Source organism: Paenibacillus sp. PsM32 (assembly GCF_030433815.1).
Taxonomy (GTDB): domain Bacteria; phylum Bacillota; class Bacilli; order Paenibacillales; family Paenibacillaceae; genus Saccharibacillus; species Saccharibacillus kyungheensis.
This window is the reverse complement of the sequence record NZ_JARUWY010000002.1, coordinates 1-461,373: the sequence shown is the minus strand read 5'-3', so window position 1 is coordinate 461,373 and position 461,373 is coordinate 1. Positions and strand designations below refer to the sequence as shown.

398 protein-coding genes, 1 tRNA gene, 5 pseudogenes, 1 riboswitch and 2 other annotated features (1 of these 407 only partly in view) are annotated in these 461,373 nt (G+C 38.2%); of the genes and pseudogenes, 331 read left to right on the top strand and 73 right to left on the bottom strand.

Going from position 1 to position 461,373, the window contains the following annotated elements; translation table 11 throughout:
- From aroC to QCD85_RS07800, 19 genes are all read left to right on the top strand, one after another.
- Positions 1–124: the 3' end of a chorismate synthase gene (aroC, locus tag QCD85_RS07890; RefSeq protein WP_301262206.1), read on the top strand. The gene continues 1,046 nt to the left of window position 1, outside the view; 124 of the gene's 1,170 nt are visible here — the last part of the coding sequence; its start codon lies beyond the left edge, outside the window; it ends in the stop codon at positions 122–124.
- An 8-nt stretch (positions 125–132) separates the two neighbouring features.
- The gene (gene aroB, locus QCD85_RS07885; RefSeq protein ID WP_301262228.1) at positions 133–1,227 is read left to right on the top strand and encodes a 3-dehydroquinate synthase; all 1,095 of its coding nucleotides are present in this window, start codon (positions 133–135) and stop codon (positions 1,225–1,227) included.
- Positions 1,228–1,230: 3 nt separating this feature from the next.
- Positions 1,231–1,602: a chorismate mutase gene (gene aroH / locus QCD85_RS07880; protein ID WP_273612866.1), complete on the top strand. Its 372-nt coding sequence runs from the start codon at positions 1,231–1,233 to the stop codon at positions 1,600–1,602.
- A 619-nt stretch (positions 1,603–2,221) separates the two neighbouring features.
- A complete protein-coding gene (trpE, locus tag QCD85_RS07875) occupies positions 2,222–3,778 on the top strand; it encodes an anthranilate synthase component I (protein ID WP_301262205.1) in 1,557 nt (518 codons plus the stop codon).
- Between the two features lie 52 nt (positions 3,779–3,830).
- Positions 3,831–4,871 carry an anthranilate phosphoribosyltransferase gene (gene trpD / locus QCD85_RS07870; RefSeq protein WP_301262204.1) on the top strand — a complete coding sequence of 347 codons (1,041 nt, stop codon included), beginning with the start codon at positions 3,831–3,833 and terminating at the stop codon, positions 4,869–4,871.
- A complete protein-coding gene (gene trpC, locus QCD85_RS07865; RefSeq protein ID WP_301262203.1) occupies positions 4,861–5,697 on the top strand; it encodes an indole-3-glycerol phosphate synthase TrpC in 837 nt (278 codons plus the stop codon). Before trpD ends, trpC begins: the two co-directional genes overlap by 11 nt.
- A complete protein-coding gene (locus QCD85_RS07860; protein WP_301262202.1) occupies positions 5,690–6,394 on the top strand; it encodes a phosphoribosylanthranilate isomerase in 705 nt (234 codons plus the stop codon). The genes trpC and QCD85_RS07860 overlap by 8 nt, the downstream gene beginning before the upstream one ends.
- A complete protein-coding gene (trpB, locus tag QCD85_RS07855) occupies positions 6,394–7,587 on the top strand; it encodes a tryptophan synthase subunit beta (RefSeq protein WP_273612861.1) in 1,194 nt (397 codons plus the stop codon). Before QCD85_RS07860 ends, trpB begins: the two co-directional genes overlap by 1 nt.
- Complete coding sequence (trpA, locus tag QCD85_RS07850; RefSeq protein WP_420540615.1) at positions 7,584–8,411, top strand: tryptophan synthase subunit alpha; 828 nt, start codon at positions 7,584–7,586, stop codon at positions 8,409–8,411. The genes trpB and trpA overlap by 4 nt, the downstream gene beginning before the upstream one ends.
- A 72-nt stretch (positions 8,412–8,483) precedes the next feature.
- Complete coding sequence (gene hisC / locus QCD85_RS07845; RefSeq protein ID WP_273612860.1) at positions 8,484–9,581, top strand: histidinol-phosphate transaminase; 1,098 nt, start codon at positions 8,484–8,486, stop codon at positions 9,579–9,581.
- Positions 9,582–9,698: 117 nt separating this feature from the next.
- Complete coding sequence (locus QCD85_RS07840; protein ID WP_301262201.1) at positions 9,699–10,796, top strand: prephenate dehydrogenase; 1,098 nt, start codon at positions 9,699–9,701, stop codon at positions 10,794–10,796.
- A 445-nt stretch (positions 10,797–11,241) separates the two neighbouring features.
- Complete coding sequence (locus tag QCD85_RS07835) at positions 11,242–11,583, top strand: hypothetical protein (protein ID WP_301262200.1); 342 nt, start codon at positions 11,242–11,244, stop codon at positions 11,581–11,583.
- Positions 11,584–11,804: 221 nt separating this feature from the next.
- Complete coding sequence (locus QCD85_RS07830) at positions 11,805–12,254, top strand: ASCH domain-containing protein (RefSeq protein ID WP_301262199.1); 450 nt, start codon at positions 11,805–11,807, stop codon at positions 12,252–12,254.
- 497 nt (positions 12,255–12,751) lie between these two features.
- A complete protein-coding gene (locus QCD85_RS07825) occupies positions 12,752–13,351 on the top strand; it encodes an RNA polymerase sigma factor (RefSeq protein WP_204823529.1) in 600 nt (199 codons plus the stop codon).
- Positions 13,348–13,977: an anti-sigma factor family protein gene (locus QCD85_RS07820; protein WP_273612856.1), complete on the top strand. Its 630-nt coding sequence runs from the start codon at positions 13,348–13,350 to the stop codon at positions 13,975–13,977. The genes QCD85_RS07825 and QCD85_RS07820 overlap by 4 nt, the downstream gene beginning before the upstream one ends.
- Positions 13,978–14,135: 158 nt before the next feature.
- Entirely contained in the window at positions 14,136–14,717 is a 582-nt protein-coding gene (locus QCD85_RS07815) for a histidine phosphatase family protein (RefSeq protein ID WP_274172422.1), read from the top strand.
- Positions 14,718–14,814: 97 nt separating this feature from the next.
- The gene (locus QCD85_RS07810) at positions 14,815–15,321 is read left to right on the top strand and encodes a gamma carbonic anhydrase family protein (RefSeq protein ID WP_274172423.1); all 507 of its coding nucleotides are present in this window, start codon (positions 14,815–14,817) and stop codon (positions 15,319–15,321) included.
- Positions 15,322–15,345: 24 nt separating this feature from the next.
- Entirely contained in the window at positions 15,346–15,585 is a 240-nt protein-coding gene (locus QCD85_RS07805) for an IDEAL domain-containing protein (RefSeq protein WP_273612853.1), read from the top strand.
- A gap of 290 nt (positions 15,586–15,875) precedes the next feature.
- On the top strand, positions 15,876–16,514 hold the full coding sequence (locus QCD85_RS07800; RefSeq protein WP_301262198.1) for a DUF1405 domain-containing protein: 639 nt from the start codon (positions 15,876–15,878) through the stop codon (positions 16,512–16,514).
- A 317-nt stretch (positions 16,515–16,831) separates the two neighbouring features.
- Here the strand turns inward: QCD85_RS07800 and QCD85_RS07795 are convergent, their stop codons facing one another.
- Positions 16,832–17,704 carry a YitT family protein gene (locus tag QCD85_RS07795; RefSeq protein WP_274172425.1) on the bottom strand — a complete coding sequence of 291 codons (873 nt, stop codon included), beginning with the start codon at positions 17,702–17,704 and terminating at the stop codon, positions 16,832–16,834.
- 219 nt (positions 17,705–17,923) lie between these two features.
- On the opposite strand from QCD85_RS07795, the gene QCD85_RS07790 reads away from it, so the two are divergent.
- The 14 genes from QCD85_RS07790 (at position 17,924) to QCD85_RS07725 (ending at position 32,656) form a co-directional block, all read left to right on the top strand.
- Positions 17,924–18,271 carry a nucleotide pyrophosphohydrolase gene (locus QCD85_RS07790; RefSeq protein ID WP_301262197.1) on the top strand — a complete coding sequence of 116 codons (348 nt, stop codon included), beginning with the start codon at positions 17,924–17,926 and terminating at the stop codon, positions 18,269–18,271.
- Positions 18,272–18,308: 37 nt separating this feature from the next.
- Positions 18,309–19,112: a 4-hydroxy-tetrahydrodipicolinate reductase gene (gene dapB / locus QCD85_RS07785; protein WP_273612849.1), complete on the top strand. Its 804-nt coding sequence runs from the start codon at positions 18,309–18,311 to the stop codon at positions 19,110–19,112.
- A gap of 33 nt (positions 19,113–19,145) precedes the next feature.
- Complete coding sequence (locus QCD85_RS07780) at positions 19,146–19,565, top strand: methylglyoxal synthase (RefSeq protein WP_273612848.1); 420 nt, start codon at positions 19,146–19,148, stop codon at positions 19,563–19,565.
- Positions 19,565–20,263, top strand: a complete 699-nt coding sequence (bshB1, locus tag QCD85_RS07775; RefSeq protein ID WP_273612847.1) for a bacillithiol biosynthesis deacetylase BshB1 — start codon at positions 19,565–19,567, stop codon at positions 20,261–20,263. The genes QCD85_RS07780 and bshB1 overlap by 1 nt, the downstream gene beginning before the upstream one ends.
- 124 nt (positions 20,264–20,387) lie before the next feature.
- Positions 20,388–21,548, top strand: a complete 1,161-nt coding sequence (bshA, locus tag QCD85_RS07770; protein ID WP_273612846.1) for an N-acetyl-alpha-D-glucosaminyl L-malate synthase BshA — start codon at positions 20,388–20,390, stop codon at positions 21,546–21,548.
- A gap of 12 nt (positions 21,549–21,560) precedes the next feature.
- Entirely contained in the window at positions 21,561–22,889 is a 1,329-nt protein-coding gene (locus QCD85_RS07765) for a CCA tRNA nucleotidyltransferase (protein ID WP_301262196.1), read from the top strand.
- Positions 22,886–23,857: a biotin--[acetyl-CoA-carboxylase] ligase gene (locus tag QCD85_RS07760; RefSeq protein WP_301262195.1), complete on the top strand. Its 972-nt coding sequence runs from the start codon at positions 22,886–22,888 to the stop codon at positions 23,855–23,857. The genes QCD85_RS07765 and QCD85_RS07760 overlap by 4 nt, the downstream gene beginning before the upstream one ends.
- Before the next feature lie 541 nt (positions 23,858–24,398).
- A complete protein-coding gene (panB, locus tag QCD85_RS07755) occupies positions 24,399–25,271 on the top strand; it encodes a 3-methyl-2-oxobutanoate hydroxymethyltransferase (protein ID WP_273612843.1) in 873 nt (290 codons plus the stop codon).
- Positions 25,268–26,173, top strand: coding sequence for a pantoate--beta-alanine ligase (panC, locus tag QCD85_RS07750; protein WP_301262194.1), 906 nt, complete (start codon positions 25,268–25,270; stop codon positions 26,171–26,173). The genes panB and panC overlap by 4 nt, the downstream gene beginning before the upstream one ends.
- Positions 26,166–26,549, top strand: a complete 384-nt coding sequence (gene panD, locus QCD85_RS07745) for an aspartate 1-decarboxylase (RefSeq protein WP_301262193.1) — start codon at positions 26,166–26,168, stop codon at positions 26,547–26,549. The genes panC and panD overlap by 8 nt, the downstream gene beginning before the upstream one ends.
- A 692-nt stretch (positions 26,550–27,241) precedes the next feature.
- Positions 27,242–30,136 carry an ATP-dependent DNA helicase DinG gene (dinG, locus tag QCD85_RS07740; protein WP_301262192.1) on the top strand — a complete coding sequence of 965 codons (2,895 nt, stop codon included), beginning with the start codon at positions 27,242–27,244 and terminating at the stop codon, positions 30,134–30,136.
- On the top strand, positions 30,133–30,780 hold the full coding sequence (locus tag QCD85_RS07735) for a redox-sensing transcriptional repressor Rex (RefSeq protein WP_273612838.1): 648 nt from the start codon (positions 30,133–30,135) through the stop codon (positions 30,778–30,780). Before dinG ends, QCD85_RS07735 begins: the two co-directional genes overlap by 4 nt.
- Positions 30,773–32,080, top strand: a complete 1,308-nt coding sequence (locus QCD85_RS07730) for an amidohydrolase (protein ID WP_301262191.1) — start codon at positions 30,773–30,775, stop codon at positions 32,078–32,080. The genes QCD85_RS07735 and QCD85_RS07730 overlap by 8 nt, the downstream gene beginning before the upstream one ends.
- A gap of 30 nt (positions 32,081–32,110) precedes the next feature.
- Complete coding sequence (locus QCD85_RS07725) at positions 32,111–32,656, top strand: cell wall elongation regulator TseB-like domain-containing protein (RefSeq protein ID WP_274172433.1); 546 nt, start codon at positions 32,111–32,113, stop codon at positions 32,654–32,656.
- 92 nt (positions 32,657–32,748) lie between these two features.
- Here the strand turns inward: QCD85_RS07725 and QCD85_RS07720 are convergent, their stop codons facing one another.
- Together QCD85_RS07720 and QCD85_RS07715 are read right to left on the bottom strand one after the other, a co-directional pair.
- The gene (locus QCD85_RS07720; RefSeq protein ID WP_301262190.1) at positions 32,749–34,437 is read right to left on the bottom strand and encodes a methyl-accepting chemotaxis protein; all 1,689 of its coding nucleotides are present in this window, start codon (positions 34,435–34,437) and stop codon (positions 32,749–32,751) included.
- 24 nt (positions 34,438–34,461) lie between these two features.
- Entirely contained in the window at positions 34,462–35,493 is a 1,032-nt protein-coding gene (locus QCD85_RS07715) for a sugar ABC transporter substrate-binding protein (protein ID WP_301262189.1), read from the bottom strand.
- 362 nt (positions 35,494–35,855) lie between these two features.
- On the opposite strand from QCD85_RS07715, the gene QCD85_RS07710 reads away from it, so the two are divergent.
- The 7 genes from QCD85_RS07710 (at position 35,856) to QCD85_RS07680 (ending at position 44,094) form a co-directional block, all read left to right on the top strand.
- Complete coding sequence (locus QCD85_RS07710; RefSeq protein ID WP_273612833.1) at positions 35,856–36,383, top strand: hypothetical protein; 528 nt, start codon at positions 35,856–35,858, stop codon at positions 36,381–36,383.
- Positions 36,383–37,885: an AAA family ATPase gene (locus QCD85_RS07705; protein ID WP_273612832.1), complete on the top strand. Its 1,503-nt coding sequence runs from the start codon at positions 36,383–36,385 to the stop codon at positions 37,883–37,885. The genes QCD85_RS07710 and QCD85_RS07705 overlap by 1 nt, the downstream gene beginning before the upstream one ends.
- A 263-nt stretch (positions 37,886–38,148) precedes the next feature.
- On the top strand, positions 38,149–39,021 hold the full coding sequence (locus QCD85_RS07700; protein ID WP_274172436.1) for a 3-hydroxyacyl-CoA dehydrogenase family protein: 873 nt from the start codon (positions 38,149–38,151) through the stop codon (positions 39,019–39,021).
- Positions 39,018–40,217, top strand: a complete 1,200-nt coding sequence (locus QCD85_RS07695; RefSeq protein WP_273612830.1) for an acetate kinase — start codon at positions 39,018–39,020, stop codon at positions 40,215–40,217. Before QCD85_RS07700 ends, QCD85_RS07695 begins: the two co-directional genes overlap by 4 nt.
- Positions 40,218–40,435: 218 nt before the next feature.
- Positions 40,436–41,731 carry an asparagine--tRNA ligase gene (asnS, locus tag QCD85_RS07690; RefSeq protein ID WP_273612829.1) on the top strand — a complete coding sequence of 432 codons (1,296 nt, stop codon included), beginning with the start codon at positions 40,436–40,438 and terminating at the stop codon, positions 41,729–41,731.
- A 51-nt stretch (positions 41,732–41,782) separates the two neighbouring features.
- Positions 41,783–42,484, top strand: coding sequence for a DnaD domain-containing protein (locus QCD85_RS07685; protein ID WP_204823557.1), 702 nt, complete (start codon positions 41,783–41,785; stop codon positions 42,482–42,484).
- A gap of 1,178 nt (positions 42,485–43,662) precedes the next feature.
- Positions 43,663–44,094 (top strand): LysM peptidoglycan-binding domain-containing protein, encoded by a 432-nt coding sequence (locus tag QCD85_RS07680; RefSeq protein ID WP_301262188.1) that lies wholly within the window; start codon positions 43,663–43,665, stop codon positions 44,092–44,094.
- 472 nt (positions 44,095–44,566) lie between these two features.
- On the opposite strand, the gene mtnB is transcribed toward QCD85_RS07680, so the two are convergent.
- The 7 genes from mtnB to QCD85_RS07645 form a co-directional block, all read right to left on the bottom strand.
- Positions 44,567–45,211, bottom strand: coding sequence for a methylthioribulose 1-phosphate dehydratase (mtnB, locus tag QCD85_RS07675; RefSeq protein ID WP_301262187.1), 645 nt, complete (start codon positions 45,209–45,211; stop codon positions 44,567–44,569).
- Positions 45,208–45,885 (bottom strand): 2-hydroxy-3-keto-5-methylthiopentenyl-1-phosphate phosphatase, encoded by a 678-nt coding sequence (locus tag QCD85_RS07670; protein ID WP_273612825.1) that lies wholly within the window; start codon positions 45,883–45,885, stop codon positions 45,208–45,210. Before QCD85_RS07670 ends, mtnB begins: the two co-directional genes overlap by 4 nt.
- Complete coding sequence (locus QCD85_RS07665; protein WP_301262186.1) at positions 45,882–47,096, bottom strand: 2,3-diketo-5-methylthiopentyl-1-phosphate enolase; 1,215 nt, start codon at positions 47,094–47,096, stop codon at positions 45,882–45,884. Before QCD85_RS07665 ends, QCD85_RS07670 begins: the two co-directional genes overlap by 4 nt.
- Entirely contained in the window at positions 47,093–47,962 is an 870-nt protein-coding gene (proC, locus tag QCD85_RS07660; RefSeq protein WP_301262185.1) for a pyrroline-5-carboxylate reductase, read from the bottom strand. Before proC ends, QCD85_RS07665 begins: the two co-directional genes overlap by 4 nt.
- A 197-nt stretch (positions 47,963–48,159) precedes the next feature.
- Positions 48,160–49,407 carry a glutamate-5-semialdehyde dehydrogenase gene (locus QCD85_RS07655; RefSeq protein WP_301262184.1) on the bottom strand — a complete coding sequence of 416 codons (1,248 nt, stop codon included), beginning with the start codon at positions 49,405–49,407 and terminating at the stop codon, positions 48,160–48,162.
- A 57-nt stretch (positions 49,408–49,464) separates the two neighbouring features.
- A complete protein-coding gene (gene proB, locus QCD85_RS07650) occupies positions 49,465–50,646 on the bottom strand; it encodes a glutamate 5-kinase (RefSeq protein WP_441005607.1) in 1,182 nt (393 codons plus the stop codon).
- Positions 50,647–50,666: 20 nt separating this feature from the next.
- Positions 50,667–50,893 (bottom strand) — a binding site (T-box leader).
- 98 nt (positions 50,894–50,991) lie between these two features.
- Entirely contained in the window at positions 50,992–52,212 is a 1,221-nt protein-coding gene (locus QCD85_RS07645) for a pyridoxal phosphate-dependent aminotransferase (RefSeq protein WP_273612820.1), read from the bottom strand.
- A gap of 242 nt (positions 52,213–52,454) precedes the next feature.
- Between QCD85_RS07645 and QCD85_RS07640 the strand changes: the two genes are divergently transcribed.
- From QCD85_RS07640 to QCD85_RS07630, 3 genes are all read left to right on the top strand, one after another.
- The gene (locus tag QCD85_RS07640) at positions 52,455–53,270 is read left to right on the top strand and encodes a carbon-nitrogen family hydrolase (protein WP_301262183.1); all 816 of its coding nucleotides are present in this window, start codon (positions 52,455–52,457) and stop codon (positions 53,268–53,270) included.
- Positions 53,271–53,652: 382 nt separating this feature from the next.
- Entirely contained in the window at positions 53,653–54,600 is a 948-nt protein-coding gene (locus tag QCD85_RS07635) for a ring-cleaving dioxygenase (protein ID WP_301262182.1), read from the top strand.
- A 100-nt stretch (positions 54,601–54,700) separates the two neighbouring features.
- Positions 54,701–55,324 carry an alpha/beta hydrolase gene (locus QCD85_RS07630; RefSeq protein ID WP_301262181.1) on the top strand — a complete coding sequence of 208 codons (624 nt, stop codon included), beginning with the start codon at positions 54,701–54,703 and terminating at the stop codon, positions 55,322–55,324.
- Positions 55,325–55,531: 207 nt separating this feature from the next.
- Here QCD85_RS07630 and QCD85_RS07625 read toward each other — a convergent pair whose 3' ends face one another.
- Both QCD85_RS07625 and QCD85_RS07620 read right to left on the bottom strand, forming a co-directional pair.
- Positions 55,532–56,245 carry a DsbA family oxidoreductase gene (locus QCD85_RS07625; RefSeq protein ID WP_301262180.1) on the bottom strand — a complete coding sequence of 238 codons (714 nt, stop codon included), beginning with the start codon at positions 56,243–56,245 and terminating at the stop codon, positions 55,532–55,534.
- A 138-nt stretch (positions 56,246–56,383) separates the two neighbouring features.
- Positions 56,384–56,734 carry a winged helix-turn-helix transcriptional regulator gene (locus QCD85_RS07620; RefSeq protein WP_301262179.1) on the bottom strand — a complete coding sequence of 117 codons (351 nt, stop codon included), beginning with the start codon at positions 56,732–56,734 and terminating at the stop codon, positions 56,384–56,386.
- Between the two features lie 141 nt (positions 56,735–56,875).
- Here QCD85_RS07620 and QCD85_RS07615 point away from each other — a divergent pair, with 141 nt between their 5' ends.
- Entirely contained in the window at positions 56,876–57,403 is a 528-nt protein-coding gene (locus QCD85_RS07615) for an NAD(P)H-dependent oxidoreductase (protein ID WP_273612814.1), read from the top strand.
- Between the two features lie 114 nt (positions 57,404–57,517).
- Here the strand turns inward: QCD85_RS07615 and QCD85_RS07610 are convergent, their stop codons facing one another.
- On the bottom strand, positions 57,518–58,441 hold the full coding sequence (locus QCD85_RS07610; protein WP_273612813.1) for a LysR family transcriptional regulator: 924 nt from the start codon (positions 58,439–58,441) through the stop codon (positions 57,518–57,520).
- A 244-nt stretch (positions 58,442–58,685) separates the two neighbouring features.
- Between QCD85_RS07610 and leuC the strand changes: the two genes are divergently transcribed.
- The 18 genes from leuC (at position 58,686) to gyrA (ending at position 82,917) form a co-directional block, all read left to right on the top strand.
- Entirely contained in the window at positions 58,686–60,107 is a 1,422-nt protein-coding gene (gene leuC / locus QCD85_RS07605; RefSeq protein ID WP_273612812.1) for a 3-isopropylmalate dehydratase large subunit, read from the top strand.
- Positions 60,108–60,124: 17 nt separating this feature from the next.
- Positions 60,125–60,727 carry a 3-isopropylmalate dehydratase small subunit gene (gene leuD / locus QCD85_RS07600; protein WP_273612811.1) on the top strand — a complete coding sequence of 201 codons (603 nt, stop codon included), beginning with the start codon at positions 60,125–60,127 and terminating at the stop codon, positions 60,725–60,727.
- A gap of 269 nt (positions 60,728–60,996) precedes the next feature.
- The gene (locus QCD85_RS07595) at positions 60,997–62,424 is read left to right on the top strand and encodes an N-acetylmuramoyl-L-alanine amidase family protein (RefSeq protein ID WP_273612810.1); all 1,428 of its coding nucleotides are present in this window, start codon (positions 60,997–60,999) and stop codon (positions 62,422–62,424) included.
- Positions 62,425–62,745: 321 nt separating this feature from the next.
- Positions 62,746–63,459 (top strand): endonuclease III, encoded by a 714-nt coding sequence (gene nth / locus QCD85_RS07590; RefSeq protein WP_273612809.1) that lies wholly within the window; start codon positions 62,746–62,748, stop codon positions 63,457–63,459.
- A 16-nt stretch (positions 63,460–63,475) separates the two neighbouring features.
- Positions 63,476–63,754 (top strand): NAD/NADP transhydrogenase alpha subunit, encoded by a 279-nt coding sequence (locus QCD85_RS07585; protein ID WP_204823577.1) that lies wholly within the window; start codon positions 63,476–63,478, stop codon positions 63,752–63,754.
- A gap of 250 nt (positions 63,755–64,004) precedes the next feature.
- Positions 64,005–67,715 (top strand): dynamin family protein, encoded by a 3,711-nt coding sequence (locus QCD85_RS07580; protein ID WP_301262178.1) that lies wholly within the window; start codon positions 64,005–64,007, stop codon positions 67,713–67,715.
- A 383-nt stretch (positions 67,716–68,098) separates the two neighbouring features.
- On the top strand, positions 68,099–69,931 hold the full coding sequence (locus tag QCD85_RS07575; RefSeq protein WP_301262177.1) for an ABC transporter ATP-binding protein: 1,833 nt from the start codon (positions 68,099–68,101) through the stop codon (positions 69,929–69,931).
- A complete protein-coding gene (locus QCD85_RS07570; protein WP_301262176.1) occupies positions 69,924–71,786 on the top strand; it encodes an ABC transporter ATP-binding protein in 1,863 nt (620 codons plus the stop codon). Before QCD85_RS07575 ends, QCD85_RS07570 begins: the two co-directional genes overlap by 8 nt.
- 262 nt (positions 71,787–72,048) lie before the next feature.
- Positions 72,049–73,236 carry a formate-dependent phosphoribosylglycinamide formyltransferase gene (gene purT, locus QCD85_RS07565; RefSeq protein ID WP_274172448.1) on the top strand — a complete coding sequence of 396 codons (1,188 nt, stop codon included), beginning with the start codon at positions 72,049–72,051 and terminating at the stop codon, positions 73,234–73,236.
- Complete coding sequence (locus QCD85_RS07560; protein WP_161594173.1) at positions 73,226–73,681, top strand: GNAT family N-acetyltransferase; 456 nt, start codon at positions 73,226–73,228, stop codon at positions 73,679–73,681. Before purT ends, QCD85_RS07560 begins: the two co-directional genes overlap by 11 nt.
- 146 nt (positions 73,682–73,827) lie before the next feature.
- On the top strand, positions 73,828–74,355 hold the full coding sequence (locus tag QCD85_RS07555; RefSeq protein ID WP_441005606.1) for a CAP domain-containing protein: 528 nt from the start codon (positions 73,828–73,830) through the stop codon (positions 74,353–74,355).
- Between the two features lie 214 nt (positions 74,356–74,569).
- Positions 74,570–74,842, top strand: coding sequence for a DUF1450 domain-containing protein (locus QCD85_RS07550; protein WP_273612804.1), 273 nt, complete (start codon positions 74,570–74,572; stop codon positions 74,840–74,842).
- A gap of 222 nt (positions 74,843–75,064) precedes the next feature.
- Positions 75,065–75,895: a GDSL-type esterase/lipase family protein gene (locus tag QCD85_RS07545; RefSeq protein ID WP_301262175.1), complete on the top strand. Its 831-nt coding sequence runs from the start codon at positions 75,065–75,067 to the stop codon at positions 75,893–75,895.
- A 40-nt stretch (positions 75,896–75,935) separates the two neighbouring features.
- On the top strand, positions 75,936–76,940 hold the full coding sequence (locus QCD85_RS07540; protein ID WP_301262174.1) for an ABC transporter ATP-binding protein: 1,005 nt from the start codon (positions 75,936–75,938) through the stop codon (positions 76,938–76,940).
- Positions 76,933–77,922, top strand: a complete 990-nt coding sequence (locus QCD85_RS07535) for an ABC transporter permease (protein WP_273612801.1) — start codon at positions 76,933–76,935, stop codon at positions 77,920–77,922. Before QCD85_RS07540 ends, QCD85_RS07535 begins: the two co-directional genes overlap by 8 nt.
- A gap of 368 nt (positions 77,923–78,290) precedes the next feature.
- On the top strand, positions 78,291–80,276 hold the full coding sequence (parE, locus tag QCD85_RS07530; protein WP_301262173.1) for a DNA topoisomerase IV subunit B: 1,986 nt from the start codon (positions 78,291–78,293) through the stop codon (positions 80,274–80,276).
- Positions 80,277–80,322: 46 nt separating this feature from the next.
- Complete coding sequence (locus QCD85_RS07525) at positions 80,323–80,445, top strand: hypothetical protein (protein ID WP_273612799.1); 123 nt, start codon at positions 80,323–80,325, stop codon at positions 80,443–80,445.
- Positions 80,446–80,454: 9 nt separating this feature from the next.
- Positions 80,455–82,917, top strand: coding sequence for a DNA gyrase subunit A (gene gyrA / locus QCD85_RS07520; RefSeq protein ID WP_441005605.1), 2,463 nt, complete (start codon positions 80,455–80,457; stop codon positions 82,915–82,917).
- Between the two features lie 505 nt (positions 82,918–83,422).
- On the opposite strand, the gene QCD85_RS07515 is transcribed toward gyrA, so the two are convergent.
- On the bottom strand, positions 83,423–84,193 hold the full coding sequence (locus QCD85_RS07515; RefSeq protein ID WP_301262172.1) for an RluA family pseudouridine synthase: 771 nt from the start codon (positions 84,191–84,193) through the stop codon (positions 83,423–83,425).
- A 10-nt stretch (positions 84,194–84,203) separates the two neighbouring features.
- Positions 84,204–85,073, bottom strand: a complete 870-nt coding sequence (locus tag QCD85_RS07510; RefSeq protein ID WP_273612797.1) for a class I SAM-dependent methyltransferase — start codon at positions 85,071–85,073, stop codon at positions 84,204–84,206.
- Between the two features lie 327 nt (positions 85,074–85,400).
- Between QCD85_RS07510 and QCD85_RS07505 the strand changes: the two genes are divergently transcribed.
- The 4 genes from QCD85_RS07505 to QCD85_RS07490 all read left to right on the top strand — a co-directional run bounded on the left by QCD85_RS07505 (position 85,401) and on the right by QCD85_RS07490 (position 89,604).
- Positions 85,401–86,360, top strand: a complete 960-nt coding sequence (locus QCD85_RS07505) for an ABC transporter substrate-binding protein (protein WP_301262171.1) — start codon at positions 85,401–85,403, stop codon at positions 86,358–86,360.
- Between the two features lie 78 nt (positions 86,361–86,438).
- Positions 86,439–88,160 carry an AraC family transcriptional regulator gene (locus QCD85_RS07500; RefSeq protein WP_301262170.1) on the top strand — a complete coding sequence of 574 codons (1,722 nt, stop codon included), beginning with the start codon at positions 86,439–86,441 and terminating at the stop codon, positions 88,158–88,160.
- 124 nt (positions 88,161–88,284) lie between these two features.
- Complete coding sequence (locus QCD85_RS07495; protein WP_273612796.1) at positions 88,285–88,737, top strand: flavodoxin; 453 nt, start codon at positions 88,285–88,287, stop codon at positions 88,735–88,737.
- Between the two features lie 84 nt (positions 88,738–88,821).
- The gene (locus tag QCD85_RS07490) at positions 88,822–89,604 is read left to right on the top strand and encodes a hypothetical protein (protein ID WP_301262169.1); all 783 of its coding nucleotides are present in this window, start codon (positions 88,822–88,824) and stop codon (positions 89,602–89,604) included.
- A gap of 238 nt (positions 89,605–89,842) precedes the next feature.
- On the opposite strand, the gene QCD85_RS07485 is transcribed toward QCD85_RS07490, so the two are convergent.
- The 3 genes from QCD85_RS07485 to modA all read right to left on the bottom strand — a co-directional run bounded on the left by QCD85_RS07485 (position 89,843) and on the right by modA (position 92,382).
- The gene (locus QCD85_RS07485) at positions 89,843–90,694 is read right to left on the bottom strand and encodes a GNAT family N-acetyltransferase (RefSeq protein ID WP_301262168.1); all 852 of its coding nucleotides are present in this window, start codon (positions 90,692–90,694) and stop codon (positions 89,843–89,845) included.
- A 201-nt stretch (positions 90,695–90,895) separates the two neighbouring features.
- Entirely contained in the window at positions 90,896–91,576 is a 681-nt protein-coding gene (gene modB, locus QCD85_RS07480) for a molybdate ABC transporter permease subunit (RefSeq protein ID WP_301262167.1), read from the bottom strand.
- Positions 91,573–92,382, bottom strand: coding sequence for a molybdate ABC transporter substrate-binding protein (modA, locus tag QCD85_RS07475; protein WP_441005610.1), 810 nt, complete (start codon positions 92,380–92,382; stop codon positions 91,573–91,575). The genes modB and modA overlap by 4 nt, the downstream gene beginning before the upstream one ends.
- A 285-nt stretch (positions 92,383–92,667) precedes the next feature.
- Here modA and QCD85_RS07470 point away from each other — a divergent pair, with 285 nt between their 5' ends.
- Together QCD85_RS07470 and QCD85_RS07465 are read left to right on the top strand one after the other, a co-directional pair.
- On the top strand, positions 92,668–93,837 hold the full coding sequence (locus QCD85_RS07470; protein WP_301262165.1) for a helix-turn-helix transcriptional regulator: 1,170 nt from the start codon (positions 92,668–92,670) through the stop codon (positions 93,835–93,837).
- Positions 93,838–93,862: 25 nt separating this feature from the next.
- Positions 93,863–94,483 carry a hypothetical protein gene (locus tag QCD85_RS07465; protein WP_301262164.1) on the top strand — a complete coding sequence of 207 codons (621 nt, stop codon included), beginning with the start codon at positions 93,863–93,865 and terminating at the stop codon, positions 94,481–94,483.
- Positions 94,484–94,616: 133 nt separating this feature from the next.
- Here QCD85_RS07465 and QCD85_RS07460 read toward each other — a convergent pair whose 3' ends face one another.
- Positions 94,617–95,465 carry an AraC family transcriptional regulator gene (locus QCD85_RS07460; RefSeq protein ID WP_301262163.1) on the bottom strand — a complete coding sequence of 283 codons (849 nt, stop codon included), beginning with the start codon at positions 95,463–95,465 and terminating at the stop codon, positions 94,617–94,619.
- Positions 95,466–95,656: 191 nt separating this feature from the next.
- On the opposite strand from QCD85_RS07460, the gene QCD85_RS07455 reads away from it, so the two are divergent.
- The 5 genes from QCD85_RS07455 (at position 95,657) to cydC (ending at position 102,378) form a co-directional block, all read left to right on the top strand.
- Positions 95,657–95,977: an antibiotic biosynthesis monooxygenase family protein gene (locus QCD85_RS07455; protein ID WP_273612788.1), complete on the top strand. Its 321-nt coding sequence runs from the start codon at positions 95,657–95,659 to the stop codon at positions 95,975–95,977.
- A gap of 418 nt (positions 95,978–96,395) precedes the next feature.
- Positions 96,396–97,766, top strand: a complete 1,371-nt coding sequence (locus QCD85_RS07450) for a cytochrome ubiquinol oxidase subunit I (protein WP_301262162.1) — start codon at positions 96,396–96,398, stop codon at positions 97,764–97,766.
- A complete protein-coding gene (locus QCD85_RS07445; RefSeq protein WP_301262161.1) occupies positions 97,763–98,779 on the top strand; it encodes a cytochrome d ubiquinol oxidase subunit II in 1,017 nt (338 codons plus the stop codon). The genes QCD85_RS07450 and QCD85_RS07445 overlap by 4 nt, the downstream gene beginning before the upstream one ends.
- Positions 98,780–98,851: 72 nt before the next feature.
- Complete coding sequence (gene cydD / locus QCD85_RS07440; RefSeq protein WP_301262160.1) at positions 98,852–100,654, top strand: thiol reductant ABC exporter subunit CydD; 1,803 nt, start codon at positions 98,852–98,854, stop codon at positions 100,652–100,654.
- On the top strand, positions 100,651–102,378 hold the full coding sequence (gene cydC / locus QCD85_RS07435) for a thiol reductant ABC exporter subunit CydC (protein WP_301262159.1): 1,728 nt from the start codon (positions 100,651–100,653) through the stop codon (positions 102,376–102,378). Before cydD ends, cydC begins: the two co-directional genes overlap by 4 nt.
- A 78-nt stretch (positions 102,379–102,456) precedes the next feature.
- Here the strand turns inward: cydC and QCD85_RS07430 are convergent, their stop codons facing one another.
- Positions 102,457–103,398 (bottom strand): HEAT repeat domain-containing protein, encoded by a 942-nt coding sequence (locus tag QCD85_RS07430; RefSeq protein WP_301262158.1) that lies wholly within the window; start codon positions 103,396–103,398, stop codon positions 102,457–102,459.
- Positions 103,399–103,698: 300 nt separating this feature from the next.
- Between QCD85_RS07430 and QCD85_RS07425 the strand changes: the two genes are divergently transcribed.
- The 23 genes and pseudogenes from QCD85_RS07425 to QCD85_RS07315 all read left to right on the top strand — a co-directional run.
- A complete protein-coding gene (locus QCD85_RS07425) occupies positions 103,699–104,658 on the top strand; it encodes an NADP-dependent oxidoreductase (RefSeq protein WP_301262157.1) in 960 nt (319 codons plus the stop codon).
- A gap of 383 nt (positions 104,659–105,041) precedes the next feature.
- Positions 105,042–106,331 carry an aspartate aminotransferase family protein gene (locus tag QCD85_RS07420; protein WP_301262226.1) on the top strand — a complete coding sequence of 430 codons (1,290 nt, stop codon included), beginning with the start codon at positions 105,042–105,044 and terminating at the stop codon, positions 106,329–106,331.
- Positions 106,328–107,620, top strand: a complete 1,293-nt coding sequence (locus tag QCD85_RS07415; RefSeq protein WP_301262156.1) for a hypothetical protein — start codon at positions 106,328–106,330, stop codon at positions 107,618–107,620. Before QCD85_RS07420 ends, QCD85_RS07415 begins: the two co-directional genes overlap by 4 nt.
- Positions 107,613–108,314: a hypothetical protein gene (locus tag QCD85_RS07410; RefSeq protein WP_301262155.1), complete on the top strand. Its 702-nt coding sequence runs from the start codon at positions 107,613–107,615 to the stop codon at positions 108,312–108,314. Before QCD85_RS07415 ends, QCD85_RS07410 begins: the two co-directional genes overlap by 8 nt.
- Positions 108,307–108,960: an HAD family hydrolase gene (locus QCD85_RS07405; RefSeq protein ID WP_301262154.1), complete on the top strand. Its 654-nt coding sequence runs from the start codon at positions 108,307–108,309 to the stop codon at positions 108,958–108,960. Before QCD85_RS07410 ends, QCD85_RS07405 begins: the two co-directional genes overlap by 8 nt.
- 2 nt (positions 108,961–108,962) lie before the next feature.
- On the top strand, positions 108,963–110,156 hold the full coding sequence (locus QCD85_RS07400; protein WP_301262153.1) for a GNAT family N-acetyltransferase: 1,194 nt from the start codon (positions 108,963–108,965) through the stop codon (positions 110,154–110,156).
- On the top strand, positions 110,153–111,412 hold the full coding sequence (locus QCD85_RS07395) for an ATP-grasp domain-containing protein (RefSeq protein WP_301262152.1): 1,260 nt from the start codon (positions 110,153–110,155) through the stop codon (positions 111,410–111,412). Before QCD85_RS07400 ends, QCD85_RS07395 begins: the two co-directional genes overlap by 4 nt.
- Positions 111,413–111,431: 19 nt before the next feature.
- Positions 111,432–113,000 carry a class I tRNA ligase family protein gene (locus QCD85_RS07390; RefSeq protein ID WP_301262151.1) on the top strand — a complete coding sequence of 523 codons (1,569 nt, stop codon included), beginning with the start codon at positions 111,432–111,434 and terminating at the stop codon, positions 112,998–113,000.
- Positions 112,997–114,256, top strand: a complete 1,260-nt coding sequence (locus tag QCD85_RS07385; protein ID WP_301262150.1) for an MFS transporter — start codon at positions 112,997–112,999, stop codon at positions 114,254–114,256. Before QCD85_RS07390 ends, QCD85_RS07385 begins: the two co-directional genes overlap by 4 nt.
- Positions 114,257–114,371: 115 nt before the next feature.
- The gene (locus tag QCD85_RS07380; protein WP_367317628.1) at positions 114,372–114,962 is read left to right on the top strand and encodes a nucleotidyltransferase domain-containing protein; all 591 of its coding nucleotides are present in this window, start codon (positions 114,372–114,374) and stop codon (positions 114,960–114,962) included.
- Positions 114,963–115,369: 407 nt separating this feature from the next.
- Entirely contained in the window at positions 115,370–116,215 is an 846-nt protein-coding gene (gene nudC, locus QCD85_RS07375; protein ID WP_301262149.1) for an NAD(+) diphosphatase, read from the top strand.
- A gap of 943 nt (positions 116,216–117,158) precedes the next feature.
- On the top strand, positions 117,159–117,647 hold the full coding sequence (locus QCD85_RS07370; RefSeq protein WP_301262148.1) for an NUDIX hydrolase: 489 nt from the start codon (positions 117,159–117,161) through the stop codon (positions 117,645–117,647).
- 111 nt (positions 117,648–117,758) lie between these two features.
- Positions 117,759–118,082 (top strand): hypothetical protein, encoded by a 324-nt coding sequence (locus tag QCD85_RS07365; RefSeq protein ID WP_301262147.1) that lies wholly within the window; start codon positions 117,759–117,761, stop codon positions 118,080–118,082.
- 488 nt (positions 118,083–118,570) lie between these two features.
- On the top strand, positions 118,571–119,356 hold the full coding sequence (locus tag QCD85_RS07360; RefSeq protein WP_301262146.1) for an SDR family NAD(P)-dependent oxidoreductase: 786 nt from the start codon (positions 118,571–118,573) through the stop codon (positions 119,354–119,356).
- A gap of 147 nt (positions 119,357–119,503) precedes the next feature.
- On the top strand, positions 119,504–120,250 hold the full coding sequence (locus tag QCD85_RS07355; protein ID WP_301262145.1) for an SDR family NAD(P)-dependent oxidoreductase: 747 nt from the start codon (positions 119,504–119,506) through the stop codon (positions 120,248–120,250).
- Between the two features lie 159 nt (positions 120,251–120,409).
- Positions 120,410–121,423, top strand: a complete 1,014-nt coding sequence (locus tag QCD85_RS07350) for an NADP-dependent oxidoreductase (RefSeq protein ID WP_301262144.1) — start codon at positions 120,410–120,412, stop codon at positions 121,421–121,423.
- Positions 121,424–121,482: 59 nt separating this feature from the next.
- A complete protein-coding gene (locus tag QCD85_RS07345) occupies positions 121,483–122,016 on the top strand; it encodes a GNAT family N-acetyltransferase (RefSeq protein WP_301262143.1) in 534 nt (177 codons plus the stop codon).
- A 57-nt stretch (positions 122,017–122,073) separates the two neighbouring features.
- Positions 122,074–122,646, top strand: a complete 573-nt coding sequence (locus QCD85_RS07340; protein WP_301262142.1) for a TetR/AcrR family transcriptional regulator — start codon at positions 122,074–122,076, stop codon at positions 122,644–122,646.
- Between the two features lie 185 nt (positions 122,647–122,831).
- Positions 122,832–123,161 carry a hypothetical protein gene (locus QCD85_RS07335; protein ID WP_301262141.1) on the top strand — a complete coding sequence of 110 codons (330 nt, stop codon included), beginning with the start codon at positions 122,832–122,834 and terminating at the stop codon, positions 123,159–123,161.
- A gap of 327 nt (positions 123,162–123,488) precedes the next feature.
- Positions 123,489–124,418: an NUDIX hydrolase gene (locus QCD85_RS07330; protein ID WP_301262140.1), complete on the top strand. Its 930-nt coding sequence runs from the start codon at positions 123,489–123,491 to the stop codon at positions 124,416–124,418.
- A gap of 30 nt (positions 124,419–124,448) precedes the next feature.
- Positions 124,449–124,949 (top strand): NADAR family protein, encoded by a 501-nt coding sequence (locus QCD85_RS07325; RefSeq protein WP_301262139.1) that lies wholly within the window; start codon positions 124,449–124,451, stop codon positions 124,947–124,949.
- Between the two features lie 31 nt (positions 124,950–124,980).
- Positions 124,981–125,913: a TIGR02452 family protein gene (locus QCD85_RS07320; protein ID WP_301262138.1), complete on the top strand. Its 933-nt coding sequence runs from the start codon at positions 124,981–124,983 to the stop codon at positions 125,911–125,913.
- Positions 125,914–126,233: 320 nt separating this feature from the next.
- Positions 126,234–126,359, top strand: a pseudogene (locus QCD85_RS07315) (excalibur calcium-binding domain-containing protein); the annotation flags it as partial.
- 129 nt (positions 126,360–126,488) lie between these two features.
- Here the strand turns inward: QCD85_RS07315 and QCD85_RS07310 are convergent.
- Both QCD85_RS07310 and QCD85_RS07305 read right to left on the bottom strand, forming a co-directional pair.
- Positions 126,489–127,889 carry a HAMP domain-containing sensor histidine kinase gene (locus QCD85_RS07310; RefSeq protein ID WP_301262137.1) on the bottom strand — a complete coding sequence of 467 codons (1,401 nt, stop codon included), beginning with the start codon at positions 127,887–127,889 and terminating at the stop codon, positions 126,489–126,491.
- Positions 127,874–128,557 carry a response regulator transcription factor gene (locus QCD85_RS07305; protein WP_273612767.1) on the bottom strand — a complete coding sequence of 228 codons (684 nt, stop codon included), beginning with the start codon at positions 128,555–128,557 and terminating at the stop codon, positions 127,874–127,876. Before QCD85_RS07305 ends, QCD85_RS07310 begins: the two co-directional genes overlap by 16 nt.
- Before the next feature lie 217 nt (positions 128,558–128,774).
- Between QCD85_RS07305 and QCD85_RS07300 the strand changes: the two genes are divergently transcribed.
- The 5 genes from QCD85_RS07300 to QCD85_RS07280 all read left to right on the top strand — a co-directional run bounded on the left by QCD85_RS07300 (position 128,775) and on the right by QCD85_RS07280 (position 132,593).
- The gene (locus tag QCD85_RS07300) at positions 128,775–129,482 is read left to right on the top strand and encodes a YceI family protein (protein WP_301262136.1); all 708 of its coding nucleotides are present in this window, start codon (positions 128,775–128,777) and stop codon (positions 129,480–129,482) included.
- Between the two features lie 164 nt (positions 129,483–129,646).
- Complete coding sequence (locus tag QCD85_RS07295) at positions 129,647–130,249, top strand: bifunctional transcriptional activator/DNA repair enzyme AdaA (RefSeq protein ID WP_301262135.1); 603 nt, start codon at positions 129,647–129,649, stop codon at positions 130,247–130,249.
- Between the two features lie 5 nt (positions 130,250–130,254).
- Positions 130,255–130,815 (top strand): methylated-DNA--[protein]-cysteine S-methyltransferase, encoded by a 561-nt coding sequence (locus tag QCD85_RS07290; protein ID WP_301262134.1) that lies wholly within the window; start codon positions 130,255–130,257, stop codon positions 130,813–130,815.
- Positions 130,816–130,865: 50 nt separating this feature from the next.
- A complete protein-coding gene (locus QCD85_RS07285; protein ID WP_301262133.1) occupies positions 130,866–131,594 on the top strand; it encodes a DNA alkylation repair protein in 729 nt (242 codons plus the stop codon).
- Positions 131,595–131,831: 237 nt separating this feature from the next.
- A complete protein-coding gene (locus tag QCD85_RS07280; protein ID WP_274172489.1) occupies positions 131,832–132,593 on the top strand; it encodes a polysaccharide deacetylase family protein in 762 nt (253 codons plus the stop codon).
- A gap of 135 nt (positions 132,594–132,728) precedes the next feature.
- On the opposite strand, the gene QCD85_RS07275 is transcribed toward QCD85_RS07280, so the two are convergent.
- Together QCD85_RS07275 and QCD85_RS07270 are read right to left on the bottom strand one after the other, a co-directional pair.
- Positions 132,729–133,277, bottom strand: coding sequence for an O-acetyl-ADP-ribose deacetylase (locus QCD85_RS07275; RefSeq protein ID WP_301262132.1), 549 nt, complete (start codon positions 133,275–133,277; stop codon positions 132,729–132,731).
- Positions 133,278–133,351: 74 nt separating this feature from the next.
- On the bottom strand, positions 133,352–134,326 hold the full coding sequence (locus QCD85_RS07270) for an aldo/keto reductase family protein (protein ID WP_301262131.1): 975 nt from the start codon (positions 134,324–134,326) through the stop codon (positions 133,352–133,354).
- Positions 134,327–134,453: 127 nt separating this feature from the next.
- On the opposite strand from QCD85_RS07270, the gene QCD85_RS07265 reads away from it, so the two are divergent.
- From QCD85_RS07265 to QCD85_RS07235, 7 genes are all read left to right on the top strand, one after another.
- The gene (locus QCD85_RS07265) at positions 134,454–135,437 is read left to right on the top strand and encodes a hypothetical protein (RefSeq protein WP_301262130.1); all 984 of its coding nucleotides are present in this window, start codon (positions 134,454–134,456) and stop codon (positions 135,435–135,437) included.
- Positions 135,434–136,240, top strand: coding sequence for a response regulator transcription factor (locus tag QCD85_RS07260; protein WP_274172493.1), 807 nt, complete (start codon positions 135,434–135,436; stop codon positions 136,238–136,240). The genes QCD85_RS07265 and QCD85_RS07260 overlap by 4 nt, the downstream gene beginning before the upstream one ends.
- On the top strand, positions 136,233–138,029 hold the full coding sequence (locus QCD85_RS07255) for a sensor histidine kinase (protein ID WP_301262129.1): 1,797 nt from the start codon (positions 136,233–136,235) through the stop codon (positions 138,027–138,029). Before QCD85_RS07260 ends, QCD85_RS07255 begins: the two co-directional genes overlap by 8 nt.
- A gap of 90 nt (positions 138,030–138,119) precedes the next feature.
- Entirely contained in the window at positions 138,120–139,442 is a 1,323-nt protein-coding gene (locus QCD85_RS07250; protein ID WP_301262128.1) for an ABC transporter substrate-binding protein, read from the top strand.
- A 169-nt stretch (positions 139,443–139,611) separates the two neighbouring features.
- Positions 139,612–140,496: a carbohydrate ABC transporter permease gene (locus QCD85_RS07245; protein ID WP_273612756.1), complete on the top strand. Its 885-nt coding sequence runs from the start codon at positions 139,612–139,614 to the stop codon at positions 140,494–140,496.
- 30 nt (positions 140,497–140,526) lie between these two features.
- Positions 140,527–141,408: a carbohydrate ABC transporter permease gene (locus tag QCD85_RS07240; protein WP_273612755.1), complete on the top strand. Its 882-nt coding sequence runs from the start codon at positions 140,527–140,529 to the stop codon at positions 141,406–141,408.
- A 257-nt stretch (positions 141,409–141,665) separates the two neighbouring features.
- Positions 141,666–141,836 (top strand): hypothetical protein, encoded by a 171-nt coding sequence (locus tag QCD85_RS07235; RefSeq protein WP_273612754.1) that lies wholly within the window; start codon positions 141,666–141,668, stop codon positions 141,834–141,836.
- Positions 141,837–141,939: 103 nt separating this feature from the next.
- Here QCD85_RS07235 and QCD85_RS07230 read toward each other — a convergent pair whose 3' ends face one another.
- The gene (locus QCD85_RS07230) at positions 141,940–143,064 is read right to left on the bottom strand and encodes a LuxR C-terminal-related transcriptional regulator (RefSeq protein WP_301262127.1); all 1,125 of its coding nucleotides are present in this window, start codon (positions 143,062–143,064) and stop codon (positions 141,940–141,942) included.
- 332 nt (positions 143,065–143,396) lie between these two features.
- Between QCD85_RS07230 and QCD85_RS07225 the strand changes: the two genes are divergently transcribed.
- The gene (locus tag QCD85_RS07225; RefSeq protein ID WP_301262126.1) at positions 143,397–144,581 is read left to right on the top strand and encodes a saccharopine dehydrogenase NADP-binding domain-containing protein; all 1,185 of its coding nucleotides are present in this window, start codon (positions 143,397–143,399) and stop codon (positions 144,579–144,581) included.
- Positions 144,582–144,626: 45 nt separating this feature from the next.
- On the opposite strand, the gene QCD85_RS07220 is transcribed toward QCD85_RS07225, so the two are convergent.
- A complete protein-coding gene (locus QCD85_RS07220; protein ID WP_301262125.1) occupies positions 144,627–145,802 on the bottom strand; it encodes an aminotransferase class I/II-fold pyridoxal phosphate-dependent enzyme in 1,176 nt (391 codons plus the stop codon).
- Between the two features lie 103 nt (positions 145,803–145,905).
- Positions 145,906–146,151 (bottom strand) — a binding site (T-box leader).
- Positions 146,152–146,491: 340 nt separating this feature from the next.
- On the opposite strand from QCD85_RS07220, the gene QCD85_RS07215 reads away from it, so the two are divergent.
- The 7 genes from QCD85_RS07215 to QCD85_RS07185 all read left to right on the top strand — a co-directional run bounded on the left by QCD85_RS07215 (position 146,492) and on the right by QCD85_RS07185 (position 161,193).
- Positions 146,492–149,800 (top strand): chitobiase/beta-hexosaminidase C-terminal domain-containing protein, encoded by a 3,309-nt coding sequence (locus QCD85_RS07215; protein ID WP_301262124.1) that lies wholly within the window; start codon positions 146,492–146,494, stop codon positions 149,798–149,800.
- Between the two features lie 172 nt (positions 149,801–149,972).
- Complete coding sequence (locus QCD85_RS07210; RefSeq protein WP_301262123.1) at positions 149,973–152,693, top strand: glycoside hydrolase family 2 protein; 2,721 nt, start codon at positions 149,973–149,975, stop codon at positions 152,691–152,693.
- A 64-nt stretch (positions 152,694–152,757) separates the two neighbouring features.
- The gene (locus QCD85_RS07205; RefSeq protein WP_301262122.1) at positions 152,758–155,955 is read left to right on the top strand and encodes a glycosyl hydrolase; all 3,198 of its coding nucleotides are present in this window, start codon (positions 152,758–152,760) and stop codon (positions 155,953–155,955) included.
- Between the two features lie 93 nt (positions 155,956–156,048).
- A complete protein-coding gene (locus QCD85_RS07200; RefSeq protein ID WP_301262121.1) occupies positions 156,049–157,413 on the top strand; it encodes a glycoside hydrolase family 140 protein in 1,365 nt (454 codons plus the stop codon).
- Between the two features lie 6 nt (positions 157,414–157,419).
- Entirely contained in the window at positions 157,420–159,087 is a 1,668-nt protein-coding gene (locus tag QCD85_RS07195) for a response regulator transcription factor (RefSeq protein WP_301262120.1), read from the top strand.
- Positions 159,084–160,946, top strand: a complete 1,863-nt coding sequence (locus tag QCD85_RS07190) for a cache domain-containing sensor histidine kinase (RefSeq protein WP_301262119.1) — start codon at positions 159,084–159,086, stop codon at positions 160,944–160,946. The genes QCD85_RS07195 and QCD85_RS07190 overlap by 4 nt, the downstream gene beginning before the upstream one ends.
- 22 nt (positions 160,947–160,968) lie before the next feature.
- The gene (locus tag QCD85_RS07185) at positions 160,969–161,193 is read left to right on the top strand and encodes a bacteriocin immunity protein (RefSeq protein ID WP_301262118.1); all 225 of its coding nucleotides are present in this window, start codon (positions 160,969–160,971) and stop codon (positions 161,191–161,193) included.
- 9 nt (positions 161,194–161,202) lie between these two features.
- Here QCD85_RS07185 and QCD85_RS07180 read toward each other — a convergent pair whose 3' ends face one another.
- Positions 161,203–161,796, bottom strand: coding sequence for a TetR/AcrR family transcriptional regulator (locus tag QCD85_RS07180; protein WP_274172910.1), 594 nt, complete (start codon positions 161,794–161,796; stop codon positions 161,203–161,205).
- A gap of 251 nt (positions 161,797–162,047) precedes the next feature.
- Here QCD85_RS07180 and QCD85_RS07175 point away from each other — a divergent pair, with 251 nt between their 5' ends.
- The 4 genes from QCD85_RS07175 (at position 162,048) to QCD85_RS07160 (ending at position 166,790) form a co-directional block, all read left to right on the top strand.
- Positions 162,048–162,806: an SDR family oxidoreductase gene (locus QCD85_RS07175; protein WP_301262117.1), complete on the top strand. Its 759-nt coding sequence runs from the start codon at positions 162,048–162,050 to the stop codon at positions 162,804–162,806.
- 288 nt (positions 162,807–163,094) lie between these two features.
- Positions 163,095–164,033 carry an ABC transporter permease gene (locus QCD85_RS07170; protein WP_273612742.1) on the top strand — a complete coding sequence of 313 codons (939 nt, stop codon included), beginning with the start codon at positions 163,095–163,097 and terminating at the stop codon, positions 164,031–164,033.
- A gap of 27 nt (positions 164,034–164,060) precedes the next feature.
- On the top strand, positions 164,061–164,963 hold the full coding sequence (locus QCD85_RS07165) for a carbohydrate ABC transporter permease (RefSeq protein ID WP_273612741.1): 903 nt from the start codon (positions 164,061–164,063) through the stop codon (positions 164,961–164,963).
- Between the two features lie 72 nt (positions 164,964–165,035).
- Positions 165,036–166,790, top strand: coding sequence for a hypothetical protein (locus tag QCD85_RS07160; protein WP_301262116.1), 1,755 nt, complete (start codon positions 165,036–165,038; stop codon positions 166,788–166,790).
- Positions 166,791–166,902: 112 nt separating this feature from the next.
- Here QCD85_RS07160 and QCD85_RS07155 read toward each other — a convergent pair whose 3' ends face one another.
- The 3 genes from QCD85_RS07155 to QCD85_RS07145 all read right to left on the bottom strand — a co-directional run bounded on the left by QCD85_RS07155 (position 166,903) and on the right by QCD85_RS07145 (position 169,043).
- Complete coding sequence (locus QCD85_RS07155) at positions 166,903–167,331, bottom strand: hypothetical protein (protein ID WP_273612739.1); 429 nt, start codon at positions 167,329–167,331, stop codon at positions 166,903–166,905.
- Positions 167,332–167,662: 331 nt separating this feature from the next.
- Positions 167,663–168,046, bottom strand: coding sequence for a VOC family protein (locus QCD85_RS07150; protein WP_301262115.1), 384 nt, complete (start codon positions 168,044–168,046; stop codon positions 167,663–167,665).
- Positions 168,047–168,200: 154 nt separating this feature from the next.
- The gene (locus QCD85_RS07145; RefSeq protein ID WP_301262114.1) at positions 168,201–169,043 is read right to left on the bottom strand and encodes an AraC family transcriptional regulator; all 843 of its coding nucleotides are present in this window, start codon (positions 169,041–169,043) and stop codon (positions 168,201–168,203) included.
- A 221-nt stretch (positions 169,044–169,264) separates the two neighbouring features.
- On the opposite strand from QCD85_RS07145, the gene QCD85_RS07140 reads away from it, so the two are divergent.
- The 5 genes from QCD85_RS07140 (at position 169,265) to QCD85_RS07120 (ending at position 174,311) form a co-directional block, all read left to right on the top strand.
- Entirely contained in the window at positions 169,265–170,314 is a 1,050-nt protein-coding gene (locus QCD85_RS07140; RefSeq protein WP_274172509.1) for an SPFH domain-containing protein, read from the top strand.
- Positions 170,311–171,279 (top strand): sugar kinase, encoded by a 969-nt coding sequence (locus QCD85_RS07135; RefSeq protein WP_301262113.1) that lies wholly within the window; start codon positions 170,311–170,313, stop codon positions 171,277–171,279. The genes QCD85_RS07140 and QCD85_RS07135 overlap by 4 nt, the downstream gene beginning before the upstream one ends.
- 62 nt (positions 171,280–171,341) lie before the next feature.
- On the top strand, positions 171,342–171,695 hold the full coding sequence (locus QCD85_RS07130) for an ArsR/SmtB family transcription factor (RefSeq protein WP_273612734.1): 354 nt from the start codon (positions 171,342–171,344) through the stop codon (positions 171,693–171,695).
- Positions 171,696–171,905: 210 nt separating this feature from the next.
- A complete protein-coding gene (locus tag QCD85_RS07125) occupies positions 171,906–173,675 on the top strand; it encodes a SulP family inorganic anion transporter (RefSeq protein ID WP_274172511.1) in 1,770 nt (589 codons plus the stop codon).
- Between the two features lie 75 nt (positions 173,676–173,750).
- Positions 173,751–174,311, top strand: coding sequence for a VOC family protein (locus tag QCD85_RS07120; RefSeq protein WP_273612732.1), 561 nt, complete (start codon positions 173,751–173,753; stop codon positions 174,309–174,311).
- 8 nt (positions 174,312–174,319) lie between these two features.
- Here QCD85_RS07120 and QCD85_RS07115 read toward each other — a convergent pair whose 3' ends face one another.
- From QCD85_RS07115 to QCD85_RS07105, 3 genes are all read right to left on the bottom strand, one after another.
- Positions 174,320–175,426: a DUF4179 domain-containing protein gene (locus QCD85_RS07115; RefSeq protein ID WP_301262112.1), complete on the bottom strand. Its 1,107-nt coding sequence runs from the start codon at positions 175,424–175,426 to the stop codon at positions 174,320–174,322.
- Positions 175,427–175,762: 336 nt separating this feature from the next.
- Entirely contained in the window at positions 175,763–177,487 is a 1,725-nt protein-coding gene (locus QCD85_RS07110; RefSeq protein WP_301262111.1) for a methyl-accepting chemotaxis protein, read from the bottom strand.
- A 364-nt stretch (positions 177,488–177,851) separates the two neighbouring features.
- Complete coding sequence (locus QCD85_RS07105; protein ID WP_273612729.1) at positions 177,852–178,688, bottom strand: DegV family protein; 837 nt, start codon at positions 178,686–178,688, stop codon at positions 177,852–177,854.
- Positions 178,689–178,871: 183 nt separating this feature from the next.
- Between QCD85_RS07105 and QCD85_RS07100 the strand changes: the two genes are divergently transcribed.
- Complete coding sequence (locus QCD85_RS07100) at positions 178,872–179,477, top strand: DUF1836 domain-containing protein (protein WP_273612728.1); 606 nt, start codon at positions 178,872–178,874, stop codon at positions 179,475–179,477.
- Positions 179,478–179,618: 141 nt separating this feature from the next.
- Here the strand turns inward: QCD85_RS07100 and QCD85_RS07095 are convergent, their stop codons facing one another.
- Entirely contained in the window at positions 179,619–181,319 is a 1,701-nt protein-coding gene (locus QCD85_RS07095; RefSeq protein WP_301262110.1) for a methyl-accepting chemotaxis protein, read from the bottom strand.
- Positions 181,320–181,664: 345 nt separating this feature from the next.
- Between QCD85_RS07095 and QCD85_RS07090 the strand changes: the two genes are divergently transcribed.
- The 6 genes and pseudogenes from QCD85_RS07090 to QCD85_RS07065 all read left to right on the top strand — a co-directional run bounded on the left by QCD85_RS07090 (position 181,665) and on the right by QCD85_RS07065 (position 189,487).
- Positions 181,665–182,960 (top strand): alpha-galactosidase, encoded by a 1,296-nt coding sequence (locus tag QCD85_RS07090; protein WP_301262109.1) that lies wholly within the window; start codon positions 181,665–181,667, stop codon positions 182,958–182,960.
- Positions 182,961–183,279: 319 nt separating this feature from the next.
- Positions 183,280–185,228: pseudogene (locus QCD85_RS07085) on the top strand (3'-5' exonuclease).
- Between the two features lie 34 nt (positions 185,229–185,262).
- Positions 185,263–185,841, top strand: a complete 579-nt coding sequence (locus QCD85_RS07080) for a restriction endonuclease (RefSeq protein ID WP_301262108.1) — start codon at positions 185,263–185,265, stop codon at positions 185,839–185,841.
- A 20-nt stretch (positions 185,842–185,861) separates the two neighbouring features.
- On the top strand, positions 185,862–187,604 hold the full coding sequence (locus QCD85_RS07075) for an ATP-dependent nuclease (RefSeq protein WP_301262107.1): 1,743 nt from the start codon (positions 185,862–185,864) through the stop codon (positions 187,602–187,604).
- Positions 187,597–189,126, top strand: coding sequence for a UvrD-helicase domain-containing protein (locus QCD85_RS07070; RefSeq protein WP_301262106.1), 1,530 nt, complete (start codon positions 187,597–187,599; stop codon positions 189,124–189,126). Before QCD85_RS07075 ends, QCD85_RS07070 begins: the two co-directional genes overlap by 8 nt.
- A 121-nt stretch (positions 189,127–189,247) precedes the next feature.
- Positions 189,248–189,487: a hypothetical protein gene (locus QCD85_RS07065; RefSeq protein WP_274172523.1), complete on the top strand. Its 240-nt coding sequence runs from the start codon at positions 189,248–189,250 to the stop codon at positions 189,485–189,487.
- 99 nt (positions 189,488–189,586) lie between these two features.
- Here QCD85_RS07065 and QCD85_RS07060 read toward each other — a convergent pair whose 3' ends face one another.
- Entirely contained in the window at positions 189,587–190,105 is a 519-nt protein-coding gene (locus tag QCD85_RS07060; protein WP_301262105.1) for a GNAT family N-acetyltransferase, read from the bottom strand.
- Positions 190,106–190,234: 129 nt separating this feature from the next.
- On the opposite strand from QCD85_RS07060, the gene QCD85_RS07055 reads away from it, so the two are divergent.
- The 4 genes from QCD85_RS07055 (at position 190,235) to QCD85_RS07040 (ending at position 193,647) form a co-directional block, all read left to right on the top strand.
- Positions 190,235–190,642, top strand: coding sequence for a hypothetical protein (locus tag QCD85_RS07055; RefSeq protein ID WP_301262104.1), 408 nt, complete (start codon positions 190,235–190,237; stop codon positions 190,640–190,642).
- A 117-nt stretch (positions 190,643–190,759) separates the two neighbouring features.
- A complete protein-coding gene (locus QCD85_RS07050) occupies positions 190,760–191,014 on the top strand; it encodes a hypothetical protein (protein WP_204823674.1) in 255 nt (84 codons plus the stop codon).
- Positions 191,004–191,375 carry a retropepsin-like aspartic protease gene (locus tag QCD85_RS07045; protein ID WP_301262103.1) on the top strand — a complete coding sequence of 124 codons (372 nt, stop codon included), beginning with the start codon at positions 191,004–191,006 and terminating at the stop codon, positions 191,373–191,375. The genes QCD85_RS07050 and QCD85_RS07045 overlap by 11 nt, the downstream gene beginning before the upstream one ends.
- A gap of 184 nt (positions 191,376–191,559) precedes the next feature.
- The gene (locus tag QCD85_RS07040; protein ID WP_301262102.1) at positions 191,560–193,647 is read left to right on the top strand and encodes a glycosyl hydrolase; all 2,088 of its coding nucleotides are present in this window, start codon (positions 191,560–191,562) and stop codon (positions 193,645–193,647) included.
- 146 nt (positions 193,648–193,793) lie between these two features.
- On the opposite strand, the gene QCD85_RS07035 is transcribed toward QCD85_RS07040, so the two are convergent.
- A complete protein-coding gene (locus QCD85_RS07035; RefSeq protein WP_301262101.1) occupies positions 193,794–194,294 on the bottom strand; it encodes a hypothetical protein in 501 nt (166 codons plus the stop codon).
- A 175-nt stretch (positions 194,295–194,469) separates the two neighbouring features.
- Between QCD85_RS07035 and QCD85_RS07030 the strand changes: the two genes are divergently transcribed.
- Positions 194,470–194,817, top strand: coding sequence for a hypothetical protein (locus QCD85_RS07030; RefSeq protein WP_301262100.1), 348 nt, complete (start codon positions 194,470–194,472; stop codon positions 194,815–194,817).
- Between the two features lie 174 nt (positions 194,818–194,991).
- Here the strand turns inward: QCD85_RS07030 and QCD85_RS07025 are convergent, their stop codons facing one another.
- From QCD85_RS07025 to QCD85_RS07015, 3 genes are all read right to left on the bottom strand, one after another.
- Entirely contained in the window at positions 194,992–196,092 is a 1,101-nt protein-coding gene (locus QCD85_RS07025) for a WD40 repeat domain-containing protein (protein ID WP_301262099.1), read from the bottom strand.
- 107 nt (positions 196,093–196,199) lie between these two features.
- Positions 196,200–197,720 (bottom strand): sensor histidine kinase, encoded by a 1,521-nt coding sequence (locus QCD85_RS07020; protein ID WP_301262098.1) that lies wholly within the window; start codon positions 197,718–197,720, stop codon positions 196,200–196,202.
- Entirely contained in the window at positions 197,717–198,403 is a 687-nt protein-coding gene (locus QCD85_RS07015; RefSeq protein WP_273612713.1) for a response regulator transcription factor, read from the bottom strand. Before QCD85_RS07015 ends, QCD85_RS07020 begins: the two co-directional genes overlap by 4 nt.
- A 359-nt stretch (positions 198,404–198,762) precedes the next feature.
- On the opposite strand from QCD85_RS07015, the gene QCD85_RS07010 reads away from it, so the two are divergent.
- From QCD85_RS07010 to QCD85_RS06970, 9 genes are all read left to right on the top strand, one after another.
- Positions 198,763–199,203 carry an SMI1/KNR4 family protein gene (locus tag QCD85_RS07010; RefSeq protein ID WP_301262097.1) on the top strand — a complete coding sequence of 147 codons (441 nt, stop codon included), beginning with the start codon at positions 198,763–198,765 and terminating at the stop codon, positions 199,201–199,203.
- A gap of 171 nt (positions 199,204–199,374) precedes the next feature.
- Complete coding sequence (add, locus tag QCD85_RS07005; RefSeq protein ID WP_301262096.1) at positions 199,375–200,421, top strand: adenosine deaminase; 1,047 nt, start codon at positions 199,375–199,377, stop codon at positions 200,419–200,421.
- 335 nt (positions 200,422–200,756) lie between these two features.
- Entirely contained in the window at positions 200,757–203,918 is a 3,162-nt protein-coding gene (locus tag QCD85_RS07000; protein ID WP_301262095.1) for a type 2 lanthipeptide synthetase LanM family protein, read from the top strand.
- Positions 203,919–203,960: 42 nt separating this feature from the next.
- Positions 203,961–204,728, top strand: coding sequence for an ABC transporter ATP-binding protein (locus QCD85_RS06995; protein ID WP_301262094.1), 768 nt, complete (start codon positions 203,961–203,963; stop codon positions 204,726–204,728).
- Between the two features lie 29 nt (positions 204,729–204,757).
- A complete protein-coding gene (locus tag QCD85_RS06990; RefSeq protein WP_301262093.1) occupies positions 204,758–206,803 on the top strand; it encodes an FtsX-like permease family protein in 2,046 nt (681 codons plus the stop codon).
- Between the two features lie 247 nt (positions 206,804–207,050).
- Positions 207,051–207,188, top strand: coding sequence for a type A2 lanthipeptide (locus tag QCD85_RS06985; protein ID WP_301262092.1), 138 nt, complete (start codon positions 207,051–207,053; stop codon positions 207,186–207,188).
- Positions 207,189–207,305: 117 nt separating this feature from the next.
- Complete coding sequence (locus tag QCD85_RS06980) at positions 207,306–207,443, top strand: type A2 lanthipeptide (RefSeq protein ID WP_301262091.1); 138 nt, start codon at positions 207,306–207,308, stop codon at positions 207,441–207,443.
- A gap of 266 nt (positions 207,444–207,709) precedes the next feature.
- Positions 207,710–209,155, top strand: coding sequence for an ATP-binding protein (locus QCD85_RS06975; RefSeq protein ID WP_301262090.1), 1,446 nt, complete (start codon positions 207,710–207,712; stop codon positions 209,153–209,155).
- Complete coding sequence (locus tag QCD85_RS06970; RefSeq protein WP_301262089.1) at positions 209,133–209,744, top strand: response regulator transcription factor; 612 nt, start codon at positions 209,133–209,135, stop codon at positions 209,742–209,744. Before QCD85_RS06975 ends, QCD85_RS06970 begins: the two co-directional genes overlap by 23 nt.
- 10 nt (positions 209,745–209,754) lie before the next feature.
- Here QCD85_RS06970 and QCD85_RS06965 read toward each other — a convergent pair whose 3' ends face one another.
- Positions 209,755–211,281 carry a hypothetical protein gene (locus QCD85_RS06965; protein WP_301262088.1) on the bottom strand — a complete coding sequence of 509 codons (1,527 nt, stop codon included), beginning with the start codon at positions 211,279–211,281 and terminating at the stop codon, positions 209,755–209,757.
- Positions 211,282–211,415: 134 nt separating this feature from the next.
- Between QCD85_RS06965 and QCD85_RS06960 the strand changes: the two genes are divergently transcribed.
- Together QCD85_RS06960 and QCD85_RS06955 are read left to right on the top strand one after the other, a co-directional pair.
- Positions 211,416–212,297, top strand: a complete 882-nt coding sequence (locus tag QCD85_RS06960; RefSeq protein WP_301262087.1) for an RNA ligase family protein — start codon at positions 211,416–211,418, stop codon at positions 212,295–212,297.
- A gap of 12 nt (positions 212,298–212,309) precedes the next feature.
- The gene (locus QCD85_RS06955; protein WP_301262086.1) at positions 212,310–212,984 is read left to right on the top strand and encodes a hypothetical protein; all 675 of its coding nucleotides are present in this window, start codon (positions 212,310–212,312) and stop codon (positions 212,982–212,984) included.
- Between the two features lie 101 nt (positions 212,985–213,085).
- Here QCD85_RS06955 and QCD85_RS06950 read toward each other — a convergent pair whose 3' ends face one another.
- A complete protein-coding gene (locus QCD85_RS06950) occupies positions 213,086–213,658 on the bottom strand; it encodes a GNAT family N-acetyltransferase (protein WP_301262085.1) in 573 nt (190 codons plus the stop codon).
- 324 nt (positions 213,659–213,982) lie between these two features.
- Between QCD85_RS06950 and QCD85_RS06945 the strand changes: the two genes are divergently transcribed.
- Positions 213,983–214,843, top strand: coding sequence for a Cof-type HAD-IIB family hydrolase (locus tag QCD85_RS06945; protein ID WP_301262084.1), 861 nt, complete (start codon positions 213,983–213,985; stop codon positions 214,841–214,843).
- Positions 214,844–215,556: 713 nt separating this feature from the next.
- On the opposite strand, the gene QCD85_RS06940 is transcribed toward QCD85_RS06945, so the two are convergent.
- On the bottom strand, positions 215,557–216,792 hold the full coding sequence (locus tag QCD85_RS06940; protein ID WP_301262083.1) for a hypothetical protein: 1,236 nt from the start codon (positions 216,790–216,792) through the stop codon (positions 215,557–215,559).
- A gap of 262 nt (positions 216,793–217,054) precedes the next feature.
- On the opposite strand from QCD85_RS06940, the gene QCD85_RS06935 reads away from it, so the two are divergent.
- Complete coding sequence (locus QCD85_RS06935) at positions 217,055–217,807, top strand: hypothetical protein (RefSeq protein WP_301262082.1); 753 nt, start codon at positions 217,055–217,057, stop codon at positions 217,805–217,807.
- Positions 217,808–218,092: 285 nt separating this feature from the next.
- Here QCD85_RS06935 and QCD85_RS06930 read toward each other — a convergent pair.
- Positions 218,093–218,191 (bottom strand): annotated as a pseudogene (locus tag QCD85_RS06930) (metal-dependent hydrolase); the annotation flags it as partial.
- Positions 218,192–218,528: 337 nt separating this feature from the next.
- Between QCD85_RS06930 and QCD85_RS06925 the strand changes: the two are divergent.
- Complete coding sequence (locus QCD85_RS06925; RefSeq protein WP_301262081.1) at positions 218,529–219,443, top strand: methyl-accepting chemotaxis protein; 915 nt, start codon at positions 218,529–218,531, stop codon at positions 219,441–219,443.
- Positions 219,444–219,549: 106 nt separating this feature from the next.
- Here the strand turns inward: QCD85_RS06925 and QCD85_RS06920 are convergent, their stop codons facing one another.
- Positions 219,550–220,215 carry an MBL fold metallo-hydrolase gene (locus tag QCD85_RS06920; protein WP_301262080.1) on the bottom strand — a complete coding sequence of 222 codons (666 nt, stop codon included), beginning with the start codon at positions 220,213–220,215 and terminating at the stop codon, positions 219,550–219,552.
- 377 nt (positions 220,216–220,592) lie between these two features.
- Here QCD85_RS06920 and QCD85_RS06915 point away from each other — a divergent pair, with 377 nt between their 5' ends.
- The 8 genes from QCD85_RS06915 to QCD85_RS06880 all read left to right on the top strand — a co-directional run bounded on the left by QCD85_RS06915 (position 220,593) and on the right by QCD85_RS06880 (position 231,042).
- Positions 220,593–222,683, top strand: a complete 2,091-nt coding sequence (locus tag QCD85_RS06915) for a thioredoxin domain-containing protein (protein WP_301262079.1) — start codon at positions 220,593–220,595, stop codon at positions 222,681–222,683.
- 216 nt (positions 222,684–222,899) lie between these two features.
- Complete coding sequence (locus tag QCD85_RS06910; protein ID WP_301262078.1) at positions 222,900–223,475, top strand: RDD family protein; 576 nt, start codon at positions 222,900–222,902, stop codon at positions 223,473–223,475.
- Entirely contained in the window at positions 223,466–224,038 is a 573-nt protein-coding gene (locus tag QCD85_RS06905) for an RDD family protein (RefSeq protein ID WP_307299052.1), read from the top strand. Before QCD85_RS06910 ends, QCD85_RS06905 begins: the two co-directional genes overlap by 10 nt.
- A 199-nt stretch (positions 224,039–224,237) precedes the next feature.
- Positions 224,238–225,368, top strand: a complete 1,131-nt coding sequence (locus tag QCD85_RS06900) for a PP2C family protein-serine/threonine phosphatase (RefSeq protein WP_367317627.1) — start codon at positions 224,238–224,240, stop codon at positions 225,366–225,368.
- Positions 225,369–225,393: 25 nt separating this feature from the next.
- Positions 225,394–227,454, top strand: coding sequence for a FapA family protein (locus QCD85_RS06895; protein WP_301262077.1), 2,061 nt, complete (start codon positions 225,394–225,396; stop codon positions 227,452–227,454).
- A 13-nt stretch (positions 227,455–227,467) separates the two neighbouring features.
- Complete coding sequence (locus tag QCD85_RS06890) at positions 227,468–227,779, top strand: STAS domain-containing protein (RefSeq protein ID WP_274172544.1); 312 nt, start codon at positions 227,468–227,470, stop codon at positions 227,777–227,779.
- Entirely contained in the window at positions 227,779–229,836 is a 2,058-nt protein-coding gene (locus QCD85_RS06885) for an HD domain-containing phosphohydrolase (protein WP_301262076.1), read from the top strand. Before QCD85_RS06890 ends, QCD85_RS06885 begins: the two co-directional genes overlap by 1 nt.
- A 171-nt stretch (positions 229,837–230,007) precedes the next feature.
- Positions 230,008–231,042 (top strand): dienelactone hydrolase family protein, encoded by a 1,035-nt coding sequence (locus tag QCD85_RS06880; RefSeq protein ID WP_301262075.1) that lies wholly within the window; start codon positions 230,008–230,010, stop codon positions 231,040–231,042.
- A 60-nt stretch (positions 231,043–231,102) separates the two neighbouring features.
- On the opposite strand, the gene QCD85_RS06875 is transcribed toward QCD85_RS06880, so the two are convergent.
- The 5 genes from QCD85_RS06875 to QCD85_RS06855 all read right to left on the bottom strand — a co-directional run bounded on the left by QCD85_RS06875 (position 231,103) and on the right by QCD85_RS06855 (position 233,768).
- The gene (locus tag QCD85_RS06875) at positions 231,103–231,393 is read right to left on the bottom strand and encodes a YxcD family protein (protein ID WP_273612687.1); all 291 of its coding nucleotides are present in this window, start codon (positions 231,391–231,393) and stop codon (positions 231,103–231,105) included.
- A gap of 5 nt (positions 231,394–231,398) precedes the next feature.
- Positions 231,399–231,833: a hypothetical protein gene (locus QCD85_RS06870; RefSeq protein ID WP_273612686.1), complete on the bottom strand. Its 435-nt coding sequence runs from the start codon at positions 231,831–231,833 to the stop codon at positions 231,399–231,401.
- 131 nt (positions 231,834–231,964) lie between these two features.
- Complete coding sequence (locus QCD85_RS06865; RefSeq protein WP_273612685.1) at positions 231,965–232,525, bottom strand: PadR family transcriptional regulator; 561 nt, start codon at positions 232,523–232,525, stop codon at positions 231,965–231,967.
- A gap of 278 nt (positions 232,526–232,803) precedes the next feature.
- Positions 232,804–233,388: a beta-class carbonic anhydrase gene (locus tag QCD85_RS06860; RefSeq protein WP_069326019.1), complete on the bottom strand. Its 585-nt coding sequence runs from the start codon at positions 233,386–233,388 to the stop codon at positions 232,804–232,806.
- 41 nt (positions 233,389–233,429) lie between these two features.
- Positions 233,430–233,768 (bottom strand): iron-sulfur cluster biosynthesis family protein, encoded by a 339-nt coding sequence (locus QCD85_RS06855; RefSeq protein WP_273612684.1) that lies wholly within the window; start codon positions 233,766–233,768, stop codon positions 233,430–233,432.
- A gap of 244 nt (positions 233,769–234,012) precedes the next feature.
- Between QCD85_RS06855 and QCD85_RS06850 the strand changes: the two genes are divergently transcribed.
- The 20 genes from QCD85_RS06850 to QCD85_RS06755 all read left to right on the top strand — a co-directional run bounded on the left by QCD85_RS06850 (position 234,013) and on the right by QCD85_RS06755 (position 262,606).
- A complete protein-coding gene (locus QCD85_RS06850; protein WP_301262074.1) occupies positions 234,013–235,545 on the top strand; it encodes a carboxypeptidase M32 in 1,533 nt (510 codons plus the stop codon).
- A gap of 197 nt (positions 235,546–235,742) precedes the next feature.
- Positions 235,743–236,717: an aromatic acid exporter family protein gene (locus QCD85_RS06845; protein WP_274172549.1), complete on the top strand. Its 975-nt coding sequence runs from the start codon at positions 235,743–235,745 to the stop codon at positions 236,715–236,717.
- 192 nt (positions 236,718–236,909) lie between these two features.
- Positions 236,910–237,950 (top strand): ABC transporter ATP-binding protein, encoded by a 1,041-nt coding sequence (locus QCD85_RS06840; protein ID WP_301262073.1) that lies wholly within the window; start codon positions 236,910–236,912, stop codon positions 237,948–237,950.
- Positions 237,928–238,854 carry an ABC transporter ATP-binding protein gene (locus tag QCD85_RS06835; RefSeq protein WP_274172551.1) on the top strand — a complete coding sequence of 309 codons (927 nt, stop codon included), beginning with the start codon at positions 237,928–237,930 and terminating at the stop codon, positions 238,852–238,854. The genes QCD85_RS06840 and QCD85_RS06835 overlap by 23 nt, the downstream gene beginning before the upstream one ends.
- Positions 238,855–238,869: 15 nt before the next feature.
- Positions 238,870–239,838 carry an oligopeptide ABC transporter permease gene (gene opp4B / locus QCD85_RS06830; RefSeq protein WP_273612679.1) on the top strand — a complete coding sequence of 323 codons (969 nt, stop codon included), beginning with the start codon at positions 238,870–238,872 and terminating at the stop codon, positions 239,836–239,838.
- A gap of 60 nt (positions 239,839–239,898) precedes the next feature.
- A complete protein-coding gene (locus QCD85_RS06825; protein WP_273612678.1) occupies positions 239,899–240,804 on the top strand; it encodes an ABC transporter permease in 906 nt (301 codons plus the stop codon).
- Positions 240,805–240,842: 38 nt separating this feature from the next.
- A complete protein-coding gene (gene opp4A / locus QCD85_RS06820; protein WP_301262072.1) occupies positions 240,843–242,639 on the top strand; it encodes an oligopeptide ABC transporter substrate-binding protein in 1,797 nt (598 codons plus the stop codon).
- A 238-nt stretch (positions 242,640–242,877) separates the two neighbouring features.
- Positions 242,878–245,739, top strand: coding sequence for a DNA mismatch repair protein MutS (mutS, locus tag QCD85_RS06815; protein WP_301262071.1), 2,862 nt, complete (start codon positions 242,878–242,880; stop codon positions 245,737–245,739).
- A gap of 80 nt (positions 245,740–245,819) precedes the next feature.
- Positions 245,820–247,982, top strand: coding sequence for a DNA mismatch repair endonuclease MutL (gene mutL / locus QCD85_RS06810; RefSeq protein WP_301262070.1), 2,163 nt, complete (start codon positions 245,820–245,822; stop codon positions 247,980–247,982).
- Positions 247,983–248,119: 137 nt separating this feature from the next.
- Positions 248,120–248,893, top strand: a complete 774-nt coding sequence (locus QCD85_RS06805) for a class I SAM-dependent methyltransferase (RefSeq protein ID WP_301262069.1) — start codon at positions 248,120–248,122, stop codon at positions 248,891–248,893.
- Positions 248,890–249,867: a tRNA (adenosine(37)-N6)-dimethylallyltransferase MiaA gene (gene miaA / locus QCD85_RS06800; protein WP_273612673.1), complete on the top strand. Its 978-nt coding sequence runs from the start codon at positions 248,890–248,892 to the stop codon at positions 249,865–249,867. The genes QCD85_RS06805 and miaA overlap by 4 nt, the downstream gene beginning before the upstream one ends.
- Positions 249,868–249,951: 84 nt before the next feature.
- On the top strand, positions 249,952–250,191 hold the full coding sequence (hfq, locus tag QCD85_RS06795) for an RNA chaperone Hfq (RefSeq protein ID WP_204823750.1): 240 nt from the start codon (positions 249,952–249,954) through the stop codon (positions 250,189–250,191).
- A 184-nt stretch (positions 250,192–250,375) separates the two neighbouring features.
- Positions 250,376–253,000: a PBP1A family penicillin-binding protein gene (locus QCD85_RS06790; RefSeq protein WP_301262068.1), complete on the top strand. Its 2,625-nt coding sequence runs from the start codon at positions 250,376–250,378 to the stop codon at positions 252,998–253,000.
- Positions 253,001–253,105: 105 nt separating this feature from the next.
- Entirely contained in the window at positions 253,106–253,654 is a 549-nt protein-coding gene (locus QCD85_RS06785; RefSeq protein ID WP_069326045.1) for a DUF402 domain-containing protein, read from the top strand.
- 100 nt (positions 253,655–253,754) lie between these two features.
- Positions 253,755–255,041: a GTPase HflX gene (hflX, locus tag QCD85_RS06780; RefSeq protein WP_301262067.1), complete on the top strand. Its 1,287-nt coding sequence runs from the start codon at positions 253,755–253,757 to the stop codon at positions 255,039–255,041.
- A 211-nt stretch (positions 255,042–255,252) separates the two neighbouring features.
- Positions 255,253–256,506 carry a methionine gamma-lyase family protein gene (locus QCD85_RS06775; protein WP_301262066.1) on the top strand — a complete coding sequence of 418 codons (1,254 nt, stop codon included), beginning with the start codon at positions 255,253–255,255 and terminating at the stop codon, positions 256,504–256,506.
- A 209-nt stretch (positions 256,507–256,715) separates the two neighbouring features.
- Complete coding sequence (locus tag QCD85_RS06770) at positions 256,716–257,129, top strand: MerR family transcriptional regulator (protein ID WP_017812459.1); 414 nt, start codon at positions 256,716–256,718, stop codon at positions 257,127–257,129.
- Positions 257,130–257,153: 24 nt separating this feature from the next.
- Complete coding sequence (gene glnA, locus QCD85_RS06765; protein ID WP_273612669.1) at positions 257,154–258,491, top strand: type I glutamate--ammonia ligase; 1,338 nt, start codon at positions 257,154–257,156, stop codon at positions 258,489–258,491.
- 438 nt (positions 258,492–258,929) lie between these two features.
- Positions 258,930–259,994 carry a hypothetical protein gene (locus tag QCD85_RS06760; protein ID WP_301262065.1) on the top strand — a complete coding sequence of 355 codons (1,065 nt, stop codon included), beginning with the start codon at positions 258,930–258,932 and terminating at the stop codon, positions 259,992–259,994.
- A 500-nt stretch (positions 259,995–260,494) separates the two neighbouring features.
- Positions 260,495–262,606 (top strand): CBM35 domain-containing protein, encoded by a 2,112-nt coding sequence (locus QCD85_RS06755; protein WP_301262064.1) that lies wholly within the window; start codon positions 260,495–260,497, stop codon positions 262,604–262,606.
- A 97-nt stretch (positions 262,607–262,703) separates the two neighbouring features.
- Here QCD85_RS06755 and QCD85_RS06750 read toward each other — a convergent pair whose 3' ends face one another.
- Positions 262,704–263,657 carry an AraC family transcriptional regulator gene (locus QCD85_RS06750; RefSeq protein WP_301262063.1) on the bottom strand — a complete coding sequence of 318 codons (954 nt, stop codon included), beginning with the start codon at positions 263,655–263,657 and terminating at the stop codon, positions 262,704–262,706.
- A gap of 260 nt (positions 263,658–263,917) precedes the next feature.
- On the opposite strand from QCD85_RS06750, the gene QCD85_RS06745 reads away from it, so the two are divergent.
- The 4 genes from QCD85_RS06745 (at position 263,918) to QCD85_RS06730 (ending at position 268,354) form a co-directional block, all read left to right on the top strand.
- The gene (locus QCD85_RS06745) at positions 263,918–265,315 is read left to right on the top strand and encodes an MFS transporter (RefSeq protein ID WP_273612665.1); all 1,398 of its coding nucleotides are present in this window, start codon (positions 263,918–263,920) and stop codon (positions 265,313–265,315) included.
- Positions 265,316–265,369: 54 nt separating this feature from the next.
- Positions 265,370–267,346 carry a glycoside hydrolase family 127 protein gene (locus tag QCD85_RS06740; RefSeq protein ID WP_301262062.1) on the top strand — a complete coding sequence of 659 codons (1,977 nt, stop codon included), beginning with the start codon at positions 265,370–265,372 and terminating at the stop codon, positions 267,344–267,346.
- 25 nt (positions 267,347–267,371) lie between these two features.
- Positions 267,372–267,608: a hypothetical protein gene (locus QCD85_RS06735; protein ID WP_273612663.1), complete on the top strand. Its 237-nt coding sequence runs from the start codon at positions 267,372–267,374 to the stop codon at positions 267,606–267,608.
- Positions 267,609–267,883: 275 nt separating this feature from the next.
- Positions 267,884–268,354, top strand: coding sequence for a hypothetical protein (locus QCD85_RS06730; RefSeq protein ID WP_301262061.1), 471 nt, complete (start codon positions 267,884–267,886; stop codon positions 268,352–268,354).
- A 117-nt stretch (positions 268,355–268,471) separates the two neighbouring features.
- Here the strand turns inward: QCD85_RS06730 and lexA are convergent, their stop codons facing one another.
- A complete protein-coding gene (lexA, locus tag QCD85_RS06725; RefSeq protein ID WP_069325997.1) occupies positions 268,472–269,098 on the bottom strand; it encodes a transcriptional repressor LexA in 627 nt (208 codons plus the stop codon).
- A 267-nt stretch (positions 269,099–269,365) separates the two neighbouring features.
- On the opposite strand from lexA, the gene yneA reads away from it, so the two are divergent.
- The 4 genes from yneA to QCD85_RS06705 all read left to right on the top strand — a co-directional run bounded on the left by yneA (position 269,366) and on the right by QCD85_RS06705 (position 271,899).
- The gene (gene yneA / locus QCD85_RS06720; protein WP_301262060.1) at positions 269,366–269,926 is read left to right on the top strand and encodes a cell division suppressor protein YneA; all 561 of its coding nucleotides are present in this window, start codon (positions 269,366–269,368) and stop codon (positions 269,924–269,926) included.
- Between the two features lie 168 nt (positions 269,927–270,094).
- Positions 270,095–270,295, top strand: coding sequence for a DUF896 domain-containing protein (locus tag QCD85_RS06715; protein ID WP_273612660.1), 201 nt, complete (start codon positions 270,095–270,097; stop codon positions 270,293–270,295).
- 192 nt (positions 270,296–270,487) lie between these two features.
- Positions 270,488–271,009, top strand: coding sequence for a methyltransferase (locus QCD85_RS06710; protein ID WP_273612659.1), 522 nt, complete (start codon positions 270,488–270,490; stop codon positions 271,007–271,009).
- A gap of 92 nt (positions 271,010–271,101) precedes the next feature.
- Positions 271,102–271,899, top strand: coding sequence for an HAD family hydrolase (locus tag QCD85_RS06705; RefSeq protein ID WP_301262059.1), 798 nt, complete (start codon positions 271,102–271,104; stop codon positions 271,897–271,899).
- 100 nt (positions 271,900–271,999) lie between these two features.
- On the opposite strand, the gene QCD85_RS06700 is transcribed toward QCD85_RS06705, so the two are convergent.
- Positions 272,000–272,539, bottom strand: a complete 540-nt coding sequence (locus QCD85_RS06700) for a cupin domain-containing protein (RefSeq protein WP_273612657.1) — start codon at positions 272,537–272,539, stop codon at positions 272,000–272,002.
- A gap of 218 nt (positions 272,540–272,757) precedes the next feature.
- Between QCD85_RS06700 and metH the strand changes: the two genes are divergently transcribed.
- From metH to QCD85_RS06610, 18 genes are all read left to right on the top strand, one after another.
- A complete protein-coding gene (gene metH, locus QCD85_RS06695; RefSeq protein WP_301262058.1) occupies positions 272,758–276,198 on the top strand; it encodes a methionine synthase in 3,441 nt (1,146 codons plus the stop codon).
- A 103-nt stretch (positions 276,199–276,301) separates the two neighbouring features.
- Entirely contained in the window at positions 276,302–277,234 is a 933-nt protein-coding gene (gene rnz / locus QCD85_RS06690) for a ribonuclease Z (protein ID WP_274172566.1), read from the top strand.
- Positions 277,235–277,327: 93 nt separating this feature from the next.
- Positions 277,328–278,134, top strand: coding sequence for a TIGR01457 family HAD-type hydrolase (locus tag QCD85_RS06685; protein ID WP_301262057.1), 807 nt, complete (start codon positions 277,328–277,330; stop codon positions 278,132–278,134).
- A 26-nt stretch (positions 278,135–278,160) separates the two neighbouring features.
- Positions 278,161–278,985, top strand: coding sequence for an Fpg/Nei family DNA glycosylase (locus tag QCD85_RS06680; protein WP_273612653.1), 825 nt, complete (start codon positions 278,161–278,163; stop codon positions 278,983–278,985).
- Positions 278,986–279,018: 33 nt separating this feature from the next.
- Positions 279,019–279,369, top strand: a complete 351-nt coding sequence (locus tag QCD85_RS06675; protein WP_301262056.1) for a cyclic-phosphate processing receiver domain-containing protein — start codon at positions 279,019–279,021, stop codon at positions 279,367–279,369.
- 5 nt (positions 279,370–279,374) lie between these two features.
- Positions 279,375–279,698: a thioredoxin family protein gene (locus QCD85_RS06670; RefSeq protein WP_273612651.1), complete on the top strand. Its 324-nt coding sequence runs from the start codon at positions 279,375–279,377 to the stop codon at positions 279,696–279,698.
- A 25-nt stretch (positions 279,699–279,723) separates the two neighbouring features.
- Positions 279,724–280,788, top strand: coding sequence for an SAM-dependent methyltransferase (locus QCD85_RS06665; protein WP_301262055.1), 1,065 nt, complete (start codon positions 279,724–279,726; stop codon positions 280,786–280,788).
- Between the two features lie 68 nt (positions 280,789–280,856).
- Positions 280,857–281,327 carry a DinB family protein gene (locus tag QCD85_RS06660; RefSeq protein ID WP_273612649.1) on the top strand — a complete coding sequence of 157 codons (471 nt, stop codon included), beginning with the start codon at positions 280,857–280,859 and terminating at the stop codon, positions 281,325–281,327.
- Between the two features lie 237 nt (positions 281,328–281,564).
- Complete coding sequence (locus QCD85_RS06655) at positions 281,565–283,049, top strand: serine/threonine protein kinase (protein ID WP_301262054.1); 1,485 nt, start codon at positions 281,565–281,567, stop codon at positions 283,047–283,049.
- Positions 283,050–283,076: 27 nt separating this feature from the next.
- Positions 283,077–284,102, top strand: a complete 1,026-nt coding sequence (locus QCD85_RS06650; protein WP_301262053.1) for an SAF domain-containing protein — start codon at positions 283,077–283,079, stop codon at positions 284,100–284,102.
- 49 nt (positions 284,103–284,151) lie between these two features.
- Positions 284,152–284,877, top strand: a complete 726-nt coding sequence (locus tag QCD85_RS06645) for a hypothetical protein (protein ID WP_301262052.1) — start codon at positions 284,152–284,154, stop codon at positions 284,875–284,877.
- Complete coding sequence (locus QCD85_RS06640; RefSeq protein ID WP_301262051.1) at positions 284,874–285,713, top strand: hypothetical protein; 840 nt, start codon at positions 284,874–284,876, stop codon at positions 285,711–285,713. Before QCD85_RS06645 ends, QCD85_RS06640 begins: the two co-directional genes overlap by 4 nt.
- The gene (locus QCD85_RS06635) at positions 285,703–287,520 is read left to right on the top strand and encodes an ATPase, T2SS/T4P/T4SS family (RefSeq protein ID WP_273612644.1); all 1,818 of its coding nucleotides are present in this window, start codon (positions 285,703–285,705) and stop codon (positions 287,518–287,520) included. The genes QCD85_RS06640 and QCD85_RS06635 overlap by 11 nt, the downstream gene beginning before the upstream one ends.
- Positions 287,517–289,586, top strand: coding sequence for a hypothetical protein (locus QCD85_RS06630; protein WP_301262050.1), 2,070 nt, complete (start codon positions 287,517–287,519; stop codon positions 289,584–289,586). The genes QCD85_RS06635 and QCD85_RS06630 overlap by 4 nt, the downstream gene beginning before the upstream one ends.
- Positions 289,587–289,642: 56 nt before the next feature.
- Positions 289,643–290,128 (top strand): ABC transporter permease, encoded by a 486-nt coding sequence (locus QCD85_RS06625; protein WP_204823836.1) that lies wholly within the window; start codon positions 289,643–289,645, stop codon positions 290,126–290,128.
- A 10-nt stretch (positions 290,129–290,138) separates the two neighbouring features.
- On the top strand, positions 290,139–290,519 hold the full coding sequence (locus QCD85_RS06620) for a hypothetical protein (protein ID WP_301262049.1): 381 nt from the start codon (positions 290,139–290,141) through the stop codon (positions 290,517–290,519).
- Between the two features lie 56 nt (positions 290,520–290,575).
- Complete coding sequence (locus QCD85_RS06615) at positions 290,576–291,127, top strand: hypothetical protein (RefSeq protein ID WP_274172577.1); 552 nt, start codon at positions 290,576–290,578, stop codon at positions 291,125–291,127.
- Positions 291,114–292,106: a hypothetical protein gene (locus QCD85_RS06610; protein ID WP_301262048.1), complete on the top strand. Its 993-nt coding sequence runs from the start codon at positions 291,114–291,116 to the stop codon at positions 292,104–292,106. The genes QCD85_RS06615 and QCD85_RS06610 overlap by 14 nt, the downstream gene beginning before the upstream one ends.
- 142 nt (positions 292,107–292,248) lie before the next feature.
- Here QCD85_RS06610 and QCD85_RS06605 read toward each other — a convergent pair whose 3' ends face one another.
- The gene (locus QCD85_RS06605) at positions 292,249–292,791 is read right to left on the bottom strand and encodes a tetratricopeptide repeat protein (protein WP_301262047.1); all 543 of its coding nucleotides are present in this window, start codon (positions 292,789–292,791) and stop codon (positions 292,249–292,251) included.
- A gap of 672 nt (positions 292,792–293,463) precedes the next feature.
- Between QCD85_RS06605 and QCD85_RS06600 the strand changes: the two genes are divergently transcribed.
- The 11 genes and pseudogenes from QCD85_RS06600 (at position 293,464) to QCD85_RS06555 (ending at position 303,935) form a co-directional block, all read left to right on the top strand.
- Positions 293,464–293,889, top strand: coding sequence for a MarR family winged helix-turn-helix transcriptional regulator (locus QCD85_RS06600; RefSeq protein WP_274172580.1), 426 nt, complete (start codon positions 293,464–293,466; stop codon positions 293,887–293,889).
- Positions 293,890–294,448: 559 nt separating this feature from the next.
- Complete coding sequence (locus QCD85_RS06595; protein ID WP_274172581.1) at positions 294,449–295,453, top strand: MsnO8 family LLM class oxidoreductase; 1,005 nt, start codon at positions 294,449–294,451, stop codon at positions 295,451–295,453.
- Between the two features lie 128 nt (positions 295,454–295,581).
- Positions 295,582–296,973 carry an NtaA/DmoA family FMN-dependent monooxygenase gene (locus tag QCD85_RS06590; protein ID WP_274172582.1) on the top strand — a complete coding sequence of 464 codons (1,392 nt, stop codon included), beginning with the start codon at positions 295,582–295,584 and terminating at the stop codon, positions 296,971–296,973.
- A 400-nt stretch (positions 296,974–297,373) separates the two neighbouring features.
- Positions 297,374–297,962, top strand: a pseudogene (locus QCD85_RS24000) (ATP-binding cassette domain-containing protein); the annotation flags it as partial.
- A gap of 74 nt (positions 297,963–298,036) precedes the next feature.
- Positions 298,037–298,930: an ATP-binding cassette domain-containing protein gene (locus tag QCD85_RS23995; protein WP_441005609.1), complete on the top strand. Its 894-nt coding sequence runs from the start codon at positions 298,037–298,039 to the stop codon at positions 298,928–298,930.
- Between the two features lie 146 nt (positions 298,931–299,076).
- A riboswitch (TPP riboswitch) is annotated at positions 299,077–299,186 on the top strand.
- Positions 299,187–299,422: 236 nt separating this feature from the next.
- Entirely contained in the window at positions 299,423–300,052 is a 630-nt protein-coding gene (locus QCD85_RS06580; protein ID WP_301262046.1) for a thiamine phosphate synthase, read from the top strand.
- 8 nt (positions 300,053–300,060) lie between these two features.
- The gene (locus tag QCD85_RS06575) at positions 300,061–301,338 is read left to right on the top strand and encodes an NAD(P)/FAD-dependent oxidoreductase (RefSeq protein ID WP_301262045.1); all 1,278 of its coding nucleotides are present in this window, start codon (positions 300,061–300,063) and stop codon (positions 301,336–301,338) included.
- Entirely contained in the window at positions 301,329–301,532 is a 204-nt protein-coding gene (thiS, locus tag QCD85_RS06570; protein ID WP_274172585.1) for a sulfur carrier protein ThiS, read from the top strand. Before QCD85_RS06575 ends, thiS begins: the two co-directional genes overlap by 10 nt.
- Position 301,533: 1 nt before the next feature.
- The gene (locus QCD85_RS06565; protein ID WP_274172586.1) at positions 301,534–302,301 is read left to right on the top strand and encodes a thiazole synthase; all 768 of its coding nucleotides are present in this window, start codon (positions 301,534–301,536) and stop codon (positions 302,299–302,301) included.
- A gap of 2 nt (positions 302,302–302,303) precedes the next feature.
- The gene (locus QCD85_RS06560) at positions 302,304–303,362 is read left to right on the top strand and encodes a MoeB/ThiF family adenylyltransferase (RefSeq protein WP_301262223.1); all 1,059 of its coding nucleotides are present in this window, start codon (positions 302,304–302,306) and stop codon (positions 303,360–303,362) included.
- Between the two features lie 15 nt (positions 303,363–303,377).
- Positions 303,378–303,935 (top strand): GrpB family protein, encoded by a 558-nt coding sequence (locus QCD85_RS06555; protein ID WP_301262044.1) that lies wholly within the window; start codon positions 303,378–303,380, stop codon positions 303,933–303,935.
- Between the two features lie 374 nt (positions 303,936–304,309).
- Here QCD85_RS06555 and QCD85_RS06550 read toward each other — a convergent pair whose 3' ends face one another.
- Together QCD85_RS06550 and QCD85_RS06545 are read right to left on the bottom strand one after the other, a co-directional pair.
- On the bottom strand, positions 304,310–304,957 hold the full coding sequence (locus QCD85_RS06550; RefSeq protein ID WP_273612632.1) for a thiamine diphosphokinase: 648 nt from the start codon (positions 304,955–304,957) through the stop codon (positions 304,310–304,312).
- 239 nt (positions 304,958–305,196) lie between these two features.
- A complete protein-coding gene (locus QCD85_RS06545; RefSeq protein ID WP_301262043.1) occupies positions 305,197–305,931 on the bottom strand; it encodes an alpha/beta hydrolase in 735 nt (244 codons plus the stop codon).
- A 253-nt stretch (positions 305,932–306,184) separates the two neighbouring features.
- Here QCD85_RS06545 and pdhA point away from each other — a divergent pair, with 253 nt between their 5' ends.
- The 10 genes from pdhA (at position 306,185) to QCD85_RS06495 (ending at position 319,730) form a co-directional block, all read left to right on the top strand.
- Positions 306,185–307,252, top strand: a complete 1,068-nt coding sequence (gene pdhA / locus QCD85_RS06540) for a pyruvate dehydrogenase (acetyl-transferring) E1 component subunit alpha (protein WP_069325966.1) — start codon at positions 306,185–306,187, stop codon at positions 307,250–307,252.
- Positions 307,253–307,335: 83 nt separating this feature from the next.
- The gene (locus QCD85_RS06535) at positions 307,336–308,313 is read left to right on the top strand and encodes an alpha-ketoacid dehydrogenase subunit beta (protein WP_273612630.1); all 978 of its coding nucleotides are present in this window, start codon (positions 307,336–307,338) and stop codon (positions 308,311–308,313) included.
- A gap of 207 nt (positions 308,314–308,520) precedes the next feature.
- Positions 308,521–309,861 carry a dihydrolipoamide acetyltransferase family protein gene (locus QCD85_RS06530; protein WP_274172590.1) on the top strand — a complete coding sequence of 447 codons (1,341 nt, stop codon included), beginning with the start codon at positions 308,521–308,523 and terminating at the stop codon, positions 309,859–309,861.
- Between the two features lie 3 nt (positions 309,862–309,864).
- Positions 309,865–311,289 (top strand): dihydrolipoyl dehydrogenase, encoded by a 1,425-nt coding sequence (gene lpdA, locus QCD85_RS06525; RefSeq protein WP_273612628.1) that lies wholly within the window; start codon positions 309,865–309,867, stop codon positions 311,287–311,289.
- Positions 311,290–311,517: 228 nt separating this feature from the next.
- The gene (locus QCD85_RS06520; protein ID WP_301262042.1) at positions 311,518–312,762 is read left to right on the top strand and encodes a GTP-binding protein; all 1,245 of its coding nucleotides are present in this window, start codon (positions 311,518–311,520) and stop codon (positions 312,760–312,762) included.
- Positions 312,763–313,031: 269 nt separating this feature from the next.
- Positions 313,032–313,181, top strand: a complete 150-nt coding sequence (gene rpmG / locus QCD85_RS06515; protein WP_083243303.1) for a 50S ribosomal protein L33 — start codon at positions 313,032–313,034, stop codon at positions 313,179–313,181.
- A gap of 306 nt (positions 313,182–313,487) precedes the next feature.
- Positions 313,488–314,282 (top strand): thymidylate synthase, encoded by a 795-nt coding sequence (gene thyA / locus QCD85_RS06510; protein WP_301262041.1) that lies wholly within the window; start codon positions 313,488–313,490, stop codon positions 314,280–314,282.
- 412 nt (positions 314,283–314,694) lie between these two features.
- Positions 314,695–315,183 carry a dihydrofolate reductase gene (locus tag QCD85_RS06505; protein ID WP_301262040.1) on the top strand — a complete coding sequence of 163 codons (489 nt, stop codon included), beginning with the start codon at positions 314,695–314,697 and terminating at the stop codon, positions 315,181–315,183.
- 408 nt (positions 315,184–315,591) lie between these two features.
- Positions 315,592–317,079 carry a glutamate synthase subunit beta gene (locus QCD85_RS06500; protein ID WP_204823856.1) on the top strand — a complete coding sequence of 496 codons (1,488 nt, stop codon included), beginning with the start codon at positions 315,592–315,594 and terminating at the stop codon, positions 317,077–317,079.
- 320 nt (positions 317,080–317,399) lie between these two features.
- On the top strand, positions 317,400–319,730 hold the full coding sequence (locus QCD85_RS06495) for a type IA DNA topoisomerase (RefSeq protein WP_301262039.1): 2,331 nt from the start codon (positions 317,400–317,402) through the stop codon (positions 319,728–319,730).
- Between the two features lie 103 nt (positions 319,731–319,833).
- On the opposite strand, the gene QCD85_RS06490 is transcribed toward QCD85_RS06495, so the two are convergent.
- Both QCD85_RS06490 and QCD85_RS06485 read right to left on the bottom strand, forming a co-directional pair.
- Positions 319,834–320,601, bottom strand: coding sequence for an HAD family hydrolase (locus tag QCD85_RS06490; RefSeq protein WP_274172596.1), 768 nt, complete (start codon positions 320,599–320,601; stop codon positions 319,834–319,836).
- A gap of 12 nt (positions 320,602–320,613) precedes the next feature.
- Positions 320,614–321,531 (bottom strand): winged helix-turn-helix domain-containing protein, encoded by a 918-nt coding sequence (locus QCD85_RS06485; RefSeq protein WP_301262038.1) that lies wholly within the window; start codon positions 321,529–321,531, stop codon positions 320,614–320,616.
- A gap of 244 nt (positions 321,532–321,775) precedes the next feature.
- Here QCD85_RS06485 and QCD85_RS06480 point away from each other — a divergent pair, with 244 nt between their 5' ends.
- From QCD85_RS06480 to QCD85_RS06455, 6 genes are all read left to right on the top strand, one after another.
- On the top strand, positions 321,776–322,960 hold the full coding sequence (locus QCD85_RS06480) for an MFS transporter (protein ID WP_367317624.1): 1,185 nt from the start codon (positions 321,776–321,778) through the stop codon (positions 322,958–322,960).
- A gap of 160 nt (positions 322,961–323,120) precedes the next feature.
- Complete coding sequence (locus tag QCD85_RS06475; RefSeq protein WP_273616315.1) at positions 323,121–323,846, top strand: phosphonate ABC transporter ATP-binding protein; 726 nt, start codon at positions 323,121–323,123, stop codon at positions 323,844–323,846.
- Positions 323,847–323,876: 30 nt separating this feature from the next.
- Positions 323,877–325,142, top strand: coding sequence for a hypothetical protein (locus tag QCD85_RS06470; protein ID WP_273612621.1), 1,266 nt, complete (start codon positions 323,877–323,879; stop codon positions 325,140–325,142).
- Between the two features lie 13 nt (positions 325,143–325,155).
- Positions 325,156–325,854: a response regulator transcription factor gene (locus tag QCD85_RS06465; RefSeq protein WP_069325954.1), complete on the top strand. Its 699-nt coding sequence runs from the start codon at positions 325,156–325,158 to the stop codon at positions 325,852–325,854.
- Complete coding sequence (locus QCD85_RS06460) at positions 325,854–327,257, top strand: sensor histidine kinase (RefSeq protein WP_273612620.1); 1,404 nt, start codon at positions 325,854–325,856, stop codon at positions 327,255–327,257. The genes QCD85_RS06465 and QCD85_RS06460 overlap by 1 nt, the downstream gene beginning before the upstream one ends.
- A gap of 26 nt (positions 327,258–327,283) precedes the next feature.
- Entirely contained in the window at positions 327,284–328,363 is a 1,080-nt protein-coding gene (locus QCD85_RS06455; protein ID WP_301262037.1) for a GNAT family N-acetyltransferase, read from the top strand.
- A gap of 96 nt (positions 328,364–328,459) precedes the next feature.
- Here the strand turns inward: QCD85_RS06455 and QCD85_RS06450 are convergent, their stop codons facing one another.
- A complete protein-coding gene (locus tag QCD85_RS06450) occupies positions 328,460–329,662 on the bottom strand; it encodes a glucose-1-phosphate adenylyltransferase (protein WP_301262036.1) in 1,203 nt (400 codons plus the stop codon).
- Positions 329,663–329,957: 295 nt separating this feature from the next.
- Here QCD85_RS06450 and glgB point away from each other — a divergent pair, with 295 nt between their 5' ends.
- From glgB to QCD85_RS06430, 4 genes are all read left to right on the top strand, one after another.
- On the top strand, positions 329,958–331,880 hold the full coding sequence (gene glgB / locus QCD85_RS06445) for a 1,4-alpha-glucan branching protein GlgB (RefSeq protein ID WP_301262035.1): 1,923 nt from the start codon (positions 329,958–329,960) through the stop codon (positions 331,878–331,880).
- A gap of 16 nt (positions 331,881–331,896) precedes the next feature.
- On the top strand, positions 331,897–333,330 hold the full coding sequence (gene glgA, locus QCD85_RS06440; RefSeq protein ID WP_273612616.1) for a glycogen synthase GlgA: 1,434 nt from the start codon (positions 331,897–331,899) through the stop codon (positions 333,328–333,330).
- Positions 333,331–333,543: 213 nt separating this feature from the next.
- A complete protein-coding gene (locus QCD85_RS06435; protein WP_301262034.1) occupies positions 333,544–334,383 on the top strand; it encodes a hypothetical protein in 840 nt (279 codons plus the stop codon).
- Between the two features lie 72 nt (positions 334,384–334,455).
- The gene (locus QCD85_RS06430) at positions 334,456–337,218 is read left to right on the top strand and encodes a PAS domain-containing hybrid sensor histidine kinase/response regulator (protein ID WP_301262033.1); all 2,763 of its coding nucleotides are present in this window, start codon (positions 334,456–334,458) and stop codon (positions 337,216–337,218) included.
- A gap of 82 nt (positions 337,219–337,300) precedes the next feature.
- Here QCD85_RS06430 and QCD85_RS06425 read toward each other — a convergent pair whose 3' ends face one another.
- Positions 337,301–338,194, bottom strand: a complete 894-nt coding sequence (locus QCD85_RS06425; RefSeq protein WP_301262032.1) for an AraC family transcriptional regulator — start codon at positions 338,192–338,194, stop codon at positions 337,301–337,303.
- A 154-nt stretch (positions 338,195–338,348) separates the two neighbouring features.
- On the opposite strand from QCD85_RS06425, the gene QCD85_RS06420 reads away from it, so the two are divergent.
- From QCD85_RS06420 to QCD85_RS06410, 3 genes are all read left to right on the top strand, one after another.
- Positions 338,349–338,792 (top strand): YybH family protein, encoded by a 444-nt coding sequence (locus tag QCD85_RS06420; protein ID WP_301262031.1) that lies wholly within the window; start codon positions 338,349–338,351, stop codon positions 338,790–338,792.
- Positions 338,793–338,948: 156 nt separating this feature from the next.
- Positions 338,949–339,257 (top strand): hypothetical protein, encoded by a 309-nt coding sequence (locus QCD85_RS06415; protein ID WP_301262030.1) that lies wholly within the window; start codon positions 338,949–338,951, stop codon positions 339,255–339,257.
- Positions 339,258–339,282: 25 nt separating this feature from the next.
- On the top strand, positions 339,283–339,570 hold the full coding sequence (locus tag QCD85_RS06410) for a hypothetical protein (protein ID WP_301262029.1): 288 nt from the start codon (positions 339,283–339,285) through the stop codon (positions 339,568–339,570).
- A 23-nt stretch (positions 339,571–339,593) separates the two neighbouring features.
- Here the strand turns inward: QCD85_RS06410 and QCD85_RS06405 are convergent, their stop codons facing one another.
- Positions 339,594–339,857 (bottom strand): hypothetical protein, encoded by a 264-nt coding sequence (locus QCD85_RS06405; RefSeq protein WP_301262028.1) that lies wholly within the window; start codon positions 339,855–339,857, stop codon positions 339,594–339,596.
- Between the two features lie 20 nt (positions 339,858–339,877).
- Positions 339,878–340,057 (bottom strand): hypothetical protein, encoded by a 180-nt coding sequence (locus QCD85_RS06400; RefSeq protein ID WP_273612608.1) that lies wholly within the window; start codon positions 340,055–340,057, stop codon positions 339,878–339,880.
- A gap of 136 nt (positions 340,058–340,193) precedes the next feature.
- Here QCD85_RS06400 and QCD85_RS06395 point away from each other — a divergent pair, with 136 nt between their 5' ends.
- Together QCD85_RS06395 and QCD85_RS06390 are read left to right on the top strand one after the other, a co-directional pair.
- Complete coding sequence (locus tag QCD85_RS06395) at positions 340,194–340,682, top strand: hypothetical protein (RefSeq protein ID WP_301262027.1); 489 nt, start codon at positions 340,194–340,196, stop codon at positions 340,680–340,682.
- 257 nt (positions 340,683–340,939) lie between these two features.
- Positions 340,940–341,944 (top strand): hypothetical protein, encoded by a 1,005-nt coding sequence (locus QCD85_RS06390; protein ID WP_273612607.1) that lies wholly within the window; start codon positions 340,940–340,942, stop codon positions 341,942–341,944.
- Between the two features lie 107 nt (positions 341,945–342,051).
- On the opposite strand, the gene QCD85_RS06385 is transcribed toward QCD85_RS06390, so the two are convergent.
- Together QCD85_RS06385 and QCD85_RS06380 are read right to left on the bottom strand one after the other, a co-directional pair.
- On the bottom strand, positions 342,052–342,861 hold the full coding sequence (locus QCD85_RS06385; protein WP_301262026.1) for a WYL domain-containing protein: 810 nt from the start codon (positions 342,859–342,861) through the stop codon (positions 342,052–342,054).
- Positions 342,836–344,149, bottom strand: coding sequence for a helix-turn-helix transcriptional regulator (locus tag QCD85_RS06380; protein WP_301262025.1), 1,314 nt, complete (start codon positions 344,147–344,149; stop codon positions 342,836–342,838). The genes QCD85_RS06385 and QCD85_RS06380 overlap by 26 nt, the downstream gene beginning before the upstream one ends.
- A gap of 191 nt (positions 344,150–344,340) precedes the next feature.
- On the opposite strand from QCD85_RS06380, the gene QCD85_RS06375 reads away from it, so the two are divergent.
- From QCD85_RS06375 to QCD85_RS06360, 4 genes are all read left to right on the top strand, one after another.
- A tRNA-OTHER gene (locus QCD85_RS06375) sits at positions 344,341–344,405 on the top strand.
- 273 nt (positions 344,406–344,678) lie between these two features.
- Entirely contained in the window at positions 344,679–346,184 is a 1,506-nt protein-coding gene (locus QCD85_RS06370) for a TROVE domain-containing protein (RefSeq protein ID WP_301262024.1), read from the top strand.
- Positions 346,185–346,378: 194 nt separating this feature from the next.
- Positions 346,379–347,341: an ABC transporter substrate-binding protein gene (locus tag QCD85_RS06365; RefSeq protein WP_301262023.1), complete on the top strand. Its 963-nt coding sequence runs from the start codon at positions 346,379–346,381 to the stop codon at positions 347,339–347,341.
- 142 nt (positions 347,342–347,483) lie between these two features.
- The gene (locus tag QCD85_RS06360) at positions 347,484–348,296 is read left to right on the top strand and encodes a sulfotransferase family protein (RefSeq protein ID WP_301262022.1); all 813 of its coding nucleotides are present in this window, start codon (positions 347,484–347,486) and stop codon (positions 348,294–348,296) included.
- Positions 348,297–348,358: 62 nt separating this feature from the next.
- On the opposite strand, the gene QCD85_RS06355 is transcribed toward QCD85_RS06360, so the two are convergent.
- Together QCD85_RS06355 and QCD85_RS06350 are read right to left on the bottom strand one after the other, a co-directional pair.
- On the bottom strand, positions 348,359–349,189 hold the full coding sequence (locus QCD85_RS06355) for a carbohydrate ABC transporter permease (RefSeq protein ID WP_273612601.1): 831 nt from the start codon (positions 349,187–349,189) through the stop codon (positions 348,359–348,361).
- Positions 349,189–350,073 carry a carbohydrate ABC transporter permease gene (locus QCD85_RS06350; RefSeq protein ID WP_273612600.1) on the bottom strand — a complete coding sequence of 295 codons (885 nt, stop codon included), beginning with the start codon at positions 350,071–350,073 and terminating at the stop codon, positions 349,189–349,191. Before QCD85_RS06350 ends, QCD85_RS06355 begins: the two co-directional genes overlap by 1 nt.
- Positions 350,074–350,223: 150 nt before the next feature.
- Here QCD85_RS06350 and QCD85_RS06345 point away from each other — a divergent pair, with 150 nt between their 5' ends.
- The 3 genes from QCD85_RS06345 (at position 350,224) to QCD85_RS06335 (ending at position 355,241) form a co-directional block, all read left to right on the top strand.
- Positions 350,224–352,131 carry a sensor histidine kinase gene (locus tag QCD85_RS06345; protein ID WP_441005604.1) on the top strand — a complete coding sequence of 636 codons (1,908 nt, stop codon included), beginning with the start codon at positions 350,224–350,226 and terminating at the stop codon, positions 352,129–352,131.
- A gap of 1 nt (position 352,132) precedes the next feature.
- Positions 352,133–353,785: a response regulator gene (locus QCD85_RS06340; RefSeq protein ID WP_301262021.1), complete on the top strand. Its 1,653-nt coding sequence runs from the start codon at positions 352,133–352,135 to the stop codon at positions 353,783–353,785.
- A gap of 154 nt (positions 353,786–353,939) precedes the next feature.
- Positions 353,940–355,241, top strand: coding sequence for an extracellular solute-binding protein (locus QCD85_RS06335; protein WP_301262020.1), 1,302 nt, complete (start codon positions 353,940–353,942; stop codon positions 355,239–355,241).
- A gap of 144 nt (positions 355,242–355,385) precedes the next feature.
- Here QCD85_RS06335 and QCD85_RS06330 read toward each other — a convergent pair whose 3' ends face one another.
- Positions 355,386–356,621: an MFS transporter gene (locus QCD85_RS06330; RefSeq protein WP_273612597.1), complete on the bottom strand. Its 1,236-nt coding sequence runs from the start codon at positions 356,619–356,621 to the stop codon at positions 355,386–355,388.
- Positions 356,622–356,790: 169 nt separating this feature from the next.
- Positions 356,791–357,918 (bottom strand): tyrosine-type recombinase/integrase, encoded by a 1,128-nt coding sequence (locus tag QCD85_RS06325; RefSeq protein ID WP_301262019.1) that lies wholly within the window; start codon positions 357,916–357,918, stop codon positions 356,791–356,793.
- 537 nt (positions 357,919–358,455) lie between these two features.
- Between QCD85_RS06325 and QCD85_RS06320 the strand changes: the two genes are divergently transcribed.
- The 14 genes and pseudogenes from QCD85_RS06320 to QCD85_RS06255 all read left to right on the top strand — a co-directional run bounded on the left by QCD85_RS06320 (position 358,456) and on the right by QCD85_RS06255 (position 374,620).
- Positions 358,456–359,370, top strand: coding sequence for a phosphotransferase (locus QCD85_RS06320; protein WP_301262018.1), 915 nt, complete (start codon positions 358,456–358,458; stop codon positions 359,368–359,370).
- Between the two features lie 503 nt (positions 359,371–359,873).
- The gene (locus QCD85_RS06315) at positions 359,874–360,359 is read left to right on the top strand and encodes a hypothetical protein (RefSeq protein WP_301262017.1); all 486 of its coding nucleotides are present in this window, start codon (positions 359,874–359,876) and stop codon (positions 360,357–360,359) included.
- Positions 360,360–360,447: 88 nt separating this feature from the next.
- Complete coding sequence (locus QCD85_RS06310; protein WP_301262016.1) at positions 360,448–361,128, top strand: trypsin-like serine protease; 681 nt, start codon at positions 360,448–360,450, stop codon at positions 361,126–361,128.
- 260 nt (positions 361,129–361,388) lie between these two features.
- The gene (locus QCD85_RS06305; protein WP_301262015.1) at positions 361,389–361,622 is read left to right on the top strand and encodes a DUF3221 domain-containing protein; all 234 of its coding nucleotides are present in this window, start codon (positions 361,389–361,391) and stop codon (positions 361,620–361,622) included.
- Between the two features lie 1,052 nt (positions 361,623–362,674).
- Positions 362,675–363,577 (top strand): hypothetical protein, encoded by a 903-nt coding sequence (locus tag QCD85_RS06300; protein WP_301262014.1) that lies wholly within the window; start codon positions 362,675–362,677, stop codon positions 363,575–363,577.
- A gap of 455 nt (positions 363,578–364,032) precedes the next feature.
- The gene (locus tag QCD85_RS06295) at positions 364,033–364,620 is read left to right on the top strand and encodes a hypothetical protein (RefSeq protein ID WP_301262013.1); all 588 of its coding nucleotides are present in this window, start codon (positions 364,033–364,035) and stop codon (positions 364,618–364,620) included.
- 71 nt (positions 364,621–364,691) lie between these two features.
- Positions 364,692–365,000, top strand: a complete 309-nt coding sequence (locus QCD85_RS06290; RefSeq protein ID WP_301262012.1) for a hypothetical protein — start codon at positions 364,692–364,694, stop codon at positions 364,998–365,000.
- A 1,070-nt stretch (positions 365,001–366,070) separates the two neighbouring features.
- Positions 366,071–366,181 (top strand): annotated as a pseudogene (locus tag QCD85_RS06285) (excalibur calcium-binding domain-containing protein); the annotation flags it as partial.
- Between the two features lie 68 nt (positions 366,182–366,249).
- The gene (locus QCD85_RS06280) at positions 366,250–367,275 is read left to right on the top strand and encodes a restriction endonuclease (RefSeq protein ID WP_301262011.1); all 1,026 of its coding nucleotides are present in this window, start codon (positions 366,250–366,252) and stop codon (positions 367,273–367,275) included.
- A gap of 290 nt (positions 367,276–367,565) precedes the next feature.
- Entirely contained in the window at positions 367,566–368,021 is a 456-nt protein-coding gene (locus tag QCD85_RS06275; RefSeq protein WP_301262010.1) for a DUF1413 domain-containing protein, read from the top strand.
- Between the two features lie 1,069 nt (positions 368,022–369,090).
- Positions 369,091–370,212 carry a DNA-processing protein DprA gene (dprA, locus tag QCD85_RS06270; protein WP_301262009.1) on the top strand — a complete coding sequence of 374 codons (1,122 nt, stop codon included), beginning with the start codon at positions 369,091–369,093 and terminating at the stop codon, positions 370,210–370,212.
- On the top strand, positions 370,209–371,342 hold the full coding sequence (locus QCD85_RS06265) for a hypothetical protein (protein WP_301262008.1): 1,134 nt from the start codon (positions 370,209–370,211) through the stop codon (positions 371,340–371,342). The genes dprA and QCD85_RS06265 overlap by 4 nt, the downstream gene beginning before the upstream one ends.
- 1,092 nt (positions 371,343–372,434) lie before the next feature.
- Complete coding sequence (locus QCD85_RS06260; protein ID WP_301262007.1) at positions 372,435–373,826, top strand: hypothetical protein; 1,392 nt, start codon at positions 372,435–372,437, stop codon at positions 373,824–373,826.
- A 506-nt stretch (positions 373,827–374,332) separates the two neighbouring features.
- Positions 374,333–374,620: a hypothetical protein gene (locus QCD85_RS06255; RefSeq protein ID WP_274172642.1), complete on the top strand. Its 288-nt coding sequence runs from the start codon at positions 374,333–374,335 to the stop codon at positions 374,618–374,620.
- Between the two features lie 76 nt (positions 374,621–374,696).
- Here QCD85_RS06255 and QCD85_RS06250 read toward each other — a convergent pair whose 3' ends face one another.
- The gene (locus QCD85_RS06250; protein ID WP_301262006.1) at positions 374,697–375,014 is read right to left on the bottom strand and encodes a helix-turn-helix domain-containing protein; all 318 of its coding nucleotides are present in this window, start codon (positions 375,012–375,014) and stop codon (positions 374,697–374,699) included.
- Positions 375,015–375,191: 177 nt separating this feature from the next.
- Here QCD85_RS06250 and QCD85_RS06245 point away from each other — a divergent pair, with 177 nt between their 5' ends.
- The 7 genes from QCD85_RS06245 to QCD85_RS06215 all read left to right on the top strand — a co-directional run bounded on the left by QCD85_RS06245 (position 375,192) and on the right by QCD85_RS06215 (position 381,211).
- On the top strand, positions 375,192–375,419 hold the full coding sequence (locus QCD85_RS06245; RefSeq protein WP_301262005.1) for a helix-turn-helix domain-containing protein: 228 nt from the start codon (positions 375,192–375,194) through the stop codon (positions 375,417–375,419).
- A 182-nt stretch (positions 375,420–375,601) separates the two neighbouring features.
- Positions 375,602–375,874 carry a group-specific protein gene (locus QCD85_RS06240; protein WP_274172645.1) on the top strand — a complete coding sequence of 91 codons (273 nt, stop codon included), beginning with the start codon at positions 375,602–375,604 and terminating at the stop codon, positions 375,872–375,874.
- Between the two features lie 69 nt (positions 375,875–375,943).
- Positions 375,944–376,732 carry a transcription termination/antitermination NusG family protein gene (locus QCD85_RS06235; RefSeq protein ID WP_301262004.1) on the top strand — a complete coding sequence of 263 codons (789 nt, stop codon included), beginning with the start codon at positions 375,944–375,946 and terminating at the stop codon, positions 376,730–376,732.
- Positions 376,732–378,957: an SF1B family DNA helicase RecD2 gene (gene recD2, locus QCD85_RS06230; protein WP_301262003.1), complete on the top strand. Its 2,226-nt coding sequence runs from the start codon at positions 376,732–376,734 to the stop codon at positions 378,955–378,957. The genes QCD85_RS06235 and recD2 overlap by 1 nt, the downstream gene beginning before the upstream one ends.
- Before the next feature lie 29 nt (positions 378,958–378,986).
- Positions 378,987–379,652 carry a hypothetical protein gene (locus QCD85_RS06225; protein WP_301262002.1) on the top strand — a complete coding sequence of 222 codons (666 nt, stop codon included), beginning with the start codon at positions 378,987–378,989 and terminating at the stop codon, positions 379,650–379,652.
- 158 nt (positions 379,653–379,810) lie between these two features.
- The gene (locus tag QCD85_RS06220; protein WP_301262001.1) at positions 379,811–380,020 is read left to right on the top strand and encodes a hypothetical protein; all 210 of its coding nucleotides are present in this window, start codon (positions 379,811–379,813) and stop codon (positions 380,018–380,020) included.
- A 315-nt stretch (positions 380,021–380,335) separates the two neighbouring features.
- A complete protein-coding gene (locus QCD85_RS06215) occupies positions 380,336–381,211 on the top strand; it encodes a sce7726 family protein (RefSeq protein ID WP_301262000.1) in 876 nt (291 codons plus the stop codon).
- Here the strand turns inward: QCD85_RS06215 and QCD85_RS06210 are convergent.
- The gene (locus QCD85_RS06210) at positions 381,181–382,221 is read right to left on the bottom strand and encodes a beta family protein (RefSeq protein ID WP_301261999.1); all 1,041 of its coding nucleotides are present in this window, start codon (positions 382,219–382,221) and stop codon (positions 381,181–381,183) included. The two genes, QCD85_RS06215 and QCD85_RS06210, sit on opposite strands and share 31 nt — an antisense overlap.
- A gap of 198 nt (positions 382,222–382,419) precedes the next feature.
- On the opposite strand from QCD85_RS06210, the gene QCD85_RS06205 reads away from it, so the two are divergent.
- From QCD85_RS06205 to QCD85_RS06100, 22 genes are all read left to right on the top strand, one after another.
- Entirely contained in the window at positions 382,420–382,581 is a 162-nt protein-coding gene (locus tag QCD85_RS06205; protein ID WP_301261998.1) for a hypothetical protein, read from the top strand.
- Between the two features lie 204 nt (positions 382,582–382,785).
- Positions 382,786–383,097 (top strand): stage V sporulation protein S, encoded by a 312-nt coding sequence (locus QCD85_RS06200; protein WP_301261997.1) that lies wholly within the window; start codon positions 382,786–382,788, stop codon positions 383,095–383,097.
- 46 nt (positions 383,098–383,143) lie between these two features.
- Positions 383,144–383,671: an HD-GYP domain-containing protein gene (locus tag QCD85_RS06195; RefSeq protein WP_301261996.1), complete on the top strand. Its 528-nt coding sequence runs from the start codon at positions 383,144–383,146 to the stop codon at positions 383,669–383,671.
- Positions 383,668–384,123 carry a metal-dependent hydrolase gene (locus QCD85_RS06190; protein WP_301261995.1) on the top strand — a complete coding sequence of 152 codons (456 nt, stop codon included), beginning with the start codon at positions 383,668–383,670 and terminating at the stop codon, positions 384,121–384,123. The genes QCD85_RS06195 and QCD85_RS06190 overlap by 4 nt, the downstream gene beginning before the upstream one ends.
- Positions 384,124–384,149: 26 nt before the next feature.
- Positions 384,150–384,566 (top strand): hypothetical protein, encoded by a 417-nt coding sequence (locus QCD85_RS06185; protein ID WP_274172653.1) that lies wholly within the window; start codon positions 384,150–384,152, stop codon positions 384,564–384,566.
- 343 nt (positions 384,567–384,909) lie between these two features.
- A complete protein-coding gene (locus tag QCD85_RS06180; RefSeq protein WP_301261994.1) occupies positions 384,910–385,722 on the top strand; it encodes a hypothetical protein in 813 nt (270 codons plus the stop codon).
- Positions 385,719–387,689: a VirB4 family type IV secretion system protein gene (locus tag QCD85_RS06175; protein ID WP_301261993.1), complete on the top strand. Its 1,971-nt coding sequence runs from the start codon at positions 385,719–385,721 to the stop codon at positions 387,687–387,689. Before QCD85_RS06180 ends, QCD85_RS06175 begins: the two co-directional genes overlap by 4 nt.
- Positions 387,682–389,856 carry a hypothetical protein gene (locus QCD85_RS06170; protein ID WP_301261992.1) on the top strand — a complete coding sequence of 725 codons (2,175 nt, stop codon included), beginning with the start codon at positions 387,682–387,684 and terminating at the stop codon, positions 389,854–389,856. The genes QCD85_RS06175 and QCD85_RS06170 overlap by 8 nt, the downstream gene beginning before the upstream one ends.
- A 71-nt stretch (positions 389,857–389,927) precedes the next feature.
- Positions 389,928–391,613, top strand: coding sequence for a M23 family metallopeptidase (locus QCD85_RS06165; RefSeq protein WP_301261991.1), 1,686 nt, complete (start codon positions 389,928–389,930; stop codon positions 391,611–391,613).
- A 12-nt stretch (positions 391,614–391,625) separates the two neighbouring features.
- Positions 391,626–392,015, top strand: a complete 390-nt coding sequence (locus QCD85_RS06160; RefSeq protein ID WP_301261990.1) for a hypothetical protein — start codon at positions 391,626–391,628, stop codon at positions 392,013–392,015.
- Positions 392,012–393,364, top strand: coding sequence for a hypothetical protein (locus QCD85_RS06155; protein WP_301261989.1), 1,353 nt, complete (start codon positions 392,012–392,014; stop codon positions 393,362–393,364). Before QCD85_RS06160 ends, QCD85_RS06155 begins: the two co-directional genes overlap by 4 nt.
- A 25-nt stretch (positions 393,365–393,389) precedes the next feature.
- On the top strand, positions 393,390–395,546 hold the full coding sequence (locus QCD85_RS06150; protein ID WP_301261988.1) for an ATPase, T2SS/T4P/T4SS family: 2,157 nt from the start codon (positions 393,390–393,392) through the stop codon (positions 395,544–395,546).
- Between the two features lie 122 nt (positions 395,547–395,668).
- On the top strand, positions 395,669–396,430 hold the full coding sequence (locus QCD85_RS06145) for a hypothetical protein (protein WP_301261987.1): 762 nt from the start codon (positions 395,669–395,671) through the stop codon (positions 396,428–396,430).
- Between the two features lie 40 nt (positions 396,431–396,470).
- The gene (locus QCD85_RS06140) at positions 396,471–397,316 is read left to right on the top strand and encodes a hypothetical protein (protein WP_301261986.1); all 846 of its coding nucleotides are present in this window, start codon (positions 396,471–396,473) and stop codon (positions 397,314–397,316) included.
- A 35-nt stretch (positions 397,317–397,351) separates the two neighbouring features.
- Positions 397,352–397,633, top strand: coding sequence for a hypothetical protein (locus QCD85_RS06135; RefSeq protein ID WP_301261985.1), 282 nt, complete (start codon positions 397,352–397,354; stop codon positions 397,631–397,633).
- A gap of 19 nt (positions 397,634–397,652) precedes the next feature.
- Positions 397,653–398,099, top strand: a complete 447-nt coding sequence (locus QCD85_RS06130; RefSeq protein WP_274172664.1) for a hypothetical protein — start codon at positions 397,653–397,655, stop codon at positions 398,097–398,099.
- Positions 398,100–398,103: 4 nt separating this feature from the next.
- On the top strand, positions 398,104–398,532 hold the full coding sequence (locus QCD85_RS06125) for a hypothetical protein (RefSeq protein ID WP_274172665.1): 429 nt from the start codon (positions 398,104–398,106) through the stop codon (positions 398,530–398,532).
- A gap of 95 nt (positions 398,533–398,627) precedes the next feature.
- Positions 398,628–399,242, top strand: a complete 615-nt coding sequence (locus QCD85_RS06120; RefSeq protein WP_301261984.1) for an RcpC/CpaB family pilus assembly protein — start codon at positions 398,628–398,630, stop codon at positions 399,240–399,242.
- A gap of 179 nt (positions 399,243–399,421) precedes the next feature.
- Positions 399,422–400,264 (top strand): TIR domain-containing protein, encoded by an 843-nt coding sequence (locus QCD85_RS06115; protein WP_301261983.1) that lies wholly within the window; start codon positions 399,422–399,424, stop codon positions 400,262–400,264.
- 678 nt (positions 400,265–400,942) lie between these two features.
- The gene (locus QCD85_RS06110) at positions 400,943–401,812 is read left to right on the top strand and encodes a copper amine oxidase N-terminal domain-containing protein (RefSeq protein WP_301261982.1); all 870 of its coding nucleotides are present in this window, start codon (positions 400,943–400,945) and stop codon (positions 401,810–401,812) included.
- Between the two features lie 68 nt (positions 401,813–401,880).
- Complete coding sequence (locus QCD85_RS06105) at positions 401,881–404,220, top strand: CARDB domain-containing protein (protein WP_301261981.1); 2,340 nt, start codon at positions 401,881–401,883, stop codon at positions 404,218–404,220.
- A complete protein-coding gene (locus QCD85_RS06100; RefSeq protein WP_301261980.1) occupies positions 404,217–404,651 on the top strand; it encodes a prepilin peptidase in 435 nt (144 codons plus the stop codon). Before QCD85_RS06105 ends, QCD85_RS06100 begins: the two co-directional genes overlap by 4 nt.
- 161 nt (positions 404,652–404,812) lie before the next feature.
- Here QCD85_RS06100 and QCD85_RS23920 read toward each other — a convergent pair whose 3' ends face one another.
- Entirely contained in the window at positions 404,813–404,896 is an 84-nt protein-coding gene (locus QCD85_RS23920; protein WP_367317630.1) for a putative holin-like toxin, read from the bottom strand.
- Positions 404,897–406,438: 1,542 nt separating this feature from the next.
- On the opposite strand from QCD85_RS23920, the gene QCD85_RS06095 reads away from it, so the two are divergent.
- From QCD85_RS06095 to QCD85_RS05935, 33 genes are all read left to right on the top strand, one after another.
- Complete coding sequence (locus QCD85_RS06095; RefSeq protein ID WP_301261979.1) at positions 406,439–409,648, top strand: S-layer homology domain-containing protein; 3,210 nt, start codon at positions 406,439–406,441, stop codon at positions 409,646–409,648.
- Between the two features lie 294 nt (positions 409,649–409,942).
- Positions 409,943–411,463, top strand: a complete 1,521-nt coding sequence (locus QCD85_RS06090) for an SAVED domain-containing protein (RefSeq protein WP_274172673.1) — start codon at positions 409,943–409,945, stop codon at positions 411,461–411,463.
- 17 nt (positions 411,464–411,480) lie between these two features.
- A complete protein-coding gene (locus QCD85_RS06085) occupies positions 411,481–412,605 on the top strand; it encodes an SMODS domain-containing nucleotidyltransferase (protein ID WP_274172674.1) in 1,125 nt (374 codons plus the stop codon).
- Entirely contained in the window at positions 412,598–414,421 is a 1,824-nt protein-coding gene (locus QCD85_RS06080) for a ThiF family adenylyltransferase (RefSeq protein WP_274172675.1), read from the top strand. The genes QCD85_RS06085 and QCD85_RS06080 overlap by 8 nt, the downstream gene beginning before the upstream one ends.
- Entirely contained in the window at positions 414,422–414,922 is a 501-nt protein-coding gene (locus tag QCD85_RS06075) for a hypothetical protein (protein ID WP_274172676.1), read from the top strand.
- A gap of 240 nt (positions 414,923–415,162) precedes the next feature.
- Positions 415,163–415,516 carry a hypothetical protein gene (locus QCD85_RS06070; RefSeq protein ID WP_274172677.1) on the top strand — a complete coding sequence of 118 codons (354 nt, stop codon included), beginning with the start codon at positions 415,163–415,165 and terminating at the stop codon, positions 415,514–415,516.
- Between the two features lie 2 nt (positions 415,517–415,518).
- Positions 415,519–416,775, top strand: coding sequence for a plasmid replication protein (locus QCD85_RS06065; RefSeq protein WP_274172678.1), 1,257 nt, complete (start codon positions 415,519–415,521; stop codon positions 416,773–416,775).
- 121 nt (positions 416,776–416,896) lie between these two features.
- Positions 416,897–417,529, top strand: coding sequence for a hypothetical protein (locus QCD85_RS06060; protein WP_274172679.1), 633 nt, complete (start codon positions 416,897–416,899; stop codon positions 417,527–417,529).
- A 242-nt stretch (positions 417,530–417,771) separates the two neighbouring features.
- Positions 417,772–418,815 (top strand): hypothetical protein, encoded by a 1,044-nt coding sequence (locus tag QCD85_RS06055; protein WP_274172680.1) that lies wholly within the window; start codon positions 417,772–417,774, stop codon positions 418,813–418,815.
- A gap of 211 nt (positions 418,816–419,026) precedes the next feature.
- Entirely contained in the window at positions 419,027–419,470 is a 444-nt protein-coding gene (locus tag QCD85_RS06050; RefSeq protein ID WP_301261978.1) for a hypothetical protein, read from the top strand.
- A 5-nt stretch (positions 419,471–419,475) separates the two neighbouring features.
- Entirely contained in the window at positions 419,476–421,239 is a 1,764-nt protein-coding gene (locus QCD85_RS06045) for a type IV secretory system conjugative DNA transfer family protein (RefSeq protein WP_274172682.1), read from the top strand.
- Positions 421,240–421,309: 70 nt separating this feature from the next.
- A complete protein-coding gene (locus tag QCD85_RS06040) occupies positions 421,310–422,131 on the top strand; it encodes a S1 RNA-binding domain-containing protein (RefSeq protein WP_274172683.1) in 822 nt (273 codons plus the stop codon).
- A gap of 11 nt (positions 422,132–422,142) precedes the next feature.
- Entirely contained in the window at positions 422,143–422,865 is a 723-nt protein-coding gene (locus tag QCD85_RS06035) for a hypothetical protein (RefSeq protein WP_274172684.1), read from the top strand.
- 335 nt (positions 422,866–423,200) lie between these two features.
- The gene (locus QCD85_RS06030) at positions 423,201–423,659 is read left to right on the top strand and encodes a hypothetical protein (RefSeq protein ID WP_274172685.1); all 459 of its coding nucleotides are present in this window, start codon (positions 423,201–423,203) and stop codon (positions 423,657–423,659) included.
- A 17-nt stretch (positions 423,660–423,676) separates the two neighbouring features.
- On the top strand, positions 423,677–424,006 hold the full coding sequence (locus QCD85_RS06025; RefSeq protein WP_274172686.1) for a hypothetical protein: 330 nt from the start codon (positions 423,677–423,679) through the stop codon (positions 424,004–424,006).
- 97 nt (positions 424,007–424,103) lie between these two features.
- On the top strand, positions 424,104–424,265 hold the full coding sequence (locus QCD85_RS06020) for an aspartyl-phosphate phosphatase Spo0E family protein (RefSeq protein ID WP_274172687.1): 162 nt from the start codon (positions 424,104–424,106) through the stop codon (positions 424,263–424,265).
- A gap of 76 nt (positions 424,266–424,341) precedes the next feature.
- The gene (locus tag QCD85_RS06015) at positions 424,342–424,785 is read left to right on the top strand and encodes a hypothetical protein (RefSeq protein ID WP_274172688.1); all 444 of its coding nucleotides are present in this window, start codon (positions 424,342–424,344) and stop codon (positions 424,783–424,785) included.
- A 363-nt stretch (positions 424,786–425,148) separates the two neighbouring features.
- Positions 425,149–425,829 (top strand): CHC2 zinc finger domain-containing protein, encoded by a 681-nt coding sequence (locus QCD85_RS06010; protein WP_367317622.1) that lies wholly within the window; start codon positions 425,149–425,151, stop codon positions 425,827–425,829.
- A 4-nt stretch (positions 425,830–425,833) separates the two neighbouring features.
- Positions 425,834–426,316 carry a single-stranded DNA-binding protein gene (gene ssb, locus QCD85_RS06005; RefSeq protein ID WP_274172689.1) on the top strand — a complete coding sequence of 161 codons (483 nt, stop codon included), beginning with the start codon at positions 425,834–425,836 and terminating at the stop codon, positions 426,314–426,316.
- A gap of 119 nt (positions 426,317–426,435) precedes the next feature.
- A complete protein-coding gene (locus QCD85_RS06000) occupies positions 426,436–426,648 on the top strand; it encodes a hypothetical protein (RefSeq protein ID WP_274172690.1) in 213 nt (70 codons plus the stop codon).
- Complete coding sequence (locus tag QCD85_RS05995; protein ID WP_274172691.1) at positions 426,645–428,630, top strand: AAA family ATPase; 1,986 nt, start codon at positions 426,645–426,647, stop codon at positions 428,628–428,630. The genes QCD85_RS06000 and QCD85_RS05995 overlap by 4 nt, the downstream gene beginning before the upstream one ends.
- Positions 428,627–429,712 carry a hypothetical protein gene (locus QCD85_RS05990; RefSeq protein ID WP_274172692.1) on the top strand — a complete coding sequence of 362 codons (1,086 nt, stop codon included), beginning with the start codon at positions 428,627–428,629 and terminating at the stop codon, positions 429,710–429,712. Before QCD85_RS05995 ends, QCD85_RS05990 begins: the two co-directional genes overlap by 4 nt.
- On the top strand, positions 429,712–430,419 hold the full coding sequence (locus QCD85_RS05985) for an MBL fold metallo-hydrolase (RefSeq protein WP_274172693.1): 708 nt from the start codon (positions 429,712–429,714) through the stop codon (positions 430,417–430,419). Before QCD85_RS05990 ends, QCD85_RS05985 begins: the two co-directional genes overlap by 1 nt.
- Before the next feature lie 23 nt (positions 430,420–430,442).
- Positions 430,443–430,898: a hypothetical protein gene (locus QCD85_RS05980; protein ID WP_274172694.1), complete on the top strand. Its 456-nt coding sequence runs from the start codon at positions 430,443–430,445 to the stop codon at positions 430,896–430,898.
- Positions 430,899–431,010: 112 nt separating this feature from the next.
- Positions 431,011–431,316 carry a hypothetical protein gene (locus QCD85_RS05975; RefSeq protein WP_274172695.1) on the top strand — a complete coding sequence of 102 codons (306 nt, stop codon included), beginning with the start codon at positions 431,011–431,013 and terminating at the stop codon, positions 431,314–431,316.
- Between the two features lie 331 nt (positions 431,317–431,647).
- Positions 431,648–432,553, top strand: a complete 906-nt coding sequence (locus QCD85_RS05970) for a hypothetical protein (protein ID WP_274172696.1) — start codon at positions 431,648–431,650, stop codon at positions 432,551–432,553.
- A 781-nt stretch (positions 432,554–433,334) separates the two neighbouring features.
- A complete protein-coding gene (locus QCD85_RS05965; protein ID WP_301261977.1) occupies positions 433,335–433,820 on the top strand; it encodes a hypothetical protein in 486 nt (161 codons plus the stop codon).
- Between the two features lie 403 nt (positions 433,821–434,223).
- A complete protein-coding gene (locus QCD85_RS05960; RefSeq protein ID WP_274172698.1) occupies positions 434,224–435,105 on the top strand; it encodes a DUF6744 family protein in 882 nt (293 codons plus the stop codon).
- Positions 435,106–435,126: 21 nt separating this feature from the next.
- Positions 435,127–435,432 carry a DUF4258 domain-containing protein gene (locus QCD85_RS05955; protein WP_274172699.1) on the top strand — a complete coding sequence of 102 codons (306 nt, stop codon included), beginning with the start codon at positions 435,127–435,129 and terminating at the stop codon, positions 435,430–435,432.
- A gap of 841 nt (positions 435,433–436,273) precedes the next feature.
- The gene (locus QCD85_RS05950; RefSeq protein ID WP_274172700.1) at positions 436,274–437,425 is read left to right on the top strand and encodes a PIN-like domain-containing protein; all 1,152 of its coding nucleotides are present in this window, start codon (positions 436,274–436,276) and stop codon (positions 437,423–437,425) included.
- An 871-nt stretch (positions 437,426–438,296) separates the two neighbouring features.
- Positions 438,297–438,884: a hypothetical protein gene (locus QCD85_RS05945; protein WP_274172701.1), complete on the top strand. Its 588-nt coding sequence runs from the start codon at positions 438,297–438,299 to the stop codon at positions 438,882–438,884.
- 583 nt (positions 438,885–439,467) lie between these two features.
- The gene (gene zapE, locus QCD85_RS05940; RefSeq protein WP_274172703.1) at positions 439,468–440,241 is read left to right on the top strand and encodes an AFG1/ZapE family ATPase; all 774 of its coding nucleotides are present in this window, start codon (positions 439,468–439,470) and stop codon (positions 440,239–440,241) included.
- 133 nt (positions 440,242–440,374) lie between these two features.
- On the top strand, positions 440,375–441,436 hold the full coding sequence (locus QCD85_RS05935) for a hypothetical protein (RefSeq protein WP_274172704.1): 1,062 nt from the start codon (positions 440,375–440,377) through the stop codon (positions 441,434–441,436).
- 388 nt (positions 441,437–441,824) lie between these two features.
- On the opposite strand, the gene QCD85_RS05930 is transcribed toward QCD85_RS05935, so the two are convergent.
- The 3 genes from QCD85_RS05930 to QCD85_RS05920 all read right to left on the bottom strand — a co-directional run bounded on the left by QCD85_RS05930 (position 441,825) and on the right by QCD85_RS05920 (position 444,919).
- Positions 441,825–442,511: a hypothetical protein gene (locus QCD85_RS05930; protein ID WP_274172705.1), complete on the bottom strand. Its 687-nt coding sequence runs from the start codon at positions 442,509–442,511 to the stop codon at positions 441,825–441,827.
- Positions 442,512–442,560: 49 nt separating this feature from the next.
- Positions 442,561–443,187: a hypothetical protein gene (locus tag QCD85_RS05925; RefSeq protein ID WP_274172706.1), complete on the bottom strand. Its 627-nt coding sequence runs from the start codon at positions 443,185–443,187 to the stop codon at positions 442,561–442,563.
- A gap of 562 nt (positions 443,188–443,749) precedes the next feature.
- Positions 443,750–444,919, bottom strand: a complete 1,170-nt coding sequence (locus tag QCD85_RS05920; RefSeq protein ID WP_274172707.1) for an AlbA family DNA-binding domain-containing protein — start codon at positions 444,917–444,919, stop codon at positions 443,750–443,752.
- 1,510 nt (positions 444,920–446,429) lie between these two features.
- Between QCD85_RS05920 and QCD85_RS05915 the strand changes: the two genes are divergently transcribed.
- The 7 genes from QCD85_RS05915 to QCD85_RS05885 all read left to right on the top strand — a co-directional run.
- Complete coding sequence (locus QCD85_RS05915; RefSeq protein ID WP_301261976.1) at positions 446,430–447,695, top strand: hypothetical protein; 1,266 nt, start codon at positions 446,430–446,432, stop codon at positions 447,693–447,695.
- 21 nt (positions 447,696–447,716) lie between these two features.
- On the top strand, positions 447,717–448,070 hold the full coding sequence (locus QCD85_RS05910) for a hypothetical protein (protein WP_274172710.1): 354 nt from the start codon (positions 447,717–447,719) through the stop codon (positions 448,068–448,070).
- A 974-nt stretch (positions 448,071–449,044) separates the two neighbouring features.
- On the top strand, positions 449,045–451,207 hold the full coding sequence (locus tag QCD85_RS05905; RefSeq protein WP_274172711.1) for a peptidase domain-containing ABC transporter: 2,163 nt from the start codon (positions 449,045–449,047) through the stop codon (positions 451,205–451,207).
- Positions 451,208–451,209: 2 nt separating this feature from the next.
- Positions 451,210–452,535 carry an HlyD family type I secretion periplasmic adaptor subunit gene (locus QCD85_RS05900; RefSeq protein WP_274172712.1) on the top strand — a complete coding sequence of 442 codons (1,326 nt, stop codon included), beginning with the start codon at positions 451,210–451,212 and terminating at the stop codon, positions 452,533–452,535.
- A 16-nt stretch (positions 452,536–452,551) separates the two neighbouring features.
- Positions 452,552–455,392 (top strand): hypothetical protein, encoded by a 2,841-nt coding sequence (locus tag QCD85_RS05895; RefSeq protein ID WP_274172713.1) that lies wholly within the window; start codon positions 452,552–452,554, stop codon positions 455,390–455,392.
- Positions 455,393–455,509: 117 nt separating this feature from the next.
- Positions 455,510–456,235 carry a hypothetical protein gene (locus QCD85_RS05890; RefSeq protein ID WP_274172714.1) on the top strand — a complete coding sequence of 242 codons (726 nt, stop codon included), beginning with the start codon at positions 455,510–455,512 and terminating at the stop codon, positions 456,233–456,235.
- A 19-nt stretch (positions 456,236–456,254) separates the two neighbouring features.
- Positions 456,255–461,373 (top strand): calcium-binding protein (locus tag QCD85_RS05885; protein ID WP_301261975.1); only part of this gene is annotated, 5,119 nt, incomplete at its 3' end.

The window sequence follows — 461,373 nt, the reverse complement described above, 5'->3', positions numbered from 1 at the left end:
TGTGCTTGAAAGTGTTGTTGCCTGGGAAGTAGCCAAGGCTTTCCTTGAGAAATTTGGCGGCGACTCGATGGATGAGATTCGTAACAATCTTAAAAATTACCTTGCTCAAGTGGAGCAATACTAATGTCTGCGGTGAGAACCGTTGATGTCCAACTTGGCGAACGTTCCTATCCAATCTATATTGGAGAAGATTTGTTGCAACAGGCAGGAACTTATTTAGACAATCATCGCATTTCTAAGCAAAGTCCGGTATTGATCGTTACCGATGAACATGTGGCTGATCCTTATCTGAATATTGTGGAGCAGTCATTGACTGCTTCTGGATTTACAGTCGTGACCGCGATTGTAGGTGCAGGGGAACAGTCCAAATCGATGTCTGTATTTGAAGAAGTCATGACCAAAGCGATTCAAGGTGGTCTGGATCGCAAATCAACTGTCATCGCTTTGGGTGGCGGTGTAGTAGGTGATCTGGCTGGGTTTGTTGCTGGCTCCTATATGCGCGGTATCCGGTTTATTCAGATGCCGACTAGCGTACTTGCTCATGATAGCAGTGTAGGCGGAAAAGTAGCGATTAATCATCGTCTGGCTAAAAATATGATCGGTGTTTTCCATCAACCAGAGTTCGTATTATATGATCTGACAACACTTCAAACATTACCCAAACGTGAAATTAATGCTGGACTTGCAGAGATGGTGAAGCATGGTTTAATCTGGGATAAAGAATTTGCTTATTGGTGTCTGGAACATGCTGAAGAGTTGAAATCTGTAGACATGACAGCGATGGGTTATGGACTAGAAAAAGGATGTTCGATCAAAGCAATCGTCGTTTCACGTGATGAACGCGAAAATGATCTACGAGCAATTCTTAATCTAGGACACACTATAGGACATGCTATTGAAGCGGTAGCAGGATATGGTGAGATTATTCATGGAGAAGCGATCTCTATCGGTATGGTCGGTTCTGCGCTGATCGGTGAACAATTAGGTGGAGAACCCGGTCTGGTGGATACGACACGTCGGATGTTAACAGCACTTGGACTGCCTACTGTATTGCCTGAGCGTCTGGATACTGATCGGATTATGGAAGCGATGATGCATGATAAAAAGTTTCAAGAAGGATCAATGACATTTATCGTTCCCAAATCGATTGGTGTTGTAGAGATCAATCACAATGTTGATTATGATCTGGTACGCCGTGTAGTCGAGCAATTAAAGGAAGAGGTGTAAACGATGTACAATCGAGGAATTCGTGGGGCTACTACAGTAATCAATAATGACAAACAGGAAATATTGGATGAAACCGTAGTATTGCTGAAGGAGATTGTAGGCCGTAATCAATTTGAACCTGAAGATATCAGCTGTATCTGGATTACGATGACACCTGATCTGGATGCTATTTTTCCAGCATTAGCGATTCGTGAAATGGAAGGTTGGAATATGGTTCCTTTAATGTGTGCGGTGGAAGCAGCAGTACAGAACAGCTTACCTAAATGTATCCGACTGATGATTCAAGTAAATACGACAAAATCACAACAAGAAATCAAACATGTTTATTTAAACGAAGCCAAGCGATTACGTCCAGATTTAGTCATTTCAGAATAGGGATATGATGTAAGGGTTGCGTTAGACGTTTCTTTTGCTGTATAGTAGTCGTTAAGATAAATAGTAAGAGCCGTGTAATGAGCTGAGATGCAAGTAGAGGTAGAGAAGAGTATAGATGAGAATGAAACGTAAGCCTTGTCGGCGGGCAGAGCGGATTGATCCATAAGTGTGAAGACACTGTATGTTATTCAATTCGGATCGTGTGCCAGCAGGAAGACAATAGCGAAGACGTTTCAAGCAGTATAACGTGGTACAGCTAGAAATAGACAATAGAAGTATCTGTATAGCACAATCGTAAGTATCACCTAAAATGATGATTATCAGAATGATGGATATAACGAGAGATACAAGAGTGTATCACTGTTATCATAAATGGGTAATCATATCAAAGTGGTGCTAACTAGATAGCTGACAGATGATGAATATCAGTATGCAGATGTATAATGTCTGTTTACTTATTTCTTTGTACTATTTGTAGTGGGAATACTTCGATTCTGCCGGAATCCCAAGTAATCGATTCTGACATTTGTACATTTTGTACGTCTATTGCAGCCTTCATGCGTCGACACGCGTGAAGGCTTTTTTAGTACCCAAAATACAAATCTGAGGAGCGAATACTATGATTCAGCCCAATATTGAACAAGTGATTGCAACATCGAAAGAATATAATTTGATTCCTATTGTCAAACGTTTGCTAGGCGATATGGAGACCCCGATTCGGATTTTTCAACGTTATGCTGATCATAAACGTGCCTTTCTACTGGAAAGTGTAGAAGGCGGTAGTAAATGGGCACGTTATTCGTTTATCGGCAGTGATCCATTTCTTCTGATCTCTGGCAAAAAGGGCAGAATCAAACTTGAAATCAACGGTCAGGAGGCCGAATTAGCAGGCAAGCCTATTGAACAACTCAAAACATTATTGCAACGTTATCGTAGCCCCAAAGTAGACGGATTGCCTCCATTTACAGGCGGAGCGATAGGATTTTTCGGTTATGATCTGCAACAGTATTATGAAAAATTACCTGCTCATCGGATAGATGATATGCAGATGGATGATATTCAATTTATGTTCTGTGATCAGATTGTAGTATTTGACCATGTAAAACAACATATTTTGTTAGTTGGTAATGTGCATGTACCGGATAACGCTACAGAACAACAAATTCGTGAAGCTTATATCAAAGCTAGTCACAAGCTAGAAGCGACAGAAGATTTATTAAAAACGCAACCTTCTATTAGCACGATGGGACGTAGTCCGGTATCGGAAGATGTAGAGATGGGCGAAATTCAATCCAATATGACCAAAGAAGAATATTTGGACGGTGTAGATCGGGCAAAAGAATATATTCGTGCTGGGGATATTTTCCAAGTGGTTTTATCTCAACGGTTTCATATTGAGACAGAAGTATCACCGCTTGAAGTATATCGTGTATTACGCACAATGAATCCATCGCCGTATATGTATTATTTGAAAATGGATGATGAAATCATTGTAGGTACATCGCCAGAAGCACTTGTAAAAGTAGCAGGAGATCGCTTAGAGACACGTCCTATCGCTGGAACGCGCCCTCGTGGTCAGACAGAAGCCGAAGACCAAGCATTAGCTGAAGAATTGCTTCAAGACGAGAAAGAACGTGCAGAACATCTAATGTTAGTCGATCTCGGTCGTAACGATCTAGGACGAGTATCTGAATTCGGAAGTGTCAAAACAGATACATTTATGGAAATCGAACGGTATTCCCATGTGATGCATATTGTATCTGGCGTATCAGGTACATTGCACAAAGATAAAGATTTTTTCGATGCTTTCTTATCCTGTCTGCCTGCTGGAACCGTATCTGGTGCACCGAAATTAAGAGCGATGGAAATTATTGCTGAAATCGAAAATGAAGCACGCGGTGCTTATGCAGGAGCAATCGGTTATCTAGGATTCTCCGGTAATATGGATGCTTGTATTACGATTCGAACGATTATTTTCAAAAATGGTAAAGCTTATGTACAAGCAGGAGCAGGTATCGTCTGGGATTCGGTTCCAGAAAAAGAATACGAAGAAACAGTGAACAAAGCCAAAGGAATGCTCAAATCGATTCGTGTTGCTGAAGCGATGTTTTTACCAAAAGAACAAGAGAACGAGTCTGAAATCAATCAAGATTACATGTACGGATATGATCGTTAAACATCCTTGTAAATAAATAGATAAAGATAAAAGAGGTAAAGGAGAGACAGAGATGGTTGGAAATGAACTAATGCAACAAGCAATTGCTACCATTATTGAAGGCAAGCACTTAACACGCGAACAATCGAGTCAAGTGATGAATGTGATTATGAGCGGTATTGCTACTCCTTCTCAAATCGGAGGCTTACTGACAGCTCTTCGAATCAAAGGAGAAACAGTAGAAGAAATTACCGGTCTAGCAGAAGCGATGCGTACTAATGGAGGTAGTGTTCCTGTATTGTCAGATGGATTGTTAGATACATGCGGAACAGGTGGTTCGGGGATTCATAAATTTAATATTTCAACGGTATCTGCGATTATTGCTTCTTCTATTGGTGTACGTGTTGCCAAGCATGGTAATCGATCTGCTTCTGGGAAAGCAGGAAGTGCAGATGTATTAGAAGCTCTCGGTGTGAATATTACGCTAAATCCTGATCAAGCGGCTGCATGTTTGGAAGATATCGGTATTTGCTTTATGTTTGCGCAAGTGTTTCATCCCTCTATGAAGTATGCCGCTGCTACACGTCGTGAGTTAGGGGTGCGTACGGTCTTTAATATGTTAGGGCCTTTAACCAATCCAGCCGGAGCTGACCGTCAGTTGATTGGGTTGTACGATATTAGTAAGATTGAGACAGTAGCCCATACACTTCATTTACTAGGATTGAAGCGTGCACTGGTTGTAGCTAGTCTGGATGGACTTGATGAAATTAGTATATCTGCCCCTACAAGAGTAGCAGAGCTAAAAGATGGTCAAGTACACACCTATGAGATTAGCCCGGCAGATTTTGGTCTACCCACACATCCAATAGAACATACATTAGGCGGAGACGCTATGGAAAATGCTGATATTATTCGCAGTGTACTGCGCGGAGAAGAAAGTGCTTATCGTGATGTCGTAGTCGCAAATAGTGCAGCCTGTATCTACCTTTCAGGTCAGGCCGATTCACTTGCGCAAGGAGCCATTATAGCAGCTCAAGCTATTGATTCAGGAGCTGCTGCTCATAAGTTACAACAATTAATAGACACAACGGAGGGATTAAGCCATGTATCTTGATCGTATTGTAGTAACCAAACAACAGGAAGTTGAACAATTGAAAAAGTCATTTTCGGTAGAACAAGCCAAAGAGCAGATTAAAACTTTACCTGCAACAAAAGGTTTTCGAAAAGCATTAATCCAACATCCTCATCATTCGATGGGATTGATTGCAGAAGTGAAAAAAGCTTCGCCATCAAAAGGATTGATTCGTCCGGACTTTGATCCTGTTGAAATTGCTAAAGCGTATGAAGATGCAGGTGCAGATTGTATCTCTGTATTAACAGATGTCGATTATTTCCAGGGAAATAAAGAATACTTAACCGCTATTCATCATGCAGTACAACTTCCGTTACTGCGCAAAGACTTTATTATTGATGAGGTGCAGATTTATGAAGCACGCTTAATCGGTGCAGATGCTATTTTGTTAATCGCAGCTATTTTGACACCAGAACAATTACAATCGTTTTTTGATCTGGCATCATCTATTGGACTGGATGTATTGATTGAAGTACATGATCGCGAAGAACTAGCGACCGTATTACAAATTAAAGGAGCCGCTGAACATGGATTAATTGGTGTAAATAATCGCAATCTCAAAACATTTGAGACATCACTTGCGACTACGGTTGAACTGATTAATCTCGTTCCAGCCAATGTTCCTTTGATCAGTGAGAGTGGAATTTCTGGAGTGGATGATATGATTTATTTATCAGGTGCAGGAGCTAAAGGCGTACTGGTTGGAGAGTACTTTATGCGTAAAGACGATATTCGTAACGCTGTAACAACGCTTATGGAACCTACCAAAACTGCCAACTTCAATGATTCTAAAAGCACACATGAATAAAGCTCAACAATCATCCACTCAGCAAAGTAACAGCGAAAAAAAATACGTAAAAATTTGTGGACTTCAAAGCGTTGAAGTGCTAAAATCTATGATACAATTACCGATTGATTACATCGGTTTCGTTTTTGCTACAAGCAAGCGTCAAGTGAATCGTGATCAAGCAGCTATACTGATCAAAACGTTGCATCAATGGCAAAACGATACGGTTCCTCAAAGTGTCGGTGTGTTTGTAAATCCGACATTGGATGAATTAAAAGATATCGTTGAGGTAGCGCCACTTGATGTGATCCAGCTTCATGGTCAAGAGTCTCCTGAACTGTGCAGACAGATTCAAGAGCAATTGCAGAAGCAGGTATTCAAAGTGATTTCACTGACAAATACAGCACAACAATCTGTAGAACAACAACTTTTACCTTATCAAGGCGTTGTCGATGCCTTTTTATTAGATACGTATGATCCTCTATATGGAGGAGGTTCAGGTAAAACGTTTGCCTGGGACCAAATAGAACCTTATCATCAGTGGACAGTTACACATAATATTCCATTGCTTGTTGCTGGAGGATTAACACCAGACAATGTATCATCTCTGCTCCATCATCATTCGCTTGAAGGCGTCGATGTATCAAGTGGAGTAGAAACGGACGGAATGAAAGACATCACGAAAATAACAACATTTGTAGAAAGGGTGAAGGCATAATGACTACATTACCAGATGCAAAAGGACGTTTCGGCGATTTTGGAGGAAGATATGTGCCTGAGACTCTGATGAATGCACTTATCGAATTGGAACAATCTTATTATCAATATGCAGAAGATGAAGAATTTCAGACAGAACTCAAATATTTGCTCAAAGAATATTCTGGACGGGAAACACCATTATATTATGCACAACGGTTGAGCGAAGAATTGGGCGGCCCTAAAATCTATCTAAAACGTGAAGATTTGAATCATACAGGGGCTCATAAAATCAATAATGCACTTGCTCAAGGGTTACTCGCTAAGCGCACAGGGAAAAAGAAAGTGATTGCTGAAACGGGTGCAGGTCAACATGGTGTAGCTACAGCTACGGTAGCGGCATTGTTTGGACTTGAATGTAAAGTGTTTATGGGCGAAGAAGATATTCGTCGTCAGCAGTTAAATGTATTTCGGATGAAATTGCTAGGAGCAGAAGTGGTTCCTGTTACTTCGGGCACAATGACCCTTAAAGATGCTGGAAATGAAGCATTACGCTACTGGGTAAGTAATGTAGAAGATACATTTTATATTCTAGGTTCAGCAGTAGGGCCTCATCCGTATCCAATGATGGTACGTAATTTCCAACGCATTATTGGTGATGAGACACGCCGCCAAATTTTAGACATCGAAAATCGTTTACCAGATACAGTTGTTGCTTGTATTGGAGGCGGTAGTAATGCAATCGGTATGTTTTACCCGTTTATAGAAGATACAGACGTTAACCTGATCGGTGTCGAAGCCGCTGGACGTGGTATTGATACACCTCTGCATGCAGCAACAATGAGTCTGGGAACGAAAGGTGTTTTTCAAGGATCGATGAGTTATCTATTGCAAGATGAATACGGACAGGTTCAACCTGCACATTCGATCTCAGCCGGTCTTGATTATCCGGGAGTAGGCCCTGAACACTCTTATCTAAAAGACATTAAGCGTGTACAGTATGTGCCTGTAACCGATGCAGAAGCTTTGGATGCTTTGAAATTACTTTGTCGTACCGAAGGTATTATTCCTGCTTTAGAATCTTCGCATGCGATTGCACATGTGGTCAAAATCGCTAAAGATATGAGCAGTGATCAACTTCTAGTGATCTGCCTGTCTGGTCGTGGCGACAAAGATGTAGAGTCCATTATGCAGTATGAGGAGGGCGTACAATGAGCATGACCGATCAAAGTCAGAATCGTATGGACGCTACGTTTGCACGCCTAAAAGAAGAAGGTAAAACAGCTTTAATTCCTTTTCTTACAGTAGGTGATCCTGATCCACAGACTACTATTGATATTATTGTAGAAATGGAAGCGGCTGGAGCCGATATTTTGGAGTTAGGTGTACCTTATTCCGATCCACTAGCAGATGGGCCTGTAATTCAGCGTGCTTCTCAGCGTGCGCTTACTCATCAGGTGACGATTCATACTTGTCTAGAAGTAGCAGATGGAGCACGTCAGCGCGGAGTAGAAATGCCATTTATTTTGTTTACGTATTATAATCCGATATTACAATTTGGATTGGATACTTTTTTTGAAACGATGCAAGCTCATGGGATCAGCGGGATGATTATTCCTGATCTGCCTGTTGAAGAGTCTGGTGAAATGAGAGAACGTGCCAAAGCAGCAGGTGTGAGCTTGATTCCTCTTGTAGCTCCTACATCCAATGACCGAATCGCAGCGATTCTAGATGGCGCTCAAGGATTCGTATATTGCGTATCTTCACTGGGAGTAACCGGAGAACGAGCTTCGTTTCATAATAATGTAGAGCAATTTATCCGCGATGTAAAAAGCAATACCGATCTTCCTGTAGCCGTTGGATTTGGGATTTCGAGTAGCGAACAAGTAAGAGAATTTTCTAAATTCTGTGATGGCGTTGTAGTAGGTAGTGCGATTGTACGTCAGATCGAATCACAAATTCCTCTTTTAACCAATCCTGAACGCAAAATCGAAGGATTATTGCAAATTCGCAAATTTGTGGCAGAATTAAAAGAATAAAAAATTACTATATTAATAAAGATGGAGCCCTATCATAGTGGCTCCAACTTTTACATGAAGGAGTTAAAAAGAATGAAGCCTAAATCTCGTATTGTTAACATTCCTGTATACCAACCAGGTAAACCTTTAGAAGAAGTTAAACGTGAGCTCGGTCTAAGTGAAGTGATCAAATTAGCATCTAACGAAAATCCTTACGGTTCTGCTCCATCAGTACAAGAAGCGATTGCTAAAGAATTAACTCAGCTACATATTTATCCTGATGGTGGAGCTGTAGAATTAACAGCACAGCTAGGTGCACATTTGGGTGTTGAACCGAATCAGATTATTTTTGGTTGTGGTTCAGATGAAATTATTGCTTTGATTACACGTGCTTTTTTAGAGCCGGGTGATGAGACTATTATGGCAGATCAGACGTTTTCGGTATATAAAAGCAATGCCGATATCGAAGGCGCACTTGTCCATGAAGTGCCTTTAAAAGACGGTGTACACGATCTAGAAGGTATGATGGCGCAAGTCAATGGACGTACTAAAATTATCTGGGTGTGTAATCCCAATAATCCAACAGGTACGATTGTATCGCATGAAGAATTAATCGGCTTTTTGGAACAGGTTCCGAGTAGTGTAATGGTTGTTCTGGATGAAGCTTACTATGAATATGTAACAGATGCGGCTTACCCGCAAAGTCTTAAGTTACTAGAAAAATATACAAATGTCGTCATTTTGCGTACATTCTCCAAAATTTATGGTCTGGCTGCGCTTCGTATTGGTTATGGTGTAGGTCATGCTGATGTGATCAAGTTGATCAACCAAGTACGTGAACCGTTCAATACGTCTCGAATTGGTCAAGCTGCGGCACGTCAAGCATTAGCAGATCAACATTTTGTTCAAGAATGTCATGATAAAAACAAAGAAGGCATTCAATATTTAACAGCAGAATTTGATCGTCTAGGACTTCATTACTTCCCGTCACAGACTAATTTCATTATGGTAGATGTGAAGCATCAAGCACTGGAAATATTCCAATCGATGCTGCGTCGCGGCGTTATTGTACGTGCAGGGCATCAGAAATACCCAACGTACATTCGTGTTACTGTCGGAACAGCACGTGAAAATGAAATCTTTATTCGTGCATTAGAAGAATCTATGCAAGAGCAATCAACAACAGTGTAACTTCGTAAGTGCAAGTATAACAATATCAGGATCTATGCCAACTTTTGTAACGATAAGCAGACATGGTCCTGATATTGATCATACTTGATATCAGATAAAGAATGAGTGGGATATGTGATGACAACTAAAATTGCAATTTTCGGTGTAGGGCTGATTGGTGGCTCGCTTGCACTATGTTTTAAAGGCAAGCCTGATCTATATGTAACGGGCTACACGCACCTCCCGGAATTAATACATACGTATCAAGAACGGGAAGTTGTTGACCATGCTACACTTTCGATCGAAGAGGCGGCACTGGATGCCGACTTTATTTTTTTATGTGTGCCTGTGAGTCTGATCGGTACTTATTTGGATAAATTAAGCCATTTGCCTCTAAAACAGGGTTGCATTATTACAGACGTAGGTAGTACCAAAGCATCTGTTATTGCTCATGCTGCACAATTGAATCTAGATTCTGTTTATTTTATAGGTGGTCATCCTATGGCGGGTTCAGAACGAGCAGGAGTAGGAGCGGCTTCAGCGCTTTTATTTGAAAATGCATATTATGTACTGACTCCTCCTGAAAACGTACCACAGGACGTTGTAGACCGATTAGGGAATCTGATAGAGCAGACAACAAGAGCACAGATTGTAAAAGTAGAACCTGTAATGCACGATGAGATTGTGGGAGCCATTAGTCATTTACCACATGTGATTGCTGTAGCACTGGTTAATCAGATTCGTCAGTACAATCAAGAAAATCCATTGTATCGTATGTTAGCCGCAGGTGGATTTCGTGATATCACACGTATCGCTTCAAGTGATCCGATCGTCTGGCGCGATATTTTGCTCAATAATCGGCAGATCATCTTGTCTTTGCTAGAAGATTGGAATAGTGGGGTAGCTGAATTTATCGAGCTATTACGTCAACAAGATTCTCGTGGCATTGAAGAACAATTTGAAAAAGCCGGCGCTTTTCGAGATCAATTGCCTGAACGCCGCAAAGGCATGATTGCTTCGTTATATGATCTCTATTTGGAAGTTCCCGATCATCCAGGAATTATAGGCAAAATCACGACGGAAATTGGTAATCAAGGTATCAATATTAGCAATGTTCAGATCGTAGAGAGCCGAGAAGATGTACCAGGCGTTATGCGGTTATCATTTAGACAAGAACACGATATGGAAAAAGCGAAGATTATGCTTCAAGATCAACAATACAGTGTGTTTGTATAGGTAGTAAGAGCAACCATTTGTTCAGCGAATAATCGAAACATCTAAAGTAAAACATTAAGGAAACCAGTCTACATCTCACAGTAAACTGGCTTCCAAATATGGATTTTTAAATTATTTTTAGGAAATTATGAAAATATTAGCTAAGAGTGTTGACAGAATGAAAGCGTATACAGTATACTGAAAGTACAGTATGGTTTCTCTCCACTCCTATCCAATACTAGCTCCCCCTTCTTAGGTGGGAACAAACCGCTAACTTATGTTAGCGGTTTCTTTTTGTCTTTTTTTATAAAATAGTAAAAATTATTCTAAACTATTTGAATTTAGTGTATTTAAATATAATAATTGGATTTTATTTCATTTATTATGGTAATTTATATTTAATCGGTATATTGCATATGGTACTTAAAAAGTAGATTTTAAAATAGAATATTAGAGGAGAACTAAAATGAAAATTCTTAAAGTGTTATCAGTTACATCTTTAGTAGCTGTACTTGCTTTAGGTATCGCTGGAATAGAAATGAAGGTTAATGCACAAGAGCACGCCAATACTAATTTGTCTAATAAAGAAGATACAAAATTTACAGACTTAGGCTATCTAAATCAAGAACAACGATATCAAGCAGTGCAAAATTCTGATAGTATTCTTACATCAGAAGGTAATTTTCAAAAAGTAAATACTGATAACTCTTTTGTGAAAAAAGAAAGAATTGCTACAAATCTTGATAATGTAAATTCTGAAACAGAAAAGATTATTTTAGGAGATGCTGTTTTTGTAAAAGTTCAATAATAATGCAATTGTAATATACCGAGATTGATAGTTAATACTTTGTTATACCCCAAATACATACACTATAAGAAACGATCTTTGAACAAGATTGTATATAGACGATAAGATTGAATATAATAGTCAGGGAGTGTCTGATGTAGAATGATCTAATCTATCTTACAATTCCTATGAATTACAGTTATCAGATTATATATGAATATTTATCGTAACAGGAGGCAAAGATGAGAGCAGTCACGATCAGACAACCATGGGCAACATTGATTGCTATCGGAGAAAAAAGATTTGAAACTCGTAGTTGGGCAACCAAACATCGCGGAGAAATAGCGATTCATGCTGGCAAAGCCATAGATAAAAAAGCTTGTGAAGATCCAGCTATAAAAATTATATTGATTAAGCATGGATATATGACGCCAGGTGATCTTCCGACAGCGGCTATTATTGCCACAGGAATGTTAATCGATTGCTGGCAGTCTTTTACACAGGAAGATCAGGTAATCCTAGAATCGGCAGGAAGAATGCGATCGATTACAGATTTTGAAGAACAAGTAGGGGATTATACGGAAGGCCGTTACGCGTGGGAATTGGATCAAATGAAAAGATTGCAAAATCCTGTATCTGCTAAAGGATATTTGAGTCTTTGGCATTGGGATCAAAATACAGATGACAACTAATCCTTGCTAAATAACTTCATAAAATATCTATCTCCAACCGATAATGATTTATAGTCAAAAGGAGACCTACATAAAGAAGCATAGATATAGCAAAATCAAGGGAATGTATCGCCTTTACAACATCCTCTTTTTCCATCTTGCAATCGAGCTTCAAAAATAATAATGACTTTTTAAATTTTTTTTCTGAAATCAGCAACCTTTTTTGTTTGTACTCCGTCTTATAATTAGATAGGATACAAAAGGACATTTTTCTGAGACTTATTTTATTAAATAAAGCTCTCTCAATCGTACCAACTAACGATAATTCATCGCTTATTATATTGCAGTTTAGTTACATTCGTAGTTTTATCATTTCAAATCCATTTTAAACTAGAGAAGTTGTTGTAAAGTTGTGGGAAATTCGTTTTCTACCGCAACTTTTGCCGTCCGTTTCGGTATTACTTAATATACAAGGAACGGGAAGATGCGGCGGCAGCAACGAGGAGGGTCGCATTAGAATGACAGATGATTCCCTGTTGATTCAGGAAATTAAAAACGGTGACGTGGAGTTATATTCAGAGCTGATGCGTCGTTATCAGCGCAAAATTTTGGCATTTGTATATCATATGCTTAAAAACTCCAATCTCGAGATGATGGCAGAAGATTTATGTTCAGAGACGTTCTACAAGGCTTACAAAAGCCTTCATTCCTTCCGGGAAGTAGATGCTTCGTTCTCGACATGGTTATATACAATTGCACGCAATACCGTACTTAGTGAACTGCGCAAACAAAAAAATGGCAGTGTACCACTCGAAGAAAGTGGTTTTGTTCCTTTAGCACCGAACAGTATGGTGCCAGAACAAGCTGCATTGCGTAACGAACGTGTACAGATGGTACGTGAAGCAATTGATCTTTTACCTGAAAAGCAAAGATCTGCATTGATCCTCCGCGAATATGACCAGATGGATTATCAGGAAATCGCTGAAATTCTTTCTCAGAGTGTAAGCTCCGTCAAGTCTCTTTTGTTCCGGGCAAGAGCGAGTGTAAAAGTTCGGTTAGAACCGTACTTCTATGATTCGGTCTATGATGAGCCTATTGAAGGGATGAAAAGAAAATGAATTGCAGAGAGGCCGAAGAGTTATTCGGGATATATCATGATCTTCCGAAAAATGATTCGCGCCGCCAGGCACTTGACCGTCATATAGAACAGTGTCCGGCTTGTGCGGCGGAATTTCAAATATGGCAGGAAAGTTATGATTTAATTCAGGCTCAGGTGGAAGAAGACAAAGCTTCTGAGCTGATAATGACTGCTGAGGCAGAAAAAATAAACCTTACAGTTATGGATCGTATTTACGCTGAATCTCCATGGGTGTTACAGACTGATCGTAAGCATGGACCTATATTGCGTTTGTTCCGCCGTCGTTTATCGGCCTGGATTCTCTGCTTGTTTGCTATATTTGTATGTAGTTCATTATATCTAACACTTGATTTCTCAGGAACATTTGATCGGGATGCAGCACAAGAACGTGTATCAGGGATTGTACCTACAGCGATTGCTACAAGCGATAATGCAACAGTAGCGAATTCTTCGTTACATTTTGTAGGCTCTGAGCGCGGTCTAATCGATCCTTTGGTCATTCCTATGAGTCCAAGTCATCCTCAATACTGGATGATTTTATCAGTGGTAGGTATGATGTTAGCGTTACTTTCATTACGTTGGCTTGCCAAAGCACGTCATTCATAATTGATAGGTATCAGAGCAGTTCACAATCGTATCCATGAACGGAACATGGAGATTGTGAACTGCTTTTTTGTTTGGAATAGGTGCAAACTGTGGTAGTATAGATTATTCATTTGTATCACTTTTATATTTAATATAAATAGAAAGTAGGATATTTATCGATGCGTATAGGATTAATCAGACATGGACTAACCGATTGGAATGCTTTGGGACGTATTCAAGGACATAGCGATATTCCATTAAATGATGAAGGCAGAAGTCAAGCGAGACGATTAGCAGAACGTCTGGCTACAGAAAGTGAAGCTATATCATGGGATTTTATAGTGGCTAGTGAATTATCCCGCGCACAAGAGACCGCTCAAATAATAGCAGATCGGTTACATATTCCGCTTTTGGAACCAGATCAACGGTTAAAAGAACGTGCTTTTGGACAGGTTGAAGGATTAACATGGCAAGAGCGCGAAGAAAAGTGGGGAGCAGATTGGGAGACATTAGAACTAGGTCAAGAAAAAATAGAAGATATTCAAGCCCGGGGTATGGAATTTTTGAATCAGACGATAGAGCAATATCCTGAGCAAAATATTTTGGTGGTTAGTCATGGTGGATTTCTGTCTCAACTGTTTACTCTCCTGTTAAAAGAGGCTCATACCGAGCGAATTGGCAATCTGTCGTTGACGATTTTGGAGCGTACCGAACAGGAATGGACTACGATTTTGTACAACAATATCCAGCATTTAGAATAACCCTTCTTTTGACGGGTTATTTTTTATTTTATTTTTTTGTATAATAAGTGATGCGCTTACAAATAAATTGGTTAAATGCCATTAAGGGGTTAATCACATGTTATTGCCTTATCATAATCAACTACCGAATATCGATCCCAGTGTTTTTGTTGCAGAAGGTGCCAAATTAATTGGTAATGTGACTGCTGGCAAAGATAGCAGTATCTGGTTCAATGCTGTACTGCGTGGCGATCTAGCTCCAGTCATCATTGGGGAACGCTGCAATATTCAAGATTTAGTTGTAGGACATGTACATGAGAAACATCCGTTATGGATCGAAGATGATGTCTCTGTCGGACACTCCGCTATCGTACATGGTTGCCGAATAGGTAAAGGTTCTCTTATTGGAATGGGAGCTATTATTCTGAACGGCGCTGATATTGGAGAGTATGCATTGATTGGTGCAGGTTCACTTGTCACTGAGAACACAATAATACCACCTTATACTCTTTCTTTAGGTTCACCGGCACGCGTTATACGAGAGCTAACCGAACAAGATTTAGAGCGGATGGCACGTACAACACAGAGTTATGTGGACAAAGGAGCAGAGTTCAGGAATCCATGAAATAGCATTATGGAGGTGCGCCCTATGTACAAGATGAAAGTAACCTATGAAGTTATGCTGGGACTAGCGGCTGAAATGGTATGGGATCAAGTACTACGTGAGCATCGTATGAATGAATTACACCTATTGATTGATCAAGCACTTGCAGAAAGAGACGAAGATGCTTTTCAACGTTTAACGAATGAATTACGTACGCTAGCTTCTGCGGTTGTAGTGTTAGAGCCTGTCGTCGAAATCGTTGAACGCAAATCATTATCGTTTTAATTCCAAAAGTGTATGATGCTCAATATCTGTTTGTAAGCGTAACAAGCAGAACTATCAGAAGTCGTATGGATGCCGTTGTCGGACGTTTAGGAAGAAACGGAATTTGATTATAAAAGGCAATGTATACTAGCCGACGGAGTCTGCCTATATCAGGCAGGCTTTTTTGTGCGTATTCATAAATGATAAAAATTTCATAGCACTTGCGTGTAATTAGACATGCTATTAAAATGATATAGATTCGTGGCTAACCAAGAATACAGCAGAGTGGTAATAGATAAAGGGGAATGTTTATGTCGATTTCATTATTGTGGAGTAAAGCGCTGTTAACCGATCGTAGAGTGTTATGGTTACTGCTTATCTGTAATGCGATAGGAACAGTGTATGGATACATATGGTATGGATTACAGTTGGAATACACATTAGAGATCAAGCCAACCTGGATGATTATCTTTGTACCTGATAGTCCAACCGCAAGTTTATTTTTTACAGTAGCATTAGCTTTTATTTTATATCCACCCAAGCAGCAATGGCTGATTGTTATTCGTAAATTATTTGAAGCACTGGCTGTTGTCACTTCTGTTAAATACGGGGTCTGGGCAGTCGTTATGATCTTCTGGGGCGTAGCATTAGGTGATCCATTATACTGGCAAGATTGGATGTTAACCGCTTCACATTTGACTATGGCAATAGAATCGCTGTTATTTGTTCGTTTTTTTGTTTTTGGTTGGAAATATCTTGTGATCGCTCTGGCATGGACATTACTCAACGATTATATGGATTATTCACAACATATCTATCCATGGCTGACTCCACTTTTAGTTGAACGTCTAGATCAAGTCCGTAATTTCACAGTGGTGCTAACTTTTGTATCTGCATTAGCTGGAGCATTAGCATTACGACAAGCCCGTAAAATACGGTCGTTTAATTAATAAATTTTTGTATATCTGTAGAAGTTGAAAAAACCTGCAAATGTAAGAACACGTTACAAAGATTCACTAAAATAGTATATTTAACAAAAGAAACACAAACCTTAAAAAGGATTGTGTTTCTTTTTATCTATGAAAAGAAAAATGTAGCACTCCACAACATAGCGTAAGTAAAATCATTGTTTTGGAGAGCGAATCGCTCGCTGTTGTAAACAAATACCGAACGCCAAGCAGTTAATCAAAGTTTTCGTTTACAACAGCGATGTTGCTGGAGTGGATGATGCAAAAGCGAATATTTCGATTACTTCAATTGTACCAACTCAGCTATCTTCACGAAATCCTTCGCCATGCACATCATTGACTTCATTAATAATCATAAAAGCACGTGGATCAACAGAGCGTACAATCATTTGTACACGTCGAATCTCTTGTCTGGATACAACGCAATATGCAATTTCTTTGGCATGCTTGGAATAGGCGCCGATTGCAGGAATTAAAGTTACCCCTCGATCCAGTTCTTTCATAATAATTTCAGCAATTTCACCAGCATGATCGCTAATAATCGTAAATGCTTTTCCGGAATAAGCGCCATCTTGAATAAAATCTATTAATTTCGAAGCAATATAGACAGTCACTAATGTGTACAATACTAATTCTTTGCTAATAAAAAATAACGACGAGCCTATAATCACAATATCAATCACAAGCATAATCTGTCCCATACTCCAGCCGAACTTCAAATGAAGAATACGTGCAATAATATCCGAACCACCTGTAGTCCCACCAAAGCGGAAAACAATTCCCAGCCCTGTACCTAACGTTACCCCAGCATACAAAGCAGCTAAAATATAATCATTTTTGGTCTGAAATGTACCAATCCAGCCTATTTTGATCATTCGTTCAAATAACCATAAGAAAAAGGTAAGCGAAGCGATTCCGACTCCGGTATAAATCATTTGACGTTTACCTAGCAATTTGAGCCCAATTAAAAATAAAGGAATATTAAGAATTAATGTAGATAAGGAGGGCGATATACCAAACGCATAATTCAAAAGCACTGTAATTCCTGTAACTCCACCTTCCATCAAGGTGTTGGGAATAATAAAATACAACAAACCAAATGCATACACGCTGGCTCCGAATATGATCGGAATAATTAATCTGAGCTGATTCCAATATTTGTGCTTCGACATCGCCGATACCTCCGTAAAATAAACTAACCTTTAATAGTATACATTTTTTTATGCATAATTGCATAAAAGTTATAAAAATAAGCAAGTGAATAAATATTGAAAATATTGATTTGTGTTCAAAATCGCTTTAGGATAACATTGTAGTAACAATGAATATTGTTTATTTGTTGCGTATAAAAGGTACATAAGATTGAAAATGTGCAATGGAGGCTATAATTAATGACAGAGAAATCTTTAGCAGAAATGCAACGTGAAGTTGATGCGTATATCTCGCAATTTAAAGAAGGCTATTTTTCACCACTTGCAATGTTAGCGCGCATGTCTGAAGAAGTAGGCGAATTGGCGCGTGAAGTCAATCATTCATTTGGCGAAAAACCTAAAAAAAATGATGAAGATGACAATTCGATTGAACTGGAACTTGGTGATATTTTATTTATTACGATGTGTTTTGCCAATTCACTAGGGATTGATCTGACACAAGCACACAATCAAGTGCTGCATAAATTTAATACACGCGATAAAGATCGCTGGACACGTATAGAAGAAAATAATACGGAAGAAAAATAAGTGCAAGAAATCTATTCCCAAGTAAAAGGAGTCTATGATGACAACATTGATTAAAGTAATTGTCGCCGGAGCAGGCGGTCGTATGGGTAAAGAGGTTGTAAAATTAGTACTAGGTGACAAACAGTTAGAATTAGCCGCAGCGATCGGGCGTTCTGATGCAGGGAAAGATGCAGGGCAGTTAGTTGGCATGCCGACAGCTAATATAGAAGTAGTGGCTGATCTGAAGCAAGCATTAGCAGATTATCCAGCAGATGTACTGGTGGATTTCACAACACCTGAATTTGCTTATGAACATGCGTTGTTAGCGATAGAAGCAGGGGTTCGTCCGGTTATGGGTACTACAGGATATACACCGGAGCAAATACAAGAATTAGATCAGAAATGCCAGACAGCCGGTCTAGGCGGACTGATTGCTCCGAACTTCTCGATTGGAGCTATTTTGATGATGCGTTTTGCAACACAAGCGGCGAAGCATTTTCCAAATGTAGAGATTATTGAATATCATGGAGATCAGAAACTAGATGCTCCTTCCGGTACAGCTGTCAAAACAGCAGAAATGATCTCAGAAGTTCGTCAACCGATCAAGCAAGGTAACCCTAATGAAAAAGAAAATATACAAGGCGCTCGTGGCGGAGAATATGATGGATTCCGTATTCACAGTGTCCGTTTGCCAGGCGTATTTGCTCAACAAGAAGTGATTTTTGGCGGTGCTGGAGAATCACTCAAAATCCGCAATGATTCGTATGAGCGTTCTAGCTATATGCCAGGCGTGAAGCTAGGTATTCAGAAAGTAATGGAATATAGCGGTATGGTGTATGGATTTGAGCGCTTTATCGATTAATTTGAATAATACAGAAGTATAGGGGAGATTTCGATGTTTAATATCGCTTTTATTGCCCATGACCGCAAAAAAGATGAGATGGTCAACTTTGTGATTGCATATGAAAATGTTTTTGACGGGCATCAATTATATTCTACCGGTACTACAGGTATGCGTATTATGGAACATACGAATTTGAAAATCCATCGTTATCTATCAGGCCCATTAGGTGGAGATCAGCAGATTGGTGCGATGGTCGCGCAAAATGATATGGATTTGATTATTTTTTTACGTGATCCATTGATGGCACAGCCTCATGAACCGGATATTAGTGCATTGCTTCGCATCTGTGATGTACAAGGAATTCCTGTTGCTACCAATATTGCAACAGCTGAGATTCTGGTCAAAGCGTTAGATCGTGGCGATTTTGCTTGGCGTGAGTTAGTTCATAAATACAAGCCGGAGACACTATAATGAGTGTTTCTGTCGATATTCTTGTATTTGGTGCTCATGCAGATGATGCAGAGATTGGAATGGCAGGTACGATTGCCAAGCATGCCGCTGCAGGTCTAAAAGTAGGTATTTGCGATTTGACTGAAGCAGAGATGTCTTCTAACGGAAATGTAGAATTGCGTAAGCAAGAAGCAGAAGCCGCTGGCAAAGTATTGGGATTAGCGTATCGCAGTAATTTAGGATTGCCTGATCGCCGGTTAGCACGTTCTACAGAGCAACTGGATGCGATTACTGCGGAGATTCGTAAGCTGTCGCCTAAGATTGTATTTGCTCCTTATTGGATTGATCGTCATCCAGATCATATGATCTGTAGTCAGCTTGTAGAAGAAGCGGTATTCAATGCGAAGCTACGCCGATATATGCCAGAATTACCTCCGGTCACCGTACAACAGACGTATTATTATTTTATTAATGATCCTGCACCTACAGATCTACTTGTAGATGTCACCGATGTATATGAACAGAAAGAGCAAGCATTGCTTTGTTATCGTTCCCAATTTGGCGGTTTAGCAGATGTAGATATGGTAGAGACACCACTTACCCAAGGATACGTAGAGCGTGTTCGATATCGGGATAGTCTGGCAGGTCAACGCAGTCAGATTCAATATGCAGAAGGGTTTGTAACTAAGACTCCTTTTGTCGTTGATCTTTTTCGTTAAAATCTCTTTTTTTGCTAACACAATTATAAAGAGTATGTATATAATATAAAGTAATGAACTTACCTGATATAAAACGTAGAGCTTACATCATGATTAATGAGGTAAGTGAAAGGAGACAGCCCTTATGGACACGATGCTCAAAATCGGCATCACATGTTATCCGTCGCTTGGCGGCTCTGGCGTCGTGGCAACAGAATTAGGCAAATTACTTGCTGAAAAAGGGCATCAAGTGCATTTTATTTCGCACAGTGTTCCTTTTCGATTAGGAACATTTCATAAAAATATTTTTTATCATGAAGTAGAAGTTAATGATTATTATGTGTTTAAATATCCACCGTATGATCTAACGTTAGCTAATAAAATGGCTCAAGTGGCTAAAATGCAACAGTTGGATGTATTACATGTGCATTATGCTGTGCCTCATGCCGTGTGTGCTTTTTTAGCGAAGCAAATGGTAGGCGATCATTTAAAAGTCGTAACTACTTTACATGGTACAGATATTACAGTGCTTGCGCAGGATGAATCGTTAAAAGACTTGATTCGGTTAGCGATCAACGAAAGTGATGCTGTAACAGCGGTATCCAAAGATTTGATTCGTGAGACACATGAATTGTTAGATATTACACGTAATATTGATCTAACTTACAATTTTGTAGATAAACGAATGTACTATCCACGCGATACAACAGAACTGCACAAAGATTATGCGTTCGGTGATGATCGTGTGCTAATGCATGTCTCTAACTTTCGCCCGGTCAAACGTGTTAGCGATGTAGTAGAGATTTTTGCCAAAGTCAATGAGAAGATTCCTTCAAGGTTGCTACTGGTTGGCGAAGGCCCTGATCTGCCCAAAATTCAATTTCAGATTCAAGAACTAGGCTTGACCGAGCGCGTTATGTTTCTAGGGAAACAAGATGATATCCCGCAAGTGATTTCACTAGCTGATATTTTGTTGCTTCCTTCTGAAAAAGAAAGCTTCGGTCTGGTAGCACTGGAAGCAATGGCATGTGGTGTTCCAACCGTGGGATCACAAGCAGGTGGTATTCCGGAATTGATTATTCATGGAGAGACTGGATTTCTTGCGCCAATCGGTGATACAGACAAGATGGCAGAACATGCTATCGAATTATTAACCAACCATCAATTGATGCAGACGATGATCAAAAATTGTCTAGATCGTTCACAAAGTGAGTTCAGCAATGAACGTATGATGGCTGAATATGAAAAAATTTATTACCGGGTACTTGGACGTGAATTGTCTCAGCCTTCTCCGGTATGTGGTTGAGGGGATTATACCATGCAATGGAATTGGGTAGATCCGCAGACGGCGGAGCGGGGGCAATCTCTGCTCCGCCGTTTGACTGATCAGGGATATGAAGGATATTTTGTAGGTGGATGTGTACGTGATGAATTATTAGGACGACCGGTCAATGATATGGATATTGCAACCAATGCAACACCAGAACAGGTGATTTCTCTATTTGAACGTACGATTCCTACAGGACTAGAACATGGCACGATTACCGTGTTGATTGAAAATGAGCCTTTTGAAGTCACTACATACCGTACTGAAACTGAATATGTCGATCATCGCCGTCCAGAACAAGTACAATTTGTGCGAGAATTGAGTGAAGATTTACGCCGTCGTGATTTTACGATGAATGCTATTGCACGTGGAATTGATGGAGAATATACCGATCCTTTTCATGGGATTGATGATTTGAATAAAGGGATTATTCGCTGTGTGGGTATCGCTGATGAACGTTTTGAAGAAGATGCGTTACGCATGGTAAGAGGGATTCGATTTGCGTCTGTATTTCATTTTGAAATAGAACAGCAGACCTGGCAAGCTCTTCTGCATCATCAAGCATTAATCCATCATATCGCTACTGAACGTATTCGTGTCGAAATGGAAAAAATGATTGCTGGGCCTTATCCTTATCAGGGTATTGAACTATTGTTAAGCAGTGGATTGATTCCACATATGAAAGTGTCTGTGCCTTGTGAGGCATTAGATCAAGATCTGCTTCGTTCATTAGAACAATTACCTGCATCACCATCTATTTTGCGCTGGGCTTTAATTGCACTAGGACTTGGCATGGATGAACAGCAGATCAAAATTGTTTTCAAATCCTGGACATTTCCGAATATCATAACCGATCAAGTCTCCAAAATAATACGGATGAATGAGCGTTTATATAATGGGATAGTACAACATGAAGCTGTACCTTTAGCTACTATAGAACATAAAGAGTCTATAGATACAGATGCAAATAGACATCACTCGTATGTGCTATTTGTAAGTTGTGTATTGGACTATGGCAAAGAGATTGCACAATACTGGCATACTCTTTTTCCTGTATTACCACACACATATCAACAACGTTTAGCGATCATAGGCAATCAAGCAGATAGATGGTTAGAACAGTTAACGGTATATAGTCTGGCTGATTTACCTGTCAAAGGGCAAGACGTTCTTCAACATTTAGAGATTGCCGCTGGCAAATGGCTAGGCGAACTACTGCATGAAATTTTACTTCTAGTCGCTACAGGACAATTGGACAATAACAAAGAGGTTATATTGCATTATGCCGATCAAGCCTCAGCAAGGAAGGGATTACGATGAATGATGAACATTTGCTTCAACTGCTGAATGAACATCCAGGACAATACATTTCTGGCGAAGAAATCAGTCGCCGCATGTCTGTTAGTCGTACAGCGATTTGGAAAGGTATTAATCGTTTGAAAGAAAAAGGCTATGAATTTGAATCAACGTCTCGCAAAGGATATCGAATCACACGTCGACCGGATGGATTCGATGTGACAGCTTTGCAACTAGCTTTGAGTCAAAAAGGATCATGGGGCCAGCCGTTACATTTGTTTGAATCGGTGGCTTCTACACAAGATGAAGCACGCATGCTTGCAGAACAACAGACTGCTGAAGGAACGTTAGTAATTGCTGAAGAACAGACAGCAGGTCGTGGCAGACAAGGCAGACCTTTTTACTCACCATCCGGTAGAGGCATCTGGATGAGTCTGGTGATGCGTCCAGTACAACCTTTACAGTATATGTCTCAATTGACATTACTGGCTGCTGTAGCGGTATGTAGAGCGTTACGTAACACTACACAATTAGATATCGGGATCAAATGGCCGAATGATCTATTAATCGATGGACGCAAAGTATGCGGAATTCTGATCGAATCGGCTGCAGAAGATGGACGTGTACGTTATGCGATTGCAGGTATCGGTATAGATGCGAATTTAACAGCAGAAGATTTGCCAGAGCATTTGCAATCGATCGCGACTTCATTGCGTATCGAATCCGGTCAAGTGATAGATCGTACAGCTGTAGTAGCAGAAGTCATCTCTGAATTAGAGTCATTGTATCAATTGTATACAGACGAAGGCTTTATCCCGATTGCTGCGCTATGGGAAAGTATGGCGATTTCGATTGGCAAATCGATTCAAGTACACAATGCTCAAGGTTCTTTTCAAGGGATCGCTCAAGGTTTAGGAATGAACGGTGAACTTCTACTACGTCTTGCTGATGATCGGGTTATTCCTATTTATTCAGGAGATATTGAATTTTAATCTAGAAATAATTGTTAGATAAAATAGTGAATTTAACCATTTGTTCTGGTATACTATATCGGAAGACGGTATCGGCAAGACCGAACCGTACTTTCTGATGTTAACTTGATGTTACCAGCGCTTAGCAGTATAAGCGCACCCAAGTTCAATGGAAAAGTGATTTTTGCAAAGCAAAATATCTTTCCATCAGCGCTTGGCACTAGAAACACATTATGCAAGCCACTCTAAGGATTAGCTCAATAACCGGGGTTATCTGTCTGTTGAATACATCACTGTCATTCAGCAGAAATAAACCTACAATTTTTGAGTCGCTAATTAGAGTAATAACTGAATAGGTATCCCATCCAGGATACATATGTGAAGCGAGGTGTTGGCTTACATTCAATTCTGCTCTGAGCCGTTTTATAGGACCGAGACAGAAGAGATGATCGCAAAGTGACTCTTTTTTGGACTCAGGACCTTTTTAGTGAACGACTAGACTAAAAGGTTTTTTATTTTGTCCGAAAGACTATACCCAACTTAAAAGGAGCTTGATGTCACCATGGCAGCCAAAATGCCGCTTAATATTTTGAAAATGAAAAAAATGAAACAGGAAGGTCATCCCATTACGATGATTACAGCCTACGATTATCCAACCGCTCAGCTTGCTGAAGAAGCAGGCGTAGATATGTTGCTCATTGGAGATTCGTTAGGTAATGTCGTGCTTGGATATGATTCGACGATTCCTGTCACTATAGACGATATTGTGTACCATTCGCGTGCAGTTGCTCGCGGTGCGGGATCAACATTTATTGTAGCTGATCTGCCGTTTATGACGTATCACGGAAGTATCGATGAGACACTGAAAAGTGTACGTCGATTAATGCAAGAAGGTCATGCGCATGCGATTAAGCTTGAAGGTGGCGCAGAGATTGCAGATACAGTCAAAGCTATTGTGCAAGCAGGGGTACCTGTGATTGCGCATATCGGTCTAACTCCACAGTCTGTACACCAAATTGGTGGATACCGGATTCAAGGGAAAGACGAAAAAGATGCACAACGTTTATTGGATGATGCACTTGCATTAGAAGCGGCAGGCGCATTCGGAATTGTATTGGAATTGGTTACCGAAGAAGCAGCTACCACGATTAGCCAACAATTATCGATCCCAACGATCGGTATTGGAGCAGGGCGTGGCTGTGATGGTCAAGTGCTTGTTTTTCATGATGCGGTGAAATACACATCGTCTTATCGTGAAAAACGGTTTGTCAAAACGTATGCAGATGTAGGGAATACGATTCGTGCTGCTTTGCAAGAGTACGTTAATGAAGTAAGAAGCGGTGCATTTCCAGCTGAACAGCATGTATTCAGTGGAGATCAAGAAGCTTTGGGATCGTTATATGGAGCCAAACGGAAGGTGGAGACTCAATCGTGAAAGTTGTACGTAGCATCACCGAAATGAGAGCAGAAGTCAAACAATTACGCAAACAGCGTTCTACTATAGATCATGAAGCAACAGTTGGACTTGTTCCCACGATGGGATTTTTGCATGATGGACATGCAAGCCTTATGCAAAAAGCAACTGAAATGAGCGATATTGTAGCAATCAGTATTTTTGTTAATCCGATTCAATTTGGACCGAATGAAGATTTCGAACGTTATCCTCGCGATGAAAAACGTGATCTAGCCTTAGCTGAAAAAAATGGAGTCGATTTGGTATTTATGCCTGGTGTAGAAGATATGTATCCTACACCGATCAAAACGCATGTTACTGTAGCAGATCTTACCGATACCCTATGTGGTGCTTCACGTCCCGGTCATTTTGATGGTGTATCTACAGTAGTGACCAAACTTTTTAATATTGTGAAACCAGATTATGCCTTCTTCGGTACCAAAGATGCACAGCAAGTCGCTGTGCTTCGTCAAATGGTGACTGATTTGAATATGGATATTGAAATTGTTCCTTGCCCTATTGTACGTGAACAGGATGGTCTAGCGCTTAGTTCTCGTAACGTGTACCTATCTCGTGAAGAACGGGAGCAAGCATTAGTACTTTCACTTTCTTTACATCAGGTACAGCAACAAATGCGAGAGCAAGAAGAGATGACAGCAGGTCAAGTACGAGCATTTCTGCGTACCTCAATCGGTCAGTCCGATATTGCTGAAATCGATTATGCAGACATTTTAAGTTTTCCACGATTAGAATCATTAGCAGAAAATACCGTTTTAGCTACATTGGATCATGAAGTGATTATTGCACTGGCTGTGAAATTTGGACGTACGCGTCTGATCGATAATGTTATTTTAGAAACGAAAGGTGTTGCCTTACATGTATAGAACGATGATGAAATCCAAGATTCACCGCGCTACTGTAACTGAAGCTAATCTAAATTATGTAGGTAGTATTACGATAGATAAAGATTTGATGGATGCAGCAGATTTGCTTGAAAATGAAAAAGTACAAATCGTTAATAACAACAACGGTGCTCGCTTAGAAACGTATGTTATCGTTGGTGAACGTGGTAGTGGTGTAGTGTGCTTGAACGGAGCAGCAGCACGCCTAGTACAGCCGGGAGACACTGTAATTATTATCTCGTATGCGATGATGAGTTCTGAAGAATTAGCGACTCACCGCCCAACGGTTGTATTTGTAGATGAAACAAACAAACCTGTTATGGAAGCTCATAAAGAAGTACACGCAACCATCATGTGAGAATGAGGTTTGAATAAAAGTGGGTTGGTAGTGTTGGTAGGTACCTCGCTTCGGGAATGGAATTGTTCTTGTCGTCGCTGGTTTACTAGAATCCCTTGAATATACCGCATAGCGGTAGGGATTATAGTAAAAAGGCGATCGCTTCGCTCTTTCAGAACAATTTCCATTCCCTTCGCTAGAGGAGGTATCTACTACGCTATCCAAAGATTTTATTCAGGTTGGCTTGCCAGGACATTCTTGGCAGGAGAACATTTTATACATTGAAGGATTTTTAGACATTGTCTATTAGTTATATAACAGGGATAAAGAAAAGGATCTAGTATATATATGACTAGATTCTCTTTTTATTTAGAGAATAGGTTAGTTCCTGCATATTTTTCCTGCTACTTTCTAAATGGTTATTCAACATTATGCTTATCCACCTATACCAGCGGAGACGAGAAAATTGTTCTGAAAGAGCGAAGCGCTCGCCTTTGTAAACGAATCCTGACTGTGAAGCAGTCATTCAAAGGATTCATTTGCAACAAGCGACGACAAGAACGATTTTCTCCTCGCAGCGCCACCCCACGAAAAGCTAAAATTTGAATAACTCCCCACCCTTTGATTTTCAAAACGGTCTTCTTCTGGTATGCTGATAGGTGAACATTTCGACATCAGGTTGAGACGACAGCAAGGAGAGGATTTAGACATCCATGAAATTTGCCGTACTGGATTTTGAGACCACAGGTACTCAGTCCACCGATGATATTATTCAAGTTGGGCTTGCCATTATAGATCATGATTTAAGTATTTCCACTGTATATTCTTCTATGGTGAAGCCGGGAGTGCCGATTCCTCCTTTTATAGAAGGTTTAACAGGAATTAAAAATGAAGATGTAGAGAACGCTCCAGAGTTAGACGATGTTATTTTGGAGATGATTCCTCTATTAGAAGATGCTGTGCTTGTCGGGCACAATGTCGGTTTTGATTTAGGATTTTTGCAACGCGCTTTGGATCAGACAGGATATTTGGCATTTACAGGTCGAGTGCTGGATACGATGGATTTGTTACGTATCTTTTTCCCGAATCTATCGAGCTACCAGTTAAGCATGGTAAGCAAAGACTTGGGATTCGTTCATGATCGTCCTCATCAAGCAGATAGTGATGCGTTAGCGACTGCTCATGTATTTCTAAAGTGCTTGGAAGAGTTAAATGATCTACCATTAATTACAGTCCAGCGTCTATCTGAATTATTTGATAATCAGGATAGTGATCTGGGTTGGTATTTTGATGGCGTGCGGATGGAAAAAGAAGCACAGCCGATTCAAGATTTAGACGAACATCGCTTTTTCCGTCAATTGGCGTTAAAAGTAGGCGATTGGAATGAAATTTTGCCGGCTCATGAAGAGCGAGGTAATATGCCACTTGCCGATGTTTCATTTGATGAATTTTTGGAGCAAGTGAAACAAAACTTACGTAATCTGCTTCCTCATTATGAAGAACGTGAACCGCAGAATCGTATGTTTGAAGAAGTGATCAAAGCGATGACCGATGATAAGCATCTATTGATCGAAGCAGGAACAGGAACAGGCAAATCGCTAGGGTACTTATTACCTTCGATTTATCATAGTGTCAAAGAAAACGATCGTGTGATGGTAAGTACGCATACGATTAACTTGCAAGAACAGTTGCGAGAACGCGATATTCCATTATTGACTCAAGTTGTTCCATTTGCATTTCGTGCTGCCGTATTCAAAGGACGCCAGCATTATTTGTGTCTGCGCAAATTTGAGCATAAAATAAATACAAAAGAATTTCAAAGCCCTAAAGAAGATGTATTGATTGCAGCTCAAATGATTGTCTGGTTAAATTCGACAGAAACCGGAGATGATGAAGAACTCAATATGGGTAATCGTGGTGCTGACTTCTGGGAAACGGTAGCCAGTGATACCGATTCTTGTCTGGGTCGTGCATGTCCATGGTTCCGCAAATGTTTTTACCATCGTGCGAAGCATGAAGCAGGTACAGCAGATGTAGTTATTACCAATCACTCGAAATTATTTACCGATGTCAAAGCAGGACATCAATTGTTACCTGCTTATGATCGCTTGGTTATTGATGAAGCACATCATCTAGAAGATGTGGCAGGTAAGCACTTGGGTATGCATATGAAATATTTCACATTGGTTCATCCACTGTTAAGATTGTTCAAAGACAGCAAAAATGGTCAGTTAGCGATTTTGCGTCAACAATTAGGTTCTTCTGGCAATGAACGTGGTATGGATTGGGCGATAGCGATTGATAATCTATATCCTGAAATTGTAGATGTCAAAGAAAACTGGGATAAATTGAGCGAGTTACTATTTGCTTTGTTACCTCAACGTAGTGATGCCGCTCCTGGTGAAGCCGGGCAATTTACACTTCGTCTTTTACCGGAAAAGCAACCGACCGAATGGAATGTGATTACAGAGCTTGAGAATCAGATTCATATCGGCCTGAGCCAGTTGATTCGTAAAGGCGAGCAAGTGATGAATCAGATTAAAGACAGCGATGAGCAGTTAGGCACAGATAGTCTGGTAACAGACGTATCAGGTCTATTCAAAGACTTAACAGTGGTACGAGATGATCTGCGTCAATTTGTGAAGTTGGAAAGTACAGATACAGTCTACTGGTATGAAGCTAATGGGAATTACCGTAGCAAGTCTTTACAGATGTATGCTGTACCGGTTGATGTAAGCAAGCAATTGAAAGAGTACTTTTTTGATAAAAAGAAAAGTATTATTTTGACATCAGCGACATTATCAATAGAAAAGAAATTCCAATATATGATTGAACAGTTAGGGCTTGTAGAAGCGGAAAAAGAAGGTCGATTGATGACCGAACAGTTATCTTCACCTTTCAATTATCGTGAGCAATCGCTGTTGTTAATTCCGCGCGATTTTCCAAGTGTCAAAGGCAGTGTTGGTGATGCATTCTTTGTAGATACGTTAGCGAACTCATTAGCGGAGACTGCCAAAGCGACCAATGGACGAATGATGGTGTTATTTACCTCTTATCGGATGCTCAAGCAGGTGTATGAGCCATTGAAAGAGAAGTTATCACATAGCGATATTGCAGTATTTGGACAAGGGGTCGATGGAGGAAGTCGTACCAAGCTCACTCGAAGATTCCAAGAGCGTTCCGCTTCGGTGTTGCTGGGTACAAGTAGCTTCTGGGAAGGGGTCGATATTCCAGGCGAAGCGTTAACCTGTCTGGCGATCGTACGTTTACCTTTTCAACCGCCCAATCATCCACTGCTTGAAGCCAAAAGTGAACGGCTGAAAAAAGAAAAGAAAAATCCATTTATGAAATTATCTGTACCGCAAGCAGTTATCCGTTTCAAACAAGGTTTTGGTAGATTAGTACGGACATCTAGTGATCGGGGAATCGTTATTGTCTATGACACTCGTGTGATCGAGTCCTATTATGGCAAGCATTTTCTATATTCATTGCCCGGTCCCAAAATGGAACATATGCCGACAGAGCAGATGGTACCCCGTATTACAGAATGGCTTAGCCAGGCCGAACCTGAAAAGGAAACTGTAAATCAAGAGGGGGAGCAAGCATGAAATCCGACAAAATATCAGAAGCAGTCGTGCGAAGACTACCTGTATACCTTAGATATCTGAACGAACTTCACACACGTGAAGTTCCTACAGTGTCTTCGCAAGAACTGGGACAAAAATTAGACTTGAATCCAGCACAAATTCGCAAAGATTTAGCTTATTTTGGAGATTTTGGACGTAAAGGGATCGGTTATGATGTATCGTATTTGATTGAGAAAATACGTCATATTTTAAAATTAGATCAACAAATCAATGTGGCACTTGTAGGCGCAGGTAATCTAGGGCATGCCCTTTCTAACTATAATATGTATCTAAAAGAAACAATGAAAATCGTAGCTGTGTTTGATTCCAACGATTCGAAAGTAGGCTCTTTAATCAATACATTAGTCGTACAGCCTATTGATGAACTTGGAATTACAGTCAAAGCGAGAAGTATTCGTATCGGAATTGTTACAGTGCCTAATGTTGAAGCACAGCGTGTAGCAGATCAGTTAATTGAAGCAGGGGTCGAGGCTATTTTGAACTTTGCACCGATTATTTTGAAAGCTCCACCGCATATCCGTGTGCATACTGCTGATTTTACAACGGATTTATTAAGCCTTGCCTATTACCTGGAAGATGGAAAGGAACATGAAACTAATGAATAACACCTCGAACAAATGGGTCATCAAAAACGGTATGTTTGCTATAATGAGCGAAGAGAAATCAATGCTTTTTGGACATATGGTGATTGAAGATGGATGGATTACGTATCTTGGAGAAGAAGAACCTGTGATCGAAGAAGACACAACCGTAGTGGATGGCAATCATTTGTTCTTTATTCCGGGTCTAGTCAACAGTCATGGTCATGCAGCGATGTCCTTGTTACGTGGATATGGAGATGATCTTGCTCTACAAGTATGGTTACAAGAAAAAATGTGGCCGATGGAAGCGAAATTTACAAGTGACGATGTATACTGGGGAACTGCTCTGTCTGTGTTAGAAATGTTAAAAGGCGGCACGACTACATTCCTCGATATGTATGATCGCTCAGAACGTGTAGCCGAAGTGGTAGAACAATCCGGTATGCGTGCAGTATTGATGCGTGGTGTAATCGGCTTGTGTTCAGAAGAAGAACAAAAGCAAAAGCTAAAACAATCAATCGACTTTGCACGTGATTGGCATGGTCAAGCGAATGGACGTATTACAACGATGATGTCTCCACATGCACCGTATACTTGTCCACCTGCATACATCGAACAATTTGTACAAGCAGCTCATGATTTGGATTTGCCGCTGCATACACATATGTCTGAGACACTAGCAGAAGTTCAATTAAACGTTACAGATTATGGATTACGTCCTGTAGCTCATTTGGAGAAATTAGGATTTTTCACTCGTCCAGCATTGTTAGCTCATGCTGTTCATTTGAATGATGAAGAGATCGAAGTACTTGCTGAGAATAAAGTAGCGATCTCTCATAACCCGGGCAGTAACCTCAAATTAGCAAGTGGTGTAGCGCGTGTACCGGATCTGTTGCGTGCAGGTGTTGTTGTGTCTTTGGGAACAGATGGCCCGGCAAGTAATAACAATCTGGATATGTTTGAAGAAATGCGTTTGGCTGCTCTTATTCATAAAGGAGTATCCGGCGATCCAACAGCTGTGCCTGCATTAGAAGCATTGAAAATGGGTACTGAATACGGTGCAAGATCTGTATTTTTGAATGACGTAGGTACATTCGCTGTAGGAATGAAAGCTGACATTACAGCACTTAATGTAGATCAACCGCATTTCTTACCACGTACTGATTTTATTTCACATACGATCTATTCTGCATCTGCCAAAGATGTATTGCATGTCTGGGTAGACGGTAAGCAATTGATCAAAGACGGTATATCATTAACATTGGATGAAGAAAAAATTCGTCATGAAGCCCAAAGTGCTTTTGAAGGTTTGCTTAAACGCTAACTGGAAGTCGACAGGAAAGGATGGCGTGTTTTGCGAAATTTGGGAAGTGGCAAGTGGATTGCAATCATTATTGTTGTAGTAGGATTGCTGATATTAGGTGTAAATCAATTTTATGTGCATGTAATGGCAAAGCCATGGAGTAAAGAACAACTGGCTATTAACAGCGCACAGGAAAAAGCAGATATTGTATCTGTGACGCGTACGTTCAATTCCGTCTGGACAGATAGTTCAACGTATTGGGTTGTAGAAGGTAAAAATACAGCACAAGAAGATCTAATGGTCTGGGTCAAATTTAATATAGACGGTTCGGTAGCAGAAGGAGCTAATGCAGTGCATGTTGAGAAAACAGCAGGTACAGTATCCTATCAAGCCGCCACCGATCTTTTGCAAAAAGATTTGCCTGGAGCAGAAGCTGTACGAATTGTACCTGGCTCATATAATGGAAAATATGCATGGCAAGTTTTTGCCAAACTGAATGAACGTTATTATTATCTTTTCTACAATTTCCGTGATGGAACCAAATTAGGTGGACCTATGGAATTGCCTGCAACTTTAAAAGGAACAGGGCAAGAATAACATCATCAAGCTTAAACCATATAAAAAAGCATGATCTAAGGAATTCATATACTGAATCCAAAGATCATGCTTTTTTGTTAATTAAGCATAGATTATAAACGGAATTGTAGTACCGTATTTTGTAATTTTTCAGCCATAGAATGAAGTGTAGCGGTATGAGCTGTACTTTCTTCCAAGAAAGCTAATTGTTCTTCTGTAGCTGCACTTACGCTTTCAGTGTTAGAAGCAACATGATCGGTCAAGCTTGAGATATTTTCCATAGATTTGACAATCTTCTGTGAATGTTCCGATAAATGATGGATAGAAGCAGTCACTTCTTTAATTTCAGAAGTGGTATGATCGGTTAGAGATTTAATGGTATTAAACAAATTACCTACAGAATGAGCCGCAGCAATACCTTGACTTACTTCTTTAACCATGTTTTCCACCGATTCGGTAGCACCTTTTGTTTCACTTTGAATAGCATTGACAAGTGCTCTCACCCGATCTACGGATTCATTGGTTTCGTTAGAAAGTTTACGGATTTCGGAAGTAACAACAGCAAATCCACGTCCGTGTTCACCTGCACGTGCAGCTTCAATCGCTGCATTGAGAGAAAGAAGACCTGTCTGAGCTGCAATCGAAGAAATTGCATTATTGATTTCTTCAATTTCTCCAGAGCGTTTGTTTAACGAAGAAATAATCACTTCCAATTTACTCATACGTTGATGAATTTGATCCATTTGGTTCATAACATGTACTATTTCTTGATTGCCGAGTAGCGCTTGACTTTGTGCTTGTTGCGCAACGCTCATCGCTTGCTGGCTACTTTGATCAATCTGCTGAATATCTTTATTAACATCATAGACAGTTTGTAATCCACCTTCTACAATTTTAACTTGATCCTGTGTACTGCTAGATAGATCAGACATAATGTCTGCAACGTGTTCAGCAGCTTTGCCTGTTTCAGAGGTACCACTAGCAACATCTTTAGAAATTGTAATAACCTGTGAAGCATTATCATTAATTTCATGAACAAGATGACGCAAGTTATTTTTCATACTATTAAAGGAAATAGCTAACTCCCCTAATTCATCTTTTTGCTTAACATTTACATCTTCAATATTGAGATCCCCTGTAGAAATAGATTTGGCTGCTTTACTTAATTTTTGTAATGGTTTGGAGATAAGACGTGAAATAAAGATGCCAATAATAATCGCTAATGCGAAGTTAATGATGCTGATTGCGATAGCTAACTGGCGAACATGTGCTATTTTTTGTGTATTTTCATCTTTGGCAGCCGTCATTAAAGCATCTTGTTGATCCGAAAATTGTTGAGCAAACTTAACAATAATACTTCCTACAGGAATAACACTGGTAATCACATCAAGATAAGATTGATCCACTTGAGCAGGAGGCAGGTTGAACAGTTCTTGAGCGTGGGTTTTGTAATACTCGTTCATTTTCAGCATATAATCTAATTGAGCGGTATCTTCTTTGGAGACGACTAAGCTTTTCATCTCATTCAAAAGTTTGGTCGTCTGATCATTCGTACTTAATAATTGAGAACCATAGTACGAATCGCGACTCAGCATATAGGTCTGCATATATCCATTTTGAGTAGTAGCATAAAATTTCAAATTATCTGCTTGTGATTTTAGAGTGACATAACGATCCAAAATTGTACTCATCGATTGCTGAATTTGTTGAAGAGACATAATATAGATCACTCCCGCACAGCCAGCAATAAGAGCAATGGCAAGAAATCCAGCTAAAAGCTTATGCAGGATAGATAGACGCATCGCAGACCACTCCTTCATATATACTTATTTCCATTTCGCTATATACTTTTCTTCATTAGCTGGGGTAATCAGTTCATAAGGAATGCTGATTTCTTTAGGAACTTGTTTACCATTAGCAGCTTCTATTGCTGTTTGAAGACCTTGACTACCTTGAGCCGATGCATTTTGAAAAACGGTAACTTTTAATTTATTAGCTTTCATAAAATTCAAAGCATCCATCGTACCATCTACACCTGCAAATACAATATTTTGATCTTTTCCATTAATTTGAGTTGCAAGAATAGCCCCAATAATCATTTCATCATTATTGGCAACAACCGCATCAATTTGTTGACCGGATGCCAACCATTTGGCCATTAGTGCCATACTTTTAGCACGATCATAATTCGCTGTTTCTTCAAAAACAATTTTCATATTAGGGTATTTAGCGATAACGTCTTTATTTCCCTGGGTACGGTTAACCTGTGCATCACTACCCATATCGCCATCCATAATAGCAATATTGCCTTTTCCGCCCAAAAGCTTGGCGACTTCATTCATCTGAAGCTTACCAGCGGTTAATGAATCTGAACCTACATAAGAAGTGAGAGTATCTAATTCTTTGAAAGTACGATTGACGGCTACAATCGGGATATTCGCTTGATTGGCTAGATCAACAATCGTTTTTGAAATCGAGGGGTCCATTGGTAGAAAAGCAATAGCTTTGACATCTTGCGCAATAAATTCTTTGATTTGTTGAAGTTGAGTAGAAGCATCATTTTTGGCATCAGCATAAATCACATTCACATCAGGATGTTTTTTAGCATAACTTTCCATGCCGGCTGCTACATAACTGATAAAACGGTCATTCATATCTGGGATAGATACTCCAATAGTGACTTTTCCTGTTGTAGTTGTGTTAGTCGTAGTTGTGGGTGTTGCTTCAGTAGTAGTGGAAGTAGATGCAGTAGAAGTTGAGGAATTAGGACTTACAGATGAAGTTAAAGAACAACCTGCCATCAACATAAGAAGAGCTACTGCCAACAAAATAGGGGGATACTTAAACCATAGGCGCATTATCTAACCTCCATACTAGTCATTTTCAAACGAATATAACGTTTACATTTTGTGCATTATCTAAAATAAAGACAAAATGTGACAAGATTATAAAGGCATTATCGACAAAGGGTAAGGGTTTTGTTAGAGCCGATTTAAATTCTACTAAGAAAGGAATAGATAAATGAAAATACCGCTACTCTGGTATCTAAAAGTAGCGGTATTAGAAATCAAAAAACACGTATGATATACTATATATAGATGAATAATTGTAAACACACCAAAAAACCTATCTATTTACTGTTACCGATAGCCGCTAAAATACCGAAGTAAAATATATGTTGTTATGTACACCGTGTTTACTACATTAAAGGAGGACGTATATGAAACTCCGTGTCATGCCTATTTTTATAACAGTCATCGTATCTGCCACTGTATTATTTGGTGGATGGTTTACGTATCGTCAGTTGACTCTCTACAGTCCACTTACGAAAATTGTACAGAACTATCCTGGGGTAAATGCCTCTCATATTAGTATTAACCCAAAAGAAGTCATGTTGAAACTCGATCTTGCTCCTTCTGCAGATTTAGGTGGTTTGGTACAGACTTTGAATAAGCAAGGAACCGATATCTGGGGTACACGTACACTCCAATTAGAAGTAACAGATCACTCGAATACAGAACTCGACAAAGTATGGGAAAATGCAATGTTCTCTGTTTCTCAAGCAATGGCTACACAAAAATATACTGAAATTCCGGAAACTGTTGAAAGTATCATGCAACAAAATAAAAATATTCAAGTTAAAGCAGAAATGGATGAACGTAACGTATACGTATCTTTGAGCAATGGGAAGGGAAGCAAATTCCTGATCTTGCCACGTAATTCTCAAGTCACAGGAGGAAGCGCCTAATGCCTAAATGGACAAAAGAGATTGTTGTTGGATTTGTGCCGGTCTTGTTAATTTTTCTTATTTTTGTAGGATATAATATTTTACCGTTGTTGTTGATTGCTGCTCTAGTAGGTGGAACATTCTTGGTGATGCAAATGCGTGGTGGCTTAGCTGTTGGTGCTGCGCAAGAACGTAAACGTAAAAAAAATGGCCCACTTAAATTAACATTTGAACAAATTGGTGGTCAGGATAATGCGAAGCGTGAATTACGTGAAGCTCTTGATTTTCTAGTACGTCATGATGAAATGAACAAATTCGGAATTCGTCCGTTAAAAGGAATACTGCTTACAGGTCCTCCGGGGACAGGTAAAACATTAATGGCAAAAGCTGCTGCTCATTATACTGATTCTGTATTTGTCAGTGCGTCTGGTAGTGAATTTGTAGAAATGTATGTTGGTGTTGGTGCAGGACGTATTCGTGATTTGTTCAAAGATGCTCGTACACGTGCTGCCAAAGAAAATAAGCAAAGCGCGATTATTTTTATCGATGAAATAGATGTTATTGGTGGTAAACGTGAAGGTGGACAACAACGAGAGTATGATCAGACGCTGAATCAGTTGTTGACCGAAATGGATGGAATTTATAGCAATGAAGCACCACGTATTTTGATTATTGCTGCTACTAACCGTAAAGAAATGCTGGATAGTGCATTGTTACGTCCAGGTCGTTTTGATCGTCATATTCAAGTGGATCTACCTGATAAAAAAGGTCGTAAACACATTCTAGAACTTCATGCAGCGAACAAACCGCTTGCAAAAGAAACCGATCTAGATAAATTGGCAGAAGAAGCGTATGGTTTCTCTGGTGCTCAATTGGAAAGTGTAATGAATGAAGGCGCTATTTATGCGATGCGTCAAAATGCAGATCATATTTTACAAAGTCATTTATCGATGGCGATTGATAAAGTTATGATGGGTGAAAAAACAGATCGTGAATCCAGTATTGAAGAAAAACGTCGTGTAGCGATTCATGAACTAGGACATGCGATTATGGCAGAAGTGGTTCGTCCGGGTAGTGTAGGGCAAGTCGCACTTAGTCCACGTGGACAAGCACTAGGTTATGTACGTCACAATCCTGCACAAGAGCAATACTTGTATACGAAGCCATTTTTGGAAGAGCAAATTATGATTGCTCTTGGCGGAGCTGCTGCTGAAGAAATGTATTATGAAGGACGCAGTACAGGTTCTAGAGGCGATTTCGATCAAGCGCTCAATATTGTTCAGACAATGATGGAATCCGGTCTTACGAAGCTTGGCATCGTCAGTATGAATATGGTTCCTAAAGAGCAAATTATGAAAGAAAATAATGCAATTTTAGAAGATTTAACCAGACGTACCAAAGAAATTCTAGATAGTCGTCGCCTTATTTTTGACACATCTTTAGACATTTTGTTAAAAGAAGAAGTGTTATCCGGCGAACAATTTCGACAACAGTTCAATAAAAGTTCAAATGTACCAGCATAATTTAAAATGCTGGTACTTTTTTTTTACTTTTTGCCTGCGCTACGCTATTATTAGATGTTGGAGAGTATATCAAAGCCTGACATTATGTTTTGATTTTTTCGGCTTCAATACGCAAGTACACAAGATTGGTTTTGAAGTATCTATGTATTTTGTATAAAGGCAAGCTAGAGAAGACACAACAACGAATAGAAGGCTTCAAAGGATATAGGCTGAGCATATATAGTCTGTACACTTTATGAATATTGGAAGGGTGGAAAGAAACCATGAATTTTAAAAAAGTCGGCGTTATCGGCGGCGGTACAATGGGACAAGGTATTTCTGAAATGCTTGCTAAAAAGGGCATCGAGGTATTACTTGTTGAGAAAACACAGGACAAGCTGAACCATGCTTGGGATATGATTGAGACAAGTCTAGACAAGCAAATGGAAAAATGGGCATTAACTCAAGCAGAGAAAAAATTGATTTTGTCCAAAATCACTAAAGTGACTCATTTTGCAGACCTGGGTACATGTGAACTTGTTATTGAAACAATCAGTGAAGATCCAGAAGCGAAAAAAGAAGTATTTGCTCAATTGGACCAAGTATGTCCAAGCAGCGTTATTCTAGCAAGTAACACATCTACACTGAGCTTAACAGAACTTGCGAGTTCAACGATGTATCCGGAACGTGTTATTGGAATGCACTTTATTTATCCAGTATCCAAAATTGATCTTGTAGAAATCATTCGTGGTCTTCGTACATCCGATCAAACGTTTGAAGTGACAAAAAACTTTATTGAGCAAACAGTAAACAAACGCGGAATCATGGTTTACGAATCTCCTGGATTTGTAACAAGCCGTATTATTTGTTTATTGATCAATGAAGCATTGCATGTACTTGAAGAAGGCGTAGCTTCTGCTGAAGATATCGATGATTCGATGCGCATTGGTTACCAATTCCAATATGGCCCGCTTGAAATGGCTGACCGTTTCGGACTGGATTCAGTAAATGCAGCACTTGAGCGTATGTTCCGCGAATACGGAGAGTTGAAATATCGTCCGGCGATCATTTTGAAAAAAATGGTTCGTGCAGGTAGTCTTGGCGTGAAAACAGGCGAAGGATTCTTCAAGTATGACAAGGATGGTGACCGGATATGAAAGTACTCGTAATTAATGCAGGTAGTTCTTCTCTAAAATACCAGTTGTACAACATGACAGACGAAAGTGTTCTAGCCAAAGGACGCGTAGAACGAATCGGAATGGATTCTTCTATCCTTGTTCATGAGCCTACAGGCGGCGAAGAATACAACACTGTAAGCGAAATTCTAGATCATACAATTGCGATTCGTCGTGTACTCGAAAGCTTAACAGATGCAAAACATGGTGTTATGCAATCTGTAGACGAAATTGATGCTGTAGGTCACCGTGTAGTACAAGGGGCAGAATCATTTAAAGAATCTGTGCTTGTAGACAAAGATGTGAAAAAAGAAATTCGTCGCTTATTCGATCTTGCTCCTCTTCATAACCCTGCTCATATCATGGGGATTGAAGCGGTTGAGTTGAATATGCCTGACGTACCGCAGGTTGTTGTATTTGATACAGCATTCCACCAAACGATGCCTGAAAAAGCATATTTGTATGCTATTCCTAAAGTACTTTACAAAAAACATAAAGTACGTCGTTATGGATTCCACGGCACGTCTCATTATTATGTAAGTCTTGCAGCGGCTGAATACCTTAAACGTCCTTTAAAAGAGCTTAAAGTAATCACTTGCCATATCGGTAACGGTGGTAGCTTAACAGCTGTTAAAGACGGTATCTCTGTAGATACATCAATGGGAATGACACCGCTTGAAGGTCTAATCATGGGTACACGTAGTGGTGACCTTGATCCAGCGATCGTACCTTATGTAATGAACAAAGAAGAACTCAGTATCGGTGAAGTTAACTTTATGTTGAACAAACATAGTGGACTTATGGCGATTTCTGGTTCAAGCAGTGATATGCGTGAAATTACAGATGCTATGGCAGAAGGCGATGCTAATTCAACACTTGCTTTTGAAATGTTTGAATATCGTTTACGTAAATACATCGGTTCGTATGTAGCTGCTATGGACGGTGTAGATGTTATCGTCTTTACCGCAGGTATCGGTGAAAACTCTGCAATCGTTCGTGAAAAAGTATGCGAAAACTTAACATATCTTGGTGTAAAATTGGATCCAGAATTGAACAAAATCCGTTCTGGTGATCCACGTCGTATTTCTACACCGGATTCCAAAGTAGAAGTACTGGTTGTTCCTACGAATGAAGAGCTTGTTATTGCACGTGATACGTACAAGTTGATTCAAAAGTAAGCAACATAATAGATCATAAACAAGCAGATGTTTATTGTATAATGATTTAAAATAGGTAAATGGATGTTATTCAAATGATTTGAATAATGATAATATAAAAGCTTCTCAGTAGAAATCAAAGCAAAGTCGTTTTTTGCTTTGATTTCTTGCTGAAAATCGCTTGTAGTCATTACCTATTTCATTGATGTTGCTCAATAAGCAAAAGGGAGAGTATATAAATGTCTACCAAAACCGTTATAAAAAAAGTAAATGAGCATGTTGAACAGACTGTCACGATTGGCGCATGGATCAACAATAAGCGCTCTAGCGGTAAAATTCAGTTTTTACAATTACGTGATGGTACAGGATATATTCAAGGCGTTGTTGTAAAAAGCGAAGTGTCTGAAGAATTGTGGAACGATGCGAAAAGCCTAACACAAGAAAGCTCTTTGTATGTAACAGGTATTATTCGTGAAGAACCACGCAGTAAATCTGGATATGAGATGACTGTTACAGGCATCGAAATTATTCATTTAACTGAAAACTATCCGATTACACCCAAAGAACATGGTACTGATTTCTTAATGGATCATCGTCATCTATGGTTACGTTCGAATAGACAGCGTGCGGTTATGGTAATTCGTGCTGAAATTATTCGTGCGGTACAAGAATTTTTCAACACTAACGGATTTACCAAAGTCGATCCACCAATCTTGACACCGTCTGCGGCAGAAGATTCTACAGAATTGTTCCATATCAAATACTTTGATGAAGATGCATATCTAACACAAAGTGGACAGTTGTATATGGAAGCAGCAGCTATGGCACTGGGTAAAGTATATTCATTTGGCCCTACATTCCGTGCTGAAAAATCCAAAACACGTCGTCACTTGATCGAGTTCTGGATGATCGAGCCTGAAATGGCATTTACCGATCATGAAGAAAGTCTACGTGTGCAAGAACAATTTGTATCATATGTCGTACAATCTGTTCTTAAAAACTGTCGTACAGAGTTGGAAACATTGGAGCGCGATATTTCCAAATTGGAAAATATTCAAGCGCCATTCCCACGTATCTCTTATGACGAAGCGATTGAGTTCTTAAAAGGTAAAGATTTCGATATTCCTTGGGGTAATGACTTTGGTGCGCCGCACGAAACAGCGATTGCTGAAGCGTATGACAAGCCTGTATTTATCACCAATTATCCTAAAGATATCAAAGCATTCTATATGAAACCTGATCCTGAACGTCCTGAAGTAGTATTGTGTGCAGATATGATCGCACCTGAAGGATATGGAGAGATTATTGGTGGATCACAACGTATCGACGATCCAGAATTAATGAAACAGCGTTTTGAAGAGCATAACCTGACAGAAGAAGCTTATAAATGGTATTTGGATCTACGCACATACGGAAGTGTACCGCATTCTGGCTTCGGTCTAGGTCTAGAACGTACAGTGGCATGGATTTGTGGATTGGATCATGTCCGCGAAACGATTGCCTTCCCACGTATGTTGTACCGTCTGTACCCTTAGTCTCTACGTAGGATGATGTCTAATCGTAGAGCAATAGAAAGGGTGAATCACATGGGCGGAGAACAATGGAAGTCCTGGTCTAAAGGTGCTGCCTTTGCTTTGGGTTTGCAGACAGCGAATGTGCCGTATGCATTGCTCAAATATTATCAGGCATTAGATCTGGATGATGCGGAAGCAATGTTGCTCATTCAAATTCTATCTTTTCGACAAGTTGAAAATAATGAATTCCCGACACTTGAAGAACTACAGTGGCGAACAGGAGCAGATGCTTCATTGATCGCTACTCGTATCCAGAAGTTAATGAAGTCAGGATTTATTTTGATTGAGGATGAAGAAGACCCGTTAACAGGCATTCGCTATGAGCGTTATGATCTAAGCGGATTGTATGAGAAACTGGGGACTGTACTGGCGACAGAGCAACAAGATCGTATCGATTCTTCAGACGTATTACCAGAACCAGTTAAACCAATGTCCAAAGCGGATAAGCAAGCAGAAAACGAACGGAACCTTTTTATCATTTTTGAAAAAGAATTCGCTCGTCCATTATCTCCGATGGAATGTGAAACCATCTCAAGTTGGATTGATCAGGATCGGTATGCAGAAGAATTGATTCTAATGGCGCTCAAAGAAGCTGTATTTGCTGGTAAGCTTCATTTCAGATACATTGATCGTATTTTACTAGAATGGAATCGGAATCGTGTACGCACCGTAGAAGACGCTCGTGCACATACCCAAAAATTCCGTCAACGGTAAGTGAAAAGTATCTATTGTACATGAAGCAAAAGTATAACCTTATAGATAGAGTCAGAGCCAAAGAAGGCTATTTCCCGATATGTATTCGAGGAGATAGCCTTTTTTTATCATATGTACAAATATATTAGGTTTAACTATGATCGGATAAAAGCTTTTTCCTCAGATCATAGCACTGTATTAAAATATACTTACGTCATAACTATCAAAATATAACGTACATACGAAATTATACAGCATCATATTTTTAAAATAATAAGATACACGATACAGAAAAAGATAGTATAGTCGCGATTAAAACTAATGAAAATAACATCAAAACATACGGAAAAATAAGATTTTAAAAAATATTTTTAAATTTTTTTTCGTTATGAAATCATTGTTTTTTGTACATTTTCAGAGGTGATATCAAGAAAGATAATTAATTTATATTTTAGATTTAATATTCATATAAAAGTATAATTATACATTATCCTATATTTGGGAAAAAGGAGTTTGACTAAATGTGAGAGTAACATAAATTATAGTTAGCTACTTAGGTGTGAGATATATATGACATGAGGAGTAATATCATAAGGTGATACTTAAAAATGAATAATAGATGAAAAATGTTAACATATAAACAAACAAGTATAGGCTATCAAAGGGGTTTATGTAGGTTAACAAATAAAAAAGAAAGATCTTTGGAAGGAATGAGAAGATGAATCTAAGAAAATAACCTTATTTAAAGTAACTATATGAAACTATTTTTATATAATTATGAACTTTCATGTCACTTTATATAACACAAATACGAAAATGTGTACATATTATGGACAAAAGAGAAGGAAATCAGAAATGTAAACGGAATGTGAAAAAATATACAGTAAATATTAAATTGGAAAAAAGTTTATTAAAAATGTAAGCGCTAAACTAATTAGGTATGTTTCTATTCTTTGTGCACATTTAATTTTGCAAAATATAATAAAATCAATTTCAGTAGGGTTGCAATTTATTTGAAATAGGAGTAAAGTTACTTTTGCCCTGATAAACAAGTACTGAATACTTACAAATACATGACTACTACCTCATAATTATTCATAACAAGCTAAAGTGGTTAGAGTATAGAGTGATCTAAAATCAAGATAAACACGTAACACAGAGTAATACAAAATAAAACATTCAATTAGGAGAGATACAAAATGATGAACAGCAAAATTCAAAAAGTATTATTGTCTACAGTAGTAGCAGCAAGTTTGGGAGCAGTATCTGTAGTAGCACCTTTGGGAGCACACCAAGTATCTGCTGCAAGTAACGAATCTAACCATGAGAAAAACAAAGATAAAGCAGAAAAACGTGCTGACAACGCTGCTTACCAAGCTGCTGTATCTGCACAAGTAAATGCAATGTTCGGTTCTTCTAACGAAACAACAACTGCTCCAGAACAAGAAAAAACAGATGCCGCTAAGACACCTGCTACTGAAACTCAAGCTAAAACAAACGTAACTGTAGTTGTTCCACAAGGTGCTAGCCTTACTGAAATCGCTGCTCAATATGGTGTAACTGTAGATGAGTTGATTGCTGCTAACAATCTTCTTCCAGCTGGATACCAATTGACTATTCCGCAAAAATAAGATTTATCCATCTGATCGGCCAAGAGCATAGGATAGAAAAATACCAATAAAGATATACATGAAGCCATCTACTGCCATAGATGGTTTCTATTATGGTATTTCTTATACGAAATGCAACATATTTAAGTCAAGGAATGCAGATAACTCAGTTGATCTGTTTGCTTGTTATTAATTTATAATCAGTATACGGGTATTTGTAATGAAGGGCAACAACTATTTGTGTTTTACATACAAAAAAAGCTGACATTATAGTTAATGTCAGCTTTTTTGTACGTTTTTTTCAAATATTTCCAAAATGATAACGCTTCATTTGTGAAAAAATACGATTCTGATCCGTATCTAAGTGCTAAACCCGAACGGATCAGAATCAATACACAACTGATATTCGTGAAATCACTGAGCAATACCATTAGTTCGCTTATAGATCTTGTTATCATTTTGGCGATTATCTAAAAATAGCCAGAGACCTGTATTATTTTCTCAGTAGTAAATCACGATAAATATACTCGAAAATAAATTCAAATGCTTCAAGATGTCGTTTTGCTTCAAACGCATTTTTACCCCATGCATAGATACCATGTCCACGTAGAAGAATACCTGGAATAGATTGATTTAACACACCCTGTACTAACTCTGCAATTTTAGGGATTTCAGCATAGTTAGGTAATACAGGAATCGTAATTGCCGCATTTTCTTCCCAGATATTGAACGCTTTGATTAATTCAAGTCCTTGTATTGGTACTGCGCCTTGTTCACCGAAGTATTCGCTCACTAGATTGTTAAATACAGTATGCACATGGAAAACAGCTCCGCAACCTGTTTCACGATAAATTTCGCAATGAATCAATGTCTCTGCACTTGGCTTCAATCCTGTAGTCTCACATGGACGTCCATCTTGATCGACAAATAAGAAGTCGGATGGCGTGCTTACTGATTTATCTTTTCCACTAGCTGTGATCGCGAAATGGAAGTTCTCAGGCGTATAATCGCCTACACGTAGCGATAAGTTACCACTTGTACCTGGAAACCAATGTCTTGCGGCAAATTGCTCTTTGATGCCACTAAGCTCTTGTAATGTTGCTTGCTTATGCTCTAAAGGGATATTAACAAAACTCATGAATGTATCGCTCCTATTCTTTGTCCAAAATCTGAAATAATATCATGAAACGTATGGAAAGGTACATGATCTACACCTAATTCTACACATTTATCTGTTAATACAGAGCGGGAGTAGACTAGATCTGCAATCTTAGCTCCTTCAAAATCGGTTAGGCTGTCACCAATCAATATACGCTCGTATTGATCCGGTGAGAATTGACGCATGACTGTTGTTTTGCACATTCCGCAATCATTTTGACAATGTTCATCACAAGGATGTGTCCATACAATCTGAATGTACTCGCCACTAAAATCAGAACCATTACAGAAAATATGATCTTCTGCAATATCAAAAGGTGCTAATAATGGTTTTAAGAAAAAGTCGATTCCACCGCTAGTCACATAAAAAGGAACTTGATGACGATGAACCAAAGCTAGAAAATCGCTAAATCCTTCACGAATCCCCGCTGTGCTCATCACATAATCAACAATTTCTTGCTTTTGTGAAGAAGGAAGTAGTGCAAACATCTTGCCTACACCATCACGAATTGAGCGCTGTCCTCCTACGACTTCATTCATAATTTTCTCATAACCAGGAGGGGAGAAGTGCTTCATAATAGCGACAATATTATCTGAATTCGTAATCGTTCCATCAAAATCACAAAAAATAATCGGTTGTTTACTTACACTCATCGTTCTCCACCCCAAAGTTCTAATGCTTGTCTAAGTTCATGATGTCCTTGAGCGGCATAATCAGCCAGCGAAGTACCTGCTAGTGCAGCATCAATAGCTTGTTGGAACGCTTTACCGCCAGCGCTAGCACCTTCTGGATGACCATGAATACCGCCACCTGCATTAATGATCACTTCATTGCCAAAGTCTTTTAAAATCAACGGTACAAGCCCTGGATGAATCCCGGCTGATGGTACAGGAAAGCTATGCTGGAAAGGCAGTTCTGGAGAAACCAGTTGCTCGCGAATAGCCATATTTTCTTCTTTAGGCATTACAACAGAGCCATAAGGAGAAGGGAATAGTACCAGATCAGCGCCCGCAATACGCATCAATTGACCGAGCAATACCGAAGCAGAGATTCCATAATAAGGCGAAGGATAATACGCTCCTGCAAGCGATGGATGCGCCATGATTGGGATATTAATTTCAGGATCACGTGCCAGTTCATGAAGAACATCATATCCATAAGCTAATACATTAAGTAAAAGTGCATTAGCGCCGGAATCAATCGCTTTTTTGGCTTGTTCTTTTAGATGAAAAGTATGACCGGTTAAGTTAGCAGCATAAAGTACTTTTTTACCAGTTTGAGCTTGTACATCATCCGCAGCTTTACGGCAAGCCGCTACCCGCTTTTCAATCGGTGTTAAATCATTTTCGAACAAAATCTCATCATCTTTAATCAGATCGACGCCACCTAACGCTTGTGCGGTAAATTGACGTGTTAATTCATCCAGATCATGACCGATAACCGATTTGAAAATACTCATCAATAATGGACGTTCAGGAATACCAAGAATACGGCGTACACCTTCAATACCAAATTTAGGCCCTGTAAAAGCTTTTAAAAAGGTATCTGAAAATTGTAAATTGGTTAATTTGATCTGACCATCCATCGAAATTTTACCAAACACTGTAATAAGTAGAGCAGGGATATCCGAGCTAAAATTAGCATCAGGATAAGCGATCTGAATATCCGCATACCGCTCACCTTGCTCTGATTCATGCACATCTACTGAAATAACTTCACCCAGATGTTTTTTCATTGATTGTTGCTTGGCAGCAGGTAATTCTGTCCAGCTACCGACAGTCATTCCGATTGCAATCGAAGATGCTTTTTTATGAAAATCAGCTTTGCTATCGTAACAACGATAAGAAGCGATACAGTAACTCATGAATTGTCCTCCTTGAGTGCAGCGCCCATCTCGCGGGAACGTTCTGCACAGCGTTCTACAGCACGCATAATCGTTTCTTGCATATGAGCCTCTTCAAATACTTTGATAGCGGCTGCGGTTGATCCATTAGGTGAAGTGACTTTGGCACGTAAAGCAGCAGGTTCTTCTCCAGTCTGTTGTACCATATGAGAAGCGCCGATCACTGTCTGAACAGTCAGCTCACGTGCTTGTTCCGCTGATAATCCGCCTTCGACTCCTGCTCGAATCATTGATTCCATCACATAATAAATGTATGCAGGCCCACTTCCAGAAATACCAGTCAATGTTTCCATTTGCGATTCTTCAATCTCGGTTACAGTACCGACCGCTTCAAATAAATGATGAACCAATTGACGTTGTTTTAGAGTGACTTCTTCGGAAAAGACAAGACCTGTCGCTCCAAGTCCAATACTGCTAGACGTATTAGGCATTGTACGTGCTACAGGTTGCTTGCGACCCAGTAGATGCTGGATCGTTGCTACTTCCAAGCCTGCAATCACAGATACAACAAGTTGATCTTCTGTTAATGTAGGTCCTAATTGACGAAGCGCATTAGCCGCATCGACAGGCTTCATCGCAAGTACAATAACTTTGGATTGTTGTAAAGCAGCAACACGCGCCGATTCTTCTCCAGCTACAGATACGCCATAACGTTGAACTAAATAATTCAAACGATCTTGATTACCACGATTCAGCATCGTCACTTGATCTGGAACCACTACAGCACGATTCACTAGACCTCGTAAAATAGCTTCTGCCATAGACCCTGATCCATAAAAACAAACAGGTTCTGTTATTAACGTTTGCATCGATTGAGGGTGACTCATCGTTATATCCATCCTTTCAAGCGCTTGGCAATATAAGCGCGCTATCTTCTAGTCAAATCAAACATGATTTTTGCAAAGCAAAATATCTTACGTCACGCGCTTGGCAATATAAGCGCGCTATCTTTTAGTTAAATCAAAACATGATTTTTGCAAAGCAAAATATCTTACGTCACGCGCTTGGCAATTTCATATTTATATTATTGACGAATTTGACCGTTTCCGTAAATACGATATTTGGTAGAAGTAAGAGCAGGCAATCCCATAGGACCACGAGCATGTAACTTTTGTGTGCTAATACCAATCTCTGCGCCAAATCCAAATTCAAATCCATCGGTGAAGCGAGTAGAAGCGTTATGATATACAGCTGCCGCATCGACTTCTTGCATAAATCGTTTTGCATTTTCTTCATCAGCCGTCACGATACATTCTGAATGCTTTGTGCTATAAGTCGCGATATGTTCCAGAGCTTCATCAAGGTCGGCTACGATTTTGATATTGAGAATATAGTCGCTATACTCGGTAGCGTAATCTTGTTCTGTTGCTTCATGTGCCCATGAAATGCGTTCACGTGTAAGTGCACATCCACGAATCTCTACTTGATCCTGGCGTAGCGCTTCTGCAAGTGTTATAAGAGCAGTCTGATCGTAATCGGTATGCACCAACAGGGTTTCCATCGAATTACAGACTGAAGGACGTTGTACTTTAGCATTGATAGCGATATCTTGCGCCATTTGATGATCTGCTGTCGCATCGATAAAAGTATGACAAATCCCAGCGCCAGTCTCAATAACAGGAACTGTAGAATTTTGCACAACATTTTGGATTAGCGAATGACCACCACGCGGAATAATCACATCTATAATACCGTTAAGCTTCATCATTTCATTGACAGAAGCACGATCAGCATCTTCGATCAGTTGTAAAGCATCATGTGGAATAGCGGATTGTTCTAAGGCTTGATGGAGAATCTCTACTATTTTGCGGTTGGATGAAAGTGCGGCTGAACCACCGCGCAACACGACTGCATTTCCTGTTTTGAGCGATAATCCTGCGGCATCTACAGTCACATTAGGACGAGCTTCATAGATAATGCCAATCACACCAATAGGAACGCGAATCTTTTCGATAATTAATCCATTTGGACGTTCTAGTGTTTCTAATAGCTCACCGATAGGATCATCCAGATCAGCGATTTGGCGTAAAGCAGAAGCAATGCCTTCAATACGTACGCTATCCAGACGCAAGCGGTCTAACATAGATTCAGAAGTTCCTTGCGCACGTCCATGTTCCAAATCTTCTATATTTGCTGTAATAATCTCATCGGTATGAGAAATTAATGCTTTTGCCATCCTAAGCAATGCTTCGTTTTTGTCTTGAGTCGATAGTGCTCCGAGTCTAGTCGAAGCTTGTTTGGCAAGAGTGGACTTGTCTACTACTTCACTCATAATAAAAAACCTCCTCTATCATAATCAGTCATAATCAGTTCACGTACAAATCAATCATTATAAAGAAACCCATTCATCTCGATGGACAGCTTCTAATCGGTGGATATCTTCAATACCTAATCGTGTAGATATTTCAGAGCTTGGAAGACCACAGATTAATTGTAATTGATCATGGTCATAATTGACGATACCTCGACCAAGTACTTCACGTTGAAGATTAACAACTTCAATAACATCACCGGCATGGAATTGTCCTTCGACTTGCTTGATCCCGACAGGCAATAGGCTACGATTCTCACGACTCAATGCATAGGCTGCTCCATCATCGACAATTAGCGTACCAAGCGGAGTTGATAAAAATCCAAGCCATTGTTTTTTGATCGAAAGAGCAGACACATGAGTAGCAAAATAAGTGCCTTTGCCATGATGATCAATCGCAGCTTTGAGATCGCCGACTTCGCGTACACGACCGACAAAGACAGGTACACCGCCACGAGTAGCGATTTTGGCAGCATCAAGCTTGGAGCGCATTCCGCCTGTACCTACTGCTGAACCTGAACCTCCAGCAACTGCATAGATCTCATCAGTAATCTCATCGATTCGATCGTATCGTGTAGCTGTAGGATCATGACGTGGATCTGCGCTATACAATCCTTCCATATCTGTCAAAATAACTAATTGCGAAGCACGAGCTAGATTTGCCACAAGTGCAGATAAGGTATCATTATCGCCGAATTTTAATTCATCGACAGACACTGTATCATTTTCGTTAAAAATAGGGATAACTCCTTGCTTGAGCAATTCTTCGATCGTCATCGTCGCATTACCTGTACGCTTACGATTATTAAAATCACTGCGTGTTAACAAAATCTGTCCACTGACAATCCCATGACGGGCAAAAGCTTGTTGATAATCACGCATTAATAGCGCTTGACCGACCGATGCGGCGGCTTGCTTTTCGTGTAATAATTTGGGGCGTGAATGATACCCAATTTCTCTAAAACCTGCTGCTACTGCTCCAGAAGTGACTAACAGAACAGAGTAGCCTGCATGTTGTAATGATGCGATCTCATCTGCAAAAAAATCAACAGCTTGATGATCGAGTCCTCCTTGTGATCCGGTTAGCGAGCTGCTCCCAATCTTGACAACAATACGCTGATTTGACAATCGTATCACTCCTTTATAACTGCCTGACTTACTATGATATTTCTTGAAAATATAGACAAAAAAGACTTTCATCCTCTACATCATTATACGATGCAAAGGACGAAAGTCTGAGCTTCCGCGGTACCACCTTTATTGATAGACTCTATCATTCTATCCGGCTTACTTGTCCAAGATAACGGTAGGTATCCGTTCAGCGTTATAGGCGCTAAAAGCTCGGGGGTAGGTTTCGGTAAGAGCTGGTGGCGAATCCTTTCAGCCTCTGGGATTCACTCTCTATACACACCGCGGGCTTACGTACTGTTCCCGTCATCACGATTGATTCATATCGATAACGTGCATCAAAGTCACGCTAACTGTTGCAAACTAGAATAGCATGATCAAGCGCTTTTGCCAAGCACCGCATCACACACTTGAATCTTATTTGAATAAGTCTAGCTTCCCAATTCGGCGAACTGCTTCTTGCAATCGTTCTTCTGAAGTGAGTAGACCGATACGCACATATCCTTCACCTTTGGTGCCGAAGCCAACTCCTGGAGCTACAGCAACATGTGCTTTTTCCAGTAATAAGGTTGCAAATTCTTCTGAACCCATTCCGTTAGGTGTAGGTAGCCATGCAAAGAACGAGCCTTTAGGCGCTTTTGCTTCCCAACCGATTTTTTCCAATTCCGCAAAAAAAGCATTCCGGCGGGATTCATAGGTAGCGACTAGATCAGTTACACATTGTTGAGAATCGGTCAAAGCTTTGGCTGCCGCCGCTTGAATACCTCCAAACAAACTCACATACACATGATCTTGCATCAAGTTGATCAGGCGAATAATCTCTTTATTTCCTAGAGCAAAAGCAACCCGCCAACCTGCCATATTGTATGTTTTGGACAACGTATAAAACTCGACACCGACTTCTTTGGCACCGGGAATCTGTAAAAAGCTAACCGGTTGTTCGTCGTCAAATCCAATTGCCCCATAAGCAAAATCGCTGGCAACTACAATATTATGTTTGGCTGCAAATTGTACTGTTTCTTCATAGAAAGAGTAAGGAGCTGTAGCAGATGTCGGATTATTCGGATAATTAAGAAACATCAGCTTGGCTTTTTCTAATACTTCAGGTGCAATAGCACTGTAATCTGGCAAATATTTATTTTCTTCTGTTAAAGGCATAAATGACATCTCTGCACCGGATAAAGCGACACCAGACCAATAATCAGGGTATCCCGGATCAGGGACAAGGCAGATATCTCCTTGCTCTAGCATGATCTGACTTATTTCAATCAGCCCTGTTTTGCCACCGAATAAGATAGCCACTTCAGTCTCAGGATCAAGATCGACATTATAATCTTCCTTATAACGTTGCGCGGCCGCTTCTTTCAAAAAAGAATAACCTGAAAAAGGAGAGTATTTGTGATATTGGGGATTGCCTGCGGCTTCACGTAATTCTTCAACAATATGCGCAGGTGTAGGTTGATCCGGGTTGCCTTGTCCCAAATTAATAACGTCATGTCCTGCGGCAACCTGACGATTCACATTTTGTACAAGTTTCGCAAAAAACTGTTCTGGCAATTGGTTCATCACACTAGCAGGTGTAATAGATATACTTGGCACGTTATTTGTTGTTGAGTTAGGGTTTGAATGGGTGTTCATCATTATCACTCCGTATCCGGTAAATTCATGTTATGATTGCTACAATTTTAAAAGAACTCAAGTCTTCCTAATCTATCATGATTTTTCCGATCAGTATAGAGGAGATTTAAAGGAATAGAAACTAGTTTCTATTCCTAGCTAATGGTATATAGAGGATATCAAAAACAATAAACTCATGATACATTAAAAGTAGAACAGATTTGTACTATTATTTAAGCTTGGATAAAGGGGAATGATCACTAATGACAAATACACGCCAATTACATATTGCTTTAATTCAAATGGATATTGAACTTGCCAATCCTACAGTGAATCAACAACGTGCTGAAGAGTGGATTGCTCAAGCGATGACAGCAGAGCAGAAGCCGGATGTTGTTGTACTGCCTGAAATGTGGAATACAGGGTATGCTCTGGATCGCTTGGCAGGATTAGCTGAACCTGAAAATGGGAAGCTGACTACATGGATGAGTGATATGGCTAAGCGGTATCAGATTGTGCTGGTAGGAGGTTCCATATCAGAACAACGTGAAAGTGGATTTTATAATACATTGTATGTGTATGACGCGGATGGTGAGCGTAGTGCCAAATACGACAAAATTCATTTGTTCAAATTAATGAATGAAGAGAAGTTTATGCAACCCGGCGAGCAGACTGCTTTATTTCCATTACATGATGTAACTGCTGCGGCTTCGATCTGTTACGATCTTCGTTTTCCTGAATTAGCGCGTAGTCTTGCTCTGGCAGGTGCACAAATCTGGTTCGTTCCTGCGGAGTGGCCTCATCCACGTATGCATCACTGGCGTACACTATTAACAGCACGTGCGATCGAAAATCAAATGTATGTAGTGGCTTGTAATCGTGTAGGACGTGATGAAAATAGTGAGTTTTTCGGTCATTCGATGATTATCGATCCATGGGGCGAAGTATTAGCAGAAGGTGATGAAGCAGAAGGTATTATTAGCGCCACAATCGATCTTGATCTAGCAGATGAAGTACGTGGACGTATTCCTGTTTTTGCCGATCGTCGTCCTGAATTATATATTCATAAGCAAAAGTAAAACAATACAATAGTAAAAAGATTGATTTTACACAAGCAGAAATAATACAGCACATCTGGTGTGCTATTATTTCTGCTTTTTGTATACTGTTATTCTGTAAGAGTAGATGAAAATGGAAAACAACTGCCCACACAAAAAGAGAAACTCATCAAATTTATTTATAATACTTACTAAAAGTTAGTTAGTTCGGTGTTCAGCAACATTCTTCTGCAAAGGTCTTTTGTTATTGCGCAAACTGTTTATAATAAAGATATACAACAGCAACACATCACTACGAAATGAAATAAGTATACGTAATTAGTTTAACTTAAAGATATTTTAAATAAGAGTATTCAAACATGATGTAACACTAAAAAAATGAAACATAAAGGAGATCATTATTATGACACTTCGTACAGCAGGTATTCACCACATCACTTCTTTTGTAGCCGATCCACAACGCAATGTTGACTTTTATGCAGGTGTACTTGGACTACACATGGTCAAAAAAACAATCAATTTTGATGCACCAGATGTTTATCATTTATACTTTGGAGATGCTGGTGGTAGCCCGGGAACAATCGTTACTTTTTTCCCACAACCAGGTGCACGTAAAGGTGCTGTTGGAGCAGGGCAATTGGGAATTACCGTATTTGCTGTTCCTACAGGATCGCTTGATTTCTGGAAAGAACGGTTAACACGATTAGGTATTCGTTTTGAACCAGTACAACGTTTTGGCGAACAATTGTTACGATTTGAAGATCATGATGGTCTACGAATTGAATTGGTTGAACGTGAAGGCGGCGCAGCAAGTACATGGGAATGGGATGGTATCACATCTGCACAAGCGATTAAAGGATTTGGTGGCGGTGTATTGTTCAGTGCAGTCCCTGCAAAAACATTGCATACCGTAGAACATGTACTTGGACTTACCAAAATTGCAGAAGAAGACGGATATGTTCGTTTTCAAGCAGATGGCGAGATCGGAAATATTATTGATGTGAATTCTCGTGAATTACCAAGAGGTATTGCTGGTGCAGGAACAGTGCATCATATCGCATGGCGTGCGGCTGACTTTGCAGAGCATGAACTATGGCGTGAACAAGTACAAGCGGGTGGCTTCCAACCTACACCTGTTATTGATCGTCAATATTTCAATGCTGTGTACTTCCGTGAAGAAGGTGGCATCTTGTTCGAGATTGCTACAGATCCTCCAGGATTTGCAAATGATGAACCAGCAGATCAATTGGGACAAAAATTAATGTTACCTGAATGGTATGAACCACAACGTGAATTGATTGAACAAAATCTATTACCGATCGAAGTTCGTAAAATAGCTCCTCAATCGTAATAACAACTTCAATAAGATATTTTACTTTGCACCCATCATTTTATAATATGAAAAAAAAATTGCCCGTATATTATCAAGCACGTATAGAGGAGGAACAGAGATGACACTGACATTAAAACACATTTTCAAGCAAGGTAAAGATACGTCACAACCTGTTTTGTTATTGTTACATGGTACAGGAGGAACAGAAAACGATTTGATTCCGTTAGCAGAACGTCTTGCGCCGGAAGCTTCGATTTTGGGTGTACGTGGAGCTGTGTTGGAAAACGGAATGCCACGCTTTTTCCGTCGCCTGGCTGAAGGGGTATTCGATGAACCCGATTTGATTGCTCGCACTCATGAGCTTAATACATTTTTGGATGAAGCAGCGGTAGAATACGGATTTGATCGTCGCAATATTGTAGCCGTTGGATATTCAAATGGTGCGAATATTGCAGCAAGCTTACTTTTCCATGATAATCAATCGTTAAAAGGCGCTGTTCTGCATCATGCGATGGTTCCACTTCGCAGTATAGCGTTACCTGATCTAGCTGGCATTCCTATCTTTATGGGTTCAGGAACTAACGATCCGATTATTCCTCGCGCTGAGACAGAAGAATTGGCGAAATATTTTATCGATGCAAATGCAGAAGTGCATTTACACTGGGAAAATTACGGTCACCAGTTAACAGCAACTGAAGTGGAAGCAGCAGTACAATGGTATAATCAACAGTTCACATCGTAAAAAGAAGTATAGTAACCATGCGCTCGTATAAACAGCTATGATTATAGATTTTGTTATAAAAATATTGTTTGTATCCAAATAAAAAGTTCAATCTATCGTTATCAATCCAAATAAAAAACGCTATTGCTTTTAGTGCAGCAATAGCGTTTTTATTTCATTATTTTACTTATCACGATATCTATCTAATTAGAGATGATCCAAGAAGAATTAAGATTTGGTGTCAGGTACGATGCAAGAGCCATCAGCACATACATCGCCTTCGGTACTGTTAATCATTTGCAAAGGATGATCTTCTGCCCATACATCTTGCAATGTATTTAGAAATACTTCTGTCGGTTGTGCGCCAGAGATACCGTATTTGTTATTCACAACAAAGAAAGGGACACCGGTAACGCCTAATTGATTCGCTTGTTGTTCATCTTGGCGAACTTCTTTACCGAATTGCTCACTGTTCAAAAATGCTTCTGTTTCTGCACGATCCAAGCCTACACGTTCAGCAATATCTAACAATGTAGCATGATCGCCGATATGCAATGAATCTGTAAAGTAAGCGCGGAATAAAGCTTCATTCATTTCAGCTTCTTTACCATGAGCAGTAGCAAATTTAAGTAAACGATGCGCATCAAAGCTATTTGTTAATACCATCGTATCAAATTGGAAATCCAAACCTTCGTTTTTGGCTTGTTGCCATAAATTAGCGCTGTTTTGTTTGACTTGTTCTAAGGTTAAGCCAAATTTGTTCATCAACATTTCATACATATTCATCGGAATATCTTTAGCTGCATTCGGATCTAATTCAAAACTACGGAAGCTCACTTCAACTTCATCCCGATTAGGAAATTGTTCCAGAGCTTTATTTAGACGAGCTTTGCCGATATAACAAAAAGGACATTGATAATCTGACCACACTTCAATTTTCATACGGATAATCCTCCACTACAATAAATTTATAATGATATTCAAAAATAGAATGGCAAAAGGTGTAACCATTATAGTTGCATTAGAAATAGTATAACCTGAATTGATTGTTATTAATAGTATTTTTATTACTTTTTGTAATTAAATCTCTTCTAATTGATTCTGTTCGCCCCAATCACACATCATATCTAAGATTGGAATTAACGATTGTCCGCGTTCTGATAAACGGTATTCTACTTTTGGCGGCACTTGAGGGTATTCTGTACGGATAATCAATTGATCTTGTTCTAGTTCTTTTAATGTAGCACTTAACGTTTTGAAAGAAATCGTGCCTATTGAACGCTTGAGTTCATTGTAACGCATTACTTTATTTTCTCCTGCTAACCAATACATAATAATCATTTTATATTTTCCGCCTACTAGTGAAAGCGTATAGCCAAATCCCGTATCTTTCAGGTTAACACCTGTTAGACTGTAGTCACCAATATGCATTGCTAATTCTCCTTTCAGGCATTCCATACTTTCTTTGAGGTTAGTACCTAACTTTAAAGTGCGTACTTTTTTATGATAAGTATCCGTCTTACAATAGGTTTAGCAAGTCCAACCAAGCTAAATATAATGGAGGTTTATCATATGAAAACATTAGTAATCGTAACGCATCCTAATATGCAAGATTCCGTCATCAATAAACGCTGGATTCAAGAACTGGAAAAGTATCCTGATCAATTCACGATTCATGAACTTTACAAAGTCTATCCTGATGAAAACATAAATGTAGAGCAAGAACAAGCACTTGTCGAAGCACATGATCATATCGTTTTCCAGTTTCCATTGTACTGGTTTAATTGCCCGCCACTGTTGAAAAAATGGCTTGATGAAGTATTAACGTATGGCTGGGCGTATGGTTCAACAGGTAAACACTTTACCGATCGCAAAGTTGCTATCGCTGTGACTGTAGGCGTTAGTGAAGCAGATTACCAACCTGACGGAAAATATCGCTATACGTTAGAACAAATATTACTGCCTTTTGAAATGACATTTGATTATATTCATGCTTCGTATCAAGGTTTCACCGCTTTTTATAGTGCAGAGCATGAATCGACACCAGTACGGATTGAAGAAAATATCTCTGAATATATTCATTTTCTACAACATATTTAAAAAATACATTTCTTAATGAACTAACACCTATCATATACAGTACGTCTAGCAATTAGCATATATATAGAAACAAAATAAAATTATAAGGGAATGCATAGACTGCATTTCCTTATTTTATTGTTCAGGATGTACTACATTAATCATTGTTTCTTTAAACGTATTTACAAATGCTTCAGCCGCTTTGGATAAATATCTACCTTTGCGACGTGCTATCACAAGTGTACGACTTGGAATCGGTTCTGCTAAAGGAAGATAGATGGGTAAAAACTCGCCACGTCTGGCGCGCGCTATATAATGAGGAACAAAAGTAACACCCATTCCTGTAGCGACCAAAGATTGGATCGTCTCGATATTATTACTTTCAAATACGACCTGCGGTTCAAAACCTGCTTCTTTACACACATCGAATACAATTTTGCGGAATCCTTGTCCTTTTTTGAGCACGATAAAAGGTTCATGTTCTAATTCTTTCAATTCTACAGGTCGATGATCGCCATTCGCAAATCGCTGAGCTAACGGATGATTAGGCGGTACAGCCAGATCGATCAATTCATCACCTACCGGTTCATACGTGAGTGACGGTTCGGTAAGAGGAAGAGCGAGTAGACTAAGGTCGGTTTTACCGCTAGCGGTTAACTTTTCTAAATTGAGTGATGTATCTTCGATTAAGATCACTTCAATCTGCGGATAAGCAGCACGAAAAGCAGGGAGTACATGAGGGAGAAGATGAGAACCGGTAATCTGCATACTACCGACCACTACACGTCCACTTTGTAATTGTGAAATATCTGCCATCTCTTGACGTAGCTGTTCTACAGCATCAATGATTTTTTGAGCTTGTTCTACAAAATTAGTACCTGCATGTGTTAATTCAACTGTACTGGTATTACGCTGAAAAAGGAGCACACCTAATTCTTTTTCTAATTTGGATAATTGCTGACTAAGTGAAGGTTGAGCGATATGTAGTTTCTCTGCTGCGCGCGAAAAGTTACGTTCAGCAGCAATCTGTAGTGCATATTGCAGTTGTCTAAGTTCCATATGACGTTGCTCCTTCGTACACGTATTATTTTTATACATCTATTTTAATCAAAATTCACTTATAAGTATAGCCTATAACTTCTATAGTTATTATATCTTGGAACAATATAGCACGTAATGTTATATTAGATTCAATATAAAGCGGTGCTTCATTCTCAGGTCCAAGATTTCATTGCAGCCATCACCATTTGCTGCAAGAGAATGTTCGCTGACTTAGTCCGAATCTTATGATGGGGTGAAAATAATGAGTAAAAAAACATTGTACGAGAAAATTTGGGATAATCACGTTATTTTTCAACAAGAAAATCAACCAAGTATTTTGTATATCGATCTACATTTAGTGCATGAAGTAACATCTCCGCAAGCATTTGAAGGCTTGCGCTTGAGCAATCGCAAAGTGCGTCGTCCTGAATTAACATTTGCAACGATGGATCATAATGTGCCGACAACAGATCGTTTCAACATTAAAGATCCAATCTCCAAGCAACAAATCGATACACTAAGTCAGAACTGTGCGGACTTTGGCGTGAAATTGTTCGATCTGGATACGATTGATCAAGGGGTTGTCCACGTTATGGGTCCAGAATTAGGATTGACTCATCCGGGCAAAACGATTGTATGTGGAGATAGCCATACATCGACTCATGGTGCTTTTGGTGCTCTTGCTTTCGGAATCGGAACAAGTGAAGTAGAACACGTAATGGCAACACAATGTTTGCAACAATCCAAGTCCAAAACGATGGAAATTCGTTTTAATGGGTCACGCAAACCCGGTGTAACAGCTAAAGATATGATTTTGGGCGTTATTGCTAAATACGGTACCGATTTTGCAACAGGTTATGTATTGGAGTATACAGGTGAAGCGATTCGTGATTTGACGATGGAAGAGCGTATGACTGTATGTAATATGTCTATTGAAGGTGGCGCAAGAGCAGGATTAATCGCACCAGATGCAACAACTGTAGAATATCTTCGTGGTCGTCAATATGTGCCTCAAGGTGCAGCCTTTGAAGAAGCTGTAGCACGCTGGGAACAGTTAACAACAGATGAAGGTGCAGAGTATGATACTGTACTTGAATTTGATGTTGATGCTTTGATTCCACAAGTAACATGGGGAACAAGCCCGGGTATGGGTACTGATATCACTTCTTCTGTACCGAACCCTGCTGATTTCACCACTGAAAATGAACGTAGAGCTGCTGAAAAAGCACTTGAATATATGGATTTGGCTCCAGGTACACCAATGGCTGAAATTCCAGTCGATTATGTATTTATCGGTTCGTGTACGAATGGACGGATTGAAGATTTGCGCGCAGCGGCGGCTGTAGCCAAAGGATATACTGTGTCAGACCGTTTGACAGCGATTGTTGTTCCAGGCTCTGGACGTGTGAAGATTCAAGCGGAAAAAGAAGGTTTGGATGTGGTATTTAAAGAAGCTGGCTTTGAATGGCGTGAAGCAGGATGCAGTATGTGTCTGGCGATGAACCCTGACGTATTACAACCGGGACAACGTTGTGCTTCGACATCGAACCGTAACTTTGAAGGTCGTCAAGGACGTGGTGGACGTACGCATCTTGTGTCTCCAGCAATGGCAGCAGCAGCGGCGATTACAGGGCACTTTACCGATGTACGTGACTGGAATTTCAAATCAGAAGTATTGAACTAGGAGAGGGGTAATTATCCATGGAAGAATTTAAACAATTAAATGGGATCGTGGCTCCTGTAGACCGCGTGAATGTAGATACAGATGCTATTATTCCGAAGCAGTTTTTGAAAAGAATTGAACGTACTGGTTTTGGACAATTTCTATTTTACGAATGGCGCTGGGATGAAGCAGGGAATGTGAATCAAGAATTCGAAATGAATAAACCTCGCTATGAAGGTGCTTCTGTACTTGTTTCTCGTGCCAACTTTGGTTGCGGTTCTTCTCGTGAACATGCGCCGTGGGCGATTATGGATTACGGATTCCGTTGTGTGATCGCACCATCATTTGCTGATATTTTCTACAACAACTGTTTTAAAAACGGTATTTTGCCAATCAAATTATCAGAAGAGCAAGTACAGGATATTTTCCAACGTACTGCCGATCATGAAGGATACCGCTTAAAAGTCGATTTGGAAAACAAACAATTGTCTGATGATTATGGTCTGACGATAGATTTTGATCTTGATGAGCATCGTCGTCAATTTTTGCTTCAAGGTCTGGATGATATCGGCTTGACGTTACAACATGAAGCTGATATTACAGCGTACGAAAAAAACAAAGCTCAACATTTATTCGTATAATTCTTAAAAAAATGCATAACCCTGTCGATAGTACTTATGACAGCGGGTTGTGCATTTTTATTTTGCCAAATCTGCTTTGGATTTTAAGGTTACATTGACGTAACATTTTTAAATTTAAGGAAAGCTCGCGCTCATTCTGTTAAGATTGTAAAAGACTCGCAACTTTTGATAAAGTTAAGCGTCTAATAAATCGTCTGGTTGTATGTGAAAACCGGTAGGAGCCGTACAAGAAGTTCGGTAATAAAAAACGGGAATGGTAGGGGTGAAGAATGAAGAAATTTGCTTTTTTGTTATTTTTGTTTGCGTTTATGTGGTCCTTTCCCCACATCAGTGATGCTGCCACGAACACACGTGTTGTACTAGATGGACAGCAACTTAGTATTCCGGAAGATGTGCAGAATATTGATGGTTCGGTGATGGTGCCGATTCGTGTGATTTCTCAGGAATTGGGTTACCAAGTAACCTGGGATCAAGATGCTGGTAAGGTTGCGATTGATGGTGAAGGTAAATCAATCACATTGAATATTGGCAAAAAATCGGCTTTTGTCGACAACCAAACGTACACGCTGAATACAGCACCTGTGGTTCAAAATGGAACAACATTGGTACCGATTCGTCTGGTTAGTGAACAGATGGGGATCAAAGTAAACTGGAATAACAGCGACAAAATTGTCACGTTGGCAACAACAGGCACGAGCACCGGCGGAGGAACGACTTCGGAATCAGGATCAAACGCCGAGAACGGTCTTGCACTGGTGAACGGTATTAGCTTCAGTGAAAGCCGCTTATTGGTTACACTGGACAAAAACGTAGCACCGAAAGTATCCAAAATGGATTCACCTAATCGGATTGTGATTGATCTGCCTAACTCTGATTTTGGTGGAGGATTTGGTCAATCAGCAAGTGCCGGACAAATTCAAACGCTTGCTGTAGAGAACAATGATAAAGTTTCTCAAATTCGTTACTCACAGTACAGCACAGATCCTTCTTCTGTTCGGATCGTTATTGATCTGAACAACAAGCAGAATTACGAAGTCTTTAACGAAGGCAATGGATTGTTGATCGTTGATCTAACACCAGATAACGGCACGACACCTAAGCCTACTGTTCCAACAACGACAGAAGGAACAACGCAAGGCGGATCTTCTGTAGGAAATGATGGCAAAAAAGTTGTCGTTATTGATGCAGGACATGGATATCAAGATCCAGGAGCGATCGGTTCTGTAAGTAGTGAGAAAGCATTGAATCTTGCAGTCGCTTTGAAAGTAGAAGCTATTTTAAAACAAGATCCAAATATTGATGTAGTTCTTACACGTTCAGATGATACATTCCTTGAACTGAAACAACGTGTCAAAGTAGCTGAAAAGCTGAATGCAGACCTATTCGTCTCGATTCACGCGAACAGCAGTAGTTCTTCTGCGGCTTCCGGTACAGAAACATATTACCAACGCAGCAATAGCAAAAAGCTAGCACAGACGATTCACAAGTATCTAGTAGCTGCAACAGGCTTTAAAGATCGTGGTGTACAATATGGTAATTTCCATGTAATCCGCGAAACGACAATGCCAGCGGTATTGTTAGAAGTTGGATTTATCAGTAATAAATCCGAAGAAGCTAAAATGAATGATGCTTCCAGACAACAAGCGGTTGCTGATGGTGTCGTTAAAGGAATCAAAGAATATTTAGGTGTATCCTAAAACAAAATACAGAATTGCCAAAAGATCAGTCCTATAGGATATATTCCATAGATGACTGATCTTTTGTTTTTAGAAAAAAATAAATCAGAGATAACTTTTAACGATTTGTTGACGTAAGTAAAAAATTACTGAAAATTCATGTAAACGATGCGTGCAATTCGTCACAGAACATGTTAAGATACGAATTGTATTGTCATTGAAGATTGGGTACGAGATCTAATGCTAGACGCAGCAATCCCTATCATGCAGGTACAGTGAGACGATACCGTCTGAGTCGCGGAAAATGCCGTGGACAGGCGGTTTTTTGCAGGAGGAATACTAATGAATGCCACTACAGTGAGACATATTTTAGATACCATCGCTGGCATGTTCCCAGATGCGCACTGCGAACTTAATCATAACAATGCGTTTGAACTGACGATTGCTGTACTGCTCTCGGCACAATGCACAGATGCGACAGTCAACAAGGTGACGGCAGATTTATTTCAGAAATATCACACACCACAGGATTATATCTCTGTACCACTCGAAGAATTGGAACAAGATATACGGCGTATTGGATTGTATCGCAACAAAGCGAAGCATATTCAAAATTTATGCCAGATCCTGATTGAAAAATATGGTGGAGAAGTGCCTGGTGAACATGACCTGCTTGTACAGCTTCCAGGAGTTGGACGTAAGACAGCGAATGTGGTCGTATCCAATGCATTTGATGTGCCGGCTTTTGCAGTAGATACTCATGTTGAACGTGTATCCAAAAGGCTAGGACTCGCAAACTGGAAAGACAATGTAACCGAAGTGGAAAACAAGCTGAACAAGCGTGTACCCCGGGATGAATGGACGATTAGTCATCATCGTTTTATTTTTTTCGGACGGTATCATTGCAAAGCTCAAAATCCTGCTTGTCAGGTATGTCCACTATTGGACATTTGTCGTGAAGGCAAAAAAAGAATGAAAACTTCTCTAGTGATCAAAGAGAAAAAGGTCAAACCTAAAATCTCAAAGTCAGTAGAGAAAAACAACACTACAACATAAAAAGAGGTCGAACGTTATGAAATGCATTTCCGTATACACTGATAATTTTGAACAATTTTCTGATATCTTTGAGCAAGTGGTAGCAGAAGAATTGGCTGAAAACGAAGAAAAAGAAGTTGACGGTATTACTGTTAACTATTCTGGCGATGTACCTGATTACTATATCGAGCGTATGGCACAAAAACGCGATGTTGTTGTGATGAAAGACAAAGGTAAAGGAATTACTATTTTGCAACATGGTAAATTGTTCGAAATTCTAGTTCCTGTTGCTGAAAAAGAAGCTAGCGTTATCTAATTCAGTAATACTATAACAGTGCTCAAATAAGGCTTTTTATGAAAGTATCTATACGATCTTCCGATCGGTTATTATAGATGCTATTCGTAAAAAGCCTTTTTTATGATTAAAATACAAGAAGTGGAAAAGCCTGTCGTAGCATATAAGATCGGCTAGCTTGTAATCCAATAGTTACAGCAGGTGTATCACAATGGTACAATATCAGCAAAGTAAATTTGAGCAGAGATCATGCATGATGGAGGGCATACTGATGCAAGCGATTACACCAACGACGAAAGATTCGTTCGATCATATACTAGAACAATTAAAATCAACACTGGAACAACAAGGAAATACGGCTGCTGCGAACAAAGCACAAGATTTAATCCAGAAGCATCGTTCCGAAGAATTGGTGCTTGCTTTTTGTGGGCATTTTTCTGCGGGTAAATCTAGCCTAATGAACTGGTTATGTGGTAAACAGGTATTACCGACCAGTCCTATTCCTACAACAGCAAATATTGCTGCGATTCGTGATGGAGAACCGCGTGCTATTGTACATTTAAATAATCAAGAGCCATCATTTGAAATAGGGTTAGATGAATTAGATGAATATTGCAAAAACGGCGGTGAGTACGAATCTGTCGATCTATGGGACGATATTAAGCTTCTAGGCGCTCATGGTGTGTTATTAGATACACCGGGTGTAGATTCGACAGATGCGGCGCACGAAGCGGCTACGTACTCTGCTCTGCATCGTGCTGATGTTGTATTTTATGTGATGGATTATAATCATGTTCAATCCGAAACCAATCTTTCTTTTGCCAAAACACTATCCGAACGAGGCAAACCTTTATATTTGATCGTCAATCAAATTGATAAGCATGATGATCTAGAGTTACCTTTTGCCGACTACCAGCGAGGTGTAGCTCAGTCTTTTGCAGGACGTGGCATTGAGCCAGCAGGTATTCTGTATGTCTCCAGACAGGAGCCTCAGCATCGTCATGGTAAGCTAGAACGACTGCGGACAGTGATTGGTGAATTGCTTGTAGAGCGTGAACCGTTACGAATGTATAGCCTATCACAAGCGATATGGGAATTAGCAGAAGAACATACCAAATGGTTGCAAGCGCAAATGAACCATGAACAAGAGCAGTCTGATACTGAAGATGAACAGCATGATGATATGACTGTAGAACAACTCAATACTCAATTAGAACAATTTGAACAACAGATCGTTACAGCGCAAAATAAAATCGAAGATTATCGCAAATCATGGAGCTGGGAAATCGGACGTTTGGTCGATCAAGCGAATATTACACCTGCACCTGTACGCGATCTCGCTCAACTGTATCTAGAAAGTGAACGACCTGGATTTAAAAAAGGATTTTTCGCTTCAAAAGACAAAACAGCCCAAGAGCGTGCGCAACGCAAGTCTACTTTTTTGAACGCTTATCGTGAGCAAGTTGCTGCTAATCTAGATGTTCATGTACGTGGCTTATTGCGTGGATGGAGTCAAGAGCAACAGCTATGGACAGAAGAACAAGAAACGTTGTTAACTTCTTCTTTACCTCAGATCACAGAACGTGATATTGAAGCAGGTGCAGGCTCAGATGTAGCGATATCAGGTGAATATGTACTGAACTATACGCGTGCCTTACGTGAAAAAACAGTAGCTATTTATCGTCGTGCTGCACTGGATGCAATAGAGCGTTTATTTGAGCAATTACAACCCAAAGTAGAAGCCGAACAGCATACATTACAACAAGAACGTGATCAATTATCTGAACGCTATCAATCTTTGATGCATCAACAGCAGTTAGAACAGCAAAAAGAACAAAGCGATCAAGCAGTACGCAAATTATTGCCTGCACGTGCACAACTTCAAGCACAATGGCTACCTGCTATTCAAGAAGAATCTATAGAAGCTCAATCTGTAGATCAGATCAATACACCACAGGCAGTCCAGAAAGAAGCAACAACAGAACAATCACTAGATGCTTCTATACTCAATAAAAGTGCAAGCAATAATCCAGATGATGCAGCACTACAAGCAAAAGGGAATACAGTATCTTCTCACCGCAAAGAGCGTCTGTTACAAACGGCTGTGCAATTACGTCAAGCGTCCGATATGATTGAACATATTAAAGGATTAAGCCTACCGGCTACCGAATTGCGTCGCCGTGCACATGTTATGGAAAATGGTAAATTCACGCTCGCTTTATTCGGTGCTTTTAGCGCAGGCAAGTCGTCATTTGCAAATGCTTTGCTAGGAGAAGCGGTTCTTCCTGTTTCCCCGCATCCGATGACAGCTGCTATTACACAGATTATGGCACCTGAAGGTGAGTATGGTCATGGTACAGCGCAAGTATTTATGAAAAGCCGAACCGAAATGCAAGAAGATATTAGCGGTGCTTTTCGCTTATTAGGATTGCCTGAGATGACGTTAGAGCAAGATTGGGGTAAACAGATATCTTCATTATCTCCTGCCCGTATTCATCCATCTGCGCGCGCTCATTATAATTTTGTGATCGCAGCAGCGGCAGGCTGGCAAGAAGCGGAACCTTTACTTGGACAGGAACTGAAAATAGGGCTGGATCAATTTAGAGGATTTGTATCCGAAGAAACAAAATCTTGCTTCGTCCGCCGTATTGATCTGTATTATCATTGTGAATTAACAGCTCAAGGGATGGTACTGGTAGATACACCGGGAGCCGATTCTGTTAATGCTCGTCATACCGGAGTTACTTTTGAATACATGAAATCAGCAGATGCACTCGTATTTGTTACGTATTATAATCATGCGTTTACTCATGGAGACCGTCAGTTGTTAGAACAATTAGGACGGGTTAAAGGTAGTCTTGCTTTAGACAATATGTTCTTTGTAGTTAATGCTTCTGATCTTGCTTCTTCAGAAGAAGAAAAGAATCAAGTAGTAGAACGTATAGTGCATGAGTTAAATACAACCGGAATTCGTAAGCCTAATATTTATGCATTGTCTAGTCGTAGAGCGATTCAAGGAAATGATGAAGGATTCCGACAATTCCAACAGCATTTTACAAGCTTTGCCGATGAGACATTAGCAGGGCTGGCTATTCAAGCCGCTTATGATGAAGTGGAGCGGGTGCGCAAAACGGTACTCACATGGGAAGATGCGGCGAAGCGTGGAGAAGCTTATCGTGTAGAACGGATGCAACAATTGGTGCAAGAACGAGCCGCCGCACATGCTGCCGCTATGCGTATGTTCCAGACTGAACCTGATCGACGAATTCAAGAAGAAAGTGGCGAATTGTTATTCCATGTTCGTCAACGGGTACGCTTGAAGGCGCTAGATTGGATGCCTGAAATCTTTAATCCATCTCTGCTTAATAGTGAATCACCTGATCTCAAAGCAGATTTTGCCGCTTGTGGACGAGAGCTATTGCGCCGTTTATCAACAGAATTAGAACAAGAAGTGCTAGCGACAACGTTACGTATGGAAAAAGCTTCTGAACGAGTGGTAAGTGAACGATTAGAAGTGTATGGACGTGAAGCAGAAGCGGCAGCCGCAGGTTTGACGTTGTCTAAGCCAGAATTAACGAAATGGCAGACACCAGAATTAGCACAAATGAAAATAGCAGATGTACTGGATTGGAAGTCACTCTGGTCGTTGTTCCGTAATCCTCGCTATTTCTTCGAGCAAGGTGGACGTGAGAAATTCCGTGAAGAAGTATCTGCGCGATTGGATCAGCTGATTGCGACGATGTTGGATGAGCAACGTGAACGGTTGTCACAATATTATATTGTCGGGCTAAATGAAAGATTACAAGAAGCAGCTGACGATATGCAGCGTCAAATTGCAGAATGGGTCGAAGGAACAGAAGCATCGTTACAAACAGACGTTAGCGCAGACCGTTGGTCAGCATTAGCGAGTGATCTGTATGAATTAAGTCATCATGTATCCGCAGAAGATCAAGAAAGAATCAAGCAAGCCTATAATTTGTAAAGTTAGACTATAAAGTCATATCAGAACTAAATAATAAATAAAAAGAGCGCACTGTCAAAAGACATGCGTTCTTTTTTTAACTATATAAAATTTCCTTATTATTATATTTGTGAAAATAAACACAGAATAAAATGCCTAAAATGATAACGCTTTTACCAAATAATTGCATAAACAAGTTTACAAAACTTGACTTCTGTTACGAAATGGTCGTGAACCGTAGTATTTTGTATTATTTCATTAAAATTAACGGTTTATGTCTAAATTATGGCATAAATTTAAGGACATTGACGATAAACGAACATGTATCCGCTTTGCGGGCTTTTGAGGACGGTGGTAAGCTTCATTATGCTAATAATCGACAAGAGAATCAAAGGGGGAGACACATGGACGTTCTCAAGCAATTGCATGACTACTATCGCAGTAAAAGGAGTTATTTGTACCTTTCTATTTTATGTCTTGCAACCGCTACCGCGCTCGGACTGGTATATCCAAATTTACTCAGAATTTTGATTGATGATGTGATTAAGCTGAGGCGATTTGATCAGGTTCCGATGCTAGCACTAGCTATTTTTGGTGTCGCTATTTTGAAAGGAATTATGCAATTTTTACATGGCTTTTTTGGAGGACGTCTTGGTAATTATATTGCATATCGACTTCGCAACGCTTGCTACGAAAAACTACAATTTTTATCCTTCCGTTATTACGATACGGCGAAGACAGGCGATTTAATGTCACGTCTAACAGGTGATCTGGAAGCAATCCGTAACTTTATCGGTTTTGGATTTGCTCAGTTATTGAATGTGTTTATGATGGTTATTTTTGGCTCGATCGTCATGTTTTCAATGAACTGGCAACTGACACTGGTTACACTGATATCGATCCCTTTTCTTGTCTTTGTCGCTCTCAAATTTGAATCCCGTATTCACCCTGCTTTTCAAGAAATGAGACTTGCTCTGGGTTCTTTAACAACAGCGGTTCAAGAAAATATTACAGGTGTACGAACCGTCAAATCTTTTGCTCGTGAGCCTCATGAAGTGGATAAATTTGCTGTTCGTAATGAACGCTATCGTACCAATCAGATTCATGCAGCAACTCTATGGAGTCGTTACTTTCCGGTGATGGAATTACTGGCTTCGGTCTGTATAGTGATTTTGCTTGGATTTGGCGGAACATTAGTGATTAACGGTTCGCTTACACTCGGAGAATTGGTCGCTTTCTTTACACTGATCTGGTATATTATCGGGCCCATGTGGGGACTGGGATTTCATATTAATAACTACACGCAATCCAAAGCCTCTACCGAACGAATCTTAGAAATATTGTATCAGCGCGTAGATGTCAAAGATAAAGATACAACCAGTCATATGAACATCCATGAAGTGAAAGGTCATGTTACATTTGAACATATGACATTTACTTATGGTAATCAATTGCCTGCTGTTATAGATATTAATTTGGATGCGCCTCCAGGCTCGGTTATTGGCTTATTAGGTGGAACAGGTTCAGGTAAATCAACGATTATTCAGTTACTGATGCGCGCATACAATGTGAGTGAAGGAAGTATCAAATTAGACGGAGTAGATATCCGAGATATTCGAATTGAAGATTTGCGTTCTCAGATTGCTTCGGTATTTCAAGAGACATTCTTATTCTCATCTACGCTTAAAAATAATATCGCTTATGGCATGAACGAAGTAACAATGGAAGATATTATTCGCGTGTCCAAGCTTGCCAAAGCACACGATTTTATTATGGAGCTCCCTCAAGGATACGATACGCTTGTAGGAGAACGAGGTATGGGATTATCCGGTGGACAAAAACAGCGGATTGCTATCGCTCGTGCATTACTTAAAAATCCCAAAATTCTTATTCTTGATGATGCAACCAGCGCAGTAGATATGGAGACAGAGCACGAGATTCAATCTGGATTTCAGGAAGTAATGAAAGGCAGAACCACCTTTATTATTGCTCACCGTATTTCTTCTTTACGACATGCCGATGAGATTCTAGTGCTAGAAGAAGGACGGGTAGTACAACGTGGTAAGCATGAACAATTAATCGATGTACCTGGCGCATATCAAGATATTTATCGTGTTCAGTATGCAGATCATATCGAACGGCTTCAAGCAGCAGACGATCTGTATATCTCTCATGATAAGAATCAAACAGATGTCCCTAATGATACACATAGTGAGCAGGTGAGAACATATGAGTAATATTTCAGCCAAAGAATCGTTGAAAGAACAACAAAAGCAATCATCTTCATCTATAACACGTGTTGAAGATCGATTTGTCTATCAAGATGATGAACTGATTGATAAAGCATTTAACTGGTCACAATTTGCTCGATTATTTGGTTATATTAAGCCCTATGCCAAGCAACTATTACCTTTTATTATCTTAATGATGGTGGTAGGTACAGTCACGAAGTTAGCTGTTCCTTACATCACAGGGGTAGCGATTGACAAAGCTATTCAACCGGCTACAGGTGCTCCTAGTCTAACCTTACTCTATGGTCTCACCGCATTAGCATTAGGATTATACCTGATCCAATGGGCAGCCAATGCCTACCGGATCAAATATACAAATATTATTGGACAGCGCGTGATCTATGATCTTCGTTCCGATCTGTTCAGTCATATTCAGCGCTTATCGTTTTCCTTTTTTGATAAACGTCCTGCGGGTTCTGTGTTGGTAAGGGTTACGAATGATGTGAACTCTTTGCAAGATTTATTTACCAATGGTGCAGTTAACGTCATGATCGACTGTGTACAATTGCTCGGTATCGTCGTTATTTTGATGTTGATCAATTGGAAATTAGGATTGGCAGTTATGCTAACCGTACCGTTAATGTTCTTCGTATCTACCAAGCTACGCAAAATTATTCGTTTATCATGGCAAGAAGTACGGATGAAAAACTCACGTATCAATTCGCATTTGAACGAATCGATTCAAGGTATTCGTGTCACACAAGCGTATACACAGGAAAAAGAAAATATGAAATACTTTGATAATATGAACGCTTCTAGTAAAAAATCGTGGGACAAAGCATCTGCGCTTAACCAATCGTTTGGGCCGTTGATAGAGATTACCGGTGGACTGGGATCGATGATTTTGTTTTGGTATGGAGCGACTTTGATAGCGAGCGGCGAGATTATGATCGGTACACTGGTTGCTTTTGCCAGCTATGTAGGGAACTTCTGGGACCCGATTAACCGTCTGGGCAACATGTACAATCAATTGCTTGTAGCGATGGCATCGTCTGAACGTATTTTTGAATTTATGGATGAACAGCCTTCAGTCGCTGATAAGCCCGGTGCACAACCGATACCACGTATCAACGGAGATATTGTTTTTGACAAAGTCACTTTTGAATATGTAGCTAATCGTCCTGCACTACGCGAGATTGATCTACATGTTACCGCAGGACAATCTATTGCACTTGTTGGACATACGGGTTCAGGTAAATCGACGATTATTAATCTGATTAGTCGATTCTATGATATCAAAAGCGGTACGATTAAGATCGATGGATATGATATCCGCGATGTGACGCTGGAAAGTCTACGTGGACAGATCAGTATTGTGCTTCAAGACACGTTTATTTTCTCAGGCACGATTAGAGATAATATTCGATTCGGACGACTGGATGCAACTGATGAAGAAGTGGAGAATGCAGCCAAAGCAGTACATGCTCATGCGTATATCGAGAAGCTTCCTAAAGGATATGATACAGAAGTCGAAGAACGTGGAAATGTTCTCTCTATGGGACAACGCCAACTGTTATCATTTGCCCGCGCATTACTTGCTGATCCAAGAATTTTGATTTTGGATGAAGCGACAGCCAGCATTGATACCGAGACAGAATTACGTATTCAGGAAGCGCTAAAAGTACTGCTTCAAGGACGAACTTCTTTTATCGTAGCTCACCGTCTATCTACGATCCGTCATGCCGATCATATTGTTGTTTTGGATCACGGTCAGATCAAAGAAGAAGGAACACATGCAGAATTGATTCAAAAACAAGGAATTTATAATGGATTAATCGAAGCGCAATTCCGCTTTTTGTGACAATTTTCGACTTAAATAAGCTTTGAAACCACGAATTATACGAGAATTGTCAAAAAATTTAGGTAAAGTGACTTGCAATCTTGCTCATTAGGTAAGAGAATAGAAAGTGTCATCACATTGTAAAGTTTAAAAGGAAATTCGTCGGAAATTTTACAATGTGCTAGCAAATGTTGAATGGGAACAGATTCAATACGCAAAATGACGTAAGCAGTACCATGTAGGTTGCAGTGCAAAACATGTGTATAAGGGAGTGCTGTCTATCATGTGGGGGGCCCCAAATTCTCGTCAAGCGAAACGGATGTTGATGCTTGGGAGTGGAGAACTTGGCAAGGAAGTAGTGATCGAAGCTCAGCGGCTCGGTATTGAATGTATTGCTGTTGACCGCTATCCGGATGCACCTGCGATGCAGGTTGCTCATCGTTCTCATGTGATTGATATGCTCGATGGCGACAAGCTAAGAGAAGTCATTATCAGTGAACAACCGGATTACATTGTACCTGAGATTGAAGCGATTGCGACAGATGTTCTGGTAGAACTAGAGCAAGAAGGCTACAATGTAGTGCCTACCGCAGTTGCAGCCCAATTAACGATGGATCGTGAGGGGATACGCCGTCTGGCATCCGAGACACTTGGATTGCCTACTGCTGCGTACCGATTCGCTGATAATTTGGAGCAACTGAAAGAGGCTGTTGCAGTACTTGGAACACCCTGCGTAGTAAAGCCGCTTATGAGCTCGTCTGGCAAAGGGCAGAGCGTATGTCGTACACCTGAAGATGCTTCGGCATGTTGGGATGCGGCGCTTGAAGGAGCAAGAGGCAAATCAGTTCGTGTTATTGTAGAAGCTTTTGTTCATTTTGAAAGTGAGATTACACTGCTTACGGTGCGTTGTGCCTCTGGAACGTTGTTTTGTCCGCCAATCGGTCATATTCAACGCGATGGAGACTATGTGGAGTCGTGGCAACCGCACCCAATGACTGCATCACAGCTAGAAGAAGCGCAACGTATTGCTGCAACCATTACAGAACGTCTGGGTGGATACGGATTGTTCGGTGTCGAACTCTTTCTAACCCCGGATGGTGTTGTATTTAGCGAAGTGTCGCCAAGACCGCATGATACAGGAATGGTTACAATGATTACTCAAGATTTATCAGAGTTTGCTCTGCATGTGCGAGCGATTCTTGGTTTTGAGATTCCGAGTATTCACTTGTTAACCCCTGGTGCATCAGCGACACTCAAAGCAACACAAGCTTCCAAAGATTTTGTCGTTGGCGGAATAGATGAAGCATTGAAGTTACCCCGTACGCAAGTACGTGTATTCGGTAAGCCGGAGACCAAGCCGGGTCGCCGAATGGCTGTAGCTCTCAGTGCGGATGAAAGTGTGGAAATCGCGCGGAAGCGAGCCGTGCAAGCGGCAGCTCTGCTAAAAGAGGAGTATGTACATGTCGACTAGTGTATTAATGCCTGTTGCAGAAGTCCGTAAATTCGAAAGTAAAGATGTTCAAGCTCTAACTGCTTTAATGCGTGAACTTCGTTATCCGATGACGGAAAGTGTACTGCGCGACCGGATGGAAGCGCTGGAAGGCAAACCGCAATTTTTGACTCTTGTTGCAGAACGTGAAGGACAGGTCGTCGGTATGATCGCTATGTACCGTGAGACTTCATATGAGACAGGACAACAGACTTCACAAATTACAGGTCTAATCATTTCTGCGAATTATCGTGGTCAAGGTATTGGACGTGAATTGATTGCTCAAGCTGAAAAGCAAGCAAATGAAGCTGGAGATCACTCTGTCTATGTAACAGGAATGAACCGTGACGAACGTCTATCCTCATGCTCTTTTTATCAACATATGGGCTATGAGAAGATCGGATGCCGGTACATTAAAAAAATGTAATTCCGCTATACACAGCCACACCTTTCGAAAAGGCATCAGAGCTATCTCTGGTGCCTTTTTGCTTTGCAATTTGGAGCAAAGTTGGAAATGAAATACCATTAGATGGTAAAATACATGGTGATTCTGAATCTAAAGGAGGAACACCATTGAACAACAAACGTACTTTATTCAAGCGTATCACCTCAACTGCTGCCGCAGCAGTCCTTGTAGCCGTAACGATAGCAGCTCCTGCCCAAGCTGCTACGTACCATGTGAAATCAACTTCTAAACCTTTATATGCCAGTCAGAGCGCTACAGCCGATACCTCTGCATTTGCAGACCAAGTCGTAGAACTAGTGAATCAGGAACGTGCCAAAGTAGGTCTCAAAGCGTTATCTGTAGACAGCAAGCTCCAAACAATGGCACAGGATAAAGCAATTGATATGTTCAAAAATAATTATTTTGATCACACATCACCAACGTACGGAACCCCTTTTGAAATGATGAAAACCTATGGCATCAGTTATCGTGCCGCCGGGGAGAATATCGCCAAAGGACAGGCTTCTCCTGCTCAAGTCATGAAGTCATGGATGAACAGCTCCGGTCACAAAGCCAACATTCTTAGTTCCAATTTTACTGCTATAGGCGTAGGATACCAGAATGGAGTATGGGTACAGGACTTTATAGGAAAATAAAATCAGACAAAAGTAAAATTAAAGAAAAGTATAATGATTTTTGAGTGATAAGATTTAAAAAGAAATACCCAAATACCTGTTTCCTTTCTTTTTGAGAAGGAAGCAGGTATTTTTATATACTTATAAGAAGTATAATCGTTACATAACGATAGTGATTAGGGTAAAGAAGAGTACATTATCGTCATGTAGCAACACATAGAGGAGACAACAAGCGATGAAAACGATCAAATATTGTACAAAAAATGAAAAATTAGGTACAAAGCAAGTATATAAAGCACTTAAAAAAGAGTTCCCCGATATCAAACAAAAACAAAAAAGTTGCTTGAGTGAATGTAAATCCTGTCGTAAACAACCGATCGCTTTAGTAGGTAAAAAAACTCTTATATGCGAAGAAACGCCTGAACTATTGTATGCCAAATTGGTCGAAATGATTCATGCTTCGGATGATAAAAAAGGGAAAAAAGAAAAAAAGAAAGCAAAACAATAATATTAAAATGTAAATAAGTAGATATGAAGAAGGTGGTAGATCAATCTCAACCATCTTCTTTTTGCTATATTTATTATTAAAATCGATGTGATAGTTTCTAACTGTTTGGAAGTTGCGTACGTACTGTATATAATAGATAGATAACCTATCTTAATAATGAACCGCGAGTCATCATACCAAGTGGCAGATGTTGTTCATATTTTCAGCACAGGAGGACAAATTATGAAATCATCCAAATCGTCAGTGCGTATCTGGCGAATCACAGGTATCTCATCTATTGTAGCCACGATTGTATTGATTGGCGGCTTTATTTATGCGATTTCTGATGTATTACATCCTGTAGGTAGCACGTATACAGGTACGGCATCTATAGATCCTGCCACAAGTGAAACAGCGACATCCACCGCTAATGCAGACGGTTCTTTTCGGGTGACAGTGTTGGGCGATTCGCTTGCTAAAGGTACAGGAGACGATGATGGTAGCGGATTTGCTCGTCGTACTGTAGATTTACTGCAAAAAGACGGCAAAGATGCTAAATTAATCGCTAATCTAGGCATTAATGGACAAAAAACAGCAGCGGTTTTATCTTCACTAGAACAACCGGGTGTACAGCATGTTTTGCAACAATCGAATATGATTTTTGTATCGATCGGTGCTAATGATTTATTTAACGCCGGTGAAGCACTAGGTAATAATCAGCAACAAGCACCAACCGAACAACAACTACTAGTTAATCTTCCCAAAGCAAGTAAAACACTACAACAAATATTAGAGCGGATCGCTAAAATTAATCCAGATGCTCATATTTTGTACCTCGGACTGTATAATCCATTTTCTGATTTACCTGAACTGCGTGTACCCGGTAATGAAGCTGTTACTACATGGAATACGACAGCAATGAATATTATTAATAGTCAATCTAATATGTCGCTGATCCCTACCTTTGATCTATTTCAGCAAAATATAAATAAATATTTATCTTCTGATCATTTCCATCCTAATGGTACAGGTTATGAACAAATTGCAGAACGTGTCGTCCAAAGTATCGAATAATGATTGATAGCGTATATGGAAATGAGAGAGGAGCTAGACCATGATCGATTCGAAGTCTACAGTTACCCATTCGCAGTCTACATCATCTCAAGAAGAGATTGTATTATCTGTGCAACATGTCAAAAAGAAAATCGGCAAAAAGTGGATTATCAAAGACGTCACTTTCGAAGTCAAAGCAGGTGAAATTTTTGGCTTTTTAGGACCCAATGGTGCAGGTAAAACAACGACTATTCGAATGTTAGTCAATTTAATTCGTCCGACTGAAGGAACGATAAATATTTGTGGCTACGATGTCACCAAGCAACCGGAAAAAGCATTAGCGTATGTCGGTTCAATCGTTGAAAATCCTGAAATGTATCCCTATCTGACAGGCTGGGAAAACCTGGAGCATTTTGCACGTATGCAGCCAGGAGTTGATGAAGAACGGATTCAAGAAGTGACTGAAATCGTTCGTCTGGATGAGCGTATTCACGATAAAGTAAGCAAGTACTCGCTAGGGATGCGTCAACGGCTCGGCATTGCTCAAGCGTTGTTAGGTCGCCCTAGATTGCTTATTTTGGATGAACCAACCAATGGACTTGATCCTAAAGGGATTCGAGATATGCGCATTTTTATTCGCGAATTAGCAGCGCAAGGTATGGCTGTATTTGTATCCAGTCATTTATTAAGTGAGATCCAACTGCTTTGTGATCGGGTCGCGATTGTAGGGCGGGGAAGCGTGATTGCTGTAGGTGGAGTAACTGAACTGGTAGAAGATACACAGCATCTGGTGATTTGGGAACTAGAGCCTCAGATGCAAGGAGAACAGATTCTACAATCTATTCCTTCTATTCAAGTGCTTGATTTAGAAAGTTCTAATATCGATAACGATACAGCCGCTTCGCTTCGAACGAACTCCATTATCACAGCGACACCGGAAGAAGATATCTCAACAACGATAGCGACTCTTGTACAAGCAGGGGTTCAGATTCATAATGTACGCAAACTTAGCCCGACGCTGGAACAACTATTTCTGGGCGTGACAGAAGGTGAATTTATTGAATAGTATATGGCCATTGGTACAGAATGAGACGATCAAAATCATTAAGAAAAAAAGATTTTATGTCGTGCTATTGGTTTTATTGGTACTGGTACCGATGTTTACTTATGCACAGATGCGTCAAGCTCAGGAGAATCGCACAAAGTTTGGTGAAGACTGGCGTGTGGAATTACAGCAAGCGATCACTGATAATCAGAATTCTTTAGGTAGTGATCGTGTACCCGAAGAATGGAAAAAGTATCGTCGTGTGTTTGTACAACAGATGCAATATTATTTAGAAAATGATGTGAATCCAAATGAACCGGGTGGAGTTACATTTACACGTGAGTTTTTGGACAATTCCAGTAGTTTATTTATTCCACTGCTGATTATGACCATCGCTTCTGACCTTGTATCTGCTGAACGAACAGGCGGAACGATTAAAATGTTGCTGACAAGGCCGATTCGCAGGTGGAAAGTATTATTGAGTAAATTGATTACGCTGACGATGTTTGTCTCGTTGATTGTCGTCTGTACCTTTATTATTTCCTATGTGATCTCAGGTGCAGCATTTGGCTATAGTGGATTTAATATCCCTGTATTTACCGGATTCCAGCCAAGCGATACCGGAACCGATATGAGTACGGTACATGCTGTAGCACAATGGCAATTTATTTTGATGCAAATGGGACTGATCTGGTTTGTCGGTTTGACAGTCGGGTTACTTGCCTTTATGGTATCTGTGTTGGTGCGTAGTACCGCAGCCAGTATTGTGATTATGATGGCTTCGTTGATCGCAGGAACGATATTGACCAATATGGCGGCTTCTTGGAGCACTGCTAAATATTTATTTATGGTCAATCTGGGATTAACGAATTACCTGTCAGGTAGCCCGGCACCCATAGAAGGAATGACTTTGCCATTCTCACTAGGAGTATTAGCTGTATGGGCATTCGTATCTGTTATTATTTCGTTTGCTGTTTTTACAAAAAGAGATGTACTCAATTAAAAAGTATGTTTTTTATGCCTGCTAATCTTATTTAGGATCAGCAGGCAAGTTTATTTACAAAAGATCATCCATGCTAATATAATGGGAAATCGTAGAATAATGCTAGAAGTATCTTTACGAAATGAAAAGATTAGATTACACTTAAAAGATAAATGGAAACATGTGTTTGCATTATAGAAATAACTTAAACGATAATTACATTTTATGTAAATCAAAATGGTCGACAAAATAAAAGCGTATGATATGATAGTTCGGGGTCAAGCGCGATTATTGATTTACCTATGGTATAATTTTCGCCTAAGATTTATAATGCTAATCGAAGGTCTAACAGAACAAAGCAATATTTAGATTAAAGAGGGGGACCATGAATGGTCGAAAAGATCGATTCACTCACAAATTCATCCCGTGGTAATGTTAATCCGCCAGTTTCCGGGTATGATGCTGACGACATTCAGGTGCTTGAAGGGCTGGTTGCCGTACGGAAACGTCCGGGGATGTATATCGGTAGTACAAGTTCATCTGGGCTTCATCATCTCGTATGGGAGATTGTGGACAACGCAGTTGACGAGCATTTGGCAAAACATTGTTCAAAAATTGAGATTTCACTGAACAAAGATGGTTCAGTTACAGTTTTTGATAACGGACGTGGTATTCCAACAGGAATGCATAAAAGTGGAGTACCTACACCACAGGTTGTATTTACCATTTTGCATGCTGGAGGTAAATTCGGCGGTGGAGGATACAAAAAGTCCGGAGGTCTACATGGAGTTGGTGCTTCTGTAACCAACGCTTTATCCGAGTGGCTGGAAGTAGAAATTTATCGTGATGGTGGTATTCATCGTCAACGTTTTGAATATTGGGTTGATAAAAAAGGCAAAGAACATGTAGGTGAACCTGGAAGTGGTCTAGAAGTGATTGGCAAAACCAAAATTACAGGAACAAAAGTTACATTCAAACCAGATATTCGTGTGTTCCAACAGGGGATAGCATTGAATTATGATACGCTTGCTGAACGTCTGCAAGAGATTGCTTTTCTAAATTCAGGACTAGAAATTTTGCTAAAAGACGACCGTAATGATAAAGAAGATCGTTTTTATTATGAAGGTGGAGCTAGTCAATTCGTAGAATTTCTGAATGAAGGTAAAGATGTATTGCATGATGTTATTCATTTCAATATTGAACGTGAAGATATCGAAGTCGAAGTAGCGATGCAGTACAATGCAGGGTATACCGAGACGCTTGCTTCATTTGTTAATTCGATCCCTACACGGGGCGGTGGTACACATGAGACAGGATTCAGAACAGCATACACTCGCGTATTAAATGATTATGCTCGCAAAACAGCGCTTATCAAAGAAAAAGATAAAAACCTCGAAGGTGGAGATTTACGTGAAGGCATGATGGCGGTAATCAGCGTCAAAATGTCAGATGTAGAATTTGTGGGTCAAACGAAAGACCAACTGGGTAGTTCTTCCGCACGTGGAGCAGTAGATGCTGTCGTCGCTGAAAATATGCAACGTTTTCTTGAAGAAAACCCACAAGTCGGCCAAAAACTGATTAAAAAAGCGGTTCAAGCTTCTCGTGCACGCGAAGCGGCTCGTAAAGCACGTGACGATATGCGTACAGGACGCAAACGCAGTGAAAGTTCGAATCTGAACGGTAAGCTAAGCCCTGCGCAATCCAAAGATTTTTCTAAAAATGAACTATTTATCGTCGAAGGAGATTCGGCAGGTGGTTCTGCGAAGCAAGGACGAGATTCCAAAATTCAAGCGATCTTACCACTCAAAGGTAAACCGATGAATCCGGAGAAATCCAAACTTGCTGATGTGATGAAAAATGAAGAGTATCGGGCGATTATTTCTGCTATTGGAGCAGGAGTAGGAACAGAATTTGCGATAGAAGATAGCAACTACTCCAAAATCATTATTATGACCGATGCGGATACCGATGGTGCTCATATTCAAGTCTTGTTACTAACGTTCTTCTACCGTTATATGAAGCAATTGATCGATAATGGTAAAGTCTATATTGCTCAACCTCCGTTGTACAAAATTTCTCAACGTGCAGGTAAAAAATCGCAAGAACGTTATGTATGGACAGACGAAGAATTGAACCAATCGATGAAAGAGTTTGGCAAAAACGTCGATTTGCAACGCTATAAAGGATTAGGAGAAATGAATCCCGAGCAATTATGGGAGACAACGATGAATCCTGAAAGTCGTACGTTATTGCAGGTGCAGATCGAAGATGCTGCCAAAGCAGAGCGTCGTGTATCTACACTGATGGGTGATAAAGTCGATCCTCGTAAACGTTGGATTGTAGAAAATGTAGACTTTACAGAATATGTAGAGTAATACACTAGATAATATGTAAATTGAATTTTAGTAATGATGAAACTAAATGAGCCGCTGCGTTAGTGCAGATGGAAGTGAGCATCATACCGTACTTGGTTGGAATGGTATTCACTTCCCTCTGTACTCTGCGGCGGCTTCAAAATTATCCGGCGATAAGCTCGGAAGGTAAGGTGAACGGATGGCTATTGAAAATAACGATAAATTTTTGCCAGCATTTCTAGAAGAAATCGTTGGAGACCGTTTTGGTCGCTACTCTAAATATATTATTCAAGACCGCGCAATTCCTGATGTTCGTGATGGATTAAAGCCGGTACAACGCCGTATTTTGTACGCAATGTACGACTCGGGCAATACTCCTGAAAAAGGATACCGCAAATCTGCCAAAACGGTCGGCGATGTGATGGGTAATTATCACCCTCATGGTGATTCATCGATCTATGATGGTATGGTACGGATGGCACAACCATGGAAAATGAGTCATACGCTTGTCGATGGACATGGTAACTGGGGATCTCCTGATGATGATCCAGCAGCAGCAATGCGTTATACAGAAGCTCGGCTATCTTCGATAGCGATGGAAATTTTGCGTGATATTGATCGCAACACCGTACAATTTAAAGATAATTTCGATAATACGACGCAAGAGCCGGTCGTTTTACCTTCTCGTTATCCTAACTTGTTAGTGAACGGAGTAAGCGGAATTTCGTCTGGTTTTGCTACTGAAATTCCTCCGCACAGTCTACGCGAAGTGATTGAAGGCTGTATTGCGTTAATGGAAAATCCAGAAATGGAATTGCCTGAATTGATGAATTATATCAAAGGCCCTGATTTTCCAACAGGTGGTACAATTATGGGCGGAGACGGCATACGAGATGCGTACTCCACAGGGAAAGGACGTATTTACGTACGTTCCAAAACCGAAATCGAAACATTACGTGGCGGCAAACAACAGATCGTTATTACCGAGATTCCTTATCAAGTTGTTAAAGTTCGCCTTGTCACCGCGATGGAAAATATACGGCTTGAGAAAAAAGTAGAAGGTATCGCTGAAGTTCGTGATGAAAGTGGACGCGATGGACTACGGATCGTTATTGAACTGAAAAAAGAAGCAGATGCACAAGGAATTCTTGCTTATTTGCTCAAAAAAACCGATCTACAAGTTACTTATAACTTCAATATGGTAGCGATTGTAAATAAAGCTCCTCAGCAAATGGGACTTAAAAGTATTCTGGAAGCTTATATTGCTCATCAACGTGAAGTGGTGACACGTCGTACACAACATGATCTTGATAAAGTTGAAGATCGTGCACACGTATTAGAAGGTCTGGCTAAAGCGCTAAATGTATTGGATGAAGTGATTGCAGCAATCAAAGCGTCTAAAAACCGTCAGGATGCACAAAATAATTTGCAATGGATGTTTGGTCTTACTGAACGCCAAGCAGATGCTATTTTGACGCTTCAATTGTATCGCATAACCAATCTAGAAATTAATCAGGTTGAAAAAGAACTGAATGATATCCAGAAAAAAATTACGAATTTCCGTGCGATTCTTGGTAGCGATAAAAAGCTAGTTGGATTGATCAAAAAAGAATTAATGGAAATTCATGATAAGCATGGTATTAATCGTCGTTCGATTATTCAAGATGAAGTTGAAGAATTAAAAGTTAATCTTGAAGTGATGATTAATTCCGAAGATGTACTGGTTAGCCTTTCTAACGATGGTTATATTAAGCGTACCAGTATGATGTCTTTCAATCGTTCCGGTGGAGAACGCAATGGATCAGGTGCTAAGGAAGATGATTATATTCGTGATGTGATAAATGTAAATACACTGGATAGTCTGCTTGTATTTACACAGCGAGGACAATATTTCTTATTGCCTGTTCATCAGATTCCTGACTTCAAATGGAAAGAAACAGGAAAAGCGATTGTAAATATTATTCCGATGACTCGTGAAGATCGCATCGTAACGATGATTCCTGTTCGTAATTTTGAAGAAGAACAAGCAGATTTGATCTTTGTCACCAAGCGAGGTCAAGTGAAGCGTACAGAAATTAAAGAGTATGCAACTAAGCGTTCAGGAGCAGTCGCTGCTTGTAAGCTAGGGGATGGGGATGAAGTGATCTCAGTCACCCGGGCAGGACAAGCAAGAGACTTGATGCTAATTACCAAAGACGGTATGAGTATCCGTTTCCGCGCCGAAGAAGTCAATCCAATGGGTCGTGTAGCAGCAGGTGTACGTGGGATTCAACTGGTTGGAGACGATGAAGTTGCTGTAGTCTTATGGGTAGATGGAGAAGAAGGACAATTGATGGTCATTACCGATCTCGGTTATGCCAAACGTACTTCATTGTTACAGTATCAGACGCAAAGTCGCGGTGGTAAAGGATTATCCACTTTTGAGTTCAAAGAAGGTAAACGTTCCAAACCTAATGGTAATCGTATTATCGGTGCTTTTGTCTGCGAAGAACATCGTTCATTCCTAGCTATTTTACCTCCTAATCGCATGATCGGATTCAATAGCAAAGCCGCACTACAAACCGATGAACGTAGACATATTGGTAAACAGATTGTCGAAATGGACAAAGCAGATAGTATTAGCGGAATTGTAGAAGATTTATCTTCTAACGGCTCTACCTGATTTTTTTAAGTGAAAATAAAATAATGCTATAAAAAAAACTTCTCTTGCTATCTACAGACAGCAAGAGAAGTTTTTTGTACATATTCATCGCCTAACAACAATTTGACGTATGTTAAATAGTGAAGCAAAAAAACGATACAATTATAATATTATATTTTGAAATAGTGAAAACTCAAAGTATCTTTATGCACGAAGCGAAGAGAATAGATGATTCTGAAAGAGCGAAGCGCTCGCCTTTAAGAAGGGATATTTACTGCTCTAAGCAGTGATTCAAAATATCCCTTCTTAACAGCGACGGAAAGAATAGCTATTCTCGAAGCGCATGTACACCAAAACACCAGTACAGATTTCTAAAATTAAATTTTTGCTGAATTAATATTCCAATATAAATAGGATACAAAAAAGCTTTTCCGCTCCTTGATTACAAGGCAATGGAAAAGCTTTTTTGTATCCTATTTATACAATACTGAGATTAATTTCACACATCATCTCAATTTTGTTCTACTTACTTCAACTTCGTTTGCTCCAACTCAAGCTCCAACCGTTGCTTCAATTGCTCATAAATATCACTCGACCATTCAATCCATGGCTTAGTCTGCGGAGGAAGTGAGATCATAGAGATCATTCGACCACCGACAGGATGAGGAACAGCAGTCAGGACTGACCATAATGCTAATTGTTCACCACGACGGTTCACTTCAGCACCATACTTTTGATCCCCGAATAACGGATAACCTGCATGAGACATTTGAATACGAATCTGATGAGAACGTCCGGTATGCAAATGAATTAAGACTAGCGCCAGATTCAAATCCTCATTTTGAGCGAGTACTTCATAATCTAGCACAGCTTCTTTACCACCCGTAGTTCCTGCTGGTACTACTGTACCTGTATTAGTACGCGAATTTTTAAGAAGCACGTCTTTAAGTGTTGCTTTGGATACAGTAGGAATACCACGTACAACCGCCACATAACGTTTCACCATCGTACGACTACGTACAGATTCGGACAAACGAGAAGCCGCTTTGGATGTTTTGGCAAATACCATCGCTCCGCCTACCGGACGATCCAGACGGTGGATCAATCCCAAATAGACATTGCCTGCTTTGTTATAACGCTCTTTCAGATCTTCTTTGATCAACGTCAGCATATCTGGATCGCCTGTTGGATCTTCTTGAGAAGGAATATTTATTGGCTTTACAACGCCGATAATATGATTGTCTTCATAAAGAACAGGAATCGGTTCTCTGCCTTTAGTATTTGAATGTTGTTCCATTTGTTATTCCTCAGCTTTCCCAGCGTCCAAGAATACCACAAGGTAAATTCAGACCTGAGTTCGTGATAGGTAGACCAATTTCACCAGAAGAAAGGGTACCACCGTAACGTTGTTGCATTGTCATATTCAAAATATTAGACAACACGGTAGGAGCGATTCCTGTTGTATACGAGTTGATCAGCATAAATAATGGATTGTCAGACATAATCGACAAGCAAGATTCCAGGAACGGATACAGACTGGATTCCAATTTCCACATTTCGCCACCAGGGCCACGTCCGTAAGAAGGAGGGTCCATAATGATTGCATCGTATTTGTTACCACGACGTTGCTCGCGTTGTACAAATTTAAATACATCATCTGTAATAAAGCGTACCGGGCGATCGCCAATACCGGACAATTGATGGTTTTCTTTTGCCCATTGCACCATGCCTTTAGCCGCATCTACGTGGACGACATCAGCGCCTGCATAAGAAGCAGCAGTCGTCGCTCCACCAGTATAAGCGAATAAGTTCAAGACCGTGATAGGACGACCTGCATTTTTGATTTTGTCCATCATCCAGCTCCAGTTTGCTGCTTGTTCAGGGAATAGACCGGTATGTTTGAAATTTGTCGGTTTGATATGAAAATTCAGATCGCCATAGCGAATATTCCAGCGTTCTGGAATTTTGCGTTTCCATTCCCATTCGCCACCACCTGAAGCGCTACGGTGATAATGCCCGTGGACTTGATTCCAACGCGGGTCTCGATCTGCGGATTGAAGAGGCCAGATGATCTGCGGGTCTGGACGACGTAATAAGATTTCGCCCCAACGCTCCAGACGCTCACCTGCGCCCGTATCAATTAATTCATAATCTTTCCATTGATCAGCAATATACATGTAATAATCCATCCTTATATTTTATTTCTCGATAGATATTGTCTAGGTACAATCATCTATATACAGAGTAGCCTATAAAGCCATCTTTATCAGTTTACCGCATTTCATTGTATAACAATAGATGAAAGGAAGCTATATTTACATTTTATAATTCATTTTGCAGAGAAATGTAGTGAAATCAGACGATTTCATAAACTTGTACAAATTCAAGCAGGATCTGATTGATTTTGTCCATTGAGAATACATTTGAATTTGCTATGATAAATGCACATATTGATTGATAATCATTATCAATTGAAACATATAAATATATAGGGGGAATATTCAGTGTTATCTATTTACCGTAAATCGCTTATTATTTTGATATTCATCGCAAGTATGAGTGCAGTGTTATTAGGTTGTGGGAACATTTCGAAAGAAACAACTACAGCAAATAAAGAACAAGCAGATACTCAGTCGACACGTTTATACACCGATTATAGAAATCATACTGTAGCAATTCCGATCACACCGAAACGCATCATTTTTTATGGAGAAACATTTGGTGATTTGAATGTACTACATACTCCAACTGTAGGCAGTGCATATACTTTTTATCAAGGAGCTGTTTTTGAAAAAGAAGGGCAGGGTGGAGTTGATATTGGTTCTCCCATTGATATTGAAAAAGTTCTTTCACTAGAACCTGATCTTATTATTACAGGTGATACTGATGATAAAGCTTATGCACAGCTTGCAAAAATTGCACCAACGATCATGTTTGATACGTTCGCACCTATGGAAGAACGTTTACCTGCATTGGGCGATATTATAAACAAAAAAGCTGAAGCTGATGCATGGATTGTGCAATATGAACAAAAATCCAAGCAATTGTGGCAAGAATTGCATAAGACTGTATTAAAGCCGGATGAAACGGCCACTGTGTTAACATATTATCCTGGGAATCGTTTATTTGTGATGCTCCGTACAGGATTATCACAGATGTTATATGAAGAAGGGGCTTTCAAAGCGCCACCTGCTGTACAGAAGTTGTTGAACAATGGAGAAGGATTCTCCGAAATTTCTTTAGAAGCGTTGTCTGATTATTCTGCAGATCGTATTTTTATTTTGAATCCTATCGACAAAGAAGCGCAAGCGTCTACGGATAAAATGATGGAAAATGAAGTTTGGAAGCAAATACCTGCGGTCAAAAATGGACATGTCTATACGATCAAAATGGGAGAGTCTTCTAGTGATGCGAATACGCGTGAATGGTTATTAACCAAATTGAAAACGATACTTCAACCTTAACCTTAACTGATAATCATTATCACCTGTGCTATGATGTAGTCTACATATAAGGCTACATCAAGCAAAGGAAGTGACAAAATGCAGTTAATATCGACTTCAAAACCTACGCTAGACCAACTATCTTTTCATATCAGAACTATAGATCATATTTCTGTCTCCTTCGTCTCTCCACAGTGGGAATGGATACCCACGCTCCAACAAGAAGAAGAGTATGTATGGATCTATGTGATCCAAGGACAAGGTACCGCCGTCATACAAAGTCAATCCGTTGCATGGTCATCCGGTAAAAGCTGGATTATTCGCCCGGGTAGAGAGATTCAGTTTAATCATACAGGGATAGAACATATGGAACTGTATGTAGTCACGTTTGATGTAATTAATCATACACAGCGGGTACCTGAATATTATGATCAATGGTTTGCGGATGGGGCAGAAGAAATCATAATATATCCACCGCTATGGCTACAACAGCAATTAGACGACCTTTATCAACATTACCTTCAGAAGGATTCTACTTCTTTAGAACCGTTATATGCTTATGATTGCCAATTATTATTTCAGCAGATGTTTAGAACCGTATTAGAAGCACGCCTATCTCCAAATAGATGGTCTGATGTGACCCAAGCTGTACAATCAACGATAAATATGATTCATCTTCATTATGCTGAAGAATGGACAGTGAATCGCTTAGCGTTACTATCTGATGTTCCAATATGGCAGTATAGTACTATTTTCCAGACACTTACAGGGTTTAAACCGTTAGAATATTTAACGCAATTACGTGTTGAAAAAGCAAAACAATTACTTCTTACTTTTCCTAAACGATTACTTCGAGAAATAGCGCTAGAAGTAGGATTCAAAGATGAATATTATTTTAGCCGTCAATTTCGAAAGTTAGAAGGATTAACGCCTAAGCAATATATACGTCATGCTGTTCAGCATGTTATGGTTCGAGACTGGACAGGGCATCAAGTCCAGATTCCTTTAGCTCCACAACGTATTATCTATTATGGAGACACATTAGGTGATCTATTGGTATTAGGTATAATACCTGTTGGTAGTAATCTATCTGATCATATACAAATGATCTCACCCTCTATAGATGAGCAGATTGTAGAGATTGGCTTTCCTGTAGATATTGAAAAAGTAAAAACATTGTCCCCAGATGTGATTATTTTTAGTCATACAGATGAAAATAAATATGACCAATTATCTGCGATTGCGCCTACATTAACATTCAATTCATGGGATCGTTTAGATCATCGGGTACAACTGCTTGGTCAATGGTTCAACCGCAGCAAAGAAGCCGATAAATGGCTTAACTCATATCACAGGGAAGTAACGCAGATGTGGAGCGAGTTACAAGCTATTATCGCTACAGGGACGACAGCTTCTGTACTAACCATTGAACAAGGAACACGTTTATTCGTGATGGGCAACATAGGATTGTCATCATGGATTTGCCATCATCAAGGATTTGAATATGTTCCAGCAATGCGTAGAGTGATAGAAGCACAGCGTGGATATAAAGAAATTGAACCGGATCATTTAGCAGAGTATACAGGCGATTATATTTTTATGCTATTATCGGCTGAGCCTCAAGCTAGGGAAGAAGCTTATAGAGTAATGAATAGTCCGCTCTGGCAAAATCTTAAAGCGGTTCGCAACCGAAATGTATATGTACTTGAAGCCAATCCCTGGAATTATGGAGATGCATATACACAAAAGAAATTAATCAATCAATTTAAAAAGATGCTCTTGACCACAGATTCTTTTCAGCAGATTGCTAATACTAATTAGTATGATGACACTTCTATACCCTCATCAACAAAAATAAATTAAAAATTTAAAATTCGTTGTTGACAATGAGAATCATTATCAAGTATGATCAATCCATGGAAAACACATATGCGGGAGGATTACAATGTCTAAAATATTAGTGGTGTTCGCCAGCATGACTGGGAATACAGAAGAAATTGCAGATTTGATTGCTGAAGGAATACAATCCACAGGTGGAGAGGTTGAACTCAAGCAAGCAATGGACTGTGATGCGGATACTCTTTTGGAATACGACGCAGTACTCCTTGGCGCTTATACTTGGGGAGATGGCGAATTGCCAGATGAATTCCTCGACTTTTACGAAGATATGGATCAATTAGACCTTGCCGGTAAAAAAGCCGCTGTATTCGGAAGTGGAGACACTTGTTATGAACAATTTGCAGCCGCTGTCGATATTCTTTCGAATAAGTTGCAAGAGCGTGGTGCAGATATCGTAGTAGAAGGGCTGAAGATCGAATTAAATCCTTCATCCGACGAGAAGGAAACTTGTCGTGAATTCGGTAAAAAATTTGCAAGTGTAGCAGTAAGTGTAGGGTAATTCCTAATAACTTGCTCACTAGCTGACACAAGAGTAGATGTAATAAAAGACTTCGTATGACTGGAAAGCAGGTGTTAAGCATATATGAATTATTCTACCGATCAGGCTTCACCTGTTTTGCAGGACTACAAGCTGGAAGAATGGCTACGCATGACATATCGTAATCAAGATCAGTCTCTACCTACACGCAAAGCATCACGTAACCAGACTTCGCCTATTCATTGGAAGCAACGGGTACAATTTGCGATAGGGCATGCGATTAATCGTTATTACAGTATGTCACCAGAGCTAAGAGGGATTAGTGATATTGGTCAACTGGTTGATTTCCGTTGGCCCAAGCGTATCTCTTACTTTGATCATGAACAACAGTACTGGCAAGTCAAAGATATGGTAACGAATAATATTCGCAAGTTGCTTGCAGCTAATGAATATGCACCTTACCCGATGATGTTGTATGAACAGCATCAGACTTTGGTTCCAGAACTGCAAACAGACTTGTCGGTTATTTTTCAAGTAGCATGGCAAGTGTCTGAACTAGCAGCGCAACCGGATGATTCATCCGGACACAAGAGCCTGATCGTTCAGAAGTTTATCGTTGATGATGATCCTTATACAGCAGAAGCTTTTATTCATCTATCTTCTGTGTTTTGCCAGTCTGCTTTTGGTAGATTACCTGAACGAATCGATATTTTTTCGATTATGGAAGGGACAGTACAGCGACATTATCCTTCACCGGAAAAAGTGTCTGCCTCACTGGATTATCTTCATTTATTACAACATGTCGTACCAGGCGGAACTCAAGTCTGTGAACATTGCAGACAGAACGCTGGTGTGACATCCCTAGCTCCTTCGTGGAGCCTCATGTAGGTGGACCAAGAAACGGGTCAAAATCCCCCCATCTTTTTGACCCGGATTCTTTTCACAATATAAGCAAGACCAACGAACATACGGCTTTCCTGTTACAGGGAATAGAGACCATTTATCCTTCCGTTCCAGTCACATGATACGGTTAAGATAGATGAACCTCTAAGAAAAAGCGTTTATCCAGGCATGGACCGGACCTCCGTGCTTGGTATAAACGCTTTTTCTGTGTTTGCTATTAGGTTTAAATTTCAGGCATCGGTGGAGAGTATAGATAATAATCTTGAATATCTTGATGTTGGAACCCGCATGATTCATACAGATAAAGTGCACGATCATTATCAGACACTACATTAAGCCACACACTATGACCTGCTTGACTTTCAGTAAGAGCGACCTGACGTAATGCACTTCGCCCGATCCCATGTCCACGTAGCGCTGGATCGATCACAAATCCGTAGATCCAACTATGTTCTCCTTCATAATCCACTTCTATTTTCCCAACCGCTATTCCTGCATGCTCAATAACGATCAATTTACGCGTTTTGGAACGATTGGGATTGGCGAGTGTCGCTAGTGTAGAAGCTTCACTAATAGCAAAAGCATCTGCATCCAATCGTAACCACAAAGGAATATCGCTATCGTTAAAGGGACGCAATACCGCTGTTTCCGGTTCATCTACAATAAGATGATTGTGTTCGTTATCCAGTTTGAGCGTGTACTCAATACTGTGTAGAACGACAGGTCTGGTATGCACCCATGCTTGACCGGAGACCGAATCACGAGGCACATTGAGAAGTACTTGCTTGGCGTCTACCAATTGTCCGCGACTCACCGCGTGTTCCCACAATTTTGTAAATACACCCCGTCTACGATAAAGAGGATGAGTCATTCCACATACTTCAATATTTTGTCCCATACGATAAATGCCTAGAAAGCCAATCAATAATTTACCTTCATAATGGAAAAAGTCTTCTACACTTCCGGGAGCGCGATTTTTAAGCATATCCCAGTTTAATTTGAGCATAATAGAATCTTCTTTTTCACAAAGAGCCTGCAATTCCAATATATCTGATAACTGCTGAAGTTTGAGCATAGCTGTACCTCTTTTTTCTGTATTTAATAAAAAGATGATCGATAGACATTATCGATGGCTATGCCGATAAGATCATGAAGTTGATCTTGTACATGTAACCAATGCCTATTATTTTGGTCAGTCTACGTATAATTATATAAGGAATATACTAGATAAAGCTATCTAAGTTTTACAAAATAAAAAAGCATTCGTAGTCACCGGTCAGGTAGAACCACGAATGCGTCCAGTTAATAATAATAGAATAAATGAAATTAGAATCGTAATGATCGTTAAGCTCCATGCCAGTGGCATATTGTTAGCATCGACAGCAAAGTAAATCGCTGTAGGGAGGGTCTGCGTTTTACCGGGAATATTACCAGCAACCATAAGAGTAGCTCCAAATTCTCCGAGCGCTCTGGCAAAAGCCAGCACAAATCCTGTAACCAGAGAGCGCCATGCCAGTGGCAAAATCATATGCCAGAGTAATTGCAATTCGGTAGCCCCTTGAGAGCGGGCGGATTCCAGCACATCTTTATCGACCAGAGCGAATCCCGTTTTGAGTGTCTGATAAGCGAGTGGAAATGAAACTACAGTAGCAGCAATAATCGCTCCTGTTACACTAAATACAATCGGTTGATGTGTAAGCCATTCTGCTAATTGTCCAATCCAACTGCGTCTACCTAATATCGTTAATAATAGTAGACCGACAACAGAAGGAGGCAAGACGAGCGGTAACATAAATACAGTCTCTACTATAGATTTGCCGGGAAAAGAGTAACGATTCATTGCCATTGCAATCCCAATACTCAGTAAAAAAGCAAGTGTTCCGGCGATACTAGCAATTTGTAAAGAAAGCAGGATCGGCGAACCGATTATATCCCATGACCAGACAAAAGAACTCATGAGCCTGAAGAAGCCTTCACAAATCCATGTTTGACAAAAACGGCTTGCGCTTCATCTGTCTGCAAATAATCGTAAAAGTCAGCCGCTTCTTGAGGATGAGTAGTTGCAGAGACGATTCCAGCAGGATATAGAATCGGATCATGACTATCTGCTTTTGTGGTAAAAGCAACTTTTACGCCATCTGAATCCATCGCATCTGTTTTGTATACAAATCCTGCTTCAGCATTCCCTGTTTCTACATAAGAAAGAACTTGTTTCACATCTTTGGTAAGCACAAGTTTGGATTGCAATGAATCCCAAAGATTTGCAGATTCTAAAGTCTGCTTCGCATACATACCTGCCGGAACAGATTCAGGTGTACCGACAGCTATTTTTTTGATGTTTTCATTGGTGAGGTCTTTTGGTGAAGTTAAAGAGAAAGAGCTATCTTTGGGTACTACAAGTACAAGCTGATTAGCTAATAGATCTTTTTCGTGAGCTGTATCAATCAGCTTAGCACTTAGTAAAGCATCCATTTGTTTGCTACCTGCTGAAAAGAAAAGATCTGCGGGAGCACCTTGCTCAATTTGTTTCTGTAATGTACCTGAAGCGGCAAAATTAAAAGTAAGACTCACATTAGGATGTTGTTGCTGATATAACGTTTGGATTTCTTGCAGACTATCTGTTAAGCTTGCCGCCGCTGAAATCGTTAATTGCACAGGTGCATCTTGAGTAGCTGTAGCACTATTTTCTGTGGAAGTTGTTGTAGGAGTAGTAGAGTTATCTGTACTGGATGTCGTTGTGGTGGATGAGCAAGCACTGAGCATCAAGAGTACACATACAAGCATAGCAGTCATACTTAGACGAGATGTAAGTGAAGCAGAACGAAGTGAACGTAAAGAAACTAGAGATTTCAACAAATATTCCTCCTTAAAGTTATAATACAACTATGTATTACACTCATTATTATATATTAGATCATACTAAATCATTCTAATTATATCTAGTTATAATTAAATATAATGATTCATAAGCGATTCACTTATAGATTAAATTGAAAACACTTCTGATCCACGTTAAGATAAACGTATATTGTTAGGGAGGAACCACCTATGAATGAGCAGGTGTCATACACAACTGAAGAAATCGCCAAATTACTAAAAGTCTCCAAATTAACGGTTTATGATTTGATCAAAAAAGGCGATCTGCCTGCCTATCGTGTCGGTAAACAAATGCGAGTCGATCATTATGATCTAGAAGCTTACAAACAAAAAGCCAAAAACGGCATGATTCGTGAAAATCGAGAAAATGCGGGACAGCTTAATATGACAGCTACCCCACTAGATAGCATGTTGCAGACTTCTTCATCGTCTGATACAACAGACGTTTCTCCACTTCAACCGGGAGTCGGTAATATTCCACATATGGATTATGAAGATCATACATCTGATGCGGAAGCAACAGTTACACCTGAATTTGTACATGCAGCTTATGCCCGTCCAGAAGAGATTTTGCGGAATACAGGAACGATGAATCCTATAACACAGGAACCTGTCACCCCACCAACCAGTGGAAGAACGATTGTGATTACCGGGCAGGATACCAGTCTGGATATTCTGGCACGTTATATGGAAAAAGAAGATAGTCGCTATCGTCCTCTTCGTTCTTTTGCAGGAAGTATGGATAGTCTGGTATCTATGTATATGGGCAATTCCGATATTGTTAGCACTCATTTATTTGATGGAGAGACAGGCGATTATAATTTGCCGTATATTCGTAAAATTCTAGTCTCTCATCCTTGTACAGTGATTAATCTAGCATCGAGAAGAGCAGGATTATATGTAGCTAAAGGCAATCCAAAAGGGATTCGTTCATGGCAAGACTTAGCTCAATCTGGACTGACGATTGTAAATCGGGAACGCGGAGCAGGAGCGCGTGTATTACTGGATGAGCAATTACGATTGAACGATATTCGTACATCACAGTTACAAGGGTATGCACAGGAAGAATCTTCTCATATAGCAGTCGCTGGCAAAGTAGCTAGTGGTCAAGCTGATGTAGGGGTTGGAAGCGAGAAAGCTGCTGCTTTAGTAGGCGTAGAGTTTATTCCATTAACAGTTGAGCGTTATGATCTGGTAATACTCAATAAAACTGAAAATGCAGAATGGATAGCTACATTAAGAAGAATACTGTCATCCGATGAATTTAAACGTGAACTACAAGCAATCGGCGGATATGATCTATCTCGTACAGGGGAAATATTGTACGCCAGTGAATATTAATATATCGAATAAGGAGGAAATAACGATGAAAGACAAAGTAAAAGGATTGGTATTAGGGATAGCGATCGGGTCATTGTTAACAGGAACAGGTGTAGCAATGGCAGCAAATACGACCAGTATTCAGGTAGCTTTTAAAAATGTAGGTCTATATATCGATCAAGTCAAAAAATCAGACGCTAATGTCATTATTTATAAAGGAACAACGTATGTACCAGCTAGAACGATGAGTACAGCTATGAGCAAAGATATTCGTTTGTCGAACAATAATTTGTATATTGGAAGTAATCAGACGAATAGTGCAGGTTCATCGTCCTCTTCTAATTCGGCAAATACACCAGCTCCAACGATACCAACTCCAAGTGCGCCTACCGTACCGGCTACACCATCTTCATCATCCAGTACATCTACTACTACCAATACATCTGGAATAAACGAAGCCCAAGCGATTCAATTGGTGAAAGACAAATATAAGTTGAATGGTTCTTCTTATCTGGTGGCAGATGTAGATCATGAAGAAGACAATATGTATGTTGTCCATGTCTATGAAAATGTAGTCGATGATGCAGCGACAGGCGAAGGTCATACCGCTACTTATGGATGGTATTATGTAGATAAAAAAACAGGTGCGATTACATCAATGTTCTAAACAAACGATAACGATGATATGAAATACTCAAAAAGCTGGAACTCGTTAGTGTACACACGAGTTCCAGCTTTTTTTGATCTAGCATGCCAGCATACTACAAGTCAGCTAACACAATACAAGTAACAGATTGCAATTAAGAAATGATCGGAATCCAGATTTGCGGAGCCACGTTAGGGCCGCCGTATACTTCTAGTTCAGGCAGATACGCATGTTCATAAGCATTAGAAGGAAACCATTCGGAGATGATCTGTTTCCAGACTTTTTGCATACTAGCTGGCATCGGGCCTTCTACTTCAAATACACTCCACTTGGAAGCAGGAATGTGTAAGCTTGATAATCCTTCAGGAATCTCCCCATCGTAAGCTGTAGCAATCCAATACTCCATTTGATTAGATTGCAGTTCAGTCTGATCTACACAGACTCCTAGTAATCCTTTTAGAGCACCATTGTTCAATTCAAATAAACGATCTTCTACACCTTCATGATACGCTTTGTCCCACATTTTAGGGACGTCGCGTAGATTTTCACCATTTTCATAAGAGAATGTTTGCTTGATACCGACTAATGAAAATGCAGGATGTTCGACTATTTTATAATTCATCGGTTCCGCTCCTTTGATATTGACTTGAATCGTTAAGCGATTGTAAGACTTGAGTGAACCACTGTGTTTGCGTGCTTCACTAGGTGCAATCCCATGTTGCCTGCGGAAAGCTTTGGAAAAAGATTCCGGTGTATCGTATCCATATTTATGCGCAAGCTCAATAATTTTGTGCTCACTATGTAGAAGTTCATGTGCAGCCAATGTTAATCGTCTACGTCTCAAATATTCTGCCACGGTGGTATCCGTTAACAACGAAAAGTTACGTTGAAAATAAAAAGGAGACAGATGCGCTTGAGCAGCAATTTGTTCGATTGTTATGGGTTCTAACAAATGTTCTTCCATATAATGAATAGCTGTTTGTAAAGAGGTTATCCAGTTCATTGTTATTGTTCACTCCTTGCTGTTTATTATAAAGGAAAGCAATCGCTACATCCGGTCATTTTGTGCGCAGTTTTGTCTGTCTTATAGAGAACAGATTATGAATATAATCGGTGTGGCTATAGTTGTTTTGACAATGATAATGATTATCATTTATAATAGTGTAAGATACAGATTTTGAAGGAGGCTTGGCTATGTTTGCTATTATGCGTAGTATCACAGTAACAGAAGGTAACGCCAATCAAGTGGTAGAGCGTTTTAACCAACCTGGTATTTTGGAAGAACAGCCTGGTTTTGTTGATTTGACGATTTTGGTTAAGCAGACTCGTAAAGGGGAAGAAGAAGTTGTGCTTTTATTCCGCTGGGAGTCTGAAGAAGCATGGAAGAACTGGGAGAAAAGTGATGCTCATATTCAAGGGCACCGCCAAAAAGCAGGTCAACCCAAACCTGACTATATCATTAACTCTACAAACGGGAAATATGATATTAAAGCGATCAAAAAAGGTAAAGAATAACACTCAATAACTATGATCATAGAATAAAATGATACACAAAAAGGATGAGCTACCTATAAGTAGTCCATCCTTTTTTGATCAAAAGATCAGTACACTAAGCTTTTTAAATATACTCTATCTACAGACAAAGTCGCTATTATAGCGGCTTTTTTTGTTGTTTTACTATCTAAATGTTCTTATTTGAGGCTGAACTGATCGGTATTTATACGGGGATATAGAAAATAACGCAATAGCCCGTTCGAGTCTTTTTCTTATTTTTCACCAACTTGTCAGAAAGATATGATTCTTCTTGGAACGATTGAGGACAAAAATGTGACTGCGATTGTATTGGGTCAAAATTAGAATACAATAAATTTTAAATATCTATGGATATAGTAACTTGATCTATTCTGCAAGATGAAAGGGGACAACGATAAAGATGGAGATCGATACGGTGTTATGGAGCAGGCTTGTGACAGGACTGACACTTGGATTTCACGTTATTTTTGCAACGTTGGGTGTCGGCATTCCATTAATGATCGCTATAGCGGAGTTGATCGGTATTCGCAAAAAAGATCATCACTACATACTTATGGCAAAAAGATGGTCAAGAGGATTTGTGATTTCTGTTGCAGTCGGTGTAGTAACAGGTACAGCAATCTCTCTACAACTGGCTCTTGTGTGGCCTAATTTTATGAAATTAGCTGGAAATGTGATTGCATTGCCTTTATTTATGGAGGTATTTGCGTTCTTTTTTGAAGCGATCTTTTTAGGAATTTATTTGTATACATGGGATCGATTCAAAAATCCGTATCTGCACTGGTTATTAACGATTCCGATTGTGGCTGGAGCTGGAATGTCGGCTGTATTTATTACAACAGTCAATGGATTTATGAATACACCGGGAGGATTTCTGATGGAGGCAGGGCAATTTGTAGCTGTAAATCCTGTACAAGCGATGCTCAATACAGCGACATTTTCTAAAGTATTCCATGTACTGAGTTCAGCTTATCTCACAGGTGCGGCATTATTAGCCGGAATTGCTGCTTTTGCTATGTTGAGAAAAGGTGTATCTGCGTATCACAAAAAAGGCTTAAATCTGATGATGGCAGTGGTGTTGTTATTCAGTCTATTCAATACATTAGCTGGCGACGTGTCGGCTAAATTTCTGGCAGAACATCAACCGGAGAAACTTGCTGCGGCAGAATGGCATTTTGAAACTGAACGTGGAGCAGACTTGATTCTATTGGGATGGTTGAATGCAGAGCATGAAGTAATAGGCGCACTTCACTTGCCGAAAGTACTTAGTTTTCTAGCATTCGGTGACTTTAATGCAGAGGTTACAGGACTGAATGAATTCCCTTTGGATGAACGTCCACCACTACTTGTCCATTATTTATTTGATGCGATGGCGGGAATTGGATTTACATTGCTTGCTGTCTCCAGTCTATATTTTCTATTGCTGTTCTTGAAGAAGCGCAAGGAGCTTAACCTTAATAAATGGATGCTTCGTATGGTGGCACTATCTGCGCCGCTTGCCTTTTTAGCTGTTGAAATGGGTTGGTTCTATGCAGAACTAGGAAGACAGCCGTGGATTATTCGAGGGTATATGCGTGTAGAAGAAGCGGCAACATCTTCGCCAAGTGTCCGCATTTTGTTCTTTGTTTTCTTACTTCTTTATATTGTACTTGGCACAATATGTGTTCTGGTATTACGACGACTATTCAATAACAATCCTGCTGAAGTAGAGATTGAGAAGTGGCTCAAAGACAATCCTGAAAATAGGGCTGAGAAAGGTGGGCACTCATGATCAGTTATGAATTGATTGGTATCTCGGTACTCTGGCTATTTTTATATGGCTATCTAATAGTGGCTTCAATCGATTTTGGCGCAGGATTTTTTGCTTTCTATGCACGCTTAACGAAGCAAGATCATCTAATTAATCGACTGATCTCACGATATTTGTCACCGGTCTGGGAGATCACCAATGTGTTTTTTGTCTTTTTCTATATCGGGATTGTCGGATTTTTCCCGGATACTGCGTATTATTATGGATCTGCTTTACTGGTTCCCGGAAGTATTGCTATTATTCTGCTTGCAATCAGGGGCTCATTTTATGCTTTTGAAAATTATGGTTCCAAAAATAATATTGTATTTCTATTTTTGTATGGAGCAACAGGATTGCTGATTCCAGCTTCGTTATCTGTAGCCCTGACGCTGGCTGAGGGAGGATTTATTCTCAAGCAAGGAGATATTGTGTCTCTGGATTATTGGGAATTGTTCACCAATCCATTGTCGTGGAGCATTGTCGGGCTGGCAATTGTATCTGTTTTGTTTATTAGTGGCTCCTTTCTAACTTTTTATGCTTCACGTGCAGAAGATGAATCTGCTTTAAAGTTGATGCGAGGGTATGCTTTATTTTGGAGTACACCTACTATTGTGATGGCATTAACCGCTTTTATTTATCTAGGTCAGCACAATGCAAGACATTTTCAAAATATGATGGATCTATGGTGGTTGCTTGCTCTTTCGATAGCTTTCTTTATGATCGCTATGTGGCTGTTATATAACGGACGTCGCTATGGATTAGCATTTAGTTGTATTATGCTACAGTTTTTCTGTGCTTTTTTTGCTTATGGTATCGGGCAATATCCGTATATTCTCGATCCTTATATCACTATCCAGAGCAGCGGAACTTCACCAGCGATGGGCTTTGCATTAGTGGTTGTATTTATAGGCGGACTCTGTCTGTTAATTCCTTCGCTCATTCTAGTATTCAAGTTGTTTTTGTTTGATGCAGATTATGTAAAAGGGAAAAAATAAAGCATATTGCAACTTATAGTGGCATAGCAGGATGTTCCGACTATGCCTTGATTGATAAAGGAGGACAGTGCTATGAGCAGAACATCCAGTCTTATCAGTGAACAAATGTCTTTACAGCGAAAAAATAGAGTTCTACTGATGATCATTTCATTGATCTTAGGCATTACGATAATTACTCAAGCGGTATTATTAGCTGAAGTCGTGCAACGGATCTTTGTTGAAAAAGCATCTTTCTCATCGGTCACAGTATTACTAGGATTATTGCTAGCTGTGATGGCATTACGGACATTATTGTTTTATAGCAATGGAAAAGTAGGGCTACATATGGCTGCTCATGCCAAAACGAATATGCGAGCGGCTGTTATACAACGCTTAACTCGCACGTCTATGCCGGGCATGTTAGTCGGACAGACCGGTGGAAAAGTCAGTGTAGCTCTCGATGCGGTAGATGAAGCAGACAGTTATTTTAGCCAATATATGCCTCGAATGATAGAAGCGGCTATTATTCCGATTTTAATTGTGGTATTTACATTTTCGCTTCATGTAAATACAGGCTTAATTATGATCTGTACTGCTCCATTTATTCCTTTATTTATGGTTTTGGTAGGGTTAAAAACAAAGCATAAGTCAGAAGAAAAGTATGAACAGCTAGCTGCATTTTCCGGTACATTTCTAGATTCTCTTCAAGGGCTAGTGTCGTTAAAAATATTCGGACGTGCGCATCATCAGCAACAACAGATTGAACGTAGTAGTCTAGGGTATCGTGATGCAACAATGAGTATTTTGAAAATTGCCTTTACGAATACATTTATGCTGGAATCTATCGTAATGCTAAGTATTGGTATTGTTGCTTTAGAACTCGCTATTCAATTGCTTGTTTTCAAATCGATGACTTTCCATAGTGCGTTTCTCATTTTGTTGTTGATCCCTGAATTTTATAGTTTATTAAAAAATACAGGAACTGCTTTTCATAGTGGTCGCACAAGTATGGGAGCTGTTCGCAAAGTAGAGCAGTTGCTAGCGGAATCCCGTATATCAGACTCAACAGACCACACAACAGAAGAATCATCAAGCACTATCAACAAACCAATAACAGAAGCGAGTAATCGATCAATTACAGCAACAGATGCTACACCGTTATTGATCGAGTTAGAGCAGGTAGGTTTTCAATATGCGCCTGATTCTTTTGAACTGGCGACAGGGCGAATTAAGATTACAGCAGGAGAACATATTGCTATCGTGGGCAAAAGTGGATCTGGAAAAACGACATTACTTCATCTAATTGCTGGCTTGCTCAAGCCTACCACAGGTTCGGTGGTGATCAACGGAAATATATTATCGCCATCTAATGAGTCTGCATGGTTCCAACATATTAGCTATATTACACAGCATCCTTATATATTTGCAGGGACATTTGCTGAAAATATTTCTATAGGGGCAGGGAGAAAAGTGACACGTAAGCAGATCGAACAAGCTGCCGCAGAAGCTGGACTTACCCCGCTAATCGCTCAACTTCATCAGGGCTTAGATACGGTAATTGGAGAAGGCGGTAGAGGACTTTCAGGTGGGGAAAAACAACGACTTGCTCTGGCACGTGCTTTTCTCAAGCGACCGGATATTATTTTGTTCGATGAGCCTACGGTCGGATTGGATCTGCACACCGAGCAAATCTTGCAACGCTCTATTGCTACATTATCGCAAACAGCAACGATGATTACAGTAGCGCACCGATTATACACGATTCAAGATGCCGATCAGATCCTGTATATGGACAATGGGATGGTAGTTGATTCAGGTCGTCATCATGAACTACTATCTCGTCTATCTCCATATGCAGATATGGTGAATGTGCAACAAAAAGGAGTGGTAGTATGAATGACCTCGCTATAATGTCTAAAGCGATGCTCCAAGAACGCAAAGATATCATCTTTTCGATAGTGGGAGGATTTATTGCTGGCATCGCAGGAGTAGCTCTATTCTCAGCAAGTGGATATATGATCTCACAGACTGTATTTGCGCCACCACTATATACATTGATTATTCTTACTTCTATGGTCAAGCTATTAGGCCTGCTTCGAGCAGCAAGTCGGTATGGTGAACGTCTATATTCACACCGGGCAACATTTTCAATGTTAAGCCGATTAAGGGTCACATTCTTCGCCAAGCTTATTCCGATTACACCCGGTATATTGAACAAACGACGCAGTGGTGATCTGTTGGCACGCATCGTAGGTGATGTAGAAAGCCTACAACATTACTTTTTACGTGTAGCTTATCCGCCTATTATTGCTATGACGGTTTTTTTGGCGACTATGTTATTTACTTCTGCTTTTTCAATCTGGATTGCTTGTATATTAGTCGTTGGGATGTTATTAACAGCACTGGTGGTGCCGTGTATCGTGCTGATCGGACAGCGCAAAATCAATGGACGTGTTCGCGAGCACCGAGCATTGCTTTCTACAGAAGTAACTGAGGTACTATACGGTTTTCGAGATTTGAAAATTTACGGACAATTGGCAGAACGAGAGAAGCAACTGGAACAAGCGGCTACAATTTTAACCAAAGAACAACAACAAGCCGCCGACAATCTACTACGTGGACAATCTATGCATACCTTTGTCTCCTTTTTTATTTCATGGAGTGTGCTGGCGTTGGGAGCATGGTTGATTATAGAGGGTACGCTTCAAGGTGTATTTTTAGCTATGCTGATCATGGCTTCGATGACTGTTTTTGAAGAAGTGGCAGCGATGGCTACTTTGCCCGCGTACAAGCAAGATAGTGAACATGCAGCTACACGACTAAATGAAACAGTAGGGCATACAGCTATACAACCTGCATCATCCTCAAAAAAATTATTTAACGATCAAGCTATTTCGATTGATATAGATCAGGTGACTTTTCAATATGAAGATGAATGGAGACCGGCGTTACAAGAATTGTCATTACATCTTGGTGCAGGTTCCAAAACAGCAATTGTAGGAGCAAGTGGGTCAGGTAAGTCCACGATAATCGATCTGTTACTCAAGCTTCGTACACCTACAGCAGGAACTATACGACTAAATGATATATCTGTACAAGAACTGGATGAACAAAGTATCTGGCAGAACACGAATGTGGTATTACAGCAAGGGCACTTTTTTAGAGGGACTGTTCGTGACAATCTGTTATTAAGCGACGAACAATACTCAGACGAACAATTAATACAGGTACTGCATCAGATGCAACTTCCTCATCTTCTGTTAACCGATATGATCTATGAAAAAGGAGAAAATCTTTCAGACGGCGAAAAGCAACGACTGGCGCTAGCACGTGCATTGTTGCGCAAAGGACGATTATGGCTTCTCGATGAACCCACATCATCGTTAGATTATGTAACTGAACAACGTGTTTTACAACAACTTTTGGCGAGAGCGGCTGAAGATACTCTTCTGCTGATAGGGCATCGCCTGACTGGATTGGAAAAGATGGATCAGATTATAGTGATGGATCAAGGCAAAATGGTAGAGATCGGTTCGTATTCAGAACTTATGGAGAAACAGGGCTATTTCTATGAAATGAAACAAATCGAGTGGCAAATGATTGGAGAAGCGGCTATATAAAAAAACGTCCTTTTCTCAAGAGATATGTACAAAAGTCATAATTTCTTGAGAAAAGGATATCAATAAGTGGTTAGTATATTATTCAGCCAATAATTCGCTGAGCAACTTTTGCTCATGTTCAAATAGATTATCATACTTAGTGGTTCGCACCTCTTGTAACCATTTCACAACAGCAGGATCGTCACTCGCTACACGATGGAGAAACGATATGCCATACATCAACTCGCTGATAAGATGTTGTCGACCTGCACGAGGTCTAGAAACGATAGATTTAACTCGTTTGAGCACTAGCTTGACTTGCGAAGGAGTACCATGCTCGGCAATAGCTTTCATCGCATTCCATTTGACAGAAGACGATAAATCTTTGGCTAAATGATGTTCAAAAATAGATAGATAATGATTGCCATCGAATGTAGATAACATATCAATACATAACGCACGAATATCCACTTTGTTGGAACGCAAATGAGGAACCAGGTAAGGAGCAGCTATATATAGGTTGACCTTCTGAATAGCCAAAAGGATATGAAATAAATCAAGATAGTTTTTGGATATCGATAATAGTTCAATCAGGCGTTCACCTACAACTTCACGATCACAACGACCTAAGATTTCGATAGCATGATGACGTACTGAAGATTTTTTGGCATAAGACAAAGATAAGAAAGGTGTAGCATCTGGAATAAAGGGCACATAGGTAAAAGTATACAAAAGAACCATTTGTTCACGAGGAGGAGCAGCGCGGAAATACAATAACATTTTGTCTACAGCTCGTGTACCTTGAGTATGACATGCAAGATAACTCCATATAAAAAAGAGATGTTCGCGATCATTCACATCAGTAGTCTGTGTCCATACCTTGTCTACGATATCTATCCAATACTCTTCTTTCAATTGCTTGGCTTCTTTGCGAGCTTTCCAGCCTACACTATCGCCTGAACTTCTTACGGCTTGACCTTGTTCGTCGGTTTTGATACTCATCCGATAGATCAAGTCTTGTATGTAATTTATAGGTTCCATCGAATCGCCTCCTGTATGTTGAATGATTGCTATCCAACTTTTTAAAAAAAGTAGAGTGGCACAATATGAGAAACTGTATATGAAACGATCTGATGGATTAGACCTCGATATAAGATAATAGCCATACATTATGCTCTAACAAGTGTCTATATTATACGATAAAAGGCTATTCTGTAGTGGTCTATCTTATTGTTCATTGTATTACATTCAAGTTAAGCGTAAAATAAATCTAATGAGCAAATATTTGTAAGCGCTTATTTATTGGAATGTGCTACTCAAAAAACCAAAGAGGTGTTCAAGATGCCAGCTCCAGAAATGATGCACGCGATAAGAGTTCATGCTTATGGTAATAGTGAAAAAATGCACTATGAGAACGTATTAATGCCGAAGATCGAAGCAGATGAAGTATTAATCAAAGTCTCGGCAACAGCCTTTAACCCGTTAGATCACTTGATTCGTATGGGAGTGGTGCAAGAAACGTTCCCTCATAAATTACCTTATATTCCGAATGTAGAAGTATCCGGTACGATTACGGAAATAGGCAAAAACGTGAAAAATGTAAAAGTAGGCGAACCTGTTTTTGCATTGTTGAATATTCTGTCTAATGGAGCCGCTGCCGAATATGTCGCGACCAAAGCGGAATATGTAGCGACAGCACCGAAAAAGATCAAACTTCCAGAAGTAGCTGCTCTTCCAGTTGGTGCCTTAACCGCATGGCAAGCGCTATTCGATCATGGTCATTTGGAAAGTGGACAACGTGTGTTAATTGCAGGAGCCGCAGGCGGAGTAGGTACATTAGCGGTTCAATTAGCTAAATGGAAAGGTGCCTATGTGATCGGTACTGCATCCGAAGCCAGTTTCCCAATGCTCAAAGAAATCGGCATAGATGAGCTTATCGACTACAATCAAGAAATGGTCGAAGATCGTATTGAAGACAAGTTAGATCTTATTTTCAATCTATCGCCAGAAGGCACAAATGAAGTAAGCAACTGGCTTCATTTACTACGTGAAGGTGGAATATTCGTCTCGATCACCAGCCCGGCAGATGAAGCCGTCGCTAAAGAGCTCAAAGTCAATGTAGTCAATATGAGCGTACAGCAAAGTGGAACACAATTGGCTCAGATTGCTGCACTTGCCGATGAAGGTGTGCTCAAACCTGTGATTGCTGAAAAAGTAAAACTCAAAGACCTCCCCGAACTGCATCACCGCGCAGAAGTAGGAACAGTTCGCGGTAAAGTGTTAATTACAGTAGCAGAATAATACGTACGGATAGTAAAACAAATACTTAAAAGTATCCCCTTTGAATATAAAGGGGATTTTTGTTGTGAGATAACAATTTTAAAAATAAATTATTAATTTATTACATAAAAAAAATAAAAAAATGAGATATTTTACAATTAATTAAAAAAATTCTTCAAACAACAAATTTAAGCACTATTTTTTAAATAATAGATAAATATTTATATATAATTGTAAACTCTGTGTAAACTTTAAGTAAAATTTATGTAAAAAAATATTTTGACATACAAATTTTGGGGTGGTAATGTATGTCTATTCTTATTTATGAACAAATCATAATTAAGTATACAAAACGAAAATCAGAAAAAACATTAACAGTTTATAAAACAACTAGAGGTGAAAAAATGGGTAAAAATACGATTATCTCAGACGGAAATACAGATGCTAGTGCAGTATATTATCCTGTAACAGATATTAAAATGGTTAAAGGTGAAGGAATATATTTGTATGACTCTGATGGGCAAAAATACATAGATTGTGCTTCTGCTACTTTCAATTTAAGTTTGGGGTATAGTCACCCTGAAGTGATTCGAGCTATGAAAGAACAAGCAGATGAAATGATTCATATTACTTCTTCTTTTCAAAGTGAACCAATAAACAAACTTGCTAAAAAATTAGTTGAACTTGCACCTAATGGATTAACTAAAGCTCATTTAAAAGTTTCTGGTGGTTCAGTAGCTAATGAAGGTGCTATTAAAATGGCACAAAGAGCTACAGGTCGTCGAGATGTTATTTCATTGTTTCGAAGTCATTTAGGACAAACCATGTTTACAGCTAGCTTATCAGGTAATGCTTTTCGAAAAGCCAATGCTGCACTTCCAATGGCTGGGAGTCTTCAAGTGCCTGATCCTTATTGCTATAGATGTTTTTATGGTCAAAAGTTTCCATCTTGTAATTACATGTGTGTCCAGCGTTTAGACGACTTTCTTGAATTCGCCAGTAGTGGAAATGTAGCCGCTATTATCGTTGAACCTATTTCTGGCAATGGAGGTAATATTATTCCACCAGATGGATATTTTCAAAAGTTACGTGAATTTTGTAATAAGCATGATATCAAACTTATTTTTGATGAAATTCAAACAGGCATAGGGCGTACGGGTTATATGTTTGCAGCCGAATATTTCGATGTAGAACCAGATGCATTAACTGTAGCCAAAGGATTAGGTGGATCTGGTGCACAAGTTGCTGGAATTCTCGCTAGCGATGAGCTTAGTGGGTTATCAACTAATGAACATTCATTCACTTATGGATCCAACATTCTTGCTGCATCTGCTGCAATTGCTACATTAGATATTGTCTCGCAACCTGCATTTTTAGCTAATGTTCGATCAACTGGAGATTATATTTTGTTTCGTTTAGAAGAAATGAAAAAGAAATATCCATTAATAGGAGACGTACGTGGACTAGGATTGATGATCGGTATTGAAATCAATGATATAGATGGTAAGCCAGATACTACATTAACAAACTGGTTAGCTGAAAAAGCAATGGAATTTGGTTTGATTTTGCGTACATCTAGATATGGGTACGGTAATGTATTAAAAATTCGTCCACCACTTATCTTAACTCTAGAAGAAGCTGAGTTAATTTGTAATCAGTTTGAATTACTTATTCGAGAAGCGGTAACAGTATGACACAATCTGCAAAAATGAATTGTTCTCGATCTCATCAACAGTCAGTGGAAAAATCAGATATTTGGGATTTAGCTATTATTGGTGGTGGCTATCGTACAACTACTTTTTTAGCATCTGCTCCTGAACTACTTAAATATAAAATTACTATATTAGAAAAGCGTAATATTTTGGGACCAGGGGCATTTCAGGATTATATGATTACAACATCTTCTTCTGGAAAAAGCATGCTTAAACATTTGAGTTATAAGGGTCCATTTTCATCCTTAAAATCGAATACTGAGGTCTGTAGCATCTCCAATTGCAATAATCCAGTACAAGCAGAAGATCTTGCTACAGCTTTACACGAAGTAGGCAAAACGCTATGTAATACATTGGATCAACAAGCGATTCATATGAATACCTGTATTCAAAAAATTGTACTTTCTCCTAATAGTGATCTAATTAAGATGCATAGTGATGACGGAAAAATAATCTATACTAATCATGCTTTGATAGCTACGGGTAGAATAGAAAGATTGCATACACAGTTGAAATCTTGGCATCAAAAAACGGTCTTGTCTCAATCCGTTATTAGTAAGCAATACCGAAAAGTAATGGAAACAAAATTGTTGTCGATGAAACAGCCTTCTGTTGTTATAGCCGGTAGTTCTCATAGTGCTATGTCTGTTCTACAAGTCTTGATACCTATGATTAAAGAGTTAGAGGTACAACATACAACATTTCAGTCGCCTGAAATCATTGTTCTCCAAAGAGGATTAACTCCATTGATGTATGATAATAAAAAACAAGCGCTTGAACATCAAATTATAGGTCGAGAACGAATTTTTAATGAAATCACAGATACTTGCCCCCAAACAGGTATTATCTTTCGAGATTCAGGATTAAGACATATTTCTAAAGAAACATACTGCAAACTGTATGATCGTAAAATAGAAAATGCTTCTTTGGTAAGAGTGAATGAACTACAAGAAGCATCTACGATGTTGGAACAAGCAGGTCTTATTATTCAAGCTTTAGGTTATTTTGGGAATGCACCTGATATTTATATGGCAGATCAATTGATACGTGCCAATCAATCTCAAGAGAGACTAGTGACCGACTATGACGGAGCAGCTGTTATTCAGGGTAAAAGATTTGAAAATTTATCAGTGATGAGAATCGAACCGACTCCAATGAATCAAAAAGATAATGCTGCTTATGCAAGTAATTTATATGAAATGCTGGCAAAGCGTTTAGAACAATCTCTAAAAAAATCTAATGAAAATAAAGTAGAGTATACCAATGACTAATACACGTGAATACTTAATTTATAATATTTGTAACGAAATTATAAAAAACAAAAATGCTGAAACACCTTTAATTGTAGGATTAACTGGGATTGATACATCCGGAAAAAGTAAAATGGCTGAAGAATTAAAAAAATTATTTATACAAAAGAACGTAGAAGTACAGCTTGTGCATGTCGATGATTTTCATTATCCAAAATCTAAAAGATACAATGACTCATTATCTGAACCAGATCAGTATTATGAACTAAGTATAAATTTTGAAGCGATACGTAATAACCTTTTAGAGCCTATAAAAAGTTCAACTCAACTTGAAGTGACACTTCCGCATTTAGATTTGCTAACAGACAGCATGTCTATTACGAAAAACTATAATATTACAAAGGATACAATCGTTTTAATTGAAGGTGTATTTCTTTATCGAGAAGAAGTACGTCCCTATATCGATTTTTATATTTTTTTGGATATCGAAGAAGAAGTTGTTATTCAAAGAGCGGAAATTAGAGACGTTCCAGTACAAGGGGTAGAAGTATTAGAAAAATATCATACAAAATATTTACCAGCTCAGCGTCGTTATATTAATAAATTCCAACCTAATATAGTATCTAATATTGTAATTAACAATTCCGACTTCGAAAATCCACAAATTAAAAAATGGCCTCATTCTTCAAATTCGGAGGTATCTCAACATGAATAAAATTTCAGCTGTAGTTTTTGATCTATGGAATACATTGATTCCTTTTTCTGATGAATTGAAAAGTCATACTTTTCAAGAAACAACGCTTGCACTTGGTGTTAAACCTGCTGCATTTAAAGGCGTATGGAGTAGAACAAGAATCAAAAGAGAAACAGAAGATTTATTAACCTATTTTCAGTGGTTACGACATGAAATAAATGCAGATTGGTCAGAAGAAACGATCCAAAATGCGATGAATATTAGAAAAAAAAATCATGGATCTGCTTTTTTCACACCTGATTCTGATGCAGTAGAAGTACTAAAAGAATTAAAAAGAAAAGGGTATAAATTAGCACTAATCTCTAATTGTAGTAGTGATGTTAAAGAAATGATATCAACTTCTATGATAAGTTCCTATATCTCCGATTTAATATTATCAGCTGAAGTAGGCATAATGAAACCAGACCCAAAAATATTTCAGTATGCGGCTACCCGTCTTGGATTGACATGTGAACAGTGTGTCTATATAGGTGATGGACACGATAACGAACTTGAAGGTGCAAAACAGTCAGGAATGCATCCAATCTTAGTAGATCGAGGAAACGAAATAAAATGGGAAGGTGATCGAATTCAAAGATTATCCTCTTTATTGCAAAAGGTGGAATAATAATGAATTTTTCATATTCTTTTATAGATGAAAAAGTTCAAAGTCACTATTATTTTGAACAGGTATCTTCATTAAATGAAATTGATGATGAAGAATTTATAGCATTGACTAAAAAAAGATCTTTTTATGTGAGCAAACCGTGGTTAACTGCTATTGAACGTATGCGTGGTAAAGATACTGCTTATATAGTTGTACGTAATAATCAGAATAAGTTACTAGGCGTATTACCATTTTATTGGGGGAAGCCTAGTGTAAGAGGATATTATGAACCCTTTAAACGTTTTCTAGAACCTACAAAAGGAAATTTTATAGAAAAAGATTGGTCTCCTACATTGATTATAGGATCACGATCTGCTTACGCTTGTGAATTTCTATTAAGCGAGCATCTTAGTACACAAGAGCAAACGTTAATTTTGCAACAAATGATTACTTGTGTACAAAATCGTATGGCATCATATGGAGCCGCATCTCTTTCAGCATTATATATAAATAAAGAAGGTTGTAATCAATTAAAGCAAATAGTATCAAATCCTGAAGACTTTTTTATTACTGGAGCAAATGCTGTGATTACTATTGAATGGTCTACATTTGAAGATTATTTGTTAAGTCTCAAAAGTAAGGAAAGAACAAAAGCGCGTAAAGAGCGAGGAGTTTTTTTATCAAAAGGGTATGATATTCGGTTAGCTAAATTAGAAGACTCATTAGAAACATTTGCTCAATTATTTATAAATCATGAACACAAATATGGTTATCAAACCTCTCTTGAAAATCAAATTAAAGAGTTAGAAGTGTTTATAGATACTGCAGGTGAATATAGCCATATTTTGACGCTTAATTTGAAAGATGTTGTAGCAGGATGTTTACTACTTTTTTTGTGGGAAGATACGATTTACGCCAGAACTGTTGGCTTTGATTTTGATATTGTTGGCCAATCATTTGAATATTTCAACTTAGGGTATTACGCTTTGATCGAGTTTGCTATAGATCGTAATTTCAAGTACATCGATTATGGTATGGGAACATATCGTGCCAAGCTTAAAAGAGGAGCACATCTTGAACCGGTCTATGGATATATTTATTCACCTAGTACTTCGTCTCCATTCATTGATTCTGAATTCAAGCAATGGAATGAATTTAGAACAGAGGCTGTAATACAAAATAATATAGATGTATTAGAAAGGATCAATTTTCCATGAAAAAAATATTTGTAACTAATACTGGAGATAAGAAACATGCAGAAGAATTAATAGCACGTACAGATTTAGAAGTCACATTTATAATAGAAAAACGGTTTATAGATATGTATCCTACTGGTACACATCTTATTATAGTAGATAATTTGAATGATCCTAGTGCTTCTACACGATCAGTATTAGAACAGTGTGATTGCAATTCATATGAAGCAGTGATTGCACTTTCGGAACGAGCTGCACCAACAGCAGCTTATTTACGTGATTATTTAGGCTTAGAAGGTCCTTCTTTTCATACAGTCATGAATTGTATTAATAAATTTACTATGAAAAGAAAGTTCAGAAAACAAAATATTCCTACTGCAAATTTTTATCTAGCTTCTTCCATTGAAGAAGTATATCAAGCAGGTAATCAAATAGGATACCCTATTATTGTTAAACCCATTATTGGCGCAGGTGCAGATGCAACTAAAATATTTCAAAATCCAGAAGAATTAAATACAGAAGAAGCAAATCTTTTTTTCGAGCGTCTAAGTCATCCAATAACCACCTCAGAAAAAGAGTTTCCTGTGATCGTAGAGAGCTTCGAAAATGTAAAAATAGAGCTACATTGTGATGGATATGTAGAAAATGGGAATATTAAGTTTGTACAAGTTTCTCAATATTTAAAACCTATTATTCAATATTCTTCTGGTGGAGTATATGGCTCATTTACCTTAAATCATTCCGATCCATTAGCTGAACAAGTATTGAATATGCATGAAGAAGCAGTAAAAGCAATGGAAATCGTTCATGGAATAACTCATTTCGAAGTTTTTTTGACAGACAAAGGTCTCCTAGCAGGTGAAATTGCATGTCGTCCTGGAGGAGGGGGTATCTGTAGAATGCTTCAGATCTATAGAGGATTTCATACTTGGGACGCACATATCAAAGTATTTTTAGGAGAACCTTATTCATATTCTAAAAACATAGAATCAGAAACCAATGATCAAATTTTAGAATTATTGCTACCTACAAAACGTGGCCATATTACATCGATAAGTAACGCAAAAGATTTTGAAAATCTTGCTGGTCTTATCGAAGCTGATATGAAAGTTAGTATAGGTGATACCGTCGATGGATTATTAGATTCATCAGCAGTGAGTGGTATTTTGTATATTCGTATAGATGAAAATAATTCTGTTGAAAAAGCGATTGCTGCTGTTGAAAACATATTTGTTATTGAAACTAAAGAGGAAAGTCTTACAAATATAAATTTGTAAATTAAGGAGTGATCTAAGTATGCAAAAAGAAGTTCTTATTATTCCAATGCAACCTACTCCTAATGGACGAATGCATATTGGACACGGGGCAGGTACATATCTTCGATCTGATGTATTAGCACGTGCATTACGAATTAGAGGATATTCTGTCAGTATTATCTCTGGAAGTGATGCATTTGAAAATTGGATTATCGCTGAAGCGGAACGAATAGGTAAATCTCCAGCAGAAACGTGTGACTATTACCATAAAGCGATTCAAGAAGATTTAAAAAGTTTAGATATTGAATTTGACGTTTGGATAGATCCAAGATCAACTGAACATCAAAAACAATATGTAAAATTACATGAGAATGTTTTTAAACATTTAAAAGAAAATAATAATGCTTACTTAGAAGATGAACGTATTCCTTATTCAAAACAATCAGGACAAGCGATGACTGGCGCTTGGATATCTGGAAAATGTCCTTATTGCCATCATATTTGTCAAGGAAGTTCTTGCGTATATTGTGGAGCACATTTTCAACCAGAAGAACTTCTTGAACCTACATCTCGACTTGATAATAGTACATTAGAATGGAAAAATAATCAGAATTGGTTTGTCAAACCAAAAAATTCTTCAGAAGTGATATCATCCTTGCAAAAACGTGGTGTTAAACAGGTATGGATGAAAGCTCCGATAGAATATTTAGAAAAAGGTGGACGTATACGTTTATCAGGCCCGGGAACGTGGGGAATAAGAAGTGAATTACTTCCTGATGGTTTTGTATTATCAAATCCATATTATTTATACAGTGTATATTGTGGAGAAGTATATCAAAAATTAAATAGTCAAAAATTGAATCCATTCCATCCATTAAGTGAAGTTACTGTTGTTGGTATTTTTGGGAGTGATAATTCTACACCAGGTTTAGTTGCGCCTGATGTAATTGCTGAAGGAACAGAAGGACTTTTAAAACCATTTGATATGACCATTGTCAATGGAATGTTATTTCTAGAAGGACAAAAATGTTCTACTAGCAAGCGTCACGGTATCTGGCTAGATGAAATACAAGAAAAAAATACTGGAATTACTTCAGATGAATTAAGATTTTTCTTATCTCAAGCTCCTTTAGATCAAGGGTATGCTGATATTTCGCTTGAGGAACTGATCAACATTATCAATATGTATAGAAACTGGTCTCGAACAATATTGATACCAACTATGCAAAAAATCTCAAATCAGCATTACAGTATAAAAGATAAACAATCTTTAATAGATTCGTTATCTAAACAATTCTATTGGTTAGAAGCTTCACAATTTGATTTGTCTAAAGTCACACAAGAACTTCAAAATTGGATGATCTTGGAGCATAAAGATAGAGCTACATGGTTATTAGGTATTGCTTTATTAAGTGCTCCTATTCTACCTAAATTATCAACTACAATTATTCGCTTTATGGGTTTGCGAAGTAATCTAGTTATTCCGGATATAGAAAATTTAGAAGCACATACATTGTCTTTTACTGAAGATATGCTTGGTGTGGATTCTAGAGAACTTTCGTTAGATATATTAAAACCTTTTATTCATCTTGCTGAAGTTAATGTATGAGTATTTTAAATATACAATCCACTTTATTATTACTACGTTTGCGTCCACTGCGGCATTTACTATTAGCACGTAGTATATCAACATTAGGGGATATGTTGACACCAATTGCATTAGCATTTGCTGTATTAGAATTTTCAAACTCTGTTTCTGCATTAGGGATTGTTTTGGCTGCAAGAGCATTGCCTAGTCTAGTATTAATGTTACTAGGAGGAGTAATAGGGGATCGTTTTCCTAGACGAACAGTAATGATTATTTCTAATATGGCAGGTTTTATCATTCAAGGTCTAATCGGATATTTACTAATTTCTGAATCTGCGGCTGTATGGAGTATTGCATTATTAACAGCCTGTAGAGGGGCAACTAGTAGTTTTTTTAACCCTGCATCCACAGGCGCACTTGCTCAAATAGCACCAGAAGGTAAAAAGCAAGAATCGTTTTCTTTATTTGCGATTGCTAGTAATATAGCAGAAATTGCAGGGCCTGCTTTAGCAGGAATCGTTCTAATTATAATAAGTCCAGGTTGGGTACTGATCGCAGATGCTTGTACATTTTTAATCAGTGCAATATTGATTGCGACGAGTGGATCGTTAGGAGAACCTAATTATTCCCAAAAGCCCTCTATTTTTTCTGAGATGAGAGAAGGATTAGGTTATGTTTTAAAAAAACAGTGGCTACTTGTTCTTATTTTAAGTGCCAGTCTGTTTCAATTCTTTTTGTTGTCTAGCTTACAAGTATTAGGTCCTGTTGTAGCCAAAACGCATCTCAATGGAGCCTCCGATTGGGCATTAATTACTGTTGCACTTGGAATAGGTGGGATTATAGGTAGTTTTTTAGCTATGTTTTATAAACCCAAAAAACCATTATTTATTGGTTATATCTTTATGTTATTTGGTTCAGGACCCACTTTGTTTTTACTAGCTGTTCCTGCACCTATTGAACTTCTTGTCTTGTCTGAATTTGTATCGGGATTAGCCATTTCGTTCTTCACCACTCTTGAATCTTCAATAATAGCTAAATATGTCCCTAATCATTTATTATCTCGCGTAGATTCTATTAATCGATTAGGTTCAATGTCATTGAAACCACTAGGAATGGCTATAATAGGTCCTGTTTCTGTTATTATTGGAATAGAAAAAACGCTTATTTTTAGTGGCTGTATTTCTATTTTAGCAGTAGTATGGCCACTCACTGTAGCCAGTGTGAGGCAATTAAAATCAGATTCAATGGCAAAACAAAATGTAATGAAAATAGTGTAGCTATAAACAACAATTATATTAATACTAAAATGATTTGGAAAATGGTAATGGATACTCTCTATTATACGGGGTGTCTATTACCATTTTCTTAATATTGTATAGAAAGGTTATCACTATGGATATCGACAACTGGCAACCGCTTACTGTAGAAGAAGTCAGCTTATTATTGCAAGATATACCGATTATGTGGGGGATTGCAGGGGGATGGGCTTTGGATCTACATATAGGCAGGCAAACCCGAGAACATAAAGATATCGATATTATCGTATTTCGCAAAGATCAGTATAAAGTATATCAATATTTGAGCAAAGATTGGAGATTGTACAAAGCATATAAAGGCACATTAGAGCTTTGGCAAGGAGAACAGTTAGAGCAAGTGAATGATATATGGGTGAAAAAAGATGAGCATTCTGCATGGGCATTTCAGTTAATGCTTGTAGATCAAGTGGATGAAGATTGGGTATATCGCAGACATCCGGCGATTCGTCGAAAAGCTAATGACATTTTTCTAACGACTACATATCATATTCGCTATCTTCGACCTGAGATTCAGCTTCTATATAAAGGAGGCAGTTCTGTCATTCGTGAAAAGGATGATCTAGATTGGCAGATGATGCTTCCACATTTAACAATAGCGGAAAAAGAATGGATAGTATCGGGGTTGAAAGGACAATTTCCAGAAGGACATCGATGGTTAAAAATATAAAATTGAAAAAGATATGAGTAATGTAAATCGAACTCTTTGAAATAAGCAAAGAAACCATCAGTACAGAATAGGTATACCAATAATACAAAGTTACAACATGAACTTCCCTACACATATTGTATCCGCAGGTGGAATAGGAGAAGAGGGTCAAGGCAATACTTTGTTATCTAAGACTCAGTATAAGGGTTGGGTATATTCTGTTGGAATCATCTTATTAGATAATAACTTATTGTACACTTGCTACCAGTTAATTTAATCTGAACTTGCACACAAACTAGCACCCTTTTCCTAGATAATGTAAAGACTTGGATATTGACGTTTGATCCCTTCTGTTCTTAGGGTAAACTAATGATGTACAGCATATCATAAATGACGTAAAAAGTACGTACATGAAAGGTTCTGAGCCCATGCAACCGACAATTAAAAGTATTTATAAACGATATAGCCCTGCACTTCGACCTGTAGAGCAGGAAAACTCCATAGGGTACTGGTTTATTTTTCGCGGGAACCAACTACTTGTTCATGAAACAGGCGACCTATTGGCTGTTCCAGTTGGAGATCGTCTGGACAAGTATGAATTAACATCTAGCCGCACACTCTATCTCGGTTCGATCGAAGGGGCTTCCTGTTATACCGCTGAAGTCGCAGAAGAAAGTACTGTACCGGAAGGTATGGTTTTTCTACCTCTCTTTGCCCTGTATGACCGAATTGATGAAGATTTGTTCCATGTCGCCGGACGTGGTCTGCAAATGCTCTCATGGGATGCAACGAACCAGTTCTGCGGACGCTGTGGCAATGCGCTGAATCATGCAGATCATGAGCGTAGCAAAGTTTGTCCAAATTGCGGATTGTCCCATTATCCTCGTCTATCACCTGCTGTGATTACGATTATTTTAAAAGGCGATCAGATCTTGCTCGCTCGTGCAGGTCATTTTCCAAATAACATGTACGGTCTGATTGCAGGCTTTGTAGAACCTGGAGAGACACTAGAAGACTGTGTACAACGAGAAACAATGGAAGAGATCGGCATCAAAATCAAAAATATTCGCTATTATGATAGTCAACCGTGGCCATTCCCACATTCACTCATGATCGGCTTTATCGCTGAATATGATAGCGGCGAGATTCAAGTAGATGGTGAAGAGATCGCCGAAGCGAAGTGGTTCCATGCGAACGAACTTCCTAATATTCCACCGCGAGTTAGTATTGCACGTAAGATGATTGATTGGTATGTAGAAGAATATAAAAGCTAGATAACATATAAAAAGCAGCAGTCCTCCGGTATCTATACGAACCGAATAGTCTGCTGCTTTTATATTTCATTTTTGCTTACTATAGCTATAGTTGTGCTAGAGAATTATATTTTAATTTATACCTATCGCCAAAGATATAGAATTACAGGTTATTGATAAGGGCGATACACAGACACGCGAATGAACTCTACATATTGATCTTGATTTTTCCATTTAATAGTAAAGGAGAAAGAATGGATAGTATTGGGGTTGAAAGGACAATTTCTAGAAAGACATCGATAGTTAAAGATTAGAGTGATATTTTGAAAAATAAAGTATCCTTTTTATATTTTAAAAAATAAATGTTACAATTAATAAAATCCATTTAAAGATTAAAATGGATTTTATTACATATATTAAATCTTGTATTTAGAAAGGGAATTGATGCATGACAATTATATTCAATGTATTTGTTTGTCTAATTATTGGAATAGGTTTATCGGCAATTTTACATGGAGGTAATATAGTATTATCTGATGGATTTCTAGCTGTAATTATTGGATTACTTATTCAATTGATTTATAATGTCAAAAAAATAAACAAATAATTAAATGTTTTATAAGCTATTTTGAATAAAAAGAAGACAAATATACAGATATGAATATAGTTATATTTTGCTAATAACGACGGATCATATTCACTATCTCTGACTACAGATTTAGCTTCTATATAAAGAAGGAAGTTCTGGCATTCATGAAAAGGATTATTTAGATTCACAGATGATGATTTTGCATTTAATACTACAGGAGAAAGAATATATAGTACCGAAGTTGAATGGACAATTTCCAGAAGATCATTGGTGATTGAAAGATATCAAATTATATGAGTAATATAGATAGAGTTCTTTAAAATAAGAATAGCAATTGCAAAATTACTATACTAATCATAAATAGGAGGTTACATAATGAATTTCCCCACACATATTGTATCTGCAGGTGGAATAGTAGAAGATGGTCATGGTAATATTTTGTTAGTTAAGACACAACACGATGGTTGGGTATATCCTGGTGGAATCACCGAAGTTGGAGAGAATTTGATCGATGGGGTGATACGTGAGATTAAAGAAGAAAGTGGTATTGATGCAACCGTAGTTCAGCTTATAAGCATTATTTCAAATACGGGAATACATAAATGGCATGATGGCATAACAGATGTACCAACAAAAGTAATGTTTGATTTTGTATGTAAATGTGAAGGAGGAACATTAACAACTTCTGACGAGACCAGTGATTGTAAATGGATTTCCAAAGAATCGGTTCTCGATTGGATAACATTACCGTCTATTCGTTTTCGTTATCAAGCGTATTTAGACTTTAGCGGGTCAGTAAATTATATATCTTATGTTACAGGCGAAGGATCAGAATTAGATGTGAATTTACAAAGAAACGTATAATACAATACGTATACATATCATATAACTGATACGTTTGAGCCTATTACCGTATGTTGTCCTAGCCAGTATACTAATGATATTACATATTAGTGTACTGGAGGACATCTACATATGAAGCCGATCTGGGTCGTTCCGCATGAAAGACATTTACAATATCATCATGATAAAGCTCTTCTCATTGATGACCATTATGCTGTTGTAGGCAGTGGACATAAAGCTGATTCTCATATTCATCTGGTACAGGTCGAACCTACAGATCACAAGAATATCTATAGAGCCGTACATAGTCATCAATATATTAAAGTGGCTTGTGGTGAAGATTTTATAGAACAATTGGAAAAGGTAGTCCATCACCTACAAACGATCTCTGCCTATACTTTGTTAACAGAATGGTATAATATGGAAGAATGTAATTTTAATATTCTAATTAAATAGATGATAAGTAGAGCAATAACAAAAGACTTTGATAACAGTTACATAGTCGTTAGCATACATCAAATAGAGCATAGAAAGGAGAATAGTACATGTTCAGAAGTAAACAGTCTAAAATCTTATTAGTGGTTGGCATCATATTTGTATTATGGTTGGTATTAGTTTTTGTAGTTCGCAATGTGAGTGCAGGTGCTTGAGAACTAAGCTTAGTTCAATCATGCAGGTATTGGTAAAAGAAAGTCTTTTGCTAATAAAAGCTAGAGGCTTTCTACTTACAGAAATCATATAAACAATTTTAAAAAATAATACTTTACCGATCGTTCTCGATATGATAAAGTTCTAAATAAGAAGTTGCTAACTAAACATATAGAAACTATTTTCCTACAAAAATAACATCTTCCAACAGCAAGCTTTATTTTTTTATCTTTATTAGAATGATCATTCTTAAAAAGGTTTTAATATTAATTATGAGCTGAATAGGAGTTATAACTATGAAAAAAACAGTATTGATTACAGGTGTATCTGGCGGGATTGGGAAAGAATTAGCTAATCTATTTGCTAAAGACGGATATAATCTGGTATTGGTCGCACGTAATGAAGCGAAATTGCAAGAAATGGCGAAAGACTATGAACAAAAACATGGTACACATTCTATCGTTATCCCCAAAGATGTATCGGTTACAGGTGTACCGGAAGCTATTTTTCTAGAGTTAAAAGAAAAAGGGATTGTGGTAGATTATCTTGTGAATAATGCTGGATTTGGCTTATACGGGAAATTTTTAGAAACAGATTGGGAACAAGAAACCAATATGATCGATGTCAATATCAAAGCGCTAACGATCATGACCAAATTATTTGTACCGGATATGGTGAAGCGAAGACAGGGCGGCGTGATGAATGTAGCTTCATTAGTAGGCTTTTTCCCTGGACCGATGATGTCTGTCTATTATGCAAGCAAAGCGTATGTATTATCGTTCACAGAAGCACTTGAAAATGAATTAAGTGGAACAGGTGTAACCGTGACTGCACTTTGCCCGGGAGTCACAGCTACAGGATTTGTAGATCGTTCAGGTATGGGTGCATCTAAAATGATACAAAATGGTTCTATTATGAAGTCAGACGAAGTTGCCCAAATGGGATATCGCGGATTTTTGCGAGGAGATACTATTATTATACCGGGAGCACGTAACCGCTTTTTAGCCTTTAGCCCACGATTATTACCACGCAAATGGATCACTCGTATTGTAAGATCGATGCAAGATCGAGCCGGTCACTAAGCAGGTCATAGACACCCGTCAAGCTGTGAAATAATACTTTACCGATCGTTCTATAAATGATATGCTTATAACGAATAAGAATAGCTTATAACCAAATTAGAACGATCGTTCTTGAAAACGAAAATAGAACTAAAGGGAGTAACTAAAATGAAATATACCGTTATTACAGGAGCTAGCTCAGGAATAGGTTATGAAAGTGCATTGGCATTTGCTGCTAAAGGAAAAAATTTGATTATTGTAGCAAGAAGAGTAGACAAGTTAGAAGAGCTTCAAGCCAAAATTAAAGAATTACATCCAGAATTAGATGTAGTGGTTGTTACAAGTGATCTTTCTGTTACCGAGCAAGCTTATGAGTTATACAATAGCTTGAAAAATTATCAAATCGAAACATGGATCAATAATGCAGGGCTTGGGGAAGGTGCAATGGTTGTTGATCAAAATCTAACAAAAGTCGAAACGATGTTACGAGTGAATATAGAATCTTTAACGATTCTGTCTACCCTTTATGTTAGAGATTATGCAAATGTTGAAGGTACTCAATTAATTAACGTATCATCAGCACTTGGATATATTATTGCTATAGGAACTGTAGCATACTCTGCTTCTAAATATTATGTAAGTGCATTTACGGAAGGGCTTGCTAAAGAGTTAGAACTCAAAGGCGCTCATCTCAAAGCTAAAGTATTAGCACCTGCTATTACAGAAACAGATTTTATCAAAGTATCTAATGATGTGGAAGACTATCAATACGAGAACAATATTCCTAAATACCACACAGCCCAACAAATGGCAGGATTCATGGTTAATCTGTATGAAAGCAATGAGACTGTAGGTATTGTGGATTCAGAGTATAACTTTAAATTAACAGCACCTATCTATCCTACGATCTCATAATTTTGTTAATGATCGTTAGATAATAAATGATGCGTACTAGAGCTCTATTATAAATACTATTGCAAATGACGTACAACTTGAGAATTGTACGTCATTTTTCTTCTATACATGAACCGTTATTGATGTATTTATTATGATAAAAAGGAAGCTGATCCAGATATGAAGCGCACTATGAAAGCCGCTCAGATCACTAAATATTCTAAACAAATAAAAGCACAAGTGAACACTATTGAAATTCCAGATATTGCAGATCATGAAGTGCTAGTCAAAGTCAAAGCCGCCGCTGTGAATCCACTGGAAATGTTAATCATGACAGGCAGTGTCAAATTCATTCAAGACTATAATTTTCCGCTCACGATCGGCAATGAACTGGCAGGTGTGATTGAAAACGTAGGCAAAAATGTACATGGATTTCAGGTAGGCGACGATATTTATACACGTTTACCTTTGAACAAAATAGGTGCCTTTGCAGAGTATGTCGCTGTAGACGCGGGTGCTATTGCACATATGCCCAAAAATTTGTCTTATGCAGAAGCATCTGCGGTAGCATTGACCGGACTTACGGCTTATCAAGGACTACATGAAGAACTAGAAGCAAAGTCGGGGCAGTCTGTTTTTATTCCAGGTGGATCAGGTAGCTTTGGTCAAATCGCTGTTCCTATCGCTAAAGATATGGGATTGCAAGTCATCGTAAGCGGTAACGCACAGACGCGCGAACGTACACTACAAATTGGTGCAGATCGATATTTGGATTATACGAAAGAAAACTATGTAGATGTTTTATCCCAGATTGATTATGTGATCGATACGTTGGGAGCAGAAGAATTTGATAATGAACTACAAATTATGAAGCCCGGAGGACGATTACTTTCTCTTCGTACAGGACCTAATAAACGTTTTGCAGAGGATCAAGGCTTCCCATGGTGGAAACAAAAACTTTTTGGTGCTGTTGGTGCCAAATTCGATAAAAAAGCGAAGCAAAAAGATATAGAATATCGCTTTATTTTTGTTCGCTCAGACGGTACACAATTGAAGAAAATTACGGGAATCGTTGAAAAAAATGATATCGTTCCACTTCTTCATCCTCAATCATTTACGCTAAACGATATCAATAAAGCATTGGAGCTTGTAGCTAATGGTCGACCAAAAGGTAAAGTTATTATACAATTCTGATACGTTCAGTTTTGTAGACTCTGGAAGCTGAATATTTAGAGATTGAAGGAGGCTACACATTGAATCGTATTAAAATTGAATTGATAACAGAAGCAACCAAAGATTGTTTGCAATTACCTAATGAAACATTTTATTTGTTTGGTGAATTAGTTGTAACAAAGCCTAATGATAGATGGGAATATCAAGAAAAATACTTTGATAAGACCAAAGAAAAAATATTTCCAGAAGAGAACTATTCATTTGCCAAAATCGATCAGGATGGTTTTGCTATAGCTGCATTTGATCACGATATCTGTGTTGGACTGGCTGTATTTGAGATCGAATGGAATAAATATTGCTACCTTAGCGATCTGAAAGTAAATCAAAAATATCGTAGAAGCGGTATCTCTAAAGACATGCTTGATTTGGCAATGACCATATCCAAAGCAAAGAATTGTAAAGGTTTGAGTACTATTGCCCAATCGTATAATCTCGCTGCTAACAAATTCTATTTAAAATATGGGTTTGAAATCGGCGGTTTGAATAATAAAAGCTATCATTTTACATCTGAACGAGGCAATTCTGATATTTATTACTATTTGGATTTTGAATAAGTCATAAGTTTGCTGACCGTTCACTTCCCTATATAATAAATAAGCGAGGTGAAGACAATGGCAAGGCATAAAGAATTTGAAATTAATGAAGTATTAGATAAAGCGATGTATTTATTCTGGACGCAAGGATATGAGAAAACGTCGATGCAACAATTGGTTGATACGATGGGGATTCATCGAAGAAGTATTTATGATACGTTTGGAGACAAACACGCTCTGTTTATTCAAGCACTACAACGGTACAAATCTCTTCAAGCAGAACGATTACAATTGTTAATAGAAAAACAAGCACCTGTTAAAGAGCTGATGCGACGATTTCTAACCACTATGGTGGATAACAAAGATTTTCCTAAAGGATGTATGATGGTAAACTCGGGTGTGGAGTTAGGTATACTTGATCCTGAAGTATCTACATTTGTAGAAAATGGCTATACACAAACAGAACAATACTTGCGTGAGCTACTTCTGATCGGTCAAAATAAAGGTGAAATTCAAGCGGATGTGGATACCGAATTTCTTGCTCACTATTTTATGAATGCATGGTTAGGTTTGCGTGCTATGGTCAAAACAACAGCAGACCAGCAAAAATTAAACGGTATTATTGATACAACATTACGTATTTTGGATTAATACAATATCATAATGGGGTATTCAACCAACCATAACAGCCTAACAAGTCGCTATCGCAAGAGAGTGATCATATGTCAGGCTTTTTTGTTTGAGCAAATAAAGATACTTCCACCATCGATTTTGATCTATTTTGCAATCAAGTATACAATCTGAATATACGATGTATCTTAACAAAGGAGGAAGCGATGACTTTTTTCGATCACAAAAAGGTATGGTTCGTAACGATTATCGTTATGTTGCTATTTATGATTATGCCGAGTAGAGTCAATATTGTCTGGAATTTCCCGCCAGAGATTGTGAAGCAATATCATTTTGGTCAGTTCTCCTCGTTTTTGACATTGCAGACAAGTGATGATCTGACAGGATATGAGAATCTATTGTATATTATATTGCATACTGAAAAAGTATATTTTCGAGCAGATAGCTTTTTTGTATCATTAATGGGTTGTTATATTACAGCTTATTTACTTGTAAAAGTGTGGCGTGCGTTACGTAAACGGTTAAGTTATCAATAAGTTATACATAACAACAATCTTGAGGTGAACAAATGGATTTTTTTATACAAATGTTAGTAGGTGCAGGCGTAGTATTTGTTATTTTTGCTTTTATGACGATTACAACCAATCGTAAAAATAAACGCGGTAGACGTAAATAGGTAACATAATGTATAGCACTCAAAAAAGACTTTCTTTAGAAATAGAGGAAGTCTTTTTTATATCCAATTTCTGCAAATGGTTGACTTTTCAAATGAGTTTGATTAATAATAACTATATGTTAATAACAAAAAGTAAATATCAATAAAAAAATTAAACGTACTTATATCTTATATGGAGGTTATATCTATGCCGGATTCGTCAATTAACGATGCTAATCCCATTCTTAATCATAACGGACTTACCGAACAACAATTTCTGGAACAATACGATGCTGGTATATATGAACGACCTTCAGCTACGGTTGATATGCTGATTTTTACTGTAATGAATCAAGAGCAAGATAACTATCGTAAATTACCGGAAAAGTCATTGCAGTTATTGATGATACAACGTGGTGAACATCCGTATAAAGGACAGTGGGCACTGCCAGGGGGATTCGTCTCGGTCGATGAAAGTCTGGATGAAGCCGCCGCGCGCGAATTGCGAAGTGAAACGAATCTAGAACATATCTATATGGAGCAATTATATACATGGGGTGAGGTAGATCGAGATCCTCGTACAAGGGTCATTAGTTGTTCGTACATGGCATTAGTGGATTCTAGCACCCAACAAGTACAAGCAGGTGAAGATGCGGATGATGCTAGATGGTTTAAGCTAGATTATCATATTATGCAGGAAAAGAAAGTTCGCTTACCGGATGGATGTGAGATCGAGCGAGATATTCGGATTCATTTGCACCATGGAGAGTATCAGTTATCTGGATTGATTCGGGTTACTCATGTCTATCGCGGAACGATTAATGATGTACGCTGGGAAGTGATTGAGAGTGAAGGAATTGCTTTTGATCATGCTAAAATGATTGCATATGGTGTAGAACGCCTACGTAGTAAAATTGAGTATACCGATATCGCGTTTAATTTGATGCCACCGTTATTTACATTATCTGCACTGCAACAAGTGTATGAAATTATTTTGGATCGAGAACTATTAGCACCTGCCTTTCGTCGAAAAATCGCTTCACAAGTTATAGCGACTAATGAATATACGAAAGATGCAGGACATCGACCGTCCCAACTGTTTCGTTTTCGTCCCGCCTGGGAAGAGGTTGTCAAATAGTTTTTGGATCAAGAAAAGAGGAATCACACAATGAGTAGATCTGAATCGCCATCAGAATCATTTTTATTTTTTTATCGGGATGCTTCTCCATTTTCGCAGTGGTATCCAGCATCTTTTATATTAGAAGGACAGCAATTTACATCGGCAGAGCAGTATATGATGTATGGAAAAGCTCAATTGTTTGGCGATCGTGAAATTGCTAGACGAGTAATAGAAGCGCCACATCCTCGTCAGCAAAAAGCATTAGGACGGCAAGTGCAACGATTCGATAACGATCTCTGGAATCAAGAAGCCAAAAATATTGTGTATCGCGGGAATCATGCCAAGTTTACTCAGAATCCAGAATTATTATTGGTTCTATTGGCTACAGCCGGTCATACGCTGGTAGAGGCTAGCCCTACAGACCGAATCTGGGGAATCGGGCTTGCTGAAGATGATCCTCGTATTCATCAACGTGCTACATGGCGGGGAACGAATTGGTTAGGTGAAGTATTGATACAATTACGAGAAGATTTATTATCGCAAGTATAACTAGAAAAAGAGAAGTAAGGAGTTGCCAATCATGACATCACGAGAAATCCGCTCCAAATGGGCGCAGGAAACATTAGATATTTTAGAACGAGGTCATTACAAAGTACTATCAGGTAAACAGGTCGATATCAAATCAGAAGTTGAATATACTATCAACAATTCTGTTCTGTATACACCTGAAAAATTAACAACAATCAAAGAAAAAGCAGTCGCAAAGATCAACACTCTTGTACAACATGCAAATGACATCAAAAGTCCATATACAGCAGAGTCATTACAATCGGAAGAGTCGTTATTGTTGGATGATGAGCGCTGTGCGTCAAAGATTATTGTAAACCCATATTCAACGCTCAAAGCAGTCGAACAACTCACCATGAGACAACGACGTGATAAAGTTGCTTGTCTCAATTTTGCTTCTGCACGTAATCCAGGTGGTGGATTTCTAGGAGGAAGTCAGGCGCAAGAAGAAAGTCTGGCTCGTTCATCTTCCCTTTATCCTAGTCAGATTCAGATGACTGAAATGTATAACTATAATCGTCAGCAAAAAAGTTGTCTCTACTCTGATTATATGATCTACTCGCCACAGGTAACGGTCTTTCGGGAAGACGGTGGTTCGCTGAGAGCACAGACCTATCAAGTATCTATCATTACTGCACCGGCTGTAAATGCAGGGGTAGTTAGAGAAAGAGAACCTGAACATGTAGACCAGATCGGCGCAGTCATGTTAGAGCGAATTCGATATATTTTAGCTGTAGCGGCAGAGCAGGGCGATGAATATCTGGTATTAGGAGCTTTCGGATGCGGTGTATTCCGTAATGATCCATATGAAGTGGCAACGTGGTTCCGTCAGGTGCTACTAGAAGAGAAGTATGCTTTATTGTTCAAACAGATTATTTTCGCAGTCTATGATCGTTCCAAAGATCAGCAAGCGATTCAAGCTTTTGAAAAAATATTTAAAGCATGAACATAATAAAATCGCATAAAGTTAACTTATTTCTTATATAAAAGCGTACTTGAATAGATTATTCATAAGGTACGCTTTTTGCTATGGAAAAATAACTTATAATATAAACTAACCAATTTAGATAACTATCCGATATAATCCATATAGTACCAAAAAAGTATAAAATAATATTTCATACGCGAAGGGGTATACTCATGAAAAAAATGAACAAAGCATGTTCAGGATTAATTGCATTATCTTTGCTAGCAGGATTAACGGTAGCCGTGGCACCAACAGTACAAGCGCAATCCAGTCAAGCTGGAAGTTATGTAGCTACCAAATCCAAAACAGTATATTACAAAAACTGTAGTGCTGTTCGCAAAGCAGGAAAAGCTCCTTTATACAAAGGACAACCGGGATATAGCAAAAAATTAGATCGTGATAAAGATGGAGTCGCTTGCGAATAGGCTATTCCTTTTCCATATAAAAAATAAAAAGGAACCTTTGTCCTCTTCGCAGAGAGTCAAGGTTCCTTTTTTCATTGTATACATAGATATTGAATGATTATAAAAAACTCGATAATACCTGCTGTTTATTTATCTTGGCAATTGTAAAGCAAACGTACTGCCTGACGAAGAACTCTGACGCAATCGCAATTCGCCACCTTGAGCGCGGGCTAACAGTTGACTGTAAGTAAGCCCTAATCCTAAGCCACGCACACTACGCTTTTTGCGATCTCCCCGATAAAAGCGTTCGAAAATATGAGACTGATCTTCAGGGGCTACGCCTGTACCATTATCGGTTACTTCTACATGAATATATTGCTGTTCCGCATACATCCGAATACGGAATTGAATCGGTATACTTTTATCCACAGCCTGTAATCCATTATTAAGCAGATTCACAAAGATTTGCTGAATCCGTAAAGAGTCGCCCATCGTATAAAGTGGTTCTTCAGGCAGATCGAGAACCATATCGACTGGATACGATTCATGTGTTAATTTCCATTGATAAGCAATCTCGGAGATGAGCAGTTGCAAGTGTAACCGATCACTCTGAATCTCTACACTACCAGAAGTAAAAGCATTATAATCCAGTAAGTCTGCAATCATACGCTCCATACGCTCTGATTCTTTGAGCGCAATATCAAGAAATTCTTTGGCTTCATCTTGAGTGACTACTTCTTCTCGTACAGCCATCACCAGACCTTTGATCGAGGTAACAGGTGTTTTTAGCTCATGGGTTACACCGGCTAGAGATAGAGCGCGCCATTCTTCTAACTGTTTCAATCGCTGTGCCATTTCTTCGAAAGACTGTACCAGCTCTGTGATTTCTTGTTCTTTCGTATTTATCTGCAAATTCACATCGTAGTTACCTGCACGAATCTGTTTGGCTGCATTGGCTACTAATTGGATCGGTCGGGATAATTTGCGAGATAACCAGTAGATCGTTAACCATCCTGAGATAATAAGCGTACTTAACAGAACCACTACTAACACAATTTCATTAGGACTATAGGTCAGAGACTTTTTGGATTGAAGTAACGTCACCTGACCAATCTTGACTCCTTGATCATTATAAATAGGAGTGTTCACAGCCATATACCGATTATCTGTCGGTTCAGCAAGATCAGGCGTTAACTTTTTGCTTAATTTATCTTGCGGAAGATTAGGCATAGAGAATAAGAACTGCCCTTTTTCATTCGCAATCATAATACACATATATTCATCCAGATTAAAAAATTTCAGCCGATTATCAATAATCTTATCCAGCTTATTCGGAATAACTATCGTTCCATTAGCAGATGTGACCCGATCAGCAACTTCTTGTCCGAGTAAACCTGCTGTTTTTAGACGGCTATCCATCGCTGTATCTCGAACCCAATAGACCGCAGCCGTAGCAATAATCAACAATCCGATACATAAAATAATAAAATAACGAATCGTCCAATACGATAAAATAGATGTTTGTTTTGATTTTTTTATTCGCTTAGCCAAAATTGATACCCCATTCCGCGCAATGTTCGAAGTTCACCTGTTTGCGATGACCAGTGAGAAAGTGACTGACGCAATCGTTTGACAGATAGATCGACTGCTCGATCACTTCCGTCGTAATCCATTCCCCAGACCTGTTCGATCAAGTGATCACGAGTAAAGGTACGGTTCGGATGCTCTGATAAAAAAAGTAACAATGATAAATCACGTGGACTAAGTGCCACTTCAGCACCATTCAAATACACACGTTTGGCTGCCATATCAATCACCAGATTTCCGAAATTACGTTTGCTGATGCCATCATTCCAGTGTGGGCGACGACGTAGTACAGCATTTACTCTAGCTACTACTTCTTCAGGCATAAAAGGCTTGGTCATATAATCATCGGCTCCACCATCAAGTCCGGTGAGTCGGTCTTGAATATCATCACGTGCAGTCAGCATAATCACCGGACAAGCACTTTTACTACGAATCATTTTGAGCAATTCCCAGCCATCCATGCCCGGCAACATAATATCGAGTATCACCAGTGCAGGAGAAGAGGAATTGAATAGTTCTAATGCTTGATGACCATCGGCAGCGCGCAACGTTTCAAACCCTGCTTTTTTCAAATAAGCAGATAGAACGCGGGCAATACCTTCTTCATCTTCTACGATAAGTATTAAGTTCATATTTCAAAGGCTCCTTATATCTACGTTTAGCATGGACTATATTTTAATAAGTACATTATCTGTTGTCTACTTATTGTACCTACCGTTCTTTAACTATCAAGTGATTTTATAATAATCTTTATTTTTTTCTACTTCTTGTACATTTGGACATCTTCTCGACACATTCGCCGTTTAAGATAAGGATATTAAGAAGCATTTATAAAAGGAGATCAAAATCATGAATAAAAAAACAAGAAATATCCTCATTATCGTTGCTATTGTAGTAGTGATCGTGGCGATTGGTGGCTATCAATTTATGAAGAGTTATATGGGGAACAAAGTAGCTATTGAGCAAGTGATTCCAGCGACAAACACTTCTACTGAATCTAGCGGAACAGCAGCGTCTGGCGCAAGTGTAGCAGGAGATCAACTGAATGGCGATTGGAAAATCAATACCGATTCTTCTAAAGTATACTTCTCTGTAACGACTTCACAGGAAACAGTAAACTTTGTAGATAACAAAGTAACGGGTAACTGGACAGTGAATGTAGACGATCCTACCAAAATGGTAGCTGAAGGACAAATCGATATGAGCGCTATTGATTCAGGAACAGCTCAACGTGATGAACATGTAAAAGAAGCTGATTTCTTCGATGTTGCCAAGTTCCCACAAGCGACTTTCAAAGCTACTTCTTTTGAAGGCTTGCCAACAACATGGACAGAAGGCGCTACTAACGATTTTACAATGAAAGGTACATTAACTGTTAAAGGTATTGATAAAGATGTAACGGTTGTAGGTAAAGCAGTATATCAAGGTGGACAAATTCTACTATCCGGCACAACAACAGTAACGTTTGAAGATTTTGGTATGAAAAATCCTCACTCCGTAGTATTGAGTACACAAAATGATATTGGTGTTCAACTGGAATTAACATTAGACAAATAAGTCAATCACGTCCAAAGCATTCCGTTCTTATGAACGGGGTGCTTTTTTTGCTATCTTGCTGGATAGGTATTATTTATTTTAAAATGTTGTTATCTTGCTTTTACATTCCAAACAGCGTACAAATACATATTCAACAGATATACTACAGGTAGAGGTGAATAGCGATGAATGATACTGCAACGCATATAACAGATAGTCCACATATCACTACCGAACAATGGCAAGCGATTGTCAATAATGATTCTTCATATGATGGTCAGTTTTGGTATGCAGTACGGACGACAGGCATATTTTGCCGTCCTTCTTGTAAATCGAAAGCACCTCGACCACAGAATGTAACTATTTTTGCAGATCCCGATCAAGCACTGCATACTCAGTATCGTCCTTGCAAACGATGCAAGCCTACAGGAGAACGATTGCCTGATCAGGAGTGGATCGCTGTCATTACACAATATATCGATCAGCATTATACAGAGCCATTAACATTACATGGATTAGCAGAAATAGGTCATGGTAGCCCTTATCATTTACATCGTACATTCAAAAAAGTAATGAATATTACGCCGGTAGAGTATATTCAGCGTTGTCGTATCGATCAAGCTTGTCAGGAACTGATTACTACCAATCATAGTATGACTGCAATCGGATTGAATATAGGCATACCGAATACTTCATACTTTGTTACTTTATTCAAAAAGAAAATCGGTATCACGCCTGCACAATATCGCAAACAGCATCATGCTGACCAATCAGTAAAAGGAGAGTAGAGTTTATGACAACAACAGACAACAGAAATAAAGATCTAGCTCAGCCCACTATCTACTGGACACAGATCAATCACCATCTATGGCAATTCTATATTGCAGCCTCAAGCAATGGACTATGTTATGTAGGCTCGCAAGGTCAACCTTTTGCAGAAATGGAGACATGGATACACACTCGACGCAGTGGAAGTGTTCTAGTCGAAGATAAGCAGAAGTTAGAACCGTATACCGAGCAATTGATTCAATATCTACAGGGAGAGCGTCAACAATTCACGATTACTCATGATTTTCAAGGGACTCCTTTTCAATTACAAGTGTGGCAAGCATTATTGCAGATTCCTTATGGACAGACATGGTCATACTCGGATATCGCTCAGCATATCGGACGACCAGCGGCAGTTCGTGCAGTTGGAGCAGCAATCGGAGCGAATCCTTTTTTAATAACGATTCCTTGTCACCGGGTCATTGGAAAAGGTGGAGCATTAACAGGATATCGCGGAGGATTGGATATGAAAACAACGTTGTTGGATTTGGAAAAAGAACTGCTTCCAGTAGGGGAAACAATATAGGTATACGTCTTAGCTATCCTTTTGTACTATCACATAAATTGGAATTTTAAATGATCGTTTCGATACACATCCACCGTTATCAAGGAGGTATTATTATTCGCGAGCAAATACTAGCTAAAGTAGATCATGATTATCAGAAATTTGCATCAAGCTTGCTACCAACAATAACGAATATACTAGGAGTACGTATACCGCAGTTACGGATTATGGCTCAGCACATTGCCAAAGCCGATTGGCGTACGTATTTACAAGAAGCAGAGCAGGAATATTTTGAAGAAGTGATGCTACAAGGAATGGTAATCGGGTATGCAGAGATGGATATTGATGAACGATTACAATATATCACTTCATTTGTACCGAAAATTGATAATTGGTCTGTATGTGATCGATTCTGTGGTGGGCTAAAATGTACAACATTCCATCAGCAACAAGTATGGAATTTCATTACACCTTATCTTTCTTCTGAGCATGAATATGAAGTTCGCTTCGCAGTCGTGATGTTACTGATGTATTATGTAGATGATGTCTATATTCAAGAAGTATTGGAACGCTTGGATCGGATTGAGCATAACGGATATTATGTCAAAATGGCTGTCGCATGGGCGATCTCGATCTGTTATATTCATTTGCCTGAACCGACGATGGATTATTTGCAACATAATCACTTAGATATATTTACGTACAATAAAGCGTTACAGAAAATAACCGAATCCTATCGAATAGATTCCGATACCAAAACAAAGATACGCCTGATGAAACGCAACTCAGCACAGTCATAAATACAGCTACACAAGTAATAAATATCATACGATCAAAAAGGGCTACAGGTAAAAATGTAGTCTTTTTGTGCATTTTATAACAGATAAATTTACGAAATTGTTTTTTGTTTTTATCAATCGTAACAAAAATGTGATCTGAAAGTAGCTATTGAAGGATGAATTGTATTGCGCATATTAGATATAATAATGACGAGAGATGTCGAAAGTACATAAGATAAGGGAGAGGGAAACATTATTATGTCACGTTATCAAAAATGGATGTTAGTTACGATTTTAATAGGATTGTTGATTCCGCAATTCGCTACACAGACTGTGGTAGCCAGTGCACACACAAGCAAAAATGCTACAAAGAGTCAAAGTACTACACGTTCTGAGAAAGCAGAAAAAGTTATTTATCTAACATTTGATGATGGCCCAACAGCGCATACAATGCAATTGCTAGATATATTGGACAAATACGATGCTAAAGCAACATTCTTTATGTTAGGACCGCATATGGAACAGTATCAGACAGCAACCAAGCGTATTGTAAAAGAAGGCAATGGACTGGGATTGCATGGAGTTACTCATGTTGTCAAAAAATTCTATAATTCACCATTCAGTGCTTATAAAGAAATGCGTGATGCAAACGAAAGTCTATATGAAGTAGCTGGTGTTCGTACCAGTCTTGTGCGTACGCCTTATGGTAGTAAGCCTTATATGAAACAAGGTTATCGTGATGTGATGCTCAATCAAGGTGGCTTCCATCTATGGGATTGGAATGTAGATTCATTGGATTGGAAATACAAAAAAGATCATCAACGTGTCTACAAAAATATTATGAGTCAGGTCAATTCTGTAGAAAAACGTGGTACAGCTCCTGTTGTATTGATGCATGATCAACCTGCTACACTTAAAGTATTGCCATTAGTATTAGAAACGTTGAAAAAAGATGGTTATACGTTCAAAGTACTAAGCAAACAAAACCATCCGGTCAATTTCTGGAATGACGAACGTTAATTATAGCTAATGTACAAAAATACCCTGCGCTTTCTCACAGACAAGTACTGTGATAGAAAGAGCAGGGTATTTTTTTGGCTATGATCGATTATATTTCTTCATGATGATCGATACTGACTATACAATGATATCAATCTATAAAGCTTGTATTTGTTGTTGATACAGTGCAAGATTATCTGCATCATAACAGACAAAAACGATCTGTTGTAATGTAGTGTCTGGATGTTGCTCTACATACTCTTTTACTGTTTGCAAAGCGATTGTAGCTGCTTCTTTTTTGGGGAAATGATAAATCCCTGTACTGATATTAGGAAAAGCAATCGATGTAAGCTGATGCTCATCTGCTAGCTGAAGAGAGTGAACATAACAATGAGCCAGTAACTGGCGTTCATTGTTAGACCCTCCATTCCATACCGGGCCTACCGTATGAATAACATGCTTGGCTGGCAAGCGTCCGGCTGTGGTGATCACCGCTTCTCCTGTCGGGCAGCCGCCTTGACGATTACGAATCTGCTGACATTCTTCCAGAATAGCAGACCCACCTGCGCGATGAATAGCTCCATCAACACCACCACCTCCAAGAAGACTAGAGTTAGCAGCATTCACAATAGCATCAACGTGTTGGACTGTAATATCTCCCTGAAGTAGGACAATCTGCGTCTGTCCAATCTGAATATTATCCATATCTTCTCCTCCTAGCAATGATGGATCAGATCTATTTCACATATTCAGATTTACTCCCATGTATCTGTATATGATTAACGCATCGGTGAGAAATCTTGAATATCTTCCATCATCTGATCGATCTGTGATAATGTATCTTCGCTCAAACTAATATTTACCGCTTCTACATTTTCTTGAATCTGATGAGGCTTGGAAGCACCGATAATCGCGGAACTGACACCAGGTTGACGAAGAACCCAGGCAAGTGCTAATTGCGATAATTTGATATCCATACTTTGAGCCAATTGATCTAATTTGCCGACTACTTCCAGTACATCATCTCGCAGATAGCTATTGATAACATGGTTGACTGAATCATCGGCTGCGCGTGTTCCAGCGGCTGGTGCTTGACCTGGTTTGTATTTACCTGTCAAAATACCTTGAGCAAGAGGGGAGAAGACAACTTGTCCTAATCCATGTTGCTCGGATACACCTAGAACTTCATCTTCAATATAACGCTCAAATAGATTATAAATCGGTTGGTTAGCCGCAAGTGGGCGTAAGCGTAGACGATCTGCAATATGAGCTGCATCACTGATCTGCGCAGCTGTCCATTCACTTACAGCACTATACAAAATTTTGCCTTGTGATGTAAGATCATCTAGTGCACGTAATGTTTCTTCCGTTGGTGTCTCTGTATCGAATCGATGGCAGAAATAAACGTCGATATAATCCGTACCCAGACGCTTGAGACTGGCTTCGCATTGTTCCATAATATGCTTACGTGACAATCCGCGGTCATTCGGCCCATCGCCCATCGGGAAAAATACTTTGGTGCTCAATACATAACTAGAACGTTCATAGGAACGTAGAGCCGCTCCAATCGCTTTTTCACCTTCACCACGGTTGTAAGCGTTTGCGGTATCGAAAAAGTTAATCCCTAATTCAAAAGCAGTGCGTACGCAATCATCGGCTGCTTGCTGTTCTGCCGCTGTGCCATATGTTAACCAGCTTCCAAGGCTGATCTCACTAACTTTCAGTCCTGTACGACCCAAATTACGATATTTCATTATAAACGCTCCTCTGTTATGTAGATTCATCAATCATCGTCAGCTACCGTAATAACTCACTTCTTTTATCATTAACGAAAAAAAATGATTCGTCAACCTTATATCACATTAGAAAGCAGGGATATATATGTCACCCCGATCACTTTTGCAACAAGGATTAGCTATTATTGCTGATTGTCAGAAGCAGACAGGAGATATCTGGGATGCTCATTATGGAACAGCCAGTATAGCAGCATCGTTTCTAGCGAAATCGTCTTCGATCACTACTGAAGTCGCGCAAGCGATAATCAATCAAGCAGAACAGATGGTTAGAGAGCATACACAGGAATCTAGCGAGGCTTTATTGATAGAGTCTGTACCTGTCACTTATGCTGAAGCGTTATCTATTATTCTACCTGCATTAGATGCCAATATCGATCAACTGCATTGGGTCGGGCATAATGTGATCTATACTGCTGTCTCATTACTTGCTATTCGAGAACTGGAAGCATGGGGAAGTCTAGAACATATCACACATATTCAGCAATTAATTCAAGTTTTTGATCGCACCATTGCTGGACGTTCATGGATTGGATACAAAGCATCTGAAGTGAAAAGATTAGAGATTACTGTTACCGATTCATTTCCAAGTATCGAATCTCCTGCGCAGTTGTCAGCGTTTATTTTGCAAGAATTAGCAGAGACAGACCCTATCTATATCGCCGAAGCTCATCATGATCTGATCGGTCATACGTTAACCTTTTCCCATGCGCTGAATATATTGCATGATCTAGGACAATCTTCATTATTTAGACGTGGATTGCATCCTTTATTACAAATGTGCAAAGTGTTGCGAGCTAGTCGTCACTGGGATGGACACACAACAGATACACATAGACTGTATTCACCTGTAGATCGTTTGCCACTTCAACAGGCTATTCCTGTACCTTTTTGCTATACAGATATTGAATTCTGGCAACAAAATCTAGTCAAAGCCGATTGGGATTATGGACATCATTTCAAATTTGCTTGGAGTTATAACGATCATATTCAGCGTGCACCACAATGGAGTCAGGCGACAAATATACCTTTTCATTGCTTAATTCATGGAATACAGGAGGAGAACAGATGATTACATTGATGATAGCAGATGATGAAGCGATGACTCGTAGAGGGCTTGAAATGTTAGATTGGCATGATCATGGATTTCAATTGATTGGCATAGCTGCGAACGGAATCGAAGCCAGACAATTAAGTCTCACACAAAAACCTGATCTATTGCTTACCGATATTCGTATGCCAGGCATGGATGGGTTAGCACTGATGGACAGTCTGAATCAGCAACAATGTGCACCTAAAGTGATCTTTATTACCGCTTATCATCAATTGGATTATGCGCTCAAAGCGATTCAGTTGGGAGCATTAGGATTTGTGTTGAAGCCGACTGATCCAGATGAGATTATCGCTGCTTGTCTCAAAGCCAAAGCAATGATTATAGAAGAACGCCAGCGGCAGAGTACAGAAGAAGAGTTACGTGATCAGTTGGAAGAATATGCACTGACTTTACAAGGCAAGCATACCGCTCATCCTGATCAGCCTTCGCTACATCCTGTGATTCAGCAGATGCTACAAACAATGGAAAAGCAATATATGAAAGATATTACTATCGAACAAATGGCAGACAAAAATCATTTTAATGCAGACTATTTAAGTCGGTTATTCAAAAAAGAAACAGGCGATAATTTCTTGAATACGCTTACAAGGATTCGGATGCAAAAAGCTGTTCAATTGCTTGGTAATTCTCATCTGGAAATTTACAAAATTGCCGAGCAAGTCGGGATTCGTGATGCTCGCTATTTTGGACAAGTATTCAAAAAAAGATATGGATTAACACCGAATGAATTTCGCAAAAAAGGAGATCATCCTCATGCTTGAAGTGATGTTATATCGACTGATTCAAGCGGCTCGTGATCTTAATATTCGCAATAAATTATTTATCGCTTTTATCGTACTGAATCTGATTCCGTTAGCAGTGATAAGTGTCTGGACGTACCAGAAATCTAGCTCGCTTATTCAAGAACAGACTAATATTTATACGATGGATATGCTAAGTGAAGTCAGTAAAAATATAGAACTGCATATGCATGATATTGAGCGATTGTATTATTCGATTTTTACCAATCAAGAAATTCGCAAATCGCTCAAAGCAGTCAATCGACAACAATGGACAGATCTGCAATACGTCTCTGCGGATAAGCAGATACGCAATATTTTGTATGGATTAATCAGCGATCGAGAAGACGTAGAAGGGGTTAGTCTGTATGCGCTCAACGGCACTTCTTTTCAGACCAGTATGTATGCCAAAAAGTTAGACTTGCGTGATCAGAACTGGCAAGTGCTTCAACGTAATCGTGGTGATTTGTCATGGTTCAATCCTTCGGGGCAACAATCGGTAGTAGCCGCTGTAAGTACTATTTATGATGTCGATAGCCTGCAAAAGATAGGCTATTTTTTGTTGACTTATCATGAGGAAGCTCTCTATAAAGTGTACAGTCAGATTAAGCTCAATGAACAGGGTGAGCTATTTATTATTGATAGTCATGGACAGATTATCTCAAGCAGGCACAAAGAACTAATTCACCATACCCCATCAGAATCGTATTTGCAAAAGATTATTACCAGTGGTGATACAGGTGATTTTGCAGATGATATTGATGATAAACAGCAGATAGTATCGTATCAACGTATTCAGAATACAGATTGGAAAATTGTAAGTATTATTCCGACGGCTCGCTATTCGGAACAATCGATTATGTTGCAACAATGGATGATTATTTTGTTTGTCGTTGTTGCTTTGATCACTCTTATTTTGGGCTATTATTTGTCAGTCAGTATTTCCAGACCGATTCGTCAATTATCTTCGATTATGAAAAATACCGAACGTGAAAATTGGTCGATTAGCTTTAATTATCCGTCACGAGATGAGATAGGTATTCTTAGTCTGAACTTTAATCGTATGATCGCTCGTATTCATTATTTGATCAATCAAGTGTATGAAGAGGAACGTCTACGTCAGCAATCTCAGCTCAAATTTCTGATGTTCCAGATCAATCCGCACTTTTTATTCAATACGCTTGAAACGATGAATTGGATGGCACGAATCGAAGGGGTACCGGAAGTAGGTAAACTGTCCAAAGCGTTAGGCGATCTAATGCGAGAAGGAATTAAAGGCAAAGATTTTATTACACTGAGTGAAGAATTAGAAAGCGTCAAAAAATACATTTATATTCAAAAAGTAAGATATGTCGATAAATTTGATATGCAATATGATATTGATCCAGCGGTACTGTCGGTTATTGTACCGCGGTTTATTTTGCAACCGATTATTGAAAATGCGATTGTACATGGATTAGAGATGCAGATGGATAATGGACATATTTGTATTCATGCGTATGAAAGTGAAGATACGCTGGTGTTAGCGATCGCTGATGATGGATTGGGAATGAGCGCTGCTCAACTGGAAACGTTACGTCATTATCTGGAAAATCCTTCGGATTCTACATTATCAGGTATAGGGCTACTGAATGTGCATCAACGAATACAACTGCATTATGGAGAAGAATATGGTCTGAAGATTAACAGTAAAGAAGAGCAAGGAACAACGATCATTTTGCGTATTCCTAATAGACTTTTAATGGAAAAAAGATCGGAATTTTCAAGCTAAATGTCAGAAATACCACATGGTCGATATGCCGATCACCTTATATGATGAAAGCGTATTCTATACCGAAAGCATGAGAGGATGAAAAGAGTCATGACAAAGGGGTATTGGAAAAAAAGTATCGGTGTACTCACAGGTGTTCTTTTATTAAGTAGTGTACTTGCAGGATGCGGGAATAGTTCAGAATCGTCTACAGGATCAGGTTCTACAGGAGGAACAAGTGAAACGGTTATCTATGACTGGCAAAATGCAGACAGTTATGTGTATAAGATGTCGGAACAACTAGCCAAAGAATACAATGAACGTAAAGATGCGACAACCACGATGAAAGTACAGCATATCCCGGGAACTGATCGGTATTATCCGAAGCTTAATGCAGAGCTTGCAGCGAATGCAGGCCCGGATGTATTTGTAAGTCATGCTGCTGGTAAGTTAAAAACGTATGCAGATTCAGGCAGAATTATGGACTTGACCGAGATTTTGAATGCTGATCCTGAATGGAAAAAAAGCTTTACTTCAGGGGCATTCAATCTACTGACATTTGATAATAAAGTGTATGCGATCCCGACAGCATTTGCGACAGTGCCTCTTTTTTATAACAAAGAAATTTTTGCAAAATATAATCTGACTCCACCAACTACTTACGAAGAACTCAAAAATGTTATTAAAGTACTTAAAGATAATGGTGTTACACCATTTGCATTTGGAGCCAAAGAATCATGGACAAGCGCTCTATTTAGCGAAATGGTAGCGAATCGAATCGGTGGAGACGAGCCATTTAACAAATTGATGGAAGGAACAGGCACATGGATGGACCCTTCGTATATTCAGACAGGAAATGTAATGAATGAATTACGAGATATGGGTGCTTTCCCTTCCGGATTCTTAGGATTGGATAATACTGCAATTACGAATATGTTCAAAAATGGTGAAGCGGCTATGTTCGTGATGGGAAGCTGGGCAGTAGGTTCAGTAGAAGCAGCAGATTCCAAAGTTCAAGGCAAAATAGGAATCGCCAAATTCCCTACATTTGAAGGCGGTAAAGGTGATCTAAATACATGGTTAGGGCAACCTAGTTACAACCTAGTCATTCGTGCGAATACCAAAAATAAAGATGCGGCTCTTGAATATATCAAAGCTTGGACAAGTAATGAAGTACAGACCAAATTGGCAGAAGAAAATGGAGATATTCCAGCAGTCAATGTGAAGCTGGATAAAGACAAAGTGCCTGCTGTTGCACAAGATTTGCAAAAAGAAATGTCTGATATGAAAGGCATGTTTATTTTCTACGATGTAGGTCTGGGTGCGAAGATCGGTGATGAATACAATACAACAATTCAAGCGATATTAGCAGGACAAGCACCAGAAGAAGCTTTTCAAAGTCTAGAGCAATTCACGCAAGATAACAAAGAATAAAAAACAGCAAAGTATTCATTACAAAAAAATACAGTAAGAAATCATAATTCTCTGGCATCTGAATGATAAGGAGCCTTAGTGATAGTGATTTCTTACTGCTTATTCCTCAGCTATATAATCTGCAAAGTAAATATTAGACACCATTGTAGTTCTGGAAAGGCGGAAGATGATGGAACGAATGTTACGAAATAAGTCAGCAATTATTGTATTTTTGTTGCCTGCATTGCTACTGTATACAGCGATCGTGTTTATTCCGATTGTTGCTTCGATTTATTTTAGCTTTTTCAAATGGGATGTTATTAGTCCGATGAAATTTATCGGTCTGGATAATTACACACGTATGTTTACCAGGGATTCGGTCTTTTTTACCAGTATAAAAAATATGATGATTTTATTGTTTGTCAGTCTGGTTATTCAGCAAGGACTCGGGTTTTTGCTGGCTATTTTGATTACAGGTTCGATCAAAGGTAAAGAATGGTTTAAAAATATTTTCTTTTTTCCAGCTGTTATCTCTAGTGTGGCTGTAGGGATGATGTGGAGCTTTATCTATAATCCTGAAATTGGCATGCTTAATAAATTGTTAGAAGTGCTGGGGATGTCCTCACTGGCTAACGATTGGTTATCTCAACCGGATACAGCAATGTGGGCGGTATCTTTTGTCGTGGGCTGGCAATACCTCGGGTATACGATGATTCTATATATTGCTGCTATTCAGAATATCCCTGCGCATATTTTTGAATCGGCACGGATCGATGGTGCGGTAGGTTGGAAAGTTGTCTGGCATATGACGATTCCACTGGTACAACCGATTATGAAAGTAACAACGATTCTGATAACAATTGGTTCACTCAAGTTTTTTGATCTCGTATTTGTCATGACAGGTGGAGGGCCTGCCAATCAGACACAGGTACTCGCTTCTTATCTGTACGGTAGATCGTTCCGTCAATTTGAATACGGGTATGGAGACGCCTTGTCTGTTATCTTGTTGTTAATGTGTCTGGCGGCAACAGTGCTGATCAATATGATTTTCCGCAAATCAAGTATTGAATATTAAATCGGATAGCGATGGGGGTGAACAGGAAGGATGAAATCTTCGCCTTATGTAGAGACAACCAAACGGCAAAGTAATGTAGATACACGACGTTTTTTTCCACTAGGTAAAATCATGATTTATGCTGTGCTGTGTTTTGTAGCGATTTTCTATGTATATCCGTTGTTATGGTTATTACTTAATTCGCTCAAAGAAACACCTGAAATCTATACTAATCCATGGGGATTGCCCCAACACTGGATGTGGAGTAATTATTGGAATGCCTGGACAACAGGTAATACAGGCAGATATCTGCTGAACTCGGTCTGGATTTCTTCAGCTACTTTGGTCGCTGTACTGGTATTCAGCGCGATGTCGGCATATGCTTTAACCAAGTTACGTTGGAAATTATCAAAAGCAACTTTTGTTTATTTTCTATTAGGGATGATGGTTCCGATTCATGCGACATTGATTCCACTGTTTGTATATTTTACCAAAGTCGGATTAGTAGATTCGCAGTTCGGTCTGATTCTAATTTATATTTCATTTGGATTGCCAGCGGCTGTACTGGTATTGTGCGGATTTTTTACAGGTATTCCGAAAGAAATGTTGGAAGCTGCTGTGATGGATGGCTGTACAGTATATAGTATTTTTTGGCGGATCGTTATACCGATCTCGAAGCCTGCGCTGATGACAGTTACGATTTTGAGTTTTGTGGGGGTGTGGAACGAGTTGTTATTAGCACTTGTCTTTATTTCTGATCCTGACAAACTCACGCTTCCTGTTGGTCTGACCCGTTTTGCAGGGGAATATACAACCGATTATGCACCGATGTTCGCAGCGATTATGATCGCTACCATTCCAACAGTAGTTTTATTCGCTGTGTTCAACAAACAAGTATTAGCTGGAATGGCTGAAGGTGCGATCAAAGGTTGAGTTTTATCGACTTAATTGACTAGAAACACAAGTAGAAGTACAAAAAAGATCTGCACTGATCCTAATACAAGCCCTGTAATAGCAAATGCTCTACCATGTGTAGTACGAATCGAAATAAGACTAAACGTGAGCACAAGAATAAGTAATTATTCTTCATACATTTTTCAGCTAATCTTAAGCTAGTTTCCATAAAGAATTCATATACATTGGGTATAATATAAGTATAGAGTTCGTATTCTGGAACTGGAGTGATTACAATGAGTGAAGAATTTTTGGATGAATTACACAAAATTAGCCATGATGATGATTGGCGCTATAAATTATTAATGCAAGGTGTTAAGCAGACACTGGCGACTCGCAAAAGCGAAAGTGCGCTGAAACGATACATGAGACGTAAAAGCAAGCATATTACTGCAATCTGGAAATAAATGAAGAGTGTTATCGATTAGGTAAGTTGCTATTTAATCGAAAAATCACTTTGATTTGAATGTCTCATGTATATGTGTAATGTCTAGTTATTATGTCGAGATTTTATAATGATAAAGGTACATTATTATCTTCTGGGCAAGTTGTTCGGGATAATAGACGAGCGATCAGTTCTCTACGACTGGTCGTTTTTGTTTTGCTAAAAATAGATTTGAGATGATCTTGCACAGTATACGGTGAAATATGCAAAATATCAGCAATTTTGCGTGTCGATAATCCTTCGATCACTTGATCGACAATCTGCTGTTCACGTTCAGATAAATGATAAGCTTCCATCATCCACGGCAAAATATCAAGTGGAGAAGCCGATTGGATCGCTATCATCAATTGGATACCAGTGGTCTTGCCATACAGACCATACGCTGTAATATGTACATAATCATGTTGACGTACAGGTATACATACTTGAATCGGTGAGTTCTCTGTCGAAGAGTGCTCCCACTGGTGTGATGATTTTGCTGTATGAGTATAATCAGCTAATGCCATACTGGCTACCGCAAGAATAGGACGTGGAAGTACAGATTCGGTAATGCCTTCATGTTGACGTAATACGTCTAACCAGTGGCAAGTATCCGAATTGGATGACAACAATTCTAATTGTTCGGAGAACATCATAATGCCAGGCGAACGTAATTTGATTTCATTGACAAAAGGAATCGCTAGACTAAATTGACGCAAATGCCGGGCAATCACAGGAGCAATTCCACTTAATAGACCACATTCTTGTTCGCTAAATAAAGACTGATCTTTTTTCCGAAAAAGGGTCAAATATCCCCAGCATTTACCTTTATACAATAACGCTGCCCGTAATTCATCTCCAAAGCCAGCAGGCTCCAAAATATCTCGATATCGCGAACTCTGTTCAGGTTGACCTTCTGTAATATGATGCAATGTCACTACAGGATGATCGGAATAAACCAGTTCATCGTAGTGATTGATATCTTCATGTCCGTATTCATAAGCTAACAATTGATGATGAATGGATTCGATATTGTGTTCGACTACTGCTCCAGTAGACAGTAAGCGATACGGATCAATATTTGTACAACAAGCACCTGCAAAAGGAATCATTGGTTTTAATTCTTCTAATAAAGAGTGGATATACGCATAAGAAGAATGAGAACGTTGCGCGAATTCTTCGAGCTTTTGCATGTAAGTCGGTGTATTCATAATGATCGCCTACCTTTGTTAGATTTCTGTCCTATCAGTTCTATCTTTGCTCATGTATACGATACAAATCCCATCTTTCTGGGATAGTGATCTTACGATAACTCTATATACTTAATAATAGTTACCGATTATACCAGAAGGAGCATGACGATGACCAATTCCGATATATCTATAAGCTGTAACGATTCCACAGCAGAACAATACATAGAGCGTACTCATCACAAGATTCCAGATTATGAGTATCTATACAGGCTAACAGAAGATGGACTGCCAGTGCAATCAAGGCATAAATCATATCCAAAATATAGAGATAAATAGTAGGGGTGTAACCGATGGAAAAAGAACAGATTGTTGTTGTAGGAGGATATGGAAGTGTAGGGCAGACTATTTGTCAGCGCTTGAGTGAATTATTTCCAGAACAAGTGTATGCTGCTGGAAGAAATATAGCCCGAGCAGAGCAATTTAGCCGTACCACCAAAGGAAAAGTAAAGCCATTACAATGGGATATTAAGCAACATCCGGCTAGTACTATAGATCATGATTATGTAGAATCAAATATCATTATCCAGCCTCATATTCAAGAACAATTTGAACAATTATATCAATGGTCGAACGTAAAATTAGTTATTATGTGTCTGGATCAGCATGATACGATATGGGTGCAATATTGCTTGAGTGCAGGTATTCATTATATTGATATTTCGGCTAAAGATTCTTTTCTATATCAGCTAGAACAACTGAATTCAGCTTCTTGGCAAGCGACAGCATTACTGAGTGTAGGGCTAGCACCTGGATTAACCAATTTACTAGCACAGCATGTCTGTACCTTATTGGATCATATCGATCAACTAGAATTGTCTGTTGTATTAGGATTAGGAGAACATCATGGTCAAGCAGCGATCGAATGGACAGTCGATCAGTTGAATACCTCTTTTCCGGTGAAAAAGCAAGGAGAATGGAGCGAAGTTCATAGTTTTACCGAAGGACGCAGGGTGTCATTAGGCACAGCATTACCTCATCAATATGTATATCGTTTTCCATTTTCAGATCAACAAGCATTAGCTAGAACAACAGAGATACCAACCATATCTACACGTCTTGGATTTGATTCAGTAGCAATAACCAGAATAATCGCTGGTCTGCAAAAAATAGGCTGTTTCCGTTTATTATCAATCTCATGGATACGTAGAGCTATTGTGGCTATATTTAGCAATGTGCATATAGGGAGTGAGCAATATGGTATCAAAGCAGAAGCGATTGACTTCTACGACAATCAATCAGTATCAGTCTCTGGTTGGTTAACAGGTTATCATCAGTCGATTGTTACTGCTGAAGTGACAGCGATTGTCGCAGAAATACTCTATACTTCAAATATGCCTTACGGTATTTATCATCTACAACAGCAAATAAGCTGGGAGCAAGTAATCACACGTCTGCAACAAGTGATCCATATCGAGTGGGGAATAGAATATGATTCAATCGATAGAGCTGAATCTTCAATATCAGTTCAGCTCTAAAATGATTGATCATACATCACTGCATTTATCTTATAAAAGGATCTGCTAAATGGTCTGCAAAAATTGACGCATACGTCCTAATGCTGCATCCAATTGCACAGAAGATGTAGCATAAGAGCAACGTATAAATCCTTCGCCACCTTTACCAAATGCTGTACCCGGCACAGCCAATACACCGACTTCTTGTAACAATCGACCTGCAAACTGCTCTGAAGTTAAACCTGTATGAGCGATAGAAGGGAAAGCGAAAAAGGAACCGAGTGGTTCATGACATTGTAGCCCGATCTGGCGTAATCCTTGTACAAAAGATATACGACGAGCATTATAAGAAGCCATCATTTCATCTTTTGCAGCCAGACCATGAGGTTTGAGCGATTCCAGCGCAGCAATCTGACCTAGAATCGGTGCACACATAACAGTATATTGATGGATTTTGAGCATAGCCTGAATTAATTCTTCAGGGCCACAAGCATATCCAATACGCCAACCGGTCATAGCAAAAGCTTTGGAAAAGCCACTAAGTAACAACGTGCGTTCTTTCATACCCGGTAGACTTGCAAAACTCACATGCTTTTGCCCGTACGTTAATTCAGCATATACTTCATCTGTAATGACAACTAGGTTATGATCTTCGACGATCTTAGCAATCGGCAACCAATCTTCATACGTCATGATTCCACCTGTCGGGTTACTTGGATAGCTCAAAATCAATATTTTAGAACGTGGTGTGAGACTTGCAAGTAGTGAAGCAGGTGTTAATTTGAAGTTGTGCTGAGCAAATGTCTCTACTTCAACAGCAACACCGCCACCTAGATTCGTAATCGGTGAATACGATACATAACAGGGAGCAGGGACCAGAATCTCATCACCTTCGTTAATCAATACACGTAATGCTAGATCAAGTGCTTCACTGCTACCGATGGTCACCATCATTTCATGGACAGGATTGTAATTAACTTTGAAATTCGTATACAAGTAATCAGCAATACTTTCGCGTAACTTAGGTAAGCCAGCATTATGAGTGTACGTTGTTCTACCTTCTTCTAGCGCACGAACACAAGCTTCACGTACTAGACGAGGGGTAGGAAAGTCAGGTTCACCGATACCAAGTGAAATAATATCGGTACGTTCTGACGAATAATCGAAAAATTTGCGAATACCTGAAGGCTTCATTTGCTGTATAGAAGGGGTTAAAAATTGGCTAATAGTTGATGTTGTCATGATTTTTCCTCCTCAAAAGTCTTTGAATAGTGAATAACGATCTGTTCACGTATAAGATTCAGTAGAGGATGAGGGAAAAGAAAACAAAAAAGACCCGTCCCTAAAAAGGGACGAGTCTTTTACCCGTGTTACCACCCTAGTTCCACTTTGTGCGTACACAAAATGACACTCTGCTACGTATCTATCAATACGTGTTCCCGTTAACGCTGGACATGCGGCAGCACCTAGTTGGTTATTTCAGCCTGCTTCTCGGAGATGGCTTCAGCTAGCATCTGAACGTTGGTTTGCACCGTACCCAACTCTCTGTAGATCAGATTACAAGCGTACTCTTTCTCGTCATAGAATGTGTATATATTTAATCATTATTTATAAGTGAAATCATTACATGCAATAGATAAAAACGATTAGCGATTGATCGATCAAAATCGTAGGCTTAGTATAATCCCTCTTTTTTAGAATTGCAATACCTGAATTGGAAAATAAGAATGTGTACTACTGGAATAAGCTGTGATTTTGTTCAAGTTGATCATTAGATTATTCAATAGTTTGTGCAGAAATAATCAAATAGATCTGTAGATTATTCAAATAATTCTAACGATTCTTCAATTTGTAAGCGTTATCTTTGTAATATGCTTAAGATGCTCACAAACGAACTGTTTATTATTCTTATCATAAAAGGAGAGAACAGGATGAAGAAAAAAGCAAGATCGGTATGCAGTAGTATTGGAATTGCGATCTTAATGTTATCCCTTTTACTGCCATGTTTTCAAAGCCCTCTTTTGGCAGCAACTTCAACAGTAGCGTCAGCAGACGTTAACCGCACAGTCACTATTAACACCTCAAATGTAGTTCAGTCCGACTTTTTGGGAATCGGCGTTAATATTATTCCAACCAATCTGATGGCGCTGGGTGCTAAATATGGATATAACGACGCTTATTGGGCGATGGATACGCAACGGATTCATCAATTTCAACCTAAAGTAGCTCGTGTCTGGTTTCAATTGGATTGGATGGAACCAAGCAAAGGAACATATACATGGAACAGTGAAAAAATGCAGAAGTTTTATCAGTATATTGATGCCTTAAAAGCGTCAGGAACTGAAGTGGAATTGAACTTTGGATGGAAAGTAGGTTCCAGTATTCAAAGCTGGTTTAACTTTCCCAATCTAAAAGATCCATATGTCAGCGCACCTACTGATCTACCGGCGTATGCTCGTTCTGCTTCAGCATTGTTGAACGAATTAATCAATAAGCGTGGATACGACAATATCAAATATATGACTTTTTATAACGAACCTAATGGAAGCTGGGATTTTGAAGGACCTACCGATCAGAAAGCGTATTTTGCTCAAATGTCTCGGGCAGTTAGTGAACAGTTAAAAGCAGATGGATTACGTGATCGGATTCAGTTATGGGGACCGGAAGAAACAGGAGCGCTCGATTGGACACAATACATGAAGCAAAATGCAGACGATGTCTTTGATGCGTATACTTTTCATGTCTATGGAGCCAGCTATAACGATCTGGGAGCACGAATCGCAGAACGCAAATCAGCAGTTGGTTCCAAGCCGATTGTGATGACTGAATTTGGATGGGGCGATGATAATGCGAGCAATTGGGACTCAGGCTTTGCCAATTCTGTCATTCGCGCTGCTAATGATGGTCTGCAAGGAGCACTAATGTGGCAACTTAACGGTGCATGGACATCTGATCCTGATGGTGATACAAACGGCAGTTATACGATGTGGGATGGATTACCGCTAGGGCTAAAACCTAATAAAACTTATTATTCTGCCGGATTGTTAGCTAGATATGTACCTGAACACAGTCAGGTGCTTGCAGTAAATACAGGCGGAGCCAGCGATATTCGTGCGGCCGCTTTCAAAGCAAAAGATGGTAATTATACGATTGTATTGGAATCGAAAAGTGGACAAAGTAAAAATGTTACGTTCGATTTTGGAACAACAACGATCGGCAAAACGTTTTACAAAATGAATTATCAAGATGATGTACAGCGCGATGGTAATGCGTTATTGCCAGCAGTAGAAAATTCATTTACAGCGAACCAATCGTTCACCGATTCTGCTATCAATAGCGAGTATAACGTGTCTATTTATACAACAGCGAAGCCACAGGCACAGGTGAAGATGACACCGATCGAATCAACCGTAGCTTCAGGCAGTACATTAACATTGAATGCGACAGTGATTGACGCTAGTTATAGTCAGACAAGTGTAGTAGCAGATACGTATACTACAGACGATATATTACCTGTTGCTGAGAATGACGTAAAAACGAAAGAAAAACAGGATGTTGTCAATAATAATAATTCGACCACTACAGCAACTTCAGATACGTATGTTACTCCAGCGGAAGAAAATACACTGGCTTCTGCATCGACAGATGTGACCTGGAGTGTAGTTGGATCAGGTAATGGCACAATCAGCAGTACCGGCGTATATTCTCCACCTGATGTGACGACCGAAAAATTGGTAGCTATCAAAGCGACAAGTGTAGCAGACCCGAATGGATATGGAATTGCTTTAATCAAGGTTATTCCGCAATCGATAGCAAGTCGGGTAGACGCACCAACACTGAGCTTAAAGTCCGGTGTGTATGATACATCTGAAGCGGTCACTGTAAAAACAGGCACAGCAGGAGCAGAGATTCGTTATACGTTAGATGGTAGTGTGCCTACCACTTCTTCAAGTCTTTATACCAAGCCTGTTATTTTACCTGAAGGTGGAACAAAAGTATTCAAAGCAAAAGCGTTTAAATCAGGATTAACTGCTTCTGGTGTTACTTCTGCTTTGTACAAAATATTGCAAAATAGCACAGGACCTGAAGGGTATCAATTCTGTATGTATGAAGGGGGTACATGTAGTTTTGACGGCACAGCCAGTGTAGCGTATGGAGCAGATGGATTATTCAAATATGGCACATTTACGAATGGCGTAGCATGTACAGATGAAGCTTTTGGTGGTGATCCAACATCTAATCTACCGAAGCGTTGCTATTATACCAATGATGTACCCGAGCAGACACCTGTTGTAGCGATCTATAATACAGGCTTTGAAAAGCCAACAGTGTCTACTACCAAAACAGGGCCGTTTACAAGTGGTTGGACATTCGATAGTCGGTCTGGAGTACAGCGAAACGGCAGTGCTTTTGGCGCAACTACAGCACCGGAAGGACAACAAACCGCTTATCTCAAAACCGATGGCGGTGTAGCCGGTAGTATTACGCAACAACTGAATTTTCCTCAAGGGGAATACAAGCTTAGCTTCAAAGCTGCTAAGCGAACCAGTTTTGGAGGAACACAGACTTTTGATGTGTTTGTAGATCAGACCAAGATTGGATCATATTCTCCTACGTCTGGTAATTATACAACGTATACTACCAATGCTTTTACAGCTAATGGAAAACGTACAATACGATTTGTAGCGACAACCACAACAGGCGATAATACAGCATTTCTTGATCAAATCTCGATCCAGTTAGCTAGTGATACACCAGTACCACCGTCAAATCCTGAAGCAGTAATAGCCAATACAAGCTTTGAAAATCCTGCGACAACCAATACCAAAGTAGGCCCTTTTACAAGCGATTGGGTATTCAGTACACGTTCAGGTATTCAGCGTAATGGTAGTGTATTCAATCCAGCCGCCAATGCTCCAGACGGAGTACAAACGGCTTATCTCAAAACAGATAGTGGAGTAGCAGGATCGATTAGTCAAAGTATTACATTTCCAGCAGGCACTTATGCATTAACATTTCAAGCTGCCAAACGAACCAGTGTAGGAGGAACGCAAACATTTGATGTATATGTAGATAACAAAGTAGTGGGTTCATATTCACCAACATCAGGCACATATACATCATATACAACTAATAATTTTGTAGTTACTGCCGGAGAACACACTATCAAATTCGTAGCTACTACATCGACTGGAGACAATACAGCTTTTATCGATCAAGTCAAACTCATTCAAAAATAATACATTTATAAAAAAAGTAAAATATGAAAACGTAAAAACGTAATTGTGAATAATGAATAATGAATAGGTGTCTCATACAGATCACTTTACCCAGATAAAATAACAATTGCCGATAAGACGACCGCTCTCTATCTGTCTTATCGGTTGTTGTTATCAAGAGGAGAATCACAATATGAATCTAAAGCAAGCCCGCAGTCTTGATGAACAAGATCGACAAAGCTTTGCTGCTACACATACACCATGGGATGCACCTGCTGCAAAAATCTCAGTACAACCTACAACATCTTCTTCAAATAATATGAATGACTTACTAGCTACTTATTCTGTCAATCCATCTTATATAAAAGCTCCACAACAATATTTAGATGGTAACTGGGAAATGGTGCAGGGAGGTGAAGCGGAACAAAGAATCTATCAATCGTGGGAATCGGTTATTTCCGTTCCTGTACCAGGCAGTATTCATCAAGGGTTAGTACAAGCAGGTATATTAGATGATCCTTCGTTTGGTGAACATGCCGCTCAAGCCAAACAGTATAGTCATCAGACATGGTGGTATCGCTGTACGTTTGATATCGAAGATATCGCTATGTGTGTTTCATCCCGATTGATCTTTGAAGGCGTATCTCCATCATGTGATGTCTGGTTAAATGGTACTCGTCTGGGTGATCATCAAGGAGCATTTGGTGGGCCAATATATGATCTGGGTTCCCTGTTGCAGTCGACCAATACATTGATCGTTCAAGTTCATCCAGCACCACTCGGCAATGAATGGAATATATGGGAGTCGACAGTTGTATTTAATTGTAATTACGGATGGCATTATGTGAATTTACCAGCAGTCGGTATCTGGCGTTCTGTACGTATTGAAGCTATTCCGTTAGTCCAGATCCAACATCCTTTTGTTCAAGTAAACAGTACAGCTCAAGCCAAACAAGGAGAGATTGATCTTGCTTTAACATTAGCAAGTCAGCAATCAGCATATAAAGGTGTGTTGTATGGTGAAATTGTTCCTGATAATTTTGCGGGGCAATCGATCAAGTTCCAACAATTTATCCAACAGGATTCTTATCTATCTGATCCAGATCATGTGTCTACTTATTACACTCGTGATATACATCTACAATTGACGATTCCAGATGCACAACTCTGGTCACCGCTAGATATGGGTGAGCCATATTTATACCGATTACAACTGATATTTATTCCAGATAGTCCAGCTATATCAGAAGATTCTATGATCATGCACAATCGTATATTGATAGATCAACAAGAGATCACATTTGGATTACGATATATCGAAATGAAACCGTTACCTTCCGGTCAGCAAGCCGATATGTACAACTGGACATTAACCGTAAATGATCGTGCTGTCTTTATTAAAGGCAGTGGTTGGTGCACGTTAGATGCCTTGATGGATTTTTCAAGAGAACGATATGATCATTTTTTGAGTTTGACGGCTCAACAACATACTAATTTTTTGCGTGCTTGGGGTGGCGGTATTCCAGAGACAGATGATTTTTATGATCTATGTGATCGCAAAGGGATTATGGTGATGCAAGAGTGGCCGACGTGCTGGGGAAGTCATGCGCGTCAACCGCAGGATGCTTTAGAAGAAACAGTACGCCTCAATACATTACGGTTGCGCAATCATGCTTCTCTTGTTATGTGGTGTGGTGGTAATGAGACCAGTACTGAACTGGATCATCCCGCTATCCAGATGATGGGACGTTACAGTATAGAACTTGATAATACTCGACCTTTTCACCGCACTGATCCATGGGGTGGAAGTACACATGATCATATTGTATGGAATGGATGGACACCAGCATATAGCTTTGATTATTACGCTAATTTGGACGGTATTATGCTTAGTGAATTTGGATTAGCATCTGCACCTAACTTGGAATCGGTATTGCGTTATATGCCAGCAGAAGAACAGCAACAATGGCCTCCGCTACCGGACAAAAGTTTTTATCATCATCTTCCTGCTTTTGATACACGGGATGAGTTACGCATTTTATCAGAATTTGCAGATGCATTTATAATATGTGATCGATTGGAGCACTTTGTTATCGGAACACAGCTTGCTCAAGTCACTTCATTACGTCACAAAATGGAATCTGCTCGCTGCCATTTTCCAGATGAAATAGGTGTAGTGACTTATAAATTAAATGATGTGTATATCGGCGTATCGTGGGCGACGATTGATTGGTACGGGGTACCGAAAATGTCGCACTATTTTACACAGGATGCTTATCAACCGTTGTTAGCGTCTGTGTTATTTAACAAATTAAACAGTCCTCATGAAGATCAGTCGTTACCTGTCTATGTGTTAGACGATCAAGGGGTATTAGATCAGTCATGGTCGGTCGGTATACGCGTGTATGACCAGCAATTACAAGTGATTCAGGCAGAAAATTGGCAACAAGAAGGCAAAGTGCCATCAGTACATCTTATCGGTACTATCGAACTTCAACAGGCACCATTAGCAGAGTCTCCGTTATTGATCGTATCTGAGATTATGCAGGGTAATGAAGTCAAATGTCGCACGTTTTATTGGTTAAATTTTGCTGATCGTCAGGGAGTGCTATGGAACTTACCACAGACTTCGTTAACAGTAGGTCAGCCTCAAGTCTCTAAGGTGTCACTATTGGATTCCTCTGTTGATTTTCCCTATGAGATTGAAGTGAAAAATACAGGAACATTACCCGCAGTAGGTGTAGAGTTGTATAGCCAATCGGATGATGTAGAGCAGTCTATTTTGGTAGCAAGTGATAACTTTTTTTGGTTAGATGCCGGAGAAAGTCGCTGGATCGACATAACCGATCATCGTTCTCTGCACGTAAAAGCATGGAATAGTTATACAGGACAAGCTTATTCTCAGTCACAATAATGAGAACTTTATTGCGTATGATGTACGACTAATTCGCAGATAACTTCAAAAGGTGGAGATATAGATGAACCGGTCTTCATGGATAGACAATAATCATATATCAACAGATCAATCAGCAGAGCCTATTATTGATCAGCAATCCTCGGTATCGATATTTGATACATTGCAGAATCCGCCAACGATGTATCGAGCGATTCCTTTCTGGTCATGGAATGATGATCTCGATCCGCAAGAAATTCGTCGACAAGTCGGTGAAATGAAAGCGGCTGGCTTAGGTGGATATATTATGCACGCTCGTGCTGGATTAGAAACACCCTACATGGGCGAACGTTGGATGGAATGTATTCGGGCTGGTATTGAAGAAGGGCAACGATTAGGAATGAATGTCTGGTGTTATGACGAAAATGGTTGGCCTAGCGGATTTGCAGATGGTGTAGTGCCACAGTTAGGGCTGGACTATCAGCAAAAATGGCTTAAATTAGAAGCACTATCAGAACAAGACGATCATAATATACAAGATGATACTACAATTGCATGGTATCGAATCGAAAATGAACAGTGGGTTGTGCTGGACGAACGCTATAAAGAAATTGCTCAATATCGAGCTTATTATGAAGTGAATCCATACTATATCGATACATTAGATGCTCAAGTCGTACAAGCTTTTATCGAATCTACGTATGAGAAATATCATCAACAATTTGCTACCCATTTTGGACAAGCGATTGCAGGTGTATTTACAGATGAACCTCAATATGGACGTTATCAGATTCCATGGTCTTTTACATTAGAACAGCAATTTCAACAGACATATGGATATTCGCTTCTTACCGAATTACCTCTTCTTTTTCAAGAAAGCAAAGGATATGAAACATTTCGCTATCAATTTTGGCAACTGGTTACCGCATTATTCAGTCAATCGTTTATGAAGCAAATAGGGGATTGGTGTGAAGAGCGACATATACGCTTAACCGGGCATGTGGTATGTGAAGATCATTTGACAGCTCAAGTCGGTTCTGTAGGCGACGCTATGGCTTCCTACGAGTATATGCAGACTCCGGGAATCGACTGGTTAGGCAGAGGCATCGATCATCCATTAACACCCAAGCAAGTGAGTTCTGTTGCACATCAATTAGGTCAAAAATTCGTCTTATCTGAAACATTTGGCTGTAGTGGATGGAATGTATCTTTTGCAGATCTAAAATGGATTGCAGAATGGCAATATGTACATGGTGTTAATTTGATGTGTCAGCATTTGGAAGGGTATAGCTTGCGTGGAATCCGTAAACGAGATTATCCACCTTCATTGTATTATCAGCAACCGTGGTGGGAAGAATATCATAAGTTTAATGATTATTTTGGGCGACTATCTATGCTACTGGCTGAAAGTCAAAAGCATATTGATATTCTGTTGTTACATCCTATTCGTTCGTCATGGATTGCTTATAATGATCAGATCAATACCGAAGGTGAACGGATACATCAAGATTTTGTGCAAATTAGTCAATGGTTATGTGAACTTCAGCGTAGTCATGATTACGGTTCAGAATCGATTATAGCTCATCATGGGCGTATACAAGATCAGCAATTGTGGATAGGTGAAGCTTCGTACCAATTGGTCATTTTGCCTCCGATGATAACGATAGCCAGTACAACGATAGACTTGTTACTGTCATGGCTAGCACAAGGAGGACAGGCGATAGCTCTAGGTACATTACCTGTCTTGATTGATGGACAACCAGATCAACGTCTGCTTCAACTTGAACAGCATGTAACTGTATTGAATATTGATCGAGAATTAATATCACATGAACTGGATCAACGATTATCTGATACGATCAAGCTTCATCAGCTCACACCTGTTGTACCTGCACAGCAAGAGTCAATATCTTTATCTGCGACAGATCATTCTCCGATTCTGACCCAGCGAAGTACATTGGAGCAATACGAATTATATTATCTCGTTAATACTGATCGTCACACCAGTTATATGACAGAGATTGAATTTCCTTGTCAGGGGCATCTAGAGCAGATCAATCTTCAGACAGGTGATATTCGTACTCTATCTACAGCAATAAACGCTCCAAGTGATAGTCATACTATGAGTATCAAGCTTACATTTGCACCAGCTCAATCTTATCTATTCCGCATATTGCCAGCTCAACAAGCAACTGATCTGTTACCGATTGCTGAATCTTCGTTACATTCTCGTTCGATTATAAGCGACCAGCATAGTGTAGAAATGAGTTCGAACTGGCGAGTGATGCGAAGTGATCTGAACAGTCTAACTTTAGATCGGTGTCGATTACAGATTGATAAAAATGAATGGAGTGAACCGCAACCGATTATTTTTTTGCAAGATCAATTAGTGAAAATAGGGCGAGCAGTTGATATTGGGTTGTCTTTTGAAGTACAGCTACAATATGAACCTCAAAATCATCAAGAAATGTATCTGGTGATAGAACAACCTCACTATTATCGTATGACTATCAATGGAACATCTGTAGATCTTCAGGATAGTGGATGGTGGCGAGATATTTCATTTCGCAAAATCAATATTCAAAATCAGTTGCATCAAGGTGTGAATCAGATCGTTTTAGAACGTCATTTTCAAAATTCACAAACCACATTTGATGCGGTAGCACGAGCACAAGCCTTTGAATCTGAAAGCAACAAGTTGAGTTATGAAGCAGAGATTGAAAGTATTTATATTTTGGGAGATTTTGATGTGCATAGTCTTACCCCGTATGAATACGAAACAGGCGACAATCATAGTCTGTATACTCAAGGGGAGTTTGTACTACAAGAAGTCACTCCTACAGCGCATACAGGAGATTTAACTACACAAGGGCTTTTATTTTATGCAGGTAATGTAAAATTACAACAATCTATAACGTTACCAGAAGATATAGCGGATCGCAGAATCTATTTTCAGTGGGATCGTCCTGATGCGGTATTGTCTAAGCTATGGTTGAACGGGCAAGAAGTGCATACTTTTTTGTGGGCTCCTTATGAGGTGGAGATTACTTCTTATGTGCATAGCGGTGCAAATGAAGTGATTATCGAATTATTTTCCAGTTGTCGTAATCTGTTAGGGCCGCATCATCATATTCGCGGGGAGTTAACGATGGTAGGGCCGGATAGCTTTAAAGATACACCGAGCTGGACAGATGGTGATAATGATACCGAACATATCTATACACCACGTTATTGTATGGTGACATTTGGCTTAACTAGCAACCCTGTTATTTCCATGTATTAAAAATATAAAGTTCAGATAATATCTCAAAAAAAGGTTGCAATCATACATTAGCGGTTGCATCCTTTTTTTGAGTTTGAGAGGAGTGTTATAGATATGAGTGAAATATGTAATGAACATGAATCTATTCCGCAGATGTCTCGTTTGAAAGTCAGTCCGAATCAGCGGTTTGTTATACAGGAAGATGGTACGCCTTTTTTCTGGTTAGGGGATACTGCATGGGAATTATTTCACCGCTTGGATCGAGAACAAGCATTGTTGTATTTAACGTGCCGGGCAGAGCAAGGTTTTAATGTTGTGCAGGCTGTCGCGCTAGCTGAGCTTGATGGTATCACAACAGGAAATGCTTATCATAGAATGCCTTTGCTAATGAATAAAGCAGGGGTATATGATCCTTGTCTGCCGGATACTACAGGAGATTATTCGTACTGGGATCATGTTGATTATATTGTAAATACAGCGGCCACACTTGGCATCTATATTGCTTTTTTGCCAACATGGGGCGATAAATACAATCAGTTATGGGGAAAAGGCCCTGAAATATTTACAGCAGATAACGCATATACATATGGACAATGGTTAGGAGAAAGATATCGGAATTGTAATAATATTATCTGGGTACTTGGTGGAGATCGTTCGCTTGATCAACCTCATCATATAGAAATTATCGATCGTCTAGCAGAAGGATTACAAGCAGGTGATGGTCATACTCATCTGATCACATTTCATCCGAAAGGTTCAGCTTCTTCATCTCAATATGTACATCCAAAATCGTGGCTAGACTTTCATATGATTCAATCCGGTCATGCCGCAGGTGTACGTAATAATTATGTGATGATCCAGCATGATTATGAATTACAACCGATCAAACCTGTACTTGAAGCAGAACCTTGTTATGAAGATATTCCGATAGATTTTAAAGCCAGTAATGGATATTTTGACGAGGTACATGTACGGCAGACTGCTTATTATGCTGTACTTGCTGGTTCACTGGGGTATACGTACGGGCATCATTCAGTATGGTGTATGAGTGATGGGATGTATGCTTCTACAGCATTGGATGAAATTGGTGATTTTATTATAATGTCGTGGCAACAAGCATTAACTCGTCCTGGTGCTGAGCAGATGAAGTGGTTGCGCCAACTGATGCAATCGGTTGATTTTGTAACAGGTGTACCTGATCAATCAGTAGTAACAGCTAACTTTGCAGGAGCTAACTATCAAGTGGCTAGTCGTGGCATAGATTATATTCTAGTCTATTGCCCTCAAGGTCTGTATGTTAAAGTAAGATTAGGTATCCTGAATACAGATCAAGTCAGTCTGAACTGGTATTGTCCACGAAGCGGACAATTATATCCGATCGATATAGTAGCGAATGATGGAGTACATACACTAATCGCTCCATCCAGTGGACGAGGTCAGGATTGGGTGTTATATATTCATTCTGTACGTAAGGAGTGAGGTTGAATGTATAAAGTGATGATTGTAGAAGATGAGATGCTTGTACGCATCGGGTTGAAAAATTCAGTAGACTGGAGCAAGTTCAATATGCAGGTGATTGCTGATCTGCCAGACGGGCAAAGTGCCTGGGAGCAGTATCATCAAGAGCGCCCTGATATTATTATTACCGATATTCGAATGCCCAAAATGGACGGCATGGAATTGATCGCTCATGTGCGTGCAGAAGATAAATCGACTCGGATTGTTGTCTTATCTTGTCTGGAAGAATTTGAACTTGCACGTAAAGCAATGTCTCTAGGCGTATCCGGTTATATCCTCAAACTAACGATGACTGAAGAAGAAATTCAAACGATATTACAGACGATTCGTAATGAACTAGATCATCAGCAACGTGCTAGAGTAGTTGAAGATCGCCCTTCATTATTGCCTTCTAATATCGAATTGATCAAAGAAAAGTATATTAAAGATTTCCTGTTATACGGTATCTATTCTGTCGAAGAATTTGAACGATTTGCTGTACAGAGTCAGATGCAGTTGTCACCTGCACGTCTGGTCGCTTGTATGATGGAAGTGGATCATTATTCCAAATTAAAGCAAAAATTTAAAGATGAACATGGTCATCTAATCAAAATGACATTACTCAATATGTTAAATGAAATTACGACTGCTTTTCAAAAAGGAGAAAGTCTGTATATTGATGAGACCCATTATCTTGTATTGCTGAGCTTTGAAGATATATTCTCCGAGCAACAGATCCGTCAGCAGACATTATTGATTCTACAACGGGTACAACATGTGATCGGAACGTATTTTAATAGTTCAGTTTCTTTTGGTATTAGTGAAATAGATAACGCTTACAAATCGCTTCCTCGCTTGTATGTAGAATCTTATGAACGATTACAGCATAAATTTCTTACCGGTACAGGATTGTATCATACAGGGCAAGAACATATAGATGTTGCGCCTATTCAAGCTCAATTGGAACAGATTCGTCTGTATCGTCCTTTACGCGAATTATTATCTCCGATGAAGCAAGAACGATATGACGATTATATCCGTATACTGGATGAACATCTGTATGCAGATCGGCGATCGATTCAGCATTTGCTATTTCAATTGGTACAATGGATCAGTACCAGTCTATATGATTATCATCAAAATGAAAAAACAATTTTGTTCAATATTACAGATCAGCTAGAACAGTGTGATACATTGCCTGAAATGCTTGCCCAAATTCAATTATATCTGTCTGAAGTGGTAGAACAATCACGCACAATGATGCATATGAGCAGTGAAATTACCAAAGCGATTCAATATATTAAGCAACATCACATTGAAAATATAAGTTTGCAACAAGTGGCTGCCCATGTGAATTTGAGTTTTGGTTATTTGAGTAATTTGTTCAAAAAAGAATTGCAAATTACGTTTATAGACTATCTTAATCGCTATCGGGTCGAACGGGCAAAAGAGTTATTAGTCGGCACTTCGCTCAAATCGTACGATATTGCAGCTCAAGTCGGATTTTCACCAGAATATACGTATTTCAGTAAAGTGTTCAAAAAAGTAACCGGACTGAATCCTAATGAATATCGCCGTCAATATTGGACACAAGGAGAAGGGATTTCTAATTTACATCATTCTTCACCATCTGAATCGCTGAAAGGCACGTTATGAAAAAGCTACGCTGGCGTAAAATACAAAAAATCAAAAAAATCGGTAAAGTACAACATTTGGGTACGCAATTAATCGTCTTTTTTATGGCGATTAGTATTATCGTATTTTCGATTGCTTCGTATTCGCTGTATTCATTTATGTTGGGATTGATCAAAGAACAAAACGAAAAGTTGTTATTACAACAATTCCAGCAATTGGATCATAATATTCATAGTCTTGTAGGAGATGTAGATCGCTTATCCAAGCTTTTTCTGCTGGATGATCATGTGCAGAATTATATTCAAAATACGAATATGAACACAGAAATCGATATGATTGACTTGAAAAAGGCGATCTATGGACGGATCACTAATTTTATCAGCAACTATAACTATATTCATTCGATCTATATCATTTCAGATACACGGGGAGCGTTAGGAGGCAATACCACGCAGACACTGGTACATGGAGAGCAAGCATGGACAGATCGCTTTTTTCAATCCGATGGATATGAGAAAGCCAAGCAAGCTTTTCCTAATCTAATCATCGAAGGTGGAATCAAAGAATCTTATCATAATCCTTATAATGTAGGTCAATCCGATGGCAATCTGGTGAGCTTGATTCGTGGAGTTAGACCTATTTATGAACCACGTACCACTGCTACACTGGTATTCAATATTGATGAAACGTACTTGGCTTCTACGTATGCAGCTTCTCTTGATATGGCAGAAGGAGATATGTATATTGTTAATGAGCAAGGCATGATTATTTCGGCTAATCGGGCTGAACAAGTAGGTACACAAAGTCCTTATAGTCCGCTGCACAACAGTTATGCTAATTTTGGTAGTTATGATATTACGCGTGATCATGAGCCGTTACAAGTCGTCTATTACAAACTGCAAGATGCCAATTGGTATCTCGTACGTGAAGTGCCATTAACTTTATTTTCAGAACAGATTACTTCAGTACAACAGATTATGTTAATCGTATTCTCATTAAGTATTCTAGTTATTTTTTGCGCGACTTATTTTTGGTTACGTAAATTAATTCGTCCACTTCATTTATTGGCTCACAAAATGAAAAATGTCAGTCAAGGAGAATTGGGAGTAACATTTACAACGATTCCTAATAATGAATTTGGTATGGTGATGAGGCGATTTAACGAGATGTCGCTGAGTATCGTAGAATTGCTTCGTAGCAATAATGAGATTCAAGAGAAACGACGCGAATTAGAAATTGAAGCGTTACAATATCAGATCAATCCGCATTTTCTATACAATACACTCAATATGATTCGCTGGATGGCTTCCGCTGTAAAAGCAGATCACATCGTTAATAGTGTAGTAGCACTCGGCAATATTTTGCGTCCTGTATTTGCAAGTAAAGATACGATGTGTAGTCTACGTGATGAAATTAATTATTTGGAGAATTATATCAAAATTATCAATTATCGCTTTAACAATACGATCACATTTACATTTGATATTGAGCCTTCTTATTTGGACTATCGAATTCCACGCTTTATTTTGCAACCGTTGATTGAGAATTCGACCAAATCAGGCAGACCGGATGATAACGTGATTGATATAGCGATAGAAGTCTATGAACAGGATAATGATCTGTGGATTTCAGTGATAGATTCTGGTCGTGGCTTCGATCCACAGATGCGTGAACAATTAAATAATCAGTTGCAGAGCGGAGACAGCTATACTTCGGAACAACAAGAATACAGCAGTGGAGTCGGATTATATAATGTGAATAAGCGCATACAGCTTTATTTTGGCAAAGAGTACGGTATTCAATTACCTCAAGTTCCTTATGGAGCAGAAGTTGCTATTCATTTACCTCGCTTATTAGAAAGTAAAGATCATATCTTATAAAAGAAAGTATATCCGAATCACTATGAGCCAGTTTACACGAACCGAATTAATAGAATTGGTTGAACGCATTATCAGCGCAGAAGGCAGTGAAGCAGAGATTGATGATTGGTTAACTATTGTACAGCAACATGTACCTCATCCTGAGATCAGCAATCTGATTTTCTGGAATGAAGAAGAGTGGACAGCGACTCAAATTGTAGACGAAGCGTTAGCATATGAGCCGATTATTTTACCACCGCCATCTTGAACCAATAGACTAAGATAAGGGATTATTCCGGTGTCCATTTTGTTGAGTAATGATCTGTAGTAGCTGTTCAGACATATAATTGGCACTGTATTGGAAGTCATTTTGGATCCAGGCAATAATAAGTCCCCATATAGCATAAGCTTGATAACTAGCATATAGATCGATATTTATCCCTGCTTGATTCATCGTGCGAATCGCTTCTACATTGCGCATATCCTGAATACACAATTGTTGCAATTCATAACAAATACGTTGCTGAAATCCGGGCAAAGCGTTGGAATGTGTAATCAACTGATAAAAGTTCCGATGAGTCGCCACATGATCGAAAATCTTTATAGCCGATGCTACCATTTCTTGAATAATTAATGTGCTGACATGACGGTAAGGTTCTTCATACGAATCTTTGAGATCAACAATCACACGTTCAATAATATCGTCGAGCAAGTCTTCTTTGTACGTATAATGCTTGTAAAATGTACCACGATTCACGTCTGCTATCGTGACGATATCGGTGATGGTAATACTGCGAAATTCTTTTGTTTGTAACAACGATAACAACGCATCTGTTAACGCTTGTTTGGTTTTGCGTATTCGTCGATCTATCATAGTGACTCTCCTCTGGCATCATTTCGTCATTGAGCAATAATTAGTCTGTGATTAATCTGTAATTTTATCGAGTCTAAAAAAAGATAATCAACAATCAGTATGATAACTGTTTATTTTTCAACATAATGATTCTTTTTTGCTGATTGCATGTCTATGTTTTAGATTTTAAGATAATTATAACAGATGTTTGTTAACCAACAGATGTTGATTAATAACGATAGAAGCCATAGATCGCAGGAGGAATCACGATGAGATTAGAAAACAAAGTTGCTGTTATTACAGGAGCCGCTTCAGGAATGGGTAAAGCGATTGCTTTACTGTTTGCACAGGAAGGCGCTAAAGTGGTCGTTTCTGATATTGCGCAAGCATCAGCACAATTGACTGTTGATGATATTTTGGCTCAAGGTGGTGAGGCTGTCGCTATCGCTACCAATGTCACGCAAGAAGAGCAAGTACAATTGCTTATTCAGACAGCGGTTGAACATTATGGCACACTAGATATTCTCGTAAATAATGCAGGCATTATGGATAACTTTGTACCGGCAGCAGATGTAACTGATGAATTATGGGAAAAAGTATTTGCAATTAATACAACAGGAACGATGCGAACAGTTCGTCAAGCATTGCCTATTTTTATAGAGAAACAAAGCGGGATTATTATCAATATTGCTTCAGCAGGTGGATTAAATGGATCAAGAGCAGGAGCGGCTTATACTGCTTCCAAGCATGCTGTTGTAGGATTAACCAAAAATATCGGGTTTCAATATGCTCCATTAGGGATACGTTGCAATGCGATTGCTCCGGGCGGTGTTGCTACTAATATTGGCACTACGATTAGTGAACCGAATCCATTTGGGATGGAACGGGCTATGATTGGCATGGGCTTAAATCCTAGAAATGGTCAGCCAGAAGATATTGCTAAAGTAGCTTTGTTTTTAGCTTCAGAAGATGCTAGCTTTGTAAATGGGACAGTGATTGTGGCTGATGCTGGTTGGACAGCTTATTAAGATATACACGATTGAATAATATCTAACCGAATAATAAAGTAATCACAACGTGTAAAGCATTCTAGAGTGAATCTGGAATGCTTTTTTTGTTGTATTTGTTCAACTTAATCTGTAAATGATTCAAGAATAGCGAAGAAGTATCTGTATATTATTCAATTCTATCTACAGATTGTTCATTCAGTCTGTACCGGTATACCTTTACTATTAAAAGCAAGCAAACGATCTTTATAAAACTATTGAATCTATAGATTCTGCACTCAATAGTCATCTATCGAAGGGGGTTCCGCTATGGATATTACGTACAAAAAAGAAAAGGTCGTTCAGATCAAAAGGCGGAAATATAATGCCGATGGAATTCGTTTATTACTTATGACTATTCCTTTCCTTCTTTTTGTAATCGCTTTCAGTTATGTGCCACTGTTTGGTTGGGTGTATGCCTTTTTTGATTACAAGCCAGGTATACCACTCAGCCAGACAGCTTTTGTAGGATTAGAACATTTCCGCGAAATGTTGCATGACCGCGATATGGGAAGAGTGATGATCAATACATTAGCTTTGAGTGTATTATCTATTTTATTTGCCCCTTTGCCGCTAGTGTTAGCAATTATGGTGTCAGAAGTGCGTAATGGATTTTTTAAACGTCTTATTCAGACAACGACTACATTACCGAACTATATCAGCTGGATCATTGTATTCTCATTAGCTTTCAGTATGTTCAGTTCTGAAGGGGCGATTAATACAGCAATAGATCGACTGGGGTTAAGTGATACTCCGCTTAACGTATTGGGAAATGCAGATCATGTCTGGTTAGTACAGACGTTGTTATTAATCTGGAAAACGATTGGCTGGAATGCGATCATTTATCTTGCGGCGATTGTAGGAATTGATGGAGAACAATATGATGCAGCGAGGATTGATGGAGCGGGACGATTACGAAGTATCTGGTACATTACCATTCCGAATATTATGCCAACGTTTATTGTCTTACTTTTGTTAGCGGTTAGTAATTTGCTTTCAGCAGGGTTTGAGCAATATCTGGTATTTAACAATATTATGGTTGCTGACAAAATTGAAGTACTTGACCTCTATGTGTATCGTCTGGGATTGGTCACTAATGACTATCCGTACTCCACTGCTGTAGGTATGTTCAAATCTGTAATCAGTATTGCGCTGTTATTTATGATCAACAGCCTATCCAAACGAGTACGTGGCGAAAGTATTATTTAATCATTAAGAGCATAAGGAGGATAACCCATGATCAGAGCGGAAAATACCAAATCGATTCAATGGTCAGACTGGCTATTTAATGCAATCAATTACACATTGCTGACGATCCTATTAATTGTGACAATCTATCCATTTTATTATATTTTTATTTATTCGATTAGCGATTCATTTCGTGCCCAGAGCGGTGTCTTTTTATGGCCTGCTGGCTTTTCGCTAGAAAGTTACAAAGCAACGATTAAGCTTCAAGGATTAGGCGATGCCGCAATCGTTTCTGTGTTGCGTACTGTATTAGGAACTGCGATTACGGTGGTATGTTGTTCTTTTTTTGCTTATTTGATTACCAAGCGAGAAATGCCTTTTCGCAAAATTATTTACCGATTTGTACTGATTACGATGTATTTTAATGCAGGCTTTATTCCATGGTACTTAACGATGAAAATGTACGGATTACAAAATAATTTCCTGTTATATATTTTGCCTACGGCATTAACAGGATTTTATATTATTTTGATCAAAACATTTATCGAGCAGTTACCACCTGCTCTGGAGGAATCTGCTAAAATAGACGGTGCTGGTTATATCACTATTTTTACTAAAGTTATTTTTCCACTTTCTACGCCGATTATAGCAACTATAGCTGTATTTGCGGCTGTCGGACAATGGAATACATGGTTTGATAATTTTTTCTTAGTCGAAAATCCCAAATTACAAACATTACAATTGTTACTTTATAACTTTTTGAGCCAATCTAATAGTATTTCAAATATGAGTGCTGCTGATTTGACGATGTCTGCGGAAGCTAGAGTGATGACACCTCAATCGATTCAGATGACGATTACGATGTTAGTCACATTACCTATTGTGATTGTATATCCTATGTTGCAACGCTTTTTTGTCAAAGGCATTATGATGGGTGCAGTCAAAGGATAAACAAACAATCTTATCATTGCATAAACCAATGATAACTGGTAGCAATATATAAGAATATGAGGAGGAAGCTTTATGAAAGATGAGAGAATCAAGCCGCTCAAGCGTACTATTAGTGTATTGTTAGTGATAATTTTGATAACGCTTACAGCATGTTCAAATAATACAGCCAATACTAATGGTTCGGCTACACAAGCAGGCACAGTAGATGCGAATGGCATTGTCACTTTGCGTATTTTGGTGAATGAGACAGGAACCAAATGGAACACGTATCCAGATAATGAAATTGCCAAAGCGATTGAAAAAAAGATCGGTGTCAAAATCGAATATGTAGAAGCTGATTCTAATAAAATGAATGTATTGCTAGCAGGAGGAGATTTGCCAGATATCGTACGCTCCGATCCGACTCAATATGGAAAGCAATTAATAGATGGAAATCTGGTCATTCCGATGGATGATCTACTTGCCAAATATGGTAAAGACATTTCTAAAAATATCCCTACCGTTGTAGAATACAGTCAAAAGAATTGGAGTGAAGGGCAAAACAAATTGTACTTTTTACCTCCTCAAGTACAAGCAGATCCTAGCCCGGTCTACGCCAACCTTTCAATCGGCCCAACAATTCGCTGGGATTACTATAAAGAAATAGGAGCACCTGCTATTAACAGTACAACCGATATGCTAAATGTACTCAAACAAATTGTAGCCAAACACCCTACTACCGATGAAGGTAAAAAAGTATATGGAGTCTCGATGTGGCAAGATTGGGGATTGTGGCCGTATATTATTCCGTTTACATGGATTACTCAACAGACCGCAGCAGGCAATTCCGATTTGTTTGCGAAGCCTTTAGGTGGTAAGGAGCTAATTAATGTACTGACAGATGCCAATTCAAATTACTGGGTAGCTTTAGATTTTTATAACAAAGCTTATCGTGAAGGACTACTTGATCCAGATGCATTAACGATGAAAAATAATGATTATATGGCGAAAGCGACAGCAGGGCAATTTATATTAGGGCCAGCTACATGGGCAATGGGAGATTTTAATTCCAAATATGCTAAAGATGGCAAAGGATTTGTTGTATTACCAGTAGGCAAGCAAGCATGGTCAGGTGGCGTTCGTCCGATCGGTTGGGCAGACAAAAGCTATGCTATTTCAAAAAGTTCTAAATATCCAGAAAAAGCGATGGAATTTTTAAATTATATATATTCATATGAAGGTGCCAGAACGATGTATAGCGGTATTGAAGGAACTAATTGGACGATTGAAAAAGGTGTACCGCAATTAAGCAAAGAAGTCTCTCAGCTCAAAGTCACAGGAGGCGATGCATGGGAACGTACAGGGATTGCGCTTGATCCTAACTTAATCGGATTAGGTGGAAATGTAATTGATCCTAAAACCAAGACCCCACTTGATCTATTTGCTACAGAAGAAGCACTAGCGAACAATGCGACGGCATTAGAGAAAGACTTTAGTCAATATTATCATGCTTCTTATCCAGGCGAAGTAGTCGCTAATTTGGTCAAAGAAGGCAAATTAAACGATGAAAATACACCACTCAAAAATTTGACACCAGAACAGATTATTATAGAAAATACGATTGTGTTGCCAGTGCTTACCGATGATCTACTCAAAAAAGAAACACAGCTCAAAGAAGTAGCTGCACGTACAGCAGCGACTATGATTCTGTCCAAAACGGATGAAGATTTTGCAGCTAATAAGCAAAAAGCGATAGAAACGTTCAAAAGTTCAGGAGCAGACGAATTGTCTACTTATATGAATACCGAATACGCCAAAGCTAGAGCAACAGCAGAGCAAGCTAAATAGAAAATGCTATAATACGTTACAAAAAACCGCCAGTCTGTAAAAGCAGATTGGCGGTTTTTTGCTGTATATGATTTAACTATATATAGCGTATAGTGGCGGCTATACGATACTTTTAACGTCGTGATGAACGTGTTTTGGAAGTAAATAATACTTTCTGTCCGGTACTATTCAGGCTAGGTGCACCATGTACCACTGTAGATTGTGCTTTGGGAGTCGCTTGAAAAGCATCTTTGAACGAAGTAGAACAACCTGAGCATAGACGTCCTTGAGCAATAGGCTGCAAGCAACATTCACAAGGATAAGTCAAATTTTTGTAGCCGTTAGATAATTTGCCTTGTTTGATCAGATCGTGCAACTCTGCTAAAGGGACCTGGGTCGCTTCACTTAAAGCTTCTGTCGTCGCTTTAGGAAATCTCCACATGTAATCCATGCAGTTTTTCAAAGCCAGATCTAATTGATTACTACAAGAAGAGCATAAGTTACGCATATTTTTTTGGAAAATAGAACCGCATTTCGCACAATAATCCACCATTAGAGTCAACACAATCACCCCTTACATCTGTTTTTTAGTCTTTAAGATATAGGTACATAATACTATATCGGTTATAAGATAACAATACAGTATACAAAAAACATGAAATTTGTCGAAAATAATAAAATAATCCTGAGTATGTAGGTATTAGGGCTTGCAGGGTAATAATAGCATAATTAACACATTTACAAAGTAAGTTCCTGTACTATATAAAGCAATCGCAAAAATTTCAATCACTTTAGTACAAAAAAAACAACTCGCCTTCTTGATGACAAGTTGTTGATAGATCAAATAAACAGTATATAAGACTCCAAATTGCAAGCGGTTAACAACGATAATGTTATTCTAACGCACTACAGATTTCGATAAAATGTCCATCAGGATCAGCGATATAAGCGACTGTCTGTCCCCATGGTTTGACCACAGGTTCTTTGACAATGTTTACCTGTTGCTGACGCAATTGTTCTATTGTTGCTACTACATCATCGACGACAAATCCAATTTCAAATGTACTGGATGTTGCGATCTCTTCCGCAATTTCAAGTCCAATCTCTTGTCGTACAGACTGGCGTGTGTTAAACGACAACGTAGTCATGCCTGTATCAAATTCCACATAAGTATCCACTTGCATTTTGACCGATAATTGTAGAATATCTCTGTAAAAATGCATCGTCTGCTCTACATCATGAATATACAAAATAATATACTTCATTGCTAATTTCATAGATTAATCCAACCCTTTCTTAGTCACTTCTATTGTCAGTTCATTATTATGATTCTGATCTAGTTTGATTATGAATGATCTTCCTGCAAAAAGATTGGAAAAAACGGTCATATCCTTGGGAATATCTGCTAAATATCTATTTTGTAGAATCAGACTAAGCTTGGATAACGTCCTGTACAGATAATTGCCCTGGAGATAGACCATAATAACGCTGAAAATGACGAATAAAATGAGATTGGTCATAATAACCACCAGAGATGGCTACTTCCCCAAGACTATACTTCGGATAGCGATACATCATCTGCAAAACAGACTGAAAGCGAATAATATCTAATATTTCTTTGGGACGAATACCGAACTCTTGCTGGAAAATACGGCGTACAGTTCGTTCGCTGTAATGTACTTGTTGAGCAAGTGTCGCTAGATCCATCTGTCCATTATAGGCATACATTAATTGTAAGCTGTGCGCTAGTAACGGATGAACAGGGAGAGGGTGAATATCATATGTATATAGCGCTTGTTGTAAGTATTGCTCGATAATATTGATCCGCATTGTAGTATCTGTTGCATCTATCACTTGCTCCCAGAACGTGCTTGCAGAATGTCCCCACAATTCCTCTAATAATATTTGTCCCTTAAGATCAGCTATAGGATACCCAACAATCGCTTGTACAGACTGAATATACATTCGGATACCGAAGAAATTCATAGATTCTTTAGGATGAAAAACTTCATACGTAGACATCCATGAAGAGACAAAAGCCCCTTGAGTTACAGAGATAGCATCCAGATCAAAAATAATATCTATACATCCATCTGGAATAATACGATAAGCAGAAGTATGAGGCAGAATAGTAGAAGATACTTGAAAAGTAGACGACCAGTAACAAGCTACTGTAGATTGCAATACCGGTTGTGGAGCATATTCCTGATAATGATAATAATCATTCTGTAAATGAGATTGTAACTTAGGCGGCTGAAGAGGACGATATATCATGCCAGCACTCCTTTTCTAATACATAGCATCCGATGGATGTCTGTAACAATAGTAATAACAGCAATATCACGAGATGTCGATATTTTACGTTTAGTGTAACATGATTTGAAATGATCGTAATCTAATAATAATTAACAAATTGTTATTATCATATTGTAAATATCAAAATAGCGTGCTATATTGTTATTAACAAAAAGGAAATAACAAAGGAGAGAGTGATTATGTTTGGATTTCGCTTCGTCAAATTTCAACCCAGTGAATATGTGATGAAAGTAAGAAATGGCAAAATAGTAAAAGAAGGAGTTGGCTTATCTTTCCGCTATTATGCACCGACTACTTCTGTGATCGTAGTACCGGTATCGTCGATAGATGTTCCTTTTATATTTGAAGAAATAACGAATGATTATCAGACGGTAACCGTACAAGGGCAATTGACATACCGGATTGTGGATTACCGCAAAACCACTCAAATTTTAAATTACACGTACAATTTACGCAAAAATCAATATATTTCAGATGATCCGAACAAACTGGCTCAACGGGTGATCAATATTGCCAAAGTATTAACCAAAAAACATCTGGAGCAAATGCCACTGCGAGAAGCGATTCAATCCAGTGAACGTTTAGCTCAAAGTATTACACGCGAAATTATGCAAAATGCTGAATTAGAAAAGTTAGGCATCGAATTGATGGGCTTCTCTGTTTTGGCGATTTTGCCTAATAAAGAAACGATGAGAGCGTTAGAAGCACAAGCACGTGAGCAGATTCTACGCAATGCGGATGATGCTCTATATGAACGCCGTAATGCCTCGATTGAACAAGAACGACGGGTCAAAGAAAATGAATTGAATACCGAAATTGCAGTAGAAACCAAGAAAAAACAAATTCGGGAAACTCAATTAGATGCTGAGCGTTCAGTAAGTGTGAAAAAGAATGAGATCAAAGAAGAACAATTGCAATTCGATACGATGATGGAAGAAAAGAAACAGCAATTAACAGAACTATCGATTGCCAATTCCAAAGCACAAGCCGATGCCAAAGCCTACGAAATGTCTGCGGTAATGAAGTCGCTTGAAGGCGTTAATCCTGCATTGTTACAATCGATGGCGAATATGGGCATGAATCCTGATAAATTGATCGCGATTGCTTTCCAGGGATTAGCTGAAAATGCAGGTCGTATCGGACAATTGAATATCACACCGGATCTATTGCAAGGACTATTATCAGAATCAAATAACCATCAACAACAGCAAGGAGGTCGGAATAGATGAATAGCCGTATAAGCGAAAATAAAATTGTACTCGTCAAGCGTAAAACACGATTAGAAGAATTAATTGTTCGTTACAATACGATCCAGCAAGCACAATTTTATATTGAGCGTCTGGGTGTTGATTTTACCGACTATATACAAGAAGATCAGAATTATCGTCATGCTGTAGAACAATCGATGCTTGTGTTACAAACGATCGGAAGAGTGCAACTGTTAGAGCGTGAACATGTACCGAATTTTATTTTTGGTGAAGATGATATTGTAGTGGTGCTCGGGCAAGATGGATTGGTTGCGAATACGATGAAGTATGTTACGCATCAGCCGTTAATCGGTGTAAATCCTGATCCACTACGCTGGGATGGGATTTTGCTTCCTTTTCAAGTTCGTGATCTGATTCAGGTGGTACCAGATGTACTGAATCGTCGCCGCGCGATCCAAGAAGTGATGTTAGCCAAAGCAGAATTGAACGACGGACAGACGCTATACGGTGTAAATGATTTATTTATCGGGCGCAAAACACATGTCTCGGCTCGTTATCAATTGCAGTTAGCAGGGCATACCGAGCAACAATCTTCAAGTGGCATTATTGTATCGACAGGGATGGGTGCAACAGGTTGGTTCAAAAGTGTTCTTGCAGGAGCAAACGGTATTGTACACAGTGAAAGCTATCAGCAGATAACAGGTAGCATGCAGTATGAAGAGACTCACAGCTCCACTTATACTTCATTGGCATGGGATACACCACAGTTGTATTTTACAGTGAGAGAACCATTTCCTAGCCGTACCACTTCTACCGAATGTGTTTTTGGACAGATTCACGAACAACAGCCATTGCGCATTGTATCGCAGATGCCTGAAAATGGTGTAATCTTTAGTGATGGCGTAGAAAGTGACTTTCTGGAATTCAATTCAGGCATGACAGCAACGATTGGTCTAGCCGAGAAGCGGGGGCATCTGGTGGTATGATGATTATTTTGTGTTATGATATCCGTATCTGTTGAAGATAATACAGTAAGGGGTATGGATTCATGAATCAAAATATACAGCAATTCAAAGCTGATTTCTTCAAAGCTTTAGCCCATCCGATGCGGATTCAGATTTTAGAAGCACTTTGTACAGGAGATAAGACAGTCAATGAATTGCAAACGATTGTCGGATCAGAAGGATCTGCTGTTTCTCAACAACTGTCGATATTACGTAGCAAAAATGTAGTGCAAGGAATCAAAGAAGGCACATCGGTAATCTATTCACTACGTGATCCGCTTATTCAAGAATTGTTAGCAGTAGCCAAGCGCATTTTTGATAATCATCTGGTAGACGCGATTTCTTTATTGGAAGGCATGCGCAATGAACCTGAAGCAAGCAGACATCTTGAGAAATAAAATAAGCGCACCTGTTTACGATAAATAGATCATTTCCAAACCACAATTGTCTATACACAATCAAAGTATCTCTTATGAATAAGGGATACTTTTTTTGATGTGCATAAAATATCATTGACACAATCTGTATGCAGGCGTACTATCTCTGTATATTCAAATAATCAGATATTTGAAATTAAATATTAAAATATGCAAAAAGAAGGTAGACAAATGAAGTGGACAGGAAGATTTGCTGGATATAACCGCAATAGTTTACGCAAAGATTTGATTTCAGGCATGATCGTAGGTATTATCGCTATTCCACTCGGGATGGCTTTTGCTATTGCTTCAGGAGTTAAGCCTGAATATGGAATCTATACAACGATCATCGCAGGTATAATCATTTCTTTGTGTGGAGGTTCCAAATTTCAAATCGGTGGGCCGACAGGTGCATTTATTCCTATATTATTCGCTGTAGTGATGCAATATGGATATGAAAATTTATTGATTGCTGGTTTTATGGCAGGTGTCTTTTTGCTTATTATGGGATTGTGTCGATTAGGCAAATTGATTGCCTTTATCCCAAGACCGGTCACGATAGGATTTACCGCAGGTATTGCTGTCACTATTTTTGGCGGACAGATCGCCAATTTTTTAGGATTGAGTGGACTTGCCAAACATGAAGATTTTTTCTCGAATATGCGTGAAATCGTTATTCATCTGAACACATTTAATATATACAGCCTTATCACCGGATTGACCTGTTTTGTAGCTATGATAGTAACCGCACGCTTTTTCCCTAAAGTGCCAGGTTCATTGATCGGATTATTGATTTCGACAGGGGTGGCTGTGCTGTTTTTTCAAGGCAAAGTGGCTACTATCGAATCTTCATTTGGCGCGATCTCAGGAGCGCTTCCTCATTTTCATATTCCAGATTTAACATGGGATAAAATTACTTTTTTGATTCGCCCGGCATTAGTGATTGCAATGTTAGGCAGTATAGAGTCTTTGTTATCAGCCGTTGTTGCTGATGGGATGACAGGCACACGTCATAACAGTAATCGAGAGTTGATCGGGCAAGGAATCGCCAATATGATAACTCCTTTATTTGGCGGTATTCCAGCTACAGGAGCGATCGCTCGGACAGCTACGAATATCAAAAATGGCGCTGTATCGCCTATCTCCGGTGTAGTACATGGGATTGTGGTTTTACTTGTATTGGTGTTATTTGCTCCTTATGCATCCAATATTCCGCTTGCTAGTATGGCTCCGATCTTAATGTTAGTAGCATGGCATATGAGTGAACGTAAGCATTTTATGCATATTTTGAAAATCAAAACAAGTGATTCGCTCGTCTTGGCGATCACATTTATATTGACCGTATTTGCTGATCTGACGACTGCTGTTGAAGTCGGATTGTTGTTAGCAGTTATATTGTTTGTCAAACGAATGAGTCAAGGATTAACGATAACCAAAGTACTCCCTGATCCAGAAGCTGTGAATCAGCAAGTACAAAGTCATATGGTTACTGAAAATCATGATTGCCCGCAGATTAGTATCTACACAATTGAAGGAGCACTCTTTTTCGGTAGTACCCATCTGATCGAACAAGCGATAGATGAAGCTATTGCGAATCAACCTCGGATCGTATTGCTTCGCATGGGTAGAGTCCCGATGATTGATACAACAGGAGATGCTAACCTGACAATCTTAGTGCGTAAAGTACAATCGTACGGTGGCATAGTGATTGTATCTGGTATCCAGCACCAACCACTTGAATTGTTACACAAAACAGGCTTGTATACGATGATTGGAGCAGAGCATTTCTATGAGCGGACAGGTATTGCGATTAATAAAGCGCTGGGGTATCTTGATCTAGAACGTTGTCGTGGTTGTCAGCATTTTGCTTTTCACGAATGTCAGGCGTTATCTGCTGGAATTATCACTTCACCAGTAAGCTCACCGTTATTATTGAAAAAAGCATTAGGATCTACCGTTTAATTTTCAGAAAACAAGTGTAAAAAAAGACATACGCATCATATCCAATCTGTTGTTATTTAGAAAGGAAGGATACATATGTCTGCATCATCTCAATATACACATCAAGATTATCGATCTATACGAGGTATCGATCATATCGGTCTAACCGTTCCCGATATCGAAGAAGCGACTCGGTTTTTTAAGCAAGCATTTGGAGCTTCGATTTGTTATGATACGCTCACCCCTCAACAGCCTGCTCAAGAAGGCGCAGAGACTGAGCAGAAGTTAGGATTGCCACAAGGCGCTAAAGTGCGTCATATGCGACTGATTCAGATCGGTCAGGGGGCAAGTATCGAGATGTTCCAATTTGAAAATACAGAACAGCGCTCTCCCGCATTAGCAGTAGATTATGGTATTCAACATATAGCGTTATATGTAGATGATATGCCAGCAGCTATCCGTCATTTTGAATCGGCGGGTGGCATTTTGCTGTCTTCTCCTAATCCATTACCTAATGAGGAAAAGGGAGAAGGGCATTTATTTGTGTATGGACGTGCGCCGTGGGGAACATTGATAGAATTACTGTCTTATCCACATGGAATCGATTATCCGCAGACAAGCGAAAGTAACCGCTGGACACCGCCAGCAGTTACATAATTTGATGCTTATTTGATTTGTATAAGCTGAGTATCTCCAATATTATCAGCTTCTCGGATAACGACTTGCAATTGCAGTGTTTTGGGTTGATCGAGTAAATTGCTGTAAAAGATATATTCATAACTGTTCGGATCATCGAAAGCCATTTTTCGATTTAACGCCCGTAACAGCACTGCTTGATCGCCTTCACCTGCAATAATGCCTGTCGCTTCTACCCATGATTTTTTGGTGTTATACGGTTCAAAGGGCTGATCTGATGTAAAGCGAACACGCATCTCTAAAGGAGACATTTCTACTCTGGTCAGAGCAACTTTGTGATCTCCTAATTGAATAATATGGTTCGGATAGACAATTTCAGTCTCAGGTCGTTTGAATTGACCGGCTAATGAGAAATGAATCAGCAGGGTAGGAGAATAATGCATATCTTCTGTGCTAGTATTGGTTACTGGATCGCTTAATCTACCATCATCTACAGAAGCAATTTGGAATTTGGCGGCAATTTCTTGCGGGAAAGGTTCTCTTGATTTCAAGCGAATAGTGGTTGTGCCACGAAATACATTTTCACTATCAGCGTCATGAGTTCCATTATTGCGTGAATGACCCAGAGGCTTGCCTGTAGCGATACTGCTTAATTTGACACTGTTCATCCCGTATATTTCTTGTCCATTTAAGCTTTTGGCGGTATAAAGGAGAATCAATTGATTTTCATCAGCGGTCACAGCATTGACAGTAACGATATATCCGTCTTTTTCAGCGCTCTCATTTACGTATTGGATATAGTTGTGCTTGATAGCAGATATTAAGCTCAGGTTCTGGATAACATCACTTTGATACTGGTGAAAAGGTTCTAATTTGCCCCATGAATTAGCAGTGGTATACGTGCTTTGCGTAGGCATCGGAACGATCAATAGGATCAGCATAACTACCGAAGTAAAGCCCACAACGACTAATAAGCGAGCATCCAACCAGGGAAAACGTGATTGCATTCGTTTGGCTTCTAGTACATCTTCCTCGTCTGTAAGAGTAGAGGTATGAGACATTTGAGATAGAGAAGGTTGTTCTGTATGTAGGCGAGAGTTAGATGGTTGAGAAGAATCTTTTTTGGATGTGCTCATAGCTACCATTCCTCCTGATTCAGAATAATTGACGAAGTTGCTTAGTTATAACGCATAATTATAAAATGTACTGTCCTTATTTTTAAATTTCTGGTCTGCTAAGTGCTTATTGTATATATCGGTGGTAAAGCTACTTTTGTTACTTTTTTCTGCTAACCTCTAACTATAGATATTCTTTATTTTATCTTACTACGAATAGCCAATACAAGTAGACATCAAAAAGCCCGCCAGCTCTTTAAAGAAAAGCAATCCTTTTCATTTTAGAGTAATGTGGGCTTTTTGATCTATAGGTTGGAATATCTATTTTAGCGTAGTGCAGGTACAGTTTGTCCCGAGTTAAATTTTGAACTCATTCATTTCGCTGTGTAACTGTTCAGCCGTCTCTGCTAGCGAAGAAGAGGAGGCATTAATTTCTTCCATCGATGCTAACTGCTCTTGTGTAGCAGCAGATACATTTAACATACCAGCAGCCGATTCTTGAGCGATATGAGAAATCTGTCTGGAGTACTCTACAATTTCAGTCGTGCTTGCAGACATTTGTTCTGCACCAGCAGATACTTCTTCAATATCACTTGCTACTTGATTAACTGCTTGTAAAATATCCTGGAAAGCAGTCCCTGCAATTGCGACAGAAGCCATCCCTTTATCAAATTCACGATTGTTTAAATCAACCGCTTCAATCGCATTTAATGTATCTTTTTGAATAAAAGCGACCAATTCAATAATTTGCTTCGCTGATTGGGAAGATTGTTCTGCTAATTTGCCGACTTCATCAGCAACGACAGCGAATCCTCGACCTGCTTCGCCTGCACGAGCGGCTTCAATCGAAGCGTTCAGCGCCAATAGATTCGTTTGCGAAGAGATGCCAGTGATTACTTTGGTAATATTACCAATCTCTTGAGAGCGACTACCTAATTCTTTTACTACAGAACCTAGAGAATGTAGCGATTGTTGAATCGAATCCATTTGTGATACCGCTTGTTGGATAGCATGATTCCCATCCGAAGATTTGCTTGCCGCATCGACAGCAGAGTTAGATACTGTCTGTGCACGAACCGCAATTTGTTCTACACCGATCGCCATTTCTTGCATCGCTTGAGAAGACTTGTTGGCAATATCGACTTGTTTGGCTGTACCGACTGCATTTTCTTGTACCGTTTCCGCGATTTGTTCAGCCGCTTGTTTATTTTGTTCACTACTTGCTGTTAATTGTTCTGAAGAAGCAGCGACCAACTCGGAGGTAGAAGCGACCGATTCGATCACCTGACGCAAATTGTGCTTCATATCATTAAATGACACCGCTAATGAACCGATTTCATCTTTGTTTTTGATAATCAAATCAGATCCAGTCAGATCACCGGCAGCAATTTGTTCAGCTGCTTTTTGTAGTGATCTAGCAGGCTTGGAGATCGAACGAGCAATAAGGAAAGCAATAGCCAAAGCAACAATAATAGCGATTACACTTAACAAAATAATGTTAAAACTTGCTGTCTGCGATGTACTTACCGATTCATCTGTAAGTTGAGTAGCTTGTTTGTTATCATAAGCTACCAATTCTGCAATAGTAGAATTAGCCGTATACCAGAAAGCATACGCATTACGGTGCAAAGCAATCGCTTTATTCAAATCATTATTCAGACCTGCATTAAGCACGTTAGGTGAAACTTTAATATACGCTTCATATTGTGTAGAGAAGCGTTGATACAGTCGTTGTTCATCATCGCTTTCGATTAACTTTTCATAAGCAGTACGTTCTGTTTGAATTTTTTTCAGTAATGTCTCGTAATCTTGATTAAGCTTGGCAACTTCATCTTGATTATTTTCTACAATAATATTGAGCAATAGACGTTCTAGATCGGACACATCCCCGTTAAGTGTTCCTAATAAAGTAACACTTGGCATCCATTTTGTATTTACATCGACTGCTTGATTACCCATACTTCGTGTACTTGTTAGAGCAAGTAAACTTACTATGACTAACAAAAGAATCACACTCAGAAAGCCAGTTAACAATTTGGTCTGTATACTCATTTTGACTTTACCAACACGCAAACGTTTCATAATATTGTCCCCCAATATGTAATGTGTAACGCATTCAACTTTATCTATATCGACAATTTCTTTTTATATATTAGACAATTTTGTAAATTTTAGTGCTTAAGATATAGTTCTTAAGGTTCTAATTGCAAATGCTTACATTTCAATTTAATAAATCACAGGTAGAAGCTGTAATTGTGAAGAATAGTCAAAAAAAGATATGGTCAGAGTCATTATTCATTTTTAGATCATCTGATTCGATATTTATAAATGCCACCCGATGATTTCAGACAACAAAAAAGCAACCTGTAGCATATAGCTACAAGTTGCTTTTTGATGAGATCTATAGGTAATCCTTTATATATAGAATGAATGTGTTAAATAGTATTTAATTTTGACGAATCCATGCTAATGCCATTGTACCTTCACCAGCATGAACACCGACAACAGGAATAAAGGGAGCAATTTCAATTTTGAGTAGCGGAGCAAATACACTGATTTCTTTCTCCATTTGAAATGCTTCTTCAATATTATTAGCGTGCATAATACATACACTTTTGACCAGATCGATATCTTTTTTGAGAATATCCATCAGTTTGTGTTTGGCTTTTTTGAAAGTACGAATTTTGTCTTCTACAATAATTTTACCTTCTACAAAACGCAATAGGAGGTGGATACGTAGTAACTGACTGATCACCAATTGAGTACCGGATACCCGTCCACTACGATGCAATTGAGAAAGACTTGCTGGAATCAGATAAAAGTCCATATTTTCAATAATCATATCGATTTTGGCTTTGATCTCCAGAGCCGTATCGCCTTGTTGTTGCCATTTGACTCCTTGCATAACCATTTCACGTAAAGGAAAAGCGCCGACTTTGGAATCAATCCCGATCACAGAAGTTTCAGTGATTTCAGCCGCTTGTAGTGAAGTGTGATACGTACCACTTAATTCAGAAGAACAATGAATCACGATAATATCGTCATATTTATCTTTAATAGATTCGTATAATTCCATAAATTCGCCAATCGGTGGCTGTGAGCTACCTACACTTTCGTTTTGACGCATTTTCTCATAAAATTGTTCTGCTGTAATTTCAACATTTTCTTTGTACGCTTCATTGTTCACAATCAGACGTAAAGGTACAATATAAATATGATGTTCTGCTGCAAAATCAGTATCGATCATAGCTGTACTATCTGTCACCCAAGCAATTGATTTCATCCAAACCACTCTTTCTTTACACAGAGATAGAATATACTAAAAATGCTATATTCATTTTATTAAAATTTTAACATATAAAACTAATAACTTTATGATATAGTTATTATAACTATATACAATCATAAACACAAATTACAGACAATGAATCTTATCATACATGCTCAGCTCAAGGAGGAATACATAATGGAAGACAAACTAGCTCAAGAATTAGAGGCATGGGGTAAAGAGAAAGTGGCTTATAAGTTTCCCAGATGGGAGCAGATTCCTGACATTGATTTATATATGGATCAGGTCGTCGCTTTATTAGAAAAGCATTTTCACAAATTCCCCGGGGAGAGTGCAGGCAAGTTAATCTCACCCTCTATGATCAACAATTATGTCAAACAGGGCATTATTCCACCTACGATCAAAAAGCGCTATTCCCGTACGCATATTGCTTACTTGATGATGCTGTGTACCCTCAAACCTGTATTACCTTTAGCAGTCATACAAGGTATTATCGAATTTCAATTACAGACCAAAACATTTGCTGAAGTGTATGATCACTTTGTGACAGAACAAGAGCAAGCATCCAGTTATACGATGGAACAAGCCAAAGCCGAAAGCAGATTGCTCGGTCAGACGACTACGACAGAACAAGAAATGTTAAGTAATCTTTCGCTCAAAATGGCAGTACTGGCGAACTCCAGTAAGATTTTGGCGGAAAAGATTATAGAAATGGAGCGAGCAGAAGGAAAGCTCTCTACTCTAGATGATCATGGTAAAAAAACGAAAAAGATCAAAATGTAAATTCAAGTTATTATCTTTACACATGGTACACAATGATATACCAAAATACCCCTTATCCTTTATATGCGATCTTCTGATCATAAAAGGATAAGGGGTATTGTCTATTTGTTATAAAGCTAGTAACACAAGTAAGCTAAAATATTACACTTTAAATGCGCTAACTTCGTTATGAAGTTGTTCTGCTGTCTGTGCTAGAGAAGACGATGACGATGTAATCTCTTCCATAGAAGCTAATTGTTCTTGCGTAGCCGCAGATACACTTAGCATACCTTCAGAAGATTCTTGAGCGATATGATTGATCTGTTTGGAGTACTGGACAATCTCAGTCGTGCTTGCTGATAATTGTTCTGCGCCTGCGGAGACTTCTTCAATATCACCAGCAACTTGATTGACAGCCTGTAAAATATCGCGGAATGCTTCACCTGCAATCGATACAGAAGCCAATCCTTTATCAAATTCAAGATTATTCAATTCTACCGCATCAATGGCATCGGTTGTATCTTTCTGGATAAATGTAACCAGTTCAATAATTTGCTTCGCCGATTGAGAAGATTGTTCTGCTAATTTACCGACTTCATCAGCAACGACAGCGAATCCTCGACCTGCTTCACCTGCACGAGCCGCTTCAATGGAAGCATTCAAAGCAAGTAGGTTGGTCTGTGTAGCAATACCTGTAATGACTTTAGTGATATTTCCAATTTCTTGTGAACGACTTCCTAATTCTTTCACGACAGAACCTAACGAGTGTAGCGAAGTCTGAATCGAATCCATTTGATTGACTGCTTGTTGGATCGCTTTGTTACCATTAGACGATTTGCTTGCTGCTTCGGTTGCTGAACTGGATACTGTCTGTGCACGAACAGCAATTTGCTCTACACCGATCGCCATTTCTTGCATCGCTTGAGCAGACTTGGTAGCAATATCAACTTGAGTAGCAGCGCCATTAGCACTTTCTTGTACCGTCTCAGCAATTTGTTCAGATGCTTGTTTGTTCTGCTCACTACTTGCTGTTAATTGCTCTGAAGAAGCAGCAACCAATTCAGAAGTAGCAGCTACAGATTCAAGCAAGCTACGAAGATTCGCTACCATTTGATTGAAAGCAACAGCCAGTAGACCGACTTCGTCTTTATTACGAATAATGATCGCTTCGCCTGTTAGATCACCAGCAGAGATACGTTCAGCCGCTTGTTGAATTTGTTTCACAGGACGGGAAATAGATCTAGCAATAAGATAAGCAATTACGATACCAATAACAACAGCGATAATACTTAAAATAATAATGTTCGTGCTTGCAGAAGTTGCTGATTTTACAGATTGATCTGTCAAAATACCTGCTTGTTCATTATCATAAGCAATCAATTTAGCAATTGTGTCATTAGCAGTATACCAGGCATCATAAGAAGCACGATGCAATTCGCGTGTTTTATCCATATCATTGCCTTTAGCCGCATCAACTAAGGCAGGAAAGGTTGTTAAAAATTGATCATAATTGGTGTTGAATGTTTCAAATAATTTGGATTCTTCATCCGATTGAATCAATGCTTTGTATTGTACACGTTCGGTTTCGATCCGTTTTAACAATTCATCTAATGTAGTGTTAATTTTAGTAATTCGTTCTGGATCATTTTCGATCGCCATGTTCAGGACTAGACGCTGTACATCAGAGATATCACCATTCATCATACCCATTGTGCTTACACTAGGCATCCATTTGCTATCAATTTGCTTGGCTTGCGATCCTAACGTATTCATACTGAATAGTGATAAAAGACTAACCAATACCAGTAATAGAATCACGCTAAAAAAGCCGACTAATAATTTAGTTTGAATATTAATACGCATTATTTCACTCCTCATCATTGTTTAAACATATAACGTAATACCTATATCGACAAAATTCGCTATATATTTAGGTCTTACAGATTAAAAAAAATAAAATTGCTAATAAATAATTAAAAAACTAATAAATGTTTTAATAGTTATATATTTCAAATTAATCAAATACATTTTATTTCAAAATATAATATCGTGTATCCGTTGTTGTAAGAATTAATAATGCAAAATGATTATAAAATTATAAATAATGTAGGTTAATATATATATTATTTATTGCAACCGTTTCCAAAAAAAGTTTAAAATAAATACAGCATATTATTCCAAAATAGATATATCTAAAGGAGATCCAATATGGAACATCATCTATGGGCACAATATCCACCCCGGGGCTGGAATAGTTGGGATTGTTATGGAGCCGCTGTACGAGAAGAAGAAATTATAGGCAATGCCGAGTATATGTCTACTCATCTCAAAGAGCATGGTTGGGAATATATTGTAGTGGATATTCAGTGGTATGAAGCAGGTGCTGTATCCTCAGCGTATCGCAAGTTTGAGCCATTAGAAATGGATAACTATTCCCGATTAATTCCAGCAGTCAATCGCTTTCCTTCCAGTAAAGATGGTCAAGGATTCCGTCTGTTAGCTGATCGGGTACATCAATTAGGATTGAAGTTCGGTATACATATTATGCGTGGTATTCCAAGACAAGCGGTGCATCAGAATACAGCGATCAAAGGAACACACATCACCGCCAGACAGATTGCACATCCTAATTCTATCTGTCCTTGGAATACAGATATGTACGGGGTAGATGCTTCGCAAGAAGGAGCACAACAATATTACAATTCATTATTTGAAATGTATGCAGAGTGGGGAGTCGATTTTGTCAAAGTCGATGATATTGCGGCTTCACGTCTGTATGATACTCATCTGGAAGAAATTGAACTAATTCGTCGCGCAATTGATCAGTGTGGTCGTCCGATGGTACTCAGTCTATCTCCAGGGCCAGCGCCATTACAATACCAACAACAATTAAGAGACCATGCGAATATGTGGCGTGTTACCGATGACTTCTGGGATATCTGGTCATTATTATATGCCATGTTCGAACGGTGTGAGAAATGGTCACCGTATGTAGGCGAAGGTTCTTGGCCGGATTGTGATATGTTGCCACTCGGTCATATCGGTATTCGCTCTGTAGATGGAGGCGGAGCAGATCGCTGGACACGATTCACACCTGATGAACAGCGTACTATGATGACACTGTGGTCGATTTTCCGTTCGCCATTAATGTTCGGAGGAGAATTACGGGATAACGATGAATGGACATTGTCATTGCTGAACAATCCGCTGATTTTAGAAATGAATCATAAGAGCCGTCAAGCCTATCAACTTTCTCGGGATGAGCAAGATCGAATCATCTGGGTAGCGGAGGAAGATGGAACACATAACCGCTATATCGCTCTATTTAATGCAGGAGAAGAGCAGAATACCGTAACATTGGATCTATCTTTATTAGATATAACAGTACCGGTGAATCTGCATAATCTATGGCAACCTACAGAACAATTAACCGTACAAGAACAATGGGAAATAGAACTTCCACCACACGGATGTGTCGTATATCGATTAGAGTCACTAGCTTAAAAAGAATACTTGTATCTCCAATAGAAAAACAGAATTAAAGCATATAGCAACTAAAGAAGATCGCTACCAACAGACCTAATAAAAGCAGGCTTTTCCATTTTATGATGGAAGATGCCCTGCTTTTTTGGTTTAAATCCATTATCTTGAAAAAAAGTATTTCCAATATGAGTCAAACGAAGTATGATATAGGTAAATGTATACGCTACCTAAGACCTAGTTAATTTGAAATATTTCATTTTAAAGCAAAATTATCGCAGATTTCCAGAAGAACTGGACTCTAACTCGTACATCTTCTGCCTGCACTAAGGAGAACACAACTATGGCATATACGATTCCAGACACCATCCCGAGAAAAGCAACCGCAGGCGAACGCCTTTTATTTCAAACGCTCAAAGAACATCTTCCAGACGATTATATTGTCTACTACGAACCAGAGATCGGTGGCAGACGACCGGACTACGTCATTATCGGCCCGGATCTTGGACTATTGGTGTTAGAAGTGAAAGACTACACCGAAAATACCCTCTACGAACTCAATACTCATGAATGGCAGCTACATACCCAAAAAGGAACAGGATCGGTAGAAACGGTCAAAAATCCGCTACTCCAAGCAAGAGACTATGCTTTTCGAATCAATAATAAGCTTAAAAAAGATCAGAATCTTACACAACAAAGTGGCGTGTATGCGAATAACCTCAAGTTCCGCTATGGACATGGAGTTGTTTTACCCGTCTCAAGCAGACTCATATCGTCAAGCATAGTCTACATCGGGTGATCGACCCTAGATATATGCTCACACGAGAAGAAATAGACCTCGAAGATGAGAATTGCACCGCAGATCATCTACTAGAGCGCATTACCAATATGTTCGATACCCCTTTTCATATGAATCAGATGCTGACGGACGAAGATATCAAAGCGATTCGCTATCATCTATTTCCCGAAGTACGGATTAGTGCAGAATATCGAGAGCCTGCTTATTATCAAGACCAACTCTTACTATCGCTTCATAATATTCAAGCGATGGACTTGCATCAGGAATCACTTGCCAGACAGTTGGGAGATAAGAATCGATTAATACGCGGTGTAGCAGGTAGTGGCAAGACTTTAATTCTAGCCGCTAGAGCGAAGATGTTAATCAAAGACCATCCACATTGGAAAATTCTTGTCCTCTGTTATGGCATTCCATTATCAAGAGTGATTCGCAGTCAGATTGATCGGATGCTCGAAGAACCGGAAGATTTGTTCGATTTTGCTAACAGTCAGACGAATTCATCAGCTACACCTTCTATAGAGAAGTCATCCAACCTACAGATTGCTACATTCCATGAATGGCTGTGGAGCACGATGCGTATCAAAGACGAACTGATCGAATCTTATCTGGAAAAGATCAATCGTGGCGAGACGATCTTACCGCAATACGATGCGATCTTGATCGACGAAGGACAAGACTTCGAACCGTCATGGCTAGAATTGCTAAGTAAGGTGCTTAACCCGGAGACCCAATCGTTATTACTGGTCGAAGACAAAGCGCAAAATATTTACAAACGCAAAACCAGTCTGAGCCAGAACACCGGACTCGACTTCCGTGGACGCTCCAAAATTCTCAGTATCAACTACCGCAACACCGCTCAGATCGTCAACTTCGCATGGGACTTCTATCGTACCCATTCGAGCTTAGGGGAAAAGGTCAAAGAAGGCACAAGTATAGAAGGGGTAGAGATTATCCCACCGCAAAGCACCAAGCGTAAAGGGATAGAGCCACAGATCAAGCACTGCGCTTCATTTGCAGAAGAAGTACAATGGGTCGCCCAGCAGATGAAGATATTACATGAGCAGAAAAAAGTACCTTACGCCGAAATGGCTGTCCTGTATCGGGTGCAAAAGCGCTATTCGTACTCTTATATAGACGTATTAAAAAAAGAACTATCCAAGCATGAAATTCCATACAACTGGTTCACCGAAAATACAGCATCCAAACGCACATTCGAACGCCACCAAGAAGCCGTCAAGCTATCTACACTCGACAGCTCTAAAGGACTAGACTTCAAAGCGGTTTTTATCGTCAATGTCGACAGTATGCCATTCAAGCTAGAAGAACATCCAGAGCGAGAAGTATCGTTATTTTATATTGGGATGACGAGAGCGATGGATTGGTTGTTCTTGAGTTATAGCAAGGTGGAGGGATTTGCAGGGTGGCTTGAGGAAAAGGTTGTCGAAGCAAGTGATGTAGTAGAACAGAAGAAGCAACAACGATTCAAATCCTAAAAAAGTATAGATCATTCTCAAAGGAGAGTTACACATGGCACGTAGAAAGAGCAAAAAGAAGCAACAGCAAGAATCTGCCAATGCAATCGGTGGACTGATCATATTCGGGGGAATAGGCGTTAGTTATTTTGCTAAAAGTATTGCAGTAGGTGTTGTTGCTATTGTATTAGGCATTATTGTATTTGCACTGATTAGCTACTCAATCAATCAGGCGAGAATCAATAAATTAAGAAGATCAGGCATAGCAGAGATCGACAAAATGTCAGGCGATCAGTTCGAGCATTATTTAGGTCAACTATTCAAGCTTCAAGGATACAATGCAACAGTGACTCAGGCGCAAGGTGATTATGGGGCAGATCTAGTATTGAACAAAGATGGCAAGCGGATTGTGGTACAAGCGAAGCGGTATAGCAAGAATGTAGGGTTGAAAGCAGTGCAGGAAGTGTATGGAGCGATTGCGCATTACAAAGCTTCGGCAGGTTGGGTTGTAACGAATAGTAGGTATACTCCGCAAGCAAGGACTTTGGCGAGGTCGAATAATGTTCGATTAGTTGATCGTGAGGAACTGGTTGAGATGATTTTGAGGGTGAAGGAAAGTAAGAAAGCAAATTAAATTTTAAGGAGGTTAATAATATGGAGTTAAAAAAATTAGAAATTGAAAACTTTCGTAATTTCGAGAAAATAAATATAGATTTGAAAAACCAAAATGTAGTTTTTGGTATGAATGATGTTGGTAAAACTAATTTAATATATGCACTCAGATTTTTGCTAGATAGAGAAATTAGGAATAAAGGATTTATGAAAACTGATTTTTTTAGAAATGATACTACTAAAACTATTAAAATTACATTATCAGTTTCTTTAGAGCATTTTGACACAAACGTTGAAACACAACACATTATAGCAAAAGTAGCAGGCGCTAGGAATAGTGCTAATTTAACTGACTTTTATTTTCAACTTCAAGGTCAGTATAATAATTCAGAATATTTTAATGAATCTAAACTTTATTGGGGAAATGATATTGAAAAATTACAAGAAATACCGCAAAGAGGTATATGGAATGAAATAGATAAATTATTTGAAGTAGTGTATGTAGATCCAACTATTGATTTGCAAAAAACATTTCTTAAACATAAAAAAAAATTATTTGATCAGATTAAGTTGTCTGATAATGACAAAGAAATAGAAAATAGACTTAAACAATTAAGTGATGAATTAAACTCTAATATAAGTAGTATGGATTTAGTAACTACATTTCAAAAAGAAATTACATCAGAATATAAATTGTTGAAAGACGATAAAGTAACTATCGAATTAAAATCAGAAATGGCAATAAATGGTTATTTTAATGATCTAATACCATATATAAAAAGAGAAGATGATACAGAATTATATCCTACTTCTGGTGATGGAAGGAAAAAATTGCTCTCATATTCTCTCTTAAATTACATTATGAAAATCAGTACAGGTAATAAAATAATAATTTATTTAATAGAAGAACCTGAAAATAGCCTGCATAGATCAATGCAAATAGCTTTTTCAAAACAACTTTTTAGTAACAAAATCTATAATTATTTTTTCTTGACGACTCACTCCTCAGAGTTATTATACGAAATGGACAATGCATCTTTGATAAGAATATATTCTGAAAATAAAACCAACTCTTCATCCTATATATATATAATTGATGATAAGTATAAAGAGGTAAAAAGAAAATTAAACCGTTCTCTTGCAGCCGCTTTGTTTGCAGATACTGTTTTACTAGTTGAAGGACCTTCTGAAAAAATTCTTTTTGAAAAAGTTTTGACTACTGTTAAACCAGATTTTGAAGTTTATGGAGGATATATACTTGAAGTAGATGGAATAGATTTCAAACCTTATGTAGACACCTTAAAAGGGCTTAAAATTGAGACGATTGTAAAGACAGATAACGACTTACAATTATTAAGGAATGGAGCCTATAATTTATTAGGAATAAATAGATGTTTAAAATTGATAGGTAAACCAAACATAGATAATATAACTATTGATTTTCCTGTATTATCTGATGGAGAGAAAATTAGCAATGAAGTAAAAAGTGAAATTTTAAAACATAACAAATTAATGATTTTTAAAAAGGAAAAAGATTTATTAGCTAGTTTTAATACAGAAAAAATATTTTTATCAGAGATTGATTTAGAACATGATCTTTATCAAGCAATAAAAACGCGGATGCATGAAACATTTCCTGCTAAAGACCCAATCGCTTTTTTGCAAGATAAAAAGCTTGTTAATATGATTACTCTTATAGATGCATTGACAGACGAAGATTGTAATGCGATTTTTAATCATTCATTATTTTTTGCATTGAAGGAGTTGACTGAAAATAATGTCTAGTATAGAAAATATTAGTGATCAAAATATTCGTGATAGCATAATAATTAATAATGGAAATACCGTTATCTCAGCAAGTGCTGGATCAGGAAAAACTTATACAATCATAAAAAAAATCGAAAAAATTTTATCTGAAGATATCAAAGATCATAAAATAATAGCAGCACTAACATTTACTATAAAAGCAACAAAAGAAATTAGAGATAGAGTTAATTTTTCGCAAAATAATGTAGTTGTATTAACTAATGATAGTTTTATAGAATTGGAGATTATCAGACCTTTTTTATTAGATGTTGCCCTTTTTAAAGAGGAATATTCTTCTGATTTTGTAATTGAATATTCTAACAATTTTAAATTTCGAACAATTAAGGAAGGATGTACAATCTTAAAAAATAATAATGTATTAGGATCATTTTGGGATAAAAAAATGAACTTTAAATTTAAACTTGCTCATTATATATTAGAAAATTCAATTGCTGCTCAACAATATTTAAAAGCAAAATATCATATTTTATTTATTGACGAGTATCAGGATTCTGATCAAGATATGCATAGATTTTTTATGCAATTAAAAAATTTATTAGGATTAACTTTATTTATTATTGGAGATAAAAAACAAGCCATCTATAAATGGAGAGGAGCTATGTCTAATGTCTTTGAATTGCTAAATGAAGAAGATTTTCAAAATTACAATTTATTTCACAATTTTAGAAGTGATATTGAAATTCGAAATTATGCTAATTTTTTACATGATGAAGAATATTTTATAGAAAATCAAAAAGAAGTACAGAATGTAATTTTTTTAAGAGGTCAAGGAATCTTAAACAACTTTGAAACAATGTTAAAAGAAAATATATTAGATTTAGATAAAGAAATAACTATAATATCTAATAGCCATAATGTTGCTCAAGAAATTGCTAATAGTTTAAACAGAGGTGGCTACAATTTTATTTATGTTCCTAAAACTCCCATTGATGAAGGAGTAGTAAATTCCCTTTTTCTTAAAAGTTTAGCATATTTCTCTAAAAATGAACGTTATTCAATATACGATTTTTTTAATGATATTCATTTTACAGATTTAAGAAAAAATATAATAAATGAAGTTAGTAATATAGTAAATCCTTTAAAATTAAATATTAATTTAGATTCAGATATGATTATACAAACTCTAAAGAAATTAAGTGATTATTTAGGCATAATTATAAGCCATATCGAAATATCAAGGTTTGTAGATACAATTTTGAATACAGATTATCAACAAGCTTTTCTTATTAACAATGAAAGACACCAAGTTATGACAGTTTTTGGTTCAAAAGGTTTAGAATTTGATCAAGTTGTGGGATTTAGTCAAGATTATAATATTGCCAGAATAACTCAAGATAATGATGATATCGAAAAACATTATGTTTGTGTAACTAGAGCTAAGAAAAAATTTGTGATGATATTAAATGAAGAAAATTATCTGAAATTTGTTGAAAAAAGAATGATTCTCAAACAGATTAGAAATATTTTCAAACTTATTTAAAATTATCAACAAAGTGTTGACTATACTCGTATGAAATGCAACGATTTGTTGCCTCATATTCTATCTTTCACTAAATTGTTCTATACTCCTCTTATACATATCCCGAGAGGAGAAACCAACCATGTGGATCATCAGCCAAGATGAGCAAACTATCGTTAAATCTGTTGCCCTTACCCTAGAAACATCAACCGAAGGAACTGTTCTTTCCGCTTACGTAGGAGACGGTTCGGTCGAATCTGCTTTTACGGTAGGTACGTTTCAACAGAAGGAAAGAGCAGCCCAAGAACTATCTCGCTTCCGCCAATATTTGTCCACGATCAATATGGAACCTTTTTATATTCAACCCGATCTTGAAGCCTAGTCTTACTGTTGTATTACATTATATGCTGTTCAATGCTAAAGCCTATTCGACTATTATCGAGTAGGCTTTTTTACTTAAATTAGTATCAATTTATGTTCATCATCTTGCTAACACATCGTCAATATTATTCCATTCATAGACTCGTTCATTGAGAAGCACGCCACCTATTTGTATAGTCACAGTCTTACATAATGTCGCACCATAATACTCATACCATTCACATGTTTTATTATCTTCTAGCACTTCAACAAATACCTTTTGCCAGCCCAATTGCTTGAATATCTTAAATAAAGATTGGAGTAGTTGCTTACCCATACCTTTACCTTGATAAGACTCCAGTATATAGATCGAAGTTAAGTCACCGGAGTGAGGTACGGTGTTGGTTTCTTTTTTCCAACCATCTGCAAATCCGACAATCTGACCTTCGAAATTCTCTGCTACTATAACGAAGTGATCTTGTTGTGTTATGGCTTGCATCCATAGATCATTTCGCTGGGTATAGGATAGATTGTTAAGAAATTCGTCTGGAATGATGCCTTTATAGGTTGTTTTCCAACTGTCTACATGAACTCTGGCAATATCTTCTGCATCTTGAAGTGTTGCTTTTCTAATGTGCAAGATATGTAAACTCCTTTGGCTCTTTATTTATTGTTTATAATAGCAAAATCTAGTATGGTTTGAAGTATTATATCTGTTTAGAATCTACATACTCATTTGATAATAGATTAGAGAGGAATGAACCTTCATTTGAAATCAGCTATAGTACTCACCTTATTAGCGACACTGCTAGGTTGTAGTTCCAATACCACACAGACCGAGCAAGGAGTACAATCTAACAACATTACAGAAATCAGCACGACAGAAATTTTAGCCCGAGAAACGATCCGTGATTCACCCCATGCAGATTTATTTATATTTGGTGATCGTGTATATGTTGTGGATCAACAGCTCACCATAAAGAATAACCAGATCGGAGAGAAGTTAGGAACGATTCAACATCATTATAAATCCGATGAATCTTTTACAGAGTTCATGTCTACAATACTTACAATCGGAACCGAAATATATCAAATCAAAAATGCAGTTCATATAGATCAACTTGCTATTAAAGGTAAGGATTACTATAAAGTATACAAGGCGCTTGAAGAAGGATAAGTATAGTATCGTTATAGCTATGCTGAAATATCAAATTACGTATATAACGATTGAATGGATATGATAAAATTAAAGTGAAAATAAAATATAGCTATTATTATTTGGGAGGGTATTATCGTGAAATGGCAGGAAGTAAGGGAACTGTTTCCAGATCAATTTGTATTAGTATCTATCCTTCAATATCATGAAGAAGATAACAAGAAAATCGTAGATGAAGTGGCTCCTATTCGCACTGTTTTGGCTGAAGATGCAAATAAAGAATTTTTTCAAGCTGGGGAAGGTAATTTGGTGTATCATACTGCTAATCCAGATTGTATTATACATTTGCGTAAAGATCCTTTAATGAGAGTGAGACGTTTGAATGAAAATTAATTACGATGGGCAATTAATGACTATCTCACTCACTGTTACATTTCGAGGGAAGTCAGTGCAAATTAACAATGTTATTATAGATACAGGTTCTTCTCACACTATATTTAGCCCTGATATTTTAGAAGAAATAGGTTTAGTGTATGAAAATGGGGATGCTATTTATGAAGCATATGGAATAGGTGGGAGCGCCCCATTTTTTACAAAAGTAGTAGATTCAATTCAGATTGATTCAGAAATTATTAGTAATATTGAAATAGATGTTGGTATTCTACCTAAGAATCATCAAGGATTATTAGGATTAGATATCTTGCTCAGTCATTCTTTTATTATTGATCTTAAAAATCTAGAGTTGTATGTATAGTTGGCATTATTATAATTAGTTTTACATAAAGAGTGTACAGACAAGAATAAGGGAAAGAGTATGTTTGTGATAACACTATTTTTTCCTTATTTTCCTATATAATCCTTCCTTATACTTTTGTATATTTAACTCTGTAAGCGCTATCTACACAGATAGTTATTCCAACAACAGAGGAGTTGTGATAATGAGGAAGCGTTGGGCGATAGGGGTATTGGCAATAGTGCTGGCAGTATCACCAATAGTAGGGCAAGTGGCACAGGCAGAAGATGAGGCAGAAGCGGTCAATAGTAAAACATCTCAATCGCAGATCGTGAATCTAGCAGATGCAGACGCAACCAAAGCTACACGTTCGCTATTTACGTATTTACTGAATAACGAAGGCAAAGACATATTATTCGGTCACCAACATGCCACTACGGAAGGGATCGGGATTACAGCCGAAGATGGAACACAATCTGAAGTGGAACGATCCGTTGGCGATCTACCGGGAGTATTTGGATGGGATACGTTAAGTCTAGAAGGATTTGAGAAGCCCGGAGTATATGGTGGATCAGCTACGGAGAATCGGGACAATCTGGTTAAGGTAATGAAGTCGGCTTACGAGCAAGGTGGTGTGCTCAACTTAAGTTCGCATATGCCTAACTTTGTGACAGGGAATGATTTTTATGATACCCAAGGGAATGTAATCAGCCATATCTTGCCGGGTGGAGATAAGCATGCAGTATATAATGTTTTTCTCGATCAGGTGGCAGACTTTGCTCATCATCTTAAAGATGATCGCGGACAAGCGATTCCTGTGATTTTCCGTCCTTTCCATGAGCAGAATGGCGGTTGGTTCTGGTGGGGTGCGCCTTATCGGACGAAAGAAGAGTATGTTGAGATTTATCGGTATACAGTAGAATATTTACGCGATGTGAAAAAGGTGCATAATTTCTTGTATGCGTTCTCACCGGGTAGTCCATTCAATCAGGATGAAGATACTTATTTGGAGACGTATCCAGGGGATGATTATGTCGATATTCTGGGATTTGATACGTATTATGATGGCAATACACCGACATGGTACGATGTAGCAGTCCAAGATGCACGATTAGTCGCTGAGATTGCAGAGCAGAAAGGCAAAATTTCTGCTTTTACCGAATTTGGCTATTCGAATGTGAAGCCGACAGGTACGAAAGATTTGCAGTTTTTTACCAAGCTGTTAAAAGCATTGCAGTCTGATCCTCAAGCGAAAAAGATGGCGTATATGCTAACATGGGCGAACTTTAATACCGATTCTATCTTTGTCCCTTATCGGGATGCACCCAATGGGTTAGGCGATCATGAACTGTTACCAGATTTCCAAGCTTTTTATAATGACCCATATACTGCGTTCCGTCAGGAAGTGGTGGCAGATCGCCCGTATCAGCAGAAGTCCAAAGTAGCCAAAGAGCAACCATTTATGCATATCGTTTCACCAATCAACAATGCAACGATTCCACTGAGCAAGCCGACAACGATTCGAGTACGAGTGAATGAAGCCAAGATTGCTAAAGTGACGTATCAAGTGCAGGGTAGTAGCACCGAATATAAAATGAAAAAAGATGCAGACGGATTCTATTATGTTGCCGATTGGACACCGGATGCTTCTCTTGCAGAAGAAGGAACCACATTAACTGTACAAGTTGATCTCAAAGGTGGTCAGGTGCTTACCCAAACAGTACAATTGTATGTAAGCGATAGTGATGGGATAACCGATCCATGGGTAGTCGATCAATTTGAAACGTATAAAGGTAGCAATGAATTGCTAGATCGAGCGTATGTGATGGCAGGCGATCCGAACACAGTCACACTCAGTACGTATGGCAAAAATAGTGGCAAATACGGTCTGAAATATGACTATACGCTGAACAGCCAAGGCTATACAGGTGAGTCCAAAAATATGCAAAATAGTGACTGGTCAGGCGCTAATGCAGTTCGTTTCTGGATGAAGCCCGATGGTAGCGATAATAAGCTAGTCATTCAGATCAACATCAACGGCACTTCGTTTGAAGCTTATCCTTCGCTGAGTGGAACAGAAGCAGGCATGATTCAGATTCCTTTTACCGACTTCAAGCCAGCACCATGGGACACAGCAAATGCTAATAAAGTGATTACACAATCAAGTTTGAAAGATGTACGAATGTTCTCAATCTATGTCAATAAAGGTGAAAGTTCCTCAGTGACATCAGGCACGTTGTATTTCGATGATATTGAAGCTTACGATGATGGAAGTACGAACGTACCCGAGTAATAGAAGGATATTGCAGAAGCCCTTGAATTTTTGAAGGGCTTTTCTTTCATAGTAGGTGGAAAAGGTAAATAATAATGATCCAGATTGTTTATAAGAAAAACAGTTCTGAATATATCCAGAACTGTTTTGTAATATAAGGTATTTAGTTATAGATAACCGGCTTTGTCTAAGCACTCCAGATAATGGGCAAAATAAGGATCATTAGGATCAGTACAAGCCTCCGGCTTAATGCCTTTAAGTACATAAAGTTCATACATCAACACCTCGCATAAACCTTGTAAGTTAAAGCCTGTCATCGTGTTACCATTATCCGAGTCTACAATCACTCGAATCATTCGACCTTCTTGGATATCTCTCCATAAACTATCATCTTCTGCTGGGTATTTAGAATTTTCTTTTGCCATTTCTGATTGTATCGAACGTTCTTCTGGTGTAAATAAAGAATCAAGAACTACTACATCTGTAATGACATAACATTTATAAATAGCATCAAAATCACACATCGGATCGTTTTTTAAATCTTCTACAGTACTTTTACTAACCTCGATAGCACCATATTTAGTCCGAAGCAACTGATCGACGAACTTTAGATCATACTGATAAGAAATTTGCTTGATTTGAAAAAGTTGGTATAACGACTTACTCATTGTAGTGTACTCCTTATGTATAAGATATTGGCGATAGTTAAATGGATTTTGTGTTATAATCTTACAAAATTATGATATGCCTAATTGTGTTGTAGTGTAAAGAAATAGCATAGAAAAATCAAATGAAAGCAAAACATATGAGAAAGCAACCTATTCAGAACCAAAGAGGTGAAACATGAGACTATTTATTATGGCATGTTGCATACTTGGATATTCATTATTTCTTGTAGGGTGTAATGCTAATGGGGAACATACGGATTCCTATGCAGCTATTATTAATTATAATGATCAACAGTATATAGGCGGACAATCTGTAGATATGAAGCAGTATACAGATATTCAGCCAGTCGGTGAAATTTTACAACGCGTGGATGCAGAGATTTATCCGCCAGAACATCTGATGTCGAATGCGGTAGATAAAGGCACTCCAGTCTTTCAGACGGCAGATCATCATTTGTTAATCCAGCAGTTGAATGGAGAATATCAATTATTTCGTAAGACAGATGTAGAAGTAAAATCATGACACTTTAGAAGTGTTATTGTATTTGGAACGCAGGATAGCTACAATCTTTAAGCAGAATATTATAAGGATGTTTGGATGAAATAGAAGCAGGTTACATTTATCATGACAAAAATGATCTAAAAAAGCAAAAATAAGCTAGAGCCACAGATACATTACGATCATGTTGGCTTTAGCTTATTTTTCGATTCCTATAATATAGGTCATGACTCCGCGACTCTCATCATACAGTGACAAGTGATCACCCGACGGATTCCATTGCATGGAAGTGTTGGCATCTTGAATTTTGGCAAAAACCGGCGTTGTTTTACCCGTATGTTGATCGAAAATATACAGCCCGTTCATTCCTTGCTGATTCACCTGATGGATAGAGAATGCAAGCATCCGACTATCTGGAGACCATACACTACGGCTGATTAAGCTTCCTTGACCTAATGTGCCTTTTACATGACCTTCTGTATCGATCATGATTAATTTGGCAGGTTCAGTTGTATTCCACACACGTTGTTCTATCGCGATTCGCTGTCCATCTGGAGATACCGAGAAGGCTCTAACATCGTGGGCGATCGGAGTGATCGTAGGCTCGGATTGATTCGCATATTGTACCAGTCGATAGACATTAGTATCTGGACTCAAATAGTAAATAATTTTGCCGACTTTTTGTACCGAATCCAGACTGTCTTGTTGTTGCACTGCATCTGGCAGAACCACATTGGAAGAGTGTCCGTTCAGATCGATTAAGCGCATACCACCGCCTACTTTGGTGGTAATTAAGTGTTTATTATCTGCCCAACTCACTGTACTGGTAATATCCAGTTGACCAATCGATGTTACGTTGCCTGTTGATACATCCCATATATATCCTAGAATCTGATAAGGATCACCGTCTACACCTTCTGTAAAAAACACATGCTGACCATCTTGAGACGTCAGCGCAAGATATTGAGGTGATGTGCGCTCGGGTGTTAAAGTATTTTCTTTACCATTTTCGATATGATACATATATAGTCGATCTTTTTTGTTGATAATCAGCTCTGTATCCGATAACCATGTCCGTCCATATACATTTTTTAATGGTACTACTGAGGTTAACATCACTTCATCGGATTGTTTTTGCATCGAAGTATCTAGAGGTAATACTGTCAGTTGTGGTTCTGATGAACGTAGTCCGCCTGTATTCGTCAACATACTGCACGCACTGAGCAATAGGATACATCCTATGCCGATACTTAGCCGGTAGAGATGAGAGAATCCGCAAAATGAAATTATTTTGTTCACAAAAAAACATCTCCCTTATATGATCGATGTCTTTACTATAATCAGCAGACGTTTCGTAAATATATCGAATTGTATCCAAGTTGTAAATAATGTACTCGATAAGTAAGTTACACCGGAAGTTCCAAAACAAATTCTGTACCCGAATCATTCGATTGAGCAATATACAACTTGCCTTGTAGACGTTCTGCTAGACGGCGGGCAAGTGGAAGACCGAGACCTGTTCCACTACCTGTACGTGCGCGATCACTGCTTAATGTAGCATAAGGCTCGAATACGTTGTCCCATTGATCTTCTGGAATAATAGCACCGGAATTGATAATACGAATGATCGTCTTGTAATCGTACAGTTCATTAGAAAGTGTAATCCATCCATGATCATTACGATTATATTTTACTGCGTTGTCTAACAAATTTAATAAAATATGCATCAGATGCTTGGGATCGGTCGTCAATGTTACAGCAACTGTCTGTACCTGTAGGTCAATACCTGAAGTGGATGCTTTGCCATGTGTACGCTTGGCGACATCGCTTAACAGTTCATCTAATTGCACAGAAGTTACTTGTAATTCAAAGTCGTATTTCTCCAACAATGACAAACGAATCGAGTCTTCGATCAATTCAATCAGTCGTTTGGTTTCTTTGGCAATACTTTCACTTGCTTCGTGCACCAGTGTAGGATCGTCACCATACATATTCAGTAAATCGGCATAGGCTTGAATCGATGTAATCGGTGTTTTGAGTTCATGACTGATATTGCCGATAAATGCTTTTTGCAATTGTTCTAGCGCTGTTAATTTGGTAATCGCTTGTTCCAGTTGTTGTTTTTCATTTTCCAGATCGTTCACACTTTGAGCGATCATATGTCCCATCTGTACGATGTCGTCTCCTAGTTGCCCTAATTCGTCTTTACGAGTAAAAAGAACAGTGCGAGGGAGAGGATAATGTCCCTGAGATATCGAATGAGTCTCTTGAGTCAACCGATGAATATCGGCAATCTGCTTGCGGATATATAACCAACCGACTACAAAGCTGATAATCAACACCGATACCCCTATTGTAAGAAGTAGTTGTACAATATCTTGATAAAATGCTTGTTGTTCTGCAATCGAAAGATGAAGCTGAACGACGCCAAGCAGACCATCTGGTTCTTGAATAGGAGACAAATAGATAACCGAAGAACCTGCTGTAATATAAGCGATCTGACCTTTCAAAGCATAAGCAAGAGCTTGCTTTACATTCACTTGAGGAGCAACGGGTAATGAATCGCCAGCTAATTGCCCTGTAGCATCGTACAGAATAATACGCATATTACTGGATATTCCAAGTTGACCGGCAAGTTCGGTAGCGCGCAACTTCATAAATTGCTGAGGGTCTTTTTGATTACCGGCTAGATATTCCTGACGTATAGTAAGACCTATGATTTCGCTTTGTCGTTTGAGTGTATTTTCGATCTGGTTTTTCTGATTCGATTGAATGCCGATCAGCACTAGCGTACTTAATACACTTACAGTAAATAGAAGTAATCCTGCTAAAAGCAGTGGAAACTTCCAACGTAAGCTAAGTCTGCGTGACCAAAAAAATGGTGCTTTACGATCCGATGAAGTATGGCTGGATAGAGAATCTTTCACGATAGCGGTTCTGCTTTGTAGCCAACACCGTAGACGGTTTGGAGCAAAGCTTGATGAGGTTCTATTTTTTTGCGTAATCGCTGAATATGAATATCGATCGTGCGCGTTTCTCCTAGATAATCCATTCCCCATACCAGTTCTAATAGTTCTTCACGTGTATACACTCGATTAGGATGGTTAGCCAGTAAAGCCAATAAGTCGAACTCTTTAGGTGTAAGTTCAATTGGTTGCTGGTCTACCAATACTTTACGGCTACTGCTGTATACTTCTACAGATCCTAAGGTAGCAGGTAGATCATTGACCGTAGGTGTGCTTTCACGTTCCATCAGACGTGCCAAAGCTTTGATACGAGCAATTAATTCACGAATATCGAAAGGCTTGGACAGATAATCATCTGCTCCCATTTCGAGACCTAGTATTTTGTCGATAATATCAGACTTGGCAGTAAGCAAAAGAATACCGATACCTTTGCGATGATTCAGTTCACGACAGACCCCATATCCATCAAGCTTAGGCATCATCACATCCAGTACGATAACATCGGGCTGAAATATAGCTGTTTTGGCAAGAGCGTCTTCACCATCTATCGCTGTTTCTACTATAAAATGTTCTCGTTTCAAAGCGTAAGCAATCGAGTTACGAATACTTTCTTCATCATCTGCGATTAGTATTTTTTTGGACATGAGTGTAACCCTCTCTTTATAAAGATCCTTCATTTTCATCTTGCACATCGTATACAACAGTGTTGCTAATGCAAACAGTATAACAGACATTGCTTCGCCCAGGCAGATCATCACTACAACAGACTTATAGGTGATTTAAGGTTTAATTTATCATGACATCCCACCAGTAACAGGTGAAATACCTGTGCCTGTAGAAAGTAAACAACATCGTATTACATTAGCTATCCTGTTATGAAGAAATCTAGAAAAGATAGTATTCAAATATTTCCAGTAATGATGTGTAGATGCAACCGTCTGTATAGTTATACTATAATAGATCATATCGCTTATATCCGTTAGTCAAATAAGGAGTGTTGAAGATGGAATTAGAATTGTCTCAATTAGGATCATGTGAATTTTATCCACCGGCTGAAAATAGTACGATTCGTGATGCAGAGAAATGGATGAATACGACATTTCCCAAAGCTTTAAAACAATTATGGAAAAAAAGTGATGGATTATATACAGATGAAGGCGTATTGATCTATGGAGCAGAACAAATTGCAGAACGCAATCAGACATGGGAGACCGATCTGTATGCAGAAGGATACGTAGCTGTTGGTGACGATAGCGGCGGCAGAGTATTAATTATGCTAGCTGAAGCAGGAGCGAAAGACGTATGGATTGTGGATGGCGGAAGTATGAGTCCTGATGATGGAATGCATGTTACCGATCATTTTATCCGGTGGGTGAATCAAGGGTTAGAATTAGGGGAATCTGAAGAAAATGAATACATAGACGATGATGAAGATATAGATTAATACCATATGTCTAACATTATTATTGCTAAATTAATATAAAACCTCTTATATGTTATTTAATATAACATTGAATAAATTAAATATGTACTTTTTAGTCTTAATATGTTATATTAATGAACATTTAAATGACGCATTTTAAAATGAGTCTGATCATAAGAGGAGGGAATAATAATGAATAGTCATCTGAACGGTATTGATATATCTTCTCTGCCTAAAATAGATTTACATGTTCATCTGGATGGAAGCTTACGCCCGCAGACAGTACTTGATTTAGCTGAAAGTCATGGGGTTCAATTGCCGACGACAGATAAGCATGCATTACTCTCCCATATGCAGGTAAATGAAGATTGTAGTAGTCTGCAAGACTATTTAAGCAAATTTCATTTTACAACTCGCTTTTTACAAACGGCTATTGCGTTAGAACGGGTCGCTTTTGAAATTGTGGAAAAAGCAAACAGACATCATTGTAAATATATCGAAATTCGCTTTGCTCCTCAATTGCATCGTGAACGTGGACTTTATACAGAAGAAGTGATTCATTATGTGCTTGCAGGTCTGAAGCGCGGTGAACAACAGTTCGGGGTGCGAGCACGTGGTATCGCGATCTGCATGCGTCATCATGATCATCAACAAAATATGGAAGTGATCCATGCTGCTTCAAAATATATAGGCAAAGGTCTGGTCGCTGTCGATCTAGCCGGTGATGAAGCGTCATATCCACCCGAGTTGTTTCGTGAAATCTTTGCAGCTTCTCATCGCAGAGATATTCCAGTTACGATTCATGCTGGAGAAGCGGCAGGAGCTGCTAATATTCATGAAGCAGTCTCCAATCTAGGCGCTACTCGAATCGGTCATGGCGTACGATTGCAAGAAGCACCAGCGATTATGGATATGATGATTGCCCGTCAGATTCCGCTTGAAATGTGTCCGGTGAGCAATATTCAAACCAAAGCGGTATCCAACTGGGAAAGCTACCCGATTCGTGATTATTTTGAACGTGGATTGATGATTACGGTAAATACCGATAATCCTGGTGTATCTGGAACAAGTATGACCAAAGAATATCGTATTTTAGCAGAGCGCTTCGGGTTCACTACATCGGAATTAGGTCAAATCGCTATGAATGGAGCTCATGCTGCTTTTCTAGAAGAAAGTGAAAAAGTGAAATTAAAGCGAGAATTGCGAGAAGAATTTGCCAGCTTGGGCATTTCAGTGTGAAGAGATCAGTCTCAGAATCTAGGTATGACTTTCTATTTTGATAAGCTATATGATGTAAATGAAAGGGCTATTGTAAACCTCGCAGTGTCCACACACATAATAGAATCCAATGATAAAAAAGACTTTCCGTTAGAAGTGGAAAGTCTTTTTTTGCGTATTCATTTTTAAATTATATTGAAAAGTGTATCTTCCAACACTGGTTCTGTCTGTTACAAAAGCAGTAATGTATCCATTTATAAGTGTGCGTTCAATACTCAATCTAATCTAGAAAATTACAATTATAATAATGTCAGCAAGCAATAGATGTAATCCAATGTAAAGGGGATAAGAACATCATGACCTTATTAGATATTTGCAAATTAAAAACAGCAACGTATCTACAAGAACGAGTAATTACAGAACCTGTGTCTACAACGAATGAAGCATTAGAGCAATGGACTGAATATATTCAATTACCTGTACAGTATAGACATGCTTTTTTGGAGAGTTATAGTAAGTCCGAACAAGAATTCAATTCGTTAACCGATCATTTGGCTCCAGATATTGAGTTAGTAGATCAACAACAATGGATCGATGATCTACAGCAACTGATGAGCAATTTTAATTCCAATGAAAGTGTGTTATATGCGATCAAAGGACATATTCCTACAGACCATCCGTATTTATGTTTTACATATCCATTTTTACATTGGATTCAGCAGATCATTGATAACGATCTACCTCAGACATCCAAAGTAGATCAACAAGCTGTTCGATCTGTAATTTTAGAAGCAACATTACAGACTGTACTGAAATTATCGGTGAAAGTGTTAACCGTAGAGATTAATAAGCTAAGCAAGCAATCTTTGCTAACAGGCAATACCCCGGAAGCAAGATATCAGCATTTTTGTACTAAGATGCAACAACAGCCGTATTTTATACAACTGGTCTATGAGTATCCGACGATGTTCCGCATGATTATCGAAGAAAGTATTCAACAGAAGAACTTTCTACTGGAAGCTGTCGAACATTTAATTTTGGATTTTAATAAGCTTCAAGATCAATTTGGGGTATTGGGAGCATTAACAACGATAGATATGAATAAAGGCGATAGTCACTGCGGGAAAAAGACCGTATTAATCTGCGGATTTGAACATGGCAAAGTAGTATATAAACCGAAGCCATTACAAGTGAATACACACTTCAATCAGATGATCGAATATATGAATCATCATGGACTACAGTATCCTATTAAACCATTACCGGTAATCGCTTATGAAGATTATGGATGGCAAGCTTATATCGAACAAGTCAGTAGTACAACAGAAGCAGAAATAGAAGAATTGTATTACAAAGTAGGTGTATATGTCTGCTTATTACATGTGTTAATGGGAAGCGATATGCACGCAGAGAATGTAATCATGTCAGGTAATAATCCGTATTTTGTAGATTTGGAATCTTTATTTCAAGGCTATGATAGTCAAGATTTGCATGAAGATACTGCTTACAAAAAAGTGCTATACAACATTAAAGATTCTGTGATTCGAACCTGTTTATTCCCAGCTAAATTAGATAAACAATCGAATCTGGATATCAGTGGGCTAACCGGAACCGGAGACAAAACGATAGCCAAAGGAAAATTTGCGTTTGAACATAATTATACCGATCAGATTAAGTTGGTGCGTACTAGCTATACCACCACACACAAAAAGAATATTCCATTGCTTCATGGAGTAAAAGTCGATCCGAGACAATATGTAACTCAGATCATTGAAGGATTTGAACAAGCCTATACGATCATTTGCCAGCACAAGTCAGATTTTATAGGAAAGCAAGGATGGATTCGGAACTTTGCCAAAGATAAAGTCCGTACGATTGTCCGTAATACCAGCGATTATAGTACATTGCTAAATGCATCCACCAGTCCTAATTATTTAATAGATGCGCTATACCGCAATCGTTTATTTGATCGTATGTGGGCGATTTCTAGTCGTAATCATCGTCTATTACCTATTATTCCGGCTGAAATTAATGATTTATTGCATATGGATATTCCGTACTTTTATTCTTACGTCGATCATACGTCGATCTATGATAGTCATGATAATGAATACGAATATTTTCATCAAGCGACATTGTTAGATCGAGTAATTGAGCGTATTGAAAATATGGATAGCAGAGATCAACAATATCAAGTACAGATGATTCAGACTGCATTAGCTATTCCTATCAAAAAGTGGGATCTCAAACAATATAAAAAAGATTACAGTTCATATGATCACTTGGAACAGAAAACAGCTTCTTATTTTATTGAAGAAGCAACTAGAATAGCAGATGAATTGATTGCTATCAGTACAATGACTACCGATTTTGGTGATATTGGCTGGCAACATGTAACAATAGGCAATGATTCACAATGGATTATCAATCCGCTAGATAATTCTTTGTATGAGGGATTACTGGGGAATGCACTATTTTTCGCTACTATGTATCAGATGACTGAACAAGTCCGTTATCTGGACGTAGTAGAAAAGATTCTTATCTCTGTTAATCTGGACAAGATGCTATACAACAAACCACAATCGTTATCTGCTTTTACAGGCGAAGCGAGTTATGCTTATAGCTATTACTATTTAGGGATGTTGCTAGAGCGCCAAGATCTCAAAGATCAAGGAATACAACATATTTTACATTGTGGAAAAAAAATAGCCGAAGATGATCAATATGATCTTATGGCAGGTTGTGCAGGAACACTGATTGTTGCTCTGCAAATTTATCAAGATTGTGTTATAGATGAAGTATTATCGATAGCGATTCAATGTGGAGAACATCTGATTAAGCATGCTACTCAAGTAAACGACCATAGTATAGGCTGGCAAAATGCGATCGGCGATGGCAGTGTACTTACAGGTATGTCACATGGTAATGCAGGGATAGCATGGGCATTAGCAGAGTTGTATGAAGAGACTCGTATTGAGACATTTCGACATTATGCCAATCAAGCGATTGCATATGAACGAGGATTGTACTCTGCAGAAGAAAATAATTGGTTTGATCTACGTAATCGTCAAAATCGTATTCAAAAAAACTTTCCAGAACCTGTGAACTGGTGTCATGGTGCACCAGGTATAGGTATGGCAAGAGTCAAAGTATGTAATATTATTGCTGAACAACAGATAGGTATTGAGATTGAACAAGCAATTCAAAAAACAATACAAGAAGGATTAGGAGGTAGTGATTGTCTGTGTCATGGATCGATGGGAAATATAGATCTGTTATTGTTATCTGCTCAACATCTTGGTCAATCCGAACATCTAGATACTGCTAAGCGTATTGTCGGTGATCTAGTGAAGAGTGCTCAAGCCGATCAATGGTATAGCGGTATTCCGCAGACGATCCAAGTACCGACTCTGATGATTGGATTAGCAGGTATTGGATATCAATTATTACGTACAATTGATCCATATCATATCCCATCAGTACTAACACTTGAATTACCTCATCGCTCACAAGTATAAAAGGTAAAAGATATCCATTTGAAATGTAAAGGAGAATAAATCATGAATAATAACGCTGTACTCATCGCTAAAAATATTGTCAAATCTTACGATCATATCAAAGCGTTAAATGAAATATCGCTTGAAGTTCAAAAAGGTGAATTTGTAGGTATTATGGGTTCCTCAGGTTCAGGTAAAACTACATTATTGAATGTGTTATCGACTATAGATCATATTTCTGAAGGGGAAATTGTTATTGATGGTACAGAGATAAGTCGATTGAGCGATAATCAGACAAGCGATTTCCGCAAAGATTATTTAGGCTTTATTTTTCAAGAATATCTATTGTTAGATAGCTTAACAATTCAGGAAAATATAGCGGTTCCCTTAACTTTACTCAAAAAGAAGCCGACTGAAATTGAAGTTTCGATTCAAGCATTAGCCACACGGTTTGGTATTGAAAATCAGTTACACAAGTATCCGAATGAATTATCAGGTGGACAACGCCAAAGAGCTGCTGCGGCTAGAGCGATGATCAAAAATCCTAGTATTTTATTTGCAGATGAGCCAACAGGAGCTCTTGATTCTAATTCTGCACAAGAATTATTGGAAAAGCTGAAAGAAATTAACGAAGAGTTACACACGACCATCTTAATGGTAACCCATGATGCATATTCAGCAAGTTATGCTAATCGAATTATTATTTTGAAAGATGGTCAGACAATCAAGCAATTACAAAAAGCTCAAAAAAGTCGACAAACATTTTTCGCAGAGATATTAGAAGAGATTGCAGCTCTGTCTAATCGAACAGTTGCCAGTATAGAAGCCTAAGATAAATATGGTTAAAAGGAGGTCTATATGTGAGTCTATTCCGAATTGTACAAAAGAATTTGAAAAAAAATCTATCATTTTATTCTTTATATCTAGGTTCGGTCGCTTTTGTACTTATGATTTTTTATTTTTCTATTTCTTTTGGAAGTAATGATCTGATTGTGTCTCGCTTAATGGGGGATAATAAGTTACAAGCCATGATCAAAGTCGTATTACCATTATTGATGGCTTTTGTACTCTTTTATATGTCCTATTCGAATACTTTTTTTATGAAGCGTAGAATGAAAGAATTAAGTATTTACGCTTTGCTTGGGTTTAATAAACGTAAAGTTATTTTGATTTTATTCTTAGAAAATATATTTATTTGTTTACTAGCACTTGGTATTGGGATTATAGTGGGTGGTATTCTCTATGTCATATTGATTCAGATCGTTATTCAGTGGCTTGGCGTTTCGTTAAACATGTCTAGTATTGTATGGTTCAACAGTGATGCAGTGCTGATAACCAGTTCTTTTGTTGTATTGGTATTGATCGTTTTGTTATTTTCCAATTATAAGTTTATTCGTAAGCATACTCTACTGGATCTGGTCAAAGTTGAAGGTACTCGGGAGAGGCCAATTCAATTAAAATTATGGAAAGCGATTGTTGGTTTTGTTGCTCTTGTCGCTGGATATATACTGGCACTTGATATCAAAAGAGGAGTTGATTCGTTGTGGGTGACGATTGGATTTGCTCCGTTATCGATGTTGACATTTGTACTGGTTGTTGTTGGAACGATTCTGTCTGTTCATTCTTTTTTACCATATACGTTAAATAAACTCAAAGCGGCTAAAAAGTCTTTTTATCGAGATACGATGATTATCACGATTCCTCAATTTGTACAGCGGATTACCAGTAATGCGAGAACGCTTATTGTTTCTACGCTAATTTCTGCTGCAGCATTAGGATTATTAGGGGCAGGGGTTATTACATTTTATTATCCTGTCAAAGCGATTGAACGTACCAATCCAGCTGCCTTTGAATTTCCAATGCAAGATGTAGTATTGACGCAAAAAGCTTTGGATATCGTCAAGCAACAAGCCGATACAGATCATATCGAATCCAAGCAGACTACGATATTGGAAGTACAATCTTCTTCCAAAAATGTACCTTTTGAATATAGGGCCAAAGAAAAAGCAGGCTTTGATCTGATCTCATTATCCGATTATCAACGTTCTTTGGTATTACAAGGCGATGCCCAGAGTATGAATGATCTAACCGGTAATCAAGCAATTTTTATCAAATACAATCAAAATAATGTAGATGAAAGTGGTAAAGTCTATACATTAACACCACCACAGAGCAATCCGATTGACGTGGATATTAAGTACACTACACTCGAGAATACGATCTCTTTTGCAAATAGTGTAGGAACATTAGTATTGTCGGATGCGTTGTATCAGCAGATTCAAGCCACCGGAGTACCTTCACGTCAGATTATGAGTATTTATGGTGACGGATTGCGTAGTAACTCTGTTGTACATGCGCAGTTAAGTCCATTGTTCAAAGATAATGTTTATTTTCAAAGTGCGATTGGGAAACGAACCACCTTTTTACAAGCTAACAGTTCATCATTATTGATTAGTATTTTTGCAAGTACGATCTTTTTGATTTCGACAGGTAGTATTTTGTATTTTACTAATATTTCAAATACGTATTCCAAAATTAATGATTTTAGAATCTTAGAAAAGTTAGGATACCGTAAATCAAAAATTAAAAAGATCGTTAATTATCAGATTTTTATTACACTAGTTATTCCTTATACTCTAGGGAGTCTGCATAGCATTTTTGCTTTAGAATGTTTTAAAGCATTAATGCCTAACCTGATCGGAGATTCCAGTGCATTCTGGTTACCAGAGATCGTAGCGATTGGTATATTTACAGTAATCTATACAGTATATTATCTGATTACTCAGTATTCTTCTTATAAAGTCATCTGGGGTCGTAAAGTTAAAACACCTAATATATCTCAACCTCCACATTCTAAAAAATATGTATCTTCTTACAGTAAGCGTCGTGCACGAAGTTATAAATAACATCATTCTTACGATCATACTATTTTTTAGTTACTTGCGATTTAATATAGAAAATAGATATGAAAAAGAAATACACAGTACTTGTGTGTTTCTTTTTTTATTTATAGTGTTTTTCTATAAAAAACAAATAATTTCTAAATAAAACAACAAAACTGCGCTTTTTACTCATTCTAAAATATGTAATTATTGCTATTTTTAGTATGTAGTTATTAATAACTACAAATGATGTAGGGAGGAGGCGTGCTATATGAAAGAGTTATTTGTAGATTTGTCAGCAGTGGAAGATATTACAGAAGCTGAATTACAAACAGCAGTGGCTCCAGGCGATGGATGGCTTGCAACTTTGACAGACGATTGCCCGAACTCCATTATTGTTTGCTGTTAATTGTATGTTGTCAGGCGAGGAACTTAAGGGAATATAGCAGTTTACTGCATACTTACACACTTGAAATCACTATGGTTCAAAGTAATTCACCACTACAATTCTAAGGAGTGTTTGAATATGAAAGAATTATTTGTAGATTTGTCAGCAGTGGAAGATATTACAGAAGCTGAATTACAAGCAGCAGTGGCTCCAGGCGATGGATGGCTTGCAACTTTGACAGACGATTGCCCGAATTCTATTATCGTTTGTTGTTAAGTGATTGTATAATAATAAAGAATAGGGAGCCGATATCTAAGGATATCGGCTTTACTTTTTTTTACAAATAAATGGTATATTATACAAGTGGACTATAATTTTTAACGACATAGTGCAGAGAGGTAACCTATATGCATGACAAGTACATAAAGCAACAGGTATTCATCTTGTTTAATCAGACATTTGTTATTCTTTTTTTATATTATCAATATGTTCAGCATCTGAATAGTAGCGTATCAAATATGATGTCGCTAGTGGTGATATCAATGGCTATCTATGTTTTATCGTATATTAAAATGACGAATGTAAAAGGAAGTGTGATTTTAAATCAGTTTGCGAATTTATTATTGTTATATTCGTGGCAAATTCTTTTGATGTTTGGTAAAGATCCATTTTTTTATTACATAGTGATCTTTTTAAATGTGATTGTGTCTTATACTCTATTGCGTTTTTTGTTACGCTTTATTTTTCAAGATTCTGCTTATATGCATAAAAAACAAGTGGATTGGATATTAAAAGTGATTTCCTTCTTAACGTTAATCTCTATTTACAATAAGCAACTGTATTCAATCATGTTTTTCTGGCAATGGGTGATTAGTGGAATTTTAATTGTAATCACAATATTTAAAAATAAAAAACGTATCAAGTTTTTTCTGAATAAACAATCCAAAAGTCTAACTTATGCGCTGATGATGACAGCTATTCCTTTTGGTACTTATATTTTATTTATGGATAAAGCCAAAAATGTATTTACCAATCTTGTATTCTATTTTATTTTTATTTTTCCATTATATGCAGTCTACAGTATTGTACAACATAATGCTAAAGGATTTATACAACTTACACAGCTCAGTTCATTGCACAAATGGATGATGATCGTAGTATCTATTATAGGTGTCGGGTTGATCGGTCAAGTATTCGGAGTAGCTCCTTTATTTTATATGATCGTTTTTCACTCTATAGTCTGGTTGTCAATCTTTTACTATCTGTTGCTTTACAAACAAATCAAACAGTCTTTAGAAGTCAAGCAATCAACACACCAGAAGCAATTTGATTCTTATGTCGGTCGAGTAGCACAAGTAGCAAAAGAAGAACAACTCAAAAAAAATTTTTCTAATTATCTGCATGATGAAATATTACAAGATTTATTAGCTGTCAAAAATATGATGAACAAATCGAATAAAGTGGAAGTACAACAGATGATTACAGATACGTTAACAGAGTTAAATAAATCAATTCGCAATCAGATGCAAGAGTATCATCCAACGTTACTCAGCTCATTAACACTCAAGCAAAATTATGAAAATCTGCTTCAAATTATAAAAAAGACACATGCCAATCAAAAGATCATAGTTGAATTTAATTGTAAAGATGATTTGTTTTTAGTTGAACCTTATCAATTTATTTTTTACCGCTTAATCAAAGAACTTACTACTAATGCGTTTAAACATTCGCATGGAAGTCAGATCTGGATCAAATTAGCACAGCATATGGAGCAGGTGGAGTTAATAGTAGAAGATGATGGAGTCGGTCTAGATCCTACCGAATATAAGCATAGCCAGGGATACAGAGGATTGTATTCTATTCAAGAACAGATTACCTTGTTGGAAGGTGAAATGAATTTTGGTATACGTAAGCCACATGGATTGAGTATTCAAATTATACTTCAAATGAAAGGTGAGCAATCTTATGAATATTTTATTAATCGATGATCATATATTATTTGCAAAAAGTTTGGAAATTGCTTTTGAAGATTATTCAGAAGTCAGTAGCTTTCGATCGGTACAAGAAGTAGCAGAAATGATGAAGATGATAGAGGTAAAACGTCCAGACATTTTGTTAGTAGATATCAATTTAAGCAATATTAGTGAAGAGGATGGATTGATTGTTGCTGAATCTGTATCTAAAAAGTATCCTGATTTGAATATTGTGATTTTGACAGGATTTGACCTTCCGGTCTATCGTTATGAAGCGAAAAAAGCAGGAGCACGTGGATTTATCAACAAAAATGTATCTCCTGATCAGTTGTTACATATCCTACTTCATATTCATGCAGGCTGTACATATTTTCCCGATGAAGAAGAAGAGATCGAGCAACTGACTGAGCAAGAGACCAAAATTTTGCAAATGTTAAGCGATGGGTACAAAAGAGAAGAAGTAGCCGATACGCTGTTTATTAGCAAACGGACTGTATCCAATCATATTCAACATATTTTTGATAAATTGCATGTTAGTTCAGCATTAGAAGCAGTAACCAAAGGGATCAAATTAGGGTATGTCAAAACGTATAAGCAGTCATAGTTGTGTACACTTAAAAATCTCGAAGTTCATCAAAAAGTTCGTACAAACTGTCTTTATCTACAAGCAATTTGCCTTGCTCACCTAATTGTTCTTGTAGTTCTGTTAATAGTTCATCTAACACAGTATAGATTTCTTCGCGTTCAATCGTGTCAATAATGCCACGACCCCGATCCATTTTGTTAAACGTTTCGGTATATTCAGTGACCATTTTTTCCAACATCGAATATACTGTATCTGCCTGAATCGATGCATCGATCATACGTGTAGTAGTAAGCATTTTTTTATAAGATTGAGCAGCTTTCTTAGCATTTGCAGCCGAAATATGTTCACGTCCATCCCAATCGCGGAAAGGGTTGAGTAAATTTTCAGCTAGCCATTCTGGTTTGCGTGGTTGAGTGATCGACAGATCCAGCCCGAGAGTAGCAGCTTTTTTATACTTCGTTTTGACCGATTTGGCTACATTGGCTGGAATACTGCTCATCCATAACACCGATAGCTTGGGTAACTGCTCAGGAGATGGGAACTCATCTGCTTCGAATCCGAATAGATCATCTGTGTTCAAAATTTGCAAATGAGGTAGTTTTGCTAGATTTTGTATATGATGTACAACACCTGGCTTGCCTGATACTCGCAGTTCGGTCAGATAAGGAAAGCGTTCCACTATAGTGTTGATATCTATCTCTTGTATACGAACTAGAGATAGTCCGGCTAAATGATCTAGACCATGAAACTGGAAAAAATGGTTCCAACATTGTAAATTAATAAATCGTCCATCAGACACACTATGAATATGAAGATCAGGAGAAGGTTCACTATTGAGCATAAAATGTATAAGATCATCATTAAGATAAATTGTAATAAGATGATCTGGTTCTAGCATCAAACGATTTAAATGGCTCTGCCTGAGATCAAGTTCAGTCACTATCGAAGATTTCCATTGTAATTCATGAATAAGAGGATTCTGGTTGATATAGTGTGCCAATTCTAGGGTACCTTGTTCAGTCTCAATCGATATCAGGCAAGGAAGCTTATCCAATTCAGAGAAATCTTCTATCTTTTGCAAGATCAGATCGTTAATTCTTGTCGTATTTTGAGGTAGTGTCTGACCCCCTACGACTACTTCAATATCTGGAGAAGCCGATTTGAATAGGTTTCTTTTCGTTACATCAATACGTTCCCAGCGACGTTGGTTATGGATGCTATTGCCGATATGCCAACCTCCAGCGTAGCTTTTTACTTCTTGATCCACTAGAGGAGAAATATTTCCTACAAATGAGTATTCCGGAGGCACGTTGGCACTCACATAGTTATGATCAAATTGATCATTCCAAAAATAAGAGTTGCACACTAACGGCTTCATCGTATGTAAAGTATCTTCATCAGGCAGTGTATCTCCTGTCCAGTCTAATGCTAGAATAGCGGCTAGTGGAGGTTCTTTTGGAGATGATCCTTCTTTAAGATGAGTGACCTGACAGGCTACATATTGCTGTAGTTTTTGAGAAAAAACACAATAGATATCTCCAACTTGAGGTAGCATCATTTTTTCCTTTCGTGTATAAATATAGAATAGATTGTAATTAGTATAGCAAAAGCATGTAGGCAATACGAATCGTATCTTTATTAGAATATACAATATAAGTAGTATGACTTAATCCCAAAGGAGCTTACATAATGAGTGAGATGAAGAAGTATATGAGTGTAGTCAGAATGGGGCACAAAACGACCGAAAATGTGCTTCAACCGGGTAATCCTATTATTATTCAAGAAAAACTAGATGGAGCCAATGGATCATTCAAGCTAGAAGACGGCAAAGTAGTAGCTTTTTCAAGAAATGAGCGATTGACCGAGCAAAATAATCTACAAGGTTTTTATGAGTGGACACAGACACTGGATGCTAGTTTACTTCGAAGCGATGTAGTCTATTTTGGTGAATGGCTTACCAAGCATAAAATCAATTATGGAGAACTAACCAAACAGTTTTTTCTATTTGATCTGTATGATGTAGATAACGAAAAGTATCTTCATTTTACCGAAGTGAAACAAGAAGCAGAGCGATTGGGTTTACACTTAATTCCTGTGTTTTACGAAGGAGAATATCAATCCCTGGAACATTTAGAATCATTTATCGGACAGACAGCATTAGGTGTCAAAAAGGGTGAAGGTATTGTTGTCAAAAATGTAGATTATCATGATGTATATGGCAAACAGCTCTTTGTAAAGCTTGTTATTGATGCATTCAAAGAAGTACAACGTATCAAAAAGCCCAAAGACCCTAACTTTCAATCTGCTGAAATCGAAGCTGTAAAATCTGTATTAACTAGAGCGCGCGTCGAAAAGTGGATCTATAAATTAATAGATGAAGGTTCACTTCAAGCAGACTACGGTATGAAAGACATGGCATTAATCTTAAAGCAAATAACCCCGCGAATTGTAGAAGATATAGTGCAAGAAGAAGGCGACCGAATTGTTTCATTTGATGTAAAAGATATTCGTAAAATCATAGGTAAACACTTGCCTGTATTGATAAAAGAAGTCGTAGAAGCTAAAGAGTAAAGGATGGAAAGTATGGAACTTTTTCAATCCAAAAAGAATGATGAGCTTGAGATGATTCATCAACCACTAGAGGTAGTTACCCCATTAGGACTTATTCGATTAGCATTGGATATTGGAGCAGGCAATCTGCTGGATACCAGCTATATATGCCAGCAATTACAACAGGGAAGTTATATGTATACGTGGAAATCTGAGCAATTGGTTATTGAAATTATGATGGCTCATCCTATCATTCCACTTCCTCTACATATGCGAGTAGATGGTAGTTGCGGTCTATTGATTAGAGTCATGAATGTGAGTAACGATGATGTATCGCTTAAATGTACAGCGTATTGGGCAGAACAGCAATGGATAACAGGTGGGAGTAGTACAGGTCAATATTTGGAAGCTTCCACTTGGGAAAGCGATACTCATTATGTATCTATAGGAACCGAGGATGCCGAAGCTTTGCAAGATCGAAGTGGTACTCATAATCTTATGCCTATTCAGATCAAAGATCAGAATGAGTTAACGTTTAGTGATATCAATACAATAGGTATGTATTTGCCTTCGATAGCAAGTTATAAGCTATGCCAGTTCCATTTTTATATAGCTTGGAAAAAGTATACTGATGATGAAGATGTAGATACCTGGTATGCGGTCGATCAGCAAGCGCAATTGATATTAGAACATGAAGAATGTTATTAATTAGAGTATTATATCTTGAAGAAGTTAGAACAGGCTGTATAAGAATATCTAAATTCTAAATAAAAAAGACCACTTCTTGTACAAAGAATGGTCTTTTTTATTTAGATGTTATGATAAGCAATAAATTCGTCTTTGGTTAAGCCAAATAATATCAAATCTTGATATTTTCCATGAGTATAAATGACTTGGCGTCGTACTCCTTCTTGCACACACCCTAATTTCTGCATCATACGAATAGAGCCTTCATTGCCTTCTAATACATAATCATTAAACTTATTCAATCTTCGTTCTAAAAAGGCGTAAGTAAGCAGAATTTTAATAGCTCGTGTACCGTAGCCTTGACCACGAAGATCTTTATCTATTTGTATACCAATACTGAATGTTCCATTACGTTCATCAATACTGTTCATATTGAGTGCTCCAACATGTTCCCCATCGAGTGTATCAATAGCAAACATCAAACGAGATTGCTGATTAGCGAAATCTTTAAATCTTTCTACAAATTGCTGTGCTTCACTAGCAGTGGGAGGAAGTTCGATCGCTGTTTCTAATAATCGTCTAGCTTCAGAATCAAATCGATTAATATAATGACTTTCCCAATCTTCGTCTTGGATAGCTCGTAATCGAATTTTATCATCTTGCCAAAAATAGTGATGATAATCAATAGCACGCATAGAGTAGAGACCTTCTTTCTATATGTATATATTTTTTACATATTTAGTATATCAGAAAAAAGAAGACAATTATTGATGGAAATAGTTCTAAAATAACAAATAATACCGAAAAGTTCGGAATACCACTATAATGTAGATAAAATATTCGATATGCTAAATAAACGCAAACTAGAGTTCTCAGACAAAACAATGTAAAAGAGAAGCAATACTAAAGCATATTTGTTTTATTCTTACAGGGTTCTATTTATAGTGATAGATAAAATAAGATGTCTGCTTGTAGTATATTCTTCAATTAATTTCTTTACACATTATGGAGGTTAGATCATGACAGAAAACACTCACCGAAAAATAGTCTTTATTGATATAGATGGCACACTGGTAGACGATGATGGACATATCCCCTTGTCTGCAAAACAAGCTTGTCAGCAAGCACGTAACAACGGACACTTACTCTATCTATGTACAGGTCGCTCCAAAGCTGAGATTTACGATAGTATCTGGGAGATTGGATTCGATGGACTGATTGGAGCAGGTGGAGGTTATGTCGAGTTTGGAGAAGATATTTTATACCACAAAAAAGTAACAGAAGAAGATGTACGCCATATGGTGGACTTTTTTAACCAGCATCAGATCGATTTTTATCTGGAATCCAATTCAGCTCTCTATGCGAGTAGCCAGCTTGAAGCTCATTTGGAACGACGCATCTATGGAGATCTAGAGAATGATCCACTTGCACAGCAAAAGAAAGCATTAACCCTTCATCCTTTTATCACAGGATTAACGTATGGCGAAGCTAATCTGTACAAAGATGATGTAAATAAAGTCTGTTTTCTAGAAAGTTCGATTATTCCTTTTGAACAGATCAAGCAAGAATTTGAAGGGAAGTTTCATATGATGCAATGTACTGTCCCTATATTTGGCGAAGGCAGTGGAGAGTTAATTATCCCTGGAATACATAAAGCTCTAGCTATTGCAGATTTGCTTGAACATCTAGGAATGTCCCGAGAAGATATCATAGCTATCGGTGATGGAATGAATGATGCGGAGATGCTAGAGTACTGCAAGACCGGAATAGCGATGGGAAATGCCAAACCAGCTCTGCAAGCGATAGCAGATCATATTACAACGACGGTAGAAGAAGATGGTCTGTTTCTAAGTTTTCAAAAGTACGAGTTGATTGGATAAGATTCTTTACCAAAATAAGTATCATGCTTGTACACATACATTAGAGGAAAATCATGAATGACATGAGTCAGCTTGAAATGGTGACGGACGAACTCCTGAATTTGCGAATAGTATAAAATATGAGAAATTTTGGAACAGTTTTTTATCGGGAGAAACATTTCACGATAAAATCGAACGTAAAGATGCAAAAGGGAATGCAATCTGGCTAGAAGCTACCTATATGCCAGTATGGAACAAAAATAGAAATGAAGTTATTGGCGTTACCCAAGTGGCTACAGATATCGCTTACTCTGCTCAGATATTAGATATTTAGACGCAAAAAGTAGCGAAAATGATTTGATCGACTAACTAAAAAAATTCCTTGAGAAATGCAACGTAAAAGTCATTTAATCATGTCTTTTAGGTTACAAACTCAAGGGATTTTTTAGTTTAGAATGTTGATATTAATGTCCACTCGTATCAGATGCCTACATTGGACCTTTACCACCACTAGAATACATTACTAGATTGCCATCGTCTTGAACAACCAGTATTTCTCCAACCATACCTGCTGGAACTTTACCCTGATAGTAATTATTACTCCATTTATAAGGTTTAGAACTAAAAAATATTTATACAGATCTTACCAATTTTTTTATTAGCTCAAATAATTGCTATTCAGACACAAAAATTTCCTGAGATTATTCAATATATGATATTAGGAAATTTTTAAATTATTTTTCTGTAATTTTTATAACAGCGAGCACTTTATTGTCGTAATCAATTATTGCTAACTGTTGTTTATTTAACCAAGCATTATAGCTGTGATTTTGTATATAATTTATCTCAGCTAACCATTTCATTTTTTTTGAATCAGCAATGCGTACAGTTTTATCTGAAAAGTAAAGTAGTTTATGTTTTAAGGAAATACTTACATCTTTTCGATCTTTTAATACTTTAGAAATTTTTCCTTTATCTAAAGATATAACTTTAGATAATATAGGAGTGATTACGATAATGTGATCTCCAATATGTTTATAAGGAGAATAAGCATTAATGGTAGTGTGGATCCATTCCTTTTTCCCGGTTGAGTTGTATTTATGTAATCGAAATGTGTTTTCTCCTATACCTCCGATATTTGTTTCAAGAGCAACAGATAAGTCTGGAAAAAGATATGATTCCCAAATCATTCCATCCTTCAATTCTCCTGTAAATCTAACTTTTTCGTGTAGATCCTGAACTTTAAAATGAACATTAGTAGATGTACCACTAGTAATAAGCAGATTATTATTTTGAACATCCCTTAAAATCCCAGATAGTTCCTGTGTTCTTATTACTTTTCCATTATGATCAAAATAGCGTAATTTTGATTTGTTATTCATAGAAAATGACATCAATAATTCGTTATTATTTAAAATCCAATAATTCCAATCTAAAAAAGATGGTTTCGATGGGAGTGCTTGTTTTATAAATCTTGTTATTTTTCCTGTTTTCTCGTTGACAGTATATAAATAAAAATTATTTTTATCTTCTGTTGTACAGAAAATTTCCCCATTATCTTGAACTTCATAAATTGTTTGTCTAACGAAACCTTTGCTAAGAGTTGTTTCCCAAAGAAATTTACCGTTGGATGCTTGAAAAGAAGCTAATTTTACAACTCTATTTTTATCAAAATAAACAACAATAATATTATTACCTGAGCGATCTGGAAATACAGAATCAATACTATCAAAATTAGCAATGCTCCGTGCAAATTCCATTTGATAAGTCGCAGACTTGAGTTTGCCATTTTCATCTGCAAGTTGTACTGATTTAATAGAATTTTTGATTATATCAGTTAACGAATCAGTAACAGGTATTTCTGAGGAATCTGTTGAATCAATTGCATGAGAAACATTAAAAGGTATTAGATGAATCAAAAAAATTAAAACGATAATTTTCCATAGCAATGTATATTTTTCTTTGTTCAATTTAAAATCTCCTTTAGAGTATTTTATTTCTTATATCGGGTATACTTATTTATGAACGCAGACATTATATGTAAAAAATTGAATTTATAATTTGTTGATACAGAACTTATTCTCAATATTCATTCTAACTTCGTAAGGAATATTAGTTTGGTTTGGGTCGGGATTAAAATAAATATGTTATTAAAAGTTGATAATACAGTCTTGATCTGAATTAATATATAATATACTGAAAAATAAGTTTATAAATAGGTGAATATTAATAATGAAAAAAATGAGAATAATTATAATAGGGTTATCAGTTTTTATAGTTTGGGCTGGATCTGCATTAATTATTTACTTTTTTGTAGAGAAAGATTTTCGAGGAATAACTGGAGATATGTTTGGTGCAATAAATGCCTTATTTTCTGGATTAGCATTTGCAGGCTTGATATATACTATTTCTGTTCAGCGGCAGGAATTACAACAACAAAGAAAATCGATAGAAATGCAAACAGATGAATTGAGTCTCCAAAGAAAAGCAATTGAAATGCAGACAGAAGAATTAAAAATGCAACGTGAAGAGACTACTCGGTCAGCAGATCAATTAGAGATGCAACAACAGTTAATGAATTACCAATTAATATTAACTACTGTAAATGATCTAATTAAGCTCAAATCGGGTATATTAGTTTCTATTGAAACTTCATACTCTGTAGAAGTTTCAAAAGTCATAAGTTCTTTTGGTAGTTTGGATTCTTATTTGAATATTCTGGCAGATGATTCAAGAAAGCCAACACGTTCTCCTCTAAGTTATCAAGATCGTCAGAACTTTAAACAATATATCGAAACTTGTTTTTTTCTTTTACAATTCGTTATTGAGAGCCAGTTAACAGTTTTACAAATTGACAATCTCAAAAAAATAATAAAAGTTAATTTGTCAGAAAATGAATCTATAGTACTTAAGCGCTTTGCTCAAGAAGATTCTAATCAACATCAATTAGCTTTAATCAAAATTTTTAATTTATTTTCTTCTTAGCATATTCAAAAGCATTTTCAATATTGTTTAGAAAAATTTCATTGCTATCATATGATGATTTTCTATAAATATAATAAAAGATCTTCATATTTTAAATGGAGGTCTTTTTCTTTTCTTCCGCATTTGGTTATATTATCAATAACAATCTTAATGGGGAATAATATAATATCTGCACAAATTTATCGAAAAAATTTCTCAATATACAAACAATCTAATTAAAGAAAAATCTCTTTACTTGCTCCAACATGCTTATGACCCTGTGAGTTGGTTCCCTTGGGGAGAAGAAGCGATTACCAAAGAATCATTACGCTTAGCGATCTCAACGGTGTCGTCTACATGATCACCATGAACATGAGTTAATAAAATGATATCTGCTTGAACATCTAGGAATGTCCCGAGAAGATACAATAGTCATCGATGATGTAATGAATGATACGGAGACGCTAGAGTACTGAAAGATCGGAATAGCGATGGGAAATGCCAAACCAGCAGTAAAAATATAAATCATATTAAAGAAGCAATAACAGTTAGATGTAAGCCTAACTTTATTGCTTTTTTATTTTATTTTGTAAATTTATTATTTTTGTCTTTTATCCGATATAGATAAAGAATACTTAATTTGGTTAAATTTGCACATTAAATAAATATTTGTTATACAGTAAAATAGAGTGATATTGAGCAATGAATAACGATAATGTTACACATACATTGGAGGAAAATCATGAACGAAATGAGTCAGCTTGAAATGGTTACTGACGAATTAGTTATACGCACATTACAAGATAATTTGGCTATTATCCGTTTTGGTACCGATCGTAAGATTGCTTATGTGAATGCTATTTTTGCAGAAGTTGTTGGGTATACTCCTCAACAAATGATTGGTATGCCTCATAAAAATCTATGTTTTCCTGAATTTGCGAACAGTATAGCGTATGAGAAGTTCTGGGATAGTCTGTTATCTGGCGAGACATTTCACGATAAAATAGAACGCAGAGATGCGCATGGTAATACTATCTGGTTAGAAGCCACTTATATGCCGGTATGGAACAAAAATAGAAATGAAGTCATTGGCGTTACCAAAGTAGCTACTAATATTACAGAACGTCAAAGTGATCTGTCTTGCGTTGTAGATGATCTGCAAAAAACAGCACAAGCGCTTAATGTTCGTTCTTCCGCTGGGATTGAACACAGTCAAGAATTACTAAATAGTATGAATCGAATTGTAGAATCATCTAGTGTGAATACAACGACTCTAATCGATTTGCAAGAAAAAGCGTTAGAGATTCAAGGCATTGTGCAGACGATTCGTAAAATAGCTTCACAAACACATATGCTGGCTTTGAATGCAGCGATTGAAGCAACACATGCAGGCGAATTCGGACGAGGATTCAATGTCGTCGCTAGAGAAGTACGTAAATTATCTTCAATGGTACAAGATTCGATTATTGAAGTGAAAAAGAGTGTAGATTCGATGAGTATAGAAGTACAGAAGATTTCCAATGGTACAGACGATGTGAGACAAAGTGTAAAACAAGGGCAAGAGCAAGTGAATACGGCGATGGAAGTTTTCACTGCAATTGCTTCATCCGCTCAAGTGTTAGATATTCAGGCGCAGAAGGTAGCGAAGATTATATAAGAAGATTTATCGTAAAAAAGAGCTTTATATCCTATAAAGCTCTTTTTGCTGTTCTTTCGTCAGTACTAGTGATTTGTTTATGATGATATGTATTAAAAAAGGAATTTTAGGGTTCTTGAGTCAGTTGTACTATTTGGTTATTCACCTCTATACTACTTAAACCTCCGTGATAACAAACAACAGATGCAATATCGAAATTCAAATATTTTCGTAATGAGCGACGAGCTGAATCTATATCTGGCGTAGTGGGGGTATGAATTCCTTGGAGTTGTCCATTCACACTGTACATCGAATCACCAGCAATTAGCGTTTTACTTTGTTTTAAATAAAGGCTAATATGACCAGCCGTATGCCCAGGCGTGTGAATAACATGAATGCCACCACAAAAAGGCAGTTCTTGACCATCTACTAAAATATCGTTTACTTTATCCTTGGGAGGGTTCTGAAGATGACTATCTTTTAATAGTGGTAATTCTCCCTGAATATAAGGTTTATCCAGTTCATGTGCATACACTGTAATAGAGTGATTAGGCTTCTGTAACATATCTGGAAGGTTACCGATATGATCTACATCTTGATGGGTCAAAATAATTACTTTGAGCTGATCCAGTGATACACCTGTTTGTTCTATAGCTAGGCGTAAATCTTCTATTTGTCCCGGGAATCCTGTATCGATCAAAATAGCCATTTCTTTATCCCATACAAGCACAGGATGAATCTTGCTTCCGTGAAAATCAAGTTCAAGCATGTCTACCCCTTTAGCAACTTCCATTATTTTACCCCTCCATAATTTAAAAGTATGTGTACATAAATATTAAAATTTTTATGATCGAGTAAAGTTTATTTATAGCAAAAGAAAGATCAATCTAATCTTTCACTTTGTAAACGAATAAAGATGAGCAAAAGATACGCAAGCGAATCAGAGGTTGATAATAATCATACATAATAAGAAGAATCGTCCACTGTTAAAACAATAACCATGAAGCTCAAAAAGAATGATTTTAACCTTGAACACAATCGAAATGCTTTCAAGTATGCGTTATTTGAGTTTGAAGGGAATAAGCTTTTTTCTTCTCTTCCGATTGCTCACATCTATTTAGGGTAAAATAATATCAAGTATATAATCTAAACTAGAAGTGGTGGTGTCCTATGTCAACGAGTAATACATCCAATAGATTAGCACAAGAAAAGTCTCCTTATTTGCTCCAACATGCTCATAATCCGGTGAATTGGTTCCCTTGGGGAGAAGAAGCTTTTAACAAAGCCAAAGCTGAAAACAAACCTATTTTCCTCAGTGTAGGATATTCTACTTGTCATTGGTGTCATGTAATGGAAAAAGAATCTTTTGAAAACGACGAAGTAGCTGAGCTTCTCAATGAATCTTATATTTCGATCAAAGTCGATCGTGAAGAGCGACCGGATATTGATAATTTATACATGGCGTACTGTCAGGCACTTACCGGGCAAGGGGGATGGCCTTTAACGGTATTGCTAACTCCTGACCAGAAGCCGTTTTATGCAGGTACTTATTTTCCAAAAGAGACTAAGTATGGTCGTATCGGTATGATGGATATGCTGTCTCAGATTCGTGATAAATGGACAGAAGATCGTGAAAATATTGTTAAATCTGGCGATGATATTGTAGAACGGATGAATCGTCAACAGACGAAGATTACACAGTCCGGTCAATTCAGCGAAGAACTTGTACATCGTGGGTACAAAACATTTGAAAGTTCTTTTGACGAAGTGTATGGTGGGTTTGGAGGAGCACCTAAGTTTCCGACACCTCATCACTTAATGTTTCTAAGTGCTTATTCTCATGTGTATCAAGAACCTCAAGCATTGAATATGGTACGCAAAACGTTAGATCATATGTACAGTGGTGGGATTTATGATCATATCGGATTTGGATTTTCTCGCTACTCCACAGATGAGAAATGGTTAGTTCCTCATTTTGAGAAAATGTTATACGATAATTCACTGTTAGCGATCGCTTATCTGGATGGATACCGTCTGACCAGTGATACCAAATATGCACATATTGCAGAATCTATTTTTACTTATGTATTACGTGATATGACTTCACCTGAAGGTGCTTTTTACAGTGCTGAAGATGCTGACTCCGAAGGGGTTGAAGGAAAGTTTTATGTATTTACACGCGATGAGATTGAAGAAGTGTTAGGGTTAGAAGAAATGCATAAGTATTGTAATGTGTACGATATTACACCAGAAGGCAATTTTGAAGGTAACAATATTCCTAACCTTATTCCTTTTTCGACAGCAGAAATAGCGGAGCAACGTGATCTCAATGAACTGGCATTACGCACCGATCTGGAAGAAGCTCGCCAGAAATTATTTGATTACCGGGAGCAACGTGTTCATCCTTCCAAAGACGATAAAGTATTAACGGCTTGGAATGGTATGATGATTGCGGCTCTTGCTAGAGCCAGCCAAACGTTGCAAAAGCCTGAATATGCACAAGCAGCAGTCAAAGCGGCAGATTTTATTTGGGAACATATGCGCCGCGAAGATGGTCGTCTACTTGCACGTTATCGTGATGGAGAAGCTGCCTATAGTGCTTATGTAGATGATTACGCTTATCTAATCTGGGGCTTACAGGAGTTATATGAAGCGACAGGGATGGCGAAGTATCTGCAATATGCGATAACGCTCAAAGAGCAATTGATTACTCTATTTTGGGATGAACAGCAAGGCGGATTTTATTTTACAGGTCAAGATGGAGAGCAACTGATTACGCGTACAAAAGAAATCTATGATGGAGCAATGCCATCTGGTAATTCTGTGGCTGCATGGACGTTAGCCAAATTAGCTGCGGTGACCCAAGATATAGAATTACGTCAATATGCCGAACAAATTGTGACTACATTTACAGGTACTGCTGAGCAATATCCAACAGGTTATTCTATGTTACTATTAGCAGGGCTGCAATTATTACAAGGCAATCAAGAAATTGTGCTTGCAGGGAAAGTGGAAGATATCCATTTTCAAGAAATGATTGCAGAAGTGCAAAAAGCTTATTTACCATTTGCTTCTCTTATTATTCATGCTGATGGTACATCAGGTGAAGCGATTCGTGAGTTGCTTCCTCATTTGCAAGACAAAGGAATGCAGCAGAGTCAAGCGACTGCGTATATCTGTGAAGGCTTTGTATGTCATGAACCATTGACGACAGTCGAAGCGCTACGTGAAAATGTGCATCAATCAGCGCTAAGTCTATAAGAAGCCAAAGCCTGATCTACTATTTTCTATACTATTAAAAAAACAACAACATATTACTGCAATCTATTGTCAATAGTTCATATAAGCGTATTCTACATGTAGTTAAGTAGAGTGCGCTTATTTTTTATCTCTATGATTCTCTAGTAATTTAAAATCGTATCGTATAAAATAACAAAGTTAGCAGTAATATACATAGATGAATAGGAGTTAGATGAAATGAATGGAGTAGCAACAACGACTTATGGATACGCAGGATTTTGGAAAAGAACAGCGGCTACATTGATTGATGGTTTTATTATAGGATTTGGGCTGTGTATTTTGCTCGGTATTCCGTTTATCCTCGGATTTGTGAATGGAGTATGGTTGAAAGAAGAATATGAATATACTACGCAAGATATCACTTTTCTGATTATGTTTTATATTTTTTATGCCATTGTTGAATTGGCAGTACCATGGCTATATTATAGCTTGTTTGAGAAATCCAAATACCACGCCACACCGGGTAAAATGGCTGTAGGTATTATTGTAGTTGATCGTTATTTTCAACCGGTTCGCTTCGGTAGAGCAACAGGAAGGTATTGGGCTAAAAATTTGTCGTATATGATCTTATGTATCGGTTATATGATGGCAGGTTGGACACAATACAAGCAAGCATTGCATGATATGATCGCTAGCACTTATGTAGTTAACAAAAAAGACTGGGAACAATATATGTATATGCAACAAGCAGCATCTTGGAATCAACCAGAGATGTCTCCTTATTTACAAAAAGATCAGCAAGAGTGGAAATAAGTTTTAAGAAGATTAATCTAGGAGTGGTTACTATACTGTATGCAGGGTTTTGGAAGAGGTTCGCAGCGATATTAATAGATGTCGTTATTTTAAGCATTTCATATTTGATCATCAGTTTTATATTGAGTATAGTTATTGTCGGTATTGTCCATGTAACAGATGATTCACTGGGGAGCGAAGTATCTATAGGTTCGCTACTGCCTGTTATTTTTCAATTATTATCAGGATTAACAACGTGGTTGTATTTTGGATGTTTTGAAAAGTCTAAATACCAAGCGACTCCAGGTAAAATGCTACTCGGCATCAAAGTTGTTAATCGTTCTATGCAACGTATAGGTTTTGGACGTGCAGTAGCGCGTTATTGGTTAAGATTATTATGTAATCTCACACTAGGTATAGGATATATTATTATTGGATTTACCAAGTATAAGCAAGGGATTCATGATATGATTGCAGATACGTATATTGTAAATAATCGAGCGCTTGATAATTATTTATATGAACAGCAATATCAGCCACAATCACAGACCGAATATCCTTTGAATTTGAATAAAAATATGTAATTATGAGCATCTTTATCATCATGCGTGTGTATATTGAGAGTCTATTTTGCTGCAAGCAAAGTAGGCTTTTTTTATTAAAATAAGTTCCAAATAATCTGATACAATCGCTTACTCTACATAATTGTAATCGTTACCTATCACATAAATGGAAGAAAATGACGAAAATAAACATATAAACCTACTCTGAAGGAGAAGTATCATGAGTATATTGATTGTAGATGACTCCAGACTTAATCTTGTCTTTTTGCAAAATGTACTTGATGCAGCAGGATACAAGAATATACAGACCGCTTCTTCAGCTCAAGAAGCATTTGATATTCTAAGTATTCGAGATCAACTTTCTCCTCGTAAAGCAGCGGCAATCGATTTGATTTTACTTGATATTGTGATGCCAGGGATTGATGGTATTGAAGCTTGTCGCATTATTAAAAGTTGTACCGTTTATCAGGATTTGCCTATCATTTTTCTAACCGCAGATCGGATTCATTTCAAAGAAGCTTTTAATGCAGGCGGTATGGATTTTATCGAAAAAGGCGGGCCTGATTACGAACTGCTAGCACGAGTTCAATCTGCAATTCGACTCAAAAAAGAAATGGATTCGCGCAAAGTTCGAGAAGAAAAAGTACACAAAGAACTTCAATTGGCCAAACATTTACAACGTAGCGTGCTCAGTCCGCCGATCAATGAACCTGCTATCCGAGTGCACAGCAGCTACCTACAATCAACAGAAGTATCCGGTGATATGCTGTATTGGAAAATGTTCGATCCACAGCATTGTGGTGTACTGCTGATCGATGTGTCCGGTCATGGAATATCTGCTGCCCTGATCAGTATGTCGATTCGTTCACTGCTCGATGGTATTGTAGGTGTAGTCAAAGAACCTCATCTGGTATGCGAAGAATTGAACAAGAAGATGAGAGCATTGTTTGGTAAAAATCGTCGAGCTGCTTACTTTACAGCAATCTATTTATTTATCGACTTGGAACGAAAGCAAATCGAATATTTTAATGCAGGTCATCCGCCGGGATTGCTATTTCTCAAAGACCAGTATCCTACACAATTGACCGGAACCACCGTACCAATCGGTATTCAAAATGATATGAAATTGGATACTGCTATCGTGACGTACGATACTCCTGCAAGAATCGTTTTATATACAGATGGATTAGTCGAAAAACCCGGTGTCTCTATTCATGCTGGTATTGAAAAGCTAGAGCATTATGCTCAAAGTCTATATTATTTGGAAAATGAAGCGTTTGTTGTAAAGTTAGAACGCTTGATTCAGCATCGTAAAGACGATGTGTGTATTATTTCGATCGAGTTACCATAAGCAAGGTATGGAGGAGGCACCCCTGATGGAGCGTAGTGTGATAGCTAGAGCCAAAACAGTGCAAGAAGCCGTAGAACAAGCACTTTCTTTACTCGATGCCACCAAGCAACAAGTGAGCATTGAAGTGATGGAGAGTGAAGCTAAAGGCATGCTAGGGCTCTATTCCAAACAAGCGGTAGTCAAAGTCACTTTGAAAACAGAAGAAATCACTGAGCAGACGATAGAAGATACACAAGAATCGTTACCGATATTAGTAGCAGAAGCTGAAACGATCATTAATATGCAAGCGCTACATCTCGAACAGCCAGTAGCTTCTCCTGCTATGGATGCAACAGAAGGAAAAATATGGGTAAAAGAAGGACAGATACATTTTCATTCACAAGGGCATCAACAACCCACTATTAGCACAACCGATAATGTATATCTCTGGATTAATGATGTGCCGATTATAGCAGGAGAGACTGTAAAGTTAGCATCTACCGATATTGTACGATATGAAGTCGAAGATAAAATAGTAGAACCTGTCTGGCATCTTCATATTGATGATAAAGCGATGAAGGTCAACTTGAATATCGAAGTGGGCTATGTCATTATCCGAAAAATTATTTCTGCGCAACCTACGTTACGATTGGTACTTAGAGCGGAAGAAGAGAAGCAGTATATACCGATCGAACCAATAGCAGTACGCAAGCAATTGGTTGAGCAAAAAGTAATTTACGGCTTGGATCATGATGAAGTTAAGCGGGCTTGTGCAACAACAGTCAATGGTACATTTCTAATTGGAGAAGGAAAACCACCTGTTGCTGGAACAAATGGACATTTTGAAATCAAAGTCGATACCAAAACTCGTAAAGTACAACCTAAAATGCGTGAAAATGGAACGATCGATTATCGTGAAATTAAAGAGTTCCCTTGTGTAGATGATGGGGATTTGATAGGAATTGTTCATCCTCCTATTTTAGGAATTAACGGATTAAATATTTTTGGAGAATCTATACCTGCTCCGCCTGTCACCGGTGTTATTTTGTTAACAGGGCAAGGTGTGCAAGTATCTCAAGATGGATTAGAAGTGACTGCTACACGTACAGGTATGCCAGAAGTGATTACACAAGGTCGCCATATTAAGCTTGCTATTATTCCTAAGTTGGACCATCGCGGAGATGTTACTTTACAAACAGGCAATATTCATTTTCAAGGCGATGTCGATATTAATGGAACTGTACAAGATACGATGAAAGTCGAAGCAGATGGAAATATTCAGATTAAAGGCAATGTGAATATGGCGGAGATCATAGCGACTCAGTCGTTACAAGTAACTGCTAATGTTATCGGAAGCGAAATCGCAGTAGGGCAGTTGTTTCTTTTTTACGGTCAAGCTGAACCAATTTTGCAAATGATTTTAGAACAGACCGAGTTTTTGACGACAGCGATAGAGCAGTTAAACCGCGCAGCAGCTTTTAAAATAACAGATATTGATCAACATGGGCTTGCTCCTCTGCTTGATGTGTTATTTCGTGGACGGTTTAAAGAGTTGCATCAACAATTACAATTATTTATTCGTACCACTGAAGAACACAAATCGTTAATCAATGAAGAATGGCAGAAATATATTAAAGAAATTAAAAATGGTTTTTTGAATGTGGCGATGAGTCATTTTAGAACAGCAAATGATTTGGAACGATTTGTAAAACGAACAGCTTATCTGTTAGATCGAGTCGTTTTACCTCAATTGGATCATATTTTTGCACAATTTCATTATATTCAGAATAGTCAGATTCTTGCAGGTGGACCGGTACAAGTGAAAAAAGGATGTTATAACACACAATTACGTTGCTCTGGTGTGCTAGAAGTAACCGGATTTCTACGGGGTGGCGATTATTATGCTGCCAAAGGAATGCATATTCAAGAAGCAGGAACGATAGGTAGCAATTCTACCAAATTAACAGTCAAAGAAGATGCAGTTATTCATGTAGATAAGTTACTAGGTGGAACCATTTTACAGATCGGCTCCAAAATGCATCATTTTAAAGAAGATACCTTGAATGTCAAAGCACGATTGAATCATGATCGCCAATTCGTATGGTAGGAGAGTGAATAGCATGTTTGCATATAAAATAATCATAGATGAAGTACAGGCCACAATACATTTTGAAGGTGATATTGATATAGATGCTGGAGATGTATTGGAAGATGAGATTGAGCCGGCTGTATCGCCGTATACGAATATTGTATTAAATTTAGAAAAAGTGTTTTTTGTAGACTCTTCAGGGATCGGTCTTATTATTCGTTTGGTACAAGTGTTACAAGAGTTAGGGCGTAATGTGTATATTGAACAGACTCAACCGGAGGTTATGGAAGTTTTTGAATTGCTTCAACTGGATGAGATTCTAGGCAAGGAAATTTTTAGATAATGAAAGAAAAGAACGGCTATACCATATTACTCAGCTTGGTAGGATTGGCTAGTATGGTATATATGGTCCGCGAGTGGCATTCAATTGTATTATTTACGATTGCGCCTATTTTGTTTCTTATCGTTTTACTCGATCTGTTTCCGGTCAGATTACTAAGCGGTGAGGAATATAGCGGAAGTCTGGTTGGATTTCTTATTCTTGCACTTGCTTTTGGATATAGCCCGGCTATTTTAGGGATCGTAATTAGCACGATTGTATCGTATGCACGTAAAAAGAATTTTGATATTCGGCAAATGAATCTATTTCGAATATGCTCTGCTTTGGGCAAAAGTGTAATTAGTCTGTATTTGTCATATCAGGTCATGGAGTTTTTTGATCCATTTTCAACATATCTACGAGCAGGATTAGGTTCACTGGTATTTAGTCTGGTCTATATGTTGCTAGTGGCAGGAGCTTCGACTACGATTATCGGTACTCCTTTTCTCAATGATATGGTGCTTAAATTAAAAGAATTAATTGTACCTGTTTTATTATGTACGATTATTGTTCCGCACTTTTTGAGACATATCTCATTAGGAAATATAATGTATGAAACGGTCTACATTTTATTGTTTTTATTACTGATTATCTTTTTATCTCATGGCTTTATCCGTCAATTGCAGATTCGCATGAAGTCTTCTGAAGAATTTATTCGCTTGAGTGAATTAAGAATCTCACAGCGAAATGAAGGGCATGGCAAAAATACAGGTATTCTTTGTCAATACATGTTAGAACTACTTGCCTACCCGAAAAAAAGAAGAACAGATCTGATCAATTACACCACATTGCACGATATCGGTAAATCGTTATTGCCTATGGAAATTTTAACAAAACGCGGAGCGCTCTCTTTAACAGAAGAAAAAGAATACCAATCTCATACGACAGAAAGTTTTAATATTATTTTATCGATTAGTGGAGATAAAAAAGCAGCAGAATGGGTACTTCATCATCATGAACGTTATGATGGAAAAGGATTTCCGGCAGGGTTAAAAGGAAACGATATCCCTTATGAATCCCGAATTATCGCATTATGTAATCATCTAGAACATTTGCTTAATCGTTATGCTGAAGATGGGGAAGTGTTACGTCAATTACAACAACTTTCTGGTAAAGTGTTAGATCCCAAATTAATTCAAGCGATCACGTTAGAAATGATTACTACAGTACGACAATTGATTATTACCAAGCCATTATTGCAAGAAACCGATTTGATCCATGTGGAACTCCAATCGATTGAAGAACATAAAGAAATGAGCGGATTTACAGGTGGTACGGTATTGCTTAAATACAGAGACAACGATAGTTTGCATGATATGGAAGATGCTAATCTCAAAGAACAATTAGCAATATTGGCTGAACATGCGCTTCGTGTGTCCGAGAATTTTTATGAAGTCATTCAAAGTAAAAACAAAACATTTGAAGCTCATTTTTATCCTGAAAATAGCTGGGTAGCCATCGTATTAACCGATATTACGCCTGCGCTAGAATACCGTGAACAATTACATCAAAGTACTATGCGGTCGTATAAAGATGTGATCGAAACACTTTCAAAAAGTAAAATCGATATCTGCTTAGAACAACAAGAAATAGAACAGCATCTGGGATTACCTTTAGCTCAAATGGATATTATAACTAAAAGTGATGTATCTTCAGGTCGTTCTTTAGTGATGGAATATATCCCTGAAGAGTTAAAAATCAATCAACCGAAAAAATTAATGCATATCAAGCTGGCTGTATCAGAAGGTGTAACCAATCTGATCAAACACGCAGCCAATGGCAAATTGTCGGTTTATAGCAAGTGTAACGTACTGCAAATTTATATTACCGATCAAGGCTCTGGTATTCCGATTCATGAATTGCCTAAAATGATATTAATTTCTGGTTATAGTAGTAAGCGTTCATTAGGTAAAGGATTTGCTTTGATGTATACGTCAGCCGATCGAATTATGGTGCATACCAGTTCGAAAGGAACTTCAATTTTGTTAGAATTTGATATGCTTTTAGAAGAAGCAAGTTAATGATAGTAGAAAGTAGCTATCATTAACTTGCTTCTTATCAATTACGATAGTATATATTGCATAGACACAATAGAAGATTTAAAAATAAGAGTATCTACAATGCAGGGATAAAGAAATGAAAAGGGAATATTATAAAATGATAACGTGTGCATTTGAAAAGGAGGAATACTTATGAATAGATGGCAAGGAGATCAATTGCTACAACAATGGTATACAGAACTGATATCTAATCACCCCGACGCTTCTTCTTATTCGAATATCATCGAGCAACAAACCCAATTACGCAACATATTACCACAATTAATCGGTACATTTGCTACCCAAGATGATCATTCGATCAAACTTCTGGAAACAGTAGATTGTGGGACTTATATTCGCAGACGGATAGAATGTTCTGCTTCACCTTATAGTTATTTTGCAGCGTATGTGTTAATTCCCAAACAGATTACAACTCCTGCTCCAGCAGTGATTGCTGTGCATGGTCATGGCTATGGAAGTCGCGAAATTGTAGGACTGTTACCTGATGGCAAGCCAGATCTGGATGTACCGGGTATTCATCAGCATTATGCTATTCAGTTAGTAAATCGGGGATTGATTACTATTGCTCCTGATGTGATCGGATTTGGCGAAAGACGATTGGCAGAAGATATGGCTAACCATGCGGATATCGCTAATTCGTGTGATTCGCTTTCCAGTCGAATGCTGTTAATGGGTAAAACATTAGCTGGCTTTAGAGTACACGAAATGCTCAAAGTGATTGATATTGTTAGCGATATGCCAGAAGTAAATTCAGAGCGGATCGGGATTATGGGATTTTCAGGCGGAGCGTTGATCGCTTATCTTACAGCAGCATTAGATCAGCGTATACGTGCTACTGTTTTAACCGGATTTCCTAATACATATCAGAATAGTATTCTTCATATTCATCATTGTATCTGTAACTATATTCCGGGTCAGGCATTATATGCAGACTTACCACAATGGATCGGTCTGATTGCGCCACGACCTTTATTTGTAGAAGCAGGGAGACATGATCGTATTTTCCCGATACAAGGTGTTCAGAAAGCTATAGCACAGCTACAACAGATCTATCAACAACATGATGCTGAACAACAATTTGCAAGTGATATCTTTGAAGGTGCTCATGAGATCAGTGGAAGATATGCTTATGATTGGATACAAAAAAAGCTTGCGATCCTAGACTGAACAGATAGTCTGTCTCGCAAGCTTTACAAAATAGAACTTATAAAATGAATAGTGTAGGCATTAGTTATCGTGAATGATCGCTTGAATTTCTTCTTCGTCATCATTGATAACTAATTCTACTTGTTCTTTAAATACTCGTGCATTATACTCACTGAACATATAACGTAAAATCGCTTCGTTCAGATTACTTTCGACTAAATATTGGCTTCGTCCTTCTGTCCATACTTCTGCGGTATAACCAGTATCTTCTTCCCAGGAAAGTTGAACCGTTACATCAGTAGGTTTCAGTCCTTTGCGTTCAGCGATATTCAAGCATACTGCATTGATAATTTCATCCATACTGAGTCGCATAGGCATTAACGTCTATTGTACGGGTCAGCAGATTTTTTACGTTGACGGATCATACGGTAAATTCCACGAGCCGCTATAAATAGAATATAAATGGCGAATAAGTTAATGACTAATCCTAACAAGTCTCCGAACATTCCCATATTACCGAACATTCCGCCGAATAACATACCGGCAAGACCACCAATCATTAATCCTTTGAAAAAGCTACCACCGCTAAAAAATCCACGATTTGCTGTTGAACCTGCTGTAGTATTTTTTGTACGGTTTGTGCTGTTCATCGTACTGCTATTACTATCTGTTGATTTTTTAGGTGTTGTTGTGTATGACTTCGGTGAAGATTTGAATCCGCCACCACGTCTTGCATCGGCATCATTAGCAAAGCCGCTAAATAGAGTGAAGAATAATGTGAATGCTACAAAAACCATCAGCATTTTTTTCATTGTGTTCATGATCCTCCTAGTAGTTGTCTTCAATGACAGTATAGTTAATATACGCATGACATCTGCTTCGGTTTCAAAATGTTTTAATATTGATTCTCTTGATTTTGAACCATTAGCCTCGTATCAACTGTTCATTGGTGTTGAGGTTGTGAGGAACTTTCAGTTGTAGAATTTTTGAGCATGTCGATAACCCATGTCGTCCATTCCAAATTTGCTTTAGCTGTTGATAAAGCTTTTTGACGCAAAATGTACAATCCAAAATCACGTGTACCAAATTGACGAACTTCTTCAGGCATTTTGTGAAGCGCTTGCTCAAAGTAATGAATACGTTCTTGGTAATAAATTGATCTTGTACCAAACAATGAGATAGCGTTTTCGCGATCAGTTGTCCATAAGCAAAAAGCTTTGAGAACTAATTCATCACGACTGACTGGTTCGCCTGCAGGAAGTTGCATCCATTCTTTCAGACGTTGTTCTCCTAGTGGAGTAATTGCGTAAATCTTTTTATCCGGTTTATCAGTTTGTTGAATCCATTCTGCGGATAACAAATGTTGCTCTTCCATACGTGACAACAGTGGATAAATTTGACTATGTTTTGCTTGCCAAAACGGTTGAATCTTGAGCATCAGGTCGTAACCTGACGAATTATTGCGTGCAAGCAAAGCGAGTAAACCATAAGATAGCGTGTTCATAGGGCATTCTCTCCTATCTTTTAAAACAGCCATTTGGCCGATTTAAGATAAAGTGTACACTACAACTGTATGCTTTCGCAAGGAAGCTAGAAGCGATTTGATATAAAGTTATTGAAATATAAAAAAGATAGACAAAGAATGTTCAAATTTAATAAAAGAGCGATATTTCCATCATTTCACAAAAAATAAACAGCAAAAAGACGTGGAGCAATCGCATCCACGTCCACACTTATCTATAGTTGATTATGTCATTCTTTCAAGCTAATATGGTGTACTGATTATGAGTTAGAAGGAACTTCAACTTGATCATAACCATTCACAAGTAACTCCAATTGTCCTGTTGCTGGATCAATAATCATACCGTGTACAGGTACGCTAGCAGGAAGTAGAGGGTGGTTTTTGATAATATCTACACTGCGCATAACGCCTTCTTTTTCATTATCAAAACCTTGAAGCCATCTTTTAAGTTTAATCCCTGAATTTTCAAGCGTAGTTAGCACTTCTGGTGCAATCCCACGTTCATGAATTTTTTCGATCATATGATCCGAGTTCAGTGATGCCATACCACATCCATGATGACCAACTACGATCACTTCTTCTGCTTTTAATTCATAAATAGCGACAAGAATACTACGCATTACACTACCAAAAGGCTGTGAAATAATAGCACCTGCGTTTTTTAGAATTTTGGCATCACCGTTACGAATATTCATTGCTTTAGGCAATAATTCGGTTAAACGGGTATCCATACAAGTCAAAATAACCAACTTTTTCTCAGGGAAAGGACTGGAAAGATAAGCTTCGTATTCTTTGCTAGTCACAAATTCCTGATTGTGTTGCATAATCGTTGTGATCGAGTTCATTGAGTATCCTCCTGGTCATCTTACAGATTAATAATATAAAATTAGGCTAGTGCTTTGCGTCCGTCAAGAACGCGTATGCTTCGACTATAATACTGAGAAGCACTACTAAGTCTGAGCGAAGAACCCAAATCATCTGTCGATAAAGTAAGTTCATCATCATCAAAATAAGATTCGCCACTTTGATGCATAGTTAAAGACAATGCGTTACTTTCAACAACAGTATCTCTTTTACCTGGCTCGTCAATTAAACGAAGTGCCGGAATACCGCCTGTACATCCGCAATCTTCATTATCTACGAAAATACGAATGACCGCTTTTTTATCACCAATTTTGCGTGATAAATATTGTTCTGCTTGAGGGGTTACATTTACTTTTACCATCGATATTCACTCCTTAGAAGTTATCTATATTATGACATGAGCAAAAATGGTTAAATGTATTCTTATAGACAATCCATCAGTGCATATAGCACAATACAATCAAATATGTCTATAATATTTAATTGTGTACCATTGATTATACGACTAGAAGAACGTATCATCAAGAGGTGTATTTTTACAAAAATAACAATATTGCATGCCATAACCAAGTGTTGTGTATGTAAGCAGAGAGGTGAACCTTATTATGGAACAATATGTACAAGAGACATTAACACAATTTCGGCAATTGGTTCGCAAAATTAGCAGTTATGGTGAAGCGCTTGCACTAATGGGATGGGACTTGCGCACAGGAGCTCCACGTAAAGGAGCAGAGCTACGTGCCGATACGATTGGGGTACTAGCGACAGAACACTTCAAACTGTCTGTATCGAAAGAAATGGGCGGTTATATCGAAGTGCTGTCACGTCCAGATGTTTTTGAACAGTTAGAAGACAATGATAAGCGTATTGTACAAGATGTGCGCAAAGAGTATGAATTGAATGAAAAAATTCCACCTGAAAAAATTCAAAAATACTCCAGCTTAACGACACATGCACAAACGGTATGGGAAGAAGCCAAACATAATGATGATTTTGAAGGCTTTGAGCCATTACTTAGTGAAATTGTAGCAATGAAACGTGATTTTATTGATTATTGGGGTGTCAAAGATACACGTTATGACACATTGCTAGATATGTATGAGCCTGATTTAACAGTAGCCAAATTAGATGTGGTATTTGATCGTTTAAAATCACGTCTTGTACCTTTACTTGAAAAAATCAAACAATCAGAGCATCAACCAGATAACGATTTCTTGAAGCAACAATATGATATCGGTCAACAAGAAAAGATCGGTCATTTATTGCTAAAAGAAATAGGCTTTGATTTTGACGCAGGACGTTTGGACGAAAGTGTACATCCTTTTGCTACAGGTCTAAACCCAGGGGATGTGCGTATCACCACGCATTATATGCCTGAAGATGTGATGAGTGCGATTTTCAGTTCTCTTCATGAAGGTGGACACGCATTATACGAACAAAATATTTCACATGATTTAGCAGGAACTCCACTTGCTACAGGAACATCGATGGGGATTCATGAATCTCAATCTCGTTTTTGGGAAAATGTAGTGGGACGTAGCCGTTCATTCTGGGATCGTTATTATAGTGATCTACAAGCTTTATTCCCTGAACAGCTCAAAGAGGTATCATTAGATACGTTCTATCGTGCTGCCAATCGCGTAGAAAATACATTGATTCGTATTGAAGCAGATGAGTTAACGTATAATTTACACATCATTATTCGTTATGAAATTGAAAAAATGTTATTTAACGAAGATCTAGATGTCAAAGATCTGCCTAAAGTATGGAATAGCAAATATCAAGAATATCTAGGGATTACGCCTCCGAACGATTCATTAGGAGTATTGCAAGATGTGCATTGGTCTGGTGGAGACTTCGGATACTTTGCTTCATACTCTTTAGGAAATATGTATGCTGCGCAAATGACACACACGATGCGTAAAGAATTACCTGATTTTGAACAATGGATAGCTGAAGGAAATCTGTTACCGATCAAAGAATGGTTAACAGATAAGATTTATAAATATGGTAAAAGCCGTACTCCTTCCGAGTTGATTCAGAATATTACCGGTGAAGAGTTGAACCCGGACTATCTTGCTGATTATTTGGAAGAAAAGTATAACGAGATTTACCGTCTACAATCTACGAATTCATAACACAAAAAGCTTTCATCTGTTGTCAGTACGAAACAGGTGAAAGCTTTTATTTTGTTAAACAATTGTACGATATAGCACCAAATCGATATTGTCGAATACTTATAAATCAAGTAGGATAAAACCTATACTCCAAAAGAGTAATAAATATTATAAAATACAGATAGAGAAAAAGAAGTGGAGTAAGGAGAGACAGACGCATGGGTTTTCGCGTGATCAAAACAGCTATTGCAGCATTACTAGCAGTGGTTGTAGCTAGTACGCTAGGCGTTCCAAGTGCGATGTCAGCAGCTTTGTTAGCTATACTGGGAGTCGATGTTACACGTAAACGAAGTCTTAAAACAATTGCAGCTCGATTTTTTGCTTCGTTGATTGGAATGATTTGTGCTTTTGTATTGTTTTCGTTATTTGGTTTTCATCACTGGGTATTTGCACTTTATATTTTGGTGGCTTTCCCATTGATTACACGAGCAGGTTTTAGTGCAGGAATCGTGACGAGTTCTGTAGTGGTTGTGCATATTTTTAACGGAGCAACTTTGACAGCTCATACGATGTTAGTAGAGATTGAATTGCTACTGATTGGTCTGGGTGCAGCAGCTATTGTTAATCTGGTCTATATGCCTAATCCTCATCAGCGTCTTGATGCGATTCGCAGTGAAGTCAATGAACTGTTATCTCAAATGTGTGAACAGATTGCCAAAACGCTACGAAGTCCTTCGTTTGCCTGGGATGGTAAAGAAGTGATCGAAGCGTATGCCAAAGTAGAGCAGGGACTAATAGAATCAAAGCGTGAACTGGAAAATCAGATGTTGTATACAGATGAATCATGGACAGTATATTTTTATATGCGAAAACAACATTTAGATTCGATTCAGAATATGATGCAACTGGTCGCGCAAGTATATCGTAAAATGCCTCAAGCGGATGCAGCAGCAGAAATGTTTGAACAATTATCTAGAGATGTGAAGACGCCATATTATACAGGCAAGACGGAAAGCCTATTATTAGCACTGGAAGAAGATTTTAAAAATATGGATTTACCAGTAACTCGTGAAGAATTTGAAATGCGTTCCGCTATATTGCAATTATGCAGAGAATTGGGTCAATACCTAAAAATATCCAAACGTGATAAATTGCGTAACCCCTTGCTAGGTATGGATAATAAGGTAAAATAGAATATAAGTTTAATCATAGAAGCTATCTATATCGTCACACGTTATGATAGCTTTTATGCTAAATTCTTTTCACCATTTTGGAAAAAAGTTAAATTTTATTGACCTTTGGAAGATTATAAATATAAAATGATAACAATTAACAAGAAATGTTTACATTGCGTTAAAGTTTGAAGCGAGGAGGCAACCCAAATTTTGAACACAGAATCGGTATTGGAAATCAGAGACCTGACAGTAGCTTTTCGTATCAAAGATGAGTATTATCCTGCTGTCGATCAACTGAACTTAACGATCAACAAAAACGAAGTTTTGGCTATTGTAGGTGAATCGGGTTGTGGTAAAAGCGCCTTGGCACTTTCTCTGACACGACTTCATGATAGCAAAAATACGCACATCGAAGGTGAACTGCTTTTTAAAGGGCAGGATTTGAACAAATTGTCACCTGGACAAATGAACAAAATTCGTGGTTCCGAAATCGGTATGATTTTTCAGGACCCATTAACAGCATTGAATCCTTTGATGACCATCGGCAAACAAATCGAAGAAAATCTCGATTATCATACGTCGTTATCTCGAAAAGAAAAAACAAAGCGTGTTATCGAATTATTGGAAAATGTAAACATTGTTGATCCAACGAGGGTATATGCCCAATATCCACATGAGTTATCTGGTGGGATGAGACAGCGGATTATGATAGCGATCGCGATTGCATGTCGCCCTTCATTGATTATCGCTGACGAACCAACAACAGCTCTAGATGTAACGATTCAATCTCAAATTTTGGATTTATTGAAGCAACTGCAAGCCGAAAACGACGCTGGCATTGTTCTGATCACTCATGATCTTGGCGTTGTTGCTGAAATGGCAGATCGTGTTGTCGTCATGTATGCTGGCGAAATTGTAGAAATTGCTGATGTAAATGAGTTATTCAACAATCCCAAACATCCGTACACCCGCTCATTACTGGCTTCGATGCCGGGAGCAAATGTAGGGCAGGAGAGCTTACATGTAATCGATGGTCGTGTACCTTCATTACAGAATATTCCTCGCGGTTCCTGTCGCTTCTCAGAACGTATTCCATGGATTCCACAGACTGCTCATGCAGAACACCCTGAGTTGAATGAAGTGGCTCCAAAGCATTGGGTACGTTGTACATGCTACCAGAATTTTCATTTTGAAGATGAAGTAGAAGATGGAAAGGAGATTGTGTTGAATGGCATTGCTGGAACTCAATAACTTAAAAGTACATTATCCGATTCGTGGTGGCTTTTTCCAGCGTGTTGTCAGTCATGTCAAAGCAGTAGATGGTCTATCGATTCAGATCGAAGCAGGTAAAACTTACGGGCTTGTCGGTGAATCCGGATGTGGCAAAACAACAACAGGACGCGCAATTATCGGACTTAATAAAATAACAGATGGAAATGTCACATTTGAAGGGCAAGACTTAACTAAGATTGCTCACAAAAATCAACATTCATTACGTCGTGATATTCAAATGATTTTCCAAGATCCGTATTCTTCGCTTAATGGTAGAAAACGCGTATTGGATATTATTGCAGAACCATTGCGTAATTTTGAGAATTTGACCAAAGAAGAAGAGCGTAGACGGGTGCAGGATTTACTTGAAAAAGTAGGGCTAAATCCAGAAGCGGCATTTAAATATCCACATGAATTTTCAGGTGGACAGCGTCAACGGATAGGGATTGCGAGAGCATTAACACTGAATCCGAAGCTGATCATTGCAGATGAACCTGTATCTGCGCTTGATGTATCAGTGCAAGCACAAGTGCTTAACTTTATGAAAGAAATTCAAAAAGAGTTTAACCTTACCTATTTATTTATCAGTCATGACTTAGGGATTGTGCGTCATATGTGTGATGAGATTGGCATTATGTATCGTGGTCGCTTAGTCGAGCAAGGGAATACAGAAGATATTTATGAGAATCCACAGCACATTTATACCAAGCGATTAATATCGGCTATTCCGAATATCGATCCTGCTCAGCGTCAAGCAAGCACACAAGCACGTCAACAGATTTTATCTTCATATCAACAAGATCTGAATAATCTATTAGACCCAGAGGGCAAGCCATTGGCATTGAAGTCGATCAGCTCGTCACATCAAGTCGCATTACCATAGGGGGGAAAATTAATTATGTGGAAATTTACGCTTCGCCGCATTCTGATCATGATTCCCCAATTGTTCGTATTGAGCGTGCTGATCTTCCTCTTAGCGAAAGCAATGCCGGGCGATGCTTTAACGGGTGCTATGCAAGCGAATCCGAATGTCAGTCCACAAGTATTAGCAGAACAACGGGAGAAATTAGGTCTAAATGATCCAGCATGGCAACAATATGGACGTTGGATAGGAAATTTAGTACAAGGGGATCTGGGAAAGTCATATGTACATAAAATAGGCGTTGCTGATTTGATTGGCAGTCGCTTGGCGAATACCTTTTACCTCGGTGTAGCAATTCTAGTATTAACGTATCTGATTTCGATCCCGTTGGGGATTTTGAGTGGACGTTATCAGAATAGTTTGTTAGACAAAACGATTACAGGGTACACGTATCTCAGTTTTGCGACACCGTTATTTATTTTTGCATTGTTAATTCTATTCGTTTTTGGATTCCAATTAGGATGGTTTCCAACAAGTGGTAGTGTAGATGTAGGGATAGAGCCAGGATCTGGTTCCTATTATGCGAATAAGTTTTATCACTTGATTTTACCTGCTATTGCAGGGGCATTGGTGAGTACTACAGCAACGATTCAATACCTTCGTAATGAAGTTATCGATACTAGACTTAAAGATTTTGTCAAAACAGCTCGTTCTAAAGGTGTTCCAGAATCCAAAGTGTATTCAAAACACATTTTGCGTAACTCTTTACTTCCTATTGCCGCATTTCTTGGTTATGACTTAACAGGAGTATTGGCTGGAAACTTATTTATTGAATCTATTTTTGGTTATCCAGGATTAGGGCAGCTATTTTTGCAATCCATTACACAGCGTGATTATTCTGTAGTCACCATATTGGTTATGCTTTCCGGCTTACTTGCTCTTATCGGTACATTGTTGTCGGATATCATTTTGAGTTGGGTTGATCCACGTATTCGGATTGGCTAAGCTAATGCAAAACAATACATCTGGCATGTACTATCAGAATAAGAACGGAGGAAGCCTGTAATGGGAATGAGAGCTCAAACATTTGCGCCTGAAGAAACGATTCAAAAATCGCCTTCAAGTTGGTCAATTTTAGGTAAAGAATTAATCAAAGATAAAATGGCTATGCTTTCATTAATCTTTTTAGCTTTATTTTTGATCGTTATTTATGGTTCTGTATTTTTTATCGACCAAGAAGCTGTAACTAAAGTGGATCTGACTTCTATTAAAGCTCCACCTAGTGCAGATCACTGGTTAGGTACAGACCGCGCTGGTAGTGATATTTTTGGACAGGTCGTTATAGGAGCACGTAATTCAATTACGATTGCTTTTGCAATTACGATTTTTGCTGCTGTTATTGGTCTGAGTATTGGCTTAATTGCAGGTTTCTTTGGCGGAATCGTAGATAATATTATTATGCGTTTTATCGACTTTATTCTTGTACTTCCTTTTTTAATGTTAGTTATCGTATTTGTAACGATTGTACCTAAATATAATATATGGTCATTTATTTTCATTATGACCGCCTTTCTCTGGGTAGGTAAAGCTCGTCTAATTCGAGCCAAAGTCCTTGCTGAACGAGAATTGGATTATGTACAAGCTTCCAAAACATTAGGTACACCCAACTGGAAGATTATCGCTTTTGGTATACTTCCTAACCTGAGTTCAATCGTTATTGTAAATATGACATTGAATCTTGCTGGTAATATCGGGATTGAGACAGGTTTATCTTTTCTAGGATTTGGATTGCCACAGAGTACGCCGAGTCTGGGTACGATTGTAAGTAATGCAACAGATCCTGATATTTTGCAGAACTATTGGTGGATGTGGTTACCAGCATCGCTGCTGATTTTGGTACTTATTCTAGCGATTAACTTTGTCGGTCAAGCGCTCAAACGTGCGACAGATGCTAGACAGCGATTAGGATAATAAATTTACAGTACGATCATCAAAAAGGAGGAAGATTTATGTTGGGAAATACAAAGAAGAAAATCGTATCTATTCTGTTCATTGCATTTGTGTTGGTGCTATCTGCTTGTACAAGTGGAAAGTCAACACCAACGGCTCAAGAAACACCAGCAACAAGCGAAAGTGTAAAGGAATCAGGTAAGTTTCCAAAAGCAACAACGAACACTGCTGCTGCTATTGCAGGCGGAACAATGAATTACGGTTTGATTTCGGATACTCCATTTGAAGGTATTTTGAACCCTATTTTCTACAGTGGTAACCCGGATGCTGATGTATTGCAATTTTTCTACCCTTCTTTATTTGCAATCGACGAGAATTTTGATGTGAAAGATGGTGGAGCTGCAAATATTAGCTTTTCCAACGATAACAAAACTGTAAATGTAAAAATTGATGAAAAGTTAAATTGGACTGATGGTAATCCTGTTACAGCAGAAGATTATGCTTTTGCTTTTGAAGTTATTGGTAATAAGGATTATGACGGTGTGCGTTATGATACAAGCTTTATGAATATTGTAGGTATGGAAGATTACCATGCTGGCAAAGCAAAAACAATTTCAGGTATTAAAGTTATAAACGATAAAGAAGTACAAATCGACTTTAAAGAAGCAGATCCTTCTGTAAAATCGGGTCTTTGGTCTTATCCTTTAGAGAAAAAAGTATTTGGAGACATTCCAATAGCAGACATGTCTTCTTCTGATCCTGTACGTAAAAACCCTATCGGTTATGGTCCTTACAAAATTAAAGCGATGGTTACTGGTGAATCTGTGCAGTTTGAAGCTAACAAAGACTATTTCCATGGTGCACCTAAATTAGATGGTGTAAATCTTAAAGTAGTTAACCCTAACGTGTTAATTGAGTCCTTGAAAAAAGGTGATATTGATTTAGCTTCATTCCCCAACAGTCTATATGATGGTAAAAATGTACCAACTAACGTAGAGTTCTTAGGTAGACAAGAATTGTCTTATGATTATATTGGTTTCAAATTAGGCAAGTTTGACAAAGCTAAAGGTGAAAGTGTAATGAACCCGGATGCTAAAATGGCAAACAAAGATTTGCGTCAAGCAATGGGTTATGCATTAAATAATGAACAAGTAGGCACACAGTTGTATCACGGTCTGCGTACACCTGCAACTTCATTAATTATTCCTGCATTTGCTCAATATCATGACGATAGTATTAAAGGATATAACTATGATCCTGAGAAAGCGAAACAATTATTAGATCAAGCCGGTTATGTAGATAAAGATGGAGATGGATTGCGTGAAGATCCTAAAGGAAACAAATTGACGATTAATTATTCCGCTATGAGTGGCGATACCATCTCAGAAGCTCGTGCTCAATTCTATCTGCAAAACTGGAAAGATATTGGTCTAAATGTTCAATTACTAGATGGTCGTTTACAAGAGTTCAACTCTTTCTATGATCGTATTGAAAAAGATGATCCAGATATTGATGTATATGGCGCTGCATGGGGTACAGGAAGCGATATTAGTCCTGCAGGTTTATACGGTAGTAAAGCTTCATTTAACTACTCTCGCTTTGTAAGTGAAGAAAGTGATAAATTGCTTGCAGAAGGTGTATCTCCTAAAGCATTTGATATGACATATCGTAAAGATATTTACAATCAATGGCAGCAGTTGATGATCGATCAAGCACCAGTTATTCCTACTTTGTATCGTTACGAAGTACAAGCTGTAAACAAACGTGTTAAAAATTATGACATTACGTATGGTGGAAGCTACGATTCACTAGCTGAAATCGAGTTGACTTCAGACAAACCAGAAGTACAACAATAAAAGATTCACTACAAGTACCACCAAAGAAGTGCAAACCGGTAACATTAGGTTTGCACTTCTTTTTTGATCCGTAGCACTTTTCAAGCTCTTTCGTTATAATAAAGAGACGAACAGGTATTTGCATTTCGAAAAAAGATTGCATATCGCAATAAGTATGAGTACGATAATATTTCGATAAAAACAAGCATGTTATATCTATGCTTAACGATATTCTGGAATGCTTTTTTGGAGGGGAAACATGACTACGTATACACCGATGATGATGCAATATCTCAAAATAAAAGAACAAGCACAAGATGCATTTTTATTTTTCCGATTGGGGGATTTTTACGAATTATTTTTTGATGATGCGATTCTAGCATCTAAAGAATTAGAGATCACGTTGACAGGCAAAGCTGCTGGTGCGCCCGAGCGGATTCCGATGTGTGGCGTACCTTATCATTCAGCAGAAAACTATATCCATCGCTTGATTGAAAAAGGATACAAAGTCGCTATCTGTGAACAGGTAGAAGATGCAGGAGCAAGCAAAGGAATTGTCAAACGCGAGATTATCCGCGTCGTTACACCGGGTACGATGATGGAAAGTAAAGGGTTAACCGACAAAGCGAACAACTACATGATCTGTTTGACAGAACGTGAAGGGAAAATGGCTTTAGCAGCTTGTGATCTGTCTACAGGTGAACTGCATGTGACATCTGCTTTATCTTCACAACAATGGTTACGTGATGAACTAGGATTGTATGAACCGTCTGAAATCATTGGACAAGTCTATCTGATTGATGAATCTTATCGTCAAGCGCTACAACTAGGACGCAAAGTACTTTATACACCTTGGGACAAAGCACGTGAGGAATTAGCACGTCGTCAATTTGGCGAAGCAGCGTGGGCAAGACTGGATGAAGAACGTCAGTTGTGTATTTCTATACTCATTGGCTATTTAAGTGAAACGCAAAAGCGTTCGCTTGGACAATTAACACATATCAGTGCTTATGAGCCTGAACATTATATGATTCTCGATCCATTTACACGTCGTAATCTAGAATTGATAGAAACGGTACGTGAGCGTTCTCGTAAAGGTTCGTTGCTATGGTTGCTTGATCGTACAGAGACTCCGATGGGTGGACGATTGCTTCGTCGCTGGATCGATAAGCCGTTGTTATCTCGTAAATTAGTAGAAGAGCGTTTAGAAGCGGTAGAGAAGCTTCATCAAGGATTGATTTTGCGCGAAGATTTGCGATCTCAATTGAAAGGGATCTATGATCTAGAACGCTTGGTGGGACGGATTGCTTTTGGAACAGCAAATGGACGGGATATGTTAGCATTGCGTGACTCACTTGCTCAAATTCCAGAATTGCGTCGTCAATGTACAGATTCTTCTTCATCTACATTGCAACAAATCGCGCAGTTAATGGATGAATGTACAGACTTAACCGATGCAATCAGTACAGCAATTGTAGATGATCCGCCGGTATCGGTAAAAGATGGAGGATTGATTCGCGAAGGCTATCATGCTCATCTCGATGAATTACGTGAAGCTAGCGTCAACGGTAAGCGTTGGATTGCTGAACTTGAAGCAGCAGAGCGCTTAGCAACAGGTATCAAGTCGCTCAAAATCGGTTATAACAAAATTTTCGGCTATTATATAGAAGTAACTCGTTCTAACTTAAATGCTTTACCAGAAGGCAGATATGAGCGCAAGCAGACGTTAGCAAATGCAGAGCGTTATGTTACACCTGAACTGAAAGCCAAAGAAGCACTTATTTTGGAAGCTCAAGAAAAAATGGTCGATATTGAATATGAATTGTTTGCTGATCTGCGAACTCAAGTCGCCAATGAAATTCCACGACTCAAACAGTTAGCAGAAAAAGTAGCAGAGATCGACGTTTATCAGTCTTTTGCCGCGATTAGTGCAGAGCGTGCTTTTGTCAAACCTGTATTGACAGATCGTTATGATCTGATCGTCAAAGAAGGTCGTCATCCTGTGGTAGAAGCAGTAATGAATAATACATCGTTTATATCGAACAGTACAGAAATTACAGAAGATAAAGCTAATATTTTACTGATTACAGGTCCAAATATGGCTGGTAAAAGTACGTATATGCGTCAAGTGGCTTTGGTATCTATTATGGCACAAATTGGATGTTTTGTACCTGCAAGTCAAGCAGAAATTCCAATGATCGATCGCATTTTTACCCGTATTGGAGCCGCAGATGATCTGATCGGTGGACAAAGTACCTTTATGGTAGAAATGGCAGATATTCAAGTGATGACCGAGCGTGCAACACCTCGAAGTCTTATCATTATTGATGAATTAGGCCGAGGGACATCAACCAGTGAAGGGATGTCTATAGCTCAAGCAGTGATCGAATATGTGCATCATGAGATCGGCTGTAAAGCATTGGTGTCTACGCATTTTCATGAATTAGCACATCTGGAAGAAACGTTAGAACATCTACAAAACTTCTCAATGGCTGTAAAAGAAAGCGGAGATAAAGTTCATTTTCTACGCAAATTAGTTCCGGGTGCAGCTAGTACCAGTTATGGTATTTATTGCGCGCAACTGGCAGGCTTACCAGAAAGTATTATTGATCGAGCCAATGGTATACTTAGCCGGATGGAGCAGGCGAGTAGCACTGTTGTAGCAGATCAATCGGCTGTAACGGTATCTGCTAAATCAGAAGAGCAACAACATAACGATACACAATCTCAACTGTTATCCAATGAACAAACACAAACATCGTTTTCTGCTGAAAATAACAATCACTCTTCTGTCCAGATTGCTGAAAAAGGTTCTATACTTTCTGTTGATCATAAGCAAGAGTTAGCCAATCAACCATCTGATATAGAAATGAATACGCTGAATAAACAGTCTGTCTCACCAAGCAGACATTCTGCTAATTCAGCTACATCCAAAGCTCAAGATGTTGTACAGTTGTCTATTTTTGGAGATGAAGAAGAAGTTACTCAGACAATAATCAAAGAAGATCCGGTAGCCAAACAAATCGTAGAATTGATTCAAAATACAGATATTATGAATATGACTCCTTTACAGGCTATGCAGTTGTTGAACGATCTCAAAGTGAAAGCAACGTATTCATAATAACGGTTGATGGTATAGATCGATACCCTATTTATTTTGCTAAATATTACGAAATGAAATGATGGAAGGAGGAATTATAGATGGGTCAAATTCGTGTGTTAGATGAACATATTGCTAATCAGATTGCCGCAGGGGAAGTTGTAGAACGCCCAGCTTCTGTTGTAAAAGAATTGGTTGAGAACGCCATAGATGCTAAGTCTAGTCGTATTGATGTTCATATTGGCGAAGGTGGACTTGAATATATTCGTGTGCAAGATAATGGGCAAGGGATCGCCGCAGATGATTGTGAGACTGCCTTTTATCGTCATGCCACAAGTAAATTAACCGATGACCGTGATCTATATCAAATTACAAGTCTAGGCTTTCGTGGTGAAGCTTTACCGAGTATTGCGGCTGTATCCAAAGTAGAATTGCTATCCAGTGCTACAGATGATGGTGCAGGAAGACGGTTAGTGATTGAAGGTGGCACACTCAAAGTCAATGAAGATGAAGCGGCGCCGCGTGGTACAGATTTTCGTGTAAATTCATTATTTTATAACACACCGGCACGATTGAAATATATGAAAACAGTTCAAACCGAACTTGGACATATCTCTGATGTTATGTACCGGATGTCGCTGGCTCATCCTGAAATTGCTTTTACGTTTCGACACAATGGCAATCTGTTGCTTCAGACGCCGGGCACAGGCGATATGCTACAAGTGATTGCGGCAGTCTATGGTACTTCAGCTGCCAAAATGGTATTGCCATTAGAAGGTGAAAATCTGGATTATCAGATTGGTGGTTATATAGGACGACCTGAAATTGCCAAATCTAGTCGCAATGCGATGTCTATTGTAGTGAATGGCCGGTATATTCGCAATTATGCAGTCAATCAAGCGATTTTGCGTGCATATCATACATTATTGCCTATTAATCGGTATCCATTAGCTGTATTGCAATTAACGATGCATCCTTCATTAGTAGATGTGAATGTACATCCATCCAAAATGGAAGTGCGTTTTAGTAAAGAAGCCGAATTAATGTTGTTTGTAGAAGAAGCGATTCGTCAGACATTGCGTAAAGAGATTTTGATTCCGCATGCAACCAAGCAGACGATTAAGCGTGGCAATAGTGAATCGATTATACAAGAGCAATTTAATTTTACCAAAGCACCTGTGGAATACTTGGAACCGCAAAAAAATAATCATAATCCAAGCCATAGTTCAAGCGAATTGGGTGATCTGGATGCACCGTATATTCCGCCATTTACAGATGCAGATCTACCACCAGAATCTAAAATTCAGTCTCCTTCTGTTTCAAATGAAGAAGATATAACGTATAAGAAAAAGGAACAACCTATTGCACCACACGTACAGGAAGACAGAAAAGAGTTACCACCTGTTCAAGCTACATCATCTAATAAAGCCAGCTCGTCTGTTTTAGATCAGCCGTCTTATGCGCCGCCTGCTTATACGGCTCCGATCCAGACACAGCCTGCTGAGCAAATTCAAGAACACAGTCACACAGCGCAATATCAGAAACAGAATGCAACAGCTTCCAAAAGTACGGCTAGTTCATCTGCAAGACAAGCACCACAACGACCCAATTATAACAACAATAACAATCGTAATTTTAGTGCGGAATTGTTATATGGCACTGCTGAAGAACCAGAAATTCCGCAATTTCCAGATATGACTTTGATCGGTCAGCATCATGGTACGTATCTGGTCGCTCAAAATAACGAAGGATTATTTCTGATTGATCAGCATGCGGCCCATGAACGAATTAATTACGAATTTTATTATGAAAAATTCGGTCGCCCTGAAGAGGTATCGCAAGAACTGTTGTTGCCAATTACACTTGAATTTACTTTAGCAGAAGCCAATAAGCTGAAAGACCGATTGCATTGGTTTGAGCGGGTAGGGGTGTATTTAGAGCATTTTGGTGGTCAGACATTTCGAGTAACAGCTTATCCATACTGGCTTCCTAAAGGCGAAGAACAACAAGTTATAGAAGAGATGGCAGAATGGGTGCTTAGTGAACGAGCGATTGATCTAGCGAAGTTACGGGAGCAAGCTTCTACATTGTGTTCTTGCAAAGCTTCTATCAAAGCCAATCAAAAGCTAACCGAGGCTGAAGCACAATCGTTACTGGATCGTCTGGCGACCTGTCGTCAGCCATATACATGTCCTCATGGACGTCCAATAGTGGTTTCTTTTTCTTCGTATGACCTGGAAAAAATGTTCAAACGTGTGATGTAATGCAGAGTTATGGTATTATGGCATACAATAACTAGAATGATTTGTATGATGCATATACTCATACTGAACAATCTGGAAGTGCATTCTAAAGTGAATGTAGATTTGTATTTTTAAATGCTGGAATGGAGAAGAACAGAATGATGATTACAACTGGCGATGATGCCGCAACTTATACAATCCAGCGTGCACAAAAGCTGGCGGCAGAATTTGCTGTTCCTTATATTAAGCGTGCAGGGCGCTCTATCCCCAAGCTAGCCTCTACCTATAATGAGACTGATTTTATCGTACTGGTCGAGCAAGAAGTGCGGATTATGCGTCCAGATGAGCCTATTATGCAGTTTCACCCTAGCATGGCGTACGTTAGAGCCAAACGCTTGCTCAAAGGGGAAGCAGACCCGATGATCACTCACTCGCTGATAGAGCCTGGAGATCATGTGATCGATTGTACAGCAGGACTAGGATCGGATTCTCTTGTATTTTCACTTTATACAGGTGAGCAGGGAAAAGTAGTGGCATTAGAAAGTTCGATGCCGCTTGCAGCTTTGCTGACTGAAGGACTTCGAAGTCATGTAACGGCTCTCGAAGCTGTTAATGAAGCGATGCGTAGAATCGAAGTGATTCAGCAAGATCATGTGACGTATTTAAGCAACCAACCCGATAAAAGTGTAGATGTGATTTATTTCGATCCGATGTTTCGTGAAGCGGTACATCAGTCGGCTGCGATCGCACCTTTACGAGGATTTTCCAATCATAATGCGTTAACAGAAGAAGCGGTTAAGCAAGCGATTCGAGTCGCTCGTAAGTCTGTTCTGCTCAAAGAAAAATGGGATAGTCCAGAATATGAACGACTTGGATTTAAGCGAATACAGCGCAAAACATCAAAAATTGAATACGGAGTGATTTATCCATGACCCAAACGGTTAAAAAACCAAGGCTACTGGTCCTAATGGGTCCAACAGCTGTTGGTAAAACTGGAATCAGTATAGAAATTGCCAAAACATTTGGCTGCGAAATTATTTCAGGTGATTCCATGCAGGTCTACCGTGGTATGGATATTGGGACAGCCAAAATCAAACCGGAAGAAATGCAAGGAATTCCTCATCACTTGATCAATATTCATGATCCTCAAGAATCCTTTTCAGTGGCTGAATTTCAACAGCGTTGTCGCAAATTGATTCCAGAGATAACAGCTAGAGGGAATCTTCCTTTTATTGTAGGGGGAACCGGGTTGTATATAGAATCAGTATGTTTCGAATTTGAATTTAGCGAAAATGGAGCTGATGAAGCATTTCGTCAGGAACAGGCGGCGTATGCGGAGGAACATGGCGCTCAAGCGCTCCATGACCGCCTAGCAGAGATTGATCCACCTTCCGCCAAACGATTGCATCCTAATGACCAAAGACGCGTAATTCGCGCTCTGGAAGTGTATCATATGACAGGAGTCAAACTTTCCGATCAATTATCGGGGCAAAATAAGCAATCTCCTTATGAGTTATGTTTTGTAGGTTTGACAATGGATAGGGAAATGCTATATAAACGTATTGAAGCCCGTATAGACCAGATGCTAGAAGAAGGGCTGGTTGAAGAGGTAAGAAACCTTTTGAATCAAGGGTATACCCCCGGAATGGTCGCAATGCAGGGGCTAGGATACAAAGAGATTGCTGCTCATCTTGCAGGTCATGTATCGCTTCAAGAAGCAGTAGTCCTGCTGAAAAGAGATACACGTCGTTTTGCAAAAAGACAGCTTTCCTGGTTCCGTCATATGAATAATATTCATTGGGTTGATGTTAGCGATGTGGACAGAAGCGACGAACATACCCGTGAAGTTCATAATATCATAGCAGGAACATTCCCTGCGGATATGGAATATACATCAACAACCTAAAAACATTGATTACACTGAGATTACATTCTTACATGAATTGAGCATTTTCAATGCTGAATTAATAATCACTTGGGGGTACGGCTAATGAATAAGTCTATTAATATTCAAGATACGTTTCTAAATCAATTGCGTAAGGAAAATATTCCAGTGACTGTTTATCTCGTCAACGGTTTTCAAATTCGTGGTACGATCAAAGCTTTTGATAACTTTACCATTATGGTGGATAGCGATGGACGTCAGCAAATGATCTACAAACATGCTGTATCTACATTTACACCATCACGTAACGTATCCCTAATGCAGGATAATCAAAGCGACAACTAACATTAAAATGAAACTTTTTATGCTTCAACATCGTCTAACTATAGGACAAAGAATCGGACAACCTGTTCTATAGGTTGTTCTTTTCTTTCTAGCGTTAGGCATCACAGAACGACGTCTATACTTCAAAATCATTTGCTGTATAAATGATGTAAATTGTTTTACTGAAAGGGAGTCAGAACGAAAAATGCCAAGACAGCAGCTATCCCGCAGTGACAAAAGTAAGCCGGAAACAAGAACAAGACCGGGACAGTCCAAGCCAACACCAAAAAAGAAAAAGAAAAAAATAACAGGTAAACGTGTATTTTGGACATTATTTATTGTCGCTGCTTTGGGCGTATTTTGTGCACTAGCCGGTTACATGTTTATTATGGTAAGTGGAGAAAAAATCTATCAACAAAATATTAATAAATTAGCGATTAACGGCCCTACACAAATCTTTGATCGCAACGGCACATTGATTCAAGAACGCTCTGTAAGGACAGGTGACCCTGTACAATACGATGAAATTCCGAAATTGCTTGTCGATGCTTTTGTAGCAACGGAAGATCGTCGCTTTTTTGAACATCAGGGTGTAGATATTTGGTCAATCGGTCGTGCAGCTGTTCGTGACGTTGTAGCACGTTCTGCTGTAGAAGGCGGAAGTACGATTACACAGCAGTTAGCGAAAAACGTATTTTTGAATGATGACAAAACGTTTTTCCGTAAAGCAACAGAATTATCAATTGCTTTAGCGATAGAACGCAAAATGACCAAAGAAGAAATTATTACAACGTATTTAAACCGTATTTTCTTCGGTAAAGGTGCTTACGGAATCAAAGAAGCATCAGAAACGTACTTTGGTGTAACAGACTTGAACAAATTAAAAGTATGGCAAATTGCTACACTTGCAGGTCTACCTAAAGCTCCATCACGTTACAATCCACAATCGAATCCTGATCTATCGAAAGAACGTCGTGGCGTTGTACTGCAATTGATGGCAGATCAAGGGTACATTACACAAGCAGAAGCTAAAGAAGCAGCCGCAGTGGATTATAAATACAATTCTTCTGCCAATGATAAAGATAAAAACTATGAAGCATTTATAGAATATGCTATGCAAGAAGCAGAAGATGTAACAGGTTTAACATCGGATGATTTGAACCGTGGTGGATATAAAATCTACACGACCATGGATGCCAAAGCTCAACAGAACTTGGAGACTTCGTTTAAAAATAACGATCTCTTTGAAAAAAGTTCAGATGATGTACCTGTTCAAGGATCAATGGTTATCGTCAACAATGATACCGCAGGTATTGTAGCGTTACTCGGTGGACGTAACTACAACACAGGTAATTTCAGTCGTGTGACTAGCCGTAGACAGCCAGGTTCAGCATTCAAACCTATTATTTCTTATGCACCTGCATTGGAATCAGGTAAATTCAATCCTAATTCATTATTAAGTAATGAAAAGCAATGTTTTGGCAATTACTGTCCAACGAACTTGCATGGATATTCATCTACAGTGACGATGGATGAAGCGATTCAAGATTCGATTAATATTCCAGCAGTATGGACACTGAATCAGATTGGTATTGATTCAGGGCTTGCTTTTGCTAAATCGGTAGGATTCTCGTTAACAGATCAAGATCGCAATTTAGCGCTTGCGCTAGGTGGATTAAGCACAGGAACGAATACGTTAGAGATGGCACAAGCGTATCGTACATTTGCAGATGGAGGAACGTATACTCCTGCTTATGCTGTGAAAAGTATTGTCGATAGTGGTGGCGATGAAATTTACAAAAACAAAGCAGATACTTCGCAAGTCATGAGCAAACAAACAGCGAATGAAATGACTCAAATGTTACAAGATGTTGTTAATGATGGTACAGGTAAACGTGCTCAAATTAACCGTCCTGTAGCAGGTAAAACAGGTACAACTCAGCATGGTATCGAAGGATTCAGAAGTAGTGCGAACCGTGATGCTTGGTTTGTCGGTTATACCAAAGAGTGGACAGCCGCTGTATGGATGGGATATGACAAGCCAGACCGTACTCATTTATTGAATGAAAGTAGTGGAATGGCAGCAGCGATGTTTGCAGCGGTTATGGGGCCTTCACTTGAAGGATATCCAGTACAGCAATTTGAAGCTCCTACACCAAGTGCTCCTGTAGAACAACCGGTGGAAGAAGAACCGGAACCGGAAGTATCTGCTGTAAGCGGTATGGCTGCTTCTTATGATAAAGATAATCAAGTGGTTGCTTTATCTTGGAAAGCTTTAGAAAATGCTAGCTCGTATACTGTTTATCGTAAAGGTAGCGGAGATGGTCAATTTACCGCGATATCTAGCGGATTAAGTGATACTTCTGCTCAAGATAGCAGTGCGGCACCTGGACAAACGTATGAGTATTATGTAACAGCTACGATGAAAGATGGATCACAATCGGATGCGTCAGATACGGTTCAGATTAAAGTTGATGAAGCAACAGAGACCCCTGCTGAACCTGAAGAAAATCCAGAAGGTGGTGTAGTGCCGCCAGAAGGTGAACCGACGACTCCACCAACAGGTGAAGAAGTACCGGGTACAGACAATGGTACAGGAACGGATCAGGGCACAGGCACAACACCAACAGATCCGAATACTGATCAAGGTACAGTTCCACCGGATGGAGGAACAACAACACCTGACGGTAGTACAGATAGTGGTCAAAATGGAACAACAACACCAGCCACTCCTGACACCACAACACCAGGCACAACTACAGATCCAGCAGCAGGAACAACCGAGGGAACAACATCACCACCGACGACTGCACCACCGTCTACCCCTTAAATCGGTTATCAGAAAAGCCTCCAGTGATATAATTGGAGGCTTTTTTTGAGTGCGTGGCGCAAATATGCTATTCTGAAGTTACTTTGTTGGGAAAGGGATACTTCCATGAAACGTAAATTTGCGGATCGAGCGAACTGGCGGAGAGTGATTCAACGTAATTACTCTAGACGCTATGTAAACAATAGTTTATTTACAGGGTATGTCACGCTGTACCGTATGAATCGTTTACGTGAACCCTTATATAAAATATATGGTGGACGACGATTCTGTATTGCAGCAGCAGGTTATTCGTGGATGCAATATTATCCAGAACATGCGAACTATGTAGTCACTGCAATGTTTGATGATAAACGTGAAATTATAGAGTGGTATATCGATATTTGCAAAACACAAGGATTAACCGATCAAGGAGTACCATGGTTTGATGATCTTTATCTGGATATCGTTGTTATGAAAGACGGACAAGTTTTTTTATTGGATGAAGATGAGTTAGATGATGCTCTGCGTAGACAGATCATTACAGATCAAGATTATGAGTTAGCACAGCATACTGCACAAAAATTACTAGTACAGATTGATGCGCATGCTTTTCCATTATTTACATTATCGATCAAGCATCGGCAAAGCTTATTTGGAAAAGATAGTAATTCATGATTCCATACCAAAAAGTGTGAGAAGTATGTTAACATGACAAGTATAAGACTTCACGATACAAGCAAGAAGTAGGTAAGATTACAAGGAGCGGGATATACAAATGAAAAACGAAACTCACGGTGTAGAAATAGAGATTCAACCTAGAGCTATTCTAGTAAGCTTAGTCACACAAAATGACAAACGTGCAGGCGTTAATGCAGATGGCTCTATGCAAGAATTAGTCAGCCTTGCTAAAACTGCAGGTGTTGAAGTACTAGAGCAAGTAATCCAGAATAAAGAAAAACCTGATTTTAGATGGTTTATTGGTAAAGGTAAAGTAGAAGAAATCCGTATTTTGATGGATTCTTTAGACGGGAATAGTGTTATTTTTGATCAGGAATTATCAGGAGCTCAAGTACGTAATTTAGAAGCTGCTTTAGATGCAAAAATTATTGACCGTACCCAGTTAATTTTGGACATCTTTGCACAACGTGCCAAAACGCGTGAAGGTATTATCCAAGTTGAACTTGCTCAGCACAGTTATCTGTTGCCACGTCTATCAGGACAGGGAAGCAACTTATCTCGTCTAGGTGGGGGTATTGGTACAAGAGGTCCGGGTGAAAGCAAGCTAGAAACAGATCGCCGTCATATTCGTACGCGTATTACTGACTTGAAGCGCCAGCTTGAAGAAGTGACACGTCACCGTACATTGTACCGTGAGCGTCGTAAAAAGTCTGGTGCTGTACAAGTTGCTTTGGTCGGTTATACCAATGCAGGGAAATCGACATTGCTCAAGCAGTTAACCGATGCAGATGTGTATATTCAGGATCAGCTATTTGCTACGCTAGATCCAACATCACGCAATTTAGATCTTCCTGGTGGTAAAACAGTCGTTCTAACCGATACTGTAGGTTTTATTCAAAATCTACCCCATGATCTAATTGCGGCATTCCGAGCAACTCTTGAGGAAGTAAATGAAGCGGACTTGATCTTACATGTAGTCGATGCTTCTTCTGAAATGAGAGATGAGCAGATGAAAGTAGTCGATGATCTTCTGCAAGAATTAGGTTCTAACGATAAGCAACATGTTGTTTTATATAACAAAACCGATCTGTGTACACCGGAACAGTTAGAAATGTTACCCGATGATGAGACTCATATGCGCATTAGTGCTTACAAAGAAAGTGATCTTGAACGCATTTTGAATGTTATTCAAGATCAATTAGCTGGAGGCATCAAAACGTATCGTATTCCGGCAGAACGTGGTGATCTTATTTCACAGCTCTATCAGTTCAGTAGTGTACTGGAACAAGAGTACGAAGAAAACGATGCTTTAATCAAAGTCGAAATTAATGCTGTTGACTATGAAAAGTACGGTTATCGCTTACAAGAATATGAAATAAAGTGACAAAATTACGACAATTGTATAATAGACTTTCCTTCATCCTACCGTTACGTGTAAAATATGAAGCGCGAAAGTTTACATTTTAAATGTTTATATTGTGGATTTCGGACGTCAACGGTAGTCAATGCTATCGCTAATCAACAATTGGATATAAATTTGTGGAAGCCTGCCAGAGATTATTACGGCGGGCTATCACTATGGGGAGAGACAAGGTATGGCAGTTTTTGATACACAGATTCAACAATGGTCAGAACAAGCACAACAACTTATCGGACAAGCAGTGCAAGCAGTCGATCAGATTGTAGATGCCAACCAATGGAAAGTTATAGAAGCTTTTCAAAAATATCGGGTTAGTGATTATCACTTTGCAGGTTCGACTGGCTATGCGTACAATGATAGAGGTAGGGAAGTTTTAGAAAGTGTATATGCTGAAGTATTTGGTAGCGAAGCAGCTCTAGTGAGACCTCATTTTGCTTCTGGAACGCACACGATTGCGACAGCAATGTTCGGTATTTTGCGTCCGGGCGATGAATTACTTTACATTACAGGTAGACCTTATGATACGTTACATAAAGTCATTGGCAAGCCGGGAGATGGAACAGGATCTTTAGCTGATTTTGGTATTACGTATCAAGAAGCAGCTTTGGATGAAGCAGGGCAAATAGATTGGGCGACCGTCAAATCGCTTGTTCATAGTAAAACCAAAATGATCGGAATTCAGCGTTCGCGTGGATACGATTGGCGTGCTTCTTTTACTATAGAAGACATAGAAGCAATGGTTGTTCAGATTCGTGAAATCTGTCCGCAAGCTGTTATTTTTGTAGATAACTGTTATGGCGAATTTACAGAAACTCGTGAACCTACCGATGTTGGAGTCGACTTGATGGCAGGTTCTTTGATTAAAAATCCAGGCGGAGGCTTAGCGGAAACAGGTGGTTATATCTGTGGTAAGCAAAAGTACGTTGATCTGGCAGCTTATCGTCTAACAGCACCGGGTATCGGTGGCGAAGTAGGAGCAATGTTAGGTACAACTCGCAGTATATATCAAGGGCTATATATGGCTCCTACAATTGTAGGGCAAGCGGTCAAAGGAAGTATTTATGCGGCCGCTATGTTTGAATTGGCTGGCTTCAATAGCAAACCAGCATGGCAGGAGAAACGTACCGATCTCATTCAAGCCGTTTCTTTCAAAGATGAACATCAACTGATTGCTTTTGTACAGGGTATTCAGCGTGCAGCCGCGGTAGACAGCCATGTAGTACCAGAACCGTGGGATATGCCAGGATATGATCATCCAGTCATTATGGCGGCAGGTACATTTATTCAAGGTGGCAGTCTGGAATTATCCGCAGATGCTCCGATTCGTGCACCTTACATTGGATACATGCAAGGTGGACTGACCTTTTCTCATGTGAAGCTAGGTGTATTAATGGCGTTACAGACGATGCATGAGCGCGGCTTGCTATAACCTATTTCAATATCAAGCAAATGTAAAATACTAAAGACTTCTTCAAGAAGTTCGTAAAATATCACTTATTTAAAGTGCTATTATCATGAGTATGTTAGTGTTTTATAAAATTATTGTAAGTTAAGTTAACATGTTATTGACGCTTTATATCAGGATATGTACAATAGGTAACAGAATAGTGAATAGATTAGTGGAAGGTTGATGAATATATGGGTGATGAAATTCGGAGAAATATGGCGCTGTTCCCTATAGGGATTGTTATGAAATTGACGGATTTGTCTGCAAGACAGATTCGCTATTATGAACAGCATAATTTGATCGTACCTGCACGCACGTCAGGTAATCAGCGTTTATTCTCTTTTAATGATGTAGAACGTTTACTTGAAATTAAAGCTTTGATTGAAAAAGGTGTGAATATCGCTGGTATCAAGCAAGTGATGAATCCGGTATCGAAAGAATCAGAAGAAGCTACTGTGATCACAGCAGATACAGAAGAACGTCGTAGGGAATTGTCAGATTCCCAACTTCATCGTATGCTTAAGCAGCAGCTTGTCACAGGCAAACGCCCGGGACAAGTATCGCTTATCCAAGGGGAATTATCCCGATTCTTTAACAAAAAATAAATAGCGTAAAGAGGAGAGGGTAGCGTGAGTTACAAAAGTTATACAAGAGAAGACATTTCGCGCATAGCGAAAGAGGAAAATGTACGATTTATCCGTCTGCAATTCACCGATTTGATGGGCACAATCAAAAACGTGGAAATTCCAGTAAGTCAATTGGAAAAAGCATTGGATAACAAAATGATGTTTGATGGTTCTTCAATCGAAGGTTATGTACGTATTGAAGAATCAGATATGTATCTGTATCCTGATCTAGACACTTGGGTTATTTTCCCTTGGGTAACAGAGAATCGTGTAGCACGACTGATTTGTGATGTTTACATGCCAGATGGTACACCATTCGCAGGAGATCCGCGCGGTATTTTGAAGCGCAATCTAAAAGAAGCAGAAGCACTAGGATTTACAGCAATGAATGTAGGACCGGAGCCTGAATTCTTCTTGTTCCGTACTGATGCAAATGGTAACCCTACAGACGAATTGAATGATCAGGGTGGATATTTTGACTTAGCTCCTATGGATCTAGGTGAAAACTGTCGTCGTGAGATCGTAATTACACTTGAAGAAATGGGCTTTGAAGTTGAAGCGTCTCATCATGAAGTGGCTCCAGGGCAACATGAGATCGATTTCAAATACACCAATGCGCTTCAGGCAGCAGATCAAATTCAAACGTTCAAATTAGTAGTTAAAACGATCGCTCGTCAACATGGACTCCATGCTACATTTATGCCTAAGCCTTTATTTGGTATGAATGGATCAGGTATGCACTGTCACCAATCGTTGTTCCAGGGCGATGTGAATGCTTTTTATGAAGAAAGTGATGAGTTGGGTCTAAGCCAAACAGCACGTTATTATATGGCAGGTATTCTGAAGCATGCTCGTTCAATGGCTGCTATCACGAATCCTACGGTGAACTCTTACAAACGTCTTGTACCGGGTTATGAGGCACCTTGCTATGTAGCTTGGTCTGCAAGTAACCGTAGCCCAATGATCCGTATCCCGGCTTCTCGTGGTCTGAGTACACGTATCGAAGTTCGTAATCCAGATCCAACTGCTAACCCGTACCTTGTTTTAGCGGTAATGTTAAAAGCAGGTCTTGATGGTATCGAGCGTAAGTTGAACTTGCCAAAACCAGTAGATCGTAATATCTATGTGATGTCTGAAGACGAGCGTATTGACGAAGGTATTCCTAGTCTTCCAGGCGACTTGAAAGAAGCATTGCACGAATTATTGCGTGACGAGATCGTTGTCTCTGCACTTGGCGAACATGCTCTTGCTCATTTCTATGAGTTGAAAGAAATTGAGTGGGATATGTACCGTACTCAAGTGCACCAATGGGAACGTGACCAGTACTTGACGATGTATTAATAAATATAAATCTAGCTACAGTAATAGTTTATACATTTCGTATATCTTTGCTGTAGCTAGATTTATTATTTCAAATGTAATCTTACAACTACATAGTAATCATAGAAAAACTATTCAGTTTATTGATTTAATATATTTATAGTTGTATTATTCATTTCTCATAACACTTTTATTAATTAGACTAAAAAATCATGAATATATATTTTGTTTTATAAACTTATAATTATATTAAGATTGATTCTAGTTCTTTTTAAAGTCTCTTTAAAGGTTCAAATGTAATCTCGATTTTAATAATCATAAGAAGTAAGCAAGAATGCCAAAGATAGATTAAATAACTTTATTTTTTGAGTTAGATTTTAATTATAATAAATAATTGTATTTGTAATAAAATGATTTGAAATTTGTAGTAATCTAGAATGGTAATAAAAGGAGAAAATCATGAAAAAATTTAGTGTTATGTTTTTAACAATTGTAATATTATTTTTAGTATGCGCTCAATCTGTAACTCAAGCATCTACTACTGGAAAAAAAGTTGAGGGAATGCTTGGTTTTTTACCACCTGTTGGTACTAGAGCTAGTGCAAATAGTTCATACCCTGCTTATTTGCCTGAATATGCAATTGATGGAGTAAAAGAACATTATTGGAATTCAGGTTCTTATACTGGTAAATTAGAACTTAAATTTCCTGAACCGATAAAATTAAATTTTTTACATATTACAACAGCTGCTCAACCAGTACGAACAGTGAAATATAAAATATTTGGTATGTCTAATGGAGAATGGACAGAAATTAGTCCTGAAGTAGAGCAGACTTTAAAAGGCACTTTGAGCAGCACACCAGAACCTATTCGAGTAAAAGAAGGTAGCTACGAAGCAATTAGAATTGAAGGTAACGGTGGTTCTTCTTGGTTAGCTATTGATGAAGTTACTTTAGGTGTTTTAGAAAGTATTAAATTGCAAGGTAAAAATAAAGATTTATCATCGGCTGAGTTAAATTGGAATAGTATAGAAGATGCTGATGGTTATAAACTTTACTACGGAGATGCGCCAGGCAATTACACTAAATCGATTGATATTAAGGGGAAAGATATTGGTAGTTATACAATACCTAATCTTGATAAAGAGAAAACATATTATTTTAAAGTTACAGCGGTCTTTCATGAAATTGAGACAGTATCTTCCAATGAAGTTGCTATAAAAATGGGAAATGAACAACCCACAGAGCCTACACAACCTACAGAACCCACGCAACCCACACCAGAAACTCCTTCAGGTGATAGAGCTATACTGGTTGTAACTATGAAAACAGGATTAGAAAAAGAATTCGATCTTAGTATGCAAGAGGTAAATGCTTTCATAAATTGGTACGAAAGAAGAAATTCAGGTGAAGGTTCTTTTTCCTATGCTATTAACAAACATGATAATAACAAAGGCCCATTTAAAGCGAGAAAAGATTATGTACTGTATGATCGTATTTTAATGTTTGAAGTAAATGAATATTAATTATACGATGTATTTAAATATAATATGAGTATGGAAAAGTCGACTTTATCTTAATTATTAAGATAAAGTCGACTTTTATTTATAATAAAAGAATAGATAATATTCATGAGTTAATACAATATTCAAGAGAGTACAAAATTGGTTTCAAAATAGGTATATGCAATTCATTGGTTTTTCTAGTTGAAATAAAATAATCCATATGACCAGAAAAAATTAGATAATAGAAATAAAAAATACTATAAAAATAATAGAGAGATTTTAAAGTTCAGTCTCATTTTTTTATTTACAAAATCACTTACATATCGCCACATCTTATCCAATAAGTCGGTAATTTACACTCTTCCTACGTTTTTTGGAGTTTACTCAGAAATGGAAAACCAATAACCTTATAGTGTAAGTTATAACTTGATCTAATCGAGACCAACGGTGGCCACCGTATTTTGAAAGCGTTCTATTTTGCAGAATTAGTTTCAAAATATGATGAGAAAAGGTGATGAGAATTGAAAAAGTTAGCGGTTTTATTAAGTGGGGCACTTTTACTGACTGTTTTTCCTATTACACCTGCACCCGCTACAGCAGCAGTACCAGCGACATTTACAGTAGATCTAGCTAACCAATATCGACCGGTTACTCATGTAGCTTCTGGTTCATTGTATGGATTAGCCGAAGAAGGTAGACCCGCAGACAATCTAATCGCTCCGACCAAGCCGAAAATGTTTACACAAATGGCTCCAAATGGTGGTCAATTGCCTAATGGTGAAACAACGCCTATTGGCGATGCACTCAAAGTAGCACCGATCGCTGAACGGAATGGAGCGCAAGTGACAATACGGATGCCAGATATTTATCCGAATTTCCCGTATCAATGGGTAAGTTGGGACGATTGGTATCAAAAAGTAGATAGTATTGTAGATGCAAGATTGAAGTCAGGTGCTACAAATATATACGGATATGAATTGTGGAATGAACCCGATGGTACATGGAATACCGGAGCAGCAGGTTCATTTAACGAAGGTTGGAAAAAAACATATTTGCGAGTCAAAGCTAAAGATAAAAACACCAAAATCATAGGACCAAGTATTACTCATTATAACGAAAGCTGGCTGAGAAACTTTTTGACGTATGCAAGAGATAATAATGTATTACCCGATATTATATCTTGGCACGAATTAGGAGCGCCGGAAGGTGAATATTTAGATGGCCCTGCACCCCAGTACATTTCGAATCATATGAAAGCTTATCGTGCTTTGGAAACAGAGCTAGGGATCAAGCATGTACCGATCAGTATTAACGAATATGGAGTCGTATCGGAACAAGCAGTTCCAGGCAATATGACGCGGTATATCGCTCAATTTGAACGTTCTGATGTGGATACAGCGAATATTGCATTTTGGTTCCGTCCAGGTCGTCTAAGCAACCTTGTGACAGACAAAGGAGCAGCTAATGGGGCATGGTGGTTATACAAATGGTATGGTGACATGTCCGGTCAGATGGCGATGACTACACCTGCTAATCCAACGGCTTTGGATCTAGATGGTATTGCTAGTGTAAATAATGCCAAACAACAAGCAGATGTGATCGTAGGCGGAGGAAATGGCAATCGAAATATAGTCGTTAAAGGATTCGCTTCATTACCGTCTTTCTCAGGTAATGCTCATGTCAAAGTAGAAAGCACACCATGGTATGGAGTAGATACCGCAGTAAGTCAACCTACTAATGAATTTGAAGGTGATTTTACGATTGAAAATGGACAGATTTCTGTTCCGCTTAGTCAGTTAAAAGAATCTTCTGCTTATCGATTGGTGATTACTCCGGGCAAGCAATCATCGATCAGTCGTTATGAAGCAGAAAATGCAACTATTGTTTCAGCTAACATTTTTAACAACCCTAATGCTTCTAATCGGAAATATGTTGGTACGATAGACAATCAAGATAGTTCTGTTCAATTTACAGTAAATGCTCCTGTAGCTGGTAATTATAATCTGAAGATTGGATATGCGAATGGTACAAACGCTCAATCTACACAAGAATTAAGTGTCAATAATCAAGCGTCTACAACTATTCAATATCCGACAACAGATGGTTGGTTATCTCAAGGAAATAGCAATACGATTCAGACTTCAGTTTCTTTAAAAGCAGGCAGTAATACTTTGAAATTCAACAAAGGAAAAACAGGTTATGCAGAGCTTGATTATATCCAATTACAACCTGAAGGTGATTTCAAAGTAAGAGTAGAAGCCGAAGATGCTAAAATTAATGATGCGACAGTATCCAGAAGTTCATTTGCTTCTAATCGTCAATTTGTAGGCAAAATAGATAATCCAGATAGTTCTGTATCGTTCTCAGTCTATGCTCCAACAAGTAAAACGTATAATATGGAGATCGGTTATGGTAATGGAACCACAGGAAACTCGACTCACAATCTATCGGTAAACAATCAAGCATCTACTGTTATTACGTATCCAAAAACAGGAGGTTGGATTGCGAATTTACCAAATGTAGGTACACGCCAAATCATGACGGTTCCTGTAACATTGAAGCAGGGAGAAAATACAATCGTATTTAAAAAAGGGACTAGCTATGCAGAACTTGATTATATTGAAGTGAAATAATTTTATTACAACATACAAAAACCTTGTTCACCCTATTCGATAACAGAATAGGAGAGCAAGGTTTTTGATGTGAATTCTTATTGTTATGATTGTTTATCTATTCAGTAAGAAGATGCTTAGGTATAGGAATATCAGGATCTACAGTCACTGTATTGATATAGGTATTTGTGTACGTATCACGGAACTGTGTAGGTGTCATGCCGACGTAATTTTTAAATAACTTCATCATATACTTCTCATCTCGAAAATGTAGTTCATAAGCAATTTCTTTGATCGAAGAATTCGTTGTGCATAATAATTCTTTGACCAGACTGAGCTTGAGTGTATTAATATAACGAATAGTGCTCATACCTAGATTTTTTTTGAATAAGCGGGTTAAATGATCGGCATTAAAGCAGAACGTATCTGCTACTTTCTGTACGGTAAGATCATGATAAATATTCACCCGAATCCATTCTAAAATTTGCATAAACTTCTGATTGTATTCTTTGTGCAATAGTTCATTATGAATAAGAGGTTGTAGGTACTTATCTGTTAATTCGATCATAAGCTCAGTCACCAGATAATCTACAGCATATGTGCTGTAATACGAAGTGTTAGATGTATCCAGAATCTGCTTCATCAAGATAATAGGCTTGTCGAGATAAGGTAATGAAAAGAAGTCAGGTAAGCATACATAAGGATTAATCTCATTTTTCTGTTCCGTAATCATAGTGCCAAACAAATGATTGATAAATTCATCTCCTGATTCTGTTTTGGTAATATCTCGAGGAAAGAAATGTAACCAAAAAAAGCTAGCTCCTGCTGAGGAAGCTTGATAACCAAAATATTCGACATCTGGCTTAATCAATAACACGTCCCCATGCTTAATTTCATACTTTGTTTCTCCAACTTGAAGATAGACAATTTCTTTTAAGCCAATAATGATTTCGTAATCTTTTTCAAGCTTCATTTTTTTGTGTTGCCAGCCTTCATCACTTACAAATTGTCCACATTTAAAATAGGCAAGAGGACGCTCGATATTTATTTTTGAAATCGGTTTGAGCAGCATATGTAATCACTCCTTATCGAAAAGTCAGTTTTGGATAGGAAAAGTCGGATTTGTTAACCCTGTTCACATTAATTATAAATAATCTGCACTTTGAAGGTAGTATAGCACAATTTTATATGGAAATAATTAATTTTTTAAATATCTAAATGAGTCGGAAATAGAAACCTTTCCTACGAAATCCTAAGTTTATCTTCTTTTCGTAAGCGCTTACTATTAGATAAAGAAATCATCACTATTTGATTGAATCAGGAGGTTACATTATGGAGTCTACACCTCAATCTTCGCCAGAGCCTCAAACCACTCTTCTGAATGATAAAGTTCCTTTTCATCGCAGAATTAGTTATGCGCTCACAGATACAGGTGGCAATTTGTTGTACAGCATTATTGGTGCTTACCTGCTTTATTTTTATACCGATGTATTTGGCTTATCGGTTGGAGTAGCAGGTACTTTATTGTTGGTAACACGATTAGTGGATGCCGTGGATGCACCACTATGGGGGATTATTGTCGATCGTACCCGATCCAAGTATGGTCAAAGTCGTCCTTATTTTTTATGGCTGTGTTTTCCTTTTGCAGTATTTACAGTATTGACGTTTACCACTCCAAACTTGGATGGGACATGGAAAGTCGTTTATGCAGCGGTTACCTATATTTTAGCAGGGATAGCCTATACCGGAATTTCAACACCGATCACTTCGATTTTGCCAAATTTGAGTAGAAATACCGATGAGCGAGTAGTGTTGAACTCATTTCGGATGGTAGGTGGAAATGTTGGTAATTTTGCAGCAGTCACATTTACTTTGCCATTAGTTGCTTTTTTCGGAGCAGGTAATGATCAGAAAGGATTTTTTTGGACACTTTGCGTATTCGGGATAGTATCTATCATTATGTTTTTGATTGCTTTTGCTGATCTCAAAGAAATCAATACCGAAAAGATCAAAACGATTCCATTCAAATCAAGCTTTAAAGCGATGAAAGGTAACTGGCCTTGGATTATTTTAGTAATCGCTAATCTATTGTTCTGGATCGCTTTAACGATTCGTACCTCTACATTAGTCTATTACTTTGAATACAATATCGGTCATAAAGAGTTAGTGCCATTGATTAACGGAATTTCAGTCATTCAAGTGATTGGTATGGTATTAATTCCGTTTATCGTGAAATTTTCTAACAAATATTCAACGATGATTTTTGGCTTTGTGTTAGCTGTTTTGGGACAAATCGTACTGTTTTTTGCAGGAGATCATATTAGCTTTTTGATTGTAGGATGGATTATTGCTTGTATTGGATCAGGTATTGCTTGCTCGATGCCTTTTGCAATGCTATCGGACACTGTCGATTATGGCGAATGGAAGTCAGGTCTACGTGGAAGTGGGATTTTAACAGCAATCGGTAGTGCTTTTTGTATCAAAGCAGGTTCAGGATTAGGTGGATTTATTCCTACACAATTTATGTCATCTTTCGGTTATGTGCCTAATGTTGCGCAGAGTACACAATCATTATCAGGTATTCAATTTGTGTTTATCTGGTTGCCTGCTATCGTATTTGCACTAGGAATTATCCCGATGTTGTTTTATCGACGTTTTGAAAAAAATGAAGGTTATATTCGCAGACAGTTGTTAATTAAAGAACACCATGCTGAACCGCAAGTGAAATAAATATTCGGTTTATAGACGATCATAGAGTATCTACCATAGGAGGAGAGACATACGATGTCATTACATTTACAATCACTTACAATTACAGATCAATTCTGGTCTCATTATCGGGAGCTTGTCCGTACAGAAATGATTCCTTATCAATGGAATGTATTGAATGATAATGCTGATATTACGATCGAAAAAGAAAGAAATGATAACAGTATTCCGTCTGAAAAAAGTCATGCTATCGAAAACTTCAAGATTGCTGCTGGATTGAAGCAAGGTAATCACTATGGTTGGGTATTTCAGGACAGTGATGTATACAAATGGCTGGAAGCGGTGGCTTACTCATTATCCATTCATGCGGATACTGAATTACAAGAATTGGCTGACGGAGTGATTGATCTTATTGCTCTAGCGCAAGAGGAAGATGGTTACCTCAATACGTACTTCTCTATTGAAGAACCAGAGCGCCGATTCAAGAAGTTGGCTGAAAGTCATGAATTGTATTGTGCAGGTCATTTTATCGAAGCAGCAGTTGCTTATTATGAATCCACTCATAATGAAAAAGCGCTCCAGATTGCTTGCCGATTAGCGGATTGTATAGATGCTTCTTTTGGCAAAGGAGAACATCAGATTCAAGGATACGATGGTCATGAAGAAATAGAGCTGGCGTTGACTAAATTATATTCACTAACAAAAGAACAACGTTATCTGAATCTGAGTCGTTATTTTCTGTATGAGCGGGGAACGGATACTACCTTTTTCGCCAGACAACAGACAGAAGACACAGGAACCAAGCCAGTTATAGCAGGCATGAGTCATCGTCCGCTACAGTATTATCAAGCTCACCAACCGATTTTGGAACAACAGACCACAGAAGGGCATGCTGTTAGACTTGTCTATATGTGTGCAGCTATGGCAGATGTTGCTTTATTAGCAGGCGATACCGCAATGTTAGAAGCTTGTCGTCGCCTTTGGAAAAATATGATTACCAAACGTATGTATATCACCGGCGGTATAGGATCAACAGTAGACGGAGAAGCATTTACACTGGATTACGACTTGCCTAATGATACGATGTACTGTGAGACATGTGCTTCGATCGGATTGATTTTCTTTGCTTTTAATATGCTCAAAAATGAAGTACGTTCTGAATATGCCGATGTGTTAGAGCGAGCATTGTATAATACAGCTATTGGCGGTATGGCACTGGATGGCAAACATTTTTTCTATGTGAATCCGTTAGAAGTACGTCCAGAGAACAGCCGTAAAGATCCGGGAAAAAGTCATGTGAAATTTACACGCCCCGAATGGTTTGGCTGTGCTTGCTGTCCACCGAATCTAGCAAGATTATTAACTTCACTTCATAAATATATGTATACGGTTCAATCAGAGCAAAAAGCGATATATACGAATCTATTTATTACAAGCACAGCAACATTAGAGATAGATCATCACAAAGTACAGCTTGAACAAACAACGAATTTACCGTGGGAAGGTCATGTTTCGATTGTGACACAGACAGAACAACCAACTGCTTTTACATTGGCGCTCCGATTGCCTTACTGGGCAGATGATTATTCATTGATAGTCAATGGAGAGCATATAGAAGCGGAAAATATTAACGGATTTCTACACATTGATCGTGTATGGCAGTCTAATGACAAGATCGAGTTTATTTTACCGATGGAGATCAAACAATATACCGCACATCCGCTAGTCAGAGCAGATATTGGCAAAGTAGCTATAGGACGTGGCCCGTTTATTTATTGCGCTGAAGAAGTAGATAATGGAGAGCATTTGCATTTAATTCAGTTAAATAAAGATCAGACCTATCAATATACATTTGATCCACAGTTGCTAGGAGGCATAGGTACGATCCATGTAGAGGCACGTAAAAGAATCATTACTTCGCAGTGGGACGATGTATTATATGCTTCTCAAGCAGCTACCACGTATGCTCCTACAACATTACGACTTATTCCTTATTATTGCTGGGCTAACCGACAATCCGGTGAAATGCGTGTATGGCATAACCAAGCATAATCAACACTGACAAGGAGAGTGCCTGATGAAATCAAAAATGAGAATAGATCCTGAGAAATTTGCGTATACTGTCATTTCAAGTTATTCATCAGATAAAGATAATGCCGAAGCAGTGGCTAAAGACCATCTAGGTGTATTTTTAAATGCTTATTTTCTAGCTGAAAAGTTCAATACACTTGAAGCTCAATTGGCTGAAAAAGCAGAAAGTAAAGATTTCAAAGCATTACTTGCCAAACTGATGGATACAAAGCTGTTTGGATAAATGTAGCTTACTATTAAAAAAATATAAGATATTTAGTGATTATTTGGCATTAAAAGGTATCAATTTCCTATTATTAGGTTATGATGAAGAAATCACATAATGAATTAAGAGGAGTGACATTAGAAATCAAATAAAAAAATTAAGAGCATATCAGCAAAAAGTACCGTATTCAGCTTGTACAAAAGGCATCCAATAAGTAGTAGAGGGTTAGATAAAAACGTTGCAATTTGGGTACTCAATATGTTCAGTCATTACAGTTAAAGGAGGTAGCAATTATGAGTTGGATTGAATCTGCGGTAATACGTGCACAGGAAGAGAAAGCAGAGAACGCAAAAGCTTTTTCATATTCTTTAAAAATTCATGAGCATTTTTTAGAATATTGTGAAAATTTATGGATGAAATTTTCTACCATTTTAGAAGAGATCAAAAAACATTTTAAAGAAGATTGCAGTATTCAGAAAGATGAAAATCAACTGATTATTACAATTGCTCTCGTTGTCATTACTATAACTGTAGTTAAAAAAAATGTACGTGAACATTATTATGGAGAAGCTGATCTCAAATACAAATGTTCTCATGATTCTGGAAAACCTAAACTTGCGGTAGAATTATTGTACTTGAATCCAACAGAGCATCCTGTATGGATGTATAAAGTTCTACAAGGCAAAGAAGAGATCGAAGTTGCTTTTAGTGAAGTAGAAGCAGAACATGTAATTAAAACTGCATTGTGGAGATATGTACAATAATTACATTGTTCTGAATCTAAATAAATTAAATTATTCTCATATAAATAAGAAAAAAACCGCTACTTTCTAGTAGCGGTCTTTTTCTATCTTCTATGAACTGCAACGTACAGTAGTGATTTAGTGCAAGTTACGGAACAATCCTACAACTTTACCCAAAATCGTAACATGTGTCAGACGAAGTGGCTGATACATTGGATTTTCTGGTTGTAGACGAATATGATCTTTTTCTTTATAGAACGTTTTGACAGTTGCTTCGTCGTCTTCTGTCATGGCTACAACAATATCGCCATTATCAGCGGTCTGTTGTTGACGTACAATTACGTAGTCACCATTATAGATTCCTGCTTCAATCATACTGTCTCCAACTACAGAAAGCATAAATACTTGTCCTTCACCTGTAAAATTCTGTGGTAGAGGGAAGTAATCTTCAATATGTTCTGTAGCTGTAATCGGAACACCGGCGGTTACTTTTCCAATAATAGGAACACGAGATACCGTTTGAGCGAAAAGAATATTACTTTCAGACTCTTCTTGACCTAACAACTCGATGGCACGAGGTTTGGTCGGGTCGCGTCGAATCAGTCCTTTTTTCTCCAAACGATCCAGATGACCATGTACAGTAGAACTAGAAGCAAGACCTACAGCTTCACCAATTTCACGTACAGATGGCGGGTAACCTTTAAGTTTGACTTCATTTCGGATAAATTCCAAAATGGCCTGTTGGCGACTTGAAACTTTTGACATACCTTATCAACCCCAATGCTAGTAACGTTTGGCAAAATTATAACATAGAACTACCGTTCGTACAAACATAAGTTCTAAAATTTGTATATTTATTTTGTTATTCATTACTTTTTGTAGTCTATTCATCGTATAAGAGGCATAATCTATAGTCTAAAAGGTGCAATAAAAAACACGAACGAAGGTTCGTAAAAAACTATTGAGTAAAACATATGTTCGTGTTATAGTGAATTTAAGAAAACAAGAACAAATGTTTGGAGCGTGATGACAATGTTAAAATATACTACATATCGTAGCATCCACAATCAATCTGAAGATGGTGAACAACAGATTGATACATCTGGATCAGATATACATCATACATCAACAAGTTATTCGGAGAAACAATCACAGCAAGCAACTATTCATGCCACACGAGCGGACAAAGATGTAGTGGTGGATGAGTGGACATATTTGCCGAATGTGCAAAAGATACGTAAGCCAGCTCAACCTAAAGGCAAAAAAACATTACGTCAAAAAACGCTACATCTTATTCAAAGCACAGCCCAAAAAGTGAAGTGGAAATCCGGCGGACGTTTAATGGTATGTTTTGTGTTTGCAGGTGTATTATTATACGGTGGAGTAATTCATAACTTTGTAGTAGCAGACAAAGTAGAAGGTCCTGCACAAAAAGTTGTTGTTCATTCAGGGGATAGCTTATGGAGTATCGCTAGTGAATACAAATCAGCCCAGACAGATACACGTGACTATATCGCTGAGATTCGTAGTGAGAATCAATTGACTACAAGTGAGATTCAAGCAGGCGATGTTCTGGTGATTCCTTACGATTGATTTATATGTTCTCTAAGTATATTTATTGTATAAACGATATTACTAGATAAGCATATATATTCATTAATAGGATGAAAGTTTGTTAAGATCTGTTGATCTTGACAAGCTTTTTTTTACATGTCAAAGTTAGTGATGGTCACAAGATGATTACTTACATGGAGGTTAGTTATGGATATCGATACACTCATTGCACGTATTAATGAATTAGCTCGTAAGAAAAAAAGTTCAGGTCTTACAGCCGAAGAAACTGTAGAGCGTGACGAGTTACGTGCTATTTATTTAAATAATATTCGCAGTAATTTCCGTCAACAACTAGATACAATTGAATTTGTAGAAGATACAGAACAAGCGGATAATACCAAAAAATAGTCAGCACTAGAATCATGTAACAGCTTTAATAAATACAAAGAAGTGAACTAACTCAAGGGTGCTCTAGCTGTTATTACAGAGAGCATCCTATTTTGCTATGGAAATTTAGGGCTTGTTCTGGCATGATAAGATAGAACGAAGTCTTCTGCTTTTGTTGTAAGGCTTACATTATCTATTAGGGGGAAACAAAGTATGTCCCGTTCCTGGGAAAGGCAAGTTCGACGCAATTCAAAGCAAGTTAATGCTGCACGTAGAAAGCAAGGTCAATCTTCTATCGGTGGCAAAACCAGTATTTCCGAATATACAGCGTATAAAGGAAGAAACATTGTTTTTCCAGCTGCTCTAATTATATTGGGAATTATTTATGCAGTGATGGGTATTATGTATCCAACAGCTGATGGTTTTAGCGTAATCTTTATTGTTACTGTAGCTTTGTACATTTTACTTGGCGTAATGCTTTATTTCCGCAAACCGTACTTGAAAATTGGCAGAGATTCATTGATCACTACCAAATTTAATCGTGATCGTCTCATCTCTTCTTCTCAAGTAAAAAGTATTCGCCTTCAAAAAGGTTATGTAGTGATTGAACATAGCTCTAAAGGTGGAAGCTGGGTATTCTCACGCACATTAAACCGTTATGATACAGATGCAATGAGCGAGCATTTACGCACATTTGCTGCACAACACAAAATTTCGATTCAAGAAAAAGCTTAAGCTTTTTGGAGATCGATCGTTATATATGCTATCTAATCTAAATATCTATTATCATAATTAATGTCATGATGATCGTTGAGGAGGTACAGGCAGTGAGTATTGAAGCGGTTTTGTTTGATCTAGATGATACGTTATTATGGGATGAACGCAGTATAGAAGAAGCTTTTGCAGAGACATGTCTTGTGGCTGAGCAAGCGACAGGTGTTGATCCTATAGCTTTGGAAGAAACAGTACGCCGAGAAGCGAGAGCACTGTATGAATCCTATGAGACTTTTCCTTTTACACAATGGATTGGAATTAATCCGTTTGAAGGCTTGTGGGCTCAATTTTCCGCAGGCGAACAACCTGAATTCCGTCAATTGCAGAAGATTGCACCGACATATCGCAAAGAATCATGGCGTAAAGGTCTAAGTGCAATGGGGATCGAAGATGAAGCTTTAGCACTCCAACTGTCTGATCGATTCGTACAAGAACGACGTAATCGTCCGCATATCTATGAAGAGACATTTCAGATTTTGGATGAATTACAAGGTAAGGTCAAGCTATTGTTGCTTACCAATGGTTGTCCGGCGTTACAACAAGAGAAGTTAGACGGTGTACCCAAGTTAGCTCCTTATTTTGATCAGATCGTTGTATCCGGTGCATTTGGTAAAGGTAAGCCTAATGCAGAGATTTTTGCACATGCACTGGAATTATTGGATGTGAAGCCAGAGCAAGCGTTGATGATCGGAGATAAACTGACTACAGATATCAAAGGTGCATTAGCAGCAGGTATCAAATCGGTATGGGTGAACCGTAATGGTAAAGTCAATGATAGTGAGATTAAGCCAGATTACGAAATTACACGTTTAACCGATATTCATCAGATTACGGCTCAGTTGGTATCATAAACTATATTTTCACCAAATGAGTTCTTAGCCCTATAGCTAAAAACATAACAAAAAATCCCTTGCCCGAGTAGATCGGTAAGGGATTTTGTTATTTCTATCATTAAGCTTTTTGGAAAGAGTTGTCTTCGAAAGGAACAGCGATCCAACCGTCTGTTTCTACAAACAAACGAACAGCTACAATTTTACGATTTTCAACCAGTGTAAAGAAGTGAGGTGTATTCTCAGGTACAGAGATAACATCACCTGGTTCTAATTCAACATCGAAGTATCCATGTTCAGGGCTTTTGATAATAAAAATACCATTACCTGATACAATCGCACGAATCTCATCTTCAGTATGGGTATGAATTTCTTCAAATTTAGCTAATTTAGCTTCCAGATCAGGTGTAGATTCAGATAAAGTAATAACGTCCCATGTGCGGTAACCACGACGTGCTGAAAGGTCTTTGATTTCTGCTTCGTACGTATCTAAAACCGCTTGTTTTTGCTCATCTGTCAATGTGAAGTTATCTTGCAATTCAGGAGCCAATTTGGAAGCATCCCATTTTTCATATACAACCTCATGTTTGTTCAAAAACTCCAGAACCTTGTCATCTCCAGCAATTCGTTCATTGGTATTTCTAATTCTGATTTCAGCCATCGGATTACCCTTCTTTCAATGTTTTTATGTTGTATTATAAAAGAAAAAGCGTTTTTTGTCGATACTTTCATTCAAACTTCATCTTATAGTCTAAATAAAAAATCTTCACTTTTATAATTACAAGTATAATACACTTATACATCACAAATAAGATTCTTTTCTAGTTAAAAGGTTTCTGTTAAACTAAAGCCTAACGTTTTGCGGGGAGGATCGAATAGATGAATAAGCCTGACCTACAAGAAAGACTTGAACAGCGTATTCTGATTTTGGATGGCGCTATGGGGACGATGATTCAACAAAGAGATTTAACGGCAGACGATTTTGGCAGTGATGATCTAGACGGTTGTAATGAAATACTGGTTCTAACACGTCCAGATGTTATTCAAGAAATTCATGAGCAATATTTAGCTGCTGGTGCAGATTTGATAGAAACGAATACATTTGGTGCTACCTCAGTAGTACTGGCTGAATACGATATTCAAGATCAAGCACGTGAATTAAATCTAGCAGCCGTTAAGCTTGCCCGAGCAGCTGTTGATAAATATAGTACAGCTGAACGTCCACGTTATGTTGTAGGCGCTATGGGACCTACAACCAAGACATTGTCTGTTACAGGCGGAGTCACTTTCGATGAACTGGTAGAAAGTTATCAGGAACAAGCAGTAGCTTTGATAGAAGGCGGCTCAGATGTACTTCTATTAGAAACCTCGCAAGATACACTGAACGTGAAAGCAGGTAGTATCGGTATCCGTAATGCGTTTAAGCAGACAGGAATAGAGCTACCTTTGATGATATCCGGTACGATCGAGCCAATGGGTACAACGCTTGCCGGACAAAATATAGAGTCTTTTTATATTTCATTAGAACATTTGAACCCGATTTCAGTAGGCTTGAATTGCGCGACCGGACCAGAATTTATGCGTGATCATATTCGTTCATTGTCTGAAATGGCAGGAGCGGCGGTTAGTTGTTATCCCAATGCAGGCTTGCCTGATGAAAATGGGAATTATCATGAATCTCCAGAATCGTTAGGACGCAAAATGGCAGCTTTTGCTGAGCAAGGTTGGCTCAATATAGCAGGAGGCTGTTGCGGAACAACACCGGATCATATTCGTGTTATGGATGAATTATTATCTCAATATCCACCTCGTGCGATGATCGGTACACATCCACCTGCTTTGTCAGGGATAGAACCTGTCTATATCGAGCAAGACAATCGCCCTTATATGGTAGGAGAACGTACCAATGTTCTCGGTTCACGTAAATTTAAGCGATTGATTGTAGAAGGTAAATATGAAGAAGCATCTGAGATCGCTCGTGCTCAAGTAAAAAATGGTGCACAAGTCATCGATGTATGTGTACAAGATCCCGATCGTGATGAAACGTATGATATGGAGAAATTTTTAGATTTAGTCGTCAAAAAAGTTAAAGCTCCATTAATGATCGATACAACAGATGTAGCTGTTATTGATATCGCTCTTCGTTATTCGCAAGGGAAAGCAATTATTAACTCAATTAACCTTGAAGATGGGGAAGAAAAGTTTGAAGATGTGACCCCGCTTATTCATAAATACGGTGCAGCTGTAGTTGTAGGGACGATTGATGAACGAGGACAGGCGATAACAGCGCAAGATAAGTTAGAAGTCGCTAAGCGTTCGCAACAATTGTTAGTGAACAAATACGGACTCCAAACAGAAGATTTAATTTTTGATCCACTTGTATTTCCTGTCGGTACAGGAGATGAACAGTATATTGGTTCTGCCAAAGAAACGATAGAAGGTATTCGCTTAATTAAGGAACAAGTTCCAGGTTGTCATACAATTCTGGGGATCAGTAATATATCGTTTGGTTTACCTGAAGCAGGACGTGAAGTGTTGAACTCTGTATTTTTGTACGAATGCACCAAAGCAGGTCTGGATTACGCGATCGTCAATACCGAGAAATTAGAACGGTATGCGTCTATTCCTGAACATGAGCGTCATTTAGCAGAAGAATTACTTTATAATACCAATGATGCTACATTGGCTGAATTTGTAGCTGCTTTTCGTAATAAAAAAGTAGAAAAGAAAGTGCAAGATTCTAATCTTACGTTAGAAGAACGGCTTGCTTCTTATGTGGTAGAAGGAACCAAAGAAGGTCTACTGCCTGATTTGGAAAAAGCATTGCAAAAATACTCTTCACTCGAAGTCATCAATGGCCCGCTGATGGCAGGGATGGAAGAAGTAGGACGACTATTCAATAATAACGAGCTGATCGTAGCTGAAGTATTGCAAAGTGCCGAAGTGATGAAAGCATCTGTTGCTTATCTGGAACAATTTATGGAGAAAAATGAATCGTCTGTAAAAGGTAAGATTTTACTGGCAACTGTCAAAGGCGATGTACATGATATTGGTAAAAATCTCGTCGAAATCATTTTATCCAATAATGGTTATAAAATTATCAATCTAGGCATCAAAGTCCCACCTGAACGTATTATCGAAGCGTATCGCAATGAAAAAGCAGATGCGATAGGTCTATCCGGTCTTTTGGTTAAATCTGCTCAGCAAATGATTACAACGGCGCAAGATTTACGTAGTGCAGGGATTGCTATTCCTATTATGGTGGGCGGAGCAGCGTTAACACGCAAATTCACCAAAAACCGGATACGACCGGAATATGAAGGATTGGTATTATACGCCAAAGACGCTATGGATGGTCTGGATATTGCCAACCGTCTTATGAATCCTGAAAAGCGAGCGATTATTGAAGCAGAAGTGGCGGCTGAAAATGAGATCGATACAGCGGTAGCAGTAGAAGTAGCACCATTACCTGTGCTCACTCGCGCAGTTAAATCAGATATTGATCCGAATATGCCGATCTATCTTCCGCCTGATCTGGATCGCCATGTATTGCGTAATTATCCGCTTAGTCATATTTTACCGTATGTGAATATGCAGATGCTTCTTGGACATCATCTAGGACTCAAAGGATCGGTAGAGCAATTGTTAGCGAAGCAAGATCCGAAAGCAGTACAGCTCAAATCAGTCGTAGATGAAATATTGCAAAAAGCATTAACAGAGCATATTATTCAAGCGCATGGGATGTACCGCTTTTTCCCGGCTCAATCGAATGGGAACGATGTGATTGTATATGATCCAACAGATCATAGCCGAATTTTGCATACATTTACATTCCCGCGCCAACAAGTAGAGCCTTATCTCTGTCTAGCTGACTTTTTGAAGTCTGTAGAAAGTGGTATGATGGATTATGTAGGCTTTATGGTAGTTACTGCTGGTCAGGGAATTAGTGCACTGGCTTCAGAGTGGAAAGACAAAGGTGATTATCTACGCTCCCATGTTCTTCAAGCAGTCGCACTAGAGACCGCAGAAGGACTTGCAGAACGTGTTCATCATATGATGCGTGATAGTTGGGGATTCTCTGATCCGGCGACGATGACGATGAAGCAGCGCTTAGGAGCACGTTATCAAGGGATTCGAGTATCATTTGGTTATCCAGCTTGCCCTGATTTAGAAGATCAAGGCCCTTTGTTTGCTTTGTTAAAGCCTGAAGATATCGGTGTCGAATTAACCGAAGGATTTATGATGGAACCGGAAGCTTCAGTATCAGCCATGGTATTTAGTCATCCACAAGCACGTTATTTTAATGTAGATAAAGCATAACTATAGATTGTATTGCATTATGTATCATCATTGCAGAATCCTCCGATAAATCGGGGGATTTTTGTTACGGAACCTGGCGAATACAGAAAGAAGGTAGAGAGAGATGGAATTGTACTTTTTGGGAACCAATGCAGGCGTTCCTACACTTCAGCGTAATGTGACCTCTATTGGATTACGAATGTATGAAGAACGCCGCGCATTATGGTTATTTGATTGTGGAGAAGGTACACAGCATCAAGTGTTACGTTCTCTGCTCAAATTAAGTAAATTAGAAAAGATTTTTATTACTCATTTGCATGGAGATCATTTATTTGGTCTACCTGGGCTATTATCGAGTCGTGCTTATCAAGGAGGAGTCACACCGCTTACGGTATATGGTCCTGTCGGATTAGAACGGTATATTCGAACTTCTCTAGAACTCAGTCAATCACGTATTGAATATGAACTGAATATCGTTGAACACGAAGGTGGCGTCGTTTTTGAAGACGATATGTTTCGAGTAGAATCGGCGTTATTAGAACACCGTATCGATAGTTATGGATATCGTATTATTGAAAAAGATCGTCCCGGACAATTGAATTTTGAAGTACTGAAGCATCATGGCATTAAGCCAGGCCCTCTATATGGAAAATTAAAAAATGGAGGCAGTATCAAATTAGAAGATGGACAAACATTACATTCTCATCAGGTCGTAGGTAAGCCGAAAAAAGGAAAAATCATTACGATTTTGGGAGATACAAGACCTTGTCCAAATGTAGGTGTATTAGCGCAAGATGCTGATGTGCTGGTGCATGAAGCTACGTTTTTGCAAGATATGGAAGAGACCGCACACAATTATTATCACAGTACGACTTTGCAAGCAGCTCATGCGGCTAAAGATGCGAATGTACATGAATTGATCTTGACTCATTTTAGTTCCCGTTATAAAGATCGTGAACAGCTTGAACCATTGTTGCTTGAAGCCAAAAGTATATTTGAAAATACGTTATTGGCAGAAGAACATGTGTTATTTCCGATCACTTCGAAGTCGGTTTAAAGCATTTTGGTTGCGGCGATATAAGGATACCGTTTGCCTTATGCCGCAACTTTTTTTACAATGAAGATTGTGAGTGATAGAAAGGGTGTCTATATGACAACAAATCGTAAAGGATTACTGATTGATCTGGACGGTACATTGTATCATGGCGATACCGTTATTGAAGGGGCCAGTGCTTGGATTCAAGATTTACAGTCCAAGCAGATTCCTTATTTATTTGTTACAAATAACTCTTCTCGTACACCGCAAGGAGTGGCAGATCATCTGACTCATTTAGGGATTCCTGCTACTGCTGAACAAGTATGCACTTCTGCAATGGCAGCCGCTTATTATATTGCACAGCAATCTCCTGCGTCGAGTGTATATGTCATCGGAGAAGAAGGATTGAAACAAGCGGTAACAGAACACGGGTTACAATTAACAGAGGAACAGCCCGATTATGTCCTGCAAGGGATCGATCGTCAATTTACATATGAAAAGCTGACAAAGGCATTGCGCCTGATTGCAGGTGGGGCTACATTTGTTCTAACTAATCCCGACCTTCAGCTTCCTTCACATGATGGTTTGTTGCCGGGAGCAGGTACGATTGGTGCTTCTATTGTTGCTGCAACAGGGATAGAACCTGTTGTGATTGGCAAACCATCAGCCATTTTGATGGAATATGCATTAGAACGCTTGGGACTACCTGCAAAGGATGCTATTGTAGTAGGCGATAATCTATTGACTGATATTGCTGCTGGGGCTGCTGCCGGTTGTGTGACAGTGCTAGTATTAAGCGGTATTACCACAATAGATAATATGTCTACACATGAAGCCAAAGCAGGGGTCAAAGCAGATATCATATGTCAAGATCTTGCCGAAGTAAGCTCGGCTCTTGGATTGTATTCATCATCCCATTAATTGATATAGAGAGAGGAAGAATTCTTATGCCAGAATTGCCAGAATTAGAAAATTATAAAGTGCAATTAAGCAATTACATTTTAAATGTACCAATTACTCAAATTGAGGTAAAACGTGCCAAAGCAGTTAACTTGGAATCCGAGCAAGTAAATCGCCAAATCGTAGGCGAACGCATTGCTTTTATTGAGCGTCGCGGTAAATATTTAAATCTGCATACGAACAATGGACAACGTTTGCTGTTAAGCATTGCAGCAGGTGGTTCTTTATTTTATGGCAAAACGAAAGAAAATGCTGATCGTGTAGCAGATGTTGAAATTCAATTTGAAGATCATAACTCGCTTTACTTTACAGGTGCTCGTCAAGGGATGTTCTATGTTTATACTGCCAAAGAAGCAGGAGCGAAGTTGAACGAACTGGGATTGGAAGCCACAGATCGTAAATTAACAGAAGAACTATTTATCAAATTATACAAAGGTCGTCGTAGTTCGCTCAAAACAGCGCTAACGAACCAGAATCTAGTCGCAGGTATTGGAAGCTACTATGCAGATGAGATAGCTTTTACAGCAGGTCTATTGCCTTCTGCTAAAGTACAAGAATTGGATGAAGAAGCATTATCCCGCTTGTACTTTGCTATGCAAAATGTATTGGAAGAAGCTATTCAGACAGGTGGACATTTGGTAGGACAACCGCTAACAGTAACAGATTCCTTAACAGGTGGATTCCATGCGCTGCGTCGTGTATATGAGCGTGAAGGTGAACCTTCTGTACGTTCTGCGAAAGATTTGATTGTCAAAACCGAAGTGTCTGGCAAAAAAGCGTATTATTGTCCAGCTACACAATTTGAAAAATAATATCAATTCATATGAACCGAGGAGGCAATCTTTATGATCAATCTTTATTTGGATGATTATCGTCCTTGCCCCAAAGGTTTTGCTCTAGCTAGAGATGGTGAAGAATGTCTGATGATGCTGAGAGAAAGTGAAGTCAATATTCTTTCGCTTGATCATGAGCTTGGTTTTGGGCAAATGGATGGCACCGATGTAGTCAAAGCAATGGTGCATGAAGGTCTATTTGCAAACGAGATTTATTTGCATACGTCAAGCATGTCTGGTCGCAAACGAATGTATGAACTGTTATATCAAGCAAAACCTGAACATGTCATTTTGCATGATGGTGCTATGCCTGCTGAAGTTCTGAACGATATTGCTAACCAGTCTTCCAAAGGGCAAGGGTGAGTGCAATGATTGAAGAACTAACAGAACAGCAAGCACTAGAGATGGCAACTACATCAGGACAAGCAATTGCGATATATGCGTACACACCACTTTGTGGTACTTGTAAAATGGGACGACGGATGCTGGAAATCACGTTACCGCTTTTACCAGAACATACGGTATATGCATTAAATGTTAATTTTGCACCTACATTTGTACAAGCTTACGAAATTAGCAGCATACCGTGTCTGATCGTATTTGAAGCGTGGAGAGAAAAAACTCCACGTTTTTTATACCGCATGGAATCTGTTCCGCGTATACTTGAACATATCCGTAGTGCAATTGCATAAATTATTGGAGGCTGAACATTAACTCATGAATGACCAAGAAAACAATACGCAAGAGCAACAAAGTGATTCTCGCTGGATCGGAACAGCGAATCATGGCTTTGCTCCTTATGCACAGGAAGAATTGAAAAGAGTGTTTGGAGCTGTTAAAAGTTCTGTTCTGGTTCCTGCTGAAGTCCTTTTATTAACGTTACCTGTGGCTACAGAGCAAGTCGTACAACGCTTATTAGCAGAACCACCTATGTTCTTACGTCATATTCAACCGGTTCATTATGATCTGGTACTGGATCAAATTGATTCTGAACAACATCCATTTGATGCATTAGCCCATTTATTATTGAAACGTGATGAATTGAAAGATATCAAATTAGCAGTTCATATTCGCAAAACAGCAGATGCTACACCGGAAGAAAATGCTTCTGAACTGCGTCATTTGCTGGAAGAACGTCTAATGGGCTTGCAGTCTGATTTTACAGTGCAGGATGCTGATAAAGTGGTATCTGTATTTTGGACAGCAGAGCGACTGTATGCAGGTATTTCAGTGCCAACTGATAACCTATCCGATTGGAATGGGGGAGCTGTACGTTTTCAACGAGAAGAAGGACAAATTTCACGTGCCAAATTCAAATTACTTGAAGCAGAACGTGTATTTGGAATCGACTTTACCGCTTTTCGTTCTGCCGTTGATGTAGGAGCAGCTCCTGGAGGTTGGACTTCGTTTTTACTGGATAAAGGACTACAAGTTACAGCAGTAGATCCAGCTAAAATGGACCCTTCTCTGCAAAATATTCCTAATCTTAAAGTAGTGAAAAAAAATGCAGCTGATGTCAAATTCAAACCGAATGAATTTGATCTACTGGTATGCGATATGAGTTGGAGCCCTAAATTAACAGCCAAACTTGTGATCGGTATGCTTGATGCTGTTGTTCCAGGTGGAACCGTTATTGTAACCGTCAAATTAATGAACAAAAAGCCGCTGGCTTTAATTAAAGAAGTCATCAGTACATTTGAAGATGCTCGTATGCAAGTTCAACGTGCGAAGCAACTATTCCATAATCGCGATGAGATTACGCTTTATATGGTCAAATACTGATAATGTAATAGCTTAAAATAATTGGCTATACCCCAAACAAAGATCAATGTGGAGAAGGATGTGTACTTATGCAAAACGCAATTTATCGTTATTTACCGGATATGGAGCATTTTGTAGAACAGATTCGCGCGATTCCTGAAGCAGAAATTGACTTTAAACCAGCACCAGAAGCATGGAGTATTCATGAAATTGTTGTTCATTTGTTTGATGTAGAAATTATGCTTCAATATCGATTGAAATCAGTCTTAGCTGAAGAAAATCCTGTCATCAGAGCATTTGATCAAGATTTATGGGCACAAAATCTAAAGTATAGTTCGCTTAATATGGAACATCATCTGCAAGCATTGATCGCGATGCGTAGGGCTTTTGCACCTGTTCTGGAACAGATTCGTGATGAAGATTGGGAACGTACAGGTGAGCATACAGAAGATGGAACACTGACTGCACGTACGATTGCAGAGAAAATCTGTGTGTCTCATTTAGAATTGCATGTGAAACAAGTACAACGCAATCGTGATGCTTACGCTGCTCAAAAATGATCATATTGAACTATGTAGGAAAATAGTCTTATAAAAACTCTTTACAAATCCCGACTTTATCATTTATAATAAATTCAAATTGAAATGCAACGGACAGGGAAAGCATCCCGTCCACTGAAGAAATTAATCCTTAACAGGGTTATTTTCAGTGTGGCGGAAGCTTTCCCTTTTTTGTTGCATTTTTTGGTATAGAGACGACAAAGCTCAATAAAAAACTGCGATCAAGGAGGTATATATATGATTCATTCATCCAAATTAACCTATGGAATGGTATTAGGAGATCGCTATCAGATTGAGCAAAAGTTAGGGAGTGGCGGTATGAGCCATGTCTATCTGGTTCATGATTTGAAATTACCCGGAAGATCATGGGCGATTAAAGAAAGCGTATCTGCTCCTTCACAATTTGTAAATGTTGCAGATGAAGCTCAGATGTTAATTACACTTAGTCATCCTTCTTTACCAAGAATCGTAGATTTTTTTGAGCCTGATGATGAAGGATTTACATACTTAGTTATGGATTACATTGAAGGCATTACATTAGATCAACAATTTAAAAAGTATCCGGAAATGATTACAGCATCATTTATTATGCGTTGTGCAGATCAATTGTGCGAAGTATTAGAATATTTGCATGATCGAGAGCCACCTATCGTTTTTCGAGATATGAAGCCTTCCAATGTAATGGTTACCCCTATGCAAGATATGAGATTAATTGATTTTGGAATTGCGCGTAATTTTAAGCCACAAGAAACAGAAGATACGGTCAAATTGGGCACAGTCGGATTTGCAGCTCCAGAACAGTATGGCGGTGGGCAGACAGATAATCGTTCAGATCTATACGGGTTAGGAGCATTACTTCTTTATTTGTCTACAGGAGGTCATTATAGCGAATGGATGCCTGGTATGGAGAAATTTATCCGAAGTGATCTTCCGCGTGGCATGATTCCTGTATTACGCAAAATGTTACAACATCGTCCGGTAGATCGGTTTCAAAATGCTACTGAAGCTCGTGAAGCATTACGTAGAGCTGTTCAAGAAAATACATCACCTATAATATATCCCAATTCACTTTCCAGTTCTGTTCATGTACAGCAAGCTACAATAGTAGTAGCAGTGATTGGTACAGCAGCAGGAACAGGCACGACACATACCGCTATAGCGATTGCACATTATCTGGCACGTCAAGGTGGTGGCGTAGCTTTAGCTGAAATGAATGGTGTGCCTGGAACATTTGCACGAATTCAATCGGTTGCAGGAGGAAGCTCACACCATCTTGAACGTAAATTTCAAATCCAGCATGTAGATTACTGGCGAGAGTCTGCACGGGCTGAAGTGGTGAATCTGCTAGGTGGAAGTTATCGCTTTCTTGTACTTGATTTGGGATGTTACAAAGACAATGAGCGCTTAGAAGAGTTTTTGAGAGCAGATATTCCGATCGTTGTAGGTTCAGGAGCAGAATGGCGGTATCAAGATATCTTGAAATTTGCCGAACAATTGCAACGTCACCCTCAAAGTAAATGGCAGTATTGTTTGCCTTTAGCTACATCAGAAGTGACGCAGCGGATAAGCAAAGAATTAGAGACTCAGCAAGTATATGCCTTACCATGGCAACCTGATCCTTTTGATCAACATCCACAGATGGATACAGCGCTTCAAAGTGTTTTTAATAGTATTATTCCAGCACCTATCAAAAGAAAAAAATTTCGTTTTAGTCTACGTTAAAAAGCGAAAATGAAGGAGATTATAACATTGTCTAAAATCAGACAACGCACCAAGCATTTAATTTATGCGGGTTTATGTGGAGCAGGAGTGATCGGTCTTTGCTTTGCAGGATACGTCATCTACTCTAGTATTCAATTCAAGCATAATCAGAATGAACTGAGAGCGCGATATGAACAGCAGATACGCACATTAGAAGAAGGTACAGAGCGTGTCACCGTATTTGTACCGGCACAAGAAGTAACCGCAGGCAAAGAGATCACTAAAAAAGACCTGGTCGGTATCTATTTACCGAAGCAATTTTTACCTGATCATTTGTTACCAACTGTTAATGAGCTGGTAGGTAAAACGACCAAAATTAATTTGACCCGTAATATGCCGATTACCACTTCGATGATCTATGAAGAACAACCCACAACAGATGATATGCGTAATCGTGAGCTCAATACTATCTTAATGCCTACAGATATCAAAAAAGGAGATACCGTTGATATCAGAATTCAGTTTCCAACCGGACAAGATTATATTGTATTAACCAAAAAGAAATTAAACAATCTGGATTATCCAACCATCTGGACTACGTTAAAAGAAGATGAAATGTTAGCATTATCCAGTGCAACCGTTGATGCTTTACTACACAAAGCTTCACTGTATGCAGTTAGTTATGTAGAACCACAATTACAAAAAGAAGCTATACCGACATACCCTTCAAATGCAGAAGTACTCAATTTAATGAAAGCAGATCCTAATATTGTAGGAACAGCAGAGCGTTATCTGTTAGATAATGTACGCAAGCAATTAGAATTAGATCTCAAAGCGTTATCTGATGAACAACGACTCAATATTGCTCAGTCTGCTCAATCCGCAGCCGAATCAGCTATATCTACACGACAATCATATAATCAATCAAGTGGTGTAAGTTCGAATACTAGCAATCCTAATAATGATAATAGTACTTCTAACAACGAACAGTCATCAACAAATACAAGTAATTCTACTAATAGCGAAAGTACTATTTACAAAAATAACGCATCAGAAGCATTTACTTCTCAATAGATAGAATCATATAAAATAAACCTTTTACACCAAGAAGGGATTGAGTTTTTTGAAAACCTGGATATTTACAGGATTATGCGATAAACGAGATTTGATGTTATCGCTTTGTGCTTTGATGACATCAGCCGGGCAAAAAGTATTGTTGATCGATGCCACATTAGAACATCGTTATCGCTATTACAGCAGCAATTCAGAATATATACAGACAATCACTGAATTTGCCGGATTTGATTTGGCAACAGGTTTTGAATCTTTGGAACAGATTAATCAGCAATTATCCCATACAGGTGAAGATTGTACTCATTACGATTATATTCTTTGTGATTTGGAACAGTTGTCTTTTTATAATCGAGAACAATGGACAGATGCGCAAGAGCATGTCTGGGTGAGCGATTATGACCGCTTAACGATCGACAAAAGTATTGCTTGGTTTGAGCAATGGTATCAGCAGATGCAAGCTCAAGACAAAGCTAATTTTGTACCCTCCTTTCAGTTAACATTTATTCATACGATAGATTGCTCGCTCGAGTCAGAGTATATTCGTAGCCATTTAGAGCATTTGCATATTGCATGGAATACAGAAGTGATTACGATTCCATGGACAGAATCAGATATGGCTTTAAAACTAGAAAATGAATATGCAGAAAAGTTACGTATTCGTCCATTGTCTCGTTTGTTCAAAAAAGGATTGTGTGAACTAACAGGTCAGATTAGTGGCATGGAAAATAAAGAAATCAAAAGAGCGCTGAAACAAGCAGAAAGGAAAAGAGCATGAGTACAGTAATGTTTTGGAGCCCACAAGCAGGTCATGGCAGAACATCTTCACATACTGCATTAGTGACATTAACAGCAGCATTACAATATCGATTGCGGATATTGGTCTGCCATAATCAAGCTCAAGGTGAAAGTATAGAAAGTGGATTAATGGCACAAGGAACTATCGTATCGACTGCTTATCAAGAATCAGATATTGGCATTGATAGTGTGCGTAGATTGTTATCTTCACGTAAGCTTAACAAAAATAATATCTCGGATTATACAATCCCATTATTGAAAGATCGGTTAGATCTGCTACCAGGAACTATGGTTGCATCCCATTCTTCGTCTGTGGAAGAAGGTTCAGATTGGCAAGACATTTTGAATATTGCTAATGAGTATTATGATCTTGTGATAGTAGATGTAGGGTCAGGTATGGACAAAGTGGAATTATTAAAGCAAGCAGATAGCGTAGTCGTCAATATGAGCCAGAATAGTAATCATTTAGAATCCTTTTTTAATACTGCTAGTCAATGGGCCAATATCCATCAACAACCATGGACAACAGTTCTAGGAGCTTATGACTCTGATTCCAAATGTGCGGTTGCTAATATTCGTCGCAAATTTGGCTTAAAGCAACCTCTATTTGCGATAGAAAATGATGCTCAATTTAGAGATGCATGGAATGCACAAACATTACTCTCATTTGTGCGTCGTAATCTTGGCGTAACGCAGCCGCGTAAATATACAGAGTTGTTTAAGCAGACGACGATGTTAACAGAACATATACTGACACAGTTAAATGAAGGGCATGATCATAAGCGGCTTGGAGAGGGGAAGCTTCATGCTATTTGAAAATGGGATCAATATGACTTTGATTATTATCGTGTTGCTGATTCTTGGTCTGTTATTATTTGCACGTCATCGTCGCGCAGCCCTTGCAGGTAACGATATTGCTATTAATCACAGTCAAGAGCATACATTGTCTGCATTGATTCAATACGTCAAAGATCAATTGCATGATATGAGCCATAGCCGACTATCCGATTATGGTCTGAATGAAGAAGAGTACCGACGCAGAATAGCAAAACGTACTGAATTACGCCAAGCGTTAAAAGGATGTATATCTGGAGATGTGATGGATAAGCGTTATGTGAAAGACTTTATCGCAGGTCTATTGCACAAAGGATACGGGCTTAACGAAACTAATATTAATCAGATTATTCCGTTTGATCAAGAAGAGCGCCTAACTACAGGCGAACAGTTTGATATTTTGTTATATCGCTACATTAGCGAATATGGACGTGATGGATTATCGATATTGATCGATACATATGATCTTGCAGCGCCTAAGTTAATCGAGACGGATGGAGACAGTTTGTCTTATGCAATTACAGAGCATGATATCCAGCAAATTTTCAGACAAGAATATCGCTCCTTAACTTTTGAAGAAAAGCTAGATATCGTTACTCAAAAAGTCTATCAGCATTATAAAGGATTCTCTGTAATTGATGAAATTAGAGATCAACGAGTCGATGGTGTCAGCGGTGGTGTAAGTGGCGTACTTGAAGATTCCGGCCAATTAACACCACGTTATATGCCTAACCCTAAAGACCAAGTAACAGAACCACCTGCCAAAGGATGGGAAAGTGTATGGCTATTTTATAAAGGAAAATCGATTCATTTGTCGTTTCTCAGCTTTGGTTCTGTACGTGAATTAAAAAGGGTCTGTCAAAATATTTACAAATACAATCATCCCGGACAATTGTCAGAAGCCAATGGTTATAAAGTGAATGAAATGAAAGATGGGTCTCGGATCGTTGTAGTGCGTCCTCCTTTTGCCGAATCATGGGCATTTTTTGTCCGTAAGTTCGATGTGCAAAATGCTACGTTGGAACAACTGATTCGTGGCGATCAATCTGCAATGGTCATCGAAATGCTGGTTTACTTAATGAAAGGAGCACGTATTACTTCGATTACAGGTGCTCAAGGTTCCGGTAAAACAACATTGTTAATGGCATTGGTAAAACATATTTACGCTTCTTATACGTTAAGGGTACAAGAGATGGCATCCGAGCTTCATTTACGTGAAATCTATAGTCGTCGTAATATTTTGAGCTTTCGTGAAACAGAGAATGTATCAGGTCAACAAGGGCTTGATGTTCAAAAGAAAACCGATGGAACAGTTAATATTTTGGGAGAGGTTGCTACAGATGAAGTAGCTGCCTGGATGATTCAGATGGCACAGGTTGCCAGTTTGTTCACTATTTTTACCCATCATGCGAAAACGTTTCGTGATCTGATCTATTCTTTACGTAACTCACTACTCAAAACAGGTGTTTTTCAAAATGAAGTAATCGCCGAAGAGCAAGTGGTCAGCGTTATTAACTTTGATATCCATTTAAAAAGAGATGCCGAAGGTCAACGTTATATCGAACGGATCACCGAGTGTGTGCCGGTAGCAGATTTAAGCGAAGAAGAAGGTCACAATCAGCGTTATACGTTTATTGCACGTAATATTATTGAATATCATGATGGGGTCTATGTAGCTGTTCATCCAATGTCCACAAAAAATCAAATCGAAATGCAAGAGCAAATGACTACTCAAGATCGTGTTTTATTTGAGCGTTTTGTAAATACGTATTGGGGGCAAGCTGTATGAGTATCAAGCATTTGCTTATCGCTGTCTTGATTATATGTGCAGTCGGAATGGCAGTTGTGATATTACTTTATCGGATACAACATAATCGTAGTAGACATCTGACAGCAATGATGCCTTCTGAAAAAAATCAGGATCTACGTAAAAAATGGCAAGCATGGCATTATCAAACGTTGCAACAATCCTATATGGTTGCGATGAAAATTCCGCTTCTAGGTCATTATGTTCTACGTATTCGCAAACGACTAACCAGTATTCATGCTTATGAAGAATGGGAATTACGTCGTCGTACAATGGCAGTAACGTGGATGATTATAGGCATATTAGGTGGATCAATAGTCATCCTAATTATTCGCAATCCTGATCCGTTATTCTTTATTATGCTTTGTATTGCAGCGGTCGTACTAAATAGCATGTTTATCGAAGCTTATGCAGGTCGATTAGAACGAAGATTGTTGCGTCAAATGGTTGATCTGTTAGCTGATGTTAGACATCATTATCATCGTCATGGCATGGTCGATGAATCGTTGTACGAAGCAGCGGAATATGCTGCTCCTGAAATTGCTCTACATGCTAACTTGATTGTAGAAGCATTAACCGACCAACATCCCGAAGAACGATTAGAGCAATATTACGAGACAGCGCCTAATCGCTTTCTCAAAGCTTTTGCGGGTATATCCGGTATGGTGATGGAATACGGAGATAAAGTAAGGCAAGACGGATCAATGTATCTTAGAGGACTCAGTAATCTGACCAAAGAGATCCATTTAGAAATTTTACGACGCGATAAGCTCGATTATCTGCTCAAAAGTCTAAATATTATCGTGCTTGTACCGATCTTTTTTACCAATCCGATTGAACAATGGGCACGTAGTAACTTTCCAGCAATGGATGATTTTTATACCAGTAAATTAGGATTTATCGCACGAATTTTTATTTTTATCCTTATTCTGATCAGTTATCTGTTACTGCAAAAATTACAGACTTACGATGAAACCACTTATCGAGCAGGCAAAGATTATCGCTCCTGGGAGCAAGTATTGTTGAAATGGAAATGGTTCAGCAAAATTGTTTTTCTAGCTTCAGCCGGAGAAAATCCACTTCATAAGTATCGTTTAGACAAATTACTGAACGATGTCAATGCTCGTATCACAGTGGAATGGTTGCAGGTACGCAGATTAGTACTTTGTATTTTATGCTTTGGCATTACATTGTCAGCAGGAATTATTCTGCATCAACAAGCTAAAGAAATGATTCTGTATGCACCTGTCAAAAACGATATGTTATTTGGTTCTATGTCTATGGATGAGCAAAAAAATGCAGAAGAATTAGCAGCTTTGGATCGTCAAATTATGATGTCTGTTGGATTGTCCAGTAAAGCGACCTATGAACAGATTGCTACACAAGTGAACAACTCGGGAAAATTTCGAGATCAAGAGCAGATCAATACGACAACTGATCGAATTTTGCTCAAGCTCAAAGCGTATGATACCGAGTATTTTCGCTGGTGGGAATTACTGATTGCTTTACTCACTGCTTTTATTGCTTATCAAGTGCCTGTATGGATGCTTTATTTCCAGAAAAAAGCACGCAGTATGGATATGAAGCATGAAGTGTACCAATTCCATACAGTGATCTCTATGCTAAGTGGAATGGATCGTATGTCTGTGGAAGTGATTTTAGAATGGATGAATCGATTTGCTGTGATCTTTAAATTGCCACTACAGAAATGTTTACTGCATTATGAGCATGGGCCTGAAGACGCACTAGAACAGTTGAAAGACGAAGTATCTTTCCCTGAATTCGGCAAGCTAGTAGACAAACTACATCTGGCAGTAGACAAAATTCCAATTCCGCAAGCATTTGATGATCTTGAAAGTGATATGTCCTATTACTTTGAACAACGTCGTCAAGAATACGAAAAAATGATCGAAACAAAAGCAACATGGGGCAAAATGATCGGTTTTACTCCGATGTATGCTCTGATATTCCTTTATCTAGTCTTACCACTGATAGGTATGAGCTTTAGTCAGATGGAAGTCTATTACGATCAGATTCAAAGAATATAGCTATTGATACACGTTAAAACTGATAAACTACAAAACAAATAACGGGGGATTTTACAATGAATAATGCTTCAACCGCTTTAAAAGTAGCCGCAGGAATATTTTTAACGATCGCTTTGATAACGATTGTAGTAATTTTATTTATTTCTGCTCAAGAAGCTACCAAAACGGCACAAAATAACTTTGCTGATATCCAAACTGAATTATCTCAAGCTTCTTATACAGTCTATGATGGTACAACTATCAGTGGTTCTCAAGTAACCAATGCTTTACGTAAATTTAGCGGTAAAGAACAATTTGGCGTTCAGGTAACAACGGGTAAAAACAAAGGTTCAAATGGTCAATGGTACGGTAATACTTTGAACACAAGCGGAGAACTAACTTCAGATTCTTATGGATCTGTAACAGCTAAAGCTAATGGCGATATGAATAATACGATGACAGAATCAAGCCCAGAGTATGTCAATCCGAGCGGTAAATTCAAAGCTGCGATTATTAAAGATCGTTCTAACGTTGTACGTGGTCTTGTCTTCACTCAGCAGTAAGGACTAATCGATGGATAATAGTACAAAAAGTATGCTGTGGCTCGCTGTTCAATTATTTTTGTTCGGAACAGCTTGCCTTGCGGCACTTTATCTAAGTGGTGGTATTCAGAAAGTAAATCAATTATCAGAACCTGTGATGCAAGGACAAAAGCAAAGCGTTCAGCAGTATATAGGCATTTCAGAACAGTTGACGTATACAGGTGCACAGGTCAGACAATCGATTGCTCAGATTCAAGAGATCGGTGTAGATATGCAAATCGATCATGTGCTTTATCCTCATGCTGTAAAACCTGAACCATCTGCATTACTGAGAATAGAAGTCAATCGTACGTATCAAGTGACTTACCAGACGAATCCACAAGGTGAAGTGGTTACTATTCTATTTAGCTAATCAATATGATGTAGTAGCCCATAGTGCTATACCACAGAACGATCAAGGAGAACGCTATGAATTCGATGTCCAAAGTATTTGCCGCTTTTCTTGCGGTAGCTTTATTATATGTATTTCCTACGATGCAAGCGGCAGAGCGACAAGACGATCTTTCTCAGATGATAGTTTATAATGCAGTTGTTCAATTTACAGATGCTGTACGCACCAAAGGATACGTAACACCTACTATGTATAATGATTTCACGCGTGAAATTAATACAACAGGCAATGAGTATACTATTCAAATCGAACATTTACACAAAACATATCATCCTGAATATACAGATCCAGCGAACGTAAATACTTTTCAAAATAAATTTACAACTGTGTATGAGGGATACTATGAGAATGCTATCATGCCTGTATTGTATCCAGATAATAGCACACCCAAAGATGATCAAAGCAGACAATATCGTTTACAAAATGGAGATTATTTTACAGTGAAAGTAGAAAGTACGAATCGAACAATGGCAGCGATATTGCGCGGAATGTTAGGGATCGAAGGAAATCAGAATCGTTCTGCTGTACTTGCACGTTATGGAGGCATGGTGCTGAATGAAGATTACTGATTTTGCTATTTTGTTTGTTATTATTTTCTTTCCGCTATTTTGGCTGAGTGGCTTACATACTGACGAACAGGCACAAGCATCGAGTCTACAAATTTCGTATACTACAGCACTTCGTACAGCTGTTCAAGATGCAGGTCAGGTGATGAGTACGAATGAGCAGCAACAATACGAAGCAGGATACTCTTCAGAAAAGTTTTTTCGAGCAGATAAAGAGTTAGCATTACATACATTTTTGAATACATTGTATTTGAATTTTGGTATTCGTGGAGATGAGTCTGCACAGCAAAATCTAATGCACTATATCCCTGCAATCGTAGTGATTGATTATGATGGTTATTACATCTATGCGACTGAAGATTATACAGGAAGTGATGGATTGCCTAATGCTAGACATATGTGGCATCCGAAAAAGCCATATGCCTATTCTGATGCACAAGGCAATAGTATCCAATTTACGCTAGATCATTATGTGCATGTTGTCGAAGCCAGTACAGGAAAAGTGTTAGATGGAGAAGCAGAGCAGTTAGCGGATCAGACGAATATAGCGCTTTTAGATCAGATCAATACATTTGAGCAAGTGAGACGTACAGCGATAGTGAGCTCAATTCAAAAAGATTTGGCTTACTATATCAATAAACACAATGAATATGCTTCTCGTTATGGAATTTCTTATACATTTACATTACCAACGATATCGCAAGGGGAATGGAACAATAGTATTAACGATATCGGTATTATTTCTTTTTTGCAGGGGATTCCGACAGGAAGCGGTTATTATAACAATTATGCGCTTGGCGGAGGACGATTAGTGAAAAAGACTTCATGGTTAGGAACGACTGATCCTGATTCAGGTATCAAGTATGCTTATCCTAATGGTTGTAAGTTACCTGCACCAGCTCAAGATTTATTCACCGATGCCAAAGAAGCTGCGAAATCAGGATACTTTCTACGTGATTGCCGTAATCCTTTAATTCATTAATGTTGTATAAAATAGCTTTTTTAACTCAAAAGTCATACAAAAAAACCAATAACCTTATAAAAGGTTACTGGTTTTTGGTTTTGAACTACCGATCATCGTTTGGCAGGTTGTGCATCAAGCTTAATTTTAAAACGATAAAAATTTACCAAGTTTCATCAAGGTGTTGAGCGTAGTAAGAAATTCCTCTTTTGAAGTATTGAAGATGTTCATCAGAAGTCGTTTCCATTAGATTAGCCAAAACAATCTCCATAGCCTGTTTGTAATCTTTTGCATTATACAGAGCCATTGAATAAAAGATTTGAAGGCCACGGTGTTCAGGAAACTCTGTTACACCTCGATGTAAAGTTTCAACCGCTTCTTGATAGTAACCTAAAGAACGGTAGGTACTGCCAAGACCAAGCAAACATCTTTGCAGATTTGCTCCTGTAAGACCTTGGTCAATTGCCTTTACATAATAAGGGATAGCTTCATTCGGATATCCGGAATTATCGTGAACCATTCCAGTCTGGTAATTTACCTCAGCGTGATCTGGATAGGTAGCGACCATTTCTAAAAGAAGAGAACGTGCTTCTTTCAGAATTTCTGGGTCTTGTTTAGCACGCCCTTCTTCACGCAATTTGTGGGCTTTTTCTAAGAGCAAATTCAATGTTGTTTCAGCTGTAGTATTTATTCTTTGATCATTCATTTTTAAAACTCCCTCAAATGTAGTATTGCAAATAGCAAGTAACATTATAAAAACAATACTTTGAGAGAGTTAATTAATTTTGAAAGTGACTTTGTAAAAACATGTTCATGGCTTTTAATTCCTCCTTAGAAATCAGGAATAAACCCTAAGGTTCTTTTTCATACTAGGCTTTTTATTAACTAAAGTCAAAATCAAATTCAAAGTATTCAGTCGTTTATAATATTCTTAACAAGCTATGTCTTAAAACTAATACAATCTACTTCTTAAAGTAACAACCGACAGTTAAATTTAATTTTTAGAAGTAAGTAAAAAAGCTTTGATCTTTTCATAAAATGGCAAAATCTTCAACGATAATAAGCTTACTTCAATTCTTTCAAACCGTTCGTAAAAGTATGACTACAAGAACAAATTAGCTACGAGTTACTCTTTTTTGGATATGAAGCCCTGTGATTAGCTCTCTGCTGAAACAGTTTTTCGAGCTGATGGCTATCTCAAGCTTCGGATCAAAAGGCTTCGAGCCTGTGCGATGCTTGCTTTTTCGGTCGCTCCAGATCACTTAGAACGGTCAAGCGGCGGATATTTATTAATAGGCTAAGGAATTTTGTTGACAGCTAAATTCTCTTATGATAAATTTAGCGTGCTAAATATATTTTGGGTAGTGGAGGTTTAACAGTGAAGAATCAGATAGACTGCGACATTCGTCAATCTTTAGATAAAATTTCATCTAGAATGCGTCGAGATTATAACGAAAGTTTGAGAGAACTTAATCTCTATGTAGGTCAAGATAATTTGATTTTTCGCTTGTTATCAGGCGATGGAATTACTCAGAAGCAACTATGTGAACATTTAAAATGCGAGCCTCCTACAGTGACGAATATGGTTAAATCATTAGAGCAAAACGGATTTATACATCGTAAACGGGATGAACAAGATGCAAGAGTGATGCGAATCTATCTTACAGAGGAAGGACGAAAATTAGAGAAACCGATTGATTTTAGATGGAAACAGCAGCAAAATAAATTATTGCATTCGATTTCAGCGGAAGAACGCTTGTTTTTAAAAGAATTAATGATTCGAATGGAGAAAAATTTATTCTGATTTTTCTTCAAATTAATATTTAGCCCGCTAATTTTTTTGTTTTCATGGAGAAAATTTAGTAAGGAATCTAAATGACAGTTTTTAGTGTATGACTTAAAAAAATATTTAGCCGACTAAATAAATATAGAGTTTTTTTGAATTCTTTCTTGCTACGAATTTTTAAGTTTTCTTTTATTTATGCCAGCGTTAAATAGTTGTTTCATTCTTGAATTTAAAAACAATCAATTTAGTAAAAAGTTCATCAAAATAAGATTTGAATATGCGGCAGAATACTTGAAGATATACGCATACTAAAAAAAGGATGGACAGGCCATATCGAAGATCATCTAGAAAGAAGTAAACTGCCATTCATGCGTGAATACTTAAACAAACAGGGTTTTGCAAAAAAATAAACCGTTATTAAGTTAATGAGGTTACTGGGAGAGAGAAAATTGAAGAAAATCTATAATACGCGTGCTATCTTGGCATCGCTGCTCATCGTCGGGTTTGTGGGCATGTTCAGCGAGACTGCTTTAAGCATTGCAATGGGACTAAAGGCCGTTAAACAGGAGCTGACCACATGAACTATTCAATACTTGATTACGTGCACATTTTTAAGGGAGAAACTCCGCAACAAGCACTGGAAAATACAAAAGAAACATTGGAATTAGCGGATTCTTTGAACTATAAACGCTACTGGTTTACAGAGCATCACAACGCAACGACCATATTTAGCATGGCACCCGATTTGTTAATGATGTTCGGAGGGACATTAACGAAAAATATGAATATCGGGGCAGGAGGAATTATGCTACCCAATTATAGCCCTTATAAAGTGGCGGAAAACTTTGCGTTATTAGAAGCAGCGTTTCCGGGTCGTGTAGATTTGGGCATGGGACGTGCATCTGGCACAGACCTTTTGGCAAAAATCGCGCTCCAAATGACCAGAGAGAAAATGATTGAGGTGGATACTGCTGATCAGATTCAAGAAATCATCTATCATTTAATGAAATCCTTCCCCGAAGGTCATCCATGGCAAGCGTTAAAAATCGCTGGAGCACCGTATCAGCTAAATATGTTTATGTTAGGCTCATCCGCAGGCGGCTTAAGCTTGGCGGCAAAATTCGGTATGAAATTCGCTTTTGCAGGCCAATTAAACCCAAGTCAAGACATACAATTATTAAACCTCTATAAAAAGCGCTTTGAAGCGCAAGGTCATAAAGAAAAGCCGTACAGCATTTTATCGAAATTCATTTTCGTAGCAGATACGGAGGAAGACGCAAAACTAGCGGCCTTACCTGCTGAAATTGTCTGGATAAAAATGTATATGGGCGCAAAAACAGAGGACCTGCAATTAGTGTCGGTGGAAGAAGCTGCCAACTATAAGTTTACTCCACATGAACTGGCCATCCGTGAACAAAATAAAGGGCGCTTTATTATTGGGAATCCTGAGCAAGTTAAGACACAAATTCAAGAACTTGAACGTACCGCACACATTGACGAGATTATGATAGCGGATTGGTATGCGGACCAGCGTACGCGACGAAAAGGGTATGCGTTATTCGCTGAATTGATGAAAGCATAATGGCTCTAAATATACAATACTCAACACCTAGAAGCATAGTTGGGAATCGTGTCAGAAGATAAAAGATATGAATGTTTTTAAGACGAAAACATCCTCTAAATAATTCTAGTTGGAAAGAAGGTTTATCTATGCATAATATAAAAAAAACAAAAGCAGACACAGGTACTTCGAAAACGAAAAACAAGCATATGATCCTTGGAGTGGTCCTCGGAAACAACTTCGGTGCGCATCCAGCCGCATGGCGGATGCCGCACGCGGATCTTGGGTCATACACTAATACCGATGCTATAGTGAAACAGGCACGGTCAGCCGAGCGAGGAGGAATGCATTTCCTCTTCCTGCCCGAACGTCTTTTCCTGCAAGGCGATCTTTCCACGGCACCGCCTCTGTTCAACATCGATCCAATCATTACCTTGTCGGCTGTGTCTCAGGCGACCGAAAAGATCGGACTGATGGGCACGGCGTCCACCTCCTTCACCGAGCCGTATCTGCTGGCCCGCCAATTCAAGGCTCTCGACGTGATCAGCGGCGGACGGGCCGGATGGAATGCTGTACCGAGCTACGAACCCGTTGCTTTCGCGAATTTTGGCAAGGTCCCGCCGCTTCGGGAGAATAAGTACGAGCGTCTCCACGAAGTGGTGCAGATCGTCCAGGCGCTGTGGGGAAGCTGGGGATACGAAGCGGGCCGGCCCGACCCGAACGGCATGTTCGCTGACTCGGCCCATATTCGTTCGATCGATCTCCAAGGCAAGCACGTCGGAGCACGCGGACCGCTTCCTATCCCGCCGTCCGAGCAGGGCCAGCCGGTCATTATGATGCCTGCCAGCAGCGGTTACGGCCTGCAAGCCGCCGGCATGTACGCCAACATCGTGATTGGAATGCCATCGACAATCCAAGAAAGTCGGGCTACCCGTCGGGCCGTGCAGGAAGCTGCCATACAGGCGGGCCGAGATCCCGAAGAAATCAAATTCGTTGTATTCGCCGGCTTCACAGTCGGCGAAACGAAGCGGCAAGCCCTCGATGCACGCCGCGCACTCGATGACAGAACGGATATCCGTGGACCATTGTCCCATCTGGGCGCTTATCTCGGCTTGCGTGAGGAACTTACTCTCCCTGAATCCCCCCTTACGGCTGCGCAGCTCGCTTCCGTTCGGGCGCATCCGCAGGACGCACGTTCCATTTTGGCAGTCAAGTTGGCTAAAGCAGGGTGGTCGCCGCGTGACATCCTTGCCCATGGGGTGTTCGAGACTACGCCTACCGTAGTTGGCACCGCCGAGGAGGCTGCCGATTACCTTCAGGAATGGTTTGAAGCCGGAGCCGCGGACGGATTCGTGACAAACTTCGACGACTTTCACACGGGGATCGACGAATTCGTTGATCGTGTCGTCCCCATCCTGCGTGAACGCGGCCTTTTTGCCGACGGATATGAGGGGGAAACCCTCCGTGACCACCTAAATCTGCACCGACAATATGGACTAGATCCCCGTATTGCAAATGAATCGACCGGAGAAACCCATTGATAGACCGAAAGATTGTTTCCGAAATAGCTATTACTGAGGAATACTAAAATTAAATTTGTAATCATAAATGTAGTCAACGTTAGATCGGTTACTTGAGAGGAAATGATCTAAAGCAAGGCTTTTACGTAACTTTAATATAAGAAACAATACAGCTTAGCGAAGCCATTTACGGAAAAAAGTATACTTTTCAAAAGTGATAAGGGTAGCGATGAATAGACGCTACCTTTTTTGTGTTCCAAAAAGCATACATTTATTCTACATATCAGAAAATGAATGTAAAAAAATGAAAATTTTCAGTTCTAGACAGCTTCTGCTTATGTTACAATACACTCTGTAGCAATTTTGTGATGATGTATATTTAAAAAAGAGATATTTAACATAGACAGGAGCATTATTTAGTATGAGTTTGTTATCAGTAGAAAATGTAACACATAATTTTGGAGACCGAACATTATTTCGGGATGTATCTTTTCGTCTGCTTGCTGGAGAGCATGTAGGCTTAGTCGGTGCAAATGGTGCTGGCAAATCAACATTGATGAATATTATGACAGGTAAACTGTTGAAAGATAGCGGTAAAGTCGAATGGGCTCCGCGTGTACGTTATGGTTATTTAGATCAGCATACCAAGTTAACAGAAGGAAAAACAGTACGTGATGTACTGAAAGATGCTTTTCTTCCGTTGCTAGAATTAGAGCAGGAGTTAAATGAAGTCACCAATCAGATGGCTGAAGCATCCCCGGAACAATTGGAAGTATTGTTAGAACGAATGGGTGATATTCAAGAGCAACTGGAAATAGGAGACTTTTATCTATTAGATACCAAAGTTGAAGATATGGCTTACGGTCTTGGACTCAATGTTATTGGACTTGATAAAGACGTAACAGCTTTGAGCGGGGGTCAGCGTACCAAAGTACTGCTTGCCAAGCTATTACTGGAAAAGCCTAATGTTTTGTTGCTGGATGAGCCTACCAACTATTTGGATGTAGAGCATATTCAATGGCTAACTCGTTATCTACAAGAATATCCACATGCTTTCGTATTGATCTCACATGATACAGATTTTATGAATCAAGTCGTGAATGTAATTTATCATTTGGAATTTGCCAAATTAAATCGTTATACAGCTGATTATAATAAGTTTTTAGAAATGGCTGATATTCAAAAGCATCAACATATCGAAGCCTTTGAAAAACAGCAAGATTTTATCAAAAAACAAGAAGAATTTATTCAAAAAAATAAAGCGCGTGCATCTACATCCGGTCGTGCAAAAAGTCGTGAAAAGCAATTAAATCGTATCGAACGTATCGACAAACCAGAAGAATTTGCTAAGCCAACATTTAATTTCAAAGAAGCTCGTGCAAGTAGTAAAACAGTCTTTGAAGGTAAAGACTTTGAGATTGGATATACACATGCTTTATTGCCTAAAATGACAATGAATATTGAACGTGGTGAAAAAATTGCGATTGTTGGTTGTAACGGTGTAGGTAAATCAACATTGCTCAAAACTATTCTAGGTAAACTTCAACCGGTTAGTGGTAAAACTTATCTTGGCGATTATTTGCATTCTGCTTATTTTGAGCAGGAAGTACGTCCAGACCAATTGACACCGATAGATGAAGTATGGAATGAATTTTCACATTTAAGTCAAAATGAAGTACGTGGTCATCTGGCACGTTGTGGTCTGAAAAATGAGCACATCACTCGTCCTATGCGTATGTTAAGTGGTGGAGAGCAAGCGAAAGTTCGTTTGTGCAAACTATTACTGCGTGAAAGCAACTGGGTATTATTCGATGAACCGACCAATCACTTGGATGTTCATGCTAAAAATGAATTAAAACGCGCTTTAAAAGCATATAAAGGCACAGTATTGCTTGTTTCTCACGAACCTGAATTTTATGAAGATTGGGTTACTAAAATTTGGGATGTTGAGCAGTGGTCTGAAGCTAAAGCGAAATAAAAGATTTTCCATCTTTTTAAGATGTCGTAGCTAGTTGTACTCATTTGTTTTTAGAATGAACTGTGAAAAATGACTTTATAAAGAGTCTGAGAATCATTTGCTTTATTGAATAGTCTTTGCTAAGATGAATAACAAATTGAATAGCTTGAATGCACTAGGGGGGCCGCTTGAGGCTGAGATGAAAGCAGATATTGCTTTCGGACCCTTTGTACCTGATCTGGATCATACCAGCGTAGGGAAGTGGTAGCAGAGTTTCGGAAATGTTAGATCATATTAACGATAAAGTCTTTTACTGTATAGAATAGTAATTATTTTATACAGAGGAGCTTATGATGATCTAAAATATGGTTTCCGTTATTTTAAAATAATCTTGTTTGCTCTCAGACAAGGCTCATTATTTTCTAGGTCTATACTAGCCACTTCTTGAATAATAAGAAGTGGCTTTTTTGCGTTTGCTTATACACTTTTGAGGAAAGGAGGGCATATACCGATATGGAACTTCATGCAATCAGTACAGGTCAACAATCGATCTACCAGTTTGTAAAGGTAGCTTCACAGATACATCCGTGGACAACCGCTATTCATATTCGTGAAAAAAAGTGGTCTGATTCTCAGATTATTAATGCTGTCCAGCAGCTCATGCATACAGGAGTACCACTATCCAAAATAAGGATCAATAGTCGACCTCAATTAGCAGCGGATTTAAAAATAGGGGGTGTGCATTTAAGTGAACATATGTCTTATGTAAATGCAGATGATCCTCCTTCACTATGGAAAGTCGGGCGATCTGTTCACAGTATAGAGCAAGCATTACAAGCTCAAAGTGAAGGGATAGATTATCTTTTTTACGGTCATATTTATTCGACTAACTCTAAACCTGATCTGATTCCACAAGGATTGGATCAATTGGAAAAGCTTTGTCATGCGGTATCTCTACCTGTTATTGCAATAGGTGGTATTCAGCCATCACACTGCCAAGACATTCATCAAGCAGGCGCTAGAGGAGTAGCTGTAATGTCTGGTATTTTTGAAGCAGAACATCCTCAGCATGCCTGTCAGTTGTATAGCCAAAGTATTCAATATATGACTTCTACGCATCTACAATCATTAGGAAAGAAGTGAATCGGCTTATGGTTCATCTATCTAATCTCAAAGCTAATCATTATGACGTAATCGTTGTAGGTGCTGGAGTGATCGGTGCTGCTATTGCTTATGAACTGGCACAGCAAGGAGTCAAAGTAGCTTTGCTTGAAAAAAATCAACCAGCTTCTGGCGCATCAGGTGCAGCAGGAGGGATGTTAGCTGCTCATTCTGAACATTTTGCTCATCCAGAATTGTACCAATTGGCATTATACAGTCAATCGCTATATAGCAAGCTTGCGACTGATCTATTGGAGAAAACTGGGATTGATATTGGACTACGAACAGAAGGATTTTTGCTACCACTGACCAAGCAAGAATTACAGTTAAGACATAAAGACCCACTTCAAGCAGATCAAAGGTATGACAAGACATTTGATGCAAATTTATTTCCTTTACCAAATAAAAGTCATACTTCTGCTTCTACACATAACGATTCAAAAGTAGATCGCAAAGAGTGGTGGAGCCCATCATATCTAGCACAAGTTGAGCCACATATTTATGCTCCTTCTGGAATGATCTACAATCCAGATGAACCGCAATTAATTCCAGCTTTGTTTAATCAAGCGCTTGTTCAAGCAGCGATTCAGCATCATGTCGATTTTTATCCTGAGACAGAAGTATACCGTTTACTGCATTCGCAAGGTAAAAATCATATTACAGGTGTAATCACTAATCAAGGAGAAATCTACGCTGAACAAGTAGTGTTAACAACAGGCTTGAGTACACAACAATTACTAGTAACAGAGCAGTATAGTTTACCTTTGGTACCGGTCAAAGGAGAACTCATCGAAGTCAGTACTTCTTCTCAATATCTTGGACATACGATTTATGGAGAAGGCATTTATATCATTCCCAAAAGTAATCATCGCATCTGGATTGGAGCTACCAGTAAACCAGAACGTACAGATACAACAGTAGATCTTTCTGCGATTGCTCAGTTATTGTCGGGAGCGGAGCAATTTCTGCCTGCGATAGGATCAGCTACGTTTGAACGTTGTTGGTCAGGGATACGTCCTGGAACACCGGATGAATTACCTTATTTAGGAAGGATTCAACCGCTTGCTGGATTATGGACAGCTTCAGGGCATTATCGAAATGGGATGTTGTTAGCTGCTGGCACAGCAAAATGGATGGCAGAGGCATTAATAAATAATGACACAGCGCATATCCCTGATTGCTTTTCACCAGAACGAGCTTTGCAAAAATCGAAATCTTTATCATCGAAATCTCGATCTACAGCCAAAGGAGTGACTACATGGAATTAATTATCAATGGTCATCGGAAATATGTAGAACCTGAATACAATACGGTATCCAAATTGCTAGAATCATTATCTCTTGGTCACAAAACAGTGATTGTAGAACATAATCAACAAATTTTGCAAAAAGAAGAACATCCGCATATTACACTGGCAGACAAAGACATATTAGAGATTGTACATTTTGTAGGAGGTGGCTGATTTGTTAACGATAGGTACACATACATTTACATCGAGACTGTTACTAGGCACGGGGAAGTTTACAGATTTGCAGATTCAGAATCAGGCGGTAGAAGCATCAGGCACAGAAGTGCTAACATTTGCAGTAAGACGATTGAATCTAGATCAAGTGAATGAACCGAATTTTCTAGAAATGTTAGATCTCCAAAAATATAAACTATTGCCTAATACCGCAGGAGCCAAAACAGCAGAAGAAGCTATTCGGATAGCACGTCTGGCAAAAGCTTCTGGATTATGTGATATGATAAAAGTAGAAGTTATCGGAGATGATACGTTGCTTTTACCTGATCCTTTGGAAACGGTCAAAGCTTGCGAAGTCTTGCTAGCAGAAGGATTTATTGTTCTGCCGTATATCTCTGACGATTATATGTTAGCCAAACGCTTACAGCAACTTGGTGTACATGCGATTATGCCTGGAGCTTCTCCGATCGGTTCGGGTAAAGGAATACTTAATCCTTCGGCGTTGCAATGGATTATTGATCAAGCGACTGTACCTGTGATTGTCGATGCCGGTATACGCTCACCGAAAGATGCTGCGTATGCGATGGAACTTGGAGCCGATGCTGTACTTCTTAATAGTGCTGTCTCTGGCGCAACGGATCCTGTCAAAATGGCAAAAGCTATGAAGCTAGGTGTAGAAGCAGGTCGATTAGGAAGGGAAGCAGGCATGATTCCTGTACGTGAGTATGCTGTGGCGAGCAGTCCAGCAGAAGGGATGATCACGACTTGAACGTGAATAATACCAATAACCAGCAACAACCAGAACAACATAATCGGTACTCCAGACAAGTGCGATTTACTCCTTTAGGTCAAAAAGGTCAGCAACATTTGACAGAAGCCACTGTTCTTATCGTAGGAGCTGGAGCTTTGGGTTCTAGCTCTGCAGAGACACTGGTTCGTGCAGGGGTAGGCAAAGTAATTATTGCAGATCGCGATTATGTAGAATGGAGTAATTTGCAAAGACAACAACTGTTTACAGAACAAGATGCTCAAGATCGTATGCCCAAAGCTATCGCTGCTCAACGTCGTCTACAACAAATTAATTCTGACGTAACTATTGAAGCACATATTGCAGACGTAACGGCTGATGAAATGAATGATCTAGCCAAAGGGGTAGATCTGATCATGGATGCGACAGATAATTTTGAGACTCGATTAATGATTAATGATATTTCGCAAAAATATAATATTCCCTGGATATATGGTGGTTGTGTAGGAAGCTACGGCATTACATTTACGATTATCCCAGGAATCACACCTTGTCTACAATGCTTAATGGAATCTGCACCACTTGGAGGAGATACTTGTGATACTTCGGGTATTATTCCTCCTGCTGTTCAGATGGTTGTAGCTCATCAGTGTACAGAAGCCATTAAGATTCTTAGTGGTAATACAGATCAATTACGTGGTACATTGTTATCATTTGACTTATGGAATAATGAACAGGTCTCTATCAAAATGAATAGTGCACGCAAGCCAAATTGTCCTTCTTGTGGTAGCCAACCTACTTATCCCCATCTCACTCAAGCGGGTCAAAGTAAAACAGAAGTACTATGCGGTAGAGATACGGTACAGATTCGTCCAGCACAAAAAATGATAATAGATCTAGAGCAGACCGCTCAACGCTTAGCTAAGCTTGAAGAAAATCAAGTGAGTGTCACTCCTTTTTTAGTATCTATGACGATGCCAAATGAACAGCGTTTTGTTATTTTCCGTGATGGTCGTGCTATGGTGCATGGTACAAAAGATATAGCAGAAGCACGCACTTTATATCATCGTTATTTTGGTTGAAAAGGAGGGAATAGGATGACAAATATTGAGAATGAATCGACATGGCCGATCTGGGCAACAGAATCAGTAGAGATTGCACCACCTGATCCACAATGGATAGAGCAGGGCAAATTCTATACAAATGAATTAACGCAGTTACTATCTCCTGTGGATATACAACATATTGAACATTTTGGTAGTACAGCGATACCTAATCTTCCTGCCAAACCTATTATAGATATGATGGCAATCACAGATTCATTTGATCAATTACCAGTTATTATTCCTATATTGGAAAAAGAAAATTGGCATTACGTTCCGCCTGAATTAGATGGTAAACAGCATCGCCGATTTTTTGTCAAAGTGATCAATGATAAGCGGGTAGCTCATTTGCATATCGTATTGCAACAAGGTCAGCAATGGCAAAATCAACTTCTGTTTCGGGATCGATTGATCGCACATCCAGAATGGGCAGAGCAATACGGGCAATTAAAGCAACATCTAGCGATAGACAACAAAGATGATCGAGAAGCATACACTCAAGCCAAAACAGAATTTGTACAAAATATTCTAGATCATCATGACAAAATATAATCTTTAGGAATGAAAGAGTATAGAGTAAGAATCTATGTATATAGTTGATCAAAATAAGGGATAAGCGTGTATTACTTCTTATTTTGTTCTTGTTATTAGAATGGAAGCTTCTTGTTACTTTATTAATTCTCATGACTAAGGCTCATTACACAAAAAATCCATCGAACCAGAAATGCTCTCTGGTCGATAGATTTTTGATTTTGTTGCTTTTTAGTTAGAATTTATTTTTACATATGTAGCAAAATAAAAGGATCAAACAAATATAGCAAAGTAAATAAAAGTAGCAAAGTGCATAAAAGAGTTAAACAAAGCGATTCAATTGTAGTTACTTATTCAATAGAGTGAGGAACTGTATTGGAGAAAAAATATAACAATTAATCTCTACTCTGAATAATTAACAATAGACCGCCTTCAATACTGACTGTACCTTCTTCGTTGATTAGATGATTACTAATACCACGGGATTGACCCATCCGTAGAGTAGCTTGCTCTAATGGATATTGAAATCCGGTAAGATTAATGCCGGTCACTTCAGATGTAATAGGCAATAAAGAAATATAAGGGAACCCACGATTTTCAATAACGGCTTGTGTGCTGGTAAGGGAAATATAATTATTCATATCCATAATGCTGCAACTTACCTGATGTTGAACTGCACGCACAAGAAGTTGTACATTGGCCAACGTATGATCAAATCGTGTACCCAATGCCCCTAAAATTAAAATATCACGAATATGACGTTCCATCGCTATTTCAAAAGCAGCTTCGGTATCAGACCAATCTTTTTCAACCGAATCATAGACAATCAATTGATCACTGTTAGCTTTGATATTTTCCAGATCATGTTCACGATCGGTCAGTGAATCGAAGTCTCCTACAGCCACATGGGGATGAATACCATGTTCAATTAAAAATAGTGCTCCACGATCAGCACCAATAATCAAATCGTCTTCTTGAATTTGTTGCAAAAAGTCAGGATGTAATTGACCACCCGAGAAAATAATAGCACGCTTCATCAACATGAATCAGCCCTCGTTTCATCTCATACTAGAGATCTATTGTATCGTTTATATGTGAATTTAGTATAAATAAAAAAAGATATATTGAAATTGTAGTTGCATAACTTTCTCTCACACAGATACAATAGAAAAGACGAGCAATCAAACGAGTTATAGATTTTTTTGCTTATGAAAGCGCGAACATCGATATAAGCCGTTTGAAAGTTCGATTTCTACTGTAAGTACTTAAAGAACTACAAATTTTAGATTTCAGGTAAAAAGTATTTTAATGCAGCAGGAAGTTCTTTTTGCCAGAAGCCCCACAAATGTTTACCATCTTTTTCACTATATTGTACAGTTGCTCCACGTGCTTGCAAAAGATCACGAGTGTCGCGGTTTAATTGTACAAAATCGTAAATACCTGTATCGCTCTCAAAATCTGTTTCTTGCAGACCGACAATCATGTATACATTCAAATCTGTAAGATTTTGAGCTTGTGCGATAGTATCCTGACTTTGTTGATAATAAGCACCGGATAGACTAATCACCTGCTGAAACAGTTCAGGATATAACAGGGACAGATGGATCGAAACGCTGCCGCCAAGTGAATCACCAGCTAGAATTCGTTGATCTGGAGTGCGTCGCACAGGATATTTTTGCTCGATATATGGAATGATTTCTTCAGCAAAACAAGCGGTGTATTTTTCGAAGCGATCGCCAAATGGAGCATATTCTTGCGTTCTAATCTTCGTATTTACTTCTACACCTACGATAATAAAAGGCTCGATATTTTCATCTAAAATTAATTGGTTGGCATACGTAGCAATTCGACCAAAGTTAAAAAATTCTTCACCGTCCTGACAATACACTACAGGATAACTTAATACTTCATTGTAGCCTGGCGGCAAGTAAATCCGTAATGTACGACTTTCACCAAGATGGCTGCTTTCGATTTGTTCTTTCAGTATTGTTCTTTTAAGATAACGGGAATCTGTCACAGTGATCACCTTTTTCGGGAATATTTTTTGCATTGCGTATCACAATGCGTTAAGATTGTTTCGTGCGGTCGTAAAGTCTTTGAATACAAAGATCGTAAAACTGTTATACAAATATTAACCTGCTGTTATACATACAATAATACACATATCTACTAAATTTCAATGTATGTTTTGACGAATGGAGTAGAACAGGTGTATAATAATTCTATAACAGCGGGACATGATATTCAAATTTTTTATTGAGGTGAATAAAATGAGTAAGGTTCCTTATGAAGTTTATACGGAGGACGTGGAAGCTCTTTCCGTTCTTTCTCCTGAAGGCAAAATCGTCAACAAAGATTTACTACCTGATCTTAACGATGATCAATTGAAAGAAATTATGTATCGTATGGTCTTCACACGTAGTTGGGATGATCGTGCAGTTAACTTAGGTCGTCAAGGTCGTCTTGGTTTCTATGCACCAGTATCTGGTCAAGAAGCTACAATGGTTGGTAGCGAATTCGCTTTGCAAAAAGAAGATTTCGTATGCCCGGGTTACCGTGATATTCCTCAGTTGGTATGGCACGGATTGCCACTTTATCAAGCATTCTTGTACTCTCGTGGACATCAACACGGTGGACAAATTCCTGATGGCGTTAACGTTTTAATGCCGCAAATCATCATTGGTGCACAAATTTTGCATGCAATGGGTATTGCTATGGCTTACAAATTGAAAAAACAAAAACAAGTTGTTATTGCTTACACAGGTGATGGTGGTTCTTCTGAAGGTGACTTCTATGAAGGTCTTAACTATGCTGGTGTATACAAATTGCCTGTTATTTTCTTTGTACAAAATAACGGTTATGCAATTACAACTCCTTTCGCAAAACAAACAGCTGCATTGTCGATCGCTCATAAAGCGGTTGCAGCAGGTATCAAAGGCGTAAAAGTAGACGGTATGGACGTTCTTGCTGTTATCAAAGCGGTCCAAGATGCTGCTGAACGCGGACGTAATGGTGAAGGTGCTACATTGATCGAAGCTGTTACTTACCGTTTCCGTCCTCACTCCATGTCTGATGATACGAGTAAATATCGTACTAAAGACGAAGAAGGTATCTGGAGTGAAAAAGATCCTATCGCTCGTCTTGCTAAATACTTGGCTGAAAAAGGTCTCTGGACTGATGAAGATACAGAGCGCGTAAGAGAAGAAGCTAAAGCTAAAGTAAACGAAGAAATCAAAAAAGCAGAGAAAACAGAGAAAATGACTGTTTCCGGCTTGATTGATAGCATGTTTGAACAAACACCTCAACACTTGGAAGAGCAAAAAGCTGATTTCGAATAAGAGGTTTCTAAAAATAGAGCGTTAATCTAGATCCTTGATGCGTGAACATGAACAGTGAAATGTTTAAGGAGGAAATGAAGCAAATGGCACAAATGAATATGAAAGAAGCGATTCGTGATGCGCTTCGCGTTGAATTGAAAAATGATCCTAATGTGATCCTTTTCGGAGAAGACGTAGGTCATGTTGGTGGCGTATTCCGCGCAACAGAAGGTCTGCAAGCAGAATTTGGTGAAGATCGTGTATTTGATACACCTCTTGCTGAGTCAGCTATCGGTGGTTTGGCAGTAGGTTTGGGTATCCAAGGATTCCGTCCTGTTGCTGAAATCCAATTCGTAGGTTTTATTTTTGAAGCACTTGACCAAATGGTTGTTCAAGCAGCTCGTATGCGTTACCGTTCTGGTGGCAAATACAATTCTCCAATCGTTTTCCGTACACCTTTCGGTGGCGGTGTAAAAGCGGCAGAATTGCATACTGATTCTCTAGAAGGCTTGCTTACACAAACTCCAGGTATCAAAGTGGTTATCCCTTCTAACCCTTATGATGCTAAAGGACTTATGATCGCATCTATCCGTGATAACGATCCTGTATTCTTTATGGAGCATTTGAACTTGTACCATGCATTCCGTGCAGAAGTACCTGAAGAAGCTTATACAGTAGAATTGGGTAAAGCAAACGTAGTACGTGAAGGTTCTGATGTAACAATCATCGCTTACGGCATGATGGTTCACACAGCAACTAAAGCGGCTGATCAATTGGCTGAAGAAGGAATCAAAGCAGAAATTATTGACCTTCGTACAGTAAGCCCGATTGATATTGATACAATTGTAGCTTCTATCCAAAAAACAAATCGTGCAATCGTTGTTCAAGAAGCACAAAAAAGTGCTGGCGTAGCAGCAGAAGTTATTGCACAAATCAATGAAAAAGCAATCTTGCACTTGGAAGCTCCAGTACTGCGTGTAGCAGGACCGGATACTGTTTATCCATTTGCACAAATTGAAGATTCTTGGTTGCCATCACCTAAACGTGTTATTGATGCAGTCAAAAAAGTAGTTCAATTCTAAAATAGTTTTTATTGTCAAAAGGCGGGTACATGAGCATATTCATTCAGTTTGATGATCGTCCTTTGGATACTCGTTAAATCGAAGAATATAATTTTGCGGACGCCTTTTGGCTTTGAAATATGTACTAAATAGATTAGGTAAAGAGATATTGCTGAATGATAGGAGTGGAATCAATTGTTCAGCAATCTAAATAGGGAGGTTTTGCAAGTGGCAAAATTTATTTATAAATTTCCAGAGCTTGGTGAAGGTTTGCATGAAGGCGAAATCATCAAAATGCATATCAAACCAGGTGATAAAGTAACAGACGATAGCATCATCATGGAAGTACAAAATGATAAAGCAGTAGTTGAAGTACCTTGTCCAGTTGATGGAACAGTACTTGAAGTATTGACGAAAGACGGTCAAGTTTGTCATGTAGGCGAAACGGTAGCAATTATCGAAGCTGAAGGTGACATTCCAGATCAAGACGAAGAAGAAACAGCTCCAGAACAAAAAAGCGGTCAAGAACAAGAATCTGTTCAAGGCGGAGTAGATACAACTTCATCTCCTGCTGCTGACAGCCCTGCTGATGCAAAAGAAGGTAAAGAAACAAATGCTTCTACACCAGCAGCTCCTAACAAAGATGTTCTAGCTACTCCAAGCGTTCGTAAATTTGCTCGTGAGCAAGGTGTTGATCTAGCACAAGTTAGTGGCACTGGCAACAACGGTAAAATTACACGTGAAGATGTAGAATCTTTCAAACAAGGTGGAGGACAAGTTTCTTCCCAAACTTCAGAAGTAGCAGCAGAAGAAAAAACATCTTCTCCAGTAGCACCAGCGGCAGCTCCTACAGCTATCGCAACAGGTGGAGACGAAGAGCGCGTACCATTCAAAGGTATTCGTAAAGCGATCTCTAACGCTATGGTTAAATCTGCATACACAGCTCCACACGTAACGATTATGGATGAAGTAGACGTTACAGAATTGGTAGCTTTCCGTACGCGTATGAAACCACTTGCTGAGAAAAAAGGCATCAAAGTAACATACTTGCCATTCATCGTAAAAGCACTTGTTGCTGCTACTCGTGAATTCCCAGCATTGAATGCTTCTATCGACGAAGCTTCTAACGAAATTGTTTACAAAAAACATTATGATGTAGGTATTGCTACAGACACAGATAACGGTCTAATCGTTCCTGTTGTTAAAGATGCAGATCGTAAGAGCATCTTCATGATCGCAAGCACAATCAATGATTTGGCTGTACGTGGTCGCGAAGGTAAATTGTCTGCTAATGAAATGCGTGGAAGCACAATTTCTATCTCTAACATCGGTTCTGCTGGCGGTATGTTCTTTACTCCAATCATCAACTTCCCAGAAGTTGCGATCTTGGGAACTGGACGTATCAGCGAAAAAGCTGTTGTTAAAAATGGCGAAATCGTAGCAGCACCTGTAATGGCTCTATCCCTAAGCTTTGACCACCGTATTATCGATGGTGCAACAGCACAGAACTTTATGAACTTTATCAAATCACTTCTCGCTAATCCCGAGTTGCTGGTTATGGAGGTGTAATCAATGGTAGTAGGCGATGCTTCACTCGATATTGATACTTTAGTTATTGGTGCAGGACCTGGTGGATATGTAGCTGCAATTCGTGCGGCTCAATTGGGTCAAAAAGTTTTGATCGTAGATAAATCCGAACTAGGCGGCGTGTGTTTGAACCGTGGTTGTATTCCTTCTAAAGCGCTAATCTCTGCAGCTCACCAATTCGAAGCTGCACAACATGGCGAAGCTTTCGGTATTACAGCTGAAAATGTAAAAGTGGATTTCTCCAAAACTCAAGAATTCAAATCAGGCGTTGTTAAAAAAATGACTTCTGGTGTAGCTGGATTGTTGAAAGGTAACAAAGTAGAAGTATTCCAAGGCGAATGCATGTTCATCAACCAAAATGAAGCACGTGTATTCAACGATCATGAATCTCCTCGTTACCGTTTCAAAAACTGTATTATTGCAACAGGTTCTCGTCCAATCGAACTTAAAGCATTCCCATTTGGTGGACGTATTCTTTCTTCTACAGAAGCATTGAATTTACCTGAAATTCCGAAAAGCATGGTTGTTATCGGCGGTGGTTACATCGGCGCTGAGCTTAGCCAAATGTATGCTAAATTCGGTACTAAAATTACAATCATCGAAGGTCTGGATACAGTATTGCCAGGATTCGATAAAGATATGACTAGCCTTGTTGCTAAAAACATGAAGAAATCCGGTATGGAAATCTTCACGAACGCGAAAGCGGAAAGCGCAGAGCAAACAGATAAAGATGTAACTGTTAAATTCAGCGTTGGTGGCGAAGCTAAAGAAGTTACAGCAGAATACTTGCTAGTAACAGTTGGTCGTCGTCCTAACACTGATGGTGAGTTGGGTCTTGATCTAATTGAGATGGAATTGGACGATCGTGGTTTGATCAAAATTGATCACCAAGGACGCACAAACATTCCTCACATCTTCGCTATCGGTGATATCGTTGCTGGTCCTGCTCTAGCTCACAAAGCTTCTTACGAAGCTAAAGTAGTAGCTGAAGTTATTGCTGGTGAATCTTCTGTAATTGATTACAAATGTGTTCCGGCTGTTGTATTTACAGATCCAGAATGCTCTAGTGTTGGTTACACAGAGACAGAAGCAAAAGAAAAAGGATACAAAGTATCTGCTGGTAAATTCCCTTATGCAGGTAACGGTCGCGCAACTTCTTTGAACAACACAGAAGGTTTCGTGAAAATCGTAGCAGACGAAGAAACAGGTCTTGTTCTTGGTTCTCAAATCGTAGGTTTGGAAGCTTCTAACATGATCGCTGAAATGGGTCTTGCTATCGAAATGGGCGCAACTCTTGAAGATTTGGCATTGACTATCCATGCGCATCCAACATTGGGTGAAATCGTAATGGAAGCGGCTGAATTGGTTATGGGTCACCCTATCCATGTTATCGCTCCACGCAAAAAATAATAAATAAACAATTATGTTATATATCATCGTACTCTTATCTACATTACTGTATATAGCATGAGTGGTTACTCAAAGCCGTCAGAATACATTTCTGACGGCTTTTTGCTGTTTTTTATAAATACATAAAATAAGAATCTTCCACAAAATAATTGACAATCATGCTATCGCTAGGTGTATAATCTTTTAATAGTAATTATTACGATTAAAAGTGTGATGGGGGATAATATTATGGTAATCAATCAACAAGCGAAAATTCCAGTAACCGTACTTAGTGGTTATTTAGGTTCAGGCAAAACAACGGTTCTTAATCATGTACTTAATAACCGGGATGGATTAAAAGTAGCTGTGATCGTCAATGATATGAGTGAAGTGAATATTGATGCAGGCTTAATCAAATCAGGAAGTACATTATCTCGAACAGAAGAAAAGCTAGTAGAAATTTCGAATGGATGTATCTGTTGTACATTACGGGATGATCTTTTATTAGAAGTAAAGCAGTTAGCAGAAGAAGGTCGATTTGATTATATCCTGATAGAGTCGTCTGGGATTAGTGAACCTATTCCTGTTGCTCAGACATTTAGTTATGCAGATGACTCACTAGCATTTGATTTAACGACTATTACACGTCTGGATTGTCTAGTGACTGTTGTAGATAGTAATCGGTTCTGGCATGATTATGAGTCTGGTGAAACACTGCTAGAGCGAGGAGAAGCGGTAGGGGAGGATGATACTCGGGATGTGGTCGATTTATTGATCGATCAGATTGAGACTTGTGATGTAGTTATTTTGAATAAATGCGATCTTGTTAGTGAATCAGAATTAAATAAATTAGAAGCGGTTATTCATAAACTTCAACCGAGTGCACGTATTATCCGTACTACCAAAGGTCAAATTGATCCTAAAGAAATTTTAAATACTCATTTATTCGATATGGAGAAAGCTTCTACTTCCGCAGGATGGATGCAAGAATTACAAAAAGATCATCATACTCCTGAAACTGAAGAATACGGTATTCATTCTTTTGTATATCGACGTAGACGTCCTTTTGCACCACAGCGATTGTACGATTTTATGGAAGAATGGCCTGAATCGATTATACGAGCTAAAGGATTAGTCTGGTTAGCTACAGACGAGGATGTAGCAGCTACATTAGGACAAGCAGGCACATCGATTCAATTTGGTCCTGCTGGCCATTGGGTAGCAGCATTACCTGAAGTTGAACGACAGCAGATTTTAGCAGAAGAACCAGAACTATTAGAACAATGGGATCAGCAGTGGGGAGATCGTATGACAGAGGTCGTTTTTATCGGCATAGAATTGGATCAATTGAAAATGGAGTCTGGACTAGATCAGTGCCTGTTAACCGATCAGGAGATGGAGCTAGATTGGTCCACACTGAATAATCCGTTACCCTGGGTAACACCGGAAGAGGATCATGTGAATGAAGCTGTAACACATTTGTTTGGTCGATAATTGCAGGTGAATTCATATCCTATATTGTACATTTCTTTTCAAAAAATCAAGCGTATTCAATGTAAATATACAACAATCTATGATATAATAGAAAAGGCTGTTGGACATCATATCTGTTCGGTAGTGAACAGATTGAGAAAAGATTTAACCTATCCTTTAATGAATATGGTGTTTTTCTGAAAATTGAAGTTGAACATTTTTCACAATTAGGGTACATTAGTATAGTTGAATATTTTTGTCTATTAATTAGTGAAGTGAGGTGAATTCACATGCGCGTTATCGTAACTATGGCATGCACAGAGACTGGCGACCGTAATTATACTACAACCAAGAACAAAAGAAATCATCCAGAACGTCTTGAGTTGAAAAAATATTGCCCACGTCTAAAAAAATACACGATCCATCGTGAAACTCGTTAATATTTATTAACGTCTAAACGTTCGCCCATCTGTTTTATACAGATGGGTGTTTGTGTTTTTAGAACCTTTTTTTAGAGTACTATCTAGCTTTTAGCATGATATTGAAATGTATAAAACCGTACCTCTCTGTTCAGCGTTATATTTTAATACATATATTTTAGGATTGAATATAATTATTATCTATTTTATTAATATCTAAGTTGTATGTTGATCTGATTTTTACTATCATAATAAGAAGCTAGATAGATACGGATATGGGTATATTCTATATTGAACGTTTAGCGAAGTCTTATGATGAGGTGAATTATGAAAGTATATTTAGAGCTATTACAAGATATTTTGGATCATGGTGCAGAAAAATCAGATCGTACCGGAACAGGAACGACATCTGTTTTTGGTAGACAAATGCGTATTGATCTGCAAAAAGGTTTTCCTTTACTAACAACGAAGAGGTTACATACTCGTTCGATTATACATGAATTGTTATGGTTTCTTAGTGGGAGTACAAATATTAAATATTTGCAAGATAATGGTGTTACGATCTGGGATGAATGGGCAGATGAAGAAGGAAATCTAGGACGTGTCTATGGAGCACAGTGGAGAACATGGCGCGGGCCCGGTGGAGAAGTGATTGACCAGATTACATCGGTAATTGAAAGTATTAAAAACAATCCAGACTCACGTCGGCATATTGTAAATGCTTGGAATGCAGCAGAAGTAGATTCGATGGCTTTGCCACCTTGTCATTATGCTTTCCAATTTTATGTAGCCAACGGCAAATTATCTTGCATGTTCCAAATGCGATCGGTAGATACTTTCTTAGGATTGCCATTTAATCTGGCTTCGTATGCACTTCTCACTCATATGGTTGCACAGCAGTGTGATCTTGAAGTGGGCGATCTGGTATGGACGGGTGGAGATGTTCATATCTATGCTAACCATATGGAGCAAGCGAAATTACAGTTAACCAGAGAACCATATCCGTTGCCTCAGCTTCGTCTGGCTCGCAAACCGGATTCGATTTTTGATTATCATTTTGATGATTTTGTTTTTGAAAATTATGAGTATCATCCAGGAATCAAAGCACCTATTTCGGTATAATAAAATAGCATATTCTGTTGTTTTACAAAGAACTCTTAATATCTTTTCTATAACAAGAAAAAGAATTAAGAGTTTTTTTGTATAGTAAAATAACTTTGAGAAGTGCTATGTGTATCACTATCAAGTCTGTGCATCCAGTAGATTAAAATTAAATTACTACATCAATAAAAAACGAAGTAGATCAGCAAAAAGAACGAAACAGCTCCACTAAAAGATAGGTAATGATTAAATTTATGAATGACTATCTATAAAATATTTTATATATTGCTTTTTGGCAAATGATTGAGTATGTAAGGTTATAAAAGGTTCGGGATTTGGATAATAATGTGATGCCAATGACAGGTTTTGATGATATGATACAGTATAAACCTGTCTTAACGTATATTTTGGACATATGGAGGTCGTAAGTGGAATGACGATTACTATGATATGGGCGCAAGCAAACAACGGAGTCATTGGCAAAAATAATGACTTACCCTGGCGATTGCCCCGCGATATGGCTTATTTCAAACAACAGACTCAGCACAAAACGGTAATAATGGGACGCAAAACATGGGAATCATTTGGTGGTAAGCCGCTACCCAATCGTCGTAATATTATCCTGACACGAAGTCATGATTTTCAAGCTAATGATGCTGAAGTTGTATATTCAGTAGAGGAAGCGATCCAGCTTGCAGATCCAGAGCAGGAACTAATGGTTATCGGCGGTTCTACAATTTATAAGCAGTTTTTGGATCATGCAGGTCGTTTGTTAGTTACAGACATCGATCATGATTTTGCAGGAGATACGTATTTCCCAGAAGTAGATTGGTCGAAATGGAAAGAAGTTTCTACTACTCAAGGTGTGCGAGATGACAAAAACGATTATAATTATTATTTTAAAGAATATTTGCATATTTAATCATTTTATGAGATATTTATGCGAAAATAAAAATCAGCTATCTATGCAGTAAACTATAATCAGCACTAATATTCATTTGAGTATGTATTAAAAGTATACGCTTTATCACAACATTCAATGATTACAGTGAAAAAGTACGCAACGCCAAGAAATAAGCTTGCAAGATGTTTCACCACGGTGTAATCTCTATGTAAAAAGTACAAACAATCATGCGCATAATCCATTTTGTATTTATTTGTGTGAATGATAATCTAGAAAATAAACTTATTACAAGCAAGTATTGTATTTTACAAGTAGTAAGACGACACCTAGATTCACTAAATAAAGAGAAGGTAACAAGATTGGATATCATAAAAATATCTGTACAACAAGCTTAGCAGTGACAGAACGGATGGGGGAAATGTTAAAATGTCTACACCAACTGGATTCATGGAATACAAAAGACAAATTCCCGCGGATCGCAATCCGCTTGAACGCGTAAAAGATTGGCAAGAGTTCCACAAACATATGGCAGAAGATGAGCTTCGTACACAAGGCGCTAGATGTATGGATTGTGGCACACCTTACTGTCACACAGGAATGGATATGGCTGGTGGAACTTTTGGTTGTCCGGTTCATAACTTGATTCCTGAATGGAATAACTTGGTGTATCGTGGATTGTGGAGAGAAGCGCTAGAGCGTCTACACAAAACAAATAATTTTCCTGAATTTACAGGGCGTATCTGTCCAGCACCGTGCGAAGGTTCGTGTACGGTAGGTCTGATCGGACAACCGGTAACGATCAAAACCATTGAAGAAGCGATTATTGAAAAAGGTTTTGAAGAAGGTTGGGTTGTTCCACAACCACCTGAAAAACGTACAGGTCGTCGTGTAGCGGTTATCGGATCAGGTCCAGCCGGTCTGGCGTGTGCAGCACAATTAAATAAAGCAGGTCATTCTGTTACTGTCTATGAGCGGTCTGATCGTGTTGGTGGATTGCTAACGTATGGTATTCCAACAATGAAATTAGACAAAGGTATTGTTCAGCGTCGTGTTGACCTTTTGATCGCAGAAGGTATCGAATTTATTACAGGTACAGAAATTGGAAAAGATATTCCTGCACAACAATTGGTTGATGAATATGATGCTGTGATACTTTGTGGCGGTGCAACGAAACCGCGTGAATTCAATATTGAAGGCAGCGAGTTAAACGGTGTGGTCTATGCTATGGATTTCCTAAACGGTTCGATTAAAAGTTATCTGGATAGCAATCTTGAAGACGGTAATTATTTATCTGCTCAAGATAAAAATGTTATTGTGATCGGCGGCGGTGATACTGGTTCTGACTGTGTAGCTACTTCGGTTCGTCATGGTTGCAGTACAGTCACTCAATTCGGTACGCATGACAAAGCGCCTTTAGAACGTGATCCTATTAGTAACCCGTGGCCACAATTCCCTAATGTGTACACATTAGATTATGCACAAGAAGAAGCAAAAGCGATATTCGGTAGTGACCCACGTGAATTCTCAATCATGACGACTAAATTTGTTGGTGATGAAAATGGTAACTTGAAAGAGTTGCATACGATTCAAATTCAACGTATTGTCGATGAGACCGGTCGTAAAATCTACCAACCAATCCCGGGTACAGAAAAAGTATTCCCTGCGGAACTTGCACTAATTGCTATCGGATTTGATGGTCCTGAACAAACGTTGCCACAACAATTAGGTCTAGCAACAGATCGCTGGACGAATGTTAAAGCACGTTATGGTAAATACAATACCAATGTAGATAAAGTATTTGCTGCTGGTGATATGCGTCGTGGACAAAGTCTAGTCGTATGGGCAATAAATGAAGGACGCGAAGCTGCGCGTGAAGTGGATAAATATTTGATGGGTTCAACAGTGCTTGTATAACAGAGTCATAGATCAATGAAGCAGTAGAGTGCTCTCTATGTGATAGCCAACGCCATACCAAGAAATCATTTAATAAAAGCTATCGTTAGCTAAGAATAGTTCTAGCTGACGGTAGCTTTTATTATGTTGATCTGTCTTATCGATCATTATTATTTCAAGGTAGACATAAACATAGAAACACAAAACTCCAATCGAAATTTGAAAGATGCTATGTTATAATAAATAGCAATAGCAAGTACGTGGGCAAGGGGGCTACACTCCAGGGTGTGGTCCCTTTTTGTCGCTAAGATACAATCCATTCCCGGAAAGGAATGAACGAAATGAAAATATTAATCGTAGCAGAAAAGCCTGATATGGGACGGAATATTGCTGCTGTGATGGAGCCTAAAGCACGCAATCACCGTACATATTTGGAAGGGGAACAATATATTATTACTTGGGCAATCGGTCATTTAATAGGACTCGCAGAACCCGATGCTTATGATCCCAAATATAAAAAATGGAACTTCGGCGATCTTCCTATTATTCCAGAGCAATTCAAAATTGTACCTAACCCTCGAACCAAAGATCAATTGAATACGATCGGAGAACTTGCTAAGCGCTGTGACCGCATTGTAAACGCCTGTGATGCCGGGCGGGAAGGTCAGCATATATTTGCGTTAATCCAGCGTCAATTGAAGCTTACACAGCCTGTCAAGCGCTTATGGATATCAGATCTTACACCGGAAAGTATTCGCAAAGGGTTTGTTGAATTAAAAGACGGACAGGAATTTGAGAATTTAACTCGGGCAGCGAGAGCACGAAGTGAAGCGGATTGGTTAATCGGGATGAATGCGTCTCGCGCTTTTACGATTAAACATAATAATTTATTGTCTGTAGGACGTGTACAGACGCCCGTACTAGCTTTAATCTATGATCGCCAGAAAGAAATCGAAGCGTTTGATTCGCAAACGTTTTATGAAGTGAGAGCTACATTCAAGCAGGACAATAAAAGTTATACAGGTGTGTGGCAAGGTGATCGTATTACCGATCAAGCCAAAGGACAAGCGATTGTTGATAAAGTAAAAGGCAAAGAAGGACGTATTACCAAATACGATATCAGGGAAAGTAAAGAGTACCCATACAAACTGTATGATCTTACCTTGCTACAGCGGGATGCAAATGCCAAATTTGGTTACTCAGCAAAAAAAACGCTTGATACCGCGCAAGCTCTGTATGAAAAGCATAAAGTCATCAGCTATCCGCGTACCAACTCTAACTATGTTACCGAGCAAAATATTGATGGGATGCATAAAGTGTTAGGAATGCTCAAAAACACACCGTATGAACAACTGGCAGAAGGCGCAGAAGGCAAACGTGTCCATGTTAACAATAAAGCGGTCTGCAATCCTTCTAAAGTGGAAGATCACCATGCGATTTTACCTACGTTGAAAAAGCCGGGTACACTGAGCAAAGAAGAACAGCAATTGTATGATCTGATTGTACGCCGTTTTCTAGCACAATTTTATCCACCTGCTGAATACAAGCATCATACTGTAATGACCACTGTAGAGCAGGAAACATTCAAAACAGCAGTCAAAGAATTATTGTTTTTAGGATGGAAAGCTACATTGCCTGATAAAGATAAATCCAAATCTTCTAGTAGATCTTCAACCAAAAGTGAAAATGGTAAAGAAGAAGAGCCAGAGGAAGAAGTACAAGAACCATTTGTTATTGATGATAAGCAACCTGTGCAATGTAGCAAAGCAGAAGTGAAAGAAAAAGCGACTCAACCGCCCAAGCATTATACAGAAGGTACTTTGCTCAAAGCGATGGAAAGTGCAGGCAAGCAGATCGAGAATGAAGAATTGCGTGATGCGATGAAAGAGTCGGGTCTGGGTACACCGGCTACACGAGCGGCAACGATAGAACGACTGAAGCAAGTCGGATATATTAATACTCAAGGTAAAAAGATGGAGTTAACGTTAAAAGGACGTGCTGCTATCGAATTGATTCGTGCGGCTGGAGTAGAACTTCTCACTTCGCCAGAAATGACAGGGCAATGGGAGCGTCGGCTTAATCAGATTTCACGTGGAGAAGCAGATTCTGATCGCTTTTTAGAAAGTGTAAAGAAATTCGCCGCCTCTGTGATCGAAAAAGTAAAAACACAATCACCTGCTATTGCCGGGCGATTTGGCGATGAATCACGTTCAACAGGCAAAGGTAACCGTTCATCGAAATCTACACGTACTACTGCAAGTAAAGGAAGTGCAAGTACAACCAATCGTAGTAAAAGCAGTGCTACAAGCAAATCAACTGCTAAATCAGCATCCACTTCTTCTACATCAACCGCCAAATCGGCTACAGCTACTGTATCGATGGGAGCGGCTGGAGAACATACAGCACTTGGTAAGTGCCCGAATGCTAATTGTGGCGGGCAAATTATAGAAGGACGCAAAGGATATGGTTGTTCACATTTCAAACAAGGATGTACTTTTGTGATCTGGAAAGAATTTGCCGGTAAAAAGATATCGGTCTCTATGCTCAAAACGTTATTACAAAAAGGTGAGACTCAAGCTCTTGCTTTCAAAAAAGGAAATGAAACGCATAAAGGACGAATCAAACTGGTCGATCAAGAATCTGGCAAATTGATTGTAGAAGCTGTGAAATAAACGTAGTAGATGATAATAAATAATCATAGATAATAGCTAATCTATGTTATGCAGTAAAAGGAAAACAAAGCTTTTAATGAAAAACAAAAAAACGGACCGGGAATTAACCCGATGTCCGTTTCTTTTGCTGTTGTGATAGACTTTCATGGATGACTTGAGGAACTTCAACCAATTGCGATATGGTGTAGAACGGAAGATTGTCGTCGTGTTGAAGTTGAACTACATCATATGCCCATTCATGGGATTGTTTCAGATAAATAGTGTTGAGAGAAGCATGTAGAGCAGGTTGAACATCAGAACGTAAAGAGTTACCGATCATCCATGTGTCCTGACGTGGAAGTACATGAGAATTAATAATCTCTTCAAGCGCATGAATATTTTTGTGCTGACGGATAAAGATGCGAGAATCGAAATAAGATGTTAATTTCATCTGATCGATTTTGCGTTGCTGAATAACAGTCTCGCCGCCAGTATACAGATACAAAGTATGACCTGCTTGTTGAAGAATTTCTAGCGTTTCTACCATACCAGGATAAGGTTCTACTTCTTTCTCATATACGCTATTGCCTAGTAGACGTAATTGATTTTCTTCTGCTTCATGTATTGGTCGTCCTACTAATTGACTGAAATGATGATACGTTTCGACTAATGATTTGGGAAAATGTTCACTAGCAAAACCTACTCTATGCACACCAGCTACATCAATTTCGATTTGTTTTTGACGAATAGCATCCATCGTTACTGCTGGATGATTGAACCATTCGGATAACAGACTGATAAATTCGTCTAAAATGAGATTGAAATATTTGTTACAATGGATCAGCGTATCATCCATATCAAAGATAAGGTGCTGATGTCGGATGTCTTTCATGTGATTCACTCCTTAAATACGGATATACGATTCGAGGAACAGTTGAAGCTCAGAAGCACCGTCCTGTCGAATACTAAAACGTTCAATATCCCCTCTACCGAGGTGGATACGCAGTAAGCCTGCCACTCTAAGCATCATCAGATGATGCATAAGCGACTCTTGAGGTTGTAATAGATAGTGAGCCATATCTTGCAAAGAACGTGGTTCACCGCCAATGTAGCGCAGCATACGTAGGCGTTCTGGATCTGATAATGCTCGTGTCATACGTAAAAGAACATTTGGTGGATCTTCTTCATCTTGTTCAGGTACATCAACTGGATATTGAATCAATAACACGCCTTCGTAAAAGCAATACGTATTGATCGGGCGGTTATGTACCGTTGGGAATAAGATCACCGTATTTAACTCGGGAAAAGGATCTACCACTAAGCCGCCTGAAGCATATTCAATTAATGCACTAGGGTCCATTTTGTCCAGTAACCCTTTTTTCTCTTTGGCATCTTCTGTGATTAATTCAAGAATTTCATCTTCTATATGATGAAAGTAATGTTCATACCATAATTTTAATAGTGGAGCATAACTGGTCTGAATACGTCTAGTATCGAGTAAAGTCATAGTCGGTAGCAGTTCATGAATCTCATTCCACATCTCATCTTCGGAAGCATTTTCTAAATGATTTAAAAAATCACGAACAGAACCGTCAGCATGACGACAGCTTGCCCAGGCATATAATACATCAAAATCATCAAAAGGCCACGAAGATGCTTCTAATATAGCAGAACGCACTCCAGGGCTTAGTTGGTTGTCGATGTCTCTGATCCATTCTGAACCCAGATCGATATCACGAATCCATTTTTTGGTCACATAGACCATAAAACTTCCGAGTAAATCGTAGATCGGAGACACATCTATTTTCACGTCATAGCTCATGAAACCAGAACCCTCCCAAATAATATCTATTCAACAATAGATGAATCTTATTTCAGATTCAACATAGTGTAACAATATAACCTTTTTATACGTCTACAATCAAGTCAATATATCGGTTATTATCATGTTATTATGGCTTGTTTACTTGTATATTGTCCACTATAATGTTCGGATGGTATTTTGCAAAAGAGAAATTCTATGATTCATTTACATCTTGTTTCATTACATAATTGGAGGAACTATTGTGCTCAAAACATCGTCCCAGCATTCGCAATCGATTCATTCTGTATCCAAAGTTCATTTTGCTATTTTGATTATTGCTATTATCGTAGCTGGTATCAGTCAGGGGATGTTGTTACCTGTACTGGCTATTTTTCTGGAAAAAATGGGTGTGTCTTCAACATTAAACGGCTTAAATGCTGCTGTATTGTATATCGGTTCATTCGGCATGACACTGGTCGCAGAACGACTATTAGGCGTTTTAGGATTTAAAAAATTAATGCTTGGCGGTTTGTTGCTTGTGCTGATTACATTACCGTTATTTCCACTGTACCCAAGTATTATTTTTTGGTTCGTATTAAGATTATTAGTCGGTGTTGGAGATAGTGCTGTTCATTACTCTGCTCAATTATGGGTATTGATGATGACGCCTTCCGAACATCGCGGTCGTAATCTTTCAATCTATGGCATGTCGTATGGTATAGGTTTCAGTATCGGCCCGCTTGGAATCAAATTGCTTGATTGGGGAGTATATGCTCCGTTTCTATTACTCGCAGGATTATTCCTAATTGTCGTTATTCTGGTTATCTGGAAATTGCCACATGGAACACCGGAGAAAACCGCAACCGATGAACCTGCACAACGTCGATTTACAAAAAGTTATAGCTGGGCTTGGTATGCGCTTATTCCAGCTTTCTTGTACGGATATATGGAAGCTGCTATGAACAGTAATTTCCCTGTGTATGGATTACGAGTTGGATTTTCCACAAGTGATATTGCGTTCTTACTTCCTTTTATCGGTATCGGGGGATTAATCCTTCAGCTTCCTTTGGGGATATTAAGTGATCGGTATGGACGTAAAAAGATGTTGATGATCTGCGGAGGACTGGGTGGATTACTATTTTTATTTGTTCCGATGGCAGAAACGAATATGATCGCAATCGCTGCTATTTTTGCTTTAGCCGGTGGATTGATCGGTTCTTTCTTTTCTTTGGGACTAGCGTATGCGGCTGATATGTTACCGAAAGTGTATTTGCCTGCTGCTAACGTATTAGCTTCTTTTCATTTTAATGCAGGTAGTATTATTGGGCCGGCGCTTGGAGGAAAAGGAATAGAGATGGGTTCACCAGCTAGTTTGTTTTGGGTTTTGGGTGGTTGTTATATGATTTTTGCTGCTACTGGTTTTATATTTAAAGAAAAATCGAAATAATCAGGTACAGTAGATGGCATTTCTTTGCTTTTTCCCCTAAACTAATAAGTAATGGTTCTATGTGCATACCAAAGTGCTACAGATCAATAGGAGAAGCGATAGAAATCATACACATTCCAGTAATCACCAGATAGAGAAGGGCGGCTCACGATAGATGTCGATGATCAAAATAGAGAATCTCACAAAAACGGTCGGTGAAAATAAAACCAAAGTATTGGATCGGATTAGCCTGGAAATTCAGCATGGTGAAATGATTGCTATTTTGGGGCCGAGCGGTAGCGGTAAAAGTACATTACTTAAATGTCTGGCGATGAAAGAATCATGGACAGACGGTAGCTTTCAAGTAGGCGATATCGATATTATGAAAGCAGGCTTTAGCGGTAAACGCAAAATTTCGCGCGAATGGGCTTATGTAGAACAAAGTCCTCAGCTTCATCCTGAACGAACAGCTCTTAAAAATGTATTGATTGGACAAGCTGGACAGACACCGATCTGGCGCATGCTCACAGGTATGGTGCGTTCAGACGATTATATGGGAGCGATGGATGTACTAGAAAGTCTAGGATTGCTCGACAAAGCTCATCAAAAAGCAAGTACATTAAGCGGTGGCGAACGTCAACGTGTAGCGATAGCTCGTTCTCTTGCTCATGGTGTCAAAGTCGTTCTTGCAGATGAACCTATCACAGGGCTTGATCCCAAATCTGGAGAAGATGTGATCAAAACACTGCGTGCATTATGCAGTAGTGAGCGTGTCACTATTATTACAGTGATTCCTTTAGAATTAGCAGAAAAATATGCGACTCGTATTATTGGACTGCAAGAAGGACATATTGCTTTTGATATTAAAGGTCGGAGATTGACCAGTGCAGAACGTCGATTGTTATAACAGATTTAGTTAATGAAAAGAGTGATACTATTGAAATGGAATCTATGGGTACGCTTGGCGACAATAACAACGTTATTGATCTTGTTAAGCGGTTGTGAACTCATTTCAGATCCGAAAGGGCTTATGCAATTACCGCAGTTACCTTCAGATAAGCAGACATTAAGTAGTACGATACAAGCAGCTTTACCCCCTGGTGCCAAGCTTGCCAACCCCAAAAATGGTAATGCCAATGATTGGATTCAACAAGCGGATCTTGATGGAGATGGCAAAATGGAAGCTATTGCTTTCTACACGACTTCCGATGCTCGAATCAACGGTATGATTTTTGAACAATCCGGTTCTGATTGGATTAAAAAAAGAGATATTGAAGGGCAAGGATATGTGCTGGAAAGTGTAGAAATCAAAGATATTACTCATGATGGACATAAAGATCTGATTGTTGGATATTCAAATGCGATCAATACGACGAATAGTGGTGTAGATAGCATGCAGAAAAATCTGGTGATCTATAGTTATGACAAAGGTGAGTTGAATATTGTAGACAAAAAGCCTTACACTTATTATGAGATTTTGGATATGAACGGTGATGGTGTTGATGATCTGACAACGATGTACATGAGCCGTAATAGTTATTTAACAATCACGAATTTCCGTTATAAAGATGGGTTCCAAGAAGTCGATTCGATCGATCTGGATTCAACAATTACGTTAGGATTTTATAATGTAGTCGCTGGAAAAGTATCCAAAGATCAAAATGGAATCATTATGGATCAGTTACTAGGTTCATTCTCTGGATTTACTCATTTGATTGTTATGGACAATAATAAGCTTCGAGATGTATTCCCGATTAGCAAAGCCGCTACATTCAAAGACTCTTTGATCTATAGTGATGATGTAAATGGAGATGGCATATTGGAAATTGGAATGCTACAAATTCCATTAGGCTGGGAAAATATCGAAACAAGCGAAATCCCTTATTTTATATATTATTATCAGTGGGATGGAGATAACAAACTCAAATTAGTTAGTCAGCAATACCGAGATGATCAAGGACGGTTTGTATTGAAATTTGCACCGGAATGGAACGATAAAATCACTCTCGATACGAAGTCTAACAAAGATCAAGATTTGCGCTTTATATTGAAAGATACAGGAGAAAAAGTAGCAGAAGTTCGCTTCTTTACTTCAGCTCAATGGAACAATCAGACAAATAAAGATTGGGAGCTTATTACAACCTCCAATGATCAATATATTGCACTCTGGCAAAACACAAAAAATAATCTGATATTGAATTGAGGAGGTCTATTTTATGAGTAAAGTGTTGATTATGGAAGATGAAGAATCAATCCGCAGTTTTATTATTATTAACTTGAAGCGAAATGGATTTGAAGTGATAGAGACAGAGAACGGTGAGCAAGCCTTGCATATGTTAGAAACTGTTCCTGATATTGATATTGCTTTGCTTGATGTCATGGTTCCGGGTATTGACGGTTTTGAAGTATGTCGTCGTATTCGTGAAAAAAATGAACGCATTGGTATTGTCTTTTTGACAGCCAAAGTACAAGAACAAGATAAAGTATATGCTTTATCAGTTGGTGCAGATGACCATATCAGCAAACCATTTAGCCCTACTGAATTGATTGCTCGTATTCAGTCTTTGTTACGTCGTGTCAATGTACAACGTGAATCGAATACCAAAGTATCCTTTGAATCCGGGCCATTTACACTGGATCTGATCTCCAAACAATTTAAGAAAAAAGGACAACAGATCGAATTGACACCAACCGAGTTCTCATTGGTTCAATTTTTCCTTGAAAAAGAAAATACACCGCTTAGTCGTGATCTACTGTTGGATCATGTATGGGGCAAAGAGTATATGGGTGATCCCAAAATTGTAGATGTAAATATTCGTCGTTTGCGTCAAAAAATCGAAAACAACCCGTCTGAACCTGAATTCCTACAAACGGTGTGGGGACATGGCTATAAATGGAGAGGCCGGGAGTCCTAATGATCAAAAAAGGCATTAGCCGCCAGATTGTTTTGCATTACTTTATTGTTGTATTTCTGGCGTTGCTCTTGGTAGAGTTAGTGTTTTTATTCTCTATGCGTACGTATTATTACGACAGTATTTACAATTATCTCAATAGTTCTACAGATGTACCGCAAAACTTTATCAGCGATCAGTCGAGCCCTGTGAAATATCAAGAGATTATTCAGCGTTATGAGTTAGGCGATACGGTTGAAGTTCAACTTTTGGATACTCAGGGAAATGTTTTGCAAAACTCGACCAATTTTAGAGTAGATAAGCCGATCCAGACCGGTGATATTCCACAAGCATTAGCAGGTTCTACCGGTCGCTGGATTGGTAAGCAAGCAGGTACTGGTGAAAATGTTATGGCAGTGACCAGACAAATTCAAGTGAACGGTGATAATTATCTGGTGCGTTATGTGACATCGCTAGAGCGTGTAAATCAGAAGTTATTAACGATTACTATGGTTGCTGTAGGCGTGGGAGCCGCTGTCTTAATTATTGTGCTGGTAGTAAGTCTAGGATTAGCGAATTCTATTGTGCGACCACTTAACAATATTATTGGAGTCTCTACGCTAATGGCAAAAGGGGACTTTAACGCCCGCATCAAAGGTAATTATCCTCATGAAATTGGTGAGCTTGCTTCTACTCTGAATTATATGGCGGAAGAAATTATTCGTAGTAATCAGATCAAAGACGATTTTATTTCTTCGATTTCACATGAATTACGAACACCTCTTACAGGTATTAAAGGTTGGAGTGAGACGTTAGTTTCGGGAGGATTCGATCCTGAAGAGACAAAGCTTGGTATGAGTATTATTTCTAAAGAAACCGATCGTCTGATTGGACTGGTTGAAGAAATGCTTGATTTCTCAAAATTACAACAAAATCAGATGAAAATGGTTATAGGTGAAGTGAATCTCAAAGAAGTACTGCAAGAAACGATGCTGAATGTCTGGGCCAAAGCAGAACAGAAAAAAATTCAGCTCAAATTAGAACCGGGCGAACGCCCATTTATCGTACAAGCTGATGGGAACCGTCTAAAACAGGTCTTTCTAAATATTGTCGATAATGCGATCAAATTTTCACCGGAAGAATCTACTATCTTTATTATGCTAACAGAAGTTTCACCTGAACGAGTACGCATATCGATTCAAGATGCGGGTATAGGTATTAGCCAAGAACATTTAGAAAAAGTAAAAGATCGCTTTTTCCAAGTGAATCCGAACCGAGGCGGTACAGGACTTGGGCTTGCCATCACCCAGCAGATTGTACAATTGCATAATGGAGATATGTATATTGATAGTGAACTGGAAAAAGGTACAACCGTTATGATTGAGCTACCTTTAACAAAACAACAAGAAATTTTACAGCTTACGTAAACTGATCATGTAAGGAGGAACACCATTTGACATTACAACAACCTCAAGTTGGAGATTTGCAACTTCGTATTATCCAAGCCAATGAGCAACATGCCGAACAGGTAACCTCTTTGTTAGTCAATGCGGCAGAATGGATGGAATCTCAAGGAATTGAACAATGGAAAAAGGAAATGTTTACTCCTGAATTAATCCATAGTTATTTTGCGGAGCGAGAAGTATTCCTTCTTTATGTAGATGATCGACCAGCAGCGATGTTTACTCTGCAATCAGGAGATCCCGATTACTGGCAACACCTAGATGATGATCGTTATTTATATTTGCATCGGTTGACGGTGCATCAAGATTTTCGTAGTCTTGGATTAGGTGCTATTCTGATTCAGTGGGCTACCAATTATGCATTAACATCTGGTAAAAAAGGGCTTCGGTTAGATTGTATGGCGCATTTGCCTACGTTGAATCGTTTTTATCAGAGTCAAGATTTTCGCTATATGGGAACTCATGATGTGAAAGGTCGCTTGGCAAGTCTTTATGAAAAGCTTCCACCCGCAGAGAATCATCAGATTCGGTTAGAGTATTTTCTGGAAAAAGATTTTGAGCAGTTATTAGAATGGTCAGGAGACGCTAAATTCCTGCAACAGTGGAGTGGAATAGGCTGGGAATATCCACTAGATACTTCCGATCTGGAAGCTCATATAGAAGGTGCCAATCATCCTATGTTTTCAGATCAATTGATCTATATCGTAGTCGATCGAATAACCAATCACAAAGTTGGTCATGTTGCTTTAAGTAGAATTGATCGTACTAATCGATCTGCACGTATCTCCAAATTATTAGTCGGTGATCCTGAAGCTAGAGGCAAAGGATATGGTCGCCAAATTATTAACGAGTTATTACGGATCGGTTTTGATACGTTAGGAATGCACCGTATCACATTGGGTGTGTACGATTATAATGTATCTGCTATCAAGTTATATGAATCTTGTGGATTTAGCAAAGAAGGATTAATGCGAGATTCTTCATGGTTAGATGGACAATATTACAGTGTGTATGAAATGAGTATTCTTGAAGATGAGTGGAGAGCATTGCAATCGCGCTCCACATCATAAAATGATAAAAAAGCGATAGCCTGATGGCTACCGCTTTTTTTATTTATAATGACTATCATTCAATAAATGAATGAACAGTATTTTGTTGTAATTGGATTATAGTCCACCAGCACGTAGTCGGCTGGACTTCTCGTATACTTCTTGAAGTAAACGTGCAGGTTGTGTACGAACCACAGGTTTAGCATGAATGATTTCGTAAGGAGCCACTACTTTGATATCGTTAGCAGTACCTTTAATCACAGCGCCTTCTTTGATCACAGCACCTTCAGCAACAATAGCATATTCTACTTGAGCATGCTTGCCAACTACAGCACCAGGCATAATTACACTATGACGAACATGAGCAAACTTACCAATCTCAGCATTGTTGAATACAACAGAACGTTGTACATCACCTTCTAAAATGGCTTGGTCACTTACCATAGAGCAATTCGGTACTTGACGCTCACGAGCAATAGTAGTCTCTACATTTAAGCTAGGGGAGAACATCGGCCAAGCTTCATTTTTTAACTCGAATTGTTGACCATCATTTAGAATATCCATATGAGCTTCCCATAAGCTATCAATCGTACCAACGTCTCTCCAGTAACCCTGGAATTCGTAAGCAACGACAATTTGATGCTCAGCAAGCATTTGCGGAATAATATCTTTACCGAAGTCATGATTAGAATCTGCTTTGGCAGCATCTTCAATCAGATGACGTCTTAGGTATTGCCAGTCGAACACATAAATACCCATAGATGCCAGGTTACTTTCAGGTTGAGCAGGCTTTTCAGAGAATTTAGTAACATTCATTGAAGAGTCAGTACTCATAACACCAAAGCGACTAGCTTCTTCCCATGGTACTTCCATCACCGAAATAGTAGCTTTCGCTTGATGTTGTTCATGGTAAGCAATCATATCACTGTAATCCATATGATAAATATGATCACCAGAAAGAATCAAAACATTTTCAGGATTAAGCGCATCAAGATAAGCGATATTTTTCGTGATCGCATCGGCTGTTCCCATATATTCACCTGTTGCTTCTGAAGACAACAGAGAGATGTTCATTTGAAGATTGGATGTGGACCAAGCATCCCCTTGATCGATATGGTCATGAAGCGAAGCAGCTTCATATTGCGTCAGTACGCCGATCGTATCGATGCCTGAATTCACGCAATTACTAAGAGGAAAATCGATAATTTTGAAGTCTCCGCCAAACGGTACAGCTGGTTTGGCCACAATTGATGTAAGTGGTGCGAGTCTGCGCCCTTCTCCTCCGGCCAGCAACATAGCAACACACTTTTGATTTTTCATTAACTTTTCCCTCCAACTATATAATGACAACGCTCATGATGATGTAATAATTTATAACCTTGAAAGATAATGCTTGAAACAAGTTATTGTAAAATATTTTCATTCTTAATCTTATGTTCCCCTTTCTGCATCAAATGTAGTCTTTTCAAGTGTGCAAAATAAGGGTAATAGTTGTAGTTAGTGACTTAAATGGTTTACCTATTCTAATCAGGGCAATAATAAATTAGAATAGATAAAGAACATATCAAATGATGATAAAATGATGTATACATTTATTAGTTAGCGGGGTGATGTTTTGAGTCAAAAACGGACAGTCTACGGAGAGCCAACTCCAGAAGAGCTTTATCTTTTTCATGAAGGCACCAATTTTCATACGTATCGTCATTTTGGGTCTCATGTGACATCAGAAAATGGAGAGTCCGGTGTGCGTTTTAGTGTATGGGCACCTCATGCTGCACGTGTTGGCGTAGCAGGCGATTGGAACAACTGGGATGGAGAACATTATCAATTACATAAACTTCCAAACTCGGGAGTATGGACAGGATTTTTACCCAATATTCTTGAAGGCACTTTATATAAATATCATATTACTTCATCTAATGGTGATTCGTTTCTCAAAGCTGATCCGTATGCTCACTATGCTGAAGTACGCCCAGCTACAGCCTCGGTAGTTGCTTCTTTATCTGGATATACATGGAACGATGTGGTGTGGAGACGCAAACGTCGTGCTCCTTATCGCAAGCCACTGAATATTTATGAAATGCATTTTGGTACATGGAAACAAAAAGAAGATGGTAGCTTTTACACTTATCGTGAGCTAGCAGATTTGTTGATTCCTTATTTGGTAGATATGGGATATACGCATTTAGAATTGATGCCATTAACCGAGCATCCGTATGATCTATCATGGGGGTATCAAAGTACAGGATACTTTGCGCCGACGAGTCGTTATGGAACTCCACAAGAGCTAATGTATTTTGTAGATGCTTGTCATCAAGCGAATATTGGAGTGATTTTGGATTGGGTTCCCGGGCATTTTACCAAAGATGCACATGGACTGCGGATGTTTGATGGTACACCATTATATGAGTACGCTGATCCAGATCGAGCAGAGAAAATCGGATGGGGTACATTATCGTTTGATTTTAGTAAGCCAGAAGTTCGTTCGTTTCTGATTTCAAGCGCACTATATTGGATGGAGATGTTCCACTTTGACGGTCTGCGTGTTGATGCGGTTACCAGCATGATTCGACTTGATTTCGGTAGAGAAACAGTTGGAGGTTGGAAGCCGAATGAACAAGGTGGAGCTGAAAACAAAGAAGCTATTTTATTTTTGCAACAGCTTAACAAAACGATTTTCCAATATTACCCGCATGCGTTAATGATGGCAGAAGAATCAAGTGCATGGCCGGGTGTGACGAAGCCTGCGCATGAAAATGGACTTGGGTTTAATTACAAATGGAGTATGGGCTGGATGAATGATACGCTCGATTATATGGAATCTGATTTTGAGCAACGTCCAGAAAAGCATAATCTTTTAACATTCCCGATCACCTATGCTTTTGCTGAAAATGCTACATTACCACTGTCCCATGATGAAGTAGTACATGGCAAAAAATCGTTGTTAGATAAAATGCCGGGCGCTTATGAGCAAAAGTTTGCAGGTCTGCGTCTATTGCTTGCGTATCAAATGACTCACCCGGGCAAAAAGCTTTTATTTATGGGTGGCGAATTTGGACAATTTATCGAATGGAAAGATCAAGATCAATTGGATTGGTTGTTGCTTGAGTACGATATGCATCAGAAAATGAAAAGTTATACACGCGAGCTGAATCATCTATACCTTCAATTACCTGCTCTATGGGAACAAGATCATGAGTGGGAAGGATACGAATGGTTGAATGCAGATGATGCTGCACGCAGTGTGATTACGTATATGCGTAAAGGAAAGAAAACAAATGATACACTGATTATAGCGATTAATTTCCAACCGATTCCGCAGGTGAATTATCGTGTAGGTGTACCCAAAGCAGGCACTTATGAAGAGATCTGGAATAGTGATGAACCTCGCTTTGGCGGAACAGGTGGACGAACAGAATCGTTGTTATTCTCGGAGAAAGTTCCGTTCCATCAGCAAGAACAAAGTATTGAAATGACCTTACCACCACTTAGTGTCATTATTTTAAAGCGTCGAACTTCAAATAGACGCAAATTATAGAGGGAGGACATAAACGATGAATATTTTATTTGCAGCAGCAGAAGCGAATCCTTTTATCAAAACAGGGGGGCTTGCTGATGTTATAGGAGCATTACCTCAAGCGCTACAAAAAGAAGGGGCAGACGTACGGATCGTCTTGCCTTTTTATAAAAGTATTCCTGCACCGATTCGTGAAAAATCGGTTTTGTTGAAAGTTATTCAAGTGCAAGTGGGATGGCGTAGTCAATATTGCGGAATTATGCAATATATCGAAAATGGCGTTACAGTTTATTTGATAGATAATGAATATTATTTTGGTCGTGATGGTATCTATGGATATGGAGATGATGGAGAGCGCTTCGCATTCTTTAACCGCGCAGTGTTAGATATTTTACCTGAAGTTGATTTCCAACCGGATATTATTCATGCTCATGACTGGCATACCGGAATGGTACCGATGTTGCTTAAAGCACAATATCGTTATAACCCATTCTACGCTAACGTACACAGCGTATTTACGATTCACAATCTATTATATCAAGGCATTTTCCCTTACTCTGTTCTAGGAGATTTGCTTGGTATGGATGATCGTTATTTCCAATCAGATGGTATTGAATATCATGGAAATGTAAGCTTTATGAAAGGTGGACTGGTATTCGCTGATCAAGTGACTACAGTAAGCCCAACATATGCTGAAGAGATCAAAATGCCATACTATGGTTATGGATTGGAAGGATTGCTTGGTTCTCTGGGAGATCGATTACATGGAATTGTAAATGGCATCGATACGAAAAGTTATAACCCGGCAACAGATACGTATTTAACCAGTAATTATCGTAGTGCAACTGCCAAACGTACAGCTAACAAACTAGCTTTGCAAGAAGAATTGGGATTGCCTATTGATGCTAAAATTCCTATGATTGCGATGGTTACTCGTCTGACTGAATCCAAAGGATTGGATCTAGTGACTCGTGTACTGGATGAATTTTTATATTATGATGATGTGCAATTTGTTATTTTGGGCACAGGTGAGCAAGAATACGAAGATTGGTTCCGCGAAGCGGTGGCTCGTCATTCAACTAAGCTTGCGGCGGAGATTAGATTTAGCGAAGGCGTAGCACGCCGTATCTATGCAGGTAGTGATATGTTCTTAATGCCTTCTAAGTTCGAGCCTTGTGGGATCAGTCAATTGTTAGCGATGCGTTATGGTAGTATTCCTATCGTACGCGAAACAGGCGGATTAAATGATACTGTACAGTCATTTAACGAATTTACAGGAGAAGGTACTGGATTTACATTTGCTGCTTATAATGCTCATGATATGTTGTTTACAATTCGTCGTGCATTATCTATTTATCATCAACCAAAAGAATGGAAAAAAGTTGTGAAAAATGCGATAACCGGTGAATATAGCTGGCAGGTATCTGCGCAAGAATATTTGGAAGTGTATCGCCAAGCATCGGAATCGTAAATAATTGCAAAATTTTAAAGATACAAAGTGTAACATGTAAGATGTAACAAAAGGCTACCCAAACGATATAGAATAACGGGTAGCCTTTTGTTATTTTCAACATTATTAATATGCTAATCATTCATATCTATAGATCAATCGAGAACTAGAACGTGTTCTTGCTTTGGATTAAGCTATAGATTATCTCAATCATTGGTAAGGAGTGAGGCAGCGATGTTAAGCCTAACAAGCACAAAGTGGGAACTTTTAGATGGGCCTTATGGTAACGGTGGACATATTCCATTGCAAATTCAGCAATTACAACAAGATTACGATCAAGAACAAGCAACAGCATTATATTATGAAGAGTTGTATCATCAAAATACGATCTATCCTTGTACATATGTAACAGTACCTTATTTAGTAGAGCTGGCTTTACATACTTCAGAACATTACATTCTTATAGATATTTATATCGTATGTGGCATGTTTGAAGCATGGAATCAGCTACCCCTTTCGTCATATGACGAAGATGTTGCAGATGCCTGGCGTTCTTATTTTGTAGATTTTGATGAAAATGAAGTCAAAGATATTTATCAATCATATACAGATTCACTTATGCAGCTTCAGCAACGCATAACAGAAGTGAGAATTCAGATCGATCAAGTAGAAGAAAGTGAAAAAATGTATATATTATCTGCAACAGCAGCTTTGCATGGATATCGGCAGTGGGCAAAATGTTTGTTAACGTACAGTGATGGTGAAGAATATATATTGGATTGTTCTCACTGTGATCAACCGATCTATATTTGGCCAGCTAATGATAGCAATATTACTGAATGGCGAGCATATAGTGAAGACCCGGTTATTCAGACAGAGGCTACATTTGAAAAAGTAATACCTGATCTAGAATATGAGCACCAAATAGATCTGAATTGGTTATATACGTATATGGGTTCATTACAAATGTCATCTTGGTTAGCACACCTTCCTTATTTAGGAGGAAGAGTGAAATGTCCTCACTGTTCTGACGATATATGTGTAAAGGAACAATTGTTACAACAGTTTTCCTAGCCCTATGTATTGTGATCGATTTCATTATAGTAGGCTACAGCATTGCTCAACATAAGGGAGCGTTAGAAAGATATGAGCGAAGTAACGATAAGCACAGAAGAATATGAAAGACTATTATCAAATGAAAAGCATTACCACAATATTATTAATTATTCTAATGACTTAATCAGTCGTCATCGTATAGACAAAGGATCGACATATATTTCTATGTCTAATGTAGCTTATGAAATGATGGGATACCTGCCTGAAGAGTTAAAAGGTACCAGTGGATTTAGTTATATTCATCCTGATGATGTAGAACAAGTAATAGAGCATATCAATATGAGCTTGATTATTAGCCATTATGCTACAGCGGCATATCGTATTTTGCGTAAAGATGGCTCTTATTTCTGGGCGGAGTCTGTCTGCCGTTATGTCTATGATGAGTATGGCAAAGAAATTGAGGTATTAGCAGTTACCCGGGATATTACTGAACGTAAATTGATTGAAGAACAATTACAACAAAATGAATGGCAAATGCGTCTGATTACCAATCACACCTCGGATTTTATTTCACGTCATAAAGCATCAGACAATCTTGAGTATTTATATGCTTCACCGGCCTGTAAAACATTATTAGGTTATGAGCCTGAAGAAATGTTAGGCAAAGATGGGCTTAGCTATGTACATGAAGAAGACGTAGAGAAAGTACGAGACTACTTAATCTCTGTGCAACAGGTTCAAGTTGATCCAGAAGCGGTAATTTTTCGGTTCCGGCGCAAAGATGGAACGTATATGTGGTCTGAAACGACTTGTCGTTATACGTATACCGATCAAGGCGAATTTGAATACGTGGTAGCTGTGTCACGTGATATTACCGAACGACGCGAACAAGAGAAAAGAATGCGTGAAAGTGAAAGTCGCTATAAATCTTTATTTGAACATAATCCTATCGGTATTAACGCATTAAGTATGGATGGAACGTATCTGTCTATGAATAAAAGTATGGAAGAGCTTTTAGGTTATACAAATGAAGATTTGAGAAATAAACCTTTTGAACCTGTTGCTCATCCTGATGATCTCGCTAAAACCAACTATCATTTTGAGTTAGCCAAAAAAGGCGAGACACAGACATACGAAATACGTACTTTTCACAAAGATGGTCATATTATTGAGGTACATGTTACCAATGTACCGATCTATGTGGAAAATGAAGTCGTAGGTGTCTACGGGATTATTAACGATATTACAGAACGTAATCATTATCTAGCTAAAATCAAAAATCTAAGCAATCAACAAGAGCTTATTCTGAACTCGGTATCTGAAGGGATATTCGGAGTCGATCTGGAAGGTAATACCACATTTATTAATCCGGCTGGATCAGCGATGTTAGGCTATGATGTGGATGCTATGATGAATGAGTATCACTTGAAGCAAATCGAGCAAAGTGAGCCAGATGGTAGCCCATCACTAGCAGGAGATACACCGATTCTACGTTCTCTTTCAGACGGGCAACCGCTTTATCGGGAAGAAGCAGTACTGTGGCGACAAGATAATTCAAGCTTCCTTGCGTCTTATCGTGTAACCCCTATTATAGATAATGGGGAACGTGTAGGGGCTGTTATCGTATTTCAAGATCGCACTGAAGAAAATGAAGTTATACGAGCTCGTGAAGTTGCCGAACAAGCAGACCGCGCCAAATCGGAATTTTTAGCGATTATTAGCCATGAATTGCGTACGCCTATGAACGGGATGATCGGCATGATTGAGCTATTATTTGATACGTTAGAAACGCAAGAACAACGTGAATATGCAGAGATTATTATGGATAGTAATAATGCATTACTTAAAATTCTAAATGAATTACTGGATTTTAGTAAAATCGAAGCTGGGCGTATGGAACTGGAATACAGTGAAGTAAGTATTCAGCATTTGTTAGATCAGGTGACCGATATTTTTGCGATGCCTGTACAAGAAAAGAAACTATTTATTAATACGCATATCGATCCTAGATTGCCTTCCTATCTGATAGGAGACGAAGATCGATTGCGACAAGTTCTTATTAATCTGGTCGGCAATGCAGTCAAATTCACAGATAACGGTGGAGTTCTTATTTCGGCTCACTTGAAGCCACAAAATAATGCTCAATCTATTGTTATCGAATTCTCTGTGCAAGATACAGGGCATGGTATACCAGAAGATCAACAAGCGAAGTTATTTCAACCGTTCTCCCAGATCGGTACAGCGACCAATCGCAGATATGGTGGAACAGGGCTGGGATTATCGATTTGCAAAAAGATTATTGAGTTAATGGGTGGTTCTATTCGTGTAGAAAGTAATAGCAATCGTGGAGCGACTTTTGCATTTACCCTCACACTGAATGCAGCCGATTATCCAGAAATTACAGCAGCAGAGCAGTTGTTACATGCTACACCATCTGTTCCTAGTTCATTATATGGCCCATTGCGCATATTGGTAGCTGAAGATAATGCAACCAACCAAAAAGTACTGCTAACCATTTTAAGTAAACGAGGATATCAAGCAGATCTTGTAGAAAATGGTGCGGCCGCTGTCGAAGCGACCAATCGCAAGTCATATGATCTGGTCTTTATGGATGTGAATATGCCGATTATGGATGGTCTGGAAGCCACCCGTCGTATTCGTCAACAACATCGTCACAAGCCTGCACCGATTATTGTGGCTGTTACTGCATTTGCTCGTAAAGAAGAACAGTTATTGTGCATGGAAAGTGGGATGCAAGATTTTGTTTCTAAGCCACTGCGTATTACTGATATTGAAGCACAATTAGAAAAGTGGTCAGAGTATATTCGCAATCATGCTAACGATAGAAAATAATAACATCACAACAAAGAAACTCTCTTAATGCTAGAGAGTTTTTTTGTTCACTATTTTATATGGAAAGTAAGCTTTTGGATCTTTACCATTCAAAGGTTTGTTCTCGAAAATCGGAAGCAGTACATCCTGTTTCTCTTTTGAAAAATTTACTAAAATGGGTTGGTTCTTTAAAGTTAAGGTGTTCTGCAATTTGGTTAATAGATTGATCGGTATGGACAAGTAATCGTTTTGCTTCCAAAATCATTCGAGCAGAAATAAAAGCTTTGGCAGTCATGCCGGTTGCTTCTAGGGTAGCTCTTGTTAACGTTTTTTCAGTACAATTTAAATAGTGAGCATACTCGCTGACATGACTCCATTCAGTAAAATGTGTCTCAACAAGCTTGTGGAAATGAATAAAACGTGGTGACAATTGAGTATATGTCATAGAATGAGCATTTTTGTGCAAAATATGAAGCCATGTCATTAAAGCATACAGTTGATAACGTAATAACATATGGACATCTTCAGTTGGTTCTGGGATCAGAGAGTCTTCTGTCATTCTGGTAATCGAATGAACCGCTCGTGCCAATTCTGCATCCGTTAGTGTTAGCACTTTGGGTAGTCTTTCGATATCAAATGCTAGCTTGTGCTCATTTAAAGTTGAAGTTATAGGTATCAGAAACTCAGAACGAAATAAAATAATCCAACCTTCCCAATCTTCATCTTTTCCAAAGTTATGGACTTGATTAGGAGAGACCACAAGTAAAGTTCCTGATTTACATAAAACCGGTTCAAAATTAATCCATTGAGTACATTCGCCTTGAGTCACACAAATAAGCATATAGAATTTATATCTATACGTAATGTACATTCTTCCTTCAAGTGTACGCTTTTTCAATTCGGAAAAACTGAAAATTTCTAAGTCGTATGAATAAGGTGACGGCGGCTTATATCCTAAGGGTTCTATCTTGGCATCACTATTCAGTTTAAAATTCATAGTATATCTTTCCTTTCAGTGATAAGAGGCAAAACAATAAAATGTCCATTTTATATCTTTTTTAGTCCTTATATAGCCTTTATTTCATATATTAAATTACCTAAAATGATCATATAGCATCTTATCAATATAACACAAAAAAGGAGTTTGAAAAATGAATACGATGAACCAGAACGAAATTGCTGAAATTGTTATGAATATCGAGCGTGCAAATAATGAGCGTTGGAATAAGGGAGATTGCTACGGTTACTTGGATAGTTATAGTGACGATATCAGTTACTTTGATCCAATTACTGAAAAACTTCTCGTGGGTAAAGAAGCTGTTGAAAAGCATATTTTGGCACACTATAAAAATCCGAATATTATCCGAAGCGAATATATTGATCCAGATGTGGCTATTAGCGAAGCTGGTGATCTCGCTGTACTGAGTTACAATTTACGTAATTTTGTAGTAGGAGAACATGGAGAAGAACAGCTTCAGAATTTTTGGAACTCAACAGCAGTTTTTCGCCAAATTAATGGTAAGTGGCGTACAGTCAATGCTCACTGGTCTTTCGTCCAACATCCAGGAATTGTATCGAGACCGGATTCGTTTTAAAAGAAAAGATGATAGATAGCATATTAAAAAGAACTCTCTTATTTATTAGGAGAGTTCTTTTTCTAGCTATGATACGTTATAGCGTACCACTTGCTTAATCTATATATGTTATTTTAATACAATAAATATTAAAATATACTCTAGAGGTGGAAAACGGTGAAAAAAATTATTGTAATACCACAAGGTGAACAATATGCTAAGTATGTGGAAATAGGGTTGCTGATAGATCAATCATATGCGATTACATTAGGAGAAGAACATGTGCATCTGGTTAAAGTAAAGCCTACTACACAAGCAGATATTTATATTGCAGAGCAACCGTATAGTTTTATAATCATTGCTGTAGGTACATATGGAATTGAAGATTTACCTATCCTTCTTAAAAAACTGAAAAGCGTGTCAGGATATGCACTATTAACCAAGTATCATCATGTAGAAGATGAGTATTTTAATCTAGCAGAATAATTATGAGTAGAAAGAAGGGAAGTCAATGAACAATCATTCTTCAAATCATCATAGTCATAAAATGAAATGGCTTCGAAATGCTATTGTGAGTGTAGCAGTCATTGGATTGTTAGGTAGTGTGTTTACAATAGGATCAAGACAAAGTGAGGCGACTATCCAAAGCACCTCTACATCCAATTATCATAATTCATATTTTGTAATCGGTAATCCTAAGCTAGTGATCGCAGTAGTTGCAGGTGCTAGCGTTGGCATGGGTGTAGGTATGCCATTTACTGCGAAATTATATACTAATATGTTAAGTTCTATAAAATGAAATATTATGTAGCGATCTAAGTATTATTGTTTATAAATAAAACCGATATAAACCAATGCTGCTAAACAAACCAAACATCCAAGAACAGCTAAAATTCGATGAAACTTAGGATACTTTTGCGGATTGATCGTAGAAAATTCGATGACTTGTGTTAATGTAAGCACAAAGTAGGCAAACGCTGCTAAAGCCAGTAACCCAATAGCTTGCGGATAAACTAATCTCAATAGCAAACAAATTACCGCTACAACAGGACAAGTGATAAAAATAATCTTAAATAGTCGTTTCATTGTCAATACTCCATTTCGTATTATTTAGAAGATGTGGAAGGTTTATTTAATACAAAAAAAGTAGCAACCATCATACATAACAAACCACCTAACCACCCTATAGTTGGAGCATAAGCAAATATATTTTTGCTGTACATTCCTAGAAGAATCAAGCATACACCTGCTAAAATGAACCCAATTACTTTACGTTGTAGCAACATATATTCGTCCTCCTTACATCATCAAGTATCTACAATAATCTAATATTATCAAAAAAAGAGAATCATTACTAAAATATAACGTCTTAGCTAGTATAAGAGATTTAATGTAATCGATTTTTTGAAATGAGGAAAGATTATGATTGTCAATTCTAGAATGGAACAATATTTGAGTCATTTATTAGATGAACATACCAACCAAATGAATATATCTATTGATCAAGCAGAAATTCAAAATCTGGTAACGCCTTATTTTTTTGAATGGGATCAATGTGTTCTTCTAAAACAATCCAGTGTAGAAGAATTACCTGTTTCTTTTGTACCTAATTCATATTTATTGGATCGAACAGCCTTTGAAGCCTATTATAATCACATACACTTAAATGATTGCATAAATTCAACTTCTAGATCATATCATTTATTACAAACTGCTATTGAAATTATCGAAATCTGGAAAATAACGTTGTCTAATCAATTTAAAAATAGAAAAAGATTTATCATTATATTGTCCTATGATGCGGAGGACTGTGTTTTACGATTTCATACATTAAGAGAAGAAGAACGTTCATGGTTAAACGTAGATTCATTAGAATCGTATGCAGAAGGAATTATGATGATAGAAGTATAATAAGACATCTGATTGAAAGAACCATAATACAATAGCATCTCTATGAATAAGTTCCCGATATTTTCTACATGTTCAATATGATTTCAAGTTTCAAAGTATAGATTATGTAACATGAAAAAGGCGATTTTTGCTATCTGACTCGTTTTCTTATAGAATAGTCACGTAACAATGAACGCTATGTGTCTTTTTTTGGTTACTCATGATAGTGAGACATGAAGGCAGTCAGCTATATTTACACAACAGAGAGGAATGTACGCATGAAAAAAGTAAAAACATTACGAACGGTGAGCATTATGCTCATGCTAGGAGCATCGCTCACAGCTGTACATACAGCTTCTGCTGATCCATTGAAAGTGGATAATGCTTTTTTTGAAAAACAAAAGCAAGTGGTGATGGATCAGACTACGACTCATTCCAGTAATGATACAAGTGCATCTAAAGAAGTGCAAAAGCTTGAAAATGCCGATTACTTGTATATGAGTGAAGATGGTCAGGTGTATAGTTCCAAACGTGGTTATTTAGGAGCAGCTAAAAAAGATGATGATCTGGAAGCTTCACGTGTTGGCGATCAACCGAGTCCACCCATCAGCGGAAATGGGCCTGCCGTTAAAGATGTAAATGGAGGCACAACCGGAGCTTTTGAACGTAAGCAATTAGCATACTCTGGCTTTGATAGTATTACATCAGATATCACTCTTCCTAAAGTAAGTGGTCTAGGTGCAGGCGAACAGCCGTGGGTATACTATGGATTTGATTCTGATAATGCTTCTATTGAAGCAGGTTATGCGTATCAGACAGGTACTTTTAGATGGTTGCCGTATATTCGTTCCAATGGTTTTTATTATGCCGATTCTGCTTACCAGAAGTATGATGGTAATCGTATCAATAGTGTACAATTTTATCTAGCCAAAACAGCAACATCGGATACGTATTACAATGCATATATGGTAGTGGGCGGAACGCAAGTAACGATTGCCCCAACTAAATTTACCGATAGTGATGCTCAATCCACTTCAGTGAAGAAAGTTACTTCAATTGCTAAAAAAGCTTTTGATGGTACAAATATTGAAGGTCGCACGATGAATCAGCGATATGATAATGTACAAGTGTCTTTATTTTATCAAGACCAAGCGTATCCATGGACACAATATCCAGAGTCTAGCGACTTTAAAAACAATAAATGGTACGGAACGATCGATAATCCTATCTCGTATGTACATCGGGATTGGGATAGCACCTCGATTTATAAAGATACCAACTAACGCATCGTCACAATCTTCTATAAAACAAAAGGAAGCCGATATGTATGATCAGGCTTCCTTTTTGTATATTTTTGTGCAAATACAAGATGAGTGCATTGCTACTATAGTTAGATCTGATCTATACCATACCTAGATAAAGCTTTGGTAGATGCATCGAATAATCGCCATTGCAGATAATTATTTTCAAGTACAATGACACGCTTACCGAGTGAACGTAACTTGCTAAGTACATAATGTGTTTCACTACCATCAAATACAAGATGGATACGGTAGGTCTGTGTATCTTCACTGAATTTCACTTGCTTCTCAAAGCATGAGAAAGCATGCAAAATACGACTGAGTTCTATATTGTATTGAGGGAGAATTTGGATTAAAGCTTGATGTTGATTCGCTGTTGCTTTCTGCTCCATATATTGCTGAATCTGATTGTATTGGGTGCTCTCGATAGCAGGGAGATCTTCAATTTGGGTAATCCGTATCAATCTTGTAGTCATCGCTACTTGAGAACGCAAATTGTACCAGATTAGATACCATTCACGCTTGACCATAGAAAATTCTAAACGCCAGGGAACCGCAGGTTGCAGCCCTGTGACTTGTCCATGTTTGTTCTCATACTGGATAGATACACATTCTTTTTGACGGATACTTTTTCGTAAAGGCTGAATTAACGTATGATACATATGATGGTGATGACTACCTGCTTTTTCGACTAATGCAGGCTGAAAAAGCAGTTGTTGCTCTTCTGGTATACAATCTATAATTTTGGCAATCAGGTCAGCAGATAATGCTTCACCAGCAATAGGATGATCTAACATCGTTTTGAGCCATATCCGTTCTTGAGTGGTTAACGTATACGTTCCATGTTCTTCTAAGACTGATGTTAATTGATAACTAAAAATCTTCTCGAACAGATTCATAATAAGCTTGAATCTCCTTCCATTCATCGATCAACGACTGACGTAATTCTGCGGGAGCCAGTACTTCACAGCTCGAACCAAAGCTACGTAGCCATGGTCTAATCTCGATATATCCATTCACTTGGATCTCATATACAAACCATTCATCGTTCTCATCTGTAATTTGTCCCCATTGTCCTTGTAATACGACACGCTCACGAATAAAGTCTGTTGGTAATGGATCTGCTTTGTAAAAGCGTGCTTGCACTGTAATCGTATCTCCAGTATCGACTAACCAGCTATATTGCGTTTTACGTTGTAACTTTGCCAGATACTTTGCAACATGTTCTTCAGATTGTTGCTCTTCTTCTACAATATCAATCATACCGCTCATACGAAATTTAACGATTTGTCCTTTGGGATTAACACCAAGCAGATACCAACGACCGTATTGATGATCATAGACGACTTGTAGGGGCAACATGATATGCCGGTGCACAACCGTATTTTCATCTGCAAATAAAGGATTGGTCTGGCGCGCACTGTAATTATTTTTGACTTTAGTAGAAAAGTATTGAAACGATATTTGTCGCCGTGCACGAATCATCTGAAGCAATGTATATAGGTGCGCTTCATCCAGAATACGAGCGTCATAATGATATTTATAATGAAACGGTTCAATTAATCGCTGATCCCATTGTTCAGCAGGTATCGTAGCTTGAAGTGCTTTTTTGAGATTATCACGCAGTAAATATCCTTGCACTGAAGGAATCTGTGTATTTGCCATAATATCTACAAATTCATACAATTCGATCAATTCAGCTTGAGAGAGACAATCGGTTAGATCATTATTGAGGCGATAGTGATATGGACGAGTGCCGGGTTCACGACAAATCACACCGATCTCTTCTAAATATCGCAGATCCGAACGAATCGTCTTCTCATCCGGTGGAACAGTATCACTATCGATCAGTTGCTCATCACAATAGACTAATAGCTGATTAGCAGTCATTGTTTGCTGTTTTAAAGCAGTCAAAATCATAGGCAAGCGCTGACTTTCTGATTCTTTGATCGATTTGGCTCGATATAGAAACAGTAGGGTGGGTTCAGCGGAATCAACATAGCTATAACGAAATAAATCGTTTAGATCTTGCTCTCCATTAACTTCGCGTAATTTACGAATCGTTTTATCAAAAGTATGTATAGAAATGCCCAATCTACCAGCAAATTGTTGTCGATTATACGCATTGCCTGTCAAAGCTAACATACGTAGATATTGAATTTCTTTATCAAAACTTTCTTTAGCCATTTGTGTTCCTCCAAGCATTTATTTCTATATGTTAGTGTTGTACAGGTTCTCTATGAAATCAAGCTTTTTATTATTCTATACAAGTCGCCATACTTTTGCCCTGTTCGCTAGATCGATAACATGAGAAGATGAATTCAGCAAAGAGAGAGCAACACAAGCATAACGCTTACGTTAGTTCATCGTATATCCGAGGCGTTCGAAAGGGTTACTTCGACTTCTAATCGACAGGTCGCTGGTTCGAGTCCAGCTTCCGCTGTATATAGCGGAATAGCTCAGAGGTAGAGCGGTACACGTACCTTTTCACCTTTTTCTTCGGATATACTTTTTAATAGTAGATGTATAGGAACATAGATAAGCACATAAATAGCCGAGGCGCTTGAAAGGGTTACTTTGCATTCATGGCGTATGGTTGCCGGTTCGAATCCGGATTCCGCTATATGGCGGAATATCTCAATGGTAGAGACGTATTTTACACCTTTTCAGCTTACTTCCTCGGTTACATATCATACTTTATAAGGAGGCGAACAGAATGAGCCAGGCAAAAGATATTTTTCAACAAGCAATACCACAAATGTTAAACCGAGCAGTCTATCCGGCATATGAGCGCAATCTGCAAGAACGTTATTTACAAACATTGTTAACGAATACTTTAGGAAATACGGTATATGCTAACAATCGTGAGCTATTAATCGAAGCTACAGTACTACATCAAGAAATGAGTGAACTTGATCCTGAATTTATGGCAAAAGCATTGGTATTTGCACGTAATCAAGGATATATGAGACTACAACCACTTTATGGCTTAGCAATCTTGTCTAAAGTTAGTCCTCAACTGTTCGCCCGTATTTTTGCACAAGTTGTACGTATTCCTTCAGATCTAACTGAATTTTTGACTATTTTGGAAAGTATCGGTCGTGGACAGGGTGGCCGTGCAGTAAAGCGTCAAGTTGCTTTATTTCTAAATCGCACTTCTGAATACTGGGCGTTAAAATATAACGGTCGTGGACGTGGATTCAATCTGAGTGATGCTATAGTGACTTCTCATCCTATCCCTATAGATATTAAGCAACAAGCATTATTCCGCTATCTGCGAGGACATGAGACAAATCTTGCATTAATTCCGCAGATCGAAGCAATGGAAAAACTCAAAAAGGTAACCACTGATAAAGATCGTATCAAGCAGATTCAAAAAAGCAAGCTACCCTATGAAATTGTGACAAGTGTCATTACACCCACACCTAAAGTCTGGGCACATTTATTGTACCAGATGCCTGTATTTGCATTGTTACGTCATCTAAATACGCTACATCGTCATGATGTATTGGATCATCCTGAGCATTTGCAATATATGCAGCAACGCTTAACAGATGTAGAAGCATTACGTAAAGCCAAGATTTTACCTTTTCAATTTGCCAAAGCCTACAATGAAGTAAAGCATCCTGAATTACGAGATACGTTAAGCGAAGCGATAGATATATCGTTTGATAACTTACCTGATCTACCGGGAAGAACAGCTATCTTTTTAGATATTTCAGGTTCGATGAATGGTGAGTATTTACAGACGGGTGCTGTATTTGCTTATGCATTGTACAAAAAAACTAAAGGGAATTCTTTATTCTGGTTATTTAATACAACTGTACATGATGCCAAGCCTTCACGTCGTGATAGCATTATGGGTCAAGCCAGACAGGTAAAAGCATATGGAGGAACCAATACAGGAGCTCCTGTTAAGCAGTTAATAGATATCAAAGAAAAAGTAGATCAGATTATTATGATTACAGATGAACAGCAAAATACGGGTAGTGCTTTTTATAGTGAACTGCAAAAGTATCGCCAAAAAATAAATCCTCACACAAAAGCATTTATTGTAGATATTGCTCCATATCAGACTGCTATGGTTCCACCTAAAGATCGTCAAACGTTTTATATTTACGGTTGGAGTGATACTGTGCTTTCTTTTATCTCCCAAACTCTTAAAGGATTCCATCATATGCAACATGAAGTAGAACAGATCGATCTACAAAAAGACCTGTAATACGCTATAATATAAGATTTGTTCCCCTTTTGTATTGTTACAATAGAAGAGGGGAATTTTCTGCGTTGTTTCATCAATTTACATTACAGGTTTACTTTAAAGGAACAACGTATTATAATAGCAAACGTTGAGAATAATTATCATTATCATAAAAATAAAAAAGATAATGATACGGATATGAAGGAGACAGGAACATGATACTTAAAAAGCTAACCCAAACGATTTTGACGGTGGGTGCATTAACAGCGATTCTAGCAGGGTGTGGCAATACAAGCACATCTAATCAAGCGGCTACGACCAGTACGAATACCGCCAACGCGATTACAATTCAAGATACAGTCGGTACAACGACTTTGCCAGCACCTGCACAAAAAGTCGTTGCACTGGAATGGTCATTTGCAGACGATTTATTAGCACTTGGGATAACACCTGTAGGGATTGCTGATGATGATAAGCCAGAAGCGATGACCAAATTAGCAGGTAAAGCATTTGAATATATGCCTTTAGGTAAACGCGAGACCCCTGATTTGGAAAAGATTACTGAAGCTTCGCCTGATCTAATTATTGCAGATAGCGACCGCCATACCAAAATTAAAGATCAATTGGATCAGATCGCACCTACGATTGTATTGAATAGCCGTAAAGGTTCTTATGCTGAAAGTATTGATGATTTCAAAGTCATTGCCAAAGCTGTTGGTAAGGAAAAAGAAGCAGAAGCACGTGTCAAACAGCATGATCAAATAATGGCTGATCTCAAAAAACAAGTAGAAGCGATGGGAAGTAAAAAAGTATTAATCGGAGTTGCACGTAAAGACGGATTTGATGTACATACATCTGATTCTTATGCAGGTCAGGTCATGACAGAAATGGGCTTCCAAAATGCTATCTCTAATACTGACGAACCTTATGTAGAGCTAAGCTTAGAGACGCTTACTACGCTTGATCCAGATGTAATCTTTATAGCAACGGATGATTCCGAAGCGATCACGAATAAGTGGAAAGAAACACCAGTCTGGAAAAACTTGAAAGCTGCTAAAAACAACCAAGTCTTTATGGTAGATCGTGATATCTGGACTCGATTCCGTGGCATCACACCTGCTGAGAAAATTGGACAAAATGCATTGGACTTTATCAATGGTAAAGTGAAAAGCGAATAATTGAAGTGATTGAGCTAATCACAGCAACAAAAGCTATACTTGACAGAACCCTGTTGAGTGTAGCTTTTTTGTATTATAATACTATTACAGTTAAAGGTATTTTTAGACGGTACAAATTATATATATTGGGGAGGAAAAATAAGTGGGTTTTACTGGTAAAGTTCCTTTGTTTAGAGAAGGTCATATTTTAACTAATGATAACCAATATACACTACCTTCTTTTCTAATTATAGGAGCACAAAAAGCAGGTACTACCTCTTTATATCATTATTTGATTCAGCATCCTCAGATTGAACCCGCTATTGTAAAAGAAGTTCACTATTTTGATGAACAATGGCGAAATGGAGTAGAATGGTACCAATCACACTTTCCTTATCTGAAATTTACAGAAAGTATAACTGGTGAAGCTACACCTTATTATTTATTTCATCCTCAAGCCCCTAAGCGTGTATATCACATGCTACCAGACGTCAAACTTATTATTTTATTACGTAATCCTATAGATCGTGCGTATTCTCATTATCAAATGATGGTAAGACGTGGAATAGAAAATTTATCTTTTGAAGAAGCGGTAGCATCAGAATTGGAACGAACTGAATTAATTTATTTACAAATGATGGCAGACTCTAATTATCATAATGGTGATCTAGCAAGCTATTCGTATGTACGCCGAGGACAATATATAGAACAAATTCGTCGTTGGTTAAAATGGTTTTCTATGGATCAGATGTGCTTTATAAATAGTGAAGAATTATTTACTAATCCTGAACAAACGTATCAAAAAGTTACCCGGTTTTTAGAACTCCCGGATGTTCAACTTGAACAGTATGAGCATTTACATGAAGGTGGTTATAACGATAAAGAGAATGAAGCTATTCGTCATACTCTTCAGCAACATTTTAAACCGTACAATGAAAGATTGTTTGAGTATTTAAATGTTTCTTATCCCTGGTAAAAAAGAGTATTCCGTATAATAACTTACGGAATACTCTTTCTTTATTTGGTATAGAAAAGATATTAGCCTTTCACAGCACCAGCTACAACACCTCTAACAATATACTTTTGCAACAGAACAAATACGATAATCGAAGGCATAACCGCCATGACCATAGCCGTCATCGCATATTGCCAATCTGAAGTATACTGCCCGACAAATGTATAAGCGGCAAGCGTTAATGTTTTGGTGGCAGGTGAACCATTTACCATCAATAATGGCAATAGAAAGTCATTCCAGATCCACATCACATCAATAATAATGATCGTAGTAGTTACCGATTGAAGCAGAGGGAAGATAACTAAGAAAAATAGTTTGAAGCCAGAAGCACCATCAATGGTAGCACTCTCATCTATTTCCCGCGGAATTCCTTTCACAAATCCATGATAAATAAATACCGCTAGTGGTGCACCGAATCCCCAATACAAAATGCCTAATCCCCATGTGCTATCTGACAAATGAAGATTTTTAGCTAATTGCAATACCGTTAACATAATCGATTGAAATGGGATTAACATCGGTATAATACAGAGCAAATAGATCATATTGCTCCACTTGGACTGGGTACGAGATAATTTGTAAGCCGCAACGGATGAAAATAAAATAATCCCAATCAGGCCAATCAAAGTAATAATCGTATTATTGATAAATAAACGCGGATAATTGATATATTTCCATACATACGCATAGTTATCGAAATTAAACTGTTGGGGCATCGCAATCACATCACTCATCACTTCGGAAAAGCTTTTAAAAGAGTTAATAATCGCCAGAATAAGCGGATATAAAAACAAAAGTGACAGAATAATCATCACTATTTCTAGAATCAAGCGACCTGTTTTGGCGGATGTCATCAGGCTTCAACCTCCCTGCGTTTGAAGATACCGAGTTGAATAAATGTAATTACAAGTACCGCTATAAATAACACAAGTGCTTTGGCAGTTCCATAGCCGTATAAGTTGTTCTGGAACGTATCACGATAAATATCATAAGCGACACTATAGGTTGTTCCACCCGGTCCACCACCGGTAAGTGATAGAATCACATCGAACACTTTGATCGAGTTCGTGAGCGCCATAAAGACCGAGATCGTAATCGATGGAGCGAGTAGAGGTAAAGTAATACTGAAAAATTTGCGAAATGCGCCTGCGCCATCTACAGTAGCGGCTTCTTTGAGATCTTCGGGTACAGCCTGCAATCCTGCGATATAGATCACCATATAAAATCCAACCGATTGCCAGATCGACACACCTAGAATCGAGATAAAAGCAAGCCCGGGTTCACCTAACCAGCTCATCGCAAATATCCCCCAGCCTGTAGTGGCTCCCAGCGATTCAAATCCTTGCATAAAAATAAATTTCCAGATAAAGCCCACAATAACAAGGCTCAGAATATAAGGGACAAAAAATGCCGCCCGTAACCATGTAGTAGACCGTAACTTCATATCCAAAATCAATGCCAGTACAATCGCCAGCACATTGACCAGTACAATATACAGCACCATATATTTGATCGTGAACCATGCCGCGCTACTGAAATTCGCATCCCCTGTAAAAATTTGATGGAAATTATCCAGCCCTACAAATTTGGGATGCTTGGCGATTCCATTCCATTTGGTCAATGAATAACGTACAGTCATCACAAATGGAATATAAAAAGCAACCGCAATACAGATCAGCACCGGTAAAGTAAATATGCCAAATTGCAATCGATCAGACCATTTTCGCCCCATTTTCATTAGTTATACCTCTTTCCCGAAAATAATATCCGATATCATATTCTAGAATAAAGCGGTTACATAAAATGTATAGCTTTTTCTGATACTTGTATTATAGAATGGCGTTACGCTCTTCAAAATGGATTTAAGAAAACAGTTAAGGGTAAAAAGGTGAACAGCAAAAGAAATATCATTACAGGAGATGAACAGCAAATGGGGAGAAAAGGGAATCGTCTGCCGGTCACGAAACATCCCTATTTGGGTAGATATGTAAAGGTTACAAAGTTAAAAATAACAGCGATCTGGTATGTCTTATCCAGTCGCTTGTTGTATAAGCTAGTGATCTTATTCACATCTATTATTATTTTGGTGGTTACTTCTTTGACTGTGATCTCTTATCAGATGATTCGCAAAGAATCAGTTAAGCATAGTATTGAGAGTACAGCGAATAATCTACTGCTGGTCAATCGCAATTTACAAGATTATATGGATGGAATCGCTCAATATTCTTTGCCACAACTACAATATGATGATCTGATTCATGCGATTATGAATGAGAAGCAAGAGTATGCTTCACGTATGTATCTGGAAAATTATTTACGTCGACTGTATTTTGGTCGCAGTGATCTGGATGGTATTTCTCTATATATTGTGCAAGAACAGAAGTATTATTCGGTCAGTCGTGAATCATACAATATTGCTTCTCGTTCTGGATATGATGAAGATATTGCCAATCAACCGTGGTATAACACAGTGCTTCATCGAACCGATAATCAATATTTTCAATCCCTAGCTTTGACTCCAGCAGACAATAATCATTTGGCTCAGCCCGATAGTTTTATGGCATATCATCGTGTATTACGCTCTATCGCTTCTCGTCAACCACAAGCGATTTTAACGTTCTATGTCAATCCTTCTGCGCGAGATACGATTTTGCAAGATACTTCGATAGATGCAGGTGAACATCTCATTTTTACTGATGCCAATCATATTCCTTTTTACGTAGACGATCCTCTTTTTTATCAATCTATGTTAGCAAGTGGACTGATCAAGCAATTGCAATACCAGACCAGTGATCCTTTAACATGGACGATAGATCAGCAGCGGTATATGGTCATGTACAATACATCGACTTCTAATCAATGGACATTAATGAAGCCTATTTTATATAGCCAGATTTATGAAGTGGCTAATACTACTCGTAATCTCAGTTACTTGATCGGTGCAGGATTTTTGCTAATTTCATTTGCACTGGTGACTGTATTAGCGAATGAAATCACTCGACCTTTGGGACATTTGTCCAAGCAAATGAACCGATTTAGCAGTGGAGAATTTGAGATTGAAGCGACTGTAAAAGGGCAAGACGAGATTGCTCATCTCACCAAACATTTTAACGATATGGTGCGCAATACTAATGAATTAATCAATGAGCGTTATCGAATGAAATTAGTCGAGCAAAATGCGATTTTGAAAGCGCTTGAAGCAGAGCTTAATCCTCATTTTCTGTATAATGCGTTACAAGCAATTTCAACCAAAGCACTGCGTAGTGGCAGACTAGATATAGCGGATATGGTTGATAATCTAGCGCAGACGCTTCGTTATTGTATCGGTGGCAAAGACATTGTCATGGCAAGTGAAGAACTCAAACATATAGAACGTTATCTATCTTTGCAAAAAGCACGCTTCGGCAGTCGTTTACAGATGACAGTTGATTGGGATGATTCGTTACTTCAATTACCTATTCCCAAATTATCCATTCAATCATTGGTTGAAAATTCAATTAAGCATGCAGTCGAACAAGTATCCGAGCCGGTTATGATTACAATCACAGCCCATTTAACAGATCAAGATGTGCTGATTACTGTACGCGATAATGGACCCGGTATTCCGCCAGATCGGTTGGAGCAGGTATTGGCATCATTTAAGCAAACATTTATTGAGCGTGAAGGCAGTCATATCGGTCTTCAAAATCTGCATACTCGATTACAAATTTTATATGGTGAACAAGCGGGTTTACTGATTGCTAGTGATAAGACAGGTACCGAATTAAGTATGCATATACCACAAGGGGGAAAGTAAAATGTATCACATTTTAATTCTGGATGATGAAGAACCGTTGCGTGAAGCGATTCGTATCTTGGGAGAATGGGACAATCTGAAGATTAGTGAGATCTATGAAGCAATCAATGGACAAGAGGGATTGTCTATTTTGCGCGAACATCATATTGATCTTATTATGGTCGATATGAAGATGCCAGGAATGAACGGTGTTGAATTTTTGAAAAAAGTGAAGCAGGAATATCCTGATATGCTGACCATTGTGATCAGTGGATATAACGATTTCGAATATACACATCAAGCGATTCGCTCGAACGTATTAGATTATTTGCTCAAACCTGTCAATCGACACGAATTAAACGATACATTACGCAAAGCGGTTCATCTATTACAAGAACGTCAGCAACAGCATCAGCAGAAGATTCAACAACATCGTGCACTGCATGTGTCTTTGCCCAAATTAAAAGAAAATATCTATCAATCATTAATCGACAAACGGTTCAAAAAGCAAGGCAATGAAGATATGCTCGCTATGATTGGAGCAGAAGATGATACTTGTTATCATGGAGCTGTTGTTTTACGTATTCTTAATATAGAGCAAGTGCGCCGTCAGCGCTTTTATGGAGATACTAGTCTGTTATACTTTGCTATCGCTAATGTGCTGAATGAATGTACAGAAGATGATATTCAATATTTTTGTTTTGCTAATCAGCGCTTAGAACGTGAAATGATTCTGGTCTATCATGCAAGGCATCGTTATCCACAAGAACTTGGTTTTGCTGTACAACAACGGGTACGAAGCTTGATTCAGACTTTAGAGCATTTATTAGATCTCTATATTATAGCAGGATCAGGCACACCTTCGAATGATATTCAACAATTAGCGACAGCGTATGAGCAAGGTAAACATATGATTGAGCAAATGAATATCTTGGAGCTGAATCGCTCAATGATTATCCCTTACGAACAGCGTAATGCTATCGCAGAATCTCATAGTCTCTGCTCACGCATGCCTCAGATACGTACTTTACTTGAAAATGGACATTTCCCACAAATCCACCGCATAGCAGATGAGTTGATCGCGATGATTAAGCAATCTCCTTATTTGAGTATGCATATGGCTGAATACAGTCTGCATGATTTTGAAGGTCAACTATATGAGATCACCAGAGAATTAGATCAGCGATTATTAGCAGATGAACCAGCTATTACGAATGCTAGAAAAGAGCGGATACAGATTCATACTCTGGATATGATGAATATTGCGCAGTGGGAGCAACATGTACACGATATTATTACGTATTATGCAGAAATGGTACGGAAATCAGGAGGGAGCCGCCAATCTTTTCATATCAGTGATATTCGAGCCTATATCGATCAGCATTACTTTGAAGAAATCAAAATTTCGATGTTCACCGATAAATATTATCTCAGTCGTGAATACCTGATGAAGTTATTTAAGCAAGAGTATCAGATGGGGATTCATGAATATGTACAGCAACTACGAATGGACAAAGCCAAAATATTACTGAATGAAGAAGGACTCAAAATACAGGAAATTTCAGAGATGCTAGGGTATAAAGATAAAAATTATTTTAGCAAAGCTTTTCGTAATTATTATCAATTATCGCCTTCTGAATATAGAGCGCAACGATCAGCAATATCAAATAAGTAAGCGTATTCATAAATTCACTTTTTTACCCTTAATAGATTACTTATCTACATTTTTATCTGAACCGAGTTTCAATAGAATAAGACTATACAGTATAGCAGAGGCATTGGTTGATCGATGCTTGGGGCTGACTAATTTGAAATATGGGGGCATATACATGTTCAAAAAGATGATGGTCTTACCCATTACGCTTGTGCTGAGCTTATCCATGTTAGCAGCTTGTGGTAACAGTACAGATACAACAGACAAGGGCGCTTCTTCAGGTGGAAGTACAGATGGTGCTGTAACAATCAATATGTTTACCGCTTCTCCAGAATACACAGATGCATTCAATGCTTATATCGAAGAATACAAAAAAGTAAAACCGAATGTCACGATTAATCTTGAAATTATGCAGGCTGATTACAATACAATTCTCAAATCTCGGATCGCTGCTGGAAGTACACCGGATGTGTTCCAGACTACAGCAGGAGGAGATATTGATACGTATGCTGATTACAGCGCAGACTTGACCAATGAACCGCTAGCAGCAGCTATGACAGATGCTGTGCGCACGAATATGACTTCTACAGATGGTAAAGTATTAGGCTTACCAGTTAAAGGGAATCTATTTGCACTGATTTATAATAAAGAGTTATTTGCCAAAGCAGGCATTACCGAACCGCCTAAAACGATTGCTGAAATGGATGAAGCCATCAAAAAGCTAGAAGCTAAAGGAATCAAACCTTTTGCGAACGCTTACAAAGAGTGGTGGGTATGGAAACATATTTTCCAACATTATGTAGATGCAGCCGCAATTGATGCAGGTATGAGTTCCAAAGACTTGGTGAACAAATTTATCGCAGGTGAAACAACGATTAAAGAATACCCTGCACTATACAATAACTTCTTTGCTTTTATCGATACAACCGTAAAATATGGTACAGACAAGCCTTTAGAACGTGATAGCAATGCCGAAGTAAGTGATTTTGCTTCTGGTAAAGCTGCTATGATGACAGGTAAAGGGGCTTGGGATGAAGAAGCGATTATCAAGATCAATCCTGATTTCAAAATGGGAATTATGGGTTACCCTGTGAGTGATAAAGCCGATCAATCGATGATTATTACAGGCGCAGATCAAGCGTTGCGAATTAACGCTGACTCTCCTGTAGCGAAAGAAACAATTGAGTTCTTCAACTGGTTGTACACATCAGATTACGGTAAAAACTGGTTCTCTCAAGTAGCGAAAGTGATTCCACCGATCAAAGACGCTCCACTTCCAGACTTGCAAATGCCTAAAGAAATGGAAGAAATCTTAAAAACCGAAAAATCTGGCGATCTATCTGTTAACTACTCATTAGATACATTCCACCAGAAATTCGGCGAGATCATGCAAGCCTATATCGGTAAAAGCAAAACTAAAGATCAAGCTGTCGAAGAAATTCAACAAGCATGGATTCAGTTAGGATCAGCTCAGTAATATAGATTGAAAAAAAGCATCTTCTTTCTCTGTTATTAATATGCAGAGGAGAAGATGCTTTTTGAATTGAGAATAAGGGATGATTAATACGTGGGAGCAAAAAGATATTTTATATATCTAATCAAATCCCTTTGTAATACATATTTATACTGCCCGTATACGTTTAACACTTTGACGATACATCAAAATCAACAAATACGAACCCACAAAAGCACCAGTAATAAGCCAGATCGGAATGCGTGGATCAAGTGTATACGCCCAACCACCGATAATGCCAGCAGGTGAAGTGAAAAGTAGGATCAATACAGACAACATAGAGAAAATTTTAGCACGTTTTTCATCATCAATCGCATTGGCTACAGCTGTCTCCAAGTAAGGCGAGCTGATCATCATACCAACAGCTGCTAGAATCGTACTGATTCCAATCCAGAGCAGACTGTGTACAGGGCCGAAGACAAGCATAATATTCGAAACAACAGACAATGCAAAACCAGCCATCATCGACCGATACACAGCACCTTCCGGTATACGCGGAGTCAATAACCATAAAGTCAGCAACATAATCAATGACGAAATAGCAGGGACGAGCGAGATGATGCCATCATCAATATGTAAATAATCTGCTAGATATAGGGAAAGATATGTCGTTTTCAGTGTCGTCTGAAAGTTAAACAAAATATATACGCTAAAAATCAATAACAATCCTTTACTTTGCAAAATATCATGAATTGCACCACTGTAGTCAACCAGACTTTGCTTGAGTCCCAGTTCACGTGTTTCTTTCATTTTGCGATAACCCATCTCTGTCTCACGTGTAGTTAGATGGCGACCAATAAATTGAAAAGTCATTAACACAAAAGCGATGACGTACATAATTCGCATTCCTGGAACTAATCCATATTCATATACCAATAGACCACCCAAAGGAGCAAACAACCCGCCAATTACACCGATAATCTGAAGGAGTGTAAAAATGTATGTTCGATCTTGAGGTTTCGTATCTTCGACGAGCAAGCAATAAAAAGAAGTCGCAGGAACTCGCTGAAATCCATTAATAATTGCAGCGACAAGGAAAAACCAAAAGTTTTGCGATACCGCCCATACGAGAGTGGCTACACTCCAACTAAATATATCGAAATAGAGCAGTGCTTTTTTACGCCCCATACGATCTGTCAAATAACCGCTAATAAATGAAGAAAATACTTGAAATACCAGACTGATTGTCGTGATCCAGCCAATATTGGTTTCACTGATGCCTAGCTGATACATATATAATGTCGCATACGTAGCAAACATACTATAAGGAATCAGAAAAAAAGGTTCAAAGGCAAGACAGCCGCGGCTGTTGCCTTCCAAGCGTGAAAAAAAAGAACGAGCCATAGTGTGTTATATCCTCCGTTGTAAGTGAAATCGTAGAGCAGATAAAGGTTTTTAGGTGATTCATTAGGTGCAAGATAAGAGTAATTTTGCTGACGAACAGATGAATGCTGCTCTCCTCATTAACGTGGTGAAAATGTGTAATTTGGGCGGCGTGCCGATTTCGTGCCGATCAGGATTTCAAAGGAACATACTGAACAAATTTGTAGAGTTCATTTTCTTCGATCTTTTTTGTGATGGATAGATATGTATCAGCGGTTGTTTTGATTGTCCGATGACCAAGTCGCCTGGATACATACAGTAAACTGGCGCCAGATTCTAATAACATGACCGCATGCGTATGTCTAAATCCATGCGTTCCTTTGTACTCTACGCCGACTTGTTTGCAATAACCTTGAAATGCTTCTCGAACGACCGCAGGCGTTAAATATTGACCCCATGCATTTTGAAAGATCAAGTGGTCCTCATGGGGATAGGAAATGATCTGCTGCTGGATTTCTTTAAACTGTTTCAAATAGTCAAGTAAATCATCGTCCAGTTGAATGGTGCGATACGAAGCATAACTTTTTAGTGACGTAATCGTCAGATGATTGTGTTTATCTCGATTTGTTTGGCGTACTATCGTTAATCTGTTGCCAGACAGATCGTCCCAACGTAAAGCAAGCGCTTCACTGATCCGCAAACCAGTACGGCTCAAAAATAACATCAGCGTATAATACAGCGGATAATCTTTGAATCGTCTCGGTGTATAGTATTTCATGAACTCTAGCAACTGATGAAGTTCGTGAAAGGTGAAATATTTGACTTTCACTTTGGAATCGATGCTGTCCTTGAACGGAACACGTACACGATCGGCAGGATTCTTTTCCAAAATTTCAAGATCGTGCATACAGAAATGAAAAATACTTTTTAATGAACTCAGATACTTCTCACATGATTTGAAAGCATATCCTTGATCGATACGATCTTGGATCCAGTCTTTGACATCTAATCGACGAATTTTGAATAGTTTCATGTTACCGAATCGAGGTAAGATATGCAATCTCAATGTCACCTCCAGTTGCTCGGCACTAGAAGCTTTTAATTCATTTTGTTTGTGACGAAACCATACCGTAGCCACCTCTTGAAATAAAAGATGACGCTGATTAAGAATATGTCCGTAGTATATACGCTCTTCTACTCGATGGGCTTCGATTTCTGCTTCTTTTTTGGATCGAAAGGTTCCAATACTACGTTCGTGTCCATCACGGGATACGCGTGCTTGCCATTTACCACTAGGAAGTTTGCGAAAGGTCGCCATAGGTCATCATCCTTTTACGATGTGATGATCGGGTGAACAAAGCTTGCCCGATGGCTCCCATGGTTTGAAATGCATCTAAATATCTGCTTGTGATTAATTTACAATAAACTTTGTATAGGCAATAAAATCGTAGGTTTTTCTGAAATTCAAATAGATACTTACTCATTTAGCAAGCAGAAAGGGCTATGTCATACTACAGTTTGATATTGGGAACTTTTGTTCTTGATTTTAGCATGAGACTGTTGATTACTCAATCTGTTTGCCAATGATTGTGCTTATCTATGTCGCAGCATTGTCTCCTACAAAAATGAGCAATTATAACTTTAATTCTAATTGGTATTATAATATCAACAAAAGGTATTATTGAGTTTAGCAAATCAATTAAAAAGTGGAACTTTAATTGTTTGTGCTACTCTTATGTTCGCAAAACCAATTGAATTATACAAACATATAATAAATTATGATAAATCCACAAAGATGGACATGTTTGAACACTAATTATATAAAAACTGTAAGGAACGAGGAGGCAGACAATTCATGGGAGGAACGAATACATGGGATGCGGAGTGGGAGGTTAGCGAAGAGCAGGCGCGGATGCTGATCGGCAGACAATTCCCTCAGCTGTCCGCAAAGCAAGTGAAGCGATTGGGCTGGGGCTGGGACAATACGGTTTTTCTCATCGGTGATGAGTATGTGTTCCGATTTCCAAGAAGAACGATTGCGATTGGATCGATTCGTATAGAAGGAAAGCTACTGCCAAAGCTAGAGGTATATATGACCATATCCTATCCAAAACCGTTGTTTTATGGCGAAGCAAGTGACGAATACCCAGCTCCATTTCTTGGCTATACCTACGTGCCAGGAAATTTCCCAATCGGTTTGACTGAAGAACGCCGAGCTTTATCGGCAGAGACGCTGGCAAAATTCTTACGAAAATTGCATGAGTTTCCGGTGCAGGCGGCGCTGAATTGCGGAGTTCAGCAAGATCATCGAAACTTAACGGATATAGCATCGCGTAAAGTGAAATTGGAGGGCTTTCTATCAAAGGTAGTTGAACACTTGTCACCGGAGGAGCTCAGTGTGATCGAAGCGTATATAAGCAGGCTGCAAAAGGATCGAGTCGAGGCGTTGAATGTACTGATACATGGCGATCTTCATTTCAAAAATATGCTTGTGAATGAGAAGGGGATCATTTCGGGCATCATCGATTGGGGCGATCTAAATGTAGGACATCCGGCTTGCGATTTGAGCGTAGCTTATAGCTTTTTACCACCTCATGCTCGCGGAGTATTTTTCGAAACGTATGGAGGAGCGAATGAGGAAACGAAGCTACTGGCGCAGTTGATCGCGGTATATATCCCCATGCTAATCTTAATGCAAGCGGTCGATGAGGGGAATGAAGTGATTGCAGCAGAGGCGAAATCCAATATTATGCGAGCCCTGTCGGATTAGCTCCTTATTTCGTTGCAGCTTCGGGGCTATGACGATTGGCACCATTTTGTTGTTTAAAGGACGCGATAAGGTGCGATCCGCCTTCTCTGATGCCTGCTTACGTTGAGGAGCACGAAATTCAACATATATATACTACTGTTACGATAATGTAAGTTGAGAGATATTCAATGTATACGGTTGCGTTGATCTGTTATCGTTGTACCAATCTTTAATATTCATTTGATGTAGTTCCGTAAAGATTCGAGTCATGTAAAGCTTAAAATAATTTACAGAGTGTTGTTTATATCGTCATGGTATGAATTTTCATGGAATCGGAATAATTAATATATTTAAATAATTACATTTATTTTCTCTATTACGATAATAATGTAAAATATAGTTTAAATAAATTATTAGTCAGGAGGAATATTATGCAGAAAATGATTATAAAGAATTTATTTTATGTCTCATTATTATCCTTCATATTTTTTTAAGTTATTATTCACGCGGAAGAATCTCAAGGTATGGAATCGGAACCATTACAACAGGCAATTGAGCAAAGAAAAGAATATGGATTGCCTGACACTCAGCCTTACATTTTAAAAACAAATGATGAAATGAGAATTTCGAAGAAATATGGAATCTACTTATCTCCACTTGAAGAAGAACTTACTGCTAGATTTGAAGCACAAGAACTTACAGTTCTAGAGATTAAAAAATATATTGATGAAAATCCAAGTCTAAAAAATGAGTTTATTGGAAGATATATGAATCAAAAGGACAATGGTAAAATACATGTAGGGTTTAAAAACACCTTATCTTCTGCATCTTTGAGTTCAAATCAAGATAGCATAATTAACAATTTAGAAAAAAACGCAAAGGGCACTATACCTATTTCAGTATATCAAGCTACATATACAGAAGAATTAAACAAATTAACAGATATTGTTTCCGATCATATCAATGAATTAACACCAATTGCTGGAATATATTACTTTAGATTTTGTTAATCAGCACATTGATATCGGTATTTTAGATACGACAGACAAAATTTCAACTTTACAAAATAAATTAGAGTCACTAATGGGTTAGGATAAATTGGTCTTTAATTTTGATCTTTTGAATGCAGCTTACAAAACACAGGATCTTTCAAGAATCAGTACCATTCGGCCTTTACAGGGTGGAACAACTTTAGGAAGAGCGGCATCTAGTGTTGGAGAATGTTCTTTAGGATATTCTGTTATTGACTCTAATTCGAATCCTTATGTCATTACGGCTGCACACTGTTGGTATGGTGAAAATATCGGAATTTATCAAGGGGCCAGTTATATAGGCACACGTAGTAGTATATTTCATTATGGAAATGATGTAGATGCTGTAGCTATTCGAGTAAGTTCGAATAGTCTTTTAAGTAATTATGTATATAATGAAGTATTTACACTTACTGGAGTAGAGACACCTGGTAATGATGTTATTGGTCAAACTATATGTATGTTGGGTAGAAACCGTGGAGAATCTAGTTTATGTGGACCATTACAAAGTAAAAATAGTAGTATGTTTTGGAATAATCCTAATATTGGAGAAGTTTGGTTCAATAATTCAAGATTAGCTTCTTACAATAGCACTGGTGGAGATAGTGGAGGAACGGTTTTTAATCGTAATACTCTAATGGGAGTAAATAAAGGAAGATTTGAAACTGGCGAAGGAAATTATTATGGAGTGTATAGTCATGTAGGTAATGTAACAAATAGACTAGGATTAACGCCTAAAACATGGTAGTATCCTGCAGCTTTTTTGAGATTATTCCGTCTTAGGATGAATGGAATAATTTTACAAATAAGAAAAGAGCCTCACTTATGTACAAAAAGTAATGTATATTCTATTATGTTGTACTCTTATTTTGATTGCTGCTCAAATCAAAATAACATAGCACCTAAAAAGCAACTATCAATGAAACAAAATCAAGAAAAAGAAAATTGGCAATTTGAAGGGTATGTTATTGACTATAAAAAGACATGCAAGGTGGTCATCAATATTTAATGGCATGGGTGATAGAAAATGCACGTATGAATAACAATACAGTCGATCAAATTCTCAAATCAGCTGATCCTAATGCTATGTGGATAAGTATTCCAGAGACTGACGCTAAAAATATCCAATTAGGAGATAAGATCAAGGTTAGAACGACTAGGGCCATAAATGATTCTTACCCTGCGCAAGCAGCCGCTGAGCGCGAAGTAGATGAGAGTACTAAAAAATTAAATATAAGTTGATTTTGAAATTGTATTAAAACATGAAGATTATAGTAACGGGTCTTTAAGCAGTTTGATTGCTTAAAGATCCGTTATTTTTATTTTAGAAATTAAAACATATTATAAATCTCATAAATCTGTTGAAGACTTTTCAAATATTTGCTAGGCTCGTTCAAACTGTTGTCATTAGATCAAGATTAATACTTGCATTTAGAGTTTACTAGTGTATTTATGATACACCATTCAAAGGATGCTAATAATATAAGACTTTACTATTCTTCAATATTATAAAATAAGGATCATAAATATAAGTGACATAAAGTGACAAAAAAAACGGTTTAAGTATGATAATATATCTTTTGTCTTAGTCTTAAAGTATGGATTTATAGAAAAAATTAAAAAAATGAAGAAAGGGATTCAAAAAGAAACGGTTTTATTTTGCAGTGTCAGTAGGACTTATACAAATTCTGATGTAAATTTTGCTGTTTCAAAAGCAAACATCCAGCAATAATGAACAGAAACGCTCATGTAATATTGATCATCGAAAGGAAATCTAAAAGGCTATCTGAATGCACTCATTAATGGGCAACAAGTAGACTTTATCTTAGTGAAGCGTATGTAACTTCTAGCAAGTAAAGTCATATGTTAGATTATCATCAGATTGCTTTAAGGGCATAGCCAATTGTCGTAAAGTTTACTCAGCTACTTGCTTATTCAAGGATATCCTGATTAAATTTTACCTATTTTTATTACAGACTATGTATCCTCATAAGCAACAGGACTAACATCAGTATTAATGTTTTTTAAATTAATGGAGAGGATGAATTTAATGCACTCACAACGAAAACGAACCATGATACTCACAACAAATGAGCAACTATACAATGCTGTAAGATCTGGAATTGAAGTAACGATTTGTATTGAAGAAGCCGATTACATAGGAACGATTGTAGAATACAGTGATGGAGCAATTAAGACAGAAGAGGGGTCTTATTTAAGACAGAATTGTGTAGTGAAGACGAGTGAAAACTACTTCTCAAACTTGAGAAGTAACTAAATAGGGAGCTGATAATATGCAGTCAGCATTAAATGATTATGAAGATAAAAATCAAGAAACCAAAAAAGTTGAAAAATTTATAGACGCTCTTAATCCCTATGCATTGAGTGAACTAGAATTAATGAATGATTTTTTTAAAAAAGAATTGAATTTCAAAGATACACCAGAAGAAGAGGAAGAATATGAAAAGAAAAATTTCGTGAATTATATTATTTCAAAGATTAAAATGTCCTTACCCTTTGTGGGCTTTGCGTCTATATTAGTTAGCATTGGGAATTTTGTAGGTATTAAAAGTGTTGATGTGAACTCTATTAAAGAACTTTTCTCGAAAAATTCTTTTTTTGAGAGTTTGATTTTAATATCTTGTGTTTTAGTTTTCACCTTGACTGGAGTTTTATTATTATCTTATCGAAGATGGATGATAAAGAAAAGGAAATATAAATTTTTAACTTGGTATCAAAAATATAAAGAATATATAACAATGCACAAGAATATTTTTGAAATTGAAATGGACAAATGGCCAGCCAAAAATGAGATAATAGAATTTTTTAAAAATCCAAGTCAAGAAAGTAAGCGGAATATTATCAACAAAATTCATGATAAAGATAAGTTGAGAGAAATAATTTTATTTCTGGAGAGTTCCAAATATCCGTTGTATTTCAAGTATAAAGAGAAAAAAACGTTAATATTGCTTACATTAACAGAACTGTTATACATTATTTCTTTATTCCTTATTGAGGAGCCTATACTCCATCAAAATTTAATCTCTTCTATTATTTTTATAATGCTATTGGTTATTTTTTTAATGTTTTCAGGGGGGATAGATGCTATCAAAGGGCATAAAGCATACAAATTAACTCTCAAAGAAATCAATCAATATTTACAAGAACTAAAAGATTACGTGAACACAAATCAATGAATGAATAATATTTCATCTCATAATCATTTTCTCAGGGCATAAAGGTGAAATACATTATTGCTCTACGTTCAATAACATGAATTGTAATTGCCAAAAATCAAGCCATTTATTAGAGCACTTGTGTCACTCATTGTGTGAAGATAGACATAGCTTTTAGCATAAAATAGGGCTGAGGAAATCTAGGGGGTCAAGAACCGTGCTGAGTGTAGCAAATAGATCAACTCCAGCGAAGAAGCAAGAATGACTAGAGCGCTGCTCCAACTGAAAACAATGGATTACGATGTTGGTATCACCTTTTATTCAAGTTTCGAGTACTAAAAAACACATTCTGCCACTTAGGGAAGTAATCATTAAAATTAATGTCACTTGACTCATTGAATGTCTAGTATACAATATATCCTTATTGTATAAGTAGTTAGTGTTGTCTCGACATAAAATTTATAGGAGTAACTATCTTGCCAAATGAATTTTTTACTGCTGTAGAAGACTATATTTACTATATCAAATATTCTATTTCTGATATTATGTACAATCAGTACATGATGACTATTGGAATGTGTATATCTACTGTAATTTGGATAGGGTTGTGTTATATAGTTTTACGTATTAAAAACGCAATTATACTATGGTTGATGATTATACTATCCATTTTGTATTTTACAACTGGTCCAGTTTTGGCGCTTGCTTTTCTCTGGTTTCCGGTTTTATTAATTGTTGTAGGTACCCTTACATTATTAATTATTTTAAAGCTAGTGTTCTTTTCTAAACAAAAACCAGGTATATATAATTCTCAAATTCATATCAAAATGTATGATTTGCAACAACTAGTTAAAAAGCATAATTATATTGTTGAGTTTGATAAATATTATAAAGAGTATAGTTTAATTCGGGTGCTTGATAAGCCATATAGCAATGAATCAGAATATATTGTTTTGATTTCTGCTATTCCTTATGAAAGCTGCTCTAGCCAAAATTGCATTACGAAGTCTTATTTTAATCAATATATTCAACCGTACTTAAATAATAACAATCTAAGACTATGAAGTATTTGGAATGAAGGATATTTATGGAATATATTGAAATAAATCCTTTAGTTGGGATCAATTAAATAAAATTGGGAATAACTAAATTAGAAGTTGAGAAGAAATTGAAAAATCCACTATTTGATAATCATGAAGAATTATTTAGCAGACTAGAATATGATACTAATAACAAATTACATTACATTGAAGTGAGTAATCCTTTTGACGAATTTGATCTGCAACTGTTATATAACGGTATCGATTTATTTAAAACTAAAGCGGATGATATCATTGGTTTAATACGTAGGCATGCTTCTTATATTCAAGATGATGAATCCGAAAAGGGCTTTAATTTCATTTTTCAGGAGTTGGGACTTGCATTTTGGAGCAGGGTGTTATGAAAGAAGATATGGTGAATTTAAAAGAGTTTTTGACAGAATTAAGTCCTGAGAATCAAAAATACGAGAAGCGGAATTTTTACTTTATTACAGTTTCGTTGTTTTCTGCTTCGTATTATGATTAAAAATTAAATAGTTTAATGATTCAAACTTATAATTTATTTGAATTGATAGGCTTTGATAATATCTGTTCAATTAAGGTAGCTACATATATATATGTAGCTACCTTTTTAAGTATAAAATGAATTCTTTGCTAACTTCCTATCTTCCGACATTATTCGCTATTCACTTATTCACTTAGTATTCCGTTGTATTAGGAAGGTATAATTTGGAGCCTGAGGACTACATATTAGTAAAGCAGAAAATCGATTCTACTTGATCCCTAGATGAGCATAAATAGTCTTAAGAATGAAAGATAAAAAGTTTGGAAGATCATCGGATGGATGTTCCGTATATTATAATCTTCTTCCAGTTGAAAAAATTAAATAAGATTTAGCATTGGTAACAACGTAGTGAAGCTCTAACTCAAGTTGTGAAGCAACTTGTTGCCATAAATATATAGGCAAAAGAAGATGTGTCTAAATTAGTAGCAGTCATAGATGATACAAAATGTGATGTTGTAGTAAAATTCGCAGAATCAAAGTACCCTCAAACAGCAAATCTTATTGTAAAGCCATAGCAAAAGGGAAGCCAGAGTATGCACGATTGATTTGGCGCTGATACGAGCAGTAAGTACTATCTGGCATGAATACTAAAGACGGCTAAGATCAAGGTGTGTACAGAAGGAGGCGATATAGCAGATGTAGCTTAAGTAGAATTTTCTGACAATTAAGGTGCGGTATCACGAGGTGGCAATAAACTGAGGTACTAACCAGACGGAACATGTATTTTCGTTACTATGGCTGGAGAAGAGAAGCAAAAGACGACTACAGCTAATTAGTACAAATCGGCTAAAACAACTGAGGAGAGGGCTGAAATTATTGCTACAGTTTCGAAAAAAGTGGAAACGAAAAAAAGAGCCGGTAGTTGAGACAAAGGCAGCAGTGGAAGAGAAACTGGCGTAGTATGTATCGTATAAGAACTGTTCGGCAGTGCATAAAGCCGGAAAAGCTCCATTGTATGAAGGTGAGCCTAGATACGGTATGAAACTGGATAGGGATCGTGATGGAGTAGCATGTGAGTAATTAAAACAAAGTAGTATATTTATTAATGATGTTAACTATAGAAGATATGAATCTGATAAAACTAGGAGGTGAGTACTATTGCTATTAGTGTAAATCGTAAAGAAATAATAACCAGAACTGGAGAAATAATAGGCTATAAGTCTGGCTTAGGCTTAAACAAAGAAGAATTTGATGATATTATCCCAAAAGAATATCATGGAATTTGGTTTGGTCCTCAAGAGAGCTATCTTCGATTATATCCAGAAGAATTTGAAGGACTGATTGAAGAATTGTTATATCGACTTGGTAACATTGATTCATTAAGTTCTGGATTATTTACAATGCATATACGTAATAAGTATATACACAACGCAAAAAAATCAGCATTATTGAATGAGGTATTTCCTTATTTTCATAAGATGTTGAAAAATGTTAATACTACAGTTGAACAAGGAAAAAATCCTGATAAAGCAATGCAACCCATTTTAACTGAAGTAATATCCAAATATGATAAAGAAGGTTTTGATCTTATATTAGAACTCATAACTGGATTTAATAATCATCTTCATAAAAGTCCATGGACGAGTATTCGCCAAACCCAATGGGAAGATATAGCTAAGCTAAATGACTTGTTTACAAGTGAAAATTTAAAAACACAATATGGTACTTTTATAGATCAACGTTATATTGATTATATAAGAGCAAATTTCGATGCTAAAATAGGAAGTATTCATTGGCGGAAGTTTGAAGGTTTGACGGCTGAGTTTTTTGAAAGACAAGGATATTTTGTGGAAATTGGTCCTGGAAGAGCTGATGGTGGAGTTGATGTCAGGGCTTGGAAGGAAGATCCTAAATTAGCTGGACCACCAACAATTCTCATTCAATGTAAAAGACAAAAGAATACAGTGGAGCAAACTATAGTAAAGGCGCTATATGCTGACGTATTATATGAGAAAGCAGAAAAAGGACTGATTGTTACTTCAAGTAGCTTTTCACCTGGATCAAAGACAGTATGCTTGACACGGGAATACCCCGTTTCTGAAGCTAATCGTGAAACTCTTCGAAGTTGGGTTGAAGTTATGCGTAAACCAAATACAGGAATATGGAGTTTGTAGCTAGAAATTCATTTTAGAGCTTATTCTTTCAAAGGTAAAAATAAGAGTTTCAACCCTATTAAATATAGTAGACTTGATACTTTTATTTTTTTCGGCTGTTTGAAGTAGTCTAAATATGAAGTTCGCATAATTAGCTACTTTTCTCTTATGTACACGGGCTGAGAAGCATGCAGTGGTTTGTCGTGAAGAAATGTGGATTAAAACCCCAAAATTTGGTCCTAAATTCTTACCATCTTTGGCTGCTCACCGTGCGGCAATTTGGATTTAAAGACAGAAGGTCAAGAGCATGATTGAAATATCAAGAGTTTGCCCAACTTCCTTTTTCAAAGATAGCTTCCCATGTAGACTGTGATTTGAAAGATATTCAATTATTTAAGGAGATTCTTATGAATAATAAGTCAATGATAGACCCAAAATCACTTGGATATTCAGTTATTGCTTTAAAAAAAGATGGCAAAAAACGAAGAAGAATTATTAGGGGCGAGAATATCGAGTTATATATAAACTATTTTAAAGAAAGAATTCGCTATATTAATCCAGGTGAAAAATTTAAAGTATCAGACATACTCTATGATATATGGAATGAACTTTCTGATGGACTGAAGCGAGATATTGGTAAGCGTATATGTAAAGACGTCGAAAAAAATAATATATTAGGAATTAAAGTTTATCATAAGAAAAATAATGGAGTTATATATGTAATGAAAAAAAATATCAAAATTCGCTTAATACCAATTTCAAAATAAAATAGGTGCATTTAGAAAAATTACCTTAATAAAAATACTTGAACTTATATACAAAGTTTTTAATAAAGATCAAAAGAAAGATTTTATAATAATATGTTATCTAATAAAGTTTCTCGAATACTTTGTTATCAGTTATAGAATTTGAGTGAGTAGGGAGCACTATAGTAACTTCAATCTTTTATTATAGAGGATTAAGGTTTTATTATCTTTTGATTTGAAAGGAGAAAATTCGAAAAATATTATAAAAAGGTTTGAACGGTTAAAGGCGTCTAATGAAATAATTCAGTAGGTGCTCTTTTTCTTGGATAGAATTAATTAGAAAATTTAGCTTTTTTAATTCTATAAATTAACTATAAAGGTCCCTCAAATCATCGTAAAGCCATTATTCTAAGGTTTTTCTGATAACTAATATACTTGTAGTAAATAGATAGTCTAAACACTTCTCGAATTTCTCTAATACTAAATTAATATTCTCATGATTTAAATCATGTTTCAGAAAAAGAATTAATCTGTTTGGTTTTCTTTTGTTAATAATTGAGAAAGATCAGACAAATTAAAATACAAATGTATGAATTGAGTAATTAGTTTTTATAAATAAATTTTGATATTTTAAAGGGTATACTTTTTCTATAATTTTTTTTATATTTGTTGATTAATGAATAAGAACGATCATTCTTGAGTTCTGCGGCAACATATAGTGTCGTCTCCTATGAAGGGAAAAGAGTATACGGATCGCACTATCAAGATCACAACCGATGAGAGTTGTGATCTTGATCGTCTGTACGAGCAAAGTCATAACCATCTATTGAAGTATATACGACGATATGCAAGATTTGCGGGTATATAGTAAATGATAATTAGACAATAAGAGGGCGCACTTCTTATTATAAGGCTTAGGCTAGATAGGAATGAAAATCAGCTTATTTTGCTTTTAGCATGAGTTAGTTTAAGAGCAATGTTTTAATTCTTATATTCATTTAATTATTAATGATGTAAAATATAGAAACCTATAAAGTATTGAGTAGGACGATTTAATATCATAAGTATTGGTCACTGGGGGACATTTAAGATGCGTGAACGTGAAAAAATACTTATTCTTTCCCTTCTTGGAATTGAGAACAAAATAATAAGCTTTATTTATCTTAACTTTACTAATGAAGAGATTGAAAAATTATTACTTGGAAATGTACTGGAACTACAGTTTAAATATAATATCTTTGATGATAATGCTATGAATTTACTTTTAGATGCACAAAAGGTATTATGCGCTACTGACAAAGCAAACAAGATATTACAGTATTCTTTCAAACAAGATATACATGTGATTTCTATTTTTGAAGAAGACTATCCTGTTCTGCTCAAAAAGATTCATAACCCTCCTTTATTCTTATACGCAATCGGAAACCTTAATTTACTAAATTCTAACAATGCAATCGCTTGTGTAGGTACAAGAAAGCCAAGCAAAATCGGAATTGAAGCAGTTAACAACTTAATAACAGGTTTATCAAAACAAAATTATACTATTGTAAGTGGTCTAGCTTATGGCATTGATTATGCAGCACATAAGACTTGTCTCGATAATGATGGTAAAACAATAGCTGTTCTTGCTCATGGATTGGATAAGATATATCCTAAAGAACATCTTCCATTATCAAAAAAGATTCTTCAAAAGAATGGATTATTGTTAAGTGAGTACCCTGTTTTCACTGACATAAAAAAAGAGTATTTTGTACAAAGAAACCGGATAGTGTCAGGTATTTCCAATGGCACAATTGTAATTGAAGCCGATGAGAATAGTGGAACAATGCATACTGCTAGATTTGCTTTTAAGCAAGAGAGGATGATTTTCTCTCCTCTCAATAATACTTCATCTGGAGTTCAAAAATTAATCAGTACTAAAAATGCAATTCCTATAAAATCATTTGACGAGATTGTAAACTACTATTCTTCTCAAAATGAAAGAAAGTCAAACATCGTACTAGAAAAAATTTTATCAAGGGTTAATTTACAATTTAATCAACAGGAAAACAAAAACAACATAATGTATAAGAAGTGTACTACAAAAATTGACTCTGTTGTCTATTCGCGAATACAGAATTTAGCAAGTGAAAATAACTTAACTATAAAAGAAATCGTAAATGGAGTTTTACAAGCATTTGTTGATACTTACGAGGAAGGTGAAAAGAAATGAGTAAATTGATTTTTTTTCCTACTAGCACCATTGTTAATGGTAATTATGAATTATATCCTAATATTAAAGAACTTCTTCTTGGATTAAAAGAAGATGATGATTATGTTTACCTAATTTCTCATAATTTTAATAAAAGTAAGCGGGTAAAACAAATTTTAGGTGAAGGGTTTGATTTTGTTAAGACAATAACGAGAAAAACTGTAAGAGAAATTATTGATACTTCAAATAGTAGCCATGTTGTTTTAGTTGGAAGTAACGATGTAGATCTTCATTTAACAGCGAACAAAAAAATGCTCCTTTTAAATCCTTTGTGGTCTGAAACTCAAGAGGAAAAAGCTGTAAAATATGGATTCGGTGTCAGCACACCACAAAAGTTGCATCAAATCATCCGGATATTAAATAATCAAAATGTTTGGTTTTATGAATTAGCTATTAATTATAACACAAAGGTTTATTCTTTAACAAATGCTAATACACGAACAGTACGTTCAGAATCAGAAATTGAACTTATGGAAGGGTTTAATAAGTTACTCAAATATGGTGAACACAAATATTTTGATGCTCTCTTATTTCACTTTCTTGCTTCAATAATTAATAATTTAGAATTTCAACAAGTTGATATATGGGGGATAATGCCTTCTTCTAGTCAAAATCTAAATGATCATATGTTACAAATAAAAGAAAAAGCCAGACTACTAATGGGAAGACGTAACGAAGAAGCTATATTTATTAGACATACACAAACTATTAAAAGTCATCACTTGAAGCATTTGGAAAGATTACATTGTGATAGACATTTTGATTCAATAATTATCAACCCTTACTATAAGGGGAGATTGCATAGTAAAACTATTTGTATTTTAGATGATTATTTAACAAATGGTACTTCATTTGAAACATTGAGAAATATGCTTTTGCATGAGGGTGTGAAAAAAATTATATTTGTTTCATTAGGACGTTTTAGAAGAAGTGCAGGGATTGAATATTTACAGCAAGATTATAATTTCATTGGAGATCTATATGAGCCTAATTTTCAATATGATAATGTAAGTAGGCAAGATTTACATGGTACCTATAAAGATGAAGCGAATGAAGATATCAAAAAGCTTTATACTATAATTAGCTCTTAAATACTTAAGAACCATTGTGAATAACAGCATAGTGGTTCTTTTTTATCAAATAATCAAACGAATTTTCCTAATAATTGCTTTATATAGGGAAGATATGCTTAAATATTTCTTTGGAACTAGTATTATTGCTATTCAACTACATATAAACGTTTTAGGAAGTTCATAATTTTTGATATAGAATAGGTTTTGAATTTTTTTACATTTTTATCAGATATAAATGGAGTTTTGCGGAATTAATTAATTTTTCTTCTGTTAGATAAAGGTTGAGAAAGTCTGCAATCGTCTCCTTGAGGGGTGGAAAATGAAAAAAAGCTGTAGATACTACTTACAGCTTTTTTTCATTTTCTACTTAGGACTACTATAGATAGAGTGTGGAGACTAATACATAATGGTTTTTATCATTAACTATCGGTTAGATAAGAAATCTGACTAATAACATATTAACACCAAGAAGTATGTACTCTAAATAAGCATAAAATCTCTGGAAAGTTCGCGTTGCTTGCTACCTGAGGGTTAAAAAGAATTTTCCTAGATTCATTGCTACTTTTTGGATACTTCAAAAGAGGGGTACAATTTTAGTTGTTTACAGCCTTGTGGATCAAAATTTTAATTGTAGTGCTACTGCTATCCTTCATACAGAAGTATATTTTATAAGAACTTAATTACGTATATGGACAATTAAAAGAACATCACACTTTGTGTGAAATTATGGGTGATCTACTGGTGACGTAAATTTAAATATAGCTTACGAGCTTATAAGAGAAGAGTATATAGTTTTAGTTCTACACGTAGGATTGGCAGATTTCTTCCTCAGATTCAGGTTTTTATTTTATCTTGTACAATCAATCTGAGAGAGTATATAAATATAATTATGTAGAAGAACGATTTGAAAAAATAGTTACTGCTAATGCTCGTGCTATTTTTTTGTTGGATTTTGGAAAAGAAGAAAGATTAAATCTATTTATTTCGATATAAAATAATGTTACTTAAAATTAAAAATGAATAATTGACTATATATTTTAAGGGATTTATAATTTTAATATTAATTATGGGTTTTTTAGGAGGTTAAATAATAGTATGGAGGGGAATTAAGTGATCTATCACGATATTGCAGATCTTATTAAAATGTATATGGATCAGGAAAAACTCAATATCCGTGCGCTCTCTAGAAAAATGGAAATGAATGCTGGACAGATTAGCAAAGCACTGACGGGAGAACTTGTTTCTTCTAATCTACTTGATGCTTTTACTCAGGTAGCAGGAAAGCCTAAAGGTTATTATTATTTACAATTTATAAACGAAATGTTCCGCGCTAAACCTCATTGGAAACGACTTAAGTCATTTATTGAAAGTTGTGCAAAAATAGATCGACTTGATCTTATCAAAGTTTTGATGGAGCGATTGCTTGAGTTAAATGATGATTTAAAGCAAATTGATGCCATATTTGAATGTGCAGAAGAATTATATCATTTATCCTACTCTGCCGCTTCTGCTGTTCTGTATTCTACAGTTATTCAGATCGAACGGTACAATCAAAGTCAGCGATTTGCTATCAGTTTATTCCGATTGTTTCAAATTTACTGCTCTGATCCCAAACAAGCTTTGATGTCAGTCCTCCAATTCATGCCCTATCGTAGTTATCTACCAGAGTCCATTCTTTTAGAAGCATTAATTTCCACTGGTCATTATTTTTGGTTACATAACGATGCAGATACAGTGAATCAACTTGCTGAAGAACTAATGCAATTATCACACGCCTTATATGAGAATCATGTATGGAAAACTAATAACTTAGATCTTGTACAGCCATTAGTGTATTACTATGGACAATCTTATTTAATGAAAGCCATATATTACGAAATGATTGAAGATTATCAATCAGCAATGAACTGGCATATGGAATATGAAGACTTATCATGGTTCGAAGGCTTAGATGAAAAAGGAAAAATACAGGTTGATCGATATAGCCATTTTGCATATGTTAATAAACTTCAGATGTCAATCAAACTCGGATGGAAGGAATATATCCCTGAATATGTTGAGTTTTTGAAAAAGAATAGACAAGAAATTGTTCATGGACTAGAAAGCCTTTTAGCTTCAGCCAATACATATCATTATAACATCGATGAGATTCTGAAAGAATTCTCTGAATATCTAACTATTGAAGTAGAGGACTTAGATATGGAGGAGTACAATCAAGCGATTAGTATCTCTCGCTTAGTAAAATATAACTTGGAATATGCAATTTATGCTTTTAGTAATAAAACTGGTAACCTAGGCATACAAAAGCTATTATCAAGTATGAAAGCTGCTATACAGATTGATGAAAAATCGAGTTTACTAAAAGCTATAAGCTTATTTGAAATGAATCGAGTATATGCAACTAAGGAACAAGTAACCATGTATAAAAATTTATGTAATCTATGCAGGAGGTCTATTGATGAAGATGATCAAAAAAATTACGTTGGTCGTTTTGGTGCTTAGCACAATTTTTATCGTAAATCATCAAGATACAATTACAACGTTGGGACACGGTTGGGGAATTTAACATCGACACAAACACATAGATCGTTATTTACTTACATGTTGAGTAATAAATAGAAGTATGTAAAAATTAATGTTCATTCTCAAATGAATTGAAGTTCAATCATGATACAGACTGTCAGGATAATTTCGGCAGTCTTTTTGTTGCACATAAATTTAAAAAGATAGTATACATAATATGAAATTATAAGGATCATGTGTAATTATTATAAAAATCTCACTTCTGGATTTTTTCTAACAGTGACTATACTATTAATACAAGAATATCTATATAAGACTTTAATCCCGTTTTAGGATAATCGATTGATTCAAAAGTGTTACTTTTTACTCAGTAATCTCTTGAAAAGGGAACGTTTGTTCGTTATAATCTATATATAAATCATATTATTTTTTTAATCTACAACATCTGTATGAAATTTCGCTAAACATGGGAAGGAGTATGGAGTATGTATGAATTTATTGGGCCTTCTATCGAAAAACAAATCGAAAGTATAACCCAAGAAAATGATAAAAAATTTCAGAAAGAGTATAGTGAATTTGATGCGCTTCTGACAAGTATTAAATCACATTTGCCAGCTCATTTACGAGATGCTACTGAAAAATTAGAGACAATGTACATACAACGTGTAGATTGCATAGCTCCCGTGTATCGTAGAGGCTTTGAAGATGCCATCAAACTTTTTCATTTTTTTCAGAATGTAAGGGCTGATGAATATAATATCAATAAAAGCTAAAAACCGTTTCTAATTTTGAACGGTTTTTAACTTCTTTTCTCTGTAAGGCCAAATGAAGGGCGAATATGTACTGTTTCTATTTATTCTTTATTTGTCTAAATGCCTGGACGGTAGCAGTAGCTATAGTTTTTTCGTCATCGGTCCAATCAGCTGCAAAATCTAAAGTCCGTTTATATTCTTCCGTGTTTCTATAGTTTGTTCGTCCCAATAAATAATCAGTAGTCACTTCTAAAAGGTCTGCAATTTTGACTAACATATCTGTATCAGGATCACGGAAATCACGTTCATAATGAGATAACATAGCTGGTGTTGCATCAATCTTTTTTGCCATGTAGATTTGAGTCCATCCATGTAGTTCTCTTTCCTCTTTTATTCGCGCTCCTAAAGTTCTCATCATCCACACTCCTAAGTTACCCAATCGTATATACAAAGATAAACTAATGATATCAATAATATACATATTGTTGTAATTTCAATCCTAAATGTATTTTTTTTTATTGACATATACAAATAGTATACATATAATCAAAACAACAACTATACAAATAGTATAGAAAGTGTTGTGATTTAAATGCGTATTTTTGAGATGGTTAAAGAATTGCGTCAAGAAAAGAAGTATACACAAGAATATATGGCAACAAGATTAGGCTATAGTACAGCCAATTACTCCCATAAAGAAACAGGAAGACGCAATATTTCTGCTGATGAACTCCAAAAAATTGCGGAGGCACTTGAAGTAGAGCCTGAAATTTTTTTCGACCAAAATAAATACTATAAGTATAGATATGTCGGAATATGAGTTGTAAATTATCCAAACAATCCGCAAGCATTGAGTACATTTCCAAGGATGTACCGGATAAGCAAAAATGCTTGAAGTACTAAGAATCTTACAAGATACTAAGTGGCTGATAATCTGTTACTCGTCTACTACAAAATCTAGTTAAGTGCCTATACACAGAGCTACCTGTAAAGGAGACTTATATGAGCAATTTAATGAAGATTGAGTTAGATCCTATTGAAATTAAGCAAATGTGCAGAAAACAAATCGCTGAAATGGTCAAAGAGGTCGACGCAGAATATATCTTTTGGGATGCCAAAGAGTTACAACGACGCACTTGTATGAGCTGGAACTTTATACAGGATACCTTTTTCCATGATAGACGCTTTATTAAACGAAAGATCGGAAACAAATGGTATTTTCCTGTAAAGGAAACTCGGAAGTTTCTTACAGAGTGGCTCATCGAACAAGAATAATATTCTTGTAACAACGTAATAAACACACTTAATTTTACAATCTGCAAAAACATGAGGGAGGTTATCCTGATGGGAGCTGCATTTGCAATTCAAGTGATGACTGGAAAAGAGTCTAATGTTAAACGATTAATGGAATGGGTATTCTCGAAAAATGAGAATGCCCAGAAGTGGATCAAAGAAATTCATACGTTTTCGCAAGAAACTCGTCGTATTTTGAAATCTGGGGAATTAGGTAAGCCAATTAAACGTGTGGCTATGCCAGGCTATATCTTTCTGGAGATGAACTATGCTGTAGACGGAGAAAATACTTCTGCCTACATTGCAGATGATGTGTGGCATCTTATTAAAAGTATCCCTGGTGTACTCAAGCAATTTACTCGAAGTGGCCAAATTATCAGCGCAGATGAATTTCAGCAGATGTTTGAGCTTGATTTAACGGATCAGGTAGAAATATCTACAGTATTAGAAGAAGACACCATACAAGAAGAGGCGAAGAAATTAGCTGAGGCTGAAATAGAAGTCAAACTTGCTTTGCATCAAGCGAATACTGCAGATACACCACAAGAGCGTAAAGAAGCGGAGAAAATTCTTGATTATGCGATTCAGCAAGAGAAGACGATAGTGAATGGCGCAAAGGAAGATAATACGATAAGTACTGAGTTGGAATTGTTGAATGAGCAACATAAGTTAAATCCAATCATTAGCAGGGTTAAGAGCATTTTACGTAGCCATAAGGAGATTATTCGCTTACCAAGGATAATGTTACAACACATAGGGATTCAAGAGGAGGATAAGCCGCTTTCTCACGTAGTGATTGACCGGCTACGGCACTTTATTAAGACGCTAGGTATATCCTGATGGAAAAAGCACTTACAGGGCACATTGACTATTTCATTCATCCTCGCTATGGACCAATGAGTTCGAAGCATGATTTTGGTATCGCTCATTTTCAACTGGATAAAAAAGAACAAGAACCTGTTGTTATCAAAGGTTCGCTATTTGGCGTGGGTAAAAACGAGCGAATTACCATATATGGAACTTGGGAAACGCATGCTAAGCATGGGCAACAGTTTGCTGTGACGCACTGGGAACATCCATTGCCAACCACTACAGAGCAAGTTATTACTTTTCTCAGCTCTAAATTTGTGAAGGGCTGTGGGAAGAAACGTGCCGAATTGATCTTACAACATTTAGGAGAACAGGCGATTGAGCAGATCATGCACGAGGGAGCCGATTGTTTACTGAGAATCAGAGGCATTGGACAGAAAAATGCTACCAAGATTGCCGATAGTATCAAGCAAAACTATGAAATTCAGCAGGTGATGATGACATTATTGCCCTATAGTATGACGGCAGAACTAATCAGTAAAGCTTATGTTACTTGGGGAGCAGAGTGTATAGATATAATTCGGCGCAATCCTTACCGGCTAACAGAACTACCCATGATCGGATTTTTGAAAGCTGATACGATTGCGATACAGATCGGGATGGATGTAGATTCACCCTACAGACTTAATGCGGCTTTGCACCACGTGCTGCATGAAATGTGTTATGGGAATGGACATTGTTATTTGCTAGAGCAGGAGCTTATTGATCGAACGGTGCAACTATTACGTACTGTGCATAAGCGCAAGATATACACAGAACTACAATGGATGGTAGCTCATGAACAGGTGATTGCGGAGGGGGATCGCGTGTATCCCAAGTCTCTATATATCTATGAGAGGAATCTAGCTTATAAGGTGAGTTGCATGATGCAACGTCCGGCACAAGCTGTACCTGCACTTAATCACCTAATTTGGGAATATCAACGTGAGCATCGTATTGTGCTGGCAGAAAAGCAGCGGGAAGCTATTCAAGTATTGTTTATGCATCATCTGTTAATCATTACGGGAAATCCAGGTACAGGTAAAACAACAACAGTACAAGCCTTACTAGCCATTTACCAGCAAAAATACCCTGATACAAAGATAGCCTTATGTGCGCCAGCAGCTCGTGCTGCAAGACGATTGGGCGAAATCACTCAACATCATTCTGAAACGCTACATCTGTTGCTCAATCTCCGTCCAGGGCAACAACAAAAGTACGGGGAATCTCTGCCGTTGCCGTTTGATTTAGTTATAGTGGACGAAACCTCGATGATGGATCTTCAGCTTGCGTATTATCTTTTTCAAGCAATTAGCCCCAAAACAAAAGTCGTTCTCATAGGGGATAGCGATCAATTGGCATCGGTTGGGCCAGGTAATGTCTTACGCGATCTCATTGCAGCGGGAGTTACACATATCCGCTTGGATGAGCTTTTTCGGCGTGCTCAACAAAGCCAAATCACGATGAATGCACACCGGCTTAACCATGGTGAGGATATTCAATGGAACACAAGTACAGGCGATTTTCACTTCATTGAGCAGTCTAATTCGGAAGGGATTCAGCGCCTGATCGTCCGAAGTGTGTTGCGATTCTTAGACAAAGGTTATCAGCTCGACGATGTTTGTGTCCTGAGTCCACAGAAAAAATCTGTAATTGGAACAGAGGAGTTAAATATTGCTTTACAAGCTGCTGTAAATCCACCATCAGTGGACAAGGTGGAGTTCAACGTACAAGGAACGGTCTATCGACAAGGGGACAAAATTTTAAGGCTGCGTCGCAATGATTACAGTAAAAAAATATTAAATGGAGATAGCGGTACTGTGATAGGAGTTAAGCCTATAGTGGATGAAGAGGGCAAGGAAACCGATGAGATGGGGTTACTTTGCGATTTTTATAGTCAGGAAGTGCTTTTGTCTTATTATGAACTACGCGATTTTAATCTAGGATATGCAGCTACAATCCATAAAATGATAGGCTGTGAAGCGCCAATTGTAATCCTACCTGTAGCGATGGAACATCATCGAATGCTGATCCGAGAAAATATCTATACAGGTTTAACACGAGCAAAGCACATTGCTGTAATGATCGGATCACGTCAAGCGCTACGCTATGCGATTGAGAATAATAACAAAGTCTCTCGTCATACAGGGCTACAGCAACGGATTGAACAACATGTACTTGAGATGTCTTCATCCGTGTTTTTGTATAGAGAATAACTTTCTATATTCGAGAGGTGAAATTAAAGGTGGCGAATGAATTAGAGCAGCGACTGAACCAAGCGGAGCAACGGGCAAAATGCCGTAACGAAGTGAACCTAAGTGTAGTCAATCAAGAGGCTGTTAAAGCCGAGGAGCAAGGATTCACCATTATTCGGCAAAAACGCATTAATCGTACTCCTTTTTCACAGACAATTAATCCTAATATTCTTTATTTATGCCAAAAACAGTATTTAACTCCTGCTGAACTAGCGTTTATTTTTACCCTCTCACCTTTACTCAAAATAGGTGTAAATGCCATTATCGATCCACAGACAGATCAATATTGCTCAGTTGTAGAGTTAGCTTCACTGTTGAAGCGCAGCCGTCAAAAAACAAGCGAAATGTTATCCAAACTCATACAAAAAGGAGTGATGTATGAGTTTGCAAATATTTATGAACTCCGCATCTACGGACGCCAAGTGACTAAGCGTCCGTTTTTTTTATCTCCAGAGATTATTTGTTGTGGCGACAAAAATAAGCTAGAAAGTGGCATTACGCAGCTTATGACTCATCATGATCTGTTAGAAAAGAAAGGGATAAAACTACCTATTAAAGCCATTGTAGAACCTTATGCAACCTATGGGAGATTAGTAAACCGAAAGCAATTTTTGCAATTTCAACAGCAATTGCGTAAAAAAATGGAGAATAAATAGGCTATTTTTTTGCATAGGGGGTGTCACCAAAAGGTGACACCTGTGTCCCGTTTTGGTGACACCCTAAAATAGCTATAAATGCTTTCGTATCAAGGGTTGAGCGAATTTTGTGTATGGGTCTTACTTCTTACTCTATAAATATGCGAAGGAGGTAAAGTATGCAGCCATTTAAAAATATTCGTGTTCTGTTTCATTTCGGAGAGGGAGACGAATACGAAGTAGACCTTCAGTTAGTATGGACGAAAGAATATGGATCAGAGGCAAAGCCCATCTGTTCCAAAGAAGCGTTACAAGCGGCTGTCGAACATTGGGTTGCTCAAAACGTCAGTTACACATGGGAAGAATGTTCAGTGGATGATACTGTGTAGAAAAGAGCAGATAAACGTGAAAGAGGTAGAGGATATTCTCAATCATTATGGAAAGCTGAAAAAGAACATAGTGGCAAGAAGTTACTTGGTATGTACCATCCAAGCGGAGCAAGTTGATTTATAGGATCTGTTATAGAATTAAATCTAAACTTTCATATGAAGAGTAAATAAAAGTTAGCAGAGAATGATTAGTTTTAGGATTGACTAATATTTGTTATTAACCCCCTTTTTTATAAAATAATTAAAGTGTAAAAGAGAGAATTCGTGCATTTTGCTGAAAGTTATTCTATAATTGCGTGGTGAAGGAGCGTTGAAATGAATATCCATAGTGATCTAAAACAGCGAACAACAGCGGAAGAATTGACGCGTATCGTCAAAACATTACATGATCATTATCATCCTTTTTTACTGGATAATCAGGTTTGGGACTTATTAAAACGAACACTTCCTGAAATGATTTACGAGGATGTTATTTCTCCATATCAAGAACATATTGTTGGGCATAAGCTAGTTAATAATATTGTTATGAATTTGTATTTTGGTGAAAAGAAAGTAAAGTATCATTTATCACAAAAGTATCTTCACCGAAAAGGCGAAGTATCCATGTTTGAATTGAATTTAGGTTCTAGTCGTTTGGATTATGCACGTATCAATGGACATTCTTATGCCTATGAAATTAAAACTGAACTGGATTCACTTGATAAGTTGGAAAAACAAATATCTGACTATAGTAAGGCATTTGAATATGTACAGGTTGTATGTCATCCGTATCACTACAAAAAGGTGAAAGAAAACGTACCTTCTTTTTGTGGAATCGTTACTTATAATGATTGCAAAACGGATTTACCATTTAGTTTTAAACAAAAGCGATTACGAAATCCGAATATTGATGCTTCTTTTCAATTATCTACTTTGACAGCAAAAGAACTAGATAAGATTCTAAAAGAAGAAAATCTAAATATTGATTCTTTGGATCGACAGTCTAAACAAGAACTTATTTCATTATCTTTATCAAGCGCAAAAATAAACCACCATTTCAAGGAAAAGATTAAGGCGCGATTCCAGAAACGGTGGGATTTTGTTTGTAGTCATATAGATAGCATTGAACCTATTGATATTCAATCCTTTTTTAAATCCAATGCTGATCCATACTGGGTATATTATAAGAACTCTTCCATCGTATGCAGATAATGACTGGATATAATAATTTTCCACTTTGGAGCGGAATTACCAGCTTCTGTTCCTCTTGCTATATTGCTGATCATTCTACAACCTGGACATGAGTGTTCATGAGCTTGGCGGCTTATAGTTTGATAATTATTCCATGATATAGAAGACATTACAGAAGGGACAACCATTGATGTAAATGTAGGCGCTTGTTTATAAATTCCTTTATGACCATAGTATGCGTTGTCCCACCAATGATAAAAAATACAGCCGGGACTGATACTTCCCCCTTCGGTTAGTTCGTCTTTCTTAATACCACAATAATCTCCAAAAGCATCAAAGCCGTAATTGCTGTAATTTGTTAATAAGGTATTGTCCAGTGTGGAGATAACCTGATTATTTGTTAGACCTGTGTTAGTCGTATCCGGGCTGATAGCAGCGCGAACTAACACGGTTTGGCATTGGTGCTGCTGAGCGTAGTCAATAATGTACTGATAAAAAGGTACTAAAGACGAGTCTGTATGTGAAGTCGTATCCAAATCAAGAATGATGATATCATTTGGAATTAAGTAAGGGGACGCTTCATTCAAAGCCGATTGTGCATGGTTTAATGAAATCCGAATCGCAATTTGATCAAAAGAGTTCCTTAGCTGCATGATCTCATTAGAAATAAAGTTTTGTTGAAAAAGGGGTGTGTGAGGATTATAGCTTACAACAGGAATAATATTTTCACCAACAAAGTGATTAAAATAGGAAAGTCGTAAAGAAGGATTAGCAAGGATCGGGCGAAGAAAATTAGCTACGTTTGGTGCAGTATTGGATTTTAACTTAATGTACAGAGGAACATCGATGAATAATCGATTGCCAGTGGATTGAATATAAGATTTGATTTCATCAAAGCAATCCACATTCATATTGCTGCGTCTTTTCTCTTGGATAATTTCAATAAGTGGTATGATTTTGCTAGAATAAGCTACACTTTCAAGTACTTTTTTCTCGCTATCACGAAATCTAAAAATAGGCATATACTTCATAGTCAGCTTCCTTTCAGTGCGGTTAGTTATTTTACTTAATTTATTTTTTTATACTCCTTTAGAAAATAGTACCATATTTAAATGATTTTGTTCTATAAATAATACTAAGAAATAAGTTAACTATGAATGGTAGGGCAGATAGAGTTGTTCTTCCTGCTACAATGAAGGTATAGTCACTCTAGTAGAGGGGCTGAGGGAATGGATGGTACCATGGCATGGCTACATAGCCTGCTGATGTGGGAAGTGATCGGCACAGCGGCTTCCTTTTTGTCCTCAGCCCCATGTTTACATGATCTTATAGCTCAAAAAGTGAAAAATACGCACAAAAGTTCTTGCTTACTATTGCTTTTGTTATTATAATGGAGTTAGCCCAAAAAGCGTCTATCATCAATTTGTGTTACATAAGCCCAGTTTGGGGCCTTTTTTATTTTCAAAAGACTATATGTACAAAATAAAAAGCGAAGCCAGTAGTTGTATGAACTCTCATACGACTGCTGGCTTTTTTGCATTCCAAAGGGCGTGGGCAGCATTGTCCATTAAAATAAAGTGCGAGGAGAAATCAATATGGCAATAGCACGTACAGGAGAATTAGCGACAGTTGGCAGTCAGGAAGAAGTAGTAGTGTACAAGGTATCAACAAAGACGAAAGTCAGTTTTCTTTCTGGAGCTATCGCTTCTGCGATCCAGAGCGAAAAAGTAACTGAACTACAAGTGGTTGGTGCCGGAGCACTCAATCAGGCGATGAAGTCTGTAGCCGTGGCACGGGGGATGACCGTGTCAAATGGTTATAGCTTGGTAGTCGTTCCGTCATTCTTTGATGTTGAGATCGATGGAGAACGAAAAACAGCCATCAAATTGCTTGTGCAGTCCATGTAAGAAGGGAGGATGAAAGTCAGTGATTTTACAAAATGTACTCCGTATAGTGGATCCAGAGCATGCTAGCCGTGTCAGCGTGTTAGCAACAGACTTTGCACGAATGTTGTCTATCACTGAGCGTGAGGCAGAGTTGATTGGTATTGGAGCAAAGTACCACGATATCGGAAAAATTTCGATTCCCTTATCCATTTTACAATCGCCAAAGCCGCTCACTGTAGTGCAACAGGAGATGATGCAGCGACATGTAGAGTATGGGTTGTCTATTTTATCCGTGTATAACAGCGAAGAAATGGACGTAGCTAAAACAATTATTGCGACACATCACGAACGATGGGATGGAACGGGTTATCCGAATCAGCTCAAAGGCGAAGAAATTCCACTTGCTGGTCGGATTGTCGCACTGTGTGATGTATTCGATGCCTTGTCTTCGGAACGTCCATATAAATCAGCTTGGGCGCTAGGTCAGGTGCTGGATTATATTCGTTATGAACGAGGGAAAGCATTTGACCCTGAATTGACAGATACGTTTTTGAACATGATCTGTGAGAGTGCTTTGAAGGGTAAGGCGCTATGAACGGTGCTACACACTTGATTGGTAGTGTGACGGTTGCTGCATTATTGGAGATCCATTCTCCTGTATCATTGCTAATCGTTGCCGTAGCATCTTTACTTCCGGATATCGATCGCGCAAACAGCCTAATGGGACGTTTTGTTCCCATCCTGCCAACAGCCTTGGAGCAGAGTTTTGGTAAACGTACGATTACGCATAGTCTAATTTTTGGATTAGGTATATGGCTACTTCTTGGCTTCCATGCAAGCTGGCAGTGGCCATTTTTGGTTGGCTACGGATCACATTTGTTGCTTGATCTTTTTACGGGGCGTATTGCTTTACTTTGGCCTATTCCTTTCAAGTTTGGTGTACCTTTGTTTGGTATCCCGCCAGTATTTGTCGAAAGTCTTAGTCTTGCAGGCTGGGGAGCATGGATGGTATTGGAGGGTTATCAATATTTTCAAATTCTGTTTTGAAATTTGGTTGAGAGGAAGAACGTTGAATGATTTTACAGAAATGTAAGAGAAGGATAATGTTATTGGTTTTGGTTATATCGCTGGTATCTGTTATGGGTGTGGTGTTACCGCAGCAAACTGTTCATGCTACTGGGGTCAACGGTGGCGGCTCAAGCATTAAAGATAAACTGACAGGTACTGATAAATTAGAAACCCAAGTCGATAATTCTACAAACAGTTTTTTAGACAAATTTCGTCATATCGCTATTTTTGGTGCTATTATTTTTGGTATTTGGCTGGGTATTTGTTTTTTTGGAGCTGGATTCAGTCCAGACACACTGCGTCAGACTAAAATTCAATCGCTAGCATTCTTAGCGTGTCTGGCATTCACGTTCTGGACGGAGCCTATTCTAGGGTTTTTATTCGGTATTTTTGGCGTGGATATTGCCGAAACATTGAAGTAAGAGAAAGGAAGATCATATGTGGGGACATTTTCATCCAATTCCGTATCAGAGCAAAATCAAGGAAAAGTGTTTATCGGTGTTTGGTATCGGCCTTAGTTCTGGGCAACTGTTATGGTGGGGATCGGGGATTTATTTATCTATAAAAATGAGTCATCTGGTTCCTCCAATAGGGAATGACTGGCTGTATTCCCGTTTGCATTATGCTATTCCTTTCGTAATTTCCATGTATTTATGTTATTTTCGACAAACTTCAACGAATCTGCCAGTTTGGAAATACTATGTCATGATCATCCGCTTGCGAACCAAAAAGCGTTTATTCTTGTATCGTAAAGGAGGTTCTTGAATGATTTGGTTCATCGCTATCGTTATTTTTGTAATTGTTTTATGTTTTCGAAACAAGAAAAAAACGTCTTCTCGTAAACTAACCGTGCAACATATGATTGGTGGAGATCACCCTGTCGTAACATGGGATGGTATGAGTCAACAGGGCAATATTTTTCGGCTGGTCTTAGAAGTAGCTCCGATTAATACAGATAATGCATCCATAGAAGAGCAAAAAGCGATTTGGTCTAATTTTTTTGGATTAATCAATACGCTATCCCTACCGTATAAAATGGTGATGCAATCGCAACTGTTTGAAATGCAGGATTACATTAGAGATTATGATACATCGGTAGCACAATTGTCTGATGATTATCCAGCGCTCAAAGAATCCGGACGAATGGTTAGTGCGTATATGGACGAAAGCTTAGAACATGAATCGATTCGCGATTACCGAGGTTATTTTATTCTCGAATATGACCCGGTACAAGCAGCTAAAGTGAATGGTGTGCAGATTGGTATTAGTAAAGTCGATGCTGCACTGGGTCAGCTTGGTTCTTCCCAAAATCGATTATCCAATGAAGAAAAGAATGAATTGGCTCTTCAAATGTTGGAAGAAGCAGCGGAGAATGTTTTTAGTTTTTGTGAGCAAATTGGGATGCGCTATTTGCGTCTCGATCGCGCTGGCGTTTGGAACTATACGTACCAGACGTTGAACCGTGAATTGTCTTCTCAAGCGAGAATGATCGATGCCATGATGAAAGATAGCTTTAAACGAACCAAAACTTCCATGTCCATGAAGGGTGACATGTCATCTGAGGAGGAAATCGCTTGAAGTGGAGATGGAAAAAGTCTTCATTGAATCAAGCTGAAGAACCATCTTTGGATGTGGGAAAAGCGAACGGCATTGATTTTGCCGCTCCTTCTTTGATGAAAGAAACGCTACCTGGTGACTTAACAGCGGAGCAGGTGAAGACAGATAGTTATGCAGTGGAAGTAGGCGGTACGATAACAGCCGCACGTTATTTTCGTAGTTTTTTTGTCGAAATCGCGTCTGGAAACACATGGGCTAAAATGCTCGATTCTTTAATTCAAACCAAGAACGGTCAAGGAGATGTCGATTTAATTCTTCATGTGTTTCCGTCAGCCAATGATACAGAACTCAATCAAATTGGTCGGAGAATAGCCGGTCTTCTGTCTGATTTGGCGGATGAAAAAGATGTTCGTAAAATTGATGCGATGCGAGACGAAATTGTTGATCTCAAGCAACGTCAAAAACGGATTCGACTCAATATTGAACGAAGTTTTCGTGTAAGTATCCAAGTGGTTGTCAGTACAACCGATTGGAAATCATTAATGAAACTCTGTCGATCTTTAATTCAACGGTTTTCTGGTAAGTCGTTGTACTTACGATCCGCAGATGCACAGCAGTTAGCAGCCTTACAAGCTGTTTTGCCTACAGCACCAGTCTATAACCATGCACAAGAGCATGTACTGTCACTAGAAAGTTCTAACCTGGCTGATTTATTCCCATTTAGTGGAGGAAGCCTGAATCATCGAACCGGCGTTATTATGGGGAAAGATCGAAAGGGGCGCCCAGTCTGGTTAGATAATTGGCATCCGGATCTTGTAAATTATCACATGTGTATTATTGCAAGGTCAGGTGGAGGCAAAACCTACTGCACTATGTTATTTGCCCATCGGTCAACGCATATTGGAAGACAAATTGGCGTGATTGATTGGAAAGGTGAGTATGCTGACTTTGCAAGGGCAAATGGTTGTCCCTACATTGAGCTTAGTGAACATAGTAAACATCGCTTGAATCCTTACGATGTGGATGTGACCGAGTTAGTAGACGGCACTCGCTTTGTAGATATTGAAGAGGCGGCGAATGCTGTACAAGCAGTCGTCTTTAAAATGATCTCCGTATATGATCGCAAGGTTTTAACTGGTGTTGTTAAAGTATTTATTGGAAAAGCAATCCGTGAACAGTATGCAGATGCAGGCATTACGTCTGATCCAACTAGTTTAGTTGAGGTGGATGCAAGAAATGATGGACAATTTCGTACACGACAAAGACGTAAACACATGCCGATCCTTTCTGGACTGCTTGATAAAATGGCACAAAACTCAAACGAAGATATTCGGAAGGCTGGGGAACTGCTAAGTCCTTTTACGCAAAAAGGAACGATGAAATCGTACGCCATCTTTGATGGGCAGTCAACCGTTGAATTAAAGCGTGCACCATTTTTTGCATTTGGGATCAATCGATTAGATGCTGAAATTATGCGTCCAATTGGTCTATTTGTTACTGAAAACTGGCTCATGGAGCGTTGGTGTAAGAAGTTTCTGGATATCCGAAAAAATTTGATTATTGAGGAATGTCAAAATATCTTTTTGGACGAAGATTTTGGAGCAGTATGGTCTGAGCGTGCTTATCGCGAGGGACGTTCTACTAATACGGGGATTATATCGGTTACGCAAGGGTTGGAAGTGTTCACTCAATCTAAAGCAGGTATGGCAGCCATCAAAAATAGCCCGATTAAGATTATTGGGATTCAGGAAGCACTGGATATTGATGCTGTACGAGGAAAATTGGCACTGACCGAAGGCGAGGCGGATTTCCTTGTGTATCAAGCTGGAAAAGGCGATATGCTGATCAAAGTGGATAATCAGTCCGTCATTGCTCATGTGGATGCCTCTCCACTTGAGCATATGTTGTTCACCACTGATCCGAACGATCGTGCATATGCTGAGCGTAAACAGTATATTCGGGAATTGGAGAGTGGAAATTATGCGTAAGTGGCTTTGGTCATTAGGTGTTGTTTCGCTACTTTGCCTCACTGTTATACCAATATCTGTTCATGCTCAAGGAGCTGTCGCACAGCAAAAAGAGAAGGACAACACGTCGTCTGAATCGTCGGAGTCATCCAAAAGTAATGGTGTTATTGGAAAGCAAATGAATTCGTATTATTCCAATGAAGAGAACCAGCCAGGACTGCTTGAACGAAATGTTTCGGATGTATTAATCGGAACAGCTAACTTTTTAATTCAATCTTTCGGCATGAAAGATGTGACCTTGTTAGTTTTTAATAAGAATCCGAATCCTACCAGTGATGGTTTTCTACAAGGTGATGGTGTACAAGACCATTTGTATCTCGGTGTTTTCAACGAAGGCATGATGAGTGCAGTCGATGCGCTGTATTCAACGTTTGAGCATTTCATGCCGTACCCGGTCGTTATGATTGTCGTTGTACTGTCCCTGTTATCTCTCTGGAATAGCACACGAGCAGAAACACGTAGTCAATGGAAAGACTATATGGCAGCTTTTTTCATAGCTATATTATCAATTCGTTTTGGATACTATATTTGGCGATTTGTAGCCGATGTGGTGGAAACGTTCAACAATATCATCTGGAATGCACTTGTTGATCATGGTGTACAGATGGACAAATTTTTGAATATGATCTGGGGCAATGGTGCTGAAAGCTATGGAGAAATGATCAAATATCGTGGATTTGTTGTCGGTGTTTTGGTTCTACTTGCAGCGATAATGACGGCAATACTCAATTATCAATATACCATGCGAACCATCATGCTGATGATTCTTGTCTCTACCTTTGTGGTTTCGGCGGTGCTCACGATCTTCCCTAAATTTCGCCATAGTTTGCAAACCTGGTGGGATTTGTTTTGGTCTCATATGATTATGCCCTGTGCCCATGCTTTGGCGTTAGGGCTATTTTTCTTGCTCTTACGTTACAGTTCTGATGGTGTATCCAACTGGATCATCGTTGCTTACTTATTTGGATTCTCAGGTATCTATGCTCTTTTAAACAAGTTAATGGGCGGTCAAGAACAACAGCGTGGTGGACTTGGTTCCATGTTTGGTGTCGGAAGTATGATGGCACTCGGACGTATGTTTCGCTCCAAAGATGCTGGCAAGAAAATGAAGGGCGGAAAAGATACAGGACAAGGACAGCAAAATGGATCAGGTGGAGAAGGTAATCTGCCTGAATCCGAAGGCGGGTTTGCTGCAAGTAACGGTACAGGAGCACCGACAATGGCTGCTCCGACTTGGCAACGTAGAGCAGCGCAGAGTAGCGGAAAAGTCGCTGGGTTTGCCCTAAATTATGGAGCGAAAGCCGCAGGAACGGTGGCAGGTACGTCCATTGGACTGATGGCAGGGAATCCGCTAGTTGGCGCTGCCGTAGGTGCAAAAGTAGGAGGCTGGGCGGGGAAAGGAACGGAAATGTTGGCAAGAGGCGGGTTTCAAGTATCCAAAGCTGCTATGCAGGGCATCCAGCATTGGCAAGAACAACGTAAAGCGGCAGATATGGTATCTTCGATTCCACAAGTGGGAGAAGGTGGATCGACTTTGGACGAATCCGTACAGCCTTCTAGCGCAGATTCCGGGCATCATATGATACAGCCTATGCAGGCAAACATTCATCCGTTTCGTTCAGATCAGTCGCAATCAAGTTCTTCTTTAGGAGCGGTATCATCAGGAGCGACTCCATTTGTAACGATCCCAACGCTATCGAAAGAATCGGTCACTGCATCAGGGCACGTACCAGTTACACCGATTAGCAATAAACCGAAATCTGAAAGTGGGCATCATGCTTTACCTAGTGCATTACCTAGTGCATTACCACATTCGGGAACGGAGAACAAAGTGAGGGGCAAGGCTTCGCCTCGCTTCTCTAAACCGGCGCCTGTAATTTTTTCGCTTGGACAATCGAAGGGTCATATACCTGTAGTAAAACAAGATTCGGGTATCGGTTCTGACTCTGTTGCAACGATCCCACCGTTCCTCAAGCAACGAGAACGACCGTCGGCACCTACTCCAAGTAATCGAGCTGATTCGGTAACGCAAGAACCTGTACGTCCGATTCCAACTACCACTAATAGAGCAGAGGTTGAGCAGCCTCCGACTCGTTCCGGATCTCGTCACTACAATTATGACTTGTAGCAGGAGGTAGTTTGATGGACATGGGAGAGTGGGGTAAACGCGCTGCCAAAATGGTGCTGCAACGCCTTTTAATGAAGGCATTAGGAGCGCTTTGGTCATCTACATGGCCGTATATACTGGGCATTGGTGCGATTCTAATCATTTGTATTGTGGCGTACTATGCCATTTTTGAATTGCCCAAAGAAGCGATTCTCGGTACAGCCACTGATCCGACACAAGCCTTCTTCTCTGGCACCAAAGAGGAACAATCGGATGTGTTGGAGGATTATCAAACCGTTGCGGCGCGATGGAATGAAGATTTGAATGATCATCAGCTCTCGCAAGTTGATCCCTATGAGTTGCCATGGGGATGGCTAGCTATTATGGATCGAACGCTGAACGATCCGCAGTTTATAAAAACTTATGATCCTGAGGCAGAAGTTATGGAACAAAAGAATTTTATTCCTAAGCCGGAAGAGATGTTTGAAGAAGTGCGACCGCTTTTCACGTGGGAAACACGTGAGGAGAAAACGGTCGAGCAGATCTGTGTCGCAGTTGGTGGCGGCGTCAATGGAGCAACCCAAAAATCCTATGTAGTCAAAGAGCGAACAACGATAGTGAACAAGGAACTACTCATGAAAGCCAATACCATGCAGAACGAGTTTGTATATGCATATGAGCCAAGTATCAATACATCGAAAAAAACGAAAAGCTCAAAATGCGGAAAGTTAACGAAAACCGTATATTGGTTTGCTGTAACGAGTGTAGAGACAACGAAAAAAGATTGGGAGCCAATGCAGGAACTACTGGTTAAACGGAATGTTATTGAAAAAGATCAAAAATTTCTAATGGATTACTGGATGGAATATCTGGTTGCGGATGAAAGTGAGGGTGGATTTTTACCAGATGATTCGTGGTCACCTGTCGCAGGAGGAACGTTACTTTGGCCGGTTCCAGCATCACACCGAATCACTTCCAGTTTTGGAGTGAGGATTCATCCCATAACGGGAGTGAGAAAAATGCATAATGGGGTGGATATTGGCGCCCCACAAGGCACGACTGTACTGGCTTCAGCAGATGGAACTGTAGTGTATGCAGCAGCCATGGGAAACGCCGGAAATGCTGTCATCCTCCAGCATGAAAATGGAATGCAGACAAGGTATTATCATTTATTTCGCATTAATGTGAAAAGCGGACAGGAAGTCCAATCCGGTCAAACGATCGGTGAAGTGGGAACAACAGGAAGTTCCACTGGACCTCATTTACACTTTGAGGTTCGAACCAGTGGTAATCCCGTCGACCCGATGGACTTTTTCGGTTATACCGGTGATCCGCTCAAGTATCGTGCACTGCATATTGCTGCAATTCAACAATGGCTTCAAGCACGAAACTCAGCATTAGCAAATGTGAAGACATTGAAAATGATTGATGCAGCTGGCAAAGCTAAAAATGTAGATCCTCATTTGTTACTTGCCATCACAGGTGCAGAGCAATCATTTGTTCCTGCTAGTCATCCACAAGCCAGTCGAATTATCCGTAATCCATGGAACGTCTTTGGTTCGTGGAGTACAGGGAAAGGCTCAACATTGACGACAGGTGAATCTGCGCGTATTGCAGCCAATACGATTATTAAATTGTCCAAAGGTCGTCCAAGTCAGGTAAATCCAATTGAATGGCTTAGTAGCCGGGATAATCCGAGTGGCTACTACGCAGGCGACGGAGATAACTGGACTCGGAACGTAAGTGCTCTGTACGATCAGTTATCCAAAATGAAGTAAAGGAGCCAAACCATGAAAGGGTGTACGATCATTGTACTTTTGCTTTTCTTATTGCTGCCTGCTCAGTCGTGGGCAGAAGCAACAACACCCTCATCAAGTAGTGTTCAGGAACGGATGGAACAATTTAATCCGGAACAAATGGGGGACAATTTGGAGCACAAGGGAGAAGAACTGCTTGGTATGGCACAATCTGGTGGCAAGTTGTATATTGCCATCGCCTTGATTGTATTTATGATCCTATTAACGGTAGGTCTATTTTTCAAAAAGGTGATGGCTATTGCATTTTTGACCTTGTTCCTTTCCGTTGTAGGCTATTGCATTATTCAGTACTGGCATCCATTGAGTGATTTCGTGATGTCAGTACTACAATGGGTATTCACACTAAAAGGAGAATCCTCATGAATCTACATTTGGTTTTTCATACTGCCATCGTGGGACGTTTAGCTACTTCCTTACAACACCGCGATTATACTATTGTGGGAACAGATGTGACACTGGAGCAATGTTACATTGCAGCAGAAGCAGGAAAACTACAAGCAGATGTTGCCATTTTGGATGCGGCGGCAGGAGCCGCGAATAAACGCGAAAGTACTACACTTCTTCAAAAGATTCGTATGAGTATCCCACAAACGCGGCTGATTGTCATCTTGCCAGAGCCAGACTTGGACTGGCAAAAAGCACTTGGAATGTACGGGATTTATGATGTGTATGTGACGGAAAAGTTTGACATTGAAGATATAGTATCCTGGATTGTCACTCCAAAAACGATTGCCGATGTACCTAAGCTAGATGTAACGACACCTTCGTCAAAACACGATACTAGATTGATTCGGCAATCGTCATTTCAAGAAGAAGCACGAAATCGAATGTCTGCTCTTCCTTCTTGGCTACGACGTAAATCGAAAACTAGCGCCTTTACTGAAATGGTAGAGCAGGATCAGCAGATGTTGGATATCGAAGCAAAGGAAGATCCACTAGAGTCAGAAACTGAAGCTGTTGCTCCTATGCCTATGATAGAACAAAGTTATCCGCTACCTGAAGAAGAACAAATACTGGAAGAAGTACCGATTGAACATGAAATCAGAAAGGTAGACGTATCTCAAGAAGATATAGTAGCCCCCATATTTGTAGCGCACAAAGCACAGACGATGGTTATTGCAGTAGGCGCGATCGTTGGACGGAGTGGAACGACACATACAGCCATACAAGCAGCATTTGAAGCCTCCCGTACGTATAAAACAGCTCTTATTGAAATCACTGACCCACAAAAACATTCTGATTTATGCTATCTGGCACCTACATCGGAAAAGAAAATCCCCATCCGTGTACAAAAAATTGATCTCTTTCCAGCATCCGACGAGCAGAAATTGATGGAAATTCTGACAAGTGGAAAATATGAGGTTATTGTGATGGATCTAGGTGTGCTGATAGTGCGTGAGCAAGGTGCTATCAACATGAAATCAACAGCGCACTGGTTGATGCGGAGTGAGATTCCAATCCTAGCTTTTCCAGCTTCGCCATGGGATATGGCTCGTTGGGTTCCATTATTAAGTGATGCTCAACTCTTGATGAAACGTGCACATAGCGTACTGAATTATGCTCATGAAGAGGAAGCAACACTGTGCAAGACCTTATTAAAAGAAGATTGCGCTTCGATCATCCAGAATGTTTTGTCGCATCCTTTCACCGAAAAAGGGCAGTTACTACAAGATAAGTTAACGTTAAAACCACGTAGGAAATTCTGGTTCTGAACCAATGATAAGGAGGGATTATCGATTGAAATGGTGGAAACCAAAAGAGCCATCAGAGAAAAGCAAGCTAGCCGAAGAATCACCTCAGCGTGCCAGAGTAATCTCGATTTCAAATTTTAATTTAAACGATATCAGTAGGGGTGTCATGGCAGTGCTCCAATCATTTGCCACGATGAAAACACTAGTAGTGGAAATGCCTTGTCTTAGCTTACCAAGACTCGCAACAACCATTTGGAAGGATAAAGAGTTGCGACAACTTTCATCCAGCCAAAGTATGGATCAATTGTTGCTCGATATGGATCGCGAACAGTTAAAACCGCTGACCGATTATATTTCTCGGCAAGGCCAAACCGATTATATATTACTGAATCCGCATGTGCTGCTGGATCAGTCTCTGATGAAGCAGGTACAGCATGCAAAAACGCTGATCGATCTGCCTGGCTGGATTGTGAATGAGACACTGGAAGAATATGATGTGATTTTACTAGTGACGCAAGGCAAGCTGGATATGGCGACCACATTTTTTTCGTTGCAACAAGCGGATATCCATATACTTATGATCGGAGATATTGGGGATTGGACATATAATCGATTAACGATGGAACGGCTGACAGAAGATTATCAATTTCCTACGCAGCAGTTCTTTTTTTATACGACGGATCGTTCAATCGCACATACGCTCAAAGAGCCGTTAATTGTGTCCCCTAAAATACTTTGGAACAAAATCAAGGACATGCCGCTATCTCGTCATACCGCACCGGCAGTACGGGCTTCGATATCAGATCAGTATCCTATCGGTTACATTCATTCCGTTGATTTCCTAGCTTCTTCTGGGCTGGAACCAGAGATTATACCTATACGTTCTACGTTGAAGCAAACGAAGGATTGGATCGCTGTCGCTGACCGAATTCGTCAGCAACTACAAGAACAGCATTTGGACGATTTTGTTGCTTCTTTGATGGATGCAGATGCTCGGCAACGGGTTCGCTTTTATATTTCCGATTTGTTACGCATGTCTCGAGCAGGTAGTTTGCCGGGTACCTTAGAAGACGTAACGCAGTTTGTACAAAAGGAAATTACCGAACTGGGTATACTTCAACCGCTATTGGATGATGCCAGTGTTGTGAATATTGAAATTAACGGCCCCAAGCAAATCGTGATCGAAAAAAGTGGACAAGTCATGCAAGTGACTGATGTTTCGTTTGAAGATATTGATCATTTGTACCGAATCATCAATCGGATGCTCAATGTGATGGGCAAACAACTTACCAGTAACGAGCCGGTTATTGATACCGTCTATCACGGAACGCGTGTTTGTGCAGTGGCGGATCGGGAACGCCGAAGTGGACTCAGTATGGGATCACCCATTGTTTCTATCCGTAAATTTCCACCGCGTGTATTGTCGGATGAAGAATATATCGCCAGTGGTACAGCTTCTTCCGAAATGCTTGAATTTTTGTCTTTTGCTATTCGAGCCGGCTCCAGTGTGGTATCGGTCGGTGGAACCAATGCGGGGAAAACAACAGCAATTATTCGCTTTTTGCTGTATTTGGATCGTTTAACACGAGTAATCAGTATTGAGGATTCACCCGAAGTCATGTTAAGCAGTAAAGAACAATATTTACAGTATCCCAATCTGATCTCACTGCTGACCAAAATTGTTGAAGATCCAGCGAAAAGTTATCCACCTAGCCGATTGATTCGGACAACACTACGCTTGAATCCGTGGGGCTTTCTGATCGGAGAAAGTCGCGACGAGGATGGTGCGAGTGAAATGCTCAAAGCAGCTAATACCGGACACGTCGTTTGGACATCTACACACGGAAACGGCATGGATGAAGGAGCGACACGTATTTTGCAACTGTGTGGTAATACGCCAGCCGCAGCCGCTCAAATCAGTCAATCTTTGGATTTATTTTTGTTTTTGCAGCGTCAGCGTGATGGTCGGCGTCCCATTATGGGCATTGGTGAGTTGGTTCGATATGAAGGTGTGGAAAAGCCGATCATGAATGTCATTTTCCGCTTTGATCGAAATACGAAGCGACATATTCAGGTAGGATATTTGAAAACGAATCGGATGCGAGACAAAATCTATAATCAGGATCAATTTTCAGAAGAGGAGATTCGGCGCTGGTGCCGGTTTGAGACAGAAGATATTTCCTATCAGGAGGTAGAAGGATGACCATTATCGTCTCAATGATTGTTTCTTTTCTCATGGTAGGAGGTATTTCATTTATCTTACCTCAACACACATCTTTTGGCGAAAAAAAACGATTTTGGAAAGTCCGGTTTGGTGTGCCCTCTATGAAGCGTAGAGGTGCAGAGTTAGGACTAGAATGGTCTTTTTTTCATTATGGTTGTATGGTCACTTGTGGGCTTGGTGTAGGGGCAATCCTGGTCTGGTTGACGCAGAATATATTACTGATTATCGTTGGTGTCGTTGCTGGGTGGGTGGTTCCTACGCTGGTGATGGAGGATATCATTTATCGCCGAAAGCGACGCGTTTTGATGAGCTGTGTTCCCAATTTACGACTACTTACATCGAAACTACAAGAAGGTGGAAGTTTAGAGTATGCACTGGATATAACGGTGCCGTTAATGAATGGAGCCACCAAACCTATTTTTTTAGAAATGTTAAAAATCATCTCTATTGATCGGGGAGAACCAGGGCGAGCGTTACACTACCTAAAGCAGCAATTGACTTTTCGACGCATTGAAGATCTGTGTGAGAAACTACTACTTGGACGAAACGAAGGGTATAGTTTTCGAATGGTGCGTAGCATAGCTAAAACTGTTGATGATATTTCGCTGGATATTTTAGATATTCAAGAAGTCGAATTGGTCAATCAACGAAAACGCTGGAATATGATTACTCTGCATCTGATGTTGTGGACTCTGCCATTTCTATTCAAATGGATGGAACTGAATATGGCAGACACGGTTGCCATGACGCTTAGTATGAATACATTTTTGGGTCAAGGATTACTTGCTGCCCTGAGTGTAAATACGCTTTTTGCAGTCCTGTTCTTAAACCGATTAACACGCTTTGATATGCGTGATGCCTGATCCATAACGTATCATTCGTGAAAGGAGTTCAAATCGAAACATGAGTATCCTTATATCACTGTCCGTAGCCACGATGTTTTTCTTGTTGGCTTCTTTGGCGTTGCCGGGATTTTCAAGGTATAGAGAAACGCTACGTGCATTTCAAGCGCTCCAACGTGTTCGGCATCAACCACAGTCCTCAATACAGAAGATGATCTACCGTTTCATAGACCGTATCATACCGGAAGAATTGCGAAAAAAATATGAAGAGCTGGGTGAGAACAACACGTTGGAAGCGTACCTCACACGGCTTTTTTTATTATCTATTCTTGTTAGTTTGACTTGTGTGATTGCTGGACAAGTACGTCATCTTCCACTGATGTATCTTATCGCAGTCCTAGCCTTATTTTTTATGATTTGGGTCGGCATACGCCATATTGATACGTTAGTAAAAAAGAATGAGAGCTTGATTCTGGGTGATCTGCCTCTGCTCTTTGATCGAATGGAGATCGCACTTGAAACAGGCAAAAGCTTTCAAGGCATTTGGATCGAAGTCAGTCAGCAGTGTAAACCGGCACTAGCACGCCATCTTAAAGAGTTGATTACAAACTCTGCTTATGGCGAGTATGAAGCCTTACAGCAATTTGCTGATCGTATACGGCATCCTATTGTCTACAATTTGGTCTCTGTGATCATGATGGTACGCGATTCGGGATTTGAAGCATCGGAGAGTGCTTTGCGATCGATCCAAATGGATATGCGCTCACTACGCCGTGCGCGCTTACAAGAAAAGAACCGTGCCAAACCTGCTTTATTAAATGTATTTTTCGGTGTTGCTGCTCTGATATGTATCATTTTTATGGTATTAATGGCAAGCAAAATTGTTGTATTAGTCAATGGATTCTAAAAACTAGTCCGTACAGGACAAAAGGAGCTTTTATAATGCTGAAAATGTTCAAAAACACAACTTTACTTGTGAAATCTGCAAAACAAATAATGGTTTTTTTACTGGGCTACTCCAAACAAAAAGTAACTGCTTTGAATAAAAGTATAACTGGGCGTATGTACACTCTTGCTACGACTCAAAAAGGCGTTATCTCCATTGAGGCTGTGGCGCTCATTATTGTAGGCCTGGTACTCATCGTCATGTTCGTTCCACAAGCCAAGGAGCTGGTGACAGCTGGATTCACTAAGGCTAAAAGCTGGATGGATCAAATTTCATAATCGAAAGAAGGGAAGCCATATGTTCACCTACATTCGACGCCGCCTTAGCTTCTTGTTCCGGCAAGAACGTGGTAATGCAGCCGATATTATGGGTCTCTTTTTCTTTGGTTATTTTGGGGTTGTGATTGTTGCATTCATTGTCAATTTCATTATAGCGTCTATCTATCAGAGCGATTTGAATTATGCGGCCAAACAAGAAATGGGCGTGATGACAGTGCAAAATGGAGCTGATGCCGGAAGCGAACAGAGATTTCGAGACATGATCCGAACGATGGGGCACGATCCAAGTAAAGTGACTTTCGCAGCAACTCCTAAATTAGTACAACGTTATGACCCATTAACTATCCATTATACGTCAAGTTATCCCCTTTGGGCGTACAAGCTACTTGGAATCATGAACGAGACATTGAAGATTGATGAGACCATACCTGGTACTGCTCGCATACTGTTGCGAGGAGGCGACTGAAACCATGATGGGTTGGCTTAAAGTATGGACGATAATTTTGTTGTTTGCGATTGTAGTGCCAGTAGTGGGAAGTATCATCATTGTAACAACGATTCATCATCGGGGCGGTGATCGCCTAGAAATGGCAATCAATATCGGTGTCATTCATGCATTAGAAGCAGTGGATGCAAGCCATGGAGGGAAAGTCATTATGGACCCGGATGTACTACGAAGTACGATCCGGGCTTCTTTTCGTTCGCAAATGAAATTAGATGAGAAACTAGAAGGGCATTATATGAACGAGAGCCAACTGATCACAGACATAACGACTAATTCGTCCGGAAGTACAATCGTGACATGTCAGTTTTCCACGCGGGCAAAAATGTTGATACCGGGTTGGAGTGAAAAAGTCTCGGTTGTTCGGCGGATTCCAGTAGAAACCCAATATAACTAAAGGAGGAAAGGATCATTTTGAAACAATTATTACAACGTTGGTGGACGCCCGTAACCCGACTATTGATATTATTCATCCTCGCATTAGCTGTGTTTTTGCTGAGTTTCAACTGGCAACAAGCAAAACTTGAAGATCAGCGTATTACGATACCAGTATTGGTAGCAAAAGTGGATATTCTACCTTTTCAAGAGCTGAATGAGAATAATACCGAAATCCAACAAAGAGTAAAAAGTGATATTCCTTCGGATGCTTTAACGGACGCATCCCAATTGGACACTGTGCAGAATTTTGCTTCTGCTATTGGGTTTATCGAAGGTAGCATGATTCGGCAGAATCATTTGACGACAGCCAGTGCATCGCAAAAAGGAAGTAGTATTGCTCTAAAGCATGGAGAATATCAGATCGGTGTAAAAGTGGATTTGCCGACCGCTGCTGGTGGCGAAGTACGAGCTGGCGTGAAAGTGGATGTAGTAGCTTACGAGGGGCGAGACAATCGAGACGAAGTACGTAGTGACCCAACACTAAAAGGGATCGAAGTTGAAAAGGTTCTTGATTCTCAGGGGGGCATCATCAATAGTGGTGATGCAGAAAGAGGTAGGACGGTGCCAGGTGTCGTGGTACTACGTGTTAATGAACAGCAACGTAATTTGATTGTGCAGTATCAGGAGAATGGGAAGGTGTATCTAGCTCCAATAGGGCAGCAAAAGTAAAAATACTATTTGAATAATTAAAAGATCAGTTGTAAGTAATTGTTGTTATTTACTATACTGGTCTTCTTCCTCAAAAAAAGAACACGTAAATTTTATAGAAATAAATATGCTATTATATTAATAAAAGGAAAAATAGTTATAGGTTATAATTAACTCTAATTTGAGGGGGTAAGTTTAAAATGAATAAAAATGAGATCAAACGGCTTAAAAAAAGCTTGGACTTAATTGAACTATACGTAAATAGTGTTAAAAATTCATATAACGAAGTATTTAATTACAGAGATTCTTTCCATAATATTTTTTATGATGGAAGAAAACTTGACGAATTATTTCTTTCTATATTTCCTATTAAAGAATTAAATAAGTTTATCGATGTGCTCAGTATCGTTCAAACGGCAAATATGATTTCGGGTGATAAAATTGAAAGTGTGTCAGGCAGAAGTATTAAAGTAGCAGATTTAATAGACGCACTAGAGAATATAAAATTATCTATAGTACAAGTTATTACAACTCGTGGTTTAAATATTTTTTATTCTTGGCAAAGTGATTTAGATAACTCTACTAATAGAAGTTTTATTGAATCTGCATTAGAAAAGTCTATTAAACAATTTAATACAGAATCAGCATTACCTTTTTCTTTGGATAAGGATACTTCTAATAGAGCTGGGTCACCTGATATTTCAAAAACAATACTAGAGAAAATTGATGATTGCTTTATGTTTATAGCCGACATTTCTATTGTATTAAAATCTGATGTAACTCTAAAAAAAGCACCAAACCCAAATGTTCTTTTCGAATTAGGATATGCTCAGGGAGTACTTGGTGAAGAAAATATTGTGTTAATTTTCAACAATGCTCATGGGAAGATGGAAGAATTACCTTTTGATTTACGTGGTAAAAGAATTATGCAATATAATTGTCATAAGGGAATGTCAGATGATGAAAGAGCAAATGCCAAATTAGAATTGACCAAACAAATTAGTAGAGCAATAAGGGTAAGAGCAAAATCCGAAATAAGATGATCAAGATAAATGTTTCATTTATTAATCTTTTTGTTTTAATGGTTCTTTATCTTACAAAGGTTCTAGGAATATTTTATGTAATACAAGCCCAGCTTTTATCTTTTTTATCAGAGTATTAATAATTAATGGAGAGTCAAGCTCAATATATTAATTTACAAACTATTTCATTATTAAAAATATAAGGCATCTTGCAGAACAACTGTTACTATGAATTATTTTAGAAGGTGGATGAAATAAATATTTAGATAATAAGCCAAACATGTTAAGGGGTTGATTAATTAATAAAAATAGCCCATTAAGTTGCCTTAATCGGAAGATTTTGCGTATGAATTAGCATTAATTGTAAATCTATTAATCAATTATATATAGATTTAATATGGGTTTTAAAAATTATGAGCAAAAGTTATTATTTTTCTCAGTATAATAAAATTAGTCCAAAAAGTGCCTAATACTTTTATTCATCAATAAGTTTTAAATACTGTCTTATATTAACTTTCTATCTAGTCGGTAGTTGTATGGTTCTCATACGATTATCGGCTTTTGTATTTTATAAAGGGTGGAGAGGCGTACCAATAAAATTGAATTAAGCAAGTCAGAAAGGATGATGTATACTACAAATAAAGATATATAGATTTTTTTGAATATTACTTCCTAATTACATTAAAAGAGGTGAATACCATGAAAAAGAATTTTGCACTTATCGTGGTTGTTACAATGATGGCAATCGCTACTACTTTACAGCCAGCCCCAGTGCAAGCTGCTACGGATATCAAAGTAACAGTCAATCAGACGCCTGTGAAGTTTCCGGATCAAAAGCCATATTTGGATCATAGTCGTGTACTGATTCCGACAAGGTTTGTTGCCCAATCGTTGGGTGGTAAAGTTGAATACAATAGTGCCAACAAAACGGTAACAATTGAGCAGTCCGGAAAGACGATCACACTCAAGATCAACAGCAGCAAGGTAACAGTCGGTAGCAAAGTGATCACGTTGGATGTGCCAGCAAAAGTCATCAAAGGACGCACAGTGGTACCGTTGCGCTTTGTGTCTGAGGCGATGGGAGCTATGGTTGATTGGAATCAAAATAAAAGCTTAGTGGCTATCACAACAGGAAATATAACAAAACCAATATCTCCGACAACTGAAGCTGGTAATTTTCAGTTTGACCCGGGGTTTACTGATTTGGCAAAAAAGCTTTTTGTTAATAATATGAAAGAGAGAGATGGAAAAGTCACCTTTACTGTACCATCAGGAATTGTGGCTTATCATAATACAACAACGCTCAAACGTACGGATCTTGTCGCTGGAAAGGCATATACCTACACTGTTGGTAAAGATGCAGGCACATTACTATTTAACTATGTTGATTCTAATAAAGTAAAAGACGGCGCACAAAAACAATCTGAATATTATTTTGTATTTTTAGATCCTAGCCTCAGAGGAGTAAAAGATTTATCAAAAGCGATTGTAGTAACTGATGATCAAAGGCTTAATGAAAAAGTAGGAACTATTGCAACAGTGACTGCATTAGCAATTCAACTAAAATAAGATGCATGATACTGAAAAAGAGTCTAATCAACGGGCTCTTTTTTTATGTTTCATTAAGGAGGAAGTAGATGGACAAGAAAGTAATATTATTATTAATTTTATTTTGTTTGGTTTGTAGTAGTTCACAAGCATTTGCTGCTCAAATACCAATGCTTAATAGTTATATTTCAAAGAACTATAATGATGAAGGTGAAACACTTCAAGGTGTTGTACCTGCTATAGACAGCGAAAATACCGTCATTCGTCCATGGCAACTTTCTCGCTGGACAGGTATTATCAATTTTCCAAATGATGAAAGTAGCACTATTTCAAATTATGATGTTTTCAATGTCAAAAAAGCATATGGTGATACTGACTTTGATAAAGAAAATGGGTTCGGTCTTGTGTATAAAAGTCCTCAAGCTTTAGGGGACTTATTCGATGCAATGTTAAAAAATCAGACTAAAAACATTCCTGCTAAACAATTAAAATATTTTAGAGATACTTTTAAAGAAAATGCTAACGATACTAAATTTAAAACTGGGCATAAATTTTATTATACTTTAGACCGTACTGTACCATTCCTTCGTACTGCTGGTATTGTACAAAGAATAGGAATTAAATTCTCCCAAACTAAAAAAATTAGCAAATCTGAACGACAAGCCATTTATACGGCTTCCAAATGGCCAGAACTGTCGTTTTTGCGTATTAATCAGGGATTTAAACTATCCTATAAAGCGTATGGTTTTACGCAACGTGATATCCGTATCATAGCAACGAAAAAAGGGACTTTTCCAAATTTGAAGCAGGTTATGTCACTTACGGACAGAAAAATGATCTCCACAGACAAAGATGTAGCTACCGGAAGTGTGAATGTGACGAATCTGAATACGCTACGTGAAAATCTCGGTAATGACATTGATGTAATCCTAGAGGATGGATATGGGCGTACTGCGATCAAAACCATCAATATTGAAGAGCTGCTGAATATGGACTTTATTCCAGACGGGCTTACGCTTACAGACAATAATCAACTGTGGGTGAAGTTTCATTATAAAGGTGAGGATTACACGACATCGGACTATATCAGTGAGCGGGGTATCCCGTTGCTGGCAAAAGTAACAATTACAGGACCAGATGGAGCAGATCAGATCTTGCAGGGCATGTACACTGGTAGCTCGAAAAAAACGGTGAATGGACAGCAATATTCGTATTATTTTGGCAATATAAAGGTAGGAGAACAGGCAGGAAGATACAAAATTAAGATAGCCGTCACGATCAACAACCCATCGCACGAAAGCCGTGCTGTCGAGTATCCCAATAAGGCATACGACAACAACGCGATTACGGACGAGTGGACACGCGACTATACAGATTTAGTAGCCCAATCTGTAACGGTCGATCCAGGTAAGATGACTGATGGAGATCGTGCCAAGATTACGGCCAAGGTGAAGAATATCGGGCCAACGACACAAAATGACGTGTTGATCCGGTTTACGGATAACGGGCGAACTGTATATGAAACCACGAAAACACTTCCAGCGAATCAAGTCACAACGGTAGGTTCCTTCCAGTGGACTGGTAAAGGCGAAGGAAATCACCAACTTATGGTCGATGTCGATCCGAAGCAAGAGACAAACGATATTGACTATTCCAATAACACGGCGATTGGAACATGTATCATTGTTGGGGCTGACGGTAAGGTTGGAATCTGTGAAGGGAATAAAGTATCAGCAAACTGGTCAGTGACGTACCCGACGATTACGGGATATGACACTTATAAAGATCGTCGAGGTAGAAAGCATAAGAAACCAATCTGGAAATACAAATCGGTGAGATATCAGGAATCGCTGAAATTGTCGGCAACGGTCAATACGAAGCAAGGGATTCCGACTGATCCGGATCATCCGAAGGACAGTGATCGGGATTCGCGAGGCAGTTGGGAGATCATCCCGTGGAGCCAAGATCATGGTAAAGACCCGAACAGTGTTACAAGGGCAGGCTATGGTTTTGAATTAAATGTCAAGACCAACTACGACACAGATTGGGAAACAAAGGTACCGAAAGGCTATAAAGGTACAGCTCGTCGGATCGGAGGGAGCTATCACGGACCGACCAAAGTTACAGCAACGATTTACAATACACGAGGTCAAAAAGTAGACACGGTGAATATGGAGAGAATTGTTGGAGATCAAGATCAAGCAACGTGGGTGCTGCCGAAGCACAAAGCGGTGTCTCCAGTAACTGGTGAACAATATGTTGACCGAAAATGGTACATTAATAAAAATACCAGAGATGGGGAGTACACGATCAAGATTACAACCGATGCGAGCGGTAAGAATGGATTGATCGTTTGTACTGGTAAAGTCGTAACGATATTTGGAAGTATGTACGATGACACCCAAGATTTGCGAGTCTATACTAAATGATCTTACTGGTGAATCAAGGACTATTATGTGGGCTTGCAATCTTGTGTGTATATTTTGCTTATACAGATATTCGTGAGCGTATCATTCCTAATCGATGGACGCATCCGTTACTGATTATCCTAGTATTCTGGCGATTGATAACCATGGAGTGGACGTACTTATATGGACTGATTCCAGCACTAGTAATGGTGCTGATTTTTTTAATGCGCCAGTCTGCAATTGGTGCCGGAGATGTTAAATTATTTGGAATCATTGGATTAGTTGCTGGATTACCTCTTACGCTGATAACTATTTTCATAATGGGATTGCTATGTATGTGTTACGTAGGGATTCGATTAAGCTTAAGGAAGGCAATGCGTTATGAGTTCCCGCTTGCTCCATTTATTGCAATGAGTTTTTGTCTTGCAGTAGGAGCAATTATGATTATTTGAATTGGCAATCAATTTGCCGTTGCTTCACTCATTGTCAATCAGTATAATAAAGATAGAAGAGTCGTGCGGCTAACACGACTCTCCCGTACAACAGCCGCTTGCAAAGGCGGTAGGCTTTAGATGAGCTATTATAATAGACCGCGCATTCACAAAATAGCGGTCTATTTCTTTTTATTGAACGAAAGTATCAATACAACTAATGTTGCAAAGGATATCATCAAGATCAACGCTTGATAGACTTCCATTGGCATCACCTCCCTTATAGGAGATTAGCCGCCCGCCCTTTAGCCTATTCTATTGTACTAAATCCAAGTATATCATGATGCTCCAAGCCCGTCATTTTCCTGATTTAAGGGAAGTGACGGGCTTTTTTTATTTCTTCTATTCTATGTAGCAAGCTTTGCTTGTATTTTCTTCTAGAGGCAGGTGAATCTATGTAGCTCTACAAAATGTAACTATGTGTAGTAGCGAAGTTGGATAAGGTTTATGGATGGAGGAGGAATATGCATAAAAAATATATCAATGGATGCTTAGCAGTGATTATACTGCTAGGTTCTTTGATGTTGCCATTTGGTAGTGATCAACCAGTAGCTGCGTCATCATCAGATCTTGCATTCGAGCAAGCCAATTATGGATATTTGGTTGCATCAGGATCTGTGGAAAATCCAGTGCTGGGTAGCAAAACGACTGGAGCGAACAGTTCCTGGGGTTACCCAGCGGGAACCTATTACCGCTATGCCAAATCGATTCAGGCTAACTTTTCTGTGCCGGTTCCCAATGACATTGGTGCAGCAGAGTATTATGTGGTCGTTGAAGCAGAAACATCGGTTGCAGGGTTTGGCGGTAATGGAGTTACATCTTATGATCGTAAAATTAGTGCAAGTGATGATGGCAACACATATTCTACAATTTGGATCCCTTCTGGAAATGGTCAAGCAGTGGGTGCAATGAATTATGGCGTTCATACTGAATACAAAGTGTTAAAGATCAACGGGCCAGATGGTTATCGCATGGATGATAATCATGGCGGGAATATTTCTTATGCGGAGTATTACAAGAAAAAATTGACTGATATCCAGATTTACTACTCATGGGGATCGGGGTATTACGAGACCATGAAATCGCTCAAATATCGCGTATATCGCAAGGATATTACACTAACGTCTGCACCAGTCATTACAGTAACGCCAAGCGAAAACTATCATATAGGCAGCAATAATAGTTTTTCGATTGCAAAGCCCAGATATTACGGAAATTATTATGAACAGTTTTATGGAGTGCTCCAATATCGGATCGCTGGTGGCGATTGGATTAATTATGTTGGGGCTGTCAATATTTCAACTGAAGGCGAAGTAAAGATTGAATCTCGGCTGCTTACTCGTAATACCATGGAAAGTGCGTATGGTATTGCTTATAGCCGCTTGGATCGGAATAAGCCTAGTATCCCAACGATTGTAGGCTTGGATTCCAAAAAGTGGTATCGTGGGACATTTGAGCTTAATTTTACGCCGGGCACAGATGAAAGTTCTGGCGTAAACGGTGTTTATTACACGCTCTATGGAGCCACTGAGCAGGCACGTAGTAAAGCAAAGGCAGGGGGACGAAACAGTTCGGTCAAATCGATCACCGCGGACGGTCAGACCATTGTTACTGCATCCACTATCGACAATGTTGGACTGGAGAGTGATTTAATTTCTGGTAAGATCAATATCGATAACACCTCGCCGATTGGTATACTAACAGCGCCTCAAGGCTGGGCAAAGTCGATAACGATCAGTGCTGACGGCATGGACAGCGCGTCTGGATTTCAATTTATTCATTTGCCAAACAACAGCGCGTATAACGGTAGCCATTATGATTACTCCGTTACACATAATGGTACGTACACGTTTGGTTTTGAGGACGCGGCAGGCAATACATCGTCCAAGTCGATCACCGTAACCACTATCGATGATGTAAAGCCAACCGTAATGGTTTCTCGAAATGGGGCAAGCTGGACGGATCAGGATGTTCCGGTAACTTTTACGTTTGACGACGCAGAGTCTGGTATGAACGAAAACAAAATGTACTACAAGTGGACTCAATCGACAACTGAGCCGAGCAGTTGGGATCAAGCAACCAGCACGCAACAGACGACTATTCTTAGCCAAGCAGGCGTGTGGTACTTGCACCTGAAAGGCTATGACTTAGCAGATAATGAAGTCAGTTTTACATCATCTGCATATCATTTACAACGGCAGCCAGAAACGCCAAAACTGAACGTAACTGGCACAGCGACCAATCAGATGCTCTTGAGTTGGTCGCTTCCCACAGGTGAAGTGAATGTAGATGGTTTGCAATACACAATCCGGAATGAAACAACAGGAAAAAGCTGGACGCTCGATTATCCGATCAACGAGCTGAAGGATAGTTCATTGGCAGGTGGCACAGAATACACCTACACGATTACAGCAGAAAATCATGTAGGTACTAGCCTTGCCAGTGCTGCAATTACTGGCGTGACATTACCGCAAATGACGGCGAGTGCATCTGTATATGCGAGCGGAGACGATTACAGTAAAGCTTTGCTCAATATCACACCAGTACAATCAGCAACTGGATACCGAATCACTGCTACAAATTGGGGTACTAAGCAGATCGATGCAGATGTAACTGTGACTGGCACCATTTATCAGGAAATATCGGGACTCAAGCCATATGTAATGTATGACTTTGCAATACGGGCAATGAATGCCAGCGGAGAAGGGGCAGCGTATCACGTCTCCTTCTTAACCCTGCCGAATCAGCCTAATGAGTTTAAATCAGTGCAAATGACAGAGGATTCGATCTCGCTGAGTTGGAACAGCGTGACGCGTGGGGTATACGATTGGAGCAGTGTTACCAACGATACGTATTACCGCTTGCGCCGAGACAGTCAGATCATCTACACGGGTGCACCTTCGTCATATAAAGATACTGGTTTACAATCAGGTAGCATGTATGATTATGATGTTGCCGCTGGAAATAGCACTGGATGGGGTACAAAAGCGACGCTCAGCGAAGTATGGACACTACCAGCAGCGCCAAAGAAGCTCCAACAGGTGACAGCAACACCTACCAGTTTTACGGTAGCTGTGGATATTCCACACGGCACGAAAGGATTTGAAGCTACGCTAGATGGAGATAAAGTGATCCGCTTGGGTTCGGTACTCAGCGAGTATACATTTACTGGACTTCGACCGGGAACAATTCATAGACTTGAACTGGCTGCATATAATCAGTCTGGGGTGGGACGCTCCATTAGTATGATTGGTACAACGCTTCCAGATCAGCCATCCAGTGCTGCCATCAGTGTTTTGGATATTCAAGAAAATAGTGTGACGTTTAATGTGTATGATGTTTCTGGCGCGACCAAGTACAAATTGTCTGTGAATGGCAAAGAGTATGAGGTAGCTACCGGTCGAACTAAATTATACGGTTTGCAGGGCGGAACAGTGTACAGTTATACGCTAGCTGCCGGAAATACAGCAGGTTATGGTCAAGCGTATACGGATCGTTTTCTTACATTGCCATCAGCTCCAACAGGTTATACCTTAATCAAGCAGACACCAACATCTGTAAACCTTGAATGGACAGCTGTGAAGAGTGCCGCAGCTTACGAGCTACGTGATTCTACTGGTACTTTACTTGCTACGGTACAAACGCCAGCATATAATGCGACTGATTTGGAGCCTGGTGATATCGTACAGTATCACGCTGTTGCAAAAAACGCTTCAGGAACCGGTGCATCATCAGTATACACTTTCCGCACACTACCTGGATTTAAAGATGAAAATACCGACTATAGCCAATTGGTAAGCATAGATCGTGTAAATATGCATGATTTGCAGATCAGTTGGAAAGCTGTACCGGGTGCGGATCTTTACCGCGTGTATGATAAATATAAGCAGTTGATTACACAAACAATTGAACATAGTGCGGTAATCGATCAGCTCCACAGTGCAACTTGCCACAATGGCTACACGGTTGTGCCTGTGAATACTACTGGTGAAGGGAAAGCAATGCCAGTACCGACAGTGGAGACGTTACCAGATGGAACAATCACGCTGAGCTATGCTAGTACTCGTACTGCTATCACCTTACATTTACAGCATGAACTATCTACTGAAACGCTAGTGATCGCTTCGCAAGGACAGGAACTTTATCGTGGATCAGCAAACGGCTATAACAAGTATATACAAGATCGTCTCCAGCCAGATGAAACTTACAATTTCCATGTCTGGACGGAGAACGATCAGGGCGATCAATCCAATATGCAAACTCTTCGTGCGAAAACAAAGAAAGAGCGCACTGAGGGGGTAGCGGAAGCACCTGCAACCGACACCAAACAACCAGAAGTAACCGAAGAGCTGGTAGTCGCTGATCCTGATCCCGTAGATGAAGAAGAGCCAGATACAAGCATTAAAAAAGGTTTTATTGATATTGATCGAAGTTTTGCAAAGGAGTCCATTACACGACTTGCAAATATGGGTATTATAAAGGGCATTTCTGATGATCTATACGCACCGAAAGCAGGGACAACACGTGCCGAATTTATGGCTTTGTTGACTCGGTTGGTATTGACGCCTGAGCAGATTAAGCAATCTGCTATAAAATTAACTTTTAGGGATATTGATGATAGCGCTTGGTACATGCCAGAGCTTCATGCAGCAGTTGAAAACCATATTGTTAAAGGTTTCAATAATGAGAGATTTTTACCAGAACTAGTGATAGATAGAGAACAAGCTGCAAAAATGCTGTCAAACGCACTTCATGTTTTACCTGTAGAAAATAATAGTAATTTTTACATCGATTTTAACGCAATTTCTCCTTGGGTAAGAGAAGACGTAGGCGCTTTGACAGCAAGACGTATTGTGAAGGGATATCCAGATCAGACATTTAGACCGAAGTGTAAGCTCAGTCGAGCTGAAAGTGCGATTATACTTGAGAGAACGCTACAAGGACAACATCTCTTCTAATTTTAGTGGTTTTACTATTAAAGCCAGTTATTTTCTGTAATAAGAAGGATAGCTGGCTTTTAATGTTAACTTGAACTAACAATTGATGGATCTATCAAATCCAATTAGATACTGATTTCCTTCCAAATGATTAAATTTTCATTTATTTATAAATTGCCTGATAGTATTTATAGAATGGGAAGTTATTAAGTTTACAAGTGATAAATGAATTGAATAAAAAAGTATTTTATGAGAATATTAGTATTAAGAACATATGTTTTAATATATTAAAAATCTATTATAGGATTGTGATATATGGGAAAACCAATTGATGCCATTAATGCTGGGTTAACCTATCAAAATCTATATTTTTGGTTGTTTGCTTCTGAATTGCTTCATAGTGATAGTAATATTAAAGAAGTATCTTATGAAGATGATAGAGTAAAATCAATTGATGATGTAGTAGTTGAATATATTCAACCGATTAAAGGCGATTATAGCATTGAAGACGAGATTATTATGGATTTTTATCAGGTGAAATATCATGTTAAGAATTCAAACCAGATAAAACTATTAGATCTTATTGATCCTTTGTTTATTAATGCCTCAGCGTATTCTTTTTTAAATCGTGTTCATGATGCTTTAAAGCAAGGATATACGAAAGCAAGGTTCCATTTAGTTACACCTTGGAATATTCAAAAAGGTGATCCCTTGGAAAAACTGTTGGACAATCAACATAATAAATTGAATTTAAATGCTCTATTTGATGGAAGACCAAGCACTAAAATGGCTAGAGCTCGAAAAGCTATGATGAAGCAACTGGGTTTAAAAAATGAAAACGAATTACGTAATATTTTAAGTACTGTTCGTATTCAACATAGTAAACCAGGAATTTCTTTTTTAATTAGAGAACAACTTAATGCTAAACTTATGCTGGCTGGATTGAGACCTGTAGATTTTACTGTTCTTGTAAATCCCTATAATGACTTAATCGTTAATTGTGCTAGTAAAGGAAGTAAACGCTTTAATAAAGAAGACTTACTAAAATTATGCCGTACAGAGAAATTATATACTGGTCAGCCCATGATTTTAAAAGATAATATTCCTGTAGGTATTCGAAGTTTTCTGCCATATACTGAAAATTTAGAAGAAGAAACCCATCATTTATTATGTATGAGCGATGATTTTGATGGTAGATTGCTAAAGTCAGGAAAGAGCTGGAATGAAGACATTCATGCGAAGGTAGCCGAATTTACTAAAAGCGTGTTTTCTCCTGGCAGTTCCTATCTCATTCAATTCAATACACATTTATCTATAACATTTGCGGTTGGTTTAATTTTGAACCCAAAATCTGGAGTTAGAGCTTTTCCAGTTCAACGTGGAAATGGATTGATTGCATGGATTCCAGATTTGTATGATAAAACTATGCCAAATTATAGTAAGTTCATTGAAGAATGCTTGGATGATCCATCTTCTGATAGTGATACGGTGGTTGCTATCAGTGTAACTCGTAATGTTAAGGATCAAGTTGAGTGGTATCTAGAAGAGAAGGGTTTAGCACAAAAGTTGTTTTATCATTTTTATTTACCTTTAGAAGGAGTCACAGCAATTGAGGATGCAACACATTCATGGATACTTGCGGAACAAGTTATTCGCACTATAGGTCGTCGGAAACCGCACCAAAAAAAAGGTAAGATTCATTTTTTTATTTCTGCTCCTGGAGGGTTTGTTTTTTTCCTTGCTCAACAAGCTACGCATATTCCAGAGATTGTTTTGTATGAAAATCATTTTTCTGGAGATGGATCGTATTTCCCTTCATTTTATTTGCCTTTATAAAAATCGGAGGTGCTATAGTGAATATTCCAACTTATTTTTCTCGATTTATTAAAGAAATTCGTTTAACAGAAAATCAAACTAATGATTTGATTAAAGGTCATACTACACTAAGAAAAAGACTAAAAGAAGATGAAAAGTTATCTGGAATTATTGTAAGCACATTTTTACAAGGAAGCTATCGACGAGCTACGGCAGTGCGACCAAAAGGAGATAGTCGTTCAGATGTTGATGTAATTGTAGTGACTAGGTTAAGCATGGATAAATATAATAATCCAGAAGATGCAATTAAAGAGTTTGAGCCATTCATGGAGAAACATTATGCTGGAAAGTATAAGATCCAAGGTCGATCTATCGGAATTACCTTGAGCTATGTAGACTTGGATGTAGTTATAACTGCTGCTCCCTCTGAAAGTGAAGAGAATATTTTGGAATCAAATAGTGTTACTAACATGTACACACTAGAGGATGTTGAAACATGGACTTTGAAAAATTCGTGGGAAGTTTTAAATGAAACTATTGAAGAAAGCTTCGTCTCTAAAACTTATTCAAATGAAAATGAACCAGAATGGAAGACTGTTCCTCTTTGGATCCCTGATAGAGATGCTAAAGAATGGAAGAAAACTGATCCTCTTGCACAAATTAAGTGGACACAAGAAAAGAATAAATCTTGTGATCGCCATTATGTGAACGTAGTAAAAGCTTTAAAGTGGTGGAGAAGAATTAACAATATACCTAAATATCCAAAAGGCTACCCTTTAGAGCATCTTATAGGGCTGTGTTGTCCAGATGAAATAGAAAGTATTGGTCAAGGTGTAACAGAAGTTTTAGAAGGAATAGTAAATAACTACCCAACAAAACCTTTTATGGCAGATCATGGTGTCCCTGAGCATGACGTTATGGGAAGAGTTAATGATGAAGAGTACGATGAATTTTATAAATTGATAAAAATAGCAGCTAAAACGGCTAGAAAAGCTACAAATGCTACTACTGTTAAAGAAAGTGCAGAAGAATGGAATAAATTATTTGGTTCAAAGTTCCCAACATCGGAAGCTACAACGAATAGTAACGAAAAAGGTAATTCGACTTTTTCAAAAAGGGAGAATCCAAATAATTCTAATATTGTAGGTGGTCGTTTTGGCTGATCTTTCAGTAGCTAATAATATAATTATAGGATGTACTCAATTAGATATCATAAAAGGATATCAACAGCTAGAAGAACTTTTCTGGCTCTCAGAACACAAAAGTTGGATTCTTAGATTTAATATTGAACTGCAAGAATTAAATGATGGTAACATACCATACGCAACAAATTGGTATATGCTAATAGATCCTCTTTATCCAAGAGGATCTATTAGCATATACCCAGATAAAATTTATGGTATCAAACAAACATATCAGCATATGAATCAGAACATAGAAGTTGATAATCTTCCGTGGCGACTAGGTAAAATTTGTACAGACTGGGATAATAACCAACTTGAATTACTATCAGATACTGAAGAAATGATGGATGCAAAATATCGTATTTCTTGGCATGTAGAGCGTTTGAAAAATTGGATCCTTGCTGCTTTTAATGATTCACTCGCTGAAAAAGGTGCTTATTTTGAATTACCGCATGCATATTTGAATAAAAAACCACAAATCATTTTTGCTGAAGAACAAGAAGAATTTGGTAATTGGATAAACTCTAGGAATAGAAGTGGATTTATATCTTTAAAAAATGTAAATGCTCATCCAGATATATTTTTTGTTTGTGATTTTTTTGATAAAAAAAACCAAATTATAAAGAAATATAATTGGGGAAGAATAGTAACCGAAGAAATAGAAACTAAACTCCATTCGGGAGTATGGGTATTGTTACCATTTCAGCCTATAATTCATCCATGGACTTATCCTAAAACGATTGGAGATTTGGAAGAAGTTTGTAAAAAAAATCATTTCAATATCTGGAATGAAGTATATGAACTTATGCATAAAATTAGAAAAGAAGGACAACAAATTTATCTTTTGATCGGATTTCAAATTCCTAAATTGGTTGGAGACGAAAGCCTAATTATACATTGGATTAGCATTGGTATAAGAGCGTTAACGAAAAAAGTAAAAAAAGTTAAAGGATTTCGAAAAGAAATTGATTATTATTTTCAATTGGATCGCCTTAATAGTTTGCATTCTAATCAAAATCTGAATTATATTTATACTGACAATTGGAGCAAAGAAGCAATTCTTAGCCGAGGGAGTATTGATAAAAAAACATATAATGACGGTATTTTTTTGATTGGAGCCGGGGCGTTAGGTTCATCAATTAGTGAGATGCTATCTAGACTGGGTATTTCCAAAATAGTAATTTGCGATGATGATATTTTAGAAATGGGTAATCTATCCAGACATACGCTTGGAGTAAATCATTTATTTTCTTCAAAGGCTAAAGCTTTATCCGATAAAATTAATCAAAACAGTGTACATGCTTGGTCTTTTGCAATTAATAAAAAATTCCCTAATTTAAATGAACAAGAAATGGAATTATTAGAACAACAGGAAATTATAATCGATACTACTGGAAGCGATGCAGTTATTGATTATCTGCATTCTTTTGATTGGACAATTCCAAAAAGATTCATTTCAATCTCAGTAGGTTTTGGAGCAAAAAGGGTATTTATCTTCTTATCAAATAAAACCCCCTTTCCTCGAAAAGAATTTTATAATTTCATAAAACCTTGGATCGAATTAGAAAAAAAAGAAAATAAGGATATTATATTACCGCGTGATGGAATTGGATGTTACCATCCTTTATTTCCTGCTCGTTCAGATGATATTACATTGATGTCTAGTCTAGCAATTAAAGAAATTGAAGCTTGGTGGATTCAATCTCATAGACCTAGTATATTTGCTGTTTATGAACAGCAATATTCAAATGGAAAAACGACTGGTGTTTTATTAAAACAACATGAGGTGTTTTAATTGCTCATTCATAAATATTCAAATGATGACAATAGTTTAACTGTTGAATTTAGTAATGAGGTATTGAAATTTATGTTGACAGAATGTCGTTTAAGTAAAGATTTAGAGACAGGTGGTATTTTGGTTGGCTATTATAATGATGATTTAAATAAGGCCATAATATTAAAAAGTAGCCGAGCACCTATAGACTCAAAAAAAACAAAAACTAGATTTTATAGAGGGGTAAGCGGTCTAAAGAAATGGCTCAGTGAAATGTGGTATAAAGAGAGAGCTTACTATATAGGTGAATGGCACTTTCATCCTTTTTCGTCAAGTGAAATGAGTATTATTGACTTTACTCAAATGCAATCGATTTCTAGGGATAATAGAATAAACTGTCCTGAACCTATATTATTTATAATCGGAGGTAATCCTCAAAAAAAATATTCGACTTCTATTTATGTTTTTACTAAAAATATTAAGCCTTTAAAACTAAATCATTATGAATCAGAAATTATTTAGTTTCTTTTATAGATATAATGGTTTTTATTAAATTATACGTTACAAATGCAATAGATGATTGATCCACACTCTAGGTTTAAAGATTTGATTTGAATGGTTTAACACCCTTTAATAGATCAGCATATACTTAAATATAAATTCGGCGCTTTTATTGATCGATCTAAAGCCTTATTTCTACAAAAAACTCTTACTCATTTGGGTAAGAGTTTTTTTGTTTAGAAATGAAGGAGGTGCTTATAAATGCTAAGTCGCGAACAGATTTTACAAGCATTATTAGCTGCTACAGTTCAAAATGAGAATATGATCTGGATGCTTGCCGGAATTAAAATGGCTGAACGTCCCGTACAGAAAGATCACTTACGGGATGTTACAAATATGATCTACAAGGAGATTCATCCAGAAGCCGAACAGCTTCCTATTCGCTCACGTCATTTATTGGATGAAGCGGCTGCAATGCTGGAGGGAGCAGCTTTAGTCGAGGTGGCAGAGATTGCAAAAACCAAACAGTATACATTGTCAGCATTGGGTGAGGAGTTACTACAATATCGGCATCAGCAGCGACAACTTCAAAAATCAAAAGGAAAGGACGTTTAGAAATGAGAATCAGTTTGAAATATGGCTTTTTTGGCTGGGGAATGGGTGGTACATCGATTGCATTTGATTGTGCTGACGTACCTATGTCTTCTACAGATAAGACACGTCCCTATACTGCTCTACTGATTAATAGCAATGAGATCGATTTGACGAAATTATCAGATCTTCCTAACGTTAAAAAGCTCTTGCTAAAAGGTTATGAGCGTGGGGTTGGACGGGATATCGTACTAGGACAAAAAGCTTTCGAGGATAATCAGGAGCTGATTAAAGAATCGGTAATAAGCTATTTCAAAGATCGTGATTATATATTCATTTCTTGTGGACTCGGTGGAGGAACCGGTACAGGAGCACTATTAGAAGCCATTCGTCTACTGCATACTTCTGGTTTTGCTGGACGTTTTGGGTTGCTACTTACCTTACCACGTCGAAATGAGGGGCGTAAGGTGCTTTCTAATGCTCTGCAACGCCTACAAACGCTAAAGCGTGCAATGTCTGGACTTGGTGCGATTATCATTGTAGATAATGAACAACTTTTTCAAGTTGGACTTGCGCAGGAAAAGCCCGCCAGCGTGGAAGAGTTTATGAAGTCCTGTAATCGGCATATTGCCAAGTTACTTCATGAACTCAATACAGTGACTTCAAGTTATATCCCCTACGGAAATTATCATTTTGATGCTTCAGAATGGCTTAATATGTTGCATAGTAGCGGATGCTTGCATATTGCTAAATGTGTTTTGCCTATTAATGATATTAACATAGCATCTCCAGTTACCTACATGGATAAACTTAAGCAAAGTGTGCTAAATGGAGAACTGAGCACCGGCTATGATCTTTCAGATGCAGCTAGTAGTGCAGTAAGCATTGTAGCTGATCAATCTTGTGCTAATGAATTATTTACTCATGTTTTTGTAGAAGAAGTCCAATCTTTTTTACACAATACTACGCCTACTCTTGATGAAAATCCTGTTGCAACCTACGGTGCCGATCAACCTGGTTTAGTAACGATCTATACAGTAGTGTCTGGACTTAATTTTCCCGATAGTGTAAGCAAACTAGCAGAAGAAGCAGCAGAACTTGAACGGCGTGTAGAGGAACGTAATCAAAAAACAGATATGATTGCAGTTGCACTTGCAGGATTCAACAAGGAGGTCAAGAAAGAAGAGGCTGATCTAGAATCGCTCCTATTTGGTGACTCATCCTCAGCCCCTGATCGTGATACGCCTAAAGACCCGTTTGATTTTTTAAACGAATTAAAGTGATACGCATCACATCTAGTTAAGTGCTGCACTTACTGATGCACTTGGCAGAAGTTTATATTCTGCTAGTGCATCTATATGTGATGCATTTGCTATGTATAAATGTCAAAAGGAAGTGATGCAGTTGGAAGGATTGAGTTTTCGTGAGCAGGAAGTACAAAGAGAGCTTATGAGTTTAGAGCGAATGTATTTTCAATCTGTGTTGCTTTCATATGATCTGAGTGAGGCAATTGCTAATAAAAGATCATTTTTACCAGAAAGTTGGTCTCTTGACCCGTTACCTTATCCACCCTGCTCTTTCGAAATGTTTGAATTGAGTGGATATCCTGTATATCAGTTGTCTTATGAGGGAGTACTACCTTTGTATAGTCAAGATCGCAAATATTTTAGGGCGGTTCGTGACTATTATTGGCATGCTACTTTTGAAGCTGTGCGTAATGCTGAATATCCAACGTTAGATCATGCATGCATTTATATTTGTCACTTTTTTAAAAACTTAATCATCCGTGATACAGATAATCGAAATCGTAGTTTGTTAATTAATGCTGTTAGACATGCACAAATGATTAGAGACGATTCATGGAAAGAAATAGTTAATTTGGAAGCTGGATTCTTAGATGACTCGGGTAAAAATCACATCAAAGTTTTAGTCAGTCCAACATCAAACATCAGTAATTTAACAATATATGTAAATGATAAATATGGAATTACTAAAGGGAAATCGGGTTCATTTGAACCTGATTCTAATACCTTTTGATTTGAACCCGATAATTGATGCCAAAAAATAGCTGAATCCGTTGATCTGAAAAGGATAATACGCAAAAGCATAAGTCATAAAAAGCGAGAAGGTGAGGAGAGGCTACCGCTAAACGCAGTTGAGTGGAAGCTTCGGAGCACCCTGCATGAGTAGAAAATATACAAAGAACAGGAATGGTAAAAATAAGCAAATAGTGAGTAGAGAAAGAATGTAAGGATTTCCAGAACGAAGGGTGAGTGAAGATGCCAAAACAGCGAGAATGGACAGAAAGGGATTTATTAATTTTGCAGACATTGTATGAATTAAGGGAGCTAACCAAGCAGCAGATTACAACAACATATTTTAATGGGAATGCAAAATATGCGAATAAACGACTATACATTATGAAATGCGAAGGATTGATTGTGACACAAATATACGGTAGACGAATAGAGCAGCATACTCGGGTAGCTGCTTATATACGAATTGCGGAGCGTGGAATGGAATTGCTGGTAGCTAAGAAAAGAATAGAGACAAGCAGCTACCGTGCGCGAGATATGGGACTTACTGTACAACAGCGGCAGTATATTATCGACGCCAATGAGTTGCATCTGAGAATATCTGAAATTCCCTTTTTGGATTCTAGGAGGATTAAAAGAAAATATCACTTAAATCGAGGGGATTTATTACTTGGCGGTTTCGAGACTACACAAGGAGACTATACGATTTATATGCTTAATGCCGAAACAAAGCCGCAAACATTCATCAAAATCGTGACTGAAATCCGCTCATCTAAACAAATCCAGATCAAAGGATATTTAATCTTCTATAAGCATGGTTCTGTTAGAAGACGTTTCGTAGAATTATGCGAGCGAGAAGGACTGGTGACAGGCGGTATTCCAATCTATCTCCTACCGTATGATGAGCTAGGGATTGGATTGACACGCTGGTACATTCTAGCGGGTGATCGTTATACTCATTTGCAGCAGTTGCTGGCTCCTTATGGGCAGCTTGTGAGGGTGAAAGATCACAGCAAATACGGATTTCTGTATGGACTACGAAGGGAAGGAGAAGAGAATCCGCCATATTTGGTAGAGCAGCTAACAGGCGATATGCTGACATTGGGTCGTAATTTGAAATTTTATACGCCAGAAATGAGCCGCCAAGCAGGGCAACGGGTGCTGGTGATCTGTCTGGAAGAAGAGGAAGAATACTATCAAAAGCAAATGGAGCATGAACGGCACGTTGATATACTCGGTATTCCACGAATTACCGTTGAAAGTCATTTTAAACGACTAGGAGGATAGGTATGATGGCGTACGATCATGATGTATCATGGCTTCTTTCTGAGCCAACTATTTCTTTCCTGCATCGATTTATAGAGTCAGTCATCATCTACGGGTTCACCAGCCCCAGGTGTAATAAGGATCAAACACGGTCTGAAAATTTATTCGACCTTATGGATTGCGTATGATTCGATTTCTTTGGCTCGTGCTCAGTTTATGTAGCTGGGCTTATTTGTATGCACAAACACCGGCTTGGCAAGGATGGTGGATATGGCTACCTGCTTTCGGAAGCTTACTGGTGTACTTGTATGGCTGGGTACTGGAGCAGCGTAATCAGGTGCTGATGTTTTTCACAGGTCTTCTATGGAGTGGATCAGCCTTATCGCTCAACGGATATGCCTGGCTGATAAGTCAGTCTAGAATGCCGATCTCGGCGATCATGGGTTTGCACGCTATGCTCCTTATGGTTCTGCTCACTTCCTTGTTTTTAACAGTAGTGAATTATCGTATCCAGCATAATTTTATGAATCGTCGGGGTAATGTGAGCAAACAGCAACTGGTTGTCATTAAACCAACGGTATCAGATCGTTGGACATCCATTAAACGCATATTCATTCGCAACAAAAGTACCGAGATTCAACTGAATCTTGGCGAAGAGATTCCAATGAAGGAGTAATGTACATGTCGGCTATTCAATTTGGCGGAAGTGATTTATTTACGCATATGCTGGCCGTGGGACCGACACGTTGCGGCAAAACCGCAACACTGCTCAAGCCCATTATTTATCAGCTACTGTTGATGAAGAAAAGAGGTATACCACTGGGGCTTTCAGTTGTTGAACCCAAAGGGGATCTTGCCGGAATGGTGGCAGAGATGGCTGGAGAGATGGAGTTGCCCTGTGTACACGTTGACCCCACATCTCCAACGAGTGCGCGCTTTCCTGTGATGAAAGGTGATGAGGACGATGTAGCTGAAGCTACCGTCACTGTGTTGAAATCCATGTTCGGTAAACAGGAAGCATTTTTCGCTACTGTTCAAGAACTTGCTGGTCGGAACATTACCAAGCTTTTAAAACGTCTTTACTTAGACGATGTGAACTTGGGCGATGTCCTGCGAACGATGCGTGATCAGCGTGTGCTGGAGGACAAAGTAGCCGAGTTACGTTTTAAGGAAGGCGAATCAGATTTAGTACAGTTTTTTCAATCGGAGCTGCTCGGTTCACAAAAAGATAAGTACCAGCAATTCGTGATTGGTCTTCGAGCACAGTTAGAAAACTTAACCTCCAATCGTCATTTAGAGCCGATTTTGATGGGTCAGTCGGATTTTGACATGGATGCGCACTTTGCAAACGGTGGCATACTTGCGATCAATACAGCCATGGGCAAGTTACGAAAAGCTGGGGATGCTTTCGGTCAGTTTGCAGTCATGCACTTGCAAAGCGGTACATTCCGTCGTCCGGGAACAGAACTTACTCGTATACCGCATATAATCGTCGTCGATGAATATTCCCGGTATATCAATCCTGATGTCGAGCTGTTCTTGTCGATCGCTGCTGAATATCGAACAGCTGGATTTTTTGCTACGCAATCCCTTGGACAACTGGAAGTAGAAGCAGGAAAAATCAATGCGAAAGCGATGAAGCAATCCATCCTGACAAGTTGTCGCAATAAAATCGCGTTTGGTGGTTTGGCTTATCAGGATGCGCTGGAGTTCAGTCGTGAATTTGGAAAGAAACAGATCATCAGCCGGCAGAGTACATTCAAACAGCAGATCCTGATACCAAACCTATTACCGGAAAACTACCGCGATACGGAAATGGAAGAAGATCGGATCTTTTACACACAACTGATGGATGGGCTGCCTAAGTTTCATTACGTGGCCAAGTTACTGAATGATGGAACACCGATGGCACCAAAAATCGGAAAGGGCAGTTTTGTCCCGCGCGACTGGCGCGAGCGCCGAGAGTGGGAAGTTCGAAAAAAACAATGGTCGTTTAAATTTCATGTTAAACGCAAACAAGAAGAGAAGGATTCAGATTCTGTGACTGAACAGGAATTGGAAGCTCAACACGAAGAAAAATCAGTATCTTCATCCAAGCTTATCTTTGTTGATAAAGAGCTGTCCCTAGAACAAACCGAACTGGATGCTAGTGCGGAAGTGGTAATGCAAGAGGATTCTCATACCTCTAAACCTCTGCAAGGTAAAGAAGAAGAGTCGTTTGAAATGTATTTATTTACTTGGATATTAGACGAGTTGAAACTCGACTATACCCACAACGATATCTGGGCTGAGATCATTCAACATGAAGATGCAACAGCAGCTTTTCGTATGTTATTTCAAATGCATGGAAGCGAGAATCCTACATTAAAAAAACTACACCAAGAATTTCAGCGTCGCAAACAGCATGCTATGTATACCGCCATCGAAGATGACCCATTTGAGTAATGCCCTCGCTGATGATCAGTGAGGTTATTTTGGATTGATCAAAAATATAACCCTATAGGAGGATTTATCCATGAGCCAAAATGAACTGAAACGAGTACTGATTGAAGGGTACGATGAGAAAAAGCTACAACAAAGCGGATACGATGAAGCTTGGGCGCAAATTTACAGTGCAAAGCAAAATAATCTGATTTTGCAGGCGGAACTGATCGGGATGGAAACCAAACTGAATAAGCTATGCGGGGTAGTACAAGTAGGCGAAGTACGCGGACTGATCCCACAAGAATATGCTGGTGTAACGGATCCTCATGCCTTCCGCCGGATGCTGGGCGAACCAGTTGCCTTTAAAATTGTATCCTATGATCGAGACGGAAAAACATTCATCGCTTCTCGGCAAGCGGCGATTGAGCATATGGAAACGGCAACGTGGAAGTGGTTGGAGAAAGATGCAATCATTACGGCAGTAGTGCGTTCTGTTAGTGTGAAGCAAATGACGGTGGATATTGGCGGGATTGAAGTCGATTTGCCGGTGCAGCATTACGCACACGGTTGGACGGAAGACTTACGCGAAGTTGTGGAAATAGGGGATCACTTCAAAGTGAAGGTGCTAGAGCTGGACAAAGAGAATAAAAGCATCGTCATCAGCCGAAAGGCACTCGAGCAAAGTCCATGGCCAGATTGTAGTCAACGATACAATCTACGCGGTGAATACATTGGTCGGGTATCCGGCATTGCAGAGTATGGGGTATTTGTGAATCTGGAGCGCGGGGTGGATGCACTGGTTCGACACATGGCATTTGATCGGCTGCGTGTTGGCGATAAAGTATCTGTACGTATTATTCGCTTAGATGTCAAAAAACAACAGATTTTCGCTCGAATTACGCGTAAGCGATAAGGAGCATCATTATGGATATGGAAAACTATCATGAAGATCGGGGAGTGCCCCGGTCTTCATTTTCATTATCACATCACTGGATATGGCAGCCAACCAAGATTGAGCATCCTGAAAAAAACAGCTATGCACCGCTCCGCCTGCCGATGGAAGAGGTTGGGCTACAAGCGATTGGGGCGATTGGCTGTATCGGTAGCGTGCAACTTGGACGCTTATTTGCTTGGAAACGTTCGCATATTCGCCGGATGCTGGCAGAACATAAATTGGTGCAACACCAGCTTAGAAAGAATCGGACGACAATTCCTGTATTTACACTGGGACCGAGAGCCATTCAATTATTACAATCGAATCAAACAGTCAACAGTTGGTGTCATTGGAGCGTGGCAGATGTACTGAGCAAACTGATATTTTTTCAATTCGCCTGCGCACTGCATGAGAAGCAAAAGGGATTCCAAATTCAAGCTTCTGCTTCTCCGTTTACGGGAAAAGTCCAAATGGGTGAGCACACGCGCTATGTATTGATCCTTCGTGGACAAGATACCAAAGCAATTGAGAGAGAGCTACAGCGCAGCCAATGGCCTGTTATTGTGATAGCAGAAACCCTGTTGGATTTGAAACCGTTGAATCATGTTTTGACGCATGCATATGCCTTAATGGATCAGGATTTACGTAAGGAATACACATTTTATCGTCAGAGAGGAGGAATCTGGCAGCAGAAAATAACTTTAGTAGAATAACATCTTGTCAGACGGTAGCAGCCATGCTAAAGTAAGGGTGTAATTTAGCTTCACTCCGAAACTCCCGTTTGCTGGAGATACGGAAAGATGTACAGTTCCCCTCGATCCTGCTGACTTATTAAAAGATAAGAAAGAGTGAGGTAAAAGCAGGCTAAAAGCAGTTGTCCGTCACTCCCGTTTTGCTGGAGACAAGGAACAGAGTACCGAAAGGCTCTCCAAAAGTAGTTATCTATGTTATGTAAATAAGCAATAAACGTATACAAAGCCGATTTTTGTATGGATATCCATACGAAGATCGGTTTTTTGCGTTTTAATCAAAAAGAAGGGATGGTATAATGGAGACAGTCATTTGGTTTTTTAAGGATCAGCAAGGTAAGATTGCTGTACAAGATTGTATTCAAGAACTGATTCGACAATCGGAGTACAATGATGATTTAGAACATCTGGTCGCTCTAATCCTGAAAGGTTTGCAGTTTTTGAGAACGTATGGCATACCGTATGCTATACATGAGTTTTTTAGCACACTTCGTGACGATGGCTCTATATACAGTATTCGAATCGTCAAAGAGTTGAAGTATCACCCTCCTTTACTTGAATTTAGAGTAAATTGGCGAGGGGCAGGTGCGTTCAGAGCAGTATTTTTCGAATACAGGCTGGAGGATACTCAACTGTTGGTATTTACCCAAGCGCTTGTTAAAAATCAAACCCATTCTTTGGACTTTGAGCGAATCGTTGCAATATCCAGAGCACAATATCGTTCGTTTATCAATTCTCCTGAGAAATACATGTCATGAAAAAGGAGATGAGTGCAATGAGTAAATATAGTCACTTGAACCAGAGCTTTGATCAAGTATTAGCAGAAGCAAAAAAGTCCTCTACTCTGAAAAGTTATTTGGAAGGATTGGAAGTAGCGCTAGGCGATATGGTGATGAACCGACGATATGAGCTCGGTTATACGCAGCAACGACTTGCTGAACTTGCTGGTATATCCGTAGATGATATTTCCATTATCGAAGGTGCATGTACTCACTGGAGTTTTGGTCTTTCACTTCAAGATGCAGAAGCTTTTGGAAAAGTGTTTAAAGCTTTAGGAATTGTAGGGCTAACACCGATTATCAACTCTGAGCTGATTAACAAATAGAACGTTTATTAAAAACCGATTTTTGCACAGGAAATGCTGTGTAGAGATCGGTTTTTTGCGTTTTAAAAAGAATAATTCCTAATGAGGTGACTCTAATATGTGGAAGTTACTTAAGGACATTGAAAGTACGCGAGCAGAAATGTGTCGGCTTGCAGATACGCTTGGTTTATTGGCTCCAGAAGTCATTAGCAAATCTCAGGAGCTGGACCAACTACTCAATGAGTTTAGCCAGTATCAGACCATGAATAAGTTAGTTTAAAACGATGATTGCATGTACTTATGCGAGCATCGTTTTTTCTATTCTTAAACTTTAAAAAGGACAGGTGAAGAAGAAGATGAATAAACAAACGATTACGAATCAAGGCACGGTCATTCCTGAGCAGGTAGAAGCAACTCCATTTGAAACATTATTACCTGAGCTTCGCGAAGCGTTATCGCTGTTGGATGATGTATATCTGGCTGCTGATCCCAAGCTCAAAGCAGAGGTATTCAAAGTTTGGCAATCTTTGAATCGTTTGGTAAACAAGCATACTGTTCCAGCAGATCAGGAAGATAAACAGCCTATTCCTTACGTTATGACGACGATCAATAACATGTTTGAAACCATCGATCCTGCAGAAACCGATAATGCTCAAATTGCTGCATCCAGTACAGCGTTTGCACTTGGAATGTATGTTGCGGAAACATTTGGACTTAGTCAGAAGGAGACTATTTTAGATAGTCTTGTCGTAATGATCCAAGCCGGAATGAGGAACGTGACTGAGGATGCTAGCCACTAATTAAAAACCGAAAGGATGATTATATGTCTGATTTCAAATTATTACCGATAGCTACCTTCGCTCAAGGCAACATCCTAATTTGTGTTTTTCCTAGTAGCCGATCGAACGGTGTATATTTGGTAGAGGTAAAACCGTATCAGCATGATTTGGTTATCACACACGAATGCCCAGCTTGCCGGTATAACAGACAGTATAAAAACTGTAAACATGTTTCTGCTGCATTAGCCGCATACAAACGTTGGAAATGTCAGGAGCCATACAAGCGGGTACACACTGTCACGCAAAAGATTGTGCTGAATCCGGCATGGAAACAGGTTCAACTAGATCCCAGTCCCATCGAGCGCATGATGGATGTGATCGCAGGTGCTACCTAACATCGTTGATATAGCAGAGCAACATGGACTCATTGTGGATGCCTCCTCTCGGTTTCGAAAAGAGGTCAAATGTAAATGTCCATTTTGTCATGAAGATAGCAAACCGAACAAACAGAGGAAATACTATCTTTCTCTCAATAGTAAAGACCAAGTGTTCAAGTGCTGGTTTTGCGGCGAGAAGGGCGGTGTCTTTCGATTTATTTCGCTTTTAGAACATGTAGACGAAAAAGATATCGTACAGCGGTATCGCAAACGCAACATCATTCACCCAGCTGAACAGTTGAACCGCAATCAGCGTCATCTGCTTCGTCAATCGCTGGGCGGAGGTAGTGATCCGGACTGGCGACGAATGCGAGAACGGGATATGGCTTACTATAAACGTTCATTGGAATGGTTATGGAGGGAGTGGAATGCGTTTATAGAACACGAAAAGCAGCAAGCGTATTTTTGGCTGTTGCTTGGCATCAAAACGTGGAAGTATGAAAAGTATGTCGAACATATTCGACAGCGAGAGAAGCAGATTGAAGTACCTTTACTTCAATACGTTTGTACAATGTATTCTTTAGCGGAACGTCCGACATGGACAAACGAAGTAGAAGAGAGCGTGGATCGCATGCTGACAGAAATTCAAATGTCAGAGATGAACGAATTAAGATTAAAGGGAGGATAAACAGATGTTAAATCGTGTGATTTTGATTGGACGACTAACCAAAGATCCCGAGCTGCGTTATACACCAACAGGAGTCGCTGTCGCTCAGTTTACGCTGGCGATTGATCGACCGTTTACGAGCCAAGGAGGAGAACGCGAAGCGGATTTTATTCCTATTGTCGTGTGGAGACAGCTGGCAGAAACCTGTGCGAATTATTTGCGCAAAGGTCGCCTAACAGCCGTTGAAGGTCGGATCCAGGTACGAAATTATGAGAATAACGAAGGAAAACGTGTCTATGTCACTGAAGTGATCGCGGATAATGTTCGATTCCTAGAATCCAGTCGTGACGGCGCAAATAGCAACAGTGGAGGGAAGCGTGAAGAATCCTCCTATGGTAGCGGTCATAGTGGGAATCAAAGTAGTAATGGTGGAGCACGTAATCACCAAGATCCGTTTTCAGATGACGGAAAGCCAATCGACATTTCGGATGATGATTTACCATTCTGAGCCGTGTTAATTACAGAGATGAGAGTGGCGTAACAAATGAATAACATGGATTAAAAGGCGAGTGGTTCCTCATGGGGATTCACTCGCCTTTTTTATTTTAAATAAGGAGGAATTTTAAAATGAAAAGAACAGCTTTTACTTGTGATTTATCCAATGAAAATATTCAAGTACAGGTGCAGGAGGCGATGCACTATACACCGGCTGTCCTACGCATTGAAGGTGAAGTAATGGTGATCGAATTGCTTTTAACAAACGCACAGATTGAAGCAGTAGAAGAAGTACTGACAACTTATAGAGCGCGCTGGCTAGGGAATGAAGGTACACAAGCATGACTACCATCACATTAGAACGCTTGACACTTCGGAATTTTAAAGGGTTGGATGAGTTTGTGCTTGTACTTGACGGCAAAGATGTGGCTGTACATGGAACAAACGCTACCGGTAAAACAACAATTGTGGATGCATTTTACTGGCTTCTGTTTGGTAAGGACAGTAACAACCGCACTGACTTTCAAATTAAAAAACTGGATGGGTCGGGTAAAGTGAGGCAGCATATGTTGGAGCACGAAGTCGAAGGAGTGCTTCAAATTGATGGCATCACACGTACTTTTCGTCGGGTATTCGCCGAGAAATGGACTAAAAAACGTGGACAAGTGAAGAAAGAATTCACGGGTCACGAAACGTCCTATTTCGTTGACGATGTTCCGCTGAAAGAAGCTGCCTATAAAGAAGAAGTGGCGCAGATCATTCGAGAAGATTTGTTTCGGTTATTAACCAATCCGATCTTTTTTAATGAGCATTTGAATACGGACAAACGCCGGGGGTTACTACTAGAGGTTTGCGGAGATGTGACTGATGTGGATGTAATCCAAAGCAACAAGGAGCTGACAGACTTGCTTAATATTCTGAATGGCCACAGCATTGAAGATCACCAAAAGGTCGTTGCGAATAAAAAGCGACTACTCAACCAAGAAATTGAAAAGATTCCAGTGCGGATCGATGAAGTACGCCGGAGTGCGCCAGACATATCAAATGTAGATACAATCGAAATGGATGCCTGCATTCAGGAGCTACATGATCGCATTGCAGAAGAGAATCATAAGCTTCAGCATATTCAATCGGACGCTGAAGCTGTCGATCTTCAAAATGAGATTCGTCGTCTTGAAGGTGAAGCATTGGATGTGCTGAATCGACTGAAGGCAAGCAACTTCGACGCAGTATCGATGCATCGTAAAGCATTAAGTGATCATCAATGGGCCTATAATCAACTGACTCAGCACATCGAGAGTCAGCGTAGTCAGATCCAGAACAACCAGCGCCAAATTGATGCAGGAAAGTCAACAGCTCAGACCCTTCGCACACGGTGGATAGAAGTCAAAGCCATGGTTTTTGAGCATGAACACCAAGGCGATGATATTTGTGCAGCGTGCGGTCAGCCATTGCCTGCAGATCAAGTACAAATAGCATGTGAGAAAGCGGAGGCAACTTTCAATGTACAGCGTGCTCAAACGCTTGAACAAATTAATGTAGAAGGCAAAGCAACCATGAAAATGGTCAAGGACCTAGAAGAACGTAACCAGACATTAGCTGCTGAAATTGAATCCTTAAAGCAACAGCAGGCTGACAAAAAAGCGGTCGTTGTTGCGATGCAGGCTGAATTAGACGACTTGGAAGATAGGGTGACTAATCCGCAGCAGGACGAAGAATATCTTGCCATTCAGCAGCAAATCCTAGAAAGACAACATAAACTTACGAATATTCAGAGTCATGAGCAAGATCGTGCATCCGGTATTCATGAAGTTATTGCAACTCTACGTATAGAAGCCAAACAATTGGAACAGCAACGTGCACAAGTCAATCAAGCACATGCAGTAGCTGCTCGTATTCATGAATTGGAGCAACAGGAGTCTCGCCTCGCAGAAGAATACGAACAGCTCGAATATCAAGTGTTTCTGATGGAAACCTTTATTCGAACAAAAGTGAATATGCTAGAGAAACGGATTAACAGCAAATTCAAATGTGCTCGTTTCAAACTATTTGACAAACAGATCAATGGTGGACTGAAAGAAGTATGCGAAACCACGTATAACGGTGTCCCTTATAGTTCTGGATTAAATCACGCAGCTCGGATTAACGTAGGACTGGACATCATCAATACGCTTGCGGAGCATTGTGGCGTGACCGCACCGATCTTTTTGGATAATGCGGAATCCGTTGTACAGTCCATGGATACTCATTCACAGATGATTCGCTTGATTGTCAGTAAAGAAGATACCGCATTGCGAATTGAAAAACAGGAGGCTGTACAAGCATGAGTGATTTTTCTACGGTATTAACCAAAGTCAACGATAATTACTTTCCAATGATTGAGCGTCAGCTCACAGGAAATGGGATTGAAATGGATGAGTACTCGAAGTCTTGTGTACTCAATGCTATCTCTGCTATCAATACAGTGCTGGATAGCAAAAGCATTGGTTGGAATGATGAGAAACTGGATCGTAGTAATATTACTCAAACCTTGATCCAGATCGCATCCCTGAAGTTGAATGCTGCTGCCAGCCCCAGAGAAGTTTATTTTCAGCTTCGTAACCTAAAAGTTAAAGGTGCAGATCATAAAGATATTTGGAAAAAGCAGATTGAAATGGGCATTGAAGGAGATGGCAATGATGCTATTCTTGCTCGTTTTGGTCGCGATGTCAAAAAGGTAGGTCAGTTCTGGCTTGTACGAGAAAATGACCCCTTCACGTATCCACAATATACAGGCTTCGATGTGGTCGCACCGACATGGACACCTACTGGCAAAGGTAATGTAGTCCGGGTGGTTTACCCTATTCTGAAAGTAGACGGCACTGTCGAATACTATATTGCAGAACGAGATGACGTGATCCGAAATTTGGTTGCTCATATGAACAACCAAATGATGAATGAAACCTTTGGTGTCTGCGAAGATCGTTATAAGGCGACAGCAGAGCAGCGAAAAGAAATAGCTGCTCGAAAAGCTCGCATACTTCAGCGAGCCAGTGAGAAAGGACTTGCTGCGTTAGATGATGCAGAGATGCAAGTGTATATGAGCCCTGCTTGGACAGAGCCGCAAAGTCGCGAATCGATGTTGATTCGAAAAATGCGAAATAACGTCGTTAAGAAAATTCCAAAGGATTTCGGAAACTTCTTGATCGAACGTTCTTACCAGGAAGCGAGCGACGAAACACTACGCGAATTGAAAAAAGAAATCGCTCAGCATGCGAACCAAACAGTAATTGATGTAGAACCATTGACGCCTTCATCTGCTTTAGGGGTTGCCGGTGAAGTGGAAGATCTGGATGATTCGCATGAACCCATATCTGGCAGTGATCAGCCGGAGAATAAAAGTAAATCTGAACAAGAACCTGATTTCTGATGATTCATATTCGTACGCTGGCTTCAAGTAGTTCTGGCAATGCCTATCTGATCACAGATGGGCATACGGATCTACTGATCGAAGCAGGTATTCATTACAAAGAAATTCAACATGCGCTTGGCTTTGAAGTTTCCCGCTTAGCTGGCTGCGTGGTATCTCACGAGCATAAGGATCATAGCCTATCTGTTCCGTATTTACTCAAATCCGGAGTGAACGTTTATATGAGCTGGGGTACTGTTGAATCTTTAAAAATCAATAGCCATCGAATCAAGCGAATACAGGCGAAAGAGCGTTTTGCCATTGGAACATGGACGATTCTTCCCTTTGAAGTGGAGCATGACGCAGCGGAGCCGCTAGGTTTCCTGATGATCAATGGAGAAGGCGATAAACTACTGTTTGCGACGGATACATCTTATCTACGGTATCGATTTGAAGGACTCACACATATTATGGTCGAGTGTAATTTCGCGCTTGATATTTTGTATGAAAATGTCGCTTCAGGAGTCGTAGCTGAATCCGTCAAAAGTCGTGTGATTTCTTCTCATTTTTCATTAGAGCATGTAAAGGATTTTTTAAGGAGTAATGATCTGAGCCATGTGGAAGAAATTCATCTGCTACATCTGAGCGATCATAACAGCGATGAGGAACGTTTTAAACGTGAACTAATGGAATTGACCGGCTTGCCGGTTTATATTGCTCAAAAATAAGCTGATTAAAGGAGCAAGAGAAAATGGGATACACTCACTATTGGTATAGAGCAAAAGAAATTGATCCAACTACATTTATCAAGATCCAAAGGGATTTTGAACGTGCTTTGCCAGCTTTGTCTGAAGGAGGTATCAAACTTGGGAATGGATATGGTCTTAGATTCCCGATCATGGATGGAGAGACGATCTTGTTCAATGGATCGGGTGAGCAGGGATACGAGGAGATGTACTTTCCTCGTATCTTGACTATTCATCCAGATGAAAACCCAAATGAACATAAGTATCATTTCGGATGTTGCAAAACCGATCAGCGTCCTTATGATCTGGCAGTCACCGTCTTTTTACGGATTGCTAAACATCATCTACAGGATGATCTGATGATTCGTAGTGATGGAGGGAAGTGTGATTGGGAAGCGGCAGAGCAATTCTATCAACAAGTTTTGAATGAGGGTCTCTGCTATAGGACCAATAAAAAATAATGTATTAAAAGAGAGTTCATGTCTAGTAATCATCTAGATATGAACTCTCTTTACGATTAAGGCAATTATACATTGGATGCAAACTTTAAATATAAATGAGAGGATACTGAATATGAGTCATTTTACAGTTGCTGTTATTACCCCCTCTTTGGACAGCTTGGAAGACCTTTTGGCCTCATTTCAAGAAAACAATATGGGAGATTGCCCGGAAGCTTATCTTGAATTTATTAATGTAGAGGCGGAGTACAAACAAAGATATGAAACAGATACAGCAGAGTATATTGAACTAGAAGAAGGAGATTTGGTTTCTGCACATGATCCTGTGTTCTGTAAACCCATTATGGGAGGAATGATAAGTACGCAGGAAATACCTATGCACTTGAAACGAGTTCAAATTTCTCACTCTACCCAATGTTGATTATTCCTTTAATCATTGCTGACAGTAGTCTGGTTGAACTTTGCGAGATATGCAGCTTCCGCTTATCGTTCTACTGCTTCAACAAATTCGATCCACCATGCCTAACAAAAATCAGTAGTTCGTTATAAAATTGTAATGATTAAAAATAAACACAACTTAGCTAGCAACAAAACTGTTTTTATATCAAGTCGCATATTTTAATGCTATTGGAAATATAATTAAAATTTTAGTTTTATTTTGCAATGATTTATGAGATATGACAAATAGCCGATAAAAGATAGAAGTACAACAAATTTTACTGAATTATTATTTGTGTAAAGGATGAATAGAAATGGATAAAAAATTAGAAAAGAAACAACAACTATATTTAAATATAATCAAGATATGCAATGTTAAAATATCAGGTATTATTCTTATGGTTGTGCTTTTAATAGGTGTTATTAATGAGATAAATATTATAAATGATAATACATGGGTTCAAAAATTATATATAACCATGATAAGTTTATTAGTTATTGCAGTGGTTGGGATTATAATATTTTGTATATTATCTTTATTGATTGAAAATAACGAGAAAGAAATTGGATATAAATATTCCCAAAAAGGTTCTTTAAAAAATTGGTATGAGTTAACTTATAAATATAATGAAAAAATTAAATGGTTAGAAAATATTGAATCTCTATTGAAGAAAAATGGTGTAGATCTGGATAAGTTAAATACTATATTTAGCCCTTCAGGATGCAAAGGTAGGTATGAAAAAGTACTTTCAAAAAAATATCTTAAATCTAGATTTATTGTGACTGATATTCATATTCCAGAAGATCACGAAATAAGTGGAGATAATTATACTTTTTTAGCAGATAGTAACAACGCATTTTGTGCTTCTACCTATTTAAAGCAAAATAATATTAATAATGTAGATCTTATTTGGGATATCAAAGGTGCTATTTGGCATCACCCTGAAAAAAATGATCTCATTGAGCTACTGAGTGAATATCATGAAGTCTTATCTCGAAAGGGAATAATATTGATAGATGCTTATGAATTGAGTATATGGAAAAAATTTTTAAATTACTTGTTTAGTACCTCTAATCGAATTATAGGATATGGTGAAGAATCTTCTTTCTTAAGAATAAAATCTAATATAAATGAAGAAATCGAATGTATGTTTGATATATATGTTATAGGTAAAGGTCTTTATAGAATGGCTATCTTATCTAAACGATCAGAAATATAAACTAAGGAGAGCGTGTACACAAATTGAAAGAGAATATTTTTGAATATTATAAAGAAAATGTTTAAGGAAAAGCATTAGTTTATAATAAAATTTCAATAATATTTAATGAATATAACTTTTGTATTACTTCTTACAATCATTGGGATATTCTCCGCCGTACTAAATTCAGGAAATAAAACAATTTTGAATAGTAGCATGATTGTTTAATTTATAGCATTTTTTAGGTATTGGTTTCTTACTATTTGTTATATTTATTTTTTTAATATCAAAAAAAAGTCTCCATAGAAAGACTGACTGATATGCTACTTACCTATTTTAATTAATATACATAGGTTATATAAATAATGAAAATAAGCAAGTACTCTTCGTCAGGAAAACTTTCAAATGAGAACAGATCATGTACAGTAGGAGCAGCAGGTTTATATTTTATGATCGGAAAGATAAATAAGAACTTGCTAGCTGTTTTTACTTATGCTAAATTAAAGAGGTAATTTAACTTGATCCTTATACTCCCTTTTATGCTGGAGACAAAGGTAGTGTGTGATCCTCGATCCTGCTGACTTATCGAAAGATGAGAAAGAGTGAGGTAAAAGCAGGCTAAAAGAAGTTGTCCGTCCCTCCCGTTTTGCCGGAGACAAGGAACAGAGTACCGAAAGGCTCTCCAAAATGTAGTCCTGATTTAAAAACCACATAAACGTATGTTAAAGCCGATTTTTGCATAGAATGACTATGCGAGGATCGGCTTTTTTGCGTTTACATTAAAACTGAGAGGATGATTACAATGCTACTCAACGTATTTAAAAAACAGAATAAACAGGAGAAAAACATCGAACAAGAGGTAACCACTTTTATTCAGAAAGAACAGGAGCGGCGGCAACAGGCAGATGCTTTTGTACACATGATGCAAAATGTAATTCCTTATGCGATGCAAGAAGTATGGGGAATCACTGATCCGAAAATTATTATTGGCGAAACGGTATTGTTCAAGGTAGATAGTAAATCTTTTATTGTCATGAAAACTCAGTTTACAGAAATTCACGTTTTAGAATTACGTGGTCAAGCATACTGGGCAACCGTTCAAGAAATTATGAATTTTGCTTATGATCTTTTGGAAGATATTAAAAAGCGCGAAGAAGGACGAGACCAATTACTGATCGACCTAAATAAATTGAGTGAACAAATGAGCAATAGCTCTGTTGGTGGCAAAGTCTCCAAAGCCTTTGTACCTGTAGAACCTCAATTTTTGAAAAATAACCCAACGAGCTAACCTTTGATCTCTGTATAAGCAGAGGTCTATTAATTTCCATCAAAAGCCTAGAGGGTGATGACTATGAAACAAATGAGCGTAAGCCAATGCTTAAACAAAAAAGATACGGATGCAAGCTAAACTGAATACACTGGTACGATAGATAATGATACGCAGCCTACCATTGTCTATTGTGTATCAGAAAAGCCGCCAGCTTTCTTACTAGCTCACGAAGAACTCCAAACAGCTTAAACGCTGCTTTGGAGTTCTATTTATTTTAAAGGGAGGGTGAAGCCTGTGATGGTAAATGATTATGTGTCGTACAGTATGGAACGTGCTTATAGTGCTTTTGTACTTGGCAACATCAGCCGTAGTGAATATTGCAACTGTTTGGGCTATCTAATTTACATGAGGAGGTAAAAAAATGAATCCAATTCTAAATGATATGGCTGCCTTGTCAGTACAAACGACAGCAGAGATAATCGGTCACTTAACTTGGGCCGGTGTAGGTGCAATGATTATCAGACCTGATGAACTTAAGCAAAAGCTGATCGATTCTGGATTGGGTGAAGGGTGGATGCCTAAACCTATCCGGCTGCCGGATGCATTTCGCCGGGCAACTTCAGCTAAATTTCGCCAGGAAGTAGCGGAAGGAATGTTTGAAAACTATATGTTCCGAGAAGTCGCTTCCAACAAACAAACCGTTCAACGCAACCTGGTGTGTGAAACGGTGGATACCAAAGGACGGCGGCTTAGCTATAATGAAACGGCTGGTATCGTTGTACTTGATAAAAATACAGGTACGATTGATACTAGCCACACATCGCCCACAGCCAGCCAGATGACTCAAAATGTCATCTTGCGATTCGACATTTGCAAAAATCATTATGAGAGCGCAACACTGCGCACGGTTATAACGAATATCTTAAAAAGTATGTCTCCTACACCTGTCCGACAATCGGGCGGTGTTTATTTTGTTCCAAAGCAATTTGATGTGGAACTTCGTGCGTATATCAATTTTATTCGTTCGCTCGAAAAAGGCGAAGCAGAGAACATTCCAATTATTAACACGAATGATATGCGCGGAATGATTACAAAAAAGCTACTGGAGCATTTAAAAGCAACACTGACGGATTGTAAAACTGGAGTCGACAATCAGCTCAAAAAGGCGGAATTAAAAGTAATTTTGGATAATGCTAAACGGATCGTTGAGGACTGTAAACAATATGAGACCATCGTGACCAACGATCTGAAAAGCATAGAGGAGCTATGTTTGTTAATCCGGCAAAATGTGGCGGATGATTAAATAACGAAAGCATGTTTGGGGATGGAAGAACAAGCCTATATGGAACAATGTGCATTGATTCACCAAGTGTTACAAAATCATATGGAGCTGTACAAAGTAAGGTACAGTCAACATGCAGGTGAACGCATAGAAGAGCGCAATATTACCAGGCGGTTGGTCAAGTATATCTTATACCATTATGAACCGACTGAAATGCATGAAGTCGGTAAATATTCCTATGTTGCATATCCCCTAAGTAATAATGATACTGTATTGACTGTAGTTGATTCTTATGAGGAACGTATAGTAGCGATTAGGCTTGTTATTAAGCAATATTACAGTATCTAATTCACCGTTTTTACTGCCTTAGCGCCGGAATTTGGGCGACACTTTCCTTAGAAAGCAAGCATTCCACCCTAAGATTTGGTGTATATTAAATTACACAATACTTCAGACTAGACGGTGAAATCGATAATGAGAGGAATAAAGACCATGATGATTAATAATGTGGCTACCATCAATTTCCCGGTTGAAATGGTAGATGGGGAGAAACAATTTCCCTGTACTCAGCTGCTGTTCTTGAAAGTATCGTGGATGCCATTCCTGATGATGTTAAAGCTTCCGTTATCATCGACTACGAACAAATTCCAGCCGATTACTTTCAGAAAGTAAAGAAAGAGCTGGGAATCCGATCTGTCAATCATGAGAAGGCTGCATAGCACGAACAGAACCTGCTGGATATGCTAAATCATGCTAGAGCTTTTTCAAATCATAATAATTAAATCGTATATGTATAAAGAGAAGAGTTAAAAGTTTTCTAAATAGAAAGTCTTCAGCTCTTTTTATTTTAAAACAGATTGGAATTGATAACTAAATTATATCTTGGAATATATAGAATACGTAATAAATTTTGTGTTACCACATAGTCATAGCAAGATCATCGCTTGATAACCATTTGCGATCATAAGGATAACCAAATCGCTTAGATGCGATAAGATAGGTTTGTCTGACAGCACGTTTTGGCTTATCAAGAAAGAAGTAGCATTATATGAGCCAATCGTATATATTCGTTACCATGAAATAAACCAGATAAACAATATAAACAATATAATGTGATATCATAAAATCAGAGAAGCTCGCGATTTTCTTTGTATATTTAAATAGATAATTATTTGGAGGAACTATTTTTATGGATCAGAATATTGAAAAGTATTTTTTTGTTCCCAAACCTTTAGAAGCTCTTATTGAAAATGCAATAGTTGTTATTGACACTAATGTACTTTTATCAGCCTATCAATGGAAAGAAATTACTTTTAAAGAAGTGATAGAAAAATTAAAAAAACTGTCAGAAACTAATCGATTGAGAATCCCTGAACATGTATTAGAAGAATTTGTAAATGAACGACCAAAGAGAATTAACGATCTATTAAAAGATTTTAATGATCGAATTAAATCTAAAGTAAATAGTGCCAGTCGATTATCTTCTACTATTCCTTTATTAGAATTATTACCAGAACATCAAAAATATACTGAACTAGAAATAAAATATCAGGAGATTGCAAAAGAATATGCATACCATCTCAATACATTACAAAACGATATAAGAGGATTTTTTAATAATGATCCAGTATTAGAAGCTTTAAGACCAATTTTCAAAAAAGATTGTTTTACTAACATAGATAAAAAATGTAGTCAGCTTTTGAAAGAGGCTACGGAAAGAAAGAAGAATAAGCAACCTCCCTTAACTGGGGGAGATGATAGCAAAAAAATTAATGAATATGGTGATTATTTTATTTGGAAAGATATACTATCTTTAAATACTGATGTGATCTTTGTAAGTAATGATGTAAAAGAAGATTGGTATTATGTTCAAAACAAAAAAGCTCTTTCTCCAAGAAGAGAGCTAATAGAAGAATTCTTCGAATTAAATGATGGAAGTACTTGTTGTATTGTGAATTTGAGTGAATTCATGAAGATTGAAAACCCAGAAATAACAAATGAAGTTTTATATGATTTAGAAACAAATGTAGATGTTTATGATCCAAGTAATGTTGTTAAATGGGCAAGGTATAGGCTTACTTTTGTAGTGAAAAATGAACCCAAAATGGAAATAAGAGATAGGGATGCACTCCAACAACTTTCTGCTATTCTAGATTTTGATGATGGAATTATAGACTATAATAATATTTGGACAAGAAAAACCGAATTAGATTCTATTTATATGGATATAGAAGTTAATATACTTGCATCGCATTTAGCAGCAACTGATGCCATAAATGAATGGTTTTTACAAAATCAAGATAAATATAGATTAGAAATAGTAGAATGGCAAGATATTTAAAAGAATATTAAATTTTTAATGTTTAATAAATATAATGAGTGTTTGCCTATGAAAAATCTTATTTTGATAATTTTAGTGAATCTCTATCATGGGAAATCGGACAATAACATCAATAAGATATGAATACCTTTACGCTCAGGTCAGCATCTAATGCTGCTTATTTGTATTGAGAAGACGATCAGTATAAGTTAAGAGAGAAAAATATCAATAGAAATAAAGTTAGTAATCATCAGGAATTAATATTTTTTATACTATTTATTTAAACGGTTAGAATATGTAGTAAGCCTAAGTAGTGTAAAAGCGGAGCATAGAGTGGATTGGAGAGAGAAGAAACAGTTTGCAGTCCATGTTTGTAAGAAGGTGAAAGCTCCTAAGCTGACAATAGTTAAAGATAACGCTACTCATGATGGTTATAACGCATGAACTTAGGCTGTAATGAATCGGTGGGCCAAGTTAGAAGCAACATTAAATTGAACTGCTGTTTGCGGGAGATTCGTCTAGTGCTCCTGTTACATATATGGAGATCATGGTATCTATAGACAATAATAGGGCATTTTTGCCGATCTAAAAACCGGTTATAGCTATCCAGTGTCGGCATTATCGATCCGGGAAAAGTGAATTTTTTATAGATTGGTTAGCTTGCTGTTTGAAAGGTATTACAAGCTTGATGCACGTGCATGCGCAGAGTTTGACCGCATGGGGAACCGATCAAAAAGCTTCATTTATGACGTTTTCGCCACAAGCGTTACGGTTATTGTGGGATGTTTCAGGAGGAGTTCTACCTAGTCGTAAGCGAATAGATACATTAAAAAAGCACCTCAAACACATATAAGAAGATATTACATGTATCCAAACATCGCTGAAGATGTGGATGTATACGGGTGATCAAGCTGAAGACAACCCACATTGTATAACGGATCAGCGAAAAGAGATAAAAGAAAGAAAATCCTATGTGGAGCAGCTTCTTTTAAGTTTTGAAGAGGATCAACGTGTAACAAGAGAAACCATAGTAACCTATAAACGAAGTATTGCCGATTCTTTTAAGATGGGATTTCCGCTGCTTCAAAGTACATTTTTAAGTGAACTGAGACGTTGGAATGCTCTATCGGTTCATCTTCAACTTACAAACTCAAACGCCTTGGACTCAAGCGGAATCAAGCTTCACACCAAAGAACCTCTATCACAGGTTGAAAAAGAGAGCATTGCATGGGCATTTTGGAGCGCATCGATGCACATCTTATCGTTGCCTATTTGCCTGCTACAAGTTCAATTATTAAAAGAGTCTCAATCAGATATGATTATAGAAACGTTAAATATGCTAGCTTCAAGTAAACAGGTAATTGTGTTTAATGCTGATCCAATATCAAATAAAGGGAGCGATTCTTATCAATCATCAGGACGAGGCGTTAGAGCAAGCGACAATCATGCTGCATCAGTATTTTCAACAAGCGACGAATGATCCATTTGTTCCTATTGATGCAGACTCGCTTACTCAAGTGATAATTCAATCATTTCAATTAGCTTAGACTGCACACTTAGATAAGTTCTTTGTTCGTCAACCATCTATTACCAAACAAAAGTCTCACTGGTACGAGTGGTGGCTCTATTCTACTCAACATCAATAGTCTATAGGTATGAGTATTTTGCCGCTTTGTTGGAACATTGAAAAAAAATCGTTCACAATGCTATCACAATGGTATGAGCTTCAGAGTGTGGCCGATATGCCTTTTACGATTTGTTCAGTCCTCAACGAATAAAAGAGGATAATCAGTCTAATATAGAATTTATTGCTGAAAATCTTATCGATTTACTTGGAAGAGATTTTGAAGGGTGTACGATCGGCCCGCCAAAGGAAGAGTTAAGTGAAGGAACGCTGATTCATTCTATACTGCCAGACCATGTATTGAACGCAATGTTAAATGTTCTTTTTATAAATAATGCGTTTGATAGCAATCCCAGTCTTTTATTGATGACTTTGTTAGATGAAGAAGAATAAGATCGGGCTTACTTTAATCAAGATTACATAGAAAGTAGAGATCTTTGTGGGGACGGAAGGTAATTTCATTCAGCAGTTAATGCAACACAAGTTTAAAGAACATACGGATCAAGTCGTCGGTGATCATAAACACTGTGATCATTGTCCGGGATTATCTCGATGTCCATTAGATTTTTCAGGGCATTTTACAAAGTTATATGTGCATGATACAGACGCAGGATTAAAACTGTATGCTCGTAAAGCACCCTGCAAAAAACAGTTCAGTTTTAGGCACAATGAGAATGTTAAAAAGCGGATCAGCAGCTATTTTATTGATATGGATCTATTAGAGTCTGCCTTTGATGCTGTAGAAATTGTGAAACGAGAACCGCAGCTTACCCTTGCTGTACGAGAAATTATGGAATATGTCAACAGTGTGAAAAGTAATAAGGAGAGCTTGCCGATCAATGGGTTGTATCTGCAGGGGCCTTTTGGGACGGGTAAAACTTTTCTAATGAGCTATTTGCTTTACGAGATGGCTAAACAGGGTTACACCGATGTTATTGTATACATTCCTGAGTTTATCGAAGACTTAAAGATGATGATGACAGATAATACTAAGTTGCGGCAGACAATTCAGGCACTCAAAGACACGGATTTCTTGGTGTTTGACGATATCGGCGCTGAGGCATTAAATCCTTGGGCCCGCGATCATATTCTAGGTGCGATCCTGAATCAACGAATGAATAAAAAGCCCACGTTCTACACGTCTAACTATGTGCTGAGTGACTTGCTAAAGCATCTAAGCTTCACGAACAAAGAAGGAGAAAGTAAGAGATGAAGGGTCAACGGCTTATGGAGGTATAGAGCCATTTTTGAAGGTTTTTGAGGTACATGGGAAGAATCAAGGATAAAGCATTTTATAGATATTTTAATAATTCTTGTTATTTAAATGATAAAGGAGTGTAAGAAGAATGGGGCAAGCGAGTGGAAAGCTTTGTATTTATTCAAAAAAGAATGAAGAGCATGCTACCTTTAAAAAAGGTGAACATATAATTCCTGCTAGTCTAGGAGGAATAAAGGAATTACCAAAAGGGTATGTAGCTGATGATGTGAATATGAAATTTTCAACAATGGAGAATGATTATTTAGGACCTTCTCCTGCAGGAATACTTCGTAAATTTTATGGCCCTGGGAAACGAGGAAGTTCAAAAAATGATGGTGGGGCGAAAACAGATATAGTCTATGAGCCGCATCATAAACTAAGTTATATGTCAAAAGGAATAGCTTATAGAATCCCTCAAATTCACTTTAGTACTGCTACTATAGATTTCATTCCTAGAGATGGGGTTATTGTTGAGAAGGAGCTAAATAGTTTTGTTCAAGAACTTCATCGTTATAAACATACTGATTTAGATTATCGGTTCATTCAAGATGATCTTATTCCAAAAAATGAATATTACCTTGGTTACGGCGAACATAGAAACAAAAATCAGTGGATTCTTGCTAGTAGTCATCCAATATTAAAAGAAACAGTAGAAGAAAAATTACATTCTTTTTTGAAATCGTATACAAATAATGGTGAACTAGGTATTAAACCAGTTCAGATACCACCTAATGCCCAACTAAACTTAGAAACTGAATGGAATGAAGACTTCTTTTTTAGAGTATCTGCTAAGATTGTTTTTAATTATTTAGCGCTGACTAAAGGTCAGCATTATGTTTTAGAATCACAGTTCGATCCTATACGTAATTGGATTTTAAATGGAGGCGACAATAACTTTACCAGCCCAAATACTTATGAAATTGTGAAGCGTCTTCAAGAGGTAGATGATCCAATTTCATTAAAAAAAAGTAAGACAGATATTTATCTCCATAGGATTACACTTTGGCAAAAGGAAAACTTAGTATTAGGTACACTAGAATTGTACGGAGGATTGATTTCAGTACTCGTTGTTTTGAGTACAACATACAACAATGGTGCTTTTAAGCCAGAGTGTATGGTATGCGATTTTGAAAATTCAAGAGAATCATAGAATAAATAGACATGTTCTTATATTAATCATGAAGAAATCCAATCTTCCAATACAATATTAAGTACTCTGTTTATTCCAAGAAGTAGTTCAGGGGGAGTGATATTTGTTTTATTCTCATAAATAGTAGTCAATCCCGCAATATCAGTAGAAACCGTACAACGGCCAAGTATGCTTATTTTCTGTATGAAGCTTATCTAGAAAATGGAAGTGTTATTCTTTCTCATGATTATGATATGCATGGTGATAAAGTGAGACTTATGTTAAATCAACGGATTCGTGTGCCAAAGGATCAGGGCATGAAGTGATATGTCGAATTAAAAACTATAAAAAAAGTAAAAAATAAAAAAGACCTGTAAAGGTCTTTTTTTAGATACCTTAGCTTTAAAGGCTATTCATTCGGGAGGAAGTCCTCATTCTTCAATCCGTGCTTGATAAAGAGTTCGCCCATTTTAGTAATAGAATAATCGGTATGTTTTTCAGAAGATCCCTCTAAACCAAATTCTCCATTAAGTTCGTATGGATCTGGTGCCAAACCAACATTAGTTTGAACTAATCCGCTATTTGATAGTGCTTGCGCTTGATCTCCAAAGAGACTTTTTTTGTCAGCATATTTTTTTAAAAACTCAAAATCCTCGTAAAACCCATCATTTAGGCATTTTGTTAATCGCCAAAAATCACTTGTAGATATTTTTTCATACAAAAATGCTCTAAACAAGTTTAAAAAAAGAGGCAGTTTTTCGACACGCTCAATTTTATCAAGAGCAAGTAGAAGATTATCGACAAAATGAGACTCGTTGTCTAAATACTTTTGAGCAAAGTTAATTCTTTTTTCAAAAGAAATCTCTGCTAAATTCATCAGAAAATACTCTAATTTAGATTCTAAAATAGTAGCTGATATTATTTTTGGCAATTTGAATAGTTGCACAGCTGTATTAGTTCCAGGAATATCTTTAAGTACTCCCTCCTTTAAAATACTATCGAAGGTTGCCTCAATCAATGGGGTAGTTAAAGATTCAGACTTTGTTATGACTTTTAAGCATTGTTTAAATACATGAATAGGTCCATATAATTTCATAGGTTTTGTCCCTTCTATATTTTCTCTATTTATAACAAAGAGATCACAATTAATCTCGAATTGAATATAAGCTATTTATTTGCGCAGCGCTTAACAAAGGACGTACATTTTTTAACTGCCAATCTTCAAGGTTAAGTAAATCTTGCTTGTATCTGCCCCTCATCGTTATTTTAAAATGCGAAGGGATATAAGCAATCTTATATCTTTTAAATCGCCATACAAGTATAGCAGCTTGTTTAGGGGTGAATTTCTTATTTTCTTTATAGTACTTTTCAAAAGATTCAATTTTAAATTCGTCATCTACACTTGCTAAAGCAATTAGCGAATAGATAACGGACTTCACTTTGGCATCAGCAATCAATTTAGCCTTATTCGTTTTGATTTTTTTATTGGCATCATCTTGCGATAAAGTAACACCATACTGATCTTGTACCGTAATGTGAAAACGAATTATGCACTCTGATCCGATCCAAAGAGAATTTTGATTCAGTTTATTCGCAATCTCAAATTGATAACGTAAATGTTGTTGGCCACAAAGTTCGCACACTTTATCGGGCGTTTCCATATCGATCATTTGATCGGTATGATACCACTCTTCTAAAGCTTTTTTTATATTATATTTTTCGATACTTTTAGGAAAGATAGAAGCAGATACTCTTTGCATATATAGATTCATAGCTAACCCCCTAGTAGATTAGTGCTACATCAAAGCTGCAGAAGTAGATCGATAATTTTTCACTTTGCATCCGAGTTCATTTGCTGTTTTGTTAGTGAAACGATATAAGCTGATAGTACATGAATTTGTTCATTCATAGAAAGTTGATGAATATTAAAAAATTCTGAAGCTAATTCCTCAAATTGATCCTGCGCCCGATCGATATTTTTCGTGATCGGTACCTCAATCCATACGCCTGGTATGACCGAAAAAATATCACAAATACCTGCGAGAACATCAAGTGGAAGTTCTTTGATCGTATTATTGCAGCTTAGGATAGAGTTTTTTTATACTCTGTTATCCATGGTAATCCAGTATTAGCTTCTAACTGAGCTAAGTCATAACCACGTAATTTTGGCGGGAAATTATTAACATTATGCAGTACCTGAATCTGGAACACAGAAATGATTTTTGACATATTCATCAACTCTTTCCTTTGGGAGTCCAAGTATTGTACCGCAATGCGTTCAAGCTTGACAATCCCCTATTGGTATGCATCGCCGATTCGGTACTCGAAATGAGATCATATAAAATTGTAAGGTCCTTGCAAGCGGTGATCAGTCTGTGGCTCATCAAAACCAAAGGTGTTCCACAAAAATGTCATAATCCGTTCGACTGCTTCATTTTGCTGATGTTCATTGAAAGATTCTATTAAAATTTCTGGCATTCGTAGATTGTCCTCATCAATTGCAATAGGATCTCTACCTATAGGGGGCAAATGATATCCAATTACTCCATTAACTCCAATCATTTCGAAAAAAATATAAAATGGATCTCTCATTTCTAAAATTTCATAATTACGTGCCTGTTTTTTAAAGGCTATAGTAAGCTTTTCTTTAAAGAGTAGAGTTTCAAAAAAATCTTTTGGCAGTTCTAAATTTAGTTCATTTTCATAATTAAAGGGATAACCACTGATTTGTTCGATAATACCATTATTGAATATCTGGGTATGGCCATTACTGTAAGAATTCATCATGTTTCCATATTCTCTGTGCATAGTACCATAGGCATTAATAATCGGTATATATGGAGACGATCCAAGTAAAGAATGATCAAGTTCACTTCTATTTTGAACCACAGGATACAAGTCAATCGATTCAAAAGCAGATAGAGGCACATAATGGATAAGAACATATGGAGGTCTTACGCGATAGGTATCTTTAGCTTTTTGTATACGCTTCTCACGAAATTGATCATACAATTGAATAAAATCATAGCGACCATTAATCATTCTACGCACCTCTTCTGCACTAAATGGAGTATTCTGGGAATTTGTACGTTTTATAAGTTTCCCGGAACCTTTAACCATATGAGGAGCATTCCAACTTCTGAAGGCACGAACTACTACAACATATCTTTTATCTTGAATAGGGATGCATTTAACTCTAATTTGTCTAAGCCCGGGATCAAGTCCATCCAAAAGCTGACTTGTGATTGATCGGATAGTCTGATCTTGATCCTCCAATTCAACTCCTGTCATTTGGTGTAGCTCTCCTTTTTTTCCTTCAGTAATCCCCATTAATAGATCTCCACCTGAAGCATTTGCAAAAGCAGCAACACTTTCTTTTAATGAGTCTCCTTGTAGAACTTTTGTTTTATAATCTAATTGCTGTCCTTCTACAGTTTGATCGTCAATCAGTTGTTGTAAGTCAGTTATGGATAAATAATCGAAATCTTTGTAAAAAGTGGTCATAGTTTGCACGCCTCCGGGTTGTTTGTGAATTGGATGTATTCTTTATAGTCACTGAGTACGTTTTGACAGGGTTCATGTGGATCAAATCGAAAAGTTGGGTATTTTTTTCGCAAGGTAGGACTGTTGTACATTTTTCGTATGATAACCAAAGGCGGAGTATGTGCAGGTACAGTAGATCGTCCTGCACAGTAAGAAGTATAGGTGATACCGCACTCATTGCAGAAAGCCTTTGCGGTATCACACCAAACATTGTTATAGATCACATAAGGTATTTTAGTGACCAGTATAGGACGATAACCGGGAAATGAGTTTAAAAACTGAATGATCAAATGCATCAACCCAGCTCTCAAGTTTGTAGGAATTCAGGGTGGAGTAGACGAGAGTGGTTGTAATTCTGTGTGCAGAACAAAGAGCAGCTTTGCATGGGTATTCATGCTGATTATAGACGATGTATTGAGCAGGATTGATGCGTAAACTGACAGGTGTACTTGCAGCAACTTCAACGGTCCATCCAGTGCGAATACGGTAATCCTCGTACGAATATACAACACGCATACCTTTATCAGCATGATCGCTTGTTCTAGATCCTGCCTGAATATCTATTTTAATATCGCCATTTCTCATAACGTAGATAATAGGATCGATTACTTCTTCTCTTCAGTTTGATTTACGTAACGACTTTTCTAGTTTAAACATGGCATGTGCGTCTTTCACTTGCTAATCAGTCATATCTCTTTAAACGTTCATTAGGAAAATCATGAAGTAGTTATATAGGATACGATATAACTTTCACTCTGCATCACTCATGCGAGTCACTACTGTTGCTTTCCTCTTCAGATTTATATTGAATGACTTGATCTAATCTTAAATTATAAGTTTTACATAAAACGGTAACTGTATTTAAAGAAACATTTCCATCTTGCCAAATCTTTGCTGCCGTTTTTGGAAATAATCCAGTTTCGAGTAACAACTCTTTTTTTGCTTAATCGAAAAGAATGTTTTGTAGGTGATAAAGTAAAAAATAAACAATCTAGTGAGCAATAACAAACCGCCTTCAATGCTATTCTATATGCGGAGTTGAATTCAATTACATACTTATCTGTAGCATTATCCAGATAGAGTAGTTCTGAAATATCACTCGACTCAAAATGATCATCGATAACCTGCAGACTTAATCGTGTAGAGATCTTATCGACACAGACAAGCGCTGCTGAATAGAGAGTTCCTTTAAAATAAACTGATTGATTCGTTCAATTTTTCCTAGAATGAACATAGATTTGTTCCTTTTAGATATTTTATTTAGTATAAGTTCAATTATATTAGATGTATATCCCTTCAGATCTTAGAATATGTCGATATTTGTAAGACAATGCAATTAAGCTAGTTATATGGTATCAATTTAGAATAATATTACATAAAAGTAAACAAATATACACTATAGTTTGTTATATTGATTAAACTGTTATCGCTTACGCGATACAGAATACATAACGTAGTTGGAGGACTAGTATTGACTAAATTACATCGTATTTTAGCACTTACTTTGGGTGTCGCGCTTATAATGCCGATTACTCCGTCTATGACGCATGCTGAAGCTTTACAAAAGAAGATTGAAGCAAGTTTAGCGAGACAAGCAGCCGCCTCGGTCGTGATTGATGCGGTCACAAGTGGAGAAACGACTACTTGGAATCGCAATACACGTATAGGGGTAGTCGAAGATGTGTATGATCCATCTGAGAAGCAAGTGGCCTATCAAGTTCATTTTGAAGATCCGCAGGGCCAAGATCAAGGATATGCGCTAGTCAGTGCTTTTTATGATGAAGAGCCTATATTGATGTGGTCTGCAGGGCAAGCGATCGATGAGCAACAAGCGAAGCAAGTAGCAATGGAAGAATTACAAAGTGAGCGCCGATCATTAGTGGCTCCAGAGGTAGAAGATACTAAAATAGTATGGTACGGTGGAGCTAGATTAGGTATCGAAGTTGAAAGTTCAACTGGTGAAGAATTTGCAGTTGATAATACGATGCGGGCGGTATCGATTACCGATGAAAGTACGAATACCGAAACGTCTTCTTATCCTGTTCCTACTTATAATGCGGCCAATCGGGAGAAATGGGAGCAGTTTGAAGATATTAAGTTTGGTGCAGGTGATTCTAACGCCGATAGCGATGGGGTCACAGAAGTGGATCCTGCAACGTGGGAGCCTACGTACAATCGAATTGAGAAGTATTATATTAATGGGGTCACAAGCATGAAGCAGTGGAACTATACCACTAACCAGGCAACAGGTTGTACGCCAACTGCCGGTTCTAATATCGTAATGTGGTTCGCAAAGCAGTATCCATCCCTTAACCCAACCAAAAATCAGCGAGATATCGTGATGGGTTTGCGAACAACGATGAAAACTACGCAAAACGCAGGTGGGGAAGGTATCACAGGGCCAACCGATATTGATAACGGGATGCAAACGTACTTCCGTAATCACGGAGTGCCTTCAGCTACGTCTCAGAACTCCACATTAGCCACTTACGATGAATATAAGAAAAGATTACAAGAGCATGTACCTGTACTACAAAGTTACTGGAATCAACCGTACTTTGGTAACCATACGGTGACGGTTGTAGGATTCAAGGAATTGGTTCGTGGTACTCCAACCAAAAGTTCGAAGTACCTGGTGGTAAAAAATAATTGGTCGAGTGATACCGCAGATTTGTATGTGAAATTTGGAAGTTGGAATACGAATGTAATGACCTATACCTTTGTCAAAGGAACTTGATCGAAACGGAGGTATCTTATCATGCGAAGTCGAAAAGTAAAATGGATTCTTGGGATTTGTGTAGTATTGATTGTCTATGTGGGGGTAGAACTTGGTCTGGCTGCTAATAACAAAGTAGGCCTGTATGCGACAGTCAAACGAATCGTAGCTCATGCACCGGCAGTTGAAGCTTACGGAGGATATGAACTAACTTATATGGGAACGGTCGATTATGGCCCAGATTACATGGAGAAATTTGAACGTGGGGATGGACCATATAAAGACCAGCTGATGAAAGCAAAAAAGACCCCAGACACTCCACCGTTCATCTTTTTGAATAAGCAAGGCACTGAATATTATAAATATAAATTTCCACAATTGCCCTGGTTATTTTAATAAAGGATAGTGCCTGCTATATCCTTTGTGTAAGATCGATATAATGCAGAAGGTAGCTGGATAAATCTAATAAACAAAGCGCTAAAAACCTCAAACAGGGGCTTCTAGCGCTTTGTTTTGTAGGCTATCTTGTTGATTTATAGCTGAAGGTAATAAATGTTTGATCGTTCGGATAAATGCCGTCTGCGATCGGTATCTTTTCTTTTTAATCAACCTATCAAATTGAATAAGATATAGCTTTAAAAGATGTTTCAAAGCCAGTTCCTTTTCTAATCAAAGCATCTGACTTATTATACCTACACTTTTTCGTGAAAGAATCATAAAATGGACGAGTGATAATTTACAAAAAAAGGAAATTTAACTAGAGTCGCTACTCTTACGCAGAGGCAACGGAATGCTAAAGAAATTACGTCAACAAGCTGAATCTTTTGTTTAGGATGAAGCAAAAAATGACCGAGCTAATAAGTAATAGTGAACCGTCTTTGATGCTCTTCGAGTGCGGAGTTGACCCCGATCACATACTTATCTGTATCCTTATCCAGATAAAGCATATCTGAAATATCACTTGATTCAAAATTTTAAAAGACTAACTAATATATATGTACATAATTAAAAAAGACCACGAAAGTAATCATTCGTTATTGTTTTGATCTGCACACAATGATCTACTACTAAACCTGAAATACAATCTATATTATGGAAATTAAAGTTGATTATTTACTATTTCTGCTTTGAACTAAATCTTTTCTCAAGAAATAGATTAATTAGTTATCAAATAAAAATTATAGGATTTACTATAGAAATCAAAAGAAAAAGGAATATAAAACGAATATTAAAATTATAATTTGATAGGAGTTTAATTTTGTATAAATAGAAAAAACAAAAAAAGTTACTTTATGGTAATATTTATATTTACAAGAAAATTCCCATATGATAATATACGTTTACATAATTAAAAGATAAGGATGTAGAAAATGGAATCTAGCAGCAAAGAAAAGCCTTATGATCAGCAAGAGATGCAGCCGAAAAGAATAGATACAGGATTACAATGCTTATTAATGATTGCAAATTTTCATGGGATTGCAGCCGATTCAGATCAAATTAAACATGCTTTTGCAATTCATGAAAGTACTACTTCTAGTATTGATATTCAAAAGGTTTCTAAACAACTTGGGTTAAAGTGTAAAATTGCAACAGTAAAGTTAAAAAGATTAGCTTCACTCAAATTGCCTGCTATTGTAGTTACGAAAAGTGATGACTTTTTTCTCCTTGCTAAAGTAAATGAACAAGAGTTTTTAATTTATGACCCTTTAAAAGCTAAACCTAGTTCATTGACACTACAAGAGTTTGAAGAAAAATGGAATGGAAAAATTATTCTATTTGCTCCTAAAGAACAAAGTAATCAACAAAATAGTGAATTTGGCATAAAATGGTTCGTACCTGCTTTATGGAAATATAAAAAATTGATATTTGAAATACTAATTGCTTCTTTCTTAATTAATTTATTTGGTCTTATTTCTCCTCTCTTTACACAAGTTATTATCGATAAAGTGTTAGTTCATCAAGGAATTGCCACTCTTAACGTATTAGTCATTGGATTAATATTAATAATCATTTTCGAATTTACAATTAGTCTTGCTAGAAATTATGTATTTACTCATACAACAAGTAGGATAGACATTAATTTAGGCGTAAAGTTATTTAATCATTTATTTAGACTTCCTCTATCTTATTTTGAAAATCGGCGCACTGGTGACACCATTGCAAGAGTTCGCGAATTAGAAAACATTAGACACTTTCTCACAGGAACTCCTCTTACTGCTATATTAGATGTTCTATTTATCATTGTGTATCTCGTTGTTATGCTCTGCTATAGTACATCACTGACTTTGATTGTTGTCAGTTCAATTCCTCTCTTTATTATTCTTTCTCTTATTTTTATTCCACTTATAAAGAATCGTCTAGAAGAAAAATTCCAAAGAGGATCAGATTCACAGTCTTATTTGGTAGAAGCAGTTTCAGGTATACAAACCTTAAAATCATTTGCTCTCGAACCGTTAGTTCAAAAAAAATGGGAAACCCTACAATCGAACTACATAAAATCTAATTTTAAATTAGCTATCTTGTCAGGCACTGCAGGGTCATTAAGTCAACTTATTCAAAAAATTAGTATGTTAGCTATTTTATGGTATGGTACTCATTTAGTTTTGCAAGGCGAGATTTCTGTAGGTCAACTTATTGCTTTCCAGATGCTTGCAGGACGAGTAAGCGATCCTGTAGTGCGACTGATTCAAATGTGGCAGGACTTTCAACAAACAGGTGTCTCAATAAGTAAGTTAAAAGATATATTTTCAGTACAGCCAGAACCGAGTATGTCATCTACTAAAGCTAAGTTACCCCGTATACACGGACGTATTACATTTGAAAAAGTTACTTTTAGATACCACACTAATGGTCCAGAAATTCTTCGTAATCTTTCTATCCATATTGATCCAGGAACTATTGTGGGAGTAGTAGGACGAAGTGGATCCGGAAAAAGCACCTTATCAAAACTAATTCAACGTTTGTATGTGCCGGAGTCAGGAAAGGTATTAATTGATGGTACCGACTTATCTATGACAGATCCTTCTTGGCTCCGTAGACAAGTAGGAGTAGTCCTTCAAGAAAATTACTTGTTCAGCGGAAGCATAAGAGAAAATATTTCCATTCATCACCCTGCTGCTACGATTCAGGAAATTGTAAATGTAGCTAAGTTAGCGGGAGCACATGAATTTATTTCGGAATTAATGGAAGGCTATGACACTATGGTTGGCGAAAGAGGTACATCGCTTTCTGGTGGACAGAAGCAACGAGTAGCTATTGCTCGTGCATTACTTTCTAACCCAAGAATATTAATTTTTGATGAAGCAACGTCGGCACTTGATTATGAGTCTGAACGTATCATTCAAAGTAATCTTCAACATATCTGTAAAGGTAGAACAGTAATTATTATTGCACACCGTTTATCTACTATTATGTCTGCTAATAAAATTTTAGTATTGGATAAAGGGGAACTAGTAGAATCAGGAACGCACCAGCAACTTATACAAACGAATGGTTTGTACAGGCATCTGTATTCGCAGCAAGAAAGGAATTAAATATGTTATTTCGAAAGAAAGATAGATTAGACTATGAATTTTTACCTGACGCAATGGAACTTGAAGAAACACCTCCTCTTCCATTAGGAAGATGGCTGATTTGGATCATATTTCTTATTTTTATAACTACTATCATCTGGTCTTATTATGGAAAGGTCGATGTAGTAGCTTCTGCTAGAGGAAAAGTTATTCCTGATGGGCGAACAAACGTCCTTCAACCTATGGAAGAATCTTCGATTAAAGCGATTCATGTTAGAGAAGGGGAACAAGTGAAAAAAGGACAGTTGTTGGTTGAATTTGATTCAACATCCACTAAGGCTGATGTTGAAGGAGTCAAAAAAGAACTGTTAATTGCTCGTGTTGAAAAAGAGATGCTTCAAGCTGAACTTTCTGAAGTACAGTATGTACCTAGCGAAGAAGTACATCAATCAGAAGATGCACAGGCAGTAATAAGTATGCAAGAAAATTTAAGACAAGCAAGAGAGCAAGAATATAGTTATAGTCATCAAGCGGCTGAACTTATTGTCGCGCAGCGAGAAAAAGATTTGATTAATGCTAAATCCTCTCTAGAAACATTACAGAAAAACAGTCAATTAGAAGTGGTAAAACAGTTGGACAATACAGAGGGAGAAGAACAAACAGATTTGAACAGCATACTAGAAGACGATATGAGTATGTATAAATCTGAACAAGAAATCGAAGAACAGAAGACCAGTATTAAGCAAGCAGAGGATGCAGTAGAAGAGGCTGAAAAAAACGTCACTGTGATATCTGAACAACGAAAAAAAGGCCTGCTTGATCTTATGGTAACTTCTGAAAAAAGTATTACTAATTTGACTGCTGAATTAACTAAAGCTCAAAAAAGATATAACCTCCAGCAACTGAAATCTCCTGTTAATGGTACTATACATGGTATTTCTTCTTTAACTGTTGGTGGTATTGTATCTCCCGCCCAATCTTTTATTTCTGTAGTACCTAATGATACACCTATGGTAGTAGAAGCAACCATATCTAATCAAGATATAGGGTTTATCAAAAAGGGACAAAAGGTCTTTTTAAAAATAGATACGTTTCCTTTTCAAAAGTATGGATATTTATATGGAGAAATAGAGCATATTAGTCCAGATGCTTTTGATGATGAAAAGTTAGGCTCTATATATAAAGCCAATGTAAAAATAAAATCTACGAATTCATCAAGAAATATACCAATTCATATTACACCAGGAATGTCACTTACTGCTGAAATTAAAACCGATGAGCGGAGAATTATAGAGTTTTTCCTTTCTCCAATAATCAAAGCAACAGAAGAGAGTTTCAAGTTACGTTAATAGCGAGGAGAAAACCATGAATTCTACTAAAGGAATTAAAATAATATTTATCATCATCTTACTTTTTAGTGCTATGCCTATTAGCTATTTCAATATAGTTCATGCGGATTCAGTCAAGGAAATGAAAATAATTGGAAAAGTGAAAAGTGGTAATAATACTCTCGAAATGATAGAACCTCATCTAGATAGATGGGGTGACCAATCTATCGTCTCTTTTAAAATACGTTTGACCAATGCGGGTAAAGTGGATAGTAATCTAGCAAGGTATAGCATTAAAATGATTACGGCGGAAGGAGTAGGCGTCCCGACAAAGTTGCTAGATGAAAAGGTTCAAACCATTGTTACTCCTAAGTCTTTCACGGAAGTTACTTACTATGCTGTTTTTAAAGGAAAAACAACTATATCTAATATGAAATTTGAAATTACCGAGTGGAATATCAAATTTCAAAATTTTAAAAAGAAAATAGGCGTAATTAAAGTACCTGTGTCTTATCAAGAGATAACACCTGTACATACTCAAAAGTTAGCAAATATTAACGGAATCGAAAGTGCATTAAGTAGTGAAAATGTATATTGGAGTACAGGATCAAAAAAAGATACTATTACTTTAGATTTCAACATTGAAAACCAGGATACTTCTGCCGTTACACTTCCAGAATATAATTATTTTTTGAAAACAAGAGCTGGGCTTAGATATGAACTAAAAATGAAATCAGAAGAGCAGCCAGTTTCTTTAGATTCTAGTGAAAAGGAACAATTTAAATTATATAGTCAGGTTCCTAAAGGAATAGTTGATTCTGAACTTCAATTAATGATTACGAGAAAAATAAAAGATAGTGATAAACCTATGTATGTAACAGAATATATTTTTGAAATTCCTAAACCGGTAAACTGGAAAAATATCAAAAGTTCAAACTCTTTACAAAAAGAAATTATTTTAAATCAAAATCCGATAGAACTAGATGCTTCAGAGCCACTATATGTTTTGAAAGGAAATCTACGTGATACTATTGCAATGAAAGTAAAGTTACTAAACACAACCAATACTTCTATTAATTTACCTGATTTAGGAGCATTCTATAGTATTGGAGATAAACAATATAAAGCTGATTTCAAAGTCCAAGAAGATAAAACAAAAATCGTTCCAGATGAAACCCTTATAGTCGAAATTACAGCAGATGTACCTAAAAATAAAAAGAATTATAATTTAAAAATTATTCTTGCAGAAGTAATATCAAACGATGAGAAAGCACCAGTGTATTCTCCTCTCATTGTATTTCATAAAGAGCAAGAATTAACTACAGGATTAAATAGTACATCTCTGACAGGTACACAGTATATTAATAAAGACGGCACATCGATTTTAGTTCAAGCGCAAACTGTTAATGAGCAAAAAGAAGGAAAAAAACAATTTATAAATGGTTCTTATTTCATAAAAAATGTAGGGGACATTTCGTATAAGTTGCCAACATATACAACAACTTTAGCAATTATAGGTGCTGGAGATTTCAAGGGCAATATTCTAAACACAGAACAGATAGAACTGAGTCCTCAAGAATCAAAAATTATTAAGTTCAGTATTGCAGTACCTAGCCAAATAGATATCAATAACGCTTATATCCAGCTTAAAGAAGTCGGATTCAATAGTAAAGAAGAATTAACTATTCCAGTTGCTCAATTTGCTTTAAACAATCTTCTAGAAATAAAGGTAAATGAGTCCAATTGGTTTGATCTCAAAACAGAACAAGGAGATTACCAAGCCAAAATCAACGGTACGTATCGCTTACCTATGAATGATAAAGATTTATTAGTGACTGATATCGATATAAAAAGTCTAAATGATGATTCGCTTGCCTTACCCAAACTCAAAGCCACCTATCGTGTAAATAAACAAACCAAGTTAGAAGGAAGAATTATTAATCTCAGTAATCTAGCTTCCATGAATGAAGATGTTCTTTCTTATCAAATCATCTCTGAAGTACCCTATTCCTCAAAAATAAAGAAAATTGATTTGTATATACAAGAACAAGGAGATAACGATAAAGATACAGGATTACAGATAGATGTAAGTCATTTATCAAACATTGCTTTTTATGAAAAAAATCAGCCTTATAAAATTGAAACTGTAGGAAATCAGTCGGAAGTTAACTTAAAACAAACAATCGTTTATCCTGGCGAAAATGATGATCTAATAGAAATTCAGATGATTCAAGTCAATCAAGATAAAAGAAGTCACAATCTAACAAAATTAGTTGCATATCTAGCAACCTCAGATGATGTTTTTTATCCACTTGAAATTAAAAACTCTGATACTAACTCAGGTTATCAAACTAAAACAGTGCTATCTGCTAAAGCCGTTTTACCCAAAGGTGTATTCGATTCAAACGTAAAGCTAATATTGGGACAGGCTGTTTCTGATGATTCTATAATTACTACTAATAATGCTCCTAGTGGATATGTAAAAGCAGCAATGTTTTCAACTCCAGATATAGTAAGTACTAATAATTCAATGAATAATTTAAGAATTGGACCTTATAAATTAAATATAACAAACATTACTACTAATGTTACCTCAGGAATTAGTGTTCAACATAGTGTTTACGCTGATTTAACAAAAGCTTTTGATTTTAATAATTCTAGTAACGATTACAGTTTAAAAATTGAACTGAGTAGTAACAGTAACGAAACGATTGAGCAGATTTATACATTAGGAGCAAAATCTTCAGATAATACAATTCCTTTAGGAACAAGTGTGAAATCATTTTCTTCTTCTAGTCTATTGAAGTACACCAAGGTGAAAATTTATGCAATATATGGTGATTATGAGAGTCTCTTAACTACAATGGATCTTCGATGATTTATTGTTGCTAAATGACTACTAAAAGAAGCTAATCAATAAAGAATATTTATATTTGCATAAAATTATATTTTTAAGTTAACTCAAAACAATATATTTAGAAATGAGGTTAGTATATTGCCATCAAAGAAAAAAAAGTGGTTTATTATTATTGGTTTACTTGTGTTTATTTTTATAGCATATAGAACGTCTTATCCTTTTATAAGAGAATACCAAGAGGCTAACGTCACTAAAGAAACTCAAGAATATCTTTTCAATAAATATCAAGAAAAATTTGTAGTAACTGATATTAGAAAAGAACCTCTCATGCAGAAGTACTATTTAGTCGCAGCTCGTGCAGAAGATCCTGATATTAATTTTAATGTTATCAGAAATATTGAGAAACCTTTTGTTTATCAAGATGACTATATAGCAGAAAAGTGGTACTGGCAATCAAGTACGATATTAAAACCAATTCTAGATAGAAATATTAAACAAACAGGCTATTCTTTTATAATAAATCAGCGTTTTCAGATAGAAAAATATAAAGGGATTAATGAAGATTTTATAAAAGCTCAAGTGCTTCACCCGGAACTTTCTCAAGTCTCACTCTATATTTTATATATTATAAATAAAGGAGAGGAATCAAAATATAAGTCTACAATTGATAATTTAGTAAGTGATATTAAAAAAAGAAATATCAAAAGTTTATTATTAACGGTTGAGTTCTACGATTTATCTAAATATAAAAATACAGATGATTTTAAGAAACAATTAAAAAAAATTAAAAATCCAACATTGTTTTCTGTGCTTAAGGAAAAAACATTACTTAAAAAATATAACATTAAAATAGCTAATAATTAAAACATGAGGAGGAAACAAAATGGCAACAGATTTAGAATACTTAGAAATTGCTGAAAATTCATATGAGAACGATAAAATTTCAACTTTCATAGCTCAAAAGAATTTTTCAAAAGTAAACAATACAAGAGTATGGAAAGTACTAGGGCAACAATCAATAAATGAAGGATTCTTTGGTCGGGCTTATTTAAATGAAGATACGAAAGAAGTTATCTTTGCATTTCGAGGATCTAATAGCAAATTTTTAGATCCAGAAGGAGATTGGATAAACGAAAATATTGATACGGGGTGGAGTACTCCTCAAACACGCGCAGCTAGAAGTTTTGTAAAATCTATAGTAGAAGAAAATATGGACCTTGACTCAGATTATACTTACAATTTTACTGGCCATTCTCTTGGAGGAAAATTAGCTCAACAAACATTGATTTCGGCTTTAGAAGGTGATATTAAAGAAGGTGGTAAGTCTGTAATCTCAGCCAATCAACTAGGTAAAGCAGTAGTCTTTAATTCAGCAGGTACATGGAATAATGACGATGCTCGCCCTTCTTTATCAAGAAAATTATCTGATTACAATGTAAAGCATTACTCGACTTCTGGTGATGTTTTAAATGGAATTGCACAAGGGCTAGGTACATATTTTGGTACGCATACTATCCTTCCTTTTTCTTATGTAAAAGAAGAACTCAAAAAAGATACTTTCAAGCCGCTTTTTATACATGGCAGTTTTAATTCTATGAAACATTATATGAGCAAGGCGGGAATGTTTTCTGCAAACGAGGTGTATGGAAACGAAAATGGATCTAACGAAGTTCTTAGTGGTAGAAATACTTCAGATACAATTATTGGGTATGATGGGAACGATACTATATATGGTTACATTGGAGAAGATAACATTCAAGGAAATGATGGGAATGATATCCTGTATGGTGGCATTGGATCAGATATACTATCTGGAGCCAAAGGAGATGACATACTTTTAGGTGAAGACGGGAATGATTCCCTTGATGGAGGAACTGGTAGTGACACCTTAAAAGGCGGAGCAGGGAATGACGTATTAGAAGGAGGACAGGGCAAAAATGATCGTCTAGAAGGCGGTACTGGCAATGATACATACATTTTTCATAAAGGCGATGGTATTGATACTATTGTAGAGATTGGTGACAATTTCCATGATACACTAAAAATTTATGGCTATACCATGAAAGAAGCCAAATTTAAATTCTTTATTGAGTACCCAGGCACTTATGGAGCCTACAGTATAAATGTAATGATCTACTTTCCTAATCAACATGGTTCTGCTTACGACAAAATTACAGTTCAGGGTTGGGAAAGAACGAGTGGAGTAACCGGACAAGTAGAGCGGTTAGTCTTCGTTAACGGTGGAATACCTATAGAATACGATCTAAAAACAATTGCTTCAAAAGTAATTAAGAAGCCATTTCGTAATACTATACTTTCTGGAAGTCAAGCTGCGGCAATGGATCCACTAATCCTAGATCTAAATGGTGATGGAATTTCTTCTCTTTCTTTAGAAGAAGGAACTCATTTTGATTATGATGGTGATGGATTTGCTGAGAAAACAGGCTGGGTAAATAGTGAAGATGGGTTTCTAGTTCGTGATCTGAATCAAGATGGACAAATAAATAATGGTTCAGAATTATTTGGTGAACGAACAAAATTAAAAAATGGGAAATTTGCAAGAAACGGTTTTGAAGCATTGTCTGATTTAGATAATAATCAAGATGGACGAATTGACCAAAAAGATGAATCGTTTTCACAATTAAAAGTGTGGAAAGATAGCGATTCAGATGGAATAGTAGGAGAAAATGAACTTTATACATTAGACCAGCTTGGGATTACAGGGCTAAATTTGGATTACAGTGACAATATAGATGAAGCAGAAGTAAAAGGAAACCGAGAGTTACGTTCTGCTAGTTACGAATTGTTAGGAAGCCCACAACAAAAAATGTCAGAATTCTCATTTGAATTGGATAATACAGATACTTTACCAGTATCTTTACTTAAGGAAAGTGAAGGCATTGAAGCTTTACCTGATATTGAAGGGCGGGGCTATGTACATTCGTTACATCAAGCAATGCAACGTGACACTACTTTACAGTTACAAACATGGCTTAAGGAGTTCATAAATACTAATAGCGTAGTTTCAAGACAAGAATTATTACAAAAAATTATTTACAAGTGGACTGGTGTCGATGGTATTGACGCGGCTAGTCGCGGAGTAGGCATTCAAGCTCAGAAGCTTACCGCATTAGAACGATTTTATGGGATTAATTCTAAGACTTATCTTCCGACTGTAGAGAGTACACAAATTATTGAAGAGAGTTACAAAGAAATTGAAGAATATATCTATGCCCAGCTTATGGCGAAGTCTCATCTAAGTGATTTATATAGAAAAATTGATTTTAGTTGGAGCGAGCAAACAAGTGAGCTTCAAGGTGACTTGCAAATGATAACAGATGATTTAGAGGCGCGTCTATTAAATAACTATCAACAAGCTAAAGTTGTACTTGGCGAATTTATAAGAACTGCAAAGAATTTATACATTTCAGACTCAATAATGTTAGAGAGTATGGTTAGTTATTTTGCAGGTAAAAGCACAGAAATAGCATGGATTGTAGAATCTAATTTCCGTACAAAATTAGTGGGTACTGATCAAAATGATAATTTATTGGGCACGAGTAAAGATGAAGCCTTATCTGGTGGTACTGGAAATGATATTTTAGATGGCAAACAAGGAAATAATGCTCTGTTTGGCGGACTTGGAAATGATACCTATATGATTAATCGAGGAGATAGTCTCAATACGATCTATGAAGATGATACGACATCGGGAAATTTAGATCGTTTGCAGTTTGCAGATACTGTCTCTCCAAATCAAGTGAATTTAAGTATGATGAATGATGATTTACTTATTCAAATAGAAGGAGAAAAGGGAATTACTCGTATTAAAAATTACTTTCAAGATAAAAAATATGTCGTAGAAAATATTATTTTTTCAGATGGTACATTTTGGGATCAAGAGTATATTGCACGAATAGTTCAAAACAATATAATTGGAACGAACCATGCAGATACACTTCAAGGTACATCAAAAAGTGATTTTATTAATGCACTTGATGGAGACGATACGCTAAGTGGAGCTGAGGGACATGATACTTTAGTTGGTGGAGCCGGAATAGACGACTTATCTGGCGGAACCGGAAATGATTTATTATTCGGCTCTGAAGGAAATGATTTACTTCGAGGGGATGCCGGAGATGATATCTTAGATGGAGGAACTGGAAACGATATTTTAAATGATGAATATGGAAATGATATTTTTCGTTTTGGGCGTGGATACGGAAATGATATTGTAACAGATAATGAAACTGTAATCTCCCAAGATATTGTAGAGTTCAATAGTGATGTCTCTCCTGATGATATTGAATTAATTAATTATAGTTATTCATTAATCCTAAAAATAAAAGGAACTAACGATCAATTAACGATAAATAATCATTTTCTTAAAAGATACTATGGTGTAGAAAAAATTAGATTTTCAGACGGAACCACTTGGGATTATGAGTATACATTAAAAAATGCTAAGAATTCTCAAGCCTACTCTCAGAATATTATAACGGGTACTATGAATGACGAAACACTTGTTGGAGGATCAGGTGATGACCTCATTATGGCTAGTGGCGGAAACGATATCTTAGATGGCGGAGCAGGAAATGATTATTTACGTGGTAATGATAATTATTCTATTGGTCGGGTAGAAGGTCATAGCGGAGCAGATACTTATATATTTGGTAGAGGTTATGGTAGTGACACAATAGATGACTATGATTCTACTCCTGGAGTAATAGACACAATAAAGATGCTCGTTAATCCAGACGAAATCGAAGTAATTGCAGATTTTACTACTCTTACTTTAAGTATAAAAGGAACAGAAGATCGGATCAGTATAGTATCTTATTTTAAAATGGATGTAGATAATCCAAATGCACAAATTGAAAGAGTTATTTTTAAAGATGGAACTACATGGTATAAAAACGATATAGAACGATACGTTATTAATCGCGGAACTGGAAATGGTGAAACTTTATATGGAACTATATTAAATGATAATATTTTTGGTTTAGCCGGACATGATAACTTAATTGGACAGTTTGGAAATGATAAAATTTATGGAGATGCAGGGAATGACAATCTTTACGGAGGAGCAGGAAACGATGTTCTAGATGGTGGATCAGGAGATGACATGTTATACGGAAATAGATCATCTGATGGTTCTAGTAGTATTAACTATAGTGGTTCTGATACGTATGTTTTTGGTCGAGGATATGGTCAAGATACTATTATAGATTTGGATAATACGGGTGCAGGAGTAGATACCCTTCGACTACTTGTTGATCCAGACGAGATTGAGGTCTTGCAAAATGCGAATAACTTGATAGTTGTGATTAAAGACACAGGAGATCAAATTACCATTCAACAGTATTTTGCTAAAGAAACCGGCACTGTAAAAGATCCCTATTCTCAGGCAATTGAAAGAGTAACATTTGCAGATGGTACGGTCTGGAACCAAACACAGTTAGAAGAACAGGTCATGACTCGTGGCACCAACAGCAGTGAGAGTTTGTATGGGCAGGAAAAAGTGAATAATTACATGTATGGTTTACTAGGTAATGATGAGATAAGAGGTAGTAAGAACAACGATCAACTGTTCGGTGGCGGAGGAAATGACAATCTTTATGGAGGAGCAGGGGATGACCTCTTAGATGGTGGATCAGGAAATGACATGTTATATGGAAACACACTATCCAATGGTTATGGCAGTACTAGCTATAGTGGTTCTGATACGTATGTTTTTGGTCGAGGATATGGTCAAGATACTATTATAGATTTGGATAATACGGGTGCAGGAGTAGATACCCTTCGACTACTTGTTGATCCAGACGAGATTGAGGTCTTGCAAAATGCGAATAACTTGATAGTTGTGATTAAAGACACAGGAGATCAAATTACTGTTCAACAGTATTTTGCTAAAGAAACCGGCACTGTAAAAGATCCCTATTCTCAAGCAATTGAAAGAGTAACATTTGCAGATGGTACGGTCTGGAACCAAACACAGTTAG

Excerpts from the sequence above, each read along its gene's own strand:
- aroH (WP_273612866.1), top strand. The coding sequence starts at position 1,231 with ATGTACAATCGAGGAATTCGTGGGGCTACTACAGTAATCAATAATGAC.
- trpE (WP_301262205.1), top strand. The coding sequence starts at position 2,222 with ATGATTCAGCCCAATATTGAACAAGTGATTGCAACATCGAAAGAATAT.
- trpD (WP_301262204.1), top strand. The coding sequence starts at position 3,831 with ATGGTTGGAAATGAACTAATGCAACAAGCAATTGCTACCATTATTGAA.
- trpC (WP_301262203.1), top strand. The coding sequence starts at position 4,861 with ATGTATCTTGATCGTATTGTAGTAACCAAACAACAGGAAGTTGAACAA.
- QCD85_RS07860 (WP_301262202.1), top strand. The coding sequence starts at position 5,690 with ATGAATAAAGCTCAACAATCATCCACTCAGCAAAGTAACAGCGAAAAA.
- trpB (WP_273612861.1), top strand. The coding sequence starts at position 6,394 with ATGACTACATTACCAGATGCAAAAGGACGTTTCGGCGATTTTGGAGGA.
- trpA (WP_420540615.1), top strand. The coding sequence starts at position 7,584 with ATGAGCATGACCGATCAAAGTCAGAATCGTATGGACGCTACGTTTGCA.
- hisC (WP_273612860.1), top strand. The coding sequence starts at position 8,484 with ATGAAGCCTAAATCTCGTATTGTTAACATTCCTGTATACCAACCAGGT.
- QCD85_RS07840 (WP_301262201.1), top strand. The coding sequence starts at position 9,699 with ATGACAACTAAAATTGCAATTTTCGGTGTAGGGCTGATTGGTGGCTCG.
- QCD85_RS07835 (WP_301262200.1), top strand. The coding sequence starts at position 11,242 with ATGAAAATTCTTAAAGTGTTATCAGTTACATCTTTAGTAGCTGTACTT.
- QCD85_RS07830 (WP_301262199.1), top strand. The coding sequence starts at position 11,805 with ATGAGAGCAGTCACGATCAGACAACCATGGGCAACATTGATTGCTATC.
- QCD85_RS07825 (WP_204823529.1), top strand. The coding sequence starts at position 12,752 with ATGACAGATGATTCCCTGTTGATTCAGGAAATTAAAAACGGTGACGTG.
- QCD85_RS07820 (WP_273612856.1), top strand. The coding sequence starts at position 13,348 with ATGAATTGCAGAGAGGCCGAAGAGTTATTCGGGATATATCATGATCTT.
- QCD85_RS07815 (WP_274172422.1), top strand. The coding sequence starts at position 14,136 with ATGCGTATAGGATTAATCAGACATGGACTAACCGATTGGAATGCTTTG.
- QCD85_RS07810 (WP_274172423.1), top strand. The coding sequence starts at position 14,815 with ATGTTATTGCCTTATCATAATCAACTACCGAATATCGATCCCAGTGTT.
- QCD85_RS07805 (WP_273612853.1), top strand. The coding sequence starts at position 15,346 with ATGTACAAGATGAAAGTAACCTATGAAGTTATGCTGGGACTAGCGGCT.
- QCD85_RS07800 (WP_301262198.1), top strand. The coding sequence starts at position 15,876 with ATGTCGATTTCATTATTGTGGAGTAAAGCGCTGTTAACCGATCGTAGA.
- QCD85_RS07795 (WP_274172425.1), bottom strand. The coding sequence starts at position 17,704 with ATGTCGAAGCACAAATATTGGAATCAGCTCAGATTAATTATTCCGATC.
- QCD85_RS07790 (WP_301262197.1), top strand. The coding sequence starts at position 17,924 with ATGACAGAGAAATCTTTAGCAGAAATGCAACGTGAAGTTGATGCGTAT.
- dapB (WP_273612849.1), top strand. The coding sequence starts at position 18,309 with ATGACAACATTGATTAAAGTAATTGTCGCCGGAGCAGGCGGTCGTATG.
- QCD85_RS07780 (WP_273612848.1), top strand. The coding sequence starts at position 19,146 with ATGTTTAATATCGCTTTTATTGCCCATGACCGCAAAAAAGATGAGATG.
- bshB1 (WP_273612847.1), top strand. The coding sequence starts at position 19,565 with ATGAGTGTTTCTGTCGATATTCTTGTATTTGGTGCTCATGCAGATGAT.
- bshA (WP_273612846.1), top strand. The coding sequence starts at position 20,388 with ATGGACACGATGCTCAAAATCGGCATCACATGTTATCCGTCGCTTGGC.
- QCD85_RS07765 (WP_301262196.1), top strand. The coding sequence starts at position 21,561 with ATGCAATGGAATTGGGTAGATCCGCAGACGGCGGAGCGGGGGCAATCT.
- QCD85_RS07760 (WP_301262195.1), top strand. The coding sequence starts at position 22,886 with ATGAATGATGAACATTTGCTTCAACTGCTGAATGAACATCCAGGACAA.
- panB (WP_273612843.1), top strand. The coding sequence starts at position 24,399 with ATGGCAGCCAAAATGCCGCTTAATATTTTGAAAATGAAAAAAATGAAA.
- panD (WP_301262193.1), top strand. The coding sequence starts at position 26,166 with ATGTATAGAACGATGATGAAATCCAAGATTCACCGCGCTACTGTAACT.
- dinG (WP_301262192.1), top strand. The coding sequence starts at position 27,242 with ATGAAATTTGCCGTACTGGATTTTGAGACCACAGGTACTCAGTCCACC.
- QCD85_RS07735 (WP_273612838.1), top strand. The coding sequence starts at position 30,133 with ATGAAATCCGACAAAATATCAGAAGCAGTCGTGCGAAGACTACCTGTA.
- QCD85_RS07730 (WP_301262191.1), top strand. The coding sequence starts at position 30,773 with ATGAATAACACCTCGAACAAATGGGTCATCAAAAACGGTATGTTTGCT.
- QCD85_RS07720 (WP_301262190.1), bottom strand. The coding sequence starts at position 34,437 with ATGCGTCTATCTATCCTGCATAAGCTTTTAGCTGGATTTCTTGCCATT.
- QCD85_RS07715 (WP_301262189.1), bottom strand. The coding sequence starts at position 35,493 with ATGCGCCTATGGTTTAAGTATCCCCCTATTTTGTTGGCAGTAGCTCTT.
- QCD85_RS07710 (WP_273612833.1), top strand. The coding sequence starts at position 35,856 with ATGAAACTCCGTGTCATGCCTATTTTTATAACAGTCATCGTATCTGCC.
- QCD85_RS07705 (WP_273612832.1), top strand. The coding sequence starts at position 36,383 with ATGCCTAAATGGACAAAAGAGATTGTTGTTGGATTTGTGCCGGTCTTG.
- QCD85_RS07700 (WP_274172436.1), top strand. The coding sequence starts at position 38,149 with ATGAATTTTAAAAAAGTCGGCGTTATCGGCGGCGGTACAATGGGACAA.
- QCD85_RS07695 (WP_273612830.1), top strand. The coding sequence starts at position 39,018 with ATGAAAGTACTCGTAATTAATGCAGGTAGTTCTTCTCTAAAATACCAG.
- asnS (WP_273612829.1), top strand. The coding sequence starts at position 40,436 with ATGTCTACCAAAACCGTTATAAAAAAAGTAAATGAGCATGTTGAACAG.
- QCD85_RS07685 (WP_204823557.1), top strand. The coding sequence starts at position 41,783 with ATGGGCGGAGAACAATGGAAGTCCTGGTCTAAAGGTGCTGCCTTTGCT.
- QCD85_RS07680 (WP_301262188.1), top strand. The coding sequence starts at position 43,663 with ATGATGAACAGCAAAATTCAAAAAGTATTATTGTCTACAGTAGTAGCA.
- mtnB (WP_301262187.1), bottom strand. The coding sequence starts at position 45,211 with ATGAGTTTTGTTAATATCCCTTTAGAGCATAAGCAAGCAACATTACAA.
- QCD85_RS07670 (WP_273612825.1), bottom strand. The coding sequence starts at position 45,885 with ATGAGTGTAAGTAAACAACCGATTATTTTTTGTGATTTTGATGGAACG.
- QCD85_RS07665 (WP_301262186.1), bottom strand. The coding sequence starts at position 47,096 with ATGAGTTACTGTATCGCTTCTTATCGTTGTTACGATAGCAAAGCTGAT.
- proC (WP_301262185.1), bottom strand. The coding sequence starts at position 47,962 with ATGAGTCACCCTCAATCGATGCAAACGTTAATAACAGAACCTGTTTGT.
- QCD85_RS07655 (WP_301262184.1), bottom strand. The coding sequence starts at position 49,407 with ATGAGTGAAGTAGTAGACAAGTCCACTCTTGCCAAACAAGCTTCGACT.
- proB (WP_441005607.1), bottom strand. The coding sequence starts at position 50,646 with ATGAAAGTCTTTTTTGTCTATATTTTCAAGAAATATCATAGTAAGTCA.
- QCD85_RS07645 (WP_273612820.1), bottom strand. The coding sequence starts at position 52,212 with ATGAACACCCATTCAAACCCTAACTCAACAACAAATAACGTGCCAAGT.
- QCD85_RS07640 (WP_301262183.1), top strand. The coding sequence starts at position 52,455 with ATGACAAATACACGCCAATTACATATTGCTTTAATTCAAATGGATATT.
- QCD85_RS07635 (WP_301262182.1), top strand. The coding sequence starts at position 53,653 with ATGACACTTCGTACAGCAGGTATTCACCACATCACTTCTTTTGTAGCC.
- QCD85_RS07630 (WP_301262181.1), top strand. The coding sequence starts at position 54,701 with ATGACACTGACATTAAAACACATTTTCAAGCAAGGTAAAGATACGTCA.
- QCD85_RS07625 (WP_301262180.1), bottom strand. The coding sequence starts at position 56,245 with ATGAAAATTGAAGTGTGGTCAGATTATCAATGTCCTTTTTGTTATATC.
- QCD85_RS07620 (WP_301262179.1), bottom strand. The coding sequence starts at position 56,734 with ATGCATATTGGTGACTACAGTCTAACAGGTGTTAACCTGAAAGATACG.
- QCD85_RS07615 (WP_273612814.1), top strand. The coding sequence starts at position 56,876 with ATGAAAACATTAGTAATCGTAACGCATCCTAATATGCAAGATTCCGTC.
- QCD85_RS07610 (WP_273612813.1), bottom strand. The coding sequence starts at position 58,441 with ATGGAACTTAGACAACTGCAATATGCACTACAGATTGCTGCTGAACGT.
- leuC (WP_273612812.1), top strand. The coding sequence starts at position 58,686 with ATGAGTAAAAAAACATTGTACGAGAAAATTTGGGATAATCACGTTATT.
- leuD (WP_273612811.1), top strand. The coding sequence starts at position 60,125 with ATGGAAGAATTTAAACAATTAAATGGGATCGTGGCTCCTGTAGACCGC.
- QCD85_RS07595 (WP_273612810.1), top strand. The coding sequence starts at position 60,997 with ATGAAGAAATTTGCTTTTTTGTTATTTTTGTTTGCGTTTATGTGGTCC.
- nth (WP_273612809.1), top strand. The coding sequence starts at position 62,746 with ATGAATGCCACTACAGTGAGACATATTTTAGATACCATCGCTGGCATG.
- QCD85_RS07585 (WP_204823577.1), top strand. The coding sequence starts at position 63,476 with ATGAAATGCATTTCCGTATACACTGATAATTTTGAACAATTTTCTGAT.
- QCD85_RS07580 (WP_301262178.1), top strand. The coding sequence starts at position 64,005 with ATGCAAGCGATTACACCAACGACGAAAGATTCGTTCGATCATATACTA.
- QCD85_RS07575 (WP_301262177.1), top strand. The coding sequence starts at position 68,099 with ATGGACGTTCTCAAGCAATTGCATGACTACTATCGCAGTAAAAGGAGT.
- QCD85_RS07570 (WP_301262176.1), top strand. The coding sequence starts at position 69,924 with ATGAGTAATATTTCAGCCAAAGAATCGTTGAAAGAACAACAAAAGCAA.
- purT (WP_274172448.1), top strand. The coding sequence starts at position 72,049 with ATGTGGGGGGCCCCAAATTCTCGTCAAGCGAAACGGATGTTGATGCTT.
- QCD85_RS07560 (WP_161594173.1), top strand. The coding sequence starts at position 73,226 with ATGTCGACTAGTGTATTAATGCCTGTTGCAGAAGTCCGTAAATTCGAA.
- QCD85_RS07550 (WP_273612804.1), top strand. The coding sequence starts at position 74,570 with ATGAAAACGATCAAATATTGTACAAAAAATGAAAAATTAGGTACAAAG.
- QCD85_RS07545 (WP_301262175.1), top strand. The coding sequence starts at position 75,065 with ATGAAATCATCCAAATCGTCAGTGCGTATCTGGCGAATCACAGGTATC.
- QCD85_RS07540 (WP_301262174.1), top strand. The coding sequence starts at position 75,936 with ATGATCGATTCGAAGTCTACAGTTACCCATTCGCAGTCTACATCATCT.
- parE (WP_301262173.1), top strand. The coding sequence starts at position 78,291 with ATGGTCGAAAAGATCGATTCACTCACAAATTCATCCCGTGGTAATGTT.
- QCD85_RS07525 (WP_273612799.1), top strand. The coding sequence starts at position 80,323 with ATGAGCCGCTGCGTTAGTGCAGATGGAAGTGAGCATCATACCGTACTT.
- gyrA (WP_441005605.1), top strand. The coding sequence starts at position 80,455 with ATGGCTATTGAAAATAACGATAAATTTTTGCCAGCATTTCTAGAAGAA.
- QCD85_RS07515 (WP_301262172.1), bottom strand. The coding sequence starts at position 84,193 with ATGGAACAACATTCAAATACTAAAGGCAGAGAACCGATTCCTGTTCTT.
- QCD85_RS07510 (WP_273612797.1), bottom strand. The coding sequence starts at position 85,073 with ATGTATATTGCTGATCAATGGAAAGATTATGAATTAATTGATACGGGC.
- QCD85_RS07500 (WP_301262170.1), top strand. The coding sequence starts at position 86,439 with ATGCAGTTAATATCGACTTCAAAACCTACGCTAGACCAACTATCTTTT.
- QCD85_RS07495 (WP_273612796.1), top strand. The coding sequence starts at position 88,285 with ATGTCTAAAATATTAGTGGTGTTCGCCAGCATGACTGGGAATACAGAA.
- QCD85_RS07490 (WP_301262169.1), top strand. The coding sequence starts at position 88,822 with ATGAATTATTCTACCGATCAGGCTTCACCTGTTTTGCAGGACTACAAG.
- QCD85_RS07485 (WP_301262168.1), bottom strand. The coding sequence starts at position 90,694 with ATGCTCAAACTTCAGCAGTTATCAGATATATTGGAATTGCAGGCTCTT.
- modB (WP_301262167.1), bottom strand. The coding sequence starts at position 91,576 with ATGAGTTCTTTTGTCTGGTCATGGGATATAATCGGTTCGCCGATCCTG.
- modA (WP_441005610.1), bottom strand. The coding sequence starts at position 92,382 with ATGCTCAGTGCTTGCTCATCCACCACAACGACATCCAGTACAGATAAC.
- QCD85_RS07470 (WP_301262165.1), top strand. The coding sequence starts at position 92,668 with ATGAATGAGCAGGTGTCATACACAACTGAAGAAATCGCCAAATTACTA.
- QCD85_RS07465 (WP_301262164.1), top strand. The coding sequence starts at position 93,863 with ATGAAAGACAAAGTAAAAGGATTGGTATTAGGGATAGCGATCGGGTCA.
- QCD85_RS07460 (WP_301262163.1), bottom strand. The coding sequence starts at position 95,465 with ATGAACTGGATAACCTCTTTACAAACAGCTATTCATTATATGGAAGAA.
- QCD85_RS07455 (WP_273612788.1), top strand. The coding sequence starts at position 95,657 with ATGTTTGCTATTATGCGTAGTATCACAGTAACAGAAGGTAACGCCAAT.
- QCD85_RS07450 (WP_301262162.1), top strand. The coding sequence starts at position 96,396 with ATGGAGATCGATACGGTGTTATGGAGCAGGCTTGTGACAGGACTGACA.
- QCD85_RS07445 (WP_301262161.1), top strand. The coding sequence starts at position 97,763 with ATGATCAGTTATGAATTGATTGGTATCTCGGTACTCTGGCTATTTTTA.
- cydD (WP_301262160.1), top strand. The coding sequence starts at position 98,852 with ATGAGCAGAACATCCAGTCTTATCAGTGAACAAATGTCTTTACAGCGA.
- cydC (WP_301262159.1), top strand. The coding sequence starts at position 100,651 with ATGAATGACCTCGCTATAATGTCTAAAGCGATGCTCCAAGAACGCAAA.
- QCD85_RS07430 (WP_301262158.1), bottom strand. The coding sequence starts at position 103,398 with ATGGAACCTATAAATTACATACAAGACTTGATCTATCGGATGAGTATC.
- QCD85_RS07425 (WP_301262157.1), top strand. The coding sequence starts at position 103,699 with ATGCCAGCTCCAGAAATGATGCACGCGATAAGAGTTCATGCTTATGGT.
- QCD85_RS07420 (WP_301262226.1), top strand. The coding sequence starts at position 105,042 with ATGGGTAAAAATACGATTATCTCAGACGGAAATACAGATGCTAGTGCA.
- QCD85_RS07415 (WP_301262156.1), top strand. The coding sequence starts at position 106,328 with ATGACACAATCTGCAAAAATGAATTGTTCTCGATCTCATCAACAGTCA.
- QCD85_RS07410 (WP_301262155.1), top strand. The coding sequence starts at position 107,613 with ATGACTAATACACGTGAATACTTAATTTATAATATTTGTAACGAAATT.
- QCD85_RS07405 (WP_301262154.1), top strand. The coding sequence starts at position 108,307 with ATGAATAAAATTTCAGCTGTAGTTTTTGATCTATGGAATACATTGATT.
- QCD85_RS07400 (WP_301262153.1), top strand. The coding sequence starts at position 108,963 with ATGAATTTTTCATATTCTTTTATAGATGAAAAAGTTCAAAGTCACTAT.
- QCD85_RS07395 (WP_301262152.1), top strand. The coding sequence starts at position 110,153 with ATGAAAAAAATATTTGTAACTAATACTGGAGATAAGAAACATGCAGAA.
- QCD85_RS07390 (WP_301262151.1), top strand. The coding sequence starts at position 111,432 with ATGCAAAAAGAAGTTCTTATTATTCCAATGCAACCTACTCCTAATGGA.
- QCD85_RS07385 (WP_301262150.1), top strand. The coding sequence starts at position 112,997 with ATGAGTATTTTAAATATACAATCCACTTTATTATTACTACGTTTGCGT.
- QCD85_RS07380 (WP_367317628.1), top strand. The coding sequence starts at position 114,372 with ATGGATATCGACAACTGGCAACCGCTTACTGTAGAAGAAGTCAGCTTA.
- nudC (WP_301262149.1), top strand. The coding sequence starts at position 115,370 with ATGCAACCGACAATTAAAAGTATTTATAAACGATATAGCCCTGCACTT.
- QCD85_RS07370 (WP_301262148.1), top strand. The coding sequence starts at position 117,159 with ATGAATTTCCCCACACATATTGTATCTGCAGGTGGAATAGTAGAAGAT.
- QCD85_RS07365 (WP_301262147.1), top strand. The coding sequence starts at position 117,759 with ATGAAGCCGATCTGGGTCGTTCCGCATGAAAGACATTTACAATATCAT.
- QCD85_RS07360 (WP_301262146.1), top strand. The coding sequence starts at position 118,571 with ATGAAAAAAACAGTATTGATTACAGGTGTATCTGGCGGGATTGGGAAA.
- QCD85_RS07355 (WP_301262145.1), top strand. The coding sequence starts at position 119,504 with ATGAAATATACCGTTATTACAGGAGCTAGCTCAGGAATAGGTTATGAA.
- QCD85_RS07350 (WP_301262144.1), top strand. The coding sequence starts at position 120,410 with ATGAAGCGCACTATGAAAGCCGCTCAGATCACTAAATATTCTAAACAA.
- QCD85_RS07340 (WP_301262142.1), top strand. The coding sequence starts at position 122,074 with ATGGCAAGGCATAAAGAATTTGAAATTAATGAAGTATTAGATAAAGCG.
- QCD85_RS07335 (WP_301262141.1), top strand. The coding sequence starts at position 122,832 with ATGACTTTTTTCGATCACAAAAAGGTATGGTTCGTAACGATTATCGTT.
- QCD85_RS07330 (WP_301262140.1), top strand. The coding sequence starts at position 123,489 with ATGCCGGATTCGTCAATTAACGATGCTAATCCCATTCTTAATCATAAC.
- QCD85_RS07325 (WP_301262139.1), top strand. The coding sequence starts at position 124,449 with ATGAGTAGATCTGAATCGCCATCAGAATCATTTTTATTTTTTTATCGG.
- QCD85_RS07320 (WP_301262138.1), top strand. The coding sequence starts at position 124,981 with ATGACATCACGAGAAATCCGCTCCAAATGGGCGCAGGAAACATTAGAT.
- QCD85_RS07305 (WP_273612767.1), bottom strand. The coding sequence starts at position 128,557 with ATGAACTTAATACTTATCGTAGAAGATGAAGAAGGTATTGCCCGCGTT.
- QCD85_RS07300 (WP_301262136.1), top strand. The coding sequence starts at position 128,775 with ATGAATAAAAAAACAAGAAATATCCTCATTATCGTTGCTATTGTAGTA.
- QCD85_RS07295 (WP_301262135.1), top strand. The coding sequence starts at position 129,647 with ATGAATGATACTGCAACGCATATAACAGATAGTCCACATATCACTACC.
- QCD85_RS07290 (WP_301262134.1), top strand. The coding sequence starts at position 130,255 with ATGACAACAACAGACAACAGAAATAAAGATCTAGCTCAGCCCACTATC.
- QCD85_RS07285 (WP_301262133.1), top strand. The coding sequence starts at position 130,866 with ATGATCGTTTCGATACACATCCACCGTTATCAAGGAGGTATTATTATT.
- QCD85_RS07280 (WP_274172489.1), top strand. The coding sequence starts at position 131,832 with ATGTCACGTTATCAAAAATGGATGTTAGTTACGATTTTAATAGGATTG.
- QCD85_RS07275 (WP_301262132.1), bottom strand. The coding sequence starts at position 133,277 with ATGGATAATATTCAGATTGGACAGACGCAGATTGTCCTACTTCAGGGA.
- QCD85_RS07270 (WP_301262131.1), bottom strand. The coding sequence starts at position 134,326 with ATGAAATATCGTAATTTGGGTCGTACAGGACTGAAAGTTAGTGAGATC.
- QCD85_RS07265 (WP_301262130.1), top strand. The coding sequence starts at position 134,454 with ATGTCACCCCGATCACTTTTGCAACAAGGATTAGCTATTATTGCTGAT.
- QCD85_RS07260 (WP_274172493.1), top strand. The coding sequence starts at position 135,434 with ATGATTACATTGATGATAGCAGATGATGAAGCGATGACTCGTAGAGGG.
- QCD85_RS07255 (WP_301262129.1), top strand. The coding sequence starts at position 136,233 with ATGCTTGAAGTGATGTTATATCGACTGATTCAAGCGGCTCGTGATCTT.
- QCD85_RS07250 (WP_301262128.1), top strand. The coding sequence starts at position 138,120 with ATGACAAAGGGGTATTGGAAAAAAAGTATCGGTGTACTCACAGGTGTT.
- QCD85_RS07245 (WP_273612756.1), top strand. The coding sequence starts at position 139,612 with ATGGAACGAATGTTACGAAATAAGTCAGCAATTATTGTATTTTTGTTG.
- QCD85_RS07240 (WP_273612755.1), top strand. The coding sequence starts at position 140,527 with ATGAAATCTTCGCCTTATGTAGAGACAACCAAACGGCAAAGTAATGTA.
- QCD85_RS07235 (WP_273612754.1), top strand. The coding sequence starts at position 141,666 with ATGAGTGAAGAATTTTTGGATGAATTACACAAAATTAGCCATGATGAT.
- QCD85_RS07230 (WP_301262127.1), bottom strand. The coding sequence starts at position 143,064 with ATGAATACACCGACTTACATGCAAAAGCTCGAAGAATTCGCGCAACGT.
- QCD85_RS07225 (WP_301262126.1), top strand. The coding sequence starts at position 143,397 with ATGGAAAAAGAACAGATTGTTGTTGTAGGAGGATATGGAAGTGTAGGG.
- QCD85_RS07220 (WP_301262125.1), bottom strand. The coding sequence starts at position 145,802 with ATGACAACATCAACTATTAGCCAATTTTTAACCCCTTCTATACAGCAA.
- QCD85_RS07215 (WP_301262124.1), top strand. The coding sequence starts at position 146,492 with ATGAAGAAAAAAGCAAGATCGGTATGCAGTAGTATTGGAATTGCGATC.
- QCD85_RS07210 (WP_301262123.1), top strand. The coding sequence starts at position 149,973 with ATGAATCTAAAGCAAGCCCGCAGTCTTGATGAACAAGATCGACAAAGC.
- QCD85_RS07205 (WP_301262122.1), top strand. The coding sequence starts at position 152,758 with ATGAACCGGTCTTCATGGATAGACAATAATCATATATCAACAGATCAA.
- QCD85_RS07200 (WP_301262121.1), top strand. The coding sequence starts at position 156,049 with ATGAGTGAAATATGTAATGAACATGAATCTATTCCGCAGATGTCTCGT.
- QCD85_RS07195 (WP_301262120.1), top strand. The coding sequence starts at position 157,420 with ATGTATAAAGTGATGATTGTAGAAGATGAGATGCTTGTACGCATCGGG.
- QCD85_RS07190 (WP_301262119.1), top strand. The coding sequence starts at position 159,084 with ATGAAAAAGCTACGCTGGCGTAAAATACAAAAAATCAAAAAAATCGGT.
- QCD85_RS07185 (WP_301262118.1), top strand. The coding sequence starts at position 160,969 with ATGAGCCAGTTTACACGAACCGAATTAATAGAATTGGTTGAACGCATT.
- QCD85_RS07175 (WP_301262117.1), top strand. The coding sequence starts at position 162,048 with ATGAGATTAGAAAACAAAGTTGCTGTTATTACAGGAGCCGCTTCAGGA.
- QCD85_RS07170 (WP_273612742.1), top strand. The coding sequence starts at position 163,095 with ATGGATATTACGTACAAAAAAGAAAAGGTCGTTCAGATCAAAAGGCGG.
- QCD85_RS07165 (WP_273612741.1), top strand. The coding sequence starts at position 164,061 with ATGATCAGAGCGGAAAATACCAAATCGATTCAATGGTCAGACTGGCTA.
- QCD85_RS07160 (WP_301262116.1), top strand. The coding sequence starts at position 165,036 with ATGAAAGATGAGAGAATCAAGCCGCTCAAGCGTACTATTAGTGTATTG.
- QCD85_RS07150 (WP_301262115.1), bottom strand. The coding sequence starts at position 168,046 with ATGAAATTAGCAATGAAGTATATTATTTTGTATATTCATGATGTAGAG.
- QCD85_RS07145 (WP_301262114.1), bottom strand. The coding sequence starts at position 169,043 with ATGATATATCGTCCTCTTCAGCCGCCTAAGTTACAATCTCATTTACAG.
- QCD85_RS07140 (WP_274172509.1), top strand. The coding sequence starts at position 169,265 with ATGTTTGGATTTCGCTTCGTCAAATTTCAACCCAGTGAATATGTGATG.
- QCD85_RS07135 (WP_301262113.1), top strand. The coding sequence starts at position 170,311 with ATGAATAGCCGTATAAGCGAAAATAAAATTGTACTCGTCAAGCGTAAA.
- QCD85_RS07130 (WP_273612734.1), top strand. The coding sequence starts at position 171,342 with ATGAATCAAAATATACAGCAATTCAAAGCTGATTTCTTCAAAGCTTTA.
- QCD85_RS07125 (WP_274172511.1), top strand. The coding sequence starts at position 171,906 with ATGAAGTGGACAGGAAGATTTGCTGGATATAACCGCAATAGTTTACGC.
- QCD85_RS07120 (WP_273612732.1), top strand. The coding sequence starts at position 173,751 with ATGTCTGCATCATCTCAATATACACATCAAGATTATCGATCTATACGA.
- QCD85_RS07115 (WP_301262112.1), bottom strand. The coding sequence starts at position 175,426 with ATGAGCACATCCAAAAAAGATTCTTCTCAACCATCTAACTCTCGCCTA.
- QCD85_RS07110 (WP_301262111.1), bottom strand. The coding sequence starts at position 177,487 with ATGAAACGTTTGCGTGTTGGTAAAGTCAAAATGAGTATACAGACCAAA.
- QCD85_RS07105 (WP_273612729.1), bottom strand. The coding sequence starts at position 178,688 with ATGAAATCAATTGCTTGGGTGACAGATAGTACAGCTATGATCGATACT.
- QCD85_RS07100 (WP_273612728.1), top strand. The coding sequence starts at position 178,872 with ATGGAAGACAAACTAGCTCAAGAATTAGAGGCATGGGGTAAAGAGAAA.
- QCD85_RS07095 (WP_301262110.1), bottom strand. The coding sequence starts at position 181,319 with ATGCGTATTAATATTCAAACTAAATTATTAGTCGGCTTTTTTAGCGTG.
- QCD85_RS07090 (WP_301262109.1), top strand. The coding sequence starts at position 181,665 with ATGGAACATCATCTATGGGCACAATATCCACCCCGGGGCTGGAATAGT.
- QCD85_RS07080 (WP_301262108.1), top strand. The coding sequence starts at position 185,263 with ATGGCACGTAGAAAGAGCAAAAAGAAGCAACAGCAAGAATCTGCCAAT.
- QCD85_RS07075 (WP_301262107.1), top strand. The coding sequence starts at position 185,862 with ATGGAGTTAAAAAAATTAGAAATTGAAAACTTTCGTAATTTCGAGAAA.
- QCD85_RS07070 (WP_301262106.1), top strand. The coding sequence starts at position 187,597 with ATGTCTAGTATAGAAAATATTAGTGATCAAAATATTCGTGATAGCATA.
- QCD85_RS07065 (WP_274172523.1), top strand. The coding sequence starts at position 189,248 with ATGTGGATCATCAGCCAAGATGAGCAAACTATCGTTAAATCTGTTGCC.
- QCD85_RS07045 (WP_301262103.1), top strand. The coding sequence starts at position 191,004 with ATGAAAATTAATTACGATGGGCAATTAATGACTATCTCACTCACTGTT.
- QCD85_RS07040 (WP_301262102.1), top strand. The coding sequence starts at position 191,560 with ATGAGGAAGCGTTGGGCGATAGGGGTATTGGCAATAGTGCTGGCAGTA.
- QCD85_RS07035 (WP_301262101.1), bottom strand. The coding sequence starts at position 194,294 with ATGAGTAAGTCGTTATACCAACTTTTTCAAATCAAGCAAATTTCTTAT.
- QCD85_RS07030 (WP_301262100.1), top strand. The coding sequence starts at position 194,470 with ATGAGACTATTTATTATGGCATGTTGCATACTTGGATATTCATTATTT.
- QCD85_RS07015 (WP_273612713.1), bottom strand. The coding sequence starts at position 198,403 with ATGTCCAAAAAAATACTAATCGCAGATGATGAAGAAAGTATTCGTAAC.
- QCD85_RS07010 (WP_301262097.1), top strand. The coding sequence starts at position 198,763 with ATGGAATTAGAATTGTCTCAATTAGGATCATGTGAATTTTATCCACCG.
- add (WP_301262096.1), top strand. The coding sequence starts at position 199,375 with ATGAATAGTCATCTGAACGGTATTGATATATCTTCTCTGCCTAAAATA.
- QCD85_RS07000 (WP_301262095.1), top strand. The coding sequence starts at position 200,757 with ATGACCTTATTAGATATTTGCAAATTAAAAACAGCAACGTATCTACAA.
- QCD85_RS06995 (WP_301262094.1), top strand. The coding sequence starts at position 203,961 with ATGAATAATAACGCTGTACTCATCGCTAAAAATATTGTCAAATCTTAC.
- QCD85_RS06985 (WP_301262092.1), top strand. The coding sequence starts at position 207,051 with ATGAAAGAGTTATTTGTAGATTTGTCAGCAGTGGAAGATATTACAGAA.
- QCD85_RS06980 (WP_301262091.1), top strand. The coding sequence starts at position 207,306 with ATGAAAGAATTATTTGTAGATTTGTCAGCAGTGGAAGATATTACAGAA.
- QCD85_RS06975 (WP_301262090.1), top strand. The coding sequence starts at position 207,710 with ATGGCTATCTATGTTTTATCGTATATTAAAATGACGAATGTAAAAGGA.
- QCD85_RS06970 (WP_301262089.1), top strand. The coding sequence starts at position 209,133 with ATGAATATTTTATTAATCGATGATCATATATTATTTGCAAAAAGTTTG.
- QCD85_RS06965 (WP_301262088.1), bottom strand. The coding sequence starts at position 211,281 with ATGCTACCTCAAGTTGGAGATATCTATTGTGTTTTTTCTCAAAAACTA.
- QCD85_RS06960 (WP_301262087.1), top strand. The coding sequence starts at position 211,416 with ATGAGTGAGATGAAGAAGTATATGAGTGTAGTCAGAATGGGGCACAAA.
- QCD85_RS06955 (WP_301262086.1), top strand. The coding sequence starts at position 212,310 with ATGGAACTTTTTCAATCCAAAAAGAATGATGAGCTTGAGATGATTCAT.
- QCD85_RS06950 (WP_301262085.1), bottom strand. The coding sequence starts at position 213,658 with ATGCGTGCTATTGATTATCATCACTATTTTTGGCAAGATGATAAAATT.
- QCD85_RS06945 (WP_301262084.1), top strand. The coding sequence starts at position 213,983 with ATGACAGAAAACACTCACCGAAAAATAGTCTTTATTGATATAGATGGC.
- QCD85_RS06935 (WP_301262082.1), top strand. The coding sequence starts at position 217,055 with ATGAAAAAAATGAGAATAATTATAATAGGGTTATCAGTTTTTATAGTT.
- QCD85_RS06925 (WP_301262081.1), top strand. The coding sequence starts at position 218,529 with ATGAACGAAATGAGTCAGCTTGAAATGGTTACTGACGAATTAGTTATA.
- QCD85_RS06920 (WP_301262080.1), bottom strand. The coding sequence starts at position 220,215 with ATGGAAGTTGCTAAAGGGGTAGACATGCTTGAACTTGATTTTCACGGA.
- QCD85_RS06915 (WP_301262079.1), top strand. The coding sequence starts at position 220,593 with ATGTCAACGAGTAATACATCCAATAGATTAGCACAAGAAAAGTCTCCT.
- QCD85_RS06910 (WP_301262078.1), top strand. The coding sequence starts at position 222,900 with ATGAATGGAGTAGCAACAACGACTTATGGATACGCAGGATTTTGGAAA.
- QCD85_RS06900 (WP_367317627.1), top strand. The coding sequence starts at position 224,238 with ATGAGTATATTGATTGTAGATGACTCCAGACTTAATCTTGTCTTTTTG.
- QCD85_RS06895 (WP_301262077.1), top strand. The coding sequence starts at position 225,394 with ATGGAGCGTAGTGTGATAGCTAGAGCCAAAACAGTGCAAGAAGCCGTA.
- QCD85_RS06890 (WP_274172544.1), top strand. The coding sequence starts at position 227,468 with ATGTTTGCATATAAAATAATCATAGATGAAGTACAGGCCACAATACAT.
- QCD85_RS06885 (WP_301262076.1), top strand. The coding sequence starts at position 227,779 with ATGAAAGAAAAGAACGGCTATACCATATTACTCAGCTTGGTAGGATTG.
- QCD85_RS06880 (WP_301262075.1), top strand. The coding sequence starts at position 230,008 with ATGAATAGATGGCAAGGAGATCAATTGCTACAACAATGGTATACAGAA.
- QCD85_RS06875 (WP_273612687.1), bottom strand. The coding sequence starts at position 231,393 with ATGCGACTCAGTATGGATGAAATTATCAATGCAGTATGCTTGAATATC.
- QCD85_RS06870 (WP_273612686.1), bottom strand. The coding sequence starts at position 231,833 with ATGAAAAAAATGCTGATGGTTTTTGTAGCATTCACATTATTCTTCACT.
- QCD85_RS06865 (WP_273612685.1), bottom strand. The coding sequence starts at position 232,525 with ATGAACACGCTATCTTATGGTTTACTCGCTTTGCTTGCACGCAATAAT.
- QCD85_RS06860 (WP_069326019.1), bottom strand. The coding sequence starts at position 233,388 with ATGAACTCGATCACAACGATTATGCAACACAATCAGGAATTTGTGACT.
- QCD85_RS06855 (WP_273612684.1), bottom strand. The coding sequence starts at position 233,768 with ATGGTAAAAGTAAATGTAACCCCTCAAGCAGAACAATATTTATCACGC.
- QCD85_RS06850 (WP_301262074.1), top strand. The coding sequence starts at position 234,013 with ATGGAACAATATGTACAAGAGACATTAACACAATTTCGGCAATTGGTT.
- QCD85_RS06845 (WP_274172549.1), top strand. The coding sequence starts at position 235,743 with ATGGGTTTTCGCGTGATCAAAACAGCTATTGCAGCATTACTAGCAGTG.
- QCD85_RS06835 (WP_274172551.1), top strand. The coding sequence starts at position 237,928 with ATGGCATTGCTGGAACTCAATAACTTAAAAGTACATTATCCGATTCGT.
- opp4B (WP_273612679.1), top strand. The coding sequence starts at position 238,870 with ATGTGGAAATTTACGCTTCGCCGCATTCTGATCATGATTCCCCAATTG.
- QCD85_RS06825 (WP_273612678.1), top strand. The coding sequence starts at position 239,899 with ATGGGAATGAGAGCTCAAACATTTGCGCCTGAAGAAACGATTCAAAAA.
- opp4A (WP_301262072.1), top strand. The coding sequence starts at position 240,843 with ATGTTGGGAAATACAAAGAAGAAAATCGTATCTATTCTGTTCATTGCA.
- mutS (WP_301262071.1), top strand. The coding sequence starts at position 242,878 with ATGACTACGTATACACCGATGATGATGCAATATCTCAAAATAAAAGAA.
- mutL (WP_301262070.1), top strand. The coding sequence starts at position 245,820 with ATGGGTCAAATTCGTGTGTTAGATGAACATATTGCTAATCAGATTGCC.
- QCD85_RS06805 (WP_301262069.1), top strand. The coding sequence starts at position 248,120 with ATGATGATTACAACTGGCGATGATGCCGCAACTTATACAATCCAGCGT.
- miaA (WP_273612673.1), top strand. The coding sequence starts at position 248,890 with ATGACCCAAACGGTTAAAAAACCAAGGCTACTGGTCCTAATGGGTCCA.
- hfq (WP_204823750.1), top strand. The coding sequence starts at position 249,952 with ATGAATAAGTCTATTAATATTCAAGATACGTTTCTAAATCAATTGCGT.
- QCD85_RS06790 (WP_301262068.1), top strand. The coding sequence starts at position 250,376 with ATGCCAAGACAGCAGCTATCCCGCAGTGACAAAAGTAAGCCGGAAACA.
- QCD85_RS06785 (WP_069326045.1), top strand. The coding sequence starts at position 253,106 with ATGAAACGTAAATTTGCGGATCGAGCGAACTGGCGGAGAGTGATTCAA.
- hflX (WP_301262067.1), top strand. The coding sequence starts at position 253,755 with ATGAAAAACGAAACTCACGGTGTAGAAATAGAGATTCAACCTAGAGCT.
- QCD85_RS06775 (WP_301262066.1), top strand. The coding sequence starts at position 255,253 with ATGGCAGTTTTTGATACACAGATTCAACAATGGTCAGAACAAGCACAA.
- QCD85_RS06770 (WP_017812459.1), top strand. The coding sequence starts at position 256,716 with ATGGGTGATGAAATTCGGAGAAATATGGCGCTGTTCCCTATAGGGATT.
- QCD85_RS06760 (WP_301262065.1), top strand. The coding sequence starts at position 258,930 with ATGAAAAAATTTAGTGTTATGTTTTTAACAATTGTAATATTATTTTTA.
- QCD85_RS06750 (WP_301262063.1), bottom strand. The coding sequence starts at position 263,657 with ATGCTGCTCAAACCGATTTCAAAAATAAATATCGAGCGTCCTCTTGCC.
- QCD85_RS06745 (WP_273612665.1), top strand. The coding sequence starts at position 263,918 with ATGGAGTCTACACCTCAATCTTCGCCAGAGCCTCAAACCACTCTTCTG.
- QCD85_RS06740 (WP_301262062.1), top strand. The coding sequence starts at position 265,370 with ATGTCATTACATTTACAATCACTTACAATTACAGATCAATTCTGGTCT.
- QCD85_RS06735 (WP_273612663.1), top strand. The coding sequence starts at position 267,372 with ATGAAATCAAAAATGAGAATAGATCCTGAGAAATTTGCGTATACTGTC.
- QCD85_RS06730 (WP_301262061.1), top strand. The coding sequence starts at position 267,884 with ATGAGTTGGATTGAATCTGCGGTAATACGTGCACAGGAAGAGAAAGCA.
- lexA (WP_069325997.1), bottom strand. The coding sequence starts at position 269,098 with ATGTCAAAAGTTTCAAGTCGCCAACAGGCCATTTTGGAATTTATCCGA.
- yneA (WP_301262060.1), top strand. The coding sequence starts at position 269,366 with ATGTTAAAATATACTACATATCGTAGCATCCACAATCAATCTGAAGAT.
- QCD85_RS06715 (WP_273612660.1), top strand. The coding sequence starts at position 270,095 with ATGGATATCGATACACTCATTGCACGTATTAATGAATTAGCTCGTAAG.
- QCD85_RS06710 (WP_273612659.1), top strand. The coding sequence starts at position 270,488 with ATGTCCCGTTCCTGGGAAAGGCAAGTTCGACGCAATTCAAAGCAAGTT.
- QCD85_RS06700 (WP_273612657.1), bottom strand. The coding sequence starts at position 272,539 with ATGGCTGAAATCAGAATTAGAAATACCAATGAACGAATTGCTGGAGAT.
- metH (WP_301262058.1), top strand. The coding sequence starts at position 272,758 with ATGAATAAGCCTGACCTACAAGAAAGACTTGAACAGCGTATTCTGATT.
- rnz (WP_274172566.1), top strand. The coding sequence starts at position 276,302 with ATGGAATTGTACTTTTTGGGAACCAATGCAGGCGTTCCTACACTTCAG.
- QCD85_RS06685 (WP_301262057.1), top strand. The coding sequence starts at position 277,328 with ATGACAACAAATCGTAAAGGATTACTGATTGATCTGGACGGTACATTG.
- QCD85_RS06680 (WP_273612653.1), top strand. The coding sequence starts at position 278,161 with ATGCCAGAATTGCCAGAATTAGAAAATTATAAAGTGCAATTAAGCAAT.
- QCD85_RS06675 (WP_301262056.1), top strand. The coding sequence starts at position 279,019 with ATGATCAATCTTTATTTGGATGATTATCGTCCTTGCCCCAAAGGTTTT.
- QCD85_RS06670 (WP_273612651.1), top strand. The coding sequence starts at position 279,375 with ATGATTGAAGAACTAACAGAACAGCAAGCACTAGAGATGGCAACTACA.
- QCD85_RS06665 (WP_301262055.1), top strand. The coding sequence starts at position 279,724 with ATGAATGACCAAGAAAACAATACGCAAGAGCAACAAAGTGATTCTCGC.
- QCD85_RS06660 (WP_273612649.1), top strand. The coding sequence starts at position 280,857 with ATGCAAAACGCAATTTATCGTTATTTACCGGATATGGAGCATTTTGTA.
- QCD85_RS06655 (WP_301262054.1), top strand. The coding sequence starts at position 281,565 with ATGATTCATTCATCCAAATTAACCTATGGAATGGTATTAGGAGATCGC.
- QCD85_RS06640 (WP_301262051.1), top strand. The coding sequence starts at position 284,874 with ATGAGTACAGTAATGTTTTGGAGCCCACAAGCAGGTCATGGCAGAACA.
- QCD85_RS06635 (WP_273612644.1), top strand. The coding sequence starts at position 285,703 with ATGCTATTTGAAAATGGGATCAATATGACTTTGATTATTATCGTGTTG.
- QCD85_RS06630 (WP_301262050.1), top strand. The coding sequence starts at position 287,517 with ATGAGTATCAAGCATTTGCTTATCGCTGTCTTGATTATATGTGCAGTC.
- QCD85_RS06625 (WP_204823836.1), top strand. The coding sequence starts at position 289,643 with ATGAATAATGCTTCAACCGCTTTAAAAGTAGCCGCAGGAATATTTTTA.
- QCD85_RS06620 (WP_301262049.1), top strand. The coding sequence starts at position 290,139 with ATGGATAATAGTACAAAAAGTATGCTGTGGCTCGCTGTTCAATTATTT.
- QCD85_RS06615 (WP_274172577.1), top strand. The coding sequence starts at position 290,576 with ATGAATTCGATGTCCAAAGTATTTGCCGCTTTTCTTGCGGTAGCTTTA.
- QCD85_RS06610 (WP_301262048.1), top strand. The coding sequence starts at position 291,114 with ATGAAGATTACTGATTTTGCTATTTTGTTTGTTATTATTTTCTTTCCG.
- QCD85_RS06605 (WP_301262047.1), bottom strand. The coding sequence starts at position 292,791 with ATGAATGATCAAAGAATAAATACTACAGCTGAAACAACATTGAATTTG.
- QCD85_RS06595 (WP_274172581.1), top strand. The coding sequence starts at position 294,449 with ATGAACTATTCAATACTTGATTACGTGCACATTTTTAAGGGAGAAACT.
- QCD85_RS06590 (WP_274172582.1), top strand. The coding sequence starts at position 295,582 with ATGCATAATATAAAAAAAACAAAAGCAGACACAGGTACTTCGAAAACG.
- QCD85_RS23995 (WP_441005609.1), top strand. The coding sequence starts at position 298,037 with ATGAATCAAGTCGTGAATGTAATTTATCATTTGGAATTTGCCAAATTA.
- QCD85_RS06580 (WP_301262046.1), top strand. The coding sequence starts at position 299,423 with ATGGAACTTCATGCAATCAGTACAGGTCAACAATCGATCTACCAGTTT.
- QCD85_RS06575 (WP_301262045.1), top strand. The coding sequence starts at position 300,061 with ATGGTTCATCTATCTAATCTCAAAGCTAATCATTATGACGTAATCGTT.
- thiS (WP_274172585.1), top strand. The coding sequence starts at position 301,329 with ATGGAATTAATTATCAATGGTCATCGGAAATATGTAGAACCTGAATAC.
- QCD85_RS06555 (WP_301262044.1), top strand. The coding sequence starts at position 303,378 with ATGACAAATATTGAGAATGAATCGACATGGCCGATCTGGGCAACAGAA.
- QCD85_RS06550 (WP_273612632.1), bottom strand. The coding sequence starts at position 304,957 with ATGTTGATGAAGCGTGCTATTATTTTCTCGGGTGGTCAATTACATCCT.
- pdhA (WP_069325966.1), top strand. The coding sequence starts at position 306,185 with ATGAGTAAGGTTCCTTATGAAGTTTATACGGAGGACGTGGAAGCTCTT.
- QCD85_RS06535 (WP_273612630.1), top strand. The coding sequence starts at position 307,336 with ATGGCACAAATGAATATGAAAGAAGCGATTCGTGATGCGCTTCGCGTT.
- lpdA (WP_273612628.1), top strand. The coding sequence starts at position 309,865 with ATGGTAGTAGGCGATGCTTCACTCGATATTGATACTTTAGTTATTGGT.
- QCD85_RS06520 (WP_301262042.1), top strand. The coding sequence starts at position 311,518 with ATGGTAATCAATCAACAAGCGAAAATTCCAGTAACCGTACTTAGTGGT.
- rpmG (WP_083243303.1), top strand. The coding sequence starts at position 313,032 with ATGCGCGTTATCGTAACTATGGCATGCACAGAGACTGGCGACCGTAAT.
- thyA (WP_301262041.1), top strand. The coding sequence starts at position 313,488 with ATGAAAGTATATTTAGAGCTATTACAAGATATTTTGGATCATGGTGCA.
- QCD85_RS06505 (WP_301262040.1), top strand. The coding sequence starts at position 314,695 with ATGACGATTACTATGATATGGGCGCAAGCAAACAACGGAGTCATTGGC.
- QCD85_RS06500 (WP_204823856.1), top strand. The coding sequence starts at position 315,592 with ATGTCTACACCAACTGGATTCATGGAATACAAAAGACAAATTCCCGCG.
- QCD85_RS06495 (WP_301262039.1), top strand. The coding sequence starts at position 317,400 with ATGAAAATATTAATCGTAGCAGAAAAGCCTGATATGGGACGGAATATT.
- QCD85_RS06490 (WP_274172596.1), bottom strand. The coding sequence starts at position 320,601 with ATGAAAGACATCCGACATCAGCACCTTATCTTTGATATGGATGATACG.
- QCD85_RS06485 (WP_301262038.1), bottom strand. The coding sequence starts at position 321,531 with ATGAGCTATGACGTGAAAATAGATGTGTCTCCGATCTACGATTTACTC.
- QCD85_RS06475 (WP_273616315.1), top strand. The coding sequence starts at position 323,121 with ATGATCAAAATAGAGAATCTCACAAAAACGGTCGGTGAAAATAAAACC.
- QCD85_RS06465 (WP_069325954.1), top strand. The coding sequence starts at position 325,156 with ATGAGTAAAGTGTTGATTATGGAAGATGAAGAATCAATCCGCAGTTTT.
- QCD85_RS06460 (WP_273612620.1), top strand. The coding sequence starts at position 325,854 with ATGATCAAAAAAGGCATTAGCCGCCAGATTGTTTTGCATTACTTTATT.
- QCD85_RS06450 (WP_301262036.1), bottom strand. The coding sequence starts at position 329,662 with ATGAAAAATCAAAAGTGTGTTGCTATGTTGCTGGCCGGAGGAGAAGGG.
- glgA (WP_273612616.1), top strand. The coding sequence starts at position 331,897 with ATGAATATTTTATTTGCAGCAGCAGAAGCGAATCCTTTTATCAAAACA.
- QCD85_RS06435 (WP_301262034.1), top strand. The coding sequence starts at position 333,544 with ATGTTAAGCCTAACAAGCACAAAGTGGGAACTTTTAGATGGGCCTTAT.
- QCD85_RS06430 (WP_301262033.1), top strand. The coding sequence starts at position 334,456 with ATGAGCGAAGTAACGATAAGCACAGAAGAATATGAAAGACTATTATCA.
- QCD85_RS06425 (WP_301262032.1), bottom strand. The coding sequence starts at position 338,194 with ATGAATTTTAAACTGAATAGTGATGCCAAGATAGAACCCTTAGGATAT.
- QCD85_RS06420 (WP_301262031.1), top strand. The coding sequence starts at position 338,349 with ATGAATACGATGAACCAGAACGAAATTGCTGAAATTGTTATGAATATC.
- QCD85_RS06410 (WP_301262029.1), top strand. The coding sequence starts at position 339,283 with ATGAACAATCATTCTTCAAATCATCATAGTCATAAAATGAAATGGCTT.
- QCD85_RS06405 (WP_301262028.1), bottom strand. The coding sequence starts at position 339,857 with ATGAAACGACTATTTAAGATTATTTTTATCACTTGTCCTGTTGTAGCG.
- QCD85_RS06400 (WP_273612608.1), bottom strand. The coding sequence starts at position 340,057 with ATGTTGCTACAACGTAAAGTAATTGGGTTCATTTTAGCAGGTGTATGC.
- QCD85_RS06395 (WP_301262027.1), top strand. The coding sequence starts at position 340,194 with ATGATTGTCAATTCTAGAATGGAACAATATTTGAGTCATTTATTAGAT.
- QCD85_RS06390 (WP_273612607.1), top strand. The coding sequence starts at position 340,940 with ATGAAAAAAGTAAAAACATTACGAACGGTGAGCATTATGCTCATGCTA.
- QCD85_RS06385 (WP_301262026.1), bottom strand. The coding sequence starts at position 342,861 with ATGAATCTGTTCGAGAAGATTTTTAGTTATCAATTAACATCAGTCTTA.
- QCD85_RS06380 (WP_301262025.1), bottom strand. The coding sequence starts at position 344,149 with ATGGCTAAAGAAAGTTTTGATAAAGAAATTCAATATCTACGTATGTTA.
- QCD85_RS06370 (WP_301262024.1), top strand. The coding sequence starts at position 344,679 with ATGAGCCAGGCAAAAGATATTTTTCAACAAGCAATACCACAAATGTTA.
- QCD85_RS06365 (WP_301262023.1), top strand. The coding sequence starts at position 346,379 with ATGATACTTAAAAAGCTAACCCAAACGATTTTGACGGTGGGTGCATTA.
- QCD85_RS06355 (WP_273612601.1), bottom strand. The coding sequence starts at position 349,189 with ATGACATCCGCCAAAACAGGTCGCTTGATTCTAGAAATAGTGATGATT.
- QCD85_RS06350 (WP_273612600.1), bottom strand. The coding sequence starts at position 350,073 with ATGAAAATGGGGCGAAAATGGTCTGATCGATTGCAATTTGGCATATTT.
- QCD85_RS06340 (WP_301262021.1), top strand. The coding sequence starts at position 352,133 with ATGTATCACATTTTAATTCTGGATGATGAAGAACCGTTGCGTGAAGCG.
- QCD85_RS06335 (WP_301262020.1), top strand. The coding sequence starts at position 353,940 with ATGTTCAAAAAGATGATGGTCTTACCCATTACGCTTGTGCTGAGCTTA.
- QCD85_RS06330 (WP_273612597.1), bottom strand. The coding sequence starts at position 356,621 with ATGGCTCGTTCTTTTTTTTCACGCTTGGAAGGCAACAGCCGCGGCTGT.
- QCD85_RS06325 (WP_301262019.1), bottom strand. The coding sequence starts at position 357,918 with ATGGCGACCTTTCGCAAACTTCCTAGTGGTAAATGGCAAGCACGCGTA.
- QCD85_RS06320 (WP_301262018.1), top strand. The coding sequence starts at position 358,456 with ATGGGAGGAACGAATACATGGGATGCGGAGTGGGAGGTTAGCGAAGAG.
- QCD85_RS06315 (WP_301262017.1), top strand. The coding sequence starts at position 359,874 with ATGGAATCGGAACCATTACAACAGGCAATTGAGCAAAGAAAAGAATAT.
- QCD85_RS06305 (WP_301262015.1), top strand. The coding sequence starts at position 361,389 with ATGGCATGGGTGATAGAAAATGCACGTATGAATAACAATACAGTCGAT.
- QCD85_RS06300 (WP_301262014.1), top strand. The coding sequence starts at position 362,675 with ATGCAGTCAGCATTAAATGATTATGAAGATAAAAATCAAGAAACCAAA.
- dprA (WP_301262009.1), top strand. The coding sequence starts at position 369,091 with ATGCGTGAACGTGAAAAAATACTTATTCTTTCCCTTCTTGGAATTGAG.
- QCD85_RS06265 (WP_301262008.1), top strand. The coding sequence starts at position 370,209 with ATGAGTAAATTGATTTTTTTTCCTACTAGCACCATTGTTAATGGTAAT.
- QCD85_RS06255 (WP_274172642.1), top strand. The coding sequence starts at position 374,333 with ATGTATGAATTTATTGGGCCTTCTATCGAAAAACAAATCGAAAGTATA.
- QCD85_RS06250 (WP_301262006.1), bottom strand. The coding sequence starts at position 375,014 with ATGAGAACTTTAGGAGCGCGAATAAAAGAGGAAAGAGAACTACATGGA.
- QCD85_RS06245 (WP_301262005.1), top strand. The coding sequence starts at position 375,192 with ATGCGTATTTTTGAGATGGTTAAAGAATTGCGTCAAGAAAAGAAGTAT.
- QCD85_RS06240 (WP_274172645.1), top strand. The coding sequence starts at position 375,602 with ATGAGCAATTTAATGAAGATTGAGTTAGATCCTATTGAAATTAAGCAA.
- QCD85_RS06235 (WP_301262004.1), top strand. The coding sequence starts at position 375,944 with ATGGGAGCTGCATTTGCAATTCAAGTGATGACTGGAAAAGAGTCTAAT.
- recD2 (WP_301262003.1), top strand. The coding sequence starts at position 376,732 with ATGGAAAAAGCACTTACAGGGCACATTGACTATTTCATTCATCCTCGC.
- QCD85_RS06220 (WP_301262001.1), top strand. The coding sequence starts at position 379,811 with ATGCAGCCATTTAAAAATATTCGTGTTCTGTTTCATTTCGGAGAGGGA.
- QCD85_RS06215 (WP_301262000.1), top strand. The coding sequence starts at position 380,336 with ATGAATATCCATAGTGATCTAAAACAGCGAACAACAGCGGAAGAATTG.
- QCD85_RS06210 (WP_301261999.1), bottom strand. The coding sequence starts at position 382,221 with ATGAAGTATATGCCTATTTTTAGATTTCGTGATAGCGAGAAAAAAGTA.
- QCD85_RS06205 (WP_301261998.1), top strand. The coding sequence starts at position 382,420 with ATGGATGGTACCATGGCATGGCTACATAGCCTGCTGATGTGGGAAGTG.
- QCD85_RS06200 (WP_301261997.1), top strand. The coding sequence starts at position 382,786 with ATGGCAATAGCACGTACAGGAGAATTAGCGACAGTTGGCAGTCAGGAA.
- QCD85_RS06190 (WP_301261995.1), top strand. The coding sequence starts at position 383,668 with ATGAACGGTGCTACACACTTGATTGGTAGTGTGACGGTTGCTGCATTA.
- QCD85_RS06185 (WP_274172653.1), top strand. The coding sequence starts at position 384,150 with ATGATTTTACAGAAATGTAAGAGAAGGATAATGTTATTGGTTTTGGTT.
- QCD85_RS06180 (WP_301261994.1), top strand. The coding sequence starts at position 384,910 with ATGATTTGGTTCATCGCTATCGTTATTTTTGTAATTGTTTTATGTTTT.
- QCD85_RS06170 (WP_301261992.1), top strand. The coding sequence starts at position 387,682 with ATGCGTAAGTGGCTTTGGTCATTAGGTGTTGTTTCGCTACTTTGCCTC.
- QCD85_RS06165 (WP_301261991.1), top strand. The coding sequence starts at position 389,928 with ATGAAGGCATTAGGAGCGCTTTGGTCATCTACATGGCCGTATATACTG.
- QCD85_RS06160 (WP_301261990.1), top strand. The coding sequence starts at position 391,626 with ATGAAAGGGTGTACGATCATTGTACTTTTGCTTTTCTTATTGCTGCCT.
- QCD85_RS06155 (WP_301261989.1), top strand. The coding sequence starts at position 392,012 with ATGAATCTACATTTGGTTTTTCATACTGCCATCGTGGGACGTTTAGCT.
- QCD85_RS06145 (WP_301261987.1), top strand. The coding sequence starts at position 395,669 with ATGAAGCGTAGAGGTGCAGAGTTAGGACTAGAATGGTCTTTTTTTCAT.
- QCD85_RS06140 (WP_301261986.1), top strand. The coding sequence starts at position 396,471 with ATGAGTATCCTTATATCACTGTCCGTAGCCACGATGTTTTTCTTGTTG.
- QCD85_RS06135 (WP_301261985.1), top strand. The coding sequence starts at position 397,352 with ATGCTGAAAATGTTCAAAAACACAACTTTACTTGTGAAATCTGCAAAA.
- QCD85_RS06130 (WP_274172664.1), top strand. The coding sequence starts at position 397,653 with ATGTTCACCTACATTCGACGCCGCCTTAGCTTCTTGTTCCGGCAAGAA.
- QCD85_RS06125 (WP_274172665.1), top strand. The coding sequence starts at position 398,104 with ATGATGGGTTGGCTTAAAGTATGGACGATAATTTTGTTGTTTGCGATT.
- QCD85_RS06115 (WP_301261983.1), top strand. The coding sequence starts at position 399,422 with ATGAATAAAAATGAGATCAAACGGCTTAAAAAAAGCTTGGACTTAATT.
- QCD85_RS06110 (WP_301261982.1), top strand. The coding sequence starts at position 400,943 with ATGAAAAAGAATTTTGCACTTATCGTGGTTGTTACAATGATGGCAATC.
- QCD85_RS06105 (WP_301261981.1), top strand. The coding sequence starts at position 401,881 with ATGGACAAGAAAGTAATATTATTATTAATTTTATTTTGTTTGGTTTGT.
- QCD85_RS06100 (WP_301261980.1), top strand. The coding sequence starts at position 404,217 with ATGATCTTACTGGTGAATCAAGGACTATTATGTGGGCTTGCAATCTTG.
- QCD85_RS23920 (WP_367317630.1), bottom strand. The coding sequence starts at position 404,896 with ATGGAAGTCTATCAAGCGTTGATCTTGATGATATCCTTTGCAACATTA.
- QCD85_RS06095 (WP_301261979.1), top strand. The coding sequence starts at position 406,439 with ATGGACAGCGCGTCTGGATTTCAATTTATTCATTTGCCAAACAACAGC.
- QCD85_RS06090 (WP_274172673.1), top strand. The coding sequence starts at position 409,943 with ATGGGAAAACCAATTGATGCCATTAATGCTGGGTTAACCTATCAAAAT.
- QCD85_RS06070 (WP_274172677.1), top strand. The coding sequence starts at position 415,163 with ATGCTAAGTCGCGAACAGATTTTACAAGCATTATTAGCTGCTACAGTT.
- QCD85_RS06065 (WP_274172678.1), top strand. The coding sequence starts at position 415,519 with ATGAGAATCAGTTTGAAATATGGCTTTTTTGGCTGGGGAATGGGTGGT.
- QCD85_RS06055 (WP_274172680.1), top strand. The coding sequence starts at position 417,772 with ATGCCAAAACAGCGAGAATGGACAGAAAGGGATTTATTAATTTTGCAG.
- QCD85_RS06045 (WP_274172682.1), top strand. The coding sequence starts at position 419,476 with ATGTCGGCTATTCAATTTGGCGGAAGTGATTTATTTACGCATATGCTG.
- QCD85_RS06040 (WP_274172683.1), top strand. The coding sequence starts at position 421,310 with ATGAGCCAAAATGAACTGAAACGAGTACTGATTGAAGGGTACGATGAG.
- QCD85_RS06035 (WP_274172684.1), top strand. The coding sequence starts at position 422,143 with ATGGATATGGAAAACTATCATGAAGATCGGGGAGTGCCCCGGTCTTCA.
- QCD85_RS06030 (WP_274172685.1), top strand. The coding sequence starts at position 423,201 with ATGGAGACAGTCATTTGGTTTTTTAAGGATCAGCAAGGTAAGATTGCT.
- QCD85_RS06025 (WP_274172686.1), top strand. The coding sequence starts at position 423,677 with ATGAGTAAATATAGTCACTTGAACCAGAGCTTTGATCAAGTATTAGCA.
- QCD85_RS06020 (WP_274172687.1), top strand. The coding sequence starts at position 424,104 with ATGTGGAAGTTACTTAAGGACATTGAAAGTACGCGAGCAGAAATGTGT.
- QCD85_RS06015 (WP_274172688.1), top strand. The coding sequence starts at position 424,342 with ATGAATAAACAAACGATTACGAATCAAGGCACGGTCATTCCTGAGCAG.
- ssb (WP_274172689.1), top strand. The coding sequence starts at position 425,834 with ATGTTAAATCGTGTGATTTTGATTGGACGACTAACCAAAGATCCCGAG.
- QCD85_RS06000 (WP_274172690.1), top strand. The coding sequence starts at position 426,436 with ATGAAAAGAACAGCTTTTACTTGTGATTTATCCAATGAAAATATTCAA.
- QCD85_RS05995 (WP_274172691.1), top strand. The coding sequence starts at position 426,645 with ATGACTACCATCACATTAGAACGCTTGACACTTCGGAATTTTAAAGGG.
- QCD85_RS05990 (WP_274172692.1), top strand. The coding sequence starts at position 428,627 with ATGAGTGATTTTTCTACGGTATTAACCAAAGTCAACGATAATTACTTT.
- QCD85_RS05985 (WP_274172693.1), top strand. The coding sequence starts at position 429,712 with ATGATTCATATTCGTACGCTGGCTTCAAGTAGTTCTGGCAATGCCTAT.
- QCD85_RS05980 (WP_274172694.1), top strand. The coding sequence starts at position 430,443 with ATGGGATACACTCACTATTGGTATAGAGCAAAAGAAATTGATCCAACT.
- QCD85_RS05975 (WP_274172695.1), top strand. The coding sequence starts at position 431,011 with ATGAGTCATTTTACAGTTGCTGTTATTACCCCCTCTTTGGACAGCTTG.
- QCD85_RS05970 (WP_274172696.1), top strand. The coding sequence starts at position 431,648 with ATGGATAAAAAATTAGAAAAGAAACAACAACTATATTTAAATATAATC.
- QCD85_RS05965 (WP_301261977.1), top strand. The coding sequence starts at position 433,335 with ATGCTACTCAACGTATTTAAAAAACAGAATAAACAGGAGAAAAACATC.
- QCD85_RS05960 (WP_274172698.1), top strand. The coding sequence starts at position 434,224 with ATGAATCCAATTCTAAATGATATGGCTGCCTTGTCAGTACAAACGACA.
- QCD85_RS05955 (WP_274172699.1), top strand. The coding sequence starts at position 435,127 with ATGGAAGAACAAGCCTATATGGAACAATGTGCATTGATTCACCAAGTG.
- QCD85_RS05950 (WP_274172700.1), top strand. The coding sequence starts at position 436,274 with ATGGATCAGAATATTGAAAAGTATTTTTTTGTTCCCAAACCTTTAGAA.
- QCD85_RS05945 (WP_274172701.1), top strand. The coding sequence starts at position 438,297 with ATGTATACGGGTGATCAAGCTGAAGACAACCCACATTGTATAACGGAT.
- QCD85_RS05935 (WP_274172704.1), top strand. The coding sequence starts at position 440,375 with ATGGGGCAAGCGAGTGGAAAGCTTTGTATTTATTCAAAAAAGAATGAA.
- QCD85_RS05930 (WP_274172705.1), bottom strand. The coding sequence starts at position 442,511 with ATGAAATTATATGGACCTATTCATGTATTTAAACAATGCTTAAAAGTC.
- QCD85_RS05925 (WP_274172706.1), bottom strand. The coding sequence starts at position 443,187 with ATGAATCTATATATGCAAAGAGTATCTGCTTCTATCTTTCCTAAAAGT.
- QCD85_RS05920 (WP_274172707.1), bottom strand. The coding sequence starts at position 444,919 with ATGACCACTTTTTACAAAGATTTCGATTATTTATCCATAACTGACTTA.
- QCD85_RS05910 (WP_274172710.1), top strand. The coding sequence starts at position 447,717 with ATGCGAAGTCGAAAAGTAAAATGGATTCTTGGGATTTGTGTAGTATTG.
- QCD85_RS05905 (WP_274172711.1), top strand. The coding sequence starts at position 449,045 with ATGGAATCTAGCAGCAAAGAAAAGCCTTATGATCAGCAAGAGATGCAG.
- QCD85_RS05900 (WP_274172712.1), top strand. The coding sequence starts at position 451,210 with ATGTTATTTCGAAAGAAAGATAGATTAGACTATGAATTTTTACCTGAC.
- QCD85_RS05895 (WP_274172713.1), top strand. The coding sequence starts at position 452,552 with ATGAATTCTACTAAAGGAATTAAAATAATATTTATCATCATCTTACTT.